The sequence below is a fragment of the Kribbella antiqua genome, from assembly GCF_004345665.1.
GTDB lineage: Bacteria > Actinomycetota > Actinomycetes > Propionibacteriales > Kribbellaceae > Kribbella > Kribbella antiqua.
On sequence record NZ_SLWR01000011.1, the window covers coordinates 1 to 387,404 of the forward strand.

Consider the following 387,404-nt stretch of genomic DNA (forward strand, 5'->3'; position numbering starts at 1 on the left):
TACTGCGAATACCACCACGTCATCAAAGACACCCCCACCTGGGGCTGGACCACCACCAGCCACCCCGACGGCTCCATCACCCTCACCACCCCCACTGGCCACCGCCACACCACCGTCCCACCCGCCCGCGGCCCCATCACCACCCACACCCACACCCACAGCGGCACCGGCACCGGCACCGGCAGCGGCTCGGACGCCGACACGGACACTCGTGACTTCGGTCAGCCCACGCCTGCTCCGCGACGCGTACCCGACGCCGATCCGCCACCCTTTTAGACCGACCTGTCACGCCGCACTCACACTCGGGCTCGCAGTACAGTGCCTGCCCGAGCCCGTTCTCGATCCGCGCACAGGTAGCCAGATCGCAGTCGACCGGCTGATCCTCGGAAGGACGGACTGGTCGTGACCAGGGTGACTGGCCAGAGCCCGGTCGTGGTCGTGGGCGTGTTTGACCAGTTCTGGGGGTCGAAGACTTGTCCGGGGTGTCTCCTCGTGCGTTGGCCGGGAACCTTGAGGACGGTCTTCGCCGGGCTGAAGTTAGACCCTGTTGCGGCCCAGTGCCGGGGCCTAGCGGTGGTACGGGGTGGACAGGACCGGGCGGGTGTTGGAGAGGACGTGGGCGTAGAGGGCGCGGACCTTGGCGGCTTCCGCGTCGGTCATCACCGGCGACTCTGGCTTGCCTGTCGGGACTGTCCACGTGGGTGGGGCTTCCGAGCCAGACACCGCCCAAGCGGCTTGGCGGGCAGCACCGAGGGCGACGTACTCAGCTGGCTCGGGGAGCACGACCTCGGCGCCGAGGAGGGCCGGGGCGAGGGCTTGTACGGCGCGCGAACGGGCGGCGCCGCCGAGCAGGAGGACGCGCTGGACGGGCAGACCTTCGGCGCGAAGAGCGTCGACGGCATCGGCGAGACCGCAGAGCAGCCCTTCGACGGCCGCGCGGGCCATGGTGGCGGGCTGGGCAGTGGCCCGGGTGAATCCGTAGATCAGGCCCGTCGAGTGGGGCAGATCGGGTGTGCGCTCACCGTCGAGGTAGGGCAGGAGTACGAGGCCGCCGCTGCCGGAAGAAGCCAAGGCGGCGTCGTTGAACGCATCGAGGTCGAGTCCGAGAAGTTCAGCGGTCGCGGACAGAACCCGGGCGGCATTCAGCGTGCAGACGAGCGGTAGGTACTCGCCGGTGGCGTCGGCGAAGCCGGCCACCAGGCCGCTCGGGTCCGCGGTCGGGTGCGCCGACCGGGCGAACGCCGTCCCGCTCGTGCCCAGCGAGACAGCCACGTCCCCGGGTCGCAGATCGAGACCGAGCGCGGCCGCCGCGTTGTCCCCTGTGCCCGCGGCCAAGGCGGCCCCGAACGCGGTCTGCCCGACGATTTCGGCCGGACCGGCGACCCGCGGCAACTCCAGCGAACGCCCGAAGGCGAGCTCGACCAGGTCTGGCCGGTAGCTCTCCGAGGCCGGCGACCACCAACCGGTCCCCGAAGCGTCGCCGCGGTCGGTGGTGATCCCCTCGATGCCACGACGGTCGGCAGCCAGCCGGTGTGTCATCCAGTCATGCGGCAGTACGACGGCCGACGCACGAGCAGCCGCTTCAGGCGCAGCCGTGCGTACCCACCGCAGCTTGGTCACCGTGAACGAAGGCACCGGCACCGAACCCACCGCCTCGGCCCACGCGGCCGGGCCGCCGAGGTCAGAGACGAGCTCAACCGTCGCGTCGGCGGAGGAGGTGTCGTTCCACAGCACGGCTGGGTGGACGACTTCACCAGCCTCGTCCAGCAGGACCATGCCGTGCTGCTGCCCGCCGATCGAGATCGCCTCGACGCCGTCGAGCAACCCGTCGGACGCGATCTCCCAGGCCTTCCACCACTCGGCCGGATCCACCTGGGTCCCGTCCGGGTGCGGCGCGCGGCCTTCCCGCAGTACCTCACCGGTCTCGGCGTCACACACGACCACCTTGGTCGCCTGGGTGGAACAGTCCACACCGGCAACCAGCCTTGATTCACTCATCTCCGGCCTTCCTCGAGCCTGCGGAAAACCACCCTAGCCGCCCGCGACAGACGCCGTACGACGTTGTCCACAAGCGGTCCGGCACCCGCAGCCGGACCGGGTGTGGCCGCGGGTGCCGGGGTCAGCTTCCGGGGTGGACGATCGCCTTGATCGCCTCGGGATCGCGGCGGGAGGCGGCCAGCGCGTCCGGTGCCTGCTCCAGACCGTGGCGGCTGGTCACCAGCCTGTCCAGGTCGACTCGGCCGCTTGCCACCAAAGCGATCGCCGTCGGCCACGTATTCGCATAGCGGAAGGTTCCGGTCACCTCGATCTCATGCTCCGGCACGACATGTGCCATCGCCTGATGTACGACGACAGCGCAGCACGGCCGCCCGCATAGTGGTGTCCGATCCCATCAACCGGCCAGTCCTTCAAGCGTCGCCCGGGCGCCGCGCTCGTGTAGCGACGACAACGCCTTGGTGTACTCCGCCACGAAACGTGAATCGGACGCCAGATCACCGAAGAGGTCCTGATCCGAGATGAACAGCAGCGGATCCTCCCGGTTCTTCGCCGCTCGCTCCATCACCTTGTCGCGAAGCCGGTCCACCACTTCGATCGGCTGACCTTCCTCGTCGACGCCCTCGGCGTACCGGGCCCAGGAAGCCACCACGAGCGCCGACCGCGAGATCCCCCGCCCGGCGGCCAACTGCTCTCGAACCACCGGGATCAGCCACTTCGGGATCCGGTCCGAGCTCTCCGCGCACAGTCGCGCCAGCGTGTCCCGCACCTCCGGGTTGGCGAACCGCTCGATCAGCTGGTGCTTGTAGCGATCCAGGTCGACACCCGGCACCGGCGGCAACGTCGGCGTACCTTCGTCGTCCATGTAGCCGAGCAGGAAGTCCACGAACAGCTTGTCCTGGCACACCTCGTGCGCATAGCGGTACCCGGCCAGGTACCCGAGGTAGCACAACGCCTGATGACTCGCATTCAGCAGCCTCAACTTCATCAGCTCATACGGCTCGACGTCCTCCACCAGCTGTACGCCGACCTCCTCGTACGGCGGCCGGTCGCCGCCGAAGTCGTCCTCCAGCACCCACTGGGTGAAGGGCTCGCATACCACCGGCCAGCCGTCCTCGACCCCGAACTTCGAGGCCAGCGCCGCGCGATCGGTGTCCGCGGTCACCGGCGTGATCCGGTCCACCATGCAGTTCGGGAATCGCACCTCGTCAGCGATCCAGTCGGCAAGCGAAGGATCCTTCAGCCGGGCGAACGAGGAGAGCATCCTCCGCGCGACATGACCGTTGCCGGGAATGTTGTCGCAGGACATCACCGTGAACGGCGGCACCCCGGCCGCCCGCCGACGCGCCAGCGCCTCGACAACAAACCCGAAGGCGGTCGACGGCGTAGCACCTGGCACCAGATCAGCGGCCAACCCAGGATCGGAGGCATCGAGCTCGCCGGTCACCTGGTTCACGTGATAGCCGCCCTCGGTGATCGTCAGCGACACGATCCGCGTCGCCGGATCCACCATCCGGTCCAGCACGGCCGAGGGATCGTCCGGTGCGAACAGGTAGTCCACGATCGAGCCGATCACCCGCGGCTCCATCGTCCCGTCCGGGTGCTTGACCACCAGCGTGTACAGATGGTCCTGCGCTTCGAGTACGTCGTACATCCGCCGATCCTGCGGCAGGACGCCGACCCCGACGATGCCCCAGTCGAGGGCGACGCCGGAGTTCATCAGCCGGTCGAGGTACATCGCCTGATGGGCCCGGTGGAAGCCGCCGACGCCGAAGTGCACGATGCCGGGCCGGACCGCCGTACGGTCGTACGACGGTACGGCGACGTCGTTGCCCAGGGCATCCAAAGCGGCAGTGGACAGTGCGGTCACTTGACCGCCCCCAGCGACAGGCCCTGGACGAGCTTGTCCTGGGCGGCGAACCCGGCGATCAGTACCGGCAACGACACCACGATGGACGCGGCACAGACTTTCGCGAGGAACAATCCTTGGCTGGTCACGAACCCAGTCAAGAACACCGGCGCGGTCTGCGCCACCGTGCCGGTCAGCACCCGGGCGAACAGCAACTCGTTCCAGCTGAAGATGAAGCAGATCAGCGCCGCCGACGCGATTCCCGGGGTAACAACCGGGGCGACCACGGATCGCAGCGTGCGGGTCAGATTCGCGCCGTCGACCGACGCGGCCTCGAGGATCTCGACCGGCACCTCGGAAAGAAAGCTGCGCAGCATCCAGACCGCGATCGGCAAATTCATCGAGGTGTAGAGGATGATCAGCAACCAGATGTTGTCCAGGAACCCGACCGACTGCGCGAACAGGTAGATCGGCAGCAGGCCGGCCACCACCGGCAGCATCTTCGTGGACAGGAAGAAGAACAGCACATCCGTCCATTTGCGGACGGGCCTGATGGACAGCGCGTACGCCGCCGGGAACGCGAGCAGGATCACCAGCGCGGTCGACAGGATGCTCGCGGTCAGCGAGTTCGCGATCGACGGCCACGGCCCGGTGTCGAAGAACGACCGGTATCCGTCGAGTGTCAACGGCGCGCCCAGGTCGGGCGGGTTCTTCGCCGCGTCCTCCTCGGAGTGGAACGAGGTAAGCAACATCCACACCACCGGCAGCACGAACAGGATGCCGACGATCCAGGCCAGCCCGCTCAGCGCCCACCCACCACCGCGACGCTTCGAGATGAACTCGCTGCGCTCGTTCATCGGCCAACCTCCTCTCGGAACAAGGTGGACACCGACCGCAGCGCGAACGTCGCGATCAAGATGGTGCCGATCACCACGATCACGCCCGCCGCCGAAGCACGGCCGTAGTCGTGCGCGGTGTAGAAGGTCTGGTAGATCGTGTACGGCAGGTTCGCCGTACCAAGACCGCCCGAGGTGATCGTGAAGACCGCGTCGAAGTTCTGTACGACGTAGATCGACCCGAGCAGCGCGGACAGCTCCAGGTACTGCCGCAGGTGCGGCAACGTCATGTACCGGAAGATCTCCCACTGGTTCGCTCCGTCGATTCCGGCCGCCTCGATCACGTCCAGCGGACGGCTCTGCAAGCCGGCCAGCAGGATCAGCATCATGAACGGCGTCCACTGCCAGACCAGCGCGAAGATGATCGACCACAGCGGCTGGTTGCTGATCCAGTCCGGCTGCGGCGCGTTGTCACCGAACAACCACTTCAGTACGCCGTTGAAGAGTCCGTACGTCGGGTTGTACAGCGCGTGCTTCCACAACAGCGCGGCAGCCACCGGTACGACGAGGAACGGCGTGATCATCATCGTCCGGACCGCGCCACGACCGCGGAACTTCCGGTCCAGCAGCATCGCGATCAGCAGTCCGAGGACCAGGCTGATGAGGACGACGCCCGCGGTCAGCAGGATCGTCACCCAGATCGCGTGCCGGGTGTTCGCGTCGGTCAGCACCCGGCGGAAGTTGTCGACCCCGGCGAACCCACGCTCGTCCGGGTAGTAGGCGTTCCAGTCCATGAAGGACACCACGATGGTGACCACGAACGGCAGCTGGGTCACGATGATCATGAAGATCAGGGCCGGCAGCAGCGGACCGCGCCGGGCCCAGTCGCCGGCCTTGCGCATCATCGTGCCGTCCGGAGGCGGCTGCGCCGCGTGACGACCGGGCCGGGTCTCTGTGTCGACGGACATTTGAGCCTTCCCCTCACTTCGCTTGCCGGGAGCGATAGCGCTCCGCGACGTCGTCGGCGAGCTCCTGCCCGCGTTTCAGTGCCTCGTCGACGCTCATCCGCCCGGCGATGGCCGAGCTCACGTCCTGACTGACCTGGGTCCCGAGGTCCGGGAACTCCGGGATGTCGACGAACTGGATGCCGATCGCCGGCCGCGGCTGCGTGCCCGGGTCGGTCGGGTCCGCGTTCTCGATCGCCTGCTTGGTCGGCTCCGCGAACGCGGCCGCCTCCTTCAGGTACGCCGGGTTCTCGTACGTCGAAGCGCGTTTGCCGGCCGGGACCCGGGACCAGCCGAGCTGCTCGCCGACGAGGTTCTCGTAGTCCTTGCCGGAGGCCCAGGAGATGAACTTCCAGGCGTTGTCCTTCTTCTTCGACGCTTCCTGGATGCCCCAGGCCCAGGCGTACAGCCAGCCGGAACTGTCAGTCTTCACCACCGGCGCCGGGGCGTAGCCCATCTTTCCCTTGACCGGTGAGTTCGGTGCCTCGAGTGATCCGGCCGCGGAGGTGGCGTCGTACCACATCGCCACGTTGCTCTGGATGGTGTTGTTCAGGCACTCGGTGAAGCCGGCCTGTGGTGCGCCCGCCTCCCCGTGCGCGCGGACCAGGTCGACATAGAACTTCACCGCCTGGGTGAACTCCGGCGAGTTCACCCCCGCCTGCCAGTCCTTGGTGAACCAGGTGCCGCCGAAGGTGTTCACGACCGTGGTGAGCGGAGCGAACACCTGGCCCCAGCCGGGCTGGCCGCGCAGGCAGATGCCGCGCATCCCCGGCTGCGCGTTGTCCACCTGGGCCGCGATGTCCGCGACCTGCTGCCAGGTCGGGTTGGCCGGCATCGTGATGCCCTTCGACGCCAGCACGTCCTTGCGGTACATCAGGAACGACGACTCGCCGTAGAAAGGTTCGCCGTAGATCTTGCCGTCCGCGCCGGACAGCGACTGGGTCATCGGCTTGAGGATGTCGTCCTGGTCGAACGACGGATCCTTGGCGATGTAGTCCGACAGCGGGGCGATCCACTTGCTGGTCGCGTAGATCGGGATCTCGAAGTTGCTCACCGTCGCGACGTCGTACTGACCGGCCTGGCTGGAGAACTCCTGGCTGATCTTGTCCCGGACGTCGTTCTCCGGCAGCACGGTGAAGTTCACCTTGATGCCGGTCTGCTTGGTGAAGTTGTCCGCGGTCAGTTTCTGCAGGTCGACCATCTGCGGGTTGTTCACCATCAGCACGTTGATGCTGTCGGCGCCACCGCCGCCCGCACCACCGCCCCACCCGGCACAGCCGCTGACCGCACTCACCAGGAATGCGATCGCGACCGCCCCGAGGCGTTTCCGCTGTCCCAGCACGAGCCGCTCCTTCGCCGTCGGTCGGGGGTTGCTCATTTGAGCAGAGGTCTGCTCACACAGCATGAGTGAACCGGGAACGCCTTGACCTGTCAAGAGTCTGTGCAACACTAGGGCGCAGCAGTGCTCATATGAGCGGGGAGGCTTCTATGGAGTCGGGCACCAACGTCTTCGGGCCGGCGCAGCTCGTTCTGACGGCGTCGATCGCGCGCCGGTACTACGTCGACGGTCGCTCCAAGGTGGAGATCGCCGACGAGTTCCGGCTGAGCCGGTTCAAGGTGGCGCGGCTGCTCGACCAGGCGCGCAGCAGCGGGCTGGTGCGGATCGAGATCAGCCACCCGGGCGCGATCGACCTCGACCTCTCCGCGCGACTGCAGGAGTCGTACGGTCTGCGCCGGGCGATCGTGGTGGACACGCCTGAGGAGGACCCGGCGGCCCTGCGCGCCCAGCTCGGCAAGGCGGCCGCGGACCTGCTGTCCGAGATCGTCACCCCCGAGGACGTCCTCGGACTCGCCTGGGCACGCGCCGTCACCGCGATGACCGAGCAGCTCACCTCGCTGGCCCCGGTTCCCGTCGTACAGCTGACCGGTGCGCTGACCCGGCCCGATGTGGAGGCGAACTCGGTGGAGCTCGTGCGACACACGGCCCGCTTGTCCGGCGGACCGGCGTACCTCTTCTACGCGCCGCTGGTGGTGCCGGACGCGGCGACCGCGCGGGCGTTGCGTCAGCAGCCCGAGGTGGCCGAGGCGATCAGCCACTTCGACTCCGTGACGAAGGCCGTGGTCGGGCTCGGTTCGTGGGCGGCCGGGCAGTCGACCTTGTACGACGCGATGGACGAGAAGGCGTGTGATCAGCTGCTCCGGCGTGGAGTTGTCGGGGACATTTCCGGGGTCTTCGTGGACGCCGCCGGCGCGCCGGTGCAGAGCAGGGTGACCGACCGGGTGATCGCGATCAGCGCCGAGCAGATGGCGGCGATCGACGAGGTGATCGCGATCCCGTACGGCCTGGCGAAGGTGGACGCCGTCCGCGCCGCGGTCCGCAGCGGCCTCGTCAACGGCCTGGTGACACACAGTCCGCTCGCGAAGGCACTGCTGGACGAGCCAATCTGAGCCAGTATGGGTGAGGTGGAAACCCTGCTCCTCGGCGGCACCGCCAACCGCGGTCTGGTGGTGCGCGTCGGCGATACGGTACGGCGTCCGCTCCGGCCGAGCAGCCCCGCGACGCACGCGCTGCTCGAGCATCTGGATCGGGTCGGGTTCGACGGTGCGCCGAAGCTGCTCGGGATCGATGCGGCCGGCCGGGAGGTGTTGTCGTATCTGCCGGGCGAGACGGTGACAGCGCCGTACCCCGCCTGGTCGATGACGGACTCCGCGCTGAGCAGCGTGGCTCGGCTGCTGCGTCGCTACCACTCGGCGGTCGCCGACTTCGCCGGGGACGGCCTGGAGTGGTTGGAGCCGGTGCCGCCGGAGTACATCGACGGCCTGGTCAGCCACAACGACCCGAACCTGGACAACATCGTCTTCCGCGACGGCGAGGCGGTCGCCCTGATCGACTTCGACCTCGCCGGACCGGGCTCAGCCCTGTGGGACGTCGCCGCCGCGATCCGCCTCTGGGCGCCGCTGCGACCGGATGCCGACATTACCGACGTACGACGAGGTCGCACTTTCCAACGCCTCCGCCACTTCGCCGACGCCTATGAGCTGGGCGAGGCCGACCGCCTCCGCCTGGTCGACGCCGCGGTCCTCAACCACGTCTGGTGCATGGATTACGTCCGCCGCGGCGCCGAAACCGGCCACCCCTGGTTCCACCAACGCTGGACCACCTACGAGTCAGACCTCACCGACCGCACCAACCACTGGTTCACCACCCAGGCGGAAGCCCTCCGTCACGCCCTGCTCTGAGCTAGCAGGTTGGTTGTCACCGGGGGCCTCCTGTCGTTCGGCACCGGGTGGCGGAGAATGGGGCGGGTGAGTGCGCGGGTGGTGTTGCTGGCGGGGCCGTCGGGGGCGGGGAAGTCGCATTTGGCCGAGGTTGTTGGGCTGCCCGTCGTACGGCTGGATGATTTCTACCGGGACGGGGACGACGAGGCGATGCCGCGGTCGCCGCTGGGGATTGTCGACTGGGACGACCCGCGGTCGTGGGACGGCGAGCGGGCGGTCGCGGCTCTGGAGACGCTGTGTACGACGGGTGAGGCGGACATGCCGATCTACGACATCTCCGCCGACGGCACCGTCGGGCACCGCCCGGTCAGCACCGAAGGCTCACCGCTGATCATTGCCGAAGGCATCTTCGCCGACCAGATCGTCAGCACGCTCCGCGACCGCGACCTGCTCGCGGCCGCCATCTGCGTCCGCCACCACCGCCTGGTCACCTTCGTACGGCGCTTCCAGCGCGACCTGCGGGAGCGTCGCAAACCGCCGTTCACCCTGCTCCGCCGTGGCCTGCTGCTCCTCCGCGACGACCCCGTCGTGGTCCGCCGCTGTGTCGACGCCGGCTGTGAACCCCTGCACCCCAAGGCGGCCCGCCGCCGCATCGAGGCTCTGCTCACAGAAGCCCGCTCCCATTGATTCGTGGGACGTTCGTCCCGTGTTCACCTTCGTCTGATGCCATCGGGCCGGAATTGTTCTCGGGGTGAGAACGCGGACGGAGTCGGATCGTGGATCGGACCACACCAGGCGCTGCCGTTGTGGTGATTGCCCTGTTGCTCGGTGTGACCGGGTGCGGGAGTGACGCCGGTGCAACGGTGGACACCGCATCGGCGCCCAAGGCAACCAAGCCGCTGAAGGACCCAGCCCCGAAGAGTTCACTGGACGGGCTGGTAGTGCTGCCAAGCGGCTACGTCGCCGACTCGCGCGACACCGGCGGCGCTTTCACCGTGTCCACCTTCCTCGACCGGTGGTCCGCCGTACCGGCGCTTGACCGCGCACTGCTGCTGAACGCCGGCTTCACCGAGGGCTACCGCGCGACCCGGCTGAGCCCCGACAAGAAGAAGCGCTTCACCGTCCAGCTCTTCAAAGCCGCCACCCCGGCCAAGGCGAAGACCCTCCAGCAAGGCTTCTGGGGTCAGGACACGCACGTACGCTCGCTCAACATCCCGAACGCGCTGACCGACGCCAGAGTCGAGTACGACGGCGGCACCGGCCAGTCCGAGGCGGTCGCCGAGTCCAGCTTCGTCGTCGGCGCCCTGGTAGCCACCCTGACCATCCGCCAAACCGGTGCCCTGGGCACCAACCCCCAGCCCGACACCGCGCTGCTCACCACCCTCACCACCCACCAACGCGCCCGCCTCACCACCAAGTCGAGCTAGCGCTCGGCGTTTGGTGGGTTCACCCATCAGCTTGTGGGTTCCCCGTCGGTATTCGGGCCGGGAACCCCCCACTTGATGGGTGGACCCATCAAATGACGGACGGGGTCAGCCGGGCGCGGCGCGGCGCGGGCGGGGTCAGCCGGGCGCGGCGGGCGGGTCAGCCGGGTTGGCAGGCTACGAGGTCAGGCGATGCGCTCGATCACCAGGGGTTTCACTTCGTACGACGTGGAGACCTCGACCGCATCGGCCAGCGACTCCAAAGCACGCTCGAAACGGGCAGGATCGTCGGTGTGCAAGGTCAGCAGCGGTTGACCCTCGGCAACGTGGTCGCCGGGCTTCGCGTGAAGCTCGACGCCGGCCACCGCGGAGACCGGGTCCTCCTTGCGCGCCCGCCCCGCACCCAGACGCCACGCAGCCACCCCAACAGCCAACGCATCCAGCTTCGACAGCATCCCAGAAGCAGGAGCCGGTACGACGTGCTGCTCAGGAGCGACCGGCAACGAGGCCGCCGGATCCCCGCCCTGAGCCGCGACCATCCGCCGCCAGGCATCCATCGCCGTACCGTCCCGAAGCTTCTCAGCAGGATCGACGTCGGTCACCCCGGCAGCTGCCAGCATCTCCACGGCTAGCGCGAGGGTTAGCTCCACCACGTCGGCAGGACCGCCGCCGGCGAGTACCTCGACAGATTCCCTGACCTCCAAGGCGTTTCCGGCGGTCAGGCCGAGCGGCACCGACATGTCGGTGATCAGGGCAACGGTCTTCACCCCGGCATCGGTGCCGAGCGCAACCATCGTCGAGGCCAGCTCCCGGGCGTCGTCGAAGTCCTTCATGAAGGCGCCGGAGCCGACCTTGACGTCGAGCACCAGGGCACCGGTGCCCTCGGCAATCTTCTTGCTCATGATCGAGCTCGCGATCAACGGAATCGACTCGACCGTCCCGGTCACGTCGCGGAGCGCGTACAGCTTCTTGTCCGCGGGCGCCAAACCGTCACCGGCCGCGCAGATCACCGCGCCGACCTCCTCGAGCTGATGCATCAGCTCGTCGTTCGACAACGCGGCGCGCCAGCCCGGGATGGACTCCAGCTTGTCCAGCGTGCCGCCGGTGTGACCGAGGCCGCGGCCGGACAGCTGCGGTACGGCGACGCCGCACGCCGCCACCAAAGGGGCCAACGGCAACGTGATCTTGTCACCGACCCCGCCGGTGGAGTGCTTGTCCGCGGTCGGCCGGGACAGTTTGGTGAAGTCCATCCGCTCGCCGGAGGCGATCATCGCCGCGGTCCAGCGGGCGATCTCGCGCCGGTTCATCCCGTTCAGCAGGATCGCCATCGCCAGCGCCGACATCTGCTCGTCGGCGACGGCGCCGCGGGTATAGGCATCGATCACCCAGTCGATCTGACCGTCGCTCAGCTCGCCCTTGTCCCGCTTGGTACGGATCACGTCGACCGCGTCGAAGCTCATCAGTCCTCCAGGTACTCCGGCCCGAACGCCTCGGGCAGCAACTCCCGCAACGGCCGCGATCCGGTCGCCGTCTCGATCAGCAGACCCGGGCCGCCGTGCTCGTGCAGCAACTGCCGGCAGCGCCCGCACGGCGTCAGCAGCTCGCCGTCGTGGTTCACGCAGGTAAACGCAACCAGCCGGCCACCCCCGGTCCGGTGCAGCTCCGACACCAGCCCGCATTCAGCGCAGAGGGTCAGCCCGTAGGAAGCGTTCTCTACGTTGCACCCGGCAACGATCCGTCCGTCGTCGGCGTACGCCGCCGCACCCACCGGGAACCCGGAGTACGGCGCGTAGGCGCGTCGCATCGCCGCCCGCGCCGCCTCGCGCAGCGCCGGCCAGTCCACCGCAGCCATCTCAGCCCTTGACGTAGGGCTCACCATCGGCCTTCGGTGCTCTGACCCGTCCGACCAGACCGGCCACCGCAACCACCGTCGCCAGGTACGGCGCCATCAGCAGCAGGTCACCCGGAATCGGCGTGTCCACGATCTGCAGCTGCGACTGCAGCTGGGTCGCGAAGCCGAAGAACAGCGCCGCGACGGTCGCGCCGATCGGGTGCCAGCGGCCCATGATCAACGCGGCCAGCGCGATGAAGCCGTTGCCCGCCGTCATCTCCTTCACGAACGCACCGCCGTACCCGACCGTGAAGAACGCGCCGCCCAGACCGGCCAGCACGCCGGCCCAGAGCACCGCCGAGTAGCGCACCCGGCTGACCTTGATGCCGACCGTGTCCGCCGCTTTCGGGTGCTCGCCGACGGACCGGACCCGCAGACCCCAGCGCGTCTCGAACAGCACGAAGGTGACCACGGCCACCGCCAGGTACATCAGGTACACCAGCACCGTCTGGTTGAACAGGATCGGCCCGATGAACGGGATGTCGCCCAGACCCGGGATCTTCACCGCCGTCAGTACGTGCGGGGTGTTCAGATCGGCCGCGTTCTCCTGCATGAACTCGTCGTACAGGTAGCCGGTGACACCGGTTGCGAACACCACCAGTACGACGCCGAGGACGACCTGGTTCACCAGGTACTTGATCGAGAACACCGCCAGCAAGGCGGCCAGCAGTACGCCGGTCGCCGCTGCCGCGATCAGCGCCGCCGCCGAGCTCCCCGTCGTACTGGAGACCAAGGCCGCGGTGAAGGCTCCGAACAGGAACTGGCCCTCGATGGCGATGTTGATCACGCCGGCCCGTTCGCAGACCACGCCGGCCAGCGCGCCGAGGATCAGCGGGGTGGCGAAGTTCAGCGTGCCCTGGAACTGGTTGGAGATCGGGAAGGCGAGGTTCTTGCCCGCGACCGCCCAGCACAGGAATGCGGCGAAGAACCCGATCACCACAATGCTGCCGAGCAGGCCGTTCAGCCGGCCCCCGGCGACCCGCAGAACCCACACCACCGCACACGCGACCGCGAGTACGGCGAGCGTCCAGGCGGTCGCACCCGCGGGCACCGAGAACGAGGCGGAGCCCTTGGTCTTGAAGAACATCACCGCGAAGAGCAGCAGCAACGGCGCCAGCGCGGCGGTCGCCCGAGGCGCCCGTCCGGTGAACGGCAGTACGACGGCTGCCACGGTCGCGGCGAGCAGCACGAGGATCCCCACCCACGCGGCGGCACTGCCCAGCACTTCGCTGCCACCCAGCAAACCGAAGGCAGCCCGGCCGTCGCCGGTAGTTGCCGCCAGCAAGATCGTCACCGCGGCGAGAACGAGCAGGATGCTGCCGTAGCGGATCCGCTGGGCCCGCTCGGTCGGCGACTCGATGGTCCGCTCGACCTCGACCGGTTCGGTCGGACCGGCCGGTTCGGTGGCTTCTGTGGTGGTCATCCGTTCCACCCCTTCGCGAGGACGGCGCCGAGCCCGCGTTCCCTGGGCAGGAAGCGGAAGATCGAGCGCACCAGAGCGGGAGCTGCGACGAACAGCACGATCACGGCCTGCAGCACAGTGGTCAGGGTCAGCGCGGTCTGAGTCTGCAGCTGCATCTGCAGACCGCCCGCGTTCAGCGCTCCGAACAGCAGACCGGCCAGCACGGTTCCGACAGGAGTCCCCCGACCCAGCAGGGCGACAGTGATCGAGTCGAAGCCCACCGAGGCCGCCACACCATCGGTCAGCGGCAGATCAGTACCCAATACCTGCTGCGTGCCCGCCAAACCAGCGAGCGCACCTGCGACCAGCATGGCGATCGTGTACGCGCGGCCGACGCTCATACCCGCCGTCCGCGAGGCATCCGGGTTGGCACCCACTGCCCGCAGCTCGAAGCCCACAGTCGAGCGATTCAGCAGCCACCACACGAAGGCCGCGGCGACCAGCGCCAGCACGAAGCCCAGGTGCAGCCGGTTGCCACTCAGTTGCGGGTACTGCGCGTTGCTGTCGACGATCGGGCTGATCGGGTCGGTGCGCCCCGGCCGCTGGAAGGCGCTGGTGGTCAGCAGCCACTGCAGCAGGTAGATCGCCACGTAGTTCAGCATGATCGTCACGATCACCTCGTGCGCCCCGGTCCGCGCCTTCAGCAGGCCGACCAGGCCACCCCAGATCGCGCCGCCGATGATGCCGGCGATCACGGCGATGATCAGGTGGATCCCGACCGGCAGGTGCCAGGCGAACCCGACCCAGGCGGCGAAGATCGCACCCACGATCAACTGGCCCTGGGCACCGATGTTGAACAGTCCGGTGCGGAAGGCCAGCGAGACCGCGAGACCACCGCAGATCAGCGGCGTCGCCTGCGTGAGCGACTCGGCGATCGGGTTGAGCCCGCCGACTGCGCCGACCAGCAGCGCCTGGTACGCGTCGCCGACCGCGGTCAGCGCGGCGGAAATGGTGTCCCCAGGCGCGGCGAAGAAGTAGCTCGAGGCGGACTTCACCTTCTCGTCGCCGATGATGATCAGTACGGCGCCCACCACCAGCGCGAGCACGATCGCACTCAGCGACACCAGCGCCTGAACGGCCCAGCCGGGCAGGCCGGACCGGCGCCGTACGGGCGGCTTCTCCACCACCGGCTCGGTGTCGGTCGTCATTCCATACTCCCCAACGTGGTCGGGTGTTCGGTGGCTTCGACCTCGGCCTCCTGCTTGGAGGCACCGGCCATCATCAGGCCCAGCTCGTCGCGCGGGGTGTCCGCGCCGACGATGCCGACGATCCGGCCGCGGTACATCACCGCGATCCGGTCCGCCAGCGCGGCGATCTCGTCCAGCTCGGTGGACACGATCAGCACCGCGGTGCCGTTGTCCCGCTCGCGCACGATCCGCTTGTGCAGGAACTCGATCGACCCGACGTCGACACCGCGGGTCGGCTGCGAGGCGACCAGCAGCTTGAGCGACCGGGACAGCTCCCGGGCCAGCACCACCTTCTGCTGGTTGCCGCCGGACAGCGAGGACACCGGCAGGGTGATCGACTGCGTGCGGATGTCGAACTCCTCCACCCGCTCCTCGCAGTTGCGCTCGATCTCACCGGTCCGCAACGCCACACCGGCGCTGAACGGCGCCCGGCGAAACAGGTCGAGGACGAGGTTCTCGGCGACCGAGAAGGAGCCGACGAAGCCGTCGTGCGCACGGTCCTCGGGCACGTAGCCGATGCCGGCCTCGAGCCGTTCCCGGGTCCCGGCCCGGGTGATGTTCTTGCCGCCGAGGCTGATCGCGCCGGCCGCGACCGGGGTGAGCCCGAGCAGTGCCTCGGTGAGCTCGGTCTGACCGTTGCCCTGGACACCGGCCAGCGCCACGATCTCACCGGCCCGGACGTCGAGATCGACATTGTCGACAGCGGTGTGACCGCGCTCGTCGATCACGGTCAGGCCGCGAACCTCCAGCTGTACGTCGCCTGCGTCGGCCTCCTGCTTGTCCACCACCAGCTCGACAGCCCGGCCGACCATCATCTCGGCCAGCTCTTCCTCGCTGGCCGAAGGCTCGGCCTGGCCGACCACCTTGCCACGGCGGATCACGGTGATCTTGTCCGCGATCGCCTTGACCTCTTTGAGCTTGTGGGTGATGAAGACGATCGACGTGCCGGCCTCTTTGAACTGGCGCATCACCGCGATCAGGTCGTCGATCTCGGACGGCGTCAGTACGGCGGTCGGCTCGTCCAGGATCAGCACCTCGGCGTCGTTCGCCAGCGCCTTGATGATCTCGACCCGCTGCTGCACCCCGACCGGGATGTCCTCGACCAGGGCGCCCGGGTCGACGTGCAGTCCGTACTGGTCGGACAGTTCCCGCACCCGCGCGTACGCCTTCTTCCGGTCCAGCACTCCGCCGCCGCGGGTTTGCTCCCGGCCGAGCATGATGTTCTCGGCGACGGTGAAGACCGGGACCAGCATGAAGTGCTGGTGGACCATGCCGATGCCGTGCCGGATGGCCGCGCTCGGCGAGTCGATGACCACCTTCTCACCGTTGATGATGATCTCGCCGGAGTCGGGCTGCAGCAGCCCGTACAGCATGTTCATCAGGGTGGACTTGCCCGCGCCGTTCTCGCCCAGCAGGCAGTGGATCTCTCCTGGTTCGATGACCAGGTCGATGCTGTCGTTGGCGACCAGCGAGCCGAAACTCTTGGTCAGTCCCGAGAGCTCGAGGTGCATCTGAGGCCTCCCTCCAGACGGCGAGCCAGGAAGGCGACGGTGGCCGCCCTCCTGGCTCGAACGCTACCGAACGATCTCGCTAGCTGTGCGCTGCGGCGCGGGTTACGGCTGGGCCTTCGAGGCGACGGTGACCTTGCCGTCGATCAGGTCCTTCTTCAGCTGGTCGATCTCGGACTTCAGCTCGGCCGGGATCTTGCTGTCCCAGTCGTGGTACGGCGACAGGCCGGTGCCGTTGTTCGCCAGCGTCCCGACGTACTCCTCGTTGCTGAACTTGTTCTCCACCGCTGCCTTGATGGCGTCCTCGACGGCCACGTCCATGCCCTTGAACACACTGGTCAGCAGCACGCTGCAGTAGTCCGCCGCGCTCACGCAGCCATCGGTGTCGACCCAGATCGCGTTCACCTTGCCGCCGCTGGCCTTGGCCGCCTGCAGACCGCCGATACCGGCCGGGCCGGCCACCGGGAAGATGATGTCGGCGCCCTGGGTGATCAGGTTCTGCGCGTTCTGCTGGCCCTTCGAGGTGGACTCGAAGTCACCGGTGAACAAGCCCTTCTGAGTGGTGGCGTCCCAGCCGACCACCGTGACGTTCTTGCTCTTCTGCTTGTTGTAGTAGGCAACGCCCTCGGCGAAGCCGTCCATGAAGATCGTCACGGTCGGGATCTGCGCACCGCCGAAGGTGCCCACCTTGCCGGACTGCGACATCCCGGCGGCCAGGTAGCCGGCCAGGAAGCTGGACTGCGCGGTGTTGAACACCAGCGGCTTGACGTTCGCGATCGGTGCCTTGAAGCCGTTGTAGTCGACGATGGCGAACTTGATGCCCGAGTTCGCCTTCGCGGCCTTCTCGGTCGCGTCGGCCAACTTGAAGCCGACCGGGACGATGATGTTGCACTTGGCCGCGACCATCGCGTTCATGTTCGTCGGGTAGTCGTTGTCGGACTTCGACTCGGCCTTCTTCTCGGTCACTCCGAGGTCCTTGACCGCGTCCTGAAGGCCCTTGTACGACGTCTGGTTGAACGACTTGTCGTCGAAACCACCCGAGTCCGACACCATGCAGGCGTTGAAATCCTTGTTGGCAGTCGACCCGGAGGACTCCTCGGCCGGCTTGCTGCCGCAACCGGCGATCGTGAGCGCGATCGCGCTCACCGCTGCCAGTCCCCCTACGTACTTCTTCACGGACGCCTCCTTGCGTCGAGACCAGAAAGGCAGACACGCCTTCCCCAGCGCGCCGCACCCGCAGACTATAGGTGCCTCGGGCCCCTCTCTGTATGCGAAGAGTGGCCCCGATACCGGAAAGTAATCGGACTTTCGCACGGCCGGGCGGAGATCGTCCGGAGCGGTCACAGAACGCACTGCAGGCGTCACTGGCCGCGGGTAAGGCACAATCACCGCATGACGATTGCGCGCGGGGAGCTGCCCGCCGACGTGGCGAACCGCGTCGACCAGTTCCGGAACGAGGCGATCGCCGTCCGCCGGGACCTGCACGCTCACCCCGAACTGGGCTGGCACGAAGTCCGTACGACGGAGCTGCTGCAGCGGCGGCTGACCGAGGCGGGGCTGTCCCCACAGGTGCTCCCGACCGGGACCGGACTGATCTGTGACATCGGCTCCGGCGACACGTGCGTGGCGCTTCGGGCTGACATCGACGCCCTACCGGTCCGCGACGGCGTGCCATCGCCGTACCGCTCGACGGTCGAAGGCGTCGCGCACGCGTGCGGCCACGACGTACACACCGCGGCTCTGCTGGGCGCGGGGCTGGCGCTGGCGGGGCTGGCCAAGGACGGCGGGCTCGACCGGCGAGTGCGGCTCATCTTCCAGCCGGCCGAGGAAGTGATCCCTGGCGGTGCGCTGGGGGTGATCGCGGCCGGCGGGTTGGAAGGCGTGCACCGCATCTATGGCCTGCACTGCGACCCACGGCTGGAGGTGGGCCAGGTCGGGCTACGGACGGGCGCGTTGACCGCGGCCTCCGACCGGATCCTCGTTCGGCTTTCCGGGCCGGGAGGGCACACGTCCCGGCCGCATCTCACCGCGGACCTGGTGTACGCGCTGTCCACCGTTGTCACCGAGCTGCCCGCGGCTCTCTCCCGCCGGGTCGACCCGCGGGCCGGGCTGTCGCTGGTCTGGGGACGCATCACCGCCGGCTCGGCGGCGAACGCGATCCCCTCCCGTGGTGAGGCCGAAGGCACCCTGCGCTGCCTGGACGGCGATGCCTGGCGCACCGCCGCCGAGATGGTTCCGATGCTCGCCGACCAGCTCGTTGCGCCGTACGGCGTGGAGGTCGACACGGAGGTCACGCACGGCGTACCACCGGTGGTCAACGACGCGGGTGCGATCGAGGTGTTCCACAACGCGGTCGTCCAGACGCTCGGGTCGGAGGCGGTCGCGGCGACGGATCAGAGCCTCGGCGGCGAGGACTTCGCGTGGTACCTCGAGCATGTGCCGGGCGCGATGGCTCGGCTCGGGGTCCGGCCGGCCGGTACTGACACGGCCGCTGATCTGCACACGTCGGGGTTCACCCCCGATGAGGACGCGATCGCGCTGGGCACCAAGGTCCTCACCGGGTGTGCGTTGCTGGACTAGCGGTTGAGCGGACCAGACCGGTCCAGTCAGAAGGTGTCAGCGGGGATGTAGTTGCCCCAGACGTCCCTGAGGGTGTCGGAGACTTCGCCTACGGTGGCTCGGGCTTTGAGGGCTTGTTTCATCGGGTAGAGGCAGTTTTCGTTGCCTTGGGCAGCGGTTTTGAGGGCGGCCAGGGCTTCGTCGACGGCGGCCTGGTCGCGGGTGGCGCGGAGTTTGGCCAGGCGTTCGCGCTGCTGCTCTTCGATCGCCGGGTCGACGCGGAGCGGCTCGTACGGCTCCTCCTCGGCGATCCTGAACTTGTTCATGCCGACCACGACCCGCTCGGCCGAGTCGATCTCCTGGGCGATCCGGTACGCCGACCGCTCGATCTCCTGCTTCTGGAAGCCCTTCTCGATCGCCGCGACGGCACCGCCGTACTCCTCGACCTGGTCCATCAGCTCGATCGCGGCCGACTCCACCTCGTCGGTCAACGACTCGACGACGTACGAACCGGCGAAGGGATCGACAGTCGCGGTGATGTCGGTCTCGTACGCGAGGACCTGCTGCGTCCGCAGCGCGAGCCGGGCCGCCTTCTCGGTCGGCAGCGCGATCGCTTCGTCGTACGAGTTGGTGTGCAGCGACTGGGTCCCACCCAGTACGGCGGCCAGACCCTGGACCGCGACGCGGACGAGATTGACCTCCGGCTGCTGCGCCGTCAGTTGCACGCCGGCCGTCTGAGTGTGGAACCGCAACATCAGCGACTTCGCGTTCTTGGCACCAAAGGAGTCCCGCATCACCCGGGCCCAGATCCGCCGCGCGGCGCGAAACTTCGCCACCTCCTCCAGCAGCGTCGTCCGCGCCACGAAGAAGAACGACAACCGCGGCGCGATCTCGTCCACGTCGAGCCCGGACGCCACCGCGGCACGCACGTACTCGATCCCGTTCGCCAGCGTGAACGCGATCTCCTGCGCGGGTGTCGCCCCGGCCTCGGCCATGTGGTAGCCGGAGATCGAGATGGTGTTCCAGCGCGGCAGTTCCGCCTTGCAGTAGGCGAAGATGTCGCTGATCAGCCGCAGCGACTCCTTCGGCGGATAGATATAGGTGCCACGGGCGATGTACTCCTTCAGTACGTCGTTCTGGATCGTGCCAGTGAGCTTGTCACCGGACACGCCCTGCTCCTCGGCCACCAACTGGTACAGCAGCAGGAGCACCGAGCCGGGCGCGTTGATCGTCATCGAGGTGGACACCTGGTCCAGCGGGATCCGGTCGAACAGCACCCGCATGTCGTCGATCGAGTCGATCGCCACGCCCACCTTGCCGACCTCGCCGTGCGCGATCGGGGCGTCGGAGTCGTACCCCATCTGCGTCGGCAGGTCGAACGCGACCGACAGGCCCATGGTCCCGTGGTCGATCAGCTGGTGGTACCGCTGGTTCGACTCGGCCGCCGTACCGAAACCGGCGTACTGACGCATGGTCCACGGCCGCTCGGTGTACATCGTCGGGTAGACCCCACGGGTAAACGGATACTTCCCCGGTTCCCCCAGCTTGGCGTCCGCCTCGAACCCGGCGAGCACCTCCGGTCCATACACCGGCTCGATCTCGAACCCCGACTCACTCCGACGACTCATCCCCCCACGGTAGGCCGAACCACCCGTCCACTGGTACGCCCACCCAGGTGACATCAACCACCCTGTGTGACCGACGTCTCTGGTAAGATTCCTACTGGTTGGATTCCTACCGGGAGGCGCCGATGAAGCTCAGGTCGAAGGGTCAACTGACCGTGCCCCTCGAGATTCGCGAGCACCTCGGTTTGCACGAGGGTGACGAGGTCGAGTTCACCATCCACGGCAACGTCGTACATCTGACCCGGGCGGAGCATAAGTCGCACGGTCGCCAGATCGCCGCGCGGCTGCGCGGTCGTGGCAAGAGCGGCATGAGTACCGACGAGATCATGGACCTACTCCGTGGCGAGGACTGAGCCGAGTCTCGTCCGTCCACCGGCGACCCTGGTCGACGCCTGCGTGATCCTCGACCTCACCACCAACGACCCGAAATGGGCCGACTGGTCGGAGTCCGCCCTCGCGCAGGCCGCCGACGAAGGGCCGCTCGTCATCAACCCGATCGTGTACGCCGAAGTGTCGGTCGACTTCACCTCGATCGAAGAACTCGACGAGGTGCTCGACGACGCCGACCTACGCCGCGAACCGCTGCCGTTCGAGGCAGGATTCCTAGCCGGCAAGGCCTATCTCACCTACCGCCGCCGCGGCGGCCACCGCCGCTCCCCACTAGCCGACTTCTACATCGGCGCCCACGCCGCCATAGCCGGCCACCGCCTCCTCACCCGAGACGCCGCCCGCTACACCACCTACTTCCCCACCATCCCCCTCATCTCACCGGACAGTTAGCTGGTTTGCCGTCGGCAGTCTGTGTGGCGACTCCCGTAGTTCGTGTGGCACTAACCGAGTGGTGCCGGTTGGCTACCTGAAGGACACTTGACGTCCCTGCATGTGTCGACAGGTCATCGACGCCGTGTCACGGGAGCGTCGCCGAGGGTTCACCGTGGGTCGGGAACCTTCGAGCTGTGCGCATCGTGATGGTCGCTGAGTCCTTCCTGCCGCAGATCAATGGCGTGGCGAACACGGCTCGCCATGTCGCCGACCGGCTGCTCGCCCGGGGGCACGAGCTGCTGATCATTGCCGCCGGCCCCGGTCCTGACACTTACGGCGGGATCCCCGTGCTGCGGGCCCGGAGTTTCGGAGTGCCGGGGTACAAGGAGTTCCCGGTCGGTCTGCCTGATCCGTCGATCGAGCGGGCGATGGCCGAATTCAAGCCGGACCTCGTTCACCTCGCGTCTCCCTTCATCATCGGCGCCTACGGCCTGCGGAGTGCGCGCAAGCTGGGCCTGCCGACGGTTGCGATCTTCCAGACCGACATCGCCGGATTCGCCCGGCAGTACCCGTGGTTCGCCGCCGCGGACCGCGGGATCTGGCGTTGGGTACGACGGGTCCACTCCCGCGCTGACCGCACACTCGCGCCGTCGTCGGCGTCGGTGCAGCAGCTGGTCCAGGGCGGCGTACCGAACGTCCACCTGTGGGGGCGCGGCGTCAACCTGGATCTCTTCGATCCCAAGCACCGCGACGAGAACTGGCGCCGGGAGATCTCGCCGGACGGCCGTCCGATCGTCGGGTACGTCGGCCGGCTGGCCGCGGAGAAGAAGGTCCGGCGTCTTGCCGAGCTCAGCGATCTCAACTGCAAGGTCGTCATCGTCGGCGACGGCCCGGACCGCGCATCGCTGGAGAACTCCTTGCCCAACGCAACCTTCCTCGGAATGCGCCGCGGCGCCGACCTGGCGTCGATCTTCGCCGGGCTGGACGTTTTCGTGCACACCGGCGAGCACGAGACCTTCTGCCAAACCATCCAGGAAGCGCAGGCATCCGGCGTCGCCACGGTCGGCCCGGCAGCGGGCGGTCCGCTCGACCTGATCCAGCCGGGCACGAACGGCCTGCTGTTCGAACCAGGCCGGCCCGGATCGCTGCACCACGCAGTGAAAGCCCTGCTCGACCACCCGATGGCCCGCGCGCGGATGGCGGCCGCAGGCCTCGAACGCGTACAGACCAGGACCTGGCCGGCGGTGGTCGACGACTTGGTCGACCGGCACTATGCCGACGTACTGCGGGACGCGGCGGCCGTACGGCGGGTCGCATGACGCAACTGCGGATCGCCCAGCTGGCCAACTTCGTCGGACCCACGTCCGGCGGGATGCGGACCGCGATCGAGCACCTCGGCCAGGGGTACGTCGAAGCGGGCGCGGAGCGGATCGTGATCACGCCCGGCGAACGGGACACCGTGATCGACACCGAGGCCGGCACCGTGATCCGGATGAAAGCACCGAAGGTCGGCGGCGGCTACCGGCTGATCACGGACCCGTGGCGAGTCATCGAAACCCTTGAACGCTTCCGCCCAACCACCGTTGAGATCTCCGACAAGTCCACGTTGTTGCCGGTGGCAAGGTGGGCCCGACGGAACGACATCGGCTCGGTCCTGTTCAGCCACGAACGCCTCGACGCAATGCTCTCCCTGCGCACCGGCCGCCAGCTCGGCGTCGCGGCCGGTGTCGGCGCGCTCTACAAGCTGCTCAGCCGCACGTACGACGCGGTCGTGGTGACTTCGCGCTACGCCGCAGCAGAGTTCGACGAGGTCACCACGCCACTCGTCCGCATCCCGCTGGGCGTCGACCTCGACACGTTCCACCCGTCGCTCGGCGAGCCGGTCGACGACGGCGTACTCAAACTCGTCCACGCCGGCCGCCTCTCCCGCGAGAAGAGCCCACACCTCGCCGTAGCCACCGCGGTCGAGCTCCACCGCCGCGGCGTGAACATGCGCATGGACGTCTACGGCTCTGGCCCCCACCTTGACGAACTGGTCGCGATCGCGGGATCCGCCCCGATCACCTTCCACGGCTACGTCGACGGCCGCCGAACCCTCGCTCGACACCTCGCCGAGGCAGACATCGCGCTGTCCGTCTGCCCCGGCGAAACCTTCGGCTTGGCTGTCCTGGAGGCTCTCGCCTCAGGTACGCCGGTAGTCACGGCCGACACCGGCGGCGCCCGAGAGCTGGTCGACGACTCCTGCGGCCGCTGGGCCCCGGCCACCCCCGCAGCCCTCGCCGACGCCGTACTGCAACTGGCACAATTGCCCGGCCGTAGAGCCGCAGCCCGACGCCGAGCCGAGCTCTACGACTGGCCCACCTGCGTCAACCACATGCTCGCCCTCCACAGCCGGCTCGCTCAGTCTCGGATGGCCGCCTGACTCCCGCATTGCACAAAGCTGCAATGGGGTTGCGGAGCGCTCGTCGTACACGGTATTTCTTTACCTTCTCTCGCCGGTGCGTTCGGGGTGCGCGCCGGAATCCCCTGCTCTGGAGATTCGATGCGCCGCGCCCGTACGTCTGTCCTCTTCCGCTATGCCCTGGCCGCTGCTCTCGCCGCCATTACGGTGCCGTTCCTGGCCCACGCCGCCTTCGGCGACGAGGCTGTTGCCGCCCCGGTCGCTCAGGTCTTCCCGACCCGCCAGGGCATCGGCGTCGTCTGGGACGCCGTCGACGCATCCGGCTACCGCGTGGAACGCAAGCAGGACGCCTCCGAATGGCAGGACATAAGCGGCGCCCTGGCGCCCTCAGCAACCAACTGGATAGACGAATCGATCCCCGCCGGCACAACCGCGGACTACCGCGTCGTCGCGCAGTCTTCCGACAGCGAGGGCGCCACCAGCGCGCCGGTGACCGCATCCCGTGCCGCTCAAGCTCCGGAAGTCGGAGACGTCGACGTACTGATGACCGACGCGGACCGCGGCGATGGGGCCACGTGGCTCCAGGACGAGATCGTCGGCCCGGTGACAGTATCGGCGCCCACCGGAGGATCCCGCATTCTCTCTGCCGGCGCGATCAAGCTCAGGATTCCGGCGTTCTTTCCCGGTCCTGGCACCTACAACCTGACGCAGACGCAGGTCGAGCTGACCCAGGGCGATCGCAACTGCACGACCAGCGGGCGCATGTCTGTCACTGAGCTCGCGTACACCTCGGATCTCCAGGTCGAGACGATGGCCGCGTCGTTCCAGGGATGGACCTGCGCCGGCATCGAGTCGGGACTGGGTGTCGAGATCAGGATCAAGAGCACGAAGGCCTACCAGGCACTGTCCGTCACCCCTCACGAAGTGGCAGTGGGCCAGGTCAGGAGCGGCACGACATCGGCGCCGGCTCCAATCACCGTGAAAAACGTTGGAACCGAGCCCGTGGAACTCGAACGTTTCAGCATCAGCTCGGGCGCCTACTGGGCCTGGAAGATCAGCTCGAACGACTGTCCCGCGGTTCTGCCGGTCGCAGCAAGCTGCACGGTGAAGATGACCTTCGCGCCGAACTTCATCGGGCTGTCGAGGGCCAAGCTAGTGATCGGCGACTCGACCTCGAGAGGCTGGCACACCGTCTTCTACAGCGCGACAGGCACATCCCTACCCGAGGCGCTCGGTGTCTTCGTCTCCCCGACCTTCACCGGCAACACTGTCCGCTGGGCTGCCCTGGCGTCCGCAGGAGGTACACCGGTACGGGGCTACTTCCTGCACAGGTACGTGGATGGCGTCGAAACAACGCAGTGGGTGACCACCAACCGAACGAGCGGCTTCGTCACTGTCGCGGATTCGAACCCGAAAGCCGGCATCGAGTACGCCGTCTCCGTGGTCAACGATGTCGGCGAAGGGCCGACGGGCGCACGCGGCAAGGCGGCCCGAGCAACCGAGCAGATCGCGGTCATCGGCGGTGAGCCAACAAAGCGTGAACTGATGGCGGCGGACCCGCTCGGTCAAGTTGTGCCGCTTCCCTACGAGCTTGACTCGGTGACTCCGAAACAGGCCGTCGCGAGTTCACCCGACGGGCGAACGCTGGCCTACGCGACCGGCGGCAGCGACCGCAGCTTGTGGATTCGCAAGGTGGAGCCAAGCGGACTCGGCACCCCCGTGAAGTTGTGGACATCCTGGATGGGCATCACCCGTCTTTCCTGGTCTCCGGACGGATCGCGGATCGCCGTCGAGGCGCCGGGCGTCGAGGGTGATCTCGACTTGCCGTGTGTGTACGTCATCTCGTCGTCCGGCGGCACGCCCGAGCAGATCGCTTGTGACGTCACCAGTCCAAGCTGGATGCCGGATGCCCGGACGCTGATGGTGATCGATGGCCGGGTCGAAGGCACCCACCCCGATCTCGTCCGCATCGAGGCGAAACCCGGCGGCGCCCCGGTCAAGTCGTTCAACGTGACGGCGCGACAGGGCGATCCGGTCGCCGCCTCACCCGATGGGCGCCACATCGCGCTGGCCGGTGGCGTCGGTCTCTCTCTCATCGACTCCGTTACGACTACCCACCTTTCAAATGTGACCTTCAGTAGTTCGATCAAGTCGATCAGCTGGGCGCCGGACGGCGGTCAGCTGCTTGCACTGGCCTCGAACGGTCAGCTCTCCAGAATCTCGGTCGGCTCCGACGGCGATATGAAGGATCAGCTGCCGGTCACCGTCTGGCCCAGCAGCACGCAGCCGGTGTTCGATGTGGCCTGGCAGCGCCTTGGATTGGTGATCAAGCCGACTGCGGCGGTGATGGGTCCTCAGATCTCGATCGCCTACGACAGCTCGGCCTTGCTGCCCGGTACCACGTTCACATGCGTCCTCGACTCCGCCCGATGGTTGTCCTCCTGTGAGAGTCCGGTGACCACCACAGTCACTTCATCAGGGACGCACACGCTTCAGGTGAGCGCCACCGAGCCTGGCGGGCGCAGGGTTGTCGCCACGCGCACGTTCACAGTCGACGCGACTGGGCCGGTGTCGCGGGTCGTGGGGCCGACTTATCAGGCGTCGGCCGCTGGTACGGCGAGTATTCAGGTGGCGGCGACGGATTCGAGTGGTGTGGCGTCGTACGACGTGCGGTATCGGAAGGCGTCGTATCTCAGTGGATTCGGGGCGTATGTGCAGCCGTGGACGGGCACGACTGCGACGTCGATGAGTTTGAGTGTGGCCGCGGGGTATGAGTACTGCGTTTCGGTTCGGGCTAAGGACAAGTTCGGGAACGTCGGGGCGTGGAGTGCGGAGCGGTGTTTTGGGCGGCCGTTGGATGACCGGGCGATGACTACGGCGACGACCGGGTGGACGAGGGCTTCGTGGTCGGCGTTCTATGCCGGGACGGCTACGCAGACGGCGGCGTACGGGAAGTCGCTGACGCGAACGGTGCAGGGGAAGCGGTTCTATCTCGTCGCCACCAAATGCCCGACGTGTGGCATGGTGTCGGTCTATGCCGGTGGCAAGTACCTGACGGCGGTCAACCTCGCCTCGACCACCACCCAGCGGCAGGCGTTGATCGCGTTGCCGGTGCAGAGTGCCCTGTTCAGTGGCACGCTCACCTTCACCACCCGTTCGACGGGCAAGCTCGTCCAGATCGACGGTCTCGTCGTACGGCGGACGTAGCCAGAGCGGCCCCGAAGCCGGGGCCGCTACGTACGACGGCTCAGGTCAGGTGGTCGTAGTCGCCTCGGGTCCAGGCGGCGTGGCGGTCGGCGGAGCGGCGGACTACGGCTTTGGCGTCGGTCGGGATGGAGGCGCCGAAGTTGTTGTAGAGGCGGTCGTAGTCGAAGGGGTCGAGGGAGCGGGCGACGCGGTCGACGACGGCGCCGGAGAGCGGGATGCGGTTCGGGTAGCTGCGCATGAAGCTGACCGAGGTGCGGTCCGGGTTGGCGAAGATGGTGTCGCCGGACAGGATCACGCCCTTGCCGCCGGCGCCTTCGGCCCAGTGGACGACCGCGCTGCCGGGGAAGTGACCGCCCGGCTGGATCAGTGTCACGCCGGGTAGCGGGTTGAGTTTGCCCGACCAGGTCTGGATGACCGGGTCCTGCCGGGCGACCCACTCGGCGTCCGCCTCCGAGACGTAGACCGGTACGCCGCCGAGCCGGTGGCTCCACTCGACCTGGACGCCGTACATGTGTGGATGGCTGGCGATGATCGCGACCACCTCGCCGAGCTCGCGCATCCGCCGTACGGCGTCGTCGTCGACGTACCCGATCGGGTCCCAGAGCAGGTTGCCGTCGCTCGTCTGCACCAGCATCGACTGCTGGCCGATCCCGGTCGGCGGCTTCGACGTGACGCCGTACAGGCTGGGCTCCACTTCCTCGATGGCGACCGTGGTGCCGGCGGCGGCCAGCTCCTCGAGTGTGGTCCAGTGCTGGCCGTCGGCGGGTACCCACTGGCGCTCGTCGGCGCAGATCGCGCAGACGTCGACCTTTTCGGAGTGCTCGACCGCACAGGTCGCACAGATCCAGAAACTCACCGTGTTCTCCCCTCGCTGTGACCCGGGCGACTCCCGGGCCGTTCGGCAGTCTCGAATGTCAAGCTCGGTTGAAGTCAACAACGCCGCCGGGCCACCGTCGAGGGCCACTCGCCGGCCTGCCCGAAGGGCGACTTCGGCCGGGGTTCCGCTGTGGCCGATCCGGCACGCGCGAGAGCGATGTCACACCTGTCAGGACAAAATGGGCCGATCGGCAGGACTAGCATCGAGTCGGCCTGGTTTTCGCCGGGCCGAGCCGATCGCGGGCGCCCTCGAGGGTCACGCCCCGACGCGCCGCGGAGACCGGCTCTCGGTTAGTGAGTCCGATCGGAGGATCGGTTTGCCCAGCAAACCAGCCGGCACGCTGTACCGCGGCCGGGAGGGCATGTGGTCATGGGTCGCGCACCGGATCACCGGCGTGGGGATCTTCTTCTTCCTGCTGGTGCACGTGCTGGACACCGCCCTGGTGCGGGTCTCCCCGGAGGCCTACAACGAGGTGATCGGCACCTACAAGAACCCGATCGTCGGCCTGCTCGAGGTCGGTCTGGTGGCCGCGATCCTGTTCCACGCGTTCAACGGCATCCGGCTCATCCTGGTCGACTTCTGGGCCAAGGGCCCGCGCTACCAGCGGCAGCTGATGATCGGCGTCGGCGTGATTTGGGTCGTGCTGTTCGTGCCGTTCGTGATCCGGCACCTCTCCCACGTCTTCGGAGGCTAGCCAGATGCCTTCCCCACCCCACCACCCCGGTCGGATGAGCGAAATCGCTGCTCCCCGCTCCAGCAGCCGGTCGAGAAACCTCAAGGGCGGCGGCCGGAACCGGTCCGGGCAGACCAACTTCGAGCTGTACAGCTGGCTGTTCATGCGGCTGTCCGGCCTCGCGCTCGTCGTACTGGTGCTCGGGCACCTGTTCGTGAACCTGATGCTCGGCGGCGGGATTACCGCTCTCGACTTCGCGTTCGTGGCCGGCAAGTGGGCCAACCCGCTGTGGCAGGTCTGGGATCTGCTGATGCTGTGGCTGGCGATGCTGCACGGCACCAACGGGCTGCGCACGATCATCAACGACTACGCCGAGAAGGACCAGACCCGGTTCTGGCTGAAGGCCCTGCTGATCACCGCGTCGATCGTCGTCGTGGTGCTCGGCACGCTGGTCATCTTCACGTTCGACCCCTGCCTCGACCCCAGCTCCACGCTGTCGGTCTGTAAGTAAGGACGTTATGCAACAGCACCAGTACGACGTAGTGATTGTCGGCGCGGGTGGGGCCGGGATGCGGGCCGCGCTGGAGTCCAGCAAGCGGACGCGTACCGCCGTACTCACGAAGCTCTACCCGACCCGGTCGCACACCGGCGCGGCCCAGGGCGGCATGTGCGCCGCGCTGGCCAACGTCGAGGAGGACAACTGGGAGTGGCACACCTTCGACACGGTCAAGGGTGGTGACTTCCTGGTCGACCAGGACGCGGCCGAGGTGATGTGCCGCGAGGCCGTCGACGCGGTGCTCGACCTGGAGAAGATGGGCCTGCCGTTCAACCGGACCGCCGAGGGCAAGATCGACCAGCGGTTCTTCGGCGGGCACACCCGAAACCACGGCGAGGCCGTCGTACGGCGATCCTGCTTCGCGGCGGACCGGACCGGCCACATGATCCTGCAGACGCTGTACCAGCAGTGCATCAAGCAGAACGTGGAGTTCTTCAACGAGTTCTACGTGCTCGACCTGCTGATGGTGGGCGGTCGCGCCACCGGCGTGGTCGCGTACGAGCTGGCCACCGGTGAGCTGCACATCTTCTCGGCCAAGTCGATCGTGTTCGCCTCCGGCGGCTTCGGCAAGGTCTTCCGTACGACGTCCAACGCGCACACGCTGACCGGCGACGGGATGGGCATCGTCTGGCGCAAGGGCCTGCCGCTGGAGGACATGGAGTTCTTCCAGTTCCACCCGACCGGCCTGGCGGGTCTCGGCGTACTGCTGTCGGAGGCCGCTCGTGGCGAGGGCGGGATCCTGCGGAACAAGGACAACGAACGGTTCATGGAGCGGTACGCCCCGACCGTGAAGGACCTGGCGCCGCGGGACATGGTCGCCCGCGCGATGGCGAACGAGGTCCGCGAGGGTCGCGGCTGCGGCCCGGACGGCGCGTACGTGATGCTCGACCTGACCCACCTGGAGCCGGCGCACATCGACGCGAAACTGCCGGACATCACGGAGTTCGCGCGTACGTATCTGGGTGTCGAGCCGTACACCGAGCAGATCCCCGTGTTCCCGACCGCGCACTACGCGATGGGCGGCATCCCGACCAACATCAAGGGCGAGGCGCTGGCCAACAACGACGACGTGATCCCGGGGCTCTACGCCGCGGGCGAGGTCGCGTGCGTTTCGGTGCACGGCGCGAACCGGCTCGGCACGAACTCGCTGCTCGACATCAACGTGTTCGGCCGGCGGGCCGGGATCGCCGCGGCCGAGTACGCCGAGACGGCTGCCTTCGAGGAGCTGCCTTCCGAGCCTCAGGCGTACGTCGTCGAACTGGTCGAGGGACTGCGCAACTCCACCGGCGAGGAGCGGATCGCCGCGATCCGGGCCGATCTGCAAGCGACGATGGACCTGAACGCGCAGGTGTACCGGACCGAGGGTTCGCTGAAGCAGGCGCTGGTCGACATCGAGGCGCTCAAGCAGCGGTTCACTCAGGTCGGCGTACAGGACAAGGGCAAGCGGTTCAACACCGACCTGCTCGAGGCCGTCGAGCTCGGCTTCCTGATCGACCTGGCCGAGGTGCTGGTGGTGTCCGCGCTGGCCCGCAAGGAGTCCCGCGGCGGACACTTCCGGGAGGACTACGACAAGCGCGACGACGTCAACTTCATGCGGCACACGATGGCGTACCGCGAAATCTCAGTTGCCGAAGACGGTAAGGAGACAGTCAACATCCGGCTGGACTACAAGCCGGTCGTGCAGACCCGCTACAAGCCGATGGAGCGCAAGTACTGATGGACGCACACGTCAAGATCCTCCGGTACAACCCCGAGGTCGTCGGCGAGGCGGAGTGGAAGACGTACACGGTTTCCCTTGAACCGACCGACCGGGTGCTGGACGCGCTGCACAAGATCAAGTGGGAGCAGGACGGCACGCTGACGTTCCGCCGATCCTGCGCACACGGCGTCTGCGGCTCGGACGCGATGCGCATCAACGGCCGCAACCGGCTCGCCTGCAAGACGCTGATCAAGGACCTGAACCCGGAGAAGGAGATCACCGTCGAGCCCATCAAGGGTTTGCCGGTGCTCAAGGACCTGGTCGTCGACATGGAGCCGTTCTTCGACGCGTACCGCTCGGTGATGCCATTCCTGGTCACCACCGGCCACGAGCCGACTCGCGAGCGGATCCAGTCGCAGGCCGACCGCGACCGCTTCGACGACACCACCAAGTGCATCCTGTGCGCCGCGTGTACGACGTCCTGCCCAGTCTTCTGGTCCGACGGCCAGTACTTCGGCCCGCAGGCGATCGTCGGCGCCCACCGCTTCATCTTCGACAGCCGCGACGAGGGCACCGAGCAGCGCCTCGAAATCCTGAACGACAAGGAAGGCGTCTGGCGCTGCCGCACCACCTTCAACTGCACCGAGGCCTGCCCCCGAGGCATCGAGGTCACCAAAGCCATCCAGGAAGTAAAGCGAGCCCTGATCTTCCGCCGCGTCTGAGATTCTCCACTTCGGCGAACAGCCTCTGCCCGATGGGCGGAGGCTGTTCGCTTGTTCAGGGGTGCATCCGGGCGCCTTTGAGGACCTTGTCGACGGCGTTCTTCGGGCCGTAGAGGGCGATGCCGACCAGGTCGAGTTGGCCGGTCGGCACTGCCTTGACGGCGGCCCGGTTGTCGCGGTCGTTGCCGGTGGCAAACAGGTCTTGAGTGAAGATCGCGTGCTCGAGGTCGCGTTTGAGCGCCCGCTCGTGCGCCGTACTCATGAACTCCTTGGAGCCTTCGAACACCAGCACGGGTTGCCGGAACATCGGCAGATACGCCTGCCCGTCCGCGTCCTCATACGCCTCCCCCACCACCTCCGGCTTCGTCCCGGCGATCCCGCTCACCAGAAACGCCGTCACATTGAGCCGCTGCCAGGTCGCCAGGTCATCACGCAGCAGCACCGCAATCTTCGTATCGAACCGCACCGGTTCCAGCTCGTCATCCACACCCCGACTCTGCCCGCTCGGCGAGGCGACCGGCTTGTACGTTTTAAGCGTCCCTGCCTGCTGCCGAGCCCGGCGCCTGTTCGCGCGTCCCCGGTTTAGCAGTAGGGCGGGTTGGTGGTTACTGCGGTGGCTACGCGGAGGTAGAGGTTGAAGAGGCGGTAGAGGTGGAGCATTGGGCCGGAGGCGGTGGTGGTGCGGTCGTCGTCGCGGGTTACGCCTGGGATGGCGGTGAGGTGGGAGGCGACTGAGGCTGACTGCCAACGGACGGTCAGGCGGCGGTCGGCGGGTGGTGGGGTGACGCTGGGGAGGTTGCGGAGGGCTGAGGCGGCGGTGGCTTCGATGGCGGCCTGGGCCTCGGCGACTGGGACCAGTTCGGCGGCGAAGCGGTCTTTGGCGTATTTGACGGGGACGGTGGCGACCGTCGGGTCCCAGGCCTTCATCTCGGCGCAGGCCGTGTCGTCGCCGGTCAGGAGAGCGACCGGTACGCCGTACGCAAGAGCTGCGGCGTGGAAGAGCCCGATTTCGCCGGTGAGCTGGTCGTCGAGCCAGATGTCCTCGATCTCGTGGCCCATGAAGCTATGGCTGAGCACGCCGAGCACGCCGGCGCGGGCGTGATAGCCGATGCACAACGCAGCGTCGTACTCGCTGGTCAGCCCCTCCATCATGCCGAGAGGCTTCGGGCGGCCCTTGATCAGCGTGGCGCGTGGGTCGAGCAGCTCCGGCAGGAGGTTGCGCATCGGGCCATGCGCGTCGTTCACCAGTACGGCGGTCGCGCCAGCGTCGTACGCACCCCGGATGGCGGCGTTCGTGTCCTCGGTCATCAGGACGCGGCCGCGCTCGTAGTCGCGTCCCGGCGGCTGGACGTCCTCCGCGTCGACTACGCCGGTGATGCCCTCCATGTCCGCGCTGATGTAGATCTTCACGTCCAGCAGCGTATGTTCTTAAGCGTGAGCGGCAATGCGCAGGTCCGAGCGTGGCGGCCCGGGCTGAGCGGGGTCGTCGAGGTCCTGCACGCGTACTTCCCGTCCCACGCGTACCCGAGCCACACGCACGACGCCTGGACCGTGCTGATCGTCGACGAGGGCGCGGTCCGCTACGACCTCGACCACCGCGAGCACGGGCTGGCGCAGGCGCAGGTCTCGCTGCTGCCACCCAACGTCCCGCACGACGGGCGCTCCGTCCGGCCGGAGGGCTTCCGCAAGAGAGTCCTCTACCTCGCGCCTGACCGCCTCGGAGACAACCTCATCGGCGCCGCCGTGGATCAGCCCGAGTACGTCGATCCCGTACTACGCCGGCGCATCCACCAGCTCCACGGCGTACTGCTGGACGGCCGGGAGGACCTCGAGGCGCAGAGCAGACTCACACTGATCGAGGAGCGTCTCGGACAGCACCTGCGCCGGAACGTCACCGACCCGCCCGATCGCCGCGACCCCACCCTCGCTGCGCGCCTGCGCGACGTACTGGATGGGCATGTGCCGGCCGGGATCACACTGGACGAGGCGTCGAAGCTAGTGCATGCGCATCCGGCTCATTTGGTACGCGCGTTCAGCCGGGAGTACGGGATGCCGCCGCACCGGTATCTGACCGGCCGACGTGTGGATCTGGCCCGGCGGTATTTGCTCGACGGGCATCCGCCGGCCGAGGTCGCGACGCTGGCCGGGTTCTACGACCAGTCACACCTGAACCGGCACTTCCGCCGGATGCTCGGCGTCACTCCGGCGAGGTTCCTGAGGCGCTGAGCTGACGATCAGCTTTGTACGCGCGCACACCCCACGTGCCGAGCACCGCGGCGATCAGCAGGTTGACGATGATCAGGATCGTGTGCGCGACGTAGTACCCGGTCGGGCGCCCCTCGGTGTCCGCGAGTGCCTTGATGAAGCGCAGGTAGGTGACCACGTTCCAGACCGCGATGCCGATCAGGACGAGCGCGTGCTTGCGTTGGAGTTTCACCCCGACATTGTCCCAACCGCGCGAAACGGGGCGGCCGCGCCTCACTCGGCCGCCCCGGCGAGGGGCGAGCTCACCCCTTCGAGACTTATCCATGGGTCGCCGGACAGCAAGGCATTGCAACCTACCGGCGGGTCACAACAAGGGTTTCCCTGCGCAGGACGGGCTCAGCCGTTCGGGCGGTCGACCATCCGCAACAACTGAGTCCGGTTGGCCACGCCGAAGCGGCGGTAGAGGCGGGTCAGCTGGGACTCGACCGCCTTGACGCTGAGGTACAGCGCGGCGGCGATCTCGCGGTTGGTGGAGCCGTCGCGGACCATGGCGACGATCTGCAGCTCGTTGTCGGTCAGCTCCGATGGCTGCCGGCTGCGACTAGGCACATCGAGCCGAGCCAGCTCCGTCTCGGCCACCTCGCGCCACGCCGGAGCGCCGTACGCCTCGAACTGCTCGATGGCGTCCAGGAAGGCGGTCCGTGCGACCGAGCGGCGGCGTGCCTGCCGGGCGACGCGGCCGCGGGTGAGTTCGCAGCGGGCCAGATCCAGCGGGTAGACGCGGTCTCCCGCCGTACTGATCGTCTTCTCCAGCAGCTCCAGCGCGGCGGCCGGATCGCCCTGCTTGGCGATCAGCAGCGCCTCGGAGCGCGCCAGCCCGACCCGCACCACGGCGCGGTCCAGCGTCTCGGCACGGGCCCGAATGTCCGCGATCAACGAAGCTGCGTCGTCCAGCCGGCCGGCCGCGACCAGCGCCTCCGCATAGTCCGCGTGCCAGGGGATGACTGCCGGGTCGAACGGCATTGCCGCCTCACCCGAGTCCGCGATCGCGTCGAACGCCTCCACCGCACGCTGCGGGTCACCTGTCAGTACGCCGATCAGCCCAAGGCTGGCCAGCGCCGGACCGGTCCATTCGTCGTTCCCGACCAGGCGGACGCCCTCCAGCGCGGCCTCGGCCAGCTGCCGTCCCATCGCCGCCGTACCGCCGGCCCACTCCGCGCGGCTGGCGATCACCATGCCGACCTCGGCCTCTTCACCGATGTCCTGCATCAGCTGGTAGCACTCGTGCCCGGCTGCGAGTGCATCCGCACCGCGGCCGCTGCGCTCGTAGATCGCGGTCGCAGAGATCAGTACGGACGCCAGCCAGCGCATCGCACCGTGGTCGCGCACCTCATCCACCAGCGCGCTGATCTCCGTGATCGCCTCAGCGGTCCGGCCGCGGAACAGCTCCCGCATGGCCGCCATCTGCCGCGCGTTCACTACGGTCTTGGTGAGCGGCAGGTCGCGGGCCAGCTCAGCCGCCTCCTGCAGCAGCGCGTCAGCAGTCTGCTCGGCGTCCCGCGCGATCTGCACCGAACTCGCCGCACTCAGCGCGTCCACGACCGCCTCGGTGTCGCCACCCTCGCGGGCCAGCGCCTCCGCGACCCGGGCGTCTTCCTGCGCCTCGTCCAGCCGGCGATCGAAGTACTCACTGTGGCTGCGCATGATCCGCACCCGCGCCTCGAGCCGCTTGTTCCCCACCGCTGCCTCGAACGCCTCGGCCAGCAGCTCCACCCGGCGATCCCGGTCGGGCCAGGCAGCATCCACCAGCAGCAACAGCGCCGGCACCTTCGTCTCCGGCGTCGTCGCAGCCTGTACGGCGAGACGCGCCATCTCAGCGGATTCCGCCAGATGCCCGGCGGCGGCCGCGTCGTCGGCGGCCCGGGTGAGTCGACGGGCCCGACAGTCGGGCAGGCTGATCGGCGTACGCTCGGCGGCCAGCCGCCACAGAGTCGCCGCCGCGCCTGGAGCTCCACGGCCCGCTGCTACGGCGGCAGCCTCCTCGATCGTGACGGCGAGCTCGGAGTTGGCCTCTTGAGTGGCGAGCGCGCGGTGTGTCGCGTTCTCGACCGGCTCGTCCACGACTGCGGCGAGCTGAGCGTGCGCCTGACGTCGGGCCGCTGAGGTCGCTTCGGCGTACACGAACTCCCGGAGGAGTGGGTGAGTGAAACGCAGCCGCTCGGAGGAGATGTCGATCAGCCCGAGCTCCTCAGCTTCGGCAAGCTCGGCCTCGATCGGCCGGGCGAGCGACTGCGCGAGCTGGGTCGTGGTCGGGCGGGGCGAGGACGCCGCGTGCAGGAGGAGCTCATGGGTGGCCGCAGTGAGGTCGGCCAGCCGGTCGCCGAGCAGCGTCTTGAGGCGGCTCGACACCGGCAGCGGGTCGTTGGGCGAGACACCTTGCGGGTGACGCAGCACCGCCCGCCCTAGCTCCAGCGCCATGAACGGGTTGCCGGCGCTGGCGGTGAAGATGCGCCTCGCCGTACGGACTGGGAGCGGGCTGGAGAGACGCTGGCGCAGCAGGCCGAGTACGTCGGGCTCCGCGAGCGGCGGGACCTCCAGCTGGAGCACCGGCTCCGGGCACGCCTCAGCCATCACCGGGAGGTCGCCGTCTGCCACCTGCTCCGTGGCGAGCATGTGGACGCCGTCGGTCAGACGGCGAGCGCAGAAGGTCAGCACCTCGAGGCTGGACGGGTCCACCCACTGGATGTCGTCCACAACGAGCAGGACCGGGCCGTTGGCGGCCAGGCGACGCAGCACGTGCAGTACGGCGAGGCGGACGGCCAGCTCGTCCCGGACGGTGTCGGGAGCGCTGGCTTTGAGCAGAGCCACTTCCAGCGGCTGGCGGAGGTGGTCGGGAAGGACCTGCCAGGCGAGCTCGAGCTGGTTGGACAGGAGGTCGAGGAGGGTGACGTACGGGAGGCCGGCTTCGCTCTGGGACGGCGCGGCGCTGAGGACGCGGCAGCCGGCGCGAGTGCGGTCGGCGACCAAGGCGCGACCGAGAGCCGACTTGCCGATGCCGGTCGGGCCGTAGAGCAGCACGCTGCCGCTGGTCTCGAGCTGCTTGATGGCACGCTCGACCAGCCCGGCGCGCCCGACCAGCTCGTCGTCAGTCATCGATACACATACTCCTCGAAGGTTTACCTTCGCCGATTATCACAGTCAACGACCATCCGACACGGCGAGTGTCACATGAGGAAACCATCCCGTCACCATCCTGTCACCGGTCGCTGCCCAGATCAGAGCAGTCGCGGCGGCACTCTGGTGCCGGGGCACCAATGGACCACGTCGGTTGTGGACAAAACACGACTCGGCGGCCGAGTAGACGCACTCAGCCGCCGAGTCTGATTGAAAGTTAGATGGATTCGAGGTCTCGTTCGATGGCGGCCAGTTCCGCTTCGGTGCCTTGCACCTTGGGGCCCTTGAACCAGTGGCGGGCGGAGATCAGCCACCAGAGGCCGGCGAAGCCGAGGACGACCAGTACGGCGATCGGGGTGTAGTTGAAGCTGGAGGCACTGACCGGGCTGACCTGCGGCAGCATGAACAGCACTGTGATGAAGACGACCCAGGCGATCGCGATGATGCCGATCGGCTTGCTCCAGCGACCCAGCGACCACGGACCAGGCTGGAAGTTGTCGCCCTGCAGCAGCCGGAGCAGCGTCGGCAGCACGTAGGCGATGTAGAGCCCGATCACCGCGATCGAGGTCACCGCGGCGTACGCCGTCGCGTTCCACAGGTACGGCAGGCCGAGCAGGAAGGCACCACCCGCGGCGAGCCAGATCGCGTTGGTGGGCGTCCGGGTCCGGCCGTTGATCTTGTGCCAGAGCTGCGACCCGGGCAGCGCGCCGTCCCGGGAGAACGCGTAGATCATCCGCGAGTTCGCCGTCACCGACGACATCCCGCAGAACAATTGCGCCCCGATGACCACCAGCAGCAGGACCTTGCCCATCACCGAACCGACCGCGTCGATGAAGATCTGCGCCGGCGGTACGCCGCTCTCGCTGTCCAGCGCACCGTCGTAGCTCTGGATCGCGAACGTGAGACCGATCAGCAGCACCCAGCCGGCGCCGAGCGAGACCAGGATCGACATCACGATCCCGCGCGGACCCGACCGGGCCGCGTCGTGCGTCTCCTCGGTCATGTGCGCGGAAGCGTCGTACCCGGTGAAGGTGTACTGCGCCAGCAGCAGACCGAGCAGGGCGACGTAGAAGGTGGAACCCCAGCCGGTGTTGTTGACGAAGTGGCCGAAGACGAACCCGGCCGACTGGTGCTTGTCCGGCAGGATGACGAGCGCGCCGACGATGAACAGGACGCCGACGATGTGCCACCACACGCTGATGTCGTTGAGCCGCGCTACCAGCTTCACCCCGAGCGAGTTCAGCAGCGCGTGCACCAGCAGGATCACGCCGAACAGCAGAATCGTGTGGCCGGGCGTCGCACTGAAGCCGAACTGCAGGTCCAGGAACGCGTTCAGGAAGAAGGCCGCGCCGAAGTCGATCCCCGCGGTCACCGCGACCTGGCCGAGGAAGTTGAACCAGCCGGTGAACCAGGACCAGGCGGCGCCGTTGGAGGGCGCGAGCTTGGCGGACCAGTAGTACAGCCCGCCCGCGGTCGGGTAGCTCGAGCACACCTCCGCCATCGCGAGACCGACGAACAGCGTCATGATGCCGACGATCGGCCAGCCCCAGACGATCATCACCGGGCCGCCGGTGTTCATCCCGAACCCGTACAGCGTCAGGCAGCCGGACAGGATCGAGATGATCGTGAACGACACCGCGAAGTTGGAGAACCCGGACATCGTCCGCGACAACTCCTGCGCATATCCCAGCTGATGCAGGCGTTTCTCATCGTCGGTCAGGCCTGCGGGTTCAACAGTCTCGTCCTTGCTCACGTGGCCTCCTCAGGTACGCCGCAATGGTCTCCCCGCAGACCTTTGGACAATTGAGGCATGACCCTCAACCCGTGTCAAGGGAAACGAAAAAGCAAGGGAAAGACGGAGCGAGTGGGGTCTGAACCCGTATCAAGGCCGATTAGCTCAAGAAGGCTCTGAGCAAAGCTGCCGTGCCGGAAAGATGTTCCTGCATCGCCTGCCGGGCCGCGATCGGATCATCGGCCAGGATCGCGGAGACGATCGCTTGATGTTGCTCATTGGAGTGCTCGATGTTGCGCTCCAGCAGGGGAATAGCGTCCAGCAGCTCGTTCAGACGCATCCGTACGTCGGCCATCGCAGACGTCAACGACGGCGAGCCCGTGACTTCCGCGATCGCCAGATGCAACCGCGAGTCCAGCCGGCGGTAGTCGGTCAGCGACGCGGCCGAAGTCTCCGCAAGACAACGCTCCAAGTGCTCCCGCTCAGCTGAGCTCAACGAGCGGGAAGCGGCTGCTTCGGCGGCGCCCGTCTCCAAGGCAGAACGCAGTACGAGCGCATCCTCCAACCCGTTGCCCAGTTCGCGAGCCAGCTTCCTGGCCGGCGCACGGCGTGGCTTCGGCAGCTGCTCGTTGACGAACGTACCGCCGTACCGCCCGCGGCGAGACTCGACGTAACCGGCTTCGGTCAGTGCATGGATCGCCTCGCGCAGGGTGACCCGGCTGACGTTCAGCCGGGCCGCCAGGTCGCGCTCGGCCGGCAACCGGTCACCCGGTACGACAACCCCAAGCTTGATTGCCTGCAGCAACCGCTCGACCGTTTCCTCGAACGGGTTCCCGGTCCGGACCGGCCGGAACAACGCATCATCTGCCTGGGCAACCATGAGAACAGACTAGAGCGGGGTCACATAAGCGCCTGAGATTCCCCCGTCGACCAGGAACGTGTTGGCGGTGATGAAGGACGAGTCGTCGCTGGCCAGGAAGGCGACCGCGGCCGCGATCTCCTCCGGTTCGCCGAAGCGGCCCATCGGTACGTGCACCAGCCGCCGCTGCGCCCGCTCCGGGTCCTTGGCGAACAGCTCGGTCAGCAGCGGCGTGTTCACCGGCCCCGGGCAGAGCGCGTTGACCCGGATCCCCTGCCGGGCGAACTCGACGCCGAGTTCCCGGCTCATCGCCAGTACGCCGCCCTTCGACGCGGAGTACGAGATCTGCGACGTGGCGGCACCCATCACCGCGACGAACGACGCGGTGTTGATGATCGAGCCCTTGCCCTGCCGCTGCATGTAAGGGATCGCGGCCTTGCAGCACAGGTACACCGAGGTCAGGTTGACCTCCTGCACCTTGCGCCAGGCCTCCAGACCGGTGTCCAGGATCGAGTTGTCGTCGGGCGGCGAGATGCCGGCGTTGTTGAACGCGATGTCCACGCTGCCGTAGGTGTCGAAGGCCTGCTGGAAGAGATTCTCCACAGCCGCCTGATCGGTGACGTCGGTGGCGACGAACAGGCCGCCGGCCTCGTCGGCCGCGGCCTTCCCGGCGGCGGGGTCGAGGTCACCGATGACGACGTGCGCGCCCTCCGCGGCCAATCGCCGTACCGTGGCCAGACCGATCCCGCTCGCGCCGCCGGTCACCACCGCGACGCGACCCTCGAGCCGCTGAGCCTTGACGTCCATTCAGTCCTCCGTGGAGATGAAGATGTTCTTGGTCTCGGTGAACGCGTCCAGCGCGTCTGGGCCGAGCTCGCGGCCGAGCCCGGACTGCTTGTAGCCGCCGAACGGCGTCGAGTACCGGACGGACGAGTTCGAGTTGACCGACAGGTTGCCCGCTTCGACGCCGCGGCCGACCCGCAGCGCGCGGCCGACGTCGCGGGTCCAGATCGAGCCGGACAGCCCGTACTCGCTGTCGTTCGCGATCCGCAGCGCGTCGGCCTCGTCGTCGAACGGGATCACAGCGACGACCGGCCCGAAGATCTCCTCACGCACCGCCCGCTCGCTCGCCGGCGCCAGCACGGTCGGCGGGAACCAGAACCCAGGCCCGGTCGGCGCAGTCCCTTGAAACGCGGGGTTCTCGACGTACGACGCCACGCGCTCGAGCTGAGCCGCGGAGATCAACGGCCCCATCTCCGTCGACGGGTCACTCGGATCGCCGACTTTAAACCCCTTCACCGCCGGCTCGAGCAACTCCAGGAACCGGTCGTACGCCGATCGCTCGACCAGGATCCGCGATCGCGCACAGCAATCCTGCCCAGCATTGTCGAAGACGCCGTACGGCGCCTGGGCCGCGGCCTTCTGCAGATCCGCATCGGCGAAGACGATGTTGGCCGACTTCCCGCCGAGCTCCAGCGTCACCCGCTTCACCTGGTCCGCACAGCCGGCCATGATCTGCTTCCCAACCGCGGTCGACCCGGTGAAAACCACCTTCCGTACGGCGGGATGCGTCACGAACCGCTGCCCGACAACCGAGCCCTTGCCCGGTACCACCTCGAACACCCCCGGCGGCAACCCGGCTTCAAGCGCCAGTTCGCCAAGCCGGATAGCGGTCAACGGCGTCAGCTCAGCAGGCTTCAGTACGACGGTGTTGCCCGCGGCAAGCGCCGGCGCGAAACCCCAGCCGGCGATGGGCATCGGGAAGTTCCACGGCACGATCACCCCGACCACACCGAGCGGCTCCTGGAAGGTCACATCGATGCCGCCGGCAACAGGAATCTGCTTGCCGAACAGGCGTTCCGGGGCAGCCGAGTAGTAGCTGAGGACGTCGCGGACGTTGCCTGCCTCCCAGCGTGCATTGCCGATGGTGTGACCGGCGTTCTCGACCTCCAGAGCGGCGAGGTTCTCCAGCTCGGCGTCGACGGCGTCGGCGAACCGGCGCAGCAACCGACCGCGATCCGCCGGGGTGACGTTTCGCCAAGTTTCAAAGGCTTTCGAGGCCCTGGCAATAGCTTCGTCCGCCTCTTGCTCGGACGCCAAGGAGATCGTCCGGACGACCTTCTCGGTGGCCGGGTTGATCACGTCGTAGGTCATGGGGCCTCCCGGCCTGGACTGAGGAGCGGAGGGAGCGAAGCGACCGGAGTGACGAGGGAAGGCCGGGAGTCAAAGCCCCATGACCCCCGAGCCGGAGGCGAGGCATTCAACACAGTCATTTCGACCTTCTTTTGAGAGCGGCATCGGTCAGTGCGGTGAAGAGCCGCAGGTCGTCTGGGTTCTCCTCCGGGTGCCACTGCACGCCGAGGGCGAAACCGTGGCTGTCGACCTCCGCTGCCTCCACGGTCCCGTCCCCCGCGCGGGCCGTGACGGTCAGCGTTGCCGCGACGACGTCGATCGCCTGGTGGTGATAGCAGTGCACACTCGCCCGGTCGCCGATGACGCGACTGGTGAGCGTGCCCGGTTCGACCTTGACTTCGGTCACGCCGAACACAGCCGGCGACGGCCGATGCTCGTCATGCGTCACCACCTCCGGCAGGTGCTGATGCAGCGTCCCACCCAGGGCGACGTTGAGCATCTGCAGTCCGCGGCAGATCGCCAGCAGCGGGAGATCCAGGTCGAGCGCCGCCCGGATCAGAATCGTCTCGTGCTCGTCCCGACCCGGCCTGGTGGCGACCGTCTCCGGATGCGGCTCCGCGTCGTACGCCGCCGGGTCGACATCACACCCGCCGGCGATCACCAGACCGTCCAGCACCTCGAGCACCGAGGTGTCGGTGCCTACGGGCGGCAGCAGTAGCGGCACCCCTCCGGCCGCAACCACTGCATCCAGATAGACGCGCGGCAGCAGCGCCGCGTCACGCTCCCAGACACCCCAGATCGTCGGTTCCAGGTACGTCGTGATGCCAATACGAGGTCTAGAGGCGCTCGAAACCACGGACCAGCTCCCAGTCGGTGACGGCGGCGTCGTACGCGTCGAGCTCGATCCGCGCGGCGTTGCCGTAGTGGTCGACCATCTCGTCGCCGAACGCCTGCCGCGCGATCTTCGAGCCGGTGAACAGCGCTGCGGCCTCGCGCAACGTCGTCGGCACGTGATCCTTGTCGGAGTCGTAGGCGTTGCCCTCGAGCAGCGGCTCGAGCTCCAGCTCGTTCTCGATGCCGTGGAGGCCGGAGGCGATGATCGCGGCGACGGCGAGGTACGGGTTCACGTCGCCGCCGGGCAGGCGGTTCTCGACTCGCAGCGACTCACCGTGGCCGACCACCCGGAGCGAGCAGGTGCGGTTGTCCAGGCCCCACGCGACCGCGGTCGGCGCGAAGCTGCCCTTCACGAATCGCTTGTAGGAGTTGATGTTCGGCGCCAGCAGGTAGGTGAACTCGGGCAGGCAGGCGAGCTGGCCGGCGATGAACCGTTCCATCAGCTCGGAGAACCCATGGTCGCGATCACCGGCGAGTACGGCGTCTCCCTCGGTCGACCGGAAGCTCAGGTGGATGTGACACGAGTTGCCCTCGCGTTCGTCGTACTTCGCCATGAAGGTCAGGCTCTTGCCGTGCTTCGCGGCGATTTCCTTCGCACCGGTCTTGTAGATCGAGTGGTTGTCGCAGGTGACGAGCGCTTCGTCGTACCGGAACGCGATCTCGTGCTGGCCGAGGTTGCACTCGCCCTTGGCGGACTCGACGTACAGGCCGGCGCCTTCCATACCGTTGCGGATGTCGCGCAGCAGCGGCTCGATCCGGGCGGTGCCGAGGAGCGAGTAGTCGACGTTGTACTGGTTGGCCGGCGTCAGGCCGCGGTACCGCTGGTTCCAGGCGGACTCGAAGGTGTCGTCGAAGACGATGAACTCCAGCTCGGTCCCGACGTACGCCTTCATGCCGCGCTCGGCCAGCCGGTCCAGCTGAGCCCGCAGGATCTGCCGCGGCGACGCGACCACCGGAGCGCCGTCGAGCCACTCCACGTCGCAGAGCACCATCGCCGTACCTTCGAGCCACGGGATGAGCCGGAGCGTGTCGAGGTCGGGCGCCATCACCATGTCGCCGTACCCGCGTTCCCACGACGACATGGTGTAGCCGTCGACGGTGTTCATGTCGACGTCGACCGCGAGCAGGTAGTTGCAGCCCTCGGTGCCGTGCTTGAGCACCTCCTCCAGGAAGTACCGCGCACCGCACCGCTTTCCCTGTAAGCGGCCCTGCATGTCGGTGATCGCCACCAGCACCGTGTCGATCTGGCCGCTGCCCACCAAGTCCCGCAACTCCTGCACACTCAGCTTCCCAGCAGCCACGGCAACTCCCAGAGTCTATTGGTCTACGTCCAGTCCATTGACTCAAGCCTACCCCTGCGCTGTCAACGCTTTGCGGGCCGGGAGGGCCGTCAACGCCAACGCGATCAGAACCGGAACATCGCCGAGCAAGTACCGGGATCGCCCCAGGAACAGCAGAGTGAAGGCCGCGATGCCGGCGATGGTCAGTGCCATCAGCAGGCGCAATCGAAACCGTGAGTCGCCCCTGCTCGCCAGCAGAAGAGCCAGTACGGCGGCTATCAGGCCCACGACCGGCATGATCTTCAGAACGTAGCCGATGGCAAGAACCCCGGCACACCAGATCCGATCCGCCCACAGGGCATGACCGCCCCCGACCCCGCGCCTCCCCCGGCGCACTTGAAGCAGACCAGGCCTGCTTACCAGAATTCCGGTCTGGTCCACAAGAGATTGCGGGGACCGTACGCCTCCGCAGCCGCCGAGCGGGCCTGCCCCGGTGTGGGTTGATTGCGGGGCGCTGGCAGAATCGGGGGCATGTCTGTTGCTGCGCCTGACCCCTCCGCAGCCGGTTCTCAGCGACGCCCTCGGGTGCTGTCCGGGATCCAGCCGACGGCGGACTCCTTCCACTTCGGCAACTACCTCGGTGCGTTGCGGCAGTGGGTGGCCCTGCAGGACGACCACGACGCGTTCTACTGCGTGGTCGATCTGCACGCGATCACGGTGGAGTACGACCCGAAGGCGCTGCGGGAGCGGACCCGCCGGTCGGTCGCGCAGCTGCTCGCGGCCGGGATCGACCCGGAGCGGTCCACGCTGTTCGTCCAGTCGCACGTGCCCGAGCACGCCCAGCTGGGCTGGGTGCTCGGCTGCCTGACCGGGTTCGGCGAGGCCAGCCGGATGACGCAGTTCAAGGACAAGTCCGCCAAGGGCGGCGCCGACCGGGCCACCGTCGGCCTGTTCACCTACCCGATCCTGCAGGCGGCGGACATCCTGATCTACCAGGCCGACCGGGTCCCGGTCGGTGAGGACCAGCGCCAGCACCTGGAGCTGACCCGCGACCTGGCCCAGCGGTTCAACCACCGGTTCGGCAAGACCTTCCGGCTGCCCGAGCCGTACATCGTCAAGGAGACCGCGAAGATCGCGGATCTGCAGGACCCGACCGCCAAGATGAGCAAGTCCAGCTCCTCGCCGGCCGGCATCATCGACCTGCTCGACGACCCCAAGGTGAGCGCGAAGAAGATCCGCTCCGCCGTCACCGACTCCGGCCGGGACGTGATCTTCGACCCGGAGAACAAGGCCGGCGTGGCGAACCTGCTGACCATCTACTCCGCCCTGACCGGCCGCAAGATCAGCGAACTGGAGGACGAGTACGCCGGTCGCGGGTACGGCGACTTCAAGAAGGACCTGGCCGAGGTCGTGGTCGAGTTCGTCACCCCGTTCCGGGAGAAGACGCTCGGCTACCTGGAGGACAAGGCCGCGCTGGACGCGATCCTGGCCCGCGGGGCGGAGCGCGCCCGCGCGGTGACCGAGCCGACCCTGCAACGCGTGTACGACCGGCTCGGGTTCATCGCCGCACCGCCCATGTTCATCGAGTCTGGCCGGTAGGGCCCGAATGGCGACGATCGGTGTCGCGATCCCGATCGCGGAACCCTACGGCTCGGAGCTGCAGAAGTACCGGGCCGAGTTCGGCGATCCGATGGCCTCCTCGATCCCCACCCACGTGACCCTGCTGCCGCCGACCGAGGTGGCCGACGCCGACCTCGGCGTGATCGACGACCACCTGCTCGAGGTCGCCGCGCGGTTCCCGAGCTTCAAGATCCGGCTACGCGGTACGGCGACCTTCCGGCCGATCTCGCCGGTCGTGTTCGTGCCACTGGCCGAGGGCATCTCGTCGTGTGAGGTGCTGCAGTCGCAAGTCCGGTCCGGCCCTCTGCAGGTGGAGCTCCGCTTCCCGTACCACCCGCATGTCACGGTGGCGCACGACTTGGACAAGGTCGCGCTCGACCGCGCGTACGACGCCCTGTCGGAGTACGACTGCTCGTTCGACGTGGAGTTCTTCAGCCGCTACGAACACGGCACGGACGGCGTGTGGCGCCCGCAACGCGACTTCCCCTTGGCAGGCTAGGTCTCCTTCGTCGGGGTACAGGAGACAAATGAAGGTCAAGGCGGTCTGGGCCAGGTTCAAGCGAACCCAGGTCTGGCGGGCGTGGAAACGGTACGGCGACCGGCGGGGCAATCGGCTCGCGGGAGCGACAACCTTCTTCGGGTTTCTGTCGCTGTTCCCGCTGATCGTGCTGGCCGCGGCGATCATCGGCCCGTTGCTGGGCGACCCGGCGATCGAGGCGCTGAAGGAGGCCCTGCAGAAGAACCTGCCCGGCATCGGCGACAAGATCGACATCGACTCGCTGATCAGCCACGCCGGCACCCTCGGGCTGATCTCCGGCGTCTCGCTGCTGTTCACCGGTCTCGGCTGGGTCGACGCGCTGCGAGCCTCGATCCGGTCCATGCACGAACTGGACGACCAGCCCGGCAACATCGTGGTGCTGAAACTGGTCGATCTCGGGGCGATGCTCGGCCTGGGCGCGGTCGGCCTGATCGCCACGGCCTCCTCATCGGTCATGACCGGCCTGTCGAAGCGCATCGTCGGGTGGCTCGACCTGGACGGCACCTGGGTGGCGAACTGGGGCCTCGACGTGACCAGCGCCGTCATCGGCATCGCCTCGGGCGCGGTCCTCTTCCTCTACATGCAGACGGCGCTGCCGCGGATCAAACTGCCCCGCAAGGTCGCGCTGATCGCCGCACTGGCCGGCGGGATCCTGTTCTACCTCGCCCAGAAGCTCGGCAACCTGTACGTGACCCACGTCATCGGCTCCAACGCCGCGTACGGCGCTCTGGCGCTGCCGCTGGCGCTGCTGGTGTGGATCTACGTACTGACGCGCGCCATCATGCTCATCGCCGCCTGGACGAAGGAGGCGTCCCTCGACGCTCACGAGCGCGAGAAGGCCACTGCCGGCACGCGTGAGAAGGCTGGCGCCCGCACGCAGAAGGTTGGCGCCCGTACGCGTGAGAAGGCCGACGTACGGGCAGCTGAGCCCGGGGATGAGCCTCTGCTGCCCGGTCCGCCCGGCAAGCGCTACAAGGTGGTCCCAGTGCCGCAGCGCAAGGCGGACAGCGTTGCCGTGGCTGCTGGGGCGTTGCTCGGTGTTACAGCGACCGTCCTCGCGGCGCAGCTCGCCAGAGCCGCTCGCAGCGTCCGCCGCTAGTGCCGCCGCTTGCTGCCGCTGCGCAGGGCACGTGGTCTTCGGAGGAACAGGCCGAGGAGTAGTACGGGCGGTGCCGCGTAGAACCAGGCCGGTACTCGGAGTGCCAGGGACTGCACGGCCTGGCCCGGGTTCAGGACCGTGCGGCTGCGGGGCGGATGCGTCGTACCGGACCCTGACTTCTCCTTGGATTCTGCCGGCACTGGACCGGCCTTGGGCTGGTCGGCGGGCTTGACCAGGTTGCCGACGGGCTTCAGGTCGCTGTAGTGGTCGAACGTCCAGGTGAGCAGGTTGCTCGCGTCCGCCGTGATGCCGTGCGGTGCGTTCATCATCGTCACCACCAGCGTGTGCCCGTTGCGGCGGGCCGCTCCGATGAAGGTGTTGCGGGCCAGCGTCGTGTAGCCGGTCTTGACGCCCAGTGCGCCGTCGTAGCTGAACAGCAGCTTGTTCTGGTTCGCGACCTGGTAGGTGCCCTTGTTGCCGACGTTCGGGAAGTTCGTGTACTTCGTCGACGCGTACTTGGCGAAGTCCGGCCGGGCTAGGCCGGCCTGCGCGAACAGGGCCAGGTCGTACGCGCTGGAGTACTGCCCGTCGGCGTCCAGGCCGGTCGGATCGGTGACGTGGGTGTCCAGCGCCCCGATCGCCTGTGCCTTCTGGTTCATGCGCTGAATGGTCGCCGGGATGCCGCCCTGGTCGTGGGCGCACAGCGCGTGCACCGCGTCGTTCCCGGAGGCCAGGAACATGCCCTGGAACAGCAGGTCGACGGTGTAGCGCAGACCTGGGTACACACCGACCTTGCTGCCGATGATGCCGGCGTCGGCGTCCGTACCGATCACCGGGTCGCTCTTGTTGAGCCGCGGCAGCAGGACCAGCGCCGTGAGGGTCTTGAGCGTGCTGGCGGGCCGCAGCTTGGCGTGCGGCGCCTTGGCAGCCAGCACCTCGCCGGTGTCGATGTCGGCAACGACGTACGCCGATGCCTGGACCGCCGGCGGTGTCGCACCGTCGGCGACAACCGTCGGCTTCGTGGTCAGCAGGTCGCCGCCGACCGGGCCTTGTGGGCCCTGGCCGGCGGCGGTAGCTGTCAGAGGACCGGCGACCACCAGTGCGGTGGTTGCGGCGGCCGTCAGAAGCAGACGCATCGGCGGCACTCTAGACGGCCACCCCTCTGCACGTCACGTTCGGGTCACGCCTTGGTCATGCGCGGTAGGCCGTCCACATGTTGCTGATGCGGGTGCTCTGGCCGGGAGTGAACTGGTTGTAGCAGGAGTCGTAGGAGTAGTCCATGTAGTTGCGGATCGGGTCCAGACCGGGCAGCGAGCAGGAGTCCCGGCCGGTCGGGCAGCCGCTGCTGGCGCTGCTCTGCGCCGGGGTGTCCGAGACGGAGTCGTTCGTCGACGTACAGCCGCCCTGGAAGGTGTGGTACAGCCCGAACCAGTGGCCGGCCTCGTGCGTCGCGGTCTTGCCGAGGTTGTAGTTGGTCGCCGAGCCACCCGGCAGCGAGCTGTACTGCACCCGGATGCCGTCGATCGACGGGTTGCTCGCGTAGTCCCACGGGAAGGTCGCGATGCCGAGGTAGGAGAAGTCGACCAGCCAGATGTTCAGCGCGTTCTTGCCGCCCTTGCGGGTCTGCGACCGGTACGTCGTACTCTGGCCGTCGTTGTGCCAGGTGCTGTTGTTGTACCGGTAGGTGCCGGCCAGGTAGAAGGTGAAGCCGGTGTTCGCGGCCTGGGACGACTCGCCGCCGCCGAAGTCCTGGTTCAGCTCCGCGATCTGGTTGTTGATCTGCGTGCTGGTCACGTCACCGGCGCCGGAACTGCTCCGCATCACGTGGATGTAGACCGGAACGCTCGCCGCCGCCAGGGTGCCGGCCTTCGGCGTCAGTCCACGAGCTGACTTCGCCTTCAGGATCTGCGCCGTCTTGGCGTCGATCGCCTTCTGCTCGGCCGCGGACAGCTCCCGGTGGTCCGCGCCGAAGCCGCCGCGAGCAGCGGCCCCCTCCTCCGGGGTGAAGCACGGATTGGCCACCTGGCCGGCCGGCAGCTGAGCCGTCGCCTGACCACCGAGTGGGCTGAACGTGAGCGCCGTACCGGCCAGCAGAACGGCCAGGGCGCGCGGACGGGTGATGAAAGATCGCATACTGCGTCCTCCGTGGATCGGGCCGCTTGGGCGGTGCGGCCGAATCACCCGATTTTCCGCATCATCCCGGAGAGTCGCCACCCATTCACTGTCCGCCCAGTGCCACGGCACCACCACGCCGCTCCAGGCTGCGCCAGCTCAAACGAAAACGTCGTGTCAGGCGATGAAACACCGTTTCAGCTCAACGGTCACCAGGACCAGCCGCGGGAGGCTAGGGCTTGTTCTTCCATCCAGCGCTTTTCTTCGCTGCGCTTCAGGTCGGCGTCGGCGGGGATGCCGGCCAGTTGGCAGGCTTCGTCGAGGAGGTCGTCGTACGCGGCCTCGAGGGCCATCAGGCGGTGCGCCTTCGCATAGATGCGCGGCGCGGACTCGACTCGCCGGATCTCACCGGCGAGGTGACCGAGCCTGGTCTGCAGCCGCAGCGTGTCGAACGGATCGGGCGCTGGGTCAGCGCGCCGACGAAGCAGCCGGGTGACACGGTCCGTCGACGTCCGCAGACCCCGGCGCCAGCGCGACGGCGGCGGCTGCGGCAACACCAGGTTGAGCAGCACGCACAAGAACAAGAACAGGAGCAGAAGGGCTACCCACTCCATCGACCTCACCTTCCCTCTTCCGAGGTTACGACGGCTCGTTGGCGAGGGCGAGACCTTTATCTAGGCGTTGGTTACCTAACCAACGGATCAGCTGCGGTGGTATTTCGTGATGGCCTTGTTCTGTTTGAGTTGATCCGCGGCGGACTGGATGCGGGCGGTCCACTCGGAGAGTTGCAGGCCGCCGGCCAGGTACTGCCCGGTGGCCTCCGCCGCGGCGGTCGCGAAGGCCGGATACCAGTCCGCGAAGTACCAGGTGATGACTTGGTCGCTCGCGGCCGTGAGCAGGTCCCTGGCGGTACGGAGCGCCGTACTGAGGTCGAGGCCGTCGGCCGCGCCGCGGACGATGGTGAGCTGGTTCGACTCGGTGGTGACCTGGGCGGCGACGTCCTTCGACAGCATCGCCCGCAGATATTCGAGCCCGCCGGCCCTGTTCTTCGCCTTCTCCGGGACCAGGTACGGCGCTGTGGCCGCCACGTGCAGGCCACGCGGAAGCGCGGGCGAGCCGTCGAGCGGCGGCACCCCGATCATGGTCAGCCCGAAGTTGGCCGGGATCAGCGCCTTCATCTCGTTCTCGAGCCAGTTGCCGCACGGCAGTAGACCGGCTTTCGACTTGAGGAACCGGGTTTGCGAGGCGATGTGGTCGAGCTCGGAACTGCCCGCCGCGATCAGTCCGCGCTTGGCGAGCTCGCCGACCGCGGTGATCGCGCGGGTGACGCTCTCGTCCTTCCACGCGCCGTCGTCCAGGTTGTCGATCCGCTTCACCACGTCGTGGCCGCCCGTCTTCGCGGCGAGGGTGAGCACCAGCTCCAGCAGGTAATACGGATGCGCCCCGGCGTAGATGAACGGGCCCAGCCCGGCGCCTCTCATTTCGGTGCCTAGGGCAAGCAATTCCGGCCAGGTCCGTGGCGCGTCCCACCCGTGCTTCTGGAACAGCGCGGCCGAATACCAGAGACCGTAGACGGTGGCGACATAGTTGATCGTCCGCTGCGTTCCGTCGTACTGCCCGGCATCGAGCAGCCCCGGCAGTACGCCGTCCTCCACCGTCGCGTCGGCGTTGTCCCACGCGGGTGCGTCGAGCACGGCCTGCAGATCCGCCAGTTGCCCTTCCCGCACCAACCGCCCGAGTTCGAGCGGCTTGTCGCCCGTACTCAACACGACATCCGGCGGAGTCCCAGCCGCGAACCGCGGCAACACCACATCCCTGAGCTGCTTCGACACCGCCGGCGTTACCACCGCCCCGGTGTACTTCTTCCGATACGCCGCCGCCCCGAATCCGCCGTACTCCTCCCCCACCACGACGTCAACGGGCAGCCCCCCATCCACCCCCAACGGATTCCCCACCTCCGCCGTAGGCCGAGTCCCCGTCGTACTAGAAGAACACCCACTGGCGAAGGCCCCCGCCAGCACCCCTTGCAAAACAGTCCTCCGCCTGAGCACCCCGGCAGACTAGTACGCCACCTGCGGGTGCGACCACATCACCCAACACGACTGTGGATAACTCTCACCTTGTACAAGACAGAGCTTGTATTGTGATCGCGCATGGAGGAGTATGGGATTTATGTTCTCGACGGTTGCCTGGAGTGGATGAACTCACTTCCAGACAAGGACTTCGAGGGCCTGAGTGCACGCCTTGACCTGCTTGCCGAGCACGGGCCTGCGCTGCCGCGCCCCACAGTCGAGACCATCAAAGGCTCGCGTCATCCGAACATGAAGGAGTTGCGTTACGGCAAGCTGCGGGTTCTCTTCGCGTTCGATCCCAGCACACGCGCAGTGCTGCTCCTCGGTGGCAGCAAGCAGGATCGCTGGACGGAGTGGTACGAGGTGCATGTTCCGCTGGCCGACGAACTGTTCGACGAGTGGCTCGACAACGTGAAGCGCAACCTCCACTGGGCAGACGAGCCGGACAGTTGAGCAGGCGGATGCGGCCGATGAACGTGGTGACGAAGGGATGACGAGGATGGCGCACAAGAACTGGAAAGAGGTCCGCGCCGAGCGGATCAATACACCTGCGGCCGAGGCGCGCGTCGCCGTACTGAAGGAAGAGGCCCTGGCCGAGCAGCGCGCCTTCCGCCTGGCCGAGGTTCGGCTGCAGCAGGGCCTGACACAGGTTCAGTTGGCCGAGACGCTGCACATCAGCCAGGCGGCGGTCTCCTCGATCGAGCGCGGTGAACTGAGCCGCTCCGAGCTCAGCACTATTCGCAAGTACGTCGAGGCATTGGGCGGGAAGATCGAGATCATCGCCAGCTTTGGCGACGAGCGCCTGGTACTGGGGTAAAGCGAACCGCCGCCCCGGCCGGTGCGGCGAGGACGGCGGTTGCGGTGGGCTACTTGAGGGTGGCGCCGGTTAGGCCGGCTTGGACTTGGCGGTAGAACACCAGGTAGACGGCGACGACGGGGACCATGGCGATGGTGAGGGCGGCGAAGAGGGTGCCCCAGTCGTTTTCGTAGCGCTGGCTGCCGAGGAGGGTCGCGATGCCCTGGGAGAGGACGGGCTTCTCGGGGGAGAGGAAGCTCGGCAGCACGAACTGGTTGAACTGACCCAGCACGTTGAAGATGCCGACGCTGATCAGGCCGGGCTTGGCCATCGGCAGCATCACCCGGAAGAAGGTGCCGGCGTGCGAGGCGCCGTCGACCAGGGCGGCCTCGGCGATCGAGGTGGGCAGCGTCCGGAAGAACGCGTGCATGAAGAACACCGTGAACGGCAGCGAATAGGCGATGTAGACCAGGATCAGGCCCTGGTACGTCGACACCATCCCGAAGCCCTTCACCACGAAGAACAGCGGCACGATCGCCAGGAAGGTCGGAAACATCATCCCGGCCGCGAACAGGTAGTAGACGAACCGGTTGCCGGGGAACTCGTACCGGGCCAGCACGTAGGCGACCATCGAGCCGAACAGCATGGTGCCGAAGACACCGCCGGTCACCACGACCAGGCTGTTGAACAGGTACTGGCCGACACCCTTGTCCCAGGCCTTGGCGTAGTTGTCCCAGAGCAGCTCCTTCGGCAACGCCCAGGGGTTGTCGCCGAAAATCTCGCCGGTGCTCTTCACCGACGCGATCAGCGCCCAGACGAACGGCACCACGACGAGGATGCTCCACGCGATCAGCACCGTGTGGGAGAAAACGTTCACCGGGCTGAACACGCGGTCCTTGCCGCCGACCGGGTGGGCTGCCGGCTGCGCCTCCGAGCGGGTGCCCTCGACATCGATCTGTATGGTCATGGTCGGCCCCTCAGAATTCGATCCGCTCGCGGCGGGTGGCCCGGAGCATGACGGCGGCGATGATCAACGTCAGGAAGAACAGCACCACGCCCATCGCCGAGGCGTAGCCCGCGCGCCCGTACTGGAACCCGTTGTCCGCGATCGCCAGGCCCATCACGTACGTCGAGTTGTCGGGCCCACCGGGTCCCGCGGTCATCACCGCGACCAGCGCGTACGCGTCCAGCGCGAGGATGGCCAAGTACACCCAGGAGGTTTGGATGGTGTCCCAGAGCAGCGGCAGGGTGATCCGGAAGAACGTCGCCAGCCGGCCCGCGCCATCGATGATGGCAGCCTCGAAGATGTCCTTCGGGATGCCCGACATGGCGGCGTTGAACAACACCAGGTAGAACCCGACGCTGCCCCAGATCAGCACCCACATCACGCAGTACAGCGCGATGTTCGGATCGGCCAGGTACTCCGACGTACCCAAGCCGATCTTCTTGGTCACAGAGTTGAGCAAGCCGGTGTCGGTCGAGGTCATCACGGTCGCCCAGATGACCGCGATGACCGGCACGGACAGCACCTGCGGCAGGAAGAAGGCCAGCTTGTAGAAGCCGTTACCCCGGACTCCCTGCACGCCCGCGGCATTCGCCCGCCCGCCCACGTTGAGCAGGTAGGCGAACACCAGGGCAAGGAAGATGGTGATCAGCGGCAGCCCGATCAGCAGGATCAGGTTGTGCCCGACGGCCTGCTTGAAGACGCTGTCGTGAGCGAGGGTCTTGAAGTTGTCCAGACCCACGAACTTGAACTTCGGTGAGATCCCGGTCCAGTCGGTCAGCGAGTAGTAGAACGCCTGGACGAACGGTGAGATCACGAAGATCGCATACAACGCCAGCGGTATCGCGAGGAAGCTCGCGACGAACCGGTAACTGCCGTGCCGCATCTCTCTCCTTGAGCGTGCAGGGGGCGGAGGTCAGCTTGGTCAGCTGCGGGTCTGCTTCTTGGTCTTCGGGTCCTTGGCCGTGTCGTCCGCGATCTTCTGCGCACGGTTCATGAACTCGTCGGAGGTGATGCGGGCCGCGGCGAGCTCACCGAACACGCTACGGATCGGCTTGTCCATCGTCGAGTACCAGGCGGCGTAGTACGTCGTCCAGTTGTTCTCGCCACCGGAGGCCAGCAGCGCGCCGGACGAGGCAGCACCCGGGCTCAGCTTCAGGCCCTCGCCCGCACCCTTCACGACGGTCGGCGAGCCGGTCAGCTCGGTGAACTTGCCGGCCGCCTCCTTCGACAGCATGATCCGCAGGAACTCCAGGCCGCCGGCCTTGTTCTTCGCCTTCTCCGGCACGATGAAGGGCTCACCCGCGGCGATCTGGGTGCAGTCGACCGGCAGCTTGGCGCCGTCGAGCAGCGGAGTGTAGGCCGCGGTGGTCAGGAAGTCCTTGGGCGCGACCGGCTTCTGCTCGTTCTCCAGCCACGAACCGGACGGGATGAACGCCGCCTTGCCCTGGTTCCAGGCGGTCTGGGACTGGATGTGGTCCAGGCCCTCGGTGCCCTGCATGATGTAACCCTTGCCCTTGAGCTCCAGCAGCGCCTCGGCGGCGAGCTTGATCGAGGGGTGCTTCCAGGCGTTCGGCTCGAGCTCGTCGATCGCCTTGATCACGTCGTGGCCGCCGTGCTTCACGGCCATGTCCATCACGACCTGAGCGATGTAGTACGGGTGCTTGCCCTGGTGGGCGAGCGGGGCGATGCCGGCCTTCTTGATCTCCTCGCACAGCGCGAGGAACTCGGTCCAGGTCTTGGCCGGAGCCCAGCCCTTCTCGTCGAAGAGCTTCTTGTTGTACCAGATCGCGTAGACGGTCAGTACGTAGTTGAGCAGCAGCGGCTTGCCGCCCAGCTGGGCCGCTTCGAGGGTGATCGGCTCGATCGTGTCGCTGACCTTCTTGTTCGCGTCGTCGATCGAGGGGGCGTCGAACAGCTGGGTCAGGTCAGCGAGCTGACCGCTGGTGGCCAGCGTCGACGACGGCAGTGCAGAGGCACCCGAGTTGTCGATCACGTCCGGCGGGTTGCCGCCGTTGAACCGCGGCTGCAGCTGCGGCGTGATGTCGGTGATGCCGGCGTGCTTGACGGTGGTCCCAGGGAACTTCTTCTTGTACAGCTCCTCGTGGGCCTTGGCGTAGTCGTCGCCGTACCCGCCCTTGAAGATCACGACGTCCAGCGGGTCGGATTCCTTCACCCCGAACGGGTTCTCCGCCGTCTTGTCGGCGCCACCTCCGCCGGTGTTCTCGTCGTCGCTGCCACCGCTGGCGCAGGCCGAGAGCAGGGCGCTACCGCCGGTGGCGAGCAGCGTGCCGACAGCCGCGTGCTGCAGGAACAGCCGCCGCGACAGGTTGTCAGGAGTGGTCATGGGTCCCGCCTTCCGAGTGGTGTTTCATGCAGTACGCCGGATCCGGCCGGCGTACTGAGCTTCAAGGGCGTGGTTGTGGTCGTCGCCGCCCGGGATGTTCGCGGACAGATAGACCGGTGGGGTCTCGCCGGCGTCGGTCAGCCGGCGCAGGACCTCCGCGACCAGCATCTGAGCGATCAGCGCGGCGGTGATGGACGAGACCGCGCAGACCTTGCCTCCACCAGCGGGCAGGTCGAGCACGGAGTCGCCGTACGGCGCGTGGTTGTCCAGCACCACGTCCGCGAAATCGATCAGCTTCTTGCCGGACGGGTGGCGCGAGTCCATCCCGCCGGTGTGCTGCAGTGAGGTGATCGCGATCAGCGGGTGGCCCTTCTCCTTCACCACCGTGGCGAACTCGACGATCGAGCCGTTCACGCCGGAGTTGGACGCGATCACGAACAGGTCGGTCGGGTGCGGCTCGGCGAGGTCGTAGAGCCGGCGGGCTATCGACGGATCGCGTTCGAGCTCGCCGCCGCGGAGCAGCTCGAGCGGCTCGCCGCCGAGCAGGACCAGATCGCGCAGCGCGATCCGGTTGGTCGCGATCAGGCCACCGGCGCGGCCGGCGATCTCCATCGCGAGCGCCTCGGAGTGGCCGGAGCCGAAGGCCTGGATGACGCCGTCGGCGCGCAGGGCCTCGGTCATCAGGTCGGCGGCTTGCTGGATCGGGCCGTCGATCTGCTCGGTGACGGCGGCCATGACCGGAGTGAGCGCATGAACATAGGACTGCGCGCTCACGCCGCCCACCTCCCCCGATCCCCCGTGTCTGCTGCTGGCCATTATCGGCCCCACCCCTCGACTAATGTGTCCGTCGCGACACTCCTGGTGCCGACAACTGCGCAAGTTTGCGGTTTGCTGGACAGAACTTTTCTCAACTGGCAGCTAAAGTCAAGGCTCATCCCACTCTTCTCCTAGATCGGGACCGTTGCGTGACCTTGATTGTCTGTGATTGCTAACGGCACTTTTTGAACAGTTTGGAGCATCGCCTATGTCGGTCGAACGCCCACTGCCGGAACCTGCGGACCCAGTGGTCTTGATGCCAGCCTCAGCACTGGTCCTGGGCGGCGACCTCGGCGGCACCTCCACCCGGATCGTGATTGCGGACCATGACGGCAACGTAGTCGGACGAGGGTCCGCGGCCGGCGGAAACCCGACGAGTCATCCTGCAAGCGCCGCGGCCAACTTCGGTCAGGCGCTTCACCAAGCATTAACCGGACTGGACCCGTCTGCGGTGCAGGCGGCAGTCATCGGCGCGGCGGGTGGCTCGGCGCTGGCGCGGCCCGACGTACGGGCGCAGTTCGACGCCGCGTGGACGGGTGCCGGGCTGAGCGGCGAGCCGGTCTTCATCGGCGACCTGGAGGTCGCCTTCGCCTCCGGTACGCCGGAACCCGACGGCACCGTGCTGATCGCGGGCACCGGCAGCGCGGCCGGCATGGTCCGCGGTCACCAGTTGATCCGTACGGCGGACGGCCACGGCTGGCTGCTCGGCGACAACGGCTCCGGCTTCTGGCTCGGCCGGGAGGCGGTGCGCAGTGTGTTGCGCGCACTGGATCTCGGTGAACCGATCGGCGTTCTCGGCGAGTCCGTCGTACGCGCGGTATTACCGGAACGCGACGGGACCGAAATCGCCGAGCGTGAGGGGTACAACGTGCTGCGTGACGACCTGGTACGCACGGTGAACAGGCGTCCACCGGTCTTGCTGGCGGAACTGGCTCCGGTCGTGGTGGCGGCGTACGAGCAGAACGACGAGACCGCACAGGCGTTGGTGAAACGCGCAGCCGAGTTGCTCACAGAAACGGTCGGCCGGGTAAGGACAACGTCGGACAACGGCCCGTTGGTCCTCGCCGGCAGTGTCGCGGGCGAATCCTCGCCGGTCGGAAAAATCCTCCGCCAGACCATCCACGACCACTTCGCCGGCGAGGTCCTCACCGCCCGCGACGGCGTCGGCGGCGCCACCTGGCTCGCCCTAGGCGCGTTGGACCCCGCCCTGGCCACCCGCACCAACCACACCCGCCTCGTCACCTGACCCGTCCCCCCAGCCGCCATTTGACTGGTTCACCCATCAAATTGTGGGTTCCCCGCCCGCATCCGGACGGGGAACCCACAACGGCGTTGGTCGACCCAGCAAATGGCCTCAGTCGCCGAAGGTGGAGACTGGGCGGACTTCTACTGCGACGAACTCGGCTTCGGGGATGGTGGCGGCGATTTCCTCGGCGCGTTCGGGGGTGGCGACGTCGACGATGAAGACGCCGGCGAGCTGTTCCTTCGCCTCGGAGTAGGGGCCGTCGGTGGTGGCGCGGACGCCTTTGCGAACCCGGACCACCTTCGTCCGCTCGGGCGCCTCGAGCGGTACGGCGGTCAGCAGCTCACCCGACTCGGACAGCTCTGTGAGCAGCTTCTCCAGCTGAGCGGCCAGCGCCTCGCGGGCCTTCGCCGGCAACGCCTGCCCCTCCGCGGTGTGCAGGAACGACGGGTGGCCCCAGGTGATCGGGTTGCTGTGAATCAACAGCAGATACTTCATGGTCTGCCTTCCTTGTTGGACTCCAGCCTTTCGGAGTCTGAGTGGATCCTCGCAGCAGAGGTCGGAGACCACCCGGAACCCTCGACATTTCACCTTCGCGCCGATCTCGCTGCCCCGAAATGTCGAGTCCTCCCCCGGACCTCCGACGTACCACTCGCCAAGACTCTCGAGACCTAAGGTGAGCGACATGAACGAGACGGACCTCCGGCTGGCGGACGGCCGCACGCTGCACGTCTACGACTCCGCGCCCGGCGACGACGGCCGGCTGCCGGTGTTCTGGCACCACGGCACCCCGAACCTCGGCGTCCCACCCGAGCCGCTGGCCGAGGCCGGCGAGTGGCTGGGCATCCGGTGGTTCTCGTTCGACCGTCCCGGGTACGGCGGTTCGACGGCGGCACCCGGGCGGACGATGGCCTCAGTCGCGGCCGACCTGACCGCCGTCGCCGACCGGCTCGGCATCGGCAGCTTCGCGCTGATGGGCTACTCAGGAGGCGGTTCGTACGCACTCGGTTCGGCCGCGGTCCTCGGAGACCGGGTCGAGGCCGTCGCCACCTTCGCCGCCATCGCGCCGTACGACGCCATCGGCCTCGACTGGTACGACGGAATGGTCGCCTCCGGCCTGAAATCGCTGAGAGCAGCCGCGGCCGGCCGCGATGCGAAGGTCCAGCACGAGAACTCCGGCGTCGAGTACGACCCCGAGTTCACCGCGGCGGACCTCGCGATGTTCGAGGGCCCGTGGGGCTGGCTGGGCTCGGTCGCGGGTGAGAAGTCGATGCCGAACGGACCGGACGGGCTGATCGACGACGACTGTTCTTATGTAATGCCGTGGGGTTGCGACCCGACCGCGATTACCGCGCCGGTCCTGCTCTGCCACGGCGACGACGACGGCATCATCCCGAGCACCCATGGCCGCTGGCTGGCCGAGCACCTCCCGACGGCCTCGCTTCGCCTCTACCCGGGCGACGGCCATGTCTCCGTCCTCGCCCACGCCGAGGACAGTCTGGAGTGGATCCGCGCGCAAACCGCCTCGCCGTACGACGGTGCCCTCGGCAACAGTTGATTCACCGGTACCGCACTGGGTACCGGAGTGACGTGCTACTGGCGGGCCGTTACCGACTGACCGAGTTGCTCGGTCACGGTGGGATGGGCGAGGTGTTCCGCGGATGCGACGAACTTCTCGGGCGGTCGGTGGCGGTGAAGGTGTTGCTCCCCAATCGGCGAGACCCCTTCGCGGCGGCGCGGTTCCGGCGGGAGGCCCGGACCGCGGCGATGGTGAAGGACCCGCACGTCGTAGCGGCGTACGACTTCGGCCGGGACGCCGGCAGCTATTACCTCGTGATGGAGCTGGTGGAGGGCCGCAGCGTCGCGCATGAGCTCGCACTGAACGGCCCGCTCGAGCCTGAGCGGGCCGTCGACATCATCCGGCAGGCGGCGACCGGTCTGGCCGCGGCGCACCGGCAGGACATCGTCCACCGCGACATCAAGCCGGCGAACCTGCTGATCGACGCGGACGGAACAGTGAAGGTCGCTGACTTCGGCATCGCCCGGTTCCTCACCGACACGACCAGCACCACGTCGGGTCAGATCCTCGGGACGAGTTGCTACCTGGCCCCCGAACGTGCCCTGGGCAAACCGGCCACGGCCGCCTCGGACGTCTACGCCCTCGGCTGCGTGCTGTACCAGCTGCTGACCGGCCATCCGCCCTTCATGGCCGACGACCCGACGGCAGTGCTGCAGCAGCAAGTCGAGCGAGAACCGATACCGCCGAACGAGCTGTGCCCGGGACTCGCCGAACCCATCGCGGAGCTGCTCCTGCGGATGCTCGCCAAGAACCCGGCCGAGCGCCCGACCGCGGCCAAGATCGCAGCGGGCATTTCGCCCGAGCTGCCAGTCGTCGAGCAACCGGCCAGACATCCGCTCCCGATCAGGCGACTCTGGCGACACGCGGTCCTGGCGGTGGCCGCGGCTCTGCCCGAGCGAGCACACCGCGCCCAAGAAGACGACACCCAGCCACTGAGTCAGTGATTCCAAGCAACAGCTTGACATATGGCTGAACCTCGGCGCATATTCCAAGCATGTCTTTGGAAAAGGATCCGCGCCGGCTCCGGCTGTTGGACGATCCGCTGGCGATCCGGGCGATGGCCCATCCGGTCCGGCTCGACCTGCAGTCGCTGCTCGGCCGCGAAGGACCGATGACCGCGGCCGACGCGGCCCGCCGGCTCGGCATCAGCCAGGCACTCGCGTCGCATCACCTCCGGCAGTTGGCGAAGTACGACTTCGTCGAGCCGGCGCCGGGCAAGGACAACCGCGAACGCCCGTGGCGGCTGGTCGCGACCTCGCAGTCCTGGCGCGAGGCCTCTCGAACCCCCGAGGGTGCCGCGGCTGCCGACGTACTGGAGCAACTGCTGGCCGAGCGGGCGCTGGACAGGCTGGCCCGCTGGCAGGAGCAGCGGGTGAACGAGGACCCGATCTGGCGCGACAACGCCGGCATCGGAAACAGCGGCTTCTACCTCACCGGCGAAGAACTGGCCGAGCTGCTCGAACAGATCGAGGCCCTGATGCAGCGGTACGTCGACGAGCGGCCGATCGACGACAAGTCGACCCGCCCACCGGGCAGCCGGTACGTCTCCATCACCCAGATCGTCACAATCGCCCCGGAGGAGCCGTGAAAGAGCTGTGGGGAGTACTCGCGCGCCAACACGACTACCGGCTCGTCCTCAGCGCCGGACTGATCTCGCTCACCGGCGACTGGCTCCTCCGCACCGGCCTGGCGTTCCAGGTTTACGTCCTGACCGGTTCGACCCTCGCCTCCGGCGGCCTGCTGCTCGCGTCCTTCCTCCCGACGGTGGTGCTCGGCTCACTGGCCGGCGTCTTCGTCGACCGATGGGACCGCCGGCGCACCATGATCATCACGAACATCCTCAACGCGGTCGTCTTGCTCCCACTCCTCGCGGTCAGAGACGACAGCGCGATCTGGATCGTGTACGTCGTCGTCCTCGCGCAGAGCTGTTTGCAGCAGTTCTTCAGCCCGGCCGAGCAGTCGATGGTGCCGCACCTGGTCGAGCCCGGCCAACTGCTGACCGCGAACGCATTGAACAGTCAGATCCGGGACGTCGCACGCCTGGCCGGTGCGGCGATGGGCGGTGTACTCGCGGCCGCCGGTGGACTGCCGCTGCTCGCGATCGTCGACGCCGCGACCTTCCTCCTCGCGATGGGGCTGATCGCCCGCGTCCGGCACCGCGTCGAGCGCACCGTGGTCCGGCCGGCCGTCGGCGCGATCCGCCGGTTGAAGGCGGAATGGGCAGAAGGGATCCGGATCTGCCTCGGCGGCAGGGCGATGCGGTTGGTGTTCGTGTTCGGCCTGGTCACCGGGGTCGGTGAAGGGGTGATGAGCACGCTGTTCGCGCCGTTCGTCAGTTCCGAGCTCGGCGGCGACGGGACGGCGTACGGGCTGATCGTGTCGTCGCAGGCGGTGGGCGGGATCGCGGGCGGCCTGGTGGCGGCCGCGACCGGGTCGAGGCTGCCGGCGGCGAAGATGTGGGGTGTCGGAGCGGTGCTGTTCGGGCTGATCGACCTGGTGCTGTTCTGTTACCCGCTGATCTCGAGCAGCCTGATCCCGGCCTTCGTCTGCATGGTGATCGTCGGCGTCCCGGGCGCGTTCACCATCGCCGGCGCGATGACTGTCATCCAGCGACTCACCGACGACGCCTCCCGCGGCCGCGTGTTCGGTGCTCTGTTCGCGGCCGAAGGAGTCGCCGTACTGACCGGAATCGTCGCCGCCGGTGTCCTCGGTGAGCTGGTCGGTGTCATTCCGGTCCTGGTCTTCCAGGGCCTTGGTTACCTGGTCGGCGGTGTCGTCATCCTGGCTCGACGGTCTCTACTGACTCCTCAGCCGGAGCCTGCTGGTCTGCCGTCGTGACCCGGTGGACTCTGACCCGGGCCACGCGGCGGCCGTCCATCTCTGTGACGATGAGCTTGTGGCTGTTGACGTAGGCCTCGTCGCCGGTGGTCGGGACCCGGCCGAGGCGGGCAGCGAGGAACCCGCCGGCTGTTTCGTAGGGGCCGTCGGGAAGTTCGAGGCCGGTTTCATCGGCGAAGTCGTCGAGGTTGAGCAGGCCGTCGACCTCGACGTCGCCGCTGCGTAGCCGGGTGGTCTCGGCGGCTTCCTCGTCGTACTCGTCCTTGATGTCGCCGATGAGCTCCTCGACCAGATCCTCCAGCGTGACGATTCCCGCCGTACCGCCGTACTCGTCGAGGACGATGGCGAGGTGGGTCGACCGGCGGCGCATCTCGGTCAGGGTGGGCAGCAGCTTCGCGGTGTCCGGCAGCATCAGTACGTCGCGAGCCAGGTCGCCGACCCGGACCGAGCGGGACGCGACCGCCGGGTCGAAGAGGTCGCGGACGTGGACGAAGCCGACGATGTCGTCGGCCGAGCCGTTCATCACCGGGTAGCGCGAGTGCGGCCGCTCGGCGGCGAACTTGACCGCCTTGTACGCCGGCATCTCCGCGTCGACGAAGTCCACCTCGGTACGCGGCAGCATCACCTCGCGCAGCTGGCGGCTGCCGGCCTCGAACACGTCGTCGACGATCCGGCGCTCCTCCTCACCCAGTGACTCGTGCGCGGAGACCAGGTCACGGAGCTCCTCCTCGGTCATCACCTCACGGTTCGCGTTCGGGTCGCCACCGAGGACGCGGACCACCAGGTCGGTCGACTTCGACAGCAGCCAGATCACCGGCCGGGCCAGCGTGGCGATCCGGTCCACCAGCGGCGCCAGGCCGAGCGCGAACGTCTCGGCCCGCTGCAGCGCGAGCCGCTTGGCGGCCAGCTCACCGAGGACGATCGAGACGTACGAGATCGCGATGGTGATCAGCACCAGCGCGACCGTGCTCGCGACCCCTTCGGGCAGGCCGAGCTTCTGCAAGTGCGGGGACAGGCTGTCGGCGAGCGTCGCGCCACCGAAGGCGGCGGACAGGAAGCCCATCAGGGTCACGCCGACCTGGACGGCGGACAGGAACCGGTTCGGGTTGGCGGCCACCCGGGCCACCGTTTCGCCCCGCTTGCCGCGGTGCGAGAGTGACTTCAGCTGGCTCTCCCGGAGCGAGACCAGCGCCATCTCGGCCGCGGCGAAGACCCCACCGATCAGCACGAAGATCAGGATCAGGACGATATTGAGCAGGGTTTCGTTCATCGGCGGGTGGTCCTAGAGCCCTCTCGTCGTACAGCGAGGAGAGGGCGACGGTTGGGCGTCGTCCATTTCAATACCTTAGCGGTGGCAAGCATCACCGTGCATGTTCGAGTTTGTTGGTTTACGATGATTCCTGGCCGTCGGTGTCGTACGGCCGGGAGGGTCAAACGATGAACACACCGCGCGGCGCACGCCGGACGGATACCAAACTGTCCGACGGACGCGAGCTGATCTACTACGACCCGGCCGACGCGCCGGCCCGGGTGCCACTCGAGGACACCCGCGCGCTGCCGGCGCCGCAGCCGCAGGTCGAGCTGCGCACCGACCCGCTCACCGGCGACGTGATCACCTACGCGACGCACCGCAACACCCGGACCTACCTGCCGCCGGCCGACCAGTGCCCGCTGTGCGCGAGCAAGCCGGGCAACCCGACCGAGATCCCGGACCACGAGTACAACGTGGCCGTCTTCGAGAATCGGTTCCCCTCCTTCGCCGGACCGGGCCGGACCGAGGTGGTCTGCTTCACCAGCGACCACAACCAGTCCTTCACCAACCTGTCCCAGGGCCAGGCCCGGCTGGTGGTCGACACCTGGGCCGACCGGACCGCCGACCTCAGCGCCCGCCCGGACGTCGAGTACGTCTTCCCGTTCGAGAACCGCGGCCGTGAGATCGGTGTGACGCTGAGCCACCCGCACGGCCAGATCTACGGCTACCCCTTCCTCCCGCCCCGGATCCGCACCCAGCTGGACCGCGCCCGCGAGTACGCCGAAGTTGCCGGCAGCAACCTGTTCGCCGACGTCCTGGCCGCGGAGAAGAAGGACGGCGCCCGGGTCGTCGCGGAGAACACCAACTGGACCGCCTTCGTCCCGGAGGCCGCCCGCTGGCCGGTGGAGGTGCACCTGTACCCGCACCGCCAGGTCGCCGACATCAGCGAGCTGTCGGTCGGCGAGCGCGACGACTTCGCCGAGCTCTACCTCGACGTTCTCCAACGCCTCGACGGCCTGTACGGCGACCCGCTGCCCTACATCGCGGCCTGGCACCAGGCTCCGGTCCGGATCGACCGCGAGCTCGGCTACCTTCACCTGGAGGTGTTGTCGATCCGCCGTGCCGCGGACAAGATCAAGTACCTGGCCGGCTCGGAGTCCGGGATGGGCGCGTTCATCAGTGACACCCGGCCCGAGGATGTGGCCGAGACCCTGCGGAAGGTCGGTTCGTGAGCTCTTTCGAAGAAGTCTTCGGTACTGCGCCGGAGGGCAGCTGGCGTGCTCCCGGCCGGGTCAACCTGATCGGCGAGCACACCGACTACAACGACGGTCTGGTGCTGCCGATCGCTCTGCCGAACCGCATCCTGATCACCGCGTCGAAGCGCGACGACGGCCGGATCGCGGTCGCGTCGACCGGTCATGCCGGCGTGATCGAGTTCGCCATCGACGAGCTCGCCCCGGGCTCGGTCGGCGACTGGGCCGCTTACCCGGCCGGAGCCGCGTGGATCCTGCGTGAGTCCGGCTACGCCATCGGCGGCGCCAACCTGCTGGTCGACTCCGACCTTCCTTCCGGCGCGGGTCTGTCATCATCCGCGGCCCTGCTCTGCGCGACCTCCGTCGCTCTGTTGGGGTTGCGCGACCTCGAGGTCGACCCGGCGGAGGTCGCCCGGCTCGCACAGAAGGCCGAGAACCAGTACGTCGGTGCACCTGTCGGCCTGATGGACCAGATGGCGTCGATGTGCTGCACGGCCGGACACGCCCTCTACTTCGACATTCGCGCGATGTCCACGGACCAGATCCCGTTCGACCCGGCCGCCGACGACCTCGCCCTGCTGGTGGTCGACGTGAAGGCTCCCCACCGGCACGTCGACGGTGAGTACGCCGCCCGCCGCCGCAGTTGCGAGGAAGCCGCGGCCGCGCTCGGTGTGCCGGCTCTGCGATCGATCGCGTACGACGACCTCGACGACGCGCTCGCACGTTTGACGGATGACGTCGTACGACGCCGGGTGCGGCATGTGGTGACGGAGATCCGCCGGGTCGAGGAAGCCGTGGAGCTGATGCGGGCCGGGCGGTTGCGTGATGTCGGGCCACTGTTCACCGCATCGCATGTGTCGCTGCGGGAGGACTTCGAGATCACCGTGCCGGAGCTGGATGTCGCGGTCGACTCCGCGCTCGAGGCCGGCGCTCTCGGTGCCCGGATGACCGGTGGCGGTTTCGGCGGCTGCATCATCGCGCTGACCGAGGCTTCCGCGGCCGACGCCGTACTGTCCGCGATCGAGAAAGCCTTTGCGGAGAAGGGGTTCACGGCCCCGAGCTCGCTGTCGGCGGCGCCGTCGGCCGGGGCTTCACGCGTCAGCTAGTTCGCGCTTGATGATTGGCGCGAAGGCGATGGTGGCTGCGACCTGCACCAGGCCCATCACCAGGTACGGCGTACGCAGGTCGGTGCGGTGGGCAAGGAAACCCGCACCGACAGCGCCCAGCGGCGCCGCGCAGAACGCCACCATCCGGTAGACCGCGGTGACCCGGCCGAGCAGTTCGGGCGGCACGATCCGCTGCCGGAGCGAGATCGAGATGACGTTCCACCAGGTGCTGCCGAAGCCCATCAGTACGGCGCCGACGACGACGACCGCGAGTTCGCTGACCAGACCGAACACGATCACCGCGCCGCCGACGATGAACATCGCGGCGATCAGGTTCACGAACGTCGGCAGCCGGCGTGCCAACCGTGGCGCCAAGCCGGCGCCGACGACTCCACCGACCGCGTACGTCGCGACCAGCCAGCCGAAGCCGGCCTCGGGGAGATGCAGCACCTCCAGTACATAGAGGACGAGGATCGCGATGATGCCGGTCCCGACCGCGTTCACGACCAGGAGCAGCAGGCACAGCGACCGCAGCAGCTTGTGCCGCCAGAGGTAGACCAGCCCCTCCTTGAGTTCGCGGCCGAGGTGCTGATCGGCTGATCGTTCCCGCTTCGGCGCGGCCCGTCGTACGGCGAAAACGAGGACGGCGGCGGCCGCGAACGAGATGGCATCGATCAGGATCGGCAGGCCGTGGTGGAGCACGAACAACGCTGCGCCGAGCGGAGGGCCGACCAAACGGAAGCGCGCCGAACAGGATGCCGTCACCGGTGAAGGAGATGGCGCCTGCGATCCAGAGAATCCAGTACGGCTTACCGAGCGGCTCCTGGCCTCTCATGAAGCGATGACGAGTTCACATCCCGTGTCGCGCATGGCTTTGCGGGCGGCGGTGGACAGGCCGGCGTCGGTGACGATGACATCCAGGTCGGCCCAGTTGGCGAAGGTGCTCAGCCCGACCGTGCCCCACTTGGTGTGGTCGGCGACCACGACCACCTCACGACTCGCGGCAATGAAGGACCGGTTGGTCTCGGCCTCCATCAGGTTCGGCGTACTCAGGCCGTGCTCGGCGTCGACACCGTGGGCGCCGAGGAACAGCAGGTCCAGGTGCAGCGAGGCCAGCGCGGCGGTGGCGATCGGGCCGACCAGCGCGTCGGAGGGGGTCCGGATGCCGCCGATCAGGACGACCGTGCGGTCGGAGCGGCTGTTGCCGTGGAACACGTCCGCGATCCGGGCCGAGTTCGTCACGACGGTCAGGTTCTCCACCCGGAGGAGCTGCCGGGCGAGCGCGTACGTCGTCGTACCGGCGCCGATGCCGATCGCGCTGTCCGGCTGGACCCGGCTGGCAGCCTCGGCCGCGATCGCCTGCTTGGCCGCGGACTCCTGGGTCAGCTTGGCGTCGAACCCGGGCTCGTGCGCGCTCCGCAGCCCGACCGAGGTGGCGCCGCCGTGCACCTTGTGCAGCAGTCCACTGGAGTCGAGCGCGTCCAGATCGCGCCGGATGGTCATGTCGGACACGCCGAACCGATCGACCAGTTCGGCGACCGTGACCGCACCCCGACTGTTGACCTCGGCAACGATCGTGGCCTGTCGCTGCGCGGCCAGCTGCCCACCCCGGCCCTTCGGCACCTCTGCTCCGGCTGCGTTCACGCTGCACAGCCTAGTGGCGAAATCGATCTCTGTCAGGGAAATGCCGTTGCCTCGGCGGTTGCTCCGGGTCACCCTGGAGCATGCGATTTCCCGAGGACGTACCGGTCCTGACCGACGACGTGGTGACCCTGCGTGCGGCGAGACCGGACGATGTCGACCCCGCCCACCGGATGTGCCAGGACCCGGAAATGCAGCGCTGGACCACGATTCCGGTGCCGTACGAGCGCGAGAACGCCGTACATTTCCTCACCGAGATGATGCCGGCCGGCTGGCGGGACGGGGGCACGCGGGGCTGGGTGATCGAGTACGACGGTCGGTTCGCCGGCAGCATCGACCTCCGCGACAGCGAGGGCGGGGCCGGCGAGGTCGGGTTCGCGGTGGCACCGTGGGCCCGCGGCGGTGGCGTGATGACCCGGGCACTGAAGGTGGTCGTCCGGCACGCGTTCGACGACCTGGGCTGGGATCGGGTGATCTGGCGGGCGTTCGTGGGCAACTGGGGTTCCCGGCGGGTGGCGTGGAAGTGCGGGTTCCGCGGCTTCGTCGTAGTACCGGGTGGCGGGGTTGCGCGTGGGGTGCGCCATGACGAGTGGATCGCGACGATCGGGCGGGACGACGAGCTCGAGCCGCAGGGCAACTGGTGGAAGGTGCCGGAGGTCGAGCGCGGCGGGTTCCGGTTGCGGGGGTGGCGTTCGACGGACGCGAAACGGGTCGCAGAGGCGTGCAACGACGAGCGGACTGCGTTCTGGCTGGCCGGGCTGCCGTCGCCGTACGGCGTGACGGACGCCGAGGGCTTCATCGAAAGCCGCAGGGAGAACCTGGCGAGCGGGGAGGGCGTGTCGTGGGCGATCGCGGATGCGGAGTCCGATGAGCTGCTCGGCTGTGTGAGTGTCTTCGACATGAACAACCGGATCGACAAGACCATCGGCGAGGTCGGCTACTGGTTGCACCCCGAGGCGCGTGGTCGCGGAGTGATGTCGACCGCAGTCGGGTTGGCGATCGAGCAGGCGTTCAAGCCTGTGGCGGAAGGTGGTCTGGGCCGGCGGCGGCTGGTCCTGTTCGCTGCCGAGGGCAACACCGCGTCCGCGCATGTTGCCGAGGTCAACGGCTTCACCCGCGTCAGCACCGAACGCGCGGCCGGCCCGCTCCGCGACGGCAGCTACACCAACATCCTCGGCTTCGACCTCCTGGCCACCGACCCCCGCTGACCCAACCGGCAAACCCTCCAGCTGAGTGGCTAACCCCCCAGCCGGAGGGTTGCCCCCTGAGAATCCGAATGGGCAACCCTCCAACTCGGTGGATGCCCACTGAGCTGGAGGGTTGTCGGGTGGGGTGCTTGGAGTGGTGAGGGGTGGCGGGCAACGGGTTCGCGGGGTAGCGGTGACCGGGTGGAATCGGCGGTATACGGCGAGTTGGTGACAGACGACACCACTTCCCCTCGCCGTCTCGGCATCTGGCTGCTTGAATCGACGGGTGAGAGAACGTGAGGAGCTCGTCCGCCGCTGGCAGGCCGGGTGGTCCATTTCGAGGGGCTGGACCACTGTGGAGGACGACAACGACGGCATCCTGACCGTCCGGGCGGGCGATGAGAACCGCGCGATGGAGTACGTCGTACTGGATGCCGATGACAAGCCTGAACGGGTCGAACGTGCCGCCGAGCTGGCCCTGGCCGCCGGCGGTGGCCGCGGCGCCGGCTGGATCACCTTGGCCACGGACGACAAGGAAGCCCGGGTCGAGCAGCTCGAGGACCTCGGCCTCGAGGTGCAGGCGGAGCAGGACTGGCTGATGACGATCCAGTTGTCGGAGCAGCCGGCTCTGAAGCTGCACGAGCGCTATGCCTTGCACACCGAGCTCGAGTCCGACCTGATCATCACCCGCGCCACCCTGCACGGCGGCGTGGTGTCGAGCGGGCGGATGGCCGTCGTCGGCGAGGACGCGGTCGCGGACCGGATCGAGACCGATCCGGCGCACCGGCGGCGCGGTCTCGGCAGCGCGGTGATGGCGTCGCTGGTCGAGACCGCCGCGGCCCAGGGCGCCAAGCGCGGCATCCTGATCGCCTCGATCGACGGCCTCCGGCTGTACCGCAGCCTTGGCTGGAAGGTGGTCAGCGATATCGTCACCGCTCGGTCTCGTTAAAACGCTTGAGTTTGTCAAAGGTTCGTGAAGTACGGCGGGGGCGGGGAGTCGCCCGGCGGTCGGGTGGGCAAGGCTGCACACCATGACTAACCACCGGCGGTCGCGGCGGCACGGGCTGATCGGGCCGATTCTGGCCTCGCTCACGACGCTCATGCTGATCGCCGGCGCCGGGTGGTTCGTGCTGCACGAGACCGCGAGCATGCTTGTCAGCCGCGACGAGCCGCTGCCCTCAGCCACGCCCTCGTCCGTCACGCCGTCTCGTCCGCCGACCGCGTCGTCGACTCCCCGTCGTACGACGGCAACACCGAGCGCGACGCCGACCCGGTCGAAGACGAAGAGCGTGACGCCGACTGCCCGTCGTACGACGGCACCTAGCCGGGACGGCACCCGGGCGCCGAAGTCCACCGCGACGCCGACTCGGTCCAGCACGCCCAAGTCCAGTACGACGACGACCAAAGCGTCGGGCACGATCGAGGCGCAGGTCCTGCAGTTGACCAACAACGAGCGGGCCAAGGCCGGGTGCGGACCGCTGCGGACCAACAGCGCGCTGACGCGGGCCGCCGACGCGCACGCGTCCGACATGGTCGACCACCACTACTTCGCGCACGACAGCCAGGACGGCCGCAGCCCGTTCGACCGGATGAAGGCGGCCGGATTCACCGGCGGCGCCATGGCCGAGAACATCGCCGTGGGTTATCAGACCGCGGCGGCCGTGGTGAACGGCTGGATGAACAGCGAAGGGCATCGCGAGAACATCCTCAACTGCACGTACACGATGATCGGCATCGGCTACGACTCCGGGCAGGTCAAGCCCGAGTGGGGCAACGGCAGCTGGGTCCAGGACTTCGGCGGCTGACCGATTCCGGCCACGTCCGGTGGCTGACCCCGCGGCCGCGGAAAATGCTTACCGGCCCGCGCCGATGGGGAACCTTCGGGGTTCGTTAAGAGGGGTCTCCAACCTGTAACAGTGACCTATCGCATCGGTTAAGGTCGCTGTCCGGTGACCAGGGGGGACCTGGCTGGCTACGGAACGACACAACTGCAACGCGGGGAACCACGCAGCACCCGGTACGACGAATAACGAAGAGGATTCGCCCACCCATGACGGATTCGCCTACCCCCCGGCGGCACCGCGGCAGTAGACGAGCTCCCACCCGGAGCCGTGGCCTGATCGGCCCGATCGTCAGCGCGCTGTCCGTGCTGCTCGCGATCGGTCCCGTCATCTGGCTGATGTCCCGCGACTCCTCCACGGTCGAAGACGCGACCAAGGTGCTGAACGTCTCCGAGGACAGCCGGGTCGACTCCGAGCCGGCCACCAGCTCCACCCCCGGCACCCCGCTGGGCAAGTCCCTGCCGAACGGCCTGGCCACCACCGGCACCGGTACGACGATCCTCGGATCGGCCGCATCGACGTCGAAATCGGAGGCCCCGGCAACGACCGGCACCCCGAGCAGTACGCCGTCCAGCGTCGTCACCACCGCACCGAGCGGCAGCGTGACCACCGTGACCGTGACGACGCCGGATGCGCCGAAGGCCACGAGCCGCCGTACGACGCCTCGGCCGTCGCGCACCTCGCCGACGAAGACCGCCACGACCAAGCCGAAGCCGAGCAACACGGCTCAGCCGCCGACCGATGCCGGAGGCACCAACGCGCAGGAGCGCGAGGTGCTCGAGTACACGAACGCGATCCGGGAGAACCAGGGCTGCGGCCCGCTCCGGCTCGACGACTCACTGGTCGAGGCGTCCGGCAAACACGCGTCCGACATGGTCCGCCGGCACTACCTGGACCACACCAATCCCGACGGGCAGGGCCCCGGCGACCGGATGGCCGCCGCGGGATATCGCGGCTCCGGCTGGGGCGAGAACATCGCCGCCGGCTACACATCCGCGAAAGAGGTCGTCGCGGCCTGGATGAAGAGCGAGGGACACCGCGAGAACATCCTGAACTGCAAGTTCACGTCGATCGGCATCGGCTACGACCCCGGACAGGTCCGGTCCGACATCGGACCGGGTAGCTGGGTCCAAGACTTCGGTCGAAGCTGAGGCGGGACTGTCATCGTGTTGAGCACACCGAGTGTGGCGAAGACTTTGTCTTTCGGCCACAACGTCCGGCCGGTTCACGGCCGGTCACTGCGGGTAGATCCGTCCTTGTCATGTCGCCGGGCTGTCCTGGGGGGCTCCGGTGAGACGGATGAGGCACGTCTTGGGGGCGAGACAGTGAAGGGAACAACGAAATAATGTCCGAGCCCGGCAACGGCCGGTACAAGGCACGTAGGAGAGCGACCCGCTCGTCGCGCAGCGACCGATCCGCGAGTACGGGGTCGACCCCAGCCGAGACCACCCCGCCCAGCCCACCGGAGCCGCCGCGGTACGCGCCGCGCGACGAGTCTCCGTTCTGGGCGACTGCGCAGACCGCTGGTGCGTCCAACCAGTCCCCCTTCTGGGCCAACGCCCAGACCGGCAGCGGCCAGTCACCCCTGCCCGCTCCGTCCGGGCTGGGCGCGACACCGTCCCGACCGAACATCCAGTCCGGTCTCGGTACGACGGGGCAGTCCAGCCGCCAGTCGCCGTCGTGGACAACTCAGTCCACGGCCGCTGCGGAGTCCGAAGCCGACACCCCGTCCACCGGTCGCCGCTTCCTCGGCCGAAGCCAACCCGCAGCGGAAGCGCTCGCCGACGCCGGAGCCGAGGCAACAACCGCCAACCGCGTAGGCGCCCGCCGAGCCCGCACCCGCACACCAGACTCCCCCAGCACCACAGCCGGTCGTGGTGCTGCTGGCGACGCTGCCGCTGGTGCTTCCGCTGGCCGTGGTGCTGCTGACAGTGCTGCCGGTGGTGTTGGTGCCGCTGCCGCTGGTGTTGGCGGCGCTGCAAGCGCGTCCGGCGCCACCGCATCCGCCACCCGCTCCGGCGTCGGCTCCTCCGCCGACACCCCCGCGTACTCCGCTGGCTCCGCTCGTACGACGGAAGGCACGGCGTACTCCAGCGACCTTGGCCGCTCGAGTGCCGACAGGCTCGGCCACCCCGGTGGCGACAAGCTCGGACACCCCAGCGGAGACCAGCTCGGCCGGTCCGACGCTGACGTGGTCGCGCGTTCCGGAGCCGCGGGAACGGCCGCACGTTCCGGCTCGACCGGGCCTGGGCGTTCCAGCTCGGGCGGTGGCGGTTCACGGCCCGGGTCGCGCGCGGCCGGCCGGTCGGGCGACGGCGGCGGTTCGCGCACGCGGACGAAGCGCACCCTGATCGCGATCGCGTCGGTCGTCGTGGTGATCACGCCGATCTCCTGGATCCTGCTGCACGAACCGCAGAACGACACCGCCGACGCGTCCCTCCCGATGGTCACCCGCACCGACGACACCTACGTCACCCCGACCACCAAGCCGGTCGTCAACACCCCCAAGCCGAAGACTCCGACTCCGTCGGCCACTCCAACAACGACGCCGACCACCACCCCGACGGGCACCCCGAGCCCGACCCCCACCGGCACAGGCAGCCCCACGGACTACCCCACCACGGTGCCGACCGAGGGCCGCACGACGTCGACCCCCAGCAAAACCCCGACAGTCGAGCGCCCGACGACCACCGCGGAACCGTCCGAAACGCCGACCCCGACCACACCGCCGCCTCCGAAGGCCGACGGTCAGATGACAGCGGACGAGCTGAAGCTGTTCAACATGATCGACGACGCTCGCGTCAGCAACGGCTGCGCACCGCTTGAGCAGGACCCTGACCTGACCGACACCGCCCGGTCCGACGCCGGCGACCGCGCGGAGTCCGGCAACGTGAACTCGAGCAGCTCCTCAAAGACAACTGCCGGGGGCAACAACTGGTCCGCCCAACAAGCCTTCGATCAGATGATGGCGCAGAGCAAGAGCACTGTCCTCAACTGCGGCCTGAAGACCTTGGGTGTGGGCAAGGACTCCGCCAAGTACTGCAGCGGCGGGGTCGACATATTCGGAGGGTGCCTCCTCGGAACAAAACAGACGCGGGTCGCCTGGGTCGCCTCTTTCACGTAACTTTCGGCGGTGGTTGGTGCGACCATGGGGGAACGACTCATGGTCCACCAACCCTGCGGGAGGCCGGATGTACGGGGAACGCGATGACCTGGAACCGGCCCGGCCCGCGCACTTCGGGATTCCGCCGGATGCGCTGGCCGGCGAGCGTCCCGATCCGCGCCCGGAGGAAGCCAAGCGGATGGGCCTGAGCCGCCACACCGAGGAAGGCGCGGTCCTCTACTTCGCCTCCTCGCTGGACCGCGGCAAGCCCGGCCACCGGATGATCGCCTGGATCCTCCTCGTCACCTTCGCCGCACCTGCCCTCTACACCCTTCTCCTACTTCTCTAGCGAGAACTCCAGCCGATGCCGCTGAGGCGTCGTACCAAGAACGGCGTGGAAGTGGTGCCGCAAAGCCGCGCTGCTGCCGAACCCGCTCGCCGTCGCCACCCGCTCCACCGGATGATCGGTTGTCTCGAGCAACAGCCTGGCCCGGTCCAGCCGCTGCCGGAGCAGCCACGCTTGCCCTGAGCTACCAGTACGCGCGCGAAACTGCCTGGTGAACGTACGACGAGACAGCGCCACCGCGGCGGCCCAATCATCCAGCGACACAGGCTGATCCAGGCGAGCACGCGCCCACACCATCGCCTTCTCGATCACGTCGTCGCCGGACTCGGGCGGCACCGGGACCGGGATGTACTGCGCCTGCGAGCCGCTGCGATGCGGCGCGACGACGATGTCCCGGGCAAGCTGCTCGGCCAGTTCGACGCCGTGGTGAGTCCGGACGAGGTGGAGGCAGCAGTCCAACGAGGCCGCCGTACCCGCAGAAGTGACGACGTCACCGAGGTCGGACCAGAGGACGTCGGCGCGGACCTTGAGGTCGGGATACATGCCCTGCAACTGCTCGGCCCATCGCCAGTGCGTGACCACTTCCCGGCCGTCCACGATCCCGCTGGCCGCGACGAGGAACGCGCCGATGCACAGCCCGACGACGGTCGCTCCGCGCGCATGGGCTTTCCGGATGGCATCGATCAGTACGGCGGACGGCTCGCGATCGGGATGCCAACTCGGCAACACCACCACGTCCGCTGTGTCCATGACGTCGAGCCCGTGCTCGACGGTGATGCCGAAGCCGGCGTTGGTGCGCAGTGACCCCGGCTCCTCGGCGCAGACGAGTACGTCGTACTGGGTCGGAAGGCCGCAGCGGTCGCCGAAGACCAGGCACGGCACGGACAGGTGGAACGGGCTGATCCCGTCGAAGGCGAGAACGGCGACTGAGCGCATGACACCAGTATGGCCCGATCTTCAGGAACTGTGGCTCTCGGGCCAATGGCGGGACGCTCAGCCTGCCTGCAGGATCGTGGCATGAAGATCACGCACATCGGCGGCCCGACCGCACTCATCAGCCTCGGCGGCCTGAACCTGCTGACCGACCCCGCCTTCGACGAGCCCCAGGAATACGTGCTGCCGACGGGCCGGGTGATGACCAAACTGATCGGCCCCGCGGTGCCGGCGTCGGAGCTCGGCCCGATTGACGTCGTACTTCTGTCGCACGACGAGCACAAGGACAACCTCGACGACGCCGGCCGCGCGCTACTGCCGTCCGTCCCGGTCGTCCTGTCGACGCCAGGCGCAGCCGCCCGGATCCCCGGCGTACGCGGCCTGGCGAACTGGGAGTCGATCGACCTACCGCGACCCGACGGCGGCGTACTCACGGTCACCGGCGTGCCCGCGCTCCACGGCCCCGATGGCGCCGAGGCCGTACTCGGCGTCGTGACCGGCTTCGTCCTGACCGGCGAAGGCCTGCCCACCGTCTACGTCTCCGGCGACAACGCCTCCGTCAACCTCGTCAAGCAAATCGCCGACCGCTTCGCTCCCATCGACGTCGCCGTCCTGTTCGCCGGCGCCGCGCGTACACCCCTGATGGACGGCGCCCCGCTCACCCTCACCTCAGAGGCAGCCGTCGAAGCCGCCCACCTCCTCACCCCGGCCACCATCATCCCCGTCCACACCGAGGGTTGGTCCCACTTCTCCGAGGGCCCGGACCACCTCGCCACCACCTTCGAGTCCGCAGGCCTAACTCCCCGCCTCCACCTCCTCAACCACGGCACCCCCACAACCGTCGACTGAACCCACGACCAATAGCGGGTTATGTGACCGCTGGCCGCTAAACAAGGGGCTATCGGTGAAATAACCCGCTATCGACGTCACCCGACGGCGGTGGAGTGCTACCGAGTGGCTGACGCGGGATCAACCCCGTCGGCTAGCCATTCGTGGACTGTGACCTCGTCGCCTAGCTGGAGGTTGCCTTCGGCAAGTACGGCGGCTTTCATGCCGAAGCTGACGCCGCCGCCGTAGTCGGGTTGGCGCCGGTACGACGCCAGCGTGCGGGTCGGCTCCGGACCACGCTTCTCGCCGGTCGCCTGGTCGACGGTGGGGACGGCGCAGCGGATGGCGCGGGCCGCGTAGCCGATCTCCACCGAACCCAGAGAAGCGCGCAGCAACTTGTCCTCGGTGTGTGGTTCGTCCCAGCCGGCGACGACGATGTTGGGCCGGAAGCGGTTCATCGGGATCGCGTCGCCGCCGCGCTCAACGATCCGCGCGTTCAACCCGTCCAGCGACGACAGCGACGTGATCAGCAGCGCATGAGCGTCGCCGAACGCCGTCTGGCCGCCATGCACACCCCAGCCCAGCCGCTCATGCTCCGGCGTCACCCGGACCACCGCCGCCGCCTTCCCGAGCCGCGCCGAGAACCACTCGTCCGCGGCCGGGTCCTGCACCACGCCCTGGCCGAACCACTTCCCGAAGAGGCTCACGTCGCGCCGCTTCCCGTCGTACTGAACGGGAATCTCGAGGTGCTCAGCACCGTCGGCGGACAGCCGCAAAGCAGCCCCGTCATCAAGCACGGAGGCCCGCAGCGTCGCCATCGCGGGCAGGCTGCGCTGGCTCAGGAAGGTCCCGTCGGGCTCGACGAGCATGAAGGTCCGGTCGTGCCGGAGGCCGCTCGGGCCCACCTCGGCCGACTCGACGGACACCCCGGCCAGGCCCTTCACCGGGTAATACGTCAGAGCAGCAACCCTAGCGACAGACATTGCCCAAGCCTACCGTGACTCCTGACACTTGAGTTGTTCGTTCATGTTGGATTATGTTTGATCACGTGAAAGAGTTCGCCGACGCCTTGGATCGGGTACGACGCCACGCCGGCCTGAGCTATCGCGAACTGGCAGCCAGAGCGCACTACTCCCATCCACACCTCATCCGAGCGACCAGCGGCAAACACCTGCCCACCTGGGACGTGACCGCCGCGTTCCTCACCGGCTGCGGCGTACCACCCGAACTGCAAAAAGTCTGGCGCCGCCGATGGGACAACATCAACCGCGGCAACGCCCTCGAGTTGCTCCAGCGCGCCGACAGCCGAGAAGACCTCGGCAAAGCACTCGCAACCCTTGCCGGCCGCAGATCGCTGCGAGACCTGGAACAACTCACCGGCGTCCCGAGAACCTCGATCCAGGCCTGGTTCAGCGGCACCCGCCGAGCACATCGCGACCGTCTCGACACCTTCGTCAGAACACTCAATGCGACCCCCGAAGAGCGCCGAGCTGTCGCGGAAGCACTCGACCGCGTCAGCTCCGGAAGGTCCCGGGTGGCGCCGGCGGCGTGACGAAACCCTCCGCGTCGGTGAGCGGCGCCGCCTTCCCCGCCAGCTCAGTCAGCCGCATCACGTCGTACGGCGGTTGAGCCCGCCGGCCGACCGCGGTCAGATCCGGCACCACCTGGGGTGACGCGACCACGATGACGTTCCCGAAACCCTTGCCACGAAGGACTTTCCGCTCGGCGAGCACCACCCCGTCGCCGACCACGCCGGCAACCGTGGCCGCCGTACGGCGGATGAACGGAAGCCCGGCGGATCCGTCGATCAGGTTCGCCACCAGTACGCCGGTCGGCCGCAACACCCGGGCGCATTCGGTGAAGAACTCGGCCGTGACCAGGTTCGCCGGGACCGCCTCGCGCTCGAACGCGTCCAGGATCACCAGATCCATCGAATCGTCGTACAGCTCACCGATCCCGGCCCGGCCGCTGACCCCGCGCACCTTGATGCCGGCGCGCTTGGGCAGCGGCAGCGCCTCGCGGACGAAGTCAGTCAGATCCTCGTCCGGCTCCAGCACGATCTGGCGGGACCGCGGCCGGGTCGCGGCGACATACCGCGGCAGACTCAGCGCCGCGCCGCCGATGTGGGCGACGGCGACCGGCTGACGCCGCGGCGCGACCGCGTCGACGACGTCGCCGATCCGGCGCATGTACTCGAACGACAGGTGGGTGGGATCCGCGAGATCGACCTGCGACTGAAGCGATCCGTCGACCCGGAGCACGAAGGTCCCGTCGGCCTCTGCCTCGACGGTCGCGACACCAGAGCCGACCTTGCGTTCCACCCACCCATCATTTCAGCTACTTCGCTTCGGCCTCTTCAGCCACCGCGATGTCGGTGTTGTCGGTGAAGAGCCCGTCGATCCCGGCCTTGCGGTACGCGGCGATCTCACCGAACAGGTTGCCCGAGTCGGACGGGACCGCGTCGCTGTCGAAGTCGGCCGGCAGGAAGTTGTTCTCCACCCGGAACGTGTACGGGTGGACGACGAGACCGGCGCGGTGCGCGTCCGCGACCAGGCTGGTCGGCTTGCCGAGCTTGCCGGTGGCGTCGAGCGGGATCACCTGGTCCTTCGACGGCCCCAACCCGGAGGCGTACGTCGCGACGTCACGCAGGCCCGCCGCGCTGACGATGTCGGCGTACGTGCGCTTGTCGCCGGAGACAACGAAGTCGTACGGCGCTCCGGCCGAACTCGTGAGCTGGACGAGCGGCACCCGCAACTGCGTGTGCAGTGCCTTCAGGTTCGACACCTCGAAGGACTGGACGAACACCTTCGCGTCCGGGCGGTTCAGGCCGTTGCGGGTCAGGGTCTTCACCAGTTCCGGCTCGAGCGCCAGGCCCTGCTGCTGGAAGTACGTCGGGTGCTTGGTCTCCGGGTAGATCCCGATCGGCCGGCCGAGTTCGCGGGACAGCCGGCGGCTGAAGTCGATGACCTCCTGGAACGTGGGGATCTGGTAGTGCCCGTCGAACACGGTGTTGTGCTGGCGGACCGCCGGGATCCGCTCCTTGGCCCGCAGCGTCTTCAGCTCCGCCAGGGTGAAGTCCTCGGTGAACCACCCGGTCACGGCGACACCGTCGAGCAGCTTGGTCTTCTTCCGCCCGGTGAACTCCGGGTGGGCGGCGACGTCCGTCGTACCGCCGATCTCCGGCTCGTGCCGGGCGACGAGCACGTGGTCCTTGGTGGTGACCAGGTCCGGCTCGATGTAGTCGGCTCCCATCCGGGCCGCCAGCTCGTACGACGCCAACGTGTGCTCGGGGCGATACCCGGAAGCACCCCGGTGCCCGACGATCACGAAGTCGTCGTGCTTCCCGGCGTACTGCGCTTCGACCGTCGACGGCGTGGTGGCCGGGACAGCCTGCGGGATCAGGACGCCGGCAGCCACGGCAGCAACCGAGGCGACAACTGGGACGAACCGGCGGGGCAGCACCGTTCGCTTCATACGCTTCTCCTTACACGTCGGGACTAGCTTCACCCTTGGTGCGGGCAGCGACATCGTGGCGCACGCGCGGGGTCGCGCCGGTATCCAGGCGGTGAACGCTCCACTTGAATGTGAGGAACTAGTCGGTGCCCCAGCGTTGGTCCCGGCTGGCTGGCTTGCTAGCGTCCGAAGCACACAAGTCAAATGAGTTCGAGGAGCGTGTCGTGAGCACTACACCGGTGAAGGTGGCCGTTACCGGGGCCGCCGGCCAGATCGGCTACAGCCTGCTGTTCCGGATCGCGAGCGGAGCCCTGCTCGGCCCCGACACGCCGGTCGAGCTGCGGCTGCTGGAGATCACCCCGGCGCTGAAGGCGCTCGAGGGCGTCGTGATGGAGCTCGACGACAGCGCCTTCCCGACGCTGGCCGGCGTCGAGATCGGCGACGACCCGAACGTCATCTTCGACGGTGCGAACGTCGCGCTGCTGGTGGGCGCGCGGCCGCGGACCAAGGGGATGGAGCGCGGCGACCTGCTGGAGGCGAACGGCGCGATCTTCACCGTCCAGGGCAAGGCGCTGAACGACCACGCCGCGGACGACATCCGGATCACCGTCACCGGCAACCCGGCCAACACCAACGCGCTGATCGCGAAGAGCAACGCGCCGGACATCCCGGCCGAGCGGTTCTCCGCGCTGACCCGGCTGGACCACAACCGCGCGCTCGCGCAGCTGGCGAAGAAGACCGGCACCCACGTCACCGACCTGAAGAAGGTCACCATCTGGGGCAACCACTCCGCGACCCAGTACCCGGACATCTTCCACGCCGAGGTGGCCGGCAAGAACGCCGCCGAGGTCGTGAACGACCAGGACTGGCTGGAGAACGACTTCATCCCGACCGTGCAGAAGCGCGGCGCGGCGATCATCGAGGCCCGCGGCGCGTCCTCGGCGGCGTCCGCGGCGGCGGCGACCATCGACCACACCCGCGACTGGCTGCGCGGCTCCGCCGACGGCGACTGGCTGTCGATGGCGGTCGTCTCGGACGGCTCGTACGGCGTACCCGAGGGGCTGATCTCCTCCTTCCCGGTCACCACCAAGGACGGCAACTGGGAAATCGTCCAGGGCCTGGAGATCAACGACTTCTCCCGCACCCGCATCGACACCAGCACCGCCGAACTCGGCGAAGAACGCGACGCAGTCCAGGCCCTCGGCCTCCTTGGCTGACCTCAGCCCGAAGGCGCCTAGTACTCCAACCGCCGTCCCCGGGCTAAGCCCAGGGGCGGCGGGTTCGTTTTACCGGTCCGAGGTCGCGTTCACAGGTCCCTGCCCTTCCGGGCAGCTCAGGCGGGCGGGGCGACAGCCGCGTCGGGCTGGTGGGAGCGCGCCAGGGAGTCGGCGATGAAGCCGGTCGATTTGAGGTCTTCGACGAGGGAGTGCAGGTAGTCGACGGTTTCGGCGCTGCGGTCCTTGGTTGTCCCGACCGCCTGCTGGATCTGCATGAAGCGCTCGTCGATCAGCCGGAATTCGGGGTGCTCGGCAACAAACCGGGTGATCGGCTGGCGGATGCCGGCGGCAACCTCGAGTCCCTCATCTTTGAATACATCCACGCCTTCGTCTCCGCGGACGACGGTCGCGTGCTGCAGCGTCCGGGTCAGATAGAGGTCGTACGCCGACCCGCGCTTCACCCCCACCCGTACGCCCGGCTGGTCCACGTCCGCGACAGTCGAGAAAGCCGACTCACGCCGTACGGCGAAAACGCCCTCGATGATCACGTACGGCGCGGTGAAGGCCACCTCATCAGCCCGGGCCGGGTCGATCGCGAGGAAGCAGATGTCCGCCTGGCCACTCGTCATCGCCTCGAACGACTTCCGCGCGGCGTCGAAGCAGACGAACTCCACCGGCAGCTCGAGCCGCCGGCCGATCTCGCGAGCGATGTCGACAGCCACGCCGGCCGGCTCCTCCGGCGTGCCCTGCGCGAGCACCGGATTGCCGAGGTTGATGGATGCCCGCAGTACGCCGCTCGGCGCCAAGTCCTCACGAATCACACGGGCGACCCTACTTCAGCAGGGATTCGGCGTACTTGCGGAAGTCCACGACCAGCCGGCTCCGGTCGCCCGCACGAGTCGCCAGTACGACGTGACTCGGCTCCACGCCCTCCAGCGCGATCGCACACAGGTCAGGCCGAAGGCGCTCCCGCACGGCCCCCGGCGCGATGGCGACACACTCGCCGGCGGCGATCAGTTCCAGCTTGTCCTCGATGTCCTTCACCGCGGGCCCGTCGGGCGCAGGTCGTCCGTCGGGGCGGGGATCGATTCGCCAGAAGGTATTCCACGCCGCATCCGGCAGCCGCGGCAGCGGTTCGTCGACGATGTCGTCGAGGGTAACGATTTCCTTGCCGGCCAGGCGGTGATCGAGCGACACCACGAGCACCCGCGGTTCGTCGTACAGGATGGACACCTGGAGCTGATCTGTTGCGAACGGCAACCGAGCGACGACCGCATCGACCCGATGCTCGAGCAACGCCGAGCGTGGCTCGTTCCACGCGATGTGGATGGTCTGTACGTCGGCCTCCGGGTGGCGGCGTCGCAGTTCGCGCGTGGCCGGCGTGACGATCAGGCTGGTCGTGTACCCGATGGTGATGCGACTCGGCTCGGCGGCAGCCCGGGTGGTTGCCGCGGCCTCTGCGGCCGATCGCAGCAGCGCCTGAGCTTGCGGCAGGAACACCGCACCGGCCTCGGAGAGCCGGCTGCCTTGCGGGGTGCGATCGAGGAGCCGCGCGCCCAACTGCTGCTCCAGGCTGCGGATCTGACGGCTCAGCGACGGCTGCGTGACATGCAAAGCCTCGGCGGCGCGGCCGAAGTGCTGATGCTCGGCGACCATGGTGAAGTACCGCACCAGTCGCAGGTCGAGGTCAGGCATACAGACCAGCATATGACCTGCGGTGATGCCTGAAACGTATTGCCCGATACGAAACAAGCTTTGGAATCTGCCCGCTGCCCGGCCGGACGATGGAGACCCCCAACCCAGGAGTGAATGCATGCGCGTTTTCGTCACCGGCGCGACCGGCTTCGTCGGCTCGGCCGTCGTCCGCGAACTCATCGGCGCCGGCCACCTCGTCACCGGTCTGGCCCGCTCGGACCAGGGCGCTACGTCGCTCACAGCCGTCGGCGCCGACGTCCACCGCGGTGACCTCCACGACCTCGACAGCCTCCGTACGGCGGCCGCCGCGGCCGACGGCGTGATCCACACCGCCTTCATCCACGACTTCGCCAACTTCCCGGCCTCGGTCGAGACGGATCGGCACGCCATCGAGACCCTCGGCGACGCCCTCGCCGGTTCTGATCGCCCGCTCATCGTCACATCCGCCACCGGCCTGGTCTCCGGCGCCGGTGTCGCCACCGAGAACAGCCGGCCCAATTCGGACTTCCACGTCGTATCCCGCTACGCCAACGAAGGACTGGCCCTCTCGTACGTCGATCGCGGCGTACGGGTGTCGGTACTGCGTCTCCCACCGTCGACCCACGGCGAAGGCGACCACGCCTTCGTCCCCGGTCTCATCGACATCGCCCGCACTACCGGCGTCTCGGCGTACCCGGGAGATGGCTCGAATCGTTGGGCCGCCGTCCATCGCCTCGACGCCGCGCAGCTCTACCGGCTCGCGCTGGAAGCACCGGCGGGTTCGAAGCTGCACGCGGTCGCCGAGGAAGGTATCTCACTCCGCGACCTCGCCGAAGTCATCGGCCGTCACCTCAAGGTCCCGATCATGTCAGCAGATGCTGACCACTTCGGCTGGCTCGGCGGCTTCGCGACCGCCGACATGCCCGCGACCAGCACGATCACCGCGGAGCTCCTCGACTGGCATCCCACCCAGCCCGGCCTGATCGCGGACCTCGAGAAAGGCCACTACTTCGGAACCAGTAGGAAACTTTCCTGACGATCTTTCGGCAGAGTCATTGCTTAAATCGTCGGAAGAGCTCTAGAGTCGGCGCCACTTGTTTCCTGAACCGCCCGATGGGGAGTCAGATGAAGCGTCGGAGTGTGGGGTTGCTGGTGGCGGCCGCGACGGTAATGGCGGGGTTGACCGCCGTACCGGCCGAAGCGCACAGCAGCAAGCGCGTGGTGGGGTACTACACCAACTGGAGTGGGTACGACCGGAATTTCCTGGTCAACGATCTGGCCAAGAACGGGACGGCTGCACGGCTGACCCAGCTGAACTACGCGTTCGGGTTCGTCGACGAGCACGGCAACTGCCTGAGCAGCGATCCGTGGGCCGACTACCAACGGCCGTTCACCGCCGAGCAAAGTGTCAGCGGCAAGGCCGACGCTCCGGGTCAGGCACTGAACGGCAACCTCAATCAGCTCAAGCAGCTGAAGCAGAAGTTCCCTGGCCTGCGGATCAGCATCTCGCTCGGCGGGTGGACCGGTTCGAAGTACTTCTCCGACGCGGCGCTCACGGCGGCGTCGCGGGCCGCGCACGTGAAGTCGTGCCTGGACCTGTGGCTGAAAGGCAACCTTCCCGGCCTGCCCGCGGGTGCCGCGAAGGGCGTCTTCGACGGGGTCGACCTGGACTGGGAATGGCCTGGTAGCGGAGGCAATCCAGGCAACGTGATCCGACCGGAGGACAAGCAGAACTTCACCGCGCTGGTGCACGAGTACCGCAAGCAGCTCGACAAGCTGTCGTGGCCCGGTCGCTACAACCTGACCGCGTTCCTGCCGGCTGATCCCGAGCAGATCGACAACGGGTTCGAGGTCAAGAAGCTGTTCAAAGACCTGACCTTCGGTACGACGCAGGGCTACGACTACCACGGGTCGTGGGACCCGATCACCAACCAGCAGTCCGCGATCGACGGTCCGGCCGGCGATCCGACCACACCCGAGTTCAGCTCGCAGGTGACGATCGACGCCTACCTGTCCCGGGGTGCGCCGCGGAGCCAGCTGGTGATGGGCGTGCCGTTCTACTCGCGCGGCTGGACCGGCGTGACGAACCAGAACAACGGCCTGTTCCAGCCGGCCACCGGTCCCGCGCCGGCGACGTACGAAGCCGGCTACGAGGACTACCGGCTGCTCAAGGCGAAACTGTCCGGCTTCACCGTCTACCGGGACAACACCGCGGGGTTCGCCTGGTTGTTCGACGGTACGACGTTCTGGACCTGGGACGACCCGGTCGAGATGAAGCGCAAGGCGCAGTACATCTCGCAGCGGGAGCTGGGCGGCGCGATGATCTGGTCACTCGACGGTGACACCGAAAATGGTGAGCTGATCGCGGCGTTGCACCGTAACCTTCACTGAGTGGACCTGAATGCTCTGCTGGACCGGTTCGGCGCGGACAGTGCCGAACCGGTCCATGTCGGCTGCTCCGAGGCGACCGTCGTACGGCTGGAGCGGGGCCGGGAACGGCTGTATTACAAGGCTGGTGCGGTGATCGACCGGGAGGCTGATCGGCTCTCGTGGCTGAGCGGGACGGGGTTCCCGTGTCCACAGGTGGTTGATCGAGGCAACAACTGGATGCTGACCACGGAGCTGCCCGGCCGGGACGCGTCCCAACCGTGGCCCGCCGCCGATCGGCCCGCCGTACTGACTGCGATCGCCGATGGTCTGAAAGCCCTGCACCAGCTGACAGAGTGTCCGTTCACCTCGCCATTCCCCGGCAAGCCGCAAGCTGTGACGCATGGCGACTACGCGGCTCCCAACGTCTTCATCGACCCGGAGACCCTGCGCTTCACCGGCATGCTCGACGTCAGCCGGCTCGGCATCGGCGACCGCTACACCGACCTCGCCCTGATGTACAAGAGCCTGTCCGGCACCCTCAATCCCCAGTACGGCGGCCCGCCCGCGGCCCGTCGGTTCGTCGAGGCGTACGGCGGCAACCCCGACGACCCACGCATCCCGTACTACATCGACCTGGACGACTCCGACGACTTCTGAGCCCGGAAGGCGCGGCGGTAGGCGCTCGGCGTCGTCCGTAGGGCCGCATGGAAGCGGCGGCGAAGATTGGTCGCCGACGACAACCCGACGCGGACAGCAATCGTTTCCACTGGCAGGTCGGTCTCCTCCAGCAGAGCACGGCATTTCGCGATGCGTTGCGCGAGCAACCATTGGCCGGGCGCTTGGCCGAGCTGTTCAGCGAACCGGCGGGCCAGGGTCCGCGGCGAGACATTGATCCGTGCGGCCAGGTCGTCGAGCGTGATCGGCTCGGCGAGATGCCGCGTCGCCCAGTCGAGCAACGTTCCGAGTGACTCGGTCGGCTGAGCTTCCTCGATCTTGTACTGGACCTGACCACCCTCGCGATGCGGCGGCATCACCATCCCCCGGGCGACCTGAGCGGCGTACGCGGCGCCGTGATCGTTGCGAACCAGTTGCAGACAGAGATCGATCCCTGTCCCCGACCCGGCGCTCGTGGCGATGTCGCCGTGGTCGATGTAGAGGACGTCCGGATCGACCAGGACGGCGGGATACCGGCGCTGGAGCTCGTCGGCATACCGCCAATGTGTCGTCGCGCGGCGGCCGTCCAGCAAGCCGGTCGCGGCCAGCGCGGCCGCACCCGAGCAGATACTCACCAGCCTCGCCCCACGCCGATGCGCCCGTACCAACGCCCGTACGACGGCAGGCGACGGCTCGGACCCGATCGGCAACCAGCCCGGTACGACGATCGTGTCGGCGCGATCGAGCGCCCGCAGCCCGGACCGCACCAGCATCGTGAAGCCCTCGGTGGTCCGGATCGCGCCCGGCCGCTCGGTGCACACGCTGAACCGGTACCGATCGGCGCGGAACACCGCCGCCGCACAGCCCAGCTCGAAGCTCGCCTGCGGCCCGGTCACCAGTGCGACGACGCGATGCGGCTGCATGGCATAAAAGTACCCGACCACGACTATCCAGACACTGTGGGAAAGCCTGTGGACAACCCATGATCGAAGGCATGCAGAACTACGAATTCAGCTCGGCGGCCGACGTGCCGGTCCGTGAACTCTTCCCCGGCATCCGCCTTCGCTCGCTCTGGAAAGGATCGGCCGGCGCAACGGCGCACGTCCTCGAAATGGACCCCGGCTCGTGCTGGGAAGGCATCGATGTCCACGAACCGGGACCGGAGGAGGTGTACGTCGTCGACGGCGTCTTCAACGATGGGATCCGCGACTACCCGGCCGGTTCGTTCATCCACGCCCCGGCCGGGTCGTCACACGTACCGCAGTCGGAACAGGGCTGCACCCTGTTCCTCTTCTACCCCGAGGGCTGATCAGGCTTGCGGATCTGAACCACGTCGAAGTCGGTGCCCTTCGGCGCACCCGGTCCGAACGGTGGCGGGAAGCCGAGGTCGAAGCGAGCGTTGACCAGCGCAAGCCGGTCGCCGCTCTTTGCGACGGCTGTTGGGACTCGGAACAACTTGCTGGTGACCGTCGCAGTGATCCGGCCGCGGGTCAGGTCCGGGCTGAGCTTGATCTTGACCAGGCGATTGGCGAAGTTCTCCACCACCCACAGGATTCTGCCGTCGAGCAGGATGCCGTCCGGCGTACCGGGTGTGAGCGCCCCACCGGTCACCGTGATGGTCCGGCTGGAGCCGGTGCGCGGATTGACCAAGTACAGCTCGGCCCGCGACGAGTGACCGAGGATCAGCACTTTGCCGTTGCTTGGAGCGGCGATGCCGTTCAGGTTGGGGAAGGCCCCCATGACCGCCGCGGGTCCAGTGAGCGGGATCGTCTTCGGCGCACCGATCCGGCCGTGCTTGCCGATCGGGATCTTGTAGATCACCGGGTTGAACGTGTCGGTGAAGTACGCCGCGTGGTTGGTCACCATGACATCGTTGATCAAGGAGTTGCCGCTGGAGTTGAGCACCAGATCCTTGATCGTCTTGCCGTTGCGGGTGCTGTAGACGTAGGCGTGACCAGTCGGGCCGCCGGCGACCCAGAGCCGTTTGGCGGACGGTTCGACCTTCATCCCGGTAGCCGAGCGCCCCGGCGGTGCGTCGACGAAGATCGCACCCTTGCCGGTGCGCAGGCTGCCGCGGAAGATGTCACCGGTGGTGAGCGATCCGGCGTAGAACGTGTTCCGCGGCCCGCTGGCGATCCCTTCGGGCGCGAAGTCGACCGGCAACGGAATCGATGCCGGGAAGGGTATGCCTGCGGCGACTGTCAGTGCCACCGCGGACACGATGAGCGCAAGTTTCCTGAAGTACGACATGATGCCCCCTGCAACTTTCCCCGAAATCCCCTTGTTGTGAAGGTAGATCCGGGTTCGGGAGCTGTCCATGCCTCGAATCAGTCGGTACTACGCAATTCGGTCGGTGCGCCGTGGACGGCCGGGATGCTGCCGAGCTTGCCGGCCTGGAAGTCCTCGAAGGCCTGGATCACCTCGGCGCGGGTGTTCATCACGAACGGACCGGCCATCGCGACCGGTTCGCGGATCGGGCGTCCACCGAGGACCAGGACCTCGAGGTTCGGCTCCGCCTGCGGCTGCGTCGGACTGGCCGCCGTACGAATGGTGTCGCCGGGACCGAAGACCGCCAGCTGGCCCTTGCGGATCGGGCGGTGCTCGGCGCCGACCGTGCCCTGGCCGGCCAGGACGTAGACGAGAGCGTTGTAGTCCGGCTGCCACGGCAGCACCATCTCAGCTCCTGGGCTGACCGTCGCGTGGACCAGGGTGATCGGGGTGTGGGTCGAGCCAGGGCCGTCATGCCCGTCGACCGATCCCGCGATCACGCGGATCAGCGCGCCGCCGTCCGGAGTGGACAGCAGGGCCGAGTCGCCGCCGCGGATGTCCTGGTAGCGCGGCGGAGCCCACTTGAGTGCCTTCGGCAAGTTCACCCAGAGCTGGATGCCGTGGAAGAGACCGCCGCTCAGCACCAGATGCTCCGGCGGGGTCTCGATGTGGAGGAGCCCACTGCCGGCGGTCATCCACTGGGTGTCGCCGTTGGAGATAACGCCACCACCGCCGTTGGAGTCCTGGTGCTCCATGATTCCGTCGAGCATGTAGGTAACGGTTTCGAAGCCGCGGTGCGGGTGCCACGGCGTACCTTTCGGCTCGCCCGGTGCGTACTCCACCTCACCCATCTGGTCCATGTGGATGAACGGGTCGAGATCCCGCAGATCGACGCCGGCGAACGCACGCCGGACCGGGAATCCTTCACCCTCGTAGCCGGTCGGCGCCGACGTCACCGACCGCACCGTCCGCTCGTGGGCCACGGCGGGATCCGGCTGGTGGACGCGGGGCAGCACGGTGATGTCGCTGACGGTCACGGCGGGCATGGTCTTCTCCTCGCTGATCAGTAGTTCAAGAATAAACTATCTGCCCTAACCAGGGCAAGACGCTGGGCATTCCCTGTGCGGTCGCTGTGCTTCGGCCGGCTTGGCGGTGCTGATCTGCGCTCACAGGAAGCTCCCAGCCGACGTCCAGGGTGGTCGCAGTCCCGCTTGTCATCGTCTCTGTGGGACCTCAACGCAAACCTTCGCTGCCTGGATGGAGACGCGATATGACCACCCTGCTTGATCCATCAAGGACCAGGTCCGGTCCGGAGAGCGCCGAACCACCGGCGCGTCCGCCCGGCCCGCTCCGTCGCCTCGTCCGCGGTCCGTCCGAGCAGGCCGCCTACGTGCGGCCGGCCGCGCTCGCCATGCTGGCCGGTACGGCGTTCCTGTACCTCTGGAACTTGACCGCCTCCGGCTATGCGAACAGTTTCTACGCCGCGGCCGTCCAGACCGGGACGCAGAGCTGGAAGGCGTGGCTGTTCGGCTCGCTCGATGCGGGGAATGCGATAACTGTCGACAAACCCCCGGCCGCGCTCTGGGTCGCGACAGCGTTCGCCCGGCTCTTCGGGTTCAACAGTTTCACCGTGCTGGCCCCACAGGCGTTCATGGGCATCGCTGCCGTGGGTCTGCTGTATCTCACGGTGAAGCGGATCTCCGGCCCGGTGGCCGGCCTGATCGCCGGAACCACTCTGTCGCTGACTCCGGTCGCCGTACTGATGTTCCGGTTCAACAACCCGGACGCGTTCCTGGTCCTGCTTCTGGTGGCTGCGGCGTACTGCGTCGTACGGGCGCTGGACAAGGCTTCGTGGAAGTGGCTGGCGCTGGCCGGGGTCGCAGTCGGGTTCGGGTTCCTGACCAAGATGGGCCAGGCGATGCTGGTCGTGCCCGCGTTCGGGCTGGTCTATCTGATCGCGGCGCCGACGTCGGTCAGGAAACGTCTGCTGCACCTGGTCGGCGCGCTCGGGGCGATGATCGTCAGCGCCGGCTGGTACGTCGCTCTGGTCGAACTGTGGCCGGCGTCGAGCCGCCCCTACATCGGTGGTTCGACTAACAACTCGCTGCTGGAACTTGCCCTCGGCTACAACGGTCTCGGCCGGCTGCTGGGTGGACAAGGCAACGGTGGTGGCGGCGGTGGCAGTAGCACCAACACCGGCTTCGGCGGTAGCACCGGGATCACCCGGATGTTCAACGATGCCTTCGGCACCGAAATCTCCTGGTTGTTGCCTGCGGCATTGATCGCACTGGTGGCCGGGCTGTGGCTGACCCGGAGGGCGCCGCGGACCGACCGTACTCGCGCCGGGCTGGTGCTCTGGGGCGGCTGGATGCTCGTCACCGCTGTGGTGTTCAGCTTCATGAGCGGCACGATCCACCCGTACTACACCGTGGCGCTGGCTCCGGCGGTCGCCGTACTGGTCGCGATGGGTGTGCGGCTTGCTTGGCAGCGTCGGGACGAGCTGGTGGCGCGGCTGTCGCTGGCTGCAATGGTGCTGGCGACTGGCGTGTGGGACTACGTGTTGCTCACCCGTACGCCGTCGTTCGTGCCGTGGCTCAAGTTCGTCGTACTGGCGGCTGCGGTGGTTGCTGCTGGGTTGGCGCTGGTTGGTCGGCGGGTGCGTCGGGTGTTGCCGGCGCTGGTGCTGGCGCTGGTGGTGGCGCTCGGTCTGGGGAGTACGGCGTACGCGGTGTCGACTGCCTCGCAGACGCACAGCGGGTCGATTCCGACGTCTGGGCCTAGCAGCAGCGCGATGGGCGGCGGTGGCGGGATGCGCGGCGGTGCCGGTGGTGGCAACGGCGGCGATCCCGGCGGCGGGATGGGTGGTGGCGCTCAGACCAGCAGTGAGCTGACCGCGCTGCTGTCGAAGACCACGACCACGTGGGCGGCCGCCGTCAGCGGCTCGCAGTCCGCGGCGTCGCTGGAACTGGCCACTGGCAAGTCGGTGATCGCCATCGGCGGCTTCAGCGGTACGGACGACGCGCCGACGCTGGCCCAGTTCAAGGAGTGGGTGGCCGAGGGCAAGATCGCCTACTACATCTCCGGCGGCCAGGGCGGCGGCGGTGGCTCGTCGTCGGCGGCCAGCGAGATCCAGTCGTGGGTGGAGGCCAACTACACCGCGACGACGGTCGGCAGCACGACTGTGTACGCGCTGACCAGCTGAGGGCGAACTCCCAGCACATCACAACGGCACGGCTCGGCCGGGCGGCCCGCGTGGCCGCCCGGCCGAGTGCTGATTGTGAGGGCCTGGCGGTCCGGTCATACCCTAGGGCGGTGACCGCACAGATTCTGGACGGCAAGGCGACGGCGGCAGCGATCAAGGACGAGCTCAAGGTCCGGGTCGCGAAACTGGCCGAGCAGGGCGTGGTGCCCGGGCTCGGCACCATCCTGGTCGGGGACGACCCGGGCAGCCGGGCGTACGTGGCCGGCAAGCACCGCGACTGCGCGGCGGTCGGCATCGCATCCATCCAGGTCGAGCTCCCGGCCGACGCGACCCAGGACGAGATCGCCGCGAAGGTGACCGAGCTCAACGAGAACCCGGAGTGCACCGGCTTCATCGTCCAGCTCCCACTGCCCAAGCACGTCGACACGAACGTGATCCTCGGCCTGATCAACCCGATCAAGGACGCCGACGGCCTGCACCCGGTCAGCCTCGGCAAGCTCGTCCTCGGCCAGGACGGCCCGCTCCCCTGCACCCCGAAGGGCTGCGTCGAGATCCTCCGCCGGTACGACGTACCGATCGCCGGCGCTCAGGTGGTCGTCGTCGGCCGGGGCGTGACTGCGGGTCGACCGATGGGGCTGCTGTTCACGCGTCGTACCGAGAACGCCACGGTCACCCAGTGCCACACCGGCACCAAGGACCTGGCCGCCGTGGTCCGCACCGGCGACATCGTGATCGCCGCGGCCGGATCCGCCGGGCTGATCACCGCCGACATGGTGAAGCCGGGCGCCGTACTGCTGGATGTCGGCACCAGCCGCAACGCCGAGGGCAAGATCGTCGGCGACATCGCCGACGAGGCCCGCGAAAAGGCAGCCTGGATCGCCCCGATGCCCGGCGGCATCGGCCCGATGACCCGCGCCATGCTCCTCACCAACGTCGTCGAAGCCGCCGAAGCGAGCGTCGCCCGGTGACGGCGCATACGGCCGAGGCGGGCACGTGCTGATGGCCGGCGAAGCCCAGCGACGGAACGAATGGCCGTTGGCCGTGTCGCTCCTGGTCGCCGCGACCGGCCTGGTCGTGCTCACGTTCTACAACTGGCGCAACGGCATCTTCATCTTCGCCGGCGGCGTCGTCCTGGCCGGCCTCCTCCGCATCGGCCTCACCGACTCCGCCGCCGGCCTCCTCCACGTCCGCGGCCGGATGTTCGACACCACCCTCCTCCTAGCCGTAGGCACCGCAATAGCCCTCCTCGGCCTCATAGTCCCGAACTGAACTTCGGACACCCTCTCGGGACCTCGGACATCTGACCAGGTGTCCGAGGTCTCCGTTTGGTGTCCGCAGTACTCGGCTTTTGCTGACGCCAGCCGGGATCCTCGGCTAGTGGAAGAAGTGGCGGGTGCCGGTGAAGTACATGGTGATGCCGGCCTTTTCTGCGACCTCGATGGCGGCTTCGTCGCGGATGGAGCCGCCGGGTTGGACGACTGCCTTGACGCCGCCCTCGATCAGGACTTCCAGGCCGTCGGGGAACGGGAAGAAGGCGTCTGAGGCGGCGACGGAGCCGGCCGCGCGGTCGGCGGCGCGGAAGACGGCCAGGCGGCAGGAGTCGACGCGGTTGACCTGGCCCATGCCGACCCCGACCGAGGCGCCGCCGGAGGCGAGGAGGATCGCGTTCGACTTGACCGCGCGTACGGCCTTCCAGGCGAAAGCGAGGTCCGCCAGCACCTCAGGAGAGGCCGGCGATCCGGCCGCGAGCTGCCAGGAGGAAGGGTCGTCGCCGGGAGCCTGGAAACGGTCGGTGTGCTGGAGCAGCAGCCCGCCGCTCACCGGACGCATCTCGACCTCGTCACCGGCAACGGCCGGCGCGACCAGCAGCCGGATGTTCTTCTTACCCTGCAGGATCTCGACCGCGCCGTCCTCGAAAGCCGGCGCGACCAGCACCTCGGTGAAGATCTCCGCGACCTGCTTGGCCATGTCCACCGACACTGGCGCGTTCGTCGCGATCACACCGCCGTACGCCGACACCGGGTCGCACTCGTGCGCCCGCCGGTGCGCCTCTGCGATGTCCTTGCCGACCGCGATGCCGCACGGGTTCGCGTGCTTGATGATGGCAACGGCCGGCTCGCTGAAGTCATACGCCGTACGACGGGCAGCGTCGGCGTCGACGTAGTTGTTGTACGACATCTCCTTGCCGTGCAGCTGCTGCGCGGCGGCCAGACCACCCCGGCCATTGACGTACAGCGCCGCCGGCTGATGCGGGTTTTCGCCGTACCGCAGTACAGCGGACTTGTTCCACACTGCACCGACCCACTCCGGGAACCCAGTCCCCTCGGAGGTGTCCGTCACCACGCTGCCCATCCAGGAGGCGACAGCGACGTCGTACGACGCCGTGTGCACAAACGCATCCACGGCGAGCCGCTGGCGCTGCTCCAAAGAAAACCCGCCGTCGGAGAGAGCCGCGACGATCTCCGGGTAGCGAGAAGGGGACACGACGACAGCGACGTTCGCGTGGTTCTTGGCGGCGCCGCGGACCATCGACGGACCGCCGATGTCGATCTGCTCGATGCACTCGTCCGAGGACGCGCCGGACGCGACGGTCTCGGTGAACGGGTACAGGTTGCTCACCAGCAGGTCGAACGGCTCGACCCGCATCTCGGCCAGCTGCTCGACGTGGTCGTTCTTCCGTACGTCGGCCAGCAGCCCCGCGTGCACCATCGGGTGCAGCGTCTTGACCCGGCCGTCGAGGCACTCCGGGAACCCGGTCAGCTCCTCGACCTTGGTCACCGGCACCCCGGCCGCCGCGATCCGGCCAGCGGTGGACCCGGTCGACACCAGCTGCACACCGGCGGCATGCAACGCGGACGCGAGCTCCTCCAGACCGGTCTTGTCGTAGACGCTGATCAGCGCGCGGCGGATCGGCCTGCGGTCGGTGCTCACTTCAGTCGAACCTTTCGTCCGGTGATGGTCCAGCCTTCGCGGACCAGCCGGCCGACCCACTCCACCAACTGGTGGCGTTCGACCTCCTTGATCCGCTCGGTCAGGGTTTCTTCGGTGTCGTCGTCCAGCACGGGTACGGCGACCTGCGCGATCATCGGGCCGGTGTCGACCCCGCCGTCGACGAAGAACAGGCTGGCGCCGGTGATTTTGACGCCGTACTCGAGCGCGTCCCGCGGTCCGTGGATGCCGGGGAACGACGGCAGCAGCGCGTTGTGGGTGTTGATGTACCGGTCGCCGAAGGAGGCCAGGAAGTCGTCACCGACCAGCTTCAGGAAGCCCGCCGAGATGACCAGGTCCGGCTTGTACTCCGCCACGGACGCGGTCAGCGCGCGGTCCCAGTCGGCCCGCTCGGCGTAGTCCTTCACCTTGTGCACGAAGGTCGGTACGCCGGCCGCCACGGCCCGGTCCAGCCCGGCGATCCCGTCCCGGTCGGCGCCGACGGCCACGACCTGGGCGCCGTACGCCGGATCGGCGCAGGCGTCCAGCAAGGCCTGCAGGTTCGAGCCTGACCCCGAGATCAGCACGACGAGTCGCGCAGGTGCGGGAGTCGGCGCAACCGGGTCTGTCACGGCCCAAACCTTATCGCCCGGCGTCCGCCTCGCCGTCAGCCGGTCGGCGGGAGGCGATTACCGCCGCCGTGATCGAGGCCCCGATCGCCATCCCGGCAGCCAGTACGCCGGCCGCCGGCAGCGCAGCCGGGATCCCCACCACCGACATCCGCCCAGGCCCGGCAGAACCGCCCGACAGAGCCATCAGCACGTAGAGCATCACCCCGGCGAGCAGTGCGGCCATGCCACCGCGCAGAGCGAACGCATCCCACCCCAGCGCCGCAGCGTCCTCGTCCGCGACCCCCCGCCGGACCACAACCAGTCCAGCGACCACGCCAGCCGCCAGGGGGACCACGGCGGTCAGCACCAGCAGGTACGTCGGTGTGGCTCCGTCGGCAGGTACGGCGGCCAGCAGCGGAAGCGCCGGCAAGTTCCCAACATCCACACCGGTCGGAGCGATCGTCGTACCCACTCCCAACTGGAACCCGGGCCCAGCGAGGAACGAGACGACGTACAGGACCATGTTCGGCACCAGCATCAGGCAGATGGCGAACAGCACCACTGAGCCGACCACACCGGCATCCAGCAGCTCCAGCATCCCGGTGATGCGCGAGAAGTGGATGGCCAGCAGTACGCCGTACAGGGTGGACGCGATGGCGATCACGGTCAGTACGGCGGCCACCGCAGCCGGCACAGCGTCACGCAGCCCGCTGGGGGTCGCATCGGCGATGTCGTCGAAAGCACCGGACTCGACTAGTACGCCGATTGTGCCGGCGACCAGAGCGAGAGACGCGGTGCCAAGGAAGGCAGACAGCGGCGACACCCGCAGGGAGCCGTCCGCGGTGAGCAGAGCGACAACCAGCCCGCCGAGGCCGTAGACGGCCGCGAACGTGCCGGAGAGCAGGATCAGGTCCTTGGTCCGGTCGGCGGCGCTCGTACGGGCGGCTGACTTGCCACCGCGGTAGAGGCACCAGCCGACGAACATGGTCAGCCCGAGCGGCGCCACGGTCAGAGTGCCGCTGCCCAGCGTCACACCGGCCTTGTGCGCGACCAGCCAGGCGGATGCACCCGCCCGGATCGCTCCGGACGCACCGCCGAAGGTGGCGGCGAGCCAGCCGATCACAGCGACCGCCGCACACGTCAGCAGACCGGTGAGCAGGCAGGCTCCAGCGGAGATCACGGCCGCCAGCACCACCGGCTTGGTCGGGGCGGTGACCTCGGACGGGGCAGGCCCGGGCGCCAGGTGTGGTCCGCCGTCACGGGCGCCCGGGCGGCTCAGCATGTCGGTCATCTGGCTCCCATGGTCTCCCGCAGTGCGAGACCACTCGTTCTGACACGCCGGATATGGAAGACTTCGGCCCGCTGTTCACGCTCAGTCGGTGTGATCGTTACGCATCCGGCTGAGTGGGGACAACCAGGGACCACCGGGTACTGTCGGGTGGAATCAGTCAGGAGGTCGAGCTTTGGCCGGTTCCCACCGTGCACCCCGCGGCGGCAGTCGCGCCGCTGCCCGGGAGGCGCGCCGGCAGAAGGCGCGCAAGCGGAACCAGACGATCGCCGCCGGCGTCGCGGTCGTCGTGCTGGTCGGCGGCGGCGGGGTCGCCGCCCTGAACGCCTTCGGCGGAGACAACGAGCCCGGCTCGAAGGCCGGCACCTCCGACGACAAGCCGACCGAGTCGAGCCTGCTCGCCGACGCAAAAGTCCTGCTCGACGGCCCCACCGCGAAGCAACTGTCCGCCACCGGCACCTGGGCGGTCACCAAGACGGCCGACGGGAGCAGCGCGCCCGAGCAGTCCTTCGTCTGCCAGTCGCAGCGGTTCGCCGACCCGGCCGGCCAGCGCACCTGGGTCCGCACCTTCCAGAACTCGACCACCAAGGACACCGCCGTCCAGTACATCGAGGTGTCCAACGACCCGACCGCCGCGTCCAAGGCGTACACCACGATCGTCGGGTGGCTCAGCACGTGCAGCACGCCCCAGGTCCGGCTGACCGAGAGCTACGCCACCACCGGGGTAGGTGACCGCGGCGTGATCGCGGTCTTCGGCCAGCCCTCCGGCAAGAAGATGAAGTACCGGACCATCTCGGTGACGCTGGCCGGCCAGGCCACCATGGTTCTGGAGCACGACAGCGTCTCCGACACCCCGCCGAAGCCGGCGCCGGTCCTGGTCGCGTCGTCGACCGGGCTGCGGCGGATCTGTGCGGACACCGGCGGCTGTGCCACCGGTTCGCCGGTGGCGAAGGAGAGCCTGCTGCCGACCTCCGAGCCGGCCGGGTTCATGGCACCCGTCGACCTGCCGGTGCTGTCCGACATCACCAAGCCGTGGGTGAGCACCGACGCGAAGACCGGCGCCGGCACCGGCTGCGAGAAGTTCGACAGCCTGAAGAAGGCGAAGCCGCTCAGGTACAACAGCCGGACCTACCTGACGCCGGAGGCGAAGGTGCCGACCGAGTTCGGCCTGGACGAAACGGTGTCGAGCTTCGCCACCAACGCCGCGGCGGGCAACTTCTACACCTCGATCCGCAAGAACGTCGACACCTGCGAGAAGAACGTCTCGAACGCCAAGGTGGACTCGACCGGGACGGTGTCGTCCGGGCTGGTCAAGGGCAAGAGCTGGGAGGCGGAGTACGACACCGGCGGCGGCAAGACGTTCACCTTCCGGATCGGCATCGCGTCGGCCGGAAACCGGGTCGTCTACCTGGTGTACCCGGTGCTGAAGGACCTCGACATCTCCGACTCGGCCTTCAACGACACCCTGGTCCGCGCCGCCGAACGCTCGGCCACCTTCAAATAGGCGAACGGCCCCAGGGAATCCCTGGGGCCGTTTCAAGCGGGTGTTACTTGGTCAAGCTCTGCATGATCTCGCGCATCAGGTTCGCGGTCTCGGTGGGCGTCTTGCCGACCTTGACGCCGACGGCCTCGAGGGCCTCCTGCTTCGCGGCCGCCGTACCGGACGAGCCGGACACGATCGCGCCCGCGTGACCCATCGTCTTGCCCTCCGGCGCGGTGAACCCGGCCACGTAACCGACCACTGGCTTGGTCACGTTCTCCTTGATGAACGCGGCCGCCCGCTCCTCGGCGTCACCACCGATCTCACCGATCATCACGATCGCGTCGGTGTCCGGGTCGTCCTGGAACGCCTGCAGCGCGTCGATGTGCGTCGTACCGATGATCGGGTCGCCACCGATACCGATCGCGGTGGAGAAGCCGAAGTCACGCAGCTCGTACATCATCTGGTAGGTCAGCGTGCCGGACTTCGACACCAGACCGATCCGGCCCTGGCCGGCGATGTCGGCCGGGATGATGCCGGCGTTCGACTCACCCGGGGTGATGATGCCGGGGCAGTTCGGGCCGATGATCCGGGTGGTGCCGGAAGCCTGCGCGGCGGCGAAGAACGCGGCGGTGTCGTGCACCGGCACGCCCTCGGTGATCACCACGACCAGCGGCACGGCGGCCTCGATCGCCTCCAGTACGGCGTCCTTGGTGAACTTCGGCGGCACGAAGATGACCGACACGTTCGCGCCGGTCTCCTTGACGGCGTCCGCGACGGTGCCGAAGACCGGTACCAACTTGCCATCGAAGTCCTGGCTCTGGCCGGCCTTGCGCGGGTTCACGCCGCCGACGATGTTGGTGCCGGAGGCAAGCATCCGGGTGGTGTGCTTGGTGCCTTCCGAGCCGGTCATGCCCTGGACGATGACCTTGCTGTCCTTGGTCAGGAAGATAGACATTGTTCAGCGATCCCTTACTTCGCAGCCAGCTCGGCGGCCCGCTTGGCGGCGCCGTCCATCGTGTCGACCCGCTCCAGACCGGCCAGCCCGGCCTCGTCGAGGATGCGGCGGCCCTCCTCGGCGTTGTTGCCGTCCAGCCGGACGACCAGCGGCTTGGTGACGTGCTCGTCCCGGCTCGCCAGCAGCTCGAACGCCTGCACGATGCCGTTCGCGACGGCGTCGCAGGCGGTGATGCCGCCGAAGACGTTGACGAAGACGCTCTCCACCTGGGCGTCGGAGATGATGATCTCCAGCCCGTTCGCCATCACCTCGGCCGACGCGCCGCCGCCGATGTCGAGGAAGTTCGCGGGCTTGACGCCGCCGAACTCCTCACCGGCGTACGCGACCACGTCCAGGGTCGACATGACCAGACCCGCGCCGTTGCCGATGATGCCGACCGAGCCGTCCAGCTTCACGTAGTTCAGGCCCTTGGCCTTGGCCGCCGCCTCCAGCGGGTCCGCCGCTGCGATGTCCTCGAACTCGGCGTGCTCCGGGTGCCGGAAGTCCGCGTTCTCGTCCAGGGTGACCTTGCCGTCCAGCGCCTCGACGTTGCCGTCGGCGAGCTTGACCAGCGGGTTCACCTCGACCAGCGACGCGTCCTCGGCGATGAACACGTCGTACAGCTTGACGATCTCCGGTACGACGGCGTCCAGCACGTCCTCGGGGTACTTCGCGGCAACCGCGATCTCGCGCGCCTTCGCCTCGTCCACCCCGGTGGCCGGGTCGATCGAGATCTTCGCCACCGCCTCGGGGTTGGTGTGCGCGACCTCCTCGATCTCCATACCGCCGGCGGCCGACGCGATGCACAGGTAGTTGCGGTTCGCCCGGTCGACCAGGAAGGAGAAGTAGTACTCCTCCGCGATCGCGGCGGCCGGCACGATGTTCAGGATCTTGACGACGTGACCCTTGATGTCCAGGCCGAGGATCTCGCGCGCCTTCTCCTCCGCCTCGTCCGGCGAGGAGGCCAGCTTCACGCCACCGGCCTTACCGCGGCCACCGGTCTTCACCTGGGCCTTCACGACCACCCGGCCGCCGATCTTCTCGGCCGCCGCGCGGGCTTCTTCCGGCGTGGTGACGACCTCGCCTACGGTCGTCCGCACTCCGTGCTTGGCGAAGACTGTCTTCGCCTGGTATTCCATCAAGTCCACGACTGTGGTCCCTCTCTCGCACCTGTTCGAGTAGGCCGCGCGGCAGGCGGGCTGTTCCCGGGTAGGAGGGCACGGTCGCCGGCGCGTTCCGTCGGCCCGAGACTAGCCACCTCCGTGTGCACCGCAACAGCCGGGGTACACGCTGAGACGACTGTCACAGACTAATTGCCCGCTCGTGAAAGGCTGGTCGCATGACCGACTCAGCGCTCGATCCAGGGACCAGACCAGCTGACGACTGGTGGCGTAGCGCCGTCGTCTACCAGGTGTACCCAAGGTCCTTCGCCGACGCAGACGGTAACGGGACCGGCGACGTGAACGGCATCCGCGCCCGGCTGCCGTACCTCGCCGACCTCGGCATCGACGCCATCTGGATCAGCCCGTGGTACCCCTCCCCGCTGCTCGACGGCGGGTACGACGTGTCCGACTACCGGGACATCAACCCCGACTTCGGCACGTTGGCGGACGCGGACGCGCTGATCGCCGAGGCGCACGCACTCGGCATCCGGATCCTGATCGACCTGGTCCCGAACCACTGCTCCTGGGACCACCCCTGGTTCAAGGCGGCACTCGCGGCCGGCAAGGGCTCACCGGAGCGGGACCTGTTCTGGTTCCGCGACGGCAAGGGCGTTGACGGTTCGGAGCCGCCGACCAACTGGCCGGCGGCCTTCGGTGGCCATGCCTGGACGCGGATCGACGACGGGCAGTGGTACCTGCACCTCTTCGACGTCAGCCAGCCGGACTGGAACTGGGATCACCCGAAGGTGGTCGAGGAGTTCGACTCGATCCTGCGCTTCTGGTTCGACCGCGGTGTCGACGGCTTCCGCATCGACGTGGCCGACTCGATGGCGAAGGACGCCACGCTGCCCGATGTGGTCCCGTTGCCGAACGGCGAGGCGACCCGGGACAAGTACGAAGGCCATCCGACGTACGACCAACCCGCCGTACACGACATTCACCAGCGCTGGCGCCGGATCGCCGACGAGTACGCCGATACGCCGCAAGGCCCGCGGGTGTTCGTCGCGGAGGCCTGGCTGTCCCCGGCCGACCGGCTCGCGCAGTACGTCCGGCCGAACGAGCTGCACTCGGCCTTCAACTTCGACGCGCTCCAGTGCCCGTGGGACGCCGAGGATCTGCGCGAGGTGATCGACCACACCACCGAGAACTTCTGGGCCGTCGGCGCACCGGCGACCTGGGTGCTGAGCAACCACGACACCATCCGGCACCGCACCCGCTACGGTCGCGACCAGAAGGACGCGTCGATGCCTGCCGGCACCGTGCCGACCGACCTCGAACTGGGACTGCGCCGGGCCCGGGCGGCAGTGCTCCTCGAGCTTGCGCTACCCGGCGGCGCCTACATCTACCAAGGCGACGAGCTGGGTCTGCCCGAGGTCGAGGACCTGCCTGAAGACGTGCTGGACGACCCCACATGGAGGCGCTCCGGCCACACCGTCCGCGGTCGCGACGGCTGCCGGGTGCCGGTCCCGTGGAGTGGCAGCGAGCCGCCGTACGGCTTTGGCAGCGGTGCCGGCCAGCCGTGGCTCCCTCAACCCGCCGACTGGGCTGGCTTGACCGCCGAGGCCCAGGCGTCCGATCCCGACAGCCACCTCAACCTTTACAAGGCCGCCCTCCGCATCCGCCGCTCCACCGAAGCCCTGGGCGAAGGCCGCCTCACCTGGGACGAAGCCGCCCCCGCCGGCGTCCTCTCCTTCACCCGCTCCCCCAACTTCCGCTGCCTGGCAAACCTCGGCGAAGCCCCGGTCCCCCTCCCAGCCGGGGCAACCGTCCTGCTGTCCAGCGAGCCCCTCACCAACAACCAGCTCCCGGTCGACGCCGCCGTCTGGCTGAAGCTCTAACGGAGAGAGGGCCGGAACCCAACCGGGTTCCGGCCCTCTTGCCGTGGTCTAGCGGTACCGGTCGCGGCGGTCGCGGTCCTCTCGATCGCGGCGGTCGCGGTCCTCCTGGTCCCGCCGTTGCCGCTCCCGATCCTCGCGGTCGCGCCGCTCCCGGTCTTCCCGGTCCCGGCGGTCACGCTCCCTCCGGTCGCGGTCCCAGGTCACTTCACGCCACCTGCCGTGAGGCCGGCGACGATACGGCGCTGGAACAGCAGTACGGCGATCACCAGCGGGATGGTGACAACCACACCGGCGGCCATCTGGCTGCCGAACGGTTGGTCGCGTCCCGACGTACCGGTGAACTGCGAGATGACCACGTTCGCGGTCTGGATCTCCTTGCGGTTGACCATGCTCAGCGCGATCAGGAACTCGTTCCACGCCGCGATGAAGGTGATGATCGCGGTGGTGAACACACCCGGTGCCGCCAGCGGGAGGATCACCTTGCGGAACGCCTGAGCCGGCGTACAGCCGTCCACCATCGCGGCCTGCTCGAGTTCTCGCGGCATCTGCCGGAAGAACGCGGTCAGGAGCCACACCGCCAGTGGCAGCGCGAATGACAGGCTGGGCACGATCATCGCCTGGTAGGTGTTGATCCAGTCGATGTTGACGAACAGCTTCTTCAGCGGGATCACCAGCGAGATCCCCGGGAACATCGAGGTGACGATGATGATCGCCAGCACGAAGTTCTTGCCCCGGAACTCCAGCCGGGCCAGGGTGTACGCCGCCACCATCCCGATGATCAGCGTCAGGATCGTCACCGTGCCGGCCACGATCAGGCTGTTCAGCAGACCACGCTGGAACCCGGTGCCGGCCTTGAACACGTCGCTGAAGTTGGTCAGCGAAATAGGCGACGGAATGATCGTGTTCTCGAACTGGTCGGTCGGCCGGCGCAGCGACGACACCACCATCCAGAAGAACGGCAACAGGCAGTAGAGCACGATCAGCCCGACGCCGATCAGCGGCAGCCAACGCCGGTACCAGGGCGCCTCGGCAGCCTTGACGTCGATAGCCCTCGGGGCCTTTTCAGCAACAGCCATCACGCACCTCCTCCGCCGCCACCACTACTGGCGGTCAATCCGGCCAAGGCGGCGGCTGGGGCCTCCTGCTTGCCCCGGCGTCGCCCGCTCCTGCCGTTCTTCTTCGGCTTCCGCTGGATGGCGTCACCGAACACGTCGGCACCCAGCAACTTGACGAACACGTACGCGACCACAGCGACGTAGATGAACAGCAAGGTCGCGTACGCCGCCGCCGGCCCGTACCGGGTCTGGTTGGCTTCGAGGTACGCCAGGATCGACAGCGTCTCGACCGACTCCTTGTTCGGGCCGACCAGCACGAACGGCAGGTCGAAGATCCGCAGCGTGTCGAGGATGCGGAACAGCACTGCCACCAGCAGCGCCGGCTTCACCAACGGCATCGTGATGTGGACGAACGTCGACCACACCCTGGCGCCGTCGACCTTGGCGGCCTCGTAGACCTCGTCCGGGATCGTCTGCAGGCCCGCGAGCACCAGCAGCCCGATGAACGGCGCCGTCTTCCAGGTGTCGGCGATGATGACCGACAGCACCGACTGCCAGCCCTCGGTGGACCACAGGATCTGGGTGCCGAGCAGATCGTTGGCGATACCGTCGGCCTGGAAGATCCACTTCCACAGCAGCGCCGAGACGACGGTCGGGATCGCCCACGGGACCAGGATGCTGGCCCGCACGATGGCGCGGCCCTTGAACGCCTTGTGCATCACCAGGGCCATCGCGACACCCAGGACGGTCTCCAGGACCACACAGGCGACGGTGAAGAACGTGGTGTTGTAGAAAGCGTTCCAGAATCGGTCGCCGGTCTCGCCCGAGAAGATCGCCGTGAAGTTGTCGAGGCCCACGAATTCGGAGCCCTGGATGACGAAGCCTGACTCGTCGATCCGCTGACCACTCTGGTACAGCGACTCGCGCAACGCCGCGAGGATCGGCAACCCGACCACGAGGATCAGCACGATCATGGTCGGCGACAGCAGCAACGCGGCCAGCCGGCCGGTGCCCTCGTTGAACGAGCTCCGCCGCTTGGGCCTCTTGGTGGTCTCCGGCGTCGGTCGCTCTGCGACCGGGGCGGATGTACTCACCTCTGCCTCCTTCTCTCTGCCCGCCTCCAGCGGGCATCGACAGGCCGGGGCCGGCCCGCAGCGGTGTCGCTACGCGCCGGCCCCGCCACTTCGGTCATTGCGTGATGAGCTGACTCAACTTGGTCTGCAGGCCGGCCAACGCATCCTTCGGCGTCGTCGTACCGGTCAGAGCGCCGTACGCAGCCTCCTGGATCGCGGTCGTGACGTCGCCGTACTTGACCACCTTCGGCCGCGACTGCGCACCCTCGATCGAGGCCTTCAGCGGGGCCAGGTACGGGAACTGCTTGTTCAGTGCGGCGTCGTCGTACAGCGAGGCCCAGGTCGGCGCCTGCGACGTCTTCTCGATGTTCGCCCGCTGCCGCTCCTCGCTGGACATGAACTTGATGAAGTCGGCCGCGGTCGCCTTGTTCTTGGCGAACTCCGAGATCGCGTAGTTGTGGCCACCGAGGGTGGACACGCCCGGGCCCTTCAGGCCCGGCAGCGGCGCGACCGCGAACTTGCCGGCGATCTTCGACGAGCCGTCGGTCTTACCCGCCAGCGCGTACACGTACGGCCAGTTGCGGTGGAAGAGCAGGTTGCCCTCCTGGAACGCGCGGCGTCCCGGCTCCTCCTGGTAGGTGATGGCGGCCTTCGGGATGAAGCCCGTCTTGAAGCCCTCGGTCAGCGCGGTCAGACCGGCCAGCGCCTCGGGCGTGTCCACGTTCGGCTTGCCGTCCTTGCCGACAACGACACCACCAGCACCGTTGACCGCCTCGGAGAAGTTCACCGTCAGGCCTTCGTACTTCTCGAACTGCCCGGCGTAGCAGCCGATGCTCTTGGCCTCCGGCAATGCCTTGACCTTCTGGCAGTCGGTGACCATCTCCGCCCAGGTGGTCGGCGGCTTGACGCCGGCCTTGGCCAGGAGGTCCTTGCGGTAGTACAGCAGACCACCGTCGGACGTGACCGGCACGGCGTACAGCTTGTCGCGGTACTTCGCCGTGTCGAGCGTGGACGGCAGCAGCTTGCCGAGGTCAGGGAACTGGTCCTCCGGCAGCTGGGTGACCCAGCGGTTGGCCGCGAACTCGGCGGTCCAGACCACGTCCAGGTTCAGCACGCTGAACGCGTCCGACTTGTTCTGCGCGTTCGAGATCATCTGCGCGCGCTGCTGGTCCGCGGACTCGGGCAGCTCGGCGACAGTGACCTTCTCGTCCGGGTGCTGCGAGTTCCACGCCGCGACCTGGTTCGTCAGGTTCCCGGAGGTGTCCTTGCCGGTGGCAAATGTAATCGGGCCGCGCCCCTCAAGCGCTCCCCCGGACGAGCCACTGTCTCCGCTACCGCCGTCATCTCCGCCACCACACGCTGACGCGAGCAGCACCAGGCTGCTTGCGACGGTCAGGGCGACCGCCTTGCGCGTGTGTGATCGTTCAAACCTCATCGTTTACCTGCCCTCTCCCGATGGGACATCGCTTGGTCCTGCGTCAGCCGGCTCACAGTCCCCCACCGCGCTGCGATCCGCCCTGTCCGGACAGTAACCGAGAAGGGGGCGATGTGTTCTGAGCCACACACACGTGCCCACTCGACGGTCTCTGAAACAGACAGCCGCATGGCTGTATGCGACCGCGATTCGACAGTCCGCACAACCGGGTGTTTCTTAACGATTCGGTATTACCCAGCGGTAATGTGACTGAAGTGGTCCAATCGGTTCAGATCGACTCCGCCCCGTCGCCATCACGCTCCGGAGCGGATCCGTCCCGGTAGGACGACCGATGGTGAGCCGGCCGAGGGCGTCGTACGAGCGTCCCGGCTCAGGCCTCAGGCGGGTGAGGCGGCCTGCGATCAGGCGGGTGACGCGGAGGCGTCGCCGACGTTGGTGCGGACCCACTCGACGATCTCGGTGGTGGTGGCGCCGGGGGTGAAAATCTTGTGCACGCCCAGGTCGGCCAGTGGCTGCAGGTCGGCGTCCGGGATGATCCCGCCGCCGAATACCACGATGTCGTCGGCCTCGCGTTCGGTGAGCAGTTCGCGGACCCGCTTGAACAGCGTCATGTGCGCGCCGGACAGCACCGACAGCCCGATCGCGTCGGCGTCCTCGGCGATCGCGGTCTCGACGATCTGCTCCGGGGTTTGGTGCAGGCCGGTGTAGATGACCTCCATCCCGGCGTCCCGCAGGGCCCGGGCGACCACCTTCGCGCCGCGGTCGTGGCCGTCCAGGCCCGGCTTGGCGACGACGACTCGCAGAGGGCTCGTAGCTGGCATGTTCGCAGGCTAATCGCTTCGAACCTCACGGATAAGACACGGAGGTGTGTGTTCCCCGACACGCCCGGTGGGAACCGGTTACCTTGGAAGAGATCGGACCATTTCGGGGGGTCTGGTTGCGTGAGGAGTCGCCCATGAGCGAGCGCAGCGAGCTCATCATCAAGCACAGCGTGTTTCGTGCCTCATGCGCGCCCGGAGCGAAGCGAGGACGCGCATGAGCTCTGAGGCGGTGGAGGAGCCGGAACGTTTGCCCGTCGAGGCGGGCGGTTCCTGGCAGGACGGTGTCCGCGGCGCACTGGCCGGGTTGAAGTACGGCGCGCAGTCCGCGCTGTCACCTCGCGTCTTGCAAGGTGCGGCCGTGGAGATCGGCTGGTTGACCACCCATCTCGCGATGTACCCGTTCGGCCTGGTCGGCGGTTCGGGTGCGCGTGCCGAGCGCCTGAACCTGGCCGGCCTCACCCCGGCCCAGCGCGGGCTGCTGGTCGGCGACGTCCGGGCCGCCGGTACGCCGATCCTGCTCGCGCACGGGATCATCGACAACCACACCGTCTTCGCGCTGATGCGCCGGCAATTGCTGCGACGCGGCTTCAGCAGCATCCACACATTCTCGTACTCGCCGCTGACGCTGGACGTCCGTCGTACGGCGGAACGGATGGGAACCGAGATCGAGGCGATCTGCGAGGAGTCCGGGTCGGACCAGATCCACGTGATCGGGCACAGCCTCGGCGGGCTGATCGCGCGGTACTACATCCAGCGGCTCGGCGGCGATGAGCGGGTGCACACCTGTGTGACCCTCGGCACGCCGCATCAGGGGACCGTCGCGGCGCGGCTGCTGCCCTGGCCGCTGGTCAAGCAGGTACGCCCGGACAGCGACCTGATGGCCGAGCTGGCCGAGCCGGCGCCGGAGTGCCGGACCAGGTTCGTCGCCTTCTACAGCGATGTCGACCAGCTGATCGTGCCGCAACGGCGGGCCCGGATTCGGCACCCCGACCTGGTGGCGAGTAACGTCCGGGTCCGCGGCGTGGGCCACCTGTCCCTGCCGTTCCACGGTGACGTGGTGCACCAGATCACCGGTGTACTCGCGCACTTGGACGAGCAGGACGACGAGAAAAATACCGTCGCCTGATCGTTCTTGTCCTGACAATGCTGCTTTTTTGCCTGATTGGGCAGCGTTGTGGGCGCTCCGGGCGGATGCACGTGCAGCCGCTCATGCAAAAGTTTCGTGAAGGAGAGGCGGAAAAGTGGGTGGCAGGGTTTGTCGCCTCGTGACTGATCCGTTATCGTGCGTGGAACCCGCCAGGGAATAAACCCCTGGAGGGCGAAGGACAGCCCCTCCCCTGTGACCGAAAGGCCACGTTGTGTCCCAGCACCGTGCCGCGGGAAACCGCGTCACGCCAGGCAACGCTGCGCGCAAGCCCGGCGCAGGACGTAGCAGCGCCAAGCATCGAGTTGCCAGGCGTAACACCCCCAGCAGTACCCAGATCGTCGGTTTGACCGCAGCGCTTGCTGCGGCAGCGGGAGCTGTCGGCTTCAGCCACAGCACCCTCGCCTCACCGACCCAGGCGAACTCCGCGGTCAACCTCGCGGCCCTCAGCCTGGACAACGGGCAGCTGTCCGGCATCACCACCGCGCGCATCCAGGCCCGCCAGCTCGCCACCCGTGACTCCTCCCGGGTCCAGCTCGCCGCAAACGACACGAACAAGAAGCAGGCCGCGGCCGCCGCGCTCGCGAAGGCCCGCGCCGCCAAGCTCAACGCCACCCAGGCCCTCACCGCCAAGCGCGCCTCCGCGCTGGCCCTCGCCAAGGCCAAGGCCGACGCCGCCGAGAAGAAGCTCCGCGAGTCCGCCACCCGCTGCGAGATGATGATCTCCGGGTACCACATCACTGCCACCTTCGGTCAGGGCGGCAATCGCTGGGCCCGCAACCACACCGGTACCGACTTCGCCGCCCCGATCGGGACTCCGATCCGCTCGGTGATGAAGGGCGTGGTGATCTTCGCCGACTGGGCCGGCCCATACGGCCGCCAGGTCCAGGTCCGGCACGCCGACGGAACCGTCACCTGGTACAACCACATGTCGAAGTTCTCGGTGTCCGTCGGCGAGACCGTGTACGCGGGCGACCAGGTCGGCGCGGTCGGCGTCACCGGCAACACCACCGGACCGCACCTCCACTTCGAGGTCCACCCGGACGGCGGCGAAGCGATCGACCCGATGCCCTGGCTCCGCAACCACTGCGGGCTCAACCCGTAAAGCTGAAGCATCGCTCTCGAGAACTGACTAAGCTGCCGCGCATGCGTCCGGCGCCTGGTGAAGTTCTGCACTTCTCCGAAGATCCGACCATCGAGGTCCTCCGACCCCACGTCGCCAAGACGGCGCAGCAGGTCACCCGTTACGTGTGGGCCGTCGGCCACGACCGCGCCCCCGACTACTGGTTCCCGAGGCAGTGCCCCCGCGCGATGGCGTGGGTCGGCCCCTCCACCACTCCCGAAGACCGCGACCGCATCATCGGCGCCGGCTCCGGCACCCGCGTCCACGCCGTCGAATACAGCTGGCTCGACGCGATGCGATCCGTGAAGCTGTTCGCGTACCGTCTCCCGGCCGACGTCTTCGTCGAGTACGACGCTGCTGTCGTCGCCAGCACCGAGGTCCGACCACTCGGCCCGCCGGAGCGCGTTGGCGATCTATTCGACCTGCACGCCGAGGCCGGTATCCAGTTGCGGGTGCTGCCGCGAATCCGCGACTTCTGGTCCGAGGTCATCACCAGCACGGTCGAGTTCAGCGGCATCCGGCTCCGGAACGCGCGACCATGACGTCGTACGGCGAACTGGGCGAGGCCGCGTGGGGTTGGGTCCTGCGGCAAGTGGAGTGGGATGACGAAGGGCCGTGGATTCCTGAGGCGGCTGGAGGTGACAAGCCGGAGGAGTATCGCGACGGCATGCACAGCGGGATCGGCGGGCTCGCGCATGCGCTGGCGGAGATCAAGCTGACCCGCCCGTGGACGGTTGCCGAGCAGGAGCTGGCCGCGGCTGTTGCCGATCGGATCCGCCGCAGCGTCCCGGCCCAGACGTCGATCAGCTACTTCGACGGACTGGTCAGCTCGATCGGCGTCCTCACCGCGCTCGGCGAACCAGGCTCGGATGCGGCGCTCGAGCGGATCGCCGGCATCGCCACAGACGACGGCTGGCCGGAAAGCTACCTCGAGCCGCCGAAGTACCTGCCGAATGCAGTCGTTAACGACGCGACGCTCGGAACCGCCGCGGTGCTGATGGGCGCCCTCTGGGCTGGCCGGCAGGGTGAGAAGGCCGGTGCCGTCGCCGAGCGGGCAGTCGAGCTGCTACTGGCCGAGCGGGAAGAACTGCCGACCGGGGTGAACTGGCAGTTCGTGCCTCACCGGTTCCGCGCCGAGCCCGGCGCCGAGATGCCGAACTTCTCCCACGGACTGGCCGGGATCGCAGCCATGCTGGCGGTCGCCGGCGTCGAGCTCGACCGGCCCGACCTGGTCACCGTCGCCCGTCGCGGCGCCGAGCACCTCGTCACGCTCGGGATCAACGACGACAAGGGCTTCCGGGTCGCGCGGATCATCCCGTGGGAGGAACGCCACGGCGACGAGTTCACCTACAACTGGTGCCACGGCGGCCCAGGTACGTCGCTACTCTTCGCCGCCCTCGACTACGCCGGAGTCGACGAGGTCGCCGGTCAAGCGACGATGACCTGGCATCGACGCTGCCTGGACAGCGCGCGGAACTCCGGCATACCCGAGCGGCTCCATCCAGGCTTCTGGGACAACGACGGCCGTTGCTGTGGTACAGCGGGAGTCGGCGACGTCTTCCTGGATTCGTGGCTCCGTGGTGGTGACAAGCGCGACCTGGAGTTCGCCGTACGGCTGGCGGATGCACTGGTCGACCGGGCCTTCCGCGAGGACGGATCGGCGTACTGGCGCTTCCTCGAACATCGCAACGAGGATCCACTGCTGCCGCCGGGCGTCGGCTGGATGCAGGGTGCGGCCGGCATCGCTGCGTACCTGTTCAGGCTGCAGCGCACGCTCGATGGAGACAGTACGGCGGTCACCCGGATGGACAACTGGTGGGCGCTTACCGGCGCCAGACCTCCGCGGTGGTGAGGAACGCGGACGAGCCGGGCTTGTCGGGGGAGCCGTCGACCTGGACGAAGCCGGGGACGGAGGCGCCGCCGATCGAGACGGTCGCGGACCGGACCGGGGCGATCACCAGGCTGAGGCTGTGATTGCCCTCGCCGAGCTGGAAGTTGTCGGTCGCGAACAGCCGGCGGTCGAGTACGCCGCCCATCTCGATCTGGATGTCGGCGGCCTTCGCGCTCAGGCCGTCGGCGAGGTTCATCGAGACCTGCACCAGATCGCGTTCGACCGCTGGCTCGTGCCAGGGCAGGCCCTGCACCTCGAGGAACGAGCGGACGAAGTAGCGCTCCAGCCACGCGGCCAGGTCGACGTCCTCGGAAACGACCCGGACGATCCCGTCGAACCACAGCACCACCGCTGTACCGGCGCCGCGGATGGACCAGTCCACCATCCAGATCGACGCGTACGCGGTCACCTTCCCGGCCTCGTCGAACAGCCGCAGCCCAGGGTTGGCTCCCGCCAGAATGATCCGGCGGTTGTTGCCAGCTACGGACTTGGACATGGGGCGAACCGCTTCCGGAGGGAGGGTCGAAGATCCTTGATTGTCTCAAGATCGGCCCCAGACGCAACGGAAAAGTCCAAGAACTTGACTTAGATCTTCTCAACCGGTGCGTAACGAAGCAGTAACCGCTTGACGCCTTCGGACCCGAAATCGATGTCTGCCTGAGCCTGCTGACCCTCGCCCCGGACCACGACGACGGTGCCCATCCCGAAGCTGTCGTGGACGACCCGATCGCCTGGGTTGAGGCTGATGACGGGCTTGTCGGAGGCGGTACGACGAGGTGGCTCGTAGCGGCTGGAGATGCCGCTGCCGGTCGACGTACCGGTACCGGACCACCGCGTGATCGCGGACTCGTCGCGGCGCCAGTCGAGCAGCTCCGCCGGGATCTCCTCCAGGAAGCGCGACGGCGGGTTGTGCTGCGGAGCGCCGTACGCCGATCGGACCGCGGCTCGGGAGATCGCCAGCCGCTGCCGCGCCCGGGTGATCCCGACGTACGCGAGGCGCCGCTCCTCCTCCAGCTCCTTCATGTCCGTCAGCGACCGCGAGTGCGGGAAGACGCCGTCCTCCATCCCGGTCAGGAACACCACCGGGAACTCCAGCCCCTTCGCCGTGTGCAAGGTCATCAGCGTGACCACGCCGCCGTCGTCGGCCGCGTCCGGGATCTGGTCCGCGTCCGCCACCAGCGCGACCCGCTCCAGGAATGCCTGCAGATCGGCGGCTTCGCCGGCCGCCGTACGCTCCTCCACGAACTCCCGCGCCACCGAGATGAACTCGTCGAGGTTCTCCAGCCGGGTCTCGTCCTGCGGATCCGGCGACTTCTGCAGCTCCTCGTAGTACCCGGAGCGGTGCAGCGCGACGTCCAGGATGTCGTCCGGCGGGGCTCCCGAGTCGACCATCGCGGTCAGCTCGTCGAGGATGTCCACAAACGCTTGTACGGCGTTCACGGACCGCGAAGCCATCGCCGGTGCGTCCTGGGCCCGCCGGAGCGCCTGCGCGAACGAGATCCGGTCCCGGGCCGCCAGCGCCTCGATCGCGGCCTCGGCGCGGTCGCCGATCCCGCGCTTCGGCACGTTCAGGATCCGGCGCAGCGAGACGGTGTCTTCGGGGTTCACCAGCACGCGCAGGTACGCGAGCGCGTCGCGGACCTCCTTGCGCTCGTAGAAGCGGACGCCGCCGACCACCTTGTACGGATGGCCGGTCCGGATGAAAACCTCTTCGAACACACGCGACTGCGCGTTGGTCCGGTAGAAGACCGCCACGTCGGACGGCTTCACCCCGTCGGCGTCGGTGAGCCGGTCGATCTCGTCGGCGACGAACTGGGCCTCGTCGTGCTCGTTGTCGGCGACGTACACCGCGATCTGCTCGCCCTGACCCTGGTCGGACCAGAGGTTCTTCGCCTTGCGGCCCTCGTTCCGGCTGATCACCGCGTTGGCCGCGGTCAGGATCGTCTGGGTGGAGCGGTAGTTCTGCTCCAGCAGGATCGTTTCGGCGCCGGCGAAGTCCTCCTCGAAGGCGAGGATGTTGCGGATCGTCGCGCCGCGGAAGGCGTAGATCGACTGATCGGAGTCACCGACGACCATCAGCTCGGCAGCGGGCGCGGTCGGGCCGTTGTAGTTGGGCTCATCCTCGCCGCAGAGCTCGCGGATCAGCGTGTATTGCGCGTGGTTGGTGTCCTGGTACTCGTCGACGAGGACATGGCGGAAGCGGCGCCGGTAGTACTCGCGGACTTCGGGGAACGCCTGCAGCAGGTTGACCGTGGTCATCAGCAGGTCGTCGAAGTCCAGCGCGTTCGCCTGGGCCAGCCGCTCCTGGTAGATCCGGTAGCACTCGGCGTAGGTCTCCTCCAGGTGGTTGGAGGTCTTCGCCGCAGCGGTCTCGTGATCGATCAACTCGTTCTTCTGGGTGCTGATCCAGTTCAGTACGGCGCGCGGGTTGTACCGCTTCACGTCCAGGTCGAGCTCGCGGCAGACCAGCGTCATCAGCCGGCGCGAGTCGGTGTCGTCGTAGATCGAGAAGGTCGAGTTGATCCCGAACCGCTTGATGTCGCGGCGCAGGATCCGCACACAGGACGAGTGGAAGGTCGAGACCCACATCAGCTTCGCCCGCGGACCGACCAGATCCACCACCCGCTCGCGCATCTCGGCGGCGGCCTTGTTGGTGAAGGTGATCGCCAGGATCGACCCGGGGTGCGCGTCGCGGGCGGCCAGCAGGTAGGCGATCCGGCGGGTCAGCACCCGGGTCTTGCCCGAGCCCGCACCGGCCACCACCAGCAGCGGTTTGCCCGCGTGCACGACGGCGGCCCGCTGCTGCGGGTTGAGCCCTTCGAGCAGCGCGTCCGGATCGGTCCGATGCTTCTTGGGCTCCTCCAGCGGCACCGGGAGCTCATCAGGCGAGAACAGGGTAGTCATCACCACTCACCTTAGGTGGTCCCCCGGACAGTTCCCGAACGCCGGTTCGAACGCGGGCAGGTTTTAGGCTGTGTGGTCATGGCACACCCGGTGTTCGCTCGGCTGTACGCACGTGTGCGTCCCTCGATGGACGAACAGGGCGCCGCGGCGCACCGCCGCCAACTGCTGGAGGGGCTCGCCGGCCAGGTCGTCGAGATCGGCGCGGGCGACGGCGGAAACTTCGCCCACTACCCACCGGAGGTCGCCGGAGTCATCGCCGTCGAGCCCGAACCCTACCTCCGCGCGAAAGCAGAGCACCAAGCTGTCACGGCCCCGGTTCGAGTCGAGGTCGTCCCCGGTACGGCGGATCGCCTGCCACTCGCAGACGGTTCGGTCGACGCAGTGGTCGCCTCGCTGATGCTGTGCTCGGTGCCGGACCAGGCCGTCGCGCTCGCAGAGGCCTATCGCGTACTGCGACCAGGCGGTGAACTCAGGTTCTACGAACACGTCGCCGCCGACCCCGCCACCCGGCTGGACCGCGTCCAGCGCATCGCAGACGCCACCATCTGGTCCTGGTTCACCGGCGGCTGCCACGTGCACCGCGACACCGCCGCAGCCATCACTGCCGCCGGCTTCACCATCACCACCCTCGACCGCTTCAACTTCGGCCCCAACCCCGCTTCACCCCACATCCTCGGTCGCGCCCTGAGATGATCAGCCGGTGCAAACCGAAGAGGCTCGGTACGACGAGCTGGTGGATCGTGTCGAGGTGCTCTACAACGACGGCCGGCTCCGTGGGGCAATCGGGCTGGTGGACGACAGCGAGGGCCTGGAGGCTTGGGCGGCGGAGCTGGCCCATCTCAAGGCTTGCCTGCTCGCTGCCGCGGGCGACACCGAGTCGGCTTTCCGGACACTTCAGGACGCGAGCGATGCCGGGGCGTGGTGGGATCCGTCGATCCTGACCGGTGACGACGATCTGGCGGCCCTGCAGGTACGACGCGAGTTCCGGCAGCTGGTCGCAACGTCGCGGGAGCGGGTCGCGGATGACCCGACTCCACCTCTGGTCGAGCTGCCCGCCGTACCGGCTGTGGGTGTGGTGGTTGCATTGCATGGCGCAGGTCAGCGGGCGTCCCATGCGGCGCGCGACTGGGCCGCCGTACTGGATCTGGGGTATGCGCTCGTCTGTGTGGAGTCGTCGCGGCGGATGTCGCCGATGTACCGGACCTGGCCGGACCGCGAGCAGGCCGCCGGCGACATCGCCCGCGCCCTGGCCGCCGTACCTGCCGAGCTGAGCGCCGTCCCCACGATCGCGGCCGGCTTCTCCGCCGGTGGCCGGGCGGCGCTCGACTGGGCGCTGACCGCCCATCCGGTGAAAGTCGCTGGTGTCGTCGTGATGGCGCCGGCACTCCGCACGCTGCCAGACGCAGCCGCGGGACCGTTGTCGCCAGCAACAATTCTGGTCGGCACCGGTGACGGCCTGCTGGAGGTGGTGGAGAACGCGGCCGGCCGACTCACCGCGTTCGGATGCGCGATCGAACGGGTGCCCGGCCTGGCACATACGTTCCCCGCAGACTTCGGCCGTCGGCTGCGGACGATCCTCAGTTAGCTGTCGGCAGAGTTGCGGACAGCAGAAAAGCTGGGGTGAGCGTCATCCGGCCGGTCAATCTGGTGACATGGCTGATGACAACAAACCGCCGATGTTCAACGAGACGGCTCGGCAGCGGCTGCTGGCGCAGCGGATCGTCGTACTGGATGGAACGCTCGATGACGACAACGGGACTCTGCTCGCGACGCAGATCCTGACCCTCGCGGCCGAGTACCCCGATCGGGACATCGCTCTGTGGATCCATTCGCTGGGTGGGTCGGTGCCGTCGATGCTGGCGATCCGGGACGTGATGCGGCTGGTGCCGTGTGATGTGTCGACGCTGGCGATCGGGCTGGCCTGCAGCGCCGGGCAGTTCCTGCTGTCCGCCGGTACGCCCGGTAAGCGGTACGCACTCCGGCATGCGCGCGTACTGATGCACCAGGGCTCGGCCGGGATCGGCGGATCCGCGGTGGAGATCGAGATCCAGGCCAACGACCTCCGGCACATCCGCGACACCGTCCTGCGCCTGATCGCCGACGACACCGGGCAGCCGTACGACACCGTGCACGAGGACTCGCTGCACGACCACTGGTACACCGCCGAACAGGCCCGCGAGTACGGCTTCATCGACCACATCGTCGACTCCTTCGACCAGGTAATGCCCCAGCGAAAGGCGGCCTGATGAGCACCTACACGATCCCGAATGTGATCGCGCAGCATCCGCGCGGCGAGCGCATCATGGACGTCTACTCGCACCTGCTCAGCGAACGCATCATCTACCTCGGTACGGCGATCGACGCGGGTGTCGCGAACGCGTTGATCGCCCAGCTACTCCACCTCGAGGCCGACAAGCCGGACTCGGAGATCAACCTCTACATCAACTGCGAGGGCGGTGACATGACCGCGATGCTGGCGATCTACGACACCATGCGGTTCGTCCGCTCGCCGGTCGCGACGTTCTGCGTCGGCCAGGCGATCGCGGCCGGCGCGGTCCTGCTCGCCGCCGGTGAGCCGGGGCGTCGCGCCGTACTACCGCACGCGCGGGTCGTCCTGCACCAGCCGGCCGCGCGCGGGCAGGGCACCATCCCGGACCTGATCCTGCAGGCCGACGAGGTGGTCCGGGTCCGCGGTCAGGTCGAGTCGATCCTCGCCGCCCACACCGGCCAGTCCATCGAACGCCTACGGCACGACACCGATCGCGACCACGTGCTGACCGCGGACGGAGCCCGCGAGTACGGTCTCGTCGACCACGTCGTCGAGCAACGCCCGCAGGTGCCGGTGTTCGCAGCCTGAGCCCAGTCTTCGGTGATCAGTCGAAGGCGGCTTCGAGGAGCTTGTCGGCGACGGCCGCGTGGTGGGCCGCGTCGGCGGCCCGGTTGCTGATCCGGTTGGTGAGGTAGGCGTACGCGATCCGCCGGTCGGGGTCGGCCCAGCCGATGCAGCAGTTGCTGCCGTTGTGCCCGAACGACCGCGGACTGCTCGTCGCACCGAGCGGCGTGATCGCGTCCGAAAGCAGCCGCGGCCCGCCGAGCTGGAACCCCTGCGACCACCGGACCGGCAGCCCGAGGGTCTGATCCACCTCGCCCTCGCTGCTCGGCTCGACCGCCGCCGCGACCGATGCCGGCCGCAGGACCCTCGCTCCACCTTGCAGCAGCGCCTGGTAGAACGACGCCAGATCGCGTGCGGTGGTGGAGATTCCAGCCGACGGTACGACGGCCTGCCGCGTGCTCCGGCTGTTCACGACCGACTGGACCAACGGGCCGACCGGGCCGCCCACCCGGATCGGCACGGCCCGGTCCCACTGGTCGTCGGGCAGGCCGAGGAACGTGTCGGCGACCCCCAATGGTTCGAGGACGGAGCGCCGTACCAGCTCCTCGATCGGTTGCCCACTGCATCGATGTGCGACCTCGCCGAGGATGAACCCGAACGCGAGCGGGCTGTACGCGACCGTGTCGATGGGCCAGAGCGGCCGGGCCTGCTCGATCCGCCGCAACGACTTGTCCCAGTCGCTCATCGCGCGTGCCTCGGCGAGATAACCGCCGACCGTGGTCAGCCCGGACCGATGCTGCAGCACCTGCCGAACGGTGATGGCCCGCTTCCCGTTCTCGCCGAACTCAGGCCAGTACGCCGCCACCGCATCGTCCAGGTGGAGTCGCCTGGCCTCGACCAGTTGGTGGATGACGATCGCGACGTACGGCTTGCTCGCCGAGAACAGCCAGAACAACGAGTCCGGAGCGCAGCGGAACGCCTGGTCGACGACCACCCGGCCGTCCCGGATCACGCACAGCTGCGCCGCGCCCTTGCGCGCCTTGACCAGCTCCACGGCCGCGCCCAGCCGGCCCGCGTCCATCCGGACATCCCGCGGTTCACACTCCCCACCGAACTCCATCGATCCTCCCTCCCCGTCAAGTCCAGCTTGCCGCGTGTCATCAACTAAGGTCGGGTTGGTGAGTGTTCCTGAGGTGGGGAATCCGCTGCCGGATGACGAGATCGAGCGGGTGCTGGTGGTGGTCGCGCATCCCGATGACATCGACTTCGGTGGGGCCGGGACGGTCGCGACCTGGACCAAGGCCGGCATCGAAGTGCACTACTGCGTCGTCACCGACGGTCAGGCAGGCGGCTTCGAGCCGGATCGCGACCGGTCCGAGATCCCGGCGGTACGGCGGGCTGAGCAGACCACGGCCGCGGACCACGTCGGCGTACACGACCTGCACTTCCTCGGGTACGTCGACGGCCAGGTCGAGCCGACGCCCGGCCTGATCCGCGACATCACCAGGCTGATCCGCCAGGTCCGCCCGCAGCGGCTCCTGACCCAGTCACCCGAGCGCTGGTGGTCACGCCTCCAGGTGTCCCACCCGGACCACCTCGCGACGGCGGAGGCGACCGTACGCGCGTTCTACCCGGCGGCCGGCAACCCCTACGCGTACGACGACCTCACCGAAGACGCCTGGCACGTCGCCGAGCTGTGGATGATGGAACACCCCGAACGCAACCACTGGGTCGACATCACCGGCACGATCGATCAGAAGATCGCCGCCCTGATGTCCCACACCAGCCAGCATCGCGACCCGGAAACCCTCGCCGCCGACATGCGCCGCTGGTCCCAAGCCAACGCCACCGAAGCCGGCCTCCCCGATGACCACTACGCCGAAGCCTTCACCGTCATCCGCCCGCTCTAATCCGTTTGCGGGGTCTGAGATGGTGCGGGCATGACGATTTCTCATTGGGTTGTGGGCGACGGGCCCGCGGTATTGCTGGTCCACGCCGGGGTGGCGGATGCGCGGATGTGGGCTCGCCAGGTGGACGAGCTGAAGACAGACCACCGGGTGATCACGCTGGACCTTCGCGGGTACGGCGAGACGCCGGTGGAACCGAAGTACTCCGACGCGGGCGATGTGCTGGCCGTGCTCGACGAGCTGGGCGTCGACTCGGTGGCGGCGATCGGAGCGTCGTACGGCGGGTACGTCGTACAGCAGGCGGCGAGTCGGCAGCCGGAGCGGTTCAGCCGGTTGGTGCTGCTGTGCGCGCCGACGGACGGGGTGGAGCCGACCGCGGACATCCGGGCGCTGTGGGCCGAGGAAGGCGAGCTGATGGAGGCCGGTGACGTCGACGCAGCCACCGAGCTGATGGTGCGCAGCTGGCTCGGGCCGGAGGCGGACGATCAGGCCAAGGAACTGCTACGGACGATGCAGAAGCGCGCGTACGAGCTTCAGCTGGCCGGGGGTGACGTCGACAACGAGGAGTACGAGCTCGAGCCGGAGAAGATCAGCGCGCCCGTGCGGTTGATCACGGGCGCGCATGACTTCGAGTGGTTCCACAACTGTGCGGTCCACCTGGCCGAGCGGCTGCCGAACGCCGAACACATCGAGCTGCCCTGGGCCGGCCACCTGCCGACCCTCGAACGACCGAGCGAGGCGCTCGGTCTAATCAGCTAGAGCGCCCATCGGGTCCCAGGCCGGCAGCACGATCGGCTCGTCGTCGAGCCGCGCCTGGAGCTCGGCGGGCAGCGCGGACCGCCGTACGGCGATCTCGAAGACGTGCTCGCCGAACCAGGAGTCGTTCATGGTCCAGAAGCCGTTGTCCGCCTTCTCGTCGCCCCAGCTGTTCTCGACCCGCCAGCGGCGCGGCTTGCCGTCCACCACGTCGACACCGGTGAACAGCATCGCGTGCGTCATCAGTGTCTCGTGGTGCACCAGCCGGTCGGCCTTGTCGAGGGTGAACTCGGTGTCGTAGACGGCGCCGTAGTCGTAGAGCTTGGCGTCCCAGAAGCCGAGGTCGGCGTTCATCTGCTTGCCGACGTCGCAGCCGAACCAGACCGGCTCACCGCCGATGATGGCGTCCTGGGTGAGCTGCTTCATCAGGTCGATCTCGACGTTCAGGTAGACGACCGGCGGCGCGTCGATGACGTTGCCGAGGTAGTCGACGGTGAACGTCCGGCCGACCGGGCTGGACGCGCGTGGGTCGTGCACCAGGCAGACGTACTCGTCGACCGGCAGTTGCACGTACGCCGCGGCGAACTCGGCCGGAGTGGTCCAGCCGTCCCGGTGGAAGCCCTTGTCGCTGTCCTTCCACTGCCAGAGGAACTTCTGCGGCGGCGTCCCGAGGTGGATGCTCAGCACCCGGTGGATCGCGGTCAGGATCTCCTGCTTGCGGCCGCGCTGCGCCTCGAGGGTGTCCAGCGCCCGCAGGTCGCGCGCACCCTGCCGGAGCAGCTTGCGCAGGGTGTCGTTCATCTGCGCGGTCGCCGACGAGCTCTCGGTCTCCGGCATCGCGGTCTTCGGCACCAGGCCGTGCTTGCGGACCAGCGCGACGAACATGTTCCACTGGCCGCCGTCTCCGATCGGGTCGGACAGCAGGTGCGCCACGGTCCGGTCGTCGGCGTCCCGGCCGGCGGTCTCGATGATCGCCTCCAGGAAGAAGTTCGAACGCTCGAACTTGTCCCAGAACAGCAGGTAGTTCTGGGAGAACTCGAAGTCCTTCACGCCGAGCTTCTCGGCCGCGCCCGCGCGGAGCAGGTTCAGCCCGGCGAACAGCCAGCAGCGGCCGCTCTTCTTCTGGTTCGTGACCTTCCAGTCGTCCAGCAGATTCGACACCGAATGGTCGATCGAGGTGACGACCTGGCGGTCGAGGGCGATGGCGTTGACCGGCGTCTGCGTGACGGCGTTCTGCATCACCCGGTACTGCGGGTTCGACGCGAACTCCTTCTCGAAGAGCGCGAGCTGTTCGGCAGTGAGATTCCGCTCCATAGCATTCGACGGTATAACAGCCGCCAAGCCGGCACCGCCCCCGCCGGGGTGGCGCAACGGTGCCCTGTCCACAACCCGCCAGTTCAGGTACTGTTATTGAAAACGACCTTCAACAAGAGGTGGCACGATGGCCCGACGCCCGGCGCCGACCGGCAAGCGCAAGCCGAAGCAGAACCCGCTCGACCGCGACGGCATCACCTACATCGACTACAAGGACACCGCGCTGCTGCGCAAGTTCATCTCCGACCGCGGCAAGATCCGCTCCCGCCGGGTCACCGGGCTGACCGTCCAGCAGCAGAAGCAGGTCGCCCGGGCGATCAAGAACGCCCGCGAGATGGCCCTGCTCCCGTACACCTCGTCCGGTCGCTGACGGTTGCTGTGAGCAAGTAGTTGCTCACACCAGCCGGCGGTCGGTGGCCCAGCGGGTGAGTTCGTGCCGGTTGGACAGCTGCAGCTTGCGCAGCACCGAGGAGACGTGCGTCTCGACGGTCTTCACCGAGATGAACAGCTCGCGGGCCACTTCCTTGTACGCGTACCCGCGCGCGATCAGCCGCAGCACCTCGCGCTCGCGCTGGGACAGCCGGTCCAGGTCCTCGTCCACCGCGGCGATGTCGATCGCACCCGAGAACGCGTCCAGGACGAAGCCGGCCAGCCGCGGCGAGAACACCGCGTCGCCGTCCGCCACCCGGCCGATCGCGTCGACCAGCTCGGCGCCGCTGATGTTCTTGGTCACGTAGCCGCGCGCGCCGGCCCGGATCACGCCGATCACGTCCTCGGCCGCGTCCGACACCGACAGCGCCAGGAACTTGATGTCCGGGTGCCGCTGATGCACCTGCTTCATCACCTCGGTACCACCGCCACCCGGCAGGTGTACGTCGAGCAGTACGACGTCCGGCTCGGTCCCGACGATCGCCTTCACCGCAGTGTCGACGTCGGACCCCTCCCCGACGATGTCGACTGATGCGCCGATCTCGCTGCGCACACCCGCCCGGAACATGTCGTGGTCGTCGACGACGACAACGCGCCTTTGGCTCATCTGTCCATCTCCAGTCGCACTTCGGTCCCTGTCTCCGGATCGGACCGCACCGATGCGCGTCCGCCGTGCCGTTCCATCCTGCCCATCACACTGTGCCGCAGGCCGAGCCGATCGTCCGGCACGCCGTCGACGTCGAATCCCTTGCCGCGGTCCCGGACGAACATCTCCGCCCGGTCGCCGTCCACCTCGACGAACACGTCGATCTTGGCCGCACCGGAGTGCTTGGCCGCGTTCACCATCGACTCGCGGGCGGCCCGGACCATCGCGGACAGCGACTCGGTCAGCTCGCAGTCCCCGACCGTCACCACCTCGACCGGTACGCCGTGCGCGTCCTCCACCTCGGCCGCCGCACGCTTGGCCGCGCTGGACAGCGTTTGGTCCGCCTTGTCGTCTTCGTCGTACAGCCAGGATCGCAGCTCGCGCTCCTGCGAGCGGGCCAGCCGGGCGACGGCTCGCGGGTCGTTCGCCTGCTTCTGGATCAGCGCCAGCGTCTGCAGGACCGAGTCGTGCAGGTGCGCGGCCATGTCGGCGCGCTCCTGCGACCGGATGCGCTCGGCGCGCTCCACGTTCAGGTCTCGGGTCAGCCGGTGCACCCACGGACCGGCGATGACACCGATACCGACCACAGCCAGCAGCAGCGCGACCAGTACGTCGCCGACCATCGACAGCCGGCCGTTCTGCACCAGGAAGACGGTGATCGCCGTACCGATCAGGATCAGGCCGACCGCGATCCGGACCAGCGACTTCCAGCCGCCCTTGCCGAGCACGATGCCGAGGATCGGGACGCGAACGTCCCTGGCCCACTGCGCCTTCTGACTCTCGTCGGCCTGCCGCCAGATCAGCGCCAGACCGGTCCCGGCGAACACCAGCGGCCAGAACATCTTCCCGGCGATCCCGAGCCCGGCGACCTGTAGCAGGAGTAGCAGTCCGACGCCGACGACCACCAGAGCGGTCACCTGGCCGCGGCTCTTCTCCCGCTTCTGCGCCTTGGCCTCAACCACCGGTGGCGGCGGCTCGTCGGACCGGAGTCCGCTCCTGGTGTGCGCGGCCAGCCCCGGCGCGGCAGGGACGGTCGGAGTGGCCAGCGGCATGAGGAACCACAACGCGGCATAGATCAGTACGCCGAACCCGCCGAAGACGGTGGCAGCAATCAGCACCAGTCGTACGACGGTGTCGGACACGCCAAGGTGGTCCGCGATGCCGCCGGCGACACCGGCGATGACGCGTCCTTCAGTACGGCGGTACGCACGACGTACTGGTGGTGGCTCCGGCGACTGATACGGCTGCTGCTGGTACGACTGCGGGCCGGGCTGGGCGCCGTACGGTTGCTGGGGGCCGTACGGTTGCTGGGCGCCATAGGCGGCGTACGGGCCTTGGTACTGCGTCGGCCCCTGCGGACCCCAGCCTTTGTACTGCCACGGTCCTTGACCGGACTGGCCCGGGCCATGCGGCGGCCCGGGTGGGGTCCCTGCGTTCGAGGACCCGCCCGTGGGGGCTGCGGCTGGCTGGCTCATCCCCACGATCGTCACACGTGGAACCGGCCTACACCAGCAGGCTTCCCCCGGGCTGTCTCCTCAGCGGCTACCTGGTGGGGTCAGGGTCGCCTCGGGGAGAACCCCTAAAGAGGCGGCCCGCTCGGCATGTCCCGGGGTCGTCAGAGGGGGATCCCCGATGTTGTGGCGCGGGCGAGAGGGCCAGTATCGATGGCATGGAGCAGCAGAACTCGAGTGGCCCCGGCGGATTCGACCGCAGCCGGCTGCAGAACGTGCAGAGCTGGCAGCGGAGCCGCTCGGACCGGATGGTGGCCGGCGTATGCGGCGGAATCGGCCGCGCGCTGAACATCGACCCGGTGCTCATCCGCGTGGTGATGGCGGTGCTGATCATCAGCGGTCCCGGGGTGATCTTCTACATCGCCGCCTGGGTGCTGATGCCCGACGAGGGTAGCCAGCGCTCGGCCGCGCAAGGGCTGCTCGGCGACCGGGTCCGCCCGGACCACCCGTGGCTGTGGCCGATCGTGATCGGCGCCTGCGTGTTCGTCGCGATCGCGATGATGTCGTCGTTCGACTTCGGCCGGGTCGTGCCCGGGCCGCTGATCGTGCTCGCGGTGATCTGGATCGTCGCCCGCCACCGCAAGGGCCGCCGCTTCGGCGGACCCAGGCGGCGTGACCAGTGGACCGGCGGCCAAAGCTGGACCGCCCCGAACCCAACCTGGACCGGCCCCGGCACCAACCCGACCGTGCAGGACAGCACGACGGCCGGGCAAGGCACGTACCCGGCTGGGCCGGGTACGTACCCGACCGGCCAGAGCCCGAGCTCAACCGTGCAGGACACGCCCTCGTCGGCGTACGCCGCTCAGACCGGCCCGTCTGCTCCCCCGGCGGGTCCGTCGTCCTCGGCCACACAGCGACCCCAGGACCGCACCGTCGAACCGGTCCAGCCTGTGTGGACCGAGGACGACCCTCTCGGCCTGTACGTCGACGAGCCGCCGGCCACGAATCCGGCGATGAAGACCGCCGCCGAACCGCCGGCCAAGGGGATGCGCGGGACGAAGTCGATCATCGTCGTACTGACCGGCATCGCGATCGCCATCGCCTGGGGCGCCGGGGCGGCCACGTCGACGATGCTGATCATCGGGCTGGCGACACTGGGCGCGGGCATGCTGGTCGGCGGGTTCGTCGGCAAGACGCTGGGACTGCTGCCGCTGGGCATCCTGCTCGCACTCGGCGCGGCCGTGAGCACGGTGTTCCCGGACGTGCCGCGCAATTTCACGGACACGAACTACGTCGCGCCGGCCGGATCCACGATCACCGCGACCAGCACGACGTACAACTTCGACGGTGGATCGGTCCACCTGGACCTGACCAAGGCGACGTTCGCGACAGGCGCCAAGGTCGACGTGCACGGCAGGCTCGGCGAGATCGTGGTCAAGGTGCCGCAGAACGTGGATGTCCAGGGGCAACTGTCCACCGAGATGGGTGACGTCCAGTTCCTGAACGAGAGCCACGGCGGACGAAACGCCGAGCTCACCTTGAACGACCTCGGCACCGACGGCAACGTAGGCCCCGGAGCAGTCACCCTGGACCTGGACGTCAAGCTGGGCAGTATTCGAGTGGAGCGCGGATGAGCCGGGAACACAAGAAGGCGAAGCCGGACGTCCCCGGGATCATCGGCGGCACGGTCCTGGCCGGCGCCGCGACCATCTGGATGCTCACCGACAACGGCGTCCTCCAGCCCGACGACCTCGGCGTCTCCAGCGCCCTCCTCCTGGTCGCCGCCGGTGTCCTAGGCCTAGCCGCCTCCCACCGCAGCTAAACCCGCTGGACCACCCGCCCCACATTCCCTAAGCTCCCCCGCATGTCCAGCCCGGAGTCCGACAGACCGTAGCCACCGGCCGTTCGGTGGCACCCCCGCTCCGAACCGCCGGCGATGCCGGCCGCACGCTCGTCCCGGGATCACCGCACCACGGCGCTCCTCGCCATGCTCGGGCGACTGTTCGCGGCCCGTCCCGCGGCAGACCTTCTGACCTGCCGCACCTCATCAACGTGGTTGCGGAGTTCTCCATGCCTTTCGTGCTGTATTTGCTCGGCCTGGCGGTGTTCGCCCAGGCGACCTCGGAGTTCATGCTTTCCGGGCTCGGCCCGGACATCGCCCAGGACCTGGGCGTTTCCATTCCCACCGCCGGCTGGCTCACCTCGGCCTTCGCGGTCGGCATGATCGTCGGCGCACCGGCGATCGCCGTACTCGGCGCCCGCTGGCCGCGCCGCCGTACGCTCCTCGTAACGCTGACCGTGTTCCTCGCCGTCCACGTGCTCGGCGCGATCACCACGAGCTTCAGTGTCCTGCTGATCACCCGGGTGATCGCCGCTCTCGCCAACGCGGGCTTCCTCGCGGTCGCGCTTGCCACCGCGACCAGCCTGGTCCGCCCGGACGCCAAGGGGCGCGCGACGTCCGTTCTCCTCGGCGGTACGACGCTCGCCTGCATCGCCGGCGTACCGGGCGGCGCACTGCTCGGTCAGCACCTCGGCTGGCGTTCGGCGTTCTGGGCCGTCGCCATCATCTCGTTGCCCGCGGTGATCGCGATCCTGCGATCCGTCCCCGCCGCGCGCACGACCGGCCCGGCAACCGTCGGCGGCATCCGCGTTCGGCGGCGTCTCGTCGTACTGCTGCTCCTCGGCGCTTTGGTGAACGGAGCAACGTTCTGCTCCTTCACCTACCTCGCACCTGTCCTGACCGAGGTCACCGGACTCAGCCAGGCCTCGATACCACTCATGCTCGCCCTCTTTGGCCTCGGCTCTTTCATCGGCGTCACCGCAGCCGGCCGCTACGCCGACCGCCGCATCACCCGCTGGGCCTTTGTTGCCGGCAGCACCTTGTTACTCGGCTGGTGCGCCTTCGCGATCACCGCCTCGTCGCCAGCCACAACCGTCACTCTGGTCTTCATCCAGGGCGCCCTATCCTTCGCAGTCGGCTCGACCCTCATCTCGTACGCCCTCTACGCCAGCGCCGAATCCCCCGTCCTGGCAGGCGGTCTCGCCACCGCTTCCCTGAACGTCGGCGCCACCCTCGGCCCACTCCTCGGCGGCGCCGCCATCAGCCTGACCAACTACCGAGCACCCCTGTGGGTCAGCGCCCTGTTAGCCGGTACGGCGCTCTGCGTCGCAGCAATCGCTCACCGTTGGCCGCGGCGAGCCGCCCTGCGGGAGACATAGAGCCGGACCTTCTCGTTCGTCCCGCAGATCTCCATCGAGCACCAGCGCCGGCTGCCGTTCTTCGTCTGATCGAGGAACAACCACGGGCAGCCGGCGCACCGCTTGATCCGCACATTCTGCGCCCCAGTCAGCAAGGCGTAGGCAGAATGGGCAACCGGCCACAACATCGAGTCCAGTTCGTCAGCCTTCCACGACGGTTGCAGCACGCGACCCGGCTTCAGCTCCATTCGCTCGATCGCGGGGCTGACAAACCGCCGCAACTCCGGCCAGCCCGCCAGCTCCTGTCCATCAGCCACCGACCCCGCCGCGCGATTGATTGCCTCGCGCAACGAATGAGCTCGCCGTACGACGGCCGCCGCCCGACGCGGAGCCGCGACCCTCAGCAACCGGTCCGCTTCGCCTTCGGTCAGCAATGACATCCGAAGCGACCACCACAGCAGATCGTGGTAGGAGGCGATGTGGTCGTGAGGCTCCGGGCCCAGCGGATCGTCGACCGTGTTGGCGAAGTCCAGCGCGAGCTGACCCGCGACGATCGGCAGCTCACGGATCCCGTCCGGCAATTCAGGTGTTTCCATCAAAACGCACTTTACCAGTTTGGGCCCGAGTCGCGAAGGGCACCTGTTTCTAGCATGAGGGCCTTTACCGGAAACACTGCGACCCGAGCCGGCGGCTGGGCGATCGTCTGTGTCGCACAGTTCGTCGTGGTGCTGGACACGACGGTCGTCACCACGGCACTGCCTGCGATCGACGACGACCTGGAGTTCGGCGCAGTCGGGTTGCTGTGGGTGTTCACGGCGTACACGACGGTCCTCGCCGGATTGCTCATTCTCGGCGGCCGAGCGGCCGACCTGATCGGTTCGCGGCGCTTGTTCCGGATCGGCCTAGCGGTGTTCTCGCTCGCGTCACTCGCCTGCGCAACGGCCTGGTCCCCAGCAGCCCTGATCAGCTCCCGCCTCGTGCAAGGCCTCGGCGCGGCACTACTCGCACCGGCCGCGTTGGCCGCGCTCTCCGACTCCCTGCCGAAGGAAGCCGCGCGGCGCGCTCTGGGCTGGTGGACCGCCGCCGGTGCGGCCGGCGGCGCGAGCGGCTGGGTTCTAGGCGGAGTACTGACGCAACTCGGCGGCTGGCGCTGGGTATTCGCCGTCAACCTGCCTATCGGCGTAGTTGCCTTGGCGCTCAGCCGGAGGTCACTTCCGGGCCGCGGGAGCACCACCCGAGTCCGCAGTCTCGACCTCCCCGGCGCCTGCTCCGTCACCGCCGGCATCGCACTGACCGCTCTCGGCTTGTCAGAACTCGCCCACGACCCGTCGACCTGGCGTGGCTGGGCCGCTCTGGCCGCAGCCGCGCCCGTACTCGCCCTGTTCGTCCGCATCGAGCGCCGCTCGCCACAACCGCTACTACCAGGCTCCCTTGCCCGCACGCCCGGCGTGCTAGGCGGCAACCTCACCGCAGCCGCAATCACCGCATCAACCGCGCCGCCGATGATCAGCGTCGCCCTGTACGTACAGAACACCCTGCAACTCCCGCCCGCGCAGGCAGGCCTGGTCTTCCCCGCCTTCAACCTCGCTGTGATCGGCGGCTCGCTGGTGGGTCCCAACGCAGCTCTCCGAGCCGGCGTACGACGCATGCTGGTCACCGGCTTCATCGGCATCGCAGCCGGAGCCGCACTGCTGCTCCTGCTCCCGAAGGACGGCCTACCGCTCGCACTGGTCCTCACTGCCTTCACCTTGATGGGCCTGAGCCTGGGACTCGCGTCAGTCTCGTCAACCACAGCCGGTACGGCCGAAGTGGTCGAGGGCCAGCGCGGCGTCGCAGCCGGCGTACTGACGTCGTCCGCACAGCTCGGCACCACTCTGGGCCTGGCACTATCCGCTCCGGTCACCGCAGCCACCGAGATGCACGGCTACCGACTGGGCTTCCTGACCGGCGTCGCCATCGCTCTGGCCGGGGCCGTGGCAGCGCTCACGGTCCCGCGGGCCGTACGTCGTACCACTGCGGCCCAGGGGCTCGGCTAGGCTTGTGAACCGCTCGAACCAGTGCGGGCGAGTACCCGAGGGGTCCGGGTAGAGCGGGTCCCGTGGTCACAGGAGTATCGATGGTGCGCGGCACCGTGAAGTGGTTCAACGCCGACAAGGGCTACGGCTTCCTCGCCGTCGAAGGCCAGGACGACGTGTTCGTCCACTGGAGCAAGATCGTCTCCGACGGCTACAAGACCCTCGAGGACGGCCAGCAGGTCGACTTCCAGATCGTCGACGGCCCCAAGGGCCGCGAGGCCGACGCCGTCACCCCGATCTGACCCGGCACCGCCGTACGTTCTCAGCCAACTCCAGGTACGACGGCAACCGGTTGCCCCGGCACGCGCCGTAGCGGGATTTCCGGACTGCACGGAGGGTTGGTAACCGGTAACCTGACGTCTCATCGTGTGAGGGGTGAGACGTGACTGAACCGGGACACGTGATCCGGAAGCTCGAGCAGGCGCTGGCCGACGACGACTTCGCCTGGTCGCTGCTGCTGGTCGGCGAGGACCAGACCGACAAACTGGCCACTCTGACCGGTGACCTGCGCGGCCCGGTGTCGACAACCGGCGACGGCAAGCAGATCACCTCCGGGTTCTCGTACTGGGGCATCGGCCCGACCATCGCCTGGGCGAATGCGACCAACGACCCGTTCTACCTGGTCATGAAGGCCGGCGCCGAGTCGTTCCTGCGGCACTGGCGCAAGGTGAAGCCGCATGTCACCAAGGCGGGTTTCCACTTCGTCAGCCTCGGCATCGGTACCGGCATCAAGGACCGGACCATCCTGGAGGACCTGCGCCGAGCCAACCGGAACATGTTCTACATCCCGGTCGACATGAGCTCCGAGATGCTCCGGATGGGCACCCAGGAGCCGGTCCGCGGCGCCCGGTTCCCGGCGTCGCAGGTGCTGCCGGTGCAGCTCGACTTCTCCATCGCGGACAACATGGTGGAGCTGGCGCAGATGCTGGCCCGGCTGGTCGGCGACGAGCCGCTGCTCTACACCCTGACCGGCAACACGCTGGCGAACTTCGAGAGCGACGAAGACCTGCTCCAGCTGATCACCGACGTACTGCGGCCGCAGGACCGGCTGCTGCTGGAAGTCGCGAGCACCACCCGGCTGGACCAGGAGACCGCCGATGCGGCCGCGGACGAGTACCACCAGACGCGGGCGTTCGCCGAGTTCGTCACCAGCGCGCTGCGGTACAACACGGACCTGAAGATCGACAACGAGCGGGTCAAGTTCATCGGCGAGGTCGAGGACGAGGACGCGCTCCTGGTCAAGATCCTCTGGCAGAACGACACCGGCGGCGAGATCCGGATGGGCCTGCCCGACCACACCGAGGTCGTGCTGCCGGTCGGCGACACCATCCGCCTCTACACCACCCGCAAGTACTCGACCACCCGGCTGAAGCGGCTCACGGCGGCGTGCAAGCTCACTCCGGTGGAGGCCATCCAATCGCAGTTCCGCTACACCCGCCGGCCGAACCCGTTCGGCCTGGAGCTCCTCCTGCTCGCCCCCGAGGCGGCCGGCGAGGAGGAGCACACCCTGGCTGACGACATCTGGTCAACTTGACGTCCTCCCCGCCCTGGAGGGGTGGGGATTCCAACTACTACACGGAGGCAGCGAGTTGAGGTTCACGCTTCGGCGAGACCCGTATGGGCGTCTCTCGGCGTGCGCTGACGGCCCGTCCGGCCGCGATGTTGACCGCCGCGTTCACGTCCGCGTGCGCCTGATGTCCGCAGGCTACGCACCGGAAGACCGCTTGGCTCTCACGGTTCTCCGGCGCGCAGTGCCCGCAGACACTGCAGGTCTGGGACGTGTACGCAGGGTTCACTTTCTCGACCCGTCCCGACGCCTTGTCCTCCAGGCGCTGGACGAGCAGTCCCCAGCCGTTGGCCAGGATGCCCCGGTTCAGTCCCGCCTTGGCGCGGCGCCGGTTCGGCCGGTAGGCGCCCGGTCGGCCGGGATCAGGTTTCAGTTTGGGGCGTCTGGTCATCTGGGCGATGCGCAGGTCCTCCACGCGGATCAGGTCGAACCGCCGCGCGAGGTCCGTGCTGGTCTTCTCCACCCAGTCTTTGCGCCGGTCACCGGCCCGGGCAGACAGCTTCGCGATCGCCGCCTTCGCCCGCCGATGCCGGTTCGAGCCACGACGGCACCGGGCCAGGCGGCGTTGCAGGCACTTCAGCCGGACCTGCTCGCGCTCCGACAGGCCGGGGCAGGTCAGGAGTTCACCGGTGGACAGAGCGGCCGATACCGCGACACCGCGGTCCACCCCGACGACCTCACCAGTCCCCGGTACTGGGATCGGCGGCGGGACGACGGCGAAGGCGAGGTGCCAGCGCCCCACCCGATCGCGAGTGATGCGGTACGACTTCGCGTCGGGAATTGCACGGGACAGCCGGAACCGCACCCAGCCGACCTTCGGTACCAGTACCCGCGCCCACTTCCGGTTCAGCTTCACGATCCGGGTCGCCTGGGCGCCGACGACGCGGAACCCTTCGTGCAGCCCGGCCTTGCGCCAGGTCGGCCGCCGGTGGGTGCCGGCGTAGAAGTTCTTGACGGCCTGGCCGAAGTCCCGCAGCGCCTGCTGCTGCACAGTCTGCGACCCGGTCCGCAGCCAGCCGAACGCGGCCCGCGCTTCGGTCAGTTGCCGCGCCTGCTCGACGTACCCAGGCGTCGGTCCCTTGTCGCGATGCCACATCGACCACTGCTCCAGCGCCAGGTTCCACACGTACCGGACGTGCCGACAATGTCCCAGCAACGCAGCCTGCTGCGCAGTCGTCGGGTACAGCCGGAACCGGGACATGCCAGGTATCCAATCAGCCGGGACCGACAGTCCCTGGTCTCCGACGGGAGGCAGTCGCGGCTCCTCCCCGCACTGGAGCACCGGACGCCTCCGCAAACACTCCGATGACTCAAGGCGATACGACGAACGAGCCCGATCTGACGCCCGGAGCCGCGAACGGGCGGAGCGTGCAGCAGGCGCGGAGGCGGGCGCTGGCCAGGCTGCGTCTGGTGCGGATGGCGCTTCCGTTGGTGGACGGGCGCTGGGCGGCGTACCGCCGTTCGATCGTCACCGCCGTCAGCTACGGATTGCTCGGGCTGGCCTTCGTCCTCGGCGTGATCTGGTTCTTCTGGCCGGAGAACTCGCGGTGGGAGCCCGCGGTCAACTCGCTCACGCTCGTCGCCGGGCTGACCGGTATCTTCGTCGAACGCCTGACCGCCGAGGCCGAGCGCCGTACCGAAGTCCTCCGGGCGGTCGCGGACGAGCTGCGGGACAACACCAGGCTGCTCAACGACGAGCGGTTCTCGCCGCAGGCTCCGACCAGCCGCCAGGTGTACCCGCGATTGGTGGTATCCGCGGTCGACCTCGCGCTGGTCTCCGGTGCCCTCGGGCTGCACCGCGACGCCGAGCTCGTGGGCCTGCTGCACCGCTGGCGCGACACTGTGCACCTGTTCAACCGCCGCCTCGACCTGACCGAGATCAGCACGTTTTCCAACACCGTCTCGCAGGCCGACCTGGCCGCGTTCCACCGCGCGCTGCACCGCGAGAACAGCTACTTCGCCGCCACCCGACAGATGCTCGAGAACCTGCTCAGCCGCCTCCCACCGGCCTAACGGCTGAGGCCGAGTACGTCTGGGGTGTCGCCGGGAAGAGCTGTTCCGAGTTGATATCAGCCGTTGACAGCCGAATTTCGATCCGGCTACTTTCGGTCCTGACCGTTATTCCGGATCTCATACTTCCGGACACCCAGGGGGTGCGATGAAACCCACGCTGCAATCGACCGTCCGCCGCATCGCGGCACCACTCACCGCTCTTGTGCTGGCGGCCGCACTCGGATCGTGCGGCGACAACTCGGGCGGCGGCTCCTCGTCGGAGACCAAATCCATCACGCTCTGGATGTATCCGGTGATCGGCGACCAGGCGGCCAGCGACACGTACTGGCAGAAGGTCGAGAAGGACTTCGAGGCGGCCAACTCCGGGATCGACCTGAAGCTCGAGATGCAGCCGTGGGCGAACCGCGACGAGAAGATCGCGGCCGCGTTCGCCGGCAAGAAGGGCCCGGACGTCGTACTGATGATCCCGGACCAGCTGCCGCAGTACGTGAATAACGGCTCGCTGGAACCGGTTGACGACGTGGTTGCCCAGGACAAGGACAAGTTCCTGCCGGCCGCGATTCCCGGCCTGACCGTGGACGGCAAGGTCTACGCGGCGCCGATCTACCACACCGTCACCTCGACGATGTTCAACAAGACGATCCTGACCAAGGCGGGGATCGGCAAGCCGCCGGAGACCTGGGACGAGATCAAGGCCGCGGCGCCGAAGATCAAGGCAGCCGGCTTCTCGACCCTCGACTACTCCGCCTCGCCCGAGGCGTCGCTGAACCTCAACTTCTACCCGCTGCTCTGGCAGGCCGGCGGCAAGGTCTTCGCCGACGACGGCAAGACCGTCGCGTTCAACCAGGCCCCGGGCCTGGAGGCGCTCACCTTCCTGAAGACGCTGTGGGACGAGGGGGCTATTCCGAAGACAGCGTTGACCAACGGGAACGTGGTGGCTGACCAGCCGTTCGGCAAGGGCCAGGTCGCGATGGCGATGACCAGTACGCCGGCCGACGCGGGCACCGTGGCGAAGACGTGGGGTGCGGCAAACGTAGAAGTCGGTACTCCGCTGACCGGCAAGAAGCAGGTGGGTTTCGGTCTGCCCGGTGGTCTGGCGGTGAACGCTGCCTCGGAGAACGTCGACGCGGCGAAGAAGTTCCTGTCGTTCATGATCCAGCCGGCCCAACTGGAAGATCTCAGCAAGGCATCCGGTTTCTACACCCCACGCACCGACGTCAAGGCGCCGGTCACCGACCCGGCCGTCGCGAAGTTCGCCGACGCCCTGCAGTACGCCGTACCAGGTGAACCGAACGCCGCCGCCCGCCAGGTGATGTCGCTCCTGAGCGCGGAAATCCAGGCCGCCCTGACCGGCAAGAAGACCCCCCAACAAGCCCTCGACGACGCCGCCGAACAAGCCAACGACCTCCTCTCGAGACAACGTTGACCGAGGCCAGGCAAGCGCCGGACACGGGCCGGGCGGGGCCCGCGTCCTCCATCACCCGGTCCGCGTCGCGCGCAGCGCGGCGCGGACCGCGGCGGCGACCTTGGGTCGGGCTCTTGTTTGTGGCCCCGATGCTCCTGCTCTTTCTCGTCTTCCGGATCCTGCCGGTCATCGGTGCAGCGCTACTCTCACTCACCGACTACCGGCTCAGCGGGCGCTGGACTTTTATTGCCCTTGACAACTACACGCGGCTGTTGACCGACAGTCTGTTTCACCAGGCGTTGGGGGTGACGCTCACCTACACGGTGATCTTCGTGCCGCTGACGGTGCTGTTGTCGCTCGGGACCGCCGTACTGCTGCATCAGGTGGTCTGGCGGCGCGGCTTCTTCCGCGGCGTGTTCTTCCTCCCGTACGTGACCAGCATCGTGCTCGCCGCGGTGATCTGGAAGTGGATCTACGACGTTCAGGACGGCCTGCTCAACGCCGTCCTCGGCCTGGTGTCGATTGGGCCGGTGGACTTCCTCGGCGAGTCCAACCTGGTACTGCCGTCGATCGCGGTGACCTCGGCCTGGAAAGGCTTCGGCTACTCGATGCTGATCCTGCTCTCCGGGCTGCAGGCGGTCCCACGCTCGTACCTCGAGGCTGCGATGATCGACGGCGCCGGCGCGTGGCAACGTTTTCGGTACATCGTCCTGCCGCAACTGCGCCCGGTGCTCTTCTTCGTCCTGGTGATCGAGACCATCGGCGCATTCCAGGTCTTCGATGCGATGTACGTGATGACCGGCGGCGGCCCGGTCCGCTCCAGCTACTCGCTCGTCTATTTCCTGTACGACAGCGGTTTCAAGTACTTCGACTTCGGCTACGCCAGCGCGATCGGCCTGGTCCTGTTCGCAATCGTTCTCATCGTCTCGCTCGTACAGCGACGGCTGGTCGGAAGGGAGGACTGATGGTCAACCTGCTCGAACGACCGCGCCTGCGAGACACGGCACCGGCGCCGAGGACCGAGCGACGAGCCGCACGGTTGACGCTTCCTACCTTGCTGACGTTGACCGCGATCGTGACCATCCTGCCGTTCGCGGCGATGGTGGTGGTCGCGTTCGCGCCACCGAGTGGCCAGACGTTCCCGGACGCACTGAACCCGGCCAACTTCACCTTCGGGAACTTCCAGCGGGTCCTGTCGAGCTCGGACATCCCACGCTGGACGGTCAACTCGCTGTTGTACTCGCTCGTCTCGGTGGTGTGCGTGCTGCTGTTCGCCGCGATGGCCGGCTATGCCTTCGCGAAGAAACGGTTCCCCGGCCGGGAGATCATGTTCTGGGCCTTCCTGGCGACGCTGATGGTGCCGTTCCAGGCGACGCTGATCCCGTCGTACATCCTGGTCTCACGGCTCGACTGGGTGGACAGCTACTGGGGTCTCATCGTGCCCACGCTGGCGAACTCGCAGGCCGTCTTCCTGCTGCGGCAGTTCATCAGCCAACTGCCGGATGAGCTGTTCGAGGCGGCCGAGATCGACGGTGCGCCGGAGTGGCGGATCTTCACGATGATCGTGCTGCCGCTGATCCGCCCGGCGCTCGCCACGCTCGGCATCTTCGTCTTCCTCTGGCACTGGAACGATTTCCTCTGGCCGTTGGTGATCGGCCAGTCCCAGCAGATGCAAACGTTGACTGTCGGACTGGCGACTCTGCAGACGCAGGCGGTTCCGATCAACCAGGTGATGGCCGGCGCGACCATCACCGTCGTACCGAGTCTGCTGGTATTCGGTCTGTTGCAACGTTATCTGACCGACAGCATCGCAATGTCCGGCCTCAAGGGCTGAGGAGGCTGCCTCAGAGAAGGTTGCCGAAGGCCTCGATCGACCGGAGTACGTCGGCCTGCGGCATCCCCGGCGGCTGGATTCGGAGAATGATGCCGTCGGCACCCATCTGCTCATAGTGCGCGAGCCGCTCAGCGCACTCAGCCGGCGAGCCGATCACACTGCGCGCGACGATGTCGTCCCAGCCCTGGGTGTAGCGGCTCGCGTCCGTCGACGTGCGTTTCCAGCCCGTGTAGGCGTCGTACAAATCCCGCAGTGGCTCCTCCAACGCCCGCCGAGCGTCCTGCGACGTGGGAGCGTTAAACCCTTCCCGGCAAAGGATCACGTCGCGCCCCAACGTGCCTTCGCCACTTGGATACGACAGGTACTCAGCGATCTTCGAAGGCAGGTCCGAGTCCAGTTCATTGAAAGACGTCGTCCAGCCGTCGCACATCCGCGCGGTCCGCTCCAGTACGGCGGACACTCGCCCGCCGTTCCACAGTCGCGGCCGTGGATTCTGCAGCGGCCGCGGCGACAGAAACGCCTCGCGGATGCTCGTGAACTTCCCGTCGTACGTCACCTCGTCCTCGGTCCACAACCGGGTCAGGATCGTCAGGGACTCCTCGAACCGCGCGACCCGCTCGGCCTGCGTCACGCCGTACAGCGCGAACTCCTCCGGCCGATACCCGAGCACGAACCCGGCCGTGAGGCGACCACCCGACAGTACGTCGATATGCGCCAGCGTCTCGGCCAGAACGACGGGGTCGTACAGCGGCGCCACGATGCCGGACGTGGCCAGGCCGATCCGGTCCGTCTTGGCGGCCAGCCAGGTCAGCGAGGTGAGGATCTCGTGGTACCCGGGCCGATGCAGGTGACGCTCGCCGAGGACGATCCAGTCGAACCCGGCCTGCTCGGCCAGCCGTGCCTGCTCGACGGCGTCCTCGAGCGCGGGCCGCTCGCCCGGTGTGCCGTAGAGGTTCAGATAGAGACCCAGCCGCATCAGGGGCCCACCTTCCGTTGACAGAGAGCGCTCACGGTATTTACGGTCTTGACCGTAAGTCCTTTTAGCTCGGATTGCGACCCTGAGGAGCCGGATTTGAGTGTTGTAACGGATCCGGTCGGGCTGCCGGCCGGCCCGGGGGCCGGGCCGATCACCGCGATCAAGACCCGCGTGGTCAGTGCACGGTACCGCCGGCCGTTCCGGATCAGCAGCGGAATCAGCACCGAATTGATCAGCCTGGTGGTCGAGATCCACACCGCGGACGGCGTGGTCGGCATCGGTGAGACATCGCCGATGACGGCGTACACCGGGGATACGCTCGCAGGTGTCACCGCTGCCATCGAAGATCACCTCGCGCCGACTCTGATCGGCCGTGATCCGCTTGACCGGGCCGGCGCTCACCGGGTGATGGACGCCGTCCTGCGCGGGCAGCACGTGGCCAAGTCCGGCCTCGACATCGCGCTCTACGACCTGGCCGGCCGGATCAGTGGCTGGCCCGTGCACGCTCTGCTCGGCGGCAGCATCAGAGACCGCGTGCAGACCACCTGGGTCGTCGGGCTCGGCACACTCGACGAGATGGCGGCCGAGGCAGCGGCGTACGCCGACAAGGGTTTCCGGCACCTGAAGGTCAAGGGCGGGCATGACCCGGCCAAGGACCTGGAGCTGGTCAAGGCTGTCCGGGCAGCCATCCCTGCCGATGCAGAGCTGTGCCTGGACGCCAACGAGGGGTACGACGCCGCGACAGCACCGGTGCTCGCCAAGATGGCTGCTGCCGGGCTGACGCTCTTGGAGCAGCCGCTGCCACGTTGGGACCTTGCAGGCCTCGTCCGGCTGCGTGAGCGTCTCGACGTACGACTGATGGTCGACGAGAGCATGCACTCGCTGCAGGACGCTCTGGAGATCGTCAGGCGTGGTGCGGCCGACGTACTGAACATCAAGATCCTCAAGGTTGGTGGACTGCACCGGGCCCTGCAGATCGCGAACCTGGCCGAGGCTGCGGGCCTGGCGGTGAAGGTGGGCTCGATGCCCGAGCTGGGGGTTGCGACGCTGGCTGCAGTTCACCTGGCGGCCGCCGTACCAGGTGCGACGGTTGCAGCCGACCTGGTCGGCCCACTGATGGTGCATGAGGATCCGCTGGCTCCGAGTGCCTTTGCGGACTGCAAGGGCTGGGTAGACGTACCCACACGGCCTGGACTCGGCCACGAGGTCTGAGAGGTCCTATGCACCCACTAGTCGAGCACCTGCGCGGCACACTGCTCCCCGCCGTCGTCACGCCGATGAACGCCGACGGTGTCATCGCGTACGACGCTCTGGCCGCGTACGCCGAGCAGATCGCGGCAGGGCCCATCGGCGGGGTCGCGGTATGGGCTCACACTGGTCGCGGGCTCTACCTGTCTCGTGCTGATCGCTCCAAGGTGCTGGAGACGTGGCGGCAGGCGACTGACTTGCCGATCGTCGCGGGGGTCGGCGTACCTCGCTCTGACAGCGCACACACTCTGCAGGAGGCCGCGGACGCGACTGTGGCGATGGCTTTGCAGGCTGCGGCGGGTGGGGCGGACGCTGTGATGGTCTACCCGCTGGCTGCGCTGGGAGCCTTGCCGGACGGGCATGCGCAGGCTGTGGCGTTGCATGAGCGGGTTGCGGCGGAGAGTGGGCTCCCACTGGTCGGCTTCTACCTGCATGGCGAGGCTGGCGGATATCCGTACCCACCCTCGTTGATCCGCGACCTGTTGGGCTTGCCGTCGATGCTGGGCGTCAAGACGGCCACGCTGGACCGGGCTATCGGGTGTCAGGATGCGCTCTGGGCCGGCCGGGGTACGGGCAAGTTGTTGATCACCGGTGAGGACCGGATGTTCGGGCCGTCGTTCATGTGGGGCGCCGACACCGCGCTGGTCGGGATCGCGGCGGCTCAGGTCGAGCTCTCGGCGGCTGTGCTCCGCGCCTGGACGGCAGGCGACCACACAGCCTTCTTGAAGGCGTCCGACCGCCTGGACCGCTTCGCTGCCGCGACGTTCTACGCACCCATCGAGGGCTACGTGCAGCGGATGCTCTGGGCAGCCGTGTGGGAAGGCCTCATCCCATCGGACGCCGGGTATGACCCTTACGGCCCGGATCTGCCCGCGGGTGAACGCGAGCTGGTGATCCGGTGTCTCGACGATCTCGCGGGTGGGGCGCTCCCTCCTCGCCCCACTCGCCAATTGTGGTCTTGACCGAAACTAGGGACTCCGCTCCGGCTGGTCAAGAGCTCGGGCGGCGGGTGCGCTATTCTGCGACTTGAGGGCTGGACCAGAAGTCTGTGGAGGAGTGCCGTGCAGATCAGTCTCATCCCTGGCGCGGTGGCCTGATGGCCCTCACGGTCGGCGTCATCGGCCCGGAAGACCTGGTCGAGCGCGTCGTCGCGATCGGTCCGCCGAGCGGTGCGACGCTGGTCCCGCTGCCGTACCGGCACGAGACCGAAGCCGTCGAACTGGTCGAGCAGTCCCACGTCGATGCTCTCCTCTTCACCGGCGTCGTTCCGTACACGATCGCCACCGAAGCCGGCGTCATCGACTGCCCGGCCATGTACGTCTCGTACGACGGCGCCACCCTGCTGCGCGCGTTGGTCGAACTGCTGCGGCTGGGGCACAACGTCACCCAGTTCTCGATCGACACCCTGCGCCGCAGTGAGGTGCTCGAGACGCTGATCGAGGCGAAGCTGCCGACGGACCAGATCCAGGTGCTGCCGTACCGGCCCGGCCTGACCTCCGACGACATCGTCGCGTTTCACCGGAACGCGCGGGAGAAGCACGACAGCAAGGTCGCGATCAGCTGCCTGGGTTCGGCCTTTCACCTGCTGGAGAACGAGATGCCGTCCGTCCGGCTCGCGCCGTCGCGGTACTCGATCCGCTCGACTCTCCAGGCGCTCGTCCTCACCACCGCCAGCCAGCACGTCGGCGACGCCCAGGTCGCCCTCGGCATCGTGGACCTCCCCGAGCCGGACGACGGCTTAGCCGCCGACCTCATCACGCTTGGCGGCAGCCTCGCCGCCCTCCCCGATGGCCGGCACCTGGTCGTCACTACCCGTGGTCTGCTCGAGCAGGCGACCGAACAGTTCAGCCGCATGCCTCTGCTCGACCACCTTGCAGCGCGGCACAGCACGGCGTACGTCGGTTTCGGCGTCGGACGTACGGCGGCCGAGGCCGAAGCCCTGGCCCGTCGCGCAGTGAGTCGCGCAACCTCGATCGGCAGCGTCGCCAGTGTCGTATCGATGTCGGACGACGTGGAGATCGTCATCGAGCCCTGCGGCGATCAGCCGGCCACCGAACGCGGCCCCGAAAGCCTCCCGCTCCTGGCTCGCCGGGTCGGCCTGAACACCCAAACCCTGTCCCGCATGCGCGAACTGGTCGCCACCCTCCCCGACGGCCTCACCACCCAAGACGTCGCCGACCACCTGGCCGTCCAACTACGCACCGCCCGCCGAGTCCTCAAACGCCTGGAACGAGCCGGCCTAGCCGCCCCCACCGGCACCCACCAACAAGGCCGCACCGGCCGCCCACCCACCGTCTACCTCATCCGCCTCTAAACCCACGCGCCCGTTGTGGTCGTTGGGGCTTGAATTGGAAAGACGGGGGTGGTGGGGGCGTGAGAGGGTCGCGGGGTGACTTCGACGGTGGAGGATGTTCGGGTGCTTCATCGGACGGGGCAGTGGTGTCCGGGGCGGCGGGTTGGGGAGGTTGTTGCTTACGACGTTCGGATTCTGCCCGAGTATCAGGTGGTTGGACGGCCGACGATTGACCGCAGCTATCTGTTGCTTGATCAAGGCATCCAGTTGACCAGGCCTGTCGTGTTCGAAGGGGCGGTCGAGGGGTGGTGGTACGTCGACCTGGTCGAGGTCGAGCACACCGAGGCCGGACTTGTCGTGCATGACCTCTACGTCGACTTTCTGGTACCGCCTGGTGCTGATCGCCATTTCATCCTGGACCTCGACGAGCTTGGTGACGCCCTTCGCGATGGCAAGATCACACCTGCCCAATGCGCGACCGTACTCACCACAACCCAGCGCTTTGTCGATCGGCACCTGCGTGGCAGCGAGGAGGGCTCGGTTGATCCTCCGCTCCAGTTCCCGCCGGCCAGCATCGCACCGCTCGAGGCGCTGCCTTGCTTCCTGGAACCATCAGGCACATGACGGAAATTGACTGGAGTGCCGAGGTGGTCGACCAACTCGAGTCGCGCTGGCGGCCACCACGGCGCTGAGATCTGCCTGCTCCGCGACCTCTACTTGCGAAACGGTCCGGCAACTAACCGAGAGTATTAGTGGTGTTGACGCTCGCGGGCAGGCCGAAGGCGGTGACGTGGTGGGGGCCGACGAAGGCGTTGGTTTCGACGATCTTGCCGTTTTCGATGGTGAGGACGTCGACGACCATCGCCTCGTACTGATCGCTGCCCGGGCGACGGAGGTAGCAGATCAGGGCGGGCCGGCCGTTGGCGGCGGACGGGAACGTGCGCCAATCCAGCGGCCTGCCCAGGAACTCGGCCGCTGCGTCGATCCCGACAACTGGTAGGTCCGGCGGCATGGTGATGCGTATGTCGTCGGCCAGCAACTCCCGGAAGCTCGCGGGATCGGTCGCTGCGGCGTAGCGACGCAGGATCTCCTCGTCCTCGCTGGTCAGCACCGGCCTGCGCCATTCCCGGGAATCGCCTGGCGTCTGGCTACGGAGGGTCTTGCGGGCACGTTGGATCAGACTGTTCACCGCAGGCACCGCGAGGCCGAGACCGTCGGCGATCTCGGCCGGTGTCCAGCCGGAAACGTCGCGCAGGACGAACGCCGCCCGCTGCCGTGGCGGCAGATACATCAGCGCGGCGATCAGCGCGAGGTCGACGATCTCCCGCGCCACCAGATCCGATGATGGGTCCTGGCCCAGCAGCGAGTCGGGATAAGGGCCGATATCAGTGCACCACTCCATCGGGTCGCCCACCGGTACGCTCCGCCGTGCCGCAGCCTTGCGGTGATCAAGGTAGACATTCGTGGCGATCCGGTAGAGCCAGGTCCGGATCGATGCCCTCCCCTCGTACTGCGTACGAGCGCGCCAGCCGCGCAGGAAGGTCTCCTGGACCAGGTCATCCGCATCGGCGACGTTCCCGGCGAGCCGGTAGCAGTGCGCATGCAACGAGTGCCGGTGCTCGTCGAACGCGTCCCGGAACCACACCTCGTTCGCGGAACTCGTCATGCGCTCAGGTCCTTCCAGGTCACCGTGGTCGTCGCCGCGCTCACGCCGTACCAAGAAAGTGCGATGACGATCGCCGGGGTCGCTCGTCGATATTCATAACACCGCACAACCAGCAAGGAGAACCCAATGACCGGAGCGACCGCCTTGCCGCCGATCGTCGACCGTGAGACCTGGAGCCGCGAACGCCGGGCCCTCCTCGTCCGCGAGAAGGCCCACACCCGTGAGGGAGACGCCATCGCAGCGGCCCGGCGTCGGTTACCGATGACCGAGGTCGACGCCTTCGCCACACTGGTCGGCCAGAACGGCCCGGTATCACTCCTGGATGTCTTCGACGGCCGCGACCAACTCATCGCGTACAAGCACATGTGGCACCACGGCGCGGGAATCGAAGGCCAGTGCGAGGGCTGCACCGCGAGCATCTTCGACGTGCACGACGTCAGCTACCTGAACCATCGCGGGGTGTCCTTCGCAGTCTTCTGCGAGGGGCAGTGGGAGGAAATCGCGCCGTTCCGCGAATTCATGGGCTACACGCTGCCGTGGTACTCGATGCTCGGGGTCGACGATCCCGGCGTCGGTCCCGGGCTCATCGACGAACCCGGCAACATCGCCTGCTACCTGCGCGACGGCGATCGCGTCTTCCTCACCAATGAAACGATCGCGCGCGGCGTCGAAGCGATCATGCTGCAGGCCCATCTGCTCGATCTGACGGTCTACGGCCGTCAAGAAGACTGGGAGGACTCACCGGAGGGCTGGCCGCAGGATCGGACCGGCACCTGGTGGAAGAAGGACGGCCGCCCCGTCCCACAGTGGACCAGGCAAGGCGGCTCCTAGAAACACGACGGCCTCAGCGGCCGAAGGCCCAGGCGACCATCAGGGGGAACTCGGCTTCCCAGAATGGGTCGCCGTGGTCTCCGGGGCGCTCGGTCAGTACGACGTCCGCGTCGGCAGCTCGCAGTGCGTCCGCCCAGCGGGTCGCGTTCTCGAGGAACCACGGCTCATGCGTTCCGGCGACGAGGTACGTGCGTGGAAACGGGCTCGGCAGCTCGGCAGGCGGGCGGTAGCCGCCGCCGGGCGACGCCGAGAAGACCGCGCCGTAGACGTCCGGATGCCGAAGCCCCATCGCGAGCGCGAGCTCTGCACTCGCGGACACGCCGTACACCGCGGTACGTTCGGCCGGCAACGCGACGCTGAAGCGTGATCGCACCCAACCGCGGACGTCGTCGACGAAGAAGCTCTCGTGCGCCGCGAACCGTTCCTCGTCGAACGAAGGCGAGTACTCACGGATGCGCGCCATCTCGTCCTCGTCGTCCGTGCGGTAGGCACCGACGATCATCGTCGGCGGTACGTCGGCCGCCTCGAGGTACCCACCCCACTGCGAAATCAATTGCCCGTCACCAGCGAACACAACTGCCTCCGGCGGATCCGGCGGCACATACACCGTCACCTGCCGCCCACCGTCGTACTCGAACATCTCGGTGACGAGCTCTCCCCGTACTGCTGGGTGATCCATTGCTAGTCGCACCTCGATCCTTCAAGGCTGAAGCCTCGAACCTAGCGCAGAGCTACGGGTTGATGATCGTGACGCCGGCGGGGGTGGTGGTTGAGAGGGCGGCTAGGGCGGCGGGGGTTTGTTCGAGGGTGATGGTTCGGGTGATGAGGTCTGCTGGTTTTAGGTTGCCGGTGGCAACTAGGTTGAGCATTTCGGGGTAGGCGTGGGCGGGCATGCCGTGGCTGCCCAGCCATTGGAGTTCCTGGCCGATGAGGCGGCCTACGTCGAGTTGGACGCCGGACGGGAGGAGGCCGACCTGGAGATGGCGGCCGCGGGGGCGGAGGGCGAGGAGGGCTTGCTGGACGATGTCGTTGGAGCCGAGGGCGTCCATGGTGACGTGAGCTCCGCCGCCGGTGAGATCGCGGATTTCGTCCACAGTCTCCAACGACGCCTGGAGCGTGTCTGCGGCGCCGTACGAGCGAGCCAGTTTCAGCGCTTCCGGGTTGGTGTCGACCGCGATCACGCGGGCACCCAAAGCTGCGGCGATCATCACCGCCGACAGCCCGACTCCGCCGCAGCCGAAGATCACCACGTTCTCATCAGCGGCGACTCGCCCGACCTGTCGGACCGCCCGGAACGACGTCGCGAACCGGCACCCCAATCCCGCCGCCGTGTCGAAGTCCAACTCCAAAGGCAGCCGGACCAGATTCACCGACGCATACGGCAGTGCGACGTACTCCGCAAAGGAACCCCAGTAGTTGAACCCAGGCTGCAGCTGATTGGGGCACACCTGATGGTTGCCCTCGCGGCACTGCTCGCACACGCCACAGGCGCAGATGAACGGCGTGGTGACCCGATCGCCGACCTGCCAGCCCTGCACGCCCGGGCCGACGGCGGCGATCGTGCCGGCCAGCTCGTGCCCAGGGACGTGGGGCAGAACGATGTCCGGATCGTGCCCCATCCAGCCATGCCAATCGCTCCGGCACAGCCCGGTGGCTTCGACCTTGAGGACGACACCACCAGGCGCCGGCTCGGGTTGCGGGACTTCCTGGACTACCGGCAGAACGCCGTACTGCTCGATGACAACAGCGCGCATCGGGCCATACTGCCAGGTCAGCCGCCGGCGACCGCCGGAATGATGGAGACCTCGCCACCGTCCTTGATCGCGGTCTGCAGACCGGAAGCGAAGCGGACGTCGTCGTTGTCGACGTACACGTTCACGAAGCGGCGCAGTTCGCCGGACTCGTCCAGCACGCGTGCCTTGATGCCCGGGTACGAGCTGTCCAGCGACTCCAGCACCTCGCTCAGGGTTGCGCCGTCGGCTTTCACCTCGGACGCGCCCTGGGTGTACGGCCGCAGGATGGTCGGGACTCGAACACTCACGCTCACTGCAGCCCTGCCTTCACGAAGGCGTCGTACGACGCGGGGATGGTCACCTTCGGGCCGACCCGGTCGGCCACGGCGTCGAGCGTCTTCAGCCCGTCGCCGGAGTTGATGATCACCGTCTCGGCCTCGGGGTCGAGCTGACCGGATTCGATCAGCTTCTTCAGCGTCGCGACCGTCACCCCACCCGCGGTCTCGGTGAAGATGCCCTCGGTCCGGGCCAGCAACTGGATGCCCTCGACGACTTCCTCGTCGCTGACGTCCTCGATCGCTCCGCCGGTACGACGGGCAACGTCGAGGACGTACGGCCCGTCCGCCGGGTTGCCGATCGCCAGCGACTTGGCGATGGTGTCCGGCTTGACCGGCTTCACCACGTCGTAGCCGTCACGGAACGCCTGGGCGACCGGCGAGCAGCCGGTGGCCTGAGCGCCGTACACCTTGTAGTCCGTCGCATCGACCAGGCCGAGTTTGCCGAGCTCGGTGAAGCCCTTGTCGATCTTGGTCAGCTGCGAACCGGAGGCGACCGGGATGACGATCTGCTGCGGCAGCCGCCAGCCGAGCTGCTCGGCGATCTCGAAGGCGAGCGTCTTGGAGCCCTCGGAGTAGTACGGGCGGACGTTGACGTTGACGAACGCCCAGCCCTCCTCCTCGCCGGCGATCTCCGACGCCAGCTTGTTCACGTCGTCGTAGTTACCGTCGACGGCCACCAGGGTCCCGCCGTACACAGCCGTGGTGATGATCTTGGGGCGCTCGAGGTCCTTCGGGATGAAGACGACCGAGCGGATGCCGGCCCGGGCGGCGGCCGCGGCCACGGCGTTGGCCAGGTTGCCGGTCGAGGGGCAGGCGAAGACCTTCATGCCGAGCTCACGGGTGGCGCTCAGGGCACTCGCGACCACGCGGTCCTTGAAGGAGTGTGTGGGATTGCCCGAGTCGTCCTTCACCCACAACTTGCGCAGGCCCAGCTCGCGGGCCAGGTTGCCGGCGTCGATGAGCCGGGTGTAGCCGGGCTCGGTGTTCGGGAAGCTGGCCACGTCGGTCGGGACGGGCAGCAGGGGCTGGTAGCGCCAGATGTTCTTGGGGCCGGCCTCGATCTGCTCACGGATGATGGTCGGGTAGTCGTACCCGACCTCGAGTGGACCGAAGCACTCCATACAGGCGTAGAACGGACCGAGCGGCGACTTCGCTCCACAAGCCCGGCAGCTCAGGTGCGTACCGTTGCCGAAGGCACCTTCACGGATGGTGTGGGTGGCGGTCAGGCTCATGAGTGAGGTTCCCTCCTCATCTTCCCCGGACACCGGATCTCGGCGCGGGACGGATTTGGCACCGTTCCGCCGCGACCGCCCCAGGCTGGGACGTCAACGGGGAGGGTTGCCGGGACGTCGACGGGCCGTTTCCCTCAGTCCCTCTGGATGAGCTCCCCCGAGATTACCCAATTGGGTCCATATTGTGTCGTCGCTTCCCACGATCCGAGACGACGGATCTCAGGACACCCCTAGGAGTTGCGACGCGCTCTGAACGTACGACGGTACGCCGAGGGCGAGGTGTGGAGCTGCTTCGCGAAATGGTGCCGGAACGTCACCGGGGTCGCGAACCCGGCAGCCAGTGCGATCTCCTCCACTGGCGCATCCCCTGTCTCCAGCATCGTCAGCGCCGCCTGCACGCGTTGCGCGATCAGCCACTTACCGGGCGTCGTTCCGGTTGCTTTCACGAAGTGCCGCAGGTACGTCCGCGGCGACAAGCCCGCCTGCTTGGCCAGCTCCGGTACGCCGATCGGCTCGGCTAGGTGTTCCAGCGCCCAGCCGATGCTGCGCGCGACGGACGTGTCGTCTGGCTCCGGCGGAACAGGCGACTCGATGTACTGCGCTTGGCCGCCAGAGCGATACGGCTGAATCACCAGCCGTCTGGCGACCGCGTTCGCCACCGCAGCGCCATAGTCCTTGCGCACCAGATGCATCGCCAGGTCGAGCCCGGCTGCACAGCCAGCACTCGTGAGTACGTCGCCCTCGTCGGTGTAGAGCGGCTCCGGATCCACCAGGACCTGTGGGTGGCGCTCGCGGAGCAGATCGGCGTACCGCCAATGGGTGGTGGCGCGGCGGCCGTCGAGCAGGCCGGCGGCGGCGAGCGCGAAGGCGCCGGAACAGATCGAGACCATCCGGGCGCCGTTGCCATGTGCTCTTTGCAGTGCCTCGATCAGGGCAGGTGAGGTCTCTGCGCGAGGATTGGCGACGCTCGGGATGACGACGGTGTCCGCTGCGGCGAACTCGTCCAGACCGTGCGGGGTGGTGAGCGAGGCGCCGCCGAGGACGCGGATCGGGTCGGGGGTCTCGGTGCAGACCTTGAGGTCGTACCAGGGGTGGTCGATGTCGGGCCAGACGAGGCCGAACACCTCGATGACGATGCCGGCTTCGAACGCGGTCATGCCGTCGTACGCGAGGACGGACACCGTTCGACGCTGCATGTCGAAATCTTAGCGGTAGTCGTCGTTTACGCCACTTCTGCGGACGCGGCTGGGCTCGGACGATGGAGACATGTTCAAGTTGCTGAAGGAAATCGCCGCAGGAATCAACGCCGCGTCCGCGATCCGCCACGGCCTCGAACCACCCGCAGCGGCGCTCGACCAGCCCGCGGCGCCGAAGCAGGCCTCGAGTGCAGGGAGCGTGCCATCGAAGGCACCGTGCCGACTGCAGCGGGGCTAGCGGAGGCGGTGGGTCGCGCCGGGGGTGTGGGTGGGGAGGGACTTGCGGGGGCCGTAGCGCGGGTGGGTGATGCCGGTGAGCTCGAGCAGGCGCTGGACGCGGAAGCGGTGGCCGCGGTAAGGCTCGATCAGTTCGGCGCAGCCTTCGTCGTCCAGCTCCTCGCCGATCAGCGCGTACGAGACGTTGCGCGACACGTGGTAGTCCGCGAACGAGAAAGCGTCCGCGTCACCATGCGCCCGCTGACGCACCTCCGCAGCCGTCCACACGCCGACGCCTGGCAGCGACCGTAGCCGCCGCTCGATCTCGGCTGAGTCGGTCAGCTCCAGCGTCCGCTCCAACGCCTTGGCCCGCGTCGCCGCCGTGATCACTACCCGCGACCGCCGGCTCTCCACCCCCGCCCGCAGCCACTGCCACGACGGGATCAGCCGCCACTCCTCCGGCGACGGCGGCACCATCATCGCCCGCCCGTCCGGTGAGCCCGGTCCTGGCGCGGGTTCGCCGTACTCGCGGAGCAGCAACCGCCACGCCCGGAACGCCTCCTTGCCGGTGACGACCTGCTCGATGCCGGCCGCAGCCATCGCCTCGAACACCGCCCGCGTCCGCGGCACCCGCAGATGCGGGAACCTCCGCGCCGCATCCACCAGCGCCGTGTGCTCCGGCAACGGCTCGAACCCGTCCCAACTGTCCGTCTCCCCCAGCAACTCCGGCACCCCGTCCAGCGCCCACCCGGCCCCAGGGCCCCACGCCTCGGCCTCCACTTCCCCCACTCCGCCGTACGGCGTCAATCGCAGCAACACCGGCCCATCCGGCGTCCGCGTAGCCCGCCACACCGTCCGCCGCCCAGCCTCGAACACATACGCCGGATCCCCCGGCCCCTTCCGCAACCCCCCAATCACCGAATGCGGATCCACCACCCGCCCCACCCGCCAAACCCGCACCACCGAACTCACAGGCCAAGTCTTACTCATGCCTCGGACAGAACCGCATACTGAGGCATGACTGGGTGGCAGTGGGTGAAGGTTGTGGGCAACCTGGTGAATCTGTCGACAGTTGCGGGGGTGCTGGTGGGGGTGATCGGAGGGGCCCGGTTCAGTTGGGGGGAGCGGGGGCTGGTTTATGCGAACTCGTACAAGTTGGGGTTTCCGGTTGCGGGGGCGTTCACGGTCGGGAACGTCGTACTGAGTAAGCATGAGCGGTCGTATTTCGATGAAGCGCCGGTGCTGGTCAAGCACGAGGAGCGGCACTCGTGGCAGTACTTCTGGTTGCTCGGGTTGCCGATGCTTCCGCTGTACGGCGTGGGAGCCGTCATCTCGTGGCTGTTGACCGCCGACCCGGCGTCGCGGAATCCGTTCGAGCGGCTGGCCAACCTCAAGGACGGCGGCTACGTCGAGCGGCCGATTCAGCCGTTCGGGCGGACGCTGATGCAGACGATCAGCGTGCTGCGATCGCGTCCGAAAGGGCCGTGAGCACAGTCACCACACCAGCCGGGTCGTCCACCACGATGTCGGCGGCCTCGATCAGCTCGGTCGCGTTCGATGACCGGGTTGCCACCAGTACGGCGCGCAGACCGTCCTTGCGCTGCTCGTCGATCGCCCGGTACGCCGCGAGGTCTCCCAGGTCGTCACCCGCGTAGAGGATCGACCGTGCACCGGTGGACTCCAGCAGCCGCCGCAGCGCGACTCCCTTGTCGATACCCGGCGGCCGGAGCTCCAGCACCAGGTTGCCCGGCTCCAGCCGCAGCTCGGTCGACTCCGCCAGCTCGGTCAGCGGCGTACGCAGCCTCTCGAGCGCACCGACCGGGTCCGGCAGCCGGCGGGTGTGCACCGCCAGCGAGCTCTCCTTGTCCTCCACGAAGGCATCCGGGAGCCCAACCTCCTGCAGCAGCTCAGGAAGCCTGGAGCGCGCCTCGGCAACACCAGCCGGCACCGGATCGCTCGTCACCGTCCCAGTGGAAGCGTCCCACCGCTCCAGCCCGTAATGCCCCAGTACGACGAGACGCCCGAGCCCTGGGTGGCCGGTCACACCGGTCAGCTCTGTAGCCACCAGCGCTGGGCGACCGGTGACGATCGCCACCTGGCTCACTGTCCGGGCCAGCCGGGCCAGCGCGTCCAGTGCACCCTCGACCGGCCGGGCACGGGCCGGGTCCTCGACCAGCGGCGACAGTACGCCGTCGAAGTCGGACGAGATCACCGCGGTGGTCGGATCGGCGATGATCGCCTCCCAGCCGTCGCGTCCCGCGTCGGTCTGGATGATCGGCGTACTCATCGGATTGGTCGCGGCGTCACCCCGCCTGGGGTCGGGAGGAACCGCGACTGCCTCCCTTCGATGATCAGGGATTGTCGGTCGCAGCTGATTGGGTAGGTGGCGTGTCCCGGTTCCGGATGTACCCGACTCCTGCGCAGGAAGCTGCGTTGCTGGAGCAGTGCAGGCACGCCCGGTACGTGTGGAACCTGGCGCTGGAGCAGTGGTCGATGTGGACCCGCGACAAAGCCGCGACACCGGGGTATGTCGAGCAGGCACGGCAGTTGACCGAAGCCCGAGCCGCATTCGGCTGGCTGCGTGCCGGATCGCAGACCGTGCAACAGCAGGCGCTGCGGGACTTCGACCAGGCCGCCAGAAACTTCTACGCCGGCACCCACCGGCGGCCGACCTGGCGCAAAGCCGGACTGCACGAGGGCTTCCGCATCGTCGGCGGCCAGGCGACCCGGGTCGTGAAGCTGAACCGGAAGCGGGCCCGAGTGCTCGTGCCCAAGGTCGGCTGGGTGAAGGTCCAACTGTCCCGCGCGATACCCGACGCGAAGTCGTACCGCGTCACCTGTGACCGCGTGGGTCGCCTGCACTTGGCGTTCGCCGTTATCCCGCCGCCGATCCCCGCACCGGGTACCGGTGAGGTGGTCGGTGTGGACCGCGGCGTCACCGTCTCGGCGGCCCTGTCCACCGGGGAACTTCTGGCCTGCCCCGGCCTGTCGGAGCGCGAGCAGGTCCGGCTGAAGCAACTGCAGCGTCGCCTGGCCCGGTGCCGTCGTGGCTCGAACCGGCATCGGCGGGCGAAGGCGGCGATCGCGAAGCTGTCTGCCCGGGCCGGTGACCGGCGCAAGGACTGGGTGGAGAAGACCAGCACCAACCTGGCGCGGCGCTTCGACCTGATCCGGGTGGAGGACCTGCGCATCCCTCAGATGACGCGTCGCCCGAAGCCGAAGCCCGACCCCGCACGACCGGGTGCCTATCTGCCGAACCGACGCCGCGCCAAGGCCGGGCTCAACCGCGGCATCCTGGCCAACGGCTGGGGCCAACTGGTGACCCGGCTGGAGGACAAGGCGCCGGGCCGGGTCGAGAAAATCAGCCCCGCGTGCACGTCGCAGACCTGTAGCGTCTGCGGGCATCGCGCACCGGAGAACCGCGAGAGCCAAGCGGTCTTCCGGTGCGTGGCCTGCGGACACCAGGCGCACGCGGACGTGAACGCGGCGGTCAACATCGCGGCCGGACGGGCCGTCAGCGCACGCCGAGAGACGCCCATACGGGTCTCGCCGAAGCGTGAACCTCAACACGCTACCTCCGCGTAGTAGTTGGAATCCCCGTCCTTCAGGTCGGGGAGGACGTCAACCGGGGTAATCCGTTGTGAGGATCACGGTGAGCCGGTCCTTCTTCATGTTGTCCAGGGCGTCCTTGGTCCGGTTGATGCCGAGGTCCCGGGCGAGCTGGGCAGCTGCGTCCTGCATGCCCGGCGGGTAGTACACGGTGCTGCCGGCAATCTTGCCGTGCCAGTTGTCGGCACCGGTCACCGTCCAGCCGAGCTGCCGCGCCCGGCCGGCCACCGAGTCGGCCAGGCCCTTCCGCGCGGTGTTGTTGTAGACCTCCACCGCGGGCCGCTGGTCCGGCGGGATGGTGGTCGGCTGCGTCGCAGGGGGCTGCGTGGCAGGAGGCTGCGTCGCGGGCGGCTGGGTGGTGGCCGGCGGCTCAGTAGTCTCCGAAGGCGCGGGAGTCGGCGTAGGAGTAGGCGTAGTGGCCTCGGCAGACGGCTTCGGCACGCTGGCCACGATCGTCGACGGCCCACCGCTCGGCTTGGACGAAGGCGATGGAGATGGCGACCGCGTGGCAGCGGTGGAGTCGGCCGTGCTGTTGTTGCCGCGTGTGCCGAACAGCACCAGCAGGCCGGCGACGATCGCGACGACGGCGAGCACAGCAACGAGGGACGAGAGGACCTGACCCCTGTCGCCACGAGGGCGGGGCATCTTCAGACCTCGATGCCCAAACGGCGGGCGGAGCGGGCGCGCTGGCGGGCGGCGCGCAACCGGCGCAGCCGCTTGACCAGCAGCGGGTCGTGAGCGAGGGCCTCCGGCCGGTCGATCAGCGCGTTCAGCACCTGGTAGTAGCGGGTCGCGGACATCTGGAACTGGTCCCGGATCGCCTGCTCCTTCGCACCGGCGTACTTCCACCAGTGCCGCTCGAAGGCAAGGATCGCGCCGTCACGCTCCGAGAGTCCGGCAACGGCCGGCGCGGCAGCTTCGGCTGGGCCGGGAGAGCTGGCATTGGCGCTGTCCATCTGCTGCTGACTCCTGTGCGGTCGGTGATCGTCCGTCCGCGCTCCACTGTACGTGCTGAACAACAGCGATGTCATTCACCGGTCAGGCGACACGGAACGTGTCGCCGGGCGGACGGCCGGACCTGCCCCACTCTGGCAGGATCTTTCAAGTGAGCTCAACTCTCTCCAGCGTGGCGCTGGTGGAAGAGCTGCAGGCCAAAAGCCGTGAGGTGGACCCGCTGGTCAACGCCATCTGCACGCCCAACCCCGCCGCTCTCACTCAGGCCGCCCAACTCGACGCCGAGCGTGACGACGGGCGGGTCCGCGGCCCGCTGCACGGCGTACCGGTCCTGGTCAAGGACAACATCGACACCGCCGATCTGCCGACCACAGCCGGCTCGCTGGCGCTGGCCGACCAGCCACCGCCGCCCAACGACGCTCCGCTCGTACGACGACTGCGCGAGGCGGGTTGCGTCGTACTGGGCAAGACCAACCTGAGCGAGTGGGCCAACTTCCGCGGCTCGGCGTCATCGTCCGGTTGGAGCGCGTACGGCGGTCTGACGCGCAACCCGTATGCACTCAACCGCTCGGCAGGCGGCTCCTCGAGCGGATCGGGCGCAGCCGTCGCCGCAGGGCTCGCAGACCTCGCAGTGGGTACGGAGACCAACGGCTCCATCGTCTGCCCGGCCGCACTGAACGGCATCGTCGGCCTGAAGCCCACGGTGGGGCTAATCCCACAGCAGGGCATCGTGCCGATCTCACACTCGCAGGACACCGCCGGACCGATGACCAGAACGGTCTCCCAGGCTGCTGCCCTACTGACGGTCCTCACTGGTGGCTCTACCGACTACAGCGAGCACTGCCGTGGTGAGGACCTCAGCGACGTGCGGATCGGCGTACCGCGTGGACCGCTGTGGGGCTACTCGACTGGGCTCGACGAGGTCACCGAGCAGGCGCTGGAACTGCTCAGCCGGTGTGGCGCGACTCTGGTGGACCACCTGTCGTTGCCGAACCCAGGCGGCGACGAGGACCAACTGCAGGTACTGGCACACGAGCTGAAGGTCGACCTGGCCGCCTACCTGGCTACCCGCGCGCCCGGCGGACCACGCACGCTGGACGACCTGATCGCGTTCAACAAGGAGCACGCGGACGTCGAGCTCAAGTGGTTCGGTCAGGAGCTTTTCGAAAGGGCCGCGGCCACCGAAGGCCTCGACACCCCGATCTACGTCGCCTCGAGGCTGGCCGCGCTCCGGGCCGGTCGCGACGGCATCGACAACCTGCTGCGGGAGAACCAGCTCGACGCTCTCGTCACTCCGTCGTACTCACCGGCCTGGACGATCGATCTGGTCAACGGCGACCACGTGCTCGGCAGCTCCTCCTCACACGCCGCCCTGGCCGGTTACCCACTGATCTCGGTGCCCTCCGGACTGGTCGCCGGACTGCCGGTCGGAATCACCTTCAGCGGCACCGGCCGGAGTGACGCCACGCTCATTCGCTTGGCTCATGCGTTCGAAACCGCGAGAATCAAGGCAGCCGGACCGTTCCCGACCCCGGAGTTCACACAGTGGGTGTAGATCGCGTCAGGTGGGGCATCGTTGCTACTGGCAACATCTCCACGTCGTTCACGAGGGACCTGAAGCTGCTCGCCGACCAGGCCGTGGTGACCGCCGTCGCGTCCCGGTCCCAGTCGAACGCGGACCGGTTCGCCGCCGAATTCGGCATCGAGCACGCGTACGACGACTACCGCCGGCTGATCGAGTCCGGCACGGTCGACGCGCTCTACATCGGCACGCCGCACCCCCAGCACTACGCCGTCGCCCGCGCCGCCCTGCAGGCGGGAATCGCGGTGCTGTGCGAGAAGCCGGTCACGCTGACCGCCAAGCAGGCCCGCGACCTGATCGCGGTCGCGACCGAACACCGGACGCTGTTCGCCGAAGCGATGTGGATGCGGACGAATCCCGTCATCCAGGCGCTCTTCAAAGACCTCGAGAGCGGTGTGATCGGCGAGCCTCTGCAGGTCAACGCGGACTTCGCCTTCTACAAGCCGTCGCTACCGACGCGCCTGCTCGACCCGGCGCTGGGCGGCGGCTCGCTGATGGACGGCGGCATCTACCCGATGACGTTCACCTACATGGCGCTCGGCCGGCCCGCCGAGGTCAAAGCGGTCGGTGCACTCAACGAGGACGGCGTCGACCTGAATGTGGCGATGGCCTGGCGATACGACTCCGGCGCGGTCGCGGCCCTCACCTGCGGCCTGCGTTCGCAGAACCCGTGGACCGCCTCGGTGAGCGGCCCGGAGGGCAGTTTGTTGCTTCCGCACCGCTTCCACCACCCCGAGTACTACGTGCGCAGTACGGCGGCCGGCCAGGAGCGGATCGACGTACCGGCGCATGGGCTTGGGTACCACTATGAAGCGGCCGAAGTGATGCGGGCGCTGCGCGACGGGGCGGTGGAGGTCCCGTCGCTGCCGCATGCCGCGACGATCGAGATCCTCGAGCTGCTCGACGAGACCCGTAGACAGATCGGGGTCAGCTACCCCGGTGACGACGAATACCTGGGGCGATGACAGCAGATGTCGAATGGACGCAGTTCCTTCGTAGTGGTGGCTAATCGATTGCCGGTCGACCGGATCGAGATGCCCGACGGCAGTACGGCGTGGCGGCGGAGTCCAGGTGGACTCGTCACCGCCCTGGCCCCGGTCATGCAGGGCCATCACGGCGCCTGGATCGGCTGGACCGGTAGCGCCGACGAGAAGCTGGACCCCTTTGACAACGACGGCATGCACCTGGTGCCGGTGCTGCTGTCGGCCGAGGACGTGCAGCTGTACTACGAGGGTTTCTCGAACGCCACGCTGTGGCCGCTCTACCACGACGTGATCGTGGCGCCGGAGTTCCATCGGGAGTGGTGGGAGTCGTACGTCGCGGTGAACCGGCGGTTCGCGGAGGCCGCCGCGGAGGCCGCCGACGACAACGCGGACGTGTGGGTGCACGACTACCAGCTGCAGCTGGTCCCGGCGATGCTGCGCCGGCTGCGTCCCGACGTACGGATCGGGTTCTTCCTGCACATCCCGTTCCCGCCGACCGAGCTGTTCGCCCAGATGCCCTGGCGGCGGCAGATCCTGGACGGGCTGATGGGCGCGGACCTGGTCGGTTTCCAGCGGCCCGGCGCCGCCTCGAACTTCGCCCGGCTGGCCCGCAACCGGATGGGCCTGCGCACTCGCGGCGACCGGATCCACCTGCCGGACGACCGGATCGTCCGGGCCAAGGCGTTCCCGATCTCCATCGACGTCGGCGAACTGGAGGAGCTGGCCCGTAAGCCGGAGACGACCGCCCGCGCGGCCGAGATGCGCGAGGAGGTCGGCAGCCCGCAACACATCCTGCTCGGCGTGGACCGGCTCGACTACACCAAGGGCATCAGGCAACGATTGCGCGCGTTCGGCGAACTCCTGGACGAGAAGCGGATCTCCGTCGACGACGCGGTGTTCATCCAGGTCGCGACGCCGTCGCGTGAGCGGGTCGAGCAGTACCGCGTCCTGCGCGACGAGATCGAGCTGCTGGTCGGCCGGATCAACGGTGAGCACGGCCGGATCGGTACGCCGGCCATCAACTACCTGCACACGTCGTACTCACGCACCGAGATGGCCAGCCTGTTCCGGGCCGCGGACGTCGCCGTGGTGACGCCGTTGCGGGACGGCATGAACCTGGTCGCCAAGGAGTACGTCTCCACTCGGTACGACGACACCGGCGCGCTGGTGCTGAGTGAGTTCGCCGGTGCGGCGGACGAGTTCCGGCAGGCGTTCCTGGTGAACCCGCACGACATCAACGGGATGAAGGACACCATCGTCGATGCGATGAACACCGACGACCGCCAGCTCGGCCGGCGGATGAAGGCGATGCGCAAGCATCTGGCCGCGCACGACGTGAACGTGTGGGCGGCGTCCTTCCTGAAGGCTCTGCATGACGAGGACTGACGGCCGGATCCTAGCGCTGGATCTCGGCACCTCGTCGGCGCGTGCGCTGGTGTTGTCCGCGGTCGACGCCGCCCCGGTTCCGGGCGCGTTGGCGCGGTACAAGATCTCACCGACGTACGCGACCGGCGGCTCGGCGACGCTCGACCTGCACGAATACGTCGAGGGCCTGCTCGGCTGCCTGGACGAGCTCCAGCAGAACGGGCACCTGGACGACATCGGCGCGATCGTGCTGTCCTCGCAGTGGCACTCGATCGTTGCTCTAGACAACAAAGGCTCAGCGGTCACTCCGGTGATCACCTGGGCCGACACCCGGGCCGTATCGCTCGACCTCGGATCGTCCTTCGACGAGCACGCCTTCCACGCAAGGACAGGCTCCTGGCTGCACCGGCTCTACTGGACCCGCCGGATCCCGTGGCTGCTGTCCGAGGGCTCGCCGGCCGGCTTCGCGGGACTGCCCGATCTGGTGCTCGAGCGCCTCACCGGTGAGCGGGTGACCTCGGTCTCGATCGCTTCCGGGACCGGCACGCTCGACCTCGCGCACGGCTCGTACGACGAGGAGGCCCTCGACATCGCCGGGGTCAAAGCCGACCGATTGCCGCCGATCGTGCCCACCGGCTGGACCGGGTCGTTGTCGTCGGAGTTCGGACGCCGCTGGCCGGGGCTGGTCGGCGTACCGGTGCATCCACCGACCGGCGACGGCGCCGCGTCCAACGTCGGGACCGGTGGGTACGACGAGACGACGGCGGCAGTGACGGTGGGGACGTCGGCCGCCGTGCGGGTGGTGCATCCGATCGACGACGCGCCTGAGCTGCCGTGGGAGTTGTGGCGGTACCGGGTGGACGACAAGCGTGCCGTGACCGGGATGGCCTTCTCCGCGGCCGGGAACCTCCACGCGTGGCTTACCGGCGTACTGCAGCTGGATTCCGACGAGCCGACCGGCATCGAGATCGGGTCGTCGCGGGTGATCGCGGCTCCGTTCCAGGCCGGCACGAGACCACCGGAGACCGTCGCGAGCGGATCGGGCGTCTACTTCGGCCTGTCCTTCGACGACACCGCTGCGGACCTCCTCGCGGCGTCCTTGCAGGGCGCGTCGCTGGAGATCGACCGCGGGCTACGGATGCTCGACTCGCTCTTCGGCCGTCAGCTGCAGGTCGTCCTCGGCGGTGGCGGTATCGACGCCTCCGCCTGGTGGCGCCGTTGCCTCACCGCCACCTTCGCCCGCCCGACCACAGTCTGCGCCGAAGCCGAAGTAGGCGCCCGCGGTGCCGCAGCCATCGCCCTCGGCCTGTCCCCGGACCCAGGCGGGGAACACCTCACTCCCGCCCCTGCCGAGGTCGACCGAGTCCACACCCTCCGCCCCCGCTACACAGCCCTCCGCGAACTCGCCGTCAAAGCCTCGAGAGAGCTGGGTTGATGCCGTACAACACCGACATCGAAGCGATGCTCGACGCCGACGTCGTGGCCCTCGCCGCAACGACCTTTGTCGCGGTGTTCACCGGCGTCGGGCTCGGAGAGGAGACTGCCTCCGGACGCGTCCGCAAGCATCTGCGCGCCACCTTCGGCAATCCCCGATGGAGCGCTCCGGACGGACGCATCTACGACGCGGTGGCACTCCAGACGATCTTGCTCTGGGAACGAGCCGGCGTGGCCGGCCGGATGCTCAGCGGTGTCCTGCAACTGCTCCCCCGCGGCGCCCGCCTCCTCGACGCCCCCGACCCAATCGCCGCTCTCCGCGAGTTGCTCTGAGCGACCAGACCGTACTGCGTTGGCGGTACGGCAGGAATACGGCGGCAGGACGACGCCGAGCTTGGCGCGAACACGTACTGTGAGGGAATGGGCGCGCTGCTGCGGTTCTGCCGCGACTTCAAGTGGCACCCGTTGGCGGTCGACCACGCTCTCGCGCTGATCGTCCTGGCGATCTGCCTGATGGTGCCGGGTGGCCGGCACGTCGGTGAGCGGATCGAGCTGACACCGACGTTGGTGGCGCTTTCCGTGGTGGCCGCCGTCGCACTCGCCGTCCGGCGGTTCGCGCCGCTGGTGGTGCTCGGCGTGACCACGTTCGTCGCGACCTTGTACGCGATCATCGCGCAGGGCAAAGGCCCGATCGCCCTGTTCATGGCCTGCGCGGTGTATACCGTCGTACTGCAGAAGGACCGGAAGACCCGTTCGATCGCGGTCGTCGCGGTGGCGGTCACCACCATGGTCGCGGACTCCCTGTTCGTCGACGGGAACTTCCTGGACAACCTGGGGATGACCTTCCTGGTGCTGTTCGCGGGCGCGGTCGGCGAGGCTGTCCGGTACCGGCGCGCCTATCTGCAGGAGCTGGAGGAGCGGGCGGTCCGCGCGGAGCAGTCGCGCGAGGAGGAGGCGCAGCGGCGGGTGATCGAGGAGCGGCTGCGGATCGCCCACGAGCTGCACGACGTGATCGCCCACCACATCGCGCTGATGAACGTGCAGTCCGGGGTCGCCGCGCACGTCCTGCGCAGCCAGCCGGAAGAGGCCGAGCGCGCGCTGACCCTGGTGCGTGAAGGCGGCCGGACGGTGCTGCAGGAGCTCACCGTGCTGCTCGGCGTACTGCGGCGTCAGGGCAGCTTGTTGCCGACAGCACCGGCACCTTCTCTGCTGGAGTTGGGATCGTTGATCGAGTCGTTCGCGGCCGCCGGGGTGAAGGTCGGCTGCGAGCCGCCCGACTCGATCGGCCCACTCCCCGACGTGATCGAGCTGACGGCATACCGCATCGTGCAGGAATCCCTCACCAACGTCCTCAAACACGCTCCGGGTGCCGCGGCGCACGTCCGCCTCACCCGCCGCCCGGGCGCGTTGGCCGTCGACATCACCGACACCGGCCCGGCCGGGCCCACCGTGCCCTCCCTGCCGCTGGTCAGTGCCGGGCACGGTCTGCTGGGGATGCGTGAGCGAGTATCGGCTGTGGGTGGCGAGTTACGGACCGGACCTGAGCCCGGTGGAGGTTTTGGTGTGCATGCTGTGCTTCCTCTCGAGACGGGAGTCGTAGGTGACGATCCGGGTGCTGCTGGCCGACGACCAGACGCTGATCCGCAGCGGGTTCCGGGTGCTGGTGAACTCAGCGCCCGATCTGGAGGTTGTCGCTGAGGCGGCGAACGGCCGGGACGCGGTCGAGCTGGCCCGGACCGAGCGGGCCGACGTCATCCTGATGGACATCCGGATGCCGGAGCTGGATGGGCTCGCGGCGACCATGCAGATCAACGCGGACGAGGCGCTGGCCGGCGTGAAGGTGCTGATCCTGACCACGTTCGAGGTGGACGAGTACGTCTTCGAGGCGATCCGGGCCGGAGCCAGCGGCTTCCTCGGCAAGAGCGTCGAACCGGCCGAGCTGATCAACGCGATCCGGGTGGTCGCGCGCGGCGACGCGCTGCTCTCCCCGAAGGCCGTCCGCGGCCTGATGAACCGCTTCCTCGCCGAGCCGCGGGTCGGTCAGGATCTCGGCCCGTCCGTCCTCGACGTCCTCACCGACCGGGAGCGCGAGATCGTCAGCCTGGTCGCGCTCGGGCTGACGAACGACGAGATCGCCGAACGCCTGGTGCTGTCTCCCTCGACCGCGAAGACGCACGTCAACCGCGCGATGGTGAAACTCGACTGCCGCGACCGCGCCCAGCTGGTCGTGCTCGCGTACCAAACCGGCCTGGTCCGTCCCGGTGCGACGCCGCCGGCTGCCGACGTACCGCAGCCGCAGTAGTTCGTACGGCATCCGCAGTACGACGAGAAGCCCACGCCTGACCGACGCGGGCTACAACGGCCGGGCGGAACGATCGGCTGCATGGCTACCTTCCTCTACCGGCTCGGCCGGTTCGCTTTCCGCCGGCGTCGGCTGGTGGTGCTGGTGTGGCTTGGTCTGCTGGCCACCGGAGTCGCCGGTGCGGCCACTCTGTCCGGTCCGACCGCCGACGCCTTCTCGATCCCGGGGACCGAGTCGCAGCGCGCGGCCGACCTGCTCGGTCAGCGGTTCCCGCAGGCCGGTGCCGACGCGGGTTCGGCGCGGATCGTCTTCCAGGCGCCCGACGGCCAGAAGCTCGCGGACCCGGCCAACGCCGCGCAGGTGCGCCAGTCGCTGGCCCGGATCACCGACGCCCCACAGGTGGCCCGAGTTCTGGATCCCTTTACCGCCAAGGCGATCTCTGCCGATGGCCGCACTGGCTATGCCCAGGTGACGTACGACGTACGCGCCCAGGAGGTGACGCCCGAGGCGCAGGAGGCGGTGGCCACCGCGGTCGAACCGGCGCGCGCCGCCGGCCTCACGGTCGAGTACGGCGGCGACGCCATGCAGGTGCAGGACGAGCAGAGCCTGACCGAGGTGATCGGTCTCGGTGTGGCCGCGGTCGTCCTGCTGATCACGTTCGGCTCCCTGATCGCCGCCGGCCTACCGTTGCTGTCAGCAATCATCGGGATCGGCATCGGGGTCTCCGCGATCACCGCCGCGACCGGCTTCATGGACATCGGCTCCGGTACGCCGATCCTGGCGTTGATGATCGGGCTGGCGGTGTCGATCGACTATGCGTTGTTCATCATGTCGCGCTACCGGCACGAGCTGAGCACCGGCCTGGAGCCCGAGGAGGCGGTCGGACGCGCGGTCGGCACGGCCGGGTCGGCGGTGGTCTTCGCCGGGTTGACCGTGGTGATCGCGCTCGCCGGGTTGTTCGTCGTCGACATCCCGTTCCTGACCCAGATGGGTCTGGCCGCCGCGTTCACCGTCGTACTGGCCGTCGCGATCGCTGTCACGCTGCTGCCCGCGCTGCTGGGCTTCGCCGGCCGACGGGTCCTGGGCGGCCGGATCCCAGGTCTGCGCTCTGGTGATCCCGAGGCATCCGGACGGATGTCCGCCGGGCGCCGGTGGGGCCGGTTCGTCACCCGGCGGCCGGTGGCAGTGCTGCTGGTGACGGTGCTCGGCCTTGGTGCGCTGGCGATCCCGGCGACCGACCTCGAACTCGGGCTGCCCGACGACAGCACCGCTGCGCCCGATTCCACCCAGCGCAAGGCATACGACCTGCTCTCCGAGGGCTTCGGCCCCGGGTTCAACGGTCCGCTGATGGTGGTCGTCGACGCGGCCGGATCGGCCGATCCTCAGACTGCGGCCAGCGCCACAGCGACCGCCGTGCGCGGACTTGCGGACGTGACGATGGTGACGCCGCCGACGTTCAATCCGGCCGGGGACACCGCGCTCCTGACGGTGATTCCGGCCAGCGGCCCGAGTACGACGCAGACGCGCGACCTGGTCCAGGCGATCCGGGCGTTGCCGGAGAACGACAGTACGGAGGTGGCCGTGACCGGCGCGACCGCGATCAGCATCGACATCTCGGACAAACTCCGCGATGCACTGGTGCCCTACCTGGCGCTGGTGGTCGGGCTCGCGTTCCTGCTGCTGATGCTGGTCTTCCGGTCCTTGCTGGTGCCGCTCAAGGCGACGCTCGGCTTCCTGCTCACGGTCGCGGCGACGTTCGGTGCTGTGGTCGCCGTGTTCCAGTGGGGCTGGCTGGCCGGCCTGTTCGGCATCGACGGGCAGACCGGACCGGTGATGAGCATGCTGCCGATCTTCCTGGTCGGCGTTGTCTTCGGCCTCGCGATGGACTACCAGATCTTCCTCGTCACTCGGATGCGGGAGGAACACGTCCACGGCACCGCACCCCGTACCGCCGTGGTGGACGGGTTCGCCCACGGCGCCCGCGTCGTCACGGCGGCCGCGGTCATCATGACCGCCGTCTTCTCCGGCTTCATCCTCTCCGGCCAGACCCTCATCCGCGAGATGGGCTTCGGGCTCGCACTCGCCGTCGCCATCGATGCCTTCGTCGTACGGATGACGATCGTCCCCGCCGTGATGGCCCTCCTCGGCCGGCACGCCTGGTACCTCCCGCGCTGGCTCGACCGCCTGCTCCCCAACGTCGACGTAGAAGGCGAAACCCTCCGCCACAACCTCCCAACCACCCCCAACCCCCGAACCCCAGAACCAGCCATCCACTAACGATCAGACGCCCGCCGTACGGCGTACTCCGCGAGCCGGAGCCGCCGCGACGGCTTCGGCTAGCACCGCCGCAGCGTGCGGGAGCGACGCAAGGGCTGTTCTGCATCCTGTGGGAGAGTGCCGATGGTGAGCGTTGCGGGCCCGCAGGTGAGAATCGCTGCTGCGTGGTGATCGCGGATCGTATCGTCCGGACGGAGGCGCGCGAGCCGAAGCAGCTCGGCGGAGCACTCGAGGCCATCCGCGTGACCCGGCAGCATTGTGCCGGCCGGGATGCCGTGTTTGGCTCGATGCGACCGGGCCGCGTGCAGAAGGCGACGCAGCCGGTCCACGTCGGTTTCCGCCTCCGGGTCGAGCCGCCCGGGACGGGCAGCCGGCCATGCGTGTGCGTCGAGAGCGTCCTGGCTGGAGCCGCCGGCGCCGGCCAGGGATTCCCACAGCTGCTCGGTGAGGTACGGCGCGATCGGGTGCAGCAGAAGGAGGAGCTCTGCCAGCGTCGCGGCGAGCGTGGCGCGCGAGCCAGGGTCGTGCCGGAGCGAGGGCTTGCGGGCCTCGAGATACAGGTCGGACAGGTCGTCGTGCATGAACCGGGCCAGCGCATCGGTCGTGCCGGCCAGGTCGAGCTCCTCGAACCCAGCGGATGCGAGTGCGCGGGTCCGTTCCAGGCGGGACGCCAGCCACCGATCCAGCGGGTGCGTGGGCTCCTGCGGTTCCGGAGGAGTGCTTGCGGCGAGATGGATGCCGTACGCCGTGGTGAGCCGCGCGATGCTCCACAGCTTTTTCAGCAGCGCTAGGGCGCCGGTGAGGTCGGTGCGGCCGAACGACAGGTCCGCGCCGGGCCGGGCGCGGCGGCACAACGCAAGGCGCAGTGCGTCGGTTCCGAACTCGTCGGCGTAGTCGAGCGGGTCGATGGTATTCCCGAACGAGGTCGACATCTTCTTGCCGTGCTCAGTGCGGATCATGCCGTGCAGGTACAGCCGTTTGAAGGGTGCGGTGCCGGTCAGATGCGTACACAGCATCGTCATTCGGATCGCCCAGAAGAAGATCAGGTCTGACCCGGTGATGAGCAGGTCGTTCGGGTAGTACCGCGCCAGGTCCTCGGTCGCCTCGGGCCAGCCGAGCGTCGCCAGCGGCCACAGGCCCGAGGAGAACCAGGTGTCGAGGGTGTCCTCGTCGTGCGTCCAGCCGGCCGGGATTGCCTCGTCCGGCCCGAACGAATGAGCCGTGCCGTCGGCGCCGTACCAGATGGGGATCCGGTGCCCCCACCACAGCTGCCGCGACAGGCACCAGTCACGCATCTCGTCGAGCCATCGCAGGTACTCGGTCGCCAGCTCGGGCGGATCGATGCGAAGCTGCCCGGATTCGAACGCTGACCGTGCGGAGGCGGCGAGCGTCGTGGTCGCGAGGTACCACTGTGGCGTGGAACGGATCTCGATCCTCGACGAGCAGCGTGTGCAGATGCGGCCGCCGGCGGTCTCGGTGGTCTCGATGTCGGACAAGCCGGTCTGGCAGCCGGTGCACCACAGCGTGTCCCGTTCGGCGCGGTAGATCAGTCCCTGCTCGAACAGACGACTGAACGCCGCATGGGTCGCGCGAGCCGGGCCGGGATCGAGGGTGTAGGTGGACCGGTCCCAGTCCGGGGACATGCCGAGGCGTCGCATCTGCGTAGCGATCGTCTCGCCGGTCATGTCACCCCAGGCGCGTGTTCGAGCGAGGAACGCGTCGCGGCCGAGCTCGTGCCGGCTCGTACCCTCGGCGGCCAACTGCCGTTCCATCAAGGCCTGGGTGGCGATGCCGGCGTGGTCGGTACCCGGCAGCCACAGGGTCTCGGCGCCGAGCATCCGCCGGTGCCGGATGAACGCGTCGGAGATGGCGTGCTCATACGCGTGCCCCAGGTGCAGGCCGCCGGTGATGTTCAGCGGCGGCAGGATCATCGCGAAACGCTCGGCTGCGGGGCGCGGCCGGAACAGGCCCGCTCGCTCCCAGGCTGCGTAGCGGTCTGCGTCGCGGGCGAAGTGGTGCGCAGGGGTGTAGTGGGCGTCGAAGGTGGACATCGCGGTCTCCCAGGATGGGTCGTCGTGGGCGCCGCGGACGGAGTTGCCCGGGGCGCGCGGAGGCGCCCTCGCCGTGAGGCGAGGGCTACCGTACGACGAACCGACCGCCTGGCAGGCAGAATCCACCGAGAAGCGGGGCTGCCTGGCTGGTCATGACATCTACTGTGACCGATCCGCCCCGAGATGCAACAGGTTTCAGCGGCCGATCCGCTGTGACAGCTGAGTTCGTGCTGCGAGTTGACAAGGTCACGTCCACGGACAAGGCGTCACGGATGCCGGACGGCTATGACTCGAACTTTGTCCATTGCCCTTCGGAGACCACCTCGACGGAGCCGTCGGCGACCTTGATGGCCGTCTGTTCGTCGATGGCATCGGACGGGACGCCGATGTCGGCGGCCCACCGATTTGCGTCAGCCACAGTCTTCTGCGGGAAAGCGTCCAGGTGCGGGAAGATCGAGAAGTCGACGACTCCCAGGGTGCGGTCGTCCGGCGCGGACAGCCACTCGACGAAGTCCGCTCCGATCCGGGGCGTCATCACCATGCTGCCGGCACTCACTCCCACCCAGACCGTGTCGGGCAGCGAGGGCAGCAGACACGTGCACCCGACCGACGCACGCAGGATGCGGAGGTCGCGGCAACGGCTGGTCGATCGACTTGTTTTGTTGGTGTGTTGGTCACCTGATGCGTTTGAAGCGACTGGTACAAAGGTGGCGGCCCCGCAAAGGTATGAGCTTGCGGGGCCTTTGCTATGGGGTGGCTAGGCGGCGGAGGGCTTCGGCGTAGCGGCGGGCGGCGTAGTGCTGGGCTTTGCGGGTGGCTGGGCCGGCGAGGCGGGTATACCAGGTGCCGGCGCGGCTGTAGGCGCGGACGGTGAAGTAGATGCCGTCGGGCTCGCGGGTGACGACGAAGGACTCCTCGCCGGACTCGGGGTGGCCTTGCAGAGTGCCGTAGGCGAAGCCGATGCGGTCCGGCTCGTCGAGAGTCCACACGACTCGGCACGGCACGGGGAGTCCCGCCGTACCGAGGGGTGACATCAGCCGGAGGCGTCCGACCAGCATGCCGGCGCCCAGCCTGCCGAGACTGTTGGTGCCGATCTGAGCCGGGCTGTCGGTCGCCTTCATCGGCAGTCCGGCGGCGCGGTGCATCCGCCAGTGCAGCAAGGCGTCGCCGGCTCGGCGGAACACCTCATCGCCCTCGCCGATCCGCGCCCGATACTCCAACCGGTGGTAGCCCGGCGGCGTCTCGACGTACCGGGTGGAGCCCACCACGTCGTAGCTGAACCGCAGCCGGGTCAGGTCCTCCAGCTTCATGCAGCTCCTTCCACCGTACGCAATCGCCGCCAGGCCAGTAGACCGCACAGCGAGCATGCCCAGGCTCACCACTGCGTGGACGAGAGTGATCAACTGCTCTTCAGGCTCGTGGTGTTGTCGGCCTTGAGGGCGTTGAAGAGCGCCAACGCCTTCTTCTTGTCCCACTTCACCGCGACGCCGCGGCCGTTGCCCAGTTCGTAGTTCTCGTCGCCGATCGGGACCGTCATCATCACGCCCTTGCCGCCTGACACCGACCGCATCCCGAGCGCGAACCGGCCGAAGTCGGTCAGGCCCATGCCCTTGTCGACCGTCAGCGCGTCGACACCCTTGGTCGCGACGTTGTAGTAGCGGATCGGGTTCAGGAACGTCGACGGCGAGCTCGCCTTCGCCGCGACCGCGCCGACCATCTCGCGCTGCCGCTCGACCCGGCCGAAGTCGTTCTTGTTGTCGGCGTGCCGGGAGCGGACGTAGCCGAGCGCGTTCACCCCGTTCAGCTTCTGGCAGCCGGCCGGCAGGTTGATGTGCGCCTGCTTGTCCTTCATTGCCTTGGGCAAGCACATCTTGATGCCGCCGACACTGTCGATGATCGACGCGAAGCCGCCGAAGCCGACGTTGACGTAGTGGTCGATCCGCAGGTGGGTCGCATTCTCGATGGTCTCGATCAGAGTGGCCGGGCCCTTGTTGAAGGCGGCGTTGATCTTCGACTCGCCGCGGATACCCGGGATCTCCACCGCGCTGTCCCGCGGAATGCTGATCAGCACCGTCGGCCCGGACTCCGGCACGTGCATCAGCATGATGGTGTCGGTCCGTTGCGGCCCGTAGTTCTTGTTGCCGACGTGCAGCTTGGCGCGCTCGGCCGGGGTGAGGTCTTCGCGGTCGTCCGAGCCGACCATCAGGTACGTCGTACCGGGCGTCTCGGCCGGGCGTTTACCGGCCGGCATCGCGTCGACCTTGTCGATCCGGCTCCACGCGTAGAGCGGAACGCAGACCAGCATGAGGATGAACAGCAGGACGATCAGTCCGACAGTGCGGAGGAACCAGTTGCGCCGCTTCCTCTTCGGCGGTGCCTGCGGTCGGCTCACGTAGCGCGGGTCGATGGGCTGCGGTTGACTCATACCCACGACCGTATCGGGGTCCGGGTCTGGACACGTCACCCCACTGAACGGTTCTACCGGTCCAAAACTGGATCCCGCCTCCTCCAGAAGGACGAAATCACCCGTGACACCGAACCAGACCCTGCGGACCAGACCAGAACCAGTGGCATGACCGGGATGGACTGTGATTGACGAGCGGACGGGCGGGAAAGTTCCTGGCGCCCGGAATGCGGAAGCTTCTCGCTAACGACAATCATTTCGGTTAACGTACTTGGCGATCGACCGGGCGCGCCGCCCGGAAGTACGAGTCTGAGGAGAGCCGTGAATCGCAACGAGCTGGTCGCCGGGGTGGCGGAGAAGGCGGGCATTCCGCGGAACCAGGCCGAGAAGGTCCTCGACGCGCTGGGCGACGTCGTCACCGAGGCCGTGCACAAGGGCGACAAGGTGTCGCTGACCGGCCTGCTGAGCATCGAGCGGGTGATGCGCGCGCCGCGCACCGGCCGCAACCCGCAGACCGGTGAGCCGCTGTCCATCCCGGCCGGCTACTCCGTCCGACTCTCCTGCGGCAGCCGCCTCAAGGCTGCCGCACGTGGCGACCTCCGCACTGTCTCCTAACGCCGTACGGCGGTAGCCCAGTACTGCGTCGTGGGCGTCGGGGTGGTGGAGAAGCGAGCGTTCGGCAGATAGAGCCGGTGGCCGAAAGCGGCTGCTGTGGTGGGAATGTCGAAGTCCGGGCTGGTGATCGTGCGGACCAATGAGCCCTTGGTGCCGGCCCGGTTCAGCTGCAGCACGGCGACCCTGTTGAGGAAGTTCTGGACGACGTACAGCGTCCGGCTCTTCAGCAGCAGGCCGTCGCCGTTCGTCATCACCGCCCCGCCCAGGTCGAGCTTCTGCGTCACGCCGGTCCGCGGGTTCACCCGGAACAGGAACCCGGTCGCCGACTGCACGATGATCAGCGCCCGGCCGTTCGGCGTCAGCGAGATGCCGTTGCCGTTGAAGCCGGCTTGGTGCACGTAGTCGCCAGTCAGCGGGATCGCCCGTACGGCGGACTGCCCGAGCAGCCGGCCGTTACGCCCGAACGGCACTTTGTAGACGAACGCACGACTGGAGTCGGTGAACCACGCCCCGCTCTTGCTCAGCACCACGTCGTTGACGAACGTCGCGGCAGCCGTGGTCAGCACGTAGCTCTTCAGGATCTTGCCGGTCCGGGTGTCGACCACCCGCGCGGTACCGGTGGGCCCGCCGGCGATGAACAGCCGGCCGCGGTTGTCGATCTTCAGCCCGACCGACGGCGTACCCGGTCCCTGGCTGATCACTTTGCCCTTGCCTGTGACGAGGCTGGCGGCGTAGATGTCTCCGTCGGCCAGCGAGCTGAAGTACGCCGTACTGCCCCGGATGGCGATGCCCTCGGGCTGGAAGCCGTTCGGCAGCTTGATCCGGGTCGGGAAAGCCTGCGAGGCCTTGCTGGCGGCGGCTGTGTTGAGGAACCGGATCGGGTCGCAGTGGTCGTGGTCGACCGAGCGCTTGAAGGTGGAGGACGCGGGCGTCGGGGCTCCGGTGGCCACCGTCGACGTGGTGACGAGCCCCAGGATCAACGCGGGTAGGCCGAGTGCGGCTGCGAGGCTACGGATGAACATGACTGGTCACTTCCCCTGGTCAGCTTCACCGTAGAACTACGAGCCGCACGCCGGAACGGTTCAGGACTGCCAGAAAGTTCAGCGATCTTTCGGGCGCACCGGGTACTGTCGGCGACAGAAAAATCCGCACGTCGTGAAGGAGCGGGCACGGGATGACAGCAGGGATTGACACTTCGGGTCTGTCGAGCACGGTACGGCCGCAGGACGACCTGTACCGGCATGCGAACGGGCCGTGGCTGGAGCAGCACGAGATCCCGGCGGACAAAGCCATCTACGGCGCCTTCCACGCACTGTCCGCCTCGGCCGAGCAGGACGTCCGCGCCATCGTCGAGAAGACCGTCGCCGCCGGTCACCCGGACGGCAGCGAGCCACGCAAGGTCGCCGACCTCTACAGCAGCTTCATGGACGAGGAGACGATCGAGCGGCGCGGCGCCGAGCCAATCGCCGACCAGCTCGCCCTGGTGCGCGGGGTCGAGGATCTCGGCGGCCTGGCCGAGGCGCTCGGGCGGCTCGAGCTGCAGGGCGTGAACGGCATTTTCTACACCTGGATCGACGTCGACGCGAAGAAGTCCGACGAGTACGTCACCTACGTCATGCAGGGCGGCATCAGCCTGCCCGACGAGTCGTACTACCGCGAGGACAACTTCGCCGAGATCCGGACGGCGTACGTCGGCCACGTCGCGCGGATGCTCGAACTCGCCGGACTGCCCGACGCGTCCGGTGCGGCCGAGCGGATCCTGGAGCTGGAGACGCGGATCGCCGCCGGCCACTGGGACCGCGTCAAGAGCCGCGACGTCACGCTCACCTACAACAAGGTCGACCGGGCCGGGCTCGAGGAGCTCACCCCCGGGTTCGACTGGTCGCGCTGGCTCACCGGGTACGACGTACCGGAGCATGTCATCGCGCAGGTCGTCGTACGGGAGCCAGACTTCTTCACCGCGGCGGCGACGGCGCTGCGGGAGGTCGAGCTCGACCGGTGGAAGGAGTGGCTGAGCTGGCGGATCGTGCACGGCGCGGCGCCGTTGCTGAGCAAGGCCTTTGTCGACGAGAACTTCGCCTTCTACGGCAAGACGCTGACCGGCGCGCCCGAGCTGCGCGAGCGGTGGAAGCGTGGCGTCGGCGTGGTCGAGTCCGCGCTCGGCGAGGCGCTCGGCCAGTTGTACGTCGCCGAGCACTTCCCGCCGGTGGCGAAGGCCCGGATGGTCGAGCTGGTGGCGAACCTGGTCGAGGCGTACCGGCAGCGGATCGACGCGCTCGAGTGGATGGGGCCGGACACCCGGCAGCGGGCGCTGGAGAAGCTCGGCACATTCCTGCCGAAGATCGGCTACCCGGACAAGTGGAAGGACTACAGCGCGCTCGAGGTCGACCCGGCCGACCTGTTTGGCAACGTTCGCCGCTCGGTGGCGGTGGAGACCGCGCGTGAGCTGGCCAAGCTCGGGCAGCCCGTGGACCGGACCGAGTGGAAGATGACGCCGCAGACGGTCAACGCGTATTACAACCCGCGGATGAACGAGATCGTCTTCCCGGCCGGCATCCTGCAGCCGCCGTTCTTCGACCTGGACGCCGACGACGCGGTGAACTACGGCGCCATCGGCGCGGTGATCGGGCACGAGATCGGCCACGGCTTCGACGACCAGGGTTCCCGGTACGACGCGGCCGGCAACATCAACGACTGGTGGACTTCTGAGGACCGGGCGGCGTTCGAGGAACGCACCGGGAAGCTGGTCGCGCAGTACGACGCGCTCTCGCCGGCCGAGGTGGCGGATCAGCACGTCAACGGCAAGCTCACCCTGGGCGAGAACATCGGCGACCTCGGCGGGCTGTCGATCGCGTACGTCGCCTATCAGCTGTCGCTGGACGGCGCCGAGCCGCCGGTGATCGACGGGCTGACCGGGAGCCAGCGATTCTTCCTGTCCTGGGCGCACGCCTGGTCCACGAAGACGCGGGCCGAGGAGGCCGCCCGGCGGCTGGCGATCGACCCGCACTCGCCGCCGGAGTTCCGCTGCAACGCGGTGGTGAAGAACATCGACGAGTTCCACGACACGTTCGGCGTGACCGAGAACGACGGCATGTGGCTCGCGCCGGAGGAACGCGTCAAGATCTGGTGAGCAGATTGGAGGGGCGCACAGACTGTGCGCCCCTTCAGCGTGCGGCCGTCGTACTGGCTAGGAAGCCATCCAGTTCTGCAGGCCCTCGACGTCGCGCGGCATCGCGTCCGAGAGGTTCTCAGCGCCGTTGTCGGTGATCAGGATGTCGTCCTCGATCCGGATGCCGATCCCGCGCAGGTCCTCCGGCACGGTCAGGTCGTCGGCCTGGAAGTACAGGCCCGGCTCGACCGTGAGCACGTACCCGGTCTGCAGGTCGCCCTTGGTGTACTTCTCCGCCCGCGCCGCCGAGCAGTCGTGCACGTCGAGGCCGAGCATGTGGCTGACACCGTGCAGGGTGTAGCGCTGGTAGAGCTTGCTCTCCGGGTCGAGTGCCTCCTCGGCCGACACCGGCAGCAGCTCCATCGCGTCGAGCCCGCGGACGATGACCTCCATCGCGGCCTCGTGCCCGGCGCGGAACGTCACGCCCGGCCGGAGCGCGTCGATCCCGGCGTTCTGCGCGTCCAGGACCAGCTGATACAGGTCGCGCTGGCGCGGCGTGAACTCGCCGCTGACCGGCAGCGTCCGGGTGATGTCGGCGGTGTAGAGGTTGCGGTTTTCCACGCCCATGTCGAGCAGCATCAGCGTGCCGTCGACGACCGGGCCGTCGTTCTCGATCCAGTGCAGCGTGGTCGCGTGCGGTCCGGCCGCGGCGATCGAGGTGTAGCCGACATCGTTGCCCTCGGCCCGTGCCCGGCGCCAGAACGTGCCTTCGATCCAGCGTTCGCCGTACTCGCGGACTTTGTCCATCTCCGCGAGTACGTCGGAGAATCCGCGGTGCGTGATCGCGACCGCGTCCCGCAGCTGCTCGAGCTCGAACGGGTCCTTGACCAGCCGCAGCTCGGACAGTGCGAAGGCCAGCTCCTTGTCCCGGCCGGCGTCGGTCGTCGTACCGCTGAGGAGCGAGGCGATCGAGGCGTCCTCACCGCGCCGGACCCGGGTCGGTACGTCGCTCTTCAGCGCGTCCGCGAGCCGGTCGACGTGCCGGGTCTCGAGGCCGAACTCCTTCGCGGTCTCGGTCAGCGACGGGCGTCGGCCGGCCCAGAGTTCGCCGTACATCCGGTCCCGCCAGAACTCCTCGCCCTCGCTGCGGTCCGCGCGCGGGCGGAAGTAGAGGACGGAGTCGTGGCCGCTGGTGCCGTTCGGCTCCAGCACCAGGACGGCGTCGGAGGTCTGGTTCCCGGTCAGCCAGACGTAGTCGGTGTGCGGACGGAACACGAAGTCGGTGTCGTTCGACCGGACCTTGTAGGTGCCGGCCGGGATCACCAGCCGCTCGCCCGGGAACGCCTGCGACAACGCGTCCCGCCGCTTCGCCGCCCAGCTGCCGACGTCGCTCAGCGTGACGTCCTGCCGCTCGGAGTCGGCCCAGCCGGAGTTCATGAACGCTCGCAGCTTCGGGCTGGGCTCGTTGTCATGCGACGCGGTCTTCGGGGTCTCCTCGGCCGGGGTCTCGCTGGGTTCGGTCATCGTCGACCAGTCCTCGATTCAGTGCGGGGTGTGCAGTTGATCGCCGCGGAGCGTGCCCGTGTCCGGCAGCGCCTCGGCGGGGTCGGAGCCGATGCGGGTGATCGCATTGTGCTCGTCCACGAAGACTACGCTCGGCTCGAACACCTTCGCCTCCTCGGTGCCGAACATCCCGTACGCGATCAGGATGACCAGATCGCCGGGATGGATCAGGTGCGCCGCTGCCCCGTTGATCCCGACCACGCCGGACCCGCGCGGCCCCTCGATCAGGTACGTCGACAACCGGTTGCCGTTGGTGATGTCGACGATGTCCACCTTCTCGCCGGCCAGCAGATCGGCCGCGTCCATCAGCTCCGCATCCAGCGTGCACGACCCCACGTAATCAAGATCCGCCTGCGTGACCGTCGCCCGGTGCACCTTCGACTTCATCATTTCCCACCACATGCGCGCAATCATCCAGCCACGCACGGCTTACTGTCAGTGGCCGCCATCACCTAACCGCTTCAGTACGCCGAAATGCCAGCAAAACAAGACGTTCCGGGACCTCCCGGTCACCCAACAGACAAAGGGACGCGCCTCCCGGCGCGTCCCTTGCCTTGCGGCCAACACACCAGCAAACGAACTAATTGCTGGTCGCCCAGCGGCTGGCGCGGGGGTTATTCGGTGATCTTGTAAGGACCGCCGCAGGTGGAGTTGTCGATGGTGGAGCTGCTCTTCTTGGTCAGGCAGACCGTGACGTAGAGCAACTGGCCGGGCTTGAGGTCCGGGAGGTACTTGTAGACGCTCTTGCCCTTGCCCTTCATGTCCGAGGCCGTGTACTGGCCCTTCGGGTGCTCGACCCGGACCTTGACGCCGCGCTTGTCCGCGCGGTTGTCCCACAGCTTGATGTCGTCGGCGTCCTCGTAGCCGCCCTGGCCGACCGGCCGCTGCTTGATGTCGAACCACTCGATGTACCCACCGCCGCCCTTGGCGGAGAACTTCTTCAGGTACGGCGTCCCGGCAGCCGACGCGGTGGTGGTCCCGGCAACGGCCAGACCGAGGGCAAGGGGCAGCACGATCGCGGCCCGCCTCAACAACGACATTCTTGACCTTTCAGGTAGAACGAACGCTTGATTGCAAGCGCACGCTACCTCCGCGGCAGGGTCAATCCACCCGGGGTGCGCGGGAGGGCGTCGTACTGGAATGCTGTGCTGGGTGAGCCCGAAGACGTTGACTGATCTGGTCGCCCCGGACTGGGCGGAAGCATTGGCGCCGGTCGAGGACACGGTCGCCAAGATGGGTGAGTTCCTGCGCGGCGAGATCGCTGCCGGGCGCGCGTACCTGCCGGCCGGGGAGAACGTGCTGCGCGCGTTCCAGCGTCCGCTGCAGCAGGTGAAGGTGCTGATCGTCGGGCAGGACCCGTACCCGACTCCCGGTCACCCCGTCGGCCTCAGCTTCTCGGTCGCGCCGGACGTCCGGCCGATCCCCCGCAGCCTGGCGAACATCTATCGCGAGTTGATGGCGGATGTCGGCGTACCGGCTCCGTCCAACGGCGACCTCACCCCCTGGGCGGACCAGGGCGTGCTGATGCTCAACAGAGTGCTGACCGTGCAGCCCGGGAAGTCGGGCGCGCACCGCGGCAAGGGCTGGGAGACCGTCACCGAGCAGGCGATCCACGCGCTGGTGAAGCGCGGCGGCCCGCTGGTCGCGATCCTCTGGGGCCGCGACGCGCAGACCCTGAAGCCGATGCTGGGCGATATCCCGTACGTCGAGAGCGCGCACCCGAGCCCCATGTCCGCCGACCGCGGCTTCTTCGGCTCCCGCCCGTTCAGCCGCGTCAACGCCCTCCTCGTCGAGCAGGGCGGCACCCCGGTCGACTGGCGCCTCCCCTAAACAGACACGACGACAACGCGCCGGACCCACGCGGTCACGGCGCGTTTTCGCATGCTCGCGACGAAACTTGTTTGAATGATCCATTGCAGGATCGTTCAACAATCTCTTATGGTGGCCGGAATCGCCTCTCCTCCGTCCCTCCCGGGAGGAACCATGTGGGTTCTGCTCGCCATCGCGGTGGTCGTCGTCGGGTTCGCCCTGCGACTCAATTCGATGCTGGTCGTCACAGCGGCCGGTATCGTGGCCGGCCTGATCGGCGGTCTGTCGCCGGTCAAGATCCTGAACGCCTTCGGCGACGGCTTCGCCGGCAGCCGGTCCGTCACGGTCTTCATCGTCACGCTGCCCGTGATCGGGCTGATCGAGCGCTACGGCCTGCAGCACCAGGCCCGCAAGCTGATCGGCAAGCTGAAAGTCATGACCACCGGCCGCCTGCTGGCCATCTACCTGCTGATCCGGCAGGGTACGGCGGCACTCGGCCTGACCAGCATCGGCGGCCCGGCCCAGGCGGTCCGCCCGCTGATCGCACCAATGGCCGCCGGCGCCGCGGAGAGACGCTACGGCCCACTGCCCGAAAAGCTGCAGGAGAAGATCAAGGGCTTCGCCGCCTCCGCCGACACGGTCGGGCTCTTCTTCGGTGAGGACATCTTCGTCGCGATCGGCTCGATCCTGCTGATCACCGGCTTCGTCGACGCGACGTACGGCCTGCACCTCGAGGCGATCGACATCGCGCTCTGGGCGATCCCGACCGGTATCTGCGCGCTGCTCATCCATGGCACTCGGCTGCTGCTGCTCGATCGCCAACTGGACAAGCTGCACGCGGCATCCAAGGCCGAAGGTGAGCAGGTGACCCGATGATCAAGGTCGAGTGGTTCTACTGGCTGTGCGGGCTGTTCTTCGTCCTCATCGCGCTGCAGGTGGTCAACGACCGCAGCAACCCGAAACGCCTTGGCAGCGCGGCGTTCTGGGGCATCCTCGGCCTCTCCTTCGGCTACGGCACCTTCGTCGTGAACAAGCAGGCGCCGGCCTGGCTGCTCGGCATCGCGGTGATCGGTCTCGCCGTACTCGCGGGAGCCGGTTTCCCCGGCCGCGGTCACGAGCAGACGAGCACGCCGGCCGAGCGAGTCCGGTTCGCCGACCGGTTCGGCAACAAGCTTTTCCTTCCAGCATTGGTGATTCCGGTCGTGGCGGCGATCTTCGGCGCCTGGCTGGCCAAGGTGAAGATCAACGGAAACCTCTTGTTGCAAACCGGTTCCGCCACCATCATCGGTCTGGGCGTCGCATCGCTGCTCGCCCTCGCAGTCGGCATGGCGCTGCTGAAACCGAAGTCGCCGGCCGTCCCGCTGCACGAAGGCCGTCGCCTGCTCGAGCACATCGGCTGGGCCGCGATCCTGCCGCAGATGCTGGCGACGCTCGGCCTGCTCTTCAACGCATCCGGCGTCGGCAAGGCGGTCGGCCGCATCACCGATCACCTGGTGCCGAAGGGCTCGCTGCTGGCGGCGGTCGCCCTCTACTGCATCGGGATGGCGGTCTTCACCATCATCATGGGCAATGCGTTCGCGGCGTTCCCAGTGATGACGGCCGCGGTCGGCTGGCCGCTGCTGGTGCAGCAGTTCGACGGCACACCGGCGGTCGTCTTCGCGATCGGCATGCTGGCCGGCTTCTGCGGCACCCTCTGTACGCCGATGGCCGCCAACTTCAATCTGGTCCCGGCAGCACTCCTGGAGATGAAGGACCAGTACGGCCCGATCAAGGCGCAGATCCCCACCGCGATCCCCTTGCTGGCCTGCAACATCGCCTTGATGTACGTCTTCGCATTCTGAAAGGACTGCCATGAAGTACGCCGCCGAGTGGGCCGCGATCGCGTGTGAGGTGCTCGGAACCCCTTATCCGTACGGCGCTCAGCACGCCTCACACGGACCGGACGACGTCGACGTGACGCCGGACCGGTTGCATCCGGCCTTTCACGGCTCGTACGACTGGCACTCCAGCGCACACATGCAGTGGTCCCTGGTCCGGCTGCTCACCCTGGCACCGGACCAGGCCGGCCAGCGCCCGATCGAGCTCGTCGACAATCGGCTGACCCCGGAGGCGATCGCGACCGAGGCGGCGTACCTGCGCGACCGTCCGTCGTACGAGCGCCCGTACGGCTGGGCCTGGGCGGCGATGCTGGTCGCCGCCACCCGCAACTGCCCGTTGCCGCAAGCAACCAAGTGGGCCGATGCCCTCCAGCCGCTGGCCGATGCGATCGCGGAGCTGGTCCTCGACTGGCTGCCTCGCCAGGCGTACCCGGTCCGCCATGGCGTCCACCTGAACAGCACCTTCGCCCTCGCCCTGCTCCTCGAGGCGTACGACGAACTCGGCCGGGCGGATGTGGTCGACGCGATCCGGAAGCGCTCGATCGAGTGGCTCGGCGGCGACACGTCGTACGACTCCCGCTTCGAACCGTCCGGCACGGACTTCCTGTCACCGGCGTTGACCGAGGCCGAGCTGATGCGCCGCGTCCTGCCGGCCGACGAGTACAAGCCCTGGCTGACCGCCTTCCTGCCAGGCCTCGGCGCCGACGCACACGCACATCTGCTCGAGGTGCCGACGACCGACAACTCCGGCGACGGCCAGCTCGCCCACCTCTCCGGACTCGCGCTGTCGCGGGCCTGGCAGCTTCGCACGATCGCGCCGAACCTGCCCGAGGTAGCCGACACCCTCCGCGCCGGCGCGGACCGCCAGGTCGAAGCCGTCCTGCCCACGGTGACCGGCGGCGACTTCATGTCGACCCACTGGCTGGTCTCGTTTGCCCTCCTAGCGGCCGCAGCTGACAAGCGGTAGCCAAAAGCTTCCCTCGCCGGCCCGTCGGCGAGTTAAGTAGCAACTCTCCCGAATTCGTTGACACCTGCCTTCTACGCGCCGTACGGTCTCCGACCAATAGGAAACTTTCCTAACAGTTGGAGACGATCAGCGCGGCATCGCCGCGGACGGCGCGAAGGGAGGCAGGGTTAGCTCATGGCAACGACACCTGGAACTCCCCGCCTGCTGCGTGCGATGAACGACCGCGCCGCGCTGGAGCTGCTGCTCACCCATGGCCCGCTGTCGCGCACCACGCTCGGCAGCCTCACCGGCCTGTCCAAGCCGACCGCGTCACAGCTGCTGTCCCGGCTGGAGAGCGCCGGCCTGGTCCGCGCCAGCGGCACGACCGCCGGCCGCCCCGGTCCGAACGCCCAGCTGTACGAGATCAACGGCGGCATCGCGTACGTCGCCGGCCTCGACGTCATGCCGACGCGGATCCGCTCCGCCGTCGCCGACCTGACCGGCAAGGTGGTCGGCAGCTACGAGCTCCCCACGCCGGGCCGCACCGCGAAGGGCACGGTCGAGCGCGTCCTGAAGGCGATCGACGGCGCCGTCGGCGAGGCAGGACTGACGCGTGACCGGCTGCACCGCGCCTCGATCGGCACTCCAGGTGGTTTCGACCCGACGACCGGCCGCCTGCGCTACGCCATGCACCTGCCCGGTTGGCACTCGCCTCACCTGCTCGACGAACTGGCCGCGGCGATCGCCGTACCGCTGGAGGTCGAGAACGACGTCAACCTCGCCGCCATCGCCGAGCAGCGGATCGGCCACGCGAAGAATGCCGAGAACTTCGTCCTGCTCTGGGGCGAGGACGGCATCGGCGCCGCCGTCGTCATCAACGGCCGCCTGCACCGTGGCGCCACCGGCGGCGCCGGCGAGGTCGGCTTCCTGCCCCTTCCCGGTACGCCGCTGGTCCGCAACGTGGGCCGCAACAACGCCGGCGGCTTCCAGGAACTCGCCGGCGGCGAATCGGTTCTGAACCTCGCCCGCAGCCACGGCCTCAGAGCCCGTACGGCGAAAGCCGCCATCACGGCCGCGTTGTCCGCCGAGCAGGCGGGTGACGCCGTACTGACCGAGTTTGCCAACCGGCTCGCCGTCGGTCTGGCCGCGATCGTCTCGATCGTCGATCCCGAACTGATCGTGCTCGCCGGTGGTGTCATCACCGCCGGCGGCGAACGCCTGCGCGAGCTCGTCCAGGAAGAGCTGGCCGATCTCGCCGTACCCCGACCACGCCTGCTGCTGACCGCGATCAACGAAGATCCGGTCCTCACCGGCGCCTTGCAGTCTGCTCTGACCACGACCCGCGACGAAGTCTTCGACACGGCGGGTCCACCCGTCCATTAGGAGAGTCCTCCGATGCATCGCTCCACCCGCGCCTTGATCGGCACCACCGCAGTCGCTCTGCTCGCCACCGCCTGTACCGGCACGTCGGCCGCCCCGCAAGCGAACGACGACGCCACCAAGGACGTCACCATCACCTTCTGGCACGGCTGGAGCTCGCCGGCCGAGTCGGCCGGGATCAACGCGAACATCAAGGCGTTCGAAGCAGCGCATCCGAACATCCATGTGAAGACCGTCGGCAACATCAACGACGACAAAATCAAGCAGGCGCTGCGAGCCGGTGGCGCGAACGCACCGGACGTGGTGTCGTCCTTCACCACCGACAACGTCGGCACCTTCTGCTCGTCGAATGTCCTGGCCGACCTGAAGCCGTTCCTGGACAAGTCCGGCGTCGACCTGGACAAGACGTTCCCGAAGGCGTTGCAGGACTACACGCAGTTCGAGGGCAAGCGCTGCACCCTGCCGTTGCTCAACGATGCCTACGGCCTCTACTACAACAAGGCCGCCTTCAAGGCCGCCGGCATCACCGCGCCACCGAAGACGTTGTCCGAGTTCGATGCCGATGCGAAGAAGCTGACCAAGGTCAAGGGCGACAGCTACAGCCAGCTCGGCTTCATGCCGAACTTCCACGGTTACGAGTCGACCACCACGCACTTCGCCGCGCAGTGGAACCCGACATACTTCACCGCCGACGGCAAGTCGAACCTGGCTGCCGATCCCGCGTTCGCGAGCATGCTGAAGTGGCAGAAGAATTTGGTCGCCGAGCTCGGCGGGTTCGCCAAGCTGGAGAAGTACCGGTCCACCTTCGGCGACGAGTGGGGCGCGAAGAACCCGTTCCAGACCGGCCAGGTCGCGATGGCGATCGACGGCGAGTGGCGGCTCGGGATGGCGCGCGACGCCGGGGTCAAGTTCGACATCGGAGTGGCACCGTTCCCGGTGCCCGACGACCAGGCCGACAGCTACGGAAAGGGCTATCTGTCCGGCACGATCATCGGCATCGCGAGCACCAGTCAGAAGCAGAACGCGGCCTGGGAGCTGGTCAAGTACCTGACCACCGACACCGATGCCGTGGTCAACTTCGCCAACGCGATCCACAACGTGCCGTCCACGCTGGACGCGCTGAAGTCGCCCAAGCTCGACGCCGACCCGGCCTTCCGTACCTTCCTCGAGATCTCCGCGCACCCGAAGAGCAACACCACTCCGGCCAGCCCGAACGGCGGCGCGTACCAGCTCAGCCTGCAGGACTTCGGCTTCAGCTACGAGTCCGGCAAGGTCACCGACCTGGCGGCCGGACTGGCCAAGTCCGACCGGCAGATCGACAAGGATCTGGCTCAGGTCAAGTGATGATCTCCCCTGGCCTGCGACAGAAACGCCGCCGGGAGGCACTTCGCAACGTCGCCTTCCTCTCCCCTTGGCTGATCGGCGTCAGCGTCTTCTTCCTCTACCCGCTCATCTCCACCGTCTACTTCAGTTTCATGCGGTACGACGGTTTCACGCCCCCGACCTGGACCGGCCTGAAGAACTGGCAGTACGTCTTCACCGACTACCCGTTCTTCTGGCCGGCGCTCCGGAACACCCTCTGGCTCGTCGTCGTAATGGTCACGCTCCGGGTGATCTTCGGACTCGGCATCGGCCTGCTGATCACCAAGGTGAAGACCGGCGCCGGCTTCTTCCGGACCGCCTTCTACCTGCCGTACCTGGCTCCGCCGGTCGCCGCCACGATGGCGTTCGCGTTCCTGCTCAACCCGGGCACCGGGCCGGTGAACAACATCCTCGGCGCGATCGGGTTGCCACAGCCGGGCTGGTTCAACGACCCGCACTGGTCGAAGCCGGCGCTGACCCTGCTCGCGTTGTGGGGCATCGGCGACCTGATGGTGATCTTCATGGCGTCGCTGCTCGACGTACCGCAGGAGCAGTACGAAGCGGCGTCGCTGGACGGTGCGGGCCGCTGGCAACAGTTCCGGTTCGTGACGCTGCCGAACATCTCGCCGATCATCCTGTTCGCGGTCGTCACCGGCGTCATCCAGACCATGCAGTACTACACGCAGCCGCTCGTCGCCGGGAAGGTTGCCAGCGGCATCATCGGTGGCTCGGGGCAACAGGTCGAGCCGGGCTATCCGGACAAGTCGACGCTGACGTTGCCGCAACTCGTGTACCACCTGGGCTTCCAGCGGTTCGACACCGGCGGCGCGTGCGTGATCGCGCTGGTGCTGTTCGCGCTGGCGATGGTGTTCACCGCTCTGCTGATGCGCCGCGGCAGCGGCTTCCTGGCCACCAACGACTGAAAGGGGTCCACCGATGACGGCAACTGCCTTGACCTCTCCGGTCACCCTCACCACCGCTGCACGCACCGCCCGCCGTACTCGCTTCCTCCATTGGATCGCGGTCCATTCACTCGCGATCGCAGCCGCCTTGTTCTTCGTCCTTCCGTTCGTGTTCGTGTTCCTCACTGCTCTGATGAGTGATCAGCAAGCGCTCACGCGGGACCTGTGGCCCGACAGCTGGCATTGGGAGAACCTGCGGGCCGTCTGGGAGACACCAGGCTTCCTCACCTGGTGGAAGAACACCTTGATGTACGCCGGTCTCGGCACAGCGCTGACGTTGTTGTCGAGTATCCCGGTCGCCTACGCGCTCGCGCGATTCAAGTTCCGCGGCCGGAACCTGGCGTTGATGCTGGTGATCTCCACGATGATGCTGCCGCCACAGGTAGTGATCGTGCCGATGTACCTGTTCTGGGCCAAGCAGCTGCACCTGTCCGGGACGTTGTGGCCGCTGATCATCCCGATGGCGTTCACCGACGCCTTCTCGGTCTTCCTGCTGCGGCAGTTCCTGCTGACCATCCCGAAGGACTACGTGGACGCCGCGAAGGTGGACGGCTGCGGGGACTTCAGGGCGCTGGTCCGGATCGTCCTGCCGATGGCGAAGCCGGCCGTCGCCGCGGTCGCGCTGTTCCAGTTCTTCTACTGCTGGAACGACTACTTCGGGCCGCAGATCTACGCCAGCGAGAACCCGGCCGCCTGGACGCTCAGCTACGGCCTGGAGTCGTTCAAAGGCGCTCACCACACCAATTGGAACCTCACGATGGCCGCCACGCTGCTGGTGCTGGCGCCAGTGATCATCCTGTTCTTCTTCGCCCAGAAGGCCTTCATCGAAGGCGTCACACTCACAGGGGTCAAGGGTTGAAGCTCACAGTCGTCGGTGGCGGATCCACCTACACCCCCGAACTCGTCGACGGCTTCGCCCGGCTGCGCGACACTTTGCCGGTCTCCGAACTCGTCCTGGTCGACCCGGCCGCCGACCGGCTCTCGTTGATCGGTGGTCTGGCTGAACGGATATTCGCCAAGCAAGGCCATCCCGGTCGCGTGGTGACTACGTCAGACCTGGACGCCGGGATCGACGGCGCGGACGCCGTACTGCTGCAGCTGCGGGTCGGTGGGCAGGCCGCGCGCAACGAGGATGAGACGTGGCCGCTGGAGTGTGGCTGTGTCGGGCAGGAGACGACCGGTGCCGGCGGCCTCGCCAAGGCGCTGCGGACGGTTCCCGTCGTACTGGATATTGCCGAGCGAGTACGGCGTACCAACCCGGACGCGTGGATCATCGACTTCACCAACCCGGTCGGGATCGTGACGCGGGCGCTGTTGTCGCAGGGGCACAAGGCGGTGGGGTTGTGCAACGTGGCCATCGGGTTCCAGCGGCGGTTCGCAGGGCTGCTGGGAGTGGCGCCGGAGCACGTGTCGCTGGATCATGTCGGGCTGAACCACCTGACGTGGGAACGCGCCGTACGGGTGGATGGCGAGGACAAGCTGCCATCGCTGCTGGCGTCGCATGTCGACGAGCTCGCCGACTCGTTGAAGTTGCCGGCGTCGGTGTTGCTGCAGTTGGGCGTCGTACCATCGTACTACCTTCGCTATTACTACGCGCACGACGAAGCGGTGAGTGAGTTGCTGTCCAAGCCGTCGCGGGCGGCCGAGGTGGCTGCGATCGAGAAGCAGCTCTTGGATCTCTATGCGGATCCTTCGCTGTGTGAGAAACCCGCACTGCTTGAGAAGCGCGGTGGTGCGTATTACTCCGAGGCCGCTGTCGCGCTGGCGTCGTCTTTGCTGAACGACACGGGCGACGTGCAGGTCGTCAACACGCTGAACAACGGAACGTTGCCGTTCCTGCCCGACGACGCGGTCATCGAAGTGCCTGCAGTCGTTGGCTCCGACGGCTGCAGGCCGTTGCCGGTAGCAACACTCGAGCCTTTGTACGCCGGTCTCGTATCGCATGTGACCGCGTATGAGCAGCTGGCGCTGGAGGCCGCGCTGAAGGGCGGGTCAGAGCGAGTCTTCGAAGCGCTGCTGGCGCATCCGCTGGTCGGGCAGATCTCGCTCGCGGAAGAACTGACCGGCAAGCTGCTCGCCCACAACCAGGCGTATCTGCCATGGGCGTAGGGGGAGTACTCGCGTTCGACGCCGGCAACAGCAAGACCGACGTGGCGCTGGTGTCCGCCGACGGGCAGGTGTTGGGTACGGCGCGCGGCGGCGGGTTCAATCCGCAGACCATCGGCGCCGACGCGGCCGTGGCTGCGTTGGAGCCGCTGGTGGTCGCTGCCGCCTCGTCAGCTGGACTCGCGGGGCTGCCGCTTGTGGAGCATGTGTCGGCGTGCCTGGCGAACGCCGACCTGCCGATCGAGGAAGAGCGGCTGGCCAAGGCCTTCGAGTCCTACGGCTGGGGGCGGTCGGTGCACGTCACCAACGACACCTTCGCCCTGCTGCGCGCGGGAGTCGACGAGCCGCGCGGAGTGGCGGTGGTCTGCGGCGCGGGCATCAACTGCGCTGGCCTGCTGCCGGACGGGCGTACCGCTCGCTTTCCCGCCTTGGGGAAGCTGTCCGGTGATTGGGGCGGTGGGCAACAACTCGCCGCGGAGGCGATCTGGGCGGCGGCTCGGGCTGACGACGGCCGTGGTCCGGCGACCGCGTTGGTCGGCGCACTGTCGGCTCACTTCGAGGTGAGGTCGCTGACGGCGCTGCTGGAGGGCTTGCATCTCGGCCACATTCCAGTCGAGCGGCAACTCGAGGCGGCGCCGGTGCTATTCCAGGTCGCGGCCGCTGGTGATGCGGTGGCGGCTCAGATCGTTGGGCAGCAGGCTTCGGAGATTGTCACCATGGCGGTCGTGGCGTTGCGCCGGCTGGAGCTGCTCGACGAGCCGGTGCCGGTGGTGCTCGGCGGCGGCGTTCTCACTGCCGGACACCCGCTGCTGGTCGACAGCGTCGTACGGCTGCTGGCCGAGGCTGCTCCGAAGGCGATGCCGCGGGTGGTCGACGTACCGCCAGTGGTCGGGGCGGTGCTGTTGGGTCTGGATCACATCTCCGCGCCGGAGTCGGCGGCAGCAGCGGTACGCGCGGCTTTTGCCGCCTGAGCTCGGTGGCCCGGCCCGGACCCCTGCGCCGGGCCGGGCCACCGACGTACGGATCGTCCAGGGTGCTGGACGGGTCGGCCCGGCACCAGCTTTTCCAGCCTGCTTGAAAGGCCCGTTTGAAAGGTCTCGCTTGAAAGGCTTCTGTAGCGGTGTAATCATGATTACATGAGTACACAGACAGACAGTGAGCGGGTGCGAGGCTGGCTCACCGGACGGCTTCCGGCCGAGTGGTTCGAGGGTGATCCCGAGCTGAGCATCGACCGGGACGAGATCCTGATCGTCGGCCGGATCCCGGCGCCGGAGCAGAGCGGCGACGTCAGCGCCGCCGAACGGTCCGCGGCCGAGGAGGGCCGGATCAAGCAGTACCGCGAGGACACCCGGGAGCGGCGGATCGAGATCGCCCGCGAACTCGAGCACGCGACCCGGCGCAAGGTCGCCTGGGGCGTCCGCTGCGGCGAGACCCGGACGATCTTCACCTCGTTGTCCGCTCCGGTGATGACCCGGCTGCGGCAGCCCGAACGCCAGGTCCTCGACACGCTCGTGGACGCCGGCGTCGCCCGCTCCCGCAGCGACGCCCTCGGCTGGTGCGTCAAACTCGTCGCCCAGCACAGCGAGACCTGGCTCGCCGACCTCCGCGAAGCCATGTCCAAGGTCGAAGACGTCCGCCGCGCGGGGCCTGACGCCACCGAGAGCTGAACGCAGAACAGGCGGGCAACGAGCTGCCCGCCTGTTCTGGGTTGGTTGGTTGGATCAGCGTCGGCCGCCCTCCCAGTTGCCGTCGGGGGTGGTGCCGTTGGACCAGCCGCCGGACTGCGGCGCGCCGTGGGTCGCCGGATGCTGCTCCGGCGGCGGGTAGTCGCCCTGCTGCTCGTAGCCACCCTGCTGGTAGCCGGGCTGCTGCTGGTAACCGCCTTGGTCGTAGCCGGTCGTCGTCGTACCGTTAGAGCCCATCGGGCCGTTGGCGCCCGTCTTCATCATCGTGTTGCGGTCGAACAGGTTGCTGAGCGCGCGTCCCGCCATCTCGCGACCGCCGAGCCCGAAGGCCAGCCCCATCGCCAGCGCCGCGCCGGCGAGAACGATCAGCAGCGTGTTGCCGGTCAGCTGTACGGCGATGCCGAGCTGCGTCAGCGCTGCGAACGCGGCGTACACGAGGATCGCGTACTTACCCACCTTGGCGAGCGTTTCGTTGCCGGTGGCACCACGGATGATCGCGGCCAGGAAGTTCGCGAACAACGCAGCCAGGCAGACGATCACGATCGCGGCGAAGACCCGCGGGATGTAGCCGAGCATGTCGCTCATGAACGCCGAGATCTCCGGCACCCCGAGCGCGGACGCGAACATCGTGAAGCTGATCAGGAACACGAACCAGAACACGACCTTGCCCAGCATCGCCGACGCGGTCAGCCCCGTGCCCGACCGCTGCAGCACGCCGGACACCCCGGCCCGATCCATCCACTGGTCGAATCCGACCTTGCCGAGCAGTTTGCCGACGAGCTTGCCGAGGACCTTGGCGACGAAGTAGCCGACCACCAGGATGACCAGCCCGCCCAGCAGGTTCGGCACGAACCCGAGAAGCTTGCTGAAGGCATCTTCGAACGGTTGAGTGAAGTCGATCGCTAGCGCGGACATTCGGACTTCCTTCCGGACTGGCCCGTGCACCCGCCGCCGCGCACACACCTGCACACGACCCCGTGCCACGGGCGGATGCAGTGGTGTCTAGTATCCCCCGTGCCCGCCGGCCGGGACCGCAAACTGTGTCTCAGCCCGGTTAAGGGCCGATGTCAACGAAAAGTGTTTGCATAAGGCAATCACCGTACGGCGGCTTGGATCCTTACCCCGGCGGCTGAACCGGTCCAGATGGTTGTCTCAGCTGACCAGCTTCGCCGGGGCCGTGAAGGTGTTGCAGGAAGCCGGGTCGGCGGAGCCGAAGGCCCGCAGACTCCAGTAGCCGTGGCTCTTGCGGGAGCCGTGGTCGCGGATCGGCTTCGGGCTGCCGTTGTCGTCGCCGTAGTGCTTGACCAGGTACTTCCAATCCTCGAAGCCTTCGCCGGTCAGGCCGAATGCTCGCTTGTTCGCGCCGAGGAACGCGGCGCCCAGACAACTCGCCTGCAGCTCGAGTCTTCGCTCGGCCTCCAATTGAGCGGCTTTGGTCGTATCCACGTAGGGCATGTCGTACATCGACAGAATGCCGACCGCGGCCTGGAGATGGTGGCCGTATTCGTGCGAGAGCGTGTACTGGAAATCCACCAGGGTCAAGTCGCCCGGATCGGACTCGACGTACTGCGGCCACTCGAAACAGATGGCCCGGTCCGCCGAGGTGTAGAAGGCATCGGTGTTCGACGGCGGATCGGCGCAGAAGGTGGTCGGGTCCTTCTTGCTATAGGCAACGAGTGCCGGCTTGTCGAAGTACATATCGGTTTTCGCGACCAGCGGCGCCCACGCTCGCTGGAGGCAATCCACCATGACTTGCCCATACGCGAGCAGCGCCGCCTTGGACATCAACCGTGCTCTCGGCAACTGACAACTCACCGCAGGCACGCGGCCCGCCGTGTAGAGCTTGCTCCGCGTCGCCTGCTGCATCAGGTCATACGTGATCGCGCCCTTTGGCTTCGGCACAGTACGTGGCGTTGCCGACGTCGACGGCGTGGCCTCAGCGACCGCATGCTCAGCCTTCCGAGTCGCGACCCCCGCCCCAACAACAACCAGTACGACGACAACCGCCAGCCCGACGGCTTTCGCCGTACGGGCCATCAGCTCACCTTTTTCGCGGCGACGCTGAAGGTGTTGCAGGAGGCGGGGCTGGTGGATTTGAAGGCAGGGCCCACCCAGAGCCACTGGCTCTTGCGGGAGCCGTGGTCACGGACCTTCTTCGGGTTGTACTCGTCGCCGCTGTGCTGGACCTCCCACTCCCACAGGTCCAGCTTCGTACCGCGGAGCCCGAGTGCTTTCTTGTTCGCTCCGAGGAAGCTGGCACCGAGGCAGCTTGCCTGCAGCTCCTTCCGGCGGCTCCACTCGAGCTTCTCCGCCTCGGTCTTCGCCCAACCCTCACGGGACCACGACGCGGTCAGGATCTCGGTCATCTCCTGCACATGATGGCCGTACTCGTGCGCCATCGTGTCCATCATCCAGATTCGGGCCGCGAGCGGATCCTCCTTGTAGTTGGCCAGATCGCTCTTCCAGTTGATGCTGATGGTCTCGTCGTCGCCGCAGTAGTACGCCGTGGCGGCCTCGCCGATGCAGGACGACTGCGGCATCTGCTTGCTCTGCAGGACGACCTTCGGGGCGCGGAACTGGTAGCCGGCTTTGGCGATGACCGGCTCCCAGGCGCGGTTCAGGCATGGGAGGAGAGCCTTGTAGTAGTTCAGGATCGTCGACTGCGAGTTCGGTTTGATGCTGGGTTCTTTGCAGTTGACGTTTGGGACTTTGCCGGCGGTGTAGAGCTTGTTCTGGCGGAGGCGGACCAGGTCGGGGACCGGCTGGACCGTGACGGTGACGGTCGGGTCGGCCGGGACCGGGAGTGGGGCCTCGGACTTCTTCACCGACGGGCGAGCCATCGGGCTGTCGACGTTGTCGTAGGAGTCGATGATCTTGAAGCCGGCGATCGTGGCGCCGGTGACCATGACCAGTGCCAGCACGGACAGGCCGGCGACCACTGCCTTCGAGTACTGCCGGGCCGGCGGCTTGATCGGCGGCGGTTCAGCGGAGTATTGAGCGCCGTGCCGGGACGAAGGCGAGTGCCAGCCGACCGGGCGATGTCCGCCCGTACGACGGGATCCGGCCAGCGGCGTGGCGGGGGCACCGGCCAGCGGCTCCGCAGGTGGTGCGCCGAACCCGTCGGGATCAGCCGGCAGCGGCCGCGCCTTCCGTTGCAGAGTCGGGTCGACCCGCGAGACGGCCCGGGCCTTGCCGAGGCCGAGCGGCTGTTGACGGCCGGCTGTCGGCGGGCGGGCCGCCGCCAGATCACCCTCGGTCAGGATGTCGCCGGCGCCGCCCGGCAGGAAGTGTCCCGGCTTCGGCGTGGCGCCACCGGAACGCGCCGTACCATCGCTCGTCCCCATCAATTGTTTCCCGTCCGTCAGCCGACCTTGGCGGATGCTGCCACGAAAGTGTTGCAGGCGCCAGGATCGGTGCTCGCAAAGCCCTGGTTCATCCACAGCGCGAGACTCCTGGCGGACCCATGATCGCGGGTCTTGTCCTTGGAGTGCTCGTCGCCGCTGTGCCGGATCAGCCAGTTCCATTGCTTCAGCAGTTCGCCCCGCAGCGGGAAGCTCGCCCTGGCCGCGCCGAAGAACACCGCCGACAGACAGTTCGCCTGCAGCGCCTCCCGCCGGTCCTGCTCCAGCTCAGCGGCCGGGGTCGCGGCAGTGTCGCGCAGGTTGCCGGAGGCATCCAGGATGCCGGTCAAGTTCTGCAGGTGCGCGCCGTACACGAAGCCGAGCGACTGGGCCATGTCGACCCGCGCCACCGCCTTGTGCTTCGGGTAGTCGTCCATCAGGTCCTCCAGGGCATCGTCACGCTGCCGCCCTGCTCATCAGCGCAGTACGACGCCACCTTCTTCTGTACGCCGCACGCCGTCTCCTCGTCCTCGTCGAAGACGATCAGCCGCGGCGAGCGGAACTCGAACCCGGCCTGAGTGACGATCGGCATCCACGCCTTGTCCATGCAGGCGATCAAGGTCAGGTAGTACGACCGGACGTTCTCCTTGGACGTCGGCCGGAACGCGGGCTCCGGGCAGTAGACCGCAGCCAGCTTGCCGGCGTTGTAGAGCGTGTTCTCCCTGACCACGACCGGGTCCTTGGCCGGCTCGCTCTGCGGTACATCGGTGGGCTTTCCACTCGGGTAGAAGGACGGCGTACCCAGTGGGTTGGCGACGAAATCGTCGTACGCCGGAATCACCTTCGCGGCGAGCGCGATGACGCCTCCGGCCACGAGCAGCGCGGCGGCGACGATGCCGGCGACCAGAGCCTTGGACCGCTTCTTCGGGAGGAACGGGATCGGATCGGGCGCGAAGACGGCCTTGTACGCCGCTGCGGCCGGGTCGCCCGGCGACGGCGGGCCGAAACGGGTGCCGGTGAGCTGGATCGGCTTTCGCGACTCCAGCCGTGAGCCCGAGAGCTGCGGCGGTCCGTCCGGTGCGCCCGCTCCCAGCCGTGGGGTCGGCGCGGCCAGCGGACTCGACGTCGGTTCGCTCCTCGGTTCAGGCTTACGGTTGGCGGCGTCGCTCTGGTCGACCGCGCCCGCACCCCCGGGCAGAAAATGGCCAGGCTTCGGCGCATCCTTGTCGGACATGGATTTTCCCCGCTTCTCCCCAGTGCCGGGCGAACCCCCGGTCCCCCACTCATCGATCGCGGTCCCGAGACCCCCGCCCCTCGACCGCCGGAAGATGCTAATGCTTCCGGCCTAGTCCCATGTACCGAATTGCAGCTATTGACATCATTTCGCTACCTGTACTTACCGCGAGTAACAACCTGAGGGAGAGCTGGATGAACGTGCTGGACACCTTCGGCCTGACCGGTCGCCGGGCCCTCGTCACCGGCGGCAACCGCGGCCTCGGCCGCGCTTTCGCACTGGCCCTGGCCGAAGCGGGCGCCGACGTCGCGATCGCCGCCCGGGACGGCGAGCGCAACGCGGCGGTAGTCGCCGAGATCGAGGCCCGCGGCCGCCGGGGTCTCGCGGTCGAGGCAGACATCACCGCGCCGGACGACGTACGACGGCTGGTCGCCGACGTGGCGGGTGAGCTCGGCGGGATCGACGTACTGGTGAACAACGCCGGTGTCGCGATCCACCGCCCGGCCCTCGAGATCCCGCCGGAGGAGTGGCAGCAGGTCATCGACCTCAACCTGACCGCGCTGTGGAACTGCAGTACGGCGGTCGCCCCCGGCATGATCGACGCCGGCGGCGGCGTGATCGTCAACGTCGGCAGCATGTCCGCGCAGATCGTGAACCGCCCGCAGTGGCAGGCGTCGTACAACGCCTCGAAGGCGGCCGTGCATCACCTGACCAGGAGCCTCGCCGCGGAGTGGGCGCCGTACGGCATCCGGGTCAACGCGATCGCCCCCGGCTACGTGAAGACCGACATGTCGCCCGTCGACCAGCCCCAGTTCCGCCAGAACTGGATCCTCGACGCGCCCCTCCAGCGCTACGCGACGCCAGAGGAGATCGCGCCCTCCGTCGTGTACCTCGCCTCGCCCGCCTCCTCTTTCATGACCGGCTCAGTCCTGCTGATCGACGGCGGCTACTCGGTCTTCTAGACCACCCGCCCCCGAGCCAGAAAGTGAAAACCGGCGGCCAACAGGTTGCGGTGGGTTGGCGTGGGGCGGTTGGGTGGGGGCGTGGTCGGGCTGAGGCGGGACGGGTATCCCCGGTCGAATGGGTACGACGCCGAGTGGTTGCTGGACTCGGACATGGGACCCAATCCGCTCTGGTTGCTGGAGGATCTGGCGCGGGATCTCGAGCTCGAGCCAGGCATGCGGGTGCTCGACCTCGGTTCAGGCAAGGGTGCGACGTCGGTGTTCCTGGCGAAGGAGTACGGCGTACAGGTGTGGGCCGCCGACCTCTGGATCGACCCGAGCGAGGCAGCCGCCAACATCGCGTCGCAGGGGGTCGACGGGGTGGTGACACTGAAGGCTGAGGCGCATGCGTTGCCGTTCGCGCACGGGTTCTTCGACGCGATCGTCTGTATCGACGCCTACGAGTACTTCGGCACCGCGGACGGGTATCTCGCGTACCTGGTCGACTTTCTCAAGCCGGGCGGTCAGCTGGGCGTCGCGACTCCGGCACTGCGTCGCGAGGTCCGAGAGCTCAGGTACATCCCGGACCACATCAAGAAGCTGGTCGGCTGGGAGGCGCTCGCCTGGCACACGGCCGACTGGTGGCGGTTCCAGTGGGAGATGACCGAGCTGGTCGAGGTCACCGCGGCCCGGCTGCAGGAGTCCGGCTGGCAGGACTGGGTGGCGTGGGCCGAGGCTCTGTCCGAGCACAACCGCACCCGCAAAGGCAAACGCGACGGCACCCTCGACATGCTCGAAGCCGACCAGGGCGAGCTCCTCACCTTCGCGATCCTGGCCGCGCGGAAGCCCTCCTGACCCAGCCGGTGTCGCGGGTGGGGACCCGGGTGAGGGATGCTGGGTCCATGAGCTGGGCTGTGTACGCGGTGCGAGGACCAGGAGGCGTACGGCGCCTCGACGACATGCCGGACGGGTACGAACCACCCTCTGTCGGTACGGCGGAGGACGTCGTGGCCGCGGTCCGCGAGGTCGTACCGGACGTGGATGCGAGCAAGCCGTCCTGGCTGGCGCTCCGCAGCGACGAGTACGACGTCGAGATGACCATCGGCAAGGGGGTCGAGGTCCGCGACGTCACCTTCTACCTGAACGACGGCCCGCGCTCGATCCCGATCGTGATGGAGATCAGCCGTCGCCTCGGCATGACGCCGTACGACACCGAGTCCGGCGACTTCCTCACCGAGGAATCCCGCCCGCCGGTCCCGCCGCCGCTCGCCCCAGACGAGATCAAGATGAACAAGCCGAAGTGGTGGAAGTTCGGCCGTAAGTAGCTAGAGCTTCCGGCTCGAGACCAGGGTGCCGATCTTGTTGATGCGGTGCTCGGGGTTGCCGAGCGCGTCGCGCCAGCGGTTACCGGCCGCGTTGTCCTCCGGGGTGGCGCAGGTGGACAGAGTGATCATCGCCTGCGTGGGCTTCTGGCCCGGGCGGCCGGGAACCGCGGCGTTCTGCTGAGCCAGCTCGGCCGGCTTGCGGAACGAGATCGTCATCGTCCGGGTGACGACGTAGTCGTGAACGTACCCGTTCGCGGTGATCAGGATGTGCTCGCCGTTCGCGAGCTCAGGCAGCCGGCCGAACGGGCGACCATGCGTGGTGCGGTGCCCGGTGATGATGAAGTTGCCGATCTCGCCGGGACCGACACCGCCCCGGGTACCGCGCGGACTGGCGGCGAACCCACGATTCTGGATCCGCGTCCCCGGCCGATCGTCCGCCGTACCCCCATAAGCAACCACCCGAAGCCCCCGCACCCCCAGCCCCGGAATCGCCAAACTCACCGACGCCGAGCTCTGCGGGGGCCGAGGCGAACTGGGCGTCGGCGAGGCGGTTGGCGTCGGCGAGGCGGTTGGCGTCGGTGAGGCGGTTGGCGTCGGTGCCGCGCTGCGTGTGCGAGCAGTCGGTGTACTGGCGCTGGGTGTGCGGACCGTCGGCGTACCGGCGCTCGTCGTACGGGCGCTCGTCGTACGGGCGCTCGATCTCTCAGCCGTCGGGTCCGCAACATCGGAACACCCACCCAGCGCAACCGCCACCACAAACCCCACAACCACGCGCCTCACCACACTCGACGGTAACCCGCCCAACCGAAAGCCCCCCCGAAAACCACCGTCAGCCCCTAACCACCCGGCGGACGATCATCGTGCCCCGCCCCATCCACGCCCTCGAGCTCGACCGCCGGATCCCACCACCTGACGCGCTCGATCGCATCATTCGCACTCCCAGAACTCACGCACCACAGCCGCCCGAGCCCTCTCGCCAGCATCGCGCACAGCACCCGGCAGCTTCCAAGACTGCTCCCAGCGATCGAACCCAACAGGCGCCGACCCTCATGGCACGCCACGACAAGCGGGTGCGTGCCCGGCGAGACGTTCGGCCACTTGCGAATCCAGGATGCTTGCATCCGAAGCACCGGAATCGTTGCCCCAGATCGCGAAGCGCGTGGCTTCCTCGATGGAGTCGCCGTCAGCCCGCCACGTGGAGCGAGAACCCTGCTCGCCGCCACCAGGATCGGAACCATCCGTCTCCGACGCCACGGAATCACCCCACGGGTCGAAGCCAGCAGCCTCACCCAAGCTCAGTCCGACAGCCTCACGAACGCTCCGCGCGGCAGCGTCCGACCGCGCGGCACCGTCCGATCGCGCAGCACTATCCAACCGCGCGACACCGTCCGATCGTTCTGCTCTGTCCGGCTGTGCCGGGAGCAGCGAGTCAGGTTCGGGGTGGTCGGTTTGCCGGGTCCTGACGGACAGGCGGCGTCGGTACTCGCGGAGTCGGTGGGACGGTGCAGGGTCGGCCCAGGTGGGGCGGGCGACGCGGACGGTGCCGTTGGTGAGGGTGATGGTCCAGTGGCCGTGGTGAAGGTCGACATGGTGCCGGCGGCAGAGCAAGACCAGGTTGTCGACCCGGGTTTCGCCGCCGTCGATCCAGTGGGTCAGGTGGTGGGCGTCGCAGTAGATCGGCGGGGCACCGCAGACGACGCAGCCCTTGTCGCGGGCGTTCAGGGCACGCCGCATCGCCCGGTTCACCAGGCGTTCGGACCGGCCCACATCCAGCGGTTCGGAGTTGGAGCCGAGGACGAGGGGGATGATGTTGGCGTCGCAGGCGAGGCGTCGGACGGCGGACGCGGACAGGTTGTCGCCGTAGACCAGTTGTCCGCTCGCGTTCGCGGCGGCGGCTTTCAGGTCGTTGAAGTCTATGGTGACGGTGATATTCGCCTTCGCACCGAACCCGGGCACCCAACCACCTGTGGCGGCACCAGCCGCGAGAGGCGCCTCGCCGGTCGTGGCGCTGGCGTCGGCGAACCTGGTGGCGGTCTGGTCGGTGACAGTGCCCGAGGCCGCCTGGTCTCCTTCGGCTGCAGTCGTGCAGGAGTCCGCACGGCCGGCACCGAAGAGCATGTCATCGCTGAACCCGGTGGCGGAGGACGTGTCGCCGGTGTGCACGTTGTCGGTGGACGTGTGGTCGGCCGAGGGGTTGTCGGCGCAGGTGCGGTCGGCCGACGAGCCGTCGGTGGGCGCGGCGCTGGCGGGGCGGGCGGGACCCGTGCCCGTGGGCATGGCCGAGTCCGTGCCCGTGGACGTGGCCGGGCCGGTGCCCGTGGGCGCGAGCGAGCCGGTGCCGGGGCGGCGGGTGGGGAAGCCGGTGTCGGACGCGGCCGCGGCGATGGACAACGCCGCGGATAGGGCGTCGGCCTGGCGCTTGTCCCGCGGCCGCGGGTCGAACTCACCCGTCACGGTCTTACGGGGCTTGGCGCCGGCGTCGACCAACGAACGCAGCAGTTCGGCGTTGTCGTTAGCGAGGAAGCCGTTGAACTTCACGCCATGGTCAGCCTTCGACAGCTTCAGCGACTCACGTTCGGAGGCCTTTGCCTCGTCCGGTTCGGGGCCGTCGGCGTCGATCAGCTCACACGACTCCGTCGCGGCCTTGCGCAGCTCCTGCGGGGACAGGTGCGCGGCCAGGCCGACCAGTTCCTGTTCGATGATGTCGCGGTCCTCGACCGGGATCCGGGAGGCGAACCGTTCCAGGGTCGACACGATCGCCTCGGCTTGGGCCGGACGCAACACCCAGGCAGTGCTCCTGGTCATGCCGCCCTCCACACCCTCACCATCGCCATCACCGTCGGCGGTGTAGGTGGTGTAGGTGGTGTCGGCAGTCGCAAGGGCCGCGTCGGCCTCCAGGCCGCCGTCGTCGTCACCGAGGCTGTCGTCACTGAGGTTGTCGTGTTCGGCGAGGGCCGCGGAGACCCCGTGGTACCTCGGCAACGCCCGGGCCACGCGGACGTCACGGCGGGCGTCGGAACCGTTCATCCGGTACCGGAACTCCAGCAGCTGGACCGTGTCCCGGGCCCCGAGCTCTTCGGCGTACCCGATCTCGTCGACCTGGGCGACCAGGTGCAGCCGGTCGGTCTGCAGGCGGGCGATCTCGGCGTCCAGCGTGTCGATACCCGACAGCAGTTCGCTGCCGCTCATCGACCACACCGGTCGCCCGCCCAAGAGTTCCATGCCGTCAACGATAGGCATGCCCACCGACAGTTTTCAAACCCGATTCCCCTTATTTTCAAGGGATTTCGATGCACAATGTTATCCACAGCCGAACTGTCTTGTGGACAACTGCAACTGATTGCCTCTGGCAACAGATCGCGCCGGCAGGTTCACACGGCGCCAGCGCAAGAATGGCGATGCGCTGGGCACCCTGGACGTGGCCAGTCGGGACCAGACGGCGCGTTCCCCCGCGAGTCCTGCGCGTGCAGGTCAGGCGTCGGGGTCCAGGAGGGTGAGGGTCGCGGGGCCTAAGTGGAGGGTGCCGGAGGTTAGTGGGGTGGTGCGGATGCCGGCGTGGGTGCGGAGGGCTTGGAAGGCGCCGGGGGCTAGTACGGCGTCCATCCAGGCGCAGGGGTTGGCCGGGCGGTGGGCCTGGAACTCGATCGGGCCCGAGCCGGTGTCGAGGGTGAAGCGGCGGCCGGGGTGGCCGGGCCGCGCGGCGAGGGTGTCGATCGGGAAGCCGCGGAGGGTGATGTTGCGGCGGATGAGCACCGGATCAGGCGGCGCCGGTAGGTCGAGCGTCTGAGCGAGTTCGTCGAGCGACGCCGCATCGATGAACGTCACCGCCGCGTTCCGGTGCACCGTCTGCCCGAAGTACCGATCCCCCACGATCCCAAGCCCCGCGCGCACCTCCACCTCGGACCGCCGCACCGGGTCAGGATCAGCCCGCGGCCCGTCCGCCGGCCGCCCCTCGAACGCGTGCACCGGCGACACCATCAACGCCACAACCTCAACCCGCACACCTTCACAGTACGGCGAACGTCAGCCCCAAGTAAGCGGACCCAACAGACGGCAGAACGTCAGCCCCAGGTGAGTGGGTCCAGCAGACGGTAGAACTCCAGGCGGCGCTGGTCGGGATTAGGCAGGCCGTAGGCGGTGAGGAATGGGGTGGCGTCGGCGGACCACTCGTCGTCGAGTTGGGTGATGGTGAGGGCGAGGTCGGAGTAGCGGTCGGCGATGCCCAGTCGGCCGAGGTCGATCATGCCCGTGACCTCCAGCGTTTCCGGATCGAAGAAGATGTTGGGCAGGCACGCGTCGCCGTGGCAGACCACGAGCTCCTGCACCGCCGAGATATAGGAGCTCTCGGCAACGACTCGCGCCAGCAGCTCCGCAGGCTCGACCGCGCGCCATTCGTCGGTGAGGAAGTCAGGGTTCACCGCGCCACGTCGTACGACGTCCTCCGCCTCGGCGATCACCGACGCCAACGGTCGCTCGAACGGGCACGAAGGCAACGAATGCAACTCACGCAACGTCCGCCCGAGGCTCTCCATCGCCTTCACACGAACGGATTCCGGCAGCGAGTTCCCCGCGACACCTGGCACCGCAGTAGTGATCAGTACAGCGCCGGCCGAGGTCTCCGCCCAGTCCTTAACCGTTGCTCCAGGCAACCCAGTCGACGACAACCACAGCACACGGTCCCGCTCGGCAAGTAACGAAGGAACACCATCCACCCCGCACGTCTTGGCGAACAGACCACCACGCCTGTAAACCGAAGTGTCGGACTCCCCGATATTCACCGGCTCCCAGCCGTCAAGCACGCGACGACTCCCGCACGATCAGCTGCCACGGGAAGTCGAAGACTTCGCCAGGCGCACCCTCGCGATCGGTCAGCCGCCCGACGATGATCCGCGCCAGCGCCTCGTTGAAGCCGACCGGCCCGACAGTCGACAGCGACGGATCCAGATGCTCACCCTCCGGCGTGTTCCCCACCCCGACCACAGCCACATCCCCCGGTACGTCGAGACGCAGCCGATGCGCGGCCCGTACGGCGGCGATCGCGGCGAAGTCCGTCGTACAGTAAATCGCGGTCGGACGGTCGGGCTTGGACAGCAACGCCATCGCGGCCCGGTAAGCCCCTTCGGGATGCCGCTCGAAGATCTCGATATCGGACTCCAGAATCGGCCGCCCCGCCGCCCGCATCGTGTTCACGTATGCGTCGTACCGGGCAAACCCAGAGGTCGAGGACGTCAGCGCGCCAACGCGAGAATGATGCTCGAGCAGATGCTCCACCGCCAAGTGACACCGCGGCTCGGCACCCGACCGGATCACGTCGAACCCACGCGGCTCCAAGGTCTCGCTGAACGCCACGATCTGCACACCCTGGGCCGCAAATGCCTCCAGTTCGGCCACAAGCGAGGGCTCCGGGCTGACGCTGTCGATGAAGATCACGTCCGGCGTCCGGTTCGACAGCACCGTCCGCCAGTCGCCGTCGGCAACGATCAACGCCGTCTTGCCGAGCGGGCTGACCGCCGTACTGACCGTTGCCGCGACTGCTTGCGACCAGGGGTCGGCCAGCACGCTGAGCGACAGCAGGACCAGGTCCGACTTGCCGGTGCGGATCGCGCGGGCCGCGTCGTTGCGGCGGTACCCGAGCCGCGAAGCAGCCTCGCGGACCCGGTCCGCGGTCGAGTCCTTGATGGTGTGGCTCCGATGCCGGCCCGACAGCACGTAGGACACAGTCGCGACGGAGACGCCCGCCTCCTTCGCGACCATCCTGAGAGTCGGACGGTCCTGGGTCTGCCCGGTCATAACGCCGATTCTCGCAGATCACCCCTTGACGGCTCCGGTGATGACGCCCTTGGTGAAGTGGCGCTGCAGGAATGGGTACACCAGCGCGATCGGCACCAGCGCGACCACCACGACCGCCATCTGCAGCGATTGCGGCTGCGGCAGCGGTTCCACCCCGAGCTGATCCGCGGACAGCGACTTCCCCTGCAGCACATAGGTCCGCAGAATCACCTGCACCGGCCACTTCGACGTGTCGTTCAAATACAGCAGGGCGTTGAAGAACGCGTTCCAGAACCCGACCGCGTAGAACAGCCCGACCACCGCGATCACCGCCTTCGACAACGGCATCACGACCCGCCGCAGGATGGTGATGTCACTCGCCCCGTCGATCCGCGCACTCTCCAGCAACTCCGCCGGCACATTCATGAAGAACGTCCGCAGTACGACGAAATTGAACGCCCCGAGCGCCCCCGGAAGAATCAGCGACCACAAGCTGTCGATCAGCCCGAGCTGCTTCACCACCAGGAACATGGGGATGATCCCCGGCGCGAACAGCAACGTGAACAACACCATCAGCAGCACCGGCCGCCCGAACAACACCGGCCGCGACGTCGCATAGGCCAACGCGATCGTCACCGCCAGCGCGATCGCCGTACCGACAACGGTCACGAAGACGCTGACCAGAATCGCCCGGCCCATCAAACCGCCGCTGAACAACGTCTGATACGCCTTCACCGTCGGATGCGACGGCCACAGCACATACCCACCCGCATCGATGATGTCCTGATCGCTGGCCAGCGACGTCGAGATCACCACCATGATCGGTACGACGATCACCAGCGCGAACCCACCGAGGACGACAGCCTTGACCGACTGATACCCAAAGGACGGCCGCTCTTTCCAGATAGGCCTCACGAAACGCCCCGTCTCTGGAAGATCCCCGGCTCACCCAGCCGATGAGCCAGCGAATTCGCACCCCACAGCAGCAGCGCCCCAACCACACCCTTCGCCAGCCCGGCCGCGGCCCCGCTGCTCCAATCGCCGCCGACGACACCCGCGTAGTACGTAAAGGTGTCCAGGACTTCAGCCGCGCCCGGGCCGACCGAGTCGCGTTGCAGGATGAACTGCTCGAACCCGACGCTGAGGATGTCCCCGATCCGGAGGATCAGCAGCAGCACGATGACGGTCCGCAGCGACGGCAGCGTGATGTGCCAGAGCCGTCGCCACCGACCCGCTCCGTCGGCCGCGGCGGCCTCATACAAAGACACATCCACAGTCGTGAGCGCGGCGAGGAAGATGATCATCGCCCAGCCGGCGTCCTTCCAGATCAGCTGCGCGACCACCAGCAGCGGGAAGGTGTCCGGGTTCGTCATGAACGGAATCGGGTCGAGCCCGGCCTGCCGCAGCAGGTTGTTGACGAACCCGGCCCCGCCGAGCGACTGCTGGAACAGCGTGACCACCAGCACCCAGGACAGGAAATGCGGCAGGTACGCAATCGTCTGGAACCAGCGCCGAAGCCGGTTGCTGACCAGGGAATCCACGATCAGCGCGAGCGCGAGCGGCACCGGGAAGAACAGCAGCAACTGTACGGCGGCCAGCAGCAACGTGTTCCGCAACGCGTCCCAGAAGTCCGGGTTGTCGTACAGGCTGACAAAGTTCTGCAGCCCGTTCCACTCGCTGTGCATGATGCCCAGATACGGCTGGAAGTCCTGGAACGCGACCACGTTCCCCAACACCGGTAAGTAGAAGAACACCAGTAGAAAAAGCACTCCCGGCACCATCAGTAGCACCATCTGCCAATCCCGCCGCCATCTCACCCTGAACGGCAGACCAGTCTTCGGCCTGACAGCGACTTTCTGAAGCATTCAGGACACCGGCACGCTGGCGGGCAGCACAGCCTCGAACTCGCCACGCATCTTGTCGCCCCCGCCGCTCTTCCAGCGCTTGAGGGCTTCGTCGTACGCCGTGATCTTCTGCCGGCCGGTGACGATGTCGACGATCGTGTCGCGGAACGCCGCGGTCAGCTTCGGCCCGACCTTGCTCGAGGTGTCGGAGTACGTCCCGGCGGTCGGGTTGCGCATCGCGTGCTCGAGCAGCTTCTGCTCGGTGGCGTAGATCTTCTTGGTGTCCTCGGGGAACGCCGGGTTGAAGATGACACTCTCCGGCGAGGTCATGATCTGCAACGCACTGACCAGACCAGGCGCCTGCTGCTGACCGGCCTTGGTCAGCACCGGGTTCTTGGCAGCGTCCAATTCGTACTGCTGCCCTTCGACGCCGAAGTTCTTGACCAGGTACTCCTTCGTGCCGAACGGCGCCGACAAGTAGTCCATCAGCGCGAGCAACTCGCGGATCCGGCCCTCGTCGGTCTTCTTGAACGGCGTGAACCCGACCGTGCCGTAGCCCATGTCGTAGACCGGCTTCGCCTTGCCGTCGTGGCCGAACGGGATCAGCGTGTCGACGAACAGCGTCGGGTCCAGCGCCCGGAAGTCGGCCGTCGCGCGCGGGCCGACCACGACCTGGGCGGCGATCTGGCCGTTCACGGTCTTCGGGGTGGCGTCAGCGAGGTTGAGGTCGGGGTAGAACACCTTGGCCGCCCACAGCTTGGCGGCGTACTCGACCGCGGCCCGGTAGTTCTCGGTCTCGTAGAGGTGCGTGAGCGAGCGGTCCTGGTTCACCCGCCACCCGTTCGGCGCACCGAACCATTCGCCGAACATGTGCAGCATGTTGATGATGGCCGGCTCGAGCGCGTAGTTCGTGCCGTTGGTGAGTTCCTTGCACTTGGCAAAGAACTCGTCGGCGGTGGCGCACTGCAGGCCGCCGACCTTCTGCCAGGTCCGCGGGTTGCCCATCATCACCTGGCCGAACGGCGTCGACGGGATCGGCGCTCCCCAGATCTTGCCGTTCACCACCGCGGTCCGCCACGACGCCGGTTTCAGCGCCGCGAGGTTCGGATACTCCAGTACGGCGTCACCCGACAGGTACTTGGTCAGGTCCTGGAACTTCGCCTCCAGCATCGGCCCGATGTTCGGGATGCCCTGGTTCGGCGGCAGCCACATCAGGTCCGGCAGCGAGTCGCTGGCCAGCAGGGTCGCGAACTTCTCCGGATAGCCCGGGTCGGTCCCGATGGTGAGTCGCAGCTCGGCGCCGAGCGCCTGGTTCAGCGACTGCCACATGGGGTTGCTGCCCATCGGCGGCGGAGGTGTCGCGAACGTCTCGGTCAGCGCGCTCACCGCGTTCTTCAGCGGCGGCGCCTTCACACTCGAGATCGCATCCGCCGGGAACCGCAGGAACCCGGGCTCGAGGCCGGACTCCGCGCCCGCCAGCTCCGGCCGGAGTCCTTCGAAGGGCTTGTACGTCGGCAACGTCAGCTCGCTGGACGCCTTCGCCCCACCGTTCGCCGCGCCGCCGTCACCGCAGGCCGCCAGCGCGGACCCGGCGATCGCCGCACCGGACACCTGCAAGAACCGCCTACGACTGATCATATCTGCTCCAAGTTCAGATTCAGTGCTCAGTAACGCTCACTTAAACGTTAAGCTGGACCGTAAACCCCGGCCACCCCTCGATGCAAGGCATGGACGTGAAAAGACCGACGGCCGCGGGTCCGAGTCCCGCGGCCGTCGGCCGGAGTAGTCCGTCAGTTCAGCGTCAGCACCTGACCAGCAGGCTGGTGAGTGCGGTGCAGCTCCGGCTGGCGGCGTCGTTCGCCGCGTTCGGGTCGCTCGGCGAGCTCGCCGTACGCTGCGCCGTCGCGGTGAACGATCCGAGCGTGAGCAGACCCGCGTCGGCCGAGAACGATCGCGTCGTACTGGCGCCGCTCGCGAGCGATGCGACGTCGCAGTTGACCGTCCTGGTTGTTCCGACGCGTGCGCAGTTCGACGATCCGGCGTACGACATTCCGGCTGGGTAGGCGGTGGTCACCCGGATGCCCGTGGCGTCGGCCGGCCCGTTGTTCGTCACGGTGATCGTGTAAGTGATCCGCGATCTGAGCAGACCCTGTGCCACCGCGTTCAGGGACACGCCGACATCAGCACTGTTCGGAACGATCGTGATGACCGGACCGGTCAGGGCGTCGAAGGAGTAGTTGTCCCCGACGAGCTGGTGGCGCAGCGTGTACGAACCCGGGGCGTCGTCTCTGACCTTGAACGTGAACACCGCCATCCGGCTTTCACCGCCCGGCAGGTCGCCGAAGTCGGCTCGGTAATGTCCGTCGAACGGGTAACAGATGATCGCGCCCGTGCACGACACCAGGTCAACGAAGTCGGTCAGCGGCAACCCCTGGGCGTACAGACCGCCCTTCGCCCCGGTGATCGTGAATGATGCGGTGTTGTAGACAGTCTGCGTGACGGTGAGCGTGTCCCCCGGGTGCAGCGTGGTCGAGCTGACCTCGATCGCACTCGTCGGCGGCGCGGCATTCGCCGTCGTCGCCGGGACCGCCACAAGAGCTGTGCCGGCGACAGCCGTCACCAGCGCAGCGCGAAGCGATTTCAAGACATGCATGGCACGAAGCCCCCCATTACCCCAGATCGATAATTCCCCCACCGCCGACGGCGGTGACAAGAGTATGGAGTGCCAAGGCGAACCGCACAACTACTCACCGCTAGCAAATCAATTGTTCACTTCAAGTGGCGGCCGCCGCTCAGTGCGTGCCGCCGCTGTCCGAAACCACTCAGGCGGTACAAGCCTCCGTCAGCGCCTGGTCGAGGATCTCCAGCCCCTCCCGCGCCTCAGCGGCGGAAATCGTCAACGGCGGTACGACGTGAATCCGGTTGAAGTTGGCCATCGGCAACAATCCCCGGCGGTTGCACGCGGCAACGATTGCCGCCATCTCGGGACTGGATCCGCCGTACGGCGCCAGTTGCTCACGACTCTGGCGGTCACGGACGAGCTCCAGCGCCCAGAACGCCCCGACACCACGCACTTCGCCGATCCACTCATGCCGCTCGGCCAACTCGCGCAGCCCGGGACCGAGCACATCAGTGCCCAGCGCCGCGGCCTGGCCGACCACGTCCTCGTCCTCCATCGTCTCGATCGTCGCCACCGCGGCCGCACACGCCAGCGGATGGCCAGAGTAGGTGAGGCCGCCGGGATAGGGGCGCTCGGCAAAGGTTTGGTAGATGGCGTCCGAGAGAGCGACACCGCCCAGCGGCACGTAGCCGGAGTTGACCCCCTTGGCGAAGGTGAGCAGGTCAGGCACGACGTCGCCGTACTCGATGGCGAACCAGCGGCCGGCGCGACCGAAGCCGGCCATCACCTCATCGGCGATGAGCATGATGCCGTGCCGGTCGCAGAGCTCCCGGACGCCGCGCAGATAGCCGGGTGGCGGGATCATGATGCCGGCTGTACCAGGAATCGACTCGAGGACGACGGCAGCGATCGTCGTCGCGCCCTCTAGCACGATGACCTGCTCGAGATGCGCCAGGGCGCGCTCGCACTCTTCCTCCTCGGTGGTCGCCGAGAACGCGCTGCGGTAGAGGAACGGCCCGAAGAAGTGCACTGTGCCGGTGGATCCGTTGTCGTTGGGCCAACGGCGCGGATCGCCGGTGACGTTGACGGCCAGCTGCGTCCCGCCGTGGTACGAGCGGTACGTCGACAGCACCTTGGGCCGGCCGGTGTGCAGCCGGGCCATCCGGATCGCATGCTCGTTGGCGTCGGCACCGCCGTTGGTGAAGAAGATCCGGTCGAGGTCGCCCGGCGTGTGTGACGCGATCAGCCGGGCGGCCTCGGACCGGGCGGCGTTCGCGTACGACGGCGCGACCGTGCAGAGCGTCGCCGCCTGCTCCTGGATCGCCTTCACGATCCGGGGATGCTGATGACCGAGGTTGGTGTAGACGAGCTGGGAACTGAAGTCCAGCAGGCGATTCCCTTGCCCGTCCCAGACGTAGGATCCCGCGGCCTTGGTGATCACCAGCGGGTCCAACTGGGCCTGCGCGGACCAGGAGTGGAAGACGTGCTTGCGGTCGAGGTCGTACGTACGGTCAGACATTTTGCGGGAACCCCAGCTCGAGGCCGCCCTCGGGACGAGCAGCCGGGTTGATCCAGCGCGACGTGACCACCTTCGCGCGGGTGAAGAAGTGCACGCCCTCGGTACCGTGCGCATGCGTGTCGCCGAACAGCGACTGCTTCCAGCCGCCGAACGAGTAGTAGGCGACCGGCACCGGAATCGGCACGTTCACCCCGATCATCCCGACCTGGACGTCGTTCTCGAACCGGCGGGCGGCCCCGCCGTCGTTGGTGAAGATCGCAGTACCGTTGCCGTAGGCATTGGAGTTCACCAGCGCGACGGCTTCGTCGTACGACGAGACGCGGACCACCGAGAGCACCGGCCCGAAGATCTCCTCGCGGTAGATCTCCATCTCCGGCGTCACGTTGTCGAACAGCGTCGGACCCAACCAGAAGCCATCACCGGAGGCTGTGACGTCCCGGCCGTCGATGACGAGCTTGGCACCGGCCGCTTCGCCCGAGTCGACGAAGCCCGCCACCCGGTCGCGATGCGCCTTGGTCACCAGCGGTCCCATGTCGGCATCACCTGAACCGGCACCAACGCGCAAAGTCCTGGTGCGCTCGGCGATTCGGGCGACGAGGTCGTCGGCGACCGGTTCGACCGCGACCAGCACGCTGATCGCCATGCACCGCTCGCCGGCACTCCCGTAGCCGGCGTTGACGGCGGCGTCCGCGGCCAGATCCAGATCCGCGTCGGGCAGGACGACCATGTGGTTCTTCGCGCCACCCAAAGCCTGCACCCGCTTGCCGTTCCGGCTCGCTTCCTCGTAGACGTACTTCGCGATCGGCGTCGAACCGACGAAGCTGATCGCGGCGACATCCGGGCTCTGCAGCAGCGCGTCGACCGCGGTCTTGTCCCCCTGCAGCACGTTGAACACGCCGTCCGGGAGACCGGCCTCCTTCCACAGGTTCGCGATCCACAGCGACGCCGACGGATCCTTCTCACTCGGCTTCAGTACGACGGCATTGCCGGCCGCGATCGCGATCGGGAAGAACCACATCGGCACCATCGCCGGGAAGTTGAACGGGCTGATGATCCCGACCACGCCGAGCGGATCACGCCGGGAGTGGACATCCACTCCGGTCGACGCGTTGCCGGAGTGTCCGCCCTTGAGCAGATGCGGGATGCCGCAGGCGAACTCGACCACCTCCTGCCCACGGGAGACCTCGCCCAGCGCATCCGACAGCACCTTGCCGTGCTCGGCGGTGATCAGCCGGGCGAGCTCCTCCTTCCGGGCATTGAGCAGCTCACGAAACGCGAACACGACCTGGCTACGCCGCGCCAGCGACGTCTCGGCCCATGCGGTGGAGGCCAACTTGGCGTCGCCGATGACGTACTCGGCATCGCGCGCACTGGCCAGCGCGACGCGACCGGACACCTGCCCGGTGGCTGGATTGGTGACATCGGCCCACAGGCCCGAGGTGCCGTCGAACTCGGTCCCGCCGGCCCAATGCGTGATCGTCGTGGTCATGCTGGCGCTCCTTCGGTCGCGTCGAGCCTCCATGGTGACCGGGCGCGGCCGCGCGCAACGCCGACAGACTGTAGGATTTCGGGTTGTCAGCCGACGATCTGTCGGGAAGGAGCACGGATGGCTATCCTCACCGTCAGGCAGGTGCTCGAGCTGCCGGTCGTCCGTGGCGCTGGTCCCCAGCTGCTCGCCGGTTCGGCTGGTCTCGATGGCGAGGTCCGGTGGGTGCACTCCGCCGAGCTCGCCGAGATCGCCCCGCTGCTGCGCGGCCGCGACCTGCTGCTCAGCACGGGTATCGCCCTCCCGGACACGGCCGAAGGATTACGCGAGTACGCCGTCAGCCTCAGCGAGAGCGACGCCGCCGGCCTCGTGATCGAACTCGGCCGGCGCTGGCATCAGGTGCCAACCGCGCTGGTCGATGCCTGCGCGGAGCTCGAACTGCCGCTGGTCGCGTTGACCCACGAAGTGCGCTTCGCGGCAATCACCCAAGTCGTGGGCGAACGCATCGTCAACGACCAGGTGGAGGAGTTGCGCGAAACACATCGAGTGCACGAGACCTTCACCGAGCTCAGCATCGCCGAGGCCGGACCACGCGAGATCCTCGAAGCCACTCAGCGGCTCGCGGGCGCGGCCGTCGTACTGGAGAGTGACCAGCATCAGGTCCTCGACTACCGCACCGGTCCCGCGGACATCGCTGAGTTCCTCGCTGACTGGCCGGCTCGGTCTCGCGGCCTCCGGATGGACGGGCGAACCGGGTGGGACGAACAGAACGGCTGGCTCGTCACCCAACTGGGCAAACGTGACCGGGGTTGGGGCCGGCTCGTCGTACAGGCTCCGGAGCGACCGTCACCGCGCTTGATCGCGGTGGCCGAACGGGCGGCGGCCGCGCTGGCCATGCATCGCCTGCACGACCGGGATCGCGACAGTCTCGTGCGTCGCGTTCACCATGAACTCCTGCTCGGGTTGCTGACCGACCCGACCGATGCCGATGTCCTGCGCCGCTGCGAGCTCACCGGGTTGCCGGTGGCCAAGCGCCAGTTCGTCGGCCTGACGTTGCGCCCGCAGGTCCCTGATACGTCGCTGGTGGAGTCCGCCGTGCGTACGGCGTACGACCTCAAGGCGCCGGCATTGGTCTGCGAGGTGGACAGCGACGTACGCGTGCTGCTCTCGTTGGCCGCGTCGGCGAATGCGGACCGGATCGTGAACGAGCTGGCGAACCGGGTCGCCCGGCGGCACCCGATCGTCGCCGGCGCTGGCCGACCCGCCGGGCGGCCAGGCGAGATCGACCGGACGCTGAAGGAAGCGCAACATGTCGTTGACTCCCTTCGTTCCGGGGCGACCGGCCAGGTCGTCCATCGGCTGGAAGACGTTCATCTGCGGGGATTGTTGACGATGCTCGCCGACGACGAACGGCTGCGGTTGTTCGTCTCTCGCGAGTTGGACGCTTTGAAGGAGTACGACGAGCTGGTCGAGGCCGTACGGGCGCTGCTCCTGCACCCGGTCAGCAAGTCCGAAGCTGCGGCGAGCCTGCATCTGTCCAGACCCGCCTTCTACGACCGGATCGCCAAGGCCGAGCGCCTCCTCGGCGTCAGCCTCGACGACCCGGACATCCGCGTTTCGCTACATGTCGCGCTGCTCGCGGACTCAGGCTGGGGCGGCGGATAAGTGGTGTTCGACGATCAGCCAGCGACCGTCGATCTTCTCGTAGGCATAGGTAGGGTTGGTGACAGTTGGTTGCCCAGATGGTTGCCCTCAACAACCGGAGGACGAGTGCTCGAGATCAGTGGCCTGACCTGGGCCGTCACGATCGGCCTGATCGTCGTACTGCTGGCTGTGGACCTGGTGATCGCCGCGGTCCGTCCGCATCGCGTCGGGTTCAAGGAAGCGGCCGCGTGGTCGATTTTCTACGTGCTGGTGGCGATCGCGTTCGGCCTGTGGTTCATGTCGGCGTACGGCGGCTCGTTCGGCGCGGAGTACTTCGCCGGCTACATCGTCGAGAAGAGCCTGTCGGTCGACAACCTGTTCGTGTTCGTCATCATCATGACCACGTTCGCCGTACCGGAGGAGCATCAGCACAAGGTGCTGACCTTCGGGATCGTGCTGGCGCTGGTCATGCGGGCGATCTTCATCGCGCTCGGGGCGACGTTGCTGTCGCTGTTCTCGTTCATGTTCTTGCTGTTCGGGTTGCTGCTGCTGTACACCGCGGTGCAGCTGTTCCGGCATCGCAACGAGGACCCGGACGTCGAGGACAACGTGATCGTGAAGACGGCCCGGCGGGTGCTCCCGGTCAGCGACGACTACGTCGGCGGCAAACTCCTCGCCCGGATCGACGGTCGCAGCGTCGTCACGCCGCTGTTCGTCGTACTGGTCGCGATCGGCGGGGTCGACCTGCTCTTCGCGCTGGACTCCATCCCCGCGGTCTTCGGCGTCACCGAGGAAGCGTTCATCGTCTTCGCCGCGAACGCCTTCGCCCTGCTGGGCCTGCGCGCCCTGTTCTTCCTGGTCAAGGGCCTGCTCGACCGGCTCGTCTACCTCTCCGCCGGCCTCGCCGTCATCCTCGCCTTCATCGGCGTCAAGCTGATCCTGCACTGGGCCCACGTCGACATCGACGACCGCATCCCCGAGGTCCCCACCTCCCTCAGCCTCACCGTCATCATCACCATCCTCGCCGTCGTAGTCATCGCCAGCCTCCTCAAAACCCGCAAAGACCCCACCGCCAAAGCCCACGCCGGCTCCCTCCACCCCCACCACCCAGCCCACGAGCCCGATAACACCCCCAACTGAACCAGCCCGTCATCACGTAACCACAGCAGTTACAGCGCGTCGTTGCGTTAGGGCGGTTAATAGCAAGGTGATTGCGACGGCTGTGGCGGCTACTAGGACGCAGGTGGTGAAGCCGGTCTTTAGGGCGTGGGTGGTGCCGAGGAGGGGGCCGAAGGTGGAGACGCCTATGGCGGCGCCTAGTTGGCGGGTGGTGTTGAAGGCGGCTGAGGCGGCGCCGTGGAGGGTGGGGTCGACGGTGGCGAGGGTTTGGGAGGTCATGGTGGGGACGAGCAGGCCGGAGCTGAAGCCCGCGGGGATGAGGGTGACGATCAGGGGCCAGAGGGCGTGTGCGGTGCTGACGAAAGCCACGGCGACGAGGGAGAGCGTCAGGATGGTTTGGCCGATGGCGAGTACGGCGGGACGGCCGAGGCGGTGGGCTAGGGGTGCGGAGCAGAGGGTGCCGATCGAGATCAGGCCGGTCAGGGGCAGGAAGAGTAGGCCGCTGGTGAGTGCTCTGAGCCCGCGGCCTTGCTGGAGCATCAGGCTCATCGCGAACAGCACGCCGTAGAAGGCGAAATTGAACAAGGCTCCTTGCAGGGCCGACCCGGTGAACGCACGGTTGCCGTAGGCACCGATCGGCAGCAGCGGGGCTTGAACGGACCGTTCGATCCACACGAACCCGACGAGGCCGGCGAGAGCGAGTACGACGGCCGAAACCACAGCCGGCCTCAGCCATCCCACGCTCGGCGCCTCGATCAGCGCGAAGACCAGCCCGGCGATCAGCACGGTCGCCGTGGCCATGCCACCGAAATCGAGCCGTCGGGCGCGTCGCCCGACCGCTGGCATCGAGCGAAGAGTCCAGACCACGGCCGGGATACCGACGACCACGTTGACTGCGAAGACGGCCCGCCAGTCCGCGACCGTCACCAATGCTCCGCCCAGCAGCGGACCGGCGGCCATCCCGACACCGCCCGCGGCAGCCCACCACGCGACCAGGCGATGCCGCGACCGCTCATCCGCGGCCGACGCAGTCGCCAACACCAATGCACTGGGCAACAAAAGTGCGGCTCCCGCACCTTGCACCAGCCGGGCAAGGTTGAGCACCAGCATCGAGCCGGCCACCGCGCACACCGCCGACGATGCGGTGAAGATCAGCAGGCCGGCGACAAAGGTACGGCGAGCGCCGAGGGCGTCCGTGATCGCGCCGGCGCCGAGCATCACGGCGGCGAAGGACAGCGTGTATGCGTTGAGCGCCCACTCCAGTTCGGAGCGAGTCGCGTGCAGGTGAATTGTGAGCTGGTCGAGGGTGAGGTTCACGATCGTGCCGTCGACGAACACCATGAAGGCAGCGATCAACGCCAGTACCACGACACCCCGACGCTGTTCGATGGGCATAGAGCAACTCTACGACACCTGTTCGACGAACATCGAACACGCCGGCGGACTACCCCAGGTTGCTCGAGTAATGGAAGCGGACCCGGGCTCCCAGCCAGACGGTCCGGGAGGTCTGGATCAGGGTCGGGCCGGATCTGCTGATCGACCAGTCGAGGAAGACCTGGGAATCGTTCGCGGCCTCGAGCAGGACCGCTTCCACCGAATTGACCGAGCGGACCTCGAGGATGTGGTCGACGGTGGTCTCGAAGATGCCGTGCTCGTCGAGGCTCTTGGAGACGGAACCGTCGACGAGAGTCGTCCCGCGCAGCGCGTCGGCGGAGGCGCCCGCCAGCCACGAGTCGGTGACACCGATCGGCTTGTGGTTGACGACGTGGAGCCGCTTGAGGTGGAGGCGTGGCATCTCCCGCTCTTCGGGCGTGAGTGCCCGCGCAAGCTCGTACGGCTCGTCCTCGACCGCCGCGGCGGTGAGGTGGATCGACTCGGCGTCTTTGCCGGCCTGACGGAACCTGTCCCGCCAGGGAGTGGTCAATCCGAAGTCATGCTGAACCTGACGGGGCCTGTCGGCGACGAAGGTGCCCGCACCCTGCTTGCGCTCGACGTACCCCTCGTCGGCGAGCGAGGCGAGGGCCTGCCGCACGGTGATGCGGCTGACGTCGTAGATCTGGGCGATCTCTTTCTCGGTCGGCAGCTGGCTGCCGATCTCGAGTTCCTGCTCGATGAGGGCGCGGAGGTCGCGTTCGACCTGAGCCCAGGCCGGCAGCGGGAGCTTCCGGTTCACCGGGGTAGCCATCACGCGGAGCGGATGCGTATCCGACGTGACAGCCATGTTTCCACCCGTTTCCCGTACGTTTTGAGGTCATAACATTGATATCACTTGTCCGGCGTCGAGACCGCCCAGCCGTCGAGCTTGATGTGGCTGGCGTCCATGTTGACGGCGCCACCGCGGAACGGCGGGCGGCCCCAGCGCTTGGCGGCGCCACCGGCGAACAGGCTGGCGAACACCGCGCCGCTGAGTTCACGCAGAAGACCGTCGGCTGAGCCGATCTGGATCTGCAGCACCGTCTGCCCAGCGTGCTCGAGCGCCTGCTGGAGGCGGTCGAACCGCTGCTGCCCCGCCCCGCCGATGAGCTGCAGTACGACGTGCGGCTGCGGCCCGATGAAGTAGTCGACGTGCCCCGACTCCTCGAGCGCGACCGTGCGTACCGACACACCGGTCGCCTCGATCAGCTTGAGCATGAAGAAGTCCCCAGCACCGCGCAGGTCCGGCAAAGTGAGGACGGAGATCCCAGTCGGAGCGGCGCCAGGCAGCTGCCCGATCGCCTCCTCGACGGACGCGTCGACGTCGCTGAGGACCTTCGCCAGCTGACGAGCCGCACCCGTGGTGTCCTGCCCGCAGACAGCCGCGACGCCGAGGCCGAGCATGAGATGACCGCCGACCGGAATCTCCTCGTCGATCCCGAGACTCGGCACCAGCTGCAATTCGTCCGCCTCGGCCGCCAGCGGCGAATCCGGGTTGGACGTGATCGCCGCCACCCGAGCACCAGCCGCGCGCGCGATACGAAGCGCCTGCACGGTCGCGCCCGAAGTGCCGGAGTGCGAGATCCCGACGACCGCGTCTGTGGCGGCCGGAAGGGCACCCATCCAGGTGATGTCCCCGGACGACATCGCCCGATGCCCGTACGACGTCGCGAGCAGAGCCGAGGAAAGTGAGTCGCCAGAGCCGACGAAGACAGCACCTTGCGGGAGCGGTGACGCGACCATCGGCTGAACATCAGCGATGGTGTCGAGGGCGGCCGTCAGCCGGGCGGTGATGCTCATGGCACAACCTCCTGTTTGGCGTGGATGTGGTCGAGTGGATGGTCGAAGGGCTCGCCGCTGACGAGACCAGCGGATCCCCAAGTGGACAACGCGATCCGAGCGACGCTCGCGCCGAAGAGAGCGGCGGTCGCGAGATCGGTGCCGATGGCAAGCGCCGCGACGATCGCGCCCGCGCTCGCGTCCCCGGCACCCGTGGTCTCCTCGACCCGCACGGCGTCGTCGACGACATGCCATGCACGTCCCCGATGTACGACGTACATGCCGTCAACATCGAGGCGTGCGATCACAGCGCAGTCGAACTCGGCCGCAAGCCGCGCGGCCGCCGTACGAGGATCATCGCCAAGCAACCGCAGCTGCACGCGACTGGGCAGCAGGATCCCACCAACAGGAAGGACCCGCCGAAGGTAGGCGATTCCTTCCCGCTTCATTAGGACCTGGTGCGGGTCGACGCCCACGATCGTATCGGCGGCCAGTCCGTCGTACGGCGAAGAGCGCAGCAGGCCGTCGAGTCCACGAAGGAACTCCGGAGCCGGCACCGGCTCCGGAGCCGCGAAGGTGTCGCCAGCTCCGAGCTCGGTTTCGCCGGCTGTGCTGACGATTCGACGTCCTTCAGGTGAGTTGAGAATCCAGACCTTCTCGATCGTGCCGACGGAAGTCGCGAAGCTGACGTCGACGCCCAGCCGGTTGAAGGTCGAGCGGAAGCGGTCGTCGTCATCGGGCAACGCGGTCGCGAGCACCGGTACGACGCCGTCCACGAGCCGCGCGCCGAGGGTCGCGTACAGCCCCGGACCGCCGAGCTCGTTGAACCTCGGCTCGTGGCCGACCATCACCAGGTGATCCACCGTGAGCCCGGCGACGACGCCGATTCTTGTGCCCATCAGAATGTCTGCAACGCGTACTGGACGGTGCGATCGCGCGGCCCGTCCAGCTCGAGGAGGTACACGCCCTGGCTGTGGCCGATGCCGAGCTCGCCGCCGACGACAGGCAGCTGCAGCGACTGGACGCCGAAGACGCAACGGACGTGGGCGGCCGCGTCCTGCGGTCCGTCGTGCAGGTGCACGAAGGGGCGGTCGGTCGGGACCTGCTCCTCGATGAAGATGCGGATGTCCTGCAGCGTCGTACCGTCCACGCCCGAGTTGAAGATCAGGGTCGCTGTCGTGTGCGGAAGGAAGATATGCAGTACGCCGTCGCCGTGGTCGCCGCGAGCCGCGTCGCGAAGCTGGGGCGTCACGTCGACGTAATGAACCGGGTTGGCGTATCCCTCCTTCGGACTGGTGTTGACGGGGAAGCTGGTCCAGGTGCCGGGCATAGGTTTCTCTTTCCTCGTAGGTCAGTTGGTACGGATTTCGACGCCGTCGGCCGACAGGGTTCCGGTCTCGATCAGGAAGCCGGCGCCTCCGCCGGCGAGCTGTGAGGTGGTGGCGGTGAGGACTGTGTGGCCGTCGATCTCGAGTTCCAGCCGACGGCCGACAGCAGACAAGGCGACGTCGTACCGCCGGTCCAGTTCGTAGGCGAAATCACGACGCGCGAGCACGATCCGGTCGGCATCACGCTGTTCGATCAGCTCGACACCGGCCGCTCGGAAGATCGCTGCGATGAATCTCCGGTGTCCACGAGCACGTACGACGAGACCGCCGGCTTCATGCAGTGAGAAGACCAGGGTCGAACGGATGCTGTAGTCGAGCCAGTCTCGAGTCCCGGTGGTGACAACGCCCAGCTCGTCCGGATGGGAAACCGAGAAGGTGGTTGCAAAATCCGCCTCGAAGTTCTTCGCCGAACTCACCCAAGGCGCCAGCGCCACAGGCTTGGTATCCCAGATGGAAGACAGCAGAACCCCCGACTGCCCCCAGCACCGAGGCGCGCCGATCCAGTCCACCGCGGTGATCCGTACGGCGGCGCCGGACAACTCGAGGCCGAGCCGGAACGGCACCGCATTGCCAACCGTCGGGATCTCCCACGCAATCTCCCCGGCGCCGTCCACCGCCATCGCCTCGCCCCGTTCGACGTGCACACCCCCGCCCGTGCTGTAGACGGCGTACGGCGCGACGTCGGCGGGAGCTTCGGAGTTCAGCCGGACGTGAACCGTTTGCGTCGAGTACAGGGTCGGGCTCGCCACGGTCGAGAAGTTCGTGACTGTCTCGGCGGGGTCGAGGAAGGTTGTGGTCGAGATACCACCTGGCTGATAAGGGCAACTGGTCCAGCCATGCGTCGAGCCAGGAAACTCGAAGTCGAAGCGAGGACGCCTCGGAGCCGGCGCGCGGCCGGCCAGGCGATCGGCGGAGGCGACGATGCGCCAGGCCTCCCGTGCCGCGTCGGTCACGGTCTCGCCGCCGTCGGCGCTGACGACGATGGCGCGGTCGGCGATTGGATCCCGGAGTCGTTGGGGAATGGCGGCCAGGCCGAGGCGGATTCCGTTGAGGCAGCCGACCGTGCCGGCGTTGCTGTCGGTGTCGAAGCCGACTGAGGAGGCGACGGCGACCGCGCGGGTGAAGTCGTCGCCGCCAAGTCGGAGGGCTGCCAGGGACATGGCGAGGTTCGAGAGGGCGTGGCACGGGCCGGGATAAAGCGCATAGCCGTAATGACGGTCCACCCAGTCGCGGACCTCTCGCCAATCCGAGCCGCTGTCGACCCGTTCGACCACGTTGTCGATGAGCGACACGAGGCGTACGTCGTCGACGTACTTGCGGCCGAGGTCGATGAGCGACTCGAGTTCGCGGGTGTCGAAAGCGGCAGCGCGCATGGCAGCCAGGAAGCCGGCGCATTCGAGGGCGACGCCGTCGTGGCTGACGCTGGCGGCCGCGCGGGTCAAAGCGACGGCGGCGGAAGGATCGCCGGGGTGCATCATGGCGAACGCGTCGGAGAAGATCTGCGCGCCGATCTGTTCCGCGAGGGTGGACCCGTTGACAGCGATCGAGCCGCTGCCCGGCGCCGGGATGCCGCGGCGGAGGTTCAGGTACGCCGTGTGCTCGGTGGAGCGTCCGTACCCGCCCCACCAGAGGATCGTGCGGTCCTCGATGACGTAGTTCAGCCAGGTCCGCCCGACGTCGGCGGCCTCGACCTTCACTGCGTCCTCGACGACCCGGGCGAAGGTGAAAGTGCCGGAGATGTCGTCGTCCGCGACCACGATCGGCAGCCCGAGTTCCGGTGCGACGTACCGATCGACCAGCCCGAAGCGCTGCTGGATGTCGTCGTACGGCCATCCCTCGACCGGACGGCCGAGGTACACCCCGATGAACTTCCCGAGGACACCGGCATAGACCTTCTCTGCCCAAGCGGTGTTCATCCCTTCACCGCGCCACTCGCCATACCGTCCACGACGTACCGCTGGAGGGCGATGAACGCGCCCAGAATCGGGACGATCAGGATGAGCGCACCCGCCATCATCGTGCCCATGTCGGTGGAGAACGTGCCGTTCATGGTCAGGTAGCCGAGGGTGAGTGTCTGGTCCTCCGGGTTCTGCAGGAACGTCGAGGACAGCAGGAACTCGTTCCACGCGTTCAGGCCGACGATCACGCCGACGGTGATGAGCCCCGGCCGGACAATGGGAAACAGGATCCACCGCAGCAGTCCGAACGTACTGACGCCATCGGCCAGCGCCGCTTCCTCGATCTCCGCGGGGACGTTGAGGAAGAAGGTCCGCATCAGGAAGGTCGCGAACGGAATGTTGACCGCGGCAAGGATCACGCCCACGACCGCCACATTGTCGGTCAGATTGAGCGAGGCGACCCCGGCGTACAGCGGAAAGATGAACAGCTGAATCGGAACGGTCATCGCCATCGTCAGATAGGTCATGATCGCCGACGACGTCCGCACCCGGCGCCCGGCCAGCACATATCCGGCAAGCGACGACGCGATCAGCACGACGAGCACAGCCGTGCCGGTGAGCAAGATGCTGTTCAGAAACCCCTTGGTGAACTGCCCGTAGTTCCAAGCGGTGGAGAAGTTCCCGAAGCTGAACGACGACGGCGGTTTGAACGGATTGGACAGAATCTCCGGGTTGGTCTTGAAGCTGTTGATCAGCACCAGCAGTAGCGGAATCAGCGCCACCGCCGCGAAGAACGCCAGTACGACGTAACCGAGCGCCCGCCTCATTCGGTCACGTCCCGCCGGCTGAGCCAGGTGTAGACGCACGAGGCGATGAGGCCGAAGAAGCTCATGATCAGACCGACCGCGGCCGCTTTCCCGAACTCGAACGACGAGAACGCGAAGGCGTAGGCATACGTCCCCATCACCTCGCTCGAGCGGGCCGGACCGCCCTGGGTGAGCAGGTAGACGTAGTCGAAGGCGAGGAACGAGAAGATCACCGTCATCACGCCCATCAGCAGCAGCGTCGGCCGGATGCTGGGCAGATAGACGTGGCGGAAGACCTTCCAGCTTCCCGCACCGTCGACGACGGCGGCTTCGACCTGGTCCATCGGGGTCTGCCGCATCGCGCCGAGGTAGACGACGGTGAGGAAGCCGAAGTAGTGCCACATGTCGACGATCGCCGCGCCGTACAAGGAGGTACGGACGCTCGCCGTTGGCGGCTGGAGGCCGAAGAACCCGAAGATGCCGCCGTTCGGGTTGTAGATGATCGTCTGCCAGACCAGCGCGTTGACGACGGGCGCGAGTACGTACGGCATCAGGTAGATCACCTGGAAGAACGTCCGCATCTTCCGGCGGCGGAGCAGCAGGGTCGCGGTGAGCAGACCGATGATGGCCGGCACCGTGAGGAACAGGACGACCCACTTGATGTTGTTCAGCAACGCCGTACCGAACACGTTGTCGGCCAGGATGTCGCGGAAGTTCTGCAGGCCGATGAAGTTGTACGACGGGCCGATGCCGCTCCAGTCGGTGAAGGACAGGACGACGGTGAAGATGCCCGGGACGACGACGATTCCGATGGACAGGATGAGCGCCGGCGCGATCAGACCGTAACCGATCAGCTCGCGCCGGCGTGCCATCCGCCCGTACTGACTCACCACGTCAGCTGGACGGTTCCGGGAGCGGCGGCACCAGCTTCTTCTCCAGCTCACCCTGGAAGGTCGTGTTCACCTTCGTGAGGAAGTCCTGCGCGGACTCCCGACCGAGCCAGACCGAGTCGATGTTGGTGAACTCGGCCGCCGTCGCGGGCGGGAAGAACGTGCCGGCGAAGAAGCCGTAGTGGCCGTCGTTCACGCCCTTGATGGTGTTCTTGATCGAGGCAACGAACGGCTTCGACAGACCGGTGTAGTCGTTCGGGTCGAGGTTGAAGTTCTTCAGCGGAACGGCCCAGTAGCCCGGCCAGTCCTTGTTCATCTCCTTGGCGAACGAGTCGCTCAGCATGTAGTCGATCACCTCGGCGGCGCCGTCCTTGTTCTTGGAGGCGGCGTTGATCGACAGCGACGCGGTGGTGCCGAGCGTGTAGTACGGCGACGGCAGCGAGGTGTTGATCGTCGGGAACGGGATGTACCCGAGGTCCGCGACGTTGCCAGCCTTGTCGTTGAAGTACGTCGATGCGAACTGGAATGCCAGGCTCGGACCGATGAAGAACGGCGACTTGCCCTTCGAGAGCAACTGCATGGACGTGTCGAAGTTCAGCGTCTGGTAGTCCTTACCGCCGAGGTAGCCGGCCTGGTAGAACTTCGCGGACTCCTCGACCGCCTTGACGATCGCTGGATCGGTCCACGGGATCTTGCCCTGCAGAGCGTCGTACACGGTCTTGCCGCCCGCGTCGACGGTGAGGAACTGGCTGATGTAGTTCTGGTTGACCGGCTTCCAGCCCTGGTTACCGGTGACGGACGGATGCAGGCCGGCGGCCGCCGCCTTGTCCATCACCGCGGTGAGCTCAGCGAAGGTCGTCGGGACCTTCACGCCGAGCTGGTCGAGCACCTTCTTGTTGTAGAAGACCCCGATGTCCTCGATCGAGTTCGGCAGCGAGTAGAGCTTGCCGTTCACCGTTCCCGACTTGTACATCGGGTCGAGGATCCGGCTCTCCCAGCCGTACTTCTCGGAGTACGGCGTCATGTCGGCGAGCTTGCCCTGGACGGCGTACGCGGCGGAGAACGCGGGGCCCGAGCCGTAGACGACGTCCGGGCCCTTGTTGGCGCTCAGCGCGACCTGGATGTTCTTGTCCACGGCGTTGTTGAACGTCACGGTCAGGGTGTACTTGTCCTGGCTCTGGTTGAACCCCTCGATCAGGACCTTCTTCATCGTGGCCTGGTGATCGGGCGGCGCGCCCCAGAACCAGAACTGCAGGGTCTGGCGGCCGCCAGAGCCGCCAGACCCCGAGTCACCACTCGAGCAGCCGGCCAGGGCGAGGACTGCGGCAGACACGATCGCGATCAGGCGCTTCTTCTTCATGGCCGGGCCTCGCTGCTCAAACGGATCATTGGTTAGGTTGTATTGACCGTAGGACCATTGATCTCAGGGTGTCAAGCGATTCCCAACCATCGGCTGCCCTCCGCGGTCGCGGCGTCCATCGCGGCCAGCTCGACGACGCCTTCGAGCGCGATGTCCATACTCGAGTGGTGGCCGGCGCCGGCCTGGAACGGCTTGTTCGCGATCACGTTGTCGGCGACCGAGCACACCGATCCACCGCGCTTGCCGAAGAGCGCTGCGAGGGTGACGATCGCGGCCGACTCACGATCGCCGTTGAGCACACCGGCGCGGGCCCAGGTCTCGAAGATCTCCAGGTGCCAGGGCTGGAAGTAGCCGCCCACACTCGGACGCCCGACTCCGCAGAAGTCGCTGTCGCTCGATCGGGTGACGCCGACGTGATAGGTCTGCCCGAGTCTTTCAGCCGCGCGCGACATCGCGACGACGACTTCGTAGGAGCTCACCGCCGGGTACGACGCGGGGATGTAGGCCCGGGTCATACCTTCATCCCGGACCACACCCGAGCTCACGACCACATCACCGGGCTCGACCCTGGGATGGATGCCGCCGGATCCCCCGACCCGGATGAAGGTGTCCGCTGCGGTGAACTCGAGCAGTTCGTGCATGATCAGCTCGGCCTCGGGCGATCCGCTGCCGCCGGAGACTGTCGTGATCGGAACGCCCTGGTAGCTCCCGGTCCAGGTCGTGAACATGCCGGACTTGCCGATCTGCTCGGCGTCGTCCATCCGTCGTGCGAGCTGCGTTGCCGGGTCGTCGTCGTACGCACAGAGCGGATCGCGGACGGTCAGCAGGACATAGCGCGCGACCTTGCCGGGATCGAACTGCGACAGTGCAGGCCGACCGTCGATCAGGAGGCCGCGCTTGGGCACGTTGCCCGCGAACTTGTAGCCGTCGTAGATCGCGGACGGATCCCATTCGGTCATGAAGATGCCTTTCTGATCACTGCTGGAGTACCGGCCGACGAGACGACGACGCCGGCGGCCTCCGCTGCGGCACGCCCGGCCGCGGCGGGGTCTCCGGTCGCGGCATAGATGGCGATGAAGGCTCCCGAGTAGCTGTTGCCTCCTCCCGTCGGGTCTTTGGGAATCACCGGGATGGCGGGGACCTCGATGCGCTCAGATCCTTTGATCACCAGGGATCCGCGCTCGCCGGCGCGCAGCACCACGATCGGGGCAAGGTCGGCCAGACGGCTGTCACCGAGCAGCGCCTCGGCCTCCGCGACGTTGATCGAGAGCACGTCGATGGTCGCGGCGAGTTCGCGAACCCGTGCCAGGTGCGACGGGTGACAGGAGTCGCGGGAGATCTCCCAGAGGATCGGGTGGGGCAGTTGACCGACCTGATCCCAGTACGACGCCTCGTGCGCGTGGAAGAGATACACACCGGCCAGCTCCGACTGTGGCAGGTGACGCGGGAGCGGTGTATGCGCCTCGAAGTGCTCGAGGCCGTAGACCGGTGTCTCCACTCGATCGCCGTCGTCGAAGTACTCGATGTGAGTCCGTGGGCTGTGCTCGCCGACGTCGAACAGTCCGCTCGGATCGATGCCGCGCGATGTCGCCCACTCAGTGATCGCCGGCCGATCCGCCCGTCCCACCCCGGAGACGATGAGCGCGCGGCCGGGTTCGCTGACAAGGCTGGCGCCGACGGCCGCGTAGGCGCCCGCGCCGCCGATCTGTTCGACACTTTCGGTCTCGCCTGGTCGATGGATCTCGTCGATGACGACATGCGAGAGGATCGCGATCTTTTTCACCCGGAACCTCCTCTTGGTCCTAAGGTTATGCTTTTATAACCCATGTGACCAACGTGCTCATCGACACCGACCCCGGCATGGATGACGCGATCGCTCTTGCCGTCGCGCACAAATCGCCGCTGCTGACCATCAGGGCGATCACGGCCGTGACCGGCAACCTGCCGGCCGACCGCACATCCGCGAACGCTCTGAGGGTGCTCGACCTGCTCGGTGCCGCTGACCTCCCGGTCGCCCAGGGACCGCTCGAGCCTTCTGCGGGCGACTATCCGGTGGACCCTTTCTCGCACGGTTCCGACGGCCTCGCGGAGTCCCACTTCCCGGAGTCTTTGCGGCGTCTCGACGTACGGACGGCTGCGGAGCTGATCGTCGACACCGTCAACGCTCATCCCGGCGACATCACGATCTGTGGGCTCGGGCCGATGACGAACGTCGCCGCGGCGCTGGACCTCGACCCCCTGTTGCCGGAGAAGGTCAGCCGCCTGGTCATCATCGGTGGTTCGTTCGGCGTGACGCCGTACGCGTGGTCGCAGGCAACCGGCGCGAACCCGGTCAGCGAGTGGAACGTCTTCGTCGATCCCGAGGCGGCCCGCCGGGTCTTCCATGCCGGGTTCGACCTGCTGGCGGTCGGACTCGACGTCGGCACGCATCCGCGGATCAACTTCCGTCCGGCCGATCTCGACAAGCTTCGGGCCTCGGACCGGCCGGAGGCAGAGTTCGCCGTACGTGTGGTGGACTTCGTCAACGGGCGCGGATACCAGTCCTACTGCTCACTCATCGACAGTACGGCGATCGCCGCGGTCATCGACCCGGCGATGGTCGAAACGGACACGGTGCTGTGCGACATTGCCCTCGGAGACCAGCTCACCCGGGGCATGACGGTGGTGGATCGCCGCAACCATCATGCCTGGACGGAGATGCCGCAGATCACCATCGCCACCGCGCTCGACTACGACCGCTTCCTCGACCTCGTCACCGCGGAGTTGATCCGATGATCAGGCAACTACCCAAGGCCGAACTGCACCTTCATCTCGAGGGCACGCTCGAACCGGAGACCATCCTCAAGCTCGCGGACCGGAACCGCATCCGGCTGCCTTATGCGGACGTCGACGACCTGGCCTCGCGCTACGACTTCAACGATCTGCAGTCTTTTCTCGACCTGTACTACGCGAACATTGCGACGCTCCAGACACCTGAAGACTTCGCCGAGATGACGTCGGCCTACCTGGCTCGGGCGGTCGTCGCCGGTGTCCGTCATGCGGAGGTGTTCCTCGATCCGCAGGCCCACACCAGCCGCGGGGTGCCACTCGAAGTCGTGCTCGACGGGGTCGGATCCGTGCTCGCCGCGTCGCAACGGCGGTTCGGGGTCAGCACTGGGCTGATCGTGTCGATCCTGCGGGATCACAGTGCCGAGTCGGCGATGAGTACGCTCGACGCGGTCCTAGCCAGCGGTGTCGCCGTACTGGGCATCGGGCTGGATTCGGCTGAGGTCGGGCATCCGCCGTCGAAGTTCGTCGACGTGTTCGCCAAGGCGCGGGCCGAGGGTCTTCACACCGTCGCGCACGCCGGTGAAGAAGGTCCGCCCAGTTACGTCTGGGAGGCCCTTGATCTCTTGAAGGTCGAGCGAATCGACCACGGCATCCGGAGCCTGGAAGACGACGAGCTCGTACGGCGCCTCGCGGACGAGCAGATCCCGCTCACGGTCTGCCCGCTGTCGAATGTGCGGCTCCGAGTGGTGCCCGACATCTCGCAGCATCCGTTGCCCACAATGCTCGAGCGCGGCCTGCTGGTCACCGTGAACTCCGACGATCCGGCGTACTTCGGTGGATATGTCGACGACAGCTACGAGGCGCTCGGGCTCCCTGCCGAGACGCTCCACACGCTGGCGGCCAACTCGATCCGAGCATCGTTCTTGAGCGACGCCCAGAAGTCAGCTCTGCTCTGACCACAGGTCGGCGCCGTGCTCCGTACGAACGATCCGTTGGCGCGCCGCGACCACCTGAAACCGGCGGACCCCTGAACCCATGACGTGTCAGTGGCCGGATCAGGTATCGGCTGCTGACCACCGCCAACGGGTTGCGCACCCGCGTGATCCCGGGTAGCCGATCGTTACACTCCGTGCCCGCCGATGCGCCCTGTCGGTGGTTGGGGTGATAGTTCAAGGGTGGGTACGAGTGGGCGTCGCTGATGGCGGGCATCAGGAGCGAGCCGACGGTCATGCTGGTTGGTGGGCCGGGTGATCGGCAGGTGTTCTTTGTGTCGGACTGGGAGGAGCTCCGGCGCGCTGCCGAACGCATGGGTCGCACGGCTGCTGACATCCAGGGGTGGCCGCTCGGGTATCGGCCGGAAACACCTGGGTCCTCGCGCTGGGTCTGGACTGGTCCGAGGTGAGCGTCGGTCTTGGGCGTTCAGTCGAGGTTGGTCAGGCGTTGGCGGGTGGTGTCGCGGCGGCGGGCCAGGTTGTCGGCGGTGCGGGTGGCGCGGTCCAGGGCGCGTTGCTGGCGTGGGATTTGGCGGCGCGCAAGCTGGAGTTGTTCGCGGGCTTGGTTGAGGTCTTCGGTGAGTTGCTGGATGCGGGCTTGCAGGTCGGTGAGTTGATGTTGGGTGGCGTCGAGTTCGGCTTCGGCAGCGGCTCGTGCGGCAGCGGCTTCGGCGTACTCGCTCTCAGCCTCGGCAGCCAGTGCGCGGAGCTCCGCGCGCCGTCTCTGCGCTGGCTGATCCTTGGTGATGGGTGGCTTCTTGGTCTTGGCCGGCTTGGCTACCGGTGGCTTCCTGCGGACGACGCGGGGCTTGATCGGGGCGAGCTTCGCCGGGGCACCGGTCTCGTCGACCACACCGAAGCCGACATGCCGCAGCGCGCTGGTCAGCTGGCCTGTGCGCAACAGCTGCGCGGCCCCGGGGTCAACCAAAGCCGCATCCAGTGTTTCAGTGAGCCGCTGGATGACGTCGGCGCTGATCGACCGGCCGAGCGAGTTGGCGTGGGCGACGGCGGTTCGGACCAGCCGCTGCACGAGCTGGTGGCGGTGGGGCGTGAGTTCGCGTAACCGGGCACCGTCTGCGGAGAGGTGCGCTGCTCGCAGGTCGTCACCGAGTGCGGTCAGCTCATGGATCCCGTCCGGCGCGACCCGCACAAGTTGATTGGCCAGCCAGGCCGCCAGGGTCGGCTTCCGCAACGCCTTCAGCGCCGTACCGGCCGGTCCATCGCCCTGATCCATCGCCGCCTTGGCGAACTGATTCCGGGCTTGAGTGAACTTCTCCGGGGCCAGCCCGTAGAGCTCGATCACCGCCGCCTCGAAATCCACCCCTTCACCATGCGCCCGCGCAGTTCAGACGAGCAACGCGAATACGCCTGGTGCGCAAGCGATCCCGGAGCGGCGCCCGTATTGGTGCTACAAGCAACCGCCTGACAACAGATCGTTGCCTGACCGACCTAAATCAGTAACCGCCGCCCCCGCCTCCACCGCCGGATCCGGCGAGGAGCATGAGCGCGATGACGAGTGCGATGATGACAGCTGCCGCCACGATCCAAACCGTCACATGCCGTGCCTGCGTAGCCATGGTGAATCACCTCCTGGCGAGCCCCCGGTACCCACGAACCCCTCCAGCGAAGCCTTCAGCCGGCGAAGGTGAGGATGTCGGGAATCCCTTCTCGGAGGGTCGGGGCGCCCAGCAACTGCGACGCACCGTCGAAGGCCGCATATTCACCGGAGCGACCCGATCGACCCGCGTGCTGGCGTTCAGTCGAATAGGTGCCGGCGGCAACGGACTATGTTGCCGTGATGGTGATACGGCGAGGAGGCCGGTTGCGGCTGGCTTGTAGACGTTGGCCCGACTGGGCCGCCAAGGTGCGTTCACTCGGAGTTCGCAGCGTCCTCGACGTACCGCTGACAACCGCAGCCGGCATAGTCGGCGTACTTGGGTTGTACAGCGTCGACCACTTGGCTCGGTGCATGATCCGGCCGCGGATGGGCACCCGGTTGGATGGACGGTGTATGCAACATCTGGTGGTCTGGACGTGCGCAGATCTGGACTGTGAACTGGACCGGCTGCCAACTGAGGGGCACCGCGACCTGTTCGCTGTGCCCACCGACGGCTCACGCGACGCCCCGAAAGCGCCGCAGAAGGCGAGCGGGCTCATGGCCCTCCCGAAACATCCCGAAGTCCTCGTTGACTACAGCGCGCTCGCCGGCTACCGGGACCATCCGATACACGTCGCGCAGGGACTGCTGATGGAGCGGCACAAGGTGACGGCGCGCGCGGCTCTCGGGCTGCTGCGGCAGCAAGCCGCCGCCCGCCGCCTCTCCCTGATCGAGATGGCCCAATGGCTCCTCAAGACTCACCGCCCTCGCTGAGCTCAGCGGCACCGCGGACGACATTCCTGGCAAACGATCCAGCGGCACTCTCCAGCATGCTCCACCGAGCATCCGGTACTACGTGTATCGACATCAACCGTGGCGACGGAATGAATCAATTGGATGACTCGACATTCATTTGAATGCCTCACACCAAATGGCAGAAACAAACGCCTGAAATGACCGCCAGTGGGTGACTCTCAGCGGAGTTGCAGGGCCGACGGACCCGTCCGTCCACGTTCTCATCCCCCCAAACACCATGGATGCCCTTTCCTGCGACGGTGCGCCTGAATTCCGGGCAATGAACAGAGCTGAGCGCGCTTTCTCTGATCCCGGTTCGAGCGTTGAAATGTTTCGTGGGTCGAGAGGTGGCGGGCGACCTAGGACAGTGCGACTGTGGCAGGGAGCCGCCGATGCGTATTGGCACCGGTGGTGTTATCGAGCCTGTGAGGGCTCGCGTTGACGTGGGTATCGACAGTGCACCGAAAATGCGCGGCCGAGTTCGGCCAAGCCCTCGTCCTTTTTGGGGGGCTGTGATGAGAAGGATTCCACGTTATTGGACGCTGCCACTTGCCGTTGCCGTGCTCGCGGCAGGGGCCGCGTGCAGTGGAAACTCGCCGAAGACCGAGGACGTCGAGGATGCCGGCCCGGTGTCGTTGAAGCTCGGAACCGCCGACGACGACGGTAAGCCGGGAGGCCTGGCGATCGTGCAGTTCGTCGAGCAGGTGAGGACGCTGTCCGGCGGAAAGCTGCTCGTCTACCCGGTCTGGGAAGCGGCGGGCCACGACGTACGGCAATGGGACCAGGGCGTCGCACGGATGCTGAAGGATCGCAAGCTCGACCTGGCGATGATCCCCAGCCGGGCCTGGGACACCGAGGGCGTGACGAGCCTGCGCGCTCTGAGCGCACCGTTCCTGGTGACCTCGGATGCGCTGGCCGACAAGATCGTCACCAGTAAAGACCTGTCCGCGGAGTTGATGGCCGGCCTGACCGAGGACGGGGCCACCGGGCTTGCGCTGATGCCCGAGGGTCTGCGCCACCCGTTCAGTTTCGGTCCGGCGCTCGTAAGTCCAGCCGCTTTCCAGGGCAAGGTCATCCGTGCAGCGAAATCAGACCTTGGCGACGCGACCGTTCGAGCGCTCGGCGGCAAGCCGGACGACCTGGTCGGCGACGCCTTCGGAGCCGGCGTCCGGGACGGAACCCTCGGCGGCGCCGAGACCGGATTCGTCTTGTCCGACGCCCTGCCCGTCCCCGGAATCGCGACCGCCAACGTCACCTTCACCACCAAGATGAACACTCTGGTCGCAAACTCCGCCCTGCTCGGCGAACTCTCGCCCGAGAATCAAGCCGTACTACGAAACGCCGCGGCCGCAACACTCCAGTGGGTGCTCAGCCACCGCGCCACAGAGTCCGCCTACGCCGCGGCCTACTGCAACCGCGGCGGCAAGATCGTCACCGCCACGCCCGCCAACCTGCAGGCCCTCGACCAGGCCGTCCAACCCCTGTACGGCGAACTCGAGCAGGACCCGAACACCAAGGCAATGATCGACCGCATCCGCACCCTGAAGAAGTCCGTGCAAGCTCCCCCAACGGGCACCGCCACCCCCTGCTAGACCGATGCGTTCTGTTGGTCATCTTGCGGTGACGGTGATGGTGGTTGAGTAGCCGGCGAGGAGGCCGGTTACGGCTGGTTTGTAGACGCGGTAGCGGTAGGTGCGTGCGCGACGGGCGGATCGTCCGGCACTGGAACGTGCTCGACCAACTCAGCTGGCTGACCCAGTTGGGCGTCGTACCGGCGCCTTCCAGCGCGTAGCGGAAAGTGTCGGAGGCCGCAGATACGTTGCGCGCGCTCACATGGCGTGGATCAGGGCCTACTCGTGATCTGACCGGTGGCGGGCCCGGGGCTCGTGAACGATCGCCAGTGGGTACGACGCGTGATGCAGTACGCCGCGCGCGGTCGAACCAAGGAGCAGGGACACCAGCCGGTTGTGGTTGCGGCCGCCCAGGACGAGCAACTGACCCGCTGCTTCGCGCATGGCGTCGGCCAAGCCGAAGACCGGATGATCGCGCCGGTTCTCGGTCTCGAAGACGACCTCGGGGTACTTGTCCCGCCACAGCTGGGCTGTGCTCTCCAGTCGCTGCTGGTTGTGTTGCCGCCACTCGGCGACGGTCCCCGTTGCCGGCGTCGCATCCCAGGTGTAGATGCTCGGGACGTCCCAGACGTGCACGAGCCGGACCGGGGCGCCGCGCTCCTCCGCCAGACCGATCGCGAACTCGATGGCGGAGTGGCACTGTTCGGACTCGTCGACGCCGACCACGATCGGTGCGGACGGCTCTCCCGGCTGCCACTCGTCCGGCACCACGACGACCGGTATGTGTGCCTCGTGAGCGACCGCCTCGGCCGTAGAACCGAGCAGCCTCCGGCCGAGCAGTCCGTGCCCGTGCCGGCCCACGACGAGCATCCGAGACTCTTCGGCGGCTCGCGCCAGCGTGCGCGCCGACGGACCGGCCAGTACGTCGACCGTGTACGTCAGACCCCCGCCGTGCTGAGTCAGGTAGTCACTGACGCTGCTGCCGAGTCGCTGGGCGCCCTGGCTCTCGCCCGGGGCCGCGAACTGTGGCCCAGCCGGTGCCTTGCTCTCCACGACGTGGAACGCCTTGATCGGCATGGCACTGAGCTTCGCCTCCAGCAAGGCCCAGTCCACGGCTCCTGCCTTGGCCCACGACGCGTCAATACCGACCGCGATACCGAACTGCCTGGGCATGATGTCTCCTTCCAAGCTGCGGCTTGAGTTCGGCCGCCAGTTCCTTGCCCCAGGCGCGGGCCCGGTCGATCTCGCCCGGTTCGATCGGCCCGGTCATGTCATGCACGAAGAAGCTTTCCGGGGCGGCGACCAGCGTGAAGCCGCGACGCCGCAATAGCCTCCCGGCCGACCGAGCGGCCGATCCGGGCAGTCGCCGTACCTTGGCGACCCGAGTGTCGAAGGTGACGGCCGTCGTCTGCGTCGTACGATCGGGCAATCCCTGCAGCCACTCCCTGATGCCGGTCTCAGGCGGCATCATCACCTGGTCCTGTTGGGCTGCCTGCATCCTGGTGGAGCGCCTGCTCAAGCTGAAGGCATGCGTCGGGCCGCCGACGACCAGCAGCCGGACGTCCGCTGGAATCTCCGCCGGCGCCTGATCGGCACGCACCAACTCGGTGGTGATGACGTCCCGCAGGCCGTCCCTGATCGCAAGGGCGATCTTGTGTGTGTTGCCGAACATCGACTCGAAGACGATGAGCGCTCGTGGTGTCCCTAACCTGGACATGGTCAGATCGTCCCGCCACCGGCCCGCTCCCGGCAGGGCCCGTGGTCACCGCCCAGCCCGCCAAAAGGCCTGACTGCGCGGACTCGACGTACTCTCGCTCTATCCGGGATCCACGGGAGGACAGCGATGGCGGGTGCAAAGGATGGACGGCTGCCGAAGAAGCTGTACGAGCGCGAGTTGTTGCGGCTGCAGGCCGAACTGGTGACGTTGCAGGAGTGGGTTCGCGTCGAGGGTGCGCGCGTGGTCGTCGTCTTCGAGGGGCGCGACGCGGCCGGCAAGGGCAGCACGATCAAGCGGGTGACGGAGTTCCTCAATCCCCGGGTCGCGCGGATCGTGGCACTGCCCGCACCTACCGAGCGGCAGCGCACGCAGTGGTATTTCCAGCGGTACGTCGAACACCTGCCGGCGGCCGGGGAGATCGTGCTGTTCGACCGCAGCTGGTACAACCGGGCCGGTGTCGAGCGGGTGATGAAGTTCTGCACCAGCAAGGAGTACTCGCGGTTCCTGCATCAGTGCCCGATCTACGAGCGGCTGCTCGTCGAGGACGGCGTACTGCTGCGCAAGTATTGGTTCTCGGTCAGCGACGGCGAGCAGGAGAAGCGGTTCCGCAGCCGGCTCGACGACCCGATGCGCCGCTGGAAGCTCTCCCCGATGGACCTGGAGTCGATCTCGCGGTGGGAGGACTACTCGCGCGCCAAGGACGAGATGTTCGTCCACACCGACATCCCGGAGGCGCCGTGGTACGTCGTCGAGAGCGAGGACAAGCGCGCGGCGCGCATCAATATGATCGCCCACCTGCTGTCCACCATCCCGTACCACGAGGTGCAACGCCCGCCGCTGGAACTGCCGCCGCGGCCACCATCCGGTGGCTACGAACGCACTCCCCGCGACATGCAGACGCAGGTCCCCGACCACGCCGCAAGCCTTCTCAGATCCTGACCGGTTCGAACATCATCACCTCCATTCCATTCGCACCTCGCCGAACTCAGCAGGGCCGAAGGACCTGGCTCCTCGGGACCCATGCCGCTGCCCGGCGGTGAGACACCGCGGCAGGCTGAAGGGTGAGGAGGACTCATGACGATGGACGCAGCCGACTCGCCGGTCCGCGAATTCGATCGGTGGGACGACGATCTGGTCAGGCTCGAGGCGGTCGACCTGCTCGACGATCTCCAGCGTGAACTGGTGAGGCCGGGCCAGACCGGCCAATTGGACCTACACATCAACGAGACGCTCGCAGTGATCCGAGTCCTCGGCACCGTCGTACGCCGCGTTCACCAACTCGACCACGCCCGATGAGTATCACCGAAGACGAGGTGGGCATCCTGCTCACCGCGGCCGGGCAGGCACCCTCGATGCACAACACCCAACCCTGGCGCTTCGAGATCGACGGCCCGGTGATCGACGTACTGCTGGACACCGACCGAACCCTGCCCGTAGCCGATCCGGCCAACAGACTGGTCCGCGTCGGCCTCGGCGCCGCGGCCTTCAACCTCCGCGTCGCCGCCGCCATGCTCGGCCACGAGACAACGCTGGCGATCGACCCCGATCCCGCCGTGCCGGATGTGGTCGTGCGGATCTTCCTGTCTTCGCGGAACACGCCTGTCGCGGGCCTCAGTTCCCTGTACGGCGAACTGGGCCGGCGCTTCACGTATCGCGGTCCAATGGTCGACGCGCCGATCTCGCCCTGGCTGATGCAGCGGCTGAGCGAGGCAGCGAAGGCGGAACAAGCTGACTTGGCCTGGCTCGACCAGGAGCAGCGCGCACGCCTCGGTTCGATCATCCGGGCTGCCGACGACCGCGACGTACACGAAGAAGACCGACTGCAAGAGCGTGACCAGTGGATCGGCGGCGACCGCGATTCCGAAGGTGTCCCGAACTCCGCCCTCGGCCCGCTACCGGCCCGTCCCGCGGCCATCCGGGACCTCGCCGCAGGCGCCGACCACCCACGCCGCGGCACGGCCGTCTTCGAGTCGGCGCCGATCATCGCGGTCCTCGGTACCGTGCAGGACGACGAGCAGGCCTGGGTACGAGCGGGCCTGGCACTCGAGCGAGTGTTGCTCATGGCAACTTCCCACGACCTGGCCGCATCATTCCTCAACCAGGCAGTCGAATACCCACCCCTCCGCGATCAGGTCCGCTCGCTGATCGGCCGCGACACCTGGCCCCACCTGATCATCCGCATCGGCTACCCAGCCGAGGCAACCGGCCTAACCCCCCGCCGCCCCTGGCAGGAGACCCTCAACAGGCGAGCCCGATGACCGACACGATCGCCATGCCACTTCGCGCCGGAGCCGAGATGACGGCGCTTGCGCGCTTCCACCGCGATGTCACCTGGACCGGAACGATCGAGGCCGGCGCACTCGGCCCCGACAGTCCCGCGATGACCGCTACCGGTGGCGGCGTCCACCGGGTGATTCAGGACGGTCTGTGGATCGTCGGGGACTACTGGCAGGACCAGTTCCTTGCCGACGGCACCTTTGTTCTCCGCTGGCAACTGCACTGGGTTGCAGGCTGGGACCCGCAGGCCAAGGAGTACCGCGCCGCCATCGCGGACAACTACGGGCACACCGAGATCCTGCGCGGCCAGATCGACGGCGATCTGCTCACCTTCCAGACGATCGGGCGGAAGCCCGTCCGGATCCGCCTGTTCTGGCACCTCGTCGACGACACCACGATGACCTGGCGCAACGAGGCATCCATCAACAGCGGACCGTTCCAGCTGGTCGAGCGGTACGTCTGCAGCACCGTCAGTCCTCCCACAGGCTCGGGCGGAGGAACCGGTGCTCATCAGGACGCAGGGCGCGAAGCCAGCGGACCGCCAGCCACACGCTGACCGCGAGCAACACCGCTGACGGACCCACATCGCGCCCGAGCTGCAACGTCGTACCGGAGACCAGGGCTGCCGCCCGACCGCAGCGATGCACGACAGTACGACGACCAGGTCGAGCACGAACACCGGATACGGCGTACCGCCGACGCCCTCCGGATCGGGAGCATCTCCTCCGGCGGCATACGGTACGAGCGTCGAGAGCCAGAGCAGCGCGAACAGGACCGCCACGACGAGCAGCATCCAGCCGGTCCCGCGCTCGAGCCGCCGCGAGTCGATCCGTTCCCACGCCGAACCACGTAGCCGGAGCAATCCATCAAGCAGAGCCGCTCCGGCGAGCGACTCGATAACGACGTACACAAGAAAGACGCGGTTCATCGGGACGCCGATCAGATAGATCGCGTAGCTGTAGACGACGTACGCCAAGAGGCCGAGCCGAGCGAGGTGGCTACGCGGGGAGATCGGACGGCGACGGACGAGCAGGACCAGCAGGCCAGCGACCACGATGCTGCACACGTCCTGGGCCTGCGCACCCAGCACAGTCGCGGCCGGAAGATCGCGATAAGGCTCGTCTGCCAATAGTCCGTACGCCGACGCCACCACGATGCCCGCGGCAAGCACAACGCTGGACCACAGCGTCACAGCGGTGGCCTCGGTCGCGGTTGTCCTTTGGGTGGTCATACCTCCAAGTTCGTCAGGCGTGCGCGGGCGGACCAGGGCATTAGGTCTCCGGGACTCAGGTCGTGGGACCTTCGCCCCTGCACTCGCGGCCGGCGCCGGTCCATCGTGAAGGTGTGAAACCCAGACCAGTAGTGGCAGGTGTCGACGGATCGCTTGCCGCGGAGGCCGCGATCAGATGGGCGACCGCCGAGGCCGCCTCCCGCGGAGCCGAACTACACCTGATCCAAGCCGTCACACCTCTGCTCCCCGGGCATACCGTGGACCACGCGGCCGCTGTCGAGATCCTCGACGCCGCCGTCGCACTGGCCCGCGAGCTCGCTCCCGGTGTCGCCGTCGACGGCAGGCTTGATGACGGTACGCCGTCCGCGGCTCTGATCAAGGCATCGACGGAAGCAGACCTCGTGGTCATCGGCAGCCGCGGCCTCGGCCTGATGCTCGGCGCGCTGATCGGTTCGACCGGCCTGGACCTGGCCGCCAACGCCTGGTGCCCGATCGTCGTCGTACGCCCCGACCTGGCCGGCGAGTCCGGCACCCGCGTGGTGATCGGGTACGACGGCTCGTCCGCCAGCGATCGCGCCCTCGAACTCGGCCTCGACTACGCCCACCGGCACGAGCTAAAGCTCCGCGTGGTCGCCGCCCAGCCGCCAAACACCGAACTCCACCGCATCACGCCAGAGGAACTACAAGCCGCCGTACACGACCGCGCCCACGGCCAGCACGCCGAACTCGTCCAGATCACCGGCCACCCCGCCGAACACCTCCTCCGCCTATCCGCCGACGCACGCCTGATCGTCCTCGGAGCCCGCGGCCGCGGCGGCTTCACAGGCATGCTCCTCGGCTCAACCACCCAAACCGTCCTACACCACGCCCACTGCCCAGTAGCCATAATCCCCACAGCCGCACTCGGAGGCTGATCACGGACCAGAGATAGCGGCGCACAGAATGCTCTTGTAACAGGAGAGGATCCGAACGGATGACCACGGTGCGTGTGGTGCCGGCGACCGCTGAGATGTGGCCACAACTCGGCCGAGTCTTCGGACCCCGCGAGAAGAACCCCGATTCGTGCTGGTACCAACGCTTTCGTCGGCACGCGGAGCTCGATAACCGGAGCGCGCTGCACCGTCGCAGCACTACAACAGTCCAAGGGACTTGACCCGGGGTTCGAGTCCACCCGTTCCAAGCCGCGAACCTCCAGGTCAGACCGCATCTGCACAGTCTCAGATGCATTCATTGTCGGTGGAGGGGATCGCCAGCGCGACCTCTTGCCGCCTGGAGTTGACAAGAGTGTGTGCGAGGGGATGGCTAGCTGGCCAGGTGGGTGGACACTGATCAGATGGGGAGCGCCCATGTACGACGGCGGGATCCTCCGCTCGCCGGCCGACCGATTGAGCAACATTTGCTCGTGACTGCTCTGGAGCATGCCGCGAGTGGTCATCCCTGCGCGATGGTCGTGCACGGGGAGGCTGGCGTGGGCAAGACCCACCTGGTCCGCAAAACCTGCGAAGGTCTGGGCGATGGAACACAGGTGCTATGGGGATCCTCTGTGCACTTCGGCGAGGCTACCGTCCCTTTCGGGCCAGTAGCAGGTGCTTTGCAGGCCTGGCACGCGCAGGCCGACGAGGAGTCCCGCATGGACGTGTTGTCCGGAGCCGGTGATCTGGGCACTCTCTTGCCTGGACTGACAGAGGCCCGAACAACGGAACCGGGACAACTGCTCCCGCTGATCGACACGGTTCTCCACCGCCTCGCAGATCGTGCACCGACCGTGCTGGTAATCGACGACCTGCAGTGGGCAGACACGGCATCGCTCGATGTACTCGCGTATCTGATCACCGGATTCCGCCGGCAGCGCCTGGCCCTGCTGGCGACCTGCCGCGACGAGCACCGTGGCGACGGACATCCACTGCACGGCTGGCTCGCGGACATGCGGCGAATGCCGTTGTTCACTGAGGCTCACCTCGATCGGATCAGTCTGGCTGCGACCGAGACGCAGATCGACGCTCTGTTGGGCCGTGTGGTGGACATCGATTTGGCCATCCAGGTCTATGAGCGTTCAGGCGGCAACCCGTATCTCACCGAACTTCTCGTACGTGGCCTTTCCGGTACGGAGGCAGAGCTTGCGGCGACTGCGCCGGCTGCATTGAAGGACGCGCTGCTGGCCAGCTGGCACGGCCTGTCGACCATGACGCGGCAGGTCACTCGTTTGCTTGCTGTCGGCGGTCGCCCGACAGAGCTCGCGGTGCTGGCTGACGTGGCGAGCGAACACAGCATCTCCCCAGCACTGCTGTACTCGTGCCTGACCGAGGCCCGCGATCATGGCGTTCTACAGGCGGACGGTGAGAGTCGTTCGTGGTTCCGTCACCCGCTGCTCGCCGACGTGCTGAACGACGAGCTTCCGCCGGGTCAGGCCGCGCGCATCGCGGCGACCTATGTGCGCGTCTTGGAGGCACGCCCGGTGACCGCGCCCGGACGCGCCGCCGACCTAGCTAGTCACAACCACCGAGCTGGAAGAATCGACGAGACCTACCGGTGGTCGCTGGCCGCGGCGGATGACGCCGCAGTACTGCGCGCAGCAGCCGTCGAAGCCATTCACCTGGAGCGCGCCTGCTCATTGTGGGACAAAGTGTCGCCAGACGTTCGCGGCTCCGCCGCAGGTCACGTGGACCTACTCCGCCGGGCCAGCAGTGTCTGCGGCCGGGCCGGCCGGCTCGACACGGCCGTCACCTTGGTGGAGCACGCGCTTGAGCTGGTCGATCCGGATTCCGAGCCGCTTCTCACCAGCACGCTGCTGCTTGCATGCTGGGACGCCAAATATCGCAGCTCGACTACCGACAAGGCGCCGCTCGACGAACTCGTCGAGGCTGTTCACCTCACGGCCGCTTACCCGGATGCTGCTGAGCGTGCGCTGGCGTTGGCCGGCGTGGCGACTGGGGAGAAGTGGGAGGGTTTGCAGGACGAGGCAGTCGCCCATGCCGAAGAGGCCGTACGGGTCGCGCGGAAGTCAGGGTCTGAGCTCGCGTTGGCCGGCGCCTTGAGCACCCGTGCATTCGTCCGTCCGCTGGACTCTGCGCATGATGCTCTCGCCGACGCGCAGGACGCCATGCGGCTGGCGCGATCGTGCGGGTCCACGGACTGGTTGGAGAAGGCCGCGAGATGGCAGTGGATCGCCTTGAGGCACCTAGGCAGGACAGAGAAGCCACGACCGAGGCGCAAGAGGTGTTCGAAGAAGTGCTCGGGGCGGGCTCGGTGTGGGCGTATTTCCTGGCCTCCAACGCCGCGGAGGGACTTCTTTGGCTAGGTCGTTGGAACGAGTGTCGTGAATTGCTTCGGACGGCATTGGCAGCACGCTGTGCTGGCATACCGGGAGCGTCGGTTCGATTGACGGCGGCACAGTTGGCTGCCCGCTGTGGACGGGTGGCAGAGGCCGAACCCACACCTCGACCGGGCGCTGGAGCTGGTCTCTGAGGACTTCGCCGGACTCCACACAGACCTCAGCACTGCCGGCGCGGACGTATTCCTGGCGTCTGGGCAACCACGCAAAGCGCTGCGGTGGCTCCACAGCCGGATCGTCGTGCCGGCGAAACCCAGCTTCAACGAGGATCTCCTCGTCGATTTTGCCCATGCTGCCGCCGAGACCGCCCGAGCTGCTAGGGATGCTGAAGATGCGAACGCCGAGGCACAGGCGCTCGCCACACTTGACGAACTGCTTGCCAGATGGCCAACCGAGCCGTTCACATCCGAGCGGCCGGACGTCGTGGACACGGCGATGGCCAAGGCGCTCTACCGAGCCGAGGTGGCGCGCTGCCGCGGAGAGGCCGGACAGATTCAACTGTGGCGGCGGGCGATCGACAGATGCCACGCGGCCGGTGCGCTCTGGCCAGAAGCCACCTCGCGTCTGCGGTGCGCAGAGGCCATGCTGGCGACCGGATCGCGCACGTCCACAGTGAGCGAATTGTTGCGGCAGGCCCACGCAACAGCTGTCGAACTCGGCGCACAACCACTGCGGAACGAGGTCGAGTCGCTCGCCCGGATGGCACGCATCACCCTTCGCGAACCTGCCGCGATCGCGGACACGCCCCGAGTTCAGGGCGCGCTGGCCAGCCTCACCGCCCGGGAACGGGAGATCCTCACCTTCCTGGTCGCCGGCCGCACAAACCACGAGATCGCCACCGCCCTTGTGATCAGCACCAAGACCGTCAGCGTCCACGTCACCAACATCCTGCGCAAGACCGGCACCTCGACCCGCGTGGAGGCCGCCGCACTCGCCGATCGATTGGCGACCTCTCGCGACAACTGAAGGCCCAGACCTTAGCGTGCGACGCTGGCTAGACCCTCAGGCCTCGCGACGTACTCTCAGCTGCGGGGGCAAGGCTGTCCCGCGTCGGCGACACCGCTGGGTCCGGACCGTCATCACTACCGCTGATTTGCCGATCGTCGCGCGGACTTTCTGCTGGATCAGGCCACAAGTGTCGGCACGCGCACGAAATCTAAGGCGACACGAGCGACTTCTAAGGCATCGCACCCGATGTTGCGCGTGGTCTTGGAGTCCACCGTGAAATCGGAGCGGCCATTCGCGCCGTCCGATTCCACAGGGAGGAATCATGAATCGCACGTACTCAGCCCTCGCACTATCCGCACTGGCCACGGGCGCCGTCGTCCTCACCACGACCGAAGCTTCAGCCATGCCGAAAGAACTCGAAGCCACATCCACGTCTCAGAACGTACCGGCTCCTCCGCCCGAGTGGCCGGACGAAGGCACGGGCTATCCAGGCTCCGAGGCGAACAGCCCGGAATACAACTACCCGAACTACGACAAGCGGTACGAGGTGCCCCGCGTCCAGACCGCAACGGTCAGCAAGGCATCGGACGACAACGGCGTCGAGGTCGTGCAGGCAGGTGCATCGGCGGTCGGTGGCGCGGCAGTTGCCTTCGGTGCAATGTGGCTGTACAGGCGTCGCCACGTGCCGGCCACGTAAACCCACTCACCCCACTCGGGCATCTACAGGCCCGCCTTGCTCGAGCTCACTGAGCTCGCCGGCCTCCAGTCTGATGAGCTCGCATGGGTCACTTCGGCAGCCAGGTCCGAGCTGCGCGCGACAGGGCCGTCACGCCTGTCTGGAGGGTGGGTTCGATGACCGGGGCGAACCGGGGCGAGTGGTTCGACGGCAGCTCTTGCACGACGTTCTGCATCGCGGCGATGTCGGTGGCGCCGGCGAACGCAGTCGGGTCGGCTCCGCCGAGCAGCCAGTACACGCAGGGCGCGGCCGCCGTCGAGGCGAGGATGCCGACGTCTTCGCTGCCGGTGACCGGACCGGGATCGACGACGAGCTGGACGCCGAACTGGTCTTCGAACGCCAAGCGGGTGCGCGCAACGGCATCGGGGTCGTTGATGACCGCCGGGAAAGACATGGTGTTGTTGAGCTCCGGTGGCTTCGGTGCACCGGCGGCGGCTGCTTCTCCGCTGACGATGCGTTCGATGGCGGATAGGACGGTCTCGCGCACCCGCGGCTCAAAGGTGCGGATACTCATCAGCAGCTCGGCGTCGTCGGGGATGATGTTTTCCTTCGTACCCGCACGCAGCGCGCCGATGGTCAGCACAGCGGTGTCGGCGCCGCCCACCTCCCGGGAAACCACCGTCTGGAGCCGCATCACCGTGGCGGCGGCCATCACCACCGGGTCGACGGATACCTCCGGCCGCGAACCGTGTGCACCCCGCCCGTGCATGATCACCTGCAAGGTATCGGCGGCGGCGAACGACGGACCCGCGCGCAGTCCGATCACTCCGGCAGGAAGCGGCGCTACATGCTGGCCGAGTACGACGTCGGGCGTACCGAACCGAACCGGTCGTACAGGCCGTCGTCGACCATTGCCTGCGCGCCTTGGCCGAGTTCCTCGGCCGGCTGGAACACGAGGAGCAGGGTTCCCCGCCAACTGCCGGTATCCGCGGCAAGGGTATGAGCCGCGCCCAGCAGGCAGGTGACATGCACATCGTGGCCGCACGCGTGCATCACCGGAACCTCGTGGCCAGCGTGGTCGGTCCCGCGGACCGTGCTGGCATACGGCAAGCCGGTCTGCTCATGCACCGGCAGTGCATCCATATCAGCGCGCAGCAGCGCCGTCGGGCCGGCTCCGTTGCGCAGCACGCCGACGACGCCGGTGCCGCCGACTTCCCTGGACACCTCATAGCCGAACGAGCCAAGATGCTCGGCTACGATCCCGGCGGTACGGGTCTCCTGCAGCGACAACTCCGGGTGAGCGTGCAAGTCACGGTAAACCTCGGCGAGTTCAATGGAATTACTCATTGTGGGCCCTCGCATGACATGTCAGTCCCCTTCTCGAGTAGAACGCGCTGGTCAACTCTCGCGTCGGGCAGCCAGACCGTCCTGACTCTCGACGGCCGACCTCGGCCGCTGTAACAGACCCGATGCGATGAACACGACGCCCCACGCCACTGCGATGAGTCCGAGCAGTACGGCGATGCCAACCGCCGCGCGACCGGGATTGGCGAGGAAGAAGACGCCCAGCAGGACCGACAATGCCGCGCCCGGCAGGAACAACCAGGGCGAGGTGACGAGCTCGCGGGTGAAGGCGGCTATACCTTCGATCACCCCACGAATGATCAGCCAGATTCCCAGAATCCACGTGAGCGTGGTCGCGGTCAGCTTCGGGCTGAAGATCGCGAGTACGGCGGCGACCAGTCCGGCCAGCCCGAGCAGCGCGAAGCCGAGGCGAGCAACGCCCGTCGTCACCCGAAACGCCTGTGCCAAAGCGCCGATCCCCTCGAACAGTGCCCAGAAGCCCCACAGCATGACCAGCGCGAGTCCGGTCGTGACCGGCCAGGAGATGGCCAGGATGCCGAAGACCACGCCGATCACACCACGTGCCACCACCAGCCTCCAGCCGGCGGTGAGAAGGACCCGATCCATGATTCTCTCCCGGGTTTGCTCGTTGTCCAAGATGTTGGTCTTCTGGGCCGCGACCAGCCATCTCCGCTCCGCATCTCAGACTGCGCATCCTTCGGTGTGCTGGCTTCGCCTGATACGGGTGAGATGTGCGACGTCGCCCGATCCGGTCGAAGTCAAACGGTGCATTGGGAGCCCCACCCGTGAGGCGAAGCCACGTCAAGGGTCGGGATGCCCCGCCGCGATCGAGACCTGCGCGTTGGCGCGCCGATGCCGCCGTCGTACTTCGTCCTCCTCGCGGGGATCGTCGCACCAGGCAGCGCAGGATGCCGTTGCTACGCGCATCACCGCTGAAATCTTCTCCCGCCTCGCCGCGCCGTCCGCGCCGCTCCAGGCCGCTCCAGGCCGCTATGTCGCCAGCGCGCATGCGGATGAGGGTGCCGTCGGGACGTCATCCGGCCGGGGGGAAGTGGGTTTGGCGGTGGGGCGCGGAGGATGTGCCTGGAAAGAGGGGTGTGCGATGTCGACTTTGACGGTGTGGAGGTTTGCGAGCTGGGACGGGGCCAATCAGGCGATCGGGACCTTGGAGGCGCTGGCGAAGCAGGGCCTGATCACGGTGCACGACGCAGCGTCGGTGTCGTGGCCGCCGGAGACGCGGCGGCCCCGGACTCGGCAGTTGCGCAGTCTGACCGGGTCCGGCGCGATCGGCGGCATGTTCTGGGGGATGCTCGTCGGGATGGTCTTTCTGATGCCGGTCGCTGGTGCTGCCATCGGCGCCGCGTCGGGCGCCTTGGCGGGATCACTGGCCGATGTGGGGATCGACGACGAGTTCATCAAGACTGTCCGCGATCAACTCACTCCCGGGACGTCCGCGCTGTTCCTGCTGACCAGCGACGCAATCAAGGAGGAGGTACGGCGGACCTTCGATGCGACTGGGCTGCGGAAGCCGGAGCTAATCGAGTCGAACCTGTCGAGCGAGCAGGAGGCCATACTCCGGGAGATGTTCGCGGGATAGAGATCAGCGCAGCAAGTCGAGACCGCGGCCGATCAGGACCGCGGCGAGTGCCACCAGGACTACCACGGTGATCGGTGCCGGCCGGCACGAGAGCGCTCGGATTTCGCGGCGGAGTCACCCGTTTCAAGGTGTCGGCCAGGGAAGTCTCCGCGGCCGGCAGATCGCCCAGGCCGAGCGACAGCATGGCCCGAATCAGCTCGGCCTCGGCGCTCCCGATTCGGTCGAGCTCCCGGACCTGCACCCCGACGCCTGCCTCGTCCCCAGAACCGCCAGACGAAGGCGCAGCAGCGCGCGATCGCGCGACAGGAATGACGGCAACGGCCCGGCCGCCGCAGGATCCCTGGTGAGTTCTGTGGCCGCCTCGTCGAAACTGGTGACGCCGGGACGTTGTTGGTCCCACTGCGCTGGTCAGATCCATGACTGGTACCACCGGGTGTTGGAGTGACGGGAGTAGCCGGTTGGAGGCTCGACAACCCGTGATCCGGCGAGGGAAGGGTGTTCCAAGGCGCGTCCGCGCTCAAAGCCGTCGACACTCTTGGCCGTCAAGCAAATCAAGCACGTATTCCGGATTCTCAATCACGGCGATGAGACCGCTCGTCCGAAGTGCCCATCGCGACCTGGCCTGCGAGTGTGCAGCCTTGGCAGCCCTGACGATCGCAGTGGGCGGGTGTTCCTCGCTGCTCCGCCCATGTCCGTGGCGATGTCGGCACGGGCGGCAACCTTTTCGGCTCCGGCGGCAACTGCGCTGTGGAACGTCGACTCGATCTACCGAACGGATGGACATGAGGACAACGAGGCACGTCGCGGCGGAGCCGCCGCGCAGGCGCCGGCGGGCCATCGGCCTTCCGCTGGCTCTGCTGGCCGTCGGAGTTGTGGCCTGCCTGGCCGCCGCGCTCCTCATCGGGGGCAGCGCTGATATCCGGCGTACCGCCGATGAGTCCGTTACGGCTGCCCCGGCGAGCGTCCCGGCCGATTCCGGCTCACCGACCGCGGCGGCCGACGCCACGATGGCACCGACGCAGGCGCCGGTCACGAGCCCGCCGCCATCGCCCCGCGGTACCCCAACGCCGTCGACCGCCAGCAGGCCGCCAACCGCTTCTCGCAGCCCGCGCACGTCTGCCAACAGCCCGCGCACGCCTTCCAGCACCCCGCGTCCGGAATCCGCGGTGTCGACGGGGTCTCTGGCCGGACGGATCAAGCCCGCGATCCGTTACCGGGGCGTCGCGACCGCCTATGAGGCGGGTGACGGGAATGGTGCCTGCCTCTACGGCCCGTCCGGCGACCTCATGATCGCGGCGATGAACCATACCGACTACGAGTCGGCCAAGGCATGCGGAGCGTACGTGCTGGTCCGTGCCGCCAACGGGGCCTCCATCACGGTACGGATAGTCAACGAGTGCCCGTTGCCCTGTGCACCCGGGCAACTCGACCTCAGCCAACAGGCGTTCTCCAGACTCGCCAACCTCTCCGTCGGCCGGATCCCGATCACCTGGACGCTGGTGAGCCCCGCCGCGTCCGGCACTCTCTCGATCCGGTACAAGACCGGGTCCAGTCAGTACTGGTGCGGCATCCAGGTGATCGGCCACCGCAACCCGGTGGCCGTGCTCGAGGTCCGGACCGCCAAAGGCTGGCGAAAGCTGCACCGCACCGACTACAACTACTTTCTGGCCACCGACGGCGACGGATGCGGCAGAGCGATCAGGGTCACCGACATCTACGGTGAGCGGCTGACCATCGACGGGATCGCCCTCAAACCGGACGTCGCGCAGCCGACCCGGGTCCAGTTCGCCCGGCATTGACCGTGCTCCCTGTCCATCGTCAGGACTGCCTCCTTCACGGGCGATCGCCGTCCAGCAGGCAGGGAGGAGCACTGTTACGCTCGGCCCGATTGTTAACGCGCACATCGCAAGGAGAGGGCAACCGCGGGAGATGCTGGTCGACGACGCGGCCGCGGAGTTCCACGACTTCTTCGAACGCCACTACGCCGAACTGGCCCGTCTCGCCCACCTCCTGACCGGCGAGAAGGACGTGGCCGACGACCTCGCCGCCGATGCGCTGGTCGCTCTGTGGCATCGCTGGGACCGGCTGCGGGCAGCGCAACACCCGGTCGCTTACGCCCGCGGCGTGGTGGCCAACCTGGCACGGGAATGGATCCGGAGCAGGGTCCGCGAGCGACGGCGAGTAGCGCTGTTCTGGTCCCGCAGTACGGACGTGGTGGACGGGCCGGACGTTGCGGGCGTGCTCGACGTCCGGTCCGCGCTCACCCGGCTGCCGTTCCGCAAGCGGGCGTGCGTGGTCCTGCGCCACGCCTTCGACCTGTCGGAGAAGGACACCGCCGCTGCGCTCGGCATCTCGGTCGGTACGGTGAAAAGCCAGACCTCGAAGGGGATGGCCGAGCTGGAATCGGTGCTCGGCGCGGAAGCGGTAGGCGAACTGGCGGCAGGAAGGAGGAACCGGTGAACGAGGAGATCAGGCGACGACTGCGAGAGGCCGCCGAGGCTCACGAGCCCAACCGCGCAAGGATCCTGGCGCGCGTGGAGCGCGGCGCGGCCGACCCCAACGTACGGCACCGCACACCTTCGATCGCGAGATCGTGGCCCCGGGCGGCAATCGTCGGTCTCATCGCCGCCGCCACCCTGGCGACCGGTGGTCTCGCCGCCGCTGTCGCCGCCATCGGCGGAGCTCCGACGCCGCCGGCCACCGCACCCACTCACACAGTCCCGTCCCCGACCGTCACGTCCGCTCCGACGCCATCAGCCCGCACGACCTCTACCGGTCCGGCCCCGGCCACCACCTCGGGCAGCGCGCGCCCGACTCCGCCCGCCGGCAGCCGGGTCAATGACGGGCCGTTGTGGTCCGAAGGTTCGCTGGACGCGCACAGCACCATCTACTGGGCCCAGAACAACCTGATCCTCAAGACCACCAAGCCGCTCACCTCGCTCACCGTGGAACTGCGCATTGCCCAGACCGGCGACGTGCGGAGCACCGGCAACTGGCAGACCCTGCCGAGCGACGACTTCACCGTCACCGTTCAGGAGTCCGGCGGTGCGCTGCTCTACCGCTGGGCCCTCAAGCCGGGCCGCACGGTGCCGGCCGGACAGCACCAGTTCGCCGGCCAGTACAACCATGCCACCGGCGTCCGCAAGGTCAAGCGCGACAGCTACCACGTCCACGCCGAGAGCTCAGGCCGTTCCGTCGCAGTCTGGGGAGGATTCGCCCCGCCCCGGTGAGGACGGTCCCGCACGTTCATCGCCGGCAGCGAAAAGATCCCGGCCCGCGGCAACCTTTGCTGTGCCTGTGACCACTAGGGGGCGGATCAGGCCGCTCCGTTGCCTGGATCCGCCTTCCTCCGGTGAATGACAGGCAAGGAGTACATCCCCCATGGACAACCCCACGCGCCGCGGGCGTTACCGCGGCCGCTGGACCGCCGCCGGTCTGCTGGTCGGCGTGCCCGCCATCGTCGTGCCGTGCCTCCTGTTCGCGCGGCAGGACTCGCAGGCCGCGACGATCGACGGCAATGCCTACTACCGGCTGGTTTCCGTACGCAGCGGCAAGGCGATGGACGTCAACGCCTTCTCCACCGCCGACGGCACCCGCATCCAGCAGTGGACCGACCAGAACACCGCCAACCAGCAGTGGAAGCTGAGACCCACCGGGGACGGCTACTACGAACTGGTGAACCGCAACAGCGGCAAAGTGCTCGGCATAGCGGGCGATTCGACCACCCAGGCGGCCGCCGCCGAGCAGCAGACCGACAGCTCCTCCACCTCCCAGGAGTGGCGGATCGACGATGTGAGCGGTTCCGACGCCGTCACTTTCACCTCCCGCAGGAGCGGCCAGGTCCTGGACGTCTCCGGAGGCTCCACGGCCGACGGCGCGCCGATCATCCAGTATCCCAGCAGAGGCAGCACCAACCAGCAGTGGAAGCTGGTGAAGTTGGCCGAGCCCCAGACGGCCGGGTCCGGCCCGTACGCGTGGAAGAACGCCCAGGTGGTGGGCGGCGGATACGTCACCGGTCTGGTGTTCAACCCGCGCGAGAAGGGCCTACTGTACGCGCGCACAGACATGGGCGGCGCCTACCGCTGGGACACCGCGGCCGAGCAGTGGATCCCGCTGACCGACTGGGCCGGCGAGCAGGACTGGAACCTGCTGGGCATCGATGCGGTGGCCACCGACCCCGTCGACCCCGCCCGGCTCTACCTCGCGGCGGGCACCTACACCAACGAGTGGGCCGGCAACGGCGCGATCCTGCGCTCCACCGACCGGGGCCACACCTTCCAGCGCACCAATCTGCCCTTCAAGCTGGGTTCCAACGAGCCCGGCCGCGGTGCGGGCGAACGGCTCGTGATCAACCCCGCGGACAACGGCACCCTACTGCTGGGCACCCGCAAGAACGGCCTGTGGCGCAGCACCGACTACGGCGTGACATGGAGTCAGGTCTCCTCGTTCCCCGTCAAGGACGGGGCGGGCAGCGGCGCGGGCATCTCCTTCGTGACGTACGGCCCGGCCGGCAGCAAGACGGTCTACGTCGGCGTCAACGACAAGTCCACGCCTTTGTACCGTTCGACCGATGGTGGCAGCAGCTGGCAGGCCGTTCCCGGGCAGCCCACCGGCCAGATGCCGCAGCATGGTGTGGTCTCCGGTGACGGGTCGCTGTACCTGACGTACAGCAACAGCATCGGCCCCATGGACGCCACGGCGGGCTCGGTGTGGAAGTACACCCCGTCGGGCGGGGTGTGGAAGAACATCTCGCCGTCGCAGGGTGGTTACGGGTTCTCCGGTCTGGCCGTCGACGCGCAGAAGCCGTCCACGGTGATGGTCACCACCCTGGACCGGTGGTGGCCCGAGGACGAGGTCTACCGGACCACTGACGGCGGCACGAGCTGGAAGGCGCTGGCGGACAAGTCGCAGCGCGATGCCTCCGGCGCCCCGTACGTCGGCAGCGGCACCGGGCATTGGATGACCGCGCTGGCCATCGATCCCTTCGACTCCGGGCACGTGCTGTACGGCACCGGCAACGGCATCTGGCGCAGCAAGGACGCCAACGCCTCCGACAGCGGAGGCACCAGCCACTGGGCCTCTGGGGCCCGCGGGCTGGAGGAGACCTCGCTGGCGGACGCGATTGCCCCTCCCGGCGGCGCCACCGTCATCACCTCCATGGGCGACCAAGGCGGCTTCCGCCACGACTCCCTGACCGAGGTGCCCGCCGGACGGCTGAAGAACCCGCTGATGAGCAGCAGCACCGACATCGACTTCGCCCAGACGGCCCCTGCAGTCATAGTCCGCGTCGGCACTGGCGGCGCGCAGGACGGCGCCTACTCCACCGACGGCGGCAGCAGCTGGAACGGATTCACGGCAGAGCCGGTGGGCAGCGCGAGCAGCGGCCATGTCGCGCTCGCGGCGGACGGCTCCACCATCGTGTGGACTGAGGCCGGCCAGGCCCCGTACCGCTCGACCGACAAGGGAGCGAGCTGGTCGAAGGTCAGCGGCCTGGGCACCGACGCCGTGGTCGTCGCCGACCGCTCCTCGGCCAATACCTTCTACTCACTCACGGGCGGCACGCTCTACGCCAGCACCGACGGCGGCGCGACTTTCACCGCCCGCGCCACCAGCCTGCCCGCCGGCCGGCTCGCGGCCGTCCCCGGCATCGCCGGGGACCTGTGGATCGCCGGCGGTGGCAACGGGCTGCTGCACTCCACCGACGGGGGCCGCAGCTTCGCCGCGCTCACCTCGGTGCAGTCCGCCTCCGCCCTCGGCTTCGGCAAGGCCGCGCCGCGCGCCAACTACCAGGCCCTGTACCTGATCGGCACCGTCAAGAACGTGACCGGAGTCTTCCGCTCCACCGACAAGGGCGCCACCTGGGTCCGCATCAACGACGACGCCCACCAGTGGGGCAGCATCGGCGGAGTCGGCGTCATCACCGGTGACCCCGACACCTACGGCCGCGTCTACATCGGCACCAACGGACGCGGTCTGCAGTACGGCGACCCGTCCTGACCCCACAACCCATTGAGCTCCGGGTCAGCCTGCCAGCAGGCTGACCCGGAGCTGAACAATGGGCCGGACATCAAGCCTGTCCAAAGGCATTGCCGAATCCATCGATGCCACGTCGCACTGCTGGTTAGGGTGGGCGCCGGATTCGAGGAGGACAACAGACTTGAGAAGCCTGATCGGGGCTGTGGTTGTGCTCGCCGCTCTGGGGCTACAGCCCGTGCCGGCGGTCGCGGCTGGGAGCGGCGACATCACGCTCGACATCCTGGCGAACCGTAACGTCACCCTGACCGGTGACGCGGTGGTGAACGTGCCCGATGGAACCACGACGTACGACGGGGCGATCCGCGGCGAAGGATCGCTGCGGATCGCGGGCAGCGGCACGTTGATCCTCACCAAGGACAGCGACTTCTCGTTGCCCAAGGCAAGTCAACGACAGACGGTCCGGATCCTCGGCGGTAACCACCCGTACGTCGTGGTCACGCGCCCCGATCCGCCGGCGGTCGTCGTCGACAAGGGCGCGACTCTGCAGTACGGCAACGGCGGCGGCACCGGGCTGATCGGCAGATTCCCGTACGGCACGTCGCGCTGCCGAACGCCCGGGCCATCCTCAACCAAGGCACCTGAACAATCGACACCCCGCTTCACCAGACCGTCACCATCCGGCAGAACTTCTACCAACGCGAGTACGGCAGCGACATCAACGTCCAGTCCCGCCCCGGCAGCAAAGTGATCCTGACCGGCCAGTACAGCTACTCGGACCGTGGTGGCGACACCAACCCGTCACTGAGCAACCCGGCGATCAACTGGCGGAAGATCCCGCACGACTTGAACAAGCGCGGCACCAACATCAAGGGCGCCGACGTCCAGTGGGGTGACGGCAGCACGAGCAAGATCTTCATGCCGGGCACCGCGGACACCGTCTATATCAACCTGCTCGCCGCGCGGTTCCGCTCCAAACTCACCTACGCCTACAACGGCCCGGTCACGCTCGGCGCCCCGATCGGTGGCGGTGTGTTTCACGACACCCTGAAGTCGCCTGGCGCCGGTGACGTCGTGATCAAGGCGGTCCGTGGCAACGACGTGACATTCGCCGCCGACCAGTACTACGACGGCTCGACGACGATCGAGAAGGGTGCGACCCTTCGCCTCGGAAGTGGACGGCCCGGAGGTGACGGCAGCCTGTTGACGAAGGCCGCGTTGTTCCGCGTCCTCAACGAGGGTTCGCTGGTGGTTCGCAACGCCGACAAGGCGATCACGCTGTCGAAGATCAGCGGCACCGGTTCACTGACCCAGGCCGGCGCAGCGACGACTCGCCTCGCCGGAGCGCTGACCTATACCGGCACCACCACGATCTCGCGCGGTGTCCTGGCGCTCACCGGCGGCAGCCTGACGTCCAGCAGCGCCGTGACGCTCACCAAGTCCGGCGCCAAGCTGGATCTGACCAAGGTCGGCAACCAGACACTCCGAAACCTCAGCCAGGCCTCCGGCACCACAGTCCTGTACGGCGATCGCGCCACGCTCACCTTGAGCCGTCAGTCCAAGCTCTCAGGCACCCTCCAGGGCGGACGGCTCGTCAACGTCGGCACCACCGGCGGGACGTTCAGCGTCAAGGGCGATTTCGAGCAGACTCCCGACGGTCGACTGTCCACCCGAGCGACCGGTACGCCGGTCCGCGTGTTCGGCAGGGTATCGCTGGCCGGAAAGCTCGCCCTCACCCCGCCGGCCAAGCTCACCAAGGAAACCCTGCTGATCGCCAATGACGGCACCGACCCGATCGCCGGCGCGTTCACCAACCTCCCCGAAGGCACCCGGGTCGCGAGCTACCAGATCACCTACAAGGGCGGCGACGGCAACGACGTCACGCTGAAACCCGTCAAGGCGAAGACAGCCCTCGACCAGCCCACCGCGCACACCACGCCCCCGGCAACCACCACGACTGCGGCCGACGGCTTCTCCCTCAGCCTCCCGGCCACCCTCGCGGCCGCAGCCGTCGCGCTCCTCGCCTTCATCGTGATCGTCGTCCGCCTCCGACGTCGCACCTCGCAAGGACAATCCGGTGATGCACGCCCGCGTCCCGGAGGACGTCGGCGAGGACACGGAACCGGCGCGTGAGCTCCGCGCGCTCCGCAGGCTCCGGCATACCGGGCAAGCAGGCGGGAGCCTGGGCGAGCGCCCACCGTGGCCCGGTGGGCGCTCGCCCTGATGGTCGTCTCGAAGGTCGACCTACCCAGCGGGCTTGATCTCTCCGTAGAGCTCGACCTCGGACAGATTCCCGAACCAGTTCGTCGCGTTGTAGATGCGCAGGTACCGGTAGTGACTGTTGCCTGATGCCTGCTGATCGCTCCAGGTGTTCGCTACCGCTCCGGTGAGCGGCTTGGTGAGGTCGGTCCAGGTCTGGCCGTCGTTCGATCCTTGCACGACGGTCCCGTTGGCCCGCTGTGGGTGGCTGGCCCGCGGAAGGAACAGCACTTCCTCGGGTTGCACGGTTGTGTGCGCGCCGAAGTCGAGGACGTAGTAGGCGCCAGTCCCACTGTTCAGATCGCTGTAGGTGTCGGGGTTGCGGTCGAAGAGCAGGTAGCCGACCTGCTCGGCCCCCAGTCCGGTACCCGGCCATTGTTTGTCGGACGCGATGACGTTGGCCACCTTGGCCACGTCGATGAAATGTGCGGGGTCGCCCGCGATGTAGAGCTTCGATCCGTCGGTGGTTCCGTACAGGGTTGGTCCGGCCTTACCCGCGGCGTCGAGGTAGTCGACCGCGACCTGGATGTTGCCGGGTGGCACGTTGTCGAGTTTGACCGCGGCGGTCCAGTTGACGCCGTCCGCCGAGTTCGCCTTCGCCGACAGACCTTGGACGGTGACGGTGACCTGGTGGAGCGGCTTCCTCGCGGTGACCGAGACGTCGACGGTGTCGCCCGTCATGATCTTTCCCGCGATGGCCTGAGCGGAGGCGATCGAGGCCGACTTCACCAGGTTGCCGATCTCGTGCCGTTCGCCGTAGATGTGGAACTCGGTCAGCTCGAACACGCCCCGCACGATCCCGTAGAGGACGTCCGGCAACTGCTTGATCATCTGGACCTTCAGGTACCGGAACTGGTCATCCTGGAGGTCCTTGGCGACGTCAAGGGTGTTGAAATCCTGGGTGTACGCCGTGACGCCCGGGGTGAGGCGGGTCCAGTTGACGCCGTCGTTGGAACCGAACACGGCCGAGTTGGCGAGCCGGTCGGCGAAGATGTTGCTCTGGAACCCGAACTTGGTGGCGGAGACTCGGAAGTCGGGGCCGAAGTCGAAGGTGTGCGACATGTTGACGGCCTGCGGGTAGGTGGTGCCGGTCTGTTCGTCGCCGTCGACCATGTTGACGATGCGGTCCCCGGTGGTGGAGGAAGCGACGAGCCCTGGGTAGTCGAGGCTGCCGTCCAGAGCGGTCTTCGGCGAGAGCGGTCGGAGCCCGTCGACGGCCGTGACGAGATCGGCCAGCGCGGCCAGGTACTCGGCGTCGGAGCCTTGCTTGCGCAAGGCGTCGGCGGCGTCCTCGGCGTTCCCATAGGCGGCCTCGGTCGCGGACTCGTACGCGGTGTTGTTGTGGTAGCCGCGTTTGGCGAGCACCATTGCACTCGTGCGGTCGTCGGCTGCGGCCAGGGTGATGCGGCGCGCTGCCAGGTTTGTGCCGTCGTCGGCAGCGACGGTTACCGTCCACGAGCCGGCCTCGGCCGGCTGCCAGGTCAAGGTGCCGGTTGCGGAGTCGAGTGCGGCGCCCTTGGGGAGCCCGGTCGCGGTGTAGGTCGTCCCCTGGGCGGTGGTCGCGGCGAGGTTGACGCTGATGTTCGCACCGAGCCAGCCGACGAACCGATCGGCAGCCTGATCGGCGAAGACGGGCCCCGCCGCGGGGTTGATGTTGATGTGGTCGAGGTCGACGGTCGTGCCTTCGGTCTCGATGAACAGGATGTCGCCCATGGGTCCATCGGTCGTCACATAGTGCCACTGCCCGTCGGTGTCCGGCACGATCACCGGGTAGTCGCGCTTCATGGTATGGCCGTTTCGGCCGGTGCGCAGGTGAAGCACTGCGTCGCCGTCGGTGCGGACACGGAAGCCCAGCTTCGGTCGGTTGGTCTCCCCGTTGAGGTAGGCGATCTTCGAACCGGGAGCCATCCGCACATACCCGTCGCCAGCCGTGACGTCGCCGGCCAGGTGCGTGTAGCGGTCCTCGACCTCATAGATGTTGGGGTTGTCGCCCAGCGGCGGGGTCGACTCCCCGGCCGCCGCCGCGGGCGCGAACAGCCAGGAGTCACCTCCGCCGTCGACGCCGTCCCAATAGTTGCCTATGGCACCGCCTCGGTAGTACCGCGGGCCGGGCCGTTTGGCGTAGGCCTCGGCGAAGTAGGGAGCCATCGCCCCGACATCCTTGCCGAGGGTGAACTCGTAGTAGTAATAGATCTCCCAGAAGCTCGCCGTGACATACCGGCCGCGGTAGCCGTCGGCGATGTGGTTGTAGGTGTCGCGGATCGTGCCGTCCGGCGAGATCGCGTACGCCATCGGCGTCCACGGGGTCTCGTAGCCGAGCATGAACCGCCAGAAGTAGTCGGCGGCGGCGAGGATCCGGTTGCCGAGGAACTCGTAGGGGCCGACGGCGTTCGGGGCGTGGGAGACGGTGCCGGCGACGGGGTCGACCTTCGTTCCCTGGGCCAGCAGCATGCGGGAGATGATCGCGGCGTTCGTGAGGTCGCCGCCGCCGTGGGCCTGGTCGCGGCCCATCTCGGTGTGCTGGACGTGCGGGTCCTTGATCGGCTTGCCGGTCTTGTCGTTGTGATCGACCCAGCGGAACAGCCGCGCGATCGAGCCGTTGAAGCCCTGGTCCTTGGCGGTGGCGTTGACGGTGAACCATTCGACCGACCGCTGGTAGAGGGCGGTGTCGTCCATGAAGATCGCGCCGGCCATCGCGCCCATCAGCGGGTAGTTGTGCTGGTTCATGAAGTGGTTGTTGTCGTTCTGGAAGGTCTCGATGACCGGTACGACGAGGTTGTGCGTAAACGCCTGCGTGTCCGCGTCCGTCCAGGGGTACGCCTCGTCGGCGCAAGAGGTGTAGCGCAGCAGCTCGGCCGCGGACACCATGCGGTTGAGCGGGACGCCGGTGTGGATGTGCGAGTCGGTGAAGTACTTGTACTTCGCGGGATCCATCTGCTCCCAGATGCGGATGATGTCGAGTGCGTTCTTGCGGTAGACCTCGTCACCGGTGAGCACGTACAGAACGGCTTGTGTGTAGGACTTCAGGCCGTCGGCGATGAAGCGGCCATTGAAACCTTGGCTGTCGAACGCGTCCGAGGCCGGCTTGGTCGGATCGGCGCCGCTCCGGTTGGACGACGTCACGCCGGTCCCGGCCGCCGACGACTTCTGCATCGCAAGGAACGACGAGGTCCAGGGTTCGGCGCCGGCGGCGATCTGCCGGCGCGCGTTCTCCAGGAGCGGCTGGGTCAAACCGACGCCGGGATGCGCGAACCCCTGCGTGCTGACGGTGGACTGGAACGTCACGGCACAGGTGCCGAGAACTTGGGCGGCAGCCGACCTGGCCACTGCGACCAGGAACCCGGTAGTGAGCAGGAGGGCTGTGGCGAGCGCGCCGAGTCGTCGGACGCTGCCCGCGGCAGGTGGAGTCGGACTCACAGAGAGCACCTTCTTCCCTGAGGCGGAGGATTCACGGGATGAATTCGGTGACGAGCAGCAACGCCGAGCCGAAGGCTCCGAACAGGCGCAGCTCGTAGTTAACGATTTCTACGCTAAGGATCATTCGCGCAGACAGCAACCCCGTGAGGCCTTGACGCTATGGGCATTCTGCTCCTACGGTCCATAGAAATCGTTAACTATGACGACCGCCGCCATCCCCTGCAGAACCCCTAGCCCTCTGGAGATTCACGCATGCCCAGAACCCGTCGTCGCGCCGTGCTGGCAGGCCTCGCCCTGTGCCTGGCCGCCACCACGGTCGCCTGCAGCAGCGACACCGACAAGAACTCCGCCTCCGGCCCGGTCGAGATCGAGTACTGGGCCTGGTCCCCGGCCCAGCCGGTGGTGGACAAGTTCAACGCCACCCACACCGACATCAAGGTCAAGTTCGTCAAGCAGGCGGACCTTCCCACCACCGCGACCGGTCTGCGCAACGCGGCCGCGGCCGGCAGCAAGATCCCGTGCCTGATGCAGAACTTCGGAGACGTACCGGCGCTGCTGTCAGAGGGCCTGCTCTCCGACGTGACCGACTACATGAAGCCCGCGGAGAGCAAGTTCAAGCCTGCGTCACTGGTGGGGGCGCAGGTCCAGGGCAAGTACTACGGTATCCCGACCGGCACCGGGCCGACGTTCATGATGATCAACCGCGCGATCTACGACAAGTACGGCGTACCGGTTCCGAAGACCTGGGACGACGTGATCGCCGCCGGCAAGGCGCTCAAGCCGCACGGCGTCCAGGTGATGAACCTGGCCGGTGAGGACCCGAGCACACTGGTCAACCTCATCACCCAAGCCGGCGGCACCTGGTACTCGGTGCAGAACGACTCCTGGAAAGTCGATTTCCTCTCGCCCGAGTCCGTTGCCGCCGCCAACATTCTCCAGCAACTGGCCGACAACGGCCTCGTCGCCAACCAGACCTACCAGGACCGGCCCGCCCTGATCGCGTACTTCGACGAAGGCAAGATGGTCTCGCTTCCGACCTCCACGTGGCAGCTGACCAACTACGAGCTCCACTTCAAGAAGACAATCGGCCACTGGGAGCCGATCGACCTGCCGCAGTTCGCCGGCGCCACCAAGTTCGCGACCCCCGCGCACGGCAACGCGCTGCTCGTCCCGAAGGGATGCCAGCACCCGAAGGAAGCGAGCGAGGTCGGCATCTGGATGAACACCAGCAAGGACGGTATCGACGCCACCTACGACAAGGCCACCGGATCCTACGCCTGGCCGGGCGCGATGCCCGATCCGTCGCCCTGGATCGACGCCGCCGTTCCGCAGAAGCTGTTCGGCAGCCATCGCCCGCAGGCCAAGGCCGTCATCAACAAGGCGTCGGCGTCCGGCGTGGACAACTGGCTGGTCGGCCCCAACTACACCGGCGTCTTCAAAGAACTGCAGGACCAGTGGGCACAGGCGGTCACCAAGAAGATCACCTTCCGCCAGCTCCTCGAGAACATGCAGAAGTTCACCGTCGACGACCTGCAGGCCAAGGGCATCAGCGTCACGAACTGAGAACGACGAGCGAAGAGGAGGAGAACGGATGTCCCTGGATCTGAAACCGAAACCGCTGACCAAGCCGCCCGCCCAGCGGGCCGGGGACGTCCGTGCCTCCGGAGGGCGCTGGCGCCGAACCGTAGCCCTCAAAGGCGCGTCGTTCACCGCGCCGTTCTTCGCCGGATTCGTGGTCTTCACGGTCGTGCCGGTGATCATGGCGCTGAGCAAGAGCCTCTACAGCTCGAAGAGCTCCGGCCTCGGTTTCGGCGAGAAGACCGTGACCTTCAGCGGGTTCGAGAACTTCGGTCGCGCCCTGCACGACAGCAAGTTCTGGGGCAGCCTGTGGCGGGTCGCGCTGTTCGCGATCGTGGTCATCCCGCTGATCCAGTTCGTCAGCCTGGCCTTGGCGCTGCTGCTCGACTCGGTCCGCAGACGCGCGGCCGGAAAGCTGCGGATCGCGATGCTCGTGCCCTACATGAGCCCGGGGATCGTCGCGACGCTCATCTGGATCTACCTCTACAGCCCTGCCGTCGGTCCGCTCACGCCGTTCTTCAGGCTGTTCGGGATCGACGCCAACTTCTACAGCAGCCAGATGATCTGGGTGTCCGTCGGCAACCTGATGGCATGGGGCAGCATCGGCTTCAACATGCTGATCGTGTACGGCGCCCTGCAGGCGGTGCCACGCGACATCTTCGACAGCGCACGGGTCGACGGCGCGTCGGAGTGGCGCATCGCCTGGTCGATCAAAGTGCCGTACGTACGGCGTTCCCTGGTACTGGTCAGCATCCTCGGCATCATCGGCACCCTGCAGATCTTCAGTGAGCCGTTGCTGTTCCGCTCGATGACGCCGGAGACCGTGAACAAGGACTTCACCCCGATCATGACCATCTACAACCAGGCCTTCGCCGTCGGCGACTTCAACTACGCCGCGGCCCTGTCCATCGTCCTCGCGCTCGTGGTCGGCCTGATCTCGGCGATCTTCTACAAACTCACCAACAAGGCTCCCGCATGACAACCACCACTGCTGCCCCCAGCCGTCGGTACGACGACGACCTACCGGCCGGACATCATCCGTCGAAGCTGTCCAGGACCCTGGTCTGGACCGGCCTCGTCCTGTTCCTGATCTACTCCATCGCCCCGGTGTGGTTCCTCGTCGTCTCCGCGACCAAGAACCAGCGTGACCTCTACACGACCAACGGCCTGTGGTTCGCGGAGTTCCACCTCTTCGACAACGTCCGGGACCTCTTCACCTACAACGACAGCATCTTCCTGCGCTGGATGGCGAACACCCTCCTGTACGGCGTCGCCGGAACGGTCGGCATGACCGTCGTCTGCGTCGCCTGCGGATACGCGCTGGCCATGTACCAGTTCCGCGGCCGCGGCATCCTCATGGGCTGCATCATCGCCTCGTTCCTCATCCCCGGAGCGCTGCTGACCATCCCGTCGTTCCTGCTCTACACCCGGATGCACATCGTCGACACGCCCTGGGCGATCATCGTGCCGCACTTCTTCAGCGCGTTCTCCGTCTACCTGGCCAAGGTGTACGCCGAAGGCGCCATCCCGCCGGAACTGCTCGAGGCGGCGCGCGTGGACGGCGCCGGCGAGTACCGCGCTTTCGTCACCATCGGAGCGCGGCTGATGACCACCGGCTCGGCGACCATCTTTCTGCTCGGGTTCGTGGGCTCCTGGAACTCGTTCTTCGGCCCACTGGTCTTCCTGCGCGGTGAACAGAAATGGACCGTCATGCTCGGCCTGTACTCCTGGCTGAACATCAAGGTCGACCAGTCCGTCGACCTGACCGGACTCGTCATCGTCGGAGCGATCGTCTCGCTCATCCCGATCGTCGCCCTGATGCTGGCCATGCAGCGGTACTGGCGCTCCGGTATCACCCTGGGCAGCCTGAAATAGCCCTCATCACCTACCAAAGATAGTTAGCGGTTTCTATCCCCTGAAACGGAGGAGCCCGTGGCTGACCGGCCCGCGGCACTGTTCGCCCTCGGTGCGCACCATCTGCCCGACCTGTACCCGGCACGGTCGATGCACCGGCTGCAGCGCCTCGTCCGGATCGACCCGACCGTCGTCGCCGAGCGGTTCGACACCGATGACATCCGAGTCGCCCTGGCGTCGACCGAGTTCCTGATCACCGGATGGGGATGCCCAACGATCACCACCGCGGTCCTCGACGCGGCCCCCCGGCTGCGGGCGATCCTGCACACCGCGGGATCGGTCAAGACGCTCCTCCCGGCGGAATGTTGGGAGCGTGGTCTGGCCGTCACCTCGGCCGCCTCGGCCAACGCCGTGCCTGTCGCCGAGTACACGCTCGCGGCGATCCTCTTCGCGGGCAAGGACGTCTTCGGACTGCGCGACCGATACCACGCCGCCAGGCATTTCACCGTGGCCGAAGTACAGACAGGAGTGGGAAACTACGGTCGCACAGTCGGAGTGATCGGCGCCTCGCGGATCGGCCGTCGTGTCATCGAGCTGCTCCGCCCTTTCGACATCGAGGTGTACCTCTTCGACCCGTACGTCGACGCCGCCACCGCGGCCGATCTCGGCGCGTGCCTGGTCGATCTGGACACACTGCTGCGCACCTGCGACATCATCACCGTGCACGCCCCGGCGACCCCGCAGACCCATGGGCTCATCGGGGCGGAACAACTCGCGCTGATGCGCGACGGAGCGACCCTGATCAACACCGCACGAGGCAGCCTCGTCGACAGCCACGCGCTGGTCGAACATCTGCAGGCCGGGCGACTGTACGCCGTACTCGATGTGACGGATCCCGAGCCGCTGCCCGCCGACTCGGCACTCTGGAAGCTGCCCAACACCTTCCTGACACCGCACATCGCAGGGTCACACGGCAACGAACTCGCCCGCATGGGCGACTGCATCATCGACGAGCTCGAACGCATCCTCGACGGCAGCCCGTTCGCGCACGCGATCGTGGCGTCCGATCTGGACCGGGTCGCCTGACCTATCGTTGACCCGTTCCAGCATCTTCGAAGGGGGCCGTGGTGGCACGACAGCCGACGTCCGGTGAGCGTCCGACCGTCAAGGACGTCGCCGCTTCGTCGGGGGTGTCCGCCACCACGGTGTCCCGGGTGCTCGCCGGCAACTATCCCGTCTCGACCGCGACCCGCGCGCGGGTGATGAAGGCCGTCCGCGAACTGGACTACGTCATCAACGCACAGGCGCGGGCCCTGGGCGGCGGCGGCACCAAGACCGTGGCCTTCATCGTCCACGACCTCGTCGGCCCCGCCTTCGCCTACGTCGGTCAAGGCGTCGAGCAGGAGGCCACCGCCGAGGGTCGGCTGTGCCTGGTCTGCACGACTCACGGCGACCCCGAACGTGAGCTCGAACTCATCGAGCTCATGCGCGAGCAGCAGGCCGAGGCGGTGGTCCTCGTCGGCGGCGGCAGCAACAGCAGCAGCTACATCGAGCGGATGACGCAGGCCGCCCGGGGACTGGACAAGTCCGGCTCCCGCCTCGTGCTCTGCGGCCGCCCGCCGCTAGGTCCCGACGTGCCCGCGACGGTGGTCGAGTACGACAACGAAGGCGGCGCCTACGCCATCACCAGCTATCTCATCTCGCTCGGTCACCGCGACATCGTCTTCCTGGGCGCCGGTCGACCGGGTCACAGCACTGTCGACGGACGCCTCCGCGGGTTCGAGCGCGCTCACAAGGCACACCACCTCCCGGTACCGCAGCAGCAAACGCGCGCGATCACCTTCGACCGCGAGTCCGGCTACCAGGCCACCCACGACCTGCTGGCACACGGCCACAAGTTCACCGCAATCTTCGCCGCCACCGACGTCGTAGCCAGCGGGGTTCTGGTCGCGCTGCGAGAAGCAGGCCTCCGGGTCCCCGAGGACGTCTCCGTCGTCGGGTACGACGACATCCCGCTGGCCAGAGACCTCACACCGCAACTCACCACGGTTCACGTGGACCACGAGGACCTCGGCCGTACCGCCGTACGCTACGCCCTGAACCGCGACCGGCACGCCATGAACCAGCACACCGTGATCGGCACCCACGTCGTCATCCGCGACTCCGCCGGCCCCCCTCCCAAGCCAAGGAGGGGCGGGCGATAGCCCGGCCAACAGGGCATGATCCGGGGCCCGGAGGTTCACCACGTCCGGGTTATGTGCCCAGTTCAGAGAGCCGGTGAGGGGACTCGAACCCCTAACCACCGCTTTACAAGAGCGGTGCGCTGCCAGTTGCGCCACACCGGCGGGTGTTGTGCTGGACCATCTTAGGGGATCTGGGTGGGGGTTTGGGGGCGGAGGGTGGTGAGGGGGCGGCGGAGGGCGTGGGCGCCTGGGACGGCGGCTAGGGCGATGAGGGCCATGACCGTGAAGGCAGCCGTCGGGTGGTCTACGAGGAGGCCTACTACTACGGCTACCAGGAGGCCGCCTAGGTTGCCGGACATCCAGATGAGGCCGGCTGCGGTTCCTTCGGCTTCGCCGGTGCGGCGTTCGACGAGTTCGAGGACGATCGGGAGGGCAGGGAGAAGCAAGAGGCCGATCAAGGTGATGGCGACGAAGCCCGTGACGACGCCTGGGAGCAGGGCCAGCAGGACGCACGCGGCCGCGGTCGTGGCCAGGCTGATGACGAGCAGCAGGGACTCCGCGTGGCGGCGTACGACGATGATCGGGATGATCGCGCTGCCGAGGACGCCGGCGACGACCTGGACGAGGAGGATCGTGCTGGCCGTACCGCCGGTGACTCCGGCCGGTTCCAGGAGCGCCTGTGCGAAGGTGCTCATGGCAACGAAAACGCCGAATGGGAAGATCGCCAGCACGCACAAGCGGCGGATCAGCGAGTCGCCCCAGGCGATCCGCAAGGCGCCGCGCGAGGGTCCGAGCCGAGCCACTTCGAACGGCCCTTGGTTGCGCAAAGCAACGACCAGTACAGCACCGGAGACCAAGCAGAAGACCGCGCTGACGGCAAGGATCGCCGGGATGTCTGAGGTGACAGCGCTCAGGAGAAAGGCGATCACCATGCCGGCGAAGATGCTGGCCGTACCGACGGCGATCCCGGTCGGCCGATCCTTCGCTGAAAGGTAGCGGCCGGTGATGCCGGTGACCGCGTTCAGCACCAGCGGTTGGGCGATGGAGGCAACGATCTGGCCGGCAAGCAGCCAGCCGAAGGAGTCGCCGGCCAACCGGACCACGGCTCCCACGGCGGTCAACACCGCGCCAGCGATCAACCCGGCCCGGAACCAGCGGTCCAGGATCAAGCCGCACGGAATCGCCAGTACGACGTACAGCAGCGGGAACACCTGGGCGAGCCAGCCGATCGCACCCTCCGAGACGCCGTACCGCGTCGAGGCAACAGTGGTCACGCCGGCGAAGTTCAGCCAGACGAGCTGGGTCGCCGCGCCGACCAGGGAATAACCGACGATCGCCGCCCAGCGACTCCCGGTCACAGCTCGCGCCATCCACGCCTCCTCAAGCGAGAACTGTAATGCCGTCACACGCCGGATCACACGCAAAAGACCTACAAAGAAGATATGGACAAGCACGACTGGGAAGGACCGCTCACCGAGGCGTACGAGCGGGCGACGCACTATCTCGAGGGACTACCCGAGCGACCGGTAGGCCCACGGGCGACAGCCGCCGAGCTCCGCCACGAGCTAGGCGGTCCCCTGCCCCAAGGACCAACGGACCCTAAAGAGGTGGTCGCAGACATCGCGAAAGGCGTCGAGGAAGGGCTGTTGCCGAGCGGCAGCGGCCGCTTCTTCGGGTTCGTCTTCGGCGGTGCAACACCGGCCGCGCTCGCGGCCGACTGGCTCACCACGGCCTGGGATCAGAACGCGGGCCTGTACGCCGCCGCACCCGCAGCCGCTGTGGTCGAGGAGGTCGCGGCCGACTGGCTCAAAAGTCTCCTAAACCTACCCAAGCAGACCTCCGTAGGTTTCGTGACCGGCGCGCAGATGGCGAACTTCACCGCCCTGGCCGCCGCCCGGCACGAAGTACTGAAGAAGGCTGGTTGGGACGTCGAGAAACAAGGACTCATCGGCGCGCCGACGATCAGGGTCCTCGCCGGCGCGGAGCGGCACGACACCATCGACCGCGCCCTGCGATTCCTCGGACTCGGCACCGACTGCATCGTCCCGATCGACGTCGACGATCAAGGCCGAATGCGCCCCGACGCGCTCGCTGAAGAGCTCAAACAACAGGTCCCGACAATCGTCTGCGCTCAGGTGGGCAACGTGAACACGGGCGCGATCGACCCCATCGAAGAGATCTGCCACCTCACAAAAGAAGTAGCGAAAGACGCCTGGGTGCACGTCGACGGCGCGTTCGGCCTCTGGGCAGCCGTCAGCCCCGAACTACGACCATTGCTGAAAGGCATCGAGCGGGCCGACTCCTGGGCGACCGACGCACACAAGACGCTCAACGTCCCGTACGACTCCGGCCTCGTCTTCTGCGCACACCCCGAACCGCATCGCGCCGCCATGTCCGTCCGGGCGACGTACCTGATCCACGACGAGAACGGGCAGCGCGATCCGCTCGACTTCAACCCCGAGTTCTCCCGCCGCGCGCGGGGATTCCCCGTGTACGCCGCTATCCGGGCGCTCGGACGGTCCGGCATCACCGAGATCGTCGAGCGGTGTCACGCGATGGCTCGCCGGTTCGCCGACACGCTCGCGACCAACGGGGTCGCCGTACTGAATGATGTCGTATTGAATCAGGTGCTGGTCCGGTTCGGCGATGATGACGAGCTCACCCGCCGGGTGGTGAAGGCTGTGCAGGACGACGGCACGTGCTGGATGTCCGGTACGACGTGGCACGGTCAGGCGGCGATGCGGATCTCGGTCAGCAACTGGTCGACCGACGAGTCCGACATCGATCGGTCCGCGGCCGCCGTACTGCGGTGCCTAGCGGTGGCCCAGCGCCTTCGCTAGTTCGTCACGGCCCATCTTCGAGCGGCCCTTGAGGTCGCGACGCTGAGCCTCCCGGTAGAGCTCCTGGCGGGTCTTCGGCTCGTCCGCGCCGGTGCGCTTGCGCTGCGCGACCGCTGCGCCCTGCTTGCCGAGCGCGGTCCGGGTCTTCTTCGGCATGTTCGAGATCGATTTCTTGGCCGTTGCGGCCTTGATCGCCGACTTCACGTTCTTGCGTGCCGTCGCACGCTGTTTCTGAGTGGCCATGGTTCGCCGGTACCCGCTACCCGGCAAACGACTCCAGGTGGTTGAGCGCCGCGTCGAGGGAGTCGCGGAGGGGCTCGGGTCGGCGGAGGGTTTGGGCTAGGAGTACGCCGCCCTGCATTGCGGCGAGCATCGTGTGGGCCAGGGCGTCGGGGTCGGCGTCGAGCCGGAGCACGCCTCGCGAGCGCATGGCCTGCAACTCGTGCCTGAACAGCTCGAGCCAGCGGCCGTAGCCGTCGGCGAGCTGGGCCCGCGCCGCGGGGCTCGACTCCGCGAGCTGACCCGCGAGTGAGCCGAAGTCGCAGCCGCCCCGGAACTGGCGGGCGGTCTGCCGCGCGACGATCTGGTCGGCCCACCGATGCCAGGCGTCGAACGAGTCGAGCGACCCTTGAGCGTCGAGCGTGGTGTCCGCCTGCCAGGAGATGACGTCCTCGATCAGCGTCTGCTTGTCATGGAAATAATGCGTCATCTGCGAACCGCTCACCCCCGCGGCCCGGCGGATGTCGTCGATCTGGGTCCCGGCGACGCCGTGCCGATGCACCAGCTCAGCTGCTGACGCCAGGATCCGGGCCCGCGTCGCCTGCCCCTTCACGGTCAACATGCTTCGAGCCTAGCCCCGACTGGGTCCCCAAACCCATTGCCGAAGGCGCATGATGAGCCTATGGGTGAGGGGATTCTGGAGCTGGCCCAGGAGCTGGCCGAAGTCAGCCGCCTGGTCGAGGACGACGATGTCGCGACCACGCTGGGCCGCTTCGTCACCCGCGTGGTGCAGACGGTGCCCGGCTGTGAAGAGGCGGCGATCACGGTGCTCACCGGCGGGATCGCGGAGATCGTCGCGCGGCACCACCGGACCACGGACCCGCTCGTCGAACCCGCCCGCGCCACGCTGGCCGAGGAACTGATCAAGATCGGCAGTCCCCTGCACGACACCCTGACGTACGACGAGCCGCACCGGATCGGCGACCTCGCCTCGGATCACCGCTGGCCGGCGTTCGCCGCGGCGGCGATCAACGCCGGGTACCGCAGCTGCCTGCTCCTTCCGCTCCCGGCCAGCGACTCCTCCGGGGCGTTCACCCTCTTCTCGGACAAGCCGGACGCGTTCGGGAGTACGTCGTACGACGTCGTGCTGCTGTTCGCGTTGAACGCGGGAGTCGCGTTCGACAACGTGCAACTGTTCAACGACAGCCGGACGCTGATCGAGCAGCTGCGGACCGCGCTCGCGACACGGACGGTGATCGGGCAGGCGGTCGGGTTGCTGATGCACCGCTACGGGATCACGTCGAGCGTGGCGTTCGACGTACTGAAGCGCTGCTCTCAGGACGCCAACGTCAAGCTCCGCCAAGTCTCCCTCGACCTCGTCGAAGCGCAGAACGTCGGTCAGCTGGCTCCGGCCCTCCGCAAGTACGGCCTCCATTCCGACGGAGGATGAGAAGGGTGTCGATTTCGGCACCACCCGATCGACGCCTGCTTGAGAAGGCACCTCAGGCTGAAGGAGGCGACAGATGTCGTTCCAGGCGTATCTGGACAAGATCGAGGAGAAGACCGGCCTGACCCCGCGGGCGCTGGTCGAGCAGGCGAAGGAACGCGGGTACGACGCTCCGGGCGTCAAGGCCGGCGTGATCTGTGACTGGCTGAAGGCGGACTACGACCTCGGCCGCGGGCACGCGATGGCGCTCGTACACGTAATCAAGAACGGCCCGGTGATCAGCGACAAGCACGTCGGCACCAAGGGCACCCACAGCGATCCGTCGAACGTCCTCTGGCTCGACGGAAAGGCGAGCAAGCCGAGCTGATCAGGGGCAGCGGGTCAGGGCCAGTTCGGCGAGTTGGGCGAGGCGGTGGGCTCGGGCGGATTCGGCTGGGGTGAAGGGTTCGCCGGGCCGGGTGAAGGCGAACAGGCCGGTCCACGGCGACGGGATCTTGAGCACGGTCCCGTCGGCCGGGAGCGGGCCTTCGAGGGTGACGCGGTCGGTGACGAGGTGCGCACCGAGCAGTTCGGCGACCGCGTGCGGGAGTTCGCTGGGGTCGCTCACGACCTGGGCGGACAGGCTCAGCGCCTTGGTCTGACCGTCGACCAGGGCGAGCGTGGTCGTCGGCCACACGTGCGCATCCCGGCCACCGGCGTTTTCGATTGCCTCTAGCAACCATCGGGAACTCACGGTGTCCGGAGTCGACACCACCAGTTCGTCCCGTACGCCGTCGTCGACCGGGTGGACGTGGAGTCCGAGGATGTTCGCGTCCGCCTCAGCCAACTCGTGTGTCAGCCGCTCCAGCGCCCCAGGCCGGTCCGCGAGCGTGACCCGGATCCGCCACAGCGACTCGATTCCCGACGGCGGCTGGCTCCGCGGCGCATGCAACCACGAACGAAGCAGATGCATCGTGGACGGCTCGATCACCCAGATCACCAGCGCGGTGGTGGTGATCACCAGCAGAGTGACCGACACCAGGTACGGCGGGTGCAGCGCGAGCACCGCCGCATGCAGCGCGAACTCCACCGGGAAGATCGCCAGCAGCTTCGCCAACGTCAAGCGCAGCCGCCGGGGATGCGGCAGCCGCCCACACACCTCACAGGCGGTTCCGCCGGTGAGCGCCGTACGCAACTGTTCCATGCAACTCAGCGTGACCGATGAAGATTGCCCGGCTGTTGCCGCGCTGTGAAGAGTCACGTCGTACCGTAGGCGGGTGGATTCGAAGAAGTCGCCGCGGGACAAGTGGATCACCATCTACGGGCGGAAGCCGGTCCTCGAGGCACTCCACGACCCGGCGCTGTCGGTCGCGAAGGTAGTGGTGGCCGACAACGCGACCGGGCAGTCGCTGCACGAGATCCTCCGGACTGCTTCGAAGTACGACGTCCCGGTCGAACGCGCGACGGCCAGCCGAGTGAAATGGCTCGCGGGCAACGGCAAGCACGACCAGGGCGTGGTCGCGGACGTGAACGCGCCGCGGATGACGCCGCTGGAGGAGTTCATCCGGGAGCGCGGCAAGCGGCCGACGAACGTGTTCCTGCTCGACGGCGTGACCAACCCGGGCAACGTCGGGATGATCCTGCGTACGGCGACCGGCGCCGGCTTCGACGGAGTGATCCTGCCCCGGGCCGGTACGCCGCACGTCGGGCCGCTCGTGATCAAGGCCTCCGCCGGGGTCGCCTTCCAGGCGCCGATCGTGAACACCTCCACCGCGAAGACCGCCGTCGAGCTGCTCCGGACGGCCGGCTACCACGTCTACGGCCTCTCGGCCCGCTCCCGGCAGTCGCTGTTCAAGACCGACCTGGCCCCGCGCGCGGTCTACGTCCTCGGCGGCGAGACGAACGGCGTCACTGTGGCCACGGATTCCGACCTCCAGATCCCCCTGCATGCCGGCGTCGAGTCGCTCAACGTCGCGGTCGCCGCCGCAGTTGTCGCCTTCGAGGTAACCAACCGCTGAGACGGCTCGCCTGGCGGTACCGGACAGCAGTCAAGGACCGAGGGGGATGGCGTCTCTCGGGGGGGTGAGAGCCGCGGCCTGCCACTCGGCCAGCTGTCCGGGTTGGGGGAAACCGCCAGGCGAACACTTCCACCATACGACCTTTCCGGACTCAGCGGTCCCGGAATACCGGGCGTGGCGGTAGTGGAAAGGCCAAGTCAGGACTTTCGGCCCTGACGGGACGGCGTGGTGAGCGGCTGGAATGGATACCGAGGGAGCCGGCGGTGGCGGCCGGGCCCAATCCATGAACAGCCATCCCGGCCGCCACCGCTGGTGCACGCTAGCCGGTGATCTTGGCAGCCAGGTTCTCGACGTCTTGCTGGGTGAAGTTGCTGCCGCTGACCTGGACGAGGCCGCCGGTGATCGGCGTCATCACCACGGGCGCACTCACCACCTGATCGCGGACGAGGATCGCGAGCTGGTTGTGCGGCGAGGTCTTCCCGGCCAAATCCTGAGTCAGCGCGCTGAACAGCCGGGTGCCTTCTCCGTCCAGAGTCAAGCCGACGTACCAATAGGAGCCATCGGATGACTGGGCCGGCTTCACCTCGGTGACGTTGCTGCCGTCGAGCTCGACCTTGCCGAGGGTGTAGAGGTAGTCGTCCGTACCGCAAAACACCCCGTCCGACCGCGGCTCAGGGCACTTGCCCGGCTCGGCAGTGACGACTCGACGAAACTGCACCGCCGCCGGGTCCGCCGGCTTGCTCGCCGGCGTCGCCTCGGACGCCGCCGGCTCCTTGTCACGGCCACGCAGCAGTACGACGCCGCCGACTGCCAGCAGCAACACCAGAACCAGCCCGAGCACGACGAACACGATCAACGGCCCACGGCTCTTCTTGGGCGTTTGATAAGGGGGCGGGAACGGAGTCTGCTGGGCCATGACAGCAGATGCTATGTGTCACCAGAGTCAGCCAAGAGCCGAGCCGCCAGCTCGGCATTTCGTTGCGCGAACGCCTGCCACATCACCGGCGTTGCGGCTACCCGGGTACGCGCGGCCTGCTCGGAACTAGCGCGTTGGGTCCACGTACACATCCGCCCGCCACGCACCTCGAACCGCACGAGCACTCCGTCTGCCCAGCCGAACACCTCGACACCATGAGGCTCGAGCCAGGACACCTTCTGCTCCGCGACGATCCAGTCGAACGCCGTGATCTCGTCCTGCAACTTCGATGCGAACTCGAACCGGAGTTCGCCGGCCGCCCGGTCGCGACGCCGTACCAGCTCGGCACGCAGTGCCGCGACCGCCGCCGGATCCTTTTCGAGTACGGCGATCGCCGTCTGCGCGAGCGCCCGCCGGTCCCCCGGACCTATCCCGAACAACCGAGCGAACTCACGCTCGGAACCTGCCGCGGCGGTCGTGTACGTCAACGGCAGCACCCGATGCATCGCCGAGATCGCCTGCCGGATCCGCAAGCCGCCGAGGTATGGGCCGAAGTGTGGCGCGGTGCCGGTCACGGTGTGCGCGAACCGCAACCCCGGCCGGCTGTCACCATCGTCGAAGCGGATGTAGCCGACGACCTCCTGACCACCTTCGGTCCGGTTCCAGCGTGGCTTGGAGTGCTCCAGCAGGTTGCGTTCCAGCCACGCCGCCTCGTGCTCGGAGTCGCACCAAACGCCTTCGACCCGGGCGATCTGGCGAACCATCCTGGCCAGCCCCGGCCGGTCGCCGAGGTGGGTCCAGTAGGACTGCACCCGGCGCCGCAGGTTGACCGCCCGGCCGATGTACAACACCTTGCCGGCGGCATCCCGGAACCGGTAAACCCCCGGCCCAACGGGAAGCCGCCGTGCAACAGTGCGCGGTCCGGTCACCCGTCAAGTATCACTGGTTCCGGGCGATCATCAGCCAGCTGATCTGGATATCGGGCGAACGGGTCGGGGTGATCGTGACGGTCACCTTTCCGTCCGCGCCAACGGTGGCGGGGTATGCCGCCGCGGAGGGGGTCGCGGTGAAAAGGCGTTGGGGGTCGACGACGGTGCCGTTGACCGAGACCTCGGCCGCGCGGTTCGCCCACGGCCAGGGGTCGTAGTAGCCGGCGTGGACGGTGTAGCTGCCTGGCTCGAGTCCGTCGAAGGTGTAGACGAGCGGCTCGTGGTTCTTCGCGTAGCGCAGGGTGGTGTAGAGGTCCCCGGTGCCGGCCGGCGCGCTCGCTCCGGTGTAGCCCCACGTCGTACCGCTGACCGGGTCTGTCCCCAAGGGCTGCTCCGGTGAGGAGTTCAGCAGCGGCTGTTCGGTCGACGCGACCTGGGTGAGGCGTGTCCAGTCCGGAGTAGCAGTACCTCCCGCGTTGACGGCGTACCGCAGGCCGTGAGGTACGACGACGACGGGACGGGTGAAGGTTCGGCCGTCCGACAGCGTTCCGCGCAGGTTCGCCGGGCCGGGCTGAGCGATGGTGGACGCGTCCCACGTCACCGCCACGTGCTGTGATCCGCGGGCGGTTGTCACGGTGACCGTGGTCGGCAGCGTGCTCGTGTCGTTGAGCCAGACGTTGTCCGGAATCGTGCTCGAGACAGTCCAGCGGGTGTACGGCTTCAGGTCGTTGAGCGTCCACTCCTGGTCCGGCCCGATGGTGAGGCTGCCGCCTTCGCCGAAGCTCATCGGCATCCAGACGTACGGCGCGTTGGCCAGATCGCTCGGGGTCCACCGGTCGCCCATGAAGATGAACTTGTTCTGCTGACGGTCGACCGGGATCACGTTGGTGCTCTGCGACCGGTAGGTGTTCGCCGCGCCGTCGCCGCTGATCGGGTTCCCCCGGTCGGTGAACTGACCGAGGACGTTCTGGGACGTGGCATACCGCGCCGGGTTCGGATCCCAGCCCGTCGCACCCGACGTCACCAGGTAGTAGGTGCCTTCGGACTTGAACATCGCCGGCGCCTCCCGCTGGCTGCACGGCAGCGTCCGGACGAAGTCCTTGCCCTGTACGGCGTTCTCCGGCGCAGCGGACAGATACGTGTACGACGAGTTCAGCTTGGAGATGTACATCGTCCGGTTCTCCTCGGACGAATAGATGATGTACGCCGTCCCGTCGTCATCCACGAACAAGTTCATATCCCGCGCCATCCCACCGGACGGGTCGAACGCCGACGACGTCCCACACCACGGCACCGAGTCACTCGGCACCCGGTTCAACCGGTACGACCCCAGCCACCGAAACGGCCCCTTCGGCGAGTTCGCGATCGCCACTCCGGCCTCGGCGCGGGCGTAGGTTGACGTGCTGGTCGGTGACGAAGGTCCGTCGGAGTGCACCCACATGACCCATTTGCCGGTCTTCGCGTTGTAGATCACCTTCGGCCGCTCCAGGATCGACGGCCGCGCCCACCCATCTGTGCGGACACTGTTGGTCGACAGATCCCGCCAGACGACGTCCTTCTGCTCCGCGGTGTAGCCGCCGTACAGCTTCGCGAAGTACTTGTCGGTCTCGAACTGGTCCGGCGAACTCAACGCCCGCAACGCGAGCCCCTCGTCCTTCCAGTTGTAGAGGTCGTACGACGAGTACAGGTGCACGCCGGGGCTGTCGTAATACCCCTTGCTGCGATCCTCGCCGTACCAGTAATAGATCCGCCGACCGTCATCGTCGCGAGCCGGCACCACCTGACCGCCATGCGCCTGGATCACGTTGCCGTTGGTGTCCAGCCACGGAGCGCCCGGCCGGAACGACTCGTACTGCGTCGCCGCGGAGGCGGGGCTGACGATCGAGGCCGTGACGCTCATCAACAGTGCGGCGAGTGCGAACCGGAGTCGTTTCATGGGCGGTCTCCTCAGGGACGAGCGGGTCCCGCCCAACACTGGTGTCCGCACCCGGCCGGTTCAACGGTCCGATCAGATTCGAACAGAGTCGTCACGATCCAGTCAGAGGCGTTCGGCGGAAGACGTTCTCCGGGTCATACGTATGTTTGAGAGCCCGGAGCCTGGCGAGTTTGTCCGGCGAGTACGCACGATGAACGGCGGTCGCATCCTCGTCGGCGATGGTGTTCACGTACGTGCCGCTGGTGTAAGGCTCGAGCCCGGCGGCATAACGCCGAGCCGCGGCGATCCGGTCCTCGTCCTCCGCCGGATCGGTCCAGCCGGCACCGGTGGTGAACTCGACCAGAGCATCGCGATGGCTGAACGCCGAGTCCGCGCCGTCCAGAATCGCACCACCGTTGAGCGTCATCCGCCCCGAGTTGTTGCCCTCAGCAAGAAATGCGTCGATCGCGGCATCCGGGAGAGAACGCAGATAATGACCCTTGCAGTACCGGCGCAGCGCGTGACCCTCGGCATCGTCGGACTCGGTCTGCAAATCCAGATAGCTCAGCTCCCGCACCCGCTGGCCCACCGGCTTGCCGACCGTCGAGTACGCCGAGAGCAGCCTCCGCCCCTCCGACACGTCGCCAACCCACACATACCCGATGCTCGCCATCGGCCGGCCGCCGAACTCCTCCCACCGCCCGACCCGCGCCACCGGAGTCGCCTGCCGCGGCGCGTCGACGAACAGCTCCCGCCACCCGCGCAACGCCGTACCTGCGTCTTCCAACTCGTAGAACAGGTCGGCAGTCAGAGCACTCGTCCCGACCGGATGCAGCCGGAACTCGAACGACGTCACCACCCCGAATCCCCCGCCACCGCCACGCAGCCCCCAGAACAAGTCCGGATGCTCCGTCTCACTAACTCGCAGTACGACGCCCTCCGCCGTCACCAGCTCGTACGACGCCACGTTGTCGCAGCTCAGCCCATACGCCCGAGCCAGCCAGCCGATCCCGCCACCCAGCGTGAGCCCGCCGACCCCGGTGTGCGACACATTGCCGGCCGTCACCGCCAGCCCGTAACGCTGCGCACCAACATCGAGTGCACCGAGCAGGGCGCCGCCGCCGACCCGGGCACGGCGGCTGCCCGGGTCAACCTGTACGGCGTTCAGCGGGGACAGGTCGATCAGCAGACCGTCTTCCACCACGGGCAGACCGAGGAAGCTGTGACCGCCGCAGCGGACTCCGATCTCCAGACCCGCCTCACGCCCGTATCGCAGCGCCGCCACCACATCCGCCGTACTGGCGCACCGCGCGATCAGGACCGGCCGGCGGTCGACCATCGCGTTCCACACCGCCCGGCCGGCGTCGTACCCCTCATCACCCGGCCGGATCAGCACCCCTTCGAACGCCGAGATGGTCATCGCGGGACCAACGTGGACCGGCGGAACCAGACGATTGCCGCAGCCACCAGCAGATAGGCAACTGGGATCGCCGGAGACGCACCCAGCACGAACAGGTTGGTCACGATCGCACCGACCATCACCCCAACCAGCCCGAGCGCGGCCAGACCGCACAGCCGCGGCAGCAGCAGCCCGATCGCTCCAGCCAGCTCCAGCACGCCGACCAGGACCCGGAACCACTGCCCGGCACCGATCGCGTCGAACATCTCCACCATCAGCGGGTCACCGGAGAGCTTTGGCAGCGCCGCCATCGCGAACATCGCGGCCAGCAGAACCTGTACCACCCACAGCGCCACCGTTCCCGGCCGGACCCTGCGTGTCGTCGTCACCGTCGTACTCATCACTACCTCCAAAGAGTTGTTCTGGTACGACGACCCTCCCGCCGGCCGCCCGCGAGCCACATCCGTGCCGACCACGGATCCACCACGGAAAGCCCCACGGATCGGTCATGATGTTCCAGATGAGCGAGGTCGAGGTCTCCACGCGCGAGGCCGAGGTGCTGGCCGCGGTCGCGGAGCACCGGTCGAACGCGCAGATCGCCCGCACCCTCCACATCTCGGTGCGGACGGTCGAGAGCCACGTGTCCTCGTTGCTCCGCAAGTACGGCGTCACGGACCGCCGCGAGCTGGCAAACCTGGCCGGGACGCGTCGCGGGCCCGGGATGACCGGACTGTCGGCGAGCCGCACCACCTTCTTCGGGCGTACCCAGGACACGGCTGATCTGCGGGATGCACTCGGGCAGGCCCGGCTGGTGACCCTGCTCGGCCCCGGCGGGATGGGCAAGACGCGGCTCGCCGCAGTGGTGGCGCTGAACTGGCCGTGCCCGGTGCGTTCGTCGACCTGGTGCCAGTCAGGGAGGGTCTCGTCGCCCGGGCAGTCGCGACTGCGCTAGGAGTGACCGAACAGCCGCCGCAGACCCTGGAGCAGGTGCTGATCGAGCACCTGCAGTCGGGCCGGTCGCTGCTCGTGCTGGACAACTGCGAGCACCTGGTCGACGAAGTCGCCGTACTGGTGGAGCGGCTGCTCGGCACCTGTCCGGAGGCGACCGTACTCGCGACCAGCCGGGAACGGCTCGGAGTTCCAGGTGAGACGACCGTGCTGCTGCCACCGCTGGACGCGTCGACGGAGCTGTTCTTCGACCGGGCCCGCGCCGTCGACCCGTCCTTCGACGCCGCGCCCGACGACCTCACTGAGGTCTGCGCGCGGCTGGACGGGATGCCGCTCGCGATCGAGCTCGCCGCGGCCCGGATCGGTTCACTCGGCGCAGACGGGCTGCGGGCCGCGCTGGACGACCGGCTCCGGTTGCTTGCGGGCGGTCGTGGCGCCGACGTACGGCACCGGTCGCTCGGTGCGGTGATCGGCTGGAGTCACGACCTGCTGGACGACGAGGAGCGGCTGCTGTTCCACCGGCTCGCCGTGTACGTCGGCGGCTTCGACCTGGACGCCGCCTGCGCGACCAGCCCGGAGCTCGGCCGTGGCGAGGTCGCGGACCTGCTCGGCCGCCTGACCGACAAGAGCCTGGCAGTACGCCGTGGATCGCGCTGGCGGCTCCTCGAGACTATCCGGGAGTTTGCCAAAGACCAGCTCGGACCCGACGAGCTGGAGACCGCCCGGGACCGCTACGTGCGCTGGGCCGCCGACACCGCGGCTGATTTGGAGAACCAACTCGACGGCTCCGACTGGCGCACGCCGTACGACGAAGTGGTCGGTGACCTGCGTGCCGCGCTGGCCGGGACCGCGGCGGCGCCCGGTCCGGCCGCGCACAGGTTGGCGCGTTCGCTGGGCCATCTCAGCTTCGCCCGGCGGGAGTTCCTGGAGTCGATCGATCACTATCGGTCGGCGGCGGACCGGGCAGAGGACGGGGTGGCCGCGGCGCGGGACCTGCGGTCGGCCGCCGATGCCACGCTCGCTGTCTCCGACGCGCAGACCGGGGTTCAGCTGCTGCTCGACGCCGCCGAGCGGGCGGTTGCCGACGGCAACGTTCGGGCGACGATGCTGGCCTCGGCGGTGATCGCGGTCAACCGGTACCCGACCGGTGCGCTGTATCAACTGCCCTCGGAACAGACCGCACGATTGGTGGCGAAAGCCGTGGACTGCGCCATACCTGGAGATCTCCACGTGACCGCGCTGATCGCGTCCGCGAAGGCCTGGAACCATGGCGACCAGCGGATCCAGGTTGACCCAAAGCTCGCCCGCGAAGCGGTCGACGCGGCCCGGCGAACCGGCGACCCGGTCCTGATCGCGGGGGCACTCGATGCACTCACCATCGCGGCCGGGAACAGCGGCCGGTTACGCGAAGCCCGCTCGTACGCGCTGGAACGGATGCGGCTGGTCGAACCTCTCCCGCAGCACGAGCCGTACGCGGCGGCCGAGATCATCGACGCCTTCCACGTCGCACCCACCACGGCGGTCGCGGTCGGAGATCTACCGGCGGCGCTGGCTGTGATTCGTGCGCCGAACGACCCGGTCGGTGACCATCCGTACATCTCGCTGCCGCGGCTGATCCGGGTGTCCGCGTTGACCGGGCGGTTCGATACCTGCATCGAGCGGGCTGACGCGTTGTGGGAACGCTGGCAACGAGCGGGTGCGCGGCCGATCGAGTGGATGGCATCCGCGATGTCCATGGCGGCACTGGTGCACGGGCTGCGCGACGACGGATTGTTCGAGCTGTGGCAGACCCGGTCGCTCGAAGTCGCTCGCGCCGACCACGCGGTCGATGTGCCCTGGCTGGCGGCTCCATCGGTGTTCGCCGAAGCACGGGTCGCCGTACATCTCGGTGCGGTGGATCAGGCCGCCGACGTCGTACGACGGGCGTTCGCGGGCTTCGAGGAGTATTGGTGGGCGCCGTACGCGCGGGCCAGTGCGGCGGAACTCGCGGTGGTCGCCGGCCTACCCACTGCGACGGACTTGCTCGCGGCTGCCGCGCCGGATGGCGTTGAGAACGACTGGGCCGCCGCTTGCCTCGCCCGCGCTGCCGGCCGGATGTCCGGTGACAAGGATGCGCTGCAGTCAGCCGCCGATTCCTTCGAGCGCATCGAGGCCCGATTCGAGCGCGCATGCACGCTCGTGTTGCTCCCGGAGCGGGCCGAGGAAGGCCGTGCCGAACTCGCGGAGCTGCAGGTATTGCGCTGAACCGGATGCCTTGTCATCCTGTGCTCCACCTCGATGTGCTCGCCGGGGGGCGGTGAGGACTGCACATCGGGACACCGGTTCCCTGGGGGCCTCATGTTTTCTTCCGCCATCTCGTCACATCGGTTGCTATCAGCAACCATCGGGTTGCTGCTCGTGCTCGCCACGCTGGTCGCCGTACCGACCGCGCCGGCGCGTGCGGTCGTCGTACCGGCAGGGTTCAGTGAGCAGGTTGTCTTCAGCGGTCTGACGGCGCCGACTAACGTGGCGTTCGCGGCCGACGGGCGCGTGTTCGTCAGTGAGAAGAGCGGCCTGATCAAGGAGTTCGACTCCCTCGACGACCCCACCCCGACCGTGTTCGCCGACCTGCGCACCAAGGTCCACAACTACTGGGACCGCGGTCTGCTCGGCCTCGCGCTGCACCCCAACTTCCCTGTCGATCCAAGGGTTTACGTGCTCTACACGCACGACGCCCTGATCGGCGGCCAGGCACCGAAATGGGGTACGGCGGGCACGGACAGCGACCCCTGCCCGTCGCCACCGGGACCGACGAGCGACGGCTGCCAGGTCTCCGCCCGGCTCTCCGCCCTCACGCCGACCGCCTCCGGCGTCGCCGAGCAAGTGCTGGTCGAGGACTGGTGCCAGGTGTTCCCGAGCCACTCGATCGGCTCGATCGAGTTCGGCCCGGACGGCATGCTGTACGCCGGCGGCGGTGACGGGGGCAACTTCAACCTCGTCGACTACGGCCAGGACAACTTCACCACCTCGGACGTCACGCCGGACAACCCCTGTGGCGACCCGCCGTCACCAGTCGGCACCGCTCTGGCACCGCCGACGGCCGAAGGTGGCGCGCTGCGTTCTCAGGACGTCCGTACGAGCGCTGATCCTGCGACCCTCGACGGTTCGATCGTCCGGCTCAACCCCGACACCGGAGAGGCCGCGGCCGGCAATCCCAAGGCGAGCAGCACGGATCCCAACACTCGCAGGATCGTGGCGCACGGCCTGCGTAACCCGATGCGATTCGACTTCCGCCCCGGCACGAGCGAGATCTGGGTCGGCGACGTCGGCTGGCGGGACTGGGAGGAGATCGACCGGATCGTCAGCCCGACCGCGAGCGTCACCAACTTCGGCTGGCCCTGCTACGAGGGCGCGGCTCGCCAAGCCGGGTACGACGGAGCCAACGTCAACATCTGCGAGAACTTGTACGCCGCCGGCGCCAGTGCGGTCGTATCGCCGTACTACACCTACAACCACACTGCTCAGGTCGCCGGTGCCTGCAGCACAGGCAGCTCCTCCATCGCAGGTATGTCCTTCTACGAGGGTGGCAACTACCCGGCTCAGTACGACGGCGCCTTGTTCTTCGCCGACTACAGCCGCGGCTGCGTGTGGGCGATGCTCCCCGGCGCCAACGGCCTGCCGAACCCAGCGAACATCATCAACTTCGCCTCGGGCTACGGAACCGTCGCGTTGCGCACTGGCCCCGGCGGTGACATCTTCGCCGTCGACTACGAAAACGGCCGGATCATGCGCTACGTCTACAGCGCCACCAACAACCCGCCCACCGCGGTGATCAGCGCCGACCCGACCAGCGGACCGACACCACTGACGGTGAACTTCGACGGTACGGCGTCCAACGACGCCGACGGCGACACCCTCACCTACGCATGGGACCTGGACGGCGACGGCGAGTACGTCGACTCGACCGCCGCGACCCCGCAATACACCTACACCACCAGCGGAACAGTCACCGTCCGGCTGCGAGTCAACGACGGCCAAGGTGGTACCAACACCACGACAGCTCAGATCAACGTCGCCAACACGGCGCCCACCGCAACGATCACGGCGCCCGGTCCAGCGACGACGTGGAAGGTCGGCGACACGATCAACTTCTCTGGCACCGCGACCGATCCCGAGCAAGGGACGCTGCCCGGATCCGCGCTGAGCTGGTCGTTGATCATGCATCACTGCCCGAGCGACTGCCATTCGCACCAGATCACCTCGATGACCGGAGCGAGTGGCTCGTTCACCACGCCCGATCACGAGTATCCGTCGTACCTGGAACTGAAGCTCACCGCGACGGACAGCAGCGGGCTGACCGACGTCAAGAGCGTCCGGCTGGACCCGAAGACCGTCCCGCTCACTATCACGAGCCAGCCGACCGGCCTGAAGGTGACGTACCTCGCGAAGACTGCGACCTCGCCATCAAGCAATACGGCGATCGTCGGGTCGAGCGGATCGCTGTCCACCGACCTGTTGCAGTTATCGGCCAACAAGGTCTACCGCTTCGCGTCCTGGTCCGACGGCGGGACTCGCAGCCACAACTTCGTCACGCCCGCCACCGCCACCACCTACACGGCGAACTACATCCCGAAACGGAATCTGGCGCTGAACAAGCCGGTCGCCGTGTCGAGCGTCGAGGCGACCGGTCGTGAAGGCGCGAAGGCGGCCGACGGTTCGATGTCGACGCGGTGGGCGAGTGCACACAGCGATCCGCAGTGGTTGCGGGTCGACCTCGGCATGGTGCGGGTGGTCAACCGCGTGCTGCTCAACTGGCACACGGCGTACGCGAAGGGCTACCAGATCCAGGTGTCGGGCAACGGCCAGACCTGGCAAACCGTCTACTCGACCGCGACGGGCGACGGCGGTACCGATCACGTCACCTTCACTCCTGTGTGGGCCAGGTACGTCCGGATCTACGGCACCGCCCGGACGGCGGCGGCGAACCCCTACTCGCTGTACGAGGTCGGGGTGTTCGGGGACAGCGGCCTGATCACCGGGATTGGCGGCAAGTGTGTCGACGTGACTGGGAACAACTCTTCCGACGGCACGCAGATCGAGCTCTACACCTGCTACGGCAACGCCCCGAACCAGCAGTGGACGCAGTACGAGGACGGCACGATCCACTCGCTCGGCAAGTGCCTGGACGCACGCAGTGGTACGACGAGCCTGACGCCAGTCGTGCTGTGGACGTGCGACGGCAGCGGCGGTCAGACGTGGGTGCCACGAACAGATGGCTCGCTCGTCAACCTCCGCTCCGGCAGATGCCTCAACGCCAAGAGCGGCACCAGCACGAACGGCACCCCACTGATCATCTACACCTGCGTCAACGCAGCAAACGAGAAATGGGTCCTGCCCTAAACCAGTCTTGGGGTGCCGTTCAGCGGATGTTCATCCACCAGGACGAATGTGCTCGGTGACTTCTGGTGGAGGGGAGCACGTTCATGTTTCGTTTCATCGCGAGTGCCTCAGTGTTCGTCGCAGCCGCGGTGTTGGCGTCCGGAGGCGCGCAGGCCGCGGTTTCGGCGCCGCATGTCGTGAATGCGGCGACGCTCCCCGGCATCCCGCTCGGCAGCTTCTCCAACGCGCTGCTGCCGGGCACGGTCGCGAACGACCGCGGGATCAAGCTGGGCGGCGTCGGCAGCGACCTCTTCCCCGCCGAGCGGCCAGGTGAGTTCTGGACCGTGACGGACCGAGGACCGAACGGCCAGATCAAGGTCGACGGCGTCAGCCGACGTACGTTCCCGGTCCCCGGCTTCGACCCGGCGATCCTCAAGGTGAAGGTGGTCGGCGAGCAACTCAAGGTCCTGCAGGCGATCCCGATCACCACGCGCAGCGGTGCCCCGGTGACGGGACTCTCCAACCAGGCAAGCCGCGACGAACTCCCCTACACGTACGACGCTTCCACCCGGCTGGAGCTCAACCCGAACGGGCTGGACACCGAGGGGATCGTACGCGCGCACGACGGCAGCTTCTGGCTGGTCGACGAGTACAGCCCGTCCCTCGTGCACGTGTCGGCGCGCGGTCGCGTGCTGGCTCGATATGTCCCTCACGGTCTGTCGCTGACGGGTGCCGACTACCCGGTCATCGAGGCGCTGCCGTCGATCTTCCTTACCCGCAAGATGAATCGCGGCTTCGAGGGCTTGGCACAGCTGCCCGGTGGGGATCTGGTGCTGGCGCTGCAGAGCCCGCTCTCCAACCCAACCAAGGCGGTTGGCGACAAGTCCCTGACCACCCGCCTGCTGCGCTTCTCGCCGTACCAGGGCAACGTCACCGCGGAGTACGCGTATCGCTTCGACCCGGTCGGCGTGGTTGACCCCGGTGAGGACGACACGAGCGAGCTCAAGATCTCCGCTTTGGTTGCTGCCGGCCCCGAAACTCTACTGGTCGAGGAACGCACCGACAACGCCGCGCGACTCCAGCGCGTCGTGTTGAAGCCTGGCTACAACATCCTCGGCAGCGCCTGGGACTCCGCCGCGACCACACCGTCGCTCGAGGCGGCGACCGTCGTACCGGCGTTGCCGAAGAAGCTGTTCCTCGACCTCAACACCATCTCCGGCCTACCCAACAAGATCGAGGGCGTCGCGCTGGTCAACCCGTGGACGCTGGCCGTCATCAACGACAACGACTTCGGCATGACCGACGGACCCGGCGCCTTCGATGCCTCCGGCAACCTCAACGACAGCGGCATCAAGACCACCCTGGTCACCATCCGCCTACGCTGACTCACTCCGCCGCTCCAGGCCGGGTCGCCGGGGCCTTGGGTCAGTGGCGGTGCTTGAGGCAGATCGTGGTGATCCAGGCCCAGGCGAGGATGACCGCGAGGTCGAAGGCGACGATGGTGGGGCGGCTGCCGGCGCCGGCGCTCAGGCCGGCGAACGCGCCGAAGAACAGGATGCCGGTGGCGGCGGAGTAGCGGCCCAGGCCCTTGCGGCCAACGCTGCGGTAGTGCGCGGCCATCACCAGACACGCGGCGATCAGGCCGCTGAAGCCGATCGTGCCGGCAACGAAGTGGCCCATTCCGCGGGTGCTGATCTCGGCGTAGTCCGCGGGAGTTCCGGCCGGGAAGCCGGCGGCAGGGTCGGCCGGGAAGATGGCCGCCAGCAGCAGCCCGACGCCGTACGCCCCGAGCAGCCGCGGCGCCCACTTGCTCCCCCGCCCGGCGAGCGTACGACGGAGTCCGACGGCCGCGGCGATCGAGAGCAGACCGGCGACGACGAAGTTGACGGTCTGGATCCAGCCGGGTCCCCCGTTCGCCAGCAGGCTGGCCGGGTGCCGCGTGATGTCGAAGCCCTCACGGGTAAACGCCTGCCCCAGCCACACCGCGACGTACAACGGCCCGGCGACAATCCCGCCGGTCATCAGAGCAGGGGTGGAAACAGGAGCAGTGGCGGTCGAGATCATGTTGGTGGTCATGGTCCGGGTCCTTCCAGGGGTATGTGGGCCTTCCATCACCCCTGCGTCGACCAGCCCCTCCCGAAATCGACACCCGCACCGGACGTCCCCTGCTGCATGTGTGGGTGATCGGCCATCGCTCCGGCATCCGTGCCCGGCCTTGTGCACGGTTCGACCACGACACGCCGCCGCGCGATGGTCGAGCGGCGCACAAGGTCACCAGCTGCCGATGGTTCACCGCGATGTACCCACACCGACTGGGTCGACCGGGGAGTCTGACTTGTCGAATCAGGTCGGCAGCGCTCCCCAAACCCGCGCGGCGACCAGCCCGGGACGACGCTGGCTCCAGACGTTCTGTCACAAGAGCGCTTCGTAGGCTGAGGCGGGCCAGCTGGCGACCGTCTTGGTGCGGAGGATTGCGCCGAGGCGGTCGTAGAAGCGGTAGCCGCCTTCGTTTTCGAGCCGTAGACCCCAGCCGATCGTGAGGCGGTCCGCGAGGGCGTGCCGGGCCAATGCGAGCATGAGCACTCGACCGACACCGCTTGAGCGGAACTGCGCGCGTACGTAGAGGTCGTCGAGCGCGAGCATGTCGCCGCCGACCCAGAGGTACGGACGGCGAAGCGAGGAGACGTATCCCGCCGCCTCACCGTCGACCTCGGCGATCAGCACGATCACATCGTCGCGACCGAGGAACCCCTGCCAGTCCTCGATGGTCGCGGTGACGTCCTTCCCCTGGTCCTGGTACTCCGCGAGCTCGATCAGCATCGTCCGGACGAGCTCGGCGTCCGCCGGTATCGCGCGGCGAATCTCAGTGGGCATGAGTAACTCCTGTCGAAGACTTGGCAGCCGGTACGACGACCAGCGCAAGAACGGCAGCGACGCCGGCGGTGATCGCGGCGAAGGTAAATCCGTGGCTGAAGCCATCGCTGGCCGTACCCACCAGGCTGGCAGCGGCGATACTCGACACCACCGCGGCACCGAGAGCGGCACCGAACTCGTGGAAGGTGCTCAGGATCCCCGACGCCAGCCCGGCCTCGGTGTAGTCGATCTGCGCGAGCGCCGTGGTCGACGCCGCGACGAATCCGGGACCAAGACCGGCCGCGGCGATCGTCATCCCGATCACGAGCATCACCGAACCATCCCAGATGGCAGGGACAGCCGTGCCCAGCGCGGCAATCGCCAGCCCGGCGGTAGCAATCACCCGCGGACCGGTCCGGCCGATGATCTGCCCCGCGACCTGCGCCCCAGCGATCGTGGCGACCGCGACGGGGAGGAACAGCAGCCCGCTCCGCATCGCGCCGTACTCGCGGTAGTGCTGCAGGTAGAACGAGCCGAGGAAGAACAGCGCGATCATCGACGCGGTCGCGACCAGGATCAGGAAGGTGCCTGCGGCAACGGGTCGCCTGGTCAGGATCCGCAGGTTCATCAGCGGCGACCGTACGACGCGCTGCAGCCAGGCGAATGCGGCGTACAGGACGATCGAGCCGGCCAGGGTGCCGAGGGTCGCGGCCGAGAGCCAGCCGCGGTCTCCGGCGTTGATCAGCGCGTAGATCGCCGTACCGGTTCCCGCGGTGACCAGGATCGCGCCCGGGATGTCGAGCCGACCGCGGCTCTCGACTCGCCGATCCGCCGGCAGCACCCGGAGCAGTAGGGCGAACACGATCACGCCGATCGGCACGTTCACGTAGAACACCCACTGCCAGCCCGGCCCGGCGGTCAGCACCCCACCGAGCAGTACGCCGATCGCGGCGCCGCCTCCACCGAGCGCGGACCAGATGCCGAGGGCCTTGTTCAGCTCCTCGCCCTGGAACACCTTCGTCACCGTCGACAGCGCGGCCGGCGACAGCATCGCCGCGCCGATGCCCTGCGCGATCCGGCCGCCGATCAGCAGCTCGGAGCCGTTCGCCAGGCCGGTCGCGAGCGAGGCGGCGGTGAACACCAGCAGGCCGGTCAGCACGACCTTGCGGGAACCGAAGAGGTCCGCCGCCCGGCCGCCGAGCAGCATCAGCCCACCGAACATCAGCGTGTAGGCGCTCACCACCCAGGTCAGGGTGGACCGCTCGAGCTCGAGGTCGGCGCCGATGTGCGGCAGCGCGATCGCTACCACGGTGACGTCGAGGATCAGCATGAACTGCGCGACGGCGAGCAATCCGAGCATCCGCCAGCGGCGCGGGTCTGGGTCAACTGTCGGTCCGGACATGTCCGGGTCCTCCTCCACTTTGCGATATCTCGAACAGTACTGTTCGACTTATTTCGGGTACAGTAACTCGAACAGTGGTGTTCGACAAGAGGATGATTAGATGGTGACGAAGGAGAAGCGGGCCGACGCGCAGCGCAACATCGCGGCGATCGTCGACGCGGCGATCGACTGTCTGAGCCGCGACCCGAACGCGAGTACGAGCGAAATCGCGAAGGCGGCCGGGGTCGGCCGGGTCACCCTCTACGGCCACTTCCCGTCCAGGGCCGACCTCCTCGACGCCGTGTTCCTGCACGCCATCGAAGGCGGCGAGGCCGCGCTCGGCCAGGTCGACCTGACCGGCGATCCGCGCGAGGCCCTGACCCGGCTGATCGAATCAAGCTGGCACCTGGTCGACCGGTTCCGCTCGCTCCTGGTCGCCGCTCAGGACGCGCTCCCGCCAGGCCGGATCCGCGAACTCCACGCCGACCCGATGGTCCGAGTGGAACGGCTGATCGAGCGCGGCCGCGCCGAGGGCGTCTTCCGCACCGACCTGCCGACCTCATGGCTGGTCGGTGCCATGCACAGCGTGATGCACGGCGCCGCCGACGAAATCAACGCCAACCGCCTCACCCCCGACAAGGCGGCCACCTACATCACGGCAACAGTCCTCGCCGCCTTCACCCCACCGGGAAAACCGGTCCCGGCGAGCTGAGCTACTCCAGCCAGGTGGTCTCGAAGCTGGGGTTCGCGTGGATGTGGACGGCCTCGTAGCCACCGGGCCCGGTGGCGAACTTGTGCGGCGTCTCCGCCGGTACGACGAGGATCTGGCCGGCCCGGCCAACGAGTTGCTCGGTGCCGACGGTGAAGGTGGCGGAACCGCGCCGGATGATGAACGTCTCGGCGTACGGGTGCAGGTGCAGCCGCGGGCCCACACCCTCCTTGGTGGTGGACTCGAGAATGATCGAGATGCCCGCCCCACCCGGCAGCAGCTCGTAGTTCTCGGTCCAGTCCTCCCCATCATCCCGCCCATCAGCGCGGGTGATCACGGCTGCGCCGGTGTCTGCGATCTCGCTCATTTGCCCGTCTCCCCTCGTGGGACCCACCGTAGTACCGCATCCGCCACACCTTAAGACTTTCCACCACGACCGAAACCGGCCACCGAGTTCACACTCGCCCGCCCGGCAACCGGCCCGAGAGCTGCGACCAGCAGAGCCAGTACGGCGACGCCACCGAGAGCTACGGGTAGCGACCAGACGGACGAAGCGGCGCCGACCGCGGCCGGACCGAGGAGGAACCCGAGATACGCGATCGTGGTCACGGTCGAGATCGCCCCCGCCCGCCGCTCCGGCCCCGCCCACGCACCGGCCATTCCGATGATAGTCGGCGCACACACCGACGTACCGAGCCCGGCGACACCGATCCCAATCAACGCCGACCAGGCATTGTCCGCGGCGGCCGCGCCAACAGAACCTGCCGCGGCAATGGCGCCTCCGGCCACCAAGAGTTGCACCGGCCGCAGCCGCCGAAGCAACGCGTTGCCGGTGATCCGACCGGTAGCGGCCGCGGCGGCGAACACAGCCGGAGCACTGGAAGCGAGCACGGGAGCGGCGTTCAACGTGGTATCGAGGTGGACCGCACTCCAACTCTGCCACGCGTTCTCGACGACGTACGCGAGCGCGCAAAGTCCCCCAAAAACAAGGAGAACTGGCTCAAGCCGCCGTCTCTTCGGTGCTGGCTCGGTTGCGATGTTTTCACGGGATCCTGGCGCGAGTACGACGATGCCCACAGCCACGATGAGGATGCCGGCACCACCCAGCACCGGCAACGCGTCGGCGCCGAGTGCGCGGAGTCCCGCCGTACCGAGACTGGCCACGACGACCGCGGCCGAAAAGATGCCGTGGGCAAGGTTCATCAACGGTCGCCCGGTGACGGCTTCCGCGTGGGAGCCGGTCGCGTTGATGGCAACGTCCGTCGCGCCGGAAGTGGCGCCGAGCAGGAAGAGCGCTCCGCTCAGAGTGACTGCGGAACCAGCCAGCGCCGGCAACACACCGCACAACCCGAACAACACCACGACCACCGGCAGTACGACGCCGCCGTACCGGTCGATCAGGTAGCCGGTGAACCGCATCGACACCAGCGCCCCGAGCCCAACCATCAACAGCGCAAGGCCAAGCTCGCCGTCACCAACCCCGGACTCCACCCTCACCGCAGGCAGAATCGCCCCCCAAGCCCCCCAGAACCACCCAAACGCCCCAAAACCCACCAGTGTCCTGACCACCCGCCCAACCTAGCCACACAAGGGGTTGCGCATGAGGACCATGCCGTCGCCACGCTCGACAGCCTCGGAGCCGACCAGCTGGTCTCAGACCCGTTGCGCGGTCATCCCGACCCTCGGGCCGTGAGTTCTTCCGCCGGCGGACAGACGTTTCGGCGCGCCGCTGCTTTCGCCGTCCATCAAGCCTGCTTGGCGGTCGACTCATGAAACACCTCGACCGATGCCCGGCCGCCGAGGCCAACTACTACGCACGACCCGCAACGACCAAACAGTCGTTCACTCATAACCGAGGATGCATCAAACCCGGATGCTCCAGCGCACACCTAGCGGTCCACTACTCGACCTGCGGGTTCAACTCACCGGCCTGCGATCCGAGCACGAGGTCAGATCTTCATTCGTATCCACGAAGCGCCGCAGATGGCAAGGCCGCCTCCACCGACTGGGCAGAGGATAGCGGCTCCGCTCGCCTCTACGCGTCTGGCTATCGGGCCACCCGCTCGCCCGCCTGCGGTGTCTGCTGCTGGCCCTCACGCTAATCCTGAGCATCAGCAGCGTCTTTGTAGATCAATTGCGGTTGCTTCAGACCACCGTAGGACAAGCGCCTCGGCACTCCCGCTGGAAGTACTGGCGCCAACGCACGAAAAACCCGTTCAACCGCTGAATCCTTATATTCCTCGAAAAATCTTGTCGCCCTTAGCAATGCGGCACCATACTGGAGTTCAGCGACCTCGACGAAGGCGCCGGAACTTTCCAGGCCATCGACGCCGCCTAGCCTCGGGACTGCATTGGCCGTCACCAGCGTGACCCACGAGTATCCTCTCACCACGCTGGGACTCTCCATCAATCCCAGTTCCTGCAACCGCGGTAGATATGTTTCCAATGCAGTCTGGTTGGAAGAGTTGTCGGATGCAATATTCGCGAAGGACGCCTCGGTCAACTCAGCGAAATCTCTGACGAACGCGACGAGATCGTCCTGACTGGCGACGGGGATCATGCCCGCATCGTCGAGTCGATAGGCCAACCGCAGCGAGAAGGTGACCCACGGCCGCACATCCGGATCGACAGTGACCGCAATATGAGCCGAACAGCAATCGCCTGCCGACACATCGTCCGCAGCGGCATTGAGATGGGCCATGGCATCGCCACGTCCATTGCTCAGCGAGGCCACCACAGCCTCGAAACGCTCCGCGGTATAGGAGACCGACCAGTTCCCCCCGCCCAACTCCGGTGCGCCGATGCGTCCTACAGCGAACTCAGCAGTCGGCAGCCCGGAGCGCAGGCCTTCGGACAGCGCACCACACAGCCGCGATCTCGCCTCCGTCAGCCACCACCGCGACACCTCCACGAGCCGCTCGCGATCCTCCACCGCCGCACTCACCAGGACGTCAACCGAACCCGCCAAGGCCGGCTGACCCGACTGCTGTTCGTGTCGGCCCGACGCATCGAAGCGCTCTTTGACCACGAACGTGCCTCCTCACTTAACTGCTCGCCACGAGCCGAAGTTGCGCCGCCGGGCACAGCATCCACAGCAGCACCAATCAGACAGGACGCGACTCGCTCCTCAGCCTTCCTGACGGCTTGGAGCAGGCTTGATCTGGTTCTACCTCGTTGCCACCTTATTGCCCGCACCGAGTCCAGTCTGGCTGGAGCGCAGGGTGAACTGTCATCGCTTGGAGAGCGAATTTTCAGACTCGACCCAAAACGCCTCAGAGGCATTGCCAATCCGTGTCATGACGACACCACCCAACGATTGCAGTACGGCAAGATACAAGAGCTGGGCATTCAACGACAGGATGAACAGCACCAGCGGTACGGCCGGCCATGCCACACCAAGAGCAACGCTGGATACGACTTGCGTGCGGCGACGCAGCGCAACTAAATAGACAACCCCACTGGCAACGACGGCCGCGAGCGAGAGTGCAAGGTAGAACGCGCTAACGTCGACCGCCGAATACAATCGCCGTTCGAGCGAGTTCGACTCGGAATGAGCCGGTGACGTCTCACCGAGACCAACGGCGAGCCCAAAACACAGCACCAACTGCACGCCGATCGTCGCCAGCATCCAGAAGGTAAATTTCGCAAACGTCTTCATGGTGAGACCTGCACGCCGTTAATCCAGTGCTCGTCACGGTCGGGGAATCGGGGGAACGATGCCAGAGCATCTGAACTAGAGTCAGAACTCTGCGCCAGAGTCCGGATCGAACCATCAGCACAGTATCTATATACCTCTATTGCCGGGTAGGTCGGCCGCCACTCGCCGGCTTCTGAATCGGTATGCGTCGACGTCATCTTCCGGGAGGTACGGAACACCGTCCCGTGCCGCACATTCTCGACAGGCTCCTTTGCCCGAGGCTCGCATCCGCGCAGACCTCTCACCGCGAAGCGGAAAGGCGATCAGCTGCTCGCGTCGTCACGGATCTCAATGAATGATCGAGATTAAGAACCGGTCCCTCTGAGAATTCATCTCCGAAAACCATCCTCCACGTCGTTGTGGAAGTCATCGATATAAGTATCAAGGTTTCCGGAACCATCCGTCACTGCGAGCCGCTTGGCCTCTGATAGAGATATTTCAAATACATTGGCGATGATGTACATGGACTCCACGACAGAATACCCATCGCTTCTCAAGCGAGCCATCTCGCTGCCCGCATCTCCGAGCGACTCACGTCTCGCCTGCAGATCTCTGCAGGCTCGATCCAACGACTCTTGATCCATCGTTTAGCCTCCAAGGTCTATGGTCATCATGCCATCGCGTCGAACGGCGCCATCCTTGAGGTACCTCGTATACGAGATGATGATCCTTTCAAAGCCGTCCTGTCGCGCTAGTTCAGACATCTGCGACTTCAAAGAATTTACTGCCTCCGGCCCCATCGGAACCCTCTCCAGGCCTTCGGTGCCTCGCGGAAATATCGCCAGATCATCGAGGTGAAGGTCCCGTCCAGATCGGGTGACAGAGCCCATCACATCGAGTTCGCCACCGCCAGTCTTGAATGTACGGAGGAATATACTCCCATTTTTGAAAGTAACTGGTGCAGCCGCGCGGCCGAGAAGAGTGCCTGCCGTGGCGGCCTCGGCCCTGGCGGCGGCGACTCCTTCGAGTGTTCGGACTCCGATACCGACGACCTTGCCGCCGCCCGTGAAGCCTAGTGCTGTGAGTCCAACGCCGGTTTTGCACTGCTGCCAACTCGTCTGGTTCGCCGTCAGAACCGCGGCCTTGCAGTCCTCGTAGGTTTCGACCGCAGGCTTGATGAAGACCTCTTCGCCGAGCTTCTGCTGGATCGGCTTCTCGCCGCCGAACCACTGGGCGAGCTTCGTCCCGGTGGAGCGCTCGGTCGGCTGGGTTTGTGTTACAGGGGGTGGGTTTGAGCCGCTGTTGAGGGTTCGTTCGACCTCCATGCCGCAGGCGGATTCGGTTTCGGGGTCGAAGGCGCAGTGGCCGTCGTGTTCGATGCCGGTGATGGGGTTGCCGCCGGCGAAGGCGTAGCGGTTGGTGTTCCAGGGATCGGAGCCTAGTTTTAGGTCGGCTAGGGCGCCGTTGTACATGTCTCGGGTGAGGAAGCGGTTCAGGCCGGGGCTGTAGTCGCGGAAGCCCATGTCGTAGCTGGAGGTGGCTGGGTCCCAGCGCTTGGAGTTGAAGCGGTACGGGTTGTACGGCTCGACTTCTGGGCCGCCTGTGGCCGTCGACTTGTCCTTGCCGGTGAAACCGGTGGCGTCGTTCGATCCGTAGCCGGTGTAGCGGTAGGTCGAAGTGGCATTGCCGTTCTGGTCGGTGAGCGTCTCCACGTCCGTGTGCGGGTTCAGGCCGTAGTACGCGGTCTCCTCACCCGTGCCGCCGGGGTTCTTGGTCTGTGAGATCCGCTCACCCGACGGGCCATACGTGTACGACGCACTGACCGTCGCCGACCCACCACCGGTCCCGGGTGTCTCTTCGGAGACGACCTGGTCGGTGAGTCCCAGATACGACAACTGCTTCGTCTTTGTGGTGGTCCCGGCTGTCGTGGTTTCCTGAACGGTACGGTCCAGGGGGTCGAACACCGACGTCTTGCTCGACTTCAGAGCACCCGTGGCCGGGTCGTACTTGCGGTGTGACACCGTCCGGTCGAACCCGTCGTACCCGTACCGTTCGACCACCTTGTCGGCCGCGGTCACCGTGTTGAGACGGCCGAACGGGTCATAGTTGTAGTCGGCTGTCGACCCTCCACTTGTGGCGCGGAGCAACCGGTTGCGGTCGAAGGTGAACGTCGTCGTCGCGCCCGCGACCGTCTGCTGCTTCACATTGCCCGGAGCGTCATATTCGTAGGACTCGTTCGACCCTGGATTGGCGCCCGACTTGGCCACCCCACGCAGGCGACCTTCGGGTGTGTAGGACAGGCTGGCCGTCTGCTCCAGGTAGGCCGACGCAGAGTCCGCGTTCTTCACCTTCGACACATCCGACGTACGGTTCCCGTCGAGGTCGTACGCGAGGGAGTGCGAGCTGACCAGCTTGCCGTCGGCGGACTTCTCCACCTGCGACCGCATCAGACCGTCCTCGATCCACCGGTACGCAACCGTGTTGCCGTTCGGCTTCACGACCCCGGCCCGCTGACCACGCGATGTGTAGGTGTAGGTCGTCGTCTTCTTCGCGGTGTCCGTCGGGTTCTTCGCAGACTCGATCTTTGCCAGCATGTCGCGTACGTCGTACGTGTACGCGGCGAACTGATCGACCTCCGGCGTTACCTGGTCGTCGGCGAACCACGAGGTCAGGTTGGAGTTGGCGTCGTACCCGTACGTCGTTGTCGCCTGCGCGACCCCGGCCTTCAGTTCGCGGATCTGATCCGCACGACCGAGCCCGTCGTACCGCACCTCGTAGGTGTCGATCCGGGCATCAGCCGAGTTGTCGTGGATCGCGGTCTGCTGTCCGTTGACGTCGTAGTCGAAGCCGAAGACCTTCTTGGCGCCTTCACCGCTACCTGCCTTGACCAACTTCACCGCGTCGGCAACGACGGTTCCGGTGGCCGGCACAGCCAGCGTGACCTTCTTGTCCACGCCTTCGGCGAAGGTGTAGGTGCCGAGGGCCACCCATGGCGACTGCGCCGTGCAGGTCGACTGGTTGGCTGTCGCCGTCGCGGAGCCCGTGCTGTGCTGCACGGTGTAGGTCGCGGCAGTCGCCGTCCCGACACCAACGGGGCATCGTGCATAGACGGCGTACGTGCCCGACGACGGTACCCGAAGTTTCCACGTGAAGGTGTCCGTCGAGCCCGCTGCGGCTGCGTGCGTCTGGTAGTCGTAGCCGACCTTGGTCGCCGACGAGGCCGCGCTGGGCCAGGCGCCGAGCGGTGCGACGTTCTGGAGGTCGGAGTTGTCGACCATGACCTCGTCGAGGCCGGCGAGCGGCGCGGTATCGCTGCGTGACTTCAGCGAACCGTCCGGCCAGTAATCCCAGGACATGGCCCGCGTCGCGTCGCCGGCGGCGCTGGTCAGAGTGCGCGAGATCTGCTGGCCGAGCAGGTTGAGGCCGTACGTCGTTGAGATGCCCCACGGATCCGTGCTCGTTCGTGCCGCACCGTTGTCGAACCAACTGAACGTCGACCAGTCCCGGGCCGTGGCGGCCGTTGTCGCGGAGGTCGGCTCGGACTGCCGCGACAGGTTGCCCACCGGGTCGTACTGGTAGAAGGTGCTCACCGCGGTCTTGTAGGTAATGTCGGCCGTGTCGAACGGCGACTTACGCTGCACGACGCGGTTGTTGGCGTCGTACACCAACTCCTCGAGGAAGTCTGTGGTCGACGACGTCGTACTGACGCCGCGAGGTTGCTCGGCCTTCGTCTGGTTGCCGTTCTCGTCGTAGTAGTACCGCGTGACGCGCTGCTTGGTCGTTCCGTTGGTCGGTGTGTGCGGCACGCTGACGGAAGTCACCTTGCCGCGCGCGTCATAGACCGTCGTCTTCTTGTTGCCGTCAGCATCGAACTCGGCCACCACACGGCCATCGGAGTCGTACTGGGCGCGGTTCGCGTACCCGGCCGCATCGATCGTCGCCACCACTCGGTGGTTCCGGTCGTAGGTCATCTGCTTGGTGAGGTCGTTGCCGTCCGGCGTGTCGTTCTTACGCGGGTCGATCACCTTCAGCAGGTTGCCGACGTTGTCGTACTGGTACGTCGTCTTGTAGCTCGACCGTCCGTCGAACGGTGTCACCGTGGACGTGAGCTGGCCGATCGGGTCGTAGCTGTAGCGCGTCACGAAGTCGTCGGGGTTCGACGTCAGATTGCCTTGTGGCGCGGTCTGCTGCGACAAACGACCCAGATCGTCGTACGCGTACGTCACCTTGCGCACGCCGCTCGCGCCGTTCGACGGCAGGACCGAGGACTCTTGCTGATCGTTCAGGTCGTAGGTCTGGGTCGTCTGCGCGCCGTTCGGTGCGATCACCGTCGTCACGTTGTCGTTCAGGTCGTACTTCGTCTCCGTCGTCTGGATCAACGGAGTCGCGGCGTCGCTGTCGATCGGCGTCGACACCTTGGCCGGGCGCCCGAACGAGTCGTACTGGGCCGTCGTGAGCTTGCCGAGGGCATCAGTGACGGTGGACACCTGGCCGCGAACGTCATAGGTGAAGAGCGTCGATTTGCCCAGCGGATCGGTGATCTTGGTGGGATACCCGTTGGCGTCGTAGTCTGCGAACACCGTGGGCTGGTTGCCGTTGGCGTCGTGGATCTGGGTCAACTGTCCGTAGGGGTTGTAGTCGTACGTCGTCTGGTAGTCGCCCGCGGTCGCCGTCGACACGCCCACCGGGTCGGTCACCGACGTGAGGTTGCCCTTGGTGTCGTAGCCGAACAGCCACTTGTTGCCCAACGGGCTCAACTTCTCGGTCAGCACCGTGACCGGCGCCGTCGGTTTGTTGTCGGGGGCGGTCCCGCCGGGCTGCTCGGCGTATTTCAGCGTCGTCGCGGGTGTGTTGTTTTTGTTCGCCTCGGCGTCCCTGATCGAGGTCGGATATCCGGTGTCCTGGTCGTACGCCCAGGTGGACACGGCGCCGTTGGCCTCTTCCATCCACACGACGTTGTTCTGCCGGTCCCACCCGAGTTTGGTGGCCTCCCCCTTGGCGTTGGTCACGTTCGTCGGCCGGCCATATCCGTCCATCCGGTACGTGGTGGTGTAGCGCTTGGTCACACCGGCCTCGACCGAGACGCCCGTCACCGTTGCCTGCATGTCCTTCCCGTCATCGGCATCCGGGTCGGCGTAGGCGAACTCGGTGACCTTGCCACGGCGATCGGTCAACGTCTGCAGCTTGCCGGCTGCTGCCGAGTCCGTCGTCGAGGCGTAATACTGCAGCACAGTCGTGCTGTTGCGCGGGTCGACAACGGAGGTGAGCTTCGCGTTCCCGTTCGTGCTCTCGGCGGTGTAGCCGAACTTGAACGTCTTCGTCACCTGGTCGCCGAAGGCGTCCGTCGCCGGATCGTACTTGCCGCCGTCAACGAGTTGGGTCAGCTGGTCTCCCGTGTAGGTGAAACGCAGAGCTCGACCCGAGTAGTCGCGAATGTACTTCAGGTGGTTGCTGTTCGCGATGTAGTCCAGCGTCAGCGTCGGCCGGCCATCCGCGTCGGTGATCGAGGTGAGCAGGCTCGTGTCACCGTCGGACTTGGCGTAGCTGAACTTGGTCTCGTTGCCGTTGCGGTCACGAATGTAGGTCTGGATGCCGCCGGCGTTGCCGGTGTCCTGGAAGTAGAACCGCGTCCCATCCGGCCGCGTCAAGCTCCACTGGCGGTCGGCCTGGGCGTTCGGGTCCATCGCCAGATCCAGCGCGACTCCGGCCGGACGCTTATAGGTGAGCGTTGCATCGTCGAGGATCCAAGTGTGCGTGGTGCCGTCTCCATCCACGAGCTGGACCGTCGGCGGGTACTTGGACCCCTCGGGGGCTTTGGTGCTCAGCGCCAACTTGCCCAGCCGTCCCAGCGTGGATGCCTGAACCGACCAGCCATAGCCGGCCGAGGTCGACGTCCCGTCCATGCTGTTGTAGGCCAGCCTCACGAAGGTCGAGGCACCACGCGACGGGTTCTGGATCGGGTCGTAGCTGAACACAACATTGCCCGCATACAGGTTCTCGACAACCGACGAGCCAGAGCCGGTGTCCTCGCCCGAATAGGCGAAAAACTTCTCCAGGCCGAGCTGCTCCGAGCTCGGATCCTCGACAACCATCGCCTTCGTCAACGGCGGGATACCCAAGCCACCGCCGTCGGGTGGTGGCGGACTGGACATCCACACTTTGCTGGTGGTGTTCCTGAGCTCGAGCTCCAGCCGGTACTCGACCCGCTTGTTGCCGTTCGTGCTGTTGATCGCGACCCGAATCTTCGCCGGAACCGTGACCGACTCGCCCGGCTCGAGCGCATTGACCGGCGTCTCGAGCTGGTAGGCGGGGACAGTGACGTCCTTGTCGTCCTCCATCCAGCGGTACGAGACCGACATCGCCGGCCAGGCGTCCTTCGTCGTGTTCGTGACCGTGACAGGAACGGTGAAGATCGTGTTGGGGCGCACCCGCTCCGGGATCTCCGGGGCGTAGTAGGTGCCGGCCGTGGTCTTGTCGACGTAATCGACGATCAGCCGCGGCCGCAGCTCTGCCTCGCTCAACTCACCGGCACCGATCGCGATCCGCTGCTGGGCGACCGACTCGTCGTGCGCCTTGATCAACAACCCATGGTTCGTGCCAGCATTTGTGATCCAGCCCTGCACCACGTCCGTCAGCTTTGTGTCCTTCCAGCTCAGCCGAGTCGGCAGGCTGTTGGCCGGCTGCGAAAAGGCCAGCACGGTCGGGCTGTAGTCGCCGCCCTGTGTGGTCCACGGAATGGTCGAAGAGGCGCTGTTCCATGTGGCCTGGCTCTCGACGAAGCTCTTGGTCAGCGAGTGCAGATCGAACGTCGCGCCAGATCCCGGTGAAGTCGACTTCCACAACTGGAGTTCGGCGTCGAGCACTGGGACATCTTTCGGAATGGACGCTGAGTCGAACGCCATCAGTGCACGAGTGTCGCCGTACGTCGTGTGGTTGTTGCCCGCGTAGGTCCAGTTGTAGCCGTCAGGCGTGGGGATGTTGGTGCTGGTGTAGTTCGTCGGGGAGGTCGCGTTCGCGATCGTCGTATCCGAGATATCACCAGTCAGCACGCGCCGGACACGTCCCGGCCGCGGTGTCTCGACCAGCTGCGAAGCGGACGGAACGAGTACCCCGTCCTTGGTACGCACGACGATCCAATACCGGAAGGTCGCAGGCCCCGCTGTCGACGAAGCCGTCGCGCCGTCATCGACGTACGCGCGGACATCCTTCGGCACCGTCGCGATCAACTCGGCTCCACCGGGATGCGCAGGGTCGAGCGCCGCCGGCACGGGGTTCGTACACAGCGACTCCGGCAGCGTCACGCAGCCTCGATACACCTGGTACTCGACGATGTCGTCGCCGTCGTCCGGCGACGGGTCAGCATAGTCACCCCATGACAGTTCGGCGCCCGTCGCGTTGATCTTGGTCGGTATCGCCAACTCCACGCTCGGCTCGGCGTACTGGATCGTGAGCCGCGGCCAGGTCGTCGTCTCGCCTCCGAACAAGTTCTCGCTCGCGAGGTACGACGGACCACCGAGGCCGGCGGCCTCGTTGCTTGCCTTCAGCATCAGACCGTAGTTCGGGGTGGTGCCGTTGACCCACTCCTGCACCACGTTGCCGACGGCGTACGAGTGCCAGGCATCGCGCTGCTTGAGCGGCTTCACCACTGTGCCGGCTTCGACGAAACGCAGCGCATCGGCAACCGGCGACGAGTTCGTCGCCGTGTCGCGGGTCATCGTGACGCTCGCCGGCTTCCCCGGCGAGAAGTGCTTGGTCGCCAGCGTCGCCCAATAGCCGGTGCCGCTCGTTCCGGTGGTCTGGTTCACCGCGGTCGTCGTCTTGGCGCCGGTGTCGTCCACAACGTCGTACTTCGGCGTACCGCGGTTCGAGTAGGCGGTGTAGTAGGCGTCGACACGATAGTTGCCGGCGTCACTGATGTTCGGATTCCAGGTGAACGTGTCAGCCGTCGTTCCCAGCGGCAGATAGTGGAGCCCGCCTGCGACCGAGTTCGCGTACCCGGCGGCGTACGCCCAGGGCCCGGTGAACTGCACCCGGCCCTCGTCTTCGTCATCGACACCCAGGTAGTTGAACGGCAATGAGCCCGTGAAGTACGACGTGTTCATGCCCGACCACGTCGCCGTCGACTCCGTCCAGTCCGCCGTCACCTTGCGGGCCTCGAGATTCACATCGGTCGCCTCGCTGGTGTGCGGCTGGGCGAAGTACACGTCCAGGCTCGCGGCCTTGACGGTCGTCGAGGTGCTGAGACCAAGCTGGGACAGGTCGAACTTCAGCAGTGCGCGATAGCTGTTCGCACCGGTCGCGGCATTACCGACGTTCAGATTCGCGCTCGACCCGTAATTCGTGGTCGGCGCACCCTCCGAGATCATCGTGTCCTGCGCCGCCGCCGGATCCGGCACGACCTCGATCGTCGGGTCGATCACCACCGGGTACACCCGCTCGGCCGCAGCAAGCCAGGCCGGATCCGCCTTGACGGTGACCTCGATCTCCGAACCCTTCTGCGTCACCGTTTGGGTGACCTTGTCGCTCATCGTGAAGCCGTACGGCGACGAGGGATCCTTGACGCTGTCGGTCATGAACGGCTTCGGCATCACGAACGCCGGGCGACCCGAAGACACCCCGTTGCGATAGAACCCGATCGATCCATCAGCCTCGGCCCGCGCCTCCACACCACCCATCCGCAGCCGGAAGGTGTACTCCGCTGTAGTCGGTGCCGACTCGAGGACGATCTCTTCCTTCAAGCCACCTGAACTGACGTGATACCGCAGGTCAGCTGTCCCGAAGACATCGGGATAGGTCACGGTGCTGCCACTCGCCGTCGGCGTCAATCCACGCACCGACTGCGTCGTGCCGACCGAGATCCAGCGATCGTCCGCCTCGAACCTGACCAGGTCGTCGGAGCGCTTGCCGAAGTGGCTGCCGAACGCGTTCTTCGAGTTGCCGAACGCGTAGCCCGGCTTGTCGTCGGCCGTCACCCGGGTGTCGATGTCCTGCCACTTCCCGGCCTTGTCGCGGAAATGCACCGGCCCGGCGTAGAGCTCGACCTCGACGGTGCCATCGGACATCCGGTAGCGCTTCATCGTCGCTGACCGCATCTCCGGGAGTTCCTTCACCCGATGTGCGGTGACGTTCGAGACCCTTGCGCGCCTCGGTGGCCGCTGAGCTCCCTCGGCGGGCGCGGCCACCGCCGGCTTCGGCGGGACCAAGGCCGGCACCGCTGCATGGGCGCTGGAGGCGATCGCCTGCGCTGGTTGCGCCTCGGCCGGCACTCCGGTGAGCATGGCGAGTGAAAGGCTCAAGGCAGACGTCAGCAACATGCGGGCGCGGCGCATCGTTTCTCCCCCACTTGGACAACACGGATCCGGCGCGCCCCGAGCAAACACCGGCGAAAAGACGAGACGTTTTCTATCCCAAGTTCACGGCCTGAAGCAAGAGTGTTGCCACTAGTTACATCGACACGCCGATCCGCCAGCCACGCGGCCATGACTCAGTGGTAGAGACCGTCGCAGCGACGGGTAGATCGCCTTAGTTGCGTTCGCTCTCTGTGCTGGAGCGGGCCAAAGCGGCGACGAGGGCTGTGACGGCGACCAGCAGGGTAGCTTCGATTGGGCCGACTGCGGCGGGGTGCGATTCGCTGCTGTCGATGATGTGGTTGATCGCGTGGACGCCGTTCCACACTGCGGTGATCGTCAACACCGGCGTACGCCAGGACGGCAGCCCGGCGGCGACAACCAGGCCGAGGCCGAAGGCCGCCGAACAAGCGCCGAAGTCGCGGACCAGATGCGGGTCTCCCGGACCGAAGTTCGCGAGCACCCGGGCGAAGGATCCTGGCGATGCCAACGCCCAGGCCGCGAGTACTAGATAAGCGGCGCCTAGCCCGAGGAGCGACCATCCCCAGGCCCGGCTGGTCATGACCGGTCCAGCGGGTTGTGGTTGAGGGGTAGGCGCATGCCTAGGTGCCAGAGGAGGGCGGCTCGGGAGTTGGGGCGTTCGGCGGCTTCGCGGCGCATCAGGGTGGCGAAGCAGTGTGGGAAGCCGTCGCGGGGATGTTGGGCGACCACCTCGCGGATCGTCTGGCGGGGAAGGTCTGCGGCGCGGGTGCCCGCGACGTCGAGACGCGCTCCGGCGTGGAGGAGGTGCGCCACGGGTGCGCGTGGCGACCTGACGTCCATGTGGGCCGCGATCGCGCTCGCGACCTCATCGGCGTACGGCGCACCGAGCGACTGCAACGTCGTACGCGCAATCTCGCCGCCTTCGACGGCGAAGCATCCAGCCTCCACCGGCCGGAAGCGATCCGTGAGGGCGATGTCGTGCAACAGGCAGGCGATGTAGAGGAGTTCCTCGTTGGGCTTGACGCCGTCGCGCGCTGCGAACAGGCCGGCCCACAACCACGTCCGCAGGCAGTGGCCGAGCAGCGGTTCGTCGTACGACGACCTCGCCAGCTCGAGCACCTCGCGCGTCACGGCGGTGTCCGGCGGCTCGCGGTCCTCGAAAAGCGGCCTACCAGGCCCGTCGGTCAGCCACGCACGCAGCACGCTCGGCAGACCGCCGACCTGGGCGACGACGGCTTGGCGGGCGAACCGCAGTTTGGCCGCAAGGTCGAGCTCACCACGCATGCCGGCACCCTTCTTGCAATCATTACAAGACAGCCTATCCGACCTGCTCGATTGATGCAGCGTGACGTCGGGCGAGGTCGTGATACACCGCAGCGTTGTGGTCGACGAAGAGTTTGGCGGTGCCTTCGAGCGGGATGATCTTCTTCGCCGGGCTGCCGAGCGCGACCGACTCCGGTGGAATCACCGCACCAGGCGTCACAGTCGACCCTGCCGCCACCAGCGAGCGTTCGCCGACGACCGCGCCGTCGAGGACGATCGAGCCGTTGCCGACCAGTGCTTGCTCGCCGATCACACAGTCGTGCACCAGGCACTGATGCCCGACCGTCGCGTTGCGGCCGATCTCGCAACCGTGGCTGCCGACATGGATCACGGTGTTGTCCTGGATGTTGGCGCCCGCCCGGATCGTGATCCGTCCGAGGTCGGCGCGGATCACCGCGCCGTACCAGATCGACACGCCCTCCTCGACCACGACATCACCCACCAACGTCGCGGTCGGCGCGATCCAAGCCTCCGGATGAACGGTCGGGCTCTTACCTTCAAAGGAAAACAGCGGCATGGAGTGCACCTTAGGCGCTCATCGTTTCGGATCTGTACGACGAAGCCAGGAAGTCGATCAGGGCCTTGACCATCAGCTCGGGCTGTTCCTCTGCTGGATAGTGACCGCAGTCCGGGAGAACCATCGCTCGTACGTCGTCCGCGGCGAGCCTCATCGTGCGCTCTACTGCGTCGTTGAGGCTGTTCGCGCCGGCGATGGTGAGGACGGGGAGGGTCAGGCGGGTCTGCTTGCGGCGGGTGTTCTGCTCGATGGTGGTGTCGAGGGCGCGGTAGAACTCGAAGCTGGCGCGCAGCGCGTCCGGGTCCTTGAGCGCATCGACGTACACCTGAATCGCCTGTTCCGGCAGGGGTTGCGTGGCCTTCGCGGTGAATTGGTACCCGAAGAACTCCTCTTCTCGCCCCCGGACCAGCACCTCGTTCAGCTCGGGCAGCCGGTTGAAGCCGAAATGCCACAACCGCGGGCTCTCGAACAATCCTGGAGACGGCGTCAGTCCCGGTACGGCGGCCTCCGCCACCGCCAGACGTTCGATCCGCTCGGGGTGATCGGCCGCCAGCGCGTACCCGATCCACATGCCGATGTCATGACCGACCACAGCAAACCGCTCGTGCCCCAGCGCGTCCATCAACTCGACCATGTCGCGCGCCAGGGTCCCGGTGTCGTACCCGGTATGCGGCTTGCTGGACAGTCCAACGCCTCGTGTGTCCACAGCGACCACTTGGCGATGACGCGCGAGCTCCGGCATCACAAGCCGCCACGCGTACCAGGTCTGCGGCCAGCCTGCGATCAGCAGCACCGGCGGTCCTTCCCCACCCGTCACGACATGCAGTCGCACATCCGTCAGCTCGACGTACCTCTCGGTGAACCCCTCAGGCAGCACGCAGCCGACCTTATCTCTGGGCGAAAATATGACAGCAGATGACAGATATTCGGCCGCAGACTATTGGAATGATCGCCACTGTGAACGCTTGGTTGGGTGTTGTGTCGGCTCAGCATGCGCGGATTGCCGTCGAGCACGGGTTCATCCAGCTCAACCACGGAAAGCGCTACAACCTGCAGCGGCTGGGAGGTGGGGACGGCTTTGTCATCTATTCGCCGACGGAGCGGTTCGGTGACAAGACCCCGCTTCGGGCCTTCACCGCGCTGGGGATCGTCGCCGCCGAGGAGCCGTACCTGGCGGAGGTCATGTACATGGGTGCCCGTGGCAACATCCGCCCATGGCGGCGGCGAGTCGACTTTCTCCCCGTCCGACCTGCCGCTCTGCGCGACGTGCCACTTCAGCTCACTCAGGAACCCAACTGGGGCTACCAACTACGCCGCGGCCTCGTCTCGCTGTCCGCCGAGGATTTCGCGGTGCTGCGGAGCGTGATGACTTCCTAGTGCTGGCGGTAGGTCTCGAGGAAGCCGGCGATGCGGGTGAGCGCATCGTGGAGTTGGTCCTTGTGGGGCAGGGTGACGATGCGGATGTGGTCCGGTTCGGGCCAGTTGAAGCCGGTGCCGTGGACGATCATGATCTTCTCGGCGCGGAGCAGGTCGAGGACGAACTGGCGGTCGTCGGTGATCCCGAAGACCTTCGGATCCAGCCGCGGGAAAACATACAGCGCACCCTTCGGCTTCACGCACGTCACGCCGGGGATTTGCGTCAGTACGTCGTACGCCGTATCGCGCTGGGCACGGAGCCTGCCGCCGGGCAGGACCAGGTCCTTGATGGACTGCTTGCCGCCGAGCGCGGTGGCGACGGCGTGCTGCGCGGGCATGTTGGCACAGAGCCGCATGTTCGACAGGATCGTCAGACCCTCGAGGTAGCCGGTCGCCTGGTGTTTCGGGCCGCTCACCGCCAGCCAGCCACAGCGGTAGCCGGCGACGCGGTAGGCCTTTGACAGCCCGTTGAACGTCAGCGTGAGTACGTCGGGAGCCAACGAAGCCACCGGGGTGTGCGTCGCGTCGTCGTACAGGATCTTGTCGTAGATCTCGTCGGCGTAGAGCACCAGACCGTGCCTGCGGGCGATGTCGGTGAGCTGGACGAGGAGCTCGCGGTCGTAGACGGCACCGGTCGGGTTGTTCGGGTTGATGACGACGAGTGCCCGGGTGCGGTCGGTGATCTTGCTTTCGATGTCGGCCGGGTCGGGCATCCAGTCCGATTGCTCGTCGCAGCGGTAGTGCACCGCCTTGCCACCGGCCAGCGCGACGGACGCCGTCCACAGCGGGTAGTCCGGCGCGGGGATGAGAACCTCGTCGCCGTCCTCGAGCAACGCCTGGACCGCCATCTGGATCAGCTCGGACACTCCGTTGCCGATGTACACATCCTCGATGTCCAGCTGGACACCCCAGGGCTGGTAGTGCTGAACGACCGCCCGGCGAGCTGCCGGCAGCCCTTTGGCATCGCCGTAACCGTGTGCGTCGGCAAGACTACGGACGATGTCCTCGAGGATCTCCGGCGGACACTCGAACCCGAACGGCGCCGGGTTTCCCGTGTTCAGCTTCAGGATCCGGTGCCCGGCCGCCTCCAGCCGCTGTGCCTCCTCGAGAACCGGTCCACGGATCTCGTAACAGACATTCGCGAGCTTGGACGACTGCGTGACCGGTGCCATCCGCGCACCCTAACCCGGCCCGGGGATTCGCGCCGCCGACTGTGTCACAGTCGCCCGGAGGAGGCCGAGCGGACGGCTTCGGCGACAGGGATCATCAGGGTCGGGTGACCGTCCGAGCCTGGTTCGACCGGGATCGGGTCACTGAGGGCACCGATGAACCGGCCTTCCTCGTCATGCTGAACGAAGGCGAGGAACACCCAGTCGTCAGTGACGGGGTCGGGGACCAGCTTCCCGGCGTACAGCGAACCGATCTCGTCGGCGGCGAACAGCTCGTCCGATACCGGCTTGAACGGACCCGTGGCGGTGTCGCCGACGTACACGTGGGTTCCCGTCGAGGCGCCGACGCGCGCGATCCGCTCCGCGCTGTTGGCGAAGGCGTACGCGCAGAACAGGAGGTAGTAGCGGTCCTCGATCGCAACCACCTGAGGCACTTCGAGGTGGCCGAAGTCGCCAGGCTCGGTGACCGGTCCGGCGACGGTCCAGTTGAGCAGGTCCGGGGAACGCAGGAGCGCCACCACTCCCCTTCCGTCGGCGGGTCCCTCGGGCAGCCGGGCCGTGACGAGCATGGCGTAGCCGCCGTTGTCCGGATCGGCGAAGACGCAAGGATCACGCCAGCACAGGTCGGGCCAGACCGTGGTGTCGAGCTGTTCGAAGTGCTCGGGATCGGCTTCGAGGACGAAGTCGTCATCCTTGGTCCAGGTGGTCAGATCGGTGCTGAACGCCCGCCCGATGCGCTGGCGCAAACCGTCGTCACCACGGCAGATACCGGTGTAGAACATCCACCAGCCGTCCTCGGTCCGGATCACGGATCCGGTCCAGGTGGCCAGATCGTCCCAGGCGCCGGCCGGTCCCGGACCGAGGGCGTCGGGCAGGACGGTCCAGGTGCGCAGGTCTGTCGACACGGCGTGCCCGATCCGGGCGTTGCGGTGCCGGAGGTCGGGATCGCCGAGCGACCGCGGGGCTTTGAGGAAGAACAGATGGATGTCCGGACCGTCGGCGGCGAACCAGAAGTCCCAGGTCCAGTGGTCATCGAGCACAAGCACGGTGATTCCTTCGTCAGTGTGAGAGTCGCCAGACGCGACAAGAGGTGATCCGGGTATCCGGGCCGACGACCGCTTCCAGCACCGGCGGCCCGGCCGAGACATCGATCCGGGTGGTCAAGCTGCGTGACTCGTTCAGGTACGCCTCGACCATCGAGTGATCCACGAAGACCCGCAGTCTGCAGACGCCGTCGGCGAGCAGGACCGGACCGGACGCTTCGACCTCCGGCATCCAGCTGTCGTACGACGCAGCGCCGGGTCTGCTGACACCCAAGCTCCGGGCATCAACGCGGATCTCGGCGAGCAACCCGCCGGCCGGATCGACCAACCGGACCCGCAGCTCCTCGGTGTCCGGAAGTACGGCGTGCAGCTCCAACTCGAGCGTCGTACCGCTGACTGGCTGCGGCGACTCGGCCAGAAGCTCATCCCGCAGGAGAGCCACCTCGCGCAGCGGGCTGATCGCCAGGTCGCCAGAGGGCGCAAGGGACAACTCCAGCGGAAGCCCGGCGTTGTGCGCCCAAGCCCAACGGCTCTGCACCTCGGGTGTTCTGCCGTCTTGAGTGATCGACCACAGGATCGTGCGGCCGTCCGCCAGGACATTGCCGCTCGGGCCGGTGAAATGCCGGCCGTAGTCGAAGCGGCTCGGCTCGTCGTGATCGGGACTGAAGGTAGCGGCATCGGCATCCCAGCGACCGACCCAGTACAAGACCTCGACCACCCGCCCGGCCGGTACTCGCTGCCACCACGGGCAGACCAGCAGGACATGCCGCTGCCCGCCCTGCTCATCCTTGATCGGCAGCAGAACTGGCAGTTCCCACATCTCGCCGACCTCTGGATGCTGATGCCGGTCGCCGATCAGGAGAAGCCCGGCGGCCTCTCCCCAGTTCGCCCCGTCGTCCGATCTGTACAGCACAGCCGTGCCGCCCTGGTCGCGCACCCCGGCGCCGACCAGCATGAACCAGCCGGACTCCTCCCGCCAGACGAACGGATCGCGGAACTGTCCGGCCATGAGTTCGTGCCCGCCGACCTCCACCGGGAGCTCGATCAACAGCTTCTCGTCAGCCACCCAGGAGTCCCCGACAGGCCGGGCGACGGCGACCGCCTGATCCGGCGACCGGCCGAAGTCTCCGGCGGTGAAGAACAGCAGCGGCTCCCCGTGGTCGTCGAGAACGCTGCTGCCGCTCCAGATCCCGTCCGGAGCCACCTCCACCTGATCCGGTCGCAACGCGGGCGGCAGATGGGTCCAATGCACCAGATCTGTGCTGGTGGCATGCCCCCACTCGATCCCGCCCCAGAACGGACCGCGCCGATTCGCCTGATAGAAGACGTGGTGCACCTCGCCGATCTGGATCGCACCATGCGGTTCGTTCATCCAGTGCGCCGGCGGCATGAAGTGGTACTCGGGCCGGTTCGGGTCCGGCCGCCGGTACGACGCCAGTTCCTCGACGACATCGAGATCCGCCAGTCCCGGCGATCCCGCCGGCGTCTCGACAGCGGCCGTCACACGTACGTCGCGAATCGGTCCACACGCCGGGTCGTCGTACGAACCGGCACGACGACCGACGACCCACCACCCCTGATCCGGCACGGCCGGAAACCCTTCCTGCCAAGGGCTCGACGCCACGCAGTCGCCGTCGACGTACAAGCTGATCTCCGACTCCCCGGACACAGCGGTCAGGCGCACCCAGCGGCCGAGACTCAAGGCGTCCGAGGCGGTCAAGGCGATCCGCTGTCCCGAGGTTGCGACCTCCACGCAGGGACGTCCGCGCCGGTCGTACGCGAGGGTCAGCTGCTCGTCCGGGTCGTCACCCCAGCTGACCAGGCCGGACGGCCGACCGGTCAGCGAGGTGAGCGACAGCGGCGCGAACACCGCTTCGACCCGAGTTGGCCGCTGTGTCACTTCGTCCCCCGGTAGCGGTCGTACGCCTTCTGGTAGATGTCGACGTACTCATCGAGTCCGGCGCCCTTCAGTTGCTGCAGGTAGCCGTCCCAGTCCTTCTCGACACCGCCGCGCACGATCCAGCCCGCTCGCCGCTCGTCCACCAGGGCCTTGAGTTCGGTGTTGATCTCGCCGATCCGCTGCAACTCTTCCTGGGTGAAGAACACGAGCGGGTAGGACTGCTTCTCGGCGTACGGGAGGTAGATGCGCTCGAGGTCGCTCTGCCGCTGAGCAGCCCGCGGCTCCGGCGCGACGACGTTCTTGAAGTCCTCCTTGAGGATCACACGAGGTCCACCCGGAGCGATCCGCTGCTTGCGCTCGCCGGCACTCTCACCGGCCTTGTCCGGCATGCTGACCAGGACGCCGGCGGAGTTCTTCTGCAGGCCCTCGCCGATAGGCCCCCACGCGACCTGCGCCGACATCACCGGGTCGTACAGACGATCGACCCAGCGCATGGTGGCCTCGGGGTGCTTGTTGACCCTGGTGATCGCAAAGGCGTCCCGGGCGTAGTCGCCACCGTTGGCGCGGCCGACCAGTCGGCCCGACGGTCCTTCCAGCGGGCCCATCAGGGTGTAGTCACGGGTCCGCGCCGCGCCGACGACCTCTTCGGTCTCCCACCACACGAACGAACCGAGCACCTCGTCCTTGCTCTTGCCCTTGGCAAGGTACTGCGTGTCGGTCTGGGTGAAGGACTCGGCATCGATCAGCCCTTCGGTGTACCACTGGTGCAGGGTGGCGATCGCGTCGCGGTACTGCGGCTGCGACGCGGTGTGGATCACCTTGTCGTCGCGGACGATCCGGTGATCGGGGTTGTCCGGCATCCCGCTCAGCGCGGCGAACAGGTCACCGGCATCGGCGCACCACCAGCCGCCGATGAAGCTCAACGGAATCTCGTCGGCCTTGCCGTTGCCGTTCGGGTCCCCCGTCTTGAAGGCCTGCAGGACCCGGTGGTACTCGTCGATCGTGGTCGGCATCGACAGCCCGAGCTTGGCCAGCCAGGTCTTGTTGAGCGACCAGAAGAACGGCACCGTGCCGATCCCCAGTTCCTCCGAGGCGGGCAGGGTGTAGATGTGCCCGTCCGACGCCGTCACTGCCGCCTTGATCTCCGGGCGCTTCTCGAAGACCTTCTTCAGGTTCGGCGCGTACTTGTCGATCAGGTTCTCCAGCGGGACCAGCGTGCCGTTCGCGCCGTACGTCGCGATGTCGGAGTCGGTGAAACCCGTGTTGTAGAAGGCGTCGGGCAGATCACCGCTGGCGAGCAGGAGGTTCTTCTTCTCCTTGTAGACGGTCTCCGGCAGGTTCTGCCACTCGATCGTGACGTTCGTGTCGCGCTGCCACTGCTTCACCAGCGTCATGCTGTTGAAGTCCGGGGCCAACGGCGCCTTGACGCCGGAGAACTTCAGCGTCAACGGCTGCTCGACGATCGGCAGCCCCTCCGCCCGGAACCCGGCGGTCTCGGCCGCCTTGTCGTCGGAGCCGGTCGAGCCGCCGCTACAGGCGGACACCAGACCGCCCGTCAGCAGCAGCGCGATGGCCACCATTCCCCTTTTCATGCCAACCTCCAGTTATACGTATCAGCAGACCGACCCGGCGGATCTGTCCACACAAGTTCTGTCAGCCCTTGAGCGCGCCCTCGACCCCACCACGGCTCAGGTACCGCTGGGCGAAGGGCGACAACAGCAGCAGCGGCACGGTGGAGACGACGATCATGCCGTACTTGATCAGCTCGCCGAGCCGTTGTTGTTCGGCGTACGACGAGAGGTCGCTGCTCAGGTTGCCGGAGGCGGACACCTCCGATTGCACCAGGATGTTGCGCAGCACGAGCTGGAGCGGGAACTTCGACTCGTCGGTGAGGAAGATCAGCGCGTCGAAGAACGCGTTCCAGTTCCATACCAGGTGGATCAGCACCATCACCGCGATCAGCGGTTTGGCCAACGGCAGTGCGATCCGCAGGAAGAACTTCAACTCGCTCGCGCCGTCCAGGTACGCCGCCTCGCGCACCTCGACCGGAATCGCGGAGGTGAAGTAGGTACGGGCGATCAGCAGGTTCCAGACCGCGACGGCGTTGGGCAGGATCATCGCCCAGACGGTGTTGAGCATGCCCAGCTCCTTCACCACCAGGTAGCGCGGGATCATGCCGCCGTCGAAGAACAACGTGACCAGGAACAGCGCCGTGATGGCGTTGCGCCAGGGCAGCTCCTTGCGGGACAGGGCGTAGCCGGCGGTCAGGATCAGCGCCACACTCAGCGCGGTCGCCAGCGACGTGTAGGTCAGCGAGTTCACGACGCCGCGCCAGACCCGGGGATCGGCCAGCAGGCGGCGATAGCCGTCGAGAGTGAAGCCCTCCGGCAGCACCCACACCCGGCCGTTGTTCACAGCATCCGGCTCGCTGAACGACGCGATCACGATGAAGTAGAGCGGATAGATGATCGCCAGTACGGCGCCGCCGAGCAGCGCCGCGACCACGACGGTGTACGCCCGGTCGCCGCGATCGATGCTCATCGGCTTGGTCCTGGCGGGGCGGGCCAAGCTGAGCGTCGTACCGGTCATCTCAGACCCCCCCAGCCACGGCGAGCCCGCCGTACGACGAGATGGAACGTCACCAGCAGGGCGAGGTTGACGACCGAGTTGAACAGTCCGATCGCGGCGCTGTAGCTGAACTGCGCCTGCTGCAGACCTGCCTGATACACGTAGGTCTGGATCACCTGGGAGGTCTCCCGGTTCAGCGGGGTCTGCATCAGCAAGGCCTTCTCGAAACTGATGTTCATCAAGTTGCCGACAGCAAGCATGAACAGGACGACAATGGTCGGCAGGATGCCGGGGACGTCGATGTTGCGGATCCGCTGCCAGCTGTTGGCGCCGTCGACGCGGGCGGCATCGTGCAGGGCCTGATCGATCCCGGCCAGGGCGGCCAGGTAGATCACCATCTGGAAGCCCGACTCCTGCCAGACGGTCGAGCCGACGAAGATCGGCCGGAACCAGTCCGGCGATCCCATGAAGAGGATCGGATCGCCACCGAAGAGGCCGATCAGGTGGTTGATCAGTCCGGACCGCGGCGACAACAGCACGTACATCATGCCCACGACAACGACCGTGGAGATGAAGGTCGGCGAGTACAGCACCGCACGGACGAACGATCGCAGCCGGCCGTCGCGCAGATTGTTGATCATCAGCGCGAGCAGGATGGGCACCGGGAACGCGACCAGCAGGTTGACGACGGCGAGCGTCAGTGTGTTGCCGACCACCCGGTCGAACTGCGGTGAGGCGAAGAACCGCTCGAAGTGCTGCCAGCCGACGAACGGACTACCGCTGAATCCGTCGATCGGGTTGAAGTTGCGGAACGCGATCTGAACGCCGTACATCGGCCAGAACTTGAACACCACCAGGTAAATCAAGGCCGGCAGCACCAGCAGGTACAGCTGCCACAACCGGCTCATCCGGCGAAGCACACCGGGTGCGGTCATCGGGGTGGTCACTTCGCACCTCCCGGTCCGGCGACCGACGAGCGCTCCACCAGGGGACACCCGACGGCCTCGATCGCCGGCGTCACGTCTCCCGACAGCAGGCGCCCGACGCCGACCCGGCCCATCTCCGCGAACGGCAACGCCATCGTGGTGAGTCCCGGCCGCAGGTGGGCGGCGATCAGCGTCTGGTTGTCGAACCCGATGATCGAGACGTCATCCGGGATGCGCAGGCCGAGATCCGCGGCGGCCTGGTACGCACCCCACGCGGTCCGGTCGTTGCCGCAGAAGATCGCCGTCGGTGGACGCTTGCGGTCCAGCAACCGGGCAGCATGCTGGTACGCCGATTCGGCGTCACCGTCACCGTGCTTGATCAACGTCTTGTCGACGCGCAGGCCGGCGGCGGTCACCGCATCCACGAAGCCTCGCTCCCGATCGATCGCGGCGGGCAGCCGCGACGACAGCGTGTTGATATTGATGAACCCGACCCGCTCATGACCGTGGTCGATCAGGTACTGCGTCGCCGCGCGGCCACCGCCATACTCGTCCGGCACGACCGACGGGAGCGAGCCGTCCTCGGTCTCCGCGTTGAGCACCACCGTCGGCACCTCCCGCAGCGCGGCCGGTACCTTGAGCCGCCGGTGATACATCGCCGCGTAGACGATGCCGTCGACCTGACGGGACAGCAGTGAGTCGATCGCGCGCTCCTCGAGCACCCGGTCCCCGCCGGTGTTGACGATCAGCATCAGGTGACCGTCCACCCAGGCCCGGTCCTGCGCGCCCTCGATGATCTCCCCGGCGAACGGCGTACTCGCAACAATGTCGCCGACGAAGCCGATCAGCCGTGAGTGCCCTTCCCGCAACGACTTCGCCGCGGAGTTCACCCGGTAGCCGAGCTCGGCCACCGCGTCCATCACCCGGGCCCGGGTCTCGGCGGACACCCGCGACCCGTCGACCTCGTTCAGCACCATGCTGACCGTGGCCTGACTGACCCCGGCGGCCCGAGCGACATCATGCATCGTCGGACCGGACCGGGCTGATCGTCGTGGCATCGGGGCCTTCCAGGGGAGAGTTGGTTATACGTATCACTTGAACTGCGCATGACGGTACGTCCAGCTGAAAGCCGCCGTCAAGACCTCAGTTAGGGGACTGAGCGGATTTGGTGGACCAGGGCGGCGGCCAGGAGGGTTACGGCGGTGGCCAGGAGGTAGAGGACCGGGTAGCCGCCCAGGGACTTGACGATGGGGGCGGCGACGGCAGGGGCGATGACTTGGGGAAGGGAGTTGGCGATGTTGATGACGCCGAGGTCTTTGGCGCGGTCATTGGCGCTGGGGAGGACTTCGGTGAGGAGGGCGAAGTCGACGGAGAGGTAGACGCCGAAGCCGGCGCCGAGGATGATCGCGCCGGTGATGGCGCCGGGCCAGGTGGGCCAGAAGGCGAGGACGACGCCGGCGATGCCCATCACCACGCCGGAGCAACTGACGAAGATCTTGCGGCGGGCGATCCGGTCGGACCATTTGCCGAAGGCAATGGCGGTGATCAGGACGCAGAGGCTGTAGATCGCGGTCAGGACGAGTACGCCGGTGTCCGCGTCGTCGATGCCGACTTCGTCCTGCAGGTAATAGAAGAGGTAGAGGGTGCCGAGCGCGTTGCCGACATTGAAGAGGAAGCGCGTCAGCCAGCCCCAGCCGAAGTCCGGGTAACGCCGCGGGCTGATCCAGAAGGACCGCAGGAAGTCGCGCACGATCAGCGGTGAACGCGCAGTCAGCGGAGCGTCACCGCTACCCCAGAGATACGGCAGCACGGACAACAGCAAGAACGAAGCACAGGCGACGTACCCGAGCCCGATGCCACCGACGGCCGTAGCGAGACCGGTACCGACCAGCGCGCCCAGCACTTGAGCCAACGCAACCCATCCCCCGACCACCCCACGCTGGAGAATAGGCACTCGATCCGGCACCGTCGCGGTGATTGCCGCGAGCAACGCGTTGCCGAACAGTTGCATCAGGCACCAGCCCAGCACCATCCAGGCTACGGCGCCCGCACCGGCCAGCACGAGCAGACCGGCTACACCCCCAATGGCACCAGCGAAAACCCAAGGCACCCGGCGGCCGAAGCGGGACGTCGTACGGTCGGAAATTGCCCCGAACAACGGGTTTGCCACCACCGACACCGCGGCGCCGACGCCCGTCACCAACCCGAACACGAACTCCTTGTTGCCGGGAGCAACCGCCTCGGACTGCTTCGCGAGCAGCACCTGGATCGGCCCGAGCCACGCCGCGAACACGCCGACATTCGCCAGTACGACGGCCGCAGTCCACCGCGGCCGGACCCGGGCGGTCGGCTCCGCCAGCGCCGCCGGCACCATCGCCGGCTCGGGGATCATCCGCGACTCTGGTGGATGCGACTCTGGCGGATGACGTCGCGGAACCAGTGGTACGACGCTTTCGGCGTCCGGACCTGGGTGTCGAAGTCGACGTGCACCAGGCCGAAGCGCTGCGAATACCCCGCCGCCCACTCGAAGTTGTCGAGCAACGACCACTGGAAGTACCCGCGCACGTCCACGCCGTCGTCGATCGCCTGCTTCAAAGCGCGAAGGTACCCGTCCAGGTAGTCGATCCGCCGCTGATCATCCACCGGGTCGTCGAACGAGCAGCCGTTCTCGGTGATGTAGATCGGTGGCAGCCGGTCGCCGTACCGGTCCTTGAAAGTCCGCAGGATCTCGCCGAAGGCCGCCGGCGCGATCGGCCAGCCGAAGTCGGTCTTCGGGTACCCAGACAGCTCCCGCGGCTCGAACGGCAGGCCCGGCGGAAGCAGGATGCCGTCGGTCGCCGCAGTGTCGGCTTGGCCCGTCGCGGCGCCCACGGAGACGGGCGCATAGTGGTTGATACCGAAGAAGTCGAGCGGAGTGGAGATGACGGCCAGATCGTCAGATACCGGACCGGGCATGGCCGCGTCGAAGCCGGAGGGGTAGGTGCCGAGCAGGATCGGATCGGCGAACAGCCAGTTGATCAGGTTGTCGTACAGCTGCGCCGCTTCTTTGTCCTCGACGCTGTCGCTGGCGGGCCAGGTCGGTGCGTGGTTGCTGGCGATCCCGATGTTCGCCGCGCCGCCCGCCCGCAGCGCCTGTACGGCGCGACCGTGCGCCAGGAGCTGATGATGAGCGACCGGCAGCGCGTCGAACAGCAACTCCTTCCCGGGCGCGTGCGCACCGAGCGAGTACCCCATCAGCGTGATCACCATCGGCTCGTTGATCGTGATCCACATCGGCACCCGATCCGCGAACCGCGCGGCAAGAATCCCCGCATAGTCGGCGAACCGGTCGCAGATGTCGCGATCGAGCCAGCCGCCCGCGTCCTCCAGCGGCTGCGGGGTGTCCCAGTGGTACAGCGTCGGCGCCGGCTGGATCCCGGCCTCCAGCAGCGCGTCGATCAGCCGGTCGTAGAAATCCAGCCCGGCGACCTCGGCCGGCCCCTTTCCCGTCGGCTGGATCCGCGGCCAGGCGAACGAGAACCGGTAGGTGTCGATACCGAGGTCCCGCATCAGCGCGACGTCCTCGGCGTACCGGTGATAGTGGTCGCAGGCAACCACCCCGGTGTCGCGGTTCAGGATCCGGCCGGGCTCGGCGCAGAACGTGTCCCAGGTCGAGAGACCGCGACCGCCTTCGGTCACGGCCCCTTCGATCTGGTACGCCGACGTCGACACGCCCCAGCGGAAGTCGGGGCCAAAGGCAAGATCAGCTGTCATTCGCATCATCCTCATCGGGACCGGACGTGGTCTTCGGTGGCTCGACCGGGCGGACGATGACCGCCGTACCGTAGGCGGCCACCTCGCTCATCGTGTTCGCGATCTCGTTGCAGTCGAACCGCATCGCGAGGATCGCGTTGGCGCCCATCTGCTGCGCCATCTGGCACATCCGCATCACCGCGACGTGCCGGGACTCGGCCAGCATCTGGGTGTACTCCGGCACCTCGCCGCCGGCCAGCGACCGGAAGCCGGCGGTGAAGTTCGAGCCGAAGTCGCGGCTGCGCACGGTCAGTCCGAAGACCTCGCCGAACACCTTCGCCGCGGTGAACCCGGGCAGGTCGTTCATGGTCGAGACGAGCACCGGGTACGGCGATCCCTGTGGCGCGACGTGCGGCGCGTTCTGCTGGACCGGCTGGTAGTTGCCCGGAGCCTGGCCGTACCCGGGCTGCCCGTAGCCCTGCTGCTGCGGCGGCGGGCCCTGCTGGTAACCCTGCTGCTGCGGCGGCGCGTAGCCGGGCGGCGGACCCTGCTGGTAGCCCTGCTGCGGCGGGTACGGCTGGTTCGGGTTCGGGGGAAAGTTCTGGTTCATATCCACATCCTGACAGGCGTCACCGGCGGCTCGGGAATTCGACGACCTGCTGATAGGTCGGGCGGTTGACCCAGGTGATCCGGTCCTGCGTGATGCCGCCCATCGGCTGATGCACGATCTGATCGGCGCAGTACTGATCGCCCGCGGCACACCCGTCCGCGGCCGGATAGGTGCCGGACGCCGGTACCTTCGTTGCCGCCAGCAAAGACTCGGTGAGTACGGCGCGACAGGCCGCCAGCGAGCCGCCTCCGCAGAAGGTCACCGGCTGCGGCGTCTTCACCGGATCACCGAGCACCTTGCGCAGATCCCGCTGAACGAAACCCCACCAGCCGCTCTGGAACGCGGAGCCCTGGGCGCTCGGCCGCTCGTCGATCGGGAGGTTGGCGACCAGAGCGGCGTACAGGTCAGGGCCGAGATCCTTGAACTGGCCCTGGACGAGCAGCGGCCACCATGCGTCGAGGATCCGGATCGCGTCGGCGTGGGCATAGATCTTCGACGACGCGTTCGGGGTCTTCCGATGGCCGCCGGCTGCTTGCCACGCGGTGAGGTTGGCGACCGCGTCGGCGACAGCTGGATCCGCGATCGGCGCGCTCTTCAGAACTCGCAGTACGTAGGGAAGCACCTGGTCGGCGCGGAGGTCGACGGTGGCAGCGTCCTCCATCGCCTCGACCAGCTTGCCGCGGGTGAACTTCTGCCCGCTGCCGATGACCGCCTTGATCCGATCGTCGAGCGGCTGACTGCGATAGACGGAGTTGTAGCCGTACTGACCGTCGGATGCGGAGTATCCCGGCGCCTGCTTGTTGTTCCAGCTGGTCAGATAGTCCTGGTTGACCACCTGCGGATGCTGCGCCGCCGGAGTGAAGCCCTGCCATTCGTAGGAGCTCCAGGTCGGCAGGTTCGGGTCGGCGCCGGACGGACGGATCGGGTTGTCACCGGAGTTGAAGTACGCGATCGACGACGCGTCCGTGTAGAACCAGTTGAACGTGTACCCGATGTTGCTCGCCGCGCGCTGGAAGTCCGCCGCGGAGTGGATCCGGTCCGGGTCGTTGAACTGCATGAACCCGAGCGCCGAGCCGGCTTCGTTGCCGTACGTCGACCGTTGCTTCGTGAACAGCACCGGCTGCCCGCCGACCGTGCCGCGGTGCGTGACGATGCCGAACTTGGTGCGCAGGGCAACCAACGTGTAGGAGCCGGCTGGTTCGGACGAGCCTAGGCTGGAGTACCACTCGTTGTGGCGTTCGAGCCGTTCGATCGGGACGCATTGGCCGTGGTCGACGTAGTACTGGGAGTTCTTGGTCGGGGTGCCGCCGCCCGGTTCGCACAGCGGTACGGCGAAGGTGTCGGTGATGTCCTGGCCGGCCGAGGTAGCGCTCCAGGAGTAGTCGGGACCGCGGCCGATCAGCGTGTAGAAGTTGAGGCCGGCGAAGGCGATGCCTCGGGAGCTGATGCCCGGTCCCTGGAGTTCCTGGCGCAGCAGCAGTTGCGGGGCGAAGTAGCCGGTTTGCGGGCCGTAGACGGCGATCGGATGACCGCTCTGGGTGTACTGGCCGGAGACGAGCAGGGCGTTGGACATGCCCTTCTGGGCGATCGACGGGGTCTTTGAAGTGCCTGTCCCGGTCTGGTTGATCACCTCGGGTTCTGGGGTGACCGAGCCGCGGTCGGGCATTGCTCGACCCGCTGGGTTCGAGCCGGTTACGCCGTACGGGAAGCTGGTGCCGTTGTGGACGGTGGTGCTGGCCTCCGGGTCGTTCTGGGACCTGAAGGATTCCCACACCTTGGTGCCTTGGGCAACGCCGTACTTCGCTTGTGCCTCGAGCAATGCCAGTGCTGACGTCACCTCATGTCCGCCGCCGGTGCCGAAGATGCCCGCGACCACGGCCGCGGTGGCGACGACGTCGGTGACCTTCCAGGGCTGCGTCGGCCAGGGCAGGCCGAGTGCGACGTACTCGCCGGGGTAGGCGATGCCGACGGTGTTGATGTAGTGGTTGACGCCGTCGACCCAGGCCTGGATGTCCTGCTTCATCTTCACGCCGTCGGCGCCGTACCGTGCGGCTGCGTCGTCGTACTGCTTCTGCAGATCGGCTTCGGTGTACGGCGCGGTCCGCCACAGCTCCTGCTCGAACGCGCGGTTGGCCGGGGCGCCGCCCGCGAACGGGGTCAACTGGCCGCGGCCGAGGTGCCGGAACACGTCCATCACGAACAGCCGGTCCTGCGCGCCGGCGTACCCGGCGCCGAACATCGCGCCGTACCGGGTGGTGCCGGTGATGTGCGGGATGCCGCGCGACTTGTCCCGCACGATCGTGACGTCCGCGCGCGGGCGGCTGGTGCTCGCGACGTCGCCGGACTTGACCCCGAAGGACGCGTCGTCGAAGTACGTTTTCAGGCCGTCGTCGGTGATGCCCTGGGAATTCCAGACCAGGTTCTCGTACGGCTTGAGTGTGTCGCTGAAGTGTGGCGGACGGATCCCGAACGCCTTGAAAGCAAGGAGATCCGTGAAGGTCGCGTTCCCGTTCTGCCCGGGCGGCAGGATGTCGGCACACTGCCCGGCGCAGTAATCCACCGGTGGAGCGGCGTGAGCTTCAGGGAGCGTTGGAAGAGCAGACAGTACGGCGACGACGGTGGCCGCGGCGAGCAGACGTTTGGGGCGGGGCTGCACGGATCCTCCCTCGGGTACGCAGTCTCAGGAGCGGCAGAGGACGACTAGAAACTGAGAATGACTCACTAGTAGCTTGTGGTCAAGAGTTCATTGAATTGGCCTCTCGCCATTGCTGTCTGTGACCACTACTGTGTTCGGCACCATGAGCATCCACGAGCGTTATCGGTTGAGTGTGGTGATCAACGCCAAGGGGACTTTCACCCCGCTCGGGGTGTCGCGGAGTTCCAACGGGGTGGCGGCGGCCGTCGCACAGGCGTTGCCCGAGTTCTTCGTGATGGACGAACTCGGCGATCGGGCGAGCGAAGCCATCGCCCAGGTGACCGGCGCCCAGGCCGGCACCGTGGTGCACTGCACCGCCGCGGGCATCACGCTGTCGGTGGCAGCGACGATGACCGGTCGGGACCCGCGCCGGATCGCGGCGTTGCCGGACACAACGGATATGCACAACCGCGTCGTGATGCCGGCCTCGCACGTGGTCGACTACGGCCACTCCAACCTGCAGGGCATCCGGCTGGCCGGCGCGCAGGTGGACCTCGCGGGCGACGAAACCCGTTGTGGCATTGACGATTTGGAAGCAGAGCTGGATGGGCCGGACGTTTGTTGCCTGATGCTCGTATCGTCGCGGCTGACCCAGGGCGAGCCGCTCGACCTGGTCGCAGCGGTGCGGGCCGCGCACCGGCGAGGCGTGCCGGCGATCATCGACGCGGCCGCGCAGTTCCCCCGGATCGCGGACCTGCTGGCGACGGGTGCGGACCTGGTGCTGGCGAGCGGGCAGAAGTACCTCGGCTCACCGACGGCCGGCCTGGTCGCCGGGACGTGGGCGCTGGTGCAGGCCGTGCGTGCTCAGGAGAAAGGCATCGGCCGGGTGATGAAGCCGACCAAGGAGGCCGTGATCGGCGTACTGGCGGCGCTCGAGGAGTGGCAGGCGTTCGACCGGATGAAGTGGGAGGCGGACGAGCTGGCGAAGGTGGTTTCGTTCGCCGCGGCTGCCGGTGAGATCCCGGGAGTCACCGCCGAGGTGGTGCCGGATCCGGCGGGGTTGCAGGTGTCGCGCGTACTGCTGAAGGTGCCGGACGCCAAGCGGCTCGCGACCGAACTCGAAGCCGGGACACCGCCGATCTACGTGATGACGGATCGGGTCGACGACAACGAACTGATGGTCGAACTGGTCCCGCTGGACGAGACCGAGATCAACACCATCATCGCCCGCCTCTGGGCAATCCTGACGCAGTAAGGCCCTGGTTTCCCCTTGTAATACAGGAAAACCAGGGCCTCAACCGCGTGCGTCAGTGTTGGTAGGACTTGCCGCCCTCGTAGCGGTTGCCGTCCGTACGACGGGGTCCGTTGCTACGACGCGGGCCGCTACCGCCGCGGCCGTCGTGCCCACGACCCGGCCGGCTGCTGCCGAACCGCTTGCCGCCGCCCTTGTTGAAGCGCTGCGGCTTCGGGGCCGGCAGCTTCACCGGGTACCCGGACGGCTTGCTACCGCCGGTCAGTTCGGTGACCAGCTCGTCACCCGGACGGGCACGAACCGGCTCGGCCTTGACACCGGCGGACTCGGCCATCCGCATCATCCCGCGCCGCTGGTGCGGCAGGACGAGCGTGACGACGGCACCCTTGCCCCCGGCGCGCGCCGTACGACCGGCACGGTGCAGGTAGTCCTTGTGCTCGGCCGGCGGGTCGGCCTGGACGACCAGGCCGACGTCGTCGACGTGGATCCCGCGGGCCGCGACATCCGTTGCCACGAGCACCGGAACCGAACCATCCTTGAACTGGTCCAGCGTCCGGTTCCGCATGCCCTGGGTCAGGCCGCCGTGCAGCGCCGCGGCCATCACGCCACGGTCGCGCAGCTGGGTGGCGACCCGGTCGGCGCCCAGCTTGGTGCGGACGAACACGATGGTCCGGCCGTCACGGCTGGCCAACTCGGCGGTCAGCGACTGCTTGTGCCCCGGCTCGATCACCAGCATGTGGTGCTCCATCGTGCTCACCGAAGCCTGGCCGGATTCGGTCGAGTGCTGGACCGGGTCCTTCAGGTACGTCTTCACGATGGTGTCGACGTCGTTGTCCAACGTTGCCGAGAACAACAGTCGCTGACCCTCGGCCGGCGTCATGTCGAGCAGCGTGGTCACCGCCGGCATGAAGCCCATGTCGCACATGTGGTCGGCCTCGTCCAGTACGGCGATCTCCACCGCACCGAGGTCGGCAGCGCCCTGCTCACACAGGTCGATCAAGCGGCCCGGGGTCGCGATCAGGAGGTCGACGCCGCGACGGAGCGACTCGATCTGCTTTGGGTACGGCAGGCCGCCGGCGATCAGCTTGAGCGACACGTTCATCACGTGCGCCAGCGGCTCCAGCGCGTCGTGGACCTGCATCGCGAGCTCACGCGTCGGGACCAGGATCATGCCGCGCGGACGACGGGACTCGGTCTTGCCGCCGGCCAGACGCGTCAGCGTCGGCAGGCCGAAACCGAGCGTTTTGCCGGAACCGGTCTGACCGCGGCCGAGCACGTCCTTGCCGGCCAGCGCGTCCGGGATGGTCGCGGTCTGGATCGGGAACGGGCTGGTGATCCCGTCCCGCGCCAGCCGCTGCACCAGCCGCGGCGCGAGGCCGAGCGCGGCGAACTGGTTGTCCGCAGCAACGGTCCCCAGATCCACCGGCTCCTCCACACGCTTGTTCTGCTGGTACGACGAACGGTCGTCGCGGTCCCGCCGCTGGTACGACGACTGCCGGTCGCCGGCGCGGTCGTAACGCGGCCGCTCGTCCCGGTCGAAGCGCGGACGTTCATCGCGGTCGACACGCGGCCGCTCGTCCCGCTCGAAGCGCGGCCGGTCGTCCCGGCGGTACTGCGGACGCTCGGTCCGGTCATACTGCGGACGCTCGTCCCGGTTGAAGCTCGGCCGGTCGCCGCGGTCGTACTGCGGGCGGTCGTTGCGGTCGTTGCGGTCGTTGCGGTTGTTCTGCGGCCGGTCGCCGTACTGGTTCCGCTCACCGCGATCCGTCCGGGCGCGGTCGCCGTACTGCGGACGCTCGTCGCGGTTGTACTGCGGCCGGTCGTCGCGGTTGTACTGCGGACGCTCGTCGCGGTTGTACTGCGGCCGGTCGTCCCGGTTGGCGGGCCGGCGGTCGGTGCGCGGCTCGGCGGCGCGGTAGCCCTTCACCGGGCGGTTGTCGCGGCGGTCGTTGGCGTAGCCGCGGACGCCGCGGTCGGAGTACTGGGAGGGGCCGCCCCGGCGCTCGCCGCGGGCGGTGTCGTCCCGGACCTCGCCGGTGGACGGGCCGGCGGCCTCGGCCTGGGCCGCCATCCGTTCGCCGTACGACTGGGTCTGGAACTTCTTGTGCCGCGGCTTCTTCACGGGGGCGTCGGCCGGGCGGTCATCGTGGTGGTGCTGGGTCACGCAAAAACTCTCTCTCAACGTCACGGACGAGTGGCCGGATCGCAACCGCACAGAAAGGCCGGCCACGGGCGTGACCGGACAGAACGTGCTGAGCAGGAGACGGGCATCGACCTGCGGGTGCTATCGCGTTGCACCCATGTCGCCGGGAAACTTCAGCGGGATGCTGAACCGACGGGTCGGAGCGCCTGGGAAAATCTCTGGTGACGCGACGCGCGCACCGACACCACCAAGTGTACCCGACGCGGCAGCCTGTCCAGACCATCCGCCCAACCACCAGACCACTCACCCGACTGGTTTCCCCGGGACGCCCAGCACTCGCCAACCTCGCCGCAGTTCAAGTGAGGTTGAGTTTTTGGAGTGCGGATCTAGGGTGGCGGTATGTCGGAGGAGAACGTTCCGAGCAAGGATCATTGGCTGTCCATCGGAGAGATCGCCCATCGGTCCGGAGTCGCCGCCTCGGCGTTGCGGTTCTACGAGGACCAGGGCCTGATCAGGTCGCGACGGACAGCCGGGAATCAGCGGCAGTACCAGCGCAGCACGCTGCGGCGGATCGCCTTCGTCCAGGCCGCACAGCGGGTCGGCCTCGCACTCGCCGAGATCAAGCAGGCCCTGGATTCACTACCCGACGACCGTACGCCGACCCGCGCGGACTGGAGCCGGTTGTCGAAGACCTGGCGCAGCCGGCTCGACGAGCGAATCTCCGAGCTCGAGCGCCTGCGCGACGACCTCGACGGCTGCATCGGCTGCGGCTGCCTCAGCCTCCAACGCTGCAACCTCTACAACAAGGCCGACCGCCTGGCCGAACGAGGCCCCGGCGCCCGAATCCTCAACGTCGGCATCCCCGGCGAGGCATAGTCCCGGAGCTATGGATGGCATAGGGCGGCTGGGGCGCGGCGCGGGTTAACCCCAGAGTTCTTTCCGATCTGGTGCGGAAAACCGGGAGTCTTGGCAGCATCCGGATTGTAGCGATCAGTAATGCGCCGGTCGCTTTCCGCCACGATCCGGAGTGAGGCCCTCCATGTCGCATCGCCGTATCCTGTCTTCGCTCGCGGGGCTGAGCGCCACAGCCTTGGCCGCCGCCGCACTGGCCGTCCCCACCTTCGCCGCAGCGTTCCCCATCGCGTCGGCACCGGCCACCACCTCGACCACCTCGACTGAAGCGTCCAGAGCGGCGTACGTCGGTTCACCGCAGGACGAAGCCGCCACCAAGGCCTTCTACAACGCCGTGATGAAGTCGGCGCGCGCCAAGTTCGCGCAGCAGGCCAAGTCGGGTAAGAAGGTCGCCGCCGTCACCGTGACGTACGCCGTCGACGCTCCGACGTTCCGCTCGCAGATCAACTCCAGTACGTCGATCTGGAACTCGTCGGTCAGCAACGTCAAGCTGGTCGAGGGCAGCAACTACGACTTCTATTACACCGAGGGCAACGACTCGCGCGGCTCGTACGCGTCCACCGACGGGCACGGCAGCGGCTACATCTTCCTGGACTACGCCCAGGCGCAGCAGTACGACCCGACCCGCATCACCGCCCACGAGACCGGCCACGTGCTCGGCCTGCCGGACCACTACCCCGGCCCCTGCTCCGAACTGATGTCCGGCGGCGGCCCCGGCCCGTCCTGCACCAACCCCTACCCGGACGCCACCGAACGCTCCAAGGTCAACAACCTCTGGGCCAACGGCATCGCGGCCCCAAGCCAAGCAGCGTTCCACGCAGCCAAGTAACCCCCAGCCCTTCGGCCCGGAACCACTCGGCAGGGGGTGGCTTCCGGGCCGGAGTTTCAGTGGGCCGGGCCAGTGGAGGCGCGGACTACTAGTTCGGGGCGGAAGAGGAATTCGGTGTGGGGGGTGGTGTGGCCTCGGACCTCTTCCAGGAGGGACTGGACTGCGGCCAGGGCCATGGGTTGGACGGGTTGGCGGATGGTGGTGAGGGGTGGGTCGGTGAACTCCATCATGGGGGCGTCGTCGTAGCCGACGACCGAGATGTCGGCGGGGACGGCGAGGCCGCGTTGGCGGGCTGCTCGGATGACGCCGAGCGCCATCATGTCGGACCCGCAGATCACCGCGCTGACGCCGGCATCCAGCAGTGGTTGGGCGGCCGCGGCACCACCCTCGACGCCGAACATGCTCAATGAGACCAAACCGTCCAGGTCCTGATCCGACAGGCCCAGCTGGGCTTTCATCGAGGTTCGGTAGCCGGCCAGTTTCCGCTGTACGACGATGAAGCGTTCCGGCCCGGAGGCGAAGCCGATCCGCCGGTGGCCGAGGGCAACGAGATGTGAGACCGCGAGCTCCATCGCGGCGTACTCGTCCGACGACACGAACGGCGCCTCGACGCCCGGCAGCCAGCCGTTCACGAACACCACCGGCAGTCGCCGGTCCACCAGCGACTGATAGCGCGCGTGGTCGGCGCCGGTGTCCGCGTGCAGGCCGGAGACGAAGATGATCCCGGAGACGCCGCGCTCGAGCAGCATCTCGACGTACTCCTCCTCCGTCGCGCCGGAGGGGGACTGCGTGCACAGCACCGGGGTGTACCCGCGCTGCGACAGCGCGGACTCGATCACCTGGGCGAACGCCGGGAAGATCGGGTTGATCAACTCCGGCATCACCAGCCCGATCAGTCCCGCGGACCGCCGCCGCAACCGGGTCGGCCGTTCGAAGCCCAGTACGTCGAGTGCCGTCAGCACCGACTGTTTGGTCTCCTCCGCCACCCCCGGCTTGCCGTTCAGCACCCGCGAGACCGTCGCCTCGCTGACCCCCGCCTTGGCCGCGATATCCGCCAGCCGCGCTCTACTGCTCACGCGGGGCACTGTACCCACCACCCGTTGAGCTTGCAGCAAGATCGTGCAAGAACTTGCAGACTGCGTGGATGTGTCCACAACGTGAACAGAATGGACACGTCACACGCCGTAAACCTTGTCAGAACCAGCGCGCCGGGTGAGGATGGGCGCACCCCCGCCCGGGGGCCTTTACTCGGATCGTCCGGCACGTTCCTGCCGGTGAAGGGAAGTAATCGTCATGGCCACTGTGTCTTTCAAGTCGGCAACCCGGATCTACCCGGGTGGTGACACCCCCGCCGTAGACAAGCTCAACCTCGAGATCGAGGACGGCGAGTTCATGGTTCTCGTCGGCCCGTCGGGTTGCGGTAAGTCCACCTCGCTCCGGATGCTCGCCGGCCTCGAAGAGGTCAACGAGGGTGCCATCTACATCGGCGACCGCGACGTCACGCACCGTCCGCCGAAGGAGCGGGACATCGCGATGGTGTTCCAGAACTACGCGCTTTACCCGCACATGTCGGTCGCGGACAACATGGGCTTCGCGCTCAAGATGCAGGGTGTCTCGAAGGAGGACCGGGCCAAGCGCGTCGGCGAGGCCGCCAAGCTGCTCGGCCTGGAGGAGTACCTCGACCGCAAGCCGAAGGCGCTGTCCGGTGGTCAGCGTCAGCGTGTCGCCATGGGCCGCGCGATCGTCCGTAACCCGCAGGTCTTCCTGATGGACGAGCCGCTGTCGAACCTCGACGCCAAGCTGCGCGTCCAGACGCGTACCCAGATCGCCGAGCTGCAGCAGCGTCTCGGCGTCACCACGGTCTACGTCACCCACGACCAGGTCGAGGCCATGACGATGGGCGACCGGGTCGCCGTTCTGAAGGACGGCCTGCTGCAGCAGGTCGACACCCCGCTGAACCTGTACGACCACCCGAAGAACAAGTTCGTCGCGGGCTTCATCGGTTCGCCGGCGATGAACCTGCTGACCGCGGACATCACCGAGGGCGGCGCGAAGCTGGGCGACTACGTCGTCCCGCTCGAGCGCAGCCTCCTGGCCAAGGCCGGCAGCGACAAGACGCTGACCCTGGGCGTCCGGCCGGAGGCCTTCAAGGTCGCCGACCAGGGCCTGCCGGTCCACGTCGCCGTGGTCGAGGAGCTCGGTGCCGACGCGTACCTGTACGGCACCGCGGAGCACAACAACGAGCACCAGCAGATCGTCGCCCGGATCGACGCCCGGATGCCGGTCGAGAAGGGCTCGACCATCCACCTGGCGGCGCTGCCCGACAAGCTGCACCTGTTCTCCACCTCCACGGAGGAGCGGCTGACGGCCTGATTCGTACGACGTAATACAGACGGCCCCGGGTGGTTATCCACCCGGGGCCGTCTGTATTCAGGTGATGTCCCGGCGCTGGAAGACCGCCGCGCCGATCGCGATCACGACGACCGCGAGGATGCCGAGATACCAGGCGCCGTGCTCGAACGTCAGCGTCTTCTCGATCGAGTTGCACATGTAGCCACCATCGGGGCTGGACGAGCACTGGTTCAGGTAGTACGTCGTGTCGTGCCGGACGAAGGCATCGAAGTTCGTCTTCACCAGCCACGGCTGCGCCTTGTTGAGGAAGCTGGCGAACACCCCCTCGATCAGCACCAGGTACGCCATCACCACACCGATCGCGGCCGCCGTATGCCGGAGCAACGAACCCGCCACACTGCCGAGCGCTGCTCCCAGCGCGGTCAGCAGGACGGCCCGGCCGCCGATCGCGGTGAGATCACCCCACACCTTGCCCGTCGTGGTCGCCGTATCGCCGAGCTGATCAACGATCAGATAAGTGCCGAGCAGCGAGATCGCCAGTACGACGACCCCGACCGGCGCGAGCCCGATCGCGGCGGCCAGCACTTTGCTGCCGTAGACCCGGAGCCGGCGCGGTTCGAACGTCAGCCAGTTGCCGATCGACCCCGTACTGAACTCGGCGCCGAAGAAGCTCGCCCCGATCAGGAACGCGGCGAAGACCAGCAGGTACGACGAACCGAGCAGCAGCTCCGGCATCACCTCGGCGAACACGGTCCGCGGCTTGCCGAAGTCGTCGATGGTCGGCTCCCGGAACGCACACATCTCCTCCAGCGCCGGCTTCGGATCCGGCATGTTCCGCCAGTCCGCCTCGCACATCTGCTTGTTCTCGTCGCCGTGCTCCACCCAGTCCTTGTGGACCTGCTCGTACTGCGTCTGTGCCACCCGCTGCTCGTCGGCGGACAACGGCCGCGCGTCCTGCCAGATCGCGAACAGCAGGAACGCGGTGATGCCGAGGACCGCGAGTACGCCGATGACGGTCAGCCGGCGGGCCGTGAGGCGGCGGAGCTCAACCCCGGTGAGACGGATCATTTCAGCCCCTCCCCCGCGGTCAACTCGAGGAAGACCGATTCGAGGTCGGCCCGGACCGGGGCCAGCTCGGACACGTAGAGCTCCTGATGTGCCAGCCGGCGAGTGACGTCGGCAGGATGCTCTGCGCCGTCCACCAGCAGGTAGTTGCCGTCGGCCCGTACTGTCATCCCGGCCGCGGTCAGGATCCGGATCGCCGCCTCGTGGTTGTCCACCGCCACCTTGACCGTTGCCGCCGTACTGCCGCCGATCACCTGGGCGACCGTGCCGGAGGCGAGCAGCCGGCCGTGGCCGATGATCGACACGGTGTCGGCGACCTGCTCGACCTCGGCGAGGATGTGGCTGCTGACCAGGACGGTCCGGCCCTGATCGCCGAGGCCGCGCATGGTCTCGCGGATCTCCCGGATGCCCGCCGGATCGAGGCCGTTGGTCGGCTCGTCGAAGATCAGCAGGTCGGGTTGCTTCAGCAGGGTCGCCGCGATCGCTAGCCGCTGCTTCATGCCGAGCGAGTACGCCTTGTACCGATCCTTGCCGCGCTCGCCCAGCGAGGTCTGCTCGAGCACCTCACCGACCTGTTTCCTGGGTACGCCGATCGCCTCGGCGAGCAGCTCCAGGTTCTTCCGGCCACTGAAGGCCGGGAAGAACTTCGGCGACTCCACGATCGCGCCGACCCGGCCGACGACCTCTGGCAGCTGAGCCGGCACCGGCCGGTCGAACACCGTCATCGTCCCCGCGTCGGCCCGGATCAGCCCGAGCAGCATCCGGATCGACGTCGTCTTGCCCGACCCGTTCGGCCCGAGGAACCCGTGAACTCCCCCGACCGGCACGTCCAGGTCGAGTCCCTGAACGGCCACCACCTTCCGGCCCAGCCGGGTCCGGTAGGTCTTCCGCAGACCGCGCGTACTGATCGCCAGTTCTGGCATGCCACCCCCTTGTCGAGCCAGTAGACGCACAGCTTGGCAGGTTTGTTGGGCGACTGCTGCGAAAATACCCCCTGCGGGTATGTCTTGGGGCACTTGCGTTTGATACCCCGAGGGGGTAACTTCATGGCTGTCGACATACCCCCGAGGGGTAGATGAGGAGCTTGTCATGACCGAAGACCACGTGCACGGCTACACCGCCGAGAAGAGCAGCCACCTGAAGCGGCTGCGGCGGATCGAGGGTCAGATCCGTGGCCTGCAGCGGATGGTCGAGGAGGACAAGTACTGCATCGACATCCTCACCCAGGTGTCCGCGGCGACGAAGGCACTGCAGTCCTTCTCGCTGGAGTTGCTCGACGAGCACCTGGCGCACTGCGTGGTCGAGGCCGCGCAGAAGGGCGGCGCGGAAGCGGAGGAGAAGGTCCGCGAGGCCTCCGACGCGATCGCCCGCCTCGTTCGCAGCTGAAAACAACCCGAGCTTCAAGGAGCACGCTATGACCACCACGACCTACTCCGTCTCCGGTATGACCTGCGGCCACTGCAGCGCGTCTGTCACCGAGGAGATCAGCAAGATCGCCGGTGTGCAGGAGGTCAGCATCGATCTCGTCGCGGGCGGCACCTCCGCGGTCCACGTGACGAGTGAGTCCGCTCTCGACGAGTCCGCCGTACGTGAGGCCGTCGACGAGGCGGGCTACGAACTGGCGGCGTCGTGACCAGGGCCGCCGCGCTCCGGCTCGGCGCGTTCGCCGGTGCGCTGGCGCTCGCCTTCGCGGCGGCGTTCGCGATCGGCGCCGCGGTCGAACCGATCGCGGCGGCCAAACCGGAGGCATCAATGGAAGGACATGGCGGAGGCCACAGTGAATCCGGCGGACAGTTGCCGGGCCTGGCGGTCTCCGATGCCGGCTACACCTTTGCTCCCCAGACAACCTTCTACCAGGCCGGCGCCAAGACCGCGCTGCGCTTCACGATCCAAGGACCCGACGGCAAGCCGGTCACGCAGTACCAGCAGACGCATGAGAAGGATCTGCACCTGATCGTCGTACGGCGTGACCTGTCCGGCTTCCACCACGTGCACCCGACCCGGGACGCGGGTGGGACCTGGAGCATCCCCTTCACGTTCACTGCCGGCGGGACCTGGCGGCTGTATGCCGACTTCAAGCCCGCCGGGCTGGACCGGACGCTGACGCTCGGCACCGACGTGAACGTGTCCGGCCTCTACATCCCGGTCCCACTGAGCGAGCCGTCGAGCAACTACAGCTTCCACGGGTACGACGTGACGCTCGCCGGCAGCCCGGTCGCGGGGAAGGAAACCGAGCTGACGTTCACGGTCAGCCGCGGCGGGAAGCCGGTCACCGACCTGCAGCCGTACCTGGGCGCCTTCGGGCACCTGGTGTCACTGCGCAGCGGCGACCTCGCCTACCTGCACAACCATCCCGCCGAGGAAGCGACGGCTGGGATGAAGGGTGGGCCGTCGATCACCTTCGGGACGACGTTCCCGACGGCAGGGACGTACAGCCTGTTCCTGGACTTCCAGCACGCCGGCGCCGTCCACACGGCGGAGTTCACCGTTCGCGTCGGCTCTGAGGGTACGACGATCGTCCCGCCGGCCACTGTCACTCCCGAGCACGAAGAGACCCCGCACGGCCACTCCTGAGAGGAGGCACACAGCAATGACCACCACAGAACCCGGTCAGTCCGTCGAACTCATCATCGGTGGCATGACGTGCGCCTCGTGCGCCGCGCGGGTGGAGAAGAAGCTGAACCGGATGGACGGCGTCACCGCGACCGTCAACTACGCCACCGAGAAGGCGAAAGTGACCTTCGCGGACGGCATCACCACCGACGAGCTGGTCGCCACTGTCGAGAAGACCGGCTACACCGCGACCCTTCCGACCCCGGCGGTCGAGCCTTCGGACGACGAGCCCGACGAGCTCAAGCCGCTGCGGCAGCGGCTGATCACCAGCATTGTGCTGGCGGTGCCGGTGATCGCGTTCGGGATGATCCCGGCGCTGCAGTTCGACTTCTGGCAGTGGGCATCACTGACACTGGCTTTCCCGGTGGTGACGTGGGCGGCCTGGCCGTTCCACAAGGCCGCCTGGACGAACCTGCGGCACGGCGCGGCGACGATGGACACGCTGATCTCGCTGGGCGTGGTGAGCGCCTTCTTGTGGTCGCTGTACGCGTTGTTCATAGGCGGTGCCGGTGAGCCGGGAATGAAGATGCCGTTCACGCTGATCCCGTCCCGCGGCAGCGGCGCCGAGGAGATCTATCTCGAGGTCGCGGCCGGCGTCACGACCTTCATCCTGGCCGGGCGGTACTTCGAGGCCCGCGCCAAGCGACGGTCCGGTGCCGCGCTGCGGGCGCTGCTGGAGCTGGGCGCGAAGGATGTCGCCGTACTGCGGAATGGGTCCGAGGTGCGGATCCCGGCGGATCAGCTGGTTGTCGGCGACCAGTTCGTCGTACGGCCGGGTGAGAAGGTCGCCACGGATGGCCTGATCGTGACCGGCAGCAGCGCGGTCGATGCGTCGATGCTCACGGGCGAGTCGGTGCCGGTCGAGGTCGGCGCGGGTGACGCCGTGGTGGGTGCGACTGTGAATGCGGGCGGGCGGCTCGTCGTACGGGCGACCCGAGTTGGTGCGGATACTCAGTTGGCGCAGATGGCGCGGCTGGTCGAGGACGCGCAGAACGGGAAGGCCGCGGTGCAGCGGCTGGCCGACAAGGTGTCCGGGATCTTCGTGCCGATCGTGATCGGGCTGGCGCTGGCGACGCTCGGCTTCTGGCTGGGCAACGGTTCACCGGTCGAGATCGCGTTCACCGCGGCGGTCGCCGTACTGATCATCGCTTGCCCTTGTGCGCTTGGGCTGGCCACGCCGACCGCGTTGATGGTCGGTACCGGCCGGGGTGCGCAGTTGGGCATCCTGATCAAGGGCCCCGAGGTGCTGGAGTCGACGCGGCGGGTGGACACCGTCGTACTCGACAAGACGGGCACTGTGACGACGGGCCGGATGGAGCTGGTCGACGTACTGCTGGTTGCTGACGAGGACCGTTCCGAGGTACTGCGGTTGGCTGGGGCGCTGGAGCACTCCAGTGAGCACCCGATCGCTGCTGCCATCGCCCGAGGGGCTATGGCCGAGCTGGGTCAGCTGCCTGAGGTCGAGGACTTTGGGAACGTCGAAGGGCTCGGGGTGCAGGGCATCGTCGACGGGCACGCCGTACTGGTCGGACGGACGCGACTGCTGGAGGAGTGGAGCCAGTACCTGCCGGACGACCTGGCGCATGCCAAGGACCACGCCGAGGCCGAGGGCAGTACGGCGGTCGCGGTCGGCTGGGACGGGAAGGCGCGGGCGGTGCTGGTGGTCGCGGACACGGTCAAGGCGACGTCAGCACAGGCCATTCAGGATTTGAAGGCACTAGGCCTCCGGCCGGTGCTGCTGACCGGGGACAACGAAGCGGTGGCGACGAAGGTGGCGGCTGAGGTCGGCATCGACGAGGTGATCGCCGAGGTACTGCCGGCCGACAAGGTCGAGGCCGTGAAGAAGCTGCAGGGCGAGGGCCGGGTCGTCGCAATGGTCGGCGACGGCGTCAACGACGCGGCCGCGCTGGCTCAGGCCGATCTCGGCCTGAGCATGGGCACCGGCACCGACGTAGCGATCGAGGCCAGCGACCTGACCCTGGTCCGCGGCGACCTGCGCGCAGCGGCGGACGCCATCCGCCTCTCCCGCAGCACCCTCCGAACCATCAAGGGCAACCTCTTCTGGGCCTTCGCCTACAACGTAGCCGCCCTCCCCCTAGCCGCCGCCGGCCTCCTGAACCCGATGCTCGCAGGCGCCGCCATGGCCTTCAGCTCGATCTTCGTAGTAACCAACAGCCTCCGCCTCCGCCACTTCAAACCCCTCAACTGAGGCATCTGAGGAGAATGTGGCCGTACGCGCACAGCACAAAATGTGAACGTACGGCCACATTCGGCTTTAACTATCGACGACAAGACCCGAGCAGCAGCTCACGTACAAGGTCGACATCGTCACCGCTGACTACATCGCCCGCGACCGCCGCCAGCCGGTCCAACGTCCAACCTCGCCTAAGGTCAAACCATCCATTGACGTGTTCACCGATGTCGGCTGCCAGTTGCGACTCACAGGTGAGGAGCTGGCTTAGAGCGCGATCACGACACTGCGGATCAAGAGTCAATCGAACGATGTCCCAGAGATCCGTGCCCGCCTTGGCATCGCCGCGGTCCATGACAGCTTGAAGCTTCATGGCGATCAACGGACCGGGCTCTGCGACTTTCGTCGACACTGAGACCGAAGCCCCGGTCCTCGATGTCACGACGGTGATCGGTACTTCTGTCGCACTGTCACTTGCCCAGGCATGCGAGTGCGCGTGCAAGCGATCACCCGAGTTATCGCTGGGATGATCCAGCTCTGCTTGACGCACCTCGAGAACATCGACCCGGATCTCGCCATAGTCAGTGGTAACGAGGACGCCGGCCGGCCCGTACTTATTGTTCGTTCGTCTGAGCAATTCCAACGTGGGTGGTTCTCCAGCTCTCAAACGATCGACGATGTCCAAGTCCACCGTCGCACGATGTGCACTGCTGAGGCGGCAGATGACAGCCAAGCCGCCGACGACGACTGGTAGGTCGCCAGTCAGTTTCCGAACAGATTCGACCGCCTGGACAACGCCCGCCATCGTGTCACCAACGAGCTGTACGGCCTCACCAGACACGAGGCCATCCCCCGGCAGGCGTCCAGTCGTCGAGGACCTCTCGACCGCGTCCGCGATCCTGGGCCAGATCCAGCGCAACAAAAAGCGGATGTGCGACGGGCCAATCGAAGTAGCTTCGTGAAGCTCTGACACGTTGTGCGCAAACGGCCGGCACCGGCGCGATACGAACGGAGCAGGCAGCATGTTCTGGCCCCGGAAGTTCGCCTAGCAACTTCTGCGCTCGGTTCAGCACCACACGATCCGGGACGTAGAACTCGAGTGGTTGATCGGCACGCACTGCTACGGGGGCACCGTGCGCAACCGCGCCAGCCGATCCCGCCAAAGCCCACCCGACGCGATGCAAGTCGTCATCCCCCAATCTCAGGGTGCTGCTGACAACCGTCTCCCCGCCTCGATCGGGCAGGTGCTCCAGGTAGCGGTCTTCATACCGCCAGTGCTCCACGAGTTCCCAGAACAATCTGGCGTCCGACAGCCGGTTGTCAGAGTCGATGAGACGTTCGCCGCGCATGGCAGCTAGGATCTCCGACACCGTACTAGGGGATCTGCTGAGATCACGTGCCAGTTCGCGGACGGCCGGCGTACGTTCCGGTCGCATCAGGAGTGCGGCTGCCACTTCCAGTCCTGCCTTGCCACCCAACGGGCTCACGCGGTCGGACCGGACGACGACCGGCTCGACATCCGCGTCGATGATCAGGCCGGGAGCTCTCAGGCCCAAATGGCCCCGAAGGTCGAGGTAGCCGGCTCCCCGCTTCATCAGCAGCCTCCGAGCATCACCGGTGACGCGGTCGGCGACAACGAACAGAACGAGGTCGTGGTCATCTGCACGGCGTGCCGTCAACTTCGTTGTGTCCTCTTGGCTAACCAGACGCTCGACCGACTGCTCCGTTGCCAGCGCAACACGTTTCAGCTGCAACCTGACCCCAGAACCCCACGGATCGAGGACGAGGTCGGCGGCCAAGTCGTTGCCTGAGCCACCGGATTCCACCGGCACGTCCAACTGTTCGAAGGCCGATCCGACGAATCCTTGTACTTCTTCCACACTCACAGACTGTCAAATGTTCGCCGTTCGGTCAATACCGAACACCGAACACCGACCGCAACGAAATCCTCGGTACTTCAGCGAAGCCAGACGGTGGTATCGGGTGGGAGGTGGCCGACGTCGAGTGGGCGGGTGGTGAGCAGGAGTTCGTCGTACTGCGGGAGCTTGACAGGCGACTGGGTGAGATTGCTGACGCATTTGAGACCGGAGTCGCGGGTGAAAGCGAGGATTCCGGGGGCCGAGTCCAACCAGGTGAGGGTGCCGTCGCCTAGTTCTCGGCGGCGGATGTGTAGGGCTTTGCGGTAGAGGGTGAGCATGGAGTTTTGGTTGTCGAGTTGGGATTCGGCGGTGAGGTTTTTCCACTCGGGGGGTTGTGGGAGCCACGGGGTGGCGGTGCTGAAGCCGAAGGGAGGTTCGTGACCGGACCAGGGTAGGGGGACTCGGCAACCATCTCGGCCTCGGTCGGTGCCGGACGAGCGGGTGAAGATGGGGTCTTGGAGTACGTCGTCGGGGAGGTCCTCGACTTCGGGGAGGCCTAGTTCTTCGCCCTGGTAGACGTAGACGGCGCCGGGGAGGGCCATGGCGAGGAGGGCTGCGGCACGGGCTCGGCGTTCGCCGAGGACGAGGTCGGTGCGCATGCCGTGTTTGCGGTCCTGGTGTGAGAAGGAGGTGTCGGGGCGCCCGTACTTCGTGACCGGGCGGGTGACGTCGTGGTTCGACAGGACCCAGGTGGGTGGGGCGCCGATCGGGAGGTGCGTGGACAGGGTGAGATCGATGGATGTCTTGAGCTCCTCGGCGTCCCATGGGCGGGAGAGGAAGTCGAAGTTGAACGCGGTGTGCATCTCGTCCGGCCGCAAGTACAGCGCGAATCGCTCTTGGTCCGGCATCCACATCTCGCCGACGAGGAAGCGGTCGTTGTACGTGTCGGTGATCCGCCGCCAGCCGCGGTAGATGTCGTGCACCTCGTCATGATCGGTGTACGACTCCTCGACACTGTCCAGGTCCTTGAACAGTACGGCGGCGCTGTCGATGCGGAGCCCGTCGACGCCACGATCCAGCCAGAACCGCAGGATGTCGTGGAACTCCTCGACCACCTCGGGGTTGCGCCAGTTGAAGTCGGGCTGCTCGGGGGCGAACAGGTGCAGGTACCACTCGCCGTCCTCGACCTGGGTCCAGGCGGGGCCGTTGAAGATGGACTGCCAGTCGTTGGGTGGCCGGTCTCCGCGGCCGGGGCGGAAGATGAAGCGGTCGCGCTCGGGGGTTCCTGGCCCGGCTTGCACTGCCTGGACGAACCAGTCTTGCTGGTCGGAGCCGTGGTTCGGGACTATGTCGATGATGGTGCGGATGTTGAGGGCGTGTGCCTCGGCGATGTACGCCTCCGCCTCCGCCAGGGTGCCGAAGGCCGGATCGATGGCTCGGTAGTCGGCGACGTCGTACCCGCCGTCGACCATCGGGGACGGATACCACGGGTTCAACCAGATCGCGTCGACCCCGAGCTCAGCCAGATACGGCAGCTTCGCCCGTAACCCGGCCAGATCACCGATCCCATCACCGTTGCCATCAGCAAAACTCCGCAAATAGACCTGATAAATCGCCGCCCCACGCCACCACTCGCCCGCCATCAATTCTCCTCTCTCCACCCCGCCTTCAGAGGCAGGCTCCTTCCACCACCCCCACCCCAAGCGGCGGCTCCTTCCAACTCCCCGCCCCGAGCGAAGCGAGGGGCGGTCTTTTCCTAGCCTTTGAGACTTCCGGCAGTGAGCCCGGCCATGATGCCTCTTTGGAAGACGAAGAACACGAGAATGGTTGGCAGGCTGGCGATCACCAGGGATGCGATCAGGACGTTCTGCGGCATCTGGGCGGACAGGGACGCGATGCCGACGCTGATCGACATCTTGTCCGTCTCCGGCAGCACCAGCAGCGGCCAGACGAAGTCCTTCCACACCGTGACTACGGACAGGATCGACACCACGCCGAGGATCGGCCGCGACACCGGCAGCACGATCGACCACAGGATCCTCGCCGGCGAGGCGCCATCGATCTCCGCGGCCTCCAGCAGCTCGCGCGGGATCGAGTCGAAGAATCGCTTGAGCAGGAAGACGAAGAACCCGTTCGCTGCCGCCGGCAACCAAATCGCCCACGGGGTGTTCAGCAGGTCGAGGTGCACGATCGGGAGATCCTTGGCGGTCAAGTACGTCGGCAGCAGCAGGACCATCGGCGGGATCATCAGCGTCGCCAGCATCGCACCGAGGATCAGCTTGCCGAACCACGGCCGGAGCTTCGACAACGCGTACGCCGCCGTGACATCGACCGCGAGGGTGAACAGCCAGGCGCCTCCGGCGTACTGCACGGTGTTCTTCAGGAACACACCCAACTGCAGCTGCTCCCACGCGTCGCCGTACACACCGAAGTCGAAGCGCTTGGGGAAGAAGCTCGGCGGGATCTGGGCCAGCTCGTCGGGTGACTTGAGCGCGCCGGTCACCATCCAGTACAGCGGGAATACGAAGGCGATGGTGAACCCGATGACGACCATCGAGAGCGTCGCCCAGTAGATCAACCGGCCGCGCGGGGTTCGGAGCGCCAATGGTGAGACGAGAGTTCTCATCGTTCGGCCTCCCGGGACACGCGTAGGTAGATCGCGGAAAACACCATCAGGACGACCATTAGCATCAGGCCGAGCGCGCCGCCACCACCGAAATCGCCGAAGTTGAAGGCGTACTGGTACATCAGGTAGGCGACCGTCACGGTCGCGTTCTCGGGGCCGCCGCCGGTCAGCAGGTACGGCTCGATGAAGACCTGCATGGTCGCGACGATCTGCAGGAGAAGCATCACCAGCAGGATCAGCTTGGTCTGCGGGATCGTCACGTGCCACACGCGCCGGAGCAGGCCGGCGCCGTCGAGCTCCGCCGACTCGTAGAGATCGCCGGGAATGCTGTGCAGCGCGGCCAAGTAGATGAGCGTGCCGGTGCCGAGGTTCATCCACGTCGACACGAGCACGAGGCTGACGAGCGCCGTACTGGTCGAGTCGAGCCAGCTCAGCGGCGGGAGGTGGAAGACATCGAGCACTTGGTTGAACAGGCCGGCGCCGGGATCGTAGAACCACCTGAACAGCAATACGGCGACGGCCGGCGGGAGCATGACGGGGAGATAGACGACGAAGCGCAGGTAGGCCTTGGCGTGCCTGAGCTCATTCAGTACGACGGCCAGCACGAACGGGACCGCATACCCGATCACGAGCGCCAGTCCGCTGAACGCGGCGGTGTTGATCCAGGCCGACCGAAACGCCGGATCCTCGATCACGGTCCGGAAGTTGTCGAACCCGACCCACGTCGGGGCATCGACGAAGTTGTTCTCCTGAAAGCTGAGGACAACCTCCCGCACCATCGGATACCAGGAAAACAAGGCGAAACAGACCAACGCCCCACACAAGAACCCGTACGCCGTCAGATTGCGCCCGACCGCGCGCCGCAGGGCGCCCGCCTGGTCGGGGCCGGCGGCGCCCGGGCCGGCCGCCGGTCCGGGGACTCCGTCCCCTCTCTTCCCCCGCGGGCGCGCCGACCCCGCGAAGCGGGGACGGCGCACCTGCTGCCTGGATGTAACAGTCATCTAGGTGTTCTTCGCGAGGATCTTGTTTGCCTTGCTCTCGGCGTCGGAGAGCAGTTTGTCGATGTCGGCGTTCTGGCGGGTGAGTACGGCGGACATCGCGACGTCCAGCACGGCGTACAACTCCTGGGCTTTGGGGGGCTCCAGCTTGAGGGTGATGTTCGGCTGGGCGGCGACGTACGGCGCGAAGTGGTCGACCGGCACCGTCGCGTACTGCTTGCGCAAGGCAATGATTTCCTTGCCCGGCGCGGAGTCGCCGTACAGGTCCGGGATCGGCAGGCCGACCGGGCGGCCCTGTTCCTTGGCCCGGGCGTAATTGAACTGGCCCTTACCGGGGGTAAGTTCGTGGAACTCCAGCCAGAGCAGGCCGGCCTTGATCTTCTCCGGTGTCGCCTTCGGGTTGAACATGTAGCCGTCGCCACCGCTGAGCGACGCCTTGCCGTCGGACTCCGGCACCGCGGTGACGCCGTAGTCCTCGAACTTGCCCTGGAAGTCGTTGTTCACGCCTTGCACCACGTCCGGCGCGCCGATCATCATGCCGAGCTTGCCGGAGCCCATCATTCGCATCAGGTCCTCCCACTGGAGGAGCTGCTTGCTGCCCATCGCGTTGTCGTTCCAGCGCAGCTGCTTCAGGTTCTCCAGCACCGCCTCGCCCTCGGGGCTGTTGAACGCGGCGGTCTTGCCGTCGTCGCTCACCATCGACCCACCACGCGCGTACAGCGAAGCGGCGAAGTGCCAGCCACCGGTGTTGCCGGCGGAGTACTCGCCGAAGCCGACGTACCCGGCACCGAGAGCCGCGATCTTCTTGGCCGCTGCCTGCACCTCGGCCCAGGTCTTCGGCGGCGCGTCCGGGTCGAGACCCGCCTGCGTGAACAGCTTGCGGTTGTAGACCAGGCCCATGTTGTAGTTGTTGCGCGGCAGGCCGTAGGTCTTGTCGCCGTCCTTGAACACGCCCATGACATCGGCGCGCAGGTCCTTCACCTTGCCGACACTGCCGACGTACTGGCTGATGTCCGCGGCCTGCTTGGCTTTGATGATCTTCTGTACGTCGGTGTAGTAGACGTAGAACACGTCCTCCTGGGTACCGCCGGCCAGCTTCGCCTGGAAGGTGTCCGGGTTGATGCAGGGGAACGCGTCCTTGCTCTGGATGGTGATGTTCGGGTGCAGCTTCTGGAACTCGGCGACATCGGCGTCCCAGCCGGCCCGCTCCTTCGGGTTGCTCTTCGGCGGCTGACAGCCGACGGTGATGGTGACCTGGCCGCCTGATCCCCCGGCGTCCGGCTTGTCATCCCCCGATCCACAGGACGCGGCCACCAGTCCGAGTCCTGCCGCCAGCACCAGGCTCAGCGTTCTCCTCATGGATCTGCCCTTCTGCTGCGAGGGCGTCCTCGTCCCGCCCCTCGGATATGGGCACACCGTAGGTAAGTGGATCGATGTTCGCAATACTTCGATCGAAGATTGCAAAAAATTGACTACGAGCAACCGCCCTTCACTCCGCTCAGGGCGGGGGTGTGTAGCTCAGATCAGTGGGCGGCTCGCGCGGTCGAGGCTCGGACCACCAGCTCGGGTTCGAAGAGGAGCTCGTCGGCGGGGAGGGCGGCGCGCTCGATCAGGGCGACGAGCATGTCGACCGCGGCGCGGCCCATCGCGTCGATGGGCTGGCGGACAGTGGTCAGTGGCGGGTCGGTGCAGTTCATCATCGCGGAGTCGTCATACCCGATCACCGAGACCTCTTCGGGCACCTTGAGGCCGGCGCGACGGACCGCGCGGATGGCGCCGAGGGCGAGGATGTCGCTGGCGCAGACGATGCCGGTGACGCCGCGCTTGACCAGCCGAGTCGCCGCCGCGTGCCCGCCTTCGAGCGAGAACATGGTGTGCTCGACCAGGTCTTCATCGGCCTCGGCCGAGGCGAGGAACGCGTCCAGCTTGCGCCGCGACGGGATGTGGTCGCGCGGGCCGAGGACCATTCCGATCCGGCGGTGGCCGAGCGCGCGCAGGTGCCCGATCGCCATCTCCGCGGCGACGAAATCGTCCGACGAGACCTGCGGGAAGCCGAGGTGGTCGACCGCCGCGTTGACGAGGACGGTCGGGAGTTTGCGCTCCTTGATCAGCTCGTAGTGCTGGTGCGGCGCGTCGGCCTGCGCGTAGAAGCCGCCGGCGAACACGACGCCGGAGACCTGCTGTTGCAGGAGCAGATCGACATAGTCGGCCTCGGACACGCCGCCGACGGTCCGGGTGCAGAGCAAGGAGGTGAAACCTTGCTGAGCGAGCGCGCCGCCGACGACCTCCGCGAAGGCCGGGAAGATCGGGTTCTGCAACTCCGGCAGCACCAGCCCGACCAGCCGGGCCCGGTCGCCGCGCAGCTGAGTCGGACGCTCGTACCCGAGTACGTCGAGCGCGGTGAGAACGGCTTCGCGAGTCGCCTCGGACACCCCGGGCTTCCCGTTCAGGACCCGGCTGACGGTGGCTTCGCTGACCCCGACCTTCTTGGCCACCTCTGCAAGTCGTCGTGTCATGACGCAAACTCTACGCCTGATTACGCAAGTTCTTGCAACCACTTGCGTACGACGTCAGGCGTCGTACCGGCTGGGCGGTCGTAGCGGCGGGACGCCGTACCGGCTGGTGGCTGAAGACTCAGGGTTTCCGGGCAAAGCTGACAGACTTGGTCCCGTGCCTCGATTCGTCGCCACCCGCCCGGACACCGGTCTGCTGTCGCTTCCGTGGGATGTCCCGCTGGAGGACTGGCCCGAGGACCAGCTGGTCGCGCTGCCGCGCGGTATCTCGCGGCACGTGGTCCGGTTCGTCCGGGTCAACGGCAGCGTGTACGCGATCAAGGAGGTGCTCGAGCATCTGGCCATGCACGAGTACCGGTTGCTTCGCGACCTGGAACGCCTCGACACACCCTCGGTCGAACCCGTCGGCGTGATCACCGACCGGCTCGACCGCAACGGTGAGCCGATCGACTCGATCCTGGTCACCCGGCACCTGCAGTTCTCGCTGCCCTACCGCGCGCTGTTCTCCAGCACGCTGCGGCCGGACACGGTCAACCGGCTCATCGACGCGCTGGTCGCGTTGATCGTGCGGCTGCACCTGAACGGGTTCTTCTGGGGTGACTGCTCGCTGTCCAACACGTTGTTCCGGCGCGATGCCGGCGCGTTCGCGGCGTACCTGGTGGACGCCGAGACCGGTGAGCTGCACCAGGACATCTCCGACGGGCAGCGGGCGCACGACCTCTACACCGCGGAGATCAACCTGTTCGGCGAGCTGCTCGACCTGCAGGAAGGCGGACTGCTCGACCCGGACATCGACCCGCAGGAGACGGTCCAGTCGATCCAGGACCGGTACGAGGCGCTCTGGGCCGAACTGACCGCACCGGAGGAGTTCGCGACCGACGAGATCCACCGGCTGGACTCGCGGATCCGGCGACTGAACGAGCTCGGGTTCGACGTCGCCGAGATCGACATCATCACCGACTGGGACGGCAGCCAGGTCCGGATCCAGCCGAAGGTCGTGGACGCCGGGCACCACTCGCGCCGGCTGCTGCGGCTGACCGGGCTGGACGTCGAGGAGAACCAGGCGCGCCGGCTGCTGAACGACCTCGACTCGTTCGCCGCCTCGACCGACCAGCAGAACGAGGACGAGGAGATCGTCGCGCACCAGTGGCTGACCGAGGTGTTCGAGCCCGTCGTCCGCTCGGTCCCGCGCGACCTGAACCGCAAGCTGGAGCCGGCCGAGGTCTTCCACGAGGTGCTCGAGCACCGCTGGTTCCTCTCCGAGGAAGCCGGCCACGAGGTCGACACCCTGGAAGCAGCCCGCTCCTACGTAGAAGACGTCCTCCGCGCCAAACCCGACGAAAAGCTCGCCCTCCCGACCCCTGCGGAGTAGGCGGGGACCATCAGCCACGACCTCACTGCAACGTCCGGACCTTCCACGGCGTGAGTTAGGCGTGGGAGGTCCGATGGACGTGTCCGAGCGGTTGATCGCCGAGTCCCTGCTCAAGCACGCCTCGGACGCCCCATCGAGCGAACATCTACTGGCCGCCGTCCGCTACCGCCGCACACTCAGGACATACCGGGGCTGGCGGTGGGGAGGCCGATCGCCTTGGCTGCGGCGAGCAGGCGGCGGTCGTAGGTGACGAAGGCGGTCAGATCGTCGCCCAATACGAGGTTTGCCGTGGCGAGATGAATCGCATCGAGCCCGCGGATCAATGGATCCTCGTAGCCGGCCGCAGTGGCACGAACCGCCTCATCGACGTTATAGACGCCAATCCGTGACAGCAACGCCGGAGCACTGGCGAGTAGAGCCGGCTCGCTTCGCCGGAGCGCGCGAGGGAGCTCCACTTCCACCAGCGCCGACGAGACGAGGAGTCGATCCACCTGCTCGTTCAGCCAGTCGGCGAGCTCGTCCGACGCCGCCTCGCGCCGGACGAGCTTCACCAAAGCGGCCGTGTCCAGGTAGATCATCAGTACCGCTCCTCATCCCGCATCTGCTCCAGCAGCTCACCGGCCTCGTGGTCGGTCCGCACCTCCCCCTTCGGGCGCGGTATGGGGTTTGTGTAGCGCGGTGGCCTGAAGCTGGGAGAAGCCAGCAACCACGCGGCCGGAGAGGGTTCCGCCGGCACCAGCCGGGCGATGACGACGCCGCGCTCGGTGATGTCAATCTCCTCACCTTGCTTCACGCGGGCCAGCACTCGGGCTGTTTCCTGGTTCAGGGTTCGAATCGGTACCTCGGCCATGCACTCAGGATAGTACATACTTGTCTGACACCCACTTTCTTTCTCGGTCGGCAGAGAAGATATGGGTGTTTCGGCCGTCAGGAGGCTTTGTCCACAGGCCTACTTGTAGACCCTGAGGTAGTCGACGTCGAAGGTGTTCGGGAAGGGGGTGGTGGCGTCGGGTGGGCCGCCTCGGTCGGGGTTGGCCCAGGTGCCGCTGTTGAGGACGACGTACATGGGCTTGCTGGGGATCTGGGAGCCGGTGATGGTGGAGGTGGGTTTGCCGTCGGTGTAGAAGGTGATGCTGCCGGTGGTCCAGTTGACGCCGTACGTGTGCCAGCCCTGGGTGGGGACCGGACCGTAGGACCAGTGGCTGTCCCAACGGACGTCGGGCCAGTTGCCGGAGGCCAGGCCGCTGTGCATGCCCTCGATGCTGCCGAACCATTCGGCGACGTCGATCTCCGGCGGCCAGCTGCGGTCCTGCGGGATCAGCCAGAACGCGGGCCACAGTCCCTTGCCGGCCGGAAACTTCGCGCAGATCTCCCAGTAGCCGTAGCTCTGGAAGAACTTGTCGTGCGACGAGATGAAGCCCTCGGTGTACTGGTAGGTGCCGGCCGGGTCCGTCCCGACGACCGGCTTGTTGTCGGTGATCAGGCCCAGCCGGCCGCGCGACAGCACCACGTTCTCGTCGACGGCATAGCTCCCGTACGACGTGTTGTGGTAGTGACCACCCGCACGACCTGGGAAGTCCATGACCGTGCTCCACCGGCGAGTGTCGAGCGTCCGGCCGCTGAACTCGTCATGCCACGCCAGCTCCTTCCCACGGACCGGAGCCGAGGTCGGCTGCGTGCACGTGGCCTCGCTGGATGATTCCGCCTGGGCCGTACTGGCGATCCCGGCAGTCGCAAGCATCACAGCGGCGATGCCCACCGCCAACGCCCGTGTTCTCATGTCAAGCTCCTCTCAAGCCGGTGGCAACCGTCATTTGATTCCCGAGGTGGCGAAGCCGCTGACGAAGCGGCGTTGCATGAACATGAAGAGCACCAGGACGGGGAGCACGTACATCACTGCGCCGGCCGCGACCAGGTTGTTCATCGGCAGGCCCTTGTCGTTGACGTAGCCGCTCGCCATCGCCACCGCCAGGGTGGTGCTGTCCTGGCTGAGGAACATGGCCGGCCCGACGAAATCGCCCCAGGCACCGGTGAAGGAGAGGATCACGCTGGCCGCGATCACCGGCCAGGACTGCGGCAAGAAGATCCGCCAGAAGATCCCGACGTACCCGCATCCGTCGATGATGGCGGCCTCCTCCATCTCCCGCGGGATGCCGGCGAAGAACTGCCGGAACAGGAAGATCAGGAACGCGCTGCCGCCGAGTCCCCAGGCCACCCACGGCCAGTAGGTGTTGACCATGTGCAGCTTGGCGAAGATCAGGTACGTCGGTACGAGCGTGACGATGCCCGGCAGCATCATCGTCGACAGCAGGATCACGAACAGTTGCTTCTTCCCGGGCGCGGTCAGCCGGGCGAAGCCGAAGCCGACCCAGGCCGAACTCAGCGTGGTCAGCGTGGTGGTGATGAACGCGATGGTCAGCGAGTTCTGCGTCGCGCCGATGAAGTTGACCTTACTGATCGCGTCGGTGTAGTTCGAGAACTGCGGATGCGACGGCCACCAGGTGGGTGGGAACGACGCCATCTCGGCCGGCGACTTCAGCGAGGTCTGCACCAGCCAGTAGATCGGGCTGAGCATCGCGAAGACGACGGCGCCGAGCACGATGTACAGCGCCCAGCGGTAGGTCCGGGTCATTTCTTCCCCTCCGGCTCGACGGTGTAGAACACGGTCTTGGCGCTGACCTTGATGATCACCAGCGTCACCAGGAGGATCACGGCGAACAGCATCCACAGCATCGCCGAGGCATAGCCGAACCGGGATGCGGAGAAGTACTGCGCGAACACGTGGATCATGTACATGTAGTTGCCCTGCGGCACTGTCCCGGCACCGCTCAGCGAGCCCGACGACAGCAGCAACGGTGCGAACGACTGCAGCGAGCCGATCACCCCGGTGATGATCTGGAACAGGATCACCGGCGACAGCAGCGGAATCGTGATCCTGGTGAAGGACTGCCAGTACGACGCTCCGTCGACCTGCGCGGCTTCCTGCAACTCACGGGGAATGTCCTGCAGGCCGGCCAGCGAGATGATCATCGAGCCGCCACAGCCCCACATCACCAGCCCGTACAGGACATAGCGGGCATTCGGATCCACCAGCCAGGTGATCGGATCCAGACCGAGACTGCTCAGGATGCCGTTCGCGGCACCCGCGTCCCGGTCGAAGATCAGCCGGAACGTCAGCGCCGCACCCACCGGCGGTACGACGGCCGGCAGGTAGATCAGCGCCCGGAACAGCCCGCGGGCCTTTATCGGCTGGTTCAGGATCACCGCGAGCAGCAGGCCGGCCAGGATCCCCAGCGGCACCGTCACGAGCGTAAACACGCCGGTCTTCGCCAGCGAGCTGATCGTCAGCGGGTCGTGGAAGATCTCGATGTAGTTGTCGAAGCCGACGAAGTGCGTCTTCGGCGACAACCCGTCGGAGTCGGTCAGGCTGAGCCAGAACGCATAGCCCAGCGGGAAGACCGTCAGCGCGACGAACCCGATGATCCACGGCGCGACGAACAGGTAGAAGGTCCGCGCCTTGCGCAGGGTGGGCGGCTTCTTGCCGCGCGCCGGCCGCTCGACGGCGGCCGGCGCGGCGGTACGTCGTACCTCGGTGAGTGCGGAGCTCACCGCAACCGCTTCTTTCCGTCGGCGAGCTGGGCGTTGATCTGCGAGTTCAGCGTGTCGGCCAGCTGGCCGGCGGTCGTCGTACCCTTGATTGCCTTGGGCAACTCACGGGTGATGACGGTGTTGATCGCGTCCTGCCGCACGTACGGCGTGAAAGACATGACGGAGAAGTACTGCTTCTCGGCCATCTGCGTCTCGTAGGCCTGCTTCTGGTACGGCAGCTTCTGCGGCATGAGCTTCTGCAGCGACTTCAGCGGCGGGATACCCCAGCCACCGGTCGCCCGCGCCTTGGCCGGGTCGCCGGCCATGAACCACTCCAGCACCGCGAACGCAGCATCCTTGTTCTTGCTCGCCCTCGGGATCCACAGGCCGGTCCCGCCGAAGCAAGGGCTGATCCGCCGGCTGGTGTCGAACTGTGGCGCCGGCGCGAAGCCCGCGACCTTGGCGGACTTGGGGTCGCCGGAGAACAGTCCGCCGAGCCAGTAGCCGCTGAGGGTAGACGCCATCCGGCCGGCTTGGAAGGTCGGTCCGTCCCAGCCGTTCGGGTCCGGGTTGAGCACCGTCGGACCGATCCCCGCCTTCGCGTAGTCGAGGTACCAGTTCAGGGCCCGCTGGGCCTCCGGGCTGCTGAAGTCGACCGACGCGAGGTCGTCGGCGGACAGCTTCCCGCCGGCCAGGTCGGTCAGCCAGGCGAACTGGCTGAACAGGCCCAGCCCGTTCGGGTTGAGGCCGTAGACGCTGACCTTGGCGCCCTGCCGCTTGGTCAGCTTCTTGCCGTCTTCGAGCAACTCGTCGAGCAACATAGGCGCGGTCGGGCTCGGCCGGGTCACACCCGCCGCGTCGAACAGCCCGCCGTTGTACCAGATCGTGCAGTCCTGCGAGTAGTCCTTCGCGAATCCGTACCGCGGGCCGGCGCCCTGCTTCTGGCCGTCGTACCGCCAGACGTCGTTGACCGGGTCGATGTCGTCGGCCTTGATCAGCGTGCTCTTCGCGAAGTACGGATCCAGGTTCTCGGCCACCTGCCGCGCGACCAGGTACGGCGTCTCGAGCGCGCCCATGCCGCGGACGACGTCCGGCGGGTTGCCGCTGGCAAGCATCGCGGTCAGCTTGGTCAGGTCGTACTCGACCGTCTTCACCGTGATGCCGAGGGCCTGCGAGGCCGCCTTGGCCTCCTTCGGGCCGAACTCACCCGACTGGGACATGACGGTCACTGTCCCCTTGGCGGCCGAGCCCGAGCTCGAGCCCGCGGCGGCCGGTGTGTTCGTCGAAGACGCCGGTGAGCAGCCCACCGCGAGTGCACCACCGGCCGCGGCGCCGGAGAGAGCAAGGAACCGGCGGCGGGACAGCCCGGGGTTCGTCGTGGTCATGTCAAACCTCTCATTCATTTCGAAATCTCTGAGTCGTCGAAGAGGCGGCAGACGGGACCGGAGGAGGGTCCGGCGGCGTCGGCCAGAAGTTCGCTGTCGTCCTGCGGGCGGTAGCCCAGTTCGGTTCGTGCCGAGGTGATGTCCCAGTGATTGCGGGTGTTGGCCGAGACGCCGAAGTGCACGCCATACGGCTCCCGCGCGCGCAGCGCCGCGAGCATGAGCCGGCCGGCGTCGCCGTCGGAGAGCCATTGCCCGAGGTAGCGCCGCTCGCCCAGTCCCCAGCCGGTCAGGCCGAGTCGCACGCAGGTGACCGAGGCGCCGGTCCGGTCCGCATGTGACTTGGCCAGTACTTCCATCACGACCTTGCCGAGGCCGTACGGACAGCACGGGCGGGGATCGAGCCGCGGGCTCACCGGCCAGTACGCAGGGCGGTTGTACTCGCCCATGGCATGCACCGAACTCGCCAGCACGAGCTTCGGTACGCCGTGCGCGGCGGCTGCTTCGAGCACCACCTGTGCAGTTCGCACGTTGGCGGCGTACACGCTGTCCCAGCTCTGCCACGGGCTGCCGTTCGCAGCCAGGTGCAGGATCGCGTCCGCTCCTTCGAACGCCTTGTAGGCCGCATCGGGGTCGCCGATGTCCGCCTGCCGGGCCTCCACGCCGTCGCCGGCGGGTACGGCCCGGTCCGGTATCGCCCGATCGACCAGGCGCAACCGGTAGTGCTGCCGCAGGTGTGGCAGCAGCACGCTCCCCACGCGGCCCAGCCCGCCGGTGACTACCACCAGCGGTGCGGGGTCGTTCCGCAGTGCGTCCATGCCTGTCATCCATGTCGCCTGGCCGGGCCGATACCCGAGCTGTGTCCGGAATTGTTCGAGCACTTCCGGGTTTGTGTCAAGAGTGTGAACGAACTATGTCAACTTTATTGACGCCGGAACGGCGGCCGGACGATACTCGACGACGTGGCGAAGGACACGGGATCTCTGCGGGCGCTCCGGCGCACCAACTCCGAACGGCTGCTGTCAGCCCTGATGGAGCACGGCGCGCTGCACCGGGCCGAGCTGGCCCGGATCTGCGGCGTGTCCCGCACGACCGTGTCCACGATCGTCGCCGACCTGGTGATGGGCGGCGTGGTGATGGAGGTCGTCGGCGACCAGGTCGCCGAAGCCGGCATCGACGCGTCCGAGGTGGACGGGCGGGCCCGCGGATTCCTGCAGGCCAACCCGGCCGCGGGGGCGGCAGCAGGCCTGGACTTCACCCTCGAGCGCGTCTGGGGCCACGTCACTGACCTCTCCGGTACGACGCTCGCCAGCGACGGCGCGACCGTCGCCCGCGACACCCCTTGGCAGGAGCGGTTGACGACCGGGCTCGCCCTGCTCGACGAACTGCTGTCCAAGGCCGCACTCGATCGTGACGCCCTGGTGGGTGTTGCGATCGGTGTACCGGGTCCGATCGACTTGCAGAGTGGCGTGGTCGGCCCGTCGCTGCCCGGTCAGGCCTGGGCGGGGGTGAACGTGTCCGCCGAGTTCGGCCGGCATCTCGCCGTACCGGTGCTGGTCGGGAACAACACTCGGCTGGAAGCGGTCGCCGAGTTCACCTGGGGAGCGGGCAAAGGTGCCCGGGATGTCTTGTATCTCGGGCTATCCACCGGGATCGGCTCCGGATTGCTTGTCGACGGCAACCTTCATCACGGTGGTGCGCGCGGTGGCGGTGGCGAGGTCGGGCACATCTCGGCCGACCCGGCGGGCGCGCCCTGCCCGTGCGGGAACCGCGGCTGCCTGGTGCAGTACGCGTCGCTGAACGCCGTACTGAAGGCCTTGTCATTCGGGGACATCGACGAGCTCCTGGCCGCCGCGGAGGCCGGGGACGACGACACCGTGCGGGTGCTGCGCGAGGCCGGCGAGCACACCGGCCGGGTGCTGGCGAACATCTGCAACCTGCTCAACCCGGAGCGGATCATCGTCGGCGGTGAGCTCGCCCGGGCGGGCGACCTCGTGCTGGAGCCGATCCGCGCCACCCTGCGCCGGTCCGCGATGGCGCTCACCCGCGACGCCGACGTAGTGGCCGCGGAGCTCGACCTGGGCGCGCGGGCGGGAGCCTCGGGCGCCGCCGCCCTGGTCCTGCGACAGACCGATCAGCTCGTCGCCGCGCTCCTGGCCGGCGCGGAACTCAAGTCGAATGAGGCAGTGTGAAGATCGTCGGGTACGAGACATTTTTGGTAGCGCCGCGGTGGCAGTTCCTGCGGATCGACACCGACGAGGGCATCAGCGGCTGGGGTGAGCCGATCGTCGAAGGGCGGGCCGAGGCGGTCCAGGGCGCGGTCACCGCACTGATGGAGTATCTCGTCGGCACGGATCCGCTGCGGATCGAGGACCACTGGCAGACGCTGGCCAAGGGCGGTTTCTATCGTGGTGGACCGGTGCTGTCGAGTGCCCTTGCCGGGATTGATCAAGCCCTCTGGGACATCAAGGGGCGGTACCACGAGACGCCCGTACACGAGCTGCTCGGCGGTCCGGTCCGCGACCGCGTCCGCATGTACACCTGGGTCGCCGGTCGCGACACCGCCGCTCTCATCGACGACGCACAAGCCAAGGTGGCCAAGGGATTCTCGGCGGTCAAGCTCAACGTCTCCGATGCGCTGCCCGCAGTCCCGTCGGCGGCCGAGATCCGCACGATGGTCGCCCGAGTCGAGGCTCTGCGCGACGCTCTTGGCGACGAGATCGACATCGCGCTCGATCTCCACGGCCGCTTCAGTACAGCGGCCACCCGGCGGATCCTGCCGCTGCTCGAACCACTGCTGCCGTTGTTCGTCGAGGAGCCGGTGCTGCCGGAGTTCGCCCGCGATCTGCGCCGGATCACCGACTCGACCAGCATCCCGATCGCGACCGGCGAGCGGCTGTACTCCCGCTGGGACTTCCGCGACGTCCTCCCGACCGGCATTGCCGTCGCCCAGCCCGACCTCTCGCACGCCGGCGGTATCTCCGAGGTACGGCGCATCGCCGCGATGGCCGAGGCCTACGATGTCGCGGTGGCTCCACACTGCCCATTGGGCCCCATCACCTTGGCGGCAAGCCTGCAGATCGACCTGGCGACGCCGAACTTCCTGATCCAGGAGCAGAGCCTCGGCATCGAGTACGGCGGCGGTAGCGCACTCCTCGACTACCTCGTCGACCCGCAGGTGTTCAGCTTCGTCGACGGACACATCGAGCGGCTCGCCGGTCCCGGACTCGGCATCGAGGTCAACGAGGACGCCGTACGGGCTGCGGCTGCCGACCCCCACACCTGGAGGTCTCCGATGCTGCGGCACTCCGACGGTTCCTTCGCCGAATGGTGACCCGCGCGCAGACCCCGCCGATGGGGTGGAACAGCTGGGACTGCTTCGGTACGACGGTGACCGAGGCCGAGGTGCTCGCGAACGCACAGGTGATGCACGACAAGCTGCTGGCGTCCGGCTGGGACACCATCGTCGTGGACATCGCCTGGTACGACCCGACGGCACGGTCGCACGGGTACAACACCGACGCGCCGGTCGTCCTGGACGACTACGGCCGCCAACTGCCGGCGCCCAACCGCTTTCCCTCAGCGGTCGAGGGCGCCGGCTTTGGACCACTCGCCGCCAAGGTGCACGAGCTCGGGCTGAAGTTCGGGCTGCACATCATGCGCGGCATCCCGCGCCGTGCGGCCGAGCTCGACCTCCCGATCTTCGGCACGGAGTTCACCGCCCGGGAGGTCGCGGATCCAGAGCACGTGTGCACCTGGAACCCGGACAACCTCGGGCTGAACCACGACCACGCCGGCGCCCAGGCGTACTACGACGCGCAGGTCGCGCAGTTCGCCGCCTGGGGTGTCGACTTCATCAAGGCCGACGACATGCTCGCGCCGTACCACGACCGTGAGATCGCTGCGTACGCACGCGCGATCGAGCGCAGCGGCCGGGACATCGTGCTGTCGCTGTCGCCGGGCACGCACCTGTCGACTCACCATCTCGAGCATCTGCGAGCCAACGCACAGATGTGGCGCATCTCGGACGATCTGTGGGATCGCTGGGAGGACGTGCACGCGCAGTTCGCCCGGCTCGCGCGCTGGTCGCCGTTCCAGCAGGAAGGTGGTTGGGCCGACGCGGACATGCTGCCGCTCGGCCGGATCGGGATTCGGGCCGAGCGTGGTGACGACCGGTCCAGTCGCCTGACCTGGGACGAGCAGAAGACGCTGCTGACGTTGTGGGCGATGGGCCGATCGCCGCTCATGATGGGTGGCGACCTGCCGACATCCGGCGACGAGACGCTCGACTTGCTCGCCAATCCAGCGCTGGCAGAGGTGCTGCGGACGTCGTCCGACGGTCGCGAGGTGATCCGTGAGCCGATGGACGACGGTGAGCTGATCGTGTGGACGGCGGGCCCGTACGTCGCCATCTTCTGGACCGGCGCCTCCTCGCGGAAGGTGACCGTGCCACTGGCGTCACTCGGCGCCGGCGCTTCGGGAGCGCACGACCTGTGGGATGGCGCCACACAGGACGTGAGTGAGCAGCTCGAGTACGACGTACCCGCGCATGGTGTGCGCTGGTTGCGGCTTACCTAGGAGGCATCCGGAGAGCGCCGTCCAGGCGGATCACCTCGCCGTTGAGCAGCTGGTTGTCGACGATGTGGGCGACCAGCGCGGCGTACTCCGACGGGCGGCCGAGGCGGGACGGGTGCGGGACCTGCTGCTCGAGCACGGTCCGGGTCTCCTCGGGCAGGCCGGCCAGCATCGGTGTCTCCATCGTGCCGGGCGCGATGGTGACGACGCGAATGCCCTTGTCCGCAAGGTCTCTCGCCGCGGTCAGGGTCAGGCCGACGATGCCGCCCTTGCTGGCCGCGTACGCCGCCTGCCCGACCTGACCGTCGTACGCCGCGATCGACGCGGTCATCACCACGACGCCGCGATCGCCGTCGTCGCCCGCCGGCTGGGCGACCATCCGCTCGGCGGCGAGCCGCAGCACGTTGAAGGTGCCGATCAGGTTGACCTCGACCACCTGCCGGAAGGTTGCCAGCGGCAACGGACCCTTGCGGCCGACGACCCGGCCGGGAGTGGCGATTCCGGCGCAGGTCACGACGACCTTCAGCGGGCCGAGCTCTGCAGCTTTATCGAGCGCGGCCGTGACGGCGGCCTCATCGGTGACGTCCGCTGGTGCGAACACCACCCGGTCGCCCAGCTCGTCCGCGATCGCCTTGCCGCCCGACGAGGACAGGTCGACGATCACGACCCCGGCTCCCGCCGCGGCCAGCCGCCGTACGGTGGCTTCGCCGAGACCGGAACCACCGCCGGTGACGAGGGCGACATCGGACGAGGCAAGCTTCATGAAACGCTCCTGAGCAGGTCGCGGCTGATCACCAGCCGCTGGATCTGGTTGGTTCCTTCGAAGATCTGGGTGACCTTGGCCTCGCGCATGTAGCGCTCGGCCGGGAACTCGCGGGTGTAACCGTAGCCGCCGAGCACCTGGACGGCGTCGGTGGTGACCTTCATCGCGGCGTCCGTGCAGACCAGCTTGGCGATCGCTGCCTGCTGGGTGAACGGCCGGCCGAGGTCCCGCCGCCGGGCCGCCTGCAGGTACGTCGATCGCGCGGACTCGACCGCGGCCGCCATGTCGGCAAGGAGGAACTGCACGCCCTGGAAGTCCGCGATCGGATGGCCGAACTGCTGGCGCTCGAGCGCGTACGACGCGGCGACCTCGAGGGCGGCCTGGGCCAGACCGGTCGCACAGGCCGCGATCCCGAGCCGGCCGGAGTCGAGAGCGGACAAGGCGATCCGCATCCCGTCACCCTCGTCGCCGATGCGGTTGGAGCGCGGGACCCGAACCTGGTCGTAGTTGACCAGCGTGGTGGTCGACCCGGTCAGGCCCATCTTGCGCTCGGGCGCGCCGAAGCTGAGGCCGGGAGACGACGCCGGCACGTGGAAGGCGGAGATGCCGCGCTTCGGGTCGTCCGACGTACGCGCGAACGTCGTATAGAAGTCGGCGTGTGAGCCGTGGCTGATCCACGCCTTGGTGCCGGACAGGACGTACTCGTCGCCGTCGCGGACCGCCTTCGTGGTGAGCCCGCTGATGTCGGAGCCGGCCTGTGGCTCGGACAGCGCGTAGGCGCCGAGCAACTCTCCGCCGACCATGTCCGGCAGCAGGCGTGCGCGCTGCTCCTCGGTCCCGAGGGTGGCGACGGCGTAACTGGTCATGGTGTGGACGGACACCCCCACGCCGACCGACATCCAGGCGGCGGCGATCTCCTCCAGCATCTGCAGGTACACCTCGTACGGCTGCTCGGCGCCGCCGTACTGCTCCGGGTAGGGCAGGCCGAGCAGGCCGGCCTTGCCGAGGGTGCGGAACGCGTCCCGGGGGAACGTCTCGCTCTCCTCGGCCTGAGCAGCGTACGGCGCCAGCTCGTGTTCGCACAGGTCACGGACCAGGGCGAGCAGGTCAACGGATTCTTCGGTCGGCAGCAACCGGTCGACAGCCATCAGGCACCCCTCTCAACGGCTGCCAGAATGATACTCCAAACGATACTGAAGACCATACTTCAGTATCGTTCTATGCTGTCTCGATATGACGACAGTCGTTCCGGGACGCCGTACCCGCAGGCAGTCCGAGCTGCTCGATCGGCTCCTGTCCCTGTTTCTCGAACAAGGCTTCAGCCGGTTCACCCTGGACGACCTGGCCGCGGAGCTGCGCTGCAGCAAGACGACCCTGTACGCACTCGCGCCGAGCAAGGAGCAGCTCGCCGTCGAGGTGGTCAAGCACTACTTCAAGAATGCCACCGCCCAGGTGGAAGCGGCGGTCGCGCGGCAGACCCGGCACGACCGGCGGATCGCGGCGTACCTGAACGCGGTCGCGGACGCGCTGCGGCCGGCCAGCCGGACCTTCCTGGACGACGTGGCGACGTTCGCCCCGGCCCGGTCGGTGTACGAGCGGAACACCCGGATCGCGGCGGATCGGGTCCGGACCCTGATCGAGGACGGGATCAACAACCGGGCGTTCCGGCCGGTCGACATCGCGTTCGCGGCGGAGATGATCGCGCACACCATGCAGGCGATCCAGCGCGGCGACATCGCCCGCCGGACCGGGCTGAACGACGCCGAGGCGTACCGGGAGCTGGCGTCCTTCGTGCTTCACAGTTTGCGGCTGGATTGACACGGTAGCGTTTCTGGATGGAACTCAGGCTGGGGCCACTGCTGCGGTACGTGGACGATACGCGCGCCACGGTGTGGGTGGAGACCAGCGAGCCCTGCGAGGTCGAAGTGCTCGGGCATCGGGCCCGGACCTGGTCCGTGCACGGTCATCACTACGCGCTGGTGCGGATCGAGGGCTTGTCGCCGTCCAGCGAGACGCCGTACGACGTTCGGCTCGACGGGTCGCTGGTTTGGCCGGTTGATGGTGGCTACGGCCCCAGTGTGATCCGGACGCCGCGCGCGGATGGGACCTTCCGGTTGACGTTCGGGTCGTGCCGGCGGTCGGCGCCGTTCGACTTTCAGGGGTTCAAGGAGTTCGGGCCGGACGCGTTGGTCGCGCTGGCTGAGCGGATGGCCGGCGGCGCTGACGAGCCGCCCGACGCGATCCTGCTGCTGGGTGATCAGGTGTACGCCGACGACCCGTCGGACGCCGTACTTGCGAAACTGCGCGAGGCGCATGGTGGTCGGCAGGGGTCCGAGGTTGCTGACGAGATCGGCAACTTCGAGGAGTACACCTGGCTGTACGACGATGCGTGGACGACGCCGGCCGTGCGGTGGCTGTTCTCCACGGTGCCGTTGTGCATGCTGCTCGACGACCACGATCTGCGTGACGACTGGAACACCTCGCTGACCTGGCGCCGCTGGGTGACCGCCCAGCCGTGGTGGCGCGATCGGGTGATCGGCGCCTACGCGTCGTACTGGGTCTATCAGCACCTCGGCAACCTGTCGCCCGAGCAACTCGACCAGGATCCGACGTACCGGGCGATGCTCTCGATCGAGGATGACGACGAACGTACGGCGTACTTGGACAGCTTCGCCTGGACCGCGGACGAGGACCCGGCCTCGACCCGGTGGAGCTTCTACCGCGACTTCGGCGACGAGTCCCGCGGGGTCCGGCTGGTCGCGGTCGACTCACGCTGCTCCCGGCACCTCGAGCCGGACGAGCGCGCGATGGTCGACGCCCACGAGTGGGAGTGGGTACGCGCGTCCACGGTCGAGGCATCGCGGCCGATCCACCATCTGTTGCTGGCCTCGACTCTGCCCTTTCTGCTCGCGCCTGGGCTGCATCACCTGGAGGGGTGGGACGAGGCGATCTCGTCCGGGGCGTGGGGGCCGCGTGCGGCGCGGGTCGGCGAGAAGATCCGGCAGGGCATGGACCTGGAGCATTGGGCGTCGTTCCGGAAGTCGTTCGACGACGTGACCGCCCTGCTTTCTTCGCTCGTGCGCGGGGAGGATCCGCCGGCGTCGATCCTGATGCTGTCCGGTGACGTGCACTGCAGCTATCTGGCCGAGGCTCAGCTGACCGCAGTACCGCATCCTGGTACGGCGATCCGCCAGCTGACCATGTCTCCGTTCCGGAATCCGATCCCCCGGCACATCCGGTGGGCGAACCACCTGCTCGACACTCGATGGATGACGACGCTGCTGCACAAGCTCGCGCGGTCGGCTCAGGTCCGGGACGTGGCGGCGGACTGGCGGATCGCTCACGGACCGTGGTTCGAAAACGGCGCGATGACGCTGATTTTGTCCGGTGAGGACTGGACCGTGGACGTCGACCACGCCTCGCTGGACGGTGATCGGCAGGTGCTGCGGACGACGCTGACGTACGGAGGATTACCCTTACGCTCCGAATTCGCCTGAATACTCAACGGGTCAGCGGGGTAGTACTGCACTCGGTTTAAGTCAAGGACGCTCCCGCCCCGTGTTGCGTCCTCATCGTGAGGAGGCTGAACCGTGAAGTTTTCACCCATCCGCCGTACCACCGCGATCCTGGCCGCTGCCGGGCTGACCGCCGCCGGTCTGCTCGCCAGCCAGGCCTCGGCCGCACCCATCAACCCGTCGACGCTGTCGGCGACCGCCATCACCGCGACCCTGACCAAGGACGCGTCCATCCCGGGCACCGCCTGGCAGACCAACCCGGACGGCCGGATCGTCGTCTCGTACGACGACACGGTCACCGGTGGGAAGCTGACGGCGCTGACCAATGTCACCAAGCAGTTCGGCGACCGGATCTCGCTGGAGAAGATCTCCGGGAAGCTGACCAAGTACATCGCCGGTGGCGACGCCATCTACGGCGGGCAGTACCGCTGCTCGCTCGGCTTCAACGTCCGCAGCGGCAGCACGTACTACTTCCTGACCGCCGGCCACTGCGGCAACATCGCGTCCAGCTGGTACTCGAACTCCAGCAAGACCACCCTGCTCGGCACCGTCACCGGGTCGAGCTTCCCGGGCAACGACTACGCGATCGTGAAGTACAGCACGTCGTACACGAACCACCCGGGTGTGGTCGACCTCTACAACGGCTCGAACCAGGACATCACCTCGGCCGGCACGGCGTACGTCGGTCAGGCGGTCAAGCGCAGCGGTAGCACCACCGGTGTGCACAGCGGTTCGGTCACCGCGACCAACGCCACGGTGAACTACGCCGAGGGCTCGGTCAGCGGCCTGATCCGGACCAACGTCTGCGCCGAGGGCGGCGACTCCGGCGGCGCCCTGTTCGCCGGCACCGTGGCCCTGGGCCTCACCTCCGGCGGCTCCGGCAACTGCTCCTCCGGCGGCACCACGTACTTCCAGCCCGTAACCGAAGTCCTCTCCCGCTACGGCGTCAGCGTCTACTGACGTCCAACAAGAAAACTGCGCCCCGAACCCACCTGGGTCCGGGGCGCAGCCCTGTTGTCAGTTCCCGCGGCGGCGGGAGATTTCGTAGAGGGTTACGCCGGTGGCTATGCCGGCGTTGAGGGATTCGGTGGCGGAGGTCATGGGGATGGAGACGATGAGGTCGCAGTTCTCGCGGACCAGGCGGGCCAGGCCCTTGCCCTCCGAACCGACGACGAGGACCAGTGGCTCGGTGGCGGCTTCGAAGGCGGGGAGTTCGACCTCTCCGTCCATGTCCAGGCCGACGACCAGCAGGCCGGCGTCCTTGTAGGACTTGAGCGCGCGGTTGAGGTTGGTCGCCCGGGCGACCGGGATCCGCGCCGCCGCACCGGCCGACGTCTTCCACGCCGACGCCGACATGGACGCCGTACGACGCTCTGGCACGAGTACGCCGTGGGCGCCGAAAGCAGCCGCGGACCGGGTAATCGCGCCCAGGTTCCGCGGATCGGTCACCCCGTCGAGCGCAACCACGAGCGGCACCTCACCCGCCTCGTACGCGCGGTCGAGCAGGTCGTCCGGATGCGCGTACTCGTACGGCGGGATCTGCACCGCGAGGCCCTGATGCGCCCCGCCGGCGGTGACCCGGTCGAGCTCGGCCCGCGGCACCTCGAGCACCGAGATGCCGTGCTCGACCGCGATCAGCAACGCCTCCCGCAGCCGGGCGTCCCGTTCGGTGCCTTCGGCAACATGCAGCGCGGCGACCGGGACCCCCGCGCGCAGTGCCTCGACCACCGGGTTGCGCCCGTACACCCACTCGACCGACGAGTCGGTGTCGCGGCGGGCCGGGCGGCGGGTGCGGTCGCGCTCCTTGGCGCGTTCCTTCGCCTTCGCCCGCTTGTGCGCGGGGTGCTTGACCCGGTCCACCGCCTTCGGCGTCGGGCCCTTGCCCTCCAGACCGCGGCGAACCCGGCCACCGGATCCGGCGGTCGGGTTCCCCCGTGGCTTCTTGCGGATCGCTCCCTTGCGCTGGCTACTGCCTGGCACGTCAGCTTCCTTCGTTGTTGTTCGGCGCGGCGATCGACCAGCGAGCACCCTCTGCGGTGTCCTCGACAACGACGCCGAGCGCGTTCAGCCGGTCGCGGATCTCGTCCGCCGCGGCATACTCCTTACGCTTACGGGCGGCCTCCCGCTGCTCCAACAGCGCTTTGACCAACCCGTCCACCACCTCACTGAGCTCTTCGGTGGCACCGGTCCGGGACGCCCACGGCTCGGCCAGCGGATCGAGCCCGAGTACGTCGAGCATCCCCCGGACCGCCGCCAGACTCTCCCGCAGGGCGGGCGAATCCCCGTCCGCGACCAGCTTGTTCCCATCCCGCACGGTGTTGTGCAGTACGGCGATCGCCGCCGGCGTCCCCAGGTCGTCGTTCATCGCGGCGACGAAGTCCGCCGGCAGTTTCGCCGCCGGCGAGACGCCGCCGGTCACCTCGGTGGCCCGGGTGACGAACCCCTCGACCCGCTGGAAGCTCGTCGCCGCCTCGTCCAGCGCGCCGAACGAGAACTCCACCACGGACCGGTAGTGCGACTGGACCAGGTAGTACCGCAGCTCGATCGGCCGCACCCGCTCGACCACGTTGCGGACGACGGCACTGTTGCCCATCGACTTGGACATCTTCTCGCCGGCGGTGGTGACGAGCGCGTTGTGCATCCAGAATCGGGCGAACTTCTGCCCGACCGCAGTCGACTGGGCCAGCTCGTTCTCGTGGTGCGGGAACCGCAGATCCAGCCCACCGCCGTGGATGTCGAACTCCTCGCCGAGGTACTTGCCCGCCATCGCCGAGCACTCCAGATGCCAGCCCGGGCGGCCGCGGCCCCACGGCGCCGGCCAGGAGGCCGTCCGCGGAGTGCCCTCGGTGTGGCCCTTCCACAGCGCGAAGTCCCGCGGGTCGCGCTTGCCGCGCGGGTCCGCGTCCTCGGCCGCTTCCATGTCCTCGATCTTCTGGTGCGAGAGCTCGCCGTACGACGGCCAGGACTTCACGTCGAAGTAGACGTCGCCGGAGCCGTCCGGGGCGACGTACGCGTGACCGAGCTCGATCAGCTGCTCGATCATCTCCAGCATCTCGGGGATGTGGCCGGTGGCGCGGGGCTCGTAGGTGGGCGGGCGGCAGCCGAGGACGTCGTACGACCAGTGCAGCTCGCGCTCGAACTCGTAGGCGTGCGCCCACCACGGCACGTGCCGCTCGGCGGACTTCGCCAGGATCTTGTCCTCGATGTCGGTCACGTTCGCGATCACGGTGACCTCGTAGCCCGAGCGCTCGAACCAGCGCCGCAGGACGTCGAACACGACCTCCTTGTAGATGTGCCCGACATGCGGCGCACCCTGCACCGTCAGCCCACAGTGGTAGATCCCGACCTTGCCCGGATGGACCGGTACGAAATCCCTCACTGCTGCTGTCGCGGTGTCGTACAAGCGAAGTGTCACCGATCAAGGGTAGCGGGAAATGGCACCGCCTCTTGACAAGATATCCACAGCAACGCTCACCCAGGAGGACAGCTTGTCGAACCAGACCCCGTACGGCGCCCCGCCGCCGCAGGCACCACCGTCGTACGGCCCGCCTCCTGGTCCGCCTGCCTACGGTCCGCCTGCCTATGGTCCGCCGCCTGGGCCGCAACAGCAGTACTGGGGTCCCCAAGGACCGCCACCGCAGGGTCCTGGCTTCGGCTGGGGCTCGAACGGCTTCCCGCCACCGCCGCCGCAGCGGAAGAAGAGCAAGGCGGGCTGGATCGTGCTGCCGATCGTCGTCGTGGTCGCCGGCGTCGTCGCGCTGTGGATGTGGCGGCAGGTCTCGGACGACCCGGGCGAGGACTACACGCATCCGCAGCCGACGTACACCTCCAGCTACAACCCGACCGAGGAGCCGACCTCCAGCAGTACGACGACCCAGGCCACCATCCGGCCGACCCAGCCGACGGCGACGAAGACCGCGACGGTCGCGCCACCGCCCTCGGACTCCGCCATCGTCACGAAGAACCGGATCTACCGGACCGGTGTGCAATGGACGGCGAACTGCCGGGAGTCGGGCGCTCGCGCCAGCAGCTTTGCAAACGCTCGCAAGTACTACACGCAGGTGCTGAGCTGCCTGGACCGCGCCTGGCCGCGCCAGGTGAATGCGTCCGGCGCTCGCTTCGCGGCGCCACGGCTGGTCGCGTTCAGCGGCACCGTGTCGACTCCGTGCAGCGGCAACGCGCCGAGTTCCTTCTACTGCTCGTCGAACCAGACGATCTACATGGACGCGAGCGACGACATCAAGCTGTACCGGACGTACCTGAGCTACCCCAACCGCACCCAGGCGACGGCCTGGCTGCGGGCGGAGATGACGGACACGGTGGCGCACGAGTTCGGTCACCACATCCAGTACATGACCGGAATCCTGCGGTCGTCGCACAACCTCGAGTACGAGTACAGCGGTGACAAGTCGCTGGAGTTCAGCCGCCGGCTGGAGATCCAGGCGACCTGCTTCGGCAACGTGTTCATGGGCTCGAACAAGGGCAGCTACGGGATCTCCGGCCAGTTCAAGAAGCAGCTGGACTGGCTGCACTCGCACCAGGGCGACGAGTACATGCCGCAGCGCGACCACGGCAGCCGCCAGGTCATCCCGTACTGGGCGAGGCGCGGCTTCAACAGCCGGAACCCCGGCTTGTGCAACACGTACGCCGCCTCCTCGCGACTGGTTCGGTAAATACTCACAGTAATCCGCGATTGAAGGGTTAATACTTTCCAGACCCGGGTAAAACCTCCGCCGAGCGCTCTGTTCCGCCCCGCATCGCTCTTCTGGAGGTTCACCGTGAAGTCCGCCCTCACGGGTGCCGCCGTCTGTCTTGGCCTGCTTCTGGCCTCGATCACCGGCTCCGCCCAAGCCAGTACGACCTCAGCTCCGCAGCCCACCGCACAGGCCCGCCAGCACGGCATCGACAAGGCCGGCGAGGCCTACATGGGCTGGACCCAGAACACGACGACGACCAGCAGCACCGCCGCCGCCCCGACCGATTTCGGCACCGCCGCGGTGGTCGAAGGCATCGACGTGTCCAGCCACCAAGGCAACGTCGACTGGGCTGCGCAATGGAACGCCGGCAAGCGGTTCGCCTACGTGAAGGCGACCGAAGGCACGTCGTACAAGAACCCGTACTTCGCCCAGCAGTACAACGGCTCCTACAACGTCGGCATGATCCGCGGCGCGTACCACTTCGCCCTGCCGAACAGCTCCAGCGGCGCCACTCAGGCCAACTACTTCGCCACCAACGGCGGCGGCTGGTCCGGCGACGGCAAGACCCTGCCGGGTGCGCTCGACATCGAGTACAACCCGTACGGCGCCACCTGCTACGGACTGAGCCAGTCCGCGATGGTCAGCTGGATCCGCGACTTCCTCAACACCTACAAGTCCCGCACCGGCCGCGACGCGGTCATCTACACGAACTACAACTGGTGGAGCACCTGCACCGGCAACAGCACCGCCTTCAACGCCACCAACCCGCTCTGGGTCGCGCGCTACGCCTCGACAGTCGGCACGCTGCCAGGCGGCTGGCCGTTCTACACCTTCTGGCAGTGGACCTCGACCCCACTCGACCAGAACCACTTCAACGGCGACATGTCTCGCCTGACCGCTCTGGCCAACGGCTGAGCGTCACGGCGGCCCTCAATTCGGCAAGGCCCTCCCACAACGGCGTGGGAGGGCCTTGTTTCAAAAGGGGTTGCGACGACCTCTTAGGCTCAGGATGTGCCCTACAAGCTACCGATCGAGACCGAGCGCCTGACCCTTCGCAGGTACGTCGAGACCGACTACGACGACCTGCTCAAGCTGCAGTCCAACGACGACGTGACGCGGTTCCTGCTGTACGACTCGAAGACGCCCGACGAGGTGCGCGAATCGCTCGCTCTCCGGATGGCCGACGTACCGATGGACGCCGACCTGCAGGCGTTGACGCTGGCCGTGATCCTGCGCGAGACCGGGCAGCACGTCGGCGAGGTGACGTTGTTCGTGGAGAACTCGACGCATCAGGGTGGCGAGATCGGCTTCGTGTTCCATCCGGAGTTCCACGGGCGCGGGTTCGCCGCGGAGGCGTCGGCGCAGGTACTGCGGATGGGCTTCGAGGAACTCGGCATGCACCGGATCATCGGCCGGCTGGACGCGCGCAACACCGGGTCCGCCAACCTGCTGAAGCGGCTCGGCATGCGCCAGGAGGCACACTTCGTCCGGAACGAGTTCCTGAAGGGCGAATGGACCGACGAACTGGTCTTCGCGATGCTCGCCGACGAGTTCGTAAGTATTTGACAGGACTAAGGCCGACCTAAGGCACGCGTTCACCGCGACATCCGTACTACCCCGGTTTACCGTCGTTGCATGATCACCGCCCACAGCCTCACCGCACTGGTCACCGGTGTGGTCGTGCTGACCTCCGGCACCCTGTCCAGCGAGGCCATGAAGGTGCCCCAGTTGCGCGACATCGCGTACCACACGTGGACGTCGACGACCGACTTCCTCGCCGGTGCCCACTCCGGCACCACCGTCGCCGACGGCGCGCTCACCTTCGGCACCTCGACCGGGACCACGTCGTACATCGATCCGTTCGGCGACGGTACGGCGAAGAGCTACGACCGGACCAGCTGGACGTCGCCGGTCGTCACCCCCGGCTTCGGCCTCACCGAACTGATCGCGTCCTGGAACGCGACCACCCCGCCCGGCACCTGGATCGAGCTGGCGATGTCCGGACGGACCGACCTCGGCGCCACGACCAAGTGGTACGTGCTCGGCCGCTGGTCGAGTGGCGACGACGCCGCGGCCGGCGACATCCACCGCACCTCGCTCCCGGCGCAGGGCGACACGAACGGATCCGTTGCCGTCGACACCTTTGTCGCGGGCACCGGCCGCTCACTCGACCGCTGGCAGCTGCGCGTGACGCTGTATCGCCTCACCGGTACGACGCAGTCGCCTGTGGTGCGCTCGGTCGGGGCGATGGCGTCCCGGCTGCCGGCCGACAAGAAGGTTGCCGCGAGCCCCCTTGGCGGCGCGGGGGGCGTCGTACTGAATGTGCCGACGTACTCGCAGGAGACCCATATCGGGCACTACCCGCAGTGGGACGGCGGGGGCGAGGCGTGGTGCTCGGCGACGTCGACGGCGATGGTGCTCGACTACTACGGCGCCGGGCCGACCGCGGCCGAGACGGCGTGGGTCGATCCCAGCGATCCGGATCCGCAGGTGGATCACTCGGCCCGGTCCGTCTTCGACTATGCGTACGACGGCGCCGGCAACTGGCCGTTCAACACGGCGTACGCCGGGACGCGTGGGGTCGACGGGTTCATCACCCGGCTGCGGTCGCTGACCGAGGCGGAGCAGTTCATCAAGGCCGGCATCCCGCTGATCGCGTCGCTGTCGTTCAAGAAGGGCGATCTGCCCGGCGCCGGCTACGGGACCAACGGGCATCTGATGGTGATCGTCGGGTTCGACGCCGCCGGGAATGTCGTCGTCAACGACCCGGCGTCACATCTGATCCCGAGCAACGACGAGGTGCGGACGACGTACGACCGGGCCGCCTTCGAGAACGCCTGGGTCCCGCACTCGGGTGGACTCGTCTACGTCATCCACCCGGCCGGGATGCCGCTGCCGCCGGGCGGTGCGCAGGCCAACTGGTAAACGCGAAACCGCCCGCACACCAGGTGTGCGGGCGGTTTTTATCAGTTCAGCGGGCGAAGAGCGCGCCGGTGAGGTTGGTGGTGAGGTTGCGGAGCGAGTCCGGCAGGTACTGCAGGTGCCAGCCGGACGGACCGCGGTACCACGGGAAGCCTTCGTCCGCCTCGCCAGGCGTGATGTCGGTCCCGACCAGGGCGTCGATCCAGCGGTCCGAGCCGCCGAGTACGACGGCGTACGGGAGCGCCCGCGAGCAGAGCTCCGCGTGCTGGTCGTTCGGCAGTTCGCTGACGTCCATCTCCAGCAGCTCGCCCCGGATCGCGGCGACCTGGCCGAGCACGCGCCCGGCGGCCGGAGCCTTCGACGGCATGTAGCGGCCGACGAGGATCAGCCCGACACCGACAGCGGTGATCGCGAGACCCAGCAGACCCCAGCTGGACAGCAGCGCGAGTGCGACCGTCGCGACGACACCCAGTACGGTCGTGACGATGCCGACGGTCGCCCAGGTCGAGCGGGTCCGGTCCGGCCGCTCCTTGAACCAGCCGCGCTTGACGACCCCGTCGTACAGGGCGTCCTGGACCTGCTCTAGGTTCGCCCGGACCTGGCGGCCGAGCTCGGAGACCAGCACCGAGTCGGAGTCGCCGAAGATGGCGCGGATCAGGACGTTCTCGTACCGCTGGAGTTCCTCGGCCGGGGCGTTCGAGACCCGGCGCAGCTCCCAGTCCGGACGCGCGTACTCGGTCTCGTGCTCCTGCTCGATGATCGTGATGTGCCCGCGGACGGCCAGGTCGATGATGGTCGCGGTGACGTCGACCGGGTCGATCCGCTCGTCGATCAGGGTGCCGACCTCGCCGGGCCGCAGGTCCGACGGCGGAGTGAAGGTGATCTTGGTGTCCCCGCCGAGACTGAACAGCGACGCCGGTACGACGCGGCGCGGGTCGATCTGGTCACGGCCGCGGACCCGGTAGAGCAGCAGCAGCGCGATCGCCCCGAGCAGCAGCACCGCCAGGGCGCTGAACAGCTGGGCGGCGTCGGTGGAGAAGGCCCGCTTGAAGGTCTTGCGGTACTCGATGATCGAGTTCGCGGCGATCTCGCCCTCGGGGAAGCCGACCGTCATCCGGACCGTGTTGCCCGGCGGCAGGCCCTGCTGCTGGAACGTCGGCCCGGCGGTCTCGCTGATCTGCGCCAGCGTGCACGGGGTGTTGCTGTCGATCGCGCCGGCGAAGCAGGAGACGTGCGTCACTTCCGGCGTGCTGTAAACGATGTTCGCCTCTTGGATGGTCAGGCCGATCCCGGTCAGCGGGGCGAACTGGACCTCGGTGCCGTTCAGCGTCTTGGCGACCGCGCCGCGGACCGTGTAGGTGAAGTTCAGCTCGGTCGTGCCGCTGACGTCGGCGACCGCGATCGAGGTGACGTCACCGTCGGTGCTCACCTCGGTCTGCTTGTCCTGGCCGCCGGCCTTGACCTGCAGATCCTCGATCTTCTGCACGTGGTCGATGTCGTCAGGCAGGTGCTCACGCGTGACCACGAACCGGGTGAAGGTGCCGGTCACGTTGCTGAGCTTCCAGGTTTCGGAGACCTTCAGCAGGCCGTCGCGTTCGACCCGGATCTCCGAGTCGTAATTGGTCACGACCGGGTCGGCCGAGCCGTGGGAACCGGTCGCTCCGGCTGGGACGCCGGTCAGGACCGAGAGGCCGAGGGCACACAGGGAGAGCCCGAGCAGACGTAGTCGCATCGCCCAATCACACCGTATTAAGAGGGTCAGGTTGACATCGGGCACCATATCGCGGCCGGTGCTCACCGCAACGACCCTTGCGATGTGAGCCGGGATGAGCCGACCTTTGGGTACCGTCTTGGCTCGTGTCAGGCAACCAATGGGGTCCGTACCAGCCAGGGCAGGCGCCGGTGCCACCTGCGCAGCAGCAGCCGCCGCAGGGCCAGTACGGCGGGCAGCCCTGGCAGCCGGGTGCGGCGCCGTACGCCGGTCCCCCGCCGCAGGGGTACGGCGCTCCGCCGCCGGGCGGGCCTCAGTTCGGCTGGGGCGCCGGTGGACCGCAGCCGCCGAAGAAGAAGGGCAGCGGCGGCAAGGTGCTCCTGGTGCTCCTCGGCGTCGTGGTGGTCGGCGTGGTCGGTCTCTTCGGCATCTCGAACGTGCTGAAGCACAACAGTTCGTCGTCGTACACCTCACCGACCTACACCTCGAGCTACAGCCCGACGTACTCGCAGACTGTCGAGCCGTCACCGACGAACGGGACGACGACCAAGGCGCCGACGCTGCCGACTGTGACGAAGCCGACAGCGCCCCGTACGACGAGCACGCCGAAGGTCAAGCCGGGTCCGACCGACTCCGACCTCGTCACGAAGAACAGGATCTACCGGGCCGGTGCGGTGAGCTCGGTGGGTTGCCGGGAGTCCAGGTCCCGCCCGTCGAACACGGCGGGCGCGCGGGCCAACTACCGGAACCTGCTCGGCTGCCTGAACCGGACCTGGGCCACACCGGTGGCCAGGGCGGGCGGGCAGTTCCGGGGGCCGACCGTGCGGATGTTCACCGGCACCATCACCTCGCCGTGCGGGAGCATGAGCGACAGCGGTCCGCCGTTCTACTGCGGTAGCAACGAGACCATCTACATGAACCTCACCGAGGACATCGGCAACTACAACCGCTACTCGCAGTCGTACCAGAAGGTGTGGGCGCGGATGTGGATGCTGCACCAGTTCGCCCACGAGTACGGGCACCACGTGCAGAACCTGACCGGCATCCTGGCCGCCAACCACCGGATGCGGTACGAGCGCACGTCGTCGGCGAAGGAGCTGGAAGACACCCGGCGGCTCGAGCTGCAGGCCTCCTGCTTCTCCGACGTGTTCATCGGCGCGAACCGGCGTACGTACCCGATCACTGGACAGTCACTGTTCCAGTGGCGGTGGCTGATCGGAAACGTGACCGACTACAACAACGACCACGGTGACGCCGTCAACCACAAGTTCTGGGCGACCCGCGGCTACAACGCCCGCAACCCGAGCGCTTGCAACACCTTCACCGCCTCCTCCGGGAGAGTGAAGTAGGCCGCAGGCCCGATCAGGATGCCCCGCCACTCTGTCCGCGACCGGCCGGAGTGGTTAGCCTGATGCGTCTGCATCACGCAGAGTATGTCCTTGGGGGGACGAGACCCGACCGGCGTGGACTTCGCCACCCCGAAAACGCGCCGGACACGTGACGGCTACAGCCAGCAAGGTCGTGAGGAGTTTCGATGTCGGACAACTGGAATCCACCTCCGGGTCGTGAACCGGCTGAGGGCGACCAGCCGGACGGTCCGCCGGATCAGCCGGCCGAGGGTGGCCAGTCACAGCGGTGGTGGACCGAGAGCACGTCCCCGAAGCGCGAATTCCTCACGGAGCCGGAGCACGGTCCGGCCCGGCCGCAGAACAACTGGTTCGGCGACGGCTGGTCCGACCGCCGGTCGGACGCCCGGTCCGAGAGCTCGTACCTGTGGGCATCTCAGGACGGAGCGGCACCTCAGCAAGGGCCTTCACAGCAGGGGGCGCCGCAGCAGGGGGCGCCGCAGCAGAGCGCGCCTCAGCAGGGTCAGCCCGCGCAGGGCCAGCAGCAGGGCCAGCAGCAGGGGCCGGCGCCGGAGGGCTGGAGTGGGCCGGCGGGGCGGCATGCTGCGCCTCAGTACGGTCGGCAGCTCGGTCCGATGGGCCAGCCGGTGCAGCAGCCGCCGACGTGGCAGTACCCGCCGATTCCGATCCCGCAGCCGCCGGGTAACGGCCGTCGGCGCAAGCAGAAGACGGTGTCCCGCGGTCTGCTGATCGGGCTCGTCGTACTCGCGGTCCTGGTGGTCGGCTCCGGAGTCACCCTCGCGCTGCGCTACACCGGCGACGACAACACCCCGAAGGCCGCCGAAACCCCGAGCGCGGCCGCGTCGGAGACTCCGTCGGAAACACCGTCCGAGACTCCGTCAGCGACACCGTCCAAGACCCCTTCGCCCAAGCCGACGACACCGCCCAAGCCGACCGTCTCGCCCGCGGACGTGACGGTCACCAGGAACAAGCTCTATAAGGCCGGCGCGTTCCCGGGCGCGAAGTGCGTGGAGCCGCCGTTCGCGCCGACCAACATCGCCGGCGCCCGGAACTACTACAACCGCCTCCTCCCCTGCCTGAACCACAGCTGGTGGCTGGCGCTGAGGAGGGCCGGTCTGCCGTTCCGGGCACCGAAGATCGCGGTGTACGCCGGAACGGTGAACTCCGCCTGTGGCGCCCAGCGCAGCGTCAGAGCGGCGTACTGCGGTGTGAATCAGACCATCTACCTGCCGTTCTCGCTGGACAACCGGCTCTACAAGCAGGCCCCGGTGTACGCGCGGGCGATCATGCTGAACACGTTCGCGCACGAGTACGGCCACCATGTGCAGAACCTGACCGGCATCCTGGCCGCCTCGATCCAGCGGCAGCAGGCGATGTCACCGCAGAAGAAGCTGGAGGAGAGCCGTCGCCGCGAGCTGCAGGCCACCTGCCTGGGTGCGGTGTACCTGGGCGCGAGTTCCGCGTCGATTCCGATGACCGGCCAGCTGCTGACGAGCTACCGGTATCTGATCTCCCACACCGGCGACCAGTATTCGAAGCCGGTCGTACGCGACCACGGCAGCGCGGGCAACAACCGCTTCTGGTCGCAAATCGGCTTCAACCGGAAGTCGCCGAACAGCTGCAACACCTTCGTCGCCGCGTGGAACAGAGTGGCCTAGAAAAGCCGGCGTGCCGTCGCCAGGGAGCCGCCGAACGAGGTGACGAAGTTGCTCAGCGACTCACCGATGTCGGACAGGTGCCAGTCCTCCGGACCGGAGTACCAGCCGATGCCGGCGTCCGGGTCGTCGTCGTGATCGGTCGCCGCGATCTCCAGCGCCCACTTCTCGGTCAGTCCGAGCACCGCGGCGTACGGGAGGCAGCGCGACGCGAACTCGAGCCGGTGGCTCTGCGGCAGGTCTGCCGACGTCTCGTCGACCAGATACTGCTGCAGGCCGGCCACACGTCCCAGTACGGCGGCACCACGCGCAGTGCGGGCCGGTGCGACCTGGCCGACCAGTGCGAGCACCAGGCCGGTCAGCATGACCGCGAAGCCCACCAGGCCGTACTTGCTCACGATGGCCAGCACAATCGTCAGTACGACGCCCGCGCCCAGCAGAACCACGCCTGCAGTGGTCCAGCGGTTGCGCACGGCGTCAGGGCGGTTGGCGAACCACCCCTGCGTGACGACGTCGGCGTACAGCTGCTCACGCACCAGGTTGAGCCGCGGCCGCAGCGACGGGCCGAGCGTGGAGACGACGACCGTGTCGCCGTCCGCGAACACCGCGTCCAGCAAGGCCTTCTCGTACGGCAGTAGCTCGGGTCCGCCCTGGTTGAGTCGGCGCAGTTCCCAGTCCAGCTTGCCGAACTGGCTCTGCCGCGGCAGCTCCACGATGGTCAGGTAGTTGCGCACGGCAAGGTCCAGCAGAGTTGCGGTGATGTCCACGACATCAGCCGTCTCGTCCACCACCGTGCCGACCTGGCCGGGCCGGATGCCGTCGGGCGCGGCGAACTGCGGCCCGTCGGCGCTGTCCAGCACGGGACGCTCCGGCGCACCCGCACCGACCTTGGCCGCGTCACGGCCGCGCAGGAACCACAGCGCTGCGGCGGCGAGCAGTCCGATGCCGAACACGATCACTGCCAGGCCGAGCGTGCCGGAGTCGACCGTGAACGCCCGGCCGAGCGTCCAGCGCGTCTTGAACTCCGCGTTCGGCTGGACCGTCGCCTGGTCGCTCAGCCCGGTCAGGAAGGTCAGCCGCCCGCCCGCTGGTACGCCGTTCTGGTCGATCTGCAGCGCAGCCGACTCCGCCAGCTGGGACGACGTACAGGGCATGCTGGAGCCGACACGGCCGGCGATGCAGGTCACCCAGGTCGCGAACGGCACGTTGACCGTCACCGCTGCCTTCGGGATCGCCGTACCGAAGCCCTGCACGATCGGCCAGCTCACCTCGCGGCCCTCGGTGGAGTCCGCCACCACGTTGTCCACGGTGTAGCTGTAGACGATCGTGGATTTGCCGGACACGTTGAGTGTGAGCCGACGGGCGTTGTCGACGCTCTCGTTCGCGAAGCCCTGCGCGGGCTGGCCGTTCACCGTCGCCGATACGTCGCTGAGGCCGTACGTGCGGTCCCGCTCGGCGTCTGACCGGACTCGGGTGGTCAGCGTCCGGCTGAACGTCGTACCGCCTGCTGCCAGGTCGACCGTCTCCTTGACCTGCAGTGCACCGTCCTTGGTCAGCGTGGCCTCGGCGGCGTACGCCGTGATCTGGTCGTCGGCGGCCGCGGCCGGCAACGTGCCCATGGCAACGAACGGCACGGATATCAGCAGGGCGGCCGGGAGGACGCGGCGCTTCAGTGACATGGCTCGAGAGTAGTCTCGTGCCGGTTCGTGGTGTGCGATACGGGGCAGTGCAGCGGCGAGGAGGGCAAGACCTGTGAGCAGCCAGTACGGCTACGGCGGTCCGCATGGTCAGCGTCCGGCTCCTCCGCCTGGAGTGTTGCCGCCGCCCGCTGCGGCGCCTTGGCAGCAGGGACCCGGTCCGTTCCAGCAGGGTCCGTTCCAGCAGGGCCAGTTTCAGCAGGGCCGGTTTCAGCCTGGTCAGTTTCAGCAGGGGGCGCCGTACCCGGGTCAGTGGGGTCAGCCGTACTACGGCGGTCCGGGGCAGTTCAACGGGTTCCCGCCACCGCGAAGGCGTGGTGGCGCTTTACGGTTCATCCTGCTCGGGTTCATCCTGCTCGTCTTCGTCGGCGTCTCGCTCGCCGTACTCGGCTCGATCCTGACCCGCGGCAGCGACGACACCGCCGAACCGGGCGTGACTGGCCCGTCGATCGTGCCGACGCCGAACACCAACGCGCAGAAGGGCAGCGCGGAGGACTACCTCCAGCACGCCGAGATCTACGACGCCGGCGCCCTGCCCGAACAGAACTGCCCGGCCGCGGACCTCGGAAACGGCAGCCTTGCCGCGCAGAAGGTCTACTACCAGAAGCTCTTCACCTGCCTGAACGACGCCTGGCGCCCGATCTTCAAAGACCTCGGCCAGAGCCCGCCGGACCCGGGCCTGGTCGTCTTCGACAAGCCTGTCGTCACCCCGTGCGGCAACTTCGCGCCGCTGTCCGGTCGAGTACTCGCGTTCTACTGCTATGGCAACCAGGTGATGTACACCGACGTACAGCAGATGAACAAAGCCTTCGGACCGAAGCAGGACCTCGCCTACCTGATGACGATCGCCCACGAGTACGGGCACCACGTGCAGGGCGTGAGCGGATTGTTCTACGCGCGCATGGCGTACCTGCAGGACCACCCGGCCGAGAAGCTCATCAGCTCCCGCCGCAACGAACTCCAGGCCTCCTGCTTCGCCGGCGTCTTCAGCAAGGCCGTCGCCACCAGCTACCCCCTCACCAACCGCATGCCCGAGTTCCGCGAACAATCCAGCAACAGCTTCGGCGAAACCCCCGACACCCCCGAAGACGAACGCACCCACGGCCTGGCCACCAGCCAAGGCTTCTGGATCCAAAACGGCTTCAACGTAGGCCAAACCGCCACCTGCAACACCTTCGCCGCCCCCGCCGGACTAGTGAAGTAGCCCGGCACGTCTGCATCGAGTCGTGGATTTTGGTTGGGGTGGGGAGCAGAAATCCACGAGTCGGCGATGCCTGTGGATATGTGGCGTCGCGTTGAGCGGAAATCGGGGATCGTGGTGGGGTGAGTTGGAGTCGGCCGTTCACGGCAGCGCAGGGGCTGGCGGCGGGGATCACGCCTGGTGTCCTCCGTGGCAGTCGGTTTCGACGCCTGGTGGGGTCTGTGTACGTCGACGCCAACGTCCCGGTCACGCCGAAACTGCTCGCCGAAGGTGCGTTGCTGCTGGCGCCTGACGGCGTAGTGAGTCATCACACGGCGCTGCAACTGTGGGGCGGTGCCGGTCCGGTCAGTAGTGAGCTGCATGTGAGTGTCCGGCATGATCCCCGCCGAGCACGGCCTCGTGTGAGCGGCCTGCGTGTTCACGAGGTGCAGGAGCTGGACTGTGCGACCGTGGCCGGGCTTCCGCTGACGACGCCAGCACGCACGTTCCTCGACCTGGCCGCTTGGTGTGACCTGACCGATCTCGTGGCAGCAGGAGATTCACTCGTACGGCGTACCGGCGCCACGCCCGAGTCGTTGTACGACGCGGCGTCGTCGACGATCGGCGTACGCGGAGTCCGGCTTGCCCGGCAGGCGGCCGGTCTGGTCCGGAGCGGCGTCGACTCTCCAATGGAGTCCCGGCTCAGACTGCTGATAGTCCTGGCCGGACTGCCCGAGCCCGAGATCGGCCGGACGATCTACGACGCCGACGGCGGCTGGCTGGCGAAACCTGACCTCTCCTACCCGGACCTGAGGATCGCGATCGAGTACGATGGCCGGCACCACCTGCGCGACAGCATCCAGTGGCAACGCGACATCCGCCGGCGCGAGAACCTCGAACGCGCCGGCTGGCTCGTCCGCGTCATCACCGCCGCCGATCTCCTCCGCGCCCCCGATACAGTCCTCGCCCGAATCACCCAGGACATCCATACCCGTCTCGCCGCGTGAGCCGTCACTCATTCGTGGATTCGCGCAGACGTCGGCAGCAGATATCCACGACTCGGCGGGGGCGCCTGATCAACGTGAGACGGTCGTTTGATGTTCTGGGGGTGTTAACTGGGGCGCGTATGATCCGGCGCGTGACTTTGCGACGCGGGGAGCTGGCGGCGCCCGCGCGGACGCTGGTGGAGGTTCTGCAGGAGACTGCGGCCAAGTACGGCGACGAGCCGGCGTTGGATGACGGCAGTGTGAGCCTGAGTTATCGGGAGCTGCTGACCCAGACGACGAAGTTCGCCGGCCGGTTGACCGAGGCGGGGATCGGGCCGGGTGATCGGGTCGGGGTGCGGATCTCGTCGGGGCACAACGATTTGTACGTCGCGATCCTCGGCACCCTGCAGGCCGGAGCGGCGTACGTGCCGGTCGACGCGGACGACCCGGACGAGCGCGCGGAGCTGGTCTTCGGCGAGGCCGCGGTCGCCGCCACCGTCACCGACGACCTCGAGCTCACCCTCACGCGTCCCAGAGCCGACCCGCCACCGGACAACGACAACGCCGACGGCTACTACGACTACCCGTACTCGGCCCGGATGGATTCCGACAGTACGACGCGAGCCGCGCGAACCGACGGCCCCGAGCCGGACGACGACGCGTGGATCATCTTCACGTCGGGCTCGACCGGGGTGCCGAAGGGGGTCGCGGTCACGCATCGTTCGGCGGCCGCGTTCGTCGATGCGGAGGCGCGGCTGTTCCTGCAGCAGGAGCCGATCGGACCGGACGACCGGGTGCTGGCCGGGCTGTCGGTCGCGTTCGACGCGTCCTGTGAGGAGATGTGGCTCGCTTGGCGGTACGGCGCTTGCCTGGTCCCCGCGCCGCGGTCACTCGTTCGCAGCGGCATGGATCTCGGGCCGTGGTTGGTTGCCCAAGGCATCACCATCGTGTCGACCGTGCCGACGCTTGCCGCGTTGTGGCCGGCGGATGCGCTCGACCAGGTCAGGCTGCTGATCTTCGGCGGCGAGGCGTGCCCGCCGGAGCTTGCCGAGCGGCTGGCGGTCGACGGGCGCGAGGTGTGGAACACGTACGGGCCGACCGAGGCGACAGTGGTTGCCTGCGGCGCCCAGCTCACCGGCGTGGGACCGGTGCGGATCGGTTTGCCCTTGGACGGCTGGGATCTGGCCGTAGTAGATGCTAACGGCAACGAAGTCCCCGAAAACCAAATAGGCGAGCTGATCATCGGCGGGGTCGGCCTGGCCCGCTATCTCGACCCGGCGAAGGACGCGGAGAAGTTCGCGCCGATGCCGACGCTCGGCTGGGACCGCGCGTACCGCAGCGGCGACCTGGTCCGGAACGAACCGGAAGGCCTGGTGTTCATGGGCCGCGCCGACGAGCAGATCAAGCTCGGCGGCCGCCGGATCGAGCTCGGCGAGGTGGACGCGGCCCTGCAAGCGTTGCCCGGCGTCTCCGGTGCGGCAGCCGCAGTACGGGCGAGCGCCGCGGGTAACCAGTTGCTCGTCGGGTACGTCGTACCGGACGATCCCGACGCATTTGATCAAACCCAGGCGACGGCGCGGCTGAGGGAAGCCCTACCCGCGGCGCTCGTACCGCTGCTCGCCATCGTCGACACGTTGCCGACCAGGACGTCGGGCAAGGTCGACCGCAACGCGTTGCCCTGGCCGCTGCCCGGGATGGACACCGACGGACCCGCGGCCGAGCTCGACGGGACGGCAGGTTGGCTCGCCGAGCGGTGGACGAAGGTACTTGGCGCGAAAGTGACCGGCCCGGACAACGACTTCTTCCTGCACGGCGGCGGCAGCCTCGCGGCGGCCCAGCTCGTGTCGGCGCTGCGCGAGCGCTATCCCGAGGTGACCGTCGGCGACATCTACGAGTACCCACGGCTCGGCGCCCTGGCCGATCGGCTCGACGACTTCAACGTGCAACAGGCCCAGCCGGTCGAGATCCGCGACATCAGGCCGACGCCGAAGTCGACGCAGCTCCTGCAGACCGCGTTGACCCTCATCCTCCAGACCGTGGTCGGCGTCCGCTGGCTCGTCTACCTGTTCACCCTGAACAACCTCCTCGCCGAGACAGCCGGTCCACACCCCTGGATGCGGACCGTCTCCTGGTGGTGGATCCTGGCCGGCTGGCTGATCCTCATCACCCCGGCTGGCCGGATGGGCATCGCCGTCGTCGGCGCCCGCATCCTCCTCCGCAACCTGAAACCGGGTACCTATCCCAGAGGCGGCAGCGTCCACGTCCGGCTGTGGGCGGCGGAAAACCTCTCCGACGCGGCCGGCGCGGCGAACCTGGCCGGCGCACCCTGGATCGCCTACTACGCGAGGGCTCTCGGCGCGAAGATCGGCCGGGGCGTCGACCTGCACACGCTCCCACCGGTGACCGGCATGCTCACGATGGGCCGTGGCGCGTCGATCGAGCCCGAGGTCGACCTGGCCGGCTACTGGATCGACGGCGACCGACTGCACGTCGGCGCAATCAGCGTCGGATCGGACGCGGTCGTCGGATCCCGAAGCACCCTGCTGCCAGGCACCGAGATCGGCCGGAACGCCGAGATCGCCGCCGGCTCGGCCGTCTCCGGCAAGGTCCCGCCGAACGAGCGCTGGTCCGGCTCCCCCGCCAGTCGCGTCGGCCGGGCGAGGCACCCCTGGCCCGACCACCGGCCCGCGCGAGCGCCGTGGTGGGTTCTCGCGTACGGCGCTGCGTCCGCCTTCATGTCCTTGCTCCCAGTGGCGGCTGCCGCTGCGGCGATCGTCGTACTGGGTCGCGCGGTCCGGGACACGACCAGCCTGACTCAAGCTGGGGTTAAGGCGCTGACGGCTGTCCCGCTGATGACCGCGGTTGGTTTCGTGAGTCTCGCCGTACTGACGCTGATCGGCGTACGACTGCTTGGGCTCGGCATCAAACCTGGCCACTTTCCGGTCCGCAGCCGGATCGGGTGGCAGGTGTGGGCGACCGAGCGTCTGCTGGACTCGGCTCGGACGCTGCTCTTCCCGCTGTACGCGAGCCTGCTTACGCCGTGGTGGCTGCGGGCGCTCGGCGCGAAGATCGGCCGGGATGTCGAAGCGTCGACCGTGCTGCTGCTGCCGAAGATGACGACTGTCGGCGAGGGCGCGTTCCTGGCCGACGACACGATGATCGCGTCGTACGAGCTGGGCGGCGGCTGGCTCCACGTGGCCGGGGCGAAGGTTGGCAAGCGGGCCTTCCTCGGCAACTCCGGGATGACCGCACCCGGACGAAGCGTCCCGAAGAACGGACTCGTCGCCGTGCTGAGTGCGGCGCCGAAGAAGTCGAAGGCCGGTACGTCGTGGCTCGGTTCACCACCGGTGAAGCTCCGGCGCCAGGCGGTCGAGGGCGACCAGAGCCGGACGTTCAATCCGCCGCTCAAGCTCAAGATCGCGCGGGCTGTCGTTGAGCTGTGCCGGTTCGTGCCGATGATGTGCTCGGTGCTGATCGCACTGGGTGTGCTGTTCGCATTGCAGGCGCTCGACCTCTGGCTGGGGCCATGGGCAACGGTCCTGCTGTCCGGCGCGGTGATCCTCGCGGCCGGCGCTGTCGCCGGCGGGATGGCGACGGTCGCCAAGTGGGTGATTGTGGGCAAGACCCGGGCCGTCGAGTACCCACTCTGGAGCTCGTTCGTCTGGCGGAACGAGGTCGTCGACATCTTCGTCGAGCTCGTCGCGGCGCCCTGGTTCGCGAACGCGGCCGCCGGTACGCCGGTGCTCGCGCTCTGGCTGCGCACTCTCGGCGCCAAGATCGGCAAGGGAGTCTGGTGCGAGACCTACTGGTTGCCGGAGGCCGATCTGGTCACCCTCGGCGACGGGGCCACGGTGAATCGCGGTTGTGTGCTGCAAACGCACCTTTTTCATGATCGAGTTCTCTCCATGAGCACAGTCACCTTCGGGCCAGGAGCGACCCTCGGGCCCCACGGCATCGTCCTGCCGGCCGCCAGTGTGGGAGCGGGCGCTACCATCGGCCCGGTGTCTCTCGTGATGCGCGGTGAAGGTGTCCCTGATGGAACACGCTGGGCCGGGAACCCGATCGCTCCCTGGCAGGGCTGATGGTTGCCCCCCTCAAAAGGCAACAGAACAACGGGCAACCCGGTGCGGCGACCGCCGGTGATCCCTATGTGCCGACCCACGGCAACGGCGGCTACCACGTGGAGTCGTACGAGCTGGACCTCGATTACCGGGTCAACAGCAACCGGCTGAGCAGCAAGGCCACCATCACCGCCGTCGCCGACCAGGCGCTGTCCCGGATCAGCTTCGACCTGGCCGGCCTCCGGGTCTCGAAGGTGTCGGTGAACGGCCGCCGGGCCCAGCGCTACACCCATCGCTCCGGGAAACTGCACATCTGGGCGAACATCCTGGACGGCGCCGAGTTCACCGTCGACATCCAGTACGGCGGCAATCCCAAGCCCGAGGAGAGCCCATGGGGCGAACTCGGCTGGGAGGAACTCACCGAGGGCGTGATCGTCGCCAGCCAGCCGAGCGGCGCGGCGACCTGGTTCCCTTGCAACGATCACCCCGGCGACAAGGCGCATTACCGGATCACGGTCACCACCGACTCGCCGTACCACGTCGTCGCGAACGGCCGGCTCGTGTCACGCCGTACGAAAGCCAGCCGGACCAGCTGGGTCTTCGACCAGGCCGCGCCGATGGCGACGTACCTGGCGACGGTCCAGATCGGCCGGTACGACGTCGTGGAGCTGGCGGCTTCGCCGGTGACGACTCGGGCGGTGTTGCCCGCGGCGCAGATCCGGGACGTCAAGGTGGACTTCGGGCGGCAGCAGGACATGATGAAGCTGTTCTGCCAGCTGTTCGGGCCGTACCCGTTCGGTGGTTACACGGTCGTGGTGACGGACGACCCACTGGAGATTCCGCTGGAGGCGCAGGGCGTCTCGGTGTTCGGCAGCAACCATGTCGACGGCCGGCGGGGATCGGAGCGGCTGGTCGCGCACGAGCTCGCGCATCAGTGGTTCGGCAACAGTCTGACCCCGGCCAGCTGGCAGCACATCTGGCTGAACGAAGGCTTCGCCTGCTACGCCGAGTGGCTGTGGTCGGAGGAGTCCGGTGGTCTGAGCGCGGCCCAGCAGGCGACGAGGGCGCACACGCGGTTGAAGAGCCTGGAGCAGGATCTCTTGCTGTCGGATCCCGGCCCGGAGCTGATGTTCGACGACCGCCTCTACAAGCGCGGCGCGATCACCTTGCACGTACTGCGCCAGCACCTCGGCGACGACAGCTTCTTCGAACTCCTCCGCACCTGGACCAAGACCTACCGCCACGGCTCGGTGACGACGAACGACTTCATCGAACTGGCCGTCACCTTCAGCCCGGACGAGGACGTCGTACGACGCTTGTTCGCCGACTGGCTCGACGCACGCGAGCTCCCGGCCCTGCCGAAGCGGCGACGCTAGTAGATCAACGCAGTCGCGATGGCTGCGATGCCTTCGCCTCGGCCGGTCAGGCCGAGGCCGTCGGTGGTGGTGGCGCTGACGGAGATGTCGGCGTCGCAGGCGGTGCTGAGGACCTTCTCGGCCTCTTCACGGCGGGCCGCGAAGCGAGGACGGTTGCAGATGATCTGGACCGACACGTTGCCGATGCCGAACCCGGCAGCCCGGACCCGGCGCGCGGCCTCCGCGAGCAGTGTGACCCCAGAGGCGCCGGCCCACTCGGGCTCCGCCGTACCGAAGTTGGAGCCCAAGTCACCGAGCTTCGCCGCACTCAGCAACGCGTCACAGATCGCGTGCGCGGCGACATCGCCGTCCGAATGCCCCGATGGGCCGGACGTCTCCTCCGGCCAATGCAGGCCGGCCAGCCACATCGGGCGGCCTTCCACCAGCGGATGTACGTCGATGCCCGTACCGACCCGGGTCACACCAGCCGCCTCTCCGCCAGCAACGCCTCAGCCAGCAGCAGATCGCGCGGCCTGGTCACCTTGAACGCGTCCTCGGACCCCTCGACCGTCACCACGGTCACCCCGAGCCGCTCACACAACATCGCGTCATCCGTCGCCCCGATCCCACCCGCGGCATGCGCACGACGCAATACGGCGGGATCGAAACCCTGCGGAGTCTGTACGGCGACCAGCGTCGAACGGTCGGGCGTGTCGACGACCTCGCCGGCAGCCGAGACCCGCTTGATCGTGTCCGTCACCGGCACCACCGGTACGACGGCGGCCGCACCATCGCGGACCGCGGCGACAACCCGCTCGACCACCTCGACCGGGACGAAGGCCCGGGCCGCATCGTGGACGAGGACGCAGTCGATCCCGTCGACCGGGACGACCTCGAGGGCAGCCCGGACGGAGTCGGCGCGCTCGGCGCCACCCGGGATCACCAGCAGTGGGACGTTACCGGCGTACGGCTGGAGCTCCTTGCGCATGAGCTCTTCGGTGCCGGCCGGAACGGCGACCACAAAACACACGAGGTCGGCGGCGGTCGCTGCCAGCAGTCCACGCATGGCGTGGACCAGCAGCGATTCGCCACCGACCTCCCGAAACGCTTTCGGCGTCTCGCCACCGAGCCGTAAACCGAGACCGGCCGCCGGGATGATTGCCGCGGTACTCATCGGGAGCCCGCGCAGGACGGTACGGTCACGCGTTGACGACGCTTAGGAAGCGAGGACCTCGTCGAGGATGGCTTCCGCCTTGTCCTCGTTGGTGTGCTCGGCCAGGGCCAGCTCGGAGACCAGAATCTGGCGAGCCTTCGCCAGCATCCGCTTCTCACCGGCGGAGAGACCACGGTCACGCTCACGGCGCCACAGGTCGCGCACGACCTCCGCCACCTTCATCACGTCACCGGAATGCAGCTTCTCCAGGTTCGCCTTGTAGCGACGCGACCAGTTGGTCGGCTCCTCCGTGTGCGGCGCCCGAAGCACGTCGAAGACGCGCTCCAGACCAGCCTGATCCACGACGTCACGCACGCCGACGAGATCGAGGTTGCACGCGGGGACCCGGACGACCAGGTCGTTCTGAGCGACGATCCTCAAGACCAGATAGGTCTTGTCCTCACCTTTGATCTGACGGGTCTCGATGTCCTCGATGACGGCCGCTCCGTGATTGGGGTAAACAACCGTCTCGCCGACTGTGAAAGTCATATGTCACGTGCCCCTTTCCGAGATCCATCCTACCACGCGGTCGCTGGTCCGGTCGGGGCGTTTGCGCTGGTCAGGGGCCACTTCCTGCCTTGACAAACGCTCTCAGGCGTGCCTCGTGCGCGCGTGAATGGTTGCCGGGGACACCATCACCACAGCCCGTGACCGCCATCCCGGCGTCGGACCCGGCGACGGGTGAGGCTACGCTTTGGTGCGCCGGAGGCGGCTGCCCCATGGCGTCGAACTGCTTGCAGGAGAGGGATTCCAGTGCCGATCACGTTGTCCTCGCGGTCACTACGGCGAACCGCGCTGGCGGGTGCCGCCGCCACCCTGAGTCTCGCGCTGACAGCGTGTGGGGCGAGCTTCAACGCGCAGACCCAGAAGCCCTACCAGGCGGCCGAGGGCACCAATATCGATTCGGGCTCGATCAAGGTCCGGAACATGCTCGTACTGGCCAAGGAGGACGGCAAGGGCGAGCTGCACAGCGCGATCATCAACGACGGCAGCTCCGACGACACCTTGGTCGGCATCGCCCAGGCGCCGGCGGACACGCCGGACGGCCAGGACGGCAGCTGGCAGCCGGGTGAGGTCACGTTCGGCAACGTCCGGACCTTCACCCTGAAGTCCGGCGACGCGCTCACCCTGCCGCCGACCAGCGGCGGCGAGCCGATCACGGTCACCGGCGTCAAGCCGGGCCAGATGGTGAACCTGACGATCACGTTCGGTCAGGCCGCCCCGATCACCGCCTACGTCCCGGTCCTGACCGAGGACCACTACTCCCCGACGCCGTCGTCGGAGTAGCCCCGACCTGAACAGCCGAACGGGCCGCCCCGGCGCGGGACGGCCCGTTCGTCGTACCACTGGGGCCTGTGGCCGAGGCCCCCGCAGGACTTTTAACCGGCGGCCTGAGCGGCCTTCGCGAGGTTCGGGACGATCTTGTCCAGCACCCACGGGACGCTCAGCACGCTGACCGCGCTCATCCCGGAGATGACCTGCTGGTCCTCCATCACGTACGCACTGCCGCGCTTGACCGCGGCGAGCGACGAGTAGACCGGGTCGGCGTCGAACTTCTGCGCGCCCAGCCCGTCGACGTACGCGACCACCACGTCGGCGTCGACGTCCGGCACCTTCTCCTTGCTGATCGTGACCGCGAACTCCTTCTTCGTGTTAGCGGCCTGCAGTTTGTCGACGCCCGGCGCGTTCACGAAGCCCATCTCGTTCAGGATCTGCACCCGCGGGTCGGTCGGCATGTAGACGTAGTTGTCGGTGCCGAACGAGCCGACGGTGATCGTCTTGCCCTTGAACTCGGGGTGCTCGGAGGCGACCTGCGCGATCTTGTCCTTGATGCCGGTGATCAGCTTCTCCGCCTCGGCCTTCTTACCCAGCGCCTCACCGACCAGCAGAGTCTGGTCCTGCCAGGTGGTCTGCCACGGTGCACCTGGGTAGGCGACGGTCGGCGCGATGTCCGACAGCGTCTTGTACGTCGCCGCGTCGAAGCCCTCGTACGGCGCCAGGATCACGTCCGGCTTCAGCGCCGCGATCTTCTCGAACGGGAACTTGTCGCTGGTATCGAGCAGCTCGGTCTTGGATGCGTCGAACTTGCCGGCGTCCCAGGCGGTGACACCCGCCGCGGTCGGGCCGTACGTCACCTTCGGCATCCCGACCGGTGTCTCACCGAGCGCGTAAACCACGTCCTGCGCGTTCCAGCCGAGCGTGACGATCCGCTCCGGCTTCTTGGTGATGGTGGTCTCGCCGAAGGTGTTCTTCAACGTGACCGGGAACCCGGCGGACGCCGTACTCGCGGAACTGCCGGCCTGCTGGCCGTCGTCGCTCCCGCAGGCGGTCAGCGAGGTCGTCGCGACCAGCACGGTGGCGATCGCGGTGACGGCCCGGGTACGGGACCAGGACATGGTGACTCTCCTTAGACTGGATGCCTCAACTAAGGAGAGCCTAAGCTAACCCCGCAGCCGTCGCGACCTGTGGGGATGTGACTCAGGACTCGGACCGGGTGGCGAGAACCCGGCCGCTGTGTCTCAGGATTCGAACTTGTAGCCCAGACCACGCACCGTTACGAGGTGCTGCGGATTCGAGGGGTCCTTCTCCAGCTTGGAACGCAGCCGCTTGACGTGGACGTCGAGCGTCTTGGTGTCACCCACGTAGTCGGCGCCCCAGATCCGGTCGATCAGCTGCCCGCGGGTGAGCACCCGGCCGGTGTTGCGCAGCAGCATCTCGAGCAGCTCGAACTCCTTGAGCGGGAGCCGGATCTCGGTCCCGGACACCGTCACCACGTGCCGCTCCACGTCCATCCGGACCGGACCGGCCTCCAGCGTGTCGGGCAACAGCTCGACGTCCTGGCCACGCCGCAGTACGGCGCGGATCCGGGCCAGCAGCTCCCGGGGGCTGTAGGGCTTGGTGACGTAGTCGTCGGCGCCCAGCTCGAGCCCGACCACCTTGTCCACCTCAGTGTCCTTGGCGCTGACGATGATCACCGGGACGTTGCCCCGGCTACGCAGTGCCCGGCACACCTCCGTGCCGGACAGACCCGGCAGCATCAGGTCGAGCAGGACGATGTCCGCACCGGCTCGGTCGTACTCCTCCAGCGCGTCCGGGCCGGTCTCCGCGACGGCGACCTCGAACCCTTCCTTGCGCAGGACGTACGACAACGCGTCGCTGTAGCTCTCTTCGTCTTCGACGACCAGCACTCGGGTCACGAAGCTGCCTCCTTGGTTCGTTGCGCTGGCGGGGTAGGCGCCAGGCGAATGGCCGGCTCCTCCTGGCTGGAGGAGTCGGTCTGACCCGGTACGGGTTCAAGCCGCAGCGGGAGTCTCACGGTGAAGGTGGAGCCCTGGCCTTCGACACTCCACACGCGCACATCGCCTCCGTGGATGGAGGCGATGTGTTTGACGATGGAGAGGCCGAGGCCGGTCCCACCGGTTTCCCGGCTCCGGGCCCGGTCGACCCGGTAGAACCGCTCGAAGATGCGTTCCAGGTCGCTGCTCGGGATGCCGACACCCTGGTCGCTGACGGTGATCTCGACCAGGTCGCCGATCGGGTGTGCGGCGACCGCGACCCGGGTGCCGTCGGGGCTGTAGTTGACCGCGTTCTCGACCAGGTTCCCGATCGCCATGGCCAGCTGATCCTCGCTGCCCATCACCTCGAGCTCGGGCTCGGTCTTCACCACGATCTTGATCTCGCGGTCGTCGGCGTCGATCCGGCAGCGGTCGATGGCGGTGTCGATCACGGCGTTGATGTCGACCGGGCCGGGGTTCTCCAGCGGGTCGTCGCCCTGCAGCCGGGACAGCTCGATGATCTCCTTCACCAGTCGGCTCAGCCGGGACGCCTCGACCCGCATCCGCCCGGAGAACCGCTGGACGGCCTCCGGGTCGTCGGACGCCTCCGACACCGCGTCGGCGAGCAGGATCAGGGCGCCGATGGGAGTCTTCAGCTCGTGACTGACGTTGACGGTGAAGTCGCGCCGGATCGCCTCCAGGCGGCGTTCCCGGGTCCGGTCCTCGACCAGGACCAGCACCAACTGGCTGCCCAGCGGCGCCACCCGGGCACTCACGTACTGCGTCGCGCCGAGCCGGCCGCGGACGATCTCCAGGTCCTGCTGGCGGATCTCGCCGTCCCGCCGGACCGCCCGGACCATGGTCAGCAGGTCGTCCACGACCAGCCGCTCACCCCGGACGATGCCGAGGACGTGCGCCGGGGCGCTGGCCTGGAGCACCTGGTCCTCGGGGCCCATCACCACCGCCGAGGAGCGCAGTACGGACAGCACCGTGGCGACGCCGGCGGGGACGATCGGGTCCGGGGACTCCGGGATCTTCTGCTGCGCCCGCTCGCTGAGCATCATGGCACCGAGCGAAAGCAGGGCCAGGGCCGCGCCGATGACGCCGCCCAGCACCGCAGCCAGCGTGGGGTCCACGGCATCGATGCTACGCGGGCAACCAGCAGGGAAAGACCGAATGAGCACCGGATGACCGGGACACGACACAACTGTTCATCGGTCGTTCACCACTCGTCGCCATCCGGCAACCTCGACGGCATACGGTCACCACTGAGCGGGTACCTGCCCTGTGCCGGCCCACTCCGCCGCTGCGGCACCGGACACCACAGATCGGAAACGAACACAATGCGTGACAGTTACCACGAGCAGCTCGACGACATCCTCGCCGAACTGGAGCGGATGACCCGGACGGTGTCCACCGCCGTACGACGCTCGACCACCGCGCTGCTGACCGCCGACATCCGGCAGGCCGAAGAGGTCATCGCCGCCGACATCCAGCTGGATGCGGCCGGTGAAGGTGTCGAGGACAAGGTCTTCGAGCTGATGGCCCGGCAGTCGCCGGTGGCCAACGAGCTGCGGATGCTGGTCGCGGCGCTGCGGATGGTGGCCGACCTGGAGCGGATGGGCGACCTCGCCGCGCACGTGTCGAAGATCGCCCGGATGCGCTACCCGGCTCCGGCTATCCCGGACGAGCTGCACAGCGTCATCGAGGAGATGGGCTCGGTCGCGGGCAAGATGGTGGACGCCGCGGGTGACGTGATCAAGACCCGGGACGTCGAGGCCGCCGGCCGGCTCGAGGCCACCGACGACTTGATGGACAAGCTGCGCAGCAACCAGTTCCGGCTGATGATGGACGACGCCTGGCCGCACGGCGTCGAGGTCGCGGTCGACATCGCCCTGCTCGGCCGGTACTACGAGCGCATCTCCGACCACGCCGTCTCGATGGCCCGCCGCGTCGTCTACCTCGTCACCGGCGAACTCCCGGTAGCCGTCGGCGGTACGGCGGCAGGCTCTGGCGCCGGCGCCTCAGCCCCGAACCCCAACGGCAACTGACTTGCAGCAGCACAAGGCGCCCCCGGCACTGGTTGCCGGGGGCGCCTTTCGCGCGTCCCGCGATTCCCACCCCCGGCATTTCAGGGGTGAACCCCTCAGGTGGTGGGTTGCGGAGGCAAAATTTGGGTCCGCAACCCACAAGTCACGGGGTTGACCCCTGAAATGGCGGAGCGGCGGACGAAGCGGGCGCGGTGGGCAAGGGGTACCGTCGCCGGCATGGATGAATCGGTGACCGACCGGCTGATCAGCGCCGATGTGTCAGCAATGGACGGCGCCGAGATGCGCGCGCATCTCGACGCTGTGCAGCAGCACCTGCGGAGCCTGCAGCAGGCCCAACTCGCGCTGCTCGACGAGAATCCCGAGATCGTCGCTCAGCGTCCCGAGCTGGTTGCCCTGCTCGATCAGCTTCGCGCAGAGAATCCCGGCCCGGTCAGCGGCCCTGGTTCTTGACGGCCTCGATGGCTTCCTTGGCCGCGGTGGGGTCGAGGTACTCGCCGCCGGGGGTGACCGGGCGGAAGTTCTCGTCGAGTTCGTAGTAGAGGGGGATGCCGGTGGGGATGTTGAGGCCGACGATGGTCTTCTCGTCGAGGTTGTCGAGGTGCTTGACCAGGGCGCGCAGGGAGTTGCCGTGCGCGGTGACCAGGACGGTCTTGCCGTCGCGCAGGTCCGGCACGATCGCGTCGTACCAGTAGGGCAGCATCCGCTCGACGACGTCCTTCAGGCACTCGGTCGCCGGCAGGATCTCCGGCGGGAGCCCGGCGTACCGCGGGTCGCCGGCCTGGTCGTACTCGGAGCCGCGCTCGATCGGCGGCGGCGGGGTGTCGTAGGAGCGGCGGAAAAGCATGAACTGCTCCTCGCCGAGCTCCTCCAGGGTCTGCTTCTTGTCCTTGCCCTGCAGGCCGCCGTAGTGCCGCTCGTTCAGCCGCCAGGACCGGCGTACGTCGATCCACTGGCGGTCGGCCACCTCGAGCGCGATGGTGGCGGTCCGGATGGCGCGGCGCAGCACCGAGGTGTGCAGTACGTCGGGCAGCAGGTCACGCTCGCGCAGGAGCTCACCACCGCGGTGCGCCTCCTCGACGCCCTGAGCGTTCAGGTCGACGTCGACCCAGCCGGTGAAGAGGTTCTTGGCGTTCCAGTCGCTGTGGCCGTGGCGGAGCAGGATCAGGCGATAGGTCATGCCTGCAAGCCTACTGGGGCTCCAGCCAGCCCTTGAACGCGTCCAGATTCCGGGTCGACTCACCCCGGGACACCCGCCACTCGTACTCCTTGCGGATCGACGACGCGAACCCGAGCTCAAGGATCGTGTTGAACGACGAGTCGGCGTACTCGAGTACGGCGCCGAGCAGCCGGTCCATCTCGGTCGGGGTGATCGCATGCAGCGGGACGCGCCCGTCCAGGTGGATGTCCCCGAGGTGGTCGACGGCGAACGCGACGCCGTACATCTTCAGGTTCCGCTCCAGTAGCCAGCGGTAGACGGCCTCGTGGTTCTCGTCCGGGCGGCGGGCGACGAAGGCGTGCACGTGGAGCGCCTGCGGGCCGACCGTCAGCGTGACCGTCGTCTTCAGCTTCCGCTCGCCCGGCAGGTCCGCGGTGAACGCGCCGGGCTCGCCCTCGGTGAAGTCGAGCTCGTTCTCCTTCAGCACCTGGCGGATCACGTCCGCCGCCGAAACTCTCACCCGATTACCTCCGCGGCCAGGTCGGCCGCCATTGTTTGCGCCGCGGTCCGGTACGCCGACAGCGTCTTGCGCGCGGTCAGCTCCCAGCCGAAGCCCTGGGCGTGCTTGACCGCCGCCCGGCTCATCGTCTCGCGCCGGACCGGATCCGTCGCGATCCGGCTCAGCGCGTCGGCGAAGTCGTCCACCGCGTGGCCCGGCACCAGCAGCCCGGTCTGGCCGTCCGCGACCGCGGTGGTCAGCCCGCCGACAGCCGCCGCGACCACCGGCGTCCCGCAGGCCTGCGCCTCCAGCGCGACCAGCCCGAACGATTCCGAGTACGACGGCACGCACACGACCGAGGCGGCTCGGTACCAGTCGGCCAGCCCGGATCGCTCCATCGGCTTCACGAACCGGGTCACGTCGTCCACCCCGAGCGCCCGGGCCAGCTCGGCATGGGACTCGGGATGCTCCATCCCGTTGCCCGACGGTCCACCGATGATGGCGACCACGAGTCGCTGCCGCAATGACGGATCTCGTTCCAGCATCCGCGCGGCCGCCCGGATCAGCAGGTCCGGCGCCTTCAACGGCTGGATCCGCCCGACGAACGCCAGTACGACGGCATCCTCCGGCAGACCGACCGCACGCCTGGACCCGGCCTGGTCGCCCGGGCTGAAGACCTCCAGATCGACTCCTGGGTTGACCACTCCGACCTTCGCGGGCTGAGCGCCGTACAGGGTGATCAGCTCGTTCCGCTCGTCGTCGGTGTTGGCCAGCAAGCGGTCCGCGGCCTCGACGACCTGCTCCTCGCCGAGCAGCCGGGCCGGCGGCTCCGGTACGTCGTCCTCCGCGAGGCTGGCGTTCTTCACCTTCGCCATCGTGTGCATGGTGTGGACGAGCGGCACGGCCCAGCGGTCGCGGGCGAGCAGGCCGACCTGGCCGGACAGCCAGTAGTGCGAGTGGATCACGTCGTAGTACCCGGGCTCGTGGATCGCCTCCGCTCTGAGGACGGCGCGGGCGAACGTGCACAGCTGGGCGGGCAGTTCGTTCTTGGTCAGGCCTTCGTAGGGCCCGGCGGCGACGTTGCGGACCATCACGCCGGGCATCAGCTCCACCCGGGCGGGCAGGGCCGACGAGGTCGCGCGGGTGAAGACGTCGACCTCGATCCCGAGGTCGGCAAGGCGCTTCGACAGTTCCACCACATAGACGTTCATCCCGCCGGCGTCCCCGGTACCGGGCTGGTCGAGCGGCGATGTGTGCAGGCTGATCATCGCGACCCGCCGGAGCGGACGGTCTGCTTCGGTCACCTCGTCAGGGTAACTCCGGCTCCGTCTGCAGGCGTTCGCGCTCGGGCGCCGTCCAGCTGGCGAGCAGCCGCAGAGCCTGCTCGGACGGCGAACCCGGCTCGACGGAATAGGTGACCAGCAGCTGATCCTGGTCGCCGGGGAGCTGCAGGGTCTCGTACTGGACCGTGATCTCGCCGACCAGCGGGTGGTGCAGGACCTTGGCGCCGAAGCTCTTGTCCTTGACGTCGTGCCTGGCCCAGTGCTCCCGGAACTCGGGGCTGTGGATCGACAGCTCGCCCACCAACTCGCCGAGCTCGGGGTCGTCCGGGTAGCGACCGGCGTACATGCGGAGGTAGTCGACGCTCTCGGCGGCGACCGCGTCCCAGTCCGGATAGAGATCCCGGGCGGACTCGTCCAGGAAGATCATCCGAGGGACATTGCGCTGCCTGGGTTCGAGCTTGTCCAAGTCGCCGATCAGGGCCGCCGCCAGCCGGTTCCAGGCCAGCACGTCCATCCTGCGTCCGAGTACGAAGGCCGGTACGTGGTCCATCGCGTCGATCAGCTGCTGCAGCCCTGGCCTGACCCGTTGCGCCGCCGTACGGCGTTTCGTCGTACGGCGGACTGGTTTCGCCAACCGGGCCAGGTGTTCGCGCTCGTCGCCGGTCAGGCTGAGAATGTCCGCGACAGCATCCAGGATCTCCTGGGACACGTTGTCGGCGCGGCCTTGCTCGAGGCGGACGTAGTAGTCGGCGCTGACGCCGGCGGCCTGGGCCAGCTCCTCACGACGCAGTCCGGGCACACGACGACGGCCGGAGAACACCTTCAGTCCAAGGTCTTCCGGGCGTACCCGGGCTCTCCTCGACTTCAGGAACTCGGTCAGCTCCGCACGACGATCCATGCGGTCCAGTATCCAAGGTGCGTGATTGCGGATCCTGGTCCTGTCAGACCCAGGTTCAGCAGACGACTGGGTAAAGCCTCAGCGGGGGCAGCAGGCTCTGTGTCATCAACCAACTCTTCTGGGAGAAACGATGACGAACCTTCCTCTGGCCGGCCGCAACGCAGTCGTCACGGGTGCCGCGAGCGGTATCGGTGCCGCGATCGCCGAGCAGCTCGCGGCCGACGGTGCCACGGTCGCCCTGGTGGCACGCCGTACCGATCGCCTGGACGACCTGGCCGGCAAGCTCGGCGCGGGTGCTTTCGGTGTCGGCATGGACGTCACGTCGCAGGACTCCGTCGACCACGGCGTCGGCGTCATCGGTGACCGGCTCGGCCGCGTCGACCTGCTCGTGAACGCCGCAGGCGTGATGCTCGCCGCACCGGTCGAGCAGGTCCGGCTGAACGACTGGACCCGGATGATCGACACCAACCTGACTGGAGTCCTCCGGCTGATCGGCGCCTTCACCCCCGACCTGATCGCAGCCGGCTCCGAAGGCAAGACCGCTGACCTGGTGAACATCTCGTCGATCGGCGCCCACCTGACCTTCCCCGGGTACGGCGTCTACAGCGCGACCAAGGCGGCCCTGACCCACCTGTCGGCATCGCTCCGGGCGGACCTGTCGCCGTACGACGTCCGCGTCACCAACATCGAGCCAGGACTGACCGCTACCGAACTGGGCGACCAGCTCGATGGCGCCGGCCAGGAACTGCTGGCCACGATGAACGAACAGATCGGCCCGCTCGAGGCGCGCGATATCGCGGATGTGGTCGCCTTCGCCGTCTCCCGCCGTCGTGAAGTCAACCTCCGCCAGATCATCGCGCTGCCGACGCGCCAGGCCTGAGGTTTCCAGGGTGGGGTTATCTCCACCAAGGCTGGGGGGCTCGCTCCAGTGCGGTACGGCGAGTGCGCCGAAAGCATTGATCACATGCGTACCGTCCTCGAAGAAGCCAAGTCCTGGCACCGTCCCTTGATGCTGATGGTGCTCGTCATGGCCGGCCTCAGCCTGGCCGCCGGCATCGGTCTCCTGGTCGACAGCCGGGAGATCCTCAACGAGTCCGTGTGGCTCAAGCCGTTCAAGTTCGGCATCTCGTTCGTCCTGTACGGCGCGACGCTCGCGTGGCTGCTTTCCAAGCTGCGCAAGGCGAAACGCCTCGGCTGGTGGACGGGGACGGTGTTCGCGATCACCGGTTTGGTCGATGTCGGATTCATCGTCGTCCAGGCCGCCCGCGGGACGTTCAGTCACTTCAACGCCAACACCGACACGTTCAACCAGGTCGGGCAGCAGGTGTTCATGTCCGGAGTCCTTGGCCTGTTCGGCGCCAGTCTGGTGATCGCGATCATGCTGCAGTTCCAGCGCATCGGCGACGCACCACTTGTCCGGGCCATCCGGGTCGGCCTCGGTCTGGCCGTCGCCGGGATGGCGATCGCCTTCTACCTCGTGGGTTCGAACGGCTCGCGGGAGGAGGTCGTGGATGCGAACGGTCATCCGGTCACCTTGGCCGGCAGCCACGGCATCGGTGTCGAGTCCGGCGGGCCAGGTATGCCGTTGACCCACTGGAGCACTGTCGGCGGTGACCTGCGCATCCCGCACTTCGTCGGACTGCACGCGATCCAGTTCCTGCTGATTACCGTGCTGGTGCTGCAGGTTCTCGCTGCCCGGGTCGTGTGGTTGCGGTCCGAGCGCGTCCGGGCGCGCCTCGTCGGCGTGGTCGCCTTCGGGTACGCCGGCTTGATGGTCACGGTGACGGTTCAGGCGTTCCGGGGTCAGGCTTTGATCCATCCTGACGGACAGACGCTGGGTCTGCTGGCGGGCTTCGCGGCCATCACCGTTGCGGCGCTGGCCGGTGTGGTCGGGGCCGCTCGCCGAGTCCCGGTGGGCACGCAGGCGGAGCCGACGCGAGTCTGAGACAGCCAGTCGTCCCGTCCGGTCGGTTTGGGAGACTCGGGGTATGACTTCCAATCGTCCTCTTGCTGTAGTGACCGGAGCTAGCAGTGGGATCGGGGCCGCGTCGGCGCGGCACCTGGCCCGGGAGGGGTTCGAGGTGATCGCCGCGGCCCGCCGGCTGGACCGGATCGAGGCGCTGGCGAAGGAGATCGACGGGCGGGCCGTGCAGTGCGACGTGACGTCTGCCGACGACGTCGCCGCACTGACCGAAGCGGTCGGTGACCGGCTGGAACTCCTGGTGAACAACGCCGGCGGCGCGTTCGGGTTCGAGCCGGTCGCCGAGGCCGATCTGGATGCCTGGCGACGGATGTACGAGGTGAACGTGATCGGCGTCGCGGCCGTGACGAAGTCGTTGCTCCCGGCACTCATCGCCGGCCGCGGCACGATCATCGTGATGGGCTCCACCGCGGGTCAGGTCGCCTACGAAGGCGGCGGCGGGTACGTCGCCGCCAAACACGCCGCCAAGGCCGTCGTCGACACCCTCCGCCTGGAGCTCTACGACCAGCCGGTCCGGGTCGCCGAGATCGCCCCCGGCATGGTCCGCAGCGAGGGATTCGCGCTGACCCGCTTCGAAGGCGACCAGGACAAGGCCGATGCCGTGTACGCCGGAGTCGCCGAACCCCTCACCTCCGACGACATCGCCGACATCGTCAGCTGGATCGCCACCCGCCCACCCCACGTCAACATCGACCGCCTCACCGTCCGCCCCCGAGCCCAAGCCGCCCAACACAAGGTCCACCGCGTGCTCTAGCTGGCACGACACAGCCTGTAGGTCGTACTCACTCCGTAAGAACACGGTCAGCAAAGGCAGCCACGACCTGGACGAGATCGGCAAAGTCTTCGGGCAGGTCGTGACCGCTCAGGCCAAGACCGGCGCGATAGGCGGCGTAGGCGCCGGATCTCAACGCCACCAGCCCGGATGTCACCTCGCTCAGTGGGCGCACCGCCGTGCCTCGGAATGCGGCCGTGGCCCGGACAGCCTCGCGGACCACGTCGTCATCGAGCTCCCGGCTGGTGATCAGCGTGTAGATGTCGGCGTAGTCGCGCACCCTGGTGTTCGCCGCTCCGAGTGCCACGGCGGTGGAGAGCTTCTCCGCGATCAGGGTCTCGACCGGATAGCCCAGCACCCGAATCGCGTCGACCCCGGGCCGCAAGGCAGGCACCTCGACGATCTGCGGTCCGGGCGTCACGGGATCACCGAAGTTGACGTCCAGCCGTAGCTTGACCGCCGCCGTTGCGATCCTCGCGGTCATACCGACCCGAATCCCGGCGTACAACGCATCGTCTCGAATGACGCTGGTGGTCACGGTTCCCAGGAGATATTCGACGCCTCCGTCGGGATCGGGCAGGGACGCTATCTCCGCGACCCGGGCCGCGACGGTCCGCTCGTCTCCCGGCATGTTTTGAGCGAGAGCATCCGCGTCCGCGGTCGGGCGCCGTCGGCCGTACGCCGCCAGCAGCATGCCGCCTTTGAGGATGAAGTCGTCCAGGCGGCTGGATCTGCTCAATCGCGCCAGCCAGCGTTCTACGACGTACAAGGTCAGCAGCTCCTGCGTTCCTCGGCCTTCCCGCCGGGCGCGGTTCTGCAGGTCGAGGTACGCACGTCCGCCGGGATCGTCCCGGGTCGGCTTGCTCATCCAGCGCTCGCGATATCCACTGCACGACGGACAGGCCCGTAGACGTCGAGTGCGTCGGCGTACTCCAGCAGAGAAGCCGGTTTCGCCCCGCGCCGCTTCAAGTACCGCTGTAACGCCGCATGCGCCAGTGGTTCGCCGAAGCGATGGCGCAGTCGCATCAGGTCCACAACCGTGCGAGCCGCGTCGTAGATACGCACCCACTCGCCCGGGGCTGCCTCCATTCGCGACAGCCCGACCTCGAACCTCGCCTCGTCAAAGCGGAACGCGGCTGTCGGCGGATAGTCGATCCGCGGCGCTCGAGAACGACCTGGTACGGCGATCTGCACGGCGACGGGCAACTCGTCGGTCAACTCGTGCACGACCGCAGCGGAAACACAGCAGATGATCGCCACCGGCGACCGGTGTGCGATCGCCAGGAAGTCGGGATACGACGGCAAGGGCGCGTCGGCGCGCCGATACACACCCCTGGAGAGCTGGAGGACCTGCCCTGTGTCCAGCCAGGCGTAGAGATCACGCGGATGGACGCCCTGGACCCGGGCAACACGCGTGGTGAACGTGTTCGGCAACTCCCCAACCTCCTTCATGGATAAAAGTGTTACACGGTCTTGCCACTCGTGCGACATATTGATCCAGAATCCCGGCGCATGTCCAACCCGTTGTCCACAGCCCACCTCGAGACGCGATCGGAAGTCGCCGGTTTCGGGGATGCGCTGTATGGCCGGTAGGATGGCGAGGCTGCGCCCTGTGTCGAGTGGCACGTGTTACTGCCGTAGCCACCGCCTGAAACCCGTCGAATTGCTTGGAGCGCTTCCCCATGCCTGTCCGTAACGACCTGCGCAATGTCGCGATCGTGGCCCACGTCGACCACGGGAAGACCACTCTGGTCGACGCGATGCTGTGGCAGTCCGGCGCCTTCGGGGCGCATCAGCACGTGGACGAGCGGGCGATGGACTCCGGCGACCTGGAACGTGAGAAGGGCATCACGATCCTGGCCAAGAACACCGCCGTCCGGCACAAGATGGCCAACGGCGAGCAGGTCACCATCAACATCATCGACACCCCCGGCCACGCCGACTTCGGCGGTGAGGTCGAGCGCGGCCTGTCGATGGTGGACGCGATCGTCCTGCTGGTGGACGCCTCCGAAGGTCCTCTGCCGCAGACCCGGTTCGTGCTGCGCAAGGCGCTGGCCCGGAAGATGCCGGTGATCCTGGTGGTGAACAAGGTGGACCGCCCGGACGCCCGGATCTCCGAGGTCGTCGACGAGACGTACGAGCTGTTCCTCGACCTGCTGGACCACGACGCGGACCAGTCCGCGCTCGACTTCCCGGTCGTGTACGCGTCCGCCCGGGCCGGCCGCGCGTCGCTGACCCAGCCCGCCGACGGCGGCATGCCGGAGTCCGACGACCTCGAGCCGCTGTTCGAGACGATCCTCGAGAACGTGCCGGCTCCGACGTACGTCGAAGACGCGCCGCTGCAGGCACATGTCACCAACCTCGACGCCTCGCCGTTCCTCGGCCGGCTCGCCCTGGTCCGCGTGCACGAAGGCACGCTGAAAAAGGGCGCGCAGGTCGCCTGGTGCAAGCACGACGGCACCGTCGACCGGGTGAAGATCACCGAACTGCTGGTCACCGAGGCGCTCGAGCGGGTGCCGGGCGACTCGGCCGGACCGGGCGACATCGTCGCGATCGCGGGCATCCCGGAGATCATGATCGGCGACACCCTCGCCGACCCGGAGAACCCGAAGCCGCTGCCGCTGATCACCGTCGACGAGCCGGCCATCTCGATGACGATCGGCACCAACACGTCCCCGCTGGCCGGACGCGCCAAGGGCACCAAGGTCACCGCCCGGCTGGTCAAGGACCGGCTGGACAAGGAACTCGTCGGCAACGTGTCCATCCGGGTGCTGCCGACCGAGCGGCCGGACGCCTGGGAGGTGCAGGGCCGTGGTGAGCTGGCGCTGGCCATCCTGGTCGAGCAGATGCGCCGCGAGGGCTACGAGCTGACCGTCGGCAAGCCGCAGGTGGTCACCCGCGAGATCGACGGCAAGCGGCACGAGCCAGTCGAGCGGCTGACCATCGACTGCCCCGAGGAGTACCTCGGCACCGTCACCCAGCTGCTCGCGGTCCGCAAGGGCCGGATGGAGCAGATGACCAACCACGGCACCGGCTGGGTCCGGATGGAGTTCCTGGTCCCGGCCCGCGGCCTGATCGGGTTCCGGACCGAGTTCCTCACCGACACCCGTGGTACCGGTATCGCGCACCACGTGTTCGAGGGCTACGAGCCGTGGTTCGGTGAGCTGCGCACCCGGCCGAGCGGTTCGCTGGTGGCCGACCGCGCCGGCGCCGCGACGTCGTACGCGATGATCAACCTGCAGGAGCGCGGCACGCTGTTCGTCGAGCCGACGACCGAGGTGTACGAGGGGATGATCGTCGGCGAGAACTCGCGCAGCGACGACATGGACGTGAACATCACCAAGGAAAAGAAGATGACCAACGTCCGGTCGTCCACCGCCGACGAGTTCGAGAAGCTCGTGCCGGCCCGCAAGCTCTCGCTCGAGCAGTCGCTGGAGTTCTGCCGCGAGGACGAGTGCGTCGAGGTCACCCCGGACGCGATTCGGATGCGGAAGGTCGCGCTCACGCAGGTCGAGCGGTCGAAGCTCGGTCGCAAGAACAAGGGCTGAATTGCCACCGAGCTTGGGAAAACCTGGCAGCCAGAGCACGAAGTGGAAACGGTCCGTCGGAGAGTTCGGACCGAAGTACAGCGGTGTGATACACCATTCCTCGGCGGTCTACGGGGGAAGAAAGTTCCGGATCGTTACCAACCAGACGTCATGCGCTGACGTCTGTCATGTGGAAGCAAATCGTTGGGGGAAGGACAAGGAACATGGGCATTCTGCGTAAGCTCGGCGCCGCCGTCACGGCCGCTGCGTTCGTGGGCGTCGGCGCGCTGACCGGCACCACGGCGGCCGAGGCCGCGACGGTGACGCCGACGGCCGTCGTCGTGCCGCAGAAGGCGACTGCGACGGCCAGTGCCAGCACGCTGGTGAAGGGCAAACTGCGGATCGACAAGCGCTGCATGAAGGGCCGGGTGCTGTGCATCAACAAGCGCACCCGCAAGCTGGTGTTCATGGTGAACGGCAAGCCCGCGGCGATCGCGGACGCCCGCTTCGGCGCTCGCAGCACGCCGACCCGGCAGGGCACGTTCAAGGTCTACCGCAAGTCGAAGAACCACGTGTCCAGCCTGTACAAGTCGCCGATGCCGTACGCGATGTTCTTCAGCGGCGGCCAGGCGGTGCACTACTCGGCCGACTTCAAGGCCCGCGGCTACAGCGGCGCCTCGCACGGCTGCGTGAACATCCGGGACAAGAAGAAGATCGCCTGGATCTTCGCCCGGGTCCACATCGGTGACAAGGTCATCGTGTACAACGCCTGAAACACCAAGTGATCAGCGGCCGGGGAAGGCTTCACTCTCCGGCCGCTGTTGCTTTCTGGAAAGCCTTGTAGAGCCGGGGGTCCACCAGACAGAAGGTGGCCGTCGTGACGTCGGTCGCCGTACCACGAAGAGCCTGTACGGCGATGTCCGCGGCGGACTGGGCCGGCCAGCCGTAGATCCCGGCCGAGACCGCTGGTAGCGCGAGAGTCTTGACGCCGAGCTCGTCCGCGATCCGCAACGCGTTGCGGTAGCAGGACTCCAGCAGCGCCGGATCCCGTTGACCCACGGTGTAGTTCGGCCCGACCACATGGATCACGTACGACGCCGGGAGTGCACCGGCCGTCGTCCAAACCGCCGTACCGGTTGGGGCTCCGTTCGGATAGCGCTCGATCAACTCGTCGAGGATCTCCCGCCCACCGGCTCGGTGGATCGCGCCGTCCACGCCACCGCCACCGCGGAGCGCGTGATGAGCCGCATTGACGATCGCGTCCGCGGGCACAGTGGTGATGTCAGCGGTGCTGAGAACGATGTCCATGCGCAGTTCCTCCGGTACCCTGATACGCCAACCAAATGACCCGTGAGGACGTCCTACCAGTGTAGGAACGGGGTCTGCTCAAAGGGGTGTCCGATGCGTCGGCTGATCATTCGCAAGATGGTGACCGGACTGGTCGTGGGCACCAGCATTGCTGCACTCCTCAGTTTCGGAACGAACGCGACCGCGACGCCCCGGGCGACCACCGACCTCAAGACCGTGCCGTTCGAGGTCAGCGGCGAGCTGCCGATCTACCCGAAAGCCCTGTGGCGGAACGGGTCCAGCGGTACGGCGGTCCGCAAGGTCGAGGCGCGGCTGGTCCAGCTGAAGCTGCTCGACAAGCGCTGGCTGGACAACTCGTACGGCACCATGACCCGGTCCGCGGTGAAGAAGTTCCAGAAATCCAAGGGCATTCCACCGCTCGGGTACGTCGACCAGAACACCTACGACAAGCTCGTCGCGGTCACCCACGAGCCGACCCAGACCGAGCTGTACCCGCCGCCGCCGGTGGTCAACGGCAAGCGACTGGACCCGCGCTGCGCGACCGGCGTCGTACTGTGCATCGACAAGAGCACGCGCAAGCTGCGGTACGTCGTCGACGGCAAGGTGCTGATGTCGCTGGACGTGCGGTTCGGCGCGGTCAAGACGGCGACCCGCGAGGGCAGCTTCACGGTCGGCTGGAAGAGCCGCAACCACGTGTCCAAGCTGTACGACTCCCCGATGCCGTACGCGATGTTCTTCAGCGGCGGCCAGGCGGTGCACTACTCGTCCGACTTCGCGGCCCGCGGCTACAACGGCGCCTCGCACGGCTGCGTCAACGTGCGCGACCTGGGGAAGATCAAGATCCTGTTCGACCAGATCCAGGTCGGCGACAAGGTGATCGTCTACCGGTCGTGAGTCAGAGCGGGCGCGGACCCCGGCGCCGGCGGATGCCCCAGCCACCCCGGCCGCGGCCGGCGGCGGCACGCAGCGCCGGCCGGGCGTCGACGAGGTAAACGGCGGCAGCGACGATGCCGATCAGGCCGAAGAAGCTCAGCCAGCCCTGGAAGATCTGACTCAGCGTGAACACGGCCAGGATCAGCACCCAGCCGGGCTTGGTCAGCTTGTCCGCCGCGACGAACACCGCCCGCGGCCGGAACGCCGCATCGAGCAGCGCGACCAGTTTGAGTCCGAGCAGCACCCACCAGATGATCTCGAGCGGACCTGCGAACCCCGGGAACAGGTTCGGGAACGTGGCGAGTGGGAGCATGCATTAGAGCCTAACCGAAAGACCGGGCGGCCCACCTCTGCTCACCGCAGATTGTGGGCCGCCCGCTTCGATGATTCACCCAGAAGTGGGGTTGTTGTCACCCTCTGTGCGCGGCAGGAGCCACGCACAGAGGGTGGTGCTCAGTCGCCGACCTTGGTGGCGGCGTCGGCAGCGGCCTTGGTGGCCGTCTTCGCCGTCTTGCGGGCGCTGGTCGCGGTCGACTTGACGCTGCGGGACGCGGTCTCGGCGGCCTTCTTGGCGGTGGTCCGGGTCGCCTTGGCCTTGCTCACCGTGCTCTTGGCCTGGGTGACCAGGTCCTCGGTGGCCTTCTGGCTGCGGATCCGCTCGACCAGGTCCTTGCCGCGACCGGCGAGGTCCTCGTAGGTCTCCTCGGCCTGGCCGAGGACGGTGGTGAAACCGGCCTGCGCGACGGCGGGCAGCTCACGCAGCTTGGCCGGAGCGGTCTTCGCGTCGGCGACGATCGCCTCGAACCGCTTGCTGAGCTCGGACTGCGCCTTGGTCAGCTCGGTCTGCAGGGCCTTCTGGTCCAGCTTGGCGAACCGGGCGGTGACGTCTTCGCTGACCGCGCGGAACTTCTCCACGGCCAGGTCGCCGGCGCCGGCGATCGCGTAGAACGGGGTGACGGGCGTACGGGTAGCCATCAGGCTTCTCCTCGGGATGTTTTCAGCAGGCTGTGTTGTCAGCAGGATGGGATTACTTGGTGCGCTTTGTTGCAGGGGTCTTCTTGGCCGCCGGTTTCGGGGCAGCCGGCCTGGCAGGCTCCGGCTTCCCGGCGGCATCGTCGTCGGACGTGTTCTCACGGACGAAGGACGCGTAGACGTCCAGCAGCACACGCTTCTGCCGCTCGTTCAGCGCAGGATCGAGCAGTACGGCGTCGACCACGCCCGACGGCCGGGCGCCGTCGGAACTGTCGTCCGGATCGAGGATGCCGGCCCGTACGTACAGGGTCTCCGCGGAGATCCGCAATGCCTTCGCGAGCTGCTGCAGCACATCGGCCGACGGTTTCCGCAGGCCGCGCTCGATCTGGCTGAGGTACGGGTTCGACACTCCGGCCAGGTCGGACAGCTGCCGCAACGACAACTGCGCATGCCGCCGCTGCTCGGCGAGGTACTCCCCGAGGGAGCCCACCGCCCCAGCCGCACGATCACTCAACCTGGCCATGCGTCCAGTGTGCTAGCAACGTGCTTGCAATTGCAAGCAGCAGCACCGTGAGCCCGCTCACGCGGGGTGGCGACTAGCTGAAAGTCGAAGGATGCGGCTGTACGGCGCCGACCTCGACGCCACCCCCGAGGAGCGGGAAGCGAGACTGCTGGTCGAGCACCTCGTGCTCCAGACCGAGCTTCTTCAGTACGGCGGCCATCACCACCGCACGGGCTCGCGGCGTACCGTCCTCGACCTTGAGCGCGATACCGCGGCCGTCCTCGAGGCCCACGGCGTACACGCTCTCGGCGCCCACCTTGCAGAACAGGCCCGGGATCGCCCGCATGAGTGCGGGCTCGTCGCGCATACTCCCGCTGGCGTACTCGGGGTACTCCCGGAAGGCGTCCTTCACCCGAGCCTCGAGCGTGCCCGGTGCCGCCGCCGCGAACAGACCGAACGATCGCGCCAGGCCGGCCAGGCTGATCGCGAGGATCGGGGCGCCGCACCCGTCCACGGCGACGTACGAAACCTTCTCGCCGGCGGTGTCCTCGACCGCGGTCCGGATCGCCTGCTGCAGTGGATGATCCGGCTCACGGTAGGTCTCGATCGGCCAGTCGTTGAGCACCGAAGTCAGCAGCATCGCCGCGTGCTTGCCCGAGCAGTTCATCGTGATCCGCTCTGGGCCGTGGCCCGCGCGTACCCAGGCATCACGGACGGCATCCTCGACCGGGTAAGCCGGCGGAGTCTGCAGTGCCGACTCGTCCAGCTTCGCCAGCGCGAGGATCTCGCGTACGCCGTCCAGGTGGAACTGCTCGCCGGAGTGGGACGCGCCCGCGAGCGACAGCAGCTTGCCGTCCAGGGGCAGACCGTTGCGGAGCATGCCGAGAGCCTGCATCGGCTTGTTCGAAGAGCGCGGGAACATCGGCTGGTCCACCACGCCGACGGACCACTCGACGCCGCCGTCGGGGTTGGTCACCACGACAGAGCCACGGTGGTGGCCCTCCACGAAGCCGCTGCGGACGACGTCGGCCAGGATCACAGGTTCGGTCACGGCTGAACTGTACAGGTGCAAAATGCTCTGTTGCGAATGATTCGGCTCACAGCCGGGAGCGAACGTGCAGCCCTACCTCGGGGTCAACCAGGATCTCCTGCGACGCCGTCACCGTCGGCTGATCCTCCGCCACCACTTCGAGTACGGCGGAGGGGTCCACGTTCCGCTTGATCAGCGCCAGCGCGATCGGCCCGTACTCGTGATGCCGCGCCGCCGATCCGACGAACCCGACCTGCTTGTCCCCCGCCCGTACGGCGTACCCGTGCGCCGGCAGATGGTCCACCGACCCGTCCAGATGCAGCCGCACGAGCCGGCGCGGCGGACGGCCGAGGTTGTGCACCCGCGCCACCGTCTCCTGACCGCGGTAGCAACCCTTGTCCAGATGTACGCCGACGCCTAGCCAGCCCACCTCGTTCGGAATCGCGCGCTCGTCGGTGTCCAACCCGAACCGAGGCGAGCCCGCCTCGATCCGGAGCGCCTCATAGGCCCAGATCCCGGCGACCGGGCCCTCCAGCCCAGCCAGCTCGGCCCGCGGCAGGAAGACCTCATGACCGCCCAGCGAGTCCTCGCCACTGCGGGTCAACAGGTCACCCTTAGCAGGCCCGGGCCGCCAGATGATCGCGTAGTCGTCCGTCACATCCTTGATCTCGACGCGGGACATGAACACCATCTTCTGCAGCCACTCAACCAGCGCCGCGGCCGCGCCCGGCTCAGTGTGCAGCCAGAACGTCTCGCCGTCGTCGACGCCGTACATCACATGCTCGATGTGTCCGGTCGGCGACAGCAGCAGTGCGGTGGTCGACGTACCGGGCTTGAGGCCTTCGAAGTACTGCGTCGTGATCGCGTGCAGCCAGGTCAGCCGGTCGGGACCGCTGATCGTGACCACCTCGCGGTGCGACAGGTCGACGAACGCCTCCCCCGCGACCAAGGCCCGCTGCTCCCGCAGATCGGACCCATAGTGGGCGGCGACCCCGCCGTCGACTCCGTCGGCCTCGACCGCGCCGGGCCGGTCCAGCAGTGGGCTGCGCTTCCGTGACATGTCACCAGAGTACGTCGAGCGGTGTACGGCGAACGCCTCCCTCGGTGGGATGTGGACACCACCGCCGGAAGACAGCCTGGAGGTATCAACTTTTGAGAGGAGCAACGGCGATGAGCGACAGGCGATTCCGGTTCGGCGTGGTGGGCAGCCCGACCACCGCGGAGGAGTGGACCACGACCGTACGACGGGCGGCCGACCTCGGGTACACGTCCGTGTTGATGCCAGACGGGCTGCAGCTGCCGTCGCCGTTCGTCTCGCTGGCAGTGGCCGCGACGGTCGCGGACATCCGGGTCGGCACGTTCGTGGCCGCGGCTCCGTTGCGCACGCCCCGGCAAGCCGCGTGGGACGCGCATACGCTGACTGTCCTCACCGACGGCCGATTCGACTTCGGCATCGGCACCGGGCGGCCGGCGGTCGAGCAGCAGACGGCCGAGATCGGGCTGCCGTTCGGGTCGGCGCGGGAACGGCGCGACCAGGTCCGCGCGACGCTGGACATCCTCGAGCAGCTCGACGGCGATCGTCGTACGCCGATCATGCTGGCGGCGGGTGGACCACGGGCGCTCGCACTCGCGGCGGCGCGCGCCGACATCGTCTCGATCGCCAAGGACGCGATGACGCCTCGGGCCGAGATCGCCCAGCTGGTGCGGGAGTTGCGCGAGCTGGCCGGGCCGCGGGCCGACGACATCGAGCTGGCGATGAACCTGTTCGCAGCCGGCACGCGCGAGCTACCGCCGTGGACCCACCGGGCGGCCGGGGTGTCGCCGGAGGAACTCGAGGCGAGCGACTCGGTGATGATGCTGCGCGGCACACCTCAGCAGATGATCGACGAACTCCAGCGCCGCCGCGACGAGTTCGGCACGACGTACATCACCGTCAACAGCACCTACCTCGAAGACCTCGCCCCGGCAGTCCAAAAACTCGCAGGCAGCTAGCCCAACCCCGCTGGGGCCTGCCCCATTTGGCTGGTTGACCCACCAAGTTGTGGGGCGGATTCACGCGGTGGTTGCAACACCGGGTGGTTTTGACTGGTCGGATAGTAGTTTGTCGAGGGCTTCGGCGGGGGTGCGCCAGTGGAGGCGTTTGCGGGGCCGGTTGTTGAGTTCGGCGGCGACTTTGTCGAGGTAGCCGGGGCCCCA

General features: G+C 67.5%; 363 protein-coding genes, 1 tRNA gene, 1 pseudogene and 1 riboswitch. Of the genes and pseudogenes, 170 read left to right on the plus strand and 195 right to left on the minus strand.

Translation table 11 applies throughout. The features are described from left to right. On the plus strand, window positions 1–276 hold a 276-nt coding region (locus EV646_RS38995), incomplete at its 5' end, for a hypothetical protein (protein ID WP_241996384.1). 291 nt (window positions 277–567) lie between these two features. Here EV646_RS38995 and xylB read toward each other — a convergent pair. The 6 genes from xylB to EV646_RS28380 form a co-directional block, all read right to left on the minus strand. Then, entirely contained in the window at window positions 568–1,998 is a 1,431-nt protein-coding gene (xylB, locus tag EV646_RS28355) for a xylulokinase (RefSeq protein ID WP_132153914.1), read from the minus strand. Window positions 1,999–2,119: 121 nt separating this feature from the next. Next, on the minus strand, window positions 2,120–2,335 hold the full coding sequence (locus tag EV646_RS28360; protein WP_132153916.1) for a hypothetical protein: 216 nt from the start codon (window positions 2,333–2,335) through the stop codon (window positions 2,120–2,122). Window positions 2,336–2,392: 57 nt separating this feature from the next. Beyond that, on the minus strand, window positions 2,393–3,865 hold the full coding sequence (locus tag EV646_RS28365) for a mannitol dehydrogenase family protein (RefSeq protein ID WP_132153918.1): 1,473 nt from the start codon (window positions 3,863–3,865) through the stop codon (window positions 2,393–2,395). Next, window positions 3,862–4,701: a carbohydrate ABC transporter permease gene (locus tag EV646_RS28370; protein WP_132153920.1), complete on the minus strand. Its 840-nt coding sequence runs from the start codon at window positions 4,699–4,701 to the stop codon at window positions 3,862–3,864. The genes EV646_RS28365 and EV646_RS28370 overlap by 4 nt, the downstream gene beginning before the upstream one ends. Further along, window positions 4,698–5,648 carry a carbohydrate ABC transporter permease gene (locus EV646_RS28375; protein WP_132153922.1) on the minus strand — a complete coding sequence of 317 codons (951 nt, stop codon included), beginning with the start codon at window positions 5,646–5,648 and terminating at the stop codon, window positions 4,698–4,700. Before EV646_RS28375 ends, EV646_RS28370 begins: the two co-directional genes overlap by 4 nt. 13 nt (window positions 5,649–5,661) lie before the next feature. Beyond that, window positions 5,662–7,062 carry an ABC transporter substrate-binding protein gene (locus EV646_RS28380; protein ID WP_132153924.1) on the minus strand — a complete coding sequence of 467 codons (1,401 nt, stop codon included), beginning with the start codon at window positions 7,060–7,062 and terminating at the stop codon, window positions 5,662–5,664. 110 nt (window positions 7,063–7,172) lie between these two features. Between EV646_RS28380 and EV646_RS28385 the strand changes: the two genes are divergently transcribed. The 4 genes from EV646_RS28385 (at window position 7,173) to EV646_RS28400 (ending at window position 10,330) form a co-directional block, all read left to right on the plus strand. Further along, a complete protein-coding gene (locus tag EV646_RS28385) occupies window positions 7,173–8,132 on the plus strand; it encodes a sugar-binding transcriptional regulator (RefSeq protein WP_199237242.1) in 960 nt (319 codons plus the stop codon). Window positions 8,133–8,138: 6 nt separating this feature from the next. Continuing rightward, the gene (locus EV646_RS28390; protein WP_132153928.1) at window positions 8,139–8,924 is read left to right on the plus strand and encodes a phosphotransferase; all 786 of its coding nucleotides are present in this window, start codon (window positions 8,139–8,141) and stop codon (window positions 8,922–8,924) included. Between the two features lie 66 nt (window positions 8,925–8,990). Continuing rightward, window positions 8,991–9,590, plus strand: coding sequence for a uridine kinase family protein (locus EV646_RS28395; protein ID WP_199237243.1), 600 nt, complete (start codon window positions 8,991–8,993; stop codon window positions 9,588–9,590). Window positions 9,591–9,679: 89 nt separating this feature from the next. Then, on the plus strand, window positions 9,680–10,330 hold the full coding sequence (locus EV646_RS28400) for a hypothetical protein (protein WP_132153932.1): 651 nt from the start codon (window positions 9,680–9,682) through the stop codon (window positions 10,328–10,330). A gap of 182 nt (window positions 10,331–10,512) precedes the next feature. Here EV646_RS28400 and EV646_RS28405 read toward each other — a convergent pair whose 3' ends face one another. The 6 genes from EV646_RS28405 to EV646_RS28430 form a co-directional block, all read right to left on the minus strand. Continuing rightward, window positions 10,513–11,787, minus strand: a complete 1,275-nt coding sequence (locus EV646_RS28405; RefSeq protein ID WP_132153934.1) for a thymidine phosphorylase — start codon at window positions 11,785–11,787, stop codon at window positions 10,513–10,515. Then, window positions 11,787–12,179, minus strand: a complete 393-nt coding sequence (locus EV646_RS28410) for a cytidine deaminase (RefSeq protein ID WP_132153936.1) — start codon at window positions 12,177–12,179, stop codon at window positions 11,787–11,789. Before EV646_RS28410 ends, EV646_RS28405 begins: the two co-directional genes overlap by 1 nt. Window position 12,180: 1 nt before the next feature. Further along, window positions 12,181–13,641 (minus strand): ABC transporter permease, encoded by a 1,461-nt coding sequence (locus EV646_RS28415; RefSeq protein ID WP_241996385.1) that lies wholly within the window; start codon window positions 13,639–13,641, stop codon window positions 12,181–12,183. Beyond that, complete coding sequence (locus tag EV646_RS28420) at window positions 13,638–14,828, minus strand: ABC transporter permease (protein ID WP_132153938.1); 1,191 nt, start codon at window positions 14,826–14,828, stop codon at window positions 13,638–13,640. Before EV646_RS28420 ends, EV646_RS28415 begins: the two co-directional genes overlap by 4 nt. After that, on the minus strand, window positions 14,825–16,378 hold the full coding sequence (locus tag EV646_RS28425; protein ID WP_132153940.1) for an ABC transporter ATP-binding protein: 1,554 nt from the start codon (window positions 16,376–16,378) through the stop codon (window positions 14,825–14,827). The genes EV646_RS28420 and EV646_RS28425 overlap by 4 nt, the downstream gene beginning before the upstream one ends. Before the next feature lie 102 nt (window positions 16,379–16,480). After that, the gene (locus tag EV646_RS28430) at window positions 16,481–17,551 is read right to left on the minus strand and encodes a BMP family lipoprotein (protein WP_132153942.1); all 1,071 of its coding nucleotides are present in this window, start codon (window positions 17,549–17,551) and stop codon (window positions 16,481–16,483) included. A 216-nt stretch (window positions 17,552–17,767) separates the two neighbouring features. Between EV646_RS28430 and EV646_RS28435 the strand changes: the two genes are divergently transcribed. Continuing rightward, complete coding sequence (locus EV646_RS28435; protein WP_132153944.1) at window positions 17,768–18,955, plus strand: amidohydrolase; 1,188 nt, start codon at window positions 17,768–17,770, stop codon at window positions 18,953–18,955. A 26-nt stretch (window positions 18,956–18,981) separates the two neighbouring features. Here EV646_RS28435 and EV646_RS28440 read toward each other — a convergent pair whose 3' ends face one another. Beyond that, window positions 18,982–20,562: an acyl-CoA mutase large subunit family protein gene (locus EV646_RS28440; RefSeq protein ID WP_132153946.1), complete on the minus strand. Its 1,581-nt coding sequence runs from the start codon at window positions 20,560–20,562 to the stop codon at window positions 18,982–18,984. A gap of 122 nt (window positions 20,563–20,684) precedes the next feature. On the opposite strand from EV646_RS28440, the gene EV646_RS28445 reads away from it, so the two are divergent. From EV646_RS28445 to EV646_RS28465, 5 genes are all read left to right on the plus strand, one after another. Then, entirely contained in the window at window positions 20,685–20,912 is a 228-nt protein-coding gene (locus tag EV646_RS28445; RefSeq protein WP_132153948.1) for an AbrB/MazE/SpoVT family DNA-binding domain-containing protein, read from the plus strand. Continuing rightward, complete coding sequence (locus EV646_RS28450; protein WP_132153950.1) at window positions 20,899–21,339, plus strand: type II toxin-antitoxin system VapC family toxin; 441 nt, start codon at window positions 20,899–20,901, stop codon at window positions 21,337–21,339. Before EV646_RS28445 ends, EV646_RS28450 begins: the two co-directional genes overlap by 14 nt. Window positions 21,340–21,515: 176 nt before the next feature. Continuing rightward, on the plus strand, window positions 21,516–22,640 hold the full coding sequence (locus EV646_RS28455; protein ID WP_199237244.1) for a glycosyltransferase family 4 protein: 1,125 nt from the start codon (window positions 21,516–21,518) through the stop codon (window positions 22,638–22,640). Then, window positions 22,637–23,743, plus strand: a complete 1,107-nt coding sequence (locus EV646_RS28460; protein ID WP_132153952.1) for a glycosyltransferase — start codon at window positions 22,637–22,639, stop codon at window positions 23,741–23,743. Before EV646_RS28455 ends, EV646_RS28460 begins: the two co-directional genes overlap by 4 nt. Before the next feature lie 120 nt (window positions 23,744–23,863). Next, window positions 23,864–26,929 (plus strand): choice-of-anchor D domain-containing protein, encoded by a 3,066-nt coding sequence (locus tag EV646_RS28465; RefSeq protein WP_132153954.1) that lies wholly within the window; start codon window positions 23,864–23,866, stop codon window positions 26,927–26,929. Window positions 26,930–26,969: 40 nt separating this feature from the next. Here the strand turns inward: EV646_RS28465 and EV646_RS28470 are convergent, their stop codons facing one another. Continuing rightward, window positions 26,970–27,785, minus strand: coding sequence for an MBL fold metallo-hydrolase (locus EV646_RS28470; protein ID WP_132153956.1), 816 nt, complete (start codon window positions 27,783–27,785; stop codon window positions 26,970–26,972). Window positions 27,786–28,122: 337 nt separating this feature from the next. Here EV646_RS28470 and sdhC point away from each other — a divergent pair, with 337 nt between their 5' ends. From sdhC to EV646_RS28490, 4 genes are read left to right on the plus strand one after another with little or no spacing between them, the layout of a single operon-like run. After that, window positions 28,123–28,500 carry a succinate dehydrogenase, cytochrome b556 subunit gene (gene sdhC / locus EV646_RS28475; RefSeq protein ID WP_132153958.1) on the plus strand — a complete coding sequence of 126 codons (378 nt, stop codon included), beginning with the start codon at window positions 28,123–28,125 and terminating at the stop codon, window positions 28,498–28,500. Between the two features lie 34 nt (window positions 28,501–28,534). Further along, a complete protein-coding gene (locus EV646_RS28480) occupies window positions 28,535–28,990 on the plus strand; it encodes a succinate dehydrogenase hydrophobic membrane anchor subunit (protein ID WP_132153960.1) in 456 nt (151 codons plus the stop codon). Window positions 28,991–28,997: 7 nt separating this feature from the next. Beyond that, the gene (sdhA, locus tag EV646_RS28485; RefSeq protein ID WP_132153962.1) at window positions 28,998–30,752 is read left to right on the plus strand and encodes a succinate dehydrogenase flavoprotein subunit; all 1,755 of its coding nucleotides are present in this window, start codon (window positions 28,998–29,000) and stop codon (window positions 30,750–30,752) included. Beyond that, entirely contained in the window at window positions 30,752–31,456 is a 705-nt protein-coding gene (locus EV646_RS28490) for a succinate dehydrogenase iron-sulfur subunit (protein WP_132153964.1), read from the plus strand. The genes sdhA and EV646_RS28490 overlap by 1 nt, the downstream gene beginning before the upstream one ends. Before the next feature lie 55 nt (window positions 31,457–31,511). Here the strand turns inward: EV646_RS28490 and EV646_RS28495 are convergent, their stop codons facing one another. After that, window positions 31,512–31,943 carry a DUF2000 domain-containing protein gene (locus EV646_RS28495; RefSeq protein ID WP_132153966.1) on the minus strand — a complete coding sequence of 144 codons (432 nt, stop codon included), beginning with the start codon at window positions 31,941–31,943 and terminating at the stop codon, window positions 31,512–31,514. 95 nt (window positions 31,944–32,038) lie between these two features. Then, on the minus strand, window positions 32,039–32,866 hold the full coding sequence (locus EV646_RS28500; protein WP_132153968.1) for a M55 family metallopeptidase: 828 nt from the start codon (window positions 32,864–32,866) through the stop codon (window positions 32,039–32,041). Between the two features lie 24 nt (window positions 32,867–32,890). Between EV646_RS28500 and EV646_RS28505 the strand changes: the two genes are divergently transcribed. Further along, a complete protein-coding gene (locus tag EV646_RS28505) occupies window positions 32,891–33,682 on the plus strand; it encodes a helix-turn-helix transcriptional regulator (RefSeq protein ID WP_241996386.1) in 792 nt (263 codons plus the stop codon). Here the strand turns inward: EV646_RS28505 and EV646_RS28510 are convergent. The 9 genes from EV646_RS28510 to EV646_RS28550 all read right to left on the minus strand — a co-directional run bounded on the left by EV646_RS28510 (window position 33,654) and on the right by EV646_RS28550 (window position 44,030). Then, entirely contained in the window at window positions 33,654–33,893 is a 240-nt protein-coding gene (locus EV646_RS28510) for an SCO4848 family membrane protein (protein ID WP_132153972.1), read from the minus strand. The genes EV646_RS28505 and EV646_RS28510 overlap by 29 nt on opposite strands. Before the next feature lie 164 nt (window positions 33,894–34,057). Further along, a complete protein-coding gene (locus EV646_RS28515) occupies window positions 34,058–36,814 on the minus strand; it encodes a helix-turn-helix transcriptional regulator (protein ID WP_132153974.1) in 2,757 nt (918 codons plus the stop codon). A gap of 238 nt (window positions 36,815–37,052) precedes the next feature. Then, a complete protein-coding gene (locus tag EV646_RS28520) occupies window positions 37,053–38,588 on the minus strand; it encodes an amino acid permease (RefSeq protein WP_241996387.1) in 1,536 nt (511 codons plus the stop codon). A gap of 139 nt (window positions 38,589–38,727) precedes the next feature. Next, entirely contained in the window at window positions 38,728–39,447 is a 720-nt protein-coding gene (locus EV646_RS28525; protein ID WP_132153976.1) for a FadR/GntR family transcriptional regulator, read from the minus strand. A gap of 9 nt (window positions 39,448–39,456) precedes the next feature. Then, complete coding sequence (locus EV646_RS28530; protein WP_132153978.1) at window positions 39,457–40,233, minus strand: 3-oxoacyl-ACP reductase; 777 nt, start codon at window positions 40,231–40,233, stop codon at window positions 39,457–39,459. Continuing rightward, entirely contained in the window at window positions 40,234–41,580 is a 1,347-nt protein-coding gene (locus tag EV646_RS28535) for an aldehyde dehydrogenase family protein (RefSeq protein ID WP_132153980.1), read from the minus strand. It lies immediately after the preceding gene. 115 nt (window positions 41,581–41,695) lie between these two features. Further along, window positions 41,696–42,415, minus strand: a complete 720-nt coding sequence (locus tag EV646_RS28540; RefSeq protein ID WP_132153982.1) for a gamma-glutamyl-gamma-aminobutyrate hydrolase family protein — start codon at window positions 42,413–42,415, stop codon at window positions 41,696–41,698. Continuing rightward, on the minus strand, window positions 42,396–43,754 hold the full coding sequence (locus tag EV646_RS28545; RefSeq protein ID WP_199237245.1) for a glutamine synthetase family protein: 1,359 nt from the start codon (window positions 43,752–43,754) through the stop codon (window positions 42,396–42,398). The genes EV646_RS28540 and EV646_RS28545 overlap by 20 nt, the downstream gene beginning before the upstream one ends. 48 nt (window positions 43,755–43,802) lie before the next feature. After that, on the minus strand, window positions 43,803–44,030 hold the full coding sequence (locus tag EV646_RS28550) for a hypothetical protein (protein WP_132153984.1): 228 nt from the start codon (window positions 44,028–44,030) through the stop codon (window positions 43,803–43,805). A gap of 234 nt (window positions 44,031–44,264) precedes the next feature. On the opposite strand from EV646_RS28550, the gene trpS reads away from it, so the two are divergent. Genes trpS through EV646_RS28565 form a run of 3 tightly spaced genes read left to right on the plus strand, consistent with a single transcriptional unit; the run spans window position 44,265 to window position 46,990 of the window. After that, on the plus strand, window positions 44,265–45,332 hold the full coding sequence (gene trpS, locus EV646_RS28555) for a tryptophan--tRNA ligase (protein WP_132153986.1): 1,068 nt from the start codon (window positions 44,265–44,267) through the stop codon (window positions 45,330–45,332). A gap of 7 nt (window positions 45,333–45,339) precedes the next feature. Then, a complete protein-coding gene (locus tag EV646_RS28560; protein ID WP_132153988.1) occupies window positions 45,340–45,852 on the plus strand; it encodes a 2'-5' RNA ligase family protein in 513 nt (170 codons plus the stop codon). A gap of 28 nt (window positions 45,853–45,880) precedes the next feature. After that, on the plus strand, window positions 45,881–46,990 hold the full coding sequence (locus EV646_RS28565) for a YihY/virulence factor BrkB family protein (RefSeq protein WP_132153990.1): 1,110 nt from the start codon (window positions 45,881–45,883) through the stop codon (window positions 46,988–46,990). Here EV646_RS28565 and EV646_RS28570 read toward each other — a convergent pair. From EV646_RS28570 to ngcE (EV646_RS28585), 4 genes are all read right to left on the minus strand, one after another. Then, window positions 46,987–48,126 carry a D-alanyl-D-alanine carboxypeptidase family protein gene (locus EV646_RS28570; RefSeq protein ID WP_132153992.1) on the minus strand — a complete coding sequence of 380 codons (1,140 nt, stop codon included), beginning with the start codon at window positions 48,124–48,126 and terminating at the stop codon, window positions 46,987–46,989. The genes EV646_RS28565 and EV646_RS28570 overlap by 4 nt on opposite strands. 55 nt (window positions 48,127–48,181) lie before the next feature. Then, window positions 48,182–49,123, minus strand: a complete 942-nt coding sequence (locus tag EV646_RS28575; protein ID WP_132153994.1) for a zinc metalloprotease — start codon at window positions 49,121–49,123, stop codon at window positions 48,182–48,184. A 188-nt stretch (window positions 49,124–49,311) separates the two neighbouring features. After that, entirely contained in the window at window positions 49,312–49,716 is a 405-nt protein-coding gene (locus EV646_RS28580) for a hypothetical protein (protein WP_199237246.1), read from the minus strand. A gap of 87 nt (window positions 49,717–49,803) precedes the next feature. After that, window positions 49,804–51,153 carry an N-acetylglucosamine/diacetylchitobiose ABC transporter substrate-binding protein gene (ngcE, locus tag EV646_RS28585; protein ID WP_132153996.1) on the minus strand — a complete coding sequence of 450 codons (1,350 nt, stop codon included), beginning with the start codon at window positions 51,151–51,153 and terminating at the stop codon, window positions 49,804–49,806. A gap of 102 nt (window positions 51,154–51,255) precedes the next feature. On the opposite strand from ngcE (EV646_RS28585), the gene EV646_RS28590 reads away from it, so the two are divergent. Then, window positions 51,256–51,627 (plus strand): type II toxin-antitoxin system RelE/ParE family toxin, encoded by a 372-nt coding sequence (locus EV646_RS28590; RefSeq protein WP_199237247.1) that lies wholly within the window; start codon window positions 51,256–51,258, stop codon window positions 51,625–51,627. 46 nt (window positions 51,628–51,673) lie between these two features. Beyond that, on the plus strand, window positions 51,674–51,991 hold the full coding sequence (locus tag EV646_RS28595) for a helix-turn-helix domain-containing protein (RefSeq protein WP_199237248.1): 318 nt from the start codon (window positions 51,674–51,676) through the stop codon (window positions 51,989–51,991). 49 nt (window positions 51,992–52,040) lie between these two features. On the opposite strand, the gene EV646_RS28600 is transcribed toward EV646_RS28595, so the two are convergent. Genes EV646_RS28600 through EV646_RS28615 form a run of 4 tightly spaced genes read right to left on the minus strand, consistent with a single transcriptional unit; the run spans window position 52,041 to window position 56,094 of the window. Beyond that, complete coding sequence (locus EV646_RS28600; RefSeq protein ID WP_132154000.1) at window positions 52,041–52,937, minus strand: carbohydrate ABC transporter permease; 897 nt, start codon at window positions 52,935–52,937, stop codon at window positions 52,041–52,043. A 10-nt stretch (window positions 52,938–52,947) separates the two neighbouring features. Continuing rightward, on the minus strand, window positions 52,948–53,859 hold the full coding sequence (locus tag EV646_RS28605; RefSeq protein WP_132154002.1) for a carbohydrate ABC transporter permease: 912 nt from the start codon (window positions 53,857–53,859) through the stop codon (window positions 52,948–52,950). Between the two features lie 39 nt (window positions 53,860–53,898). Beyond that, entirely contained in the window at window positions 53,899–55,320 is a 1,422-nt protein-coding gene (gene ngcE, locus EV646_RS28610) for an N-acetylglucosamine/diacetylchitobiose ABC transporter substrate-binding protein (protein ID WP_132154004.1), read from the minus strand. 24 nt (window positions 55,321–55,344) lie between these two features. Next, window positions 55,345–56,094 carry a sugar isomerase domain-containing protein gene (locus tag EV646_RS28615; RefSeq protein WP_241996388.1) on the minus strand — a complete coding sequence of 250 codons (750 nt, stop codon included), beginning with the start codon at window positions 56,092–56,094 and terminating at the stop codon, window positions 55,345–55,347. A 298-nt stretch (window positions 56,095–56,392) separates the two neighbouring features. On the opposite strand from EV646_RS28615, the gene EV646_RS28620 reads away from it, so the two are divergent. Then, complete coding sequence (locus EV646_RS28620) at window positions 56,393–57,382, plus strand: N-acetylglucosamine kinase (protein WP_241996389.1); 990 nt, start codon at window positions 56,393–56,395, stop codon at window positions 57,380–57,382. Window positions 57,383–57,490: 108 nt separating this feature from the next. Here the strand turns inward: EV646_RS28620 and EV646_RS28625 are convergent, their stop codons facing one another. Further along, a complete protein-coding gene (locus tag EV646_RS28625; RefSeq protein WP_132154010.1) occupies window positions 57,491–57,877 on the minus strand; it encodes a YciI family protein in 387 nt (128 codons plus the stop codon). Window positions 57,878–58,064: 187 nt separating this feature from the next. On the opposite strand from EV646_RS28625, the gene EV646_RS28630 reads away from it, so the two are divergent. The 4 genes from EV646_RS28630 to EV646_RS28645 are packed head-to-tail and all read left to right on the plus strand — an operon-like array spanning window position 58,065 to window position 61,796. Then, window positions 58,065–58,937: an alpha/beta fold hydrolase gene (locus EV646_RS28630; RefSeq protein ID WP_132154012.1), complete on the plus strand. Its 873-nt coding sequence runs from the start codon at window positions 58,065–58,067 to the stop codon at window positions 58,935–58,937. A 32-nt stretch (window positions 58,938–58,969) separates the two neighbouring features. Beyond that, window positions 58,970–59,902: a serine/threonine-protein kinase gene (locus tag EV646_RS28635; RefSeq protein ID WP_132154563.1), complete on the plus strand. Its 933-nt coding sequence runs from the start codon at window positions 58,970–58,972 to the stop codon at window positions 59,900–59,902. 50 nt (window positions 59,903–59,952) lie between these two features. After that, a complete protein-coding gene (locus tag EV646_RS28640) occupies window positions 59,953–60,546 on the plus strand; it encodes an ArsR/SmtB family transcription factor (protein WP_132154014.1) in 594 nt (197 codons plus the stop codon). After that, a complete protein-coding gene (locus EV646_RS28645) occupies window positions 60,543–61,796 on the plus strand; it encodes an MFS transporter (RefSeq protein WP_132154016.1) in 1,254 nt (417 codons plus the stop codon). Before EV646_RS28640 ends, EV646_RS28645 begins: the two co-directional genes overlap by 4 nt. On the opposite strand, the gene EV646_RS28650 is transcribed toward EV646_RS28645, so the two are convergent. After that, window positions 61,735–63,066, minus strand: coding sequence for a hemolysin family protein (locus EV646_RS28650; protein WP_132154018.1), 1,332 nt, complete (start codon window positions 63,064–63,066; stop codon window positions 61,735–61,737). The genes EV646_RS28645 and EV646_RS28650 overlap by 62 nt on opposite strands. Window positions 63,067–63,233: 167 nt before the next feature. Between EV646_RS28650 and galT the strand changes: the two genes are divergently transcribed. Continuing rightward, a complete protein-coding gene (galT, locus tag EV646_RS28655) occupies window positions 63,234–64,280 on the plus strand; it encodes a galactose-1-phosphate uridylyltransferase (RefSeq protein ID WP_132154020.1) in 1,047 nt (348 codons plus the stop codon). After that, window positions 64,277–65,407, plus strand: coding sequence for a galactokinase (gene galK / locus EV646_RS28660; RefSeq protein WP_132154022.1), 1,131 nt, complete (start codon window positions 64,277–64,279; stop codon window positions 65,405–65,407). Before galT ends, galK begins: the two co-directional genes overlap by 4 nt. On the opposite strand, the gene EV646_RS28665 is transcribed toward galK, so the two are convergent. Both EV646_RS28665 and EV646_RS28670 read right to left on the minus strand, forming a co-directional pair. Further along, window positions 65,393–66,172 carry an MFS transporter gene (locus EV646_RS28665; RefSeq protein ID WP_132154024.1) on the minus strand — a complete coding sequence of 260 codons (780 nt, stop codon included), beginning with the start codon at window positions 66,170–66,172 and terminating at the stop codon, window positions 65,393–65,395. The genes galK and EV646_RS28665 overlap by 15 nt on opposite strands. A 66-nt stretch (window positions 66,173–66,238) precedes the next feature. Next, window positions 66,239–67,051 (minus strand): DeoR/GlpR family DNA-binding transcription regulator, encoded by an 813-nt coding sequence (locus EV646_RS28670; protein WP_132154026.1) that lies wholly within the window; start codon window positions 67,049–67,051, stop codon window positions 66,239–66,241. An 80-nt stretch (window positions 67,052–67,131) separates the two neighbouring features. Between EV646_RS28670 and EV646_RS28675 the strand changes: the two genes are divergently transcribed. The 6 genes from EV646_RS28675 to EV646_RS28705 all read left to right on the plus strand — a co-directional run bounded on the left by EV646_RS28675 (window position 67,132) and on the right by EV646_RS28705 (window position 73,528). Further along, window positions 67,132–68,256 carry a GNAT family N-acetyltransferase gene (locus EV646_RS28675; protein ID WP_132154028.1) on the plus strand — a complete coding sequence of 375 codons (1,125 nt, stop codon included), beginning with the start codon at window positions 67,132–67,134 and terminating at the stop codon, window positions 68,254–68,256. Window positions 68,257–68,521: 265 nt separating this feature from the next. Next, window positions 68,522–69,184: a GNAT family N-acetyltransferase gene (locus EV646_RS28680; RefSeq protein ID WP_241996391.1), complete on the plus strand. Its 663-nt coding sequence runs from the start codon at window positions 68,522–68,524 to the stop codon at window positions 69,182–69,184. A gap of 82 nt (window positions 69,185–69,266) precedes the next feature. Then, the gene (locus tag EV646_RS28685) at window positions 69,267–70,040 is read left to right on the plus strand and encodes a CAP domain-containing protein (protein ID WP_132154030.1); all 774 of its coding nucleotides are present in this window, start codon (window positions 69,267–69,269) and stop codon (window positions 70,038–70,040) included. Between the two features lie 245 nt (window positions 70,041–70,285). After that, window positions 70,286–71,227, plus strand: a complete 942-nt coding sequence (locus EV646_RS28690) for a CAP domain-containing protein (RefSeq protein ID WP_132154032.1) — start codon at window positions 70,286–70,288, stop codon at window positions 71,225–71,227. A 194-nt stretch (window positions 71,228–71,421) separates the two neighbouring features. Further along, on the plus strand, window positions 71,422–73,200 hold the full coding sequence (locus tag EV646_RS40300) for a CAP domain-containing protein (protein WP_158291036.1): 1,779 nt from the start codon (window positions 71,422–71,424) through the stop codon (window positions 73,198–73,200). A 67-nt stretch (window positions 73,201–73,267) separates the two neighbouring features. Further along, window positions 73,268–73,528: a hypothetical protein gene (locus EV646_RS28705; RefSeq protein WP_132154036.1), complete on the plus strand. Its 261-nt coding sequence runs from the start codon at window positions 73,268–73,270 to the stop codon at window positions 73,526–73,528. Here EV646_RS28705 and EV646_RS28710 read toward each other — a convergent pair. Beyond that, window positions 73,517–74,461, minus strand: coding sequence for a GlxA family transcriptional regulator (locus EV646_RS28710; protein ID WP_132154038.1), 945 nt, complete (start codon window positions 74,459–74,461; stop codon window positions 73,517–73,519). The genes EV646_RS28705 and EV646_RS28710 overlap by 12 nt on opposite strands. A gap of 81 nt (window positions 74,462–74,542) precedes the next feature. Between EV646_RS28710 and EV646_RS28715 the strand changes: the two genes are divergently transcribed. Next, window positions 74,543–75,307 (plus strand): MBL fold metallo-hydrolase, encoded by a 765-nt coding sequence (locus EV646_RS28715; protein ID WP_132154040.1) that lies wholly within the window; start codon window positions 74,543–74,545, stop codon window positions 75,305–75,307. Between the two features lie 98 nt (window positions 75,308–75,405). On the opposite strand, the gene EV646_RS28720 is transcribed toward EV646_RS28715, so the two are convergent. Continuing rightward, on the minus strand, window positions 75,406–76,269 hold the full coding sequence (locus tag EV646_RS28720; protein WP_132154042.1) for an MOSC domain-containing protein: 864 nt from the start codon (window positions 76,267–76,269) through the stop codon (window positions 75,406–75,408). A 65-nt stretch (window positions 76,270–76,334) separates the two neighbouring features. Here EV646_RS28720 and EV646_RS28725 point away from each other — a divergent pair, with 65 nt between their 5' ends. Beyond that, a complete protein-coding gene (locus EV646_RS28725) occupies window positions 76,335–76,838 on the plus strand; it encodes a helix-turn-helix transcriptional regulator (RefSeq protein ID WP_158291037.1) in 504 nt (167 codons plus the stop codon). Here EV646_RS28725 and EV646_RS28730 read toward each other — a convergent pair. Continuing rightward, the gene (locus tag EV646_RS28730; RefSeq protein ID WP_132154046.1) at window positions 76,801–77,607 is read right to left on the minus strand and encodes a spermidine synthase; all 807 of its coding nucleotides are present in this window, start codon (window positions 77,605–77,607) and stop codon (window positions 76,801–76,803) included. The two genes, EV646_RS28725 and EV646_RS28730, sit on opposite strands and share 38 nt — an antisense overlap. Window positions 77,608–77,623: 16 nt before the next feature. After that, window positions 77,624–78,760 carry a glycerophosphodiester phosphodiesterase gene (locus EV646_RS28735; RefSeq protein ID WP_132154048.1) on the minus strand — a complete coding sequence of 379 codons (1,137 nt, stop codon included), beginning with the start codon at window positions 78,758–78,760 and terminating at the stop codon, window positions 77,624–77,626. A gap of 203 nt (window positions 78,761–78,963) precedes the next feature. On the opposite strand from EV646_RS28735, the gene EV646_RS28740 reads away from it, so the two are divergent. Further along, a complete protein-coding gene (locus tag EV646_RS28740; protein ID WP_132154050.1) occupies window positions 78,964–79,956 on the plus strand; it encodes a malate dehydrogenase in 993 nt (330 codons plus the stop codon). 116 nt (window positions 79,957–80,072) lie between these two features. Here EV646_RS28740 and EV646_RS28745 read toward each other — a convergent pair whose 3' ends face one another. Together EV646_RS28745 and EV646_RS28750 are read right to left on the minus strand one after the other, a co-directional pair. Next, entirely contained in the window at window positions 80,073–80,777 is a 705-nt protein-coding gene (locus EV646_RS28745; RefSeq protein ID WP_132154052.1) for a transporter substrate-binding domain-containing protein, read from the minus strand. A gap of 10 nt (window positions 80,778–80,787) precedes the next feature. After that, window positions 80,788–81,651 (minus strand): LysR family transcriptional regulator, encoded by an 864-nt coding sequence (locus tag EV646_RS28750; RefSeq protein ID WP_132154054.1) that lies wholly within the window; start codon window positions 81,649–81,651, stop codon window positions 80,788–80,790. 118 nt (window positions 81,652–81,769) lie between these two features. Between EV646_RS28750 and EV646_RS28755 the strand changes: the two genes are divergently transcribed. From EV646_RS28755 to EV646_RS28765, 3 genes are all read left to right on the plus strand, one after another. After that, window positions 81,770–82,666 carry an SDR family oxidoreductase gene (locus EV646_RS28755; protein ID WP_132154056.1) on the plus strand — a complete coding sequence of 299 codons (897 nt, stop codon included), beginning with the start codon at window positions 81,770–81,772 and terminating at the stop codon, window positions 82,664–82,666. 89 nt (window positions 82,667–82,755) lie between these two features. Next, on the plus strand, window positions 82,756–84,021 hold the full coding sequence (locus tag EV646_RS28760) for a glycoside hydrolase family 18 protein (RefSeq protein WP_132154058.1): 1,266 nt from the start codon (window positions 82,756–82,758) through the stop codon (window positions 84,019–84,021). Continuing rightward, window positions 84,022–84,657, plus strand: coding sequence for a phosphotransferase (locus EV646_RS28765; RefSeq protein WP_132154060.1), 636 nt, complete (start codon window positions 84,022–84,024; stop codon window positions 84,655–84,657). On the opposite strand, the gene EV646_RS28770 is transcribed toward EV646_RS28765, so the two are convergent. Continuing rightward, on the minus strand, window positions 84,624–85,577 hold the full coding sequence (locus tag EV646_RS28770; protein WP_132154062.1) for a helix-turn-helix domain-containing protein: 954 nt from the start codon (window positions 85,575–85,577) through the stop codon (window positions 84,624–84,626). The two genes, EV646_RS28765 and EV646_RS28770, sit on opposite strands and share 34 nt — an antisense overlap. Window positions 85,578–85,648: 71 nt before the next feature. Here EV646_RS28770 and EV646_RS28775 point away from each other — a divergent pair, with 71 nt between their 5' ends. After that, the gene (locus EV646_RS28775) at window positions 85,649–85,963 is read left to right on the plus strand and encodes a cupin domain-containing protein (protein ID WP_132154064.1); all 315 of its coding nucleotides are present in this window, start codon (window positions 85,649–85,651) and stop codon (window positions 85,961–85,963) included. Here the strand turns inward: EV646_RS28775 and EV646_RS28780 are convergent. Together EV646_RS28780 and EV646_RS28785 are read right to left on the minus strand one after the other, a co-directional pair. Continuing rightward, window positions 85,948–86,904, minus strand: a complete 957-nt coding sequence (locus tag EV646_RS28780) for an NHL repeat-containing protein (RefSeq protein ID WP_132154066.1) — start codon at window positions 86,902–86,904, stop codon at window positions 85,948–85,950. The two genes, EV646_RS28775 and EV646_RS28780, sit on opposite strands and share 16 nt — an antisense overlap. A 77-nt stretch (window positions 86,905–86,981) precedes the next feature. After that, window positions 86,982–87,968, minus strand: a complete 987-nt coding sequence (locus EV646_RS28785) for a pirin family protein (protein ID WP_132154068.1) — start codon at window positions 87,966–87,968, stop codon at window positions 86,982–86,984. A gap of 224 nt (window positions 87,969–88,192) precedes the next feature. On the opposite strand from EV646_RS28785, the gene EV646_RS28790 reads away from it, so the two are divergent. The 3 genes from EV646_RS28790 (at window position 88,193) to EV646_RS28800 (ending at window position 91,393) form a co-directional block, all read left to right on the plus strand. Next, entirely contained in the window at window positions 88,193–90,124 is a 1,932-nt protein-coding gene (locus EV646_RS28790; RefSeq protein ID WP_132154070.1) for an ArnT family glycosyltransferase, read from the plus strand. A 110-nt stretch (window positions 90,125–90,234) separates the two neighbouring features. Beyond that, window positions 90,235–91,092, plus strand: a complete 858-nt coding sequence (locus EV646_RS28795) for a bifunctional methylenetetrahydrofolate dehydrogenase/methenyltetrahydrofolate cyclohydrolase (RefSeq protein ID WP_132154072.1) — start codon at window positions 90,235–90,237, stop codon at window positions 91,090–91,092. 31 nt (window positions 91,093–91,123) lie between these two features. Next, window positions 91,124–91,393, plus strand: a complete 270-nt coding sequence (locus EV646_RS28800; RefSeq protein WP_132154074.1) for a DUF3017 domain-containing protein — start codon at window positions 91,124–91,126, stop codon at window positions 91,391–91,393. A 105-nt stretch (window positions 91,394–91,498) separates the two neighbouring features. Here EV646_RS28800 and purH read toward each other — a convergent pair whose 3' ends face one another. From purH to EV646_RS28815, 3 genes are read right to left on the minus strand one after another with little or no spacing between them, the layout of a single operon-like run. Next, window positions 91,499–93,055: a bifunctional phosphoribosylaminoimidazolecarboxamide formyltransferase/IMP cyclohydrolase gene (gene purH, locus EV646_RS28805; RefSeq protein ID WP_132154076.1), complete on the minus strand. Its 1,557-nt coding sequence runs from the start codon at window positions 93,053–93,055 to the stop codon at window positions 91,499–91,501. Next, window positions 93,052–93,684: a phosphoribosylglycinamide formyltransferase gene (gene purN, locus EV646_RS28810; RefSeq protein WP_132154078.1), complete on the minus strand. Its 633-nt coding sequence runs from the start codon at window positions 93,682–93,684 to the stop codon at window positions 93,052–93,054. Before purN ends, purH begins: the two co-directional genes overlap by 4 nt. Before the next feature lie 10 nt (window positions 93,685–93,694). Then, window positions 93,695–94,954, minus strand: a complete 1,260-nt coding sequence (locus EV646_RS28815) for a cell division protein PerM (protein ID WP_132154080.1) — start codon at window positions 94,952–94,954, stop codon at window positions 93,695–93,697. A gap of 172 nt (window positions 94,955–95,126) precedes the next feature. Between EV646_RS28815 and EV646_RS28820 the strand changes: the two genes are divergently transcribed. Continuing rightward, on the plus strand, window positions 95,127–96,455 hold the full coding sequence (locus EV646_RS28820; RefSeq protein WP_132154082.1) for a hypothetical protein: 1,329 nt from the start codon (window positions 95,127–95,129) through the stop codon (window positions 96,453–96,455). Window positions 96,456–96,498: 43 nt separating this feature from the next. On the opposite strand, the gene sucD is transcribed toward EV646_RS28820, so the two are convergent. Further along, a complete protein-coding gene (sucD, locus tag EV646_RS28825) occupies window positions 96,499–97,389 on the minus strand; it encodes a succinate--CoA ligase subunit alpha (protein WP_132154084.1) in 891 nt (296 codons plus the stop codon). Between the two features lie 14 nt (window positions 97,390–97,403). After that, on the minus strand, window positions 97,404–98,576 hold the full coding sequence (gene sucC / locus EV646_RS28830) for an ADP-forming succinate--CoA ligase subunit beta (RefSeq protein WP_132154086.1): 1,173 nt from the start codon (window positions 98,574–98,576) through the stop codon (window positions 97,404–97,406). Window positions 98,577–98,767: 191 nt separating this feature from the next. Between sucC and EV646_RS28835 the strand changes: the two genes are divergently transcribed. Beyond that, window positions 98,768–100,429 carry a glycoside hydrolase family 13 protein gene (locus EV646_RS28835; protein WP_132154088.1) on the plus strand — a complete coding sequence of 554 codons (1,662 nt, stop codon included), beginning with the start codon at window positions 98,768–98,770 and terminating at the stop codon, window positions 100,427–100,429. 48 nt (window positions 100,430–100,477) lie between these two features. On the opposite strand, the gene EV646_RS28840 is transcribed toward EV646_RS28835, so the two are convergent. The 5 genes from EV646_RS28840 to EV646_RS28860 all read right to left on the minus strand — a co-directional run bounded on the left by EV646_RS28840 (window position 100,478) and on the right by EV646_RS28860 (window position 104,813). Further along, window positions 100,478–100,633, minus strand: a complete 156-nt coding sequence (locus EV646_RS28840) for a hypothetical protein (protein WP_199237250.1) — start codon at window positions 100,631–100,633, stop codon at window positions 100,478–100,480. Next, complete coding sequence (locus EV646_RS28845; protein ID WP_422386732.1) at window positions 100,630–101,508, minus strand: carbohydrate ABC transporter permease; 879 nt, start codon at window positions 101,506–101,508, stop codon at window positions 100,630–100,632. The genes EV646_RS28840 and EV646_RS28845 overlap by 4 nt, the downstream gene beginning before the upstream one ends. Further along, window positions 101,505–102,578 (minus strand): carbohydrate ABC transporter permease, encoded by a 1,074-nt coding sequence (locus EV646_RS28850; protein ID WP_199237251.1) that lies wholly within the window; start codon window positions 102,576–102,578, stop codon window positions 101,505–101,507. Before EV646_RS28850 ends, EV646_RS28845 begins: the two co-directional genes overlap by 4 nt. 94 nt (window positions 102,579–102,672) lie before the next feature. Next, entirely contained in the window at window positions 102,673–103,992 is a 1,320-nt protein-coding gene (locus EV646_RS28855) for an ABC transporter substrate-binding protein (RefSeq protein ID WP_132154092.1), read from the minus strand. Window positions 103,993–104,393: 401 nt separating this feature from the next. Next, window positions 104,394–104,813: a coenzyme B12-dependent isobutyryl CoA mutase small subunit gene (locus EV646_RS28860; RefSeq protein WP_132154094.1), complete on the minus strand. Its 420-nt coding sequence runs from the start codon at window positions 104,811–104,813 to the stop codon at window positions 104,394–104,396. Between the two features lie 214 nt (window positions 104,814–105,027). Between EV646_RS28860 and EV646_RS28865 the strand changes: the two genes are divergently transcribed. From EV646_RS28865 to EV646_RS28880, 4 genes are all read left to right on the plus strand, one after another. Beyond that, a complete protein-coding gene (locus tag EV646_RS28865) occupies window positions 105,028–105,939 on the plus strand; it encodes an esterase/lipase family protein (RefSeq protein ID WP_132154096.1) in 912 nt (303 codons plus the stop codon). Window positions 105,940–106,303: 364 nt separating this feature from the next. Further along, window positions 106,304–107,062, plus strand: a complete 759-nt coding sequence (locus EV646_RS28870) for a M23 family metallopeptidase (RefSeq protein WP_132154098.1) — start codon at window positions 106,304–106,306, stop codon at window positions 107,060–107,062. A 41-nt stretch (window positions 107,063–107,103) separates the two neighbouring features. Continuing rightward, window positions 107,104–107,622: a DUF6886 family protein gene (locus EV646_RS28875; RefSeq protein WP_132154100.1), complete on the plus strand. Its 519-nt coding sequence runs from the start codon at window positions 107,104–107,106 to the stop codon at window positions 107,620–107,622. After that, window positions 107,619–108,932 carry a lanthionine synthetase LanC family protein gene (locus EV646_RS28880; protein WP_199237252.1) on the plus strand — a complete coding sequence of 438 codons (1,314 nt, stop codon included), beginning with the start codon at window positions 107,619–107,621 and terminating at the stop codon, window positions 108,930–108,932. Before EV646_RS28875 ends, EV646_RS28880 begins: the two co-directional genes overlap by 4 nt. On the opposite strand, the gene EV646_RS28885 is transcribed toward EV646_RS28880, so the two are convergent. Together EV646_RS28885 and pcrA are read right to left on the minus strand one after the other, a co-directional pair. Further along, window positions 108,904–109,467 carry a hypothetical protein gene (locus tag EV646_RS28885; RefSeq protein WP_132154102.1) on the minus strand — a complete coding sequence of 188 codons (564 nt, stop codon included), beginning with the start codon at window positions 109,465–109,467 and terminating at the stop codon, window positions 108,904–108,906. The two genes, EV646_RS28880 and EV646_RS28885, sit on opposite strands and share 29 nt — an antisense overlap. An 89-nt stretch (window positions 109,468–109,556) precedes the next feature. After that, complete coding sequence (pcrA, locus tag EV646_RS28890; protein ID WP_132154104.1) at window positions 109,557–111,875, minus strand: DNA helicase PcrA; 2,319 nt, start codon at window positions 111,873–111,875, stop codon at window positions 109,557–109,559. Between the two features lie 78 nt (window positions 111,876–111,953). Here pcrA and EV646_RS28895 point away from each other — a divergent pair, with 78 nt between their 5' ends. The 4 genes from EV646_RS28895 to EV646_RS28910 all read left to right on the plus strand — a co-directional run bounded on the left by EV646_RS28895 (window position 111,954) and on the right by EV646_RS28910 (window position 114,732). Beyond that, window positions 111,954–112,568, plus strand: a complete 615-nt coding sequence (locus EV646_RS28895) for a class I SAM-dependent methyltransferase (protein ID WP_199237253.1) — start codon at window positions 111,954–111,956, stop codon at window positions 112,566–112,568. 7 nt (window positions 112,569–112,575) lie between these two features. Next, window positions 112,576–113,460, plus strand: coding sequence for an alpha/beta hydrolase (locus EV646_RS28900; RefSeq protein WP_132154108.1), 885 nt, complete (start codon window positions 112,576–112,578; stop codon window positions 113,458–113,460). Between the two features lie 67 nt (window positions 113,461–113,527). Next, the gene (locus tag EV646_RS28905) at window positions 113,528–114,121 is read left to right on the plus strand and encodes a ClpP family protease (RefSeq protein WP_132154110.1); all 594 of its coding nucleotides are present in this window, start codon (window positions 113,528–113,530) and stop codon (window positions 114,119–114,121) included. After that, window positions 114,121–114,732 (plus strand): ClpP family protease, encoded by a 612-nt coding sequence (locus tag EV646_RS28910; RefSeq protein ID WP_132154112.1) that lies wholly within the window; start codon window positions 114,121–114,123, stop codon window positions 114,730–114,732. The genes EV646_RS28905 and EV646_RS28910 overlap by 1 nt, the downstream gene beginning before the upstream one ends. A gap of 16 nt (window positions 114,733–114,748) precedes the next feature. Here EV646_RS28910 and EV646_RS28915 read toward each other — a convergent pair whose 3' ends face one another. Continuing rightward, complete coding sequence (locus EV646_RS28915; protein ID WP_158291038.1) at window positions 114,749–115,828, minus strand: serine hydrolase domain-containing protein; 1,080 nt, start codon at window positions 115,826–115,828, stop codon at window positions 114,749–114,751. Window positions 115,829–115,886: 58 nt separating this feature from the next. Between EV646_RS28915 and EV646_RS28920 the strand changes: the two genes are divergently transcribed. Both EV646_RS28920 and EV646_RS28925 read left to right on the plus strand, forming a co-directional pair. Further along, window positions 115,887–116,618 carry a PIG-L deacetylase family protein gene (locus EV646_RS28920; protein ID WP_241996392.1) on the plus strand — a complete coding sequence of 244 codons (732 nt, stop codon included), beginning with the start codon at window positions 115,887–115,889 and terminating at the stop codon, window positions 116,616–116,618. A 30-nt stretch (window positions 116,619–116,648) separates the two neighbouring features. After that, window positions 116,649–117,374 (plus strand): alpha/beta fold hydrolase, encoded by a 726-nt coding sequence (locus tag EV646_RS28925; RefSeq protein ID WP_132154117.1) that lies wholly within the window; start codon window positions 116,649–116,651, stop codon window positions 117,372–117,374. Here the strand turns inward: EV646_RS28925 and EV646_RS28930 are convergent. Beyond that, window positions 117,363–118,685, minus strand: a complete 1,323-nt coding sequence (locus tag EV646_RS28930) for a C1 family peptidase (RefSeq protein ID WP_132154119.1) — start codon at window positions 118,683–118,685, stop codon at window positions 117,363–117,365. The genes EV646_RS28925 and EV646_RS28930 overlap by 12 nt on opposite strands. A gap of 127 nt (window positions 118,686–118,812) precedes the next feature. On the opposite strand from EV646_RS28930, the gene rpsR reads away from it, so the two are divergent. Beyond that, window positions 118,813–119,055: a 30S ribosomal protein S18 gene (gene rpsR, locus EV646_RS28935; RefSeq protein ID WP_132154121.1), complete on the plus strand. Its 243-nt coding sequence runs from the start codon at window positions 118,813–118,815 to the stop codon at window positions 119,053–119,055. 24 nt (window positions 119,056–119,079) lie between these two features. Here the strand turns inward: rpsR and EV646_RS28940 are convergent, their stop codons facing one another. Continuing rightward, window positions 119,080–119,721 (minus strand): response regulator, encoded by a 642-nt coding sequence (locus EV646_RS28940; RefSeq protein ID WP_132154123.1) that lies wholly within the window; start codon window positions 119,719–119,721, stop codon window positions 119,080–119,082. Then, window positions 119,718–121,235, minus strand: coding sequence for an ATP-binding protein (locus EV646_RS28945; RefSeq protein ID WP_132154125.1), 1,518 nt, complete (start codon window positions 121,233–121,235; stop codon window positions 119,718–119,720). The genes EV646_RS28940 and EV646_RS28945 overlap by 4 nt, the downstream gene beginning before the upstream one ends. A 194-nt stretch (window positions 121,236–121,429) precedes the next feature. On the opposite strand from EV646_RS28945, the gene EV646_RS28950 reads away from it, so the two are divergent. The 3 genes from EV646_RS28950 (at window position 121,430) to EV646_RS28960 (ending at window position 124,430) form a co-directional block, all read left to right on the plus strand. Beyond that, a complete protein-coding gene (locus EV646_RS28950) occupies window positions 121,430–122,845 on the plus strand; it encodes a PspC domain-containing protein (protein WP_132154127.1) in 1,416 nt (471 codons plus the stop codon). Then, a complete protein-coding gene (locus EV646_RS28955; RefSeq protein ID WP_132154128.1) occupies window positions 122,842–123,033 on the plus strand; it encodes a hypothetical protein in 192 nt (63 codons plus the stop codon). The genes EV646_RS28950 and EV646_RS28955 overlap by 4 nt, the downstream gene beginning before the upstream one ends. 248 nt (window positions 123,034–123,281) lie before the next feature. Next, a complete protein-coding gene (locus EV646_RS28960; protein ID WP_132154130.1) occupies window positions 123,282–124,430 on the plus strand; it encodes a Cmx/CmrA family chloramphenicol efflux MFS transporter in 1,149 nt (382 codons plus the stop codon). On the opposite strand, the gene EV646_RS28965 is transcribed toward EV646_RS28960, so the two are convergent. Further along, window positions 124,391–125,005, minus strand: a complete 615-nt coding sequence (locus EV646_RS28965; RefSeq protein WP_132154132.1) for a CGNR zinc finger domain-containing protein — start codon at window positions 125,003–125,005, stop codon at window positions 124,391–124,393. The two genes, EV646_RS28960 and EV646_RS28965, sit on opposite strands and share 40 nt — an antisense overlap. A 54-nt stretch (window positions 125,006–125,059) precedes the next feature. Here EV646_RS28965 and EV646_RS28970 point away from each other — a divergent pair, with 54 nt between their 5' ends. The 3 genes from EV646_RS28970 to EV646_RS28980 all read left to right on the plus strand — a co-directional run bounded on the left by EV646_RS28970 (window position 125,060) and on the right by EV646_RS28980 (window position 128,018). Continuing rightward, window positions 125,060–126,445, plus strand: a complete 1,386-nt coding sequence (locus tag EV646_RS28970) for an MFS transporter (RefSeq protein ID WP_132154134.1) — start codon at window positions 125,060–125,062, stop codon at window positions 126,443–126,445. 80 nt (window positions 126,446–126,525) lie between these two features. After that, a complete protein-coding gene (locus EV646_RS28975) occupies window positions 126,526–126,726 on the plus strand; it encodes a cold-shock protein (protein ID WP_132154136.1) in 201 nt (66 codons plus the stop codon). A 140-nt stretch (window positions 126,727–126,866) separates the two neighbouring features. Further along, on the plus strand, window positions 126,867–128,018 hold the full coding sequence (locus EV646_RS28980; RefSeq protein WP_132154138.1) for an L-histidine N(alpha)-methyltransferase: 1,152 nt from the start codon (window positions 126,867–126,869) through the stop codon (window positions 128,016–128,018). 37 nt (window positions 128,019–128,055) lie between these two features. Here the strand turns inward: EV646_RS28980 and EV646_RS28985 are convergent, their stop codons facing one another. Further along, a complete protein-coding gene (locus EV646_RS28985; protein ID WP_132154140.1) occupies window positions 128,056–129,252 on the minus strand; it encodes an RNA-guided endonuclease InsQ/TnpB family protein in 1,197 nt (398 codons plus the stop codon). Between the two features lie 104 nt (window positions 129,253–129,356). Between EV646_RS28985 and EV646_RS28990 the strand changes: the two genes are divergently transcribed. The 4 genes from EV646_RS28990 (at window position 129,357) to EV646_RS29005 (ending at window position 133,303) form a co-directional block, all read left to right on the plus strand. After that, window positions 129,357–130,064: a hypothetical protein gene (locus tag EV646_RS28990; protein ID WP_132154142.1), complete on the plus strand. Its 708-nt coding sequence runs from the start codon at window positions 129,357–129,359 to the stop codon at window positions 130,062–130,064. A gap of 145 nt (window positions 130,065–130,209) precedes the next feature. Then, window positions 130,210–131,490 carry an extracellular solute-binding protein gene (locus EV646_RS28995; protein ID WP_132154144.1) on the plus strand — a complete coding sequence of 427 codons (1,281 nt, stop codon included), beginning with the start codon at window positions 130,210–130,212 and terminating at the stop codon, window positions 131,488–131,490. Window positions 131,491–131,618: 128 nt separating this feature from the next. Continuing rightward, on the plus strand, window positions 131,619–132,434 hold the full coding sequence (locus EV646_RS29000) for a carbohydrate ABC transporter permease (protein WP_241996393.1): 816 nt from the start codon (window positions 131,619–131,621) through the stop codon (window positions 132,432–132,434). 98 nt (window positions 132,435–132,532) lie between these two features. Then, window positions 132,533–133,303 carry a carbohydrate ABC transporter permease gene (locus EV646_RS29005; protein WP_241996394.1) on the plus strand — a complete coding sequence of 257 codons (771 nt, stop codon included), beginning with the start codon at window positions 132,533–132,535 and terminating at the stop codon, window positions 133,301–133,303. 10 nt (window positions 133,304–133,313) lie between these two features. On the opposite strand, the gene EV646_RS29010 is transcribed toward EV646_RS29005, so the two are convergent. Next, on the minus strand, window positions 133,314–134,279 hold the full coding sequence (locus tag EV646_RS29010; protein ID WP_132154150.1) for an LLM class flavin-dependent oxidoreductase: 966 nt from the start codon (window positions 134,277–134,279) through the stop codon (window positions 133,314–133,316). A 96-nt stretch (window positions 134,280–134,375) separates the two neighbouring features. Between EV646_RS29010 and EV646_RS29015 the strand changes: the two genes are divergently transcribed. From EV646_RS29015 to EV646_RS29030, 4 genes are all read left to right on the plus strand, one after another. Continuing rightward, window positions 134,376–135,491 carry a mandelate racemase/muconate lactonizing enzyme family protein gene (locus EV646_RS29015; RefSeq protein ID WP_199237254.1) on the plus strand — a complete coding sequence of 372 codons (1,116 nt, stop codon included), beginning with the start codon at window positions 134,376–134,378 and terminating at the stop codon, window positions 135,489–135,491. Window positions 135,492–135,499: 8 nt separating this feature from the next. After that, window positions 135,500–136,489: a dihydrodipicolinate synthase family protein gene (locus tag EV646_RS29020; protein WP_132154152.1), complete on the plus strand. Its 990-nt coding sequence runs from the start codon at window positions 135,500–135,502 to the stop codon at window positions 136,487–136,489. 134 nt (window positions 136,490–136,623) lie between these two features. Further along, on the plus strand, window positions 136,624–137,841 hold the full coding sequence (locus EV646_RS29025; protein ID WP_132154154.1) for a response regulator: 1,218 nt from the start codon (window positions 136,624–136,626) through the stop codon (window positions 137,839–137,841). Between the two features lie 102 nt (window positions 137,842–137,943). After that, entirely contained in the window at window positions 137,944–138,444 is a 501-nt protein-coding gene (locus EV646_RS29030) for a DUF402 domain-containing protein (protein WP_132154156.1), read from the plus strand. Between the two features lie 112 nt (window positions 138,445–138,556). On the opposite strand, the gene EV646_RS29035 is transcribed toward EV646_RS29030, so the two are convergent. After that, window positions 138,557–139,486, minus strand: a complete 930-nt coding sequence (locus tag EV646_RS29035) for an RNA polymerase subunit sigma-70 (protein ID WP_132154158.1) — start codon at window positions 139,484–139,486, stop codon at window positions 138,557–138,559. Between the two features lie 126 nt (window positions 139,487–139,612). On the opposite strand from EV646_RS29035, the gene EV646_RS29040 reads away from it, so the two are divergent. Beyond that, on the plus strand, window positions 139,613–140,317 hold the full coding sequence (locus tag EV646_RS29040) for a DUF899 family protein (protein WP_132154160.1): 705 nt from the start codon (window positions 139,613–139,615) through the stop codon (window positions 140,315–140,317). 13 nt (window positions 140,318–140,330) lie between these two features. On the opposite strand, the gene EV646_RS29045 is transcribed toward EV646_RS29040, so the two are convergent. From EV646_RS29045 to EV646_RS29065, 5 genes are all read right to left on the minus strand, one after another. After that, window positions 140,331–140,996 (minus strand): alpha/beta hydrolase-fold protein, encoded by a 666-nt coding sequence (locus EV646_RS29045; protein WP_132154162.1) that lies wholly within the window; start codon window positions 140,994–140,996, stop codon window positions 140,331–140,333. Window positions 140,997–141,048: 52 nt separating this feature from the next. After that, entirely contained in the window at window positions 141,049–142,071 is a 1,023-nt protein-coding gene (locus EV646_RS29050; protein WP_132154164.1) for a zinc-dependent alcohol dehydrogenase family protein, read from the minus strand. Window positions 142,072–142,088: 17 nt separating this feature from the next. Then, on the minus strand, window positions 142,089–142,364 hold the full coding sequence (locus tag EV646_RS29055) for a ubiquitin-like small modifier protein 1 (RefSeq protein WP_132154166.1): 276 nt from the start codon (window positions 142,362–142,364) through the stop codon (window positions 142,089–142,091). Then, a complete protein-coding gene (gene thrC / locus EV646_RS29060) occupies window positions 142,361–143,620 on the minus strand; it encodes a threonine synthase (protein ID WP_132154168.1) in 1,260 nt (419 codons plus the stop codon). Before thrC ends, EV646_RS29055 begins: the two co-directional genes overlap by 4 nt. Window positions 143,621–143,633: 13 nt before the next feature. Next, window positions 143,634–143,774, minus strand: a riboswitch (SAM riboswitch). 76 nt (window positions 143,775–143,850) lie between these two features. Next, window positions 143,851–144,816 carry a GlxA family transcriptional regulator gene (locus EV646_RS29065; protein ID WP_132154170.1) on the minus strand — a complete coding sequence of 322 codons (966 nt, stop codon included), beginning with the start codon at window positions 144,814–144,816 and terminating at the stop codon, window positions 143,851–143,853. Between the two features lie 70 nt (window positions 144,817–144,886). Here EV646_RS29065 and EV646_RS39005 point away from each other — a divergent pair, with 70 nt between their 5' ends. After that, on the plus strand, window positions 144,887–145,054 hold the full coding sequence (locus EV646_RS39005) for a hypothetical protein (protein ID WP_158291039.1): 168 nt from the start codon (window positions 144,887–144,889) through the stop codon (window positions 145,052–145,054). Here the strand turns inward: EV646_RS39005 and EV646_RS29070 are convergent. Further along, entirely contained in the window at window positions 145,051–146,004 is a 954-nt protein-coding gene (locus EV646_RS29070) for a DNA-3-methyladenine glycosylase family protein (protein ID WP_241996395.1), read from the minus strand. The genes EV646_RS39005 and EV646_RS29070 overlap by 4 nt on opposite strands. Before the next feature lie 45 nt (window positions 146,005–146,049). Between EV646_RS29070 and EV646_RS29075 the strand changes: the two genes are divergently transcribed. Beyond that, the gene (locus tag EV646_RS29075) at window positions 146,050–146,520 is read left to right on the plus strand and encodes a hypothetical protein (protein ID WP_132154174.1); all 471 of its coding nucleotides are present in this window, start codon (window positions 146,050–146,052) and stop codon (window positions 146,518–146,520) included. Here EV646_RS29075 and otsB read toward each other — a convergent pair. Continuing rightward, on the minus strand, window positions 146,486–147,319 hold the full coding sequence (gene otsB, locus EV646_RS29080; RefSeq protein ID WP_132154176.1) for a trehalose-phosphatase: 834 nt from the start codon (window positions 147,317–147,319) through the stop codon (window positions 146,486–146,488). The genes EV646_RS29075 and otsB overlap by 35 nt on opposite strands. Before the next feature lie 101 nt (window positions 147,320–147,420). Here otsB and EV646_RS29085 point away from each other — a divergent pair, with 101 nt between their 5' ends. Further along, complete coding sequence (locus tag EV646_RS29085; protein WP_132154178.1) at window positions 147,421–148,617, plus strand: RNA-guided endonuclease InsQ/TnpB family protein; 1,197 nt, start codon at window positions 147,421–147,423, stop codon at window positions 148,615–148,617. Window positions 148,618–148,653: 36 nt separating this feature from the next. Here the strand turns inward: EV646_RS29085 and EV646_RS29090 are convergent, their stop codons facing one another. Then, a complete protein-coding gene (locus tag EV646_RS29090; RefSeq protein WP_132154180.1) occupies window positions 148,654–149,286 on the minus strand; it encodes a LytR C-terminal domain-containing protein in 633 nt (210 codons plus the stop codon). Between the two features lie 2 nt (window positions 149,287–149,288). Continuing rightward, window positions 149,289–149,597: a DUF3263 domain-containing protein gene (locus EV646_RS29095; protein WP_132154182.1), complete on the minus strand. Its 309-nt coding sequence runs from the start codon at window positions 149,595–149,597 to the stop codon at window positions 149,289–149,291. 149 nt (window positions 149,598–149,746) lie between these two features. Here EV646_RS29095 and EV646_RS29100 point away from each other — a divergent pair, with 149 nt between their 5' ends. The 8 genes from EV646_RS29100 (at window position 149,747) to EV646_RS29135 (ending at window position 159,538) form a co-directional block, all read left to right on the plus strand. Continuing rightward, on the plus strand, window positions 149,747–151,150 hold the full coding sequence (locus EV646_RS29100) for an amidase (protein WP_241996396.1): 1,404 nt from the start codon (window positions 149,747–149,749) through the stop codon (window positions 151,148–151,150). Next, window positions 151,141–152,142, plus strand: a complete 1,002-nt coding sequence (locus EV646_RS29105; protein ID WP_132154186.1) for a Gfo/Idh/MocA family protein — start codon at window positions 151,141–151,143, stop codon at window positions 152,140–152,142. Before EV646_RS29100 ends, EV646_RS29105 begins: the two co-directional genes overlap by 10 nt. Window positions 152,143–152,148: 6 nt before the next feature. After that, entirely contained in the window at window positions 152,149–153,546 is a 1,398-nt protein-coding gene (locus EV646_RS29110; protein WP_132154188.1) for an alpha,alpha-trehalose-phosphate synthase (UDP-forming), read from the plus strand. Continuing rightward, window positions 153,533–154,960 (plus strand): FGGY family carbohydrate kinase, encoded by a 1,428-nt coding sequence (locus EV646_RS29115; protein ID WP_132154190.1) that lies wholly within the window; start codon window positions 153,533–153,535, stop codon window positions 154,958–154,960. The genes EV646_RS29110 and EV646_RS29115 overlap by 14 nt, the downstream gene beginning before the upstream one ends. Next, window positions 154,960–155,292: a hypothetical protein gene (locus tag EV646_RS29120; RefSeq protein WP_132154192.1), complete on the plus strand. Its 333-nt coding sequence runs from the start codon at window positions 154,960–154,962 to the stop codon at window positions 155,290–155,292. Before EV646_RS29115 ends, EV646_RS29120 begins: the two co-directional genes overlap by 1 nt. A gap of 87 nt (window positions 155,293–155,379) precedes the next feature. Then, window positions 155,380–156,657: a sensor histidine kinase gene (locus EV646_RS29125; RefSeq protein ID WP_132154194.1), complete on the plus strand. Its 1,278-nt coding sequence runs from the start codon at window positions 155,380–155,382 to the stop codon at window positions 156,655–156,657. Beyond that, the gene (locus EV646_RS29130) at window positions 156,560–157,261 is read left to right on the plus strand and encodes a response regulator transcription factor (protein ID WP_132154196.1); all 702 of its coding nucleotides are present in this window, start codon (window positions 156,560–156,562) and stop codon (window positions 157,259–157,261) included. The genes EV646_RS29125 and EV646_RS29130 overlap by 98 nt, the downstream gene beginning before the upstream one ends. An 81-nt stretch (window positions 157,262–157,342) precedes the next feature. Next, on the plus strand, window positions 157,343–159,538 hold the full coding sequence (locus EV646_RS29135; RefSeq protein WP_132154198.1) for an MMPL family transporter: 2,196 nt from the start codon (window positions 157,343–157,345) through the stop codon (window positions 159,536–159,538). A gap of 59 nt (window positions 159,539–159,597) precedes the next feature. Here the strand turns inward: EV646_RS29135 and EV646_RS29140 are convergent, their stop codons facing one another. The 4 genes from EV646_RS29140 to EV646_RS29155 form a co-directional block, all read right to left on the minus strand. Beyond that, window positions 159,598–161,589, minus strand: coding sequence for a class I tRNA ligase family protein (locus tag EV646_RS29140; protein ID WP_132154200.1), 1,992 nt, complete (start codon window positions 161,587–161,589; stop codon window positions 159,598–159,600). A 283-nt stretch (window positions 161,590–161,872) separates the two neighbouring features. Next, window positions 161,873–162,151, minus strand: a complete 279-nt coding sequence (locus EV646_RS29145; RefSeq protein WP_277875140.1) for a Type 1 glutamine amidotransferase-like domain-containing protein — start codon at window positions 162,149–162,151, stop codon at window positions 161,873–161,875. A 184-nt stretch (window positions 162,152–162,335) separates the two neighbouring features. Then, window positions 162,336–162,899 carry a DUF1990 family protein gene (locus EV646_RS29150; RefSeq protein ID WP_132154202.1) on the minus strand — a complete coding sequence of 188 codons (564 nt, stop codon included), beginning with the start codon at window positions 162,897–162,899 and terminating at the stop codon, window positions 162,336–162,338. 89 nt (window positions 162,900–162,988) lie between these two features. Beyond that, entirely contained in the window at window positions 162,989–164,014 is a 1,026-nt protein-coding gene (locus tag EV646_RS29155) for an LCP family protein (RefSeq protein WP_132154204.1), read from the minus strand. 300 nt (window positions 164,015–164,314) lie between these two features. Between EV646_RS29155 and EV646_RS29160 the strand changes: the two genes are divergently transcribed. Further along, window positions 164,315–164,608 (plus strand): HU family DNA-binding protein, encoded by a 294-nt coding sequence (locus EV646_RS29160; protein ID WP_132154206.1) that lies wholly within the window; start codon window positions 164,315–164,317, stop codon window positions 164,606–164,608. On the opposite strand, the gene EV646_RS29165 is transcribed toward EV646_RS29160, so the two are convergent. Then, window positions 164,605–165,630: an SMP-30/gluconolactonase/LRE family protein gene (locus EV646_RS29165; RefSeq protein ID WP_132154208.1), complete on the minus strand. Its 1,026-nt coding sequence runs from the start codon at window positions 165,628–165,630 to the stop codon at window positions 164,605–164,607. The genes EV646_RS29160 and EV646_RS29165 overlap by 4 nt on opposite strands. A 152-nt stretch (window positions 165,631–165,782) precedes the next feature. Here EV646_RS29165 and EV646_RS29170 point away from each other — a divergent pair, with 152 nt between their 5' ends. Next, a complete protein-coding gene (locus EV646_RS29170) occupies window positions 165,783–167,738 on the plus strand; it encodes a M13 family metallopeptidase (RefSeq protein WP_132154210.1) in 1,956 nt (651 codons plus the stop codon). A gap of 57 nt (window positions 167,739–167,795) precedes the next feature. On the opposite strand, the gene EV646_RS29175 is transcribed toward EV646_RS29170, so the two are convergent. From EV646_RS29175 to EV646_RS29185, 3 genes are all read right to left on the minus strand, one after another. After that, window positions 167,796–169,241 (minus strand): aminopeptidase P family protein, encoded by a 1,446-nt coding sequence (locus EV646_RS29175; protein WP_132154212.1) that lies wholly within the window; start codon window positions 169,239–169,241, stop codon window positions 167,796–167,798. Between the two features lie 18 nt (window positions 169,242–169,259). Beyond that, window positions 169,260–169,670, minus strand: coding sequence for an aspartate 1-decarboxylase (gene panD / locus EV646_RS29180; RefSeq protein ID WP_479684490.1), 411 nt, complete (start codon window positions 169,668–169,670; stop codon window positions 169,260–169,262). Window positions 169,671–169,894: 224 nt separating this feature from the next. After that, the gene (locus EV646_RS29185) at window positions 169,895–170,320 is read right to left on the minus strand and encodes a hypothetical protein (protein ID WP_132154216.1); all 426 of its coding nucleotides are present in this window, start codon (window positions 170,318–170,320) and stop codon (window positions 169,895–169,897) included. Between the two features lie 112 nt (window positions 170,321–170,432). On the opposite strand from EV646_RS29185, the gene EV646_RS29190 reads away from it, so the two are divergent. From EV646_RS29190 to EV646_RS29240, 11 genes are all read left to right on the plus strand, one after another. Next, window positions 170,433–171,110: a uracil-DNA glycosylase gene (locus EV646_RS29190; RefSeq protein WP_132154218.1), complete on the plus strand. Its 678-nt coding sequence runs from the start codon at window positions 170,433–170,435 to the stop codon at window positions 171,108–171,110. A 153-nt stretch (window positions 171,111–171,263) separates the two neighbouring features. Next, entirely contained in the window at window positions 171,264–171,965 is a 702-nt protein-coding gene (locus tag EV646_RS29195) for a DUF969 domain-containing protein (RefSeq protein WP_132154220.1), read from the plus strand. Further along, window positions 171,962–172,930, plus strand: coding sequence for a DUF979 domain-containing protein (locus EV646_RS29200; protein WP_132154222.1), 969 nt, complete (start codon window positions 171,962–171,964; stop codon window positions 172,928–172,930). Before EV646_RS29195 ends, EV646_RS29200 begins: the two co-directional genes overlap by 4 nt. Before the next feature lie 10 nt (window positions 172,931–172,940). Then, the gene (locus EV646_RS29205) at window positions 172,941–173,933 is read left to right on the plus strand and encodes a DUF2891 domain-containing protein (protein ID WP_132154224.1); all 993 of its coding nucleotides are present in this window, start codon (window positions 172,941–172,943) and stop codon (window positions 173,931–173,933) included. A gap of 174 nt (window positions 173,934–174,107) precedes the next feature. Next, a complete protein-coding gene (locus EV646_RS29210) occupies window positions 174,108–175,295 on the plus strand; it encodes an ROK family transcriptional regulator (protein WP_132154226.1) in 1,188 nt (395 codons plus the stop codon). Between the two features lie 12 nt (window positions 175,296–175,307). After that, window positions 175,308–176,636 (plus strand): ABC transporter substrate-binding protein, encoded by a 1,329-nt coding sequence (locus EV646_RS29215; protein ID WP_132154228.1) that lies wholly within the window; start codon window positions 175,308–175,310, stop codon window positions 176,634–176,636. Further along, the gene (locus EV646_RS29220; protein WP_132154230.1) at window positions 176,636–177,577 is read left to right on the plus strand and encodes a carbohydrate ABC transporter permease; all 942 of its coding nucleotides are present in this window, start codon (window positions 176,636–176,638) and stop codon (window positions 177,575–177,577) included. The genes EV646_RS29215 and EV646_RS29220 overlap by 1 nt, the downstream gene beginning before the upstream one ends. A 13-nt stretch (window positions 177,578–177,590) precedes the next feature. Next, window positions 177,591–178,475 carry a carbohydrate ABC transporter permease gene (locus EV646_RS29225; protein WP_132154232.1) on the plus strand — a complete coding sequence of 295 codons (885 nt, stop codon included), beginning with the start codon at window positions 177,591–177,593 and terminating at the stop codon, window positions 178,473–178,475. Next, window positions 178,472–179,725, plus strand: a complete 1,254-nt coding sequence (locus tag EV646_RS29230; protein WP_132154234.1) for a 6-phospho-beta-glucosidase — start codon at window positions 178,472–178,474, stop codon at window positions 179,723–179,725. The genes EV646_RS29225 and EV646_RS29230 overlap by 4 nt, the downstream gene beginning before the upstream one ends. Continuing rightward, window positions 179,716–180,693, plus strand: coding sequence for an N-acetylglucosamine kinase (locus EV646_RS29235; protein WP_132154236.1), 978 nt, complete (start codon window positions 179,716–179,718; stop codon window positions 180,691–180,693). Before EV646_RS29230 ends, EV646_RS29235 begins: the two co-directional genes overlap by 10 nt. Before the next feature lie 165 nt (window positions 180,694–180,858). Continuing rightward, window positions 180,859–181,389, plus strand: coding sequence for a hypothetical protein (locus EV646_RS29240; protein ID WP_132154238.1), 531 nt, complete (start codon window positions 180,859–180,861; stop codon window positions 181,387–181,389). 54 nt (window positions 181,390–181,443) lie between these two features. Here EV646_RS29240 and EV646_RS29245 read toward each other — a convergent pair whose 3' ends face one another. The 5 genes from EV646_RS29245 to EV646_RS29260 form a co-directional block, all read right to left on the minus strand. Then, window positions 181,444–182,322: a mechanosensitive ion channel family protein gene (locus tag EV646_RS29245; RefSeq protein WP_132154240.1), complete on the minus strand. Its 879-nt coding sequence runs from the start codon at window positions 182,320–182,322 to the stop codon at window positions 181,444–181,446. Window positions 182,323–182,559: 237 nt separating this feature from the next. After that, on the minus strand, window positions 182,560–183,444 hold the full coding sequence (locus EV646_RS29250; protein WP_132154242.1) for a neutral zinc metallopeptidase: 885 nt from the start codon (window positions 183,442–183,444) through the stop codon (window positions 182,560–182,562). Continuing rightward, window positions 183,444–184,751 (minus strand): neutral zinc metallopeptidase, encoded by a 1,308-nt coding sequence (locus EV646_RS29255; RefSeq protein WP_132154244.1) that lies wholly within the window; start codon window positions 184,749–184,751, stop codon window positions 183,444–183,446. Before EV646_RS29255 ends, EV646_RS29250 begins: the two co-directional genes overlap by 1 nt. A gap of 17 nt (window positions 184,752–184,768) precedes the next feature. Then, window positions 184,769–185,185: a neutral zinc metallopeptidase gene (locus tag EV646_RS40305; RefSeq protein ID WP_241996398.1), complete on the minus strand. Its 417-nt coding sequence runs from the start codon at window positions 185,183–185,185 to the stop codon at window positions 184,769–184,771. Further along, window positions 185,185–185,982 (minus strand): hypothetical protein, encoded by a 798-nt coding sequence (locus tag EV646_RS29260; RefSeq protein ID WP_241996399.1) that lies wholly within the window; start codon window positions 185,980–185,982, stop codon window positions 185,185–185,187. Before EV646_RS29260 ends, EV646_RS40305 begins: the two co-directional genes overlap by 1 nt. Window positions 185,983–186,176: 194 nt before the next feature. On the opposite strand from EV646_RS29260, the gene EV646_RS29265 reads away from it, so the two are divergent. The 3 genes from EV646_RS29265 (at window position 186,177) to EV646_RS29275 (ending at window position 188,248) form a co-directional block, all read left to right on the plus strand. Continuing rightward, window positions 186,177–186,944 (plus strand): SDR family NAD(P)-dependent oxidoreductase, encoded by a 768-nt coding sequence (locus tag EV646_RS29265; protein WP_132154246.1) that lies wholly within the window; start codon window positions 186,177–186,179, stop codon window positions 186,942–186,944. 81 nt (window positions 186,945–187,025) lie between these two features. Continuing rightward, a complete protein-coding gene (locus EV646_RS29270) occupies window positions 187,026–187,778 on the plus strand; it encodes an SAM-dependent methyltransferase (protein ID WP_199237255.1) in 753 nt (250 codons plus the stop codon). 47 nt (window positions 187,779–187,825) lie between these two features. Beyond that, entirely contained in the window at window positions 187,826–188,248 is a 423-nt protein-coding gene (locus EV646_RS29275; RefSeq protein ID WP_132154248.1) for a hypothetical protein, read from the plus strand. On the opposite strand, the gene EV646_RS29280 is transcribed toward EV646_RS29275, so the two are convergent. The 11 genes from EV646_RS29280 to EV646_RS29330 all read right to left on the minus strand — a co-directional run bounded on the left by EV646_RS29280 (window position 188,249) and on the right by EV646_RS29330 (window position 201,489). Beyond that, window positions 188,249–188,749, minus strand: coding sequence for a class E sortase (locus EV646_RS29280; protein WP_199237256.1), 501 nt, complete (start codon window positions 188,747–188,749; stop codon window positions 188,249–188,251). A 546-nt stretch (window positions 188,750–189,295) separates the two neighbouring features. Next, on the minus strand, window positions 189,296–191,470 hold the full coding sequence (locus EV646_RS29285) for an HNH endonuclease signature motif containing protein (RefSeq protein WP_158291040.1): 2,175 nt from the start codon (window positions 191,468–191,470) through the stop codon (window positions 189,296–189,298). A 249-nt stretch (window positions 191,471–191,719) separates the two neighbouring features. After that, complete coding sequence (locus EV646_RS29290) at window positions 191,720–192,250, minus strand: molybdenum cofactor biosysynthesis protein (RefSeq protein ID WP_241996400.1); 531 nt, start codon at window positions 192,248–192,250, stop codon at window positions 191,720–191,722. Between the two features lie 59 nt (window positions 192,251–192,309). Then, entirely contained in the window at window positions 192,310–193,047 is a 738-nt protein-coding gene (locus tag EV646_RS29295; RefSeq protein ID WP_132154252.1) for an aminoglycoside 3'-phosphotransferase, read from the minus strand. Further along, window positions 193,040–194,038, minus strand: a complete 999-nt coding sequence (locus tag EV646_RS29300; RefSeq protein WP_132154254.1) for a LacI family DNA-binding transcriptional regulator — start codon at window positions 194,036–194,038, stop codon at window positions 193,040–193,042. Before EV646_RS29300 ends, EV646_RS29295 begins: the two co-directional genes overlap by 8 nt. A gap of 18 nt (window positions 194,039–194,056) precedes the next feature. Beyond that, the gene (locus EV646_RS29305; protein WP_132154256.1) at window positions 194,057–194,932 is read right to left on the minus strand and encodes a carbohydrate ABC transporter permease; all 876 of its coding nucleotides are present in this window, start codon (window positions 194,930–194,932) and stop codon (window positions 194,057–194,059) included. Beyond that, window positions 194,929–195,786, minus strand: coding sequence for an ABC transporter permease (locus EV646_RS29310; RefSeq protein WP_241996401.1), 858 nt, complete (start codon window positions 195,784–195,786; stop codon window positions 194,929–194,931). The genes EV646_RS29305 and EV646_RS29310 overlap by 4 nt, the downstream gene beginning before the upstream one ends. A gap of 96 nt (window positions 195,787–195,882) precedes the next feature. Further along, entirely contained in the window at window positions 195,883–197,499 is a 1,617-nt protein-coding gene (locus EV646_RS29315; protein ID WP_132154260.1) for a type 2 periplasmic-binding domain-containing protein, read from the minus strand. 163 nt (window positions 197,500–197,662) lie between these two features. Then, entirely contained in the window at window positions 197,663–198,505 is an 843-nt protein-coding gene (locus EV646_RS29320) for a DUF11 domain-containing protein (protein ID WP_199237258.1), read from the minus strand. A gap of 178 nt (window positions 198,506–198,683) precedes the next feature. Next, a complete protein-coding gene (locus EV646_RS29325; protein WP_132154264.1) occupies window positions 198,684–200,000 on the minus strand; it encodes an aspartate aminotransferase family protein in 1,317 nt (438 codons plus the stop codon). Then, complete coding sequence (locus EV646_RS29330; RefSeq protein WP_132154266.1) at window positions 199,993–201,489, minus strand: CoA-acylating methylmalonate-semialdehyde dehydrogenase; 1,497 nt, start codon at window positions 201,487–201,489, stop codon at window positions 199,993–199,995. Before EV646_RS29330 ends, EV646_RS29325 begins: the two co-directional genes overlap by 8 nt. Window positions 201,490–201,606: 117 nt before the next feature. On the opposite strand from EV646_RS29330, the gene EV646_RS29335 reads away from it, so the two are divergent. Then, window positions 201,607–203,151 carry a PucR family transcriptional regulator gene (locus EV646_RS29335; RefSeq protein ID WP_132154268.1) on the plus strand — a complete coding sequence of 515 codons (1,545 nt, stop codon included), beginning with the start codon at window positions 201,607–201,609 and terminating at the stop codon, window positions 203,149–203,151. Between the two features lie 105 nt (window positions 203,152–203,256). Next, window positions 203,257–204,270, plus strand: a complete 1,014-nt coding sequence (locus EV646_RS29340; RefSeq protein ID WP_132154270.1) for a TerC/Alx family metal homeostasis membrane protein — start codon at window positions 203,257–203,259, stop codon at window positions 204,268–204,270. 12 nt (window positions 204,271–204,282) lie between these two features. Here the strand turns inward: EV646_RS29340 and EV646_RS29345 are convergent, their stop codons facing one another. The 11 genes from EV646_RS29345 to EV646_RS29395 form a co-directional block, all read right to left on the minus strand. Beyond that, window positions 204,283–205,644, minus strand: a complete 1,362-nt coding sequence (locus tag EV646_RS29345; protein ID WP_132154272.1) for an MFS transporter — start codon at window positions 205,642–205,644, stop codon at window positions 204,283–204,285. Between the two features lie 49 nt (window positions 205,645–205,693). Beyond that, window positions 205,694–206,470, minus strand: coding sequence for a GntR family transcriptional regulator (locus EV646_RS29350; RefSeq protein ID WP_132154274.1), 777 nt, complete (start codon window positions 206,468–206,470; stop codon window positions 205,694–205,696). Window positions 206,471–206,514: 44 nt separating this feature from the next. Beyond that, window positions 206,515–207,462 carry an SIS domain-containing protein gene (locus tag EV646_RS29355; RefSeq protein ID WP_132154276.1) on the minus strand — a complete coding sequence of 316 codons (948 nt, stop codon included), beginning with the start codon at window positions 207,460–207,462 and terminating at the stop codon, window positions 206,515–206,517. Continuing rightward, window positions 207,459–208,340, minus strand: a complete 882-nt coding sequence (locus EV646_RS29360; protein WP_132154278.1) for a carbohydrate kinase family protein — start codon at window positions 208,338–208,340, stop codon at window positions 207,459–207,461. Before EV646_RS29360 ends, EV646_RS29355 begins: the two co-directional genes overlap by 4 nt. Beyond that, a complete protein-coding gene (locus EV646_RS29365; RefSeq protein WP_132154280.1) occupies window positions 208,340–208,771 on the minus strand; it encodes a secondary thiamine-phosphate synthase enzyme YjbQ in 432 nt (143 codons plus the stop codon). Before EV646_RS29365 ends, EV646_RS29360 begins: the two co-directional genes overlap by 1 nt. Window positions 208,772–208,792: 21 nt before the next feature. Next, window positions 208,793–210,745, minus strand: a complete 1,953-nt coding sequence (locus EV646_RS29370; protein WP_132154282.1) for an ADP-ribosylglycohydrolase family protein — start codon at window positions 210,743–210,745, stop codon at window positions 208,793–208,795. After that, window positions 210,742–211,554, minus strand: a complete 813-nt coding sequence (locus EV646_RS29375) for a carbohydrate ABC transporter permease (protein ID WP_132154284.1) — start codon at window positions 211,552–211,554, stop codon at window positions 210,742–210,744. The genes EV646_RS29370 and EV646_RS29375 overlap by 4 nt, the downstream gene beginning before the upstream one ends. Then, entirely contained in the window at window positions 211,551–212,423 is an 873-nt protein-coding gene (locus EV646_RS29380; RefSeq protein ID WP_199237259.1) for a carbohydrate ABC transporter permease, read from the minus strand. Before EV646_RS29380 ends, EV646_RS29375 begins: the two co-directional genes overlap by 4 nt. A gap of 4 nt (window positions 212,424–212,427) precedes the next feature. Next, window positions 212,428–213,783: an ABC transporter substrate-binding protein gene (locus EV646_RS29385; RefSeq protein WP_132154286.1), complete on the minus strand. Its 1,356-nt coding sequence runs from the start codon at window positions 213,781–213,783 to the stop codon at window positions 212,428–212,430. Between the two features lie 71 nt (window positions 213,784–213,854). Further along, window positions 213,855–214,742, minus strand: coding sequence for a nucleoside phosphorylase (locus tag EV646_RS29390; protein WP_132154288.1), 888 nt, complete (start codon window positions 214,740–214,742; stop codon window positions 213,855–213,857). Further along, the gene (locus EV646_RS29395) at window positions 214,739–215,566 is read right to left on the minus strand and encodes a carbohydrate kinase family protein (protein WP_132154290.1); all 828 of its coding nucleotides are present in this window, start codon (window positions 215,564–215,566) and stop codon (window positions 214,739–214,741) included. Before EV646_RS29395 ends, EV646_RS29390 begins: the two co-directional genes overlap by 4 nt. A 44-nt stretch (window positions 215,567–215,610) precedes the next feature. Here EV646_RS29395 and EV646_RS29400 point away from each other — a divergent pair, with 44 nt between their 5' ends. Both EV646_RS29400 and EV646_RS29405 read left to right on the plus strand, forming a co-directional pair. Beyond that, the gene (locus EV646_RS29400; RefSeq protein WP_132154292.1) at window positions 215,611–216,558 is read left to right on the plus strand and encodes a nucleoside hydrolase; all 948 of its coding nucleotides are present in this window, start codon (window positions 215,611–215,613) and stop codon (window positions 216,556–216,558) included. Further along, a complete protein-coding gene (locus EV646_RS29405) occupies window positions 216,555–217,508 on the plus strand; it encodes an adenosine deaminase (protein WP_132154294.1) in 954 nt (317 codons plus the stop codon). The genes EV646_RS29400 and EV646_RS29405 overlap by 4 nt, the downstream gene beginning before the upstream one ends. 463 nt (window positions 217,509–217,971) lie before the next feature. Here EV646_RS29405 and EV646_RS29410 read toward each other — a convergent pair whose 3' ends face one another. Together EV646_RS29410 and EV646_RS40720 are read right to left on the minus strand one after the other, a co-directional pair. Continuing rightward, window positions 217,972–218,865, minus strand: a complete 894-nt coding sequence (locus EV646_RS29410) for a hypothetical protein (protein WP_132154296.1) — start codon at window positions 218,863–218,865, stop codon at window positions 217,972–217,974. Window positions 218,866–218,998: 133 nt separating this feature from the next. Next, a complete protein-coding gene (locus EV646_RS40720) occupies window positions 218,999–219,121 on the minus strand; it encodes a hypothetical protein (protein ID WP_277875141.1) in 123 nt (40 codons plus the stop codon). A 434-nt stretch (window positions 219,122–219,555) separates the two neighbouring features. Between EV646_RS40720 and EV646_RS39010 the strand changes: the two genes are divergently transcribed. Beyond that, window positions 219,556–219,915 carry an ANTAR domain-containing protein gene (locus EV646_RS39010; RefSeq protein WP_158291041.1) on the plus strand — a complete coding sequence of 120 codons (360 nt, stop codon included), beginning with the start codon at window positions 219,556–219,558 and terminating at the stop codon, window positions 219,913–219,915. 536 nt (window positions 219,916–220,451) lie between these two features. Then, window positions 220,452–221,528 (plus strand): TRAP transporter substrate-binding protein, encoded by a 1,077-nt coding sequence (locus EV646_RS29420; RefSeq protein ID WP_158291042.1) that lies wholly within the window; start codon window positions 220,452–220,454, stop codon window positions 221,526–221,528. Window positions 221,529–221,786: 258 nt separating this feature from the next. Here EV646_RS29420 and EV646_RS29425 read toward each other — a convergent pair whose 3' ends face one another. Both EV646_RS29425 and EV646_RS29430 read right to left on the minus strand, forming a co-directional pair. Continuing rightward, window positions 221,787–222,680, minus strand: a complete 894-nt coding sequence (locus EV646_RS29425) for a universal stress protein (protein WP_132154302.1) — start codon at window positions 222,678–222,680, stop codon at window positions 221,787–221,789. Continuing rightward, window positions 222,646–223,224 (minus strand): flavodoxin family protein, encoded by a 579-nt coding sequence (locus EV646_RS29430; RefSeq protein ID WP_199237260.1) that lies wholly within the window; start codon window positions 223,222–223,224, stop codon window positions 222,646–222,648. Before EV646_RS29430 ends, EV646_RS29425 begins: the two co-directional genes overlap by 35 nt. Window positions 223,225–223,350: 126 nt before the next feature. Here EV646_RS29430 and ppk2 point away from each other — a divergent pair, with 126 nt between their 5' ends. From ppk2 to EV646_RS29475, 8 genes are all read left to right on the plus strand, one after another. Beyond that, the gene (ppk2, locus tag EV646_RS29435) at window positions 223,351–224,163 is read left to right on the plus strand and encodes a polyphosphate kinase 2 (protein ID WP_132154304.1); all 813 of its coding nucleotides are present in this window, start codon (window positions 223,351–223,353) and stop codon (window positions 224,161–224,163) included. Window positions 224,164–224,298: 135 nt separating this feature from the next. Further along, window positions 224,299–224,520 (plus strand): hypothetical protein, encoded by a 222-nt coding sequence (locus tag EV646_RS29440; RefSeq protein ID WP_132154306.1) that lies wholly within the window; start codon window positions 224,299–224,301, stop codon window positions 224,518–224,520. Next, a complete protein-coding gene (locus tag EV646_RS29445) occupies window positions 224,517–225,482 on the plus strand; it encodes an Acg family FMN-binding oxidoreductase (RefSeq protein ID WP_132154308.1) in 966 nt (321 codons plus the stop codon). Before EV646_RS29440 ends, EV646_RS29445 begins: the two co-directional genes overlap by 4 nt. Next, window positions 225,479–226,057, plus strand: a complete 579-nt coding sequence (locus EV646_RS29450; protein WP_132154310.1) for a DUF1579 family protein — start codon at window positions 225,479–225,481, stop codon at window positions 226,055–226,057. The genes EV646_RS29445 and EV646_RS29450 overlap by 4 nt, the downstream gene beginning before the upstream one ends. Before the next feature lie 788 nt (window positions 226,058–226,845). Then, window positions 226,846–227,646: a universal stress protein gene (locus tag EV646_RS29455; RefSeq protein ID WP_158291043.1), complete on the plus strand. Its 801-nt coding sequence runs from the start codon at window positions 226,846–226,848 to the stop codon at window positions 227,644–227,646. A gap of 419 nt (window positions 227,647–228,065) precedes the next feature. Continuing rightward, complete coding sequence (locus tag EV646_RS29465; RefSeq protein WP_132154314.1) at window positions 228,066–230,030, plus strand: ATP-binding protein; 1,965 nt, start codon at window positions 228,066–228,068, stop codon at window positions 230,028–230,030. Window positions 230,031–230,138: 108 nt separating this feature from the next. After that, window positions 230,139–231,029: a helix-turn-helix transcriptional regulator gene (locus EV646_RS40315; RefSeq protein ID WP_241996403.1), complete on the plus strand. Its 891-nt coding sequence runs from the start codon at window positions 230,139–230,141 to the stop codon at window positions 231,027–231,029. Window positions 231,030–231,333: 304 nt separating this feature from the next. After that, complete coding sequence (locus tag EV646_RS29475; RefSeq protein WP_132154316.1) at window positions 231,334–231,708, plus strand: hypothetical protein; 375 nt, start codon at window positions 231,334–231,336, stop codon at window positions 231,706–231,708. Between the two features lie 88 nt (window positions 231,709–231,796). Here the strand turns inward: EV646_RS29475 and EV646_RS39545 are convergent, their stop codons facing one another. From EV646_RS39545 to EV646_RS40725, 4 genes are all read right to left on the minus strand, one after another. Continuing rightward, on the minus strand, window positions 231,797–232,456 hold the full coding sequence (locus EV646_RS39545) for a peptidase dimerization domain-containing protein (RefSeq protein ID WP_241996414.1): 660 nt from the start codon (window positions 232,454–232,456) through the stop codon (window positions 231,797–231,799). Between the two features lie 74 nt (window positions 232,457–232,530). Beyond that, on the minus strand, window positions 232,531–233,034 hold the full coding sequence (locus EV646_RS39550; protein WP_199237262.1) for a M20/M25/M40 family metallo-hydrolase: 504 nt from the start codon (window positions 233,032–233,034) through the stop codon (window positions 232,531–232,533). A 51-nt stretch (window positions 233,035–233,085) separates the two neighbouring features. Beyond that, window positions 233,086–233,658 (minus strand): HdeD family acid-resistance protein, encoded by a 573-nt coding sequence (locus EV646_RS29485; RefSeq protein ID WP_132154318.1) that lies wholly within the window; start codon window positions 233,656–233,658, stop codon window positions 233,086–233,088. Between the two features lie 195 nt (window positions 233,659–233,853). Further along, window positions 233,854–233,982, minus strand: coding sequence for a hypothetical protein (locus EV646_RS40725; protein WP_277875142.1), 129 nt, complete (start codon window positions 233,980–233,982; stop codon window positions 233,854–233,856). Between the two features lie 172 nt (window positions 233,983–234,154). Here EV646_RS40725 and EV646_RS29490 point away from each other — a divergent pair, with 172 nt between their 5' ends. The 7 genes from EV646_RS29490 to EV646_RS29515 all read left to right on the plus strand — a co-directional run bounded on the left by EV646_RS29490 (window position 234,155) and on the right by EV646_RS29515 (window position 242,755). Beyond that, a complete protein-coding gene (locus tag EV646_RS29490; protein ID WP_132154320.1) occupies window positions 234,155–234,649 on the plus strand; it encodes a DUF1269 domain-containing protein in 495 nt (164 codons plus the stop codon). A gap of 1,166 nt (window positions 234,650–235,815) precedes the next feature. Next, window positions 235,816–236,448 (plus strand): expansin EXLX1 family cellulose-binding protein, encoded by a 633-nt coding sequence (locus EV646_RS40320; protein WP_241996404.1) that lies wholly within the window; start codon window positions 235,816–235,818, stop codon window positions 236,446–236,448. 130 nt (window positions 236,449–236,578) lie between these two features. Beyond that, the gene (locus tag EV646_RS29500) at window positions 236,579–237,109 is read left to right on the plus strand and encodes a SigE family RNA polymerase sigma factor (protein WP_132154324.1); all 531 of its coding nucleotides are present in this window, start codon (window positions 236,579–236,581) and stop codon (window positions 237,107–237,109) included. Continuing rightward, window positions 237,106–237,879, plus strand: a complete 774-nt coding sequence (locus EV646_RS29505) for a hypothetical protein (RefSeq protein ID WP_132154326.1) — start codon at window positions 237,106–237,108, stop codon at window positions 237,877–237,879. Before EV646_RS29500 ends, EV646_RS29505 begins: the two co-directional genes overlap by 4 nt. 151 nt (window positions 237,880–238,030) lie before the next feature. Then, a complete protein-coding gene (locus EV646_RS29510; RefSeq protein WP_132154328.1) occupies window positions 238,031–240,646 on the plus strand; it encodes an RICIN domain-containing protein in 2,616 nt (871 codons plus the stop codon). A gap of 160 nt (window positions 240,647–240,806) precedes the next feature. Then, window positions 240,807–241,373, plus strand: a complete 567-nt coding sequence (locus EV646_RS39555) for a hypothetical protein (protein WP_199237263.1) — start codon at window positions 240,807–240,809, stop codon at window positions 241,371–241,373. Then, window positions 241,370–242,755, plus strand: coding sequence for a hypothetical protein (locus EV646_RS29515; protein WP_199237264.1), 1,386 nt, complete (start codon window positions 241,370–241,372; stop codon window positions 242,753–242,755). The genes EV646_RS39555 and EV646_RS29515 overlap by 4 nt, the downstream gene beginning before the upstream one ends. Before the next feature lie 111 nt (window positions 242,756–242,866). Here EV646_RS29515 and EV646_RS29520 read toward each other — a convergent pair whose 3' ends face one another. Continuing rightward, a complete protein-coding gene (locus EV646_RS29520) occupies window positions 242,867–246,298 on the minus strand; it encodes a putative Ig domain-containing protein (RefSeq protein ID WP_132154330.1) in 3,432 nt (1,143 codons plus the stop codon). Between the two features lie 252 nt (window positions 246,299–246,550). Here EV646_RS29520 and EV646_RS29525 point away from each other — a divergent pair, with 252 nt between their 5' ends. Genes EV646_RS29525 through EV646_RS29545 form a run of 5 tightly spaced genes read left to right on the plus strand, consistent with a single transcriptional unit; the run spans window position 246,551 to window position 251,934 of the window. Next, a complete protein-coding gene (locus EV646_RS29525) occupies window positions 246,551–247,861 on the plus strand; it encodes an ABC transporter substrate-binding protein (protein WP_132154332.1) in 1,311 nt (436 codons plus the stop codon). Between the two features lie 28 nt (window positions 247,862–247,889). Continuing rightward, window positions 247,890–248,855, plus strand: coding sequence for a carbohydrate ABC transporter permease (locus EV646_RS29530; RefSeq protein WP_132154334.1), 966 nt, complete (start codon window positions 247,890–247,892; stop codon window positions 248,853–248,855). After that, complete coding sequence (locus EV646_RS29535; RefSeq protein WP_132154336.1) at window positions 248,852–249,751, plus strand: carbohydrate ABC transporter permease; 900 nt, start codon at window positions 248,852–248,854, stop codon at window positions 249,749–249,751. Before EV646_RS29530 ends, EV646_RS29535 begins: the two co-directional genes overlap by 4 nt. 57 nt (window positions 249,752–249,808) lie before the next feature. Further along, on the plus strand, window positions 249,809–250,816 hold the full coding sequence (locus EV646_RS29540) for a hydroxyacid dehydrogenase (RefSeq protein WP_132154338.1): 1,008 nt from the start codon (window positions 249,809–249,811) through the stop codon (window positions 250,814–250,816). Between the two features lie 41 nt (window positions 250,817–250,857). Beyond that, window positions 250,858–251,934, plus strand: coding sequence for a LacI family DNA-binding transcriptional regulator (locus tag EV646_RS29545; RefSeq protein ID WP_132154340.1), 1,077 nt, complete (start codon window positions 250,858–250,860; stop codon window positions 251,932–251,934). Window positions 251,935–252,002: 68 nt separating this feature from the next. Here the strand turns inward: EV646_RS29545 and EV646_RS29550 are convergent. Together EV646_RS29550 and EV646_RS29555 are read right to left on the minus strand one after the other, a co-directional pair. Then, window positions 252,003–252,075: transfer RNA gene (locus EV646_RS29550), tRNA-Thr, on the minus strand. 20 nt (window positions 252,076–252,095) lie between these two features. Beyond that, a complete protein-coding gene (locus tag EV646_RS29555) occupies window positions 252,096–253,283 on the minus strand; it encodes an MFS transporter (protein ID WP_132154342.1) in 1,188 nt (395 codons plus the stop codon). A gap of 72 nt (window positions 253,284–253,355) precedes the next feature. Here EV646_RS29555 and EV646_RS29560 point away from each other — a divergent pair, with 72 nt between their 5' ends. Further along, window positions 253,356–254,753, plus strand: a complete 1,398-nt coding sequence (locus EV646_RS29560; protein ID WP_132154344.1) for a pyridoxal phosphate-dependent decarboxylase family protein — start codon at window positions 253,356–253,358, stop codon at window positions 254,751–254,753. Here EV646_RS29560 and EV646_RS29565 read toward each other — a convergent pair. Together EV646_RS29565 and EV646_RS29570 are read right to left on the minus strand one after the other, a co-directional pair. After that, window positions 254,727–254,996, minus strand: coding sequence for a hypothetical protein (locus EV646_RS29565; RefSeq protein ID WP_132154346.1), 270 nt, complete (start codon window positions 254,994–254,996; stop codon window positions 254,727–254,729). The two genes, EV646_RS29560 and EV646_RS29565, sit on opposite strands and share 27 nt — an antisense overlap. A gap of 16 nt (window positions 254,997–255,012) precedes the next feature. Continuing rightward, window positions 255,013–255,594, minus strand: a complete 582-nt coding sequence (locus EV646_RS29570; protein WP_132154348.1) for a TetR/AcrR family transcriptional regulator — start codon at window positions 255,592–255,594, stop codon at window positions 255,013–255,015. A 60-nt stretch (window positions 255,595–255,654) separates the two neighbouring features. On the opposite strand from EV646_RS29570, the gene EV646_RS29575 reads away from it, so the two are divergent. Beyond that, entirely contained in the window at window positions 255,655–256,422 is a 768-nt protein-coding gene (locus EV646_RS29575) for a GAF and ANTAR domain-containing protein (RefSeq protein ID WP_132154350.1), read from the plus strand. Between the two features lie 73 nt (window positions 256,423–256,495). Then, the gene (locus EV646_RS29580; protein ID WP_132154352.1) at window positions 256,496–256,786 is read left to right on the plus strand and encodes a DUF4287 domain-containing protein; all 291 of its coding nucleotides are present in this window, start codon (window positions 256,496–256,498) and stop codon (window positions 256,784–256,786) included. Here the strand turns inward: EV646_RS29580 and EV646_RS29585 are convergent, their stop codons facing one another. Next, on the minus strand, window positions 256,787–257,602 hold the full coding sequence (locus tag EV646_RS29585) for an ACT domain-containing protein (protein WP_132154354.1): 816 nt from the start codon (window positions 257,600–257,602) through the stop codon (window positions 256,787–256,789). Between the two features lie 73 nt (window positions 257,603–257,675). On the opposite strand from EV646_RS29585, the gene EV646_RS29590 reads away from it, so the two are divergent. After that, the gene (locus tag EV646_RS29590) at window positions 257,676–258,416 is read left to right on the plus strand and encodes a TrmH family RNA methyltransferase (RefSeq protein ID WP_132154356.1); all 741 of its coding nucleotides are present in this window, start codon (window positions 257,676–257,678) and stop codon (window positions 258,414–258,416) included. A 319-nt stretch (window positions 258,417–258,735) separates the two neighbouring features. Here the strand turns inward: EV646_RS29590 and EV646_RS29595 are convergent, their stop codons facing one another. The 5 genes from EV646_RS29595 to EV646_RS29615 form a co-directional block, all read right to left on the minus strand. Continuing rightward, window positions 258,736–259,332, minus strand: coding sequence for a SecDF P1 head subdomain-containing protein (locus EV646_RS29595; protein WP_132154358.1), 597 nt, complete (start codon window positions 259,330–259,332; stop codon window positions 258,736–258,738). An 11-nt stretch (window positions 259,333–259,343) separates the two neighbouring features. Further along, window positions 259,344–260,261, minus strand: coding sequence for a GIY-YIG nuclease family protein (locus EV646_RS29600; protein ID WP_132154360.1), 918 nt, complete (start codon window positions 260,259–260,261; stop codon window positions 259,344–259,346). Window positions 260,262–260,271: 10 nt separating this feature from the next. Then, entirely contained in the window at window positions 260,272–262,197 is a 1,926-nt protein-coding gene (locus EV646_RS29605) for a glycoside hydrolase family 43 protein (protein ID WP_132154362.1), read from the minus strand. 91 nt (window positions 262,198–262,288) lie between these two features. Further along, entirely contained in the window at window positions 262,289–263,596 is a 1,308-nt protein-coding gene (locus tag EV646_RS29610) for an FAD-binding oxidoreductase (RefSeq protein ID WP_132154364.1), read from the minus strand. Beyond that, window positions 263,593–263,976 carry a DoxX family protein gene (locus tag EV646_RS29615; RefSeq protein ID WP_132154366.1) on the minus strand — a complete coding sequence of 128 codons (384 nt, stop codon included), beginning with the start codon at window positions 263,974–263,976 and terminating at the stop codon, window positions 263,593–263,595. Before EV646_RS29615 ends, EV646_RS29610 begins: the two co-directional genes overlap by 4 nt. Window positions 263,977–264,095: 119 nt before the next feature. On the opposite strand from EV646_RS29615, the gene EV646_RS29620 reads away from it, so the two are divergent. The 4 genes from EV646_RS29620 (at window position 264,096) to EV646_RS29635 (ending at window position 271,266) form a co-directional block, all read left to right on the plus strand. Then, window positions 264,096–264,527, plus strand: a complete 432-nt coding sequence (locus EV646_RS29620) for a response regulator transcription factor (RefSeq protein WP_158291045.1) — start codon at window positions 264,096–264,098, stop codon at window positions 264,525–264,527. A 2-nt stretch (window positions 264,528–264,529) separates the two neighbouring features. Then, window positions 264,530–266,767: an ATP-binding protein gene (locus tag EV646_RS29625; RefSeq protein WP_132154370.1), complete on the plus strand. Its 2,238-nt coding sequence runs from the start codon at window positions 264,530–264,532 to the stop codon at window positions 266,765–266,767. A gap of 93 nt (window positions 266,768–266,860) precedes the next feature. Then, on the plus strand, window positions 266,861–269,902 hold the full coding sequence (locus EV646_RS29630; protein WP_132154372.1) for a PQQ-dependent sugar dehydrogenase: 3,042 nt from the start codon (window positions 266,861–266,863) through the stop codon (window positions 269,900–269,902). An 83-nt stretch (window positions 269,903–269,985) separates the two neighbouring features. Continuing rightward, window positions 269,986–271,266, plus strand: coding sequence for an esterase-like activity of phytase family protein (locus EV646_RS29635; protein ID WP_132154374.1), 1,281 nt, complete (start codon window positions 269,986–269,988; stop codon window positions 271,264–271,266). Window positions 271,267–271,306: 40 nt separating this feature from the next. Here EV646_RS29635 and EV646_RS29640 read toward each other — a convergent pair whose 3' ends face one another. The 3 genes from EV646_RS29640 to EV646_RS29650 form a co-directional block, all read right to left on the minus strand. Further along, window positions 271,307–271,957, minus strand: a complete 651-nt coding sequence (locus EV646_RS29640) for a DUF998 domain-containing protein (RefSeq protein ID WP_199237265.1) — start codon at window positions 271,955–271,957, stop codon at window positions 271,307–271,309. Between the two features lie 336 nt (window positions 271,958–272,293). Further along, entirely contained in the window at window positions 272,294–272,755 is a 462-nt protein-coding gene (locus tag EV646_RS29645) for a GNAT family N-acetyltransferase (protein WP_132154376.1), read from the minus strand. Beyond that, entirely contained in the window at window positions 272,745–274,136 is a 1,392-nt protein-coding gene (locus tag EV646_RS29650; RefSeq protein WP_132154378.1) for an MFS transporter, read from the minus strand. Before EV646_RS29650 ends, EV646_RS29645 begins: the two co-directional genes overlap by 11 nt. A 100-nt stretch (window positions 274,137–274,236) precedes the next feature. Here EV646_RS29650 and EV646_RS29655 point away from each other — a divergent pair, with 100 nt between their 5' ends. Then, a complete protein-coding gene (locus EV646_RS29655; RefSeq protein ID WP_132154380.1) occupies window positions 274,237–274,827 on the plus strand; it encodes a TetR/AcrR family transcriptional regulator in 591 nt (196 codons plus the stop codon). Window position 274,828: 1 nt separating this feature from the next. Here the strand turns inward: EV646_RS29655 and EV646_RS29660 are convergent, their stop codons facing one another. From EV646_RS29660 to EV646_RS29700, 9 genes are all read right to left on the minus strand, one after another. Continuing rightward, window positions 274,829–275,191, minus strand: a complete 363-nt coding sequence (locus EV646_RS29660) for a cupin domain-containing protein (RefSeq protein ID WP_132154382.1) — start codon at window positions 275,189–275,191, stop codon at window positions 274,829–274,831. A gap of 50 nt (window positions 275,192–275,241) precedes the next feature. Further along, window positions 275,242–276,321, minus strand: a complete 1,080-nt coding sequence (locus tag EV646_RS29665) for an MFS transporter (protein ID WP_132154384.1) — start codon at window positions 276,319–276,321, stop codon at window positions 275,242–275,244. Between the two features lie 601 nt (window positions 276,322–276,922). Next, a complete protein-coding gene (locus EV646_RS29670) occupies window positions 276,923–277,852 on the minus strand; it encodes a hypothetical protein (RefSeq protein ID WP_132154386.1) in 930 nt (309 codons plus the stop codon). A gap of 201 nt (window positions 277,853–278,053) precedes the next feature. Next, window positions 278,054–278,482 (minus strand): hypothetical protein, encoded by a 429-nt coding sequence (locus EV646_RS29675; protein WP_132154388.1) that lies wholly within the window; start codon window positions 278,480–278,482, stop codon window positions 278,054–278,056. A gap of 626 nt (window positions 278,483–279,108) precedes the next feature. Beyond that, entirely contained in the window at window positions 279,109–287,790 is an 8,682-nt protein-coding gene (locus tag EV646_RS29680; protein WP_132154390.1) for a golvesin C-terminal-like domain-containing protein, read from the minus strand. A 193-nt stretch (window positions 287,791–287,983) separates the two neighbouring features. Beyond that, window positions 287,984–288,370: a hypothetical protein gene (locus EV646_RS29685; RefSeq protein WP_132154392.1), complete on the minus strand. Its 387-nt coding sequence runs from the start codon at window positions 288,368–288,370 to the stop codon at window positions 287,984–287,986. Continuing rightward, window positions 288,367–289,074, minus strand: coding sequence for an HD domain-containing protein (locus tag EV646_RS29690; RefSeq protein ID WP_132154394.1), 708 nt, complete (start codon window positions 289,072–289,074; stop codon window positions 288,367–288,369). Before EV646_RS29690 ends, EV646_RS29685 begins: the two co-directional genes overlap by 4 nt. Before the next feature lie 34 nt (window positions 289,075–289,108). After that, window positions 289,109–289,630 (minus strand): gamma carbonic anhydrase family protein, encoded by a 522-nt coding sequence (locus tag EV646_RS29695; RefSeq protein WP_132154396.1) that lies wholly within the window; start codon window positions 289,628–289,630, stop codon window positions 289,109–289,111. A gap of 10 nt (window positions 289,631–289,640) precedes the next feature. Next, window positions 289,641–290,507, minus strand: a complete 867-nt coding sequence (locus tag EV646_RS29700) for an alpha/beta fold hydrolase (RefSeq protein WP_199237266.1) — start codon at window positions 290,505–290,507, stop codon at window positions 289,641–289,643. Window positions 290,508–290,575: 68 nt separating this feature from the next. Between EV646_RS29700 and EV646_RS29705 the strand changes: the two genes are divergently transcribed. Beyond that, a complete protein-coding gene (locus EV646_RS29705) occupies window positions 290,576–291,007 on the plus strand; it encodes an EVE domain-containing protein (RefSeq protein WP_199237267.1) in 432 nt (143 codons plus the stop codon). On the opposite strand, the gene EV646_RS29710 is transcribed toward EV646_RS29705, so the two are convergent. From EV646_RS29710 to EV646_RS29760, 11 genes are all read right to left on the minus strand, one after another. Beyond that, entirely contained in the window at window positions 291,004–292,218 is a 1,215-nt protein-coding gene (locus EV646_RS29710; RefSeq protein ID WP_132154400.1) for a pyridoxal phosphate-dependent aminotransferase, read from the minus strand. The genes EV646_RS29705 and EV646_RS29710 overlap by 4 nt on opposite strands. Before the next feature lie 44 nt (window positions 292,219–292,262). Continuing rightward, window positions 292,263–293,261: a glycoside hydrolase family protein gene (locus EV646_RS29715; protein WP_132154402.1), complete on the minus strand. Its 999-nt coding sequence runs from the start codon at window positions 293,259–293,261 to the stop codon at window positions 292,263–292,265. Window positions 293,262–293,274: 13 nt separating this feature from the next. Beyond that, window positions 293,275–295,158 (minus strand): glycoside hydrolase family 32 protein, encoded by a 1,884-nt coding sequence (locus EV646_RS29720; RefSeq protein WP_132154404.1) that lies wholly within the window; start codon window positions 295,156–295,158, stop codon window positions 293,275–293,277. Continuing rightward, entirely contained in the window at window positions 295,155–296,750 is a 1,596-nt protein-coding gene (locus tag EV646_RS29725) for an ABC transporter substrate-binding protein (RefSeq protein WP_132154406.1), read from the minus strand. Before EV646_RS29725 ends, EV646_RS29720 begins: the two co-directional genes overlap by 4 nt. Window positions 296,751–296,811: 61 nt before the next feature. After that, entirely contained in the window at window positions 296,812–297,699 is an 888-nt protein-coding gene (locus tag EV646_RS29730; RefSeq protein ID WP_199237268.1) for a carbohydrate ABC transporter permease, read from the minus strand. A 44-nt stretch (window positions 297,700–297,743) separates the two neighbouring features. Next, on the minus strand, window positions 297,744–298,673 hold the full coding sequence (locus tag EV646_RS29735; protein ID WP_199237269.1) for an ABC transporter permease: 930 nt from the start codon (window positions 298,671–298,673) through the stop codon (window positions 297,744–297,746). Continuing rightward, a complete protein-coding gene (locus EV646_RS29740) occupies window positions 298,670–299,677 on the minus strand; it encodes a LacI family DNA-binding transcriptional regulator (protein ID WP_132154410.1) in 1,008 nt (335 codons plus the stop codon). The genes EV646_RS29735 and EV646_RS29740 overlap by 4 nt, the downstream gene beginning before the upstream one ends. Window positions 299,678–299,799: 122 nt before the next feature. After that, window positions 299,800–301,044: an MFS transporter gene (locus EV646_RS29745; protein ID WP_241996405.1), complete on the minus strand. Its 1,245-nt coding sequence runs from the start codon at window positions 301,042–301,044 to the stop codon at window positions 299,800–299,802. Then, complete coding sequence (locus EV646_RS29750; protein WP_132154412.1) at window positions 301,041–302,405, minus strand: GH1 family beta-glucosidase; 1,365 nt, start codon at window positions 302,403–302,405, stop codon at window positions 301,041–301,043. The genes EV646_RS29745 and EV646_RS29750 overlap by 4 nt, the downstream gene beginning before the upstream one ends. Beyond that, window positions 302,395–302,994 (minus strand): YbjQ family protein, encoded by a 600-nt coding sequence (locus EV646_RS29755; RefSeq protein ID WP_132154414.1) that lies wholly within the window; start codon window positions 302,992–302,994, stop codon window positions 302,395–302,397. The genes EV646_RS29750 and EV646_RS29755 overlap by 11 nt, the downstream gene beginning before the upstream one ends. Before the next feature lie 19 nt (window positions 302,995–303,013). Further along, entirely contained in the window at window positions 303,014–305,650 is a 2,637-nt protein-coding gene (locus tag EV646_RS29760) for a penicillin acylase family protein (RefSeq protein WP_132154416.1), read from the minus strand. A 118-nt stretch (window positions 305,651–305,768) separates the two neighbouring features. Here EV646_RS29760 and EV646_RS29765 point away from each other — a divergent pair, with 118 nt between their 5' ends. Next, window positions 305,769–306,884 (plus strand): aminotransferase class V-fold PLP-dependent enzyme, encoded by a 1,116-nt coding sequence (locus EV646_RS29765; RefSeq protein ID WP_241996406.1) that lies wholly within the window; start codon window positions 305,769–305,771, stop codon window positions 306,882–306,884. A gap of 52 nt (window positions 306,885–306,936) precedes the next feature. Here the strand turns inward: EV646_RS29765 and EV646_RS29770 are convergent, their stop codons facing one another. Continuing rightward, entirely contained in the window at window positions 306,937–309,045 is a 2,109-nt protein-coding gene (locus EV646_RS29770) for a DEAD/DEAH box helicase (protein WP_132154419.1), read from the minus strand. 378 nt (window positions 309,046–309,423) lie between these two features. On the opposite strand from EV646_RS29770, the gene soxR reads away from it, so the two are divergent. After that, window positions 309,424–309,900, plus strand: a complete 477-nt coding sequence (gene soxR, locus EV646_RS29775; RefSeq protein ID WP_132154421.1) for a redox-sensitive transcriptional activator SoxR — start codon at window positions 309,424–309,426, stop codon at window positions 309,898–309,900. Window positions 309,901–310,063: 163 nt separating this feature from the next. Continuing rightward, window positions 310,064–310,765 (plus strand): snapalysin, encoded by a 702-nt coding sequence (gene snpA, locus EV646_RS29780; RefSeq protein WP_199237270.1) that lies wholly within the window; start codon window positions 310,064–310,066, stop codon window positions 310,763–310,765. Between the two features lie 56 nt (window positions 310,766–310,821). Here the strand turns inward: snpA and EV646_RS29785 are convergent, their stop codons facing one another. Continuing rightward, window positions 310,822–311,841, minus strand: coding sequence for a LacI family DNA-binding transcriptional regulator (locus tag EV646_RS29785; protein ID WP_132154423.1), 1,020 nt, complete (start codon window positions 311,839–311,841; stop codon window positions 310,822–310,824). A gap of 217 nt (window positions 311,842–312,058) precedes the next feature. Between EV646_RS29785 and EV646_RS29790 the strand changes: the two genes are divergently transcribed. After that, complete coding sequence (locus EV646_RS29790) at window positions 312,059–313,138, plus strand: ABC transporter ATP-binding protein (RefSeq protein WP_132154425.1); 1,080 nt, start codon at window positions 312,059–312,061, stop codon at window positions 313,136–313,138. Between the two features lie 57 nt (window positions 313,139–313,195). On the opposite strand, the gene EV646_RS29795 is transcribed toward EV646_RS29790, so the two are convergent. Continuing rightward, entirely contained in the window at window positions 313,196–314,185 is a 990-nt protein-coding gene (locus EV646_RS29795) for an ABC transporter permease subunit (protein ID WP_132154427.1), read from the minus strand. After that, window positions 314,182–315,105 (minus strand): ABC transporter ATP-binding protein, encoded by a 924-nt coding sequence (locus tag EV646_RS29800; RefSeq protein ID WP_132154429.1) that lies wholly within the window; start codon window positions 315,103–315,105, stop codon window positions 314,182–314,184. Before EV646_RS29800 ends, EV646_RS29795 begins: the two co-directional genes overlap by 4 nt. Before the next feature lie 166 nt (window positions 315,106–315,271). Here EV646_RS29800 and EV646_RS29805 point away from each other — a divergent pair, with 166 nt between their 5' ends. The 4 genes from EV646_RS29805 to EV646_RS29820 are packed head-to-tail and all read left to right on the plus strand — an operon-like array spanning window position 315,272 to window position 319,004. Next, window positions 315,272–315,568, plus strand: coding sequence for a metal-sensitive transcriptional regulator (locus tag EV646_RS29805; RefSeq protein ID WP_199237271.1), 297 nt, complete (start codon window positions 315,272–315,274; stop codon window positions 315,566–315,568). Window positions 315,569–315,596: 28 nt separating this feature from the next. Beyond that, the gene (locus EV646_RS29810; protein ID WP_132154431.1) at window positions 315,597–315,815 is read left to right on the plus strand and encodes a heavy-metal-associated domain-containing protein; all 219 of its coding nucleotides are present in this window, start codon (window positions 315,597–315,599) and stop codon (window positions 315,813–315,815) included. After that, window positions 315,812–316,756 (plus strand): hypothetical protein, encoded by a 945-nt coding sequence (locus EV646_RS29815; protein WP_132154433.1) that lies wholly within the window; start codon window positions 315,812–315,814, stop codon window positions 316,754–316,756. Before EV646_RS29810 ends, EV646_RS29815 begins: the two co-directional genes overlap by 4 nt. A 16-nt stretch (window positions 316,757–316,772) precedes the next feature. Beyond that, window positions 316,773–319,004: a heavy metal translocating P-type ATPase gene (locus EV646_RS29820; protein WP_132154435.1), complete on the plus strand. Its 2,232-nt coding sequence runs from the start codon at window positions 316,773–316,775 to the stop codon at window positions 319,002–319,004. Between the two features lie 70 nt (window positions 319,005–319,074). Here the strand turns inward: EV646_RS29820 and EV646_RS29825 are convergent, their stop codons facing one another. The 7 genes from EV646_RS29825 to EV646_RS29855 form a co-directional block, all read right to left on the minus strand. Then, entirely contained in the window at window positions 319,075–319,827 is a 753-nt protein-coding gene (locus tag EV646_RS29825) for a prevent-host-death protein (RefSeq protein ID WP_241996407.1), read from the minus strand. Continuing rightward, window positions 319,817–320,866, minus strand: a complete 1,050-nt coding sequence (locus tag EV646_RS29830) for a transcriptional regulator (protein WP_199237272.1) — start codon at window positions 320,864–320,866, stop codon at window positions 319,817–319,819. Before EV646_RS29830 ends, EV646_RS29825 begins: the two co-directional genes overlap by 11 nt. A 77-nt stretch (window positions 320,867–320,943) precedes the next feature. After that, window positions 320,944–322,488: a glycoside hydrolase family 13 protein gene (locus EV646_RS29835; RefSeq protein WP_132154439.1), complete on the minus strand. Its 1,545-nt coding sequence runs from the start codon at window positions 322,486–322,488 to the stop codon at window positions 320,944–320,946. Between the two features lie 113 nt (window positions 322,489–322,601). Beyond that, window positions 322,602–323,471, minus strand: a complete 870-nt coding sequence (locus tag EV646_RS29840; protein ID WP_132154441.1) for a carbohydrate ABC transporter permease — start codon at window positions 323,469–323,471, stop codon at window positions 322,602–322,604. Next, window positions 323,468–324,250, minus strand: coding sequence for a carbohydrate ABC transporter permease (locus EV646_RS29845; protein WP_241996408.1), 783 nt, complete (start codon window positions 324,248–324,250; stop codon window positions 323,468–323,470). Before EV646_RS29845 ends, EV646_RS29840 begins: the two co-directional genes overlap by 4 nt. Before the next feature lie 222 nt (window positions 324,251–324,472). Continuing rightward, complete coding sequence (locus EV646_RS29850) at window positions 324,473–325,828, minus strand: ABC transporter substrate-binding protein (protein ID WP_132154443.1); 1,356 nt, start codon at window positions 325,826–325,828, stop codon at window positions 324,473–324,475. Between the two features lie 164 nt (window positions 325,829–325,992). Continuing rightward, on the minus strand, window positions 325,993–326,985 hold the full coding sequence (locus tag EV646_RS29855) for a LacI family DNA-binding transcriptional regulator (RefSeq protein WP_132154445.1): 993 nt from the start codon (window positions 326,983–326,985) through the stop codon (window positions 325,993–325,995). 154 nt (window positions 326,986–327,139) lie between these two features. On the opposite strand from EV646_RS29855, the gene EV646_RS29860 reads away from it, so the two are divergent. Continuing rightward, window positions 327,140–328,354 carry a DUF4032 domain-containing protein gene (locus EV646_RS29860; protein WP_132154447.1) on the plus strand — a complete coding sequence of 405 codons (1,215 nt, stop codon included), beginning with the start codon at window positions 327,140–327,142 and terminating at the stop codon, window positions 328,352–328,354. Between the two features lie 176 nt (window positions 328,355–328,530). Here EV646_RS29860 and EV646_RS29865 read toward each other — a convergent pair whose 3' ends face one another. The 7 genes from EV646_RS29865 to EV646_RS29895 all read right to left on the minus strand — a co-directional run bounded on the left by EV646_RS29865 (window position 328,531) and on the right by EV646_RS29895 (window position 334,142). After that, a complete protein-coding gene (locus tag EV646_RS29865) occupies window positions 328,531–328,932 on the minus strand; it encodes a type II toxin-antitoxin system VapC family toxin (protein WP_132154449.1) in 402 nt (133 codons plus the stop codon). Then, entirely contained in the window at window positions 328,932–329,204 is a 273-nt protein-coding gene (locus EV646_RS29870) for a type II toxin-antitoxin system Phd/YefM family antitoxin (RefSeq protein ID WP_132154451.1), read from the minus strand. The genes EV646_RS29865 and EV646_RS29870 overlap by 1 nt, the downstream gene beginning before the upstream one ends. A 99-nt stretch (window positions 329,205–329,303) precedes the next feature. Continuing rightward, window positions 329,304–330,134 (minus strand): glycoside hydrolase family 16 protein, encoded by an 831-nt coding sequence (locus EV646_RS29875; protein ID WP_132154453.1) that lies wholly within the window; start codon window positions 330,132–330,134, stop codon window positions 329,304–329,306. A 30-nt stretch (window positions 330,135–330,164) separates the two neighbouring features. Further along, window positions 330,165–330,986: a carbohydrate ABC transporter permease gene (locus EV646_RS29880; protein WP_132154455.1), complete on the minus strand. Its 822-nt coding sequence runs from the start codon at window positions 330,984–330,986 to the stop codon at window positions 330,165–330,167. Beyond that, window positions 330,983–331,963 carry a carbohydrate ABC transporter permease gene (locus EV646_RS29885; protein ID WP_132154457.1) on the minus strand — a complete coding sequence of 327 codons (981 nt, stop codon included), beginning with the start codon at window positions 331,961–331,963 and terminating at the stop codon, window positions 330,983–330,985. Before EV646_RS29885 ends, EV646_RS29880 begins: the two co-directional genes overlap by 4 nt. Continuing rightward, window positions 331,960–333,345 (minus strand): extracellular solute-binding protein, encoded by a 1,386-nt coding sequence (locus EV646_RS29890; RefSeq protein WP_206752050.1) that lies wholly within the window; start codon window positions 333,343–333,345, stop codon window positions 331,960–331,962. Before EV646_RS29890 ends, EV646_RS29885 begins: the two co-directional genes overlap by 4 nt. After that, complete coding sequence (locus EV646_RS29895; RefSeq protein WP_158291046.1) at window positions 333,342–334,142, minus strand: NAD-dependent epimerase/dehydratase family protein; 801 nt, start codon at window positions 334,140–334,142, stop codon at window positions 333,342–333,344. Before EV646_RS29895 ends, EV646_RS29890 begins: the two co-directional genes overlap by 4 nt. Window positions 334,143–334,286: 144 nt before the next feature. On the opposite strand from EV646_RS29895, the gene EV646_RS29900 reads away from it, so the two are divergent. Genes EV646_RS29900 through EV646_RS29910 form a run of 3 tightly spaced genes read left to right on the plus strand, consistent with a single transcriptional unit; the run spans window position 334,287 to window position 337,902 of the window. Continuing rightward, window positions 334,287–335,516: an ROK family transcriptional regulator gene (locus EV646_RS29900; RefSeq protein WP_132154463.1), complete on the plus strand. Its 1,230-nt coding sequence runs from the start codon at window positions 334,287–334,289 to the stop codon at window positions 335,514–335,516. After that, window positions 335,513–336,658 (plus strand): galactonate dehydratase, encoded by a 1,146-nt coding sequence (dgoD, locus tag EV646_RS29905; protein WP_132154465.1) that lies wholly within the window; start codon window positions 335,513–335,515, stop codon window positions 336,656–336,658. The genes EV646_RS29900 and dgoD overlap by 4 nt, the downstream gene beginning before the upstream one ends. Next, window positions 336,652–337,902, plus strand: a complete 1,251-nt coding sequence (locus EV646_RS29910) for a glycoside hydrolase family 27 protein (RefSeq protein ID WP_241996409.1) — start codon at window positions 336,652–336,654, stop codon at window positions 337,900–337,902. The genes dgoD and EV646_RS29910 overlap by 7 nt, the downstream gene beginning before the upstream one ends. Here the strand turns inward: EV646_RS29910 and EV646_RS29915 are convergent. Then, window positions 337,895–338,662 (minus strand): 3-hydroxyacyl-CoA dehydrogenase, encoded by a 768-nt coding sequence (locus EV646_RS29915; protein ID WP_132154467.1) that lies wholly within the window; start codon window positions 338,660–338,662, stop codon window positions 337,895–337,897. The two genes, EV646_RS29910 and EV646_RS29915, sit on opposite strands and share 8 nt — an antisense overlap. Continuing rightward, complete coding sequence (locus tag EV646_RS29920) at window positions 338,659–339,810, minus strand: acyl-CoA dehydrogenase family protein (RefSeq protein WP_132154469.1); 1,152 nt, start codon at window positions 339,808–339,810, stop codon at window positions 338,659–338,661. The genes EV646_RS29915 and EV646_RS29920 overlap by 4 nt, the downstream gene beginning before the upstream one ends. Before the next feature lie 85 nt (window positions 339,811–339,895). On the opposite strand from EV646_RS29920, the gene EV646_RS29925 reads away from it, so the two are divergent. The 3 genes from EV646_RS29925 to EV646_RS29935 all read left to right on the plus strand — a co-directional run bounded on the left by EV646_RS29925 (window position 339,896) and on the right by EV646_RS29935 (window position 343,137). Beyond that, the gene (locus tag EV646_RS29925; RefSeq protein ID WP_132154471.1) at window positions 339,896–340,480 is read left to right on the plus strand and encodes a TetR/AcrR family transcriptional regulator; all 585 of its coding nucleotides are present in this window, start codon (window positions 339,896–339,898) and stop codon (window positions 340,478–340,480) included. A gap of 17 nt (window positions 340,481–340,497) precedes the next feature. Continuing rightward, the gene (locus EV646_RS29930; protein ID WP_132154473.1) at window positions 340,498–342,159 is read left to right on the plus strand and encodes a DUF7800 domain-containing protein; all 1,662 of its coding nucleotides are present in this window, start codon (window positions 340,498–340,500) and stop codon (window positions 342,157–342,159) included. A gap of 93 nt (window positions 342,160–342,252) precedes the next feature. After that, the gene (locus EV646_RS29935) at window positions 342,253–343,137 is read left to right on the plus strand and encodes a S1 family peptidase (protein WP_132154475.1); all 885 of its coding nucleotides are present in this window, start codon (window positions 342,253–342,255) and stop codon (window positions 343,135–343,137) included. 57 nt (window positions 343,138–343,194) lie between these two features. Here EV646_RS29935 and rlmB read toward each other — a convergent pair whose 3' ends face one another. Both rlmB and cysS read right to left on the minus strand, forming a co-directional pair. After that, window positions 343,195–344,157 (minus strand): 23S rRNA (guanosine(2251)-2'-O)-methyltransferase RlmB, encoded by a 963-nt coding sequence (gene rlmB / locus EV646_RS29940; protein ID WP_132154477.1) that lies wholly within the window; start codon window positions 344,155–344,157, stop codon window positions 343,195–343,197. A 1-nt stretch (window position 344,158) separates the two neighbouring features. Beyond that, complete coding sequence (gene cysS, locus EV646_RS29945) at window positions 344,159–345,592, minus strand: cysteine--tRNA ligase (RefSeq protein ID WP_132154479.1); 1,434 nt, start codon at window positions 345,590–345,592, stop codon at window positions 344,159–344,161. Window positions 345,593–345,665: 73 nt separating this feature from the next. Here cysS and EV646_RS29950 point away from each other — a divergent pair, with 73 nt between their 5' ends. The 4 genes from EV646_RS29950 to EV646_RS29965 all read left to right on the plus strand — a co-directional run bounded on the left by EV646_RS29950 (window position 345,666) and on the right by EV646_RS29965 (window position 349,799). Further along, window positions 345,666–346,850: a neutral zinc metallopeptidase gene (locus EV646_RS29950; RefSeq protein ID WP_132154481.1), complete on the plus strand. Its 1,185-nt coding sequence runs from the start codon at window positions 345,666–345,668 to the stop codon at window positions 346,848–346,850. Window positions 346,851–346,955: 105 nt separating this feature from the next. After that, on the plus strand, window positions 346,956–347,789 hold the full coding sequence (locus EV646_RS29955; protein ID WP_241996410.1) for a lysozyme: 834 nt from the start codon (window positions 346,956–346,958) through the stop codon (window positions 347,787–347,789). A gap of 96 nt (window positions 347,790–347,885) precedes the next feature. Beyond that, window positions 347,886–348,440: a GNAT family N-acetyltransferase gene (locus EV646_RS29960; protein ID WP_132154483.1), complete on the plus strand. Its 555-nt coding sequence runs from the start codon at window positions 347,886–347,888 to the stop codon at window positions 348,438–348,440. Between the two features lie 69 nt (window positions 348,441–348,509). Continuing rightward, window positions 348,510–349,799: a peptidase C39 family protein gene (locus EV646_RS29965; RefSeq protein ID WP_132154485.1), complete on the plus strand. Its 1,290-nt coding sequence runs from the start codon at window positions 348,510–348,512 to the stop codon at window positions 349,797–349,799. Window positions 349,800–349,845: 46 nt separating this feature from the next. On the opposite strand, the gene EV646_RS29970 is transcribed toward EV646_RS29965, so the two are convergent. Continuing rightward, a complete protein-coding gene (locus EV646_RS29970) occupies window positions 349,846–351,528 on the minus strand; it encodes a DUF2207 domain-containing protein (RefSeq protein WP_132154487.1) in 1,683 nt (560 codons plus the stop codon). Between the two features lie 125 nt (window positions 351,529–351,653). Here EV646_RS29970 and EV646_RS29975 point away from each other — a divergent pair, with 125 nt between their 5' ends. Together EV646_RS29975 and EV646_RS29980 are read left to right on the plus strand one after the other, a co-directional pair. Next, window positions 351,654–352,856 (plus strand): neutral zinc metallopeptidase, encoded by a 1,203-nt coding sequence (locus EV646_RS29975; protein ID WP_277875143.1) that lies wholly within the window; start codon window positions 351,654–351,656, stop codon window positions 352,854–352,856. A 185-nt stretch (window positions 352,857–353,041) separates the two neighbouring features. Further along, a complete protein-coding gene (locus tag EV646_RS29980) occupies window positions 353,042–354,532 on the plus strand; it encodes a neutral zinc metallopeptidase (protein WP_132154489.1) in 1,491 nt (496 codons plus the stop codon). On the opposite strand, the gene EV646_RS29985 is transcribed toward EV646_RS29980, so the two are convergent. Next, complete coding sequence (locus EV646_RS29985) at window positions 354,529–356,208, minus strand: DUF2207 domain-containing protein (protein WP_132154491.1); 1,680 nt, start codon at window positions 356,206–356,208, stop codon at window positions 354,529–354,531. The two genes, EV646_RS29980 and EV646_RS29985, sit on opposite strands and share 4 nt — an antisense overlap. A 73-nt stretch (window positions 356,209–356,281) precedes the next feature. Here EV646_RS29985 and EV646_RS29990 point away from each other — a divergent pair, with 73 nt between their 5' ends. From EV646_RS29990 to EV646_RS30005, 4 genes are all read left to right on the plus strand, one after another. Next, window positions 356,282–357,430, plus strand: a complete 1,149-nt coding sequence (locus EV646_RS29990) for a neutral zinc metallopeptidase (protein WP_241996411.1) — start codon at window positions 356,282–356,284, stop codon at window positions 357,428–357,430. 218 nt (window positions 357,431–357,648) lie between these two features. Then, a complete protein-coding gene (locus EV646_RS29995) occupies window positions 357,649–358,413 on the plus strand; it encodes a hypothetical protein (RefSeq protein ID WP_132154495.1) in 765 nt (254 codons plus the stop codon). A 131-nt stretch (window positions 358,414–358,544) separates the two neighbouring features. Beyond that, complete coding sequence (locus EV646_RS30000) at window positions 358,545–362,474, plus strand: Pls/PosA family non-ribosomal peptide synthetase (protein ID WP_199237273.1); 3,930 nt, start codon at window positions 358,545–358,547, stop codon at window positions 362,472–362,474. After that, window positions 362,474–363,829, plus strand: coding sequence for a M1 family metallopeptidase (locus EV646_RS30005; protein ID WP_132154499.1), 1,356 nt, complete (start codon window positions 362,474–362,476; stop codon window positions 363,827–363,829). Before EV646_RS30000 ends, EV646_RS30005 begins: the two co-directional genes overlap by 1 nt. On the opposite strand, the gene ispF is transcribed toward EV646_RS30005, so the two are convergent. Genes ispF through EV646_RS30020 form a run of 3 tightly spaced genes read right to left on the minus strand, consistent with a single transcriptional unit; the run spans window position 363,826 to window position 365,510 of the window. Beyond that, entirely contained in the window at window positions 363,826–364,290 is a 465-nt protein-coding gene (gene ispF / locus EV646_RS30010) for a 2-C-methyl-D-erythritol 2,4-cyclodiphosphate synthase (protein ID WP_132154501.1), read from the minus strand. The genes EV646_RS30005 and ispF overlap by 4 nt on opposite strands. Beyond that, window positions 364,287–364,982, minus strand: a complete 696-nt coding sequence (gene ispD, locus EV646_RS30015; RefSeq protein ID WP_132154503.1) for a 2-C-methyl-D-erythritol 4-phosphate cytidylyltransferase — start codon at window positions 364,980–364,982, stop codon at window positions 364,287–364,289. Before ispD ends, ispF begins: the two co-directional genes overlap by 4 nt. Window positions 364,983–365,024: 42 nt before the next feature. Further along, window positions 365,025–365,510 carry a CarD family transcriptional regulator gene (locus tag EV646_RS30020; protein ID WP_012918679.1) on the minus strand — a complete coding sequence of 162 codons (486 nt, stop codon included), beginning with the start codon at window positions 365,508–365,510 and terminating at the stop codon, window positions 365,025–365,027. A 264-nt stretch (window positions 365,511–365,774) separates the two neighbouring features. Between EV646_RS30020 and EV646_RS30025 the strand changes: the two genes are divergently transcribed. Further along, window positions 365,775–366,308 (plus strand): hypothetical protein, encoded by a 534-nt coding sequence (locus EV646_RS30025; RefSeq protein ID WP_132154505.1) that lies wholly within the window; start codon window positions 365,775–365,777, stop codon window positions 366,306–366,308. A 92-nt stretch (window positions 366,309–366,400) separates the two neighbouring features. On the opposite strand, the gene EV646_RS30030 is transcribed toward EV646_RS30025, so the two are convergent. From EV646_RS30030 to EV646_RS30040, 3 genes are all read right to left on the minus strand, one after another. Continuing rightward, window positions 366,401–367,417: an iron-siderophore ABC transporter substrate-binding protein gene (locus EV646_RS30030; RefSeq protein WP_132154507.1), complete on the minus strand. Its 1,017-nt coding sequence runs from the start codon at window positions 367,415–367,417 to the stop codon at window positions 366,401–366,403. A gap of 123 nt (window positions 367,418–367,540) precedes the next feature. Then, window positions 367,541–368,218 carry a response regulator transcription factor gene (locus tag EV646_RS30035; RefSeq protein WP_132154509.1) on the minus strand — a complete coding sequence of 226 codons (678 nt, stop codon included), beginning with the start codon at window positions 368,216–368,218 and terminating at the stop codon, window positions 367,541–367,543. After that, window positions 368,215–369,432 carry a sensor histidine kinase gene (locus EV646_RS30040; protein WP_132154511.1) on the minus strand — a complete coding sequence of 406 codons (1,218 nt, stop codon included), beginning with the start codon at window positions 369,430–369,432 and terminating at the stop codon, window positions 368,215–368,217. The genes EV646_RS30035 and EV646_RS30040 overlap by 4 nt, the downstream gene beginning before the upstream one ends. 207 nt (window positions 369,433–369,639) lie before the next feature. Between EV646_RS30040 and phoU the strand changes: the two genes are divergently transcribed. Beyond that, a complete protein-coding gene (phoU, locus tag EV646_RS30045; protein ID WP_132154513.1) occupies window positions 369,640–370,347 on the plus strand; it encodes a phosphate signaling complex protein PhoU in 708 nt (235 codons plus the stop codon). Between the two features lie 216 nt (window positions 370,348–370,563). Continuing rightward, complete coding sequence (locus tag EV646_RS30050; protein ID WP_132154515.1) at window positions 370,564–370,797, plus strand: hypothetical protein; 234 nt, start codon at window positions 370,564–370,566, stop codon at window positions 370,795–370,797. Here the strand turns inward: EV646_RS30050 and EV646_RS30055 are convergent. The 4 genes from EV646_RS30055 to EV646_RS30070 are packed head-to-tail and all read right to left on the minus strand — an operon-like array spanning window position 370,778 to window position 374,183. Further along, entirely contained in the window at window positions 370,778–371,524 is a 747-nt protein-coding gene (locus EV646_RS30055; RefSeq protein WP_132154517.1) for a phosphoglyceromutase, read from the minus strand. The genes EV646_RS30050 and EV646_RS30055 overlap by 20 nt on opposite strands. 10 nt (window positions 371,525–371,534) lie before the next feature. Beyond that, complete coding sequence (locus tag EV646_RS30060; protein WP_132154519.1) at window positions 371,535–372,023, minus strand: type III secretion system chaperone family protein; 489 nt, start codon at window positions 372,021–372,023, stop codon at window positions 371,535–371,537. Next, entirely contained in the window at window positions 372,020–373,270 is a 1,251-nt protein-coding gene (gene mshA, locus EV646_RS30065) for a D-inositol-3-phosphate glycosyltransferase (protein WP_132154608.1), read from the minus strand. Before mshA ends, EV646_RS30060 begins: the two co-directional genes overlap by 4 nt. Before the next feature lie 40 nt (window positions 373,271–373,310). Beyond that, on the minus strand, window positions 373,311–374,183 hold the full coding sequence (locus tag EV646_RS30070; protein ID WP_132154521.1) for a helix-turn-helix transcriptional regulator: 873 nt from the start codon (window positions 374,181–374,183) through the stop codon (window positions 373,311–373,313). Between the two features lie 130 nt (window positions 374,184–374,313). Here EV646_RS30070 and EV646_RS30075 point away from each other — a divergent pair, with 130 nt between their 5' ends. The 3 genes from EV646_RS30075 to EV646_RS30085 all read left to right on the plus strand — a co-directional run bounded on the left by EV646_RS30075 (window position 374,314) and on the right by EV646_RS30085 (window position 376,918). Further along, window positions 374,314–375,063 (plus strand): SDR family oxidoreductase, encoded by a 750-nt coding sequence (locus EV646_RS30075; RefSeq protein WP_132154523.1) that lies wholly within the window; start codon window positions 374,314–374,316, stop codon window positions 375,061–375,063. An 84-nt stretch (window positions 375,064–375,147) separates the two neighbouring features. Further along, a complete protein-coding gene (locus EV646_RS30080; RefSeq protein ID WP_132154525.1) occupies window positions 375,148–376,128 on the plus strand; it encodes a hypothetical protein in 981 nt (326 codons plus the stop codon). A 43-nt stretch (window positions 376,129–376,171) separates the two neighbouring features. Beyond that, on the plus strand, window positions 376,172–376,918 hold the full coding sequence (locus tag EV646_RS30085) for an SDR family NAD(P)-dependent oxidoreductase (protein ID WP_132154527.1): 747 nt from the start codon (window positions 376,172–376,174) through the stop codon (window positions 376,916–376,918). A gap of 28 nt (window positions 376,919–376,946) precedes the next feature. Here EV646_RS30085 and EV646_RS30090 read toward each other — a convergent pair whose 3' ends face one another. Both EV646_RS30090 and EV646_RS30095 read right to left on the minus strand, forming a co-directional pair. Further along, a complete protein-coding gene (locus EV646_RS30090) occupies window positions 376,947–377,804 on the minus strand; it encodes a nucleotidyl transferase AbiEii/AbiGii toxin family protein (protein WP_132154529.1) in 858 nt (285 codons plus the stop codon). Then, entirely contained in the window at window positions 377,801–378,388 is a 588-nt protein-coding gene (locus EV646_RS30095) for a type IV toxin-antitoxin system AbiEi family antitoxin domain-containing protein (RefSeq protein ID WP_132154531.1), read from the minus strand. Before EV646_RS30095 ends, EV646_RS30090 begins: the two co-directional genes overlap by 4 nt. A 230-nt stretch (window positions 378,389–378,618) precedes the next feature. Between EV646_RS30095 and typA the strand changes: the two genes are divergently transcribed. Next, window positions 378,619–380,484, plus strand: a complete 1,866-nt coding sequence (gene typA, locus EV646_RS30100) for a translational GTPase TypA (protein ID WP_132154533.1) — start codon at window positions 378,619–378,621, stop codon at window positions 380,482–380,484. 203 nt (window positions 380,485–380,687) lie between these two features. Next, on the plus strand, window positions 380,688–381,236 hold the full coding sequence (locus tag EV646_RS30105) for a L,D-transpeptidase (RefSeq protein ID WP_132154535.1): 549 nt from the start codon (window positions 380,688–380,690) through the stop codon (window positions 381,234–381,236). Window positions 381,237–381,267: 31 nt separating this feature from the next. Here EV646_RS30105 and EV646_RS30110 read toward each other — a convergent pair whose 3' ends face one another. Further along, on the minus strand, window positions 381,268–381,771 hold the full coding sequence (locus EV646_RS30110) for a macro domain-containing protein (RefSeq protein WP_132154537.1): 504 nt from the start codon (window positions 381,769–381,771) through the stop codon (window positions 381,268–381,270). Window positions 381,772–381,864: 93 nt separating this feature from the next. On the opposite strand from EV646_RS30110, the gene EV646_RS30115 reads away from it, so the two are divergent. Beyond that, window positions 381,865–382,665: a L,D-transpeptidase family protein gene (locus EV646_RS30115; RefSeq protein WP_241996412.1), complete on the plus strand. Its 801-nt coding sequence runs from the start codon at window positions 381,865–381,867 to the stop codon at window positions 382,663–382,665. 1 nt (window position 382,666) lies between these two features. Here EV646_RS30115 and EV646_RS30120 read toward each other — a convergent pair whose 3' ends face one another. From EV646_RS30120 to ygfZ, 5 genes are all read right to left on the minus strand, one after another. Next, on the minus strand, window positions 382,667–383,017 hold the full coding sequence (locus EV646_RS30120; protein ID WP_132154539.1) for a DUF2516 family protein: 351 nt from the start codon (window positions 383,015–383,017) through the stop codon (window positions 382,667–382,669). A 140-nt stretch (window positions 383,018–383,157) separates the two neighbouring features. After that, window positions 383,158–383,679, minus strand: a complete 522-nt coding sequence (locus tag EV646_RS30125; protein ID WP_132154541.1) for a hypothetical protein — start codon at window positions 383,677–383,679, stop codon at window positions 383,158–383,160. 52 nt (window positions 383,680–383,731) lie between these two features. After that, a complete protein-coding gene (locus EV646_RS30130; protein WP_132154543.1) occupies window positions 383,732–384,199 on the minus strand; it encodes a helix-turn-helix domain-containing protein in 468 nt (155 codons plus the stop codon). A 73-nt stretch (window positions 384,200–384,272) separates the two neighbouring features. Continuing rightward, window positions 384,273–385,229: an asparaginase gene (locus EV646_RS30135; protein WP_132154545.1), complete on the minus strand. Its 957-nt coding sequence runs from the start codon at window positions 385,227–385,229 to the stop codon at window positions 384,273–384,275. Between the two features lie 46 nt (window positions 385,230–385,275). Further along, on the minus strand, window positions 385,276–386,268 hold the full coding sequence (gene ygfZ / locus EV646_RS30140) for a CAF17-like 4Fe-4S cluster assembly/insertion protein YgfZ (protein WP_132154547.1): 993 nt from the start codon (window positions 386,266–386,268) through the stop codon (window positions 385,276–385,278). A gap of 110 nt (window positions 386,269–386,378) precedes the next feature. On the opposite strand from ygfZ, the gene EV646_RS30145 reads away from it, so the two are divergent. Continuing rightward, window positions 386,379–387,200, plus strand: a complete 822-nt coding sequence (locus tag EV646_RS30145; protein WP_132154549.1) for an LLM class flavin-dependent oxidoreductase — start codon at window positions 386,379–386,381, stop codon at window positions 387,198–387,200. Window positions 387,201–387,260: 60 nt separating this feature from the next. On the opposite strand, the pseudogene EV646_RS41050 reads toward EV646_RS30145, so the two are convergent. Next, window positions 387,261–387,404: pseudogene (locus EV646_RS41050) on the minus strand (IS30 family transposase); the annotation flags it as partial.

Bases quoted from the DNA above. Each gene is read 5' to 3' on its own strand.
- EV646_RS29350 (WP_132154274.1), bottom strand. From the start codon at position 206,470: ATGGCTGTCACGTCGGATACGCATCCGCTCCGCGTGATGGCTACCCCG.
- sucD (WP_132154084.1), bottom strand. From the start codon at position 97,389: ATGTCTATCTTCCTGACCAAGGACAGCAAGGTCATCGTCCAGGGCATG.
- EV646_RS28990 (WP_132154142.1), top strand. From the start codon at position 129,357: ATGACTCAAGGCGATACGACGAACGAGCCCGATCTGACGCCCGGAGCC.
- EV646_RS28360 (WP_132153916.1), bottom strand. From the start codon at position 2,335: ATGGCACATGTCGTGCCGGAGCATGAGATCGAGGTGACCGGAACCTTC.
- EV646_RS29850 (WP_132154443.1), bottom strand. From the start codon at position 325,828: ATGAGGAGAACGCTGAGCCTGGTGCTGGCGGCAGGACTCGGACTGGTG.
- rpsR (WP_132154121.1), top strand. From the start codon at position 118,813: ATGGCCCGACGCCCGGCGCCGACCGGCAAGCGCAAGCCGAAGCAGAAC.
- EV646_RS29115 (WP_132154190.1), top strand. From the start codon at position 153,533: ATGACGAGGACTGACGGCCGGATCCTAGCGCTGGATCTCGGCACCTCG.
- EV646_RS28605 (WP_132154002.1), bottom strand. From the start codon at position 53,859: ATGCGGCACGGCAGTTACCGGTTCGTCGCGAGCTTCCTCGCGATACCG.
- EV646_RS28705 (WP_132154036.1), top strand. From the start codon at position 73,268: ATGTACGGGGAACGCGATGACCTGGAACCGGCCCGGCCCGCGCACTTC.
- EV646_RS39545 (WP_241996414.1), bottom strand. From the start codon at position 232,456: ATGCACGGGCGGGGTGCACACGGTTCGCGGCCGGAGGTATCCGTCGAC.
- EV646_RS28580 (WP_199237246.1), bottom strand. From the start codon at position 49,716: ATGGAGTGGGTAGCCCTTCTGCTCCTGTTCTTGTTCTTGTGCGTGCTG.
- EV646_RS29210 (WP_132154226.1), top strand. From the start codon at position 174,108: ATGGCAACGACACCTGGAACTCCCCGCCTGCTGCGTGCGATGAACGAC.
- EV646_RS29110 (WP_132154188.1), top strand. From the start codon at position 152,149: ATGTCGAATGGACGCAGTTCCTTCGTAGTGGTGGCTAATCGATTGCCG.
- EV646_RS30095 (WP_132154531.1), bottom strand. From the start codon at position 378,388: ATGAAGGAGGTTGGGGAGTTGCCGAACACGTTCACCACGCGTGTTGCC.
- EV646_RS29855 (WP_132154445.1), bottom strand. From the start codon at position 326,985: ATGACACGACGACTTGCAGAGGTGGCCAAGAAGGTCGGGGTCAGCGAA.
- EV646_RS29805 (WP_199237271.1), top strand. From the start codon at position 315,272: ATGACCGAAGACCACGTGCACGGCTACACCGCCGAGAAGAGCAGCCAC.
- EV646_RS29000 (WP_241996393.1), top strand. From the start codon at position 131,619: ATGCTCCTGCTCTTTCTCGTCTTCCGGATCCTGCCGGTCATCGGTGCA.
- thrC (WP_132154168.1), bottom strand. From the start codon at position 143,620: ATGAGCCTGACCGCCACCCACACCATCCGTGAAGGTGCCTTCGGCAAC.
- EV646_RS29315 (WP_132154260.1), bottom strand. From the start codon at position 197,499: ATGATCAGTCGTAGGCGGTTCTTGCAGGTGTCCGGTGCGGCGATCGCC.
- EV646_RS28755 (WP_132154056.1), top strand. From the start codon at position 81,770: ATGCGCGTTTTCGTCACCGGCGCGACCGGCTTCGTCGGCTCGGCCGTC.
- EV646_RS30090 (WP_132154529.1), bottom strand. From the start codon at position 377,804: ATGAGCAAGCCGACCCGGGACGATCCCGGCGGACGTGCGTACCTCGAC.
- EV646_RS30115 (WP_241996412.1), top strand. From the start codon at position 381,865: ATGCGTCGGCTGATCATTCGCAAGATGGTGACCGGACTGGTCGTGGGC.
- xylB (WP_132153914.1), bottom strand. From the start codon at position 1,998: ATGAGTGAATCAAGGCTGGTTGCCGGTGTGGACTGTTCCACCCAGGCG.
- EV646_RS29565 (WP_132154346.1), bottom strand. From the start codon at position 254,996: ATGGCCACTCAGAAACAGCGTGCGACGGCACGCAAGAACGTGAAGTCG.
- EV646_RS29125 (WP_132154194.1), top strand. From the start codon at position 155,380: ATGGGCGCGCTGCTGCGGTTCTGCCGCGACTTCAAGTGGCACCCGTTG.
- EV646_RS29240 (WP_132154238.1), top strand. From the start codon at position 180,859: ATGAGTACACAGACAGACAGTGAGCGGGTGCGAGGCTGGCTCACCGGA.
- EV646_RS28955 (WP_132154128.1), top strand. From the start codon at position 122,842: ATGAGCCGGGAACACAAGAAGGCGAAGCCGGACGTCCCCGGGATCATC.
- EV646_RS40305 (WP_241996398.1), bottom strand. From the start codon at position 185,185: ATGGACGACTACCCGAAGCACAAGGCGGTGGCGCGGGTCGACATGGCC.
- EV646_RS29875 (WP_132154453.1), bottom strand. From the start codon at position 330,134: ATGAGAACACGGGCGTTGGCGGTGGGCATCGCCGCTGTGATGCTTGCG.
- EV646_RS29645 (WP_132154376.1), bottom strand. From the start codon at position 272,755: ATGCCCACTGAGATTCGCCGCGCGATACCGGCGGACGCCGAGCTCGTC.
- EV646_RS28375 (WP_132153922.1), bottom strand. From the start codon at position 5,648: ATGTCCGTCGACACAGAGACCCGGCCCGGTCGTCACGCGGCGCAGCCG.
- EV646_RS39005 (WP_158291039.1), top strand. From the start codon at position 144,887: ATGTTCAAGTTGCTGAAGGAAATCGCCGCAGGAATCAACGCCGCGTCC.
- EV646_RS29165 (WP_132154208.1), bottom strand. From the start codon at position 165,630: ATGTTCATCCGTAGCCTCGCAGCCGCACTCGGCCTACCCGCGTTGATC.
- EV646_RS29040 (WP_132154160.1), top strand. From the start codon at position 139,613: ATGACCGGAGCGACCGCCTTGCCGCCGATCGTCGACCGTGAGACCTGG.
- EV646_RS28445 (WP_132153948.1), top strand. From the start codon at position 20,685: ATGAAGCTCAGGTCGAAGGGTCAACTGACCGTGCCCCTCGAGATTCGC.
- EV646_RS29035 (WP_132154158.1), bottom strand. From the start codon at position 139,486: ATGACGAGTTCCGCGAACGAGGTGTGGTTCCGGGACGCGTTCGACGAG.
- EV646_RS29135 (WP_132154198.1), top strand. From the start codon at position 157,343: ATGGCTACCTTCCTCTACCGGCTCGGCCGGTTCGCTTTCCGCCGGCGT.
- EV646_RS28590 (WP_199237247.1), top strand. From the start codon at position 51,256: ATGGAGGAGTATGGGATTTATGTTCTCGACGGTTGCCTGGAGTGGATG.
- EV646_RS28915 (WP_158291038.1), bottom strand. From the start codon at position 115,828: ATGGAGTTCGGTGGGGAGTGTGAACCGCGGGATGTCCGGATGGACGCG.
- EV646_RS29685 (WP_132154392.1), bottom strand. From the start codon at position 288,370: ATGACCAGCCGGGCCTGGGGATGGTCGCTCCTCGGGCTAGGCGCCGCT.
- EV646_RS29255 (WP_132154244.1), bottom strand. From the start codon at position 184,751: ATGGGGACGAGCGATGGTACGGCGCGTTCCGGTGGCGCCACGCCGAAG.
- EV646_RS28760 (WP_132154058.1), top strand. From the start codon at position 82,756: ATGAAGCGTCGGAGTGTGGGGTTGCTGGTGGCGGCCGCGACGGTAATG.
- EV646_RS29725 (WP_132154406.1), bottom strand. From the start codon at position 296,750: ATGAAAAGGGGAATGGTGGCCATCGCGCTGCTGCTGACGGGCGGTCTG.
- EV646_RS29840 (WP_132154441.1), bottom strand. From the start codon at position 323,471: ATGAGAACTCTCGTCTCACCATTGGCGCTCCGAACCCCGCGCGGCCGG.
- EV646_RS29870 (WP_132154451.1), bottom strand. From the start codon at position 329,204: ATGGCCGAGGTACCGATTCGAACCCTGAACCAGGAAACAGCCCGAGTG.
- EV646_RS29490 (WP_132154320.1), top strand. From the start codon at position 234,155: ATGTCGACTTTGACGGTGTGGAGGTTTGCGAGCTGGGACGGGGCCAAT.
- EV646_RS28865 (WP_132154096.1), top strand. From the start codon at position 105,028: ATGAGCTCTGAGGCGGTGGAGGAGCCGGAACGTTTGCCCGTCGAGGCG.
- EV646_RS28625 (WP_132154010.1), bottom strand. From the start codon at position 57,877: ATGAAGTATCTGCTGTTGATTCACAGCAACCCGATCACCTGGGGCCAC.
- EV646_RS28675 (WP_132154028.1), top strand. From the start codon at position 67,132: ATGCGATTTCCCGAGGACGTACCGGTCCTGACCGACGACGTGGTGACC.
- EV646_RS28465 (WP_132153954.1), top strand. From the start codon at position 23,864: ATGCGCCGCGCCCGTACGTCTGTCCTCTTCCGCTATGCCCTGGCCGCT.
- EV646_RS29570 (WP_132154348.1), bottom strand. From the start codon at position 255,594: ATGTTGACCGTGAAGGGGCAGGCGACGCGGGCCCGGATCCTGGCGTCA.
- EV646_RS29745 (WP_241996405.1), bottom strand. From the start codon at position 301,044: ATGATCCCCGAGCCGGCGATGGTGCCGGCGGCGCTGGCGGAGCCGACC.
- EV646_RS29640 (WP_199237265.1), bottom strand. From the start codon at position 271,957: ATGACCACCAACATGATCTCGACCGCCACTGCTCCTGTTTCCACCCCT.
- EV646_RS29730 (WP_199237268.1), bottom strand. From the start codon at position 297,699: ATGAGCATCGATCGCGGCGACCGGGCGTACACCGTCGTGGTCGCGGCG.
- EV646_RS29820 (WP_132154435.1), top strand. From the start codon at position 316,773: ATGACCACCACAGAACCCGGTCAGTCCGTCGAACTCATCATCGGTGGC.
- EV646_RS28780 (WP_132154066.1), bottom strand. From the start codon at position 86,904: ATGTCGTACTTCAGGAAACTTGCGCTCATCGTGTCCGCGGTGGCACTG.
- EV646_RS28860 (WP_132154094.1), bottom strand. From the start codon at position 104,813: ATGCCAGCTACGAGCCCTCTGCGAGTCGTCGTCGCCAAGCCGGGCCTG.
- EV646_RS29335 (WP_132154268.1), top strand. From the start codon at position 201,607: ATGGCTATCCTCACCGTCAGGCAGGTGCTCGAGCTGCCGGTCGTCCGT.
- EV646_RS28380 (WP_132153924.1), bottom strand. From the start codon at position 7,062: ATGAGCAACCCCCGACCGACGGCGAAGGAGCGGCTCGTGCTGGGACAG.
- EV646_RS29500 (WP_132154324.1), top strand. From the start codon at position 236,579: ATGCTGGTCGACGACGCGGCCGCGGAGTTCCACGACTTCTTCGAACGC.
- EV646_RS29705 (WP_199237267.1), top strand. From the start codon at position 290,576: ATGATCGCCACTGTGAACGCTTGGTTGGGTGTTGTGTCGGCTCAGCAT.
- EV646_RS29675 (WP_132154388.1), bottom strand. From the start codon at position 278,482: ATGAAGACGTTTGCGAAATTTACCTTCTGGATGCTGGCGACGATCGGC.
- ppk2 (WP_132154304.1), top strand. From the start codon at position 223,351: ATGGCGGGTGCAAAGGATGGACGGCTGCCGAAGAAGCTGTACGAGCGC.
- EV646_RS29610 (WP_132154364.1), bottom strand. From the start codon at position 263,596: ATGACCATCTCGGCGTTCGAAGGGGTGCTGATCCGGCCGGGTGATGAG.
- EV646_RS29220 (WP_132154230.1), top strand. From the start codon at position 176,636: ATGATCTCCCCTGGCCTGCGACAGAAACGCCGCCGGGAGGCACTTCGC.
- EV646_RS29910 (WP_241996409.1), top strand. From the start codon at position 336,652: ATGGTGACCCGCGCGCAGACCCCGCCGATGGGGTGGAACAGCTGGGAC.
- EV646_RS28530 (WP_132153978.1), bottom strand. From the start codon at position 40,233: ATGGACGTCAAGGCTCAGCGGCTCGAGGGTCGCGTCGCGGTGGTGACC.
- EV646_RS28630 (WP_132154012.1), top strand. From the start codon at position 58,065: ATGAACGAGACGGACCTCCGGCTGGCGGACGGCCGCACGCTGCACGTC.
- EV646_RS28650 (WP_132154018.1), bottom strand. From the start codon at position 63,066: ATGAACGAAACCCTGCTCAATATCGTCCTGATCCTGATCTTCGTGCTG.
- soxR (WP_132154421.1), top strand. From the start codon at position 309,424: ATGTCGGAGGAGAACGTTCCGAGCAAGGATCATTGGCTGTCCATCGGA.
- EV646_RS28880 (WP_199237252.1), top strand. From the start codon at position 107,619: ATGACGTCGTACGGCGAACTGGGCGAGGCCGCGTGGGGTTGGGTCCTG.
- EV646_RS28600 (WP_132154000.1), bottom strand. From the start codon at position 52,937: ATGACCATACAGATCGATGTCGAGGGCACCCGCTCGGAGGCGCAGCCG.
- EV646_RS28995 (WP_132154144.1), top strand. From the start codon at position 130,210: ATGAAACCCACGCTGCAATCGACCGTCCGCCGCATCGCGGCACCACTC.
- EV646_RS29895 (WP_158291046.1), bottom strand. From the start codon at position 334,142: ATGGACGCACTGCGGAACGACCCCGCACCGCTGGTGGTAGTCACCGGC.
- EV646_RS29485 (WP_132154318.1), bottom strand. From the start codon at position 233,658: ATGGATCGGGTCCTTCTCACCGCCGGCTGGAGGCTGGTGGTGGCACGT.
- ispD (WP_132154503.1), bottom strand. From the start codon at position 364,982: ATGAGTACCGCGGCAATCATCCCGGCGGCCGGTCTCGGTTTACGGCTC.
- EV646_RS28975 (WP_132154136.1), top strand. From the start codon at position 126,526: ATGGTGCGCGGCACCGTGAAGTGGTTCAACGCCGACAAGGGCTACGGC.
- EV646_RS28735 (WP_132154048.1), bottom strand. From the start codon at position 78,760: ATGAAGCGAACGGTGCTGCCCCGCCGGTTCGTCCCAGTTGTCGCCTCG.
- EV646_RS29865 (WP_132154449.1), bottom strand. From the start codon at position 328,932: ATGATCTACCTGGACACGGCCGCTTTGGTGAAGCTCGTCCGGCGCGAG.
- EV646_RS28690 (WP_132154032.1), top strand. From the start codon at position 70,286: ATGACGGATTCGCCTACCCCCCGGCGGCACCGCGGCAGTAGACGAGCT.
- EV646_RS30030 (WP_132154507.1), bottom strand. From the start codon at position 367,417: ATGTCCTGGTCCCGTACCCGGGCCGTCACCGCGATCGCCACCGTGCTG.
- sdhA (WP_132153962.1), top strand. From the start codon at position 28,998: ATGCAACAGCACCAGTACGACGTAGTGATTGTCGGCGCGGGTGGGGCC.
- panD (WP_479684490.1), bottom strand. From the start codon at position 169,670: ATGATGAAGTCGAAGGTGCACCGGGCGACGGTCACGCAGGCGGATCTT.
- EV646_RS29475 (WP_132154316.1), top strand. From the start codon at position 231,334: ATGAATCGCACGTACTCAGCCCTCGCACTATCCGCACTGGCCACGGGC.
- EV646_RS28940 (WP_132154123.1), bottom strand. From the start codon at position 119,721: ATGAGCCAAAGGCGCGTTGTCGTCGTCGACGACCACGACATGTTCCGG.
- EV646_RS28640 (WP_132154014.1), top strand. From the start codon at position 59,953: ATGTCTTTGGAAAAGGATCCGCGCCGGCTCCGGCTGTTGGACGATCCG.
- EV646_RS29510 (WP_132154328.1), top strand. From the start codon at position 238,031: ATGGACAACCCCACGCGCCGCGGGCGTTACCGCGGCCGCTGGACCGCC.
- EV646_RS28425 (WP_132153940.1), bottom strand. From the start codon at position 16,378: ATGCACCTCGAGCTCTCGGGACTGACCAAGAGTTTCGGCTCGCTGGTC.
- EV646_RS29265 (WP_132154246.1), top strand. From the start codon at position 186,177: ATGAACGTGCTGGACACCTTCGGCCTGACCGGTCGCCGGGCCCTCGTC.
- EV646_RS29650 (WP_132154378.1), bottom strand. From the start codon at position 274,136: ATGTCCGGACCGACAGTTGACCCAGACCCGCGCCGCTGGCGGATGCTC.
- EV646_RS29150 (WP_132154202.1), bottom strand. From the start codon at position 162,899: ATGAAGCTGGAGGACCTGACCCGGCTGCGGTTCAGCTACGACGTGGTG.
- EV646_RS29655 (WP_132154380.1), top strand. From the start codon at position 274,237: ATGGTGACGAAGGAGAAGCGGGCCGACGCGCAGCGCAACATCGCGGCG.
- EV646_RS29120 (WP_132154192.1), top strand. From the start codon at position 154,960: ATGCCGTACAACACCGACATCGAAGCGATGCTCGACGCCGACGTCGTG.
- EV646_RS29345 (WP_132154272.1), bottom strand. From the start codon at position 205,644: ATGCCCATCGAACAGCGTCGGGGTGTCGTGGTACTGGCGTTGATCGCT.
- EV646_RS29065 (WP_132154170.1), bottom strand. From the start codon at position 144,816: ATGCAGCGTCGAACGGTGTCCGTCCTCGCGTACGACGGCATGACCGCG.
- EV646_RS29170 (WP_132154210.1), top strand. From the start codon at position 165,783: ATGACAGCAGGGATTGACACTTCGGGTCTGTCGAGCACGGTACGGCCG.
- EV646_RS28710 (WP_132154038.1), bottom strand. From the start codon at position 74,461: ATGCGCTCAGTCGCCGTTCTCGCCTTCGACGGGATCAGCCCGTTCCAC.
- EV646_RS29810 (WP_132154431.1), top strand. From the start codon at position 315,597: ATGACCACCACGACCTACTCCGTCTCCGGTATGACCTGCGGCCACTGC.
- EV646_RS29020 (WP_132154152.1), top strand. From the start codon at position 135,500: ATGCACCCACTAGTCGAGCACCTGCGCGGCACACTGCTCCCCGCCGTC.
- EV646_RS29245 (WP_132154240.1), bottom strand. From the start codon at position 182,322: ATGTCCGCGCTAGCGATCGACTTCACTCAACCGTTCGAAGATGCCTTC.
- EV646_RS29275 (WP_132154248.1), top strand. From the start codon at position 187,826: ATGAGCTGGGCTGTGTACGCGGTGCGAGGACCAGGAGGCGTACGGCGC.
- EV646_RS29225 (WP_132154232.1), top strand. From the start codon at position 177,591: ATGACGGCAACTGCCTTGACCTCTCCGGTCACCCTCACCACCGCTGCA.
- EV646_RS29250 (WP_132154242.1), bottom strand. From the start codon at position 183,444: ATGGCCCGTACGGCGAAAGCCGTCGGGCTGGCGGTTGTCGTCGTACTG.
- EV646_RS29420 (WP_158291042.1), top strand. From the start codon at position 220,452: ATGAGAAGGATTCCACGTTATTGGACGCTGCCACTTGCCGTTGCCGTG.
- EV646_RS29075 (WP_132154174.1), top strand. From the start codon at position 146,050: ATGACTGGGTGGCAGTGGGTGAAGGTTGTGGGCAACCTGGTGAATCTG.
- EV646_RS29260 (WP_241996399.1), bottom strand. From the start codon at position 185,982: ATGTCCGACAAGGATGCGCCGAAGCCTGGCCATTTTCTGCCCGGGGGT.
- EV646_RS28405 (WP_132153934.1), bottom strand. From the start codon at position 11,787: ATGAGCTTCGACGCGGTCGACGTGATCCGTACCAAGCGGGACAAGGGC.
- EV646_RS29965 (WP_132154485.1), top strand. From the start codon at position 348,510: ATGATCACCGCCCACAGCCTCACCGCACTGGTCACCGGTGTGGTCGTG.
- EV646_RS28930 (WP_132154119.1), bottom strand. From the start codon at position 118,685: ATGGAGCGGAATCTCACTGCCGAACAGCTCGCGCTCTTCGAGAAGGAG.
- galT (WP_132154020.1), top strand. From the start codon at position 63,234: ATGAACACACCGCGCGGCGCACGCCGGACGGATACCAAACTGTCCGAC.
- pcrA (WP_132154104.1), bottom strand. From the start codon at position 111,875: ATGACTACCCTGTTCTCGCCTGATGAGCTCCCGGTGCCGCTGGAGGAG.
- EV646_RS29980 (WP_132154489.1), top strand. From the start codon at position 353,042: ATGTCGGACAACTGGAATCCACCTCCGGGTCGTGAACCGGCTGAGGGC.
- EV646_RS28960 (WP_132154130.1), top strand. From the start codon at position 123,282: ATGCCTTTCGTGCTGTATTTGCTCGGCCTGGCGGTGTTCGCCCAGGCG.
- EV646_RS28410 (WP_132153936.1), bottom strand. From the start codon at position 12,179: ATGGCTGCGGTGGACTGGCCGGCGCTGCGCGAGGCGGCGCGGGCGGCG.
- EV646_RS29925 (WP_132154471.1), top strand. From the start codon at position 339,896: ATGACGACAGTCGTTCCGGGACGCCGTACCCGCAGGCAGTCCGAGCTG.
- EV646_RS29360 (WP_132154278.1), bottom strand. From the start codon at position 208,340: ATGGGCACAAGAATCGGCGTCGTCGCCGGGCTCACGGTGGATCACCTG.
- EV646_RS29620 (WP_158291045.1), top strand. From the start codon at position 264,096: ATGAGCGAGGTCGAGGTCTCCACGCGCGAGGCCGAGGTGCTGGCCGCG.
- EV646_RS29385 (WP_132154286.1), bottom strand. From the start codon at position 213,783: ATGAAGAAGAAGCGCCTGATCGCGATCGTGTCTGCCGCAGTCCTCGCC.
- EV646_RS28770 (WP_132154062.1), bottom strand. From the start codon at position 85,577: ATGCAGCCGCATCGCGTCGTCGCACTGGTGACCGGGCCGCAGGCGAGC.
- EV646_RS29025 (WP_132154154.1), top strand. From the start codon at position 136,624: ATGGCCCTCACGGTCGGCGTCATCGGCCCGGAAGACCTGGTCGAGCGC.
- ygfZ (WP_132154547.1), bottom strand. From the start codon at position 386,268: ATGTCACGGAAGCGCAGCCCACTGCTGGACCGGCCCGGCGCGGTCGAG.
- EV646_RS28750 (WP_132154054.1), bottom strand. From the start codon at position 81,651: ATGCCTGACCTCGACCTGCGACTGGTGCGGTACTTCACCATGGTCGCC.
- EV646_RS30120 (WP_132154539.1), bottom strand. From the start codon at position 383,017: ATGCTCCCACTCGCCACGTTCCCGAACCTGTTCCCGGGGTTCGCAGGT.
- EV646_RS28440 (WP_132153946.1), bottom strand. From the start codon at position 20,562: ATGAGTCGTCGGAGTGAGTCGGGGTTCGAGATCGAGCCGGTGTATGGA.
- EV646_RS29045 (WP_132154162.1), bottom strand. From the start codon at position 140,996: ATGGATCACCCAGCAGTACGGGGAGAGCTCGTCACCGAGATGTTCGAG.
- EV646_RS28560 (WP_132153988.1), top strand. From the start codon at position 45,340: ATGGCGACGATCGGTGTCGCGATCCCGATCGCGGAACCCTACGGCTCG.
- EV646_RS28950 (WP_132154127.1), top strand. From the start codon at position 121,430: ATGGAGCAGCAGAACTCGAGTGGCCCCGGCGGATTCGACCGCAGCCGG.
- EV646_RS28970 (WP_132154134.1), top strand. From the start codon at position 125,060: ATGAGGGCCTTTACCGGAAACACTGCGACCCGAGCCGGCGGCTGGGCG.
- EV646_RS28715 (WP_132154040.1), top strand. From the start codon at position 74,543: ATGAAGATCACGCACATCGGCGGCCCGACCGCACTCATCAGCCTCGGC.
- EV646_RS28720 (WP_132154042.1), bottom strand. From the start codon at position 76,269: ATGTCTGTCGCTAGGGTTGCTGCTCTGACGTATTACCCGGTGAAGGGC.
- EV646_RS29370 (WP_132154282.1), bottom strand. From the start codon at position 210,745: ATGAACACCGCTTGGGCAGAGAAGGTCTATGCCGGTGTCCTCGGGAAG.
- EV646_RS28435 (WP_132153944.1), top strand. From the start codon at position 17,768: ATGACGATTGCGCGCGGGGAGCTGCCCGCCGACGTGGCGAACCGCGTC.
- EV646_RS28460 (WP_132153952.1), top strand. From the start codon at position 22,637: ATGACGCAACTGCGGATCGCCCAGCTGGCCAACTTCGTCGGACCCACG.
- EV646_RS29790 (WP_132154425.1), top strand. From the start codon at position 312,059: ATGGCCACTGTGTCTTTCAAGTCGGCAACCCGGATCTACCCGGGTGGT.
- EV646_RS29530 (WP_132154334.1), top strand. From the start codon at position 247,890: ATGTCCCTGGATCTGAAACCGAAACCGCTGACCAAGCCGCCCGCCCAG.
- EV646_RS29155 (WP_132154204.1), bottom strand. From the start codon at position 164,014: ATGAGTCAACCGCAGCCCATCGACCCGCGCTACGTGAGCCGACCGCAG.
- EV646_RS29985 (WP_132154491.1), bottom strand. From the start codon at position 356,208: ATGTCACTGAAGCGCCGCGTCCTCCCGGCCGCCCTGCTGATATCCGTG.
- EV646_RS29795 (WP_132154427.1), bottom strand. From the start codon at position 314,185: ATGATCCGTCTCACCGGGGTTGAGCTCCGCCGCCTCACGGCCCGCCGG.
- EV646_RS28385 (WP_199237242.1), top strand. From the start codon at position 7,173: ATGGAGTCGGGCACCAACGTCTTCGGGCCGGCGCAGCTCGTTCTGACG.
- EV646_RS30070 (WP_132154521.1), bottom strand. From the start codon at position 374,183: ATGGATCGTCGTGCGGAGCTGACCGAGTTCCTGAAGTCGAGGAGAGCC.
- EV646_RS29740 (WP_132154410.1), bottom strand. From the start codon at position 299,677: ATGCATGATGTCGCTCGGGCCGCCGGGGTCAGTCAGGCCACGGTCAGC.
- EV646_RS29800 (WP_132154429.1), bottom strand. From the start codon at position 315,105: ATGCCAGAACTGGCGATCAGTACGCGCGGTCTGCGGAAGACCTACCGG.
- EV646_RS29595 (WP_132154358.1), bottom strand. From the start codon at position 259,332: ATGGCCCAGCAGACTCCGTTCCCGCCCCCTTATCAAACGCCCAAGAAG.
- EV646_RS30020 (WP_012918679.1), bottom strand. From the start codon at position 365,510: ATGACTTTCACAGTCGGCGAGACGGTTGTTTACCCCAATCACGGAGCG.
- otsB (WP_132154176.1), bottom strand. From the start codon at position 147,319: ATGAGTACGCCGATCATCCAGACCGACGCGGGACGCGACGGCTGGGAG.
- EV646_RS29970 (WP_132154487.1), bottom strand. From the start codon at position 351,528: ATGCGACTACGTCTGCTCGGGCTCTCCCTGTGTGCCCTCGGCCTCTCG.
- EV646_RS28420 (WP_132153938.1), bottom strand. From the start codon at position 14,828: ATGACGACCGACACCGAGCCGGTGGTGGAGAAGCCGCCCGTACGGCGC.
- EV646_RS28855 (WP_132154092.1), bottom strand. From the start codon at position 103,992: ATGAGGTTTGAACGATCACACACGCGCAAGGCGGTCGCCCTGACCGTC.
- EV646_RS29185 (WP_132154216.1), bottom strand. From the start codon at position 170,320: ATGTCGTTGTTGAGGCGGGCCGCGATCGTGCTGCCCCTTGCCCTCGGT.
- EV646_RS28785 (WP_132154068.1), bottom strand. From the start codon at position 87,968: ATGCCCGCCGTGACCGTCAGCGACATCACCGTGCTGCCCCGCGTCCAC.
- EV646_RS29920 (WP_132154469.1), bottom strand. From the start codon at position 339,810: ATGGCTGTCGACCGGTTGCTGCCGACCGAAGAATCCGTTGACCTGCTC.
- EV646_RS28570 (WP_132153992.1), bottom strand. From the start codon at position 48,126: ATGCGTCTGCTTCTGACGGCCGCCGCAACCACCGCACTGGTGGTCGCC.
- EV646_RS28390 (WP_132153928.1), top strand. From the start codon at position 8,139: ATGGGTGAGGTGGAAACCCTGCTCCTCGGCGGCACCGCCAACCGCGGT.
- EV646_RS28965 (WP_132154132.1), bottom strand. From the start codon at position 125,005: ATGGAAACACCTGAATTGCCGGACGGGATCCGTGAGCTGCCGATCGTC.
- EV646_RS39010 (WP_158291041.1), top strand. From the start codon at position 219,556: ATGCAACATCTGGTGGTCTGGACGTGCGCAGATCTGGACTGTGAACTG.
- EV646_RS28575 (WP_132153994.1), bottom strand. From the start codon at position 49,123: ATGCGATCTTTCATCACCCGTCCGCGCGCCCTGGCCGTTCTGCTGGCC.
- EV646_RS29090 (WP_132154180.1), bottom strand. From the start codon at position 149,286: ATGCCCCGCCCTCGTGGCGACAGGGGTCAGGTCCTCTCGTCCCTCGTT.
- EV646_RS29465 (WP_132154314.1), top strand. From the start codon at position 228,066: ATGGGGAGCGCCCATGTACGACGGCGGGATCCTCCGCTCGCCGGCCGA.
- EV646_RS29450 (WP_132154310.1), top strand. From the start codon at position 225,479: ATGACCGACACGATCGCCATGCCACTTCGCGCCGGAGCCGAGATGACG.
- EV646_RS28595 (WP_199237248.1), top strand. From the start codon at position 51,674: ATGGCGCACAAGAACTGGAAAGAGGTCCGCGCCGAGCGGATCAATACA.
- EV646_RS29930 (WP_132154473.1), top strand. From the start codon at position 340,498: ATGGAACTCAGGCTGGGGCCACTGCTGCGGTACGTGGACGATACGCGC.
- EV646_RS28620 (WP_241996389.1), top strand. From the start codon at position 56,393: ATGCCAGCCTCAGCACTGGTCCTGGGCGGCGACCTCGGCGGCACCTCC.
- EV646_RS29375 (WP_132154284.1), bottom strand. From the start codon at position 211,554: ATGAGGCGGGCGCTCGGTTACGTCGTACTGGCGTTCTTCGCGGCGGTG.
- EV646_RS29330 (WP_132154266.1), bottom strand. From the start codon at position 201,489: ATGACCACGACGATCACGCATTGGGCCGGCGGGACCGAGTTCGACGGC.
- EV646_RS30050 (WP_132154515.1), top strand. From the start codon at position 370,564: ATGGATGAATCGGTGACCGACCGGCTGATCAGCGCCGATGTGTCAGCA.
- EV646_RS29010 (WP_132154150.1), bottom strand. From the start codon at position 134,279: ATGCGGCTGGGTCTCTATCTGAACCTCTACGGCACACCGGGCGAGCGG.
- trpS (WP_132153986.1), top strand. From the start codon at position 44,265: ATGTCTGTTGCTGCGCCTGACCCCTCCGCAGCCGGTTCTCAGCGACGC.
- EV646_RS29560 (WP_132154344.1), top strand. From the start codon at position 253,356: ATGGACAAGCACGACTGGGAAGGACCGCTCACCGAGGCGTACGAGCGG.
- EV646_RS29710 (WP_132154400.1), bottom strand. From the start codon at position 292,218: ATGGCACCGGTCACGCAGTCGTCCAAGCTCGCGAATGTCTGTTACGAG.
- EV646_RS29525 (WP_132154332.1), top strand. From the start codon at position 246,551: ATGCCCAGAACCCGTCGTCGCGCCGTGCTGGCAGGCCTCGCCCTGTGC.
- EV646_RS28945 (WP_132154125.1), bottom strand. From the start codon at position 121,235: ATGAGCCAGCCAGCCGCAGCCCCCACGGGCGGGTCCTCGAACGCAGGG.
- EV646_RS28685 (WP_132154030.1), top strand. From the start codon at position 69,267: ATGACTAACCACCGGCGGTCGCGGCGGCACGGGCTGATCGGGCCGATT.
- EV646_RS29890 (WP_206752050.1), bottom strand. From the start codon at position 333,345: ATGAATGAGAGGTTTGACATGACCACGACGAACCCCGGGCTGTCCCGC.
- EV646_RS30005 (WP_132154499.1), top strand. From the start codon at position 362,474: ATGGTTGCCCCCCTCAAAAGGCAACAGAACAACGGGCAACCCGGTGCG.
- EV646_RS28925 (WP_132154117.1), top strand. From the start codon at position 116,649: ATGACGATTTCTCATTGGGTTGTGGGCGACGGGCCCGCGGTATTGCTG.
- EV646_RS29235 (WP_132154236.1), top strand. From the start codon at position 179,716: ATGGGCGTAGGGGGAGTACTCGCGTTCGACGCCGGCAACAGCAAGACC.
- EV646_RS29050 (WP_132154164.1), bottom strand. From the start codon at position 142,071: ATGCGCGCTGTTGTCATCGAGCAGTACGGCGTTCTGCCGGTAGTCCAG.
- EV646_RS29575 (WP_132154350.1), top strand. From the start codon at position 255,655: ATGGGTGAGGGGATTCTGGAGCTGGCCCAGGAGCTGGCCGAAGTCAGC.
- ngcE (WP_132154004.1), bottom strand. From the start codon at position 55,320: ATGACCACTCCTGACAACCTGTCGCGGCGGCTGTTCCTGCAGCACGCG.
- EV646_RS29215 (WP_132154228.1), top strand. From the start codon at position 175,308: ATGCATCGCTCCACCCGCGCCTTGATCGGCACCACCGCAGTCGCTCTG.
- EV646_RS29195 (WP_132154220.1), top strand. From the start codon at position 171,264: ATGTGGGTTCTGCTCGCCATCGCGGTGGTCGTCGTCGGGTTCGCCCTG.
- EV646_RS28415 (WP_241996385.1), bottom strand. From the start codon at position 13,641: ATGACCACCACAGAAGCCACCGAACCGGCCGGTCCGACCGAACCGGTC.
- EV646_RS29680 (WP_132154390.1), bottom strand. From the start codon at position 287,790: ATGCGCCGCGCCCGCATGTTGCTGACGTCTGCCTTGAGCCTTTCACTC.
- EV646_RS28370 (WP_132153920.1), bottom strand. From the start codon at position 4,701: ATGAACGAGCGCAGCGAGTTCATCTCGAAGCGTCGCGGTGGTGGGTGG.
- EV646_RS30145 (WP_132154549.1), top strand. From the start codon at position 386,379: ATGAGCGACAGGCGATTCCGGTTCGGCGTGGTGGGCAGCCCGACCACC.
- EV646_RS29205 (WP_132154224.1), top strand. From the start codon at position 172,941: ATGAAGTACGCCGCCGAGTGGGCCGCGATCGCGTGTGAGGTGCTCGGA.
- EV646_RS29440 (WP_132154306.1), top strand. From the start codon at position 224,299: ATGACGATGGACGCAGCCGACTCGCCGGTCCGCGAATTCGATCGGTGG.
- phoU (WP_132154513.1), top strand. From the start codon at position 369,640: ATGCGTGACAGTTACCACGAGCAGCTCGACGACATCCTCGCCGAACTG.
- EV646_RS29140 (WP_132154200.1), bottom strand. From the start codon at position 161,589: ATGTCCACCTTCGACGCCCACTACACCCCTGCGCACCACTTCGCCCGC.
- EV646_RS29555 (WP_132154342.1), bottom strand. From the start codon at position 253,283: ATGGCGCGAGCTGTGACCGGGAGTCGCTGGGCGGCGATCGTCGGTTAT.
- EV646_RS28535 (WP_132153980.1), bottom strand. From the start codon at position 41,580: ATGACCTACGACGTGATCAACCCGGCCACCGAGAAGGTCGTCCGGACG.
- EV646_RS28875 (WP_132154100.1), top strand. From the start codon at position 107,104: ATGCGTCCGGCGCCTGGTGAAGTTCTGCACTTCTCCGAAGATCCGACC.
- EV646_RS29605 (WP_132154362.1), bottom strand. From the start codon at position 262,197: ATGAAACGACTCCGGTTCGCACTCGCCGCACTGTTGATGAGCGTCACG.
- EV646_RS29630 (WP_132154372.1), top strand. From the start codon at position 266,861: ATGTTTTCTTCCGCCATCTCGTCACATCGGTTGCTATCAGCAACCATC.
- EV646_RS29285 (WP_158291040.1), bottom strand. From the start codon at position 191,470: ATGGAACTCTTGGGCGGGCGACCGGTGTGGTCGATGAGCGGCAGCGAA.
- EV646_RS29585 (WP_132154354.1), bottom strand. From the start codon at position 257,602: ATGGAACAGTTGCGTACGGCGCTCACCGGCGGAACCGCCTGTGAGGTG.
- EV646_RS28790 (WP_132154070.1), top strand. From the start codon at position 88,193: ATGACCACCCTGCTTGATCCATCAAGGACCAGGTCCGGTCCGGAGAGC.
- EV646_RS30110 (WP_132154537.1), bottom strand. From the start codon at position 381,771: ATGGACATCGTTCTCAGCACCGCTGACATCACCACTGTGCCCGCGGAC.
- EV646_RS28985 (WP_132154140.1), bottom strand. From the start codon at position 129,252: ATGTCCCGGTTCCGGCTGTACCCGACGACTGCGCAGCAGGCTGCGTTG.
- EV646_RS28835 (WP_132154088.1), top strand. From the start codon at position 98,768: ATGACCGACTCAGCGCTCGATCCAGGGACCAGACCAGCTGACGACTGG.
- typA (WP_132154533.1), top strand. From the start codon at position 378,619: ATGCCTGTCCGTAACGACCTGCGCAATGTCGCGATCGTGGCCCACGTC.
- EV646_RS29695 (WP_132154396.1), bottom strand. From the start codon at position 289,630: ATGCCGCTGTTTTCCTTTGAAGGTAAGAGCCCGACCGTTCATCCGGAG.
- EV646_RS28905 (WP_132154110.1), top strand. From the start codon at position 113,528: ATGGCTGATGACAACAAACCGCCGATGTTCAACGAGACGGCTCGGCAG.
- EV646_RS28550 (WP_132153984.1), bottom strand. From the start codon at position 44,030: ATGCCGGTCGTGGGCCTGATAGCCGCCGTACTGGCTCTTCTGCTGGCG.
- EV646_RS30080 (WP_132154525.1), top strand. From the start codon at position 375,148: ATGCGTACCGTCCTCGAAGAAGCCAAGTCCTGGCACCGTCCCTTGATG.
- EV646_RS28480 (WP_132153960.1), top strand. From the start codon at position 28,535: ATGAGCGAAATCGCTGCTCCCCGCTCCAGCAGCCGGTCGAGAAACCTC.
- EV646_RS30075 (WP_132154523.1), top strand. From the start codon at position 374,314: ATGACGAACCTTCCTCTGGCCGGCCGCAACGCAGTCGTCACGGGTGCC.
- EV646_RS29915 (WP_132154467.1), bottom strand. From the start codon at position 338,662: ATGAAGCTTGCCTCGTCCGATGTCGCCCTCGTCACCGGCGGTGGTTCC.
- EV646_RS30105 (WP_132154535.1), top strand. From the start codon at position 380,688: ATGGGCATTCTGCGTAAGCTCGGCGCCGCCGTCACGGCCGCTGCGTTC.
- EV646_RS29200 (WP_132154222.1), top strand. From the start codon at position 171,962: ATGATCAAGGTCGAGTGGTTCTACTGGCTGTGCGGGCTGTTCTTCGTC.
- EV646_RS29535 (WP_132154336.1), top strand. From the start codon at position 248,852: ATGACAACCACCACTGCTGCCCCCAGCCGTCGGTACGACGACGACCTA.
- EV646_RS29430 (WP_199237260.1), bottom strand. From the start codon at position 223,224: ATGTCCAGGTTAGGGACACCACGAGCGCTCATCGTCTTCGAGTCGATG.
- EV646_RS28775 (WP_132154064.1), top strand. From the start codon at position 85,649: ATGCAGAACTACGAATTCAGCTCGGCGGCCGACGTGCCGGTCCGTGAA.
- EV646_RS29325 (WP_132154264.1), bottom strand. From the start codon at position 200,000: ATGTCTGACCGTACGTACGACCTCGACCGCAAGCACGTCTTCCACTCC.
- EV646_RS29095 (WP_132154182.1), bottom strand. From the start codon at position 149,597: ATGGACAGCGCCAATGCCAGCTCTCCCGGCCCAGCCGAAGCTGCCGCG.
- mshA (WP_132154608.1), bottom strand. From the start codon at position 373,270: ATGATCAGCCTGCACACATCGCCGCTCGACCAGCCCGGTACCGGGGAC.
- EV646_RS29300 (WP_132154254.1), bottom strand. From the start codon at position 194,038: ATGACCGGGCAGACCCAGGACCGTCCGACTCTCAGGATGGTCGCGAAG.
- EV646_RS29755 (WP_132154414.1), bottom strand. From the start codon at position 302,994: ATGAACCAGAACTTTCCCCCGAACCCGAACCAGCCGTACCCGCCGCAG.
- EV646_RS29845 (WP_241996408.1), bottom strand. From the start codon at position 324,250: ATGGTGCGGGAGGTTGTCCTCAGCTTTCAGGAGAACAACTTCGTCGAT.
- EV646_RS40720 (WP_277875141.1), bottom strand. From the start codon at position 219,121: ATGGCTACGCAGGCACGGCATGTGACGGTTTGGATCGTGGCGGCAGCT.
- EV646_RS30125 (WP_132154541.1), bottom strand. From the start codon at position 383,679: ATGGCTACCCGTACGCCCGTCACCCCGTTCTACGCGATCGCCGGCGCC.
- EV646_RS29635 (WP_132154374.1), top strand. From the start codon at position 269,986: ATGTTTCGTTTCATCGCGAGTGCCTCAGTGTTCGTCGCAGCCGCGGTG.
- EV646_RS28800 (WP_132154074.1), top strand. From the start codon at position 91,124: ATGGCCGGCGAAGCCCAGCGACGGAACGAATGGCCGTTGGCCGTGTCG.
- EV646_RS40300 (WP_158291036.1), top strand. From the start codon at position 71,422: ATGTCCGAGCCCGGCAACGGCCGGTACAAGGCACGTAGGAGAGCGACC.
- EV646_RS29175 (WP_132154212.1), bottom strand. From the start codon at position 169,241: ATGACCGAACCCAGCGAGACCCCGGCCGAGGAGACCCCGAAGACCGCG.
- EV646_RS29355 (WP_132154276.1), bottom strand. From the start codon at position 207,462: ATGAGCATCACCGCCCGGCTGACGGCCGCCCTCGACACCATCGCTGAT.
- EV646_RS28490 (WP_132153964.1), top strand. From the start codon at position 30,752: ATGGACGCACACGTCAAGATCCTCCGGTACAACCCCGAGGTCGTCGGC.
- EV646_RS29445 (WP_132154308.1), top strand. From the start codon at position 224,517: ATGAGTATCACCGAAGACGAGGTGGGCATCCTGCTCACCGCGGCCGGG.
- EV646_RS28895 (WP_199237253.1), top strand. From the start codon at position 111,954: ATGGCACACCCGGTGTTCGCTCGGCTGTACGCACGTGTGCGTCCCTCG.
- EV646_RS29690 (WP_132154394.1), bottom strand. From the start codon at position 289,074: ATGCGTGGTGAGCTCGACCTTGCGGCCAAACTGCGGTTCGCCCGCCAA.
- EV646_RS28815 (WP_132154080.1), bottom strand. From the start codon at position 94,954: ATGACCGACATGCTGAGCCGCCCGGGCGCCCGTGACGGCGGACCACAC.
- EV646_RS29405 (WP_132154294.1), top strand. From the start codon at position 216,555: ATGATCAGGCAACTACCCAAGGCCGAACTGCACCTTCATCTCGAGGGC.
- EV646_RS28515 (WP_132153974.1), bottom strand. From the start codon at position 36,814: ATGACTGACGACGAGCTGGTCGGGCGCGCCGGGCTGGTCGAGCGTGCC.
- EV646_RS30085 (WP_132154527.1), top strand. From the start codon at position 376,172: ATGACTTCCAATCGTCCTCTTGCTGTAGTGACCGGAGCTAGCAGTGGG.
- EV646_RS28910 (WP_132154112.1), top strand. From the start codon at position 114,121: ATGAGCACCTACACGATCCCGAATGTGATCGCGCAGCATCCGCGCGGC.
- EV646_RS28565 (WP_132153990.1), top strand. From the start codon at position 45,881: ATGAAGGTCAAGGCGGTCTGGGCCAGGTTCAAGCGAACCCAGGTCTGG.
- EV646_RS29390 (WP_132154288.1), bottom strand. From the start codon at position 214,742: ATGACCGAATGGGATCCGTCCGCGATCTACGACGGCTACAAGTTCGCG.
- EV646_RS29615 (WP_132154366.1), bottom strand. From the start codon at position 263,976: ATGAGTACGACGGTGACGACGACACGCAGGGTCCGGCCGGGAACGGTG.
- EV646_RS29425 (WP_132154302.1), bottom strand. From the start codon at position 222,680: ATGCCCAGGCAGTTCGGTATCGCGGTCGGTATTGACGCGTCGTGGGCC.
- snpA (WP_199237270.1), top strand. From the start codon at position 310,064: ATGTCGCATCGCCGTATCCTGTCTTCGCTCGCGGGGCTGAGCGCCACA.
- EV646_RS29835 (WP_132154439.1), bottom strand. From the start codon at position 322,488: ATGGCGGGCGAGTGGTGGCGTGGGGCGGCGATTTATCAGGTCTATTTG.
- EV646_RS29660 (WP_132154382.1), bottom strand. From the start codon at position 275,191: ATGAGCGAGATCGCAGACACCGGCGCAGCCGTGATCACCCGCGCTGAT.
- EV646_RS28885 (WP_132154102.1), bottom strand. From the start codon at position 109,467: ATGTCCAAGTCCGTAGCTGGCAACAACCGCCGGATCATTCTGGCGGGA.
- EV646_RS30055 (WP_132154517.1), bottom strand. From the start codon at position 371,524: ATGACCTATCGCCTGATCCTGCTCCGCCACGGCCACAGCGACTGGAAC.
- EV646_RS39550 (WP_199237262.1), bottom strand. From the start codon at position 233,034: ATGAGTAATTCCATTGAACTCGCCGAGGTTTACCGTGACTTGCACGCT.
- EV646_RS28525 (WP_132153976.1), bottom strand. From the start codon at position 39,447: ATGGTTGCCCAGGCAGATGATGCGTTGTTCCGGCCGGTCCGGACCGGG.
- EV646_RS29880 (WP_132154455.1), bottom strand. From the start codon at position 330,986: ATGACCCGGACCTACCGCTGGGCGCTGTACATCGTGCTCGGCGCCGTC.
- EV646_RS30130 (WP_132154543.1), bottom strand. From the start codon at position 384,199: ATGGCCAGGTTGAGTGATCGTGCGGCTGGGGCGGTGGGCTCCCTCGGG.
- EV646_RS29750 (WP_132154412.1), bottom strand. From the start codon at position 302,405: ATGACAGCTGATCTTGCCTTTGGCCCCGACTTCCGCTGGGGCGTGTCG.
- EV646_RS29580 (WP_132154352.1), top strand. From the start codon at position 256,496: ATGTCGTTCCAGGCGTATCTGGACAAGATCGAGGAGAAGACCGGCCTG.
- EV646_RS29365 (WP_132154280.1), bottom strand. From the start codon at position 208,771: ATGCCCGGCACCTGGACCAGCTTCCCCGTCAACACCAGTCCGAAGGAG.